At 73.0% G+C, this 461,373-nt stretch carries 348 protein-coding genes, 4 tRNA genes, 2 pseudogenes and 3 CRISPR repeat arrays (1 of these 357 only partly in view); of the genes and pseudogenes, 169 read left to right on the top strand and 185 right to left on the bottom strand.

All coding sequences use genetic code 11. The annotated features are described in order from the left end of the window. The 4 genes from Q5530_RS17870 to Q5530_RS17855 all read right to left on the bottom strand — a co-directional run. Positions 1-641, bottom strand: partial view of a glycoside hydrolase family 43 protein gene (locus Q5530_RS17870; RefSeq protein WP_415363639.1) — the start only. 778 nt of this gene lie to the left of the window's left edge; only the first 641 of its 1,419 coding nucleotides appear in the window; its start codon is at positions 639-641; the stop codon falls past the left edge of the window. Positions 642-669: 28 nt separating this feature from the next. Then, positions 670-2,538: a beta-L-arabinofuranosidase domain-containing protein gene (locus Q5530_RS17865; RefSeq protein WP_415363636.1), complete on the bottom strand. Its 1,869-nt coding sequence runs from the start codon at positions 2,536-2,538 to the stop codon at positions 670-672. An 83-nt stretch (positions 2,539-2,621) separates the two neighbouring features. Then, positions 2,622-3,470 carry a hypothetical protein gene (locus tag Q5530_RS17860; protein WP_415363634.1) on the bottom strand — a complete coding sequence of 283 codons (849 nt, stop codon included), beginning with the start codon at positions 3,468-3,470 and terminating at the stop codon, positions 2,622-2,624. A gap of 296 nt (positions 3,471-3,766) precedes the next feature. After that, positions 3,767-5,659, bottom strand: a complete 1,893-nt coding sequence (locus Q5530_RS17855; protein ID WP_415363631.1) for a glycoside hydrolase family 127 protein — start codon at positions 5,657-5,659, stop codon at positions 3,767-3,769. A 703-nt stretch (positions 5,660-6,362) separates the two neighbouring features. On the opposite strand from Q5530_RS17855, the gene lexA reads away from it, so the two are divergent. Next, on the top strand, positions 6,363-7,019 hold the full coding sequence (gene lexA, locus Q5530_RS17850; RefSeq protein ID WP_415363628.1) for a transcriptional repressor LexA: 657 nt from the start codon (positions 6,363-6,365) through the stop codon (positions 7,017-7,019). Between the two features lie 21 nt (positions 7,020-7,040). On the opposite strand, the gene Q5530_RS17845 is transcribed toward lexA, so the two are convergent. The 6 genes from Q5530_RS17845 to Q5530_RS17820 form a co-directional block, all read right to left on the bottom strand. Beyond that, on the bottom strand, positions 7,041-7,709 hold the full coding sequence (locus Q5530_RS17845) for a response regulator transcription factor (RefSeq protein ID WP_415363625.1): 669 nt from the start codon (positions 7,707-7,709) through the stop codon (positions 7,041-7,043). Positions 7,710-7,723: 14 nt separating this feature from the next. Further along, positions 7,724-9,136, bottom strand: a complete 1,413-nt coding sequence (locus tag Q5530_RS17840; protein ID WP_415363623.1) for a sensor histidine kinase — start codon at positions 9,134-9,136, stop codon at positions 7,724-7,726. Beyond that, entirely contained in the window at positions 9,129-9,512 is a 384-nt protein-coding gene (locus Q5530_RS17835) for a hypothetical protein (RefSeq protein WP_415363620.1), read from the bottom strand. Before Q5530_RS17835 ends, Q5530_RS17840 begins: the two co-directional genes overlap by 8 nt. 78 nt (positions 9,513-9,590) lie before the next feature. After that, on the bottom strand, positions 9,591-10,742 hold the full coding sequence (locus Q5530_RS17830) for a glycerate kinase (RefSeq protein WP_415363618.1): 1,152 nt from the start codon (positions 10,740-10,742) through the stop codon (positions 9,591-9,593). Between the two features lie 10 nt (positions 10,743-10,752). Beyond that, the gene (locus tag Q5530_RS17825; RefSeq protein WP_415363616.1) at positions 10,753-12,243 is read right to left on the bottom strand and encodes an SLC13 family permease; all 1,491 of its coding nucleotides are present in this window, start codon (positions 12,241-12,243) and stop codon (positions 10,753-10,755) included. Between the two features lie 71 nt (positions 12,244-12,314). After that, complete coding sequence (locus Q5530_RS17820) at positions 12,315-14,105, bottom strand: serine/threonine-protein kinase (RefSeq protein ID WP_415363613.1); 1,791 nt, start codon at positions 14,103-14,105, stop codon at positions 12,315-12,317. A 158-nt stretch (positions 14,106-14,263) separates the two neighbouring features. Between Q5530_RS17820 and Q5530_RS17815 the strand changes: the two genes are divergently transcribed. Then, on the top strand, positions 14,264-14,875 hold the full coding sequence (locus Q5530_RS17815) for a TetR/AcrR family transcriptional regulator (protein ID WP_415363611.1): 612 nt from the start codon (positions 14,264-14,266) through the stop codon (positions 14,873-14,875). A 6-nt stretch (positions 14,876-14,881) separates the two neighbouring features. Further along, a complete protein-coding gene (locus Q5530_RS17810) occupies positions 14,882-17,122 on the top strand; it encodes an MMPL family transporter (RefSeq protein ID WP_415363609.1) in 2,241 nt (746 codons plus the stop codon). 147 nt (positions 17,123-17,269) lie between these two features. Here Q5530_RS17810 and Q5530_RS17805 read toward each other — a convergent pair whose 3' ends face one another. From Q5530_RS17805 to Q5530_RS17795, 3 genes are all read right to left on the bottom strand, one after another. Beyond that, positions 17,270-18,127, bottom strand: a complete 858-nt coding sequence (locus Q5530_RS17805; protein ID WP_415363606.1) for an alpha/beta fold hydrolase — start codon at positions 18,125-18,127, stop codon at positions 17,270-17,272. A gap of 86 nt (positions 18,128-18,213) precedes the next feature. After that, the gene (locus Q5530_RS17800; RefSeq protein ID WP_415363604.1) at positions 18,214-19,386 is read right to left on the bottom strand and encodes a hypothetical protein; all 1,173 of its coding nucleotides are present in this window, start codon (positions 19,384-19,386) and stop codon (positions 18,214-18,216) included. Between the two features lie 109 nt (positions 19,387-19,495). Then, positions 19,496-19,726 (bottom strand): hypothetical protein, encoded by a 231-nt coding sequence (locus Q5530_RS17795; RefSeq protein WP_380637437.1) that lies wholly within the window; start codon positions 19,724-19,726, stop codon positions 19,496-19,498. Between the two features lie 223 nt (positions 19,727-19,949). Here Q5530_RS17795 and Q5530_RS17790 point away from each other — a divergent pair, with 223 nt between their 5' ends. Both Q5530_RS17790 and Q5530_RS17785 read left to right on the top strand, forming a co-directional pair. Further along, positions 19,950-21,410, top strand: a complete 1,461-nt coding sequence (locus tag Q5530_RS17790) for a DHA2 family efflux MFS transporter permease subunit (RefSeq protein WP_415363602.1) — start codon at positions 19,950-19,952, stop codon at positions 21,408-21,410. A gap of 103 nt (positions 21,411-21,513) precedes the next feature. Next, on the top strand, positions 21,514-22,869 hold the full coding sequence (locus Q5530_RS17785) for an acyltransferase family protein (protein ID WP_415363600.1): 1,356 nt from the start codon (positions 21,514-21,516) through the stop codon (positions 22,867-22,869). A gap of 41 nt (positions 22,870-22,910) precedes the next feature. Here Q5530_RS17785 and Q5530_RS17780 read toward each other — a convergent pair whose 3' ends face one another. Beyond that, positions 22,911-25,445, bottom strand: a complete 2,535-nt coding sequence (locus Q5530_RS17780) for a tetratricopeptide repeat protein (RefSeq protein ID WP_415363598.1) — start codon at positions 25,443-25,445, stop codon at positions 22,911-22,913. 138 nt (positions 25,446-25,583) lie between these two features. Then, positions 25,584-25,952, bottom strand: coding sequence for a substrate-binding domain-containing protein (locus Q5530_RS17775; protein WP_415363596.1), 369 nt, complete (start codon positions 25,950-25,952; stop codon positions 25,584-25,586). 399 nt (positions 25,953-26,351) lie between these two features. On the opposite strand from Q5530_RS17775, the gene Q5530_RS17770 reads away from it, so the two are divergent. Continuing rightward, a complete protein-coding gene (locus tag Q5530_RS17770; protein ID WP_415363594.1) occupies positions 26,352-27,278 on the top strand; it encodes a sulfite exporter TauE/SafE family protein in 927 nt (308 codons plus the stop codon). 66 nt (positions 27,279-27,344) lie between these two features. Here Q5530_RS17770 and Q5530_RS17765 read toward each other — a convergent pair whose 3' ends face one another. Continuing rightward, positions 27,345-28,184: an SDR family oxidoreductase gene (locus Q5530_RS17765; RefSeq protein WP_415363592.1), complete on the bottom strand. Its 840-nt coding sequence runs from the start codon at positions 28,182-28,184 to the stop codon at positions 27,345-27,347. A gap of 204 nt (positions 28,185-28,388) precedes the next feature. Between Q5530_RS17765 and Q5530_RS17760 the strand changes: the two genes are divergently transcribed. The 3 genes from Q5530_RS17760 (at position 28,389) to Q5530_RS17750 (ending at position 30,751) form a co-directional block, all read left to right on the top strand. Further along, positions 28,389-29,228 carry an MEDS domain-containing protein gene (locus Q5530_RS17760; protein WP_415363589.1) on the top strand — a complete coding sequence of 280 codons (840 nt, stop codon included), beginning with the start codon at positions 28,389-28,391 and terminating at the stop codon, positions 29,226-29,228. Then, positions 29,225-30,169: an anti-sigma factor RsbA family regulatory protein gene (locus Q5530_RS17755; RefSeq protein ID WP_415363587.1), complete on the top strand. Its 945-nt coding sequence runs from the start codon at positions 29,225-29,227 to the stop codon at positions 30,167-30,169. Before Q5530_RS17760 ends, Q5530_RS17755 begins: the two co-directional genes overlap by 4 nt. A 75-nt stretch (positions 30,170-30,244) precedes the next feature. Continuing rightward, positions 30,245-30,751 carry an STAS domain-containing protein gene (locus tag Q5530_RS17750; RefSeq protein WP_415363585.1) on the top strand — a complete coding sequence of 169 codons (507 nt, stop codon included), beginning with the start codon at positions 30,245-30,247 and terminating at the stop codon, positions 30,749-30,751. A gap of 201 nt (positions 30,752-30,952) precedes the next feature. On the opposite strand, the gene Q5530_RS17745 is transcribed toward Q5530_RS17750, so the two are convergent. Beyond that, positions 30,953-31,855: an SGNH/GDSL hydrolase family protein gene (locus Q5530_RS17745; RefSeq protein ID WP_415363582.1), complete on the bottom strand. Its 903-nt coding sequence runs from the start codon at positions 31,853-31,855 to the stop codon at positions 30,953-30,955. A 324-nt stretch (positions 31,856-32,179) separates the two neighbouring features. Between Q5530_RS17745 and Q5530_RS17740 the strand changes: the two genes are divergently transcribed. From Q5530_RS17740 to rhaS, 4 genes are read left to right on the top strand one after another with little or no spacing between them, the layout of a single operon-like run. Further along, positions 32,180-33,694 carry a sugar ABC transporter ATP-binding protein gene (locus Q5530_RS17740; RefSeq protein WP_415363580.1) on the top strand — a complete coding sequence of 505 codons (1,515 nt, stop codon included), beginning with the start codon at positions 32,180-32,182 and terminating at the stop codon, positions 33,692-33,694. Next, positions 33,691-34,722 carry an ABC transporter permease gene (locus Q5530_RS17735; RefSeq protein WP_415363578.1) on the top strand — a complete coding sequence of 344 codons (1,032 nt, stop codon included), beginning with the start codon at positions 33,691-33,693 and terminating at the stop codon, positions 34,720-34,722. The genes Q5530_RS17740 and Q5530_RS17735 overlap by 4 nt, the downstream gene beginning before the upstream one ends. Continuing rightward, entirely contained in the window at positions 34,712-35,767 is a 1,056-nt protein-coding gene (locus Q5530_RS17730; RefSeq protein WP_415363575.1) for an ABC transporter permease, read from the top strand. Before Q5530_RS17735 ends, Q5530_RS17730 begins: the two co-directional genes overlap by 11 nt. Positions 35,768-35,814: 47 nt before the next feature. Then, positions 35,815-36,894, top strand: a complete 1,080-nt coding sequence (gene rhaS / locus Q5530_RS17725) for a rhamnose ABC transporter substrate-binding protein (protein ID WP_415363573.1) — start codon at positions 35,815-35,817, stop codon at positions 36,892-36,894. A gap of 26 nt (positions 36,895-36,920) precedes the next feature. Here rhaS and Q5530_RS17720 read toward each other — a convergent pair whose 3' ends face one another. Beyond that, positions 36,921-37,931: a LacI family DNA-binding transcriptional regulator gene (locus tag Q5530_RS17720; RefSeq protein WP_415363570.1), complete on the bottom strand. Its 1,011-nt coding sequence runs from the start codon at positions 37,929-37,931 to the stop codon at positions 36,921-36,923. 211 nt (positions 37,932-38,142) lie between these two features. On the opposite strand from Q5530_RS17720, the gene rhaI reads away from it, so the two are divergent. From rhaI to Q5530_RS17705, 3 genes are read left to right on the top strand one after another with little or no spacing between them, the layout of a single operon-like run. Next, a complete protein-coding gene (gene rhaI / locus Q5530_RS17715; RefSeq protein ID WP_415363666.1) occupies positions 38,143-39,303 on the top strand; it encodes an L-rhamnose isomerase in 1,161 nt (386 codons plus the stop codon). Positions 39,304-39,333: 30 nt separating this feature from the next. Next, the gene (locus tag Q5530_RS17710) at positions 39,334-41,373 is read left to right on the top strand and encodes a bifunctional aldolase/short-chain dehydrogenase (protein ID WP_415363568.1); all 2,040 of its coding nucleotides are present in this window, start codon (positions 39,334-39,336) and stop codon (positions 41,371-41,373) included. Then, complete coding sequence (locus Q5530_RS17705) at positions 41,370-42,821, top strand: rhamnulokinase (RefSeq protein ID WP_415363566.1); 1,452 nt, start codon at positions 41,370-41,372, stop codon at positions 42,819-42,821. Before Q5530_RS17710 ends, Q5530_RS17705 begins: the two co-directional genes overlap by 4 nt. A 44-nt stretch (positions 42,822-42,865) precedes the next feature. Here the strand turns inward: Q5530_RS17705 and Q5530_RS17700 are convergent, their stop codons facing one another. Further along, entirely contained in the window at positions 42,866-43,393 is a 528-nt protein-coding gene (locus Q5530_RS17700; RefSeq protein ID WP_415363564.1) for a flavoprotein, read from the bottom strand. Further along, positions 43,390-44,604 carry a helix-turn-helix domain-containing protein gene (locus tag Q5530_RS17695; RefSeq protein WP_415363562.1) on the bottom strand — a complete coding sequence of 405 codons (1,215 nt, stop codon included), beginning with the start codon at positions 44,602-44,604 and terminating at the stop codon, positions 43,390-43,392. Before Q5530_RS17695 ends, Q5530_RS17700 begins: the two co-directional genes overlap by 4 nt. Positions 44,605-44,739: 135 nt before the next feature. Here Q5530_RS17695 and Q5530_RS17690 point away from each other — a divergent pair, with 135 nt between their 5' ends. Then, entirely contained in the window at positions 44,740-45,159 is a 420-nt protein-coding gene (locus tag Q5530_RS17690) for a hypothetical protein (protein WP_415363560.1), read from the top strand. A 94-nt stretch (positions 45,160-45,253) separates the two neighbouring features. Here the strand turns inward: Q5530_RS17690 and Q5530_RS17685 are convergent, their stop codons facing one another. Next, a complete protein-coding gene (locus Q5530_RS17685; RefSeq protein ID WP_415363558.1) occupies positions 45,254-45,613 on the bottom strand; it encodes a GatB/YqeY domain-containing protein in 360 nt (119 codons plus the stop codon). Between the two features lie 66 nt (positions 45,614-45,679). Between Q5530_RS17685 and Q5530_RS17680 the strand changes: the two genes are divergently transcribed. From Q5530_RS17680 to chrA, 4 genes are all read left to right on the top strand, one after another. Then, entirely contained in the window at positions 45,680-46,303 is a 624-nt protein-coding gene (locus Q5530_RS17680) for a TetR/AcrR family transcriptional regulator (RefSeq protein WP_415363556.1), read from the top strand. 103 nt (positions 46,304-46,406) lie between these two features. Then, entirely contained in the window at positions 46,407-47,927 is a 1,521-nt protein-coding gene (locus Q5530_RS17675; protein WP_415363555.1) for a carboxylesterase/lipase family protein, read from the top strand. A gap of 92 nt (positions 47,928-48,019) precedes the next feature. Next, a complete protein-coding gene (locus Q5530_RS17670; RefSeq protein WP_415363553.1) occupies positions 48,020-48,871 on the top strand; it encodes a class I SAM-dependent methyltransferase in 852 nt (283 codons plus the stop codon). Between the two features lie 115 nt (positions 48,872-48,986). Next, on the top strand, positions 48,987-50,354 hold the full coding sequence (chrA, locus tag Q5530_RS17665; RefSeq protein WP_415363551.1) for a chromate efflux transporter: 1,368 nt from the start codon (positions 48,987-48,989) through the stop codon (positions 50,352-50,354). 73 nt (positions 50,355-50,427) lie between these two features. Here chrA and Q5530_RS17660 read toward each other — a convergent pair whose 3' ends face one another. Continuing rightward, positions 50,428-52,077: a sensor histidine kinase gene (locus Q5530_RS17660; protein WP_415363549.1), complete on the bottom strand. Its 1,650-nt coding sequence runs from the start codon at positions 52,075-52,077 to the stop codon at positions 50,428-50,430. Positions 52,078-52,593: 516 nt separating this feature from the next. On the opposite strand from Q5530_RS17660, the gene Q5530_RS17655 reads away from it, so the two are divergent. Genes Q5530_RS17655 through Q5530_RS17645 form a run of 3 tightly spaced genes read left to right on the top strand, consistent with a single transcriptional unit; the run spans position 52,594 to position 56,209 of the window. Continuing rightward, the gene (locus Q5530_RS17655; RefSeq protein WP_380637463.1) at positions 52,594-53,196 is read left to right on the top strand and encodes a DUF4956 domain-containing protein; all 603 of its coding nucleotides are present in this window, start codon (positions 52,594-52,596) and stop codon (positions 53,194-53,196) included. Further along, positions 53,193-54,044 (top strand): polyphosphate polymerase domain-containing protein, encoded by an 852-nt coding sequence (locus Q5530_RS17650; protein ID WP_415363546.1) that lies wholly within the window; start codon positions 53,193-53,195, stop codon positions 54,042-54,044. Before Q5530_RS17655 ends, Q5530_RS17650 begins: the two co-directional genes overlap by 4 nt. Beyond that, the gene (locus Q5530_RS17645) at positions 54,035-56,209 is read left to right on the top strand and encodes a CotH kinase family protein (protein ID WP_415363544.1); all 2,175 of its coding nucleotides are present in this window, start codon (positions 54,035-54,037) and stop codon (positions 56,207-56,209) included. The genes Q5530_RS17650 and Q5530_RS17645 overlap by 10 nt, the downstream gene beginning before the upstream one ends. A 60-nt stretch (positions 56,210-56,269) precedes the next feature. Here the strand turns inward: Q5530_RS17645 and Q5530_RS17640 are convergent, their stop codons facing one another. Genes Q5530_RS17640 through Q5530_RS17620 form a run of 5 tightly spaced genes read right to left on the bottom strand, consistent with a single transcriptional unit; the run spans position 56,270 to position 63,839 of the window. Next, on the bottom strand, positions 56,270-58,855 hold the full coding sequence (locus Q5530_RS17640; RefSeq protein WP_415363542.1) for a carbohydrate-binding protein: 2,586 nt from the start codon (positions 58,853-58,855) through the stop codon (positions 56,270-56,272). A gap of 60 nt (positions 58,856-58,915) precedes the next feature. Continuing rightward, positions 58,916-59,776: a carbohydrate ABC transporter permease gene (locus tag Q5530_RS17635; RefSeq protein WP_415363540.1), complete on the bottom strand. Its 861-nt coding sequence runs from the start codon at positions 59,774-59,776 to the stop codon at positions 58,916-58,918. After that, positions 59,773-60,744 carry a carbohydrate ABC transporter permease gene (locus Q5530_RS17630; RefSeq protein ID WP_415363538.1) on the bottom strand — a complete coding sequence of 324 codons (972 nt, stop codon included), beginning with the start codon at positions 60,742-60,744 and terminating at the stop codon, positions 59,773-59,775. Before Q5530_RS17630 ends, Q5530_RS17635 begins: the two co-directional genes overlap by 4 nt. A 3-nt stretch (positions 60,745-60,747) precedes the next feature. Further along, on the bottom strand, positions 60,748-62,130 hold the full coding sequence (locus tag Q5530_RS17625; RefSeq protein ID WP_415363535.1) for an ABC transporter substrate-binding protein: 1,383 nt from the start codon (positions 62,128-62,130) through the stop codon (positions 60,748-60,750). Positions 62,131-62,150: 20 nt separating this feature from the next. Beyond that, a complete protein-coding gene (locus tag Q5530_RS17620; protein ID WP_415363533.1) occupies positions 62,151-63,839 on the bottom strand; it encodes an alpha-amylase family glycosyl hydrolase in 1,689 nt (562 codons plus the stop codon). A 225-nt stretch (positions 63,840-64,064) separates the two neighbouring features. Between Q5530_RS17620 and Q5530_RS17615 the strand changes: the two genes are divergently transcribed. Beyond that, the gene (locus tag Q5530_RS17615) at positions 64,065-65,093 is read left to right on the top strand and encodes a LacI family DNA-binding transcriptional regulator (protein ID WP_415363531.1); all 1,029 of its coding nucleotides are present in this window, start codon (positions 64,065-64,067) and stop codon (positions 65,091-65,093) included. Between the two features lie 81 nt (positions 65,094-65,174). Here the strand turns inward: Q5530_RS17615 and Q5530_RS17610 are convergent, their stop codons facing one another. The 4 genes and pseudogenes from Q5530_RS17610 to Q5530_RS17595 all read right to left on the bottom strand — a co-directional run bounded on the left by Q5530_RS17610 (position 65,175) and on the right by Q5530_RS17595 (position 70,058). Continuing rightward, entirely contained in the window at positions 65,175-66,782 is a 1,608-nt protein-coding gene (locus Q5530_RS17610; RefSeq protein ID WP_415363664.1) for a glycoside hydrolase family 13 protein, read from the bottom strand. A gap of 75 nt (positions 66,783-66,857) precedes the next feature. Further along, positions 66,858-66,953, bottom strand: a pseudogene (locus Q5530_RS17605) (hypothetical protein); the annotation flags it as partial. A 171-nt stretch (positions 66,954-67,124) separates the two neighbouring features. Beyond that, complete coding sequence (gene mptB, locus Q5530_RS17600) at positions 67,125-68,657, bottom strand: polyprenol phosphomannose-dependent alpha 1,6 mannosyltransferase MptB (protein WP_415363529.1); 1,533 nt, start codon at positions 68,655-68,657, stop codon at positions 67,125-67,127. 510 nt (positions 68,658-69,167) lie between these two features. Then, a complete protein-coding gene (locus Q5530_RS17595; RefSeq protein WP_415363527.1) occupies positions 69,168-70,058 on the bottom strand; it encodes a trypsin-like serine peptidase in 891 nt (296 codons plus the stop codon). Positions 70,059-70,374: 316 nt separating this feature from the next. On the opposite strand from Q5530_RS17595, the gene Q5530_RS17590 reads away from it, so the two are divergent. Then, on the top strand, positions 70,375-71,682 hold the full coding sequence (locus tag Q5530_RS17590) for a cation:proton antiporter (protein WP_415363525.1): 1,308 nt from the start codon (positions 70,375-70,377) through the stop codon (positions 71,680-71,682). A 108-nt stretch (positions 71,683-71,790) separates the two neighbouring features. Here Q5530_RS17590 and Q5530_RS17585 read toward each other — a convergent pair whose 3' ends face one another. The 4 genes from Q5530_RS17585 to Q5530_RS17570 all read right to left on the bottom strand — a co-directional run bounded on the left by Q5530_RS17585 (position 71,791) and on the right by Q5530_RS17570 (position 74,295). Further along, positions 71,791-72,537: a hypothetical protein gene (locus Q5530_RS17585; protein WP_415363522.1), complete on the bottom strand. Its 747-nt coding sequence runs from the start codon at positions 72,535-72,537 to the stop codon at positions 71,791-71,793. An 83-nt stretch (positions 72,538-72,620) separates the two neighbouring features. Then, positions 72,621-73,559 carry an ABC transporter ATP-binding protein gene (locus Q5530_RS17580; RefSeq protein ID WP_415363520.1) on the bottom strand — a complete coding sequence of 313 codons (939 nt, stop codon included), beginning with the start codon at positions 73,557-73,559 and terminating at the stop codon, positions 72,621-72,623. Further along, a complete protein-coding gene (locus tag Q5530_RS17575; RefSeq protein ID WP_415363518.1) occupies positions 73,556-73,816 on the bottom strand; it encodes a helix-turn-helix domain-containing protein in 261 nt (86 codons plus the stop codon). Before Q5530_RS17575 ends, Q5530_RS17580 begins: the two co-directional genes overlap by 4 nt. Further along, a complete protein-coding gene (locus Q5530_RS17570; RefSeq protein ID WP_415363516.1) occupies positions 73,816-74,295 on the bottom strand; it encodes a DUF2975 domain-containing protein in 480 nt (159 codons plus the stop codon). The genes Q5530_RS17575 and Q5530_RS17570 overlap by 1 nt, the downstream gene beginning before the upstream one ends. Before the next feature lie 129 nt (positions 74,296-74,424). Between Q5530_RS17570 and Q5530_RS17565 the strand changes: the two genes are divergently transcribed. After that, positions 74,425-75,012, top strand: coding sequence for a hypothetical protein (locus Q5530_RS17565; protein ID WP_415363514.1), 588 nt, complete (start codon positions 74,425-74,427; stop codon positions 75,010-75,012). 63 nt (positions 75,013-75,075) lie between these two features. Here the strand turns inward: Q5530_RS17565 and Q5530_RS17560 are convergent, their stop codons facing one another. Both Q5530_RS17560 and Q5530_RS17555 read right to left on the bottom strand, forming a co-directional pair. Further along, entirely contained in the window at positions 75,076-76,365 is a 1,290-nt protein-coding gene (locus Q5530_RS17560) for a M14 family zinc carboxypeptidase (RefSeq protein WP_415363511.1), read from the bottom strand. A 102-nt stretch (positions 76,366-76,467) separates the two neighbouring features. Then, positions 76,468-78,879: a N,N-dimethylformamidase beta subunit family domain-containing protein gene (locus tag Q5530_RS17555; protein ID WP_415363509.1), complete on the bottom strand. Its 2,412-nt coding sequence runs from the start codon at positions 78,877-78,879 to the stop codon at positions 76,468-76,470. A 580-nt stretch (positions 78,880-79,459) separates the two neighbouring features. On the opposite strand from Q5530_RS17555, the gene Q5530_RS17550 reads away from it, so the two are divergent. Both Q5530_RS17550 and ligA read left to right on the top strand, forming a co-directional pair. After that, positions 79,460-81,124, top strand: a complete 1,665-nt coding sequence (locus Q5530_RS17550; protein ID WP_415363507.1) for a peroxidase family protein — start codon at positions 79,460-79,462, stop codon at positions 81,122-81,124. 114 nt (positions 81,125-81,238) lie between these two features. Next, entirely contained in the window at positions 81,239-83,230 is a 1,992-nt protein-coding gene (gene ligA, locus Q5530_RS17545; protein ID WP_415363504.1) for an NAD-dependent DNA ligase LigA, read from the top strand. Between the two features lie 55 nt (positions 83,231-83,285). On the opposite strand, the gene Q5530_RS17540 is transcribed toward ligA, so the two are convergent. Both Q5530_RS17540 and Q5530_RS17535 read right to left on the bottom strand, forming a co-directional pair. Continuing rightward, on the bottom strand, positions 83,286-83,483 hold the full coding sequence (locus Q5530_RS17540) for a hypothetical protein (RefSeq protein ID WP_415363502.1): 198 nt from the start codon (positions 83,481-83,483) through the stop codon (positions 83,286-83,288). A 127-nt stretch (positions 83,484-83,610) separates the two neighbouring features. Then, positions 83,611-84,810 (bottom strand): winged helix DNA-binding domain-containing protein, encoded by a 1,200-nt coding sequence (locus Q5530_RS17535; RefSeq protein WP_415363499.1) that lies wholly within the window; start codon positions 84,808-84,810, stop codon positions 83,611-83,613. A gap of 120 nt (positions 84,811-84,930) precedes the next feature. On the opposite strand from Q5530_RS17535, the gene Q5530_RS17530 reads away from it, so the two are divergent. The 3 genes from Q5530_RS17530 to Q5530_RS17520 all read left to right on the top strand — a co-directional run bounded on the left by Q5530_RS17530 (position 84,931) and on the right by Q5530_RS17520 (position 89,710). Continuing rightward, positions 84,931-85,926: a helix-turn-helix transcriptional regulator gene (locus Q5530_RS17530; RefSeq protein ID WP_415363497.1), complete on the top strand. Its 996-nt coding sequence runs from the start codon at positions 84,931-84,933 to the stop codon at positions 85,924-85,926. Between the two features lie 197 nt (positions 85,927-86,123). Then, the gene (locus Q5530_RS17525; protein ID WP_415363494.1) at positions 86,124-88,514 is read left to right on the top strand and encodes an ATP-binding cassette domain-containing protein; all 2,391 of its coding nucleotides are present in this window, start codon (positions 86,124-86,126) and stop codon (positions 88,512-88,514) included. Between the two features lie 110 nt (positions 88,515-88,624). Next, positions 88,625-89,710: an NAD(P)/FAD-dependent oxidoreductase gene (locus Q5530_RS17520; RefSeq protein ID WP_415363492.1), complete on the top strand. Its 1,086-nt coding sequence runs from the start codon at positions 88,625-88,627 to the stop codon at positions 89,708-89,710. A 63-nt stretch (positions 89,711-89,773) separates the two neighbouring features. On the opposite strand, the gene Q5530_RS17515 is transcribed toward Q5530_RS17520, so the two are convergent. Beyond that, positions 89,774-90,190, bottom strand: coding sequence for a hypothetical protein (locus Q5530_RS17515; protein WP_415363490.1), 417 nt, complete (start codon positions 90,188-90,190; stop codon positions 89,774-89,776). Positions 90,191-90,485: 295 nt separating this feature from the next. Here Q5530_RS17515 and Q5530_RS17510 point away from each other — a divergent pair, with 295 nt between their 5' ends. After that, positions 90,486-91,133, top strand: coding sequence for a response regulator transcription factor (locus Q5530_RS17510; RefSeq protein ID WP_415363663.1), 648 nt, complete (start codon positions 90,486-90,488; stop codon positions 91,131-91,133). Beyond that, a complete protein-coding gene (locus Q5530_RS17505) occupies positions 91,130-92,590 on the top strand; it encodes a sensor histidine kinase (RefSeq protein WP_415363488.1) in 1,461 nt (486 codons plus the stop codon). The genes Q5530_RS17510 and Q5530_RS17505 overlap by 4 nt, the downstream gene beginning before the upstream one ends. On the opposite strand, the gene Q5530_RS17500 is transcribed toward Q5530_RS17505, so the two are convergent. After that, positions 92,571-94,079 (bottom strand): aromatic amino acid ammonia-lyase, encoded by a 1,509-nt coding sequence (locus Q5530_RS17500; RefSeq protein ID WP_415363485.1) that lies wholly within the window; start codon positions 94,077-94,079, stop codon positions 92,571-92,573. The genes Q5530_RS17505 and Q5530_RS17500 overlap by 20 nt on opposite strands. A 63-nt stretch (positions 94,080-94,142) precedes the next feature. On the opposite strand from Q5530_RS17500, the gene Q5530_RS17495 reads away from it, so the two are divergent. From Q5530_RS17495 to Q5530_RS17470, 6 genes are read left to right on the top strand one after another with little or no spacing between them, the layout of a single operon-like run. Beyond that, a complete protein-coding gene (locus Q5530_RS17495) occupies positions 94,143-95,693 on the top strand; it encodes an NAD(P)-binding domain-containing protein (RefSeq protein ID WP_415363483.1) in 1,551 nt (516 codons plus the stop codon). Beyond that, entirely contained in the window at positions 95,680-97,137 is a 1,458-nt protein-coding gene (locus Q5530_RS17490; protein ID WP_415363480.1) for a class I adenylate-forming enzyme family protein, read from the top strand. The genes Q5530_RS17495 and Q5530_RS17490 overlap by 14 nt, the downstream gene beginning before the upstream one ends. Before the next feature lie 10 nt (positions 97,138-97,147). Next, positions 97,148-98,731, top strand: coding sequence for an NAD(P)-binding domain-containing protein (locus Q5530_RS17485; protein WP_415363478.1), 1,584 nt, complete (start codon positions 97,148-97,150; stop codon positions 98,729-98,731). Positions 98,732-98,762: 31 nt separating this feature from the next. Then, a complete protein-coding gene (locus tag Q5530_RS17480; RefSeq protein ID WP_415363476.1) occupies positions 98,763-99,944 on the top strand; it encodes an alpha-hydroxy acid oxidase in 1,182 nt (393 codons plus the stop codon). Continuing rightward, positions 99,941-101,335, top strand: coding sequence for a cytochrome P450 (locus Q5530_RS17475; protein WP_415363475.1), 1,395 nt, complete (start codon positions 99,941-99,943; stop codon positions 101,333-101,335). The genes Q5530_RS17480 and Q5530_RS17475 overlap by 4 nt, the downstream gene beginning before the upstream one ends. Then, a complete protein-coding gene (locus tag Q5530_RS17470) occupies positions 101,332-102,615 on the top strand; it encodes a cation:proton antiporter (protein ID WP_415363473.1) in 1,284 nt (427 codons plus the stop codon). The genes Q5530_RS17475 and Q5530_RS17470 overlap by 4 nt, the downstream gene beginning before the upstream one ends. Before the next feature lie 277 nt (positions 102,616-102,892). Here Q5530_RS17470 and Q5530_RS17465 read toward each other — a convergent pair whose 3' ends face one another. Next, positions 102,893-103,261 carry an STAS domain-containing protein gene (locus tag Q5530_RS17465; protein ID WP_415363472.1) on the bottom strand — a complete coding sequence of 123 codons (369 nt, stop codon included), beginning with the start codon at positions 103,259-103,261 and terminating at the stop codon, positions 102,893-102,895. A 151-nt stretch (positions 103,262-103,412) separates the two neighbouring features. Here Q5530_RS17465 and Q5530_RS17460 point away from each other — a divergent pair, with 151 nt between their 5' ends. Next, positions 103,413-103,721, top strand: coding sequence for a zinc-ribbon domain-containing protein (locus Q5530_RS17460; protein ID WP_415363470.1), 309 nt, complete (start codon positions 103,413-103,415; stop codon positions 103,719-103,721). Positions 103,722-103,841: 120 nt separating this feature from the next. On the opposite strand, the gene Q5530_RS17455 is transcribed toward Q5530_RS17460, so the two are convergent. The 8 genes from Q5530_RS17455 to Q5530_RS17420 form a co-directional block, all read right to left on the bottom strand. Further along, positions 103,842-105,425: an MFS transporter gene (locus Q5530_RS17455; protein WP_415363468.1), complete on the bottom strand. Its 1,584-nt coding sequence runs from the start codon at positions 105,423-105,425 to the stop codon at positions 103,842-103,844. A gap of 69 nt (positions 105,426-105,494) precedes the next feature. Continuing rightward, positions 105,495-107,012, bottom strand: a complete 1,518-nt coding sequence (locus tag Q5530_RS17450) for an FAD-dependent oxidoreductase (protein WP_415363466.1) — start codon at positions 107,010-107,012, stop codon at positions 105,495-105,497. 4 nt (positions 107,013-107,016) lie between these two features. Beyond that, complete coding sequence (locus Q5530_RS17445; protein WP_415363464.1) at positions 107,017-107,928, bottom strand: AurF N-oxygenase family protein; 912 nt, start codon at positions 107,926-107,928, stop codon at positions 107,017-107,019. A gap of 303 nt (positions 107,929-108,231) precedes the next feature. Then, the gene (locus Q5530_RS17440) at positions 108,232-109,440 is read right to left on the bottom strand and encodes a cytochrome P450 family protein (RefSeq protein WP_415363462.1); all 1,209 of its coding nucleotides are present in this window, start codon (positions 109,438-109,440) and stop codon (positions 108,232-108,234) included. A 164-nt stretch (positions 109,441-109,604) separates the two neighbouring features. Beyond that, entirely contained in the window at positions 109,605-112,667 is a 3,063-nt protein-coding gene (locus Q5530_RS17435; protein ID WP_415363461.1) for a discoidin domain-containing protein, read from the bottom strand. A 358-nt stretch (positions 112,668-113,025) separates the two neighbouring features. Further along, the gene (locus tag Q5530_RS17430) at positions 113,026-114,282 is read right to left on the bottom strand and encodes an activator-dependent family glycosyltransferase (protein ID WP_415363459.1); all 1,257 of its coding nucleotides are present in this window, start codon (positions 114,280-114,282) and stop codon (positions 113,026-113,028) included. Further along, positions 114,194-126,790, bottom strand: a complete 12,597-nt coding sequence (locus Q5530_RS17425; RefSeq protein ID WP_415363458.1) for an SDR family NAD(P)-dependent oxidoreductase — start codon at positions 126,788-126,790, stop codon at positions 114,194-114,196. The genes Q5530_RS17430 and Q5530_RS17425 overlap by 89 nt, the downstream gene beginning before the upstream one ends. Positions 126,791-126,800: 10 nt before the next feature. After that, positions 126,801-143,411, bottom strand: coding sequence for an SDR family NAD(P)-dependent oxidoreductase (locus Q5530_RS17420; protein WP_415363456.1), 16,611 nt, complete (start codon positions 143,409-143,411; stop codon positions 126,801-126,803). Between the two features lie 279 nt (positions 143,412-143,690). Between Q5530_RS17420 and asnB the strand changes: the two genes are divergently transcribed. Both asnB and Q5530_RS17410 read left to right on the top strand, forming a co-directional pair. Next, positions 143,691-145,526, top strand: a complete 1,836-nt coding sequence (gene asnB, locus Q5530_RS17415; protein ID WP_415363455.1) for an asparagine synthase (glutamine-hydrolyzing) — start codon at positions 143,691-143,693, stop codon at positions 145,524-145,526. A 185-nt stretch (positions 145,527-145,711) separates the two neighbouring features. Continuing rightward, on the top strand, positions 145,712-148,402 hold the full coding sequence (locus tag Q5530_RS17410; RefSeq protein WP_415363453.1) for an ABC transporter substrate-binding protein: 2,691 nt from the start codon (positions 145,712-145,714) through the stop codon (positions 148,400-148,402). A gap of 160 nt (positions 148,403-148,562) precedes the next feature. Here Q5530_RS17410 and Q5530_RS17405 read toward each other — a convergent pair whose 3' ends face one another. Together Q5530_RS17405 and Q5530_RS17400 are read right to left on the bottom strand one after the other, a co-directional pair. After that, on the bottom strand, positions 148,563-148,919 hold the full coding sequence (locus Q5530_RS17405; protein WP_415363451.1) for a MerR family transcriptional regulator: 357 nt from the start codon (positions 148,917-148,919) through the stop codon (positions 148,563-148,565). Positions 148,920-149,683: 764 nt separating this feature from the next. Beyond that, positions 149,684-150,154, bottom strand: a complete 471-nt coding sequence (locus tag Q5530_RS17400) for a MarR family winged helix-turn-helix transcriptional regulator (RefSeq protein ID WP_415363449.1) — start codon at positions 150,152-150,154, stop codon at positions 149,684-149,686. Between the two features lie 70 nt (positions 150,155-150,224). On the opposite strand from Q5530_RS17400, the gene Q5530_RS17395 reads away from it, so the two are divergent. The 4 genes from Q5530_RS17395 to Q5530_RS17380 all read left to right on the top strand — a co-directional run bounded on the left by Q5530_RS17395 (position 150,225) and on the right by Q5530_RS17380 (position 155,472). Beyond that, the gene (locus tag Q5530_RS17395) at positions 150,225-151,211 is read left to right on the top strand and encodes a hypothetical protein (protein WP_415363447.1); all 987 of its coding nucleotides are present in this window, start codon (positions 150,225-150,227) and stop codon (positions 151,209-151,211) included. 194 nt (positions 151,212-151,405) lie between these two features. Then, the gene (locus Q5530_RS17390; RefSeq protein ID WP_415363445.1) at positions 151,406-152,557 is read left to right on the top strand and encodes an acyl-CoA dehydrogenase family protein; all 1,152 of its coding nucleotides are present in this window, start codon (positions 151,406-151,408) and stop codon (positions 152,555-152,557) included. Between the two features lie 103 nt (positions 152,558-152,660). Beyond that, on the top strand, positions 152,661-153,524 hold the full coding sequence (locus tag Q5530_RS17385) for an SGNH/GDSL hydrolase family protein (protein ID WP_415363444.1): 864 nt from the start codon (positions 152,661-152,663) through the stop codon (positions 153,522-153,524). Position 153,525: 1 nt separating this feature from the next. Then, positions 153,526-155,472 carry a hypothetical protein gene (locus Q5530_RS17380; RefSeq protein WP_415363443.1) on the top strand — a complete coding sequence of 649 codons (1,947 nt, stop codon included), beginning with the start codon at positions 153,526-153,528 and terminating at the stop codon, positions 155,470-155,472. A 188-nt stretch (positions 155,473-155,660) separates the two neighbouring features. Here the strand turns inward: Q5530_RS17380 and Q5530_RS17375 are convergent, their stop codons facing one another. Together Q5530_RS17375 and Q5530_RS17370 are read right to left on the bottom strand one after the other, a co-directional pair. Beyond that, the gene (locus Q5530_RS17375) at positions 155,661-160,115 is read right to left on the bottom strand and encodes a CHAT domain-containing protein (protein WP_415363441.1); all 4,455 of its coding nucleotides are present in this window, start codon (positions 160,113-160,115) and stop codon (positions 155,661-155,663) included. A gap of 452 nt (positions 160,116-160,567) precedes the next feature. After that, positions 160,568-161,620, bottom strand: a complete 1,053-nt coding sequence (locus Q5530_RS17370; RefSeq protein ID WP_415363439.1) for a LacI family DNA-binding transcriptional regulator — start codon at positions 161,618-161,620, stop codon at positions 160,568-160,570. 101 nt (positions 161,621-161,721) lie between these two features. Here Q5530_RS17370 and Q5530_RS17365 point away from each other — a divergent pair, with 101 nt between their 5' ends. Then, entirely contained in the window at positions 161,722-163,032 is a 1,311-nt protein-coding gene (locus tag Q5530_RS17365) for an MFS transporter (protein ID WP_415363438.1), read from the top strand. Then, positions 163,019-164,212 carry an enolase C-terminal domain-like protein gene (locus Q5530_RS17360; protein ID WP_415363436.1) on the top strand — a complete coding sequence of 398 codons (1,194 nt, stop codon included), beginning with the start codon at positions 163,019-163,021 and terminating at the stop codon, positions 164,210-164,212. The genes Q5530_RS17365 and Q5530_RS17360 overlap by 14 nt, the downstream gene beginning before the upstream one ends. Before the next feature lie 115 nt (positions 164,213-164,327). Here Q5530_RS17360 and Q5530_RS17355 read toward each other — a convergent pair whose 3' ends face one another. The 3 genes from Q5530_RS17355 to Q5530_RS17345 form a co-directional block, all read right to left on the bottom strand. Further along, a complete protein-coding gene (locus tag Q5530_RS17355; protein ID WP_415363434.1) occupies positions 164,328-165,101 on the bottom strand; it encodes a cytochrome c oxidase assembly protein in 774 nt (257 codons plus the stop codon). Positions 165,102-165,105: 4 nt separating this feature from the next. Continuing rightward, entirely contained in the window at positions 165,106-165,555 is a 450-nt protein-coding gene (locus tag Q5530_RS17350) for a DUF2243 domain-containing protein (protein ID WP_415363433.1), read from the bottom strand. Positions 165,556-165,688: 133 nt separating this feature from the next. Beyond that, positions 165,689-166,834: a carboxylate-amine ligase gene (locus Q5530_RS17345; protein WP_415363432.1), complete on the bottom strand. Its 1,146-nt coding sequence runs from the start codon at positions 166,832-166,834 to the stop codon at positions 165,689-165,691. A gap of 411 nt (positions 166,835-167,245) precedes the next feature. Here Q5530_RS17345 and Q5530_RS17340 point away from each other — a divergent pair, with 411 nt between their 5' ends. The 9 genes from Q5530_RS17340 to Q5530_RS17300 all read left to right on the top strand — a co-directional run bounded on the left by Q5530_RS17340 (position 167,246) and on the right by Q5530_RS17300 (position 175,347). Beyond that, on the top strand, positions 167,246-167,488 hold the full coding sequence (locus Q5530_RS17340) for a hypothetical protein (protein ID WP_415363430.1): 243 nt from the start codon (positions 167,246-167,248) through the stop codon (positions 167,486-167,488). A 66-nt stretch (positions 167,489-167,554) separates the two neighbouring features. Beyond that, complete coding sequence (locus tag Q5530_RS17335; RefSeq protein ID WP_415363428.1) at positions 167,555-168,592, top strand: MerR family transcriptional regulator; 1,038 nt, start codon at positions 167,555-167,557, stop codon at positions 168,590-168,592. 633 nt (positions 168,593-169,225) lie between these two features. After that, the gene (locus tag Q5530_RS17330) at positions 169,226-170,488 is read left to right on the top strand and encodes an ATP-binding protein (RefSeq protein WP_415363426.1); all 1,263 of its coding nucleotides are present in this window, start codon (positions 169,226-169,228) and stop codon (positions 170,486-170,488) included. Next, positions 170,485-170,883 carry a roadblock/LC7 domain-containing protein gene (locus tag Q5530_RS17325; RefSeq protein ID WP_380637527.1) on the top strand — a complete coding sequence of 133 codons (399 nt, stop codon included), beginning with the start codon at positions 170,485-170,487 and terminating at the stop codon, positions 170,881-170,883. The genes Q5530_RS17330 and Q5530_RS17325 overlap by 4 nt, the downstream gene beginning before the upstream one ends. After that, positions 170,880-171,233 (top strand): DUF742 domain-containing protein, encoded by a 354-nt coding sequence (locus tag Q5530_RS17320; protein WP_415363425.1) that lies wholly within the window; start codon positions 170,880-170,882, stop codon positions 171,231-171,233. The genes Q5530_RS17325 and Q5530_RS17320 overlap by 4 nt, the downstream gene beginning before the upstream one ends. Further along, on the top strand, positions 171,211-171,807 hold the full coding sequence (locus Q5530_RS17315) for a GTP-binding protein (RefSeq protein WP_415363424.1): 597 nt from the start codon (positions 171,211-171,213) through the stop codon (positions 171,805-171,807). Before Q5530_RS17320 ends, Q5530_RS17315 begins: the two co-directional genes overlap by 23 nt. Beyond that, positions 171,804-173,180, top strand: a complete 1,377-nt coding sequence (locus Q5530_RS17310) for a cytochrome P450 (protein WP_415363422.1) — start codon at positions 171,804-171,806, stop codon at positions 173,178-173,180. The genes Q5530_RS17315 and Q5530_RS17310 overlap by 4 nt, the downstream gene beginning before the upstream one ends. Further along, positions 173,117-174,268, top strand: a complete 1,152-nt coding sequence (locus tag Q5530_RS17305; protein WP_415363662.1) for a cytochrome P450 family protein — start codon at positions 173,117-173,119, stop codon at positions 174,266-174,268. The genes Q5530_RS17310 and Q5530_RS17305 overlap by 64 nt, the downstream gene beginning before the upstream one ends. Positions 174,269-174,387: 119 nt before the next feature. After that, positions 174,388-175,347, top strand: coding sequence for a Leg1-related protein (locus Q5530_RS17300; RefSeq protein ID WP_415363419.1), 960 nt, complete (start codon positions 174,388-174,390; stop codon positions 175,345-175,347). A 76-nt stretch (positions 175,348-175,423) separates the two neighbouring features. Here Q5530_RS17300 and Q5530_RS17295 read toward each other — a convergent pair whose 3' ends face one another. The 5 genes from Q5530_RS17295 to mrf form a co-directional block, all read right to left on the bottom strand. Beyond that, positions 175,424-175,864: a VOC family protein gene (locus Q5530_RS17295; RefSeq protein ID WP_415363417.1), complete on the bottom strand. Its 441-nt coding sequence runs from the start codon at positions 175,862-175,864 to the stop codon at positions 175,424-175,426. A 118-nt stretch (positions 175,865-175,982) separates the two neighbouring features. Continuing rightward, positions 175,983-178,682, bottom strand: a complete 2,700-nt coding sequence (locus Q5530_RS17290) for a carboxypeptidase regulatory-like domain-containing protein (RefSeq protein WP_415363415.1) — start codon at positions 178,680-178,682, stop codon at positions 175,983-175,985. A 191-nt stretch (positions 178,683-178,873) separates the two neighbouring features. Continuing rightward, positions 178,874-179,035 carry a 50S ribosomal protein L32 gene (rpmF, locus tag Q5530_RS17285; RefSeq protein WP_415363413.1) on the bottom strand — a complete coding sequence of 54 codons (162 nt, stop codon included), beginning with the start codon at positions 179,033-179,035 and terminating at the stop codon, positions 178,874-178,876. A gap of 1 nt (position 179,036) precedes the next feature. Next, entirely contained in the window at positions 179,037-179,288 is a 252-nt protein-coding gene (locus Q5530_RS17280; protein WP_415363410.1) for a type B 50S ribosomal protein L31, read from the bottom strand. Next, positions 179,285-180,379, bottom strand: coding sequence for a ribosome hibernation factor-recruiting GTPase MRF (gene mrf, locus Q5530_RS17275; protein ID WP_415363409.1), 1,095 nt, complete (start codon positions 180,377-180,379; stop codon positions 179,285-179,287). Before mrf ends, Q5530_RS17280 begins: the two co-directional genes overlap by 4 nt. Positions 180,380-180,426: 47 nt before the next feature. Here mrf and rpmB point away from each other — a divergent pair, with 47 nt between their 5' ends. From rpmB to Q5530_RS17250, 5 genes are read left to right on the top strand one after another with little or no spacing between them, the layout of a single operon-like run. Further along, positions 180,427-180,666 carry a 50S ribosomal protein L28 gene (gene rpmB / locus Q5530_RS17270; protein WP_415363406.1) on the top strand — a complete coding sequence of 80 codons (240 nt, stop codon included), beginning with the start codon at positions 180,427-180,429 and terminating at the stop codon, positions 180,664-180,666. After that, complete coding sequence (gene rpmG, locus Q5530_RS17265) at positions 180,666-180,833, top strand: 50S ribosomal protein L33 (protein ID WP_033439124.1); 168 nt, start codon at positions 180,666-180,668, stop codon at positions 180,831-180,833. The genes rpmB and rpmG overlap by 1 nt, the downstream gene beginning before the upstream one ends. After that, the gene (gene rpsN / locus Q5530_RS17260; protein ID WP_415363404.1) at positions 180,833-181,129 is read left to right on the top strand and encodes a 30S ribosomal protein S14; all 297 of its coding nucleotides are present in this window, start codon (positions 180,833-180,835) and stop codon (positions 181,127-181,129) included. Before rpmG ends, rpsN begins: the two co-directional genes overlap by 1 nt. A gap of 9 nt (positions 181,130-181,138) precedes the next feature. Continuing rightward, positions 181,139-181,372, top strand: a complete 234-nt coding sequence (rpsR, locus tag Q5530_RS17255; RefSeq protein ID WP_415363402.1) for a 30S ribosomal protein S18 — start codon at positions 181,139-181,141, stop codon at positions 181,370-181,372. A gap of 59 nt (positions 181,373-181,431) precedes the next feature. Further along, complete coding sequence (locus tag Q5530_RS17250) at positions 181,432-182,586, top strand: GTP-binding protein (protein WP_415363400.1); 1,155 nt, start codon at positions 181,432-181,434, stop codon at positions 182,584-182,586. 56 nt (positions 182,587-182,642) lie between these two features. Here Q5530_RS17250 and Q5530_RS17245 read toward each other — a convergent pair whose 3' ends face one another. From Q5530_RS17245 to Q5530_RS17230, 4 genes are read right to left on the bottom strand one after another with little or no spacing between them, the layout of a single operon-like run. Next, positions 182,643-183,512: an anchored repeat-type ABC transporter permease subunit gene (locus Q5530_RS17245; RefSeq protein ID WP_415363398.1), complete on the bottom strand. Its 870-nt coding sequence runs from the start codon at positions 183,510-183,512 to the stop codon at positions 182,643-182,645. Next, positions 183,509-184,261, bottom strand: coding sequence for an anchored repeat-type ABC transporter ATP-binding subunit (locus tag Q5530_RS17240; RefSeq protein ID WP_415363397.1), 753 nt, complete (start codon positions 184,259-184,261; stop codon positions 183,509-183,511). The genes Q5530_RS17245 and Q5530_RS17240 overlap by 4 nt, the downstream gene beginning before the upstream one ends. Further along, entirely contained in the window at positions 184,254-185,120 is an 867-nt protein-coding gene (locus Q5530_RS17235; protein ID WP_415363396.1) for a choice-of-anchor M domain-containing protein, read from the bottom strand. Before Q5530_RS17235 ends, Q5530_RS17240 begins: the two co-directional genes overlap by 8 nt. Next, complete coding sequence (locus Q5530_RS17230) at positions 185,108-186,631, bottom strand: anchored repeat ABC transporter, substrate-binding protein (protein WP_415363394.1); 1,524 nt, start codon at positions 186,629-186,631, stop codon at positions 185,108-185,110. The genes Q5530_RS17235 and Q5530_RS17230 overlap by 13 nt, the downstream gene beginning before the upstream one ends. Positions 186,632-186,874: 243 nt before the next feature. Here Q5530_RS17230 and Q5530_RS17225 point away from each other — a divergent pair, with 243 nt between their 5' ends. The 4 genes from Q5530_RS17225 to Q5530_RS17210 all read left to right on the top strand — a co-directional run bounded on the left by Q5530_RS17225 (position 186,875) and on the right by Q5530_RS17210 (position 194,441). Beyond that, positions 186,875-189,100 carry a choice-of-anchor M domain-containing protein gene (locus Q5530_RS17225; protein WP_415363393.1) on the top strand — a complete coding sequence of 742 codons (2,226 nt, stop codon included), beginning with the start codon at positions 186,875-186,877 and terminating at the stop codon, positions 189,098-189,100. Between the two features lie 87 nt (positions 189,101-189,187). Further along, positions 189,188-190,678 carry a choice-of-anchor M domain-containing protein gene (locus tag Q5530_RS17220; protein WP_415363391.1) on the top strand — a complete coding sequence of 497 codons (1,491 nt, stop codon included), beginning with the start codon at positions 189,188-189,190 and terminating at the stop codon, positions 190,676-190,678. A gap of 61 nt (positions 190,679-190,739) precedes the next feature. Further along, on the top strand, positions 190,740-191,759 hold the full coding sequence (locus Q5530_RS17215; RefSeq protein ID WP_415363390.1) for a DUF916 domain-containing protein: 1,020 nt from the start codon (positions 190,740-190,742) through the stop codon (positions 191,757-191,759). Positions 191,760-192,230: 471 nt separating this feature from the next. Further along, positions 192,231-194,441, top strand: a complete 2,211-nt coding sequence (locus Q5530_RS17210; RefSeq protein WP_415363388.1) for a cellulose binding domain-containing protein — start codon at positions 192,231-192,233, stop codon at positions 194,439-194,441. A 76-nt stretch (positions 194,442-194,517) separates the two neighbouring features. On the opposite strand, the gene Q5530_RS17205 is transcribed toward Q5530_RS17210, so the two are convergent. Then, the gene (locus Q5530_RS17205) at positions 194,518-195,003 is read right to left on the bottom strand and encodes a hypothetical protein (RefSeq protein WP_415363386.1); all 486 of its coding nucleotides are present in this window, start codon (positions 195,001-195,003) and stop codon (positions 194,518-194,520) included. Between the two features lie 82 nt (positions 195,004-195,085). Here Q5530_RS17205 and Q5530_RS17200 point away from each other — a divergent pair, with 82 nt between their 5' ends. Further along, the gene (locus Q5530_RS17200; protein WP_415363384.1) at positions 195,086-196,063 is read left to right on the top strand and encodes a squalene cyclase; all 978 of its coding nucleotides are present in this window, start codon (positions 195,086-195,088) and stop codon (positions 196,061-196,063) included. A 7-nt stretch (positions 196,064-196,070) separates the two neighbouring features. Here Q5530_RS17200 and Q5530_RS17195 read toward each other — a convergent pair whose 3' ends face one another. Further along, on the bottom strand, positions 196,071-197,027 hold the full coding sequence (locus Q5530_RS17195; protein WP_415363383.1) for an alpha/beta fold hydrolase: 957 nt from the start codon (positions 197,025-197,027) through the stop codon (positions 196,071-196,073). Positions 197,028-197,147: 120 nt separating this feature from the next. Between Q5530_RS17195 and Q5530_RS17190 the strand changes: the two genes are divergently transcribed. Beyond that, positions 197,148-198,098: a helix-turn-helix transcriptional regulator gene (locus Q5530_RS17190; RefSeq protein ID WP_415363380.1), complete on the top strand. Its 951-nt coding sequence runs from the start codon at positions 197,148-197,150 to the stop codon at positions 198,096-198,098. 168 nt (positions 198,099-198,266) lie between these two features. Here the strand turns inward: Q5530_RS17190 and Q5530_RS17185 are convergent, their stop codons facing one another. Both Q5530_RS17185 and Q5530_RS17180 read right to left on the bottom strand, forming a co-directional pair. Beyond that, positions 198,267-198,929: a lytic polysaccharide monooxygenase auxiliary activity family 9 protein gene (locus Q5530_RS17185; RefSeq protein WP_415363378.1), complete on the bottom strand. Its 663-nt coding sequence runs from the start codon at positions 198,927-198,929 to the stop codon at positions 198,267-198,269. A 583-nt stretch (positions 198,930-199,512) separates the two neighbouring features. Further along, on the bottom strand, positions 199,513-200,466 hold the full coding sequence (locus Q5530_RS17180; protein WP_415363376.1) for an ArsR/SmtB family transcription factor: 954 nt from the start codon (positions 200,464-200,466) through the stop codon (positions 199,513-199,515). A 149-nt stretch (positions 200,467-200,615) separates the two neighbouring features. Between Q5530_RS17180 and Q5530_RS17175 the strand changes: the two genes are divergently transcribed. Next, positions 200,616-201,008 carry an SH3 domain-containing protein gene (locus Q5530_RS17175; protein ID WP_415363375.1) on the top strand — a complete coding sequence of 131 codons (393 nt, stop codon included), beginning with the start codon at positions 200,616-200,618 and terminating at the stop codon, positions 201,006-201,008. 215 nt (positions 201,009-201,223) lie between these two features. Next, positions 201,224-202,027: an aminoglycoside N(3)-acetyltransferase gene (locus tag Q5530_RS17170; RefSeq protein ID WP_415363373.1), complete on the top strand. Its 804-nt coding sequence runs from the start codon at positions 201,224-201,226 to the stop codon at positions 202,025-202,027. 32 nt (positions 202,028-202,059) lie between these two features. Here Q5530_RS17170 and Q5530_RS17165 read toward each other — a convergent pair whose 3' ends face one another. From Q5530_RS17165 to Q5530_RS17155, 3 genes are all read right to left on the bottom strand, one after another. After that, a complete protein-coding gene (locus tag Q5530_RS17165; RefSeq protein ID WP_415363372.1) occupies positions 202,060-202,836 on the bottom strand; it encodes a DUF899 family protein in 777 nt (258 codons plus the stop codon). A 110-nt stretch (positions 202,837-202,946) separates the two neighbouring features. Next, entirely contained in the window at positions 202,947-203,090 is a 144-nt protein-coding gene (locus Q5530_RS17160; RefSeq protein ID WP_415363370.1) for a hypothetical protein, read from the bottom strand. Continuing rightward, entirely contained in the window at positions 203,075-204,547 is a 1,473-nt protein-coding gene (locus Q5530_RS17155; RefSeq protein WP_415363368.1) for a family 43 glycosylhydrolase, read from the bottom strand. The genes Q5530_RS17160 and Q5530_RS17155 overlap by 16 nt, the downstream gene beginning before the upstream one ends. Positions 204,548-204,973: 426 nt before the next feature. Between Q5530_RS17155 and Q5530_RS17150 the strand changes: the two genes are divergently transcribed. The 6 genes from Q5530_RS17150 to Q5530_RS17125 all read left to right on the top strand — a co-directional run bounded on the left by Q5530_RS17150 (position 204,974) and on the right by Q5530_RS17125 (position 212,226). Beyond that, the gene (locus Q5530_RS17150; protein ID WP_415363366.1) at positions 204,974-205,423 is read left to right on the top strand and encodes a YbaB/EbfC family nucleoid-associated protein; all 450 of its coding nucleotides are present in this window, start codon (positions 204,974-204,976) and stop codon (positions 205,421-205,423) included. Positions 205,424-205,427: 4 nt separating this feature from the next. Continuing rightward, a complete protein-coding gene (locus tag Q5530_RS17145; RefSeq protein WP_380642204.1) occupies positions 205,428-205,736 on the top strand; it encodes a type VII secretion target in 309 nt (102 codons plus the stop codon). After that, the gene (locus Q5530_RS17140) at positions 205,733-210,097 is read left to right on the top strand and encodes a DUF6531 domain-containing protein (RefSeq protein ID WP_415363364.1); all 4,365 of its coding nucleotides are present in this window, start codon (positions 205,733-205,735) and stop codon (positions 210,095-210,097) included. Before Q5530_RS17145 ends, Q5530_RS17140 begins: the two co-directional genes overlap by 4 nt. Then, positions 210,094-210,516, top strand: a complete 423-nt coding sequence (locus Q5530_RS17135) for a hypothetical protein (RefSeq protein WP_415363362.1) — start codon at positions 210,094-210,096, stop codon at positions 210,514-210,516. The genes Q5530_RS17140 and Q5530_RS17135 overlap by 4 nt, the downstream gene beginning before the upstream one ends. Positions 210,517-210,563: 47 nt before the next feature. Next, positions 210,564-211,052: a DinB family protein gene (locus Q5530_RS17130; protein ID WP_415363361.1), complete on the top strand. Its 489-nt coding sequence runs from the start codon at positions 210,564-210,566 to the stop codon at positions 211,050-211,052. Positions 211,053-211,188: 136 nt separating this feature from the next. After that, positions 211,189-212,226, top strand: a complete 1,038-nt coding sequence (locus Q5530_RS17125; RefSeq protein ID WP_415363359.1) for an iron reductase — start codon at positions 211,189-211,191, stop codon at positions 212,224-212,226. Positions 212,227-212,309: 83 nt separating this feature from the next. Here Q5530_RS17125 and Q5530_RS17120 read toward each other — a convergent pair whose 3' ends face one another. Continuing rightward, positions 212,310-213,860, bottom strand: coding sequence for a S8 family peptidase (locus Q5530_RS17120; RefSeq protein WP_415363358.1), 1,551 nt, complete (start codon positions 213,858-213,860; stop codon positions 212,310-212,312). A 214-nt stretch (positions 213,861-214,074) separates the two neighbouring features. Between Q5530_RS17120 and Q5530_RS17115 the strand changes: the two genes are divergently transcribed. Then, positions 214,075-216,918 (top strand): ATP-binding protein, encoded by a 2,844-nt coding sequence (locus tag Q5530_RS17115; RefSeq protein WP_415363356.1) that lies wholly within the window; start codon positions 214,075-214,077, stop codon positions 216,916-216,918. Between the two features lie 260 nt (positions 216,919-217,178). Here the strand turns inward: Q5530_RS17115 and Q5530_RS17110 are convergent, their stop codons facing one another. Beyond that, positions 217,179-217,778 (bottom strand): TetR family transcriptional regulator, encoded by a 600-nt coding sequence (locus Q5530_RS17110; protein WP_415363354.1) that lies wholly within the window; start codon positions 217,776-217,778, stop codon positions 217,179-217,181. A gap of 91 nt (positions 217,779-217,869) precedes the next feature. Between Q5530_RS17110 and Q5530_RS17105 the strand changes: the two genes are divergently transcribed. Further along, entirely contained in the window at positions 217,870-218,907 is a 1,038-nt protein-coding gene (locus tag Q5530_RS17105; protein WP_415363353.1) for an NAD(P)-dependent alcohol dehydrogenase, read from the top strand. A 21-nt stretch (positions 218,908-218,928) separates the two neighbouring features. Here Q5530_RS17105 and Q5530_RS17100 read toward each other — a convergent pair whose 3' ends face one another. After that, complete coding sequence (locus Q5530_RS17100) at positions 218,929-220,245, bottom strand: MFS transporter (RefSeq protein WP_415363351.1); 1,317 nt, start codon at positions 220,243-220,245, stop codon at positions 218,929-218,931. A gap of 204 nt (positions 220,246-220,449) precedes the next feature. Here Q5530_RS17100 and Q5530_RS17095 point away from each other — a divergent pair, with 204 nt between their 5' ends. Next, a complete protein-coding gene (locus Q5530_RS17095) occupies positions 220,450-221,604 on the top strand; it encodes an alkaline phosphatase PhoX (RefSeq protein ID WP_415363349.1) in 1,155 nt (384 codons plus the stop codon). A gap of 59 nt (positions 221,605-221,663) precedes the next feature. Here Q5530_RS17095 and rph read toward each other — a convergent pair whose 3' ends face one another. Beyond that, positions 221,664-224,258 carry a rifamycin-inactivating phosphotransferase gene (gene rph / locus Q5530_RS17090; RefSeq protein WP_415363348.1) on the bottom strand — a complete coding sequence of 865 codons (2,595 nt, stop codon included), beginning with the start codon at positions 224,256-224,258 and terminating at the stop codon, positions 221,664-221,666. A 363-nt stretch (positions 224,259-224,621) separates the two neighbouring features. On the opposite strand from rph, the gene Q5530_RS17085 reads away from it, so the two are divergent. Further along, a complete protein-coding gene (locus Q5530_RS17085) occupies positions 224,622-224,888 on the top strand; it encodes a GlsB/YeaQ/YmgE family stress response membrane protein (protein ID WP_415363347.1) in 267 nt (88 codons plus the stop codon). A 110-nt stretch (positions 224,889-224,998) separates the two neighbouring features. Here the strand turns inward: Q5530_RS17085 and Q5530_RS17080 are convergent, their stop codons facing one another. Then, complete coding sequence (locus Q5530_RS17080; RefSeq protein WP_415363345.1) at positions 224,999-226,135, bottom strand: PucR family transcriptional regulator; 1,137 nt, start codon at positions 226,133-226,135, stop codon at positions 224,999-225,001. A gap of 83 nt (positions 226,136-226,218) precedes the next feature. On the opposite strand from Q5530_RS17080, the gene Q5530_RS17075 reads away from it, so the two are divergent. From Q5530_RS17075 to Q5530_RS17065, 3 genes are all read left to right on the top strand, one after another. Then, a complete protein-coding gene (locus Q5530_RS17075; protein ID WP_415363343.1) occupies positions 226,219-227,274 on the top strand; it encodes a ferredoxin reductase in 1,056 nt (351 codons plus the stop codon). Between the two features lie 11 nt (positions 227,275-227,285). Further along, a complete protein-coding gene (locus Q5530_RS17070) occupies positions 227,286-228,398 on the top strand; it encodes a fatty acid desaturase family protein (protein WP_415363341.1) in 1,113 nt (370 codons plus the stop codon). Positions 228,399-228,663: 265 nt separating this feature from the next. After that, a complete protein-coding gene (locus Q5530_RS17065) occupies positions 228,664-229,470 on the top strand; it encodes an HD domain-containing protein (protein WP_415363340.1) in 807 nt (268 codons plus the stop codon). A gap of 34 nt (positions 229,471-229,504) precedes the next feature. Here Q5530_RS17065 and Q5530_RS17060 read toward each other — a convergent pair whose 3' ends face one another. The 4 genes from Q5530_RS17060 to Q5530_RS17045 form a co-directional block, all read right to left on the bottom strand. Further along, the gene (locus Q5530_RS17060; RefSeq protein ID WP_415363338.1) at positions 229,505-231,064 is read right to left on the bottom strand and encodes an alkaline phosphatase D family protein; all 1,560 of its coding nucleotides are present in this window, start codon (positions 231,062-231,064) and stop codon (positions 229,505-229,507) included. A 116-nt stretch (positions 231,065-231,180) separates the two neighbouring features. Next, entirely contained in the window at positions 231,181-232,131 is a 951-nt protein-coding gene (locus Q5530_RS17055; RefSeq protein ID WP_415363336.1) for a sigma-70 family RNA polymerase sigma factor, read from the bottom strand. Positions 232,132-232,141: 10 nt separating this feature from the next. Next, complete coding sequence (locus tag Q5530_RS17050) at positions 232,142-233,332, bottom strand: NAD(P)/FAD-dependent oxidoreductase (RefSeq protein WP_415363334.1); 1,191 nt, start codon at positions 233,330-233,332, stop codon at positions 232,142-232,144. Positions 233,333-233,412: 80 nt separating this feature from the next. Next, positions 233,413-234,303, bottom strand: a complete 891-nt coding sequence (locus Q5530_RS17045) for a helix-turn-helix transcriptional regulator (RefSeq protein WP_415363332.1) — start codon at positions 234,301-234,303, stop codon at positions 233,413-233,415. A gap of 245 nt (positions 234,304-234,548) precedes the next feature. Here Q5530_RS17045 and Q5530_RS17040 point away from each other — a divergent pair, with 245 nt between their 5' ends. Further along, a complete protein-coding gene (locus tag Q5530_RS17040; protein ID WP_415363330.1) occupies positions 234,549-235,418 on the top strand; it encodes an NAD(P)H-binding protein in 870 nt (289 codons plus the stop codon). 753 nt (positions 235,419-236,171) lie between these two features. On the opposite strand, the gene Q5530_RS17035 is transcribed toward Q5530_RS17040, so the two are convergent. From Q5530_RS17035 to pfkB, 7 genes are all read right to left on the bottom strand, one after another. Next, the gene (locus Q5530_RS17035; protein ID WP_415363328.1) at positions 236,172-237,095 is read right to left on the bottom strand and encodes an HPr family phosphocarrier protein; all 924 of its coding nucleotides are present in this window, start codon (positions 237,093-237,095) and stop codon (positions 236,172-236,174) included. Between the two features lie 242 nt (positions 237,096-237,337). Next, positions 237,338-239,008: a phosphoenolpyruvate--protein phosphotransferase gene (gene ptsP, locus Q5530_RS17030; RefSeq protein WP_415363326.1), complete on the bottom strand. Its 1,671-nt coding sequence runs from the start codon at positions 239,006-239,008 to the stop codon at positions 237,338-237,340. Between the two features lie 50 nt (positions 239,009-239,058). Continuing rightward, positions 239,059-240,108 (bottom strand): zinc-dependent dehydrogenase, encoded by a 1,050-nt coding sequence (locus Q5530_RS17025; RefSeq protein ID WP_415363324.1) that lies wholly within the window; start codon positions 240,106-240,108, stop codon positions 239,059-239,061. Continuing rightward, positions 240,105-240,563, bottom strand: coding sequence for a PTS sugar transporter subunit IIA (locus tag Q5530_RS17020; RefSeq protein WP_380642254.1), 459 nt, complete (start codon positions 240,561-240,563; stop codon positions 240,105-240,107). The genes Q5530_RS17025 and Q5530_RS17020 overlap by 4 nt, the downstream gene beginning before the upstream one ends. Further along, positions 240,556-240,858, bottom strand: a complete 303-nt coding sequence (locus tag Q5530_RS17015) for a PTS lactose transporter subunit IIB (RefSeq protein ID WP_380642256.1) — start codon at positions 240,856-240,858, stop codon at positions 240,556-240,558. Before Q5530_RS17015 ends, Q5530_RS17020 begins: the two co-directional genes overlap by 8 nt. Positions 240,859-240,898: 40 nt before the next feature. Beyond that, positions 240,899-242,014 (bottom strand): mannitol-specific PTS transporter subunit IIC, encoded by a 1,116-nt coding sequence (gene mtlA, locus Q5530_RS17010; RefSeq protein WP_415363323.1) that lies wholly within the window; start codon positions 242,012-242,014, stop codon positions 240,899-240,901. A 106-nt stretch (positions 242,015-242,120) separates the two neighbouring features. Further along, a complete protein-coding gene (gene pfkB / locus Q5530_RS17005; protein ID WP_415363321.1) occupies positions 242,121-243,056 on the bottom strand; it encodes a 1-phosphofructokinase in 936 nt (311 codons plus the stop codon). Between the two features lie 653 nt (positions 243,057-243,709). On the opposite strand from pfkB, the gene Q5530_RS17000 reads away from it, so the two are divergent. From Q5530_RS17000 to bla, 3 genes are all read left to right on the top strand, one after another. Continuing rightward, positions 243,710-244,339 (top strand): DUF742 domain-containing protein, encoded by a 630-nt coding sequence (locus Q5530_RS17000; protein ID WP_415363319.1) that lies wholly within the window; start codon positions 243,710-243,712, stop codon positions 244,337-244,339. Positions 244,340-244,610: 271 nt separating this feature from the next. Continuing rightward, complete coding sequence (locus Q5530_RS16995) at positions 244,611-245,372, top strand: DeoR/GlpR family DNA-binding transcription regulator (RefSeq protein WP_415363661.1); 762 nt, start codon at positions 244,611-244,613, stop codon at positions 245,370-245,372. 394 nt (positions 245,373-245,766) lie between these two features. Further along, positions 245,767-246,759, top strand: coding sequence for a class A beta-lactamase (gene bla / locus Q5530_RS16990; RefSeq protein ID WP_415363660.1), 993 nt, complete (start codon positions 245,767-245,769; stop codon positions 246,757-246,759). A 16-nt stretch (positions 246,760-246,775) separates the two neighbouring features. Here the strand turns inward: bla and Q5530_RS16985 are convergent, their stop codons facing one another. Genes Q5530_RS16985 through lat form a run of 7 tightly spaced genes read right to left on the bottom strand, consistent with a single transcriptional unit; the run spans position 246,776 to position 264,393 of the window. Then, the gene (locus Q5530_RS16985) at positions 246,776-248,335 is read right to left on the bottom strand and encodes a carbamoyltransferase C-terminal domain-containing protein (protein ID WP_415363317.1); all 1,560 of its coding nucleotides are present in this window, start codon (positions 248,333-248,335) and stop codon (positions 246,776-246,778) included. A gap of 2 nt (positions 248,336-248,337) precedes the next feature. Beyond that, positions 248,338-249,279 carry a 2OG-Fe(II) oxygenase family protein gene (locus Q5530_RS16980; RefSeq protein WP_415363315.1) on the bottom strand — a complete coding sequence of 314 codons (942 nt, stop codon included), beginning with the start codon at positions 249,277-249,279 and terminating at the stop codon, positions 248,338-248,340. A 52-nt stretch (positions 249,280-249,331) separates the two neighbouring features. Further along, positions 249,332-250,204, bottom strand: coding sequence for a CmcJ/NvfI family oxidoreductase (locus Q5530_RS16975; RefSeq protein WP_415363313.1), 873 nt, complete (start codon positions 250,202-250,204; stop codon positions 249,332-249,334). 7 nt (positions 250,205-250,211) lie between these two features. Next, positions 250,212-250,907 (bottom strand): CmcI family methyltransferase, encoded by a 696-nt coding sequence (locus Q5530_RS16970; RefSeq protein WP_380638087.1) that lies wholly within the window; start codon positions 250,905-250,907, stop codon positions 250,212-250,214. A 55-nt stretch (positions 250,908-250,962) separates the two neighbouring features. After that, positions 250,963-251,946, bottom strand: coding sequence for a 2OG-Fe(II) oxygenase family protein (locus Q5530_RS16965; protein ID WP_415363310.1), 984 nt, complete (start codon positions 251,944-251,946; stop codon positions 250,963-250,965). Next, complete coding sequence (locus Q5530_RS16960; protein WP_415363308.1) at positions 251,943-263,066, bottom strand: amino acid adenylation domain-containing protein; 11,124 nt, start codon at positions 263,064-263,066, stop codon at positions 251,943-251,945. The genes Q5530_RS16965 and Q5530_RS16960 overlap by 4 nt, the downstream gene beginning before the upstream one ends. A 40-nt stretch (positions 263,067-263,106) precedes the next feature. Continuing rightward, positions 263,107-264,393 (bottom strand): L-lysine 6-transaminase, encoded by a 1,287-nt coding sequence (lat, locus tag Q5530_RS16955; RefSeq protein WP_415363306.1) that lies wholly within the window; start codon positions 264,391-264,393, stop codon positions 263,107-263,109. Positions 264,394-265,358: 965 nt separating this feature from the next. On the opposite strand from lat, the gene Q5530_RS16950 reads away from it, so the two are divergent. From Q5530_RS16950 to Q5530_RS16925, 6 genes are all read left to right on the top strand, one after another. Then, on the top strand, positions 265,359-266,621 hold the full coding sequence (locus tag Q5530_RS16950; protein WP_415363304.1) for an aminotransferase class V-fold PLP-dependent enzyme: 1,263 nt from the start codon (positions 265,359-265,361) through the stop codon (positions 266,619-266,621). Further along, positions 266,618-267,559, top strand: coding sequence for a 2OG-Fe(II) oxygenase family protein (locus tag Q5530_RS16945; RefSeq protein ID WP_415363300.1), 942 nt, complete (start codon positions 266,618-266,620; stop codon positions 267,557-267,559). Before Q5530_RS16950 ends, Q5530_RS16945 begins: the two co-directional genes overlap by 4 nt. Next, positions 267,556-269,088 (top strand): aldehyde dehydrogenase family protein, encoded by a 1,533-nt coding sequence (locus Q5530_RS16940; protein ID WP_415363298.1) that lies wholly within the window; start codon positions 267,556-267,558, stop codon positions 269,086-269,088. The genes Q5530_RS16945 and Q5530_RS16940 overlap by 4 nt, the downstream gene beginning before the upstream one ends. Before the next feature lie 53 nt (positions 269,089-269,141). Further along, entirely contained in the window at positions 269,142-270,608 is a 1,467-nt protein-coding gene (locus Q5530_RS16935) for an MFS transporter (RefSeq protein WP_415363296.1), read from the top strand. Between the two features lie 58 nt (positions 270,609-270,666). Then, positions 270,667-270,984, top strand: coding sequence for a hypothetical protein (locus tag Q5530_RS16930; RefSeq protein WP_415363294.1), 318 nt, complete (start codon positions 270,667-270,669; stop codon positions 270,982-270,984). A 146-nt stretch (positions 270,985-271,130) separates the two neighbouring features. Continuing rightward, entirely contained in the window at positions 271,131-272,369 is a 1,239-nt protein-coding gene (locus tag Q5530_RS16925) for a PQQ-dependent sugar dehydrogenase (RefSeq protein WP_415363293.1), read from the top strand. 239 nt (positions 272,370-272,608) lie between these two features. Here the strand turns inward: Q5530_RS16925 and Q5530_RS16920 are convergent, their stop codons facing one another. Further along, a complete protein-coding gene (locus Q5530_RS16920) occupies positions 272,609-273,166 on the bottom strand; it encodes an EF-hand domain-containing protein (protein WP_415363292.1) in 558 nt (185 codons plus the stop codon). 83 nt (positions 273,167-273,249) lie between these two features. Here Q5530_RS16920 and Q5530_RS16915 point away from each other — a divergent pair, with 83 nt between their 5' ends. From Q5530_RS16915 to Q5530_RS16900, 4 genes are all read left to right on the top strand, one after another. Continuing rightward, entirely contained in the window at positions 273,250-274,308 is a 1,059-nt protein-coding gene (locus tag Q5530_RS16915) for an SDR family oxidoreductase (RefSeq protein ID WP_415363291.1), read from the top strand. Further along, entirely contained in the window at positions 274,305-275,984 is a 1,680-nt protein-coding gene (locus tag Q5530_RS16910) for a fatty acyl-AMP ligase (RefSeq protein WP_415363290.1), read from the top strand. The genes Q5530_RS16915 and Q5530_RS16910 overlap by 4 nt, the downstream gene beginning before the upstream one ends. After that, a complete protein-coding gene (locus Q5530_RS16905) occupies positions 275,977-276,225 on the top strand; it encodes an acyl carrier protein (RefSeq protein ID WP_415363289.1) in 249 nt (82 codons plus the stop codon). The genes Q5530_RS16910 and Q5530_RS16905 overlap by 8 nt, the downstream gene beginning before the upstream one ends. 61 nt (positions 276,226-276,286) lie before the next feature. Then, positions 276,287-276,772, top strand: a complete 486-nt coding sequence (locus Q5530_RS16900) for a DUF5980 family protein (RefSeq protein WP_415363288.1) — start codon at positions 276,287-276,289, stop codon at positions 276,770-276,772. Positions 276,773-276,867: 95 nt separating this feature from the next. Here Q5530_RS16900 and Q5530_RS16895 read toward each other — a convergent pair whose 3' ends face one another. Beyond that, positions 276,868-277,722 (bottom strand): multicopper oxidase family protein, encoded by an 855-nt coding sequence (locus tag Q5530_RS16895; protein WP_415363287.1) that lies wholly within the window; start codon positions 277,720-277,722, stop codon positions 276,868-276,870. Next, on the bottom strand, positions 277,719-278,198 hold the full coding sequence (locus tag Q5530_RS16890) for a multicopper oxidase domain-containing protein (protein ID WP_415363286.1): 480 nt from the start codon (positions 278,196-278,198) through the stop codon (positions 277,719-277,721). Before Q5530_RS16890 ends, Q5530_RS16895 begins: the two co-directional genes overlap by 4 nt. 902 nt (positions 278,199-279,100) lie before the next feature. Here Q5530_RS16890 and Q5530_RS16885 point away from each other — a divergent pair. Continuing rightward, entirely contained in the window at positions 279,101-279,619 is a 519-nt protein-coding gene (locus Q5530_RS16885) for a hypothetical protein (protein ID WP_415363285.1), read from the top strand. 287 nt (positions 279,620-279,906) lie between these two features. Here the strand turns inward: Q5530_RS16885 and Q5530_RS16880 are convergent, their stop codons facing one another. Beyond that, positions 279,907-280,392: a peptidase inhibitor family I36 protein gene (locus Q5530_RS16880; RefSeq protein ID WP_415363283.1), complete on the bottom strand. Its 486-nt coding sequence runs from the start codon at positions 280,390-280,392 to the stop codon at positions 279,907-279,909. On the opposite strand from Q5530_RS16880, the gene Q5530_RS16875 reads away from it, so the two are divergent. The 6 genes from Q5530_RS16875 (at position 280,373) to Q5530_RS16850 (ending at position 289,352) form a co-directional block, all read left to right on the top strand. Next, the gene (locus Q5530_RS16875; protein WP_415363281.1) at positions 280,373-284,341 is read left to right on the top strand and encodes a helix-turn-helix domain-containing protein; all 3,969 of its coding nucleotides are present in this window, start codon (positions 280,373-280,375) and stop codon (positions 284,339-284,341) included. The two genes, Q5530_RS16880 and Q5530_RS16875, sit on opposite strands and share 20 nt — an antisense overlap. 263 nt (positions 284,342-284,604) lie before the next feature. Then, positions 284,605-285,150 carry a cysteine hydrolase family protein gene (locus tag Q5530_RS16870; protein ID WP_415363279.1) on the top strand — a complete coding sequence of 182 codons (546 nt, stop codon included), beginning with the start codon at positions 284,605-284,607 and terminating at the stop codon, positions 285,148-285,150. A 317-nt stretch (positions 285,151-285,467) separates the two neighbouring features. After that, on the top strand, positions 285,468-285,998 hold the full coding sequence (locus Q5530_RS16865) for a hypothetical protein (RefSeq protein WP_415363278.1): 531 nt from the start codon (positions 285,468-285,470) through the stop codon (positions 285,996-285,998). A 412-nt stretch (positions 285,999-286,410) separates the two neighbouring features. Then, positions 286,411-287,931, top strand: coding sequence for a CU044_5270 family protein (locus tag Q5530_RS16860; protein WP_415363276.1), 1,521 nt, complete (start codon positions 286,411-286,413; stop codon positions 287,929-287,931). Between the two features lie 101 nt (positions 287,932-288,032). Beyond that, positions 288,033-288,569, top strand: a complete 537-nt coding sequence (locus Q5530_RS16855; RefSeq protein WP_415363274.1) for a hypothetical protein — start codon at positions 288,033-288,035, stop codon at positions 288,567-288,569. A 237-nt stretch (positions 288,570-288,806) separates the two neighbouring features. Continuing rightward, entirely contained in the window at positions 288,807-289,352 is a 546-nt protein-coding gene (locus Q5530_RS16850) for a VanZ family protein (RefSeq protein ID WP_415363273.1), read from the top strand. 282 nt (positions 289,353-289,634) lie between these two features. Here the strand turns inward: Q5530_RS16850 and Q5530_RS16845 are convergent, their stop codons facing one another. Next, positions 289,635-290,582, bottom strand: coding sequence for a helix-turn-helix transcriptional regulator (locus tag Q5530_RS16845; protein WP_415363271.1), 948 nt, complete (start codon positions 290,580-290,582; stop codon positions 289,635-289,637). Between the two features lie 60 nt (positions 290,583-290,642). Here Q5530_RS16845 and Q5530_RS16840 point away from each other — a divergent pair, with 60 nt between their 5' ends. The 3 genes from Q5530_RS16840 to Q5530_RS16830 all read left to right on the top strand — a co-directional run bounded on the left by Q5530_RS16840 (position 290,643) and on the right by Q5530_RS16830 (position 293,663). Next, entirely contained in the window at positions 290,643-291,776 is a 1,134-nt protein-coding gene (locus Q5530_RS16840) for an epoxide hydrolase family protein (RefSeq protein ID WP_415363270.1), read from the top strand. 185 nt (positions 291,777-291,961) lie between these two features. After that, positions 291,962-292,741 carry a MerR family transcriptional regulator gene (locus tag Q5530_RS16835; protein ID WP_415363268.1) on the top strand — a complete coding sequence of 260 codons (780 nt, stop codon included), beginning with the start codon at positions 291,962-291,964 and terminating at the stop codon, positions 292,739-292,741. Between the two features lie 451 nt (positions 292,742-293,192). Further along, positions 293,193-293,663 (top strand): hypothetical protein, encoded by a 471-nt coding sequence (locus tag Q5530_RS16830; RefSeq protein WP_415363266.1) that lies wholly within the window; start codon positions 293,193-293,195, stop codon positions 293,661-293,663. Between the two features lie 18 nt (positions 293,664-293,681). On the opposite strand, the pseudogene Q5530_RS16825 reads toward Q5530_RS16830, so the two are convergent. Together Q5530_RS16825 and Q5530_RS16820 are read right to left on the bottom strand one after the other, a co-directional pair. Beyond that, a pseudogene (locus Q5530_RS16825) lies at positions 293,682-294,372 on the bottom strand (IS5 family transposase). Between the two features lie 360 nt (positions 294,373-294,732). Next, entirely contained in the window at positions 294,733-295,176 is a 444-nt protein-coding gene (locus Q5530_RS16820) for a hypothetical protein (protein WP_415363265.1), read from the bottom strand. 349 nt (positions 295,177-295,525) lie between these two features. Here Q5530_RS16820 and Q5530_RS16815 point away from each other — a divergent pair, with 349 nt between their 5' ends. Together Q5530_RS16815 and Q5530_RS16810 are read left to right on the top strand one after the other, a co-directional pair. Next, the gene (locus tag Q5530_RS16815) at positions 295,526-296,485 is read left to right on the top strand and encodes a diacylglycerol/lipid kinase family protein (RefSeq protein WP_415363263.1); all 960 of its coding nucleotides are present in this window, start codon (positions 295,526-295,528) and stop codon (positions 296,483-296,485) included. Positions 296,486-296,883: 398 nt separating this feature from the next. Further along, complete coding sequence (locus tag Q5530_RS16810) at positions 296,884-297,297, top strand: helix-turn-helix domain-containing protein (protein ID WP_415363261.1); 414 nt, start codon at positions 296,884-296,886, stop codon at positions 297,295-297,297. 83 nt (positions 297,298-297,380) lie between these two features. Here Q5530_RS16810 and Q5530_RS16805 read toward each other — a convergent pair whose 3' ends face one another. Further along, positions 297,381-298,283, bottom strand: a complete 903-nt coding sequence (locus tag Q5530_RS16805; RefSeq protein ID WP_415363259.1) for a hypothetical protein — start codon at positions 298,281-298,283, stop codon at positions 297,381-297,383. Positions 298,284-299,098: 815 nt separating this feature from the next. Here Q5530_RS16805 and Q5530_RS16800 point away from each other — a divergent pair. Beyond that, positions 299,099-299,410 carry a hypothetical protein gene (locus Q5530_RS16800; protein WP_415363258.1) on the top strand — a complete coding sequence of 104 codons (312 nt, stop codon included), beginning with the start codon at positions 299,099-299,101 and terminating at the stop codon, positions 299,408-299,410. Positions 299,411-299,419: 9 nt separating this feature from the next. On the opposite strand, the gene Q5530_RS16795 is transcribed toward Q5530_RS16800, so the two are convergent. Continuing rightward, the gene (locus tag Q5530_RS16795) at positions 299,420-300,448 is read right to left on the bottom strand and encodes an IS3 family transposase (protein WP_415363256.1); all 1,029 of its coding nucleotides are present in this window, start codon (positions 300,446-300,448) and stop codon (positions 299,420-299,422) included. A 38-nt stretch (positions 300,449-300,486) separates the two neighbouring features. After that, the gene (locus Q5530_RS16790) at positions 300,487-300,705 is read right to left on the bottom strand and encodes a hypothetical protein (protein WP_415363255.1); all 219 of its coding nucleotides are present in this window, start codon (positions 300,703-300,705) and stop codon (positions 300,487-300,489) included. Between the two features lie 33 nt (positions 300,706-300,738). Here Q5530_RS16790 and Q5530_RS16785 point away from each other — a divergent pair, with 33 nt between their 5' ends. Then, positions 300,739-302,646, top strand: coding sequence for a S9 family peptidase (locus Q5530_RS16785; protein ID WP_415363254.1), 1,908 nt, complete (start codon positions 300,739-300,741; stop codon positions 302,644-302,646). 1,228 nt (positions 302,647-303,874) lie between these two features. Then, the gene (locus Q5530_RS16780) at positions 303,875-305,164 is read left to right on the top strand and encodes a tyrosine-type recombinase/integrase (RefSeq protein ID WP_415363252.1); all 1,290 of its coding nucleotides are present in this window, start codon (positions 303,875-303,877) and stop codon (positions 305,162-305,164) included. Between the two features lie 217 nt (positions 305,165-305,381). Here Q5530_RS16780 and Q5530_RS16775 read toward each other — a convergent pair whose 3' ends face one another. After that, positions 305,382-306,824: a DnaB-like helicase C-terminal domain-containing protein gene (locus tag Q5530_RS16775; protein WP_415363250.1), complete on the bottom strand. Its 1,443-nt coding sequence runs from the start codon at positions 306,822-306,824 to the stop codon at positions 305,382-305,384. 460 nt (positions 306,825-307,284) lie between these two features. On the opposite strand from Q5530_RS16775, the gene Q5530_RS16770 reads away from it, so the two are divergent. Beyond that, the gene (locus tag Q5530_RS16770; RefSeq protein WP_415363248.1) at positions 307,285-309,678 is read left to right on the top strand and encodes an ATP-dependent nuclease; all 2,394 of its coding nucleotides are present in this window, start codon (positions 307,285-307,287) and stop codon (positions 309,676-309,678) included. On the opposite strand, the gene Q5530_RS16765 is transcribed toward Q5530_RS16770, so the two are convergent. After that, complete coding sequence (locus Q5530_RS16765; protein WP_415363246.1) at positions 309,647-309,850, bottom strand: hypothetical protein; 204 nt, start codon at positions 309,848-309,850, stop codon at positions 309,647-309,649. The genes Q5530_RS16770 and Q5530_RS16765 overlap by 32 nt on opposite strands. On the opposite strand from Q5530_RS16765, the gene Q5530_RS16760 reads away from it, so the two are divergent. The 3 genes from Q5530_RS16760 to Q5530_RS16750 are packed head-to-tail and all read left to right on the top strand — an operon-like array spanning position 309,843 to position 312,170. After that, complete coding sequence (locus tag Q5530_RS16760; protein WP_415363245.1) at positions 309,843-310,796, top strand: DUF4238 domain-containing protein; 954 nt, start codon at positions 309,843-309,845, stop codon at positions 310,794-310,796. The two genes, Q5530_RS16765 and Q5530_RS16760, sit on opposite strands and share 8 nt — an antisense overlap. Positions 310,797-310,799: 3 nt before the next feature. Further along, entirely contained in the window at positions 310,800-311,762 is a 963-nt protein-coding gene (locus Q5530_RS16755) for a hypothetical protein (protein ID WP_415363244.1), read from the top strand. A gap of 24 nt (positions 311,763-311,786) precedes the next feature. Beyond that, positions 311,787-312,170 carry a hypothetical protein gene (locus Q5530_RS16750; protein ID WP_415363242.1) on the top strand — a complete coding sequence of 128 codons (384 nt, stop codon included), beginning with the start codon at positions 311,787-311,789 and terminating at the stop codon, positions 312,168-312,170. A 16-nt stretch (positions 312,171-312,186) separates the two neighbouring features. Here Q5530_RS16750 and Q5530_RS16745 read toward each other — a convergent pair whose 3' ends face one another. The 7 genes from Q5530_RS16745 to Q5530_RS16715 form a co-directional block, all read right to left on the bottom strand. Next, entirely contained in the window at positions 312,187-312,474 is a 288-nt protein-coding gene (locus Q5530_RS16745; RefSeq protein ID WP_415363240.1) for a hypothetical protein, read from the bottom strand. A gap of 166 nt (positions 312,475-312,640) precedes the next feature. Beyond that, positions 312,641-313,639, bottom strand: a complete 999-nt coding sequence (locus Q5530_RS16740) for a ComEC/Rec2 family competence protein (protein ID WP_415363239.1) — start codon at positions 313,637-313,639, stop codon at positions 312,641-312,643. Positions 313,640-313,706: 67 nt separating this feature from the next. Then, a complete protein-coding gene (locus tag Q5530_RS16735) occupies positions 313,707-314,981 on the bottom strand; it encodes a hypothetical protein (RefSeq protein ID WP_415363237.1) in 1,275 nt (424 codons plus the stop codon). A 10-nt stretch (positions 314,982-314,991) separates the two neighbouring features. Beyond that, positions 314,992-318,774: a hypothetical protein gene (locus Q5530_RS16730; RefSeq protein ID WP_415363235.1), complete on the bottom strand. Its 3,783-nt coding sequence runs from the start codon at positions 318,772-318,774 to the stop codon at positions 314,992-314,994. A 21-nt stretch (positions 318,775-318,795) separates the two neighbouring features. Continuing rightward, complete coding sequence (locus tag Q5530_RS16725) at positions 318,796-320,103, bottom strand: hypothetical protein (protein ID WP_415363233.1); 1,308 nt, start codon at positions 320,101-320,103, stop codon at positions 318,796-318,798. A 152-nt stretch (positions 320,104-320,255) separates the two neighbouring features. Further along, entirely contained in the window at positions 320,256-321,299 is a 1,044-nt protein-coding gene (locus tag Q5530_RS16720; RefSeq protein WP_415363232.1) for a polyprenyl synthetase family protein, read from the bottom strand. After that, positions 321,289-322,143: a hypothetical protein gene (locus Q5530_RS16715; RefSeq protein WP_415363230.1), complete on the bottom strand. Its 855-nt coding sequence runs from the start codon at positions 322,141-322,143 to the stop codon at positions 321,289-321,291. Before Q5530_RS16715 ends, Q5530_RS16720 begins: the two co-directional genes overlap by 11 nt. Before the next feature lie 749 nt (positions 322,144-322,892). Between Q5530_RS16715 and Q5530_RS16710 the strand changes: the two genes are divergently transcribed. The 3 genes from Q5530_RS16710 (at position 322,893) to Q5530_RS16700 (ending at position 325,515) form a co-directional block, all read left to right on the top strand. After that, positions 322,893-323,699: a transposase family protein gene (locus Q5530_RS16710; protein WP_415363229.1), complete on the top strand. Its 807-nt coding sequence runs from the start codon at positions 322,893-322,895 to the stop codon at positions 323,697-323,699. A gap of 393 nt (positions 323,700-324,092) precedes the next feature. Next, positions 324,093-325,190: an integrase core domain-containing protein gene (locus Q5530_RS16705; protein ID WP_415363228.1), complete on the top strand. Its 1,098-nt coding sequence runs from the start codon at positions 324,093-324,095 to the stop codon at positions 325,188-325,190. Positions 325,191-325,248: 58 nt separating this feature from the next. Continuing rightward, a complete protein-coding gene (locus Q5530_RS16700; protein WP_415363226.1) occupies positions 325,249-325,515 on the top strand; it encodes a hypothetical protein in 267 nt (88 codons plus the stop codon). Positions 325,516-325,548: 33 nt separating this feature from the next. Beyond that, positions 325,549-325,869: a CRISPR direct-repeat array (repeat unit 33 nt; unit sequence CTGGCGCTGCCAGTCCCGGAGGGCTGGCGCTGC). 148 nt (positions 325,870-326,017) lie between these two features. Here the strand turns inward: Q5530_RS16700 and cas2 are convergent. The 7 genes from cas2 to cas3 are packed head-to-tail and all read right to left on the bottom strand — an operon-like array spanning position 326,018 to position 333,513. After that, the gene (gene cas2 / locus Q5530_RS16695; protein WP_415363225.1) at positions 326,018-326,308 is read right to left on the bottom strand and encodes a CRISPR-associated endonuclease Cas2; all 291 of its coding nucleotides are present in this window, start codon (positions 326,306-326,308) and stop codon (positions 326,018-326,020) included. Continuing rightward, positions 326,308-327,324, bottom strand: coding sequence for a type I-C CRISPR-associated endonuclease Cas1c (gene cas1c, locus Q5530_RS16690; protein WP_415363223.1), 1,017 nt, complete (start codon positions 327,322-327,324; stop codon positions 326,308-326,310). Before cas1c ends, cas2 begins: the two co-directional genes overlap by 1 nt. After that, positions 327,317-327,955, bottom strand: a complete 639-nt coding sequence (cas4, locus tag Q5530_RS16685) for a CRISPR-associated protein Cas4 (RefSeq protein ID WP_415363222.1) — start codon at positions 327,953-327,955, stop codon at positions 327,317-327,319. Before cas4 ends, cas1c begins: the two co-directional genes overlap by 8 nt. A gap of 11 nt (positions 327,956-327,966) precedes the next feature. Further along, positions 327,967-328,884, bottom strand: a complete 918-nt coding sequence (cas7c, locus tag Q5530_RS16680) for a type I-C CRISPR-associated protein Cas7/Csd2 (RefSeq protein ID WP_415363220.1) — start codon at positions 328,882-328,884, stop codon at positions 327,967-327,969. Then, complete coding sequence (gene cas8c, locus Q5530_RS16675) at positions 328,881-330,704, bottom strand: type I-C CRISPR-associated protein Cas8c/Csd1 (RefSeq protein WP_415363218.1); 1,824 nt, start codon at positions 330,702-330,704, stop codon at positions 328,881-328,883. Before cas8c ends, cas7c begins: the two co-directional genes overlap by 4 nt. After that, on the bottom strand, positions 330,704-331,369 hold the full coding sequence (cas5c, locus tag Q5530_RS16670; protein ID WP_415363217.1) for a type I-C CRISPR-associated protein Cas5c: 666 nt from the start codon (positions 331,367-331,369) through the stop codon (positions 330,704-330,706). The genes cas8c and cas5c overlap by 1 nt, the downstream gene beginning before the upstream one ends. Then, positions 331,363-333,513, bottom strand: coding sequence for a CRISPR-associated helicase Cas3' (gene cas3, locus Q5530_RS16665; protein WP_415363216.1), 2,151 nt, complete (start codon positions 333,511-333,513; stop codon positions 331,363-331,365). The genes cas5c and cas3 overlap by 7 nt, the downstream gene beginning before the upstream one ends. Positions 333,514-334,494: 981 nt before the next feature. On the opposite strand from cas3, the gene Q5530_RS16660 reads away from it, so the two are divergent. Next, positions 334,495-334,665: a hypothetical protein gene (locus Q5530_RS16660; RefSeq protein WP_415363214.1), complete on the top strand. Its 171-nt coding sequence runs from the start codon at positions 334,495-334,497 to the stop codon at positions 334,663-334,665. Positions 334,666-335,326: 661 nt separating this feature from the next. Further along, a CRISPR array of direct repeats spans positions 335,327-336,230; the repeat unit is 37 nt; unit sequence GTTGCGATCCTCGCTGGCCCTGAGGGGCCAGCGCTGC. 414 nt (positions 336,231-336,644) lie between these two features. On the opposite strand, the gene Q5530_RS16655 is transcribed toward Q5530_RS16660, so the two are convergent. From Q5530_RS16655 to Q5530_RS16625, 7 genes are all read right to left on the bottom strand, one after another. Beyond that, on the bottom strand, positions 336,645-337,298 hold the full coding sequence (locus tag Q5530_RS16655) for a hypothetical protein (RefSeq protein ID WP_415363213.1): 654 nt from the start codon (positions 337,296-337,298) through the stop codon (positions 336,645-336,647). Positions 337,299-337,527: 229 nt separating this feature from the next. Continuing rightward, on the bottom strand, positions 337,528-338,283 hold the full coding sequence (locus Q5530_RS16650; RefSeq protein ID WP_415363211.1) for a hypothetical protein: 756 nt from the start codon (positions 338,281-338,283) through the stop codon (positions 337,528-337,530). A 114-nt stretch (positions 338,284-338,397) separates the two neighbouring features. Next, positions 338,398-340,893 (bottom strand): tyrosine-type recombinase/integrase, encoded by a 2,496-nt coding sequence (locus Q5530_RS16645; RefSeq protein ID WP_415363210.1) that lies wholly within the window; start codon positions 340,891-340,893, stop codon positions 338,398-338,400. Further along, on the bottom strand, positions 340,886-342,490 hold the full coding sequence (locus tag Q5530_RS16640; RefSeq protein ID WP_415363208.1) for a tyrosine-type recombinase/integrase: 1,605 nt from the start codon (positions 342,488-342,490) through the stop codon (positions 340,886-340,888). Before Q5530_RS16640 ends, Q5530_RS16645 begins: the two co-directional genes overlap by 8 nt. Beyond that, entirely contained in the window at positions 342,487-343,845 is a 1,359-nt protein-coding gene (locus Q5530_RS16635; RefSeq protein ID WP_415363207.1) for a DNA cytosine methyltransferase, read from the bottom strand. The genes Q5530_RS16640 and Q5530_RS16635 overlap by 4 nt, the downstream gene beginning before the upstream one ends. Next, complete coding sequence (locus Q5530_RS16630; protein WP_415363205.1) at positions 343,842-344,981, bottom strand: TRM11 family SAM-dependent methyltransferase; 1,140 nt, start codon at positions 344,979-344,981, stop codon at positions 343,842-343,844. The genes Q5530_RS16635 and Q5530_RS16630 overlap by 4 nt, the downstream gene beginning before the upstream one ends. After that, entirely contained in the window at positions 344,978-345,703 is a 726-nt protein-coding gene (locus Q5530_RS16625; protein ID WP_415363204.1) for a hypothetical protein, read from the bottom strand. Before Q5530_RS16625 ends, Q5530_RS16630 begins: the two co-directional genes overlap by 4 nt. Positions 345,704-346,498: 795 nt before the next feature. Here Q5530_RS16625 and Q5530_RS16620 point away from each other — a divergent pair. From Q5530_RS16620 to Q5530_RS16585, 8 genes are all read left to right on the top strand, one after another. Continuing rightward, positions 346,499-347,608, top strand: a complete 1,110-nt coding sequence (locus Q5530_RS16620; protein WP_415363203.1) for a hypothetical protein — start codon at positions 346,499-346,501, stop codon at positions 347,606-347,608. Positions 347,609-347,667: 59 nt separating this feature from the next. After that, positions 347,668-348,033, top strand: a complete 366-nt coding sequence (locus Q5530_RS16615) for a pilin (protein WP_415363201.1) — start codon at positions 347,668-347,670, stop codon at positions 348,031-348,033. Between the two features lie 324 nt (positions 348,034-348,357). Beyond that, positions 348,358-350,235 carry a hypothetical protein gene (locus tag Q5530_RS16610; protein WP_415363200.1) on the top strand — a complete coding sequence of 626 codons (1,878 nt, stop codon included), beginning with the start codon at positions 348,358-348,360 and terminating at the stop codon, positions 350,233-350,235. Next, positions 350,232-351,431 carry a PrgI family protein gene (locus tag Q5530_RS16605; protein WP_415363198.1) on the top strand — a complete coding sequence of 400 codons (1,200 nt, stop codon included), beginning with the start codon at positions 350,232-350,234 and terminating at the stop codon, positions 351,429-351,431. Before Q5530_RS16610 ends, Q5530_RS16605 begins: the two co-directional genes overlap by 4 nt. Continuing rightward, the gene (locus tag Q5530_RS16600) at positions 351,431-353,356 is read left to right on the top strand and encodes a VirB4 family type IV secretion system protein (protein ID WP_415363196.1); all 1,926 of its coding nucleotides are present in this window, start codon (positions 351,431-351,433) and stop codon (positions 353,354-353,356) included. Before Q5530_RS16605 ends, Q5530_RS16600 begins: the two co-directional genes overlap by 1 nt. 63 nt (positions 353,357-353,419) lie before the next feature. Continuing rightward, the gene (locus tag Q5530_RS16595) at positions 353,420-356,035 is read left to right on the top strand and encodes a helicase HerA domain-containing protein (protein WP_415363195.1); all 2,616 of its coding nucleotides are present in this window, start codon (positions 353,420-353,422) and stop codon (positions 356,033-356,035) included. Positions 356,036-356,126: 91 nt separating this feature from the next. Beyond that, a complete protein-coding gene (locus Q5530_RS16590; RefSeq protein ID WP_415363194.1) occupies positions 356,127-357,188 on the top strand; it encodes a replication-relaxation family protein in 1,062 nt (353 codons plus the stop codon). A 4-nt stretch (positions 357,189-357,192) separates the two neighbouring features. Beyond that, on the top strand, positions 357,193-358,191 hold the full coding sequence (locus tag Q5530_RS16585; protein WP_415363193.1) for an NlpC/P60 family protein: 999 nt from the start codon (positions 357,193-357,195) through the stop codon (positions 358,189-358,191). Positions 358,192-358,346: 155 nt separating this feature from the next. On the opposite strand, the gene Q5530_RS16580 is transcribed toward Q5530_RS16585, so the two are convergent. The 4 genes from Q5530_RS16580 to Q5530_RS16565 all read right to left on the bottom strand — a co-directional run bounded on the left by Q5530_RS16580 (position 358,347) and on the right by Q5530_RS16565 (position 363,350). Beyond that, positions 358,347-360,503, bottom strand: a complete 2,157-nt coding sequence (locus Q5530_RS16580; protein ID WP_415363192.1) for a tetratricopeptide repeat protein — start codon at positions 360,501-360,503, stop codon at positions 358,347-358,349. A 92-nt stretch (positions 360,504-360,595) separates the two neighbouring features. Continuing rightward, the gene (locus tag Q5530_RS16575) at positions 360,596-360,997 is read right to left on the bottom strand and encodes a hypothetical protein (protein WP_415363190.1); all 402 of its coding nucleotides are present in this window, start codon (positions 360,995-360,997) and stop codon (positions 360,596-360,598) included. Between the two features lie 570 nt (positions 360,998-361,567). Beyond that, positions 361,568-362,104 carry an AAA family ATPase gene (locus tag Q5530_RS16570; RefSeq protein WP_415363188.1) on the bottom strand — a complete coding sequence of 179 codons (537 nt, stop codon included), beginning with the start codon at positions 362,102-362,104 and terminating at the stop codon, positions 361,568-361,570. Between the two features lie 355 nt (positions 362,105-362,459). Beyond that, the gene (locus Q5530_RS16565) at positions 362,460-363,350 is read right to left on the bottom strand and encodes a hypothetical protein (RefSeq protein WP_415363186.1); all 891 of its coding nucleotides are present in this window, start codon (positions 363,348-363,350) and stop codon (positions 362,460-362,462) included. A 309-nt stretch (positions 363,351-363,659) separates the two neighbouring features. On the opposite strand from Q5530_RS16565, the gene Q5530_RS16560 reads away from it, so the two are divergent. Beyond that, a complete protein-coding gene (locus tag Q5530_RS16560) occupies positions 363,660-364,325 on the top strand; it encodes a MarR family transcriptional regulator (RefSeq protein WP_415363185.1) in 666 nt (221 codons plus the stop codon). Between the two features lie 341 nt (positions 364,326-364,666). Here the strand turns inward: Q5530_RS16560 and Q5530_RS16555 are convergent, their stop codons facing one another. The 22 genes from Q5530_RS16555 to Q5530_RS16450 all read right to left on the bottom strand — a co-directional run bounded on the left by Q5530_RS16555 (position 364,667) and on the right by Q5530_RS16450 (position 386,921). Then, positions 364,667-364,729, bottom strand: coding sequence for a MerR family DNA-binding transcriptional regulator (locus tag Q5530_RS16555; RefSeq protein WP_415363659.1), 63 nt, complete (start codon positions 364,727-364,729; stop codon positions 364,667-364,669). 227 nt (positions 364,730-364,956) lie between these two features. Beyond that, positions 364,957-367,653 (bottom strand): ATP-binding protein, encoded by a 2,697-nt coding sequence (locus tag Q5530_RS16550; RefSeq protein WP_415363183.1) that lies wholly within the window; start codon positions 367,651-367,653, stop codon positions 364,957-364,959. A 440-nt stretch (positions 367,654-368,093) separates the two neighbouring features. Beyond that, positions 368,094-368,426, bottom strand: coding sequence for a hypothetical protein (locus Q5530_RS16545; RefSeq protein ID WP_415363182.1), 333 nt, complete (start codon positions 368,424-368,426; stop codon positions 368,094-368,096). A gap of 150 nt (positions 368,427-368,576) precedes the next feature. After that, complete coding sequence (locus tag Q5530_RS16540; RefSeq protein ID WP_415363180.1) at positions 368,577-369,536, bottom strand: DUF4192 domain-containing protein; 960 nt, start codon at positions 369,534-369,536, stop codon at positions 368,577-368,579. Continuing rightward, on the bottom strand, positions 369,533-370,108 hold the full coding sequence (locus tag Q5530_RS16535; RefSeq protein WP_415363179.1) for a hypothetical protein: 576 nt from the start codon (positions 370,106-370,108) through the stop codon (positions 369,533-369,535). Before Q5530_RS16535 ends, Q5530_RS16540 begins: the two co-directional genes overlap by 4 nt. A gap of 80 nt (positions 370,109-370,188) precedes the next feature. Beyond that, a complete protein-coding gene (locus Q5530_RS16530) occupies positions 370,189-371,964 on the bottom strand; it encodes a hypothetical protein (RefSeq protein WP_415363178.1) in 1,776 nt (591 codons plus the stop codon). Positions 371,965-372,011: 47 nt separating this feature from the next. Next, on the bottom strand, positions 372,012-373,244 hold the full coding sequence (locus Q5530_RS16525; protein ID WP_415363176.1) for an AAA family ATPase: 1,233 nt from the start codon (positions 373,242-373,244) through the stop codon (positions 372,012-372,014). Between the two features lie 49 nt (positions 373,245-373,293). Then, the gene (locus Q5530_RS16520; protein ID WP_380637841.1) at positions 373,294-373,419 is read right to left on the bottom strand and encodes a hypothetical protein; all 126 of its coding nucleotides are present in this window, start codon (positions 373,417-373,419) and stop codon (positions 373,294-373,296) included. 1,085 nt (positions 373,420-374,504) lie between these two features. Then, positions 374,505-377,495: a BTAD domain-containing putative transcriptional regulator gene (locus tag Q5530_RS16515; RefSeq protein WP_415363175.1), complete on the bottom strand. Its 2,991-nt coding sequence runs from the start codon at positions 377,493-377,495 to the stop codon at positions 374,505-374,507. Positions 377,496-377,546: 51 nt separating this feature from the next. Further along, the gene (locus tag Q5530_RS16510; protein WP_415363174.1) at positions 377,547-377,984 is read right to left on the bottom strand and encodes a hypothetical protein; all 438 of its coding nucleotides are present in this window, start codon (positions 377,982-377,984) and stop codon (positions 377,547-377,549) included. A gap of 50 nt (positions 377,985-378,034) precedes the next feature. Further along, positions 378,035-378,424 carry a hypothetical protein gene (locus Q5530_RS16505; protein ID WP_415363173.1) on the bottom strand — a complete coding sequence of 130 codons (390 nt, stop codon included), beginning with the start codon at positions 378,422-378,424 and terminating at the stop codon, positions 378,035-378,037. Positions 378,425-378,492: 68 nt separating this feature from the next. Then, complete coding sequence (locus tag Q5530_RS16500) at positions 378,493-378,999, bottom strand: TadE/TadG family type IV pilus assembly protein (RefSeq protein ID WP_415363172.1); 507 nt, start codon at positions 378,997-378,999, stop codon at positions 378,493-378,495. Positions 379,000-379,004: 5 nt separating this feature from the next. Continuing rightward, entirely contained in the window at positions 379,005-379,457 is a 453-nt protein-coding gene (locus Q5530_RS16495) for a TadE/TadG family type IV pilus assembly protein (protein ID WP_415363171.1), read from the bottom strand. 5 nt (positions 379,458-379,462) lie between these two features. Then, positions 379,463-379,651: a hypothetical protein gene (locus tag Q5530_RS16490; RefSeq protein WP_415363170.1), complete on the bottom strand. Its 189-nt coding sequence runs from the start codon at positions 379,649-379,651 to the stop codon at positions 379,463-379,465. Positions 379,652-379,699: 48 nt separating this feature from the next. Further along, positions 379,700-380,605, bottom strand: a complete 906-nt coding sequence (locus tag Q5530_RS16485; RefSeq protein WP_415363169.1) for a type II secretion system F family protein — start codon at positions 380,603-380,605, stop codon at positions 379,700-379,702. 5 nt (positions 380,606-380,610) lie between these two features. Beyond that, the gene (locus tag Q5530_RS16480) at positions 380,611-381,531 is read right to left on the bottom strand and encodes a type II secretion system F family protein (RefSeq protein ID WP_415363168.1); all 921 of its coding nucleotides are present in this window, start codon (positions 381,529-381,531) and stop codon (positions 380,611-380,613) included. Continuing rightward, positions 381,528-383,072: a CpaF family protein gene (locus Q5530_RS16475; protein ID WP_415363166.1), complete on the bottom strand. Its 1,545-nt coding sequence runs from the start codon at positions 383,070-383,072 to the stop codon at positions 381,528-381,530. The genes Q5530_RS16480 and Q5530_RS16475 overlap by 4 nt, the downstream gene beginning before the upstream one ends. Further along, positions 383,069-383,971 (bottom strand): chromosome partitioning protein, encoded by a 903-nt coding sequence (locus Q5530_RS16470; protein ID WP_415363165.1) that lies wholly within the window; start codon positions 383,969-383,971, stop codon positions 383,069-383,071. The genes Q5530_RS16475 and Q5530_RS16470 overlap by 4 nt, the downstream gene beginning before the upstream one ends. Then, entirely contained in the window at positions 383,971-384,468 is a 498-nt protein-coding gene (locus Q5530_RS16465; RefSeq protein WP_415363164.1) for a hypothetical protein, read from the bottom strand. Before Q5530_RS16465 ends, Q5530_RS16470 begins: the two co-directional genes overlap by 1 nt. Before the next feature lie 330 nt (positions 384,469-384,798). Further along, entirely contained in the window at positions 384,799-385,638 is an 840-nt protein-coding gene (locus Q5530_RS16460; protein WP_415363162.1) for a hypothetical protein, read from the bottom strand. Continuing rightward, entirely contained in the window at positions 385,632-386,201 is a 570-nt protein-coding gene (locus tag Q5530_RS16455) for a hypothetical protein (protein WP_415363161.1), read from the bottom strand. The genes Q5530_RS16460 and Q5530_RS16455 overlap by 7 nt, the downstream gene beginning before the upstream one ends. A gap of 63 nt (positions 386,202-386,264) precedes the next feature. Then, positions 386,265-386,921: a prepilin peptidase gene (locus Q5530_RS16450; protein WP_415363159.1), complete on the bottom strand. Its 657-nt coding sequence runs from the start codon at positions 386,919-386,921 to the stop codon at positions 386,265-386,267. Between the two features lie 129 nt (positions 386,922-387,050). Here Q5530_RS16450 and Q5530_RS16445 point away from each other — a divergent pair, with 129 nt between their 5' ends. Both Q5530_RS16445 and Q5530_RS16440 read left to right on the top strand, forming a co-directional pair. Beyond that, a complete protein-coding gene (locus Q5530_RS16445) occupies positions 387,051-389,441 on the top strand; it encodes a tetratricopeptide repeat protein (protein WP_415363158.1) in 2,391 nt (796 codons plus the stop codon). Between the two features lie 11 nt (positions 389,442-389,452). Beyond that, positions 389,453-390,754 (top strand): FAD-binding protein, encoded by a 1,302-nt coding sequence (locus Q5530_RS16440; protein WP_415363157.1) that lies wholly within the window; start codon positions 389,453-389,455, stop codon positions 390,752-390,754. A gap of 67 nt (positions 390,755-390,821) precedes the next feature. On the opposite strand, the gene Q5530_RS16435 is transcribed toward Q5530_RS16440, so the two are convergent. From Q5530_RS16435 to Q5530_RS16400, 8 genes are all read right to left on the bottom strand, one after another. Next, a complete protein-coding gene (locus Q5530_RS16435) occupies positions 390,822-391,640 on the bottom strand; it encodes a helix-turn-helix domain-containing protein (protein WP_415363156.1) in 819 nt (272 codons plus the stop codon). Between the two features lie 362 nt (positions 391,641-392,002). Next, entirely contained in the window at positions 392,003-392,317 is a 315-nt protein-coding gene (locus tag Q5530_RS16430; RefSeq protein WP_415363155.1) for a transcriptional regulator, read from the bottom strand. Positions 392,318-392,341: 24 nt separating this feature from the next. Further along, positions 392,342-392,617: a zinc finger protein gene (locus Q5530_RS16425; RefSeq protein ID WP_415363154.1), complete on the bottom strand. Its 276-nt coding sequence runs from the start codon at positions 392,615-392,617 to the stop codon at positions 392,342-392,344. Further along, on the bottom strand, positions 392,614-393,546 hold the full coding sequence (locus tag Q5530_RS16420; protein WP_415363153.1) for a helix-turn-helix domain-containing protein: 933 nt from the start codon (positions 393,544-393,546) through the stop codon (positions 392,614-392,616). The genes Q5530_RS16425 and Q5530_RS16420 overlap by 4 nt, the downstream gene beginning before the upstream one ends. 51 nt (positions 393,547-393,597) lie before the next feature. Then, positions 393,598-394,455, bottom strand: a complete 858-nt coding sequence (locus tag Q5530_RS16415; RefSeq protein ID WP_415363152.1) for a tetratricopeptide repeat protein — start codon at positions 394,453-394,455, stop codon at positions 393,598-393,600. After that, on the bottom strand, positions 394,452-395,072 hold the full coding sequence (locus tag Q5530_RS16410) for an AAA family ATPase (RefSeq protein ID WP_380637806.1): 621 nt from the start codon (positions 395,070-395,072) through the stop codon (positions 394,452-394,454). The genes Q5530_RS16415 and Q5530_RS16410 overlap by 4 nt, the downstream gene beginning before the upstream one ends. After that, on the bottom strand, positions 395,066-395,710 hold the full coding sequence (locus tag Q5530_RS16405; RefSeq protein WP_415363151.1) for an exonuclease domain-containing protein: 645 nt from the start codon (positions 395,708-395,710) through the stop codon (positions 395,066-395,068). Before Q5530_RS16405 ends, Q5530_RS16410 begins: the two co-directional genes overlap by 7 nt. Next, positions 395,707-396,672, bottom strand: a complete 966-nt coding sequence (locus tag Q5530_RS16400) for a radical SAM protein (protein ID WP_415363150.1) — start codon at positions 396,670-396,672, stop codon at positions 395,707-395,709. The genes Q5530_RS16405 and Q5530_RS16400 overlap by 4 nt, the downstream gene beginning before the upstream one ends. Positions 396,673-397,020: 348 nt before the next feature. On the opposite strand from Q5530_RS16400, the gene Q5530_RS16395 reads away from it, so the two are divergent. The 12 genes from Q5530_RS16395 (at position 397,021) to Q5530_RS16340 (ending at position 411,064) form a co-directional block, all read left to right on the top strand. Beyond that, positions 397,021-398,268 (top strand): helix-turn-helix domain-containing protein, encoded by a 1,248-nt coding sequence (locus Q5530_RS16395; protein WP_415363148.1) that lies wholly within the window; start codon positions 397,021-397,023, stop codon positions 398,266-398,268. Then, positions 398,265-399,206 (top strand): bifunctional diaminohydroxyphosphoribosylaminopyrimidine deaminase/5-amino-6-(5-phosphoribosylamino)uracil reductase RibD, encoded by a 942-nt coding sequence (gene ribD, locus Q5530_RS16390; RefSeq protein ID WP_415363146.1) that lies wholly within the window; start codon positions 398,265-398,267, stop codon positions 399,204-399,206. Before Q5530_RS16395 ends, ribD begins: the two co-directional genes overlap by 4 nt. Further along, a complete protein-coding gene (locus tag Q5530_RS16385) occupies positions 399,203-400,468 on the top strand; it encodes a helix-turn-helix transcriptional regulator (protein ID WP_415363145.1) in 1,266 nt (421 codons plus the stop codon). Before ribD ends, Q5530_RS16385 begins: the two co-directional genes overlap by 4 nt. Then, positions 400,465-401,040, top strand: coding sequence for a flavoprotein (locus tag Q5530_RS16380; RefSeq protein WP_415363143.1), 576 nt, complete (start codon positions 400,465-400,467; stop codon positions 401,038-401,040). Before Q5530_RS16385 ends, Q5530_RS16380 begins: the two co-directional genes overlap by 4 nt. Then, a complete protein-coding gene (locus Q5530_RS16375) occupies positions 401,037-402,437 on the top strand; it encodes a helix-turn-helix domain-containing protein (protein ID WP_415363142.1) in 1,401 nt (466 codons plus the stop codon). Before Q5530_RS16380 ends, Q5530_RS16375 begins: the two co-directional genes overlap by 4 nt. An 80-nt stretch (positions 402,438-402,517) precedes the next feature. Next, on the top strand, positions 402,518-403,333 hold the full coding sequence (locus Q5530_RS16370; protein WP_415363140.1) for a phosphotransferase family protein: 816 nt from the start codon (positions 402,518-402,520) through the stop codon (positions 403,331-403,333). Positions 403,334-403,625: 292 nt separating this feature from the next. Beyond that, complete coding sequence (locus Q5530_RS16365) at positions 403,626-404,255, top strand: 2'-5' RNA ligase family protein (RefSeq protein WP_415363138.1); 630 nt, start codon at positions 403,626-403,628, stop codon at positions 404,253-404,255. Between the two features lie 239 nt (positions 404,256-404,494). Beyond that, positions 404,495-405,259: a DddA-like double-stranded DNA deaminase toxin gene (locus tag Q5530_RS16360; protein WP_415363136.1), complete on the top strand. Its 765-nt coding sequence runs from the start codon at positions 404,495-404,497 to the stop codon at positions 405,257-405,259. After that, positions 405,247-405,660: an Imm1 family immunity protein gene (locus Q5530_RS16355; protein WP_415363135.1), complete on the top strand. Its 414-nt coding sequence runs from the start codon at positions 405,247-405,249 to the stop codon at positions 405,658-405,660. Before Q5530_RS16360 ends, Q5530_RS16355 begins: the two co-directional genes overlap by 13 nt. Before the next feature lie 37 nt (positions 405,661-405,697). After that, positions 405,698-406,183 carry an asparaginase domain-containing protein gene (locus Q5530_RS16350; RefSeq protein WP_415363658.1) on the top strand — a complete coding sequence of 162 codons (486 nt, stop codon included), beginning with the start codon at positions 405,698-405,700 and terminating at the stop codon, positions 406,181-406,183. Then, on the top strand, positions 406,083-406,655 hold the full coding sequence (locus tag Q5530_RS16345) for a PCC domain-containing protein (protein WP_415363655.1): 573 nt from the start codon (positions 406,083-406,085) through the stop codon (positions 406,653-406,655). The genes Q5530_RS16350 and Q5530_RS16345 overlap by 101 nt, the downstream gene beginning before the upstream one ends. A gap of 521 nt (positions 406,656-407,176) precedes the next feature. Continuing rightward, positions 407,177-408,735: a CRISPR direct-repeat array (repeat unit 37 nt; unit sequence GTTGCGATCCTCGCTGGCCCCGGAGGGCCAGCGCTGC). Between the two features lie 1,105 nt (positions 408,736-409,840). Then, positions 409,841-411,064, top strand: coding sequence for a tyrosine-type recombinase/integrase (locus Q5530_RS16340; RefSeq protein ID WP_415363134.1), 1,224 nt, complete (start codon positions 409,841-409,843; stop codon positions 411,062-411,064). Between the two features lie 14 nt (positions 411,065-411,078). Here the strand turns inward: Q5530_RS16340 and Q5530_RS16335 are convergent. The 4 genes from Q5530_RS16335 to Q5530_RS16320 all read right to left on the bottom strand — a co-directional run bounded on the left by Q5530_RS16335 (position 411,079) and on the right by Q5530_RS16320 (position 411,926). Beyond that, positions 411,079-411,153: transfer RNA gene (locus tag Q5530_RS16335), tRNA-Val, on the bottom strand. A 1-nt stretch (position 411,154) separates the two neighbouring features. Continuing rightward, positions 411,155-411,226 (bottom strand) — tRNA-Cys (locus Q5530_RS16330). A gap of 58 nt (positions 411,227-411,284) precedes the next feature. Then, positions 411,285-411,357 (bottom strand) — tRNA-Gly (locus Q5530_RS16325). Positions 411,358-411,500: 143 nt separating this feature from the next. Next, complete coding sequence (locus tag Q5530_RS16320) at positions 411,501-411,926, bottom strand: SsgA family sporulation/cell division regulator (protein ID WP_073893954.1); 426 nt, start codon at positions 411,924-411,926, stop codon at positions 411,501-411,503. A 219-nt stretch (positions 411,927-412,145) separates the two neighbouring features. On the opposite strand from Q5530_RS16320, the gene Q5530_RS16315 reads away from it, so the two are divergent. The 5 genes from Q5530_RS16315 (at position 412,146) to Q5530_RS16295 (ending at position 415,102) form a co-directional block, all read left to right on the top strand. Then, positions 412,146-412,817: an RNA polymerase sigma factor gene (locus Q5530_RS16315; RefSeq protein WP_415363132.1), complete on the top strand. Its 672-nt coding sequence runs from the start codon at positions 412,146-412,148 to the stop codon at positions 412,815-412,817. Next, complete coding sequence (locus Q5530_RS16310; protein WP_415363130.1) at positions 412,814-413,602, top strand: anti-sigma factor domain-containing protein; 789 nt, start codon at positions 412,814-412,816, stop codon at positions 413,600-413,602. Before Q5530_RS16315 ends, Q5530_RS16310 begins: the two co-directional genes overlap by 4 nt. A gap of 25 nt (positions 413,603-413,627) precedes the next feature. Next, positions 413,628-414,056 (top strand): TIGR02611 family protein, encoded by a 429-nt coding sequence (locus Q5530_RS16305; RefSeq protein ID WP_380637734.1) that lies wholly within the window; start codon positions 413,628-413,630, stop codon positions 414,054-414,056. Positions 414,057-414,105: 49 nt separating this feature from the next. Further along, positions 414,106-414,177 (top strand) — tRNA-Val (locus tag Q5530_RS16300). A 382-nt stretch (positions 414,178-414,559) separates the two neighbouring features. Further along, complete coding sequence (locus Q5530_RS16295) at positions 414,560-415,102, top strand: GNAT family N-acetyltransferase (protein WP_415363129.1); 543 nt, start codon at positions 414,560-414,562, stop codon at positions 415,100-415,102. A 189-nt stretch (positions 415,103-415,291) separates the two neighbouring features. On the opposite strand, the gene Q5530_RS16290 is transcribed toward Q5530_RS16295, so the two are convergent. From Q5530_RS16290 to Q5530_RS16275, 4 genes are all read right to left on the bottom strand, one after another. Next, positions 415,292-416,557: a lysyl oxidase family protein gene (locus tag Q5530_RS16290; protein ID WP_415363127.1), complete on the bottom strand. Its 1,266-nt coding sequence runs from the start codon at positions 416,555-416,557 to the stop codon at positions 415,292-415,294. A 138-nt stretch (positions 416,558-416,695) separates the two neighbouring features. Next, positions 416,696-417,262 (bottom strand): dihydrofolate reductase family protein, encoded by a 567-nt coding sequence (locus tag Q5530_RS16285; protein WP_415363126.1) that lies wholly within the window; start codon positions 417,260-417,262, stop codon positions 416,696-416,698. Positions 417,263-418,108: 846 nt separating this feature from the next. Then, positions 418,109-419,191 carry a toll/interleukin-1 receptor domain-containing protein gene (locus Q5530_RS16280; RefSeq protein WP_415363124.1) on the bottom strand — a complete coding sequence of 361 codons (1,083 nt, stop codon included), beginning with the start codon at positions 419,189-419,191 and terminating at the stop codon, positions 418,109-418,111. Between the two features lie 424 nt (positions 419,192-419,615). Next, the gene (locus Q5530_RS16275; protein WP_415363123.1) at positions 419,616-421,226 is read right to left on the bottom strand and encodes a peptide chain release factor 3; all 1,611 of its coding nucleotides are present in this window, start codon (positions 421,224-421,226) and stop codon (positions 419,616-419,618) included. Between the two features lie 159 nt (positions 421,227-421,385). Between Q5530_RS16275 and Q5530_RS16270 the strand changes: the two genes are divergently transcribed. From Q5530_RS16270 to Q5530_RS16250, 5 genes are all read left to right on the top strand, one after another. Further along, on the top strand, positions 421,386-421,766 hold the full coding sequence (locus tag Q5530_RS16270) for a MerR family transcriptional regulator (RefSeq protein ID WP_415363122.1): 381 nt from the start codon (positions 421,386-421,388) through the stop codon (positions 421,764-421,766). Between the two features lie 82 nt (positions 421,767-421,848). After that, positions 421,849-423,525: a ribonuclease J gene (locus Q5530_RS16265; protein ID WP_415363120.1), complete on the top strand. Its 1,677-nt coding sequence runs from the start codon at positions 421,849-421,851 to the stop codon at positions 423,523-423,525. A gap of 153 nt (positions 423,526-423,678) precedes the next feature. Then, a complete protein-coding gene (locus tag Q5530_RS16260; RefSeq protein WP_415363118.1) occupies positions 423,679-424,539 on the top strand; it encodes an NYN domain-containing protein in 861 nt (286 codons plus the stop codon). A 417-nt stretch (positions 424,540-424,956) separates the two neighbouring features. Then, positions 424,957-425,343 (top strand): hypothetical protein, encoded by a 387-nt coding sequence (locus Q5530_RS16255; protein ID WP_415363116.1) that lies wholly within the window; start codon positions 424,957-424,959, stop codon positions 425,341-425,343. 105 nt (positions 425,344-425,448) lie between these two features. Beyond that, positions 425,449-425,910, top strand: a complete 462-nt coding sequence (locus Q5530_RS16250) for a DUF4383 domain-containing protein (RefSeq protein WP_415363115.1) — start codon at positions 425,449-425,451, stop codon at positions 425,908-425,910. A gap of 97 nt (positions 425,911-426,007) precedes the next feature. Here the strand turns inward: Q5530_RS16250 and Q5530_RS16245 are convergent, their stop codons facing one another. Further along, positions 426,008-427,522 (bottom strand): hypothetical protein, encoded by a 1,515-nt coding sequence (locus Q5530_RS16245; RefSeq protein WP_415363113.1) that lies wholly within the window; start codon positions 427,520-427,522, stop codon positions 426,008-426,010. Positions 427,523-427,578: 56 nt separating this feature from the next. Further along, a complete protein-coding gene (locus tag Q5530_RS16240) occupies positions 427,579-428,445 on the bottom strand; it encodes a hypothetical protein (RefSeq protein WP_415363112.1) in 867 nt (288 codons plus the stop codon). Between the two features lie 279 nt (positions 428,446-428,724). Between Q5530_RS16240 and Q5530_RS16235 the strand changes: the two genes are divergently transcribed. The 4 genes from Q5530_RS16235 to Q5530_RS16220 all read left to right on the top strand — a co-directional run bounded on the left by Q5530_RS16235 (position 428,725) and on the right by Q5530_RS16220 (position 432,276). Continuing rightward, positions 428,725-431,211 (top strand): M14 family zinc carboxypeptidase, encoded by a 2,487-nt coding sequence (locus tag Q5530_RS16235; RefSeq protein ID WP_415363111.1) that lies wholly within the window; start codon positions 428,725-428,727, stop codon positions 431,209-431,211. An 81-nt stretch (positions 431,212-431,292) separates the two neighbouring features. Then, on the top strand, positions 431,293-431,631 hold the full coding sequence (locus Q5530_RS16230) for a PadR family transcriptional regulator (protein ID WP_415363109.1): 339 nt from the start codon (positions 431,293-431,295) through the stop codon (positions 431,629-431,631). 73 nt (positions 431,632-431,704) lie between these two features. After that, positions 431,705-432,115: a hypothetical protein gene (locus Q5530_RS16225; RefSeq protein ID WP_415363108.1), complete on the top strand. Its 411-nt coding sequence runs from the start codon at positions 431,705-431,707 to the stop codon at positions 432,113-432,115. Beyond that, entirely contained in the window at positions 432,112-432,276 is a 165-nt protein-coding gene (locus Q5530_RS16220; protein ID WP_415363107.1) for a hypothetical protein, read from the top strand. The genes Q5530_RS16225 and Q5530_RS16220 overlap by 4 nt, the downstream gene beginning before the upstream one ends. Before the next feature lie 89 nt (positions 432,277-432,365). Here Q5530_RS16220 and Q5530_RS16215 read toward each other — a convergent pair whose 3' ends face one another. Next, the gene (locus Q5530_RS16215; protein WP_415363105.1) at positions 432,366-435,362 is read right to left on the bottom strand and encodes a family 16 glycoside hydrolase; all 2,997 of its coding nucleotides are present in this window, start codon (positions 435,360-435,362) and stop codon (positions 432,366-432,368) included. Positions 435,363-435,753: 391 nt separating this feature from the next. On the opposite strand from Q5530_RS16215, the gene Q5530_RS16210 reads away from it, so the two are divergent. From Q5530_RS16210 to Q5530_RS16200, 3 genes are read left to right on the top strand one after another with little or no spacing between them, the layout of a single operon-like run. Beyond that, positions 435,754-437,037 (top strand): ATP-grasp enzyme, encoded by a 1,284-nt coding sequence (locus tag Q5530_RS16210; RefSeq protein WP_415363104.1) that lies wholly within the window; start codon positions 435,754-435,756, stop codon positions 437,035-437,037. Positions 437,038-437,054: 17 nt separating this feature from the next. Beyond that, on the top strand, positions 437,055-438,329 hold the full coding sequence (locus Q5530_RS16205) for a hypothetical protein (RefSeq protein WP_415363103.1): 1,275 nt from the start codon (positions 437,055-437,057) through the stop codon (positions 438,327-438,329). After that, positions 438,329-439,093, top strand: coding sequence for an O-methyltransferase (locus tag Q5530_RS16200; RefSeq protein WP_415363101.1), 765 nt, complete (start codon positions 438,329-438,331; stop codon positions 439,091-439,093). The genes Q5530_RS16205 and Q5530_RS16200 overlap by 1 nt, the downstream gene beginning before the upstream one ends. 107 nt (positions 439,094-439,200) lie before the next feature. On the opposite strand, the gene Q5530_RS16195 is transcribed toward Q5530_RS16200, so the two are convergent. Beyond that, entirely contained in the window at positions 439,201-440,298 is a 1,098-nt protein-coding gene (locus Q5530_RS16195) for a DUF2332 domain-containing protein (RefSeq protein ID WP_415363100.1), read from the bottom strand. Between the two features lie 390 nt (positions 440,299-440,688). Here Q5530_RS16195 and Q5530_RS16190 point away from each other — a divergent pair, with 390 nt between their 5' ends. Further along, positions 440,689-443,604 carry a hypothetical protein gene (locus Q5530_RS16190; protein ID WP_415363098.1) on the top strand — a complete coding sequence of 972 codons (2,916 nt, stop codon included), beginning with the start codon at positions 440,689-440,691 and terminating at the stop codon, positions 443,602-443,604. 13 nt (positions 443,605-443,617) lie between these two features. On the opposite strand, the gene Q5530_RS16185 is transcribed toward Q5530_RS16190, so the two are convergent. The 4 genes from Q5530_RS16185 to Q5530_RS16170 all read right to left on the bottom strand — a co-directional run bounded on the left by Q5530_RS16185 (position 443,618) and on the right by Q5530_RS16170 (position 446,075). Next, positions 443,618-444,007, bottom strand: a complete 390-nt coding sequence (locus tag Q5530_RS16185) for a hypothetical protein (protein WP_415363096.1) — start codon at positions 444,005-444,007, stop codon at positions 443,618-443,620. A gap of 44 nt (positions 444,008-444,051) precedes the next feature. Then, positions 444,052-444,657: a DJ-1/PfpI family protein gene (locus tag Q5530_RS16180; protein WP_415363095.1), complete on the bottom strand. Its 606-nt coding sequence runs from the start codon at positions 444,655-444,657 to the stop codon at positions 444,052-444,054. Beyond that, positions 444,654-445,622 (bottom strand): GlxA family transcriptional regulator, encoded by a 969-nt coding sequence (locus Q5530_RS16175; protein WP_415363094.1) that lies wholly within the window; start codon positions 445,620-445,622, stop codon positions 444,654-444,656. The genes Q5530_RS16180 and Q5530_RS16175 overlap by 4 nt, the downstream gene beginning before the upstream one ends. Before the next feature lie 72 nt (positions 445,623-445,694). After that, a complete protein-coding gene (locus tag Q5530_RS16170) occupies positions 445,695-446,075 on the bottom strand; it encodes a winged helix-turn-helix transcriptional regulator (RefSeq protein WP_415363653.1) in 381 nt (126 codons plus the stop codon). 101 nt (positions 446,076-446,176) lie between these two features. Between Q5530_RS16170 and Q5530_RS16165 the strand changes: the two genes are divergently transcribed. Then, complete coding sequence (locus Q5530_RS16165; RefSeq protein WP_415363092.1) at positions 446,177-446,584, top strand: RidA family protein; 408 nt, start codon at positions 446,177-446,179, stop codon at positions 446,582-446,584. A 39-nt stretch (positions 446,585-446,623) separates the two neighbouring features. Here the strand turns inward: Q5530_RS16165 and Q5530_RS16160 are convergent, their stop codons facing one another. The 4 genes from Q5530_RS16160 to Q5530_RS16145 form a co-directional block, all read right to left on the bottom strand. Next, the gene (locus Q5530_RS16160) at positions 446,624-448,384 is read right to left on the bottom strand and encodes an RICIN domain-containing protein (protein WP_415363090.1); all 1,761 of its coding nucleotides are present in this window, start codon (positions 448,382-448,384) and stop codon (positions 446,624-446,626) included. Positions 448,385-448,619: 235 nt separating this feature from the next. Further along, positions 448,620-449,480 carry a metal ABC transporter permease gene (locus tag Q5530_RS16155; protein ID WP_415363089.1) on the bottom strand — a complete coding sequence of 287 codons (861 nt, stop codon included), beginning with the start codon at positions 449,478-449,480 and terminating at the stop codon, positions 448,620-448,622. Further along, positions 449,477-450,214 (bottom strand): metal ABC transporter ATP-binding protein, encoded by a 738-nt coding sequence (locus tag Q5530_RS16150; protein WP_415363088.1) that lies wholly within the window; start codon positions 450,212-450,214, stop codon positions 449,477-449,479. Before Q5530_RS16150 ends, Q5530_RS16155 begins: the two co-directional genes overlap by 4 nt. After that, positions 450,211-451,116: a metal ABC transporter substrate-binding protein gene (locus Q5530_RS16145; protein ID WP_415363086.1), complete on the bottom strand. Its 906-nt coding sequence runs from the start codon at positions 451,114-451,116 to the stop codon at positions 450,211-450,213. Before Q5530_RS16145 ends, Q5530_RS16150 begins: the two co-directional genes overlap by 4 nt. A 234-nt stretch (positions 451,117-451,350) precedes the next feature. Here Q5530_RS16145 and Q5530_RS16140 point away from each other — a divergent pair, with 234 nt between their 5' ends. From Q5530_RS16140 to Q5530_RS16130, 3 genes are all read left to right on the top strand, one after another. Continuing rightward, complete coding sequence (locus Q5530_RS16140) at positions 451,351-452,217, top strand: calcium-binding protein (RefSeq protein ID WP_415363085.1); 867 nt, start codon at positions 451,351-451,353, stop codon at positions 452,215-452,217. A gap of 106 nt (positions 452,218-452,323) precedes the next feature. Next, positions 452,324-453,643 (top strand): calcium-binding protein, encoded by a 1,320-nt coding sequence (locus Q5530_RS16135; protein ID WP_415363083.1) that lies wholly within the window; start codon positions 452,324-452,326, stop codon positions 453,641-453,643. Positions 453,644-453,739: 96 nt separating this feature from the next. Beyond that, a complete protein-coding gene (locus tag Q5530_RS16130; protein WP_415363081.1) occupies positions 453,740-456,643 on the top strand; it encodes a BTAD domain-containing putative transcriptional regulator in 2,904 nt (967 codons plus the stop codon). 59 nt (positions 456,644-456,702) lie between these two features. Here the strand turns inward: Q5530_RS16130 and Q5530_RS16125 are convergent, their stop codons facing one another. Both Q5530_RS16125 and Q5530_RS16120 read right to left on the bottom strand, forming a co-directional pair. Further along, positions 456,703-457,980: an RNA polymerase sigma factor gene (locus tag Q5530_RS16125; protein ID WP_415363080.1), complete on the bottom strand. Its 1,278-nt coding sequence runs from the start codon at positions 457,978-457,980 to the stop codon at positions 456,703-456,705. Positions 457,981-457,994: 14 nt separating this feature from the next. Next, entirely contained in the window at positions 457,995-458,414 is a 420-nt protein-coding gene (locus Q5530_RS16120) for a YciI family protein (RefSeq protein ID WP_415363078.1), read from the bottom strand. Positions 458,415-458,548: 134 nt separating this feature from the next. Here Q5530_RS16120 and Q5530_RS16115 point away from each other — a divergent pair, with 134 nt between their 5' ends. Genes Q5530_RS16115 through Q5530_RS16105 form a run of 3 tightly spaced genes read left to right on the top strand, consistent with a single transcriptional unit; the run spans position 458,549 to position 461,168 of the window. Then, positions 458,549-459,358 (top strand): class I SAM-dependent methyltransferase, encoded by an 810-nt coding sequence (locus Q5530_RS16115; protein ID WP_415363077.1) that lies wholly within the window; start codon positions 458,549-458,551, stop codon positions 459,356-459,358. 44 nt (positions 459,359-459,402) lie between these two features. After that, positions 459,403-459,606, top strand: coding sequence for a hypothetical protein (locus tag Q5530_RS16110; RefSeq protein WP_415363076.1), 204 nt, complete (start codon positions 459,403-459,405; stop codon positions 459,604-459,606). Between the two features lie 38 nt (positions 459,607-459,644). Next, entirely contained in the window at positions 459,645-461,168 is a 1,524-nt protein-coding gene (locus Q5530_RS16105) for a protein kinase domain-containing protein (protein WP_415363075.1), read from the top strand. The last annotated feature ends 205 nt before the right edge of the window (positions 461,169-461,373 follow it).

Here is a 461,373-nt window from a genome sequence, read left to right as displayed (position 1 = left end):
AACATCCAGGGCGCTTCCCAGAAGTTCGCCAGGCCGCTGGGCGTGACCACCGGGCCGTCCAGCTCGATCATGTTGGGCTTGAGCTTGGCGGCGCGTGCGCCCCAGTAGCCGCCCCAGTACAGGTAGGACTGGCCGTCGTCGTCGGTGAACACGGTCGGGTCGATGTTGAGCCCGGACGAGTTCGGGGTGCTGTCGCTGATCAGCGGCCCGCCCTTGGCGTCGCGGAACGGCCCCAGCGGGCTGTCGCCCACCGCGACGCCGATGTCCATCCACCCCGCGCCGTTGCCGTTGACCGAGGTGTACCAGTAGTACCTGCCGTCGCGCGGCTCGACCTCGCTCGCCCAGGCGTCCGCGCCCGCCCACGGGAACGTGGCGATGTTCGCGCGGGCGCCGTGGTCGGTCCAGGTCGCGGCGTCGGTCGAGGACAGCACGCGCCACTCGCGCATCTGGAAGTTGGTGCCGCCGGACGGCGCCTCGTCCCGTCCGGCGTAGACGTACATCGTGTTCCCGACGACCAGCGGGGCCGGGTCGGCGGTGTAGTAGGAGGTGATGATCGGGTTCGCGGCGAGCGCGGGCGGTGCCAGGGCGGCGACGAGCGCCAGGGCGGCGAACGGGCCGAACGCCCGCTTGCGGTTGGGCATGGTGGACTCCAAGGGGGTCGCGTGGGGGTCAGACGCGCCAGTAGACGGTGTAGCGCTGCCGGTGCGTGCGGTGGAACGGCGCCAGCCGGACCTGGCCGGTGGAGGCCGTCGCCGTGTACTCCAGCGGGGTGGAGGTCGGCCGCAGCGTGTCGGGGCGCAGCACCGGCAGCGAGGTCAGGTCGGTCGTGCCGTAACCGCCGGCCAGCACGATCGGGCCGTGCTTGACGACCTGCACCGCCGGGTCGTCCGGGGCGCTCTCCCTGGTCAGCGCCATGGGCAGGGACAGGTCCACCACGTCGCCGCTCGCCCAGGTCCGGTCCAGCCGCGCGTAGCCGCCCGGGGTGACCGGGACGTCCGCGCCGTTGAGCCGCAGCCGCGCGCCCGCCGCCCAGGACGGGACCCTCAGGCGCAGGTCGATCGCGCCGGAGCCGGTGACGGTGAGGTGGGTGCTCGGCGTGTCCGGGAAGCCGGTGTCCTGGCGCACGGTGATGCCCCGTCCCGGCCAGGTCAGCACGGACGGGATGAACAGGGTCACCCACAGCGTGGTGCCGGAGTGGAAGTAGGTGCTGTCGCCGTGCTTGGTGTTGGTCTCCATCCCGGTGCCGTGGCAGCAGGTGAAGTTCTGGTAGTCGTTGCTGTAGGTGCGCTGCCCGCCGGGCCGCAGCGGCACGTAGTAGCTGTGGTGGCCGTGCGCCGAGTCCGGGTCCTGCGCGCCGAGCAGGTGGTTGTAGAGGGCTTTCTCGTAGAAGTCGAACAGCTCGGGCCGGCCCGGGGTGGTCCGGAACAGCTGCCGGGTCAGCTTGAGCGTGTTGTAGGTGTTGCAGCACTCGCAGGTGTGGTCGGACAGCTCGGAGGCGATCCGGTTCGGGGCCCGGAAGTACTCGCCGTTGGAGTTGCCGCCGATGGCGTAGGTGTGCGTGCCCACCACGAGGTCCCAGAAGGTGCGGGCGATGTCGCGGTACCGGGTCTCGCCGGTGGCGTGGTACTCGCGCAGCGCGCCGAGCGCCTTGGGGATCTGGGTGTTGGCGTGGTAGCCGGCCAGGGCGTCCCGACCGGCGGCGAGCGGGTCGAACACCTCGGCGTGGTCGAAGTACCGGGCGGCGGTGAGGTGCGCCGGGTCGCCGGTGAGCTGGTGCAGGTTGGCCAGCACCTCGTTCATGCCGCCGAACTCGGTGTCGAGCATGTTCTGGCGCTGGGCCCGGGTGAGCCTGCCGTTGCGCCACCCGACCCAGCCGGCCAGGCGGGTCAGCACGGTCAGCGCCTGGGCGTTGCCGGTGAGCAGGTGCGCGTCCAGCAGGCCGGCCAGGACCTTGTGCAGGGTGTAGTAGGGCGCCCAGACCTGCCGGCGCGCCTCCACCCGGTCGATGAAGCTCTCCGGGAACGCCGACAGGTAGCCGGTGGTGAACCCGGCGGTCCGGGCCCGGTCCTGGCAGACGGCCAGCTGCGCGACCAGGTGGTCCGACTTCGCCTTGAAGTCGGCGCCGCCGGTGCTCGCGTACGCCTGGGCGAGCGCGGTGAGCACGTGCCCGGTGGAGTGGCCGCGCAGCTCCGTGGTGGGGGATTCCCAGCCGCCGCAGGGGGTGGCGGAGGACGGCAGGCCGACGTTGAGCCGGAAGGTGTGCAGCAGCCGGTCCGGGTCGAGGAACCTCAGGTAGGCGTGGGTGCGGGCGGTGTTGCGCTGGAACGGGCCGGCGAGCAGCGCCACCGCGGACAGCGGGAACGGGTCGGCGGACGTGCCGATGTCGGGCCGGGCCGCCGGGCGGACCGGGGCGGTGGTCGCGGCGGTGGCGGTGGTCGCGGTGGCCCGGCCGGGCGGGGTGGTGGCGGGCAGGGCGGTCGCGGCGAGCGCCGCTCCCGCGCGCAGCACGGCGCGCCGGGGTGGTTGGTGCGGGGACATGCGCGTCACCTCTCGTGACGGGTGCGAGGGGGGTGGCCGGCGCCCCGCCGACGCAGGGTGGGGGGCGGGGCGCCGGCCCGGGATCAGCGGCCGTACCGGCTCTTGAGGTGCCGCCACCAGTCGCGGAACATCCACGCGTCGAACTCGGTGATGTTCGGGGCGCTGCCGGCCTTCATGATGAAGCCGGACACGCCGCTGGGTGTCCAGTCGTAGAAGTCGTCCAGGCCGAACGTGTGGCCGATCTCGTGCAGCAGGATCGTCACGTCGTTGCTGTTGAGGCTGTTGACGAAGTACTCGCTGCCCATGCGCTGGCCCCAGTCGCCGCCCGCGCCGCCGCCCATGCCGGCGGTCAGCCACAGCGACTGGTCGTAGTGCCGGGCCACGCCGCCGGGGCAGTTGCGGTAGACGCCGTCGCGGACGAAGAACCGGCCGCACGGCTCGGCGCACTGCGGCGCGTTCTCGCGGATGTTGTTGACGTAGATGTCGACGGAGTTGTCCGACCACTGGAGCTGGGCGCGGTCGCGGACGGCCCACCCGACGACCTTGATCGGCACCGTGGCGTAGGGCCAGTTGTTGTGGCCCACCACCAGGTCCACCCACTTCTTGTACTGCTCGGCCAGCTTGGCGTGGATGCGGTCGCGCAGCGACGCCGACACCGGGGCCGGTGAGTCCCAGCGGACGCAGAAGTTCAGGTAGCCGCCGTTGGCGAACACCTGGTCCCAGCCGTAGTTGCGGAAGCCGTAGAGGTTGCCGTAGGTGCTCTCCTGGTGCGACCACACCTGGTTCAGGGGGGTGACCAGGCTCGACGGCGGGCTCCAGCCGGGCGGGTTGGCGGCGGGCGCGATGTCCGCCGAGGCCGGTTGCACGACCCCGCCGACGGCCACCGCGCCGAGCAGGACGGCCAGGACTGTTCTCTTCCAGGATCGCGGCACTGCGATCCTCCTTCCGGGTTGTCGGTGGCGGCGGATCAGTCCTGGGGCGCTCCCGGGGTGGAGTCGCGGCCGCGGCCGCGCCGGCGGGACGCGGGCGGCGGCGGGCACGGGAGCACCGGGTGGGACGTGGTGGGCGCCGTGTTCGGGCCGACCGCGGGCGGCTCCGGCGCGGCGTGGGCGGCCTCGACGGGGACGGCACCGGCGGGGACGGCACCGGCGGGGGCGCGGTGGGCCCGGGACCCTCTTGTCGTCACCGTTCTCCCCTCTGCTCTCCTCCGCACGCGGTCGGGGGCGGATCAGTCGGTGGGCAGCCAGACGCGCATGGTGGACGGGCCGCCGCGGGCCCAGCGGTGGTGGGGCACCAGCGCCAGCGGCGCGCGCGGACCGGCCGCGGCGGGCGGGGGCGGGCCGTAGGGCCACGGCGCGTCGGCGGGGGCGTGGAACCGGGCGTCGACCAGCACGCCACCGGGGCCGTCGGCGGGCGGGGTGGTCGGGTCGACCCGCAGCGCGTCCAGGTCGTGCTCGGCGCTCTCCGCGCAGTACACGACCGGACCGCGCTCCACCGCGACACAGCCGCGCACCGCGTCCACGCGGGGGTCGGGGTGGGTGAAGCGCGGCGTCACCGGCAGCTCCAGCCGGATCTCCTCGCCGGGCCGGAACCTCCGGTGCACCACCACGTCGCCCACGGGCGCCGGGTGGCGGCCGTAGCTGGTGTGCAGCACCGCCCCGGTCGCCCAGGGCGGCACGCGCAGCGTGACCGACCACGGCTCGTCGTCGGTCTTGACCACCCGCACGGTGACCACGCCGTCGTCGGGGTAGGCGGTGCGGACCCGCAGGCCGACCTCGCGGCCGTCGGCCAGGCGGGTGTCGATGTCGGCGTCGGCGTACTGGTGCAGCCGCACGCCCGTGCCGTCCACGGTGGCGGTGTAGCAGGCCAGGGAGGCGAGCAGGCGGGCCACGTTGGGCAGGCAGCACGACACCTCGAACCACGGCGCGCGCGGTCCGCCGCCGAACCCGAGCTGCTCCTCGTCGGCGGGCACGACCGCCGTGGGCGTGCGCTGGTGCAGGGTGTGGGCGTAGAAGAAGGACCGGCCGTCGTCCGCGACCGCGGTGGCCACGACGTTGTAGAGGATGCGCTCGACCACGTCGTCGTAGCGCCCGTCCCCGGTGGCCAGCAGCAGCCGCCAGGCGAGCATGATCGCGGCGACCCCGGCGCAGGTCTCGGAGTAGGCCCGGTCGGCGGGCAGCTGGAAGTCCTCGCCGAACGCCTCGTCGGTGTGCCGCGACCCCATGCCGCCGGTCAGGTAGGTGCGGCGGGCCAGTGTCCGGTCGAACTGGGCGGCGACCGCGCGCAGCAGGTCGTCGTCACCGGTCTCCACCGCCACGTCGACCGCGCCGCACGCCAGGTACAGCGCCCGGACCGCGTGGCCGCGCAGCACGGTGGCCTCGCGGATCGGGACGTCGTCGCCGAAGTAGGACCAGCCGAACCGGTGGCGGGGCAGGCTGCGCCGGCCGCGGCGCTCGACGAACAGGGCCGCCTGGTCCAGGTAGCGGCGCTCCCCCGTGGTGCGGGCCAGCTCTACCAGCGCCACCTCGATCTCCGGGTGGCCGCACACGTCCTGCCTGCCGTCCGGGCCGAACTCGGCGCACACGTGGTCGGCCACGCCGCGGGCGACCTCCAGCAGCCGGTCGGGACCGGCGGTGCGGGCACGCGCCACGGCGGCCTGGAGGAGGTGGCCCGCGCAGTAGAGCTCGTGGCCCCACGTCATGTCGCTGTAGCGCGCCGGCCGGCCGGGACCGCCGAACGCCGTGCCGAGGTAGCCGTCGGGGGCCTGCGCCGACGCGATCGCCCCGGTCACCTCCGCGATCGCGGCCTCCAGCGCCGGGTCGGGCGACCGGCCCGCCTCCCAGGCCATCGCCTCCAGCAGCTTGTAGACCTCGGAGTCGGAGAACTCGCGGCCGAGCCGGTCCGGCGAGCTGACGCCGGAGGTGAGGTTGCCGGTCCAGCCGAGCCGGTCCTGCCAGGCGCGGGCGTGCGGCAGGGTGGAGGAGGCGTTCACGCCCTGCCGCACGGCCCAGAAGCCGCCGGTGATGCGGACCTCGTGGAGACCCAGCGGCCGCAGGGCGCCCCGGGCGGGTACCACGGGACGACCCCCGACGGCGGTGGTGTCCGGTGACGTGAGGGTCATCCCAGCCTCCCGCGGTGGCGGCGGACCGGGTCGGTCGGCCGCACCTCCAGCACTCTGGCAGTCGAAAAGGTTTTCGGCAACGGTGGGGTACTGCTGGTGCCGGTTTTTCGGGAGTGCTCATGATCTGCGGATATTGTTGAAACGTCATTCGACAAACTGTCGAAACCGTTTCGACGGGTGGGGCGTGGCGGCCTGCGGCGAGGCTTGACGACGTGGACGAACCGGGCGGGGTGCCGATCTCCACTGCGGGGAAGGCGGGAGAACGGCGGGTGGGGAAAGGCGAGCGGGAGGCGGCCGGGCAGGAGGCGGCAGCAGGCAGGGCGGGGTGGCCGAGCGGGGCACAACGGGGTCGGGGCGGCGGGGTGCAGCGCGGCGGGTGGGGCCGCGCGGGGTGGGGCCGCGCGGGGTGGGGCGTGGCGCGGCAAGGCGGCAGGGCGCGGCGCGGGGCAGCCGAGCGGGCGCGGGGCGGAGCGCGGGCAGAGCGGAGCGCGGGCAGAGCGGAGCGCGGGCAGAGCGGAGCGGGGGCAGAGCGGAGCGGGGGCAGAGCGGAGCGGGGGCAGAGCGGAGCGGGGGCAGAGCGGAGCGGGGCGCGGGCGGGGCGGCAGCACAGCGGGGCGGCAGCCCGAAGTCGCGCCGCCGGTGGCGGCGGCGGGCCCGGCGCGTCCGGTCGGCCATCCCCCCGCCTGCGCCTATCATCCCGTGGATGACCACCTACGACCCCGACGCGTTCGAGCACCTGGACACCTCGGCCCTCCCGCCGCGCCAGCAGCGGATCCTGGCCGTGATCCGGGACTGGGTGGTCCGGCACGGTTACCCGCCCAGCACCCGGGAGCTGGGCGAGGCGGTCGGTCTCCGCTCCTCGTCCTCGGTGTCGAAGCACCTGGCGAGCCTGGAGGACAAGGGCTTCCTGCGGCGCAGTTCCTCGATGGCCCGGCCGATCGACGTGCGCCTGTTCCTCCAGCCCGCCGCCCACCGGTCCACCAGCGGCTCGGTCGCGGTGCCCGTGGTCGGCGACATCGCGGCGGGTGTGCCCATCACCGCCGAGGAGCACCTCGACGACGTCCTGGAGCTGCCCCGCGAGCTGACCGGGCGCGGCACCGTGTTCGGGCTGCGCGTGCGCGGCGACTCGATGGTGGACGCGGCGATCTGCGACGGCGACATCGTCGTGGTGCGCCAGCAGCAGGAGGCGCACCCGGGCCAGATCGTCGCCGCGATGATCGACGACGAGGCGACGGTGAAGGTCTACCAGCGCCGCAACGGCCACGTGCGCCTGGAGCCGCGCAACCCGGCCCACGCGGTGATCGACGGCGACCGGGCCGTGGTGCTGGGTGTCGTGGTCTCGGTGCTGCGCAGCGTCTGAGCCCCGGCCGGAGCGCCCCGCTCAGGAGGTCACGTCGAAGGCGTAGCCCATGCCGCGCGCGGTGCGGATGCGCGCCGCGCCGACCTTGCGGCGCAGCGCCCGCACGTAGACGTCCACGATGTTGGAGCCCGGGTCGAAGTCGTAGCCCCACACGTGCGACAGGATCTGCTCGCGGGAGAGCACCTGGCCGCGGTGGCGGAGGAACAGCTCCAGCAGCGCGAACTCCCGCGCGGTCAGGTCGACCGCCGTGCCGTCCACGTCGGCGCGCCGGGTGCGCAGGTCCAGCGACACGGTCCCGGCGTCCAGCACGGTGGGCTCGGTGATGGGCTCGGTGCGGCGCAGCCGCAACCTGACCCGGGCCAGCAGCTCCTCGAACCGGAACGGCTTGGTCATGTAGTCGTCCGCGCCGCCCTCCAGGCCGGCGACGGTGGCGCGGACCGAGTCCTGCGCGGTCAGGATGATCACCGGGGTGGTGTTGCGCCGCTCGCGCAGCGTGCCCAGCACCGAGAACCCGTCGCGGACGGGCAGGCCCAGGTCCAGCACGAGCAGGTCGAAGCGGTCGCTGAGGGCGTGCTGGAGGGCGCTCTCGCCGTCCCCGACGACGGTGGTGGTGAACCCGTTCGCGACAAGTCCTTTTTGGACGAACGAGGCGATGCGGGCCTCGTCCTCGGCGATCAGGATGCGGGTCACGGGGTGCCTCCGGTTCAGGTGGGGATCTCGATCGCGAAACGGGCGCCGGCGCCCGGCGTGGACGTCAGGCGGACCAGGCCGTGGTGGGCCTCGGCGATGGCGCGCACGATGGCGAGCCCGAGGCCCGCGCCGGCGCGGTGGCCGGCGGCCCCGCCGGTGGAGCCGCGGCCGAACCGCTCGAAGATCGCCCCGGCGTCCTCGGGCCGCACGCCCGGTCCCCGGTCCGCGACCCAGAACGACGCGACGCCGTCGCGCACCGCCGAGCCGATCAGGACCTCCGAGCCGGCCTCGGTGTGCTGCACGGCGTTCTGGGCGAGCTGGACCACGGCCTGGGTGACGCGCTGCTCGTCCAGGCGCACCTCACCCTCGCCGATGGCCTCCAGCCGCCAGTGCCGGTCCCCGATCGCGCGGACCTTGGCGTAGAGGTCGCTGGTCAGCTCGGCCACGTCCGCCGGGGCGGGTGTGATGAAGTCCGGCTGCTCGGCCTTGGCCAGCAGCAGGAGGTCGCCGACGATGCGGTTCATCCGGTCCAGCTCGTCGGCGCACAGCCGGACCGCCTCGGCGCGCTCGGCCGGGTCGTCGCCCATCAGCTCCAGGTGGCCGGAGACGATGGTGATGGGGGTGCGCAGCTCGTGGCCCGCGTCGTCGAGGAACCGGCGCTGGGTGGCGAAGGCGTGCTCCAGGCGGTCGAGCATGGCGTTGAACTGCTCCGCGAGGGCGGCGATGTCGTCGCGGCCCTCGACCGGGATGCGCCGGGTCAGGTCGTGCTCGGTGATCTCGGCGGCGGCGCGGCGCACCAGCCGCACGGGGTTGAGGATCTGCCCGGCGACGAACCAGGCGGCCGCGCCCGCGAGCACCACGCCCAGCAGCCCGACCAGCAGCAGGGTGCGCACCGTGGTGGCGACCTCGGCGCGGTCGCGGTCCACGAAGTAGCCGACGACCAGGGCGCCCCGGTCGTCGGCGGCGCCCACCGCGTCGACCCGGATCCAGCGCATCTCCCCCGCCGGGGTGGCGGCGGCGCCGCTGGTGGTGGGCGCGGCGAGGATGGGGTCGAGGACGTCGGGGTGCTCGCCCAGGCGGAACGGCTCCTCCCGGTCCTGGAGGATCGGCCCGGCGGTCGGGGTCCAGGCCAGGATCACCTCGTCGTCGTCCACGTACTGCCGCTGGAGGTGCGCCGACAGCGCCTCGCGCACGTCGGCGAACGGCTGGCCGGTGACCCGGTCCACGCCCTCGACCAGCACCTGGCTCAGCTCGGCGGCCTCCTGCTCCAGGGCGGCGTTGACGTCGCGGTCCACCTCGCGCAGGAGCAGGTTGTGGGTGACGAGGGTGGTGGCCAGCGACACGACCGCGACCAGGAGCAGCAGCCAGCCCATGATCCGCACGCGGGCCGGGACCGCCCGCGCGCGACGCGGTCCCGGCTCAGTCATCGCCGTCGTCGGAGTTCCCGCCCCCGTCGTCGTCATCGTCGTCGCCCGGCGGGACGGGCGGTGGCGGGGCGACCACGACCGGCGCGGGTGGTGGCGGCGGTGGCGGGGCGGTGGTCGGCTCCACCGGGGGCGCGGGGGTGCCGGTCCCGGGCGTCCCGGGCGTCCCGGGCGCGCCGGGGGTGTTCGACCCGGACTCGGCGCCGGTGCCGGGTTCCGCCCCGGTCGAGGACCGGTCGGGGCCGGTGTTGTCGCGCAGGCGGACCTCCACGGGCGCGGTCGGCGCGGGTTCGCCGGGCAGCGCCCAGGTGACCAGGGCCGCGCCGAGCGGCAGCGCGATCGCGGCGGTCACCAGCGCGAGCCGGGGGGCGGTTGGCATGGGTCCACCTTGGTCGCGCGGTCGAAGTTCCCGATGAGGGTCACGTGAGGAATTCTTCACGCTGCTGCTCCGAACGGTCTAGCCGACGGCGCTGAGCCTGGTGCCCACGAGCACCAGCCGCAGCACCCGCTCGGCGGCGTCGGCGAGGAACTCCGCGCCGCGCAGGATCGCCTCGTCCAGGGAGACGGGACGGGGCAGGATGGCCTGGAAGGCGTCGATGCCGACGGCGTAGGTGGTGTCGGCGTGGTGGCCGATGGTCCCGGCCAGGGCGATGACGGGCTTGCCGTGCGCCTTGGCGCGGCGGGCGACCTCGGCGGGCACCTTGCCGTAGGGGGTCTGGGCGTCGATGGTGCCCTCGGCGGTGATCACCAGGTCTGCGGTTGCCAGGCGGGCGTCGAGGTCGACGTGGTCGAGCAGCACGTCGAAGCGGGGCAGCAGGGGCGCGCCGAGCGCGGCGTGCAGCCCCGCGCCCAGCCCCCCGGAGGCGCCGGAGCCGGGTTGCCGGGCCACGTCCGCGCCCAGGTCCCGGTGCAGCACGTCGGCCCAGTTGTCGAGGGCGGCGGCCAGCTCGTCCACCTGCTCGGGCGCGGCGCCCTTCTGCGGGCCGAACACCCTGGCCACGCCGCGCGGCCCGCACAGCACGTTGTGCGGGTTCACCGCCAGCCGCAGGTCGGCGCGGGCCAGCCGGGGGTCCAGGCCGGTCACGTCGACCGCCCGCGCCCCGGCCAGCGCGGCCCCGCCCGGCGCGACCTCGCGCCCGCGCCGGTCGAGCACCCTGGCCCCGAGCGCCTGGAGGGCGCCCGCGCCGCCGTCGGAGGTGCCCGAGTCGCCGCAGCCGACCAGGACCGAGGGGCACCCGGCGTCCAGCGCGGCCAGGACCAGCTCGCCGACGCCGCGGCTGGTGGTGCGGCCGGGGTCGCGCAGGCCCCGGGGCACCAGCCGCAGGCCCGCGGCGGCGGCCATCTCCACCAGGGCCGTGCGCCTGTCGCCCAGGACCGCGAAGTGGGCCTGCACGGGCTGCCCGACCGGGCCGGTGACGACGGTGTCGACGAGCCGGCCGCCGGTCAGGCCGGCGAGCGCGGCCGCGGAACCCTCCCCGCCGTCGACCACCGGCACGCGGTCGACCTCGGCGGACGGGACGACGCGGTGGACGCCGGTGGCGATGGCGTCGGCGGCGGCCTCCGCGCCGAGGCTCTCCTTGAAGCCGCTGGGTGCGACGACGATGCGCATGGGTGTGCTCCTAGTGGGTGGTGGTGATCGGCAGCCCCAGGAGGGGCCACGCGTACAGGGCGAAGGCACTGACCAGCGCGATGTGCAGCGGAGCCAGCACGGCGGACAGGCGCAGCAGGTCGCGCGCCGAGTAGGTGGGCACGCCCTCGACCTCGGCGAACAGCGCGACGGGCTTGGCCGAGGAGGTCAGGGTGTGGCAGAAGCCGGCCGCGGCGGTGGAGGCGAACACGGCCAGTGCCGGGTTCACGCCGGCCGCGACCGCGAGCGGGATGACGACCGGCACCAGCACCGACGAGCGGGCCGAGCGGGACTGCACGGCCAGGTGCGCGGCGGTGGAGACCACGACCACGGCGATCAGCAGCGGTTCCGGCGACGCGTGCTCCAGCGGCGACAGGCCGGTGTCGGCCAGCCAGGCGGCCGCGCCGGTGGAGACCAGGGCGTCGCCGAGGGCGGCGGTCGCGGCCGTGAACAGCAGCAGCGACCAGGGCACGGTCTTGAGCGCCGCGCCCGGTGTGACGCGCCGCTCGCCGTGCGGCGGGGCGGTGACGACCAGCGCGCCCAGCAGCCCCACCAGCGCGGGCGGCACGCCGTGCAGCGGCTCCGTGCACCACAGGACGAGCACGGCGGCCGTGGTGGCGGCGGCGTGCTTCTCCGGGCCGGTCCAGGGCCCGCTGGGCGGCGGGGGCTCCACGACGAGGGCGTCGCGGGACCAGTCGAGCCGGTCCCGGCGGTCGGCGCGCGAGGTGAACAGCAGCAGCACCACCTCGGCGGCCAGGTGGCAGGAGACGACGGCGAGCGGCAGGCCCAGCAGCAGCCAGCGCAGGAACCCGATGCCCTCGCCGGCGGCGTCGCGCAGCAGCTGGTCGGCGATCAGGTGCGCGCCCGCGCCGATCAGCGTGGACACCGCCGAGAGCAGCACGACGGTCGGGAACAGCACGGCCATCCCGCGCACCACGCGCGGCCGGCCGCCCAGGGCGCGGGCCAGGGCCTCGAACACCGGCAGCGCGAGGGCGGCGCGCCCCGACGTGGCGGGCACCGCCAACGACGAGACGACCAGGGCCACCACGACCAGGTGGGCCAGCTGCCGGACGGTGCGGGCCCGGCCGAGCAGCGCCACCGCGAACCGCCCCACCAGCCCCGACCGGGTCAGCCCGGCGGCCAGCACGAACGCCGCGATGAGCAGCCACACCAGGTCCGCGCCGAGCGTGGCGAACAGGTCGGCGGGCGCCACCACCCCGGTCACGGCCAGCACGCACACCGCGGTCAGGGCGATCCAGGTGTCGTCGACCGGGGTCAGCACCCAGGCGCCGACGGCCGCGGTGAACACCGCGAGCACCACCGCGCCGGGCGTGCCCAACCCGTCGGCGAGCAGCCCGGCCCCCAGCACGGCCGCCGACGCGGCCGCGAGGCCCCACAGCCGGGGCGGCGGCCTGCGCGGTCGCGGTCGCGGCAGCGGGACGGTCGCCGGCTCCGGTCGCGTCGTGCAGGTGAAGGCGTCCACGGTGACCAGCGTGTGGCCTGCGGCTGAGCGGCCGGTGAACGTCCGATGAGGACGCCTTCACCCGGCGGGGTCTACATGCGACTGAGGATCATGCCGTTCCACCACAGGTCGAGCTTGTCCAGGGTGTCGTCGGTCGCGCCGGGTGCGGTGGCCAGGTCGCCGGTGACGGTGGTGCGCGAGTCGGTCCACCACAGGTGCCCGGTGCCGCCGTCGAGGTAGCAGGTGGTGAAGTCGCCGTCGAGGGCGCCGGACGGGTCGCGCCAGTACTCGGCGTAGTGCACGGGGTGGGTCTTGGGCCGGCAGCCGCCCTGGGAGTCGTCGCGCGGGATGCCGCGGCCGGTGACGAGGGACAGGAAGTGCGCGTCCTGGGCGGCGCGGGTGGCGAAGAGGCGGAAGTGCGCGCGGGCGGGTGGGGCGAATCGCGGGTTGGTCTCGTTCGCCGCGGTGCAGACGACCGCGGCGGTGACGCCCTCGGCGTCGGCGGGCGCGGTGGCGCAGGAGGGGTGGTCGCGGTAGACGCCGGGCAGGGCGGCCAGGAGGGTCCGCTCCGCGGGGGTCGGGGTGGGTGCCGCGGTGGTGGTCGGGAGGGTGAGCTTGACCTTGGTGGTCGTCCTGCTGGTGGTGGTCGCGGGGGTCGGGGTGGGGCCCGGGTCGCCGGCGAGCAGGTCGGAGGCGTGGTCGAGCACCAGGTAGGTGGCGAGGGCGAGCACGACCACCACCGCGGCCACCGCGCCGAGCACGGCCCGGCGGTTCCCGGGCGGTGGCGCGGGTGGTCCCACCGGGAACCGGGGCGTGGGCGGCGGGGTGCCGCCGGGCGGGGTGGCCGGGGTGGTGGGGACGCGGGCCGGCGGCGTGTTGGGCGTCGGGCCCAGGGCTGGCGGCGTACCGGGCTTCGAGCCCGGGACCGGCGGCATGCCGGGCGTCGAGCCCCGGTGTGGCGTGGCCTGGGACGCGGCCGGGTGCGGCGTGCCCTGGGACGTGACCGGGCGCGGCGGCGCGGCGGGGGTCCAGGGCGCGGCCTGACCCGCCTGACCCGCCGGGGGCGCCGTGGCGAGCGCGGCGCGGGCGGCGACGGCCAGGGCGCCCGCGCTCCCGTGCCGGTCGGCCGGGTCCTTGGCCATGCCGCGGGCGATCACGTGGTCCAGCGCGGCCGGCACCGCGGGGTTGGGGTCCCGGGCCTTCGGCGGCGCCTCCCGCAGGTGGGCCCAGATCTGGGCCGCGGTGCCGTCGACCTCGAAGGGCCGCCGCCCGGACAGGCAGGCGAACAGCACGCAGGCCAGCGCGTAGACGTCGGTGCGCGCGTCGACCGGCCCGTTCTCGAACCGCTCGGGCGCCATGTAGTCCAGGGTGCCGATCACGTCGCCCGAGGCCGTGATGTGCGTCGCGGAGGGCGAGGCGCTGCGCGCGATGCCGAAGTCCACCAGGTACACGAAGTCGCCCGGCGCGACGAGCACGTTGGACGGCTTCACGTCGCGGTGCACGAGCCCGTCGGCGTGCGCGGCGTCGAGCGCGCTCGCCACCTGCTCCACGATCCGCACCGCCCGCTCGGGCTCCAGCGGTCCGCGCGCGATCACGTCGGTCAGGTCGGAGCCCTCGACCAGGCGCATGTCCAGGTAGAGGCGCCCGTCGATCTCGCCGTAGGCGTGGATCGGGATGACGTGCGGCTCGCGCAGCCTGGCCACCACCTGCGCCTCGCGCCGGAAGCGGGCCCGGAAGGCGTCGTCGTCGTTGAGGGCGGGCGCGAGCCGCTTGAGCGCCACGACCCGGTCGTGCACCACGTCGTGCGCGCGGTGCACCTCCCCCATCCCCCCGCGCCCGAGCAGCCGCCCGATCCGGTAGGGGCCGAACACCTCGTCAGCCATGTCCCTCGCGTTTCCCGTGCGCCGTACGCTGCGATCGACGCGGGGTGGCGCACCGCGGTTCCCGGAGCGGCCCGGATCGCGCCGGCGTGATCAAGCACACCTACCGGATCGGTCGGTTGACCGACCGAAGCGGTAGGTCACTGGGTACCGTCGGGCACATGGCACGACTGGCCCGGCAGTACGTCGACGAGCGGATCCTCGACCGCGCCGCGGGGTTGTTCGCGCGGCACGGGTTCGCCCACACGTCGCTGAAGGACCTCGCCGACGCGGTCGGCCTGTCCAAGGCGGGGCTGCTGCACCACTACCCCAGCAAGGAAGCCCTGTTCGAGGCCGCGATGGAGATGGGCCGCACGCAGAGCCAGCTCGTGCTGGACCGGGTGGCGCCGCTGCCGGGCGGCCCGGCGCGCGACCGGCGGTCCGTCGAGCTGCTGGTGGACTTCGCCCTCGAACGGCCCGGTCTGGTGGCGCTGGCGTCCCGGGCGATCAACACGCTGGGCACCGACGAGGACGCCGGCGAGGACAACGGGCTGGCCGGCGTGGACCGGCTCGTCTTCGACGTGTTCGGGGTCGACCCGGACTCGGGCGACACCGAGCGGCTGGTCCGGGTCGTCGGGATGCTCGCCGCCCTGGCCGTGCTCAGCCTGTCCGCCAACCGCGCCGGCGACAAGACCGGCTGGCGGCCCCACATCGTCACGACCTGCCTCGACGCGCTCGGTCACGACCGTGCCACTCCCCCTTCCCCGTCCGACCTCGTCCAGGTGGAGGACTGATCCCCCATGGCACGCCTGCTCTACCGACTCGGCTCCGGCGCCCACCGGCGCCGGCTGGTCGTCGTCCTGCTGTGGCTGCTGGTGCTCGCCGGCACCGCCTTCGGCGCGGTGACCCTGTCCGGCCCGACGGCCAACTCCTTCTCCATCCCCGGGCAGGAGTCCACCACCGCCCTGGACAAGATCAAGGAGGAGTTCGGCTCCCAGGGCGGTGCGAACGCCCGCGTGGTGGTCAAGGCCCCCGAGGGGCAGCAGCTCACGACCCCGGAGAACGCCCAGCGCGTCACCGCGCTGGTGGCGGAGCTGGGCACGCTGCCCGGTGTGACCTCGGCGACCAACCCGCTCGACCCGCGGGCCCCGGCCGTGAACCCGGGCCAGGACACGGCCTACAGCACCGTCACCTACGAGGCCAAGGTCGGTGAGGTCACCGAGGAGCAGCGCACCGCGCTGACCGGGGCCGTCGAGGGCGCGCGCGCCGGCGGGCTGACCGTCGAGGTCGGCGGCGAGGCCATCCAGGCGCCCCCGCACATCGGCGGCGCGGCCGAGGTCATCGGCGTGGTGATCGCCCTGGTGATCCTGGCCCTGACCTACGGCTCGCTGGTGGTGGCCGGGATGAACCTGCTCACCGCCGCGGTCGGCGTGGGCATCGGCGCGCTGGGCATCACCATCGCCACCGGGTTCATGGACCTCCAGTCCACCACCCCGATCCTGGCCGCGATGCTGGGCCTGGCGGTGGGCATCGACTACGCGTTGTTCATCATCAACCGCTACCGGCAGGAGCTGCGCGGGGGCAAGGACGTCGGCGACGCCATCGGCACCGCGGTGGGCACGGCGGGCTCCGCGGTGGTGACCGCCGGGCTGACCGTGGTCATCGCCCTGGCCGGGTTGACCGTGGTGGGCATCCCGTTCCTGACCCAGATGGGCGTCGCCGCCGCGCTGACGATCGTCGTCGCCGTGCTGGTCGCCATCACCCTCGTGCCGGCGGTGCTGGGCTACATCGGCAAGCGCGCGCTGCCCCGCAAGCAGCGCACCGCGCCCGCGCCGGCCGCCGACGACCGGTCCCCCGCCGCACAGTCCCCCGCCGACCGGTCCGCTCCGGACGCGCGGGGCGTCGGGGAGGTCCGGGACCGCGGGTTCTTCCGCGGCTGGGTCGGCGGGGTGACCCGCAACCGGATCGCGGCGCTGCTGCTGGCCGTCATCGGCCTGGGGATCATCGCGGTGCCCGTCACCTCCATGCAGACCACCCTGGTCATGGCGCCGCCCGCCGGCTCCACCCAGGAGCGCGCGGACCGGCTGCTGTCCGACGGCTTCGGCGAGGGCTTCAACGGCCCGCTGGTGGTGCTGTTCGAGGGCGAGAACGCCGCGCAGACCGCCGCCGGGACCGTCCAGGCCATCCAGGGCATCGACGACGTGGCCCTGGTCACGCCGCCGACGCCCAGCGCCGACGGCTCGGCCGCGATGCTGACCGTGATCCCGGAGTCCGGGCCCGCCACCGAGGCCACCGAGCGGCTGGTCGACGACCTGCGCGCCCACCTGGCCGGGGTCGACGGCGCGACCACCTACGTCACCGGGACCACCGCGGTGAGCACGGACGTCGCGGTCGCCCTGGACGAGGCCATGCCGGTCTACCTGGCCCTGGTCGTCGGGCTGGCGCTGGTCCTGCTGGTCCTGGTGTTCCGGTCGATCCTGGTCCCGCTGGTGGGCGTGCTGGGCTTCCTGCTCACCATCGGCGCCTCGCTGGGCGCGACGGTGGCGGTGTTCCAGTGGGGCTGGCTGGCCGGGGCGGTCAACCTCGACGGCACCGGGCCGCTGCTGAGCCTGACGCCGATCCTGATGGTCGGCATCCTGTTCGGCCTCGCCATGGACTACCAGATCTTCCTGGTGTCCCGGATGCACGAGGCGCACCACCGCGGCGCGTCGCCGCGCGACTCGATCACCACCGGCTTCCACCGGGCCGCGCCCGTGGTGGTGGCCGCCGCGCTGATCATGTTCTCGGTGTTCGCCGGGTTCGTCCCGGCGGGCGAGGGCCCGATCAAGTCGATCGCCTTCGCGCTGGCGATCGGCATCCTGGTGGACGCCTTCGTGGTCCGCATGGTCCTCGTCCCGGCCGCCCTGGCGCTGCTGGGCGAGAAGGCGTGGTGGCTGCCGGGGTGGCTGCGCCGGCTGCCCGTGCTCGACGTGGAGGGCGCGGCCCTGGAGGACGACGGGTCGCGGTCGCGGGACAAGGCCCTGGTCGACGCCGACCGGTGACCACGCGCGGAACCCCGGTGCCCCTCCTCCGCGGGGGGTGCCGGGGTTCCGCCGTTCGCCGGTTCCGGTGATCGCGTTCCGGCGGGCTCCCGGCACCGTGGTCGTCCACTCGGGACGGTCCGCGTGGTGGTCGGGACCCGCGCGGGCTCAGGGGTGGCTGCGGACGTGCGCCAGGACCTCGTCGGCCACGAGCCGGTGCACGGCGGCGGGCAGGGAGTGCCCGAGCCCGGGGACCTCCAGCAGCCGCGCGTCCGGCAGCAGGCCGGCCAGGTGGCGGCCGAAGCCGGGTGGGTAGAAGGGGTCCTCGGTGCCCTGGACGACCAGGGTGGGCGTGGTGACCCGGCGCAGGTCGTCCCCGCCGCGCGGCACGGCCACCGCGCCCAGCCGCACGTGACCGGTGGACGGGGTGGAGGTGCCGGCGTGCGCGATGACGCCCTCCTCCAGCCGCCGGTACTCCGCGGCGTCGAACGGCAGCACGTCGCCGTGCAGCTCCCGCCACAGCGCGACGCGCCGCGTCAGCTCGGCCTCCTCGTCCGCGCCCGGCCCGGTCAGCGCGATCAGTCGCTCCAGGCGCTCGCCCTGGTCCGAGCGCGGCTCCTCGGTGCTGCCCATGTCCAGCGCGCCGGTCAGGGCGAGGGTGAGGGTGCGGAGGCGGTCGGGGTGGTCGACGGCCAGCAGCTGGCCGATCAGCCCGCCCATGGACAGCCCGACCACGTGCGCCCGCCCGATGTCGTGGGCGTCGAGCACCGCCACCGCGTCCCGGGTCAGGTCGCCCAGGTCGTAGTCGGCTTCCCCGGCGGGCACCGCGGTGGACCTGCCGGTGTCGCGGTGGTCGTAGCGGACGACCCGGCAGCCGCCCCGGACCAGGAGTTCGACGAAGGCGTCCGGCCACACGGCCGCCGAGGCGTTGGCGCCCATGACCAGCAGCAGCGGCGGGTCCGCCGGATCGCCCAGGTCCTCGCTCCAGAGCCGGACGTCCCCTGCCCGGACCACTCGCTCCGCCATCGCGGCCTCCCCCGGTGTGATCAACGGGGGCGACGCTACCGGACCGGACCCGGGGCGCACGCCGCTCGCGGTGCCGCGGGGCGCGGTCAGTACGCGGAGGCGCGCACCGCGAAGACCGAGCGGGTGCCCGCGTACTCGGTGAGCGACCAGAGCTGTCCCCTGGCGGGCCAGTAGGAGAGGTCCTCGGGCCCGACCGGCAGCACGTCGTGGTGCACGACGACCGGGCCGCCGGGCGTGAAGGTGGCCAGGTCGCCCCGGTTGCCGCTGCCGTCGCTGGTGGACAGGTAGAACCTGCCGTTGATCGCGGTCGCGCCCTGCATGCTCTGCACCGACACCTCGTACGCCTCGCTCGCGCGGGCGTAGCCGTCGGCGGACTCGGTGAGCATCCGGTCGGTGTGGTCGATCGGGAAGCGGAACAGGCGGCTGCCCGCGCCGGGGTTGGCGTACTCGCCGACCACGACGCTGTCCGGGGTGCTGGTGCGGTCGAGCGAGGCGAACGAGAAGCGGATGGCGGCTTGCCCGTTGGTGGTCGACTGGTTGTAGGCGAACACCTGCGGCAGCACGTACTTGTAGCCGAACGCCTGGTGGCTGCCGTCGGCCTGGCGGCCGATCGCGGCGCCGTCGGTGGTGCTGGTCTGCCAGAGGTGCCGCAGGTCGAAGACGCGGAAGCCGCTGCCCGTGGCGGCCACGTAGAGGTAGTGGCCGTACCAGAACATGCCGCCCGCGTGCTGCTGCACCGCCCGGAACGACGCCTGGCCCGAGCCGTTGGTGTAGGGCTCGACCAGCAGCACGTGGCGGTAGGTGGGCGCGGAGGGGGTGGAGTGGTCGACGAAGGAGATCCGCACGCCCCGCTCGATCCCGTCGGAGCCGTTGTCGTACCAGCTGACCAGGATCGCCGTCGTGCCCTCGTAGGTGGCCTCGCCGTAGGCGTCGGCGGTCGTGGTGATGCCCTGGGGCATCCAGTAGGCGACGTCGTCGTCCCCGCTGTTCCAGCAGAACGCGGCGACCCGGTTGGCCGCCGCCGGCGAGCAGGTGGTGGCGGCGCGGTTGCCGTCGCCGACGACGGTCGGCACGCCGACGTTGGGCAGCGCGGCGTCCAGGTCGTCGATCAGCCCGGAGTAGCCGGTGGCCTTGAGCCGGAAGTTCGCCGCGGGCAGCGTCGTGGCCGCCTGCGCGGGCGCCGGGACGACCACGGCCTGCACGACCGCCGCGAGGAGCCCCGCCACCAGCCCGACGACCGCCGTTCGGTACTTCTTCACCGGACAACCCCCTCGTTGGTCAGTCACCGACTGAGGGTCATCATGGCGGTGGCCACCACGGGGATCAACCGCCATCCCGACGCGGTTCCGGTGGGGTGTCGGCGCGGTGTCAGTCGGCGGGGCCGCGCAGGGTCAGCACCACCCGCAGCACGTGCTCGACGGCCGAGGGGAAGACCGCGCCGCGCAGTTCGTCGCGGGCGGCGAGGGAGCGGGAGGCGAACTCCAGCTCGTGGTCGGGGCCCACCCGGCGGACCACGAGGGCGGCGATCTCCTCCAGGTCGAGGTCGGGGTGGTCGAGGCGGGTCAGGGCGAACTCGACGAGCAGTTCCTCATCCGTCACGGGCGCTCCCTCCGGGCACTGTCGAGCCTAGTTCAGGTCGGGGTGGGAGGGGTGGGCGTGGCGGCGCGGGGTGGTCGCGCCACCGGGTGTTGTGACCGGCCGCACTCCGTTCACCTGCGGGGAAAATGGACGTTCGCCGGCCGGGCCGCCCGGTATTGTGAGTGGTGTTCGGGGCGCCGTCGCCCATTCTCGCGCCCTTTTTGTTCCCTGGGGGACCCTCCGCATGACTTCCACCGACGTGCCCGACGTCGCGACGTCGCCGCACGCGCTCAGCCGGGCCGACCGCACCGTGATCGGGGTGCTGCTCGTCGCCACGTTCGTCGTCATCCTCAACGAGACGATCATGGGCGTGGCGCTGCCGGTGCTGCTGACCGAGCTGGACGTGACCGCGTCGGTGGGGCAGTGGCTGACCGCGGGCTTCCTGCTGACGATGTCGGTGGTCATCCCGGTCACCGGTTACCTGATCCAGCGGGTCGGCACGCGGGTGCTGTTCGGCGTAGCCATGGGCCTGTTCAGCACGGGCACCCTGATCGCGGCGCTGGCCCCGGGCTTTCCGGTGCTGCTCGGCGCGCGCGTGGTGCAGGCGTTCGGCACCGCGATCATGCTCCCGCTGCTGATGACGACGGTGATGACGCTGGTGCCGCCGGCCCGTCGCGGCGCGCTGATGGGCAACATCTCGATCGTCATCTCGGTGGCGCCGGCGATCGGTCCGACGGTGTCGGGCGTGGTGCTGGACCTGTTCGGCTGGCGGGCGATGTTCTGGGCGGTGCTGCCGATCTCGTTGGCGGCGATGGTGCTGGGGCTGCGCATGGTGACCGACGTCGGCGAGTCGAGCCGGGCCCCGCTGGACGTGCCGTCGGTGGTGCTGTCGGTGTTCGGTTTCGGCGGGCTGGTCTACGGCCTGTCGAGCATCGGGCACTCCGGCGGGTCGGCGAACACCACGCTGTGGCTGTCGCTGGTGGTGGGGGTGGCGGGCATCACGGCGTTCGTGCTGCGGCAGGTGTCGCTCCAGCGCCGCGAACGCGCCCTGCTGGACCTCAGGACGTTCGCGTTCCGCATGTTCACCCTGGCCAGCGCGCTGATGATGGTGATGATGGGCCTGCTGCTGGGCGTGGCCACGATCCTGCCGATCTACATCCAGAACGTGCTGGGGCTCGACCCGCTGGCCACGGGTCTGCTGCTGCTGCCCGGCGGGCTGCTGATGGGCCTGCTGTCGCCGGTGGTGGGCCGGCTCTACGACCGGGTGGGGCCGCGGGTGCTGCTGATCGTCGGCACGACGGCGACCAGCGCGTCGCTGTGGTTCGCGACCGGGTTCGACGCCGCGACGCCCGGCGCGCTGGTGCTGGTGTTCCACCTGGTGCTGAGCCTGGGGCTGGCGTTCTCGTTCACGCCGCTGTTCTCCGCCGGCCTGGGCGCGCTGCCGTCCCGGCTCTACTCGCACGGCAGCGCGGTCTTCAGCACGACCCAGCAGCTGGCCGCGGCGGCGGGGGTGGCGCTGCTGGTGAGCGTGATGAGCGGGCGGGCCGCCGACCTGCTGGCGGCCGGCGAGTCCGCGGTGGGCGCCGACATGGGCGGGCTGCACTCGGCGCTGCTGCTGGCGGCGGTGTTCTCGCTGACGGCGGTGGCCGGTTCCTTCGCGGTCAAGGGTGGCAAGGCCGAGTCCCCGGGGGTGGTCGGGCACTGAATCGGGGTGGGCCTTGCCCCACCCCAGGGGTGGGGGAAGGTGGAGCCCAGGAGGGGGGCTCGCACCGCTGTGCGGGGCGGGATCCGCTGCCAGGCTTCGGATCATGTCTTCGAGCTCGTCGCACCCCGGTGTGCGCGATCCGTTCCTCGACGTGGTCCGCGCCCTGGCCATCGTCGGTGTCGTGGCCCAGCACTGGTTGATGCCGGTGCTGGGCTACTCGGCCGGTCGGCTGACCGCGGGCAACGCGCTGGCCACACCGGGCTGGTGGTTGTTCACCTGGCTGTCCCAGGTGATGCCGCTGGTGTTCTTCGCGGGCGGCGCGGCCAACCTGCTGTCCCTGCGCCGGGTGCACGCGGCGGGCGGCACCGGCCGCGACTGGTTGAACGCGCGCGTGCGGCGCCTGCTGCTCCCCGCGCTGCCGCTGCTGGGGGTGTGGCTGGTGGCGCCGGTGCTGCTGCGGGTCGCCGGGGTCGCCGAGCAGCCCGTCCGGCTCGCCGGCGCGGTGGCCGCGCAGCTGCTGTGGTTCCTCGCCGTCTACCTGCTCACGGTGCTGGTCACGCCGCTCGCGGTGGCCGCGCACCGCCGGTGGGGCCTGGCCGTGCCCGTGGTGCTGGGGGTGGCCGGGGTGCTGGTGGACCTGGCCCGGTTCCGGGACCTGCCGCTCATCGGCTACGCGAACGCGGTGTTCGTGTGGGTGGCGGTGCACCAGGTCGGTTTCCACTACGCCGAGGGCCGGTTGGGCGCGCTGGGCCGTCGTGGCGCGCTGGCGCTGTCGGCCGCGGGGTTCGGCGTCACGGCGCTGATGGTCGCGTTCGGGCCGTACCCGGTGAGCATGATCGGGATGCCGGGCGCGCCCGTGTCGAACATGAGCCCGCCGAGCGTGCTGCTGCTCGCGCTGGGGATCGGGCAGGTGGGTCTGCTGCTGGCGCTGCGCCCGGTACTGGACGCGTTCGGGCGGCGTCCGCCGGTGGCCGCGGCGCTGCGCCTGCTGGGTCCGCGTTTCATGAGCGTCTACCTGTGGCACATGCCCGCGCTGGTGGTGGTCGCCGGGATCGCCGTGCTGGGTTTCGGCTACCGCACGCCGGAGCCGGGGACGGTGCTGTGGATCGCGGTCGCGCCGGTGTGGGTGGGGGTCACGGCGCTGGTCCTGGTGGGGTTGCTGCGGGTGTTCGGCCGCTTCGAGGCGCGCCGCGCCGGTGACGAACCGGGTCCGGCGGCGCGGCCGGCGGTGGCGGCGGTGCTGGCCGCCACCGGGTTGCTGGGCCTGGCGGCGACGGGCTTCGCCTGGTCCGCGGACGGGGGGCCGTGGGAGGGGCCGCTGCCCTGGAGCGCGCTGGTGTGCGCCGGGTTCCTGTTCGCGGGCAGGCCGGTGCGGTCCGGTCGGCTTCCGGCGCGCGCCGCCGTCGCGGGTCCGGCGTCGGCCTCGCGGTCGGTGGGATCGGCGCCGCGCGTGGGTTAGGCGGGTGGCGCGGCGGCCGGGTACGGCCGCCGCGCCCCGCTTCACGGCTTGGCGGAGCCGCGGCCGAGGAGACGGCGCAGCCAGGTGCCCCCGGTGCCCGGGGAGGCGGCGGGGACGGGGGTGCCGCCCCGGCGTCGCAGCGCCAGGTCCAGGTTCTTCATCGTGTCGAGTTCGTTCCCGCGGTCACCGGTCTCGGCGAACGCGGCGACGGAGCGGGTGTAGGCGTCGATCGCCTCGTCGAACCGCCGCACCTCGGTCAGGGCGCTGCCCAGGTTGTTCAGGGCGATGCCCTCGGCGTGGCGCTCGCCCGTCGCCGCGAACACGGCGCACGCCCGGGCGTGCGCGTCGACGGACGCCTTGAGCCGTCCCAGTTCGCCGAGCACGATGCCGAGGTTGTCCAGCGTCTCCGCCTCCGCGTGCTCGTCGCCCAGTTCCCGGAACGCGGCCAGGCTCCGCTTGCAGGCACCGAGGGCTTTGCGGTACTTGCGGCCCCTGGCGAGGGTGTTGCCCAGGTTGCCCCGGGCCGTCGCCGTGCCGTGGCGGTTCCCCGCCTCCGTGAACGCGGCGACGGCGTGGGTGCACGCGTCGGCGGAGTCGTCGAGCCGCCCCAACTCCCTCAGGGAGAGCGCCAGGTTGTTCAGCGCCATGCCCTCCGAGTTGCGGTCGGCCAGTTCGGTGAACACGGCGACGGCGCGTTCCTGCGCTTCGGCGGCTTCGGTGAACCGCCTCATGTGGTGGAGCACGAGACCTTTGCCGCTCAGCACCAGGCCGCCGGCCCGGCGATCCCCGACCCTGGCGAAGATGCGCTCGGACCTGGCCAGCGCCTTGAGGGCCTTCCCCGGTCGGCGCGAGGCGGCCAGCGAGCCGGCCAGGTTGGCCGAGACGACCGCCTCGTTGTAGCCGTCGTCCAGTTCCCGGCACAGGGCCAGGCTCCGGGTGCAGGCGTCGATCGACGCCTCGAACCGCCGCACCTCCCGCAGCGTCACGCCCAGGTCGTTGAGCGCCAGCACCTCGGCGAGGCGGTCGCCCGCGGACCGGCTGGTGGCCAGGGCGGCGCGGGAGATGTCCATCAGGTCGGCGAAGTGGCGGAGGTGGTGCAGGCACCGGAACAGGGCATTGCCGGGCAGTTGGCCGAGGGTGGTCGGGCGGACGAAGGCGCCTTTCCCCGGCGAGGTGAACGCGATGGCCGCGGAGGTGGCGAAGGCACCGGTCGTGGTGGCGGCGGCGACCAGGTTCGGGCGTTCGGCGTCGATCCACGCCAGGGCCTCGTGCCGGTCGGCGAAGTGCGGGGACACGGGGAACGGCGAGTCGGACAGGTGCGTCTCGGCGGCGGCGGTCGCGGCCTGGTAGTGGCGCAGGAGTCGAGCGCGTGCCTCGTCCCGGTGGTCGTCCTCGGCCCGGGAGAGCCCCCGGTCGGCGGCGTAGAGGCGCACCAGGTCGTGCAGGCGCCAGCGGCCCGGGGTGGTGCCGGGTTCGACCAGGTGGGCGCGGGCGAGGTCGTGCAGGAGTTCCTCGACCGCGTACCGGTCGGCGGCGGCGTCGGCGAGGTGGGCGGCGGCCTCGGTGGACAGGTCGGGGCCGGGGTTGACCGGCAGGAGCCGGAACAGGCGGGCGTGGGCCTCGTCGAGGCGCCGGTAGGACAGGTCGAACGCCGCGCGCACGGCACGGTCCTCGCGGCGCAGGCGGTCGAGCCTGGTGTGCTCGTCGCGCAGGGTGGCGACCAGGGAGGACAGGGGCCGGGTGGGGGAATCGGCGAGCAGGGCCGCGACGATGCGCAGCGCGAGCGCCAGGCCCGCGCACAGCCGGGCGGTGGTCGCGGCGTGCCCGGGTTCGTCGCGGACCCGGGTGTCGGTGTCGCCGCGGCGGTGCCGCAGGACCTGGTCCAGCAGCTCCACCGACGCGTCCTGGTCCAGTTCGGGCAGTTCGTGCAGGCGGGCGTCGAGGTCCGGCGTGTGGCGGGAGGTCACCAGCGCCGCGGTGGCGCCGTCGGAGGGCAGCAGGGGGCGGGCCTGGTCGGCGGTGGCGACGTTGTCGATCACGACCAGGACCGGCCGGCCCTGGTCGGCCAGCGCGGCCAGCGCGCTGCGGTAGAGCCGGGACAGGTCCTGCACCCCGTCGGGGACGTGCTCGGCGGGGATGCCGAGCGCGAGCAGCAGGCCCGTCAGGGCGCGTTCGGGGGTCGGGCCGCGTTCGCCGTCGTAGCCGGCCAGGTCGACGAACAGGACCCCACCGGGGAACAGGCCCCGTTCCCGGGTCGCGCGGGTCGCGGTGTGCACGGCCAGTTCGGTCTTGCCAATGCCGGCGAGCCCGGTGACCACCGCCACCGGGCCGCGAGGGGACCGGTCCGACGGGGTCAGGGACCGGAGCAGCTCCTCCACGACCCGCTCGCGCCCGGTGAAGACGGGTGAGGCGGGCGGCAGGCCGGACAGGGCGGGGGTGACCTGCGGCGGCAGGTGCAGGGTGATGTCGCGGCCCTGGACGACGGCGTTGAAGAAGACGCCGCCGCCGATCGTGTTGTCGACGTCGCCGTGACGGCCGCGGGCCGGTTCCGCCCGCCCGCCGGGTCCTGGCTCCACCCGGGACGCCCCCTTCACCCGCCGAGTCCGCCGGAGGTGCCCGGCGCTGGGGTGATCGGGGCGGTCGGCCTTCCCGTTACCGGGGCCGGGCGGGCGGACGACCGTCCCGTGTGGACGCCGGTCCGGCTCTCCGGCCGCTCAGCCGGTGCCCGGCGCGGCCCGTCCGGCGGTGCTGTGCCGGACGATCAGCCGGTGTCCGGCACGCACCTCCACGCCGGGCAGCGGCCGGTCGCGGGCGATGCGCTCCAGGAGCCGGTCCACGGCGGTGGCGGCGATGGCGGCCTTGTCGGGTGAGGTGGTGCTGATCGGGGGGTTGGAGTAGCGGCCGTCCTCGATGTCGTCGTAGCCGATCAGCGCGATGTCCTCGGGCACGCGCAGGCCCCGTCCCAGCGCGACGTGCAGCGCGCCCAGCGCCACCAGGTCGCTGTAGCGGAAGACCGCGTCGGGCGGGTCGTCGCGGTCGAGCAGGGCGGCCACGGCGCCGGCGCGGTTGAACGGCCGCTCCAAGCCCGCCTGGGCATCGGCCTCGACAAGGCATTCCTCCCTCTGGTCGAAGAGGTCGCCGCCCCCTCCCCACCGACGGCACCACCCGGGGCACCCCCATCGCCACCGGCACCACCGGGGTCCCTCACCGCAATCGCTCGGTCACCGACATTTCCCGCCGGTTTCCTCGGTACCCGACATTTCCCGTCCTTTTCTTCGGTCTCCGATGTTTTCCGTCGCATTCCTCGGTCCCCGAGCTTTTTGACCAGCATTTTTTGGTACTCACTGAAGCCATAGTAGTGAGATAAAGTGCGCGTTCTTCCCTTTGCGCAATCCCGTGTTCCGACATGTGGACGCTGTTGGCCGGCCGGCGCGAAGTCCGGATGATGCTGACAATCCGCAGCGAGGGAATGGATGCCGAAAATGCGACAACTGGTGCTGCTCGCGTTGGTGGGCTTGGGCGCCCAACTCGTCGACGGGAGCCTGGGCATGGCCTACGGCGTCACCTCGACCACCCTGCTCCTGGCCATCGGCACCAGTCCGGCTGCGGCCTCCGCGACCGTGCACCTGGCCGAGATCGGCACCACGCTGGTCTCCGGGGTGGCCCACTGGCGTTTCGGCAACGTGGACTGGAAGGTCGTCGCGAAGATCGGCATACCCGGCGCGGTCGGCGCCTTCGCCGGGGCCACGTTCCTGTCCAGCCTGTCGACCGAGACCGCCGCGCCGGTGATGTCGCTGATCCTGCTGGCGCTGGGCCTGTACATCCTGGTCCGGTTCACCACGTTCGGCCTGCCCCGGCACAACCTCGGCAAGCCGCTGCGCAAGCGCTTCCTGGGACCGCTGGGCCTGGTCGCGGGCTTCGTCGACTCCACCGGTGGCGGCGGCTGGGGCCCGGTCGGCACCCCCGCCATCCTGGCCAGCGGCCGCCTGGAGCCCCGCAAGACGATCGGCTCGATCGACACCAGCGAGTTCCTGGTGGCCGTGGCCGCCAGCCTCGGCTTCCTGTTCGGGATCGGCTCGCAGGGCATCGACTTCACCTGGGTCTTCGCCCTGCTCATCGGCGGTGTGATCGCCGCGCCGATCGCGGCCTGGCTGGTCCGCCACATCCCGCCGCGCGTGCTCGGCTCGGCGGTCGGCGGCCTCATCATCCTCACCAACACCCGCACGCTGCTCAGGAGCGACTGGATCGACGCGAGCGACAGCGTGAAGTGGCCGGTCTACGCGGTCATCTACCTGGTGTGGGCCGCCGCGCTGGCCTACTCCATCCGGGAGTACCGGATCGAGCGGGCGCAGGAGAAGCTGCTCGTCGAGGAGACCGAGGCGGACGAGAGCAGGTCCGCCACCGCCTGAGCGGGAGCAACGGGCTCGCCGCGTGGTCGTCGACCACGCGGCGAGCCCGTTCCCGGTCGCGCGGGCTCAGACCCCGCCGAACGCCCCCGCGTTCTCCCGCGCCCACTGCGCGAAGGTGCGGGCGGGCCTGCCGGTGACCTCCTGGACCGTGGGCAGGGGCGTGCAGCCGGCCTCCGGCGGGTTCGTGCGCACCATGACGAAGAACTCGATGTCGTCCTCGGAGAAGCCCTGGTCCCGCCACCGCCGGACCACCTGGTCGCGGGTGAGCTCGACGAACCGGACGTCGCGGCCGAGCACGCCGGCGAGCACGGCCACCCGCTCCGGCGCGGTGAGCGCCTCGGGCCCGGTCAGCCAGTACTCCCGGCCCGCGTGGCCGTCGGTGGTCAGGGCGGTCGCGGCCACCGCGGCGATGTCCGCATCGTGCACCACCGCGCTCCTCATCCCCGCGAACCCGTCGCGGACCACGCCCCCGTCCCGGACCTGGTCGGCCCACTCCAGCGCGTTCGACATGAATTCGACCGGGGCCAGGAAGGTGTGGTCGAGACCGCCGGCCTCGACGGCCCGGTCCAGGTCCGTCTTCTCCAGGTCGCCCTTGAGCACGGTCACCCGGCGGACACCGGCCGCCCGCGCGAGGTCGAGGATCTCCTCGCCGTTGGTCAGCGGGGCGTAGTCGTCGCCGAAGCTGATCAGGTGCGCGGCGGTGACCCCGGTGAAGGCGTCGGCGAGCGACGCCGTGTCCGCCAGGTTGCCCCGGAACAGTTCGGTACCCCCGGGGAGGTGGGCTCGGGCCGGGTCGCGGGTGAGGGCGCGGACCCGGTGCCCGCTCGCCAGGAGCCGGTCGACCAGCGGGCGGCCGACGTTCCCGGTGGCCCCGGAGACGAGGATGGTCGTGGGTGCTTCGGTCATGGCCCGGAAGTTACTGTCCATTGAGGTCAGATCCTGACCTCAATGGATAGTGGCGCGCCCCCGCCGGGCACCGGGCCGGTCCTCCGGCGGGTCCGGGCGGCCCGCGCGGCAGTGGTCCGGGTCCGCGTGCGAGCGGACCACCGCGGTGCCGGGCGGCACGCGCGAGGGTGGTCGTGCTCCGGGACGACGTGGTTAGGTGTTGACATGCGGAGATCCGGGCTGGTGAGGCACGTGCGGGGCCTGGGGGCCCACGACCACGTGTGCTGGCGGTACGGCGACCGGGACGAGTTCCTGACCCGCCTCCGGGAGTTCCTGGCCGAGGGCCTGGCCCTGGGGCACCGGGTCCGCTACGTCGGCCCCGGCGACGTCGGATCCCTGGTCGCGGACCTGCGCGGGGTCGAGGGCGTCGACGAGGCGATGCGGACCGGCGCCGCCGAGGTCACGCCGCTGGGCGCGACCTACCCGGTCGGCGCGGTGGCCGAGCCCGCCGCCCAGGTCCGGGTCTACGCCGAGGCCACCGAGGCGGCCCTGGCCGCCGGGTACACCGGGTTCCGCGTCGCGGCCGACTGCACCCCGCTGGTGCGCACGCCCGAGCAGCTGGCGGCCTTCGCCCGCTACGAGCACCAGGCCGACCACCACATGGCCGACCACCCGTTCTCGGCGATGTGCGCCTACTCCGGCGCGGAGGTCGACGAGCACGCGTTCGCGCAGATCGCCTGCATGCACCCGAGCACCAACACGCCCCACCCCGGCTTCCGGTTGCACGCGGCGGGCGACCGGGTCACCGCCCTGGGCGGCGAGGTGGACCTGGGCAACGGCGACCTGTTCGCGCTGGCGCTGGAGCGGGCCGAACCGCGGGCCCGCGGCGGTCGGCTGGTGCTGGACGCCGCCGAGCTGTCCTTCCTCGACCACCGCGGCCTGCTGCGCCTGGTCGACCACGCCGACGAGCGCGGCGCGACCGTCGTGCTGCGCACGGCCTGGCCCGGCGTGGCCACGCTGGTGGACCTGCTCGGCCTCGACGTCCGGGTGGAGAACCTCGCATGACCGCCGCGACCGCCCCTCCCCCCGGCGACTTCGTCCACCCGGCGGTGTTCTACGCCTCCGAGGAGGAGTACCTGGGCCTGCTCGTGCCCTTCGTGCTCGACGGCTTGGAGCTGGGTCACCCGGTGGCCGCGTCCGTGCCCGGCGCACGGCTGCGGCTGCTGCGCGACGCGCTCGGCGCGGCCGCGGCCGAGGTGCTGCTGCTCGACATGGAGGTCGAGGGCCGCAACCCGGGCCGGATCATCCCCGGGGTGCTGCGCCGGTTCGCCGACGACCACCCCGAGCGGCACGTGCGCATCATCGGCGAACCGATCTGGGCCGGGCGCACCGACGTGGAGTACCCGGCGTGCGCCCAGCACGAGGCGCTGATCAACCTCGCCTTCGCCGGCCGGGACGTCACCATCGCCTGCCCCTACGACACCGCCGCGCTCGACGAGCACGTGCTGGTCGACGCGCTGGCCACCCACCCCGAGGTGTGGGAGACCACCCGCCGCTACGGCAGCGGGGACTACGCGCCGGACGCCGTCGTCGGCCGCCACAACCGGCCGGTCGACGCCGGTCCGGACGCCGCCGAACTCCCGGTCACCGCCACCGCCGGCATCGGCGCGGCCCGCCGGTTCGCCGTGGCGGAGGCGGAGCGCCTGGGGCTGCCCGCCGGGCGGACGGCCGACCTCGCGCTGGTCGCCACCGAACTGGTCACCAACAGCCTCCGCCACACCGGCGCGGGCTGCCGGCTGAGCCTCTGGCGGGACGGGGACCACCTGGTCTGCGCCGTCGGGGACGGCGGTCGGCTGACCGACCCGCTCGCCGGCCGCCGACCGGCCGACCGGGACCGGGAGGGCGGCCGCGGCCTGCTGATGGTCAACCACCTGGCCGACCTCGTCCGCACGCACACCACCCCGCACGGCACCACCGTGTACGCCTTCCTGCGCCTGAACCCCTGATCGGGGGACCGCCCACGGTGCCGGACCTCATCGCGCGCGGGTGTCGACCGGGCGTGGACGGGGTAAACACCCCGGGTGACTCCAGTTCCGCCGGGCACCCGACCGCAGCCGCCGACCGCCGATCCCGGGTACGGCGTGGACGGCGAGTTCGACCGGCCCGGGGTGGCGGTCCGGGTCGCCAGGCGCCGCGGCGTGGTGTTCGCCGGGGTGCAGGGCGACATCGACACCGACAGCTACCAGGACGTGCGCCAGCAGCTGTTCGCGTGCCTGGAGGACGACCCCTCGGCGCTGATCGTCGACCTCGGCGGCGTGGTGCTGTTCGGTTCGCTGGGCATCGCGGTGCTGATGGAGGTGCACGAGCGCGCCTACGAGACCGGGGTCGGGTTCGCCGTCGTCGCCCGGCAGCGCACCGTGGTGGACCCCATGCGGGTGACCGAGGTCGACGTCCTGCTGACGCTGCGCCCGACCGTGGACGAGGCGTTGACCGCCGTGCGGGCCCGGTCCGGCCAGACCGACGACGGGATGCCCGGACCGCGCGACTCGGAGGAGCAGGACCACGGGTTCTCCTGGTGGTCGTCCTAGACCGGTCCGGCAGGACCGCACCGGCGTCGACGACGAGCACCGGCCTGCGGCCTCCGGCCCCGGCCGGCCGATCCGGGGCGTGGAGGCGCCCATCGCGGGCGGCGCGCCCGCCTGACCGTCCGCGGTGGACCGCGGTGCCGGGGTCGGTGGTCCGGGGTCGGCGGTGCCGGGGTCGGCGGTGCCGGGGTCGGCGGTCCGGGGTCAGCGGCCCGTGGCCTCCAGGACGGCGGCGGCGATCTCCTCGTGGCCCTCGGGCGTCGGGTGCACGTCGCTGTGCCGGCAGAAGTGGGTCAGGGCGCACACCCGCGCCACGGAGGACGGGATCCGGCCGTAGGTCGGGTCGTCGGTCACCTCGGTCAGCGGCGCGTACCCGCCGGTCGCGGCGGTGATGTCGACGAACTCCGCCCCCACCGCCTCGTACTCGGTCTTGAGCGCGTTGTTGAAGAAGTCCCGGAAGAGCGACACCGACAGGCGCGCGAGGTCCTGGCCGTTCGGGAACGCGCGGTTCACCCACGCGCCGAGGAACACGTCCGGGTAGGTCAGGCCCACCACCGGGGCGTCACCGGCGGCCTCGCGCAGGACGGGCAGGGTGGCCGCCAGGTTGGCCCGGACGTCGGCCACGGCCCGGGTCGCGCACGCCAACGGGTCCGCCGCCCCCGCGCACGGCGCCAGGTCGTTGCCGCCGATCACCACGGTCACCAGGCCCACCCTCCCCCGGTGCTCGCGCAGCGCCTCGACGGCCGCGTCCAGCTGGGTGCGCCCGGCGGGGTCCGGCGCGTCCAGGGCGCGGTCGGCCGGGTCGCAGCCGGGCTCGGCGCGCAGCTGGGCGGAGGTGGCGCCGCTGCACGCGAGGTTGATCAGCCGCAGGTCCGACCGCTCGGCCACGAGGTCGGCGAACCCCTCCGCGGACCCCTGGGCCCCACCGGCGGCGGCCGGCCGGTAGCCGGTCGCGTAGGAGTCGCCCAGCGACACGTGCACGCGCTCGGCGGGTGGCTCGCCGCCGGACGTCGAGGCCGGCGCGGGGGCGCCCGAGGGCTCCGCCGTGCACGCCGCCAGCGCCACCAGCAGCGCTCCCGCCAACGCGGACCGCCGAATCCCCGGCACGTCTGCCCCTCTCGTCCGGAACGGGATCGTCCCCCGAGGGTACCCGGCGGCGGGGTGGGCACTCCCGGTCCACAGTGGACCGGGCCAGGGCACCGCGGCCGACTGCCGACGGCCCGATGACGGCACTCGGCAATCCGGCAACCCGCACCCAGCGGACAGCGTCTTGAAACGTACCAGCCAGGCGCGCTCGGTCCAGCACGGCAACACAACGATGAACTCCGCATCTCCACAACGTTGCGGCCGAACCGTTGACGCCCCCTTCCGAGGCCCCCTAACCTCGCGCTTCATCACCGCTTTGAAACATTTCAGTACCGGAGGTGCCGGATGGACCCGGAACGCGCGGCCCCGCTGCTGGAGGTCCGGGACGTCACCAAGTCGTTCGGCGCGGTCGCGGCGGTCCGCGGTGTGTCGTTCCCGCTGTTCGGCGGTGAGGCCCACGCGCTGGTGGGCGAGAACGGCGCGGGGAAGTCGACCGTGGTCAAGGTGCTCGCCGGGGTGCACGAGCCCGACCGCGGCTCGATCGCCGTCGACGGCGAGGTCCGGCGGCTGACGAGCCCGGCGGTCGCCCGCGACGCGGGCATCGCGGTCATCCACCAGGAGCCGACGCTGTTCCCGGACCTGTCGGTGGCGGAGAACATCTTCATGGGCAGGCAGCCGCTGGGGCGCTTCGGCCGGGTCGACCGGGCGGCCCAGCGGGCCGGGGCGGTGCGGTTGTTCGACCGGCTCGGCGTGCGCCTGGACCCGGACCGGCCCGCGCGCGGCCTGTCCATCGCCGACCAGCAGCTGGTGGAGATCGCCAAGGCGCTGTCCCTGGACGCGCGGGTGCTGGTGATGGACGAGCCGACCGCCGCGCTGTCCGGGGTCGAGGTGGAGCGGCTGTTCGCGGTGGTCCGCGCGCTGTGCGCGCAGGGCGCGGCGGTGCTGTTCATCTCCCACCGCTTCGACGAGGTGTTCGCGCTGTGCCAACGGCTCACCGTGATGAGGGACGGCGCGTGGGTGTCGACCGACCCGGTGGCCGAGGTCGGCGTGGCGCAGGTGGTGCGCCGCATGGTCGGCCGCGACGTCTCCACGCTGTTCCCGAAGGAGGACGTCGAGCCGGGCGACGTCGTGCTGGAGGTCGACGGGCTGACCCGGCGCGGGGTGTTCGCCGACGTGTCCTTCTCGGTGCGCGCGGGCGAGGTCGTGGCGCTGGCGGGCCTGGTGGGCGCCGGGCGCAGCGAGGTGGTGCGCGCGGTCTTCGGGGTGGACCGCTACGACGCGGGCCGGGTGCGGGTGGCGGGGGCCGAGCTGCGGCCGGGCTCGCCCGCCGCCGCCGTGGCGGCCGGGGTCGCGCTGGTCCCGGAGGACCGCCGGCAGCAGGGACTGGTCGTGGAGCTGTCGGTCGAGCGCAACGCGACGCTCACCCGGCTCGGGCCGCTGGCGCGGCTGGGCCTGCTCACCGGGCGGGCCGAGCGCCGCGCCGCGCGCGAGTGGACCGAGCGGCTGAGGGTCGGGTACGGGCGGCTGTCCGACGCGGTCGGCACGCTGTCGGGCGGCAACCAGCAGAAGGTGGTGCTGGCCAAGTGGCTGGCCACCGGGCCGCGGGTGCTGATCGTCGACGAGCCGACCCGGGGCATCGACGTCGGCACCAAGGCCGAGGTGCACCGGCTGCTGTCGCGCCTGGCCGCGCGGGGCGTGGCGGTGCTGATGGTCTCCTCCGAGCTGCCGGAGGTGCTCGGGATGGCCGACCGGGTGCTGGTCGTGCACGAGGGGCGGATCGCGGCCGAGCTGTCCCGCGCCGAGGCGACCGAGGAGTCGGTCCTGCTGGCGGCCACCGGGCAGGGGGTGTCGGCGGCGTGAGCGCGCGACAGGGGCAGGCGGCGGCCCCGCCCGACGCGGCCGGGTCCGCCCGCCGGCCGTGGGCGGCGCGGGAGTTCGGCATCGTCGTGGCCCTCGCGCTGCTGGTGCTGGTGACGGTGCTGGACAACCCCGGTTTCCTGGCCCCGCAGAGCCTGCGGGACCTCGCGCTGGGCGCGGCGGTCCTGGTCGTGCTCGCGGTCGGGCAGACCGTGGTGGTCGTCTCCCGCAACATCGACCTGTCGGTCGGGTCGGTGCTGGGGCTGGCCGCCTTCGCGACCGGCAAGCTGCTCGGCTCCGCGCCGGGCACGCCGCTCGCGCTGGTGGTCCTGCTCGGCGTGGGGATCGGCGCGCTGTGCGGCGTGGTGAACGGGGCGCTGGTCGCCGCCGCCCAGGTGCCCGCGCTGGTGATCACGCTGGGCACCCTCTACGTCTTCCGCGGCGTCGACCACTCGTGGGCGCGGGGGCAGCAGGTCAACGCCTCCGACCTGCCGCGCGACTTCCTGGCCCTGGGCACCTCGACCGTGCTGGGCGTGCCGGTGCTCGCGCTGGTCGCGGTGGCCGTGGTGCTGGTGGTCGGGTCCTGGCTGCGCTCCTACCGCAGCGGCCGGGAGCTGTACGCGATCGGCTCCGAACCGACCGCCGCGCGGCTGTCGGGCCTGCCGGTCAGCCGCCGCGTGTTCACCGCGTTCGTCGTCTGCGGCGCGCTGGCCGGCCTGGCGGGCGTGCTGTACGCGGCCCGCTTCGGCACCGTCGACGCCACCGCGGGCACCGGCATCGAACTCCAGGTCGTCGCCGCGGCCGTGGTCGGCGGCGTGGCCATCTTCGGCGGCAGCGGCAGCGCCCACGGGGCCGCGCTCGGCGCGCTGCTGCTGACCACCATCGGCAGCTCCCTGGCGGTGCTGCGGATCAACCCGTTCTGGCAGCAGGCGGTCGTCGGGGCCCTGATCCTGGCCGCCATCGGCATCGACCGCCTGCTGGCGGCCCGTACGGCGAACCGCTTGCGGGGGAGGTCGTCCCATGGCGCGTGACACCCTGCCGGAGAATGCCGGCCCGGAGAACGCCGGCCCGGAGCACGCGGGCGCGGGTGGTGCGGGCGCGGTGCTGCGGTCCGCGCTGACCCGCTGGGACACCGCGCTGCTGGTCGTGCTCGCCGCGGTCGTGGTGGTGGCCGGGCTGGCGGTGGACGGTTTCGCCACCGGCCGCAACGCCCAGTTCCTGCTGCTCGACGTGGTCGCGATCGCGCTGATCGCGCTGCCGCTCACGCTCATCGTCATCACCGGGGAGATCGACCTGTCGGTGGCGAGCACGCTCGGCCTGTGCAGCGCGGTGATGGGGCAGCTGTGGGTGGCCGGGCTGCCGCTGGAGCTGATCGTGGTGCTGGTCGTGCTGCTCGGCGCGGTGCTGGGCGCGGTGAACGCGGTGTTCGTGACCCGCTTCGCGCTGCCCTCGCTCGCGGTGACCATCGGCACCCTGGCCGCCTACCGGGGCCTGGCGTTCGTGGTGCTGGGCGACCAGGCGGTGGCGGACTTCCCGGCCGACTGGACCGCCGCCGCGAGCAGCACCGTCGCGGGCGGGGGCGTGCCGTGGGCGGTGGTCGTCGCGCTGGCGCTCGCGGTGGTGTTCGGCGTCGTGCTGCACGCCACCCCGTTCGGCCGCTCCCTCTACGCGATGGGCAACAACGCCGAGGCCGCCGCGTTCGCCGGCATCCGGGTCGCCCGCGCCAAGTCCTGGCTGTTCGTCGTCTCCGGCGCGGTGTCGGGCCTGGCCGGGGTGTACTGGACGCTGCGGTTCGCCAGCGCGCGGGCGGACAACGCGGTCGGGCTGGAGCTGGCCGTGGTCGCCGCGGTCCTGCTCGGCGGCGTCTCCATCTTCGGCGGTCGCGGCACCCTGCTCGGGGTGCTGGCCGGGGTGCTGCTGCTCGGCGCGGTCCGCAACGCGCTCCAGCTCGCCGACGTCGCCGCCGACACGCTCGACGTCGTCACCGGCGGCCTGCTCATCGCCTCGGTCGTGGTGCCCAACGCGGTCGCCCTGGGCCGGGCCCGCCTGCGGCGCGGACGACGCCGCCCGACCTGATCCGCGAACCCGCGGAACGACGAAGTCCCGCCGTGAGAGGAACAGCCATGTCCCAGCTCAAGCGCGACCTGCGCCTCGGCCTGATCGCCACCGCCATGGCCGCCGTGCTGGTCACCGCCGCGTGCGGCGGCACCACCCGGGGCTCCGGGCAGGACGCCCCCGCCGGGGACCGGTCGACCGGCCAGGCGAACCCGGACGCACCGCTGACCGAGGGCCTGGACGTGGCGTTCCTGCCCAAGCAGGTGAACAACCCGTACTTCACCGTCGCCGACGGGGGCGGCAAGAGCGCCGTGGAGGAGTTCAAGGGCTCCTACAAGGAGGTCGGCCCCTCCGAGGCCAGCGCCTCGTCCCAGGTCAGCTACATCAACACGCTGTCGCAGCAGGGCACCGACGTCATCGTGACCTCCGCCAACGACCCGAACGCCATCTGCGGCGCGCTCACCAGCGCGCGCCAGGCGGGCGCCAAGGTGGTCACGTTCGACTCCGACACCAAGCCCGGGTGCCGCGACGTGTTCGTCAACCAGGCGAGCCCCGAGGGCATCGCGCGCAACCAGGTCGAGCTGATCTCCGAGCAGATCGGTGGCCGGGGCAGGATCGCGATCCTGTCCGCGACGCCGAACGCCACCAACCAGAACGCGTGGATCGAGCTGATGCGCCAGGAGCTGGCCAAGCCGGAGTTCAGCGGGATCGAGCTGGTCACCGTGGCCTACGGCAACGACGAGGACCAGAAGTCCTTCCAGGAGACCCAGGGCCTGCTGCGCTCCTACCCCGACCTCAAGGGGATCGTCTCCCCCACCACCGTCGGCGTCGCCGCCGCGGCGCGCTACCTGTCCGGTTCGGAGTACAAGGGCCGGGTCGCGCTGACCGGCCTGGGGACGCCGAACCAGATGCGGGAGTTCGTCAAGGACGGCACGGTCCGGTCCTTCGCCCTGTGGAAGCCCGCCGACCTGGGCTACCTCGCCGCCTACGCGGGCGCGGCGCTCGCGTCCGGCCGGATCACCGGCCAGGAGGGCGAGACGTTCGAGGCGGGCAGGCTCGGCGAGTACACGATCGAGGCAGGCGGGGTGGTGGTGCTCGGGCCGCCCTCGGTGTTCGACCGGGACAACATCGACCAGTTCGACTTCTGACGCGCCCGGCGGTGCGGGGTGGTCCCTCAGGCCACCCCGCCCAGCGGGCGGATGCGGGTGGACTCCCGCACGACCAGCTCCGGCTCGAACACCCGGCGCTCGTGCTCGTGCCCGTCCGGGTCCCGGGCCTCGGCCAGCAGGAGTTCCGCCGCGGTGCGCCCGAGCAGCTGCCGGGGCTGGGACACCGAGGTGAGCGGGACCGCGGCGGCCGCGGCGAACTCGATGTCGTCGTAGCCGACGATCGCCAGGTCCTCCGGCACCCGCAGGCCCAGGCGCACGGCCTGCTGGAGCAGGCCGAGGGCGAGCATGTCGTTGGCGCAGAAGGCCGCGCTCGGGCGGCGGGCGGCGGGCAGGCCGGCCAGGCGTTCCCCGGCCCGCCTGCCCTCGGCGACGTCCAGCCGCGCGGTCTCCAGCAGGGTCAGCGGCTCGGCGTCGGCGCGGGCGAGGGCCCGCTCGGCGCCGGTGACGCGGTCCGCGACCTGGCCGATGGCGCGGGGACCGCCGATGAAGGCGATCCGGCGGTGCCCGGCGTCGAGCAGGTGGGAGACGGCGAGGTCGCCGCCCAGCACGTCGTCGACCGACACCGAGCAGCGGTCGGGTCCGGCGCCCCGGTCGACGACCACGACCGGCGTGCCCCGGGCCACCACGGCGGTGATGCGCGGGTCGTCGGCCTCCACGGGGGTGATGAGGATGCCCTCCACGCGCTGCTGTTCGAGCAGGTCGAGGTAGTTGGCCTGGCGCACGGCGTCCTCGCCGCCGTCGCACAGGAACAGCGCGCGGCCGGCCTCGTCCGCCACCTGCTGCGCGCCGGCGGCCACGTCGGTGAAGAACGGGTTGCGCGTGTCGAGCACGACGTAGGCGAGGGTGCGGCTGGTGCCCCCGCGCAGCTGCCTGGCCGACTCGTTGCGCACGAAGCCCAGTTCGGCGATGGCGTCCAGCACGCGCTTGCGGGTGCGCTCGGTCACCATCTCCGGGTGGTTGAGGACGTTCGACACCGTGCCCAGCGCCACCCCCGCGTGCGCGGCTACGTCTTTCATGCTCGGCGCGGCCACTGCGCACCTCTCCCTCCGCTGCCGACCGGCTGCGGACTGAAACGTCAAGGCACCCGGTGTTCGGAGGAGCCTAGCAGGGGCGATGCCGGCGGAGCCCGGCTGGGAGATCCACTTCGGACCCTGTTGTGAAACGTTCCAAGACCTACTAGCGTCCGTGTTCGCCGGTATTCGCGCTCCCGGGAGGAACGACGTGATGATGTCGCCGCAGGAGGCACTGTCCGACCTCGACGGGTTCACCATCGAGGTGCCGAGTTGGGCGTACGGGAACTCCGGCACCCGCTTCAAGGTCTTCACCACACCGGGCACCCCGCGTGACCCGTTCGAGAAGATCGCCGACGCCGCGCGGGTGCACGCGCTGACCGGGTTGGCCCCCCGGGTCTCGCTGCACGTCCCGTGGGACCGGGTCGAGGACTTCGGCCGGCTGCGCGCCCACGCCGAGGAGCTGGGCGTGCGGATCGGCGGCATCAACTCGAACCTGTTCCAGGACGACGACTACCGGCTCGGCTCGCTGACCCACGTCGACCCGCGCGTGCGGGCCAAGGCCGTCGCCCACCACCTCGACTGCATCGACGTCATGCGCGCCACCGGCTCCACGGACCTCAAGCTGTGGCTGCCCGACGGCACGAACTACGCGGGCCAGGACTCGCTGCGCGGCCGGCAGGACCGGCTGGCCGGGTCGCTGCGGGAGATCTACGCCGCGCTGGACCCCGAGCACCGCCTGCTGGTGGAGTACAAGTTCTTCGAGCCGTACTTCTACACCATGGACATCCCCGACTGGGGGACCGCGCTGCTGCACTGCCAGGCCCTCGGCGAGCGCGCGCAGGTCGTGCTCGACACCGGCCACCACGCGCCGGGCACCAACATCGAGTTCATCGTCGTGCAGCTGCTGCGGGCCGGGCGGCTGGGCGCGTTCGACTTCAACTCCCGCTTCTACGCCGACGACGACCTCATCGTGGGCTCGGCCGACCCGTTCCAGCTGTTCCGGATCATGGTCGAGATCGTCGCGCAGGGCGCGCACCGCCCCGGGTCCGGCGTCAACTTCATGCTCGACCAGTGCCACAACATCGAGGACAAGATCGCCGGCCAGGTCCGCTCGGTCCTCAACGTCGAGCAGGCCCTGGCCAAGGCGCTGCTGGTCGACACGGCCGCGCTGACCGCCGCGCAGGAGGAGGGCGACGTGATCGGCGCGCACGACGTGCTGATGGACGCCTTCCACACCGACGTGCGCGGCGCGCTCGCCGACCGCCGCGAGGCCAGGGGCCTGCCCCGCGACCCGATGGCCGCCTACCGCGCCTCCGGCTACGCCGCGAAGATCGCCGCCGAGCGCGTCGGCGGCACCCAGGCCGGCTGGTCCTGACCACCCCCGCCCCACGAGGAGCCTTCCCGCATGACCGACAACACCACCGCGGCCCGGCTGGTCGAGCGCTCGAACCGGCTGGGCGCCGACCCGCGCAACACCAACTACGCCGGGGGCAACACCTCCGCCAAGGGCGGCGGCACCGACCCGGTCACCGGCGAGCGGGTGGACCTGCTCTGGGTGAAGGGCTCGGGCGGCGATCTGGGCACCCTCACCGAGGCGGGGCTGGCCGTGCTGCGGCTGGACCGGCTGCGCGCCCTGGTCGACGTCTACCCCGGCGTGGAGCGGGAGGACGAGATGGTCGCCGCGTTCGACCACTGCCTGCACGGCCGGGGCGGCGCGGCCCCGTCGATCGACACCGCCATGCACGGCCTGGTCGACGCGCCGCACGTGGACCACCTGCACCCCGACTCGGGCATCGCGCTGGCCACCGCGGCCGACGGCGAGGAGCTGACCCGGCGGTGCTTCGGCGACCGGGTCGTCTGGGTGCCGTGGCGGCGACCGGGCTTCCAGCTCGGGCTGGACATCGCGGCGGTGGCGGACGCCAACCCGGACGCGATCGGCTGCGTCCTCGGCGGGCACGGCATCACCGCGTGGGGCGGGACGTCCGAGGAGTGCGAGGCGAACTCGCTGGAGATCATCCGCACGGCGGAGGAGTTCCTGGCCGAGCACGGGGCCGCCGAGCCGTTCGGCGCGGTCGTGCCGGGCTACGAGCCGCTGCCCGAGGCCGAGCGCCGCGCCAGGGCCGCCGCCCTCCTCCCCACCGTGCGCGGCCTGGTCTCGACCGACCACCCGCAGGTCGGCCACTACACCGACAGCGGGGCCGTGCTGGACTTCCTGGCCCGGGAGGAGCTCGCGCCGCTGGCCGAGCTGGGCACCTCGTGCCCGGACCACTTCCTGCGCACCAAGGTCAAGCCGCTGGTGGTCGACCTGCCCGGCACCGCGACCGTCGAGGAGGTCACCGCGCGGCTCCGGGAGCTCCACGCCGCCTACCGGGAGGACTACCGCGCCTACTACGAGCGGCACGCCACCGCGGACTCGCCGGCGATGCGCGGCGCGGACCCGGCCGTCGTGCTGGTGCCCGGCGTGGGCATGTTCTCCTTCGGCCGCGACAAGCAGACCGCGCGCGTCGCGGGCGAGTTCTACGTCAACGCCGTCAACGTGATGCGCGGCGCGGAGTCCGTGTCGACCTACCGGCCCATCCCGGAGTCGGAGAAGTTCCGCATCGAGTACTGGGCGTTGGAGGAGGCCAAGCTGGCGCGTCGGCCCAGGCCCAAGCCGCTGGCCGCGCGCGTGGCGCTGGTGACGGGCGCGGCCTCGGGCATCGGCAAGGCCGTCGCCGAGCGGCTGGCCGCCGAGGGCGCCTGCGTGGTCGTGGCCGACCTGGACGCGGAGAAGGCCGCGGCGGTCGCCGGCGCGATCGGGTCGACCGACGTGGCGATCGGCGTGGGCGCGGACGTGTCCGACGAGGACGCCGTGGCGCGGGCGTTCGCGGAGGCCGTGCTCGCCTTCGGCGGGGTGGACCTGGTGGTGAACAACGCCGGGCTGTCGATCTCCAAGCCGCTGCTGGAGACCACCGCGCACGACTGGGACCTCCAGCACGACGTGATGGCCAAGGGCTCGTTCCTGGTCTCGCGGGCCGCCGCGCGCGTGATGGTCGACCAGGGCATCGGTGGCGACATCGTCTACATCTCCAGCAAGAACGGCGTGTTCGCCGGGCCCAACAACGTCGCCTACGGCGCCGCCAAGGCCGACCAGGCGCACCAGGTGCGGCTGCTGGCCGCCGAGCTGGGCCCGCACGGCATCCGCGTCAACGGCGTCAACCCCGACGGCGTGGTGCGCGGCTCGGGCATCTTCGCCGGGGGCTGGGGCGCCCAGCGCGCCGCCGTCTACGGGGTGAAGGAGGAGGAGCTGGGCGCCTACTACGCCAAGCGCACCCTGCTCGGCCGCGAGGTGCTGCCCGAGCACGTCGCCGCCGCGGTCTTCGCGCTCACCGGCGGCGACCTGTCCCAGACCACCGGGCTGCACGTCCCGGTCGACTCCGGCGTCGCCGCCGCGTTCCTGCGGTGACGGCGCGCGCGCGGGTCGCGGCGGTGGACCTGGGCGCGTCCAGCGGACGTGTCATGGCCTTCGACATCGCCCCCGACCGGGTGAACTTCACCGAGGCGCACCGGTTCCCCAACCGGCCGGTGCGGCTCGGGGGCACGCTGCACTGGGACGTGCTCGCGCTGCACCGCGGCGTGCTCGACGGCCTGCGGGCGGCCGGGCCGCGGCTGGACGCGGTCGGCGTCGACTCGTGGGCGGTGGACTACGGCCTGCTCGACGCCACCGGGGCGCTGCTGGGCAACCCGGTCCACTACCGGGACGCGCGCACCGACGGCGCGGCCGACGCCGTGCACGCCCGCGTGCCCGCCGCCGAGCTGTACGGCGTGACCGGGTTGCAGGTGCTGCCGTTCAACACCGTCTACCAGCTGGCCGCCGCCGCGGGCACGCCGCAGCTGGCGGCCGCCCGGCAGCTGCTCCTCGTCCCGGACCTGCTGGGCCACTGGCTGACCGGGGCGCGCGTCGCGGAGGTCACCAACGCCTCCACCACGGGCCTGCTGGACGCGCGGACCCGGACCTGGTCGCGGGAGCTGATGGCGCGCCTGGACCTCGACCCCGACCTGTTCCCGCCCCTGGTGGAGGCGGGAACGGTGGTCGGCGGCCTGCTGCCGCACGTGCTGGCCGAGACCGGCCTGACCGGGCCGGTGCCGGTGGTGGCGGTCGGGTCGCACGACACGGCCTCGGCCGTGGTCGGGGTGCCCGCCGAGGGGAGCCGCTTCGCCTACGTCGCCACCGGGACGTGGTCGCTGGTCGGCGTGGAGCTGGCCGGGCCGGTGCTGACCGGGGCCGGCCGCCGGGCCAACTTCTCCAACGAGCTGGGCGTGGACGGCACGGTGCGCTACCTGCGCAACGTGATGGGCCTGTGGCTGCTCCAGGAGTGCCTGCGCGAGTGGGGCGACCCGGCCCTGGGCCCGCTGCTGGCGGCCGCGGCCGACGAGCCCGCCCTCGCCGCCGTGGTCGACGCGGGCGATCCGGCGTTCATCCCGCCGGGTGACATGCCGGCCCGCCTCGCCGCCGCCTGCGCCCGCACCGGGCAGCCCCCGCCCACGACACCCGCCGCGGTCGTGCGGTGCGTGCTGGACAGCCTGGCGCTGGCGCACCGCCGGGCCGTGCGCGAGGCGGCCGACCTGTCGGGCCGGCCGGTCGACGTCGTGCACGTCGTCGGCGGGGGCGCGCGCAACGCGCTGCTGTGCCGGCTCACCGCCGACGCCTGCGGGCTGCCCGTGGTGGCAGGGCCGGTCGAGGCGGCCGCCTGCGGGAACGCCCTGGTGCAGGCGCGGGCGCTCGGGGTGGTGAGCGGTGGGCTGGCGGAGCTGCGCGCCCTGGTGCGGGCCTCGACCGGGTTGGTGCGGTACGAGCCGGGCGGGGGTACCGGGGACTGGCGGGCGGCGGAGGAGCGGTTGTTCCCGGGCTGAGGGGTGCGGTCCCGTGGGTTTCGGCCGCCGACCTGGGCACGGGCTCACGAGATCGCGTTGACCGCCGCCAGCCAGGGGTAGCCCTCCATGGCGCTGTCCCCCTTCCTCGGCGGGTGAGGCTCGAATCCCCCCGGGCCGAACAACACGTGCACACCTGTGGAGCGCAACACCTCCATGTTGCGGTGCAGGACCGGGTTGGACGCCAGGGCCGTGTTGACGAACGGCAGGACGGCGATGGGTACGCCCAGACCGGTGAGTTCCGCCAGCTGGGTCAGGACGTAGGTGTCGGCGATGCCGGCCGCCCACTTGTTGATCGTGTTGTAGGTGGCCGGTGCGACGATCACCGCGTCGGCGGGCGGCAGCGGCGGTTGGCCTTGGCCTCGATAACCGGTGCGCACGGGGTGGCCGGTGAGCCGGTGCAGCTCGTCGAGGTCGAGGAAGTGCTCGACCGCGGCCGGGGTGGCGACGCAGTGCACCGACCAGCCCGCGTTCTGGGCCAGCTCGACGACGACGTGGACGTGGCCGGCGGGTCCGGCACCGCAGATCATGAGGTAGAGGACTCGTTCGGTCACGCGGGCACTCCGGCTCGTCGGGCCATCTGCTTCACCATGCGGGCGGGCTCGCCGGTGGTGTTGGACAGCAACATCCTCAGCAAGCCGTGCGCCATGGGGCGGCAGCGGACTTCCTGGGGTGCGGTGCGCCCGGCTCGGGCCAGGGTGCGGGCGGCTTCGGCGTGGTTGCCGCAGCGGGCGTTGGCCTCGGTCAGGTCGAGCAGGTAGGTGGATCGGCGTTCCGGTGGCAACCCGTCGAGGGCGTTGCGCGGGATGGTCGTGGCGAAGTCGAGGGCTGCTTCGGCCTCGTGGAGGCGGACTAGGGCGGCAACGCGGTGGATGGCGACGTTGGCACGACCGAAGTGGGTGTGGTGGGTGTCGTAGTGGCCTTCCATGCGTTCGGCGGCCCGGGAGGCTTCCCGGTGCATGGACAGGGCGAGGGAGGTGTCTTCCTGTTCGGCGGCGGTGATCGCGGCGGCGAGGTGGAGCATCCCGTAAAGGGAGAGCAGGCTCGCCGGCTGCTCGGACACCTCGGAACGCATGCGGTCGGACATGTTCAGCAGGACGTCGACCGCCCCGGTGCGCTGCCTGGCTGCGGTCATGGCTCTGGCGACACTGCGAGCAGCGCGCGCCTGGGACCAGGTGTCGTCCACTTCCAGGGCCGTGTACATCGCTCGGTCGGCTGCCGGCCAGGACAGGTCGTGGCTCTCGAACTTGAGCAGCATCGACGACGCCAGGCGGTAAGAAGTGACGAGGATGCGGTGGGCGTGGACCTGTTCCGCAGGCGGAGCAGTGAGCGCCGCGGTCTGCGCGGCTTCCATCAGCTTGGGCAGGTGCTGAGCGATCGCGGTGAAGTGGGAGGAGGCCCAGGCGTGGTCCACGTACTCCGCTTGACGGGCCAGGTGGGCCACCGCGGGTGGTTCCCGGGTTGAGGCTGGCAGGCACGGGTAGCGGCCGAGTGCCGCGCGAATGGCGCTGACCTCGGCGGCGTCCACGCAGTCGGCGGCTCGGGCTGCGGTGGGTGCGTCGGTGAGGACCCCGGGATCGATGCCCAAGGCGTCGGCGACCAGTTCGACGACCGGGATGCGGGTGAGGTTGCGCTCCCCCGACTCGACCTTGTCCAGCCACGAGGTCGAGCGGCCGATCATGTCGGCGAACTGCTTGCGGCCGAGGTTTCGGCGCAGGCGCCAGTAGCGGACGCGCTCGCCGATCTCGCCGGCGTTGTCGGACATCCGCCCTCCTCGGACCTGGTGAAGGCAAGGGTAGCGGGCGAGCGGTCACACATTTTGTACAACTCGTGACGCTCGGTTATGGCTATTTTGACCACGGGCATCGGGCCTCCCCTGCCTTCCCGGAACGACTGATGGGTGGTGAGCCGGCGTGGCAGCGCCTGGGAACGAACGACGGGCGAGGTCGGCGGGCTGGTCGGGTGGCCGAAGGTGACCCGGGAAGAATTGCTGTTCAACGCCTGGCTCAGCCGGGTCAACCCCCGACTGGGGCGCTACGTCATCTGCCTGGTGGACGAGAGCGTGCGCACCGCTCTCCTGCCGCCCGAGTCGGTTGAGCGGCAGCAGAACGCCGCCGAACTGGCCGAGGTCGAGCGGGAGTTGGCGTTCGACCTCGGTGAACTGGCCCGAGCCATCGCCTTGAAGTCCACGGGACAGCCGTTTCCCCGGGACGGGGGCGAACAGGTCGTCGACCTGTCGGTCCGCTCCCACGACGTGCTCGATCCGGTCGTCGTGGTGGAGGGTGCCTGGCACGGGCCTCCCGGTCGGACCAGCCCGTGAACGGGAAGGACCCGCCCGCACAGCGCACACGGCCGAAACCGATCACCGCGCCGGCCTGCCGCGACGAGAGGCGCGGTCGACCCGCGACACCGCGTCAGGCGTTCGACCCCAGGTGCCGTTCCAGCACCCCGGCCTCCGCGCGCAACCGCTCCGCCACGTCGTCGCGACCCAGCCGCTCGTACTCCGCCGCCGCCACCGAGCGCTCCCGCACCTCCCCCTCGACGATCGACCGCACGTCCGCCTCGGTGAGCTGCCGGCGCTCCGCCTCCGCCGCGCCGAGCCCGGCCACCGCGCCCGCGATGTGCTCGCCGCTCGCCGCGGGCCCCGCCGGGGCCTCGACGGGCACGGCCTCGGCGTTGTCGATCGCCGACAGGGCGGAGCGGAGCGCGGCGATCGCCACGCGGTCCCGTTCCTTGAGGGCCGATTTCAGGGCTTCGCCGAGCGTGGCGCGCATGTGCGGGGGTCCAATCCGGTGGGGCGGTGGGACTTCGGGGACTACCGGCGGTTGTACGCTACCGGGGTGCCGCGGGTTGCCGATCACGATCAGCGTCGGGCCCAGGTCGCGCGGGCGTTCCAGCGGCTGCTCGCCGCGGAGGGGTTCGCCGCCGTCTCGTTCTCGCGGGTGGCGGCCGAGGCCGGGGTCTCGGTCGGGCTCATCCAGCACTACTTCACCGGCAAGGACGCGCTGCTCCGCTTCGCCTACGAGGACGCCGCGGACAGGCTGGGCGAACGGGTCCGGGTCCGCGTCCGGGACGGCGCGGCGGCCGGTCTCCCGGTCGCGCGGGTGCTGCTGGACACCCTGGTCGAACTGCTGCCGCTCGACGCGGAGCGGGACGTCGAGTACCGCGTCCGGCAGGGGCTCCAGGCGCAGGCGCTGCACCACCCCGAGCTGGCGGAGGTCGCGCGCAAGGCGGGCCGCGACATCCTCGGCTACGTCACGGCGGTGGTCGAGGACGGCGTGGCGCGCGGTGAGGTGGAGGCCGGGGTGGACGCGGTGCCGGCGGCCCGCATGATCCTGGCGACCGTGCAGGGCCTGGCCGACCAGGTGGTCCTGTCGGGCGCGGGCTCGTTCCCGGTCCGGGACGTGCTGGGTCGGGCCGTCGCCGCGGTGTTCACCGGGCGGCGCGGTTCGGTCGATCGCTGACACCCCCTCTCGGCACGGCGCGGGCGGAAACCCCCGCGACAGGGGCGGTCCCGTGCGACTACCGTAGCAATATGACCATATTGCTACCTCCGCCGGGGCACCCGTGACGGCCCGGCACGCCACCGTGCGGCTCGGCGCGGGCGTCGTCCGCGGCCGTCGGCTCGACGGGCACCTCTCGTTCCGGGGCATCCCCTACGCCGCGGCCCCGGTCGGGGACCGGCGGTGGCGCCCGCCCGCACCGGTCGAGCCGTGGTCCGGCGTCCGGGACGCCACCGAACCCGGGAACCCCCCGCCGCAGGCGGCCCAGGCGTTCGACGGCACCGCCTCCCTCGACGAGGACTGCCTGACGCTGGACGTCACCGCGCCGGAGACGCCGGAAACGCCGACGACCCCCGGGACCGGGCGCCCGGTGGTGGTCTGGCTGCACGGCGGCGGCGGGACGAGCGGGAACGCCTCCACCCACGACCGCCACCGGCTCGCCGTCACCGGGGACGTGGTCGTCGTGGCGCCGAACGCCCGGCTCGGCGTGCTGGGCTGCTTCGGCTACCCGGGCCTGCCCGGCAGCGGCTCCTTCGGCCTGCTGGACCAGCAGGCGGCGCTGCGCTGGGTGCGGCGGGAGATCGGGCGGTTCGGCGGCGACCCGGCGAACGTGACCCTGGTCGGGTCGTCGTACGGGGCGCTCCTGGTCGCCGCGCACCTGGTGTCGCCCGGGTCGGCCGGGCTGTTCCACCGGGCGGTGCTCCAGAGCCCGTTCGGGGTGCTGGGCCCGACGCCGGCGCACACCCTGATCCCCGGTGTGCCGGCACTCCCGACCCGGTGGACCCCGTCGGCGGAGCTGGAGCGGCTCGGCGTCGCCACCGCCGTCGAGCACGGCTGGGTCGAGCCGGGCGGCGACCCGGCGACGGCGCTCGCGCGGCTGCGCCGGGTGCCGGTGGCGGACCTGCTCCCGGCCTCCGCCGCCTTCACCCGACCGGCCTTCGGCGGCCCGGCGCTGCCCGAGTCGCCCGCGACGGCCCTGCCCGGCGGCCGCTTCCACCGGGTGCCGGTGGTGGTGGGCACCACGAGCGACGAGGCGCGGTTCTACGTCAGCCTCTTCGCGGACCTGGCCGGCGACCCGGTCACGGCCGGGGACCTCCCGCGGCTGCTGGCCGAGGCGTTCGGCGACGCGGCGGACGAGGTCGCCGTGCGCTACCCGCTCGACCGCTTCCCGACCCCCGGCCTCGCCTGGGCGCGGATCTGCACCGACCGGGCCTGGGCGCGGCCGGCCTGGGACCTGGGCCGCGCCCTCGCCGAGCACACCGACATCTGGTTCTACGAGTTCGCCGACCCGGACGCGCCGCCGCCCGTGCCCGTGCCGGGGTTCCCGGCCGGGGCCCAGCACGCCGCCGAGCTGGCCTACCAGTTCGACCTGCCCGGCGGACCGCCCCTGTCGCCGGCGCAGCGGGAGCTGGGCGACCGGGTGAACCGGTACTGGGCGGCCTTCGCCGCCCGCGGCGAACCCACCGGCGACGGCCTGCCCGCCTGGCCCCGCTTCGAGCACGTCCAGTCCCTGGCGCCCGACCGGATCGGCGGCACCGACTACGTGGCGGGCCACCACCTGGACTTCTGGGCGCGGATGCCCTGACCCGGGTAATCGGGTCGCCCCGGTGCGGCGTCCCCCGTAGGTTCGCCCGGCGGCGGGCACGAGTCCGCCGCCGGACCCGGGGGGATTCAGCGGTGCACGAGGGGACAACGATGCGGGTCGACCCGTCGAACGCCGAGCAACTGCGCGCGTGGGACGGCGACCAGGGTGCGTACTGGGCGGCCCGCGCCGAGCGCTTCGACGAGGGCGTCGCCGGCTACCAGGACCGGCTCCTGGCCGCGGCGGCGATCGAGCCGGGCTCGACCGTCCTGGACGTCGGGTGCGGCGCGGGGCGGACCACCCGCGACGCCGCGCGGCTCGCGGACACCGGGACGGCGCTCGGCGTGGACCTGTCCTCGCGCGTGGTCGACCTGGCGCGGGACCTGGCGGACCGGGAGGGGCTGGGCAACGCGCGCTTCCTGCGGGCCGACGCCCAGGTCCACCCCTTCCCGGACGGGGGCTTCGACGTCGTCGTCAGCCGGCACGGCGCGATGTTCTTCGGCGACCCGCTCGCCGCGTTCGCCAACCTCGCGCGGGCGACCCGCCCCGGTGGCCGCCTCGCGCTGCTGTCCTGGCAGCCGCCGGAGCGCAACGAGTGGCTCGGCTCCTTCCGCGCGGCCATGACGCCCGGCCGAGAGCTGCCGCCCGCGCCGCCGCCGACGCCGGGGTCGCTCAGGGACCCCGACCAGGTGCGCGAGTTGCTGACCGCGGCCGGGTTCGCCGACGTGCGGTTGCACGGCCTCACCGAACCGATGTACTTCGGCCGCGACGTGGACGACGCCTCCCGGTTCGTCCTCGGCCAGTTCGGCTGGATGACGGACGGCCTGGACGAGGCCGACCGGGCGCGTGCCGTGGCCGACCTGCGGGCGGACATGGCCGACCACCTGACCGACCGGGGGGTGCGGTACGGCTCGGCGGCGTGGCTGATCCAGGCGCGCCGGCCCTGAGCCGGGAACCGGGCGGCCACCCCACCCGCCCAGCATGTGGGCGCCGCACGCCCCGGGACGCGGCCGCGGCTACCTTGCTCGTGCCCACGTGGGAGGCCACAGGAGGGAACCGCCGATGACCCCGACCCCGGACCGGGACGTGGTGCCGCTGCGCACGGCGACCCGGGCGTGGTTCCTGATCTCGCTCCAGACCTTCGGCGGGCCGGCGGGCCAGATCGCGGTCATGCAGCGGACCCTGGTGGAGGAGAGGCGCTGGATCGGCAGGCAGCGCTTCCTGCACGCGCTGAACTACTGCATGTTGCTGCCCGGCCCGGAGGCCCAGCAGCTGGCGATCTACGTGGGGTGGCTGCTGAACGGCCGCCGCGGCGGCCTGATCGCGGGGACCCTGTTCGTGCTGCCCGGCGTGCTGGCCCTGCTCGCGCTGTCGGCGGTCTACGTGGCCTTCGGCGACACCACGGCCGTGCTCGCGGTGCTGGCGGGGCTCGCCCCGGCGGTGGTCGCGATCGTCGCCCAGGCCGTCGTGCGCGTCGGCCGGACGGCGCTGGGGCACCCCGCGCTGGTCGCGGTCGCCGTCACCGGGTTCGCCGCGCTCGCGCTGTTCGCGGTCCCGTTCCCGGTCGTCGTCGCCGCGGCCGCCGGCGCGGGCTGGGCGCTGGGCCGGTTCGTCCCGGCCACCGCCCGGGTCCGGGAGCGCGACGACGCGGACGACGGCCCCGCGCCGCTGATCCCCGACGACGTCCCGCACCAGGGCACCTCCTCGGCCCGCCGCGGCCTGACCGTGCTCGGCGTCGGCCTGCTCGCCTGGGCCGCCCCGGTGGTCGCGGTCGCGGTGCTCACCGGGACGGGCAGCACGCTCACCCACCAGGGGCTGTTCTTCTCCGGCACCGCCGTGGTGACCTTCGGCGGCGCCTACGCCGTGCTCGCCTTCGTCGCCCAGCGCGCGGTCGAGGTCTACGGCTGGCTCTCCGCGCGGGACATGGTGCGCGGCCTGGCCCTGGCCGAGTCCACGCCCGGTCCGCTGATCATGGTGGTGCAGTTCGTGGCGTTCCTGGGGGCCTACCACCACCCCGGCGAGCTGGACCCGTGGGTCGCCGGGGTGGTGGGCGCGCTGCTGACGACCTGGGTCACCTTCGTGCCCTGCTTCCTGTTCGTGCTGCTCGGCGCGCCCCACGTGGAACGCCTGCGGCACAACCGCTCCCTCTCCGCCGCGCTGACCGGCATCACCGCCGCCGTGGTCGGGGTGATCGCCAACCTCGCCCTGTACTTCGCCGTGCACACCCTCTTCGCCGACAGCCGGGTCCACCGGTTCGGGCCGCTGCGCCCGGACCTGCCCGAGCTCGCGAGCTTCCGCCCCGTGGCCGCCGCGATCACCGGGATCGCCCTGGTGCTGGTCTTCGCCCTCCGCTGGCCGATGTCGAGGGTGCTGCTCACCTGCGCCGGTCTCGGGGTGGTCGCCGCGCTGCTCGGCCTGCCCGTCGCCTGACCCCGCCGGCAGCCCGCCAGGAGATGGCTGTTGCAGGTCACGTGCTGTTGCGGCCACGCAGGCCAGGCCGCGCTCAGGCCGGCACGACCTCCGCCGGGCTCGCCACGACCGCGTCGACCGGGACCGGGAGGGTGAACCGCAGTCGGGCGCCCGGCGAGTGGTCGGTGTCCAGGGCGATCGCGCCGCCGTGGTGCTCGACGATCTTCTTGCAGATGGCCAGTCCGATGCCGGTGCCGGTGTAGGCGTCGCGGGCGTGCAGGCGCTGGAAGATGACGAACACCTTCTCGGCGAACTCGACCGGGATGCCGATGCCGTTGTCGGTCACGGCCAGCTCCCAGACCGCCGTCCCGTCGGGGTGCGCACCCGCCTCGCAGCTGATCCGGATCACCGGCGGGCGGTCGGGGTCGCGGAACTTGATCGCGTTGCCGACGAGGTTCTGCCACAGCATGGTCAGCAGGGTGGGGTCGGCGACGACGTCCGGGAGGCGCTCGGGCCGCTCGACGCGGGTGCCGCTCTCCTCGATCGCGGTGGCCAGGTTGTCCAGCGCCCGGTCGAGGCCGCGGTCCAGGGAGACCCTGGTCTGGTTGCTGTTGAGCCTGCCGACGCGGGAGAAGGTCAGCAGGTCGTTGATCAGCACCTGCATCCGCTTGGCCCCGTCCACCGCGAAGTCGATGTACTGCACGCCGCGGTCGTCGAGCACGGCGCGGTAGCGCTTCTCCAGCAGCTGGCAGAACGAGGCGACCTTGCGCAGCGGTTCCTGGAGGTCGTGGGAGGCCACGTAGGCGAACTGCTCCAGCTCCGCGTTGGACCGGCGCAGCTCCTCCGCCCGCGCGTCCAGGGCGGCGGCCTGCTCGGCCAGGCGCTCCTGCCTGGCGCGCGCGGCCTCCAGCGCCTCGACGATGCGCCCGCGCATGTCCTCCACGTCCTCGGCGACCGAACGCAGGTCCGCCGGTCCGTGGGGCACGATGCGCAGGTCGAACTCGCCGCGGGCGACGCGGCGGGAGGTCGTGCGCAGCTCGTTCAGCGGTCCGACCACCATCGTGCGCACCACCAGGGCGAGCGCGGCGGCGGTCAGCAGCAGGCCGGCGACCACGGTGCCGAAGACCCAGTTGCGCACCGAACGGGCGCGCAGCAGTTCCTCCCGCGCCTCCCCCCGCGCCTCCAGCAGGTCTTCGTTCTGGGTCTCGAACAGCCCGCGCAGGCGGTCGAAGGCGACCTTGCCCCGCTCGGCGAACTCGACGTCGACCCGGCTCGGCGTCCCCGGCGACACGCCGGCCACCAGCGGGTCGGCGTAGTCGCGGCGCCAGGTGCGCGCCGCCTCCTCGATCGACGCCACGTCCGCCAGCAGCCGCTCGCGGCCGGGCAGCAGCTCCCGCAACCGGGCGACGGCCTGCCGCTCGACCTCCACGCCCTCGGTGTAGGGGGCGAGGAACTGCGGTTCGGCGGTGACGGCGTAGCCGCGCGCGCCGTTCTCCTGGTCCACCAGGGCGTTCTGCAACCGGTACGCCTCGGCGCGCGCCGGCAGGACGCCTTCGAGCTGCTGGTCCGACACCCGGGCGGTGTGCCGCAGCACCTCGGCGCCCACCACCGCCCCGACCAGCACCAGCAGGCACATCACCGCGAGCAGCAGGAAGAACCACGCCTGGACCGTCAGGCCGCGTCCCCGGGCCCGCCCGTCGACGACCGGGGAGGGCGCCCGGCGGGACACCTCTGGATGGGACACCTCTGGATGGGACACCTCTGGGGAGGACCCCTTGGGGGAGGACACCGCACCCACCTCTCCGGAAAGGTCCCGGCGCCGAGCCCGTGACCGTGGTCGACCGCAGCGAAGGATAGACAGCGCGCGCCCGGTCGACGCGGGGCACCCGCCCCGGCCGGGCGCCCCCGCGGCCGATCCCCACTCCCCCGGAACCACACCGCCAGTTCCCAGCAGCCCAAACCGAAACTTTCGACCTTGGGTGGCGTAGTACCGATACGCTCCGCACCGACCTTCGGTGCCCGTCAGACGGCGGCAACAACCCCTGCCAAACAAGCCGGAACAGGGAAAGTTTGCTCCTTTTGGCGCACCGCAAGGCACCGGCAAGTCATTGACGCGACACCTCGGATGCACCTATCGTTTGCGGGGAGTTCCCGAAAGTTTACCCACAGGTTCGAAAGTTTCGGCGACCGTCCTGCAGACCCCCGCCAAGAAGCGGGCGGTGCCCGGCCGACCCTGCACCGGCTCAGGAGGACGTACGAGATGCCACAACTCGTCCTGTTCGCGATCGACATCTGCGCGGTGGTGTTGCTCGTCTTCGGGCTTTACTTCCCGCGGCACCGCCGGCGCGACCTGGTCGTCGCCTACCTGGGCGTCAACATCGGCGTCCTGGCGGTGGCGAGCGCGCTGAGCACCAGCAACGTCGGGGCCGGGCTCGGCCTGGGGATGGCGCTGTTCGGCGTGCTGTCCATCATCCGCCTGCGCTCGACGGAGCTCGACCAGCACGAGGTCGCGTACTACTTCTCCGCCCTCGCCCTGGGCCTGCTCGGCGCGCTGAGCACCTCCTCGGCGTGGCTCAACGGCGGCCTGATGGCGCTGATCCTGCTGACCATGTTCCTGGGCGACCACCGGCGGCTGTTCCGGCACTACCGGCACCAGATCCTGGTGCTGGACTCGGCCATCACCGACCACGTCGTGCTGATCGCCCACCTGGAGCAGCTGCTCAACGGCCGGGTGCACACCGCCACCATCCAGCGGATCGACCTGGTGAACGAGACCACGATCGTCGACGTCCGCTACGCGCTGACCGCTCGCGGGCCGGCCACCGCGTCCGGCTCGCCCGCACGTTCCGGAGCACACCGATGACCACGATCGCCATCACGCCGGTCCTGGCGCGGATCGCCCCGGTCGGCCTCGCCGAGCTGATCGAGCGCGCCGCGCTCCAGACCAGGGTGGACCGCAAGTACCTCGTCCCGACCGAGGCGCTGCCGCGCCTGCTGGAGCAGCTCAGGCCGTCCGCCCGGGTGCTGGACATCGACGGCGAGCGCACCTTCCGCTACGAGTCGGTGTACTTCGACACCCCCGGGCTGGACAGCTACCACTGCGCGGCCTACCGCAGGCGCAGGCGGTTCAAGGTGCGCACCCGCACCTACCTCGACTCCGGCCAGTGCTGGCTGGAGGTCAAGATCAGCGGGGCGCGGGGCAACATCACCAAGCACCGGCTGCCCTACCACGTCCGGGACTGCGGCACCGTGCGGCCGGGGCGCGACTTCGTCGACGAGGCGCTCGGCCGCGAGTCGCTGGGTCCCGGCGCGGACAGCGCCCTGGACCCGGTACTGGTGACCGACTACCACCGCACCACCCTGCTGCTGCCCGCCACCAACAGCCGGGTCACCGTCGACACCGCGCTGATCTGGCGCGCCTCGGACTCGGTGCTGCGGCTGCCCGGCGTCGCCGTGGTCGAGACCAAGAGCACCTCGGCCGCCACCCCGGTCGACCGCCTGCTGTGGCAGGAGGGCCTGCGGCCCGCCCGCATCTCCAAGTACGCCACCGGTCTGGCCGCGCTGCGGCTGGACCTGCCCGACGCGCCGTGGCGGCGGACGCTGCGCCGCCACTTCCGCGCCGCCGCCCCGGCCCGCCGCGGCACCGCGTCGCCCCTGATCTCGGCGACGTCCCCCTCCCCCCGAACCGAGCAGGAGGCATCGTGCGCTTGACCCCACGCGGCAGCGGCGCCGCGTCGACACCCCGCACCAAGGGCATCGCAGTCGCCGCCGCGCTCATCGCCGGACTCCTCCTGCCGTTACCGCTGGCGGCCGGCGCCGAACCCGGACCCGGATCGGCCGACACCGCCGCGAGCGCCCCGGCGGCCGACACCCCGGCGGCCGACACCTCGGCGCTCGACACCTCGGCAGCCGATGCCGTCACCGCGGCCGCCTCGGCGGAGAGCCTCGTCGGCGACATCACCTTCTCCGTGCCCAGCGGCACCTTCCAGGGACAGGTGTCGGTCTCCCTGGGCACCACCGTCAGCGGGGCCCAGATCCGCTACACCACCAACGGGCAGCTGCCCACCGCGCAGTCACCGCTCTACCCCGGCACGCCGCTCCGGTTCACCGCCACCACCCAGCTGCGGGCGCAGGCGTTCGTCGGCCAGGCGGCCTCCGGCGCGCCCGGGACGGCCATGTACGTCGCCCGCGAGGCGACCGCGACCACGGCCCACGACCTGCCGGTGGTCCTGATCGACTCCTACGGCGCGGGCAAGCCCGCCCGGGAGGACTTCCACGCCGCCACCATGATCTTCCAGCCGACCGCCGGCGGGACGACGTCCCTGGCCGCGGCCCCGGCGGTGGCCACCCGCTCCGGGTTCCGGCTGCGCGGGCAGTCGTCGTCCTCGTTCGAGAAGGCGCCTTACCGCATCGAGTTCTGGGACAACGACAACGACGACGCCGACTACCCGGTGCTGGGGATGCCCGCCGACTCCGACTGGGTGCTGCGCGGGCCGTTCCCGGACAAGTCGCTGATCCGCGAGGCCCTCGTCTACGACCTCGGTCGGGAGATGGGCCTCCAGGTGCCGCGGTACTCGTTCGCGGAGTTCTACCTCAACACCGACAGCACCGGCGTGGGCGCCAACGACTACATGGGCGTCTACATGATCGTCGAGACGATCAAGAACAACAAGGCGCGGCTCAACCTCAAGCAGCTGGACGAGGACGACCTCACCCTGCCCAAGATCACCGGCGGGTACATCTGGAAGTTCGAGTGGATGGCCGCCGAGGAGCCGACGCTGCCGTGCACCGGTCCCGCGGCGACCTGCTGGAACTACCTGGAGGTGGTCGACCCCGACCCGTTGCAGCCCGCCCAGCGCGAGTGGCTGCGAGGTCACATCCAGGAGTTCCACGACGTGCTGCGGGCGCCGAACTTCGCCGACCCGAACACCGGCTACCGCAAGTACATCGACGTCGGTTCCTTCATCAACCACATGATCGTCAACGAGTTGAGCCGGAACATGGACGCCTACCTGCGCAGCACCCACTTCCACAAGGACCGCGACGGCAAGATCTTCGCCGGTCCGCTGTGGGACTTCGACCTCACCTTCGGCGTGGGCGGGTTCTTCCAGAACGACCAGGTCGCGGGGTGGCAGTACCAGCAGACCAGGCAGCCGCAGGCCAACGACTGGTTCACCCAGCTCCTGCGGGACCCGGCCTTCGTCAACGAGCTGAAGGCGCGCTGGCAGTCGCTGCGCCGCGGGCCGCTGTCCGACGCCTCCCTCCAGACCAGGGTCGACGGCCTCTCCAGGCCGCTGACCAACGCCGCGCAGCGCAACTTCCAGCGCTGGCCGAACCTCTCCACGCGGATGATCGGCTTCTTCAACACGCCGACCGCGCCCACCTGGCAGGGCCAGGTGCAGGCCATGCGGGACTGGATGCTGCGCCGGGCCGCGTGGCTGGACTCGACGGCCGGGTGGGGCGGGACCACGACGACGACACCCACCACCTCGACCACGACCGGCACGACCACCACCACAACCACGACCGGCACGACGACGACCACCACAACCACGACCACCACGCCGCCGTTGCCGTCCGGGTGCAGCGCGACGTACGCGGTCACCAACCAGTGGCCCGGCGGGTTCCAGGGCGAGGTCCGGGTCACCGCGGGCACCTCGGCGCTGACCAACTGGACCGTGTCCTGGACGTTCACCAACGGTGGCGCGATCAGCCAGGCGTGGAACGCCACCGTCACCAGCCAGGGGACGACGGTCACCGCCCGCAACGCCTCCCACAACGGGTCGGTCCCGGCGGGCGGCAGCACCGCCTTCGGGTTCCTCGGCACGGCCACCGGGGCGCCCGGCGCCTCGGCGCTCACCTGCACGGCCGGCTGACGACCGGCTGACGACCGACGCGGGCCCGGCACCTCGCGGTGCCGGGCCCGCACCCGGTCCTCACCAGCCGGAGTTGCCGGCCCCGCGCTGGACGGTGAAGGTGTTGCCCACGTTGACCAGCGCCTGGCTGCCGGCGCCCCGGACCCCGGACACCGCGACGTTGTCGAACCGCCCGGTGCCGGTGACCTGGTCGAAGTGCATCCCGTTGGCGTTGGTCACGGTCCCGGCGCCGTCGTCGAAGCTGTCGGTCGCCCCGCCGGTCCCGTTGATCCGCACGTTGCCCACGGTCAGGTCGCCGATCGCCCGCTGCCGGCTCAGCAGGAGCCCGTGGTAGGAGCTGTCGTCGACCTGGAGGTCCCGCAGCACGACCGCGCCGGTGATGTCGGCGCGCTCGGCGAACAACCAGACCGCGCCCGTGTGGGTGTGCCAGTCCCAGTGGCGCGAACCGGTGCGGGTGAGGGTGTTGCGCTGGATCGCGGTGGTGCCGCCGAAGGGCTTGGACGCGTGCCAGGTGGACACCATGACGCCGCTGCCGTTGAACACGGTGTCGGAGATCAGGTTGTCCTCGGCGCGGTTGTCGGTCCCGCCGTAGATCGCCACGCCGTTGGCGAGGACCGGCAGCGCCACCGTGTTGAACGCGAACACGCTCCGGCTGACCGTGCCCGCGGACTCCCACGACCACGTCGCCAGCGCGTCGTCGCCGGTGTTGCGGAAGCTGCTCTGCTCGACGCGCACGTTGGCGGTCTCGCCGTTGACGTTGACCCCGTCGGCCATCGTGTTGCGGATCCGCGCGCCGACCACGTGCAGGCCGTTGGCGGCCTTGACCCACAGGCCCACCTTGGCGTGGTTGGTGGCCACGTTGAACACCAGCGAGCCGGTGCCGAACTCGCCCTCGACGAACGCGTCGGAGTTCGGCGCGCCGTCCGGGTCGCGGGTGGTCACGTCGCCGTCGAAGGTGAGGTCCGCCAGCTGCGCGTCACCGCCGTTGACGTAGAACCCGCCACGCCGGTTCGAGCCCTGGAGCACGGTGTGCCAGGGACCCGCGCCACGCAGGTCGACGCCGCTGAAGGTGATCAGGCCGGGGACGGAGAACGTGCCCGCCGGGATCCACACGCCCCGGGTGGCCGTGCCCCGCGCGGCGGAGACGGCGGCGCGGAGGGCGGCGGTGTCGTCCACCCCGTCGTTCGGCCTGGCCCCGTGGGCGGTGACGTCGACGTAGCCGGCGGGCGCGGTGAACGCCGGGTCCACCAGCTCGGTGTCGATCAGGTCCACGGTGATGTACGGGGTCGCGTCGGTGTCCTTGGCGAACCTCAGCACGGTGCCGGCCGGGTAGGTGCGCGGCAGCAGGGCCCGCGCGTCGTCGAAGTAGCGGTGCGGGCGTTCGCCGCCGGGCGCGCCGGCGAACGGGTAGGGGCCGTACATCCAGCTGTACTTCGAGGTCAGCGCCAGGTCGCGGACCTTGGCGCCGTCGGCGTAGACGGCCAGCGGCGCGGTCGTGCCGGTGCCCGCGGCGCTGTCCGGGAGGCCCGCGCGGACGGTGACGGCGTTGGCGGGCGCGGTCAGCGTGATCTCGACGTGCCGACCGGTGCCGGTGAGCTTCACCGCGGCGCGGCCCGACGCCTCGGCGGCCTCGGTGGTGTAGGCGCGGCCGGAGATCCGGGTGCCGTTGCCGGCGCCGGCCTCGGCCTCGTGGGTGGTGTACGGGACCGTCGCACCGCGCTGCGCCAGGCCCCGGGTGTTGGTGACGGTGACGTGGTCGAGCTGCACGCCGCCGGTGTCGCCGGCGACGACCCGGTAGCCGATCAGGTTCAGGCCGGTGCGCAGGGCCGGCTGGTGGGTGGTGGTCTGCCAGCCGCCGCCCGCGGGCAGCGACAGCTGCCGCTGCCTGATCCCGTTGGCGTACAGGGTGATCGTGCGCGCGGAGGAGGCGGGATTGGTGTAGCGCAGGGTCACCGTCGCGGTGCCCGCCCCGGCCTGGTTGACCGTGCGGGTGACGAGCGCGCCGACGCCCGGGAGGACGACCGACCCGGCGCCCGTGGCCCCGGCCGGGGAGGTGGTGGTGGTCGCGCCGCCCGCGGTGAAGGCGGTCTCCAGCTCGTAGGAGCCGGCGGGACCCGGCTGGCCAGGGGTCGTGGTGGTGGTCGTGGTGGTCGGGGCGGTGGTGAGCCTGACGTGGTCGAGGTTGACGTTGCCGCTGTCGCCGGAGCCGTAGGCCACCGCGACGGTGTTGCTCCCGGCGGTGAGCGCGACGGAGGTCGTCACCTCGCCCCAGGTGCTCCAGGACGCCGTGGCGGGCAGCGACACCTGCCGCGCCGCGCCGTTGACCGACACCGACAGGGTGCGCGTGGAGCCGGTGCCGTTGGCGTAGCGCAGGGTGAGGCTGTTCGGGCCGGCCGTCGCGGTGGTGGTGAACGTGGCCCTGGCGGTGCCCCGGTTGGCGTCGGTGAACCCGCCGACGTAACCGGAGCCGGTGCCGCCGGCGTGCTCGGTCTCCACCCGCGCCCCACCGGACAGGGCGGCCGACTCGGCTTCGAGGGTGACCGGGGCGGCCGGGGCGGCGGAGCTCCACAGCGTGATCAGACCCGCTGTCATGAGGACCGTGGCGAGCACCGCCAGGCCGGTCTTGGGCGTGCTTCTGCTCAACATCGTCGTCGTCTCTCCTCGCAGGGGGAACTTCGCAGGGCGGGCCCGCCGTCGGGCCGGGGCTCATCCCTTGACCGCGCCCTCCAGCGCGCCGCCCCGCAGGAACAGGCGCTGGAACACCAGGAACAGGGCGACGGGGATGACCGTCGAGATGGCCAGCGCGGCGAGGAACACGTCCAGTTCCACGTAGCGCTGGAGCGCGGGCAGGCGCACGGACAGCGGCTGCACCGCCGGGTCGGGCAGCACCAGCAGCGGCCAGAGGAAGTCCTTCCAGCTGGCCACCACGGCGAAGACCGACACCACGCCGATGACCGGCCGCGACAGCGGCAGCACCACCGACCAGAACACCCGGAACGGGCCCGCGCCGTCCACGCGGGCCGCCTCGAACACCTCGCGCGGCAGGCTCGCGAAGAACCGCTGCACGAGCACGACGTTGAACGCGCTGGCCCCGGACGGCAGCCACACCGCCCAGAACGTGTTGATCATGCCGGTGTCGACCACGGTCAGGTACAGCGGCACGAGCAGCACGATCGAGGGCACGAACAGCGTCCCCAGCACCACGCCGGTGACCAGGCCCCCGTAGCGGGGGCGCAGCACCGCCAGCGCGTACCCGGCGGTGGTGGCCACGACCAGCTGCACCAGCCACGACCCGGTGGCCAGGGCCACGGTGTTGAAGAAGTGCTCGTCGATCTCGACCCGGGTCCACGCGGTGGCGAGGTTGGTGAGGTCGAGGCCGTTCGGGAACACCGACAGCGGGGTGCGCAGCGTGTCCCGGGTGGGCGTGACCGCGGCCTTGGCCAGCCACAGCACCGGGCCGAGGCCGGCCAGCAGCAACCCGCCCAGCAGCAGCCCCTGCGCCCCGCGCAGGACGCGGCGCGTGGTGGGGGTGGCCCACTCCGAGGGCGAGACCAGGCCGCGGCTCACGAGGTGCTCCAGGACCGGGTCAGCCGGAAGTAGGCGGCGGAGAACAGGGCGAGCGCGGCGGCCAGCATGATGCTCAACGCGGTGGCCGCGCCGTAGTCCCCGCCCAGGCTGTTGGCGAAGGCGTAGTCGTAGATGAGCAGCAGCAGCGTGGTGGTGGAGTCGGCCGGGCCGCCGCCGGTGAACAGGAACGGTTCCAGGAACACCTGCGCGGTGCCGATGACCTGGAGGATGAACGTGGTGATCAGCACGCCGCGCAGCCTGGGCAGCGTCACGTGCCACACCTTGCGCCAGATGCCCGAGCCGTCGATCTCGGCGGCCTCGTACAGGTCGGCGGGCACCCCGGCCAGGGCCGCCAGGTAGATGATGACCGTGCCGCCCGCCGCCGCCCAGGTCGCCTCCAGCACCAGCGCGGGCATGGCCGAGCCGGGGTCCTGCAACCACTGCCACGGCCCGAGGCCGACCCAGCCCAGGACGGTGTTGAACACGCCGGTCGGGCTCGCGTCGTAGAAGAACTTCCACAGCAGCACCGCCACCACCGGCGGCACCACCACCGGCAGGTACGCCAGCGCGCTGAACAGGCCCTTGCGCTCGCGGACCTCGCTGATCAGCACGGCCGCGACCAGCGGGACCGGGTAGCCGAACAGCAGCGCCAGCAGGGCGAACCACAGGGTGTTCCCCAGCGCCGTCCACAGCAGCGGGTCCGCCGGCACGCGGGCGAAGTTGTCCAGGCCGACGAACTCTGCGGGGCCGACGAGGTTGGTCCGCTGGAAGCTCATCACCACCGACTGCACGATGGGGGCCCAGGAGAACACCCCGAAGACCACCAGCAGCGGCAGCAGGAACACCAGGGTGCTCAGGCCGCCCCGCCGGACCCAGCCGGCGGGGTTGCGGCGGCGGCGCGGCGCGGGCCGGGGACCGCGCGGCGGCGTGCCGGCCGCCGCCGCGCGGTTCGGGGACTGCACGGTCACGGCTCAGCCCCGGTCGATCCGGGCCTGGACCTCGGCGTCCGCTTCGGCCAGCAGGGTGGGGACGTCGCCGGCGGAGTCGGTCAGCAGGGCCTGCACGGTCCGGTCGAGGATCTTGTAGACGTCCTGCGTCGACCGGGTGGGCTCGGTCAGCAGCGGCTGGTCGAACATCTCCGCGGTGTAGGGCGCCATCTGCTCCAGCGGCACGTTCACGTACTCCCGGGTCCACTCCCGGGCCCGGTCGTAGGTGGCCCGGTCGAGCACCGGCAGGGCGGGCGCGCCGACCGGCTGGCCGGTCTCGGCGAGGGTCTTGGCGTCGGCGACCGCGGCCTCCCGGTCGGTCAGCTTGCCCATGTAGTAGAAGTCGATCCACTCCACCGCGGCGTCCCTGCCCCGGTCGCCGATCTTCGGGCTGACCACGGCCAGGGTGCCGCCGCCGAGCACGCCCGCGTCGGGGTCGTCCGCCAGCGGCAGCGCGGCCACGCCGTAGTCCTCGGGCTTGAGGCCGTTCTGGGTGACCAGGTTGCCGTAGTTGCCGCCGCCGGAGACGTACATGCCGATGCGGCCCGCGGCGAAGTCCTGGTTGATGCCCGCCCAGTCGTACAGGAAGTTCGCGCCCATGCTGTTGTCCTCCCAGCGCATGGCGCGCAGGGTGGTCAGCACCTCGGCCATCTCCGGGGTGTCGATGGTGGCCTCGGCCCGGTCGCCGTCGATCCGCTCGACGCGGCCGCCGAAGGCGTAGCCCAGGGTGGCGAGGACCCAGCCGCCGGTGTTGCCGGAGGTCATCTGGGCGTAGCCGGCCTGGCCGGTGCGCTCGGAGATCAGCCTGGCCGCGGACCGCACCTCGGCCCACGTCGTCGGCGGCCGGTCGGGGTCGAGCCCGGCCTGGGTGAACAGGGTGCGGTTGTAGTGCAGCGCCTGCCCGTAGGCGGCGATCGGCACGGCCCACTGCTTCCCGTCTGCGGCCTGGCCCGCCTCGGCGACGTTCGGGTTGAGCGCACCCGCGTAGGGCAGCTCCCCGATCTGCTCGCTGACGTCGGCGACCTGCCCGCGCTCGATGAGGCCCCTGCCGTCGGTGAACGGCACGGTGAACACGTCCGGGATCGTGCCGCCGGCGAGCTGCGCGGTGAACGAGGCGGCGGTCCAGGTGTACTCCTGGCTCTCCACGTCGATGTCCGGGTGGGTGGCCTCGAACTGCTCGACGCGGGCGTTGAACGCGTCGACCGCGCCCTTCTCCAGCCCGGCGTCCAGGGCGACGCGGAGGCGGACCTTGCCGTCGGCCCCGACCTCGTCGTCGGGGGCGGAGCCGCAGGCGGACAGCGCGAGCGGCAGGACCAGGGCGACCGCGGCGGCCCTGGCGGACCGCGACGCGGCGGCGGTGAACTTCATCGTTCTGCTCCCGTGGTGGATCAGCGGCGCAGCCAGGCGGCGGCGTCGGCGGGCAGGTGGGAGGGCAGGTGGGTGGCGCTGGGGTCGGCGCTGGGATCGGTGTCGAGGTCGGCACTGGTGAGCAGCACCTCGTGGTGGTCGGGCAGCGGCACCGGTGCGGAGCCGAGGTTGACCACGCACACCACGTCGCCGCGGGTGAAGGCGATGACGTCCTCACCGTGGTCGAGCCAGGCGAAGTCCTCGTCGCGCAGCGCGGGTTCGGACCGGCGCAGGGCCAGGGCGGCGCGGTAGAGCGCGAGCACGGAACCGGGGTCCCGCTCCTGCGCCTCGACCGAGCGCTCACCCCACCCGGTGGCCGGTTGCGGCAGCCAGGTGGGTGCGCCCACCCCGGCCTGGCCCGGCTCGTCCGGGCCCAGCCCGGCCTGGCCGGGGTCGTCCGGGCCGAGGTCGTCCGGGCCGGGGTCGTCCGGGCCGAAGCCGAACGTGCGCCCCGAGCGGGTCCACGGCAGCGGCACGCGGCAGCCGTCGCGGCCCGGGTCCACCCCGCCGGAGCGGAAGTGCATCGGGTCCTGGAGCGCCTCCGGCGGCAGGTCCTCCACCTCGGGCAGGCCCAGCTCGTCGCCCTGGTAGACGTACAGCGCGCCGGGCAGCGCGGCGGTCAGCAGCGCCGCGGCGCGGGCCCGCCGCTCCCCCAGCGCGAGGTCGGTCGGCGTGCCGAACCGCTTGGCCGCGAAGCTGAACGCGCTGTCCTGCCTGCCGTACCGGGTGACCGGGCGGGTCACGTCGTGGTTGGACAGCACCCAGGTGGGCGGTGCGCCGACCGGGGCGTGGGCGTCCAGGGTGGACTGGATGGACTCGCGCAGCTCCTTGGCGTCCCACGGGCGGCCCATGAAGTCGAAGTTGAACGCCGAGTGCATCTCGTCCGGGCGCAGGTAGCGGGCGAAGCGCTGCCGGTCGTCCAGCCAGATCTCGCCGACCAGGACCTGCGGCTCGGCGTAGGAGTCGGCGACCGCGCGCCAGGCGCGGTAGATGTCGTGCAGCTCGTCGCGGTCGATGAACGGGTGCCCGCCGGCCTCGTAGGTCTCCGGGACCTCGGGCAGCCCGGGGTCCTTGACCGGCATGGACGCCGAGTCGACCCGGATGCCCGCCACGCCGCGGTCGAACCAGAACCGCAGCACGTCCTCGTGCTCGCGCCGCACGTCCGGGTGGTTCCAGTTCAGGTCGGGCTGCTCGGGCGCGAACAGGTGCAGGTACCACTGCCCGTCCGGCACGCGCGTCCAGGTGCCGCCCGCGAAGCTCGACACCCAGTCCGTCGGCGGCAGCTCGCCGTGCTCGCCGCGGCCCTCGCGGAACCAGAACCGCTCCCGCTCCGGCGAGCCGGGCCCGGCGGCGAGCGCCGCCCGGAACCAGGCGTGCTCGCCGGAGACGTGGTTGGGCACCACGTCGACGATGGTGCGGATGCCCAGCCCGGCGGCCTCGGCGATCAGCTCCTCCGCGTCGGCCAGCGTGCCGAACGCCGGGTCGATGGCCCGGTAGTCGGCGACGTCGTAGCCGCCGTCTGCCAGCGGCGAGGCGTACCAGGGGGTGAACCAGATGGCGTCCACGCCCAGGTCGCGCAGGTACGGCAACCGGGTGCGCACCCCGTTCAGGTCGCCGGTCCCGTCGCCGTCGGAGTCGGCGAAGCTGCGCGGGTAGACCTGGTAGATCACCGCGTTCCGCCACCACTGCCCATCCGTCGCCGGATGACCCGTACTCACGATCCCACCCCTCGCTTCCGCATCGACGCGCGGCGAAGAGGCCGATCGTCGCTGATCAGATGTGGTTTAGCGCTATATCTGTGGTGTGGGACACTAGCCCGGTCGCCGCAGGTGTGTCAACGAGGGGGACGGCTCCGCCTCCTACGCTGGCCCACGACGAGAGAGGGGAACGATCCGGTGCGGGTAACCCTGAAGGACATCGCCGAGGAAGCCGGCGTCAGCATCATGACCGTCTCCAACGTGATCAACGGCAGGCACGCCCGGGTCTCCGCCGACACCGTCGAGCGGGTGCGCCGCATCGTCACCGAGCGCGGCTACGTCCCCAGCGCGTCGGCCCGCAGCCTGGCCGCGCGCACCTCCCGGCTGATCGGCCTGCTGGTGCCCGCCGCGGACGAGGACAGCCTCGCCATCAGCCCGCACAACACCGCGATCTTCGGGCAGATCGAGCGCAGGCTGCGCCGGCGCGGCTACCACCTGCTGCTGCGCGGGATCTCCGACACCGCCGAGATCACCGAGGCCCTGCGGTCCTGGAGCCTCGACGGCGCGGTGCTGCTCGGCTTCCTGGACGAGGAGGTCGACCGCCTGGGCCCGGCCGTGGCGGGCCCGATCCCGCTGCTGACGATCGACAGCTACTCGACCAACCCGCTCACCACGGGCGTGCGCTCCGACGACTTCACCGGCGCCCGCCTGGCGGCGGCCCACCTGCTCGGCCTGGGGCACCGGCGGATCGTGTTCGCCGGGCCCCGGTTCACCGACGTGGGCGTGGTCCACGAGCGTTTCCTGGGCTTCCGCCGGGCTTTTGAGGACTTCGACCTGTCCGGTGAGGACAGTCCGGTGGAGACGGTCAACACCACGCACGAGGAGGGTGTCGCGCTCGGCCGGCGGCTGCTTGCCGACCACCCGACCGCGACCGCGGTGTTCGCCACGGCCGACATACTGGCGATCGGCCTCATCGAGGGGCTGGCCGACACGGGGGTGCCCGTGCCGGCCCGGGTGTCCGTGGTGGGCTTCGACGACATCGACATCAGCGCCTACGTCACGCCCAAGCTCACCACGGTCGCGCAGGACCTCGTCGGGAAGGCCACCAGCGCCGTCGACCGGCTGCTGGACGTCGCCGGTGGCGGGCAGCGGCCCACCGCGCCCCTCGTGCTCGACGTGCACCTGGTGGAGCGGGGTTCGACGGCGCCGCCGGGCGGGGTCGGCTGAGGCGGGCCGGGCGCGGGGCAGGCGGGCAAGGCACGAGGCGGCGCCGCGCGGGGCGGGCGCGGCACGGGCAGGTCAGGTCGGTCAGGCGGGGGTCCACCAGATCGCGGTGTCCGGCGGCAGGACCACGTGCGCCCCGTCGTGGTCCACGGGCGCGCTGGACAGCAGCAGCGCCCCCTCGACCTCGACCTTCGCCGGGTGCTCCCCCGCGTTGACCGCGCACCGGAACACCGCACCGCCGGCCCGGCGCTCGAAGGCCGGCACGGCGTCGTCCCCGGCCAGCCAGGTCAGGTCGTCCCCGCCGCCGAGGGCCGGGTGGGCGCGGCGCAGCGTCAGCGCCGCCCGGTACAGCTCCAGGGTCGAGCCGGGCACGCCGGACTGGGCGGCGACGGACAGGCCGGCCCACTCGTCCGGCTGCGGCAGCCAACTCGGGCCGCCCGGCGGGCCGAAGCCGTAGGGTGGGCGGTCGCCGTGCCACGGCAGCGGCACCCGGCAGCCGTCGCGGTGGCCGTCCCGACCGCCGGTGCGCCGGAAGGCCGGGTCCTGGCGGCGGTCGTCGGGCAGGTCCGGCACCTCGGGCAGCCCCAGCTCCTCCCCCTGGTAGAGGTAGGCCGAGCCGGGCAGCGCGAGCATCAGCAGGGTCGCGGCCCTGGCCCGGCGCAGCCCGGTCGCGCGGTCGGCGCCCGGCGCGAGCCTGGTGGCGTGCCGGACCACGTCGTGGTTGGACAGCACCCAGGTCGCCGGCGCGCCGACCGCGCGCATCGCGGCCAGCGAGTCGTCGACCGCGGCGCGCAGCGCGGCCGGGTCCCAGGCGCAGGTGAGGTAGTGGAAGTTGAACGCCTGGTGCAGTTCGTCGGGGCGGACGTAGCGGGCGGTGCGGGCCAGGGTCGGGCCCCACGCCTCCGCCACGCCGATCCGCTCGCCGGGGTAGGAGTCGAGCAGCCGCCGCCAGTCGCGGTAGACCTCGTGCACGCCGTCCTGGTCCCAGAACGGCGTGGCGGTCAGGTCGAGCAGCCGGGCCGACCGGCCGTGGTCGGGCAGGCCGGCCGCCTTGACCAGGCCGTGGGCCACGTCCACCCGGAACCCGTCCACCCCCCGGTCGAGCCAGAAGCGCAGGACCGAGCGGAACTCCCGGGCGACCTCGGGGTGCTCCCAGTTGAAGTCCGGTTGTCCCGGCGCGAACAGGTGCAGGTACCAGTCGCCCGGCGAGCCGTCCGGTTCCGCCGTCCGGGTCCAGGCGGGACCGCCGAACAGCGATCCCCAGTCGTTGGGCGGCCGGTCGCCGCGCGGGCCGAGGCCGGGCCGGAAGTGGTAGCGGTCGCGGAAGGGCGAGCCGGGGCCCTCGGCCAGGGCCCGCCGGAACCAGGCGTGCCGGTCGGAGGAGTGGTTGGGCACCAGGTCCACCACGACCCCCAGGCCCAGCGCGTGCGCCTCGGCGATCAGCGCCTCGGCGTCGGCCGACGTGCCGAAGACCGGGTCGACGGCGCGGTAGTCGGCCACGTCGTAGCCCCCGTCGGCCTGGGGCCCGGCGTAGAACGGGGACAGCCACACCGCGTCGACCCCGAGGTCCCGCAGGTGGGGCAGGCGGGACCGCACCCCGGGCAGGTCGCCGACGCCGTCGCCGTTCGAGTCGGCGAAGCTGCGCGGGTAGACCTGGTAGACCACCGCGTCCCGCCACCACTGCCCGTCCATCGCCATCCGCGCCCCTCAGCCAAGGTTTAGCGCTACACCTTCGGGGGTGACGGTAATCCGGTCGTCGGAGGGGTGTCAACGCCGGTGCTGCCACCGCTGCGCGCCGTCGTTGTTGCAACGCCACAGGATCACGCGGGTGCCGGGGCCGGTGGCGCCCCCGGCGACGTCGAGGCACTTGCCGTTGGGCCCTCGATCGCGCCGGTCGCCAGGACCTCGGTGGCGTCCTCGTCCACCGCGAGGGCTCCGGCTCGACCCGTTCCCGGTGCTGTGGTCCGCCGCCCGCCCAGGCTTCCACCAACAGCCGGGGTCGCCGACAAGCGGCCGGCGCGGCGACGCCCCGGGTCAGCCCCGCGCGACATCGACCCGCCAGGCGCGGACCGGTGGCGGCGCAGGCGCCCCGCGCAGCAGCAGGAACGCCACCCCGACCAGCAGGGCGCCGACCCCGTAGCCGAAGGCGAGCGGGCCGACGTGGCCGGTGTGGTCGCCCGCCGGTGGGGGCACCAGCACGGCGGAGAGCGCGACGAGCGCGCCCAGACCGGTCCACGCCCGGCGCGGGAGCCGGGTCGTGGCGAGGGGGATCACCGCCCACAGCAGGTACCAGGGCTGCACCACCGGGCCGAAGACGACGACCAGGCCCAGTGCCCCGCCCAGGGACGTGACCGCGTCGACCCGCCCGCGCAGCTGCCGGTGCAGCAGGACCCCGATCCCGCACACCACCAGCACCGAGCCGAGGACCTTGCCGACGCCGAGCGCCACCGGGGTGATCTGCGCGCCGAACACCGCGCCCGCTCCCCCGACCAGGAAACCGAACCAGTTCGTGGGCGCCAGCCAGCTGGCCACCCGGCCCGACGTGCCCAGCGCGCCCACCCAGCCGAACCCCAGCCCGGTCAGGGACGAGACCGCGGCGGACACCGCGGCGAACGCCACGACCATGCCGACGCCCGCGAGCAGGAAGTCCCCGAACCGGCCGCCGCGGCGGCGCGCGAGCGCGGTGCCGACCACGGCCAGGGCGACCAGCGCGGGCAGCTTCACCAGGGCGCCCAGGGCGATGAGCGCCACGCCGAGCGCCAGGGGCCGCCACTCGACGCGCGCCTCCAGCGCCCGCAGCGCGATCGCCGTGCCGGCGAGCATGAGCCCCAGCATCAGGGCGTCGTTGTGGACACCGGCCACGAGGTGCCAGAGCACCAGCGGGTTGAGCACGCCGAGCCAGAGCGCCGCGCGCCGCGACGCGCCGGCGGCCGAGGCGAGGCGGAGGACCGCCCACACCACCAGCGCCAGCCCCAGGAGTCCGATCAGGCGGTGCAGCAGGACGCCCGTCACCGGGTCGCCCGCCGACACCCGGGCGACCAGCCGCTCCACCGCGCCGAACAGCGGGCCGTAGGGCGACGGCGTGTCGCGCCAGTGCGCCCCGACGCGCCCGACGACCTCCGAGGCCGCGCCCAACCCCCGCGCGGGACCGACGACGTGGGGGTCCAGGCCGCGCGCGGCGATCTCCCCCTGCGCCAGGTAGCTGAACACGTCGGCGCTGAACAGGGGTGGGACGACCAGCAGCGGGGCGCACCAGAGCACCAGCGTCCACACCAGCCCGCGCGCGGTCGGCGGGGTGGGACCGGTGAGCACGGCGCGGCCGAGCAGCGCCCACGACAGCACCAGCAGGCCCGCGCCGGTGACCCCGGCGGCGAGCGACAGCGCGGCCGCGGTGGACGACGGTGACGCCGCCACCCCGGTCCAGGCGGCCGCGGTGAGCAGGAGGACGCCGCCGAAACCGGTCCAGCGGAGCCGGTCGTGCCTCGCGGCCCCGGTGGGCGCGGCCGGGCGGTCGGGTGGGCGGAGACCTGCGGCGGGCGCGGGGCGACCCACCGTCGAGAGCGACATCCGTCCTCCGGGCGGAGCGGTGCGCGGATCGGCCGGGGCGGGTGCGCACGGTGAACTGGTGACCGTGGGGATCCTGGTCGGCGGCGGGGTCATCACGGATCGCACTGCGGTCGCACGTCGTGTACGACCACAGGAGGACGCGGCGGCGTCGCGGCGCCCGGGGGATCCCGACCAGATCGGACGGATCAACCCCTTGGCGGTCGGGCACTCCACGCCGCCCACGCCCGTCGACCTGTTCGCGGGAATTCCGGTGAGGGACTACCCGGCGGTCCCGGCCTGGCACGAGAGGCTGCTCGGCAGCGCGCCGACGTGCGTCGCGAGCGACACCGGGGTGGTGTGGGAGCCGGCCGAGCACCGCTCCCCGGCCGTCGCACCGGGGCGGCCGCGCGGCCTCGGCCGCACTGTCCTGCGAGGACTATCCTCAGTGGACTTTCGGGAGCGCGGCAACGGGGGGTTGCGCGCTCGCGCGAGCCGGGCGCGCGGCGGCGCGCCCGGCTCGCGGTGCGGGGATCAGGCGGCCTGCGCCTGGTTGTAGAGGTTCTGGGCGTCCGTGCCGAAGTACGGGCCGAACATCCAGGTCGGGATAATGTTGATCTTGTAGCTGTTCACGGAGTTGAGCGTGCCGGTGCCGGTGGCCTCGGAGAACGACCGGAACCAGGGACCGCCGCTGGCGCCGCCGGTCATGTCGCACGTCATGCCGAGGCCGTTGCTGAGGAAGGCGTTGAACGTCCTGCCGCTGCAGTAGATCAGCCTGGTGCCGTCGTACGGGGCGGCGGCGGGGTAGCCGAAGGCGTAGGTGTCGGCCGCGCGCGGCTGGTTGAACGCGATGCCCTGCGACCCGACCACGTCGGTGAGCGACTGGCCGTTCAGCTGCCCGACGACGATGGCGCCGATGTCGTAGTTGATGTCCTCGGTCGCGTCCCACTGCGGGGTGGCCAGGGTGCGCCGGGCGTTCCACGTGCCGTAGGGGGCGTTGCCGTTGGCGTAGGCCGGGACGAACGCGACGTTGGTGTGGTACGCGCCGTCGAGCTTGACGCAGTGCCCGGCGGTGATGACGGTGCTCTTGTTGCCGCTGGTGACGGCGTTGCCGCTGCACGAGGCGTTGCGGCCCTGGTAGGTGAAGAACACGCGGCCCGCGGTGGTCACGACGGCGCCGCCGCCGGTCCACGGGCCGCCGCCGTGGGGGAAGGCCATCGGCGCGACGGAGGCCGGTTCGCCCGTGGGGATGGTGACGCGCAGGGCCGAGGCGTCCGCGGTGCGGATGTCGAGCGGGGCGGCGGCGCGCATGCGCTCCGGGGTCCAGTACGTCCCGGACGGGGCGGCTTGCACCGCGGGGACGCTGACCAGGCACAACGCTAGTGCACCGGCTAAGGTGATCAGTCGTTTTCCGGCACGGTTCATGATCTTCCACCTTTCGAGGGTCGATCAGAGGCAGGGACCGTGCTGTGGAAGTTACTCAGCGCGACGCGCGATCGTCTCCGGCGAACGGGTGAGAAATTTTCGCATTAGGCGGGAGGTCGGGGACCTCCGGACCGGGAGGCGACCGGCAGGCCGGCGGCAGGCCGCGTACTCGCGGCGAGCGGAAGACCTGCGTCACGCCGACCACGACAACGTGCGGTCCCGGTTGACCGCCATCCCCCGGCCCCGCAGCCTTTCCCGCAGGCAAGCGGGGCAGCAGACCACCCCGGCACGACCCTTCTCCCGGAACACGTGGCGGGTGGACGCTGTGGTGACAGCCCTGCACTTCGCAACGGCACTCGGGGCCGTCCTGCTGGTGGCGGCCGCCGGGCGTGCGGTCGCTCGGGCGCTGCGCCAGCCGCCGGTCGTCGGTGAGGTCGCGGCCGGGCTGCTCGTGGTGCCCGCGCTGGTCCTCCTCGCCGGGCCGGCCGCGCCCGGCACCGTGCTGCCGGCACCGGTGTTGGCCGGGCTCGGGGTGGTGGCCGAGGTCGGCCTGGCGTGGTTCCTGGTGGGTGTCGCGACCGAACTGCGGTTCGGGGCACGGGGCCGGGCGCTGCGCCGGGTCGTCGTGGGCGGGTTGGTTCCCGGTGCGGCGGCCGGGATCGGGGTGGGGTGGTGGGTGGTCGCAGCCGCGCCCGCCGCTGTCCGGGGGAACGCCCCGCCCGCCGCCCTGGTGGTGTTCACCGCGGTGGCGATGGCGGTCACGGCGGTGCCCGTGCTGGCCCGCGTGCTGGTCGAGTGCGGGCTGTCGGGCACCCGGTCCGCGGCGCTGTCGCTGGGCGCGGCGGTGGTCGGGGACGTGGTGTGCTGGCTGGGGTTGACCGTCGCGCTCGGCCTGGCGGCGGGTGCGGCGGACGCGGCGGGCACAGCGAACGGGGCGAACGCGGCGGGCGGCTGGCCCGCGCGGCTCGCCGGGCTGGGAGCCTGCGCGGCCGTGGCGCTGCTGGGGCGCCGGGTGCTCGCCTCGCCGACCCCGGAGCGCTGGGCCGCCCGGTGGCCGCGCCGGGCGGCGCTGCTGCCGGTGGTCGCCGCTCCCGCCGGGGCCGCGGTCGCCGAGGCGGTCGGGGTGTCGGCGCTGATCGGCGCGGCCGCCGTGGCGCTGGCGGTGCCGCGCGGGCAGGCGTGGACGGCCGTGGCGCGGTCCGTCGGCCGCCTGGGGGTCGCGGTGGTGCCGGTGTTCTTCGTCGTCGCGGGCGCGACCGCGTGGGCCGTGCCCGACGCGGGCGTGCCGTGGGGGCTGGCCGCGGTGGTGCTGGTGCTCGGCTCGGTGACGAAGATCGCGGGCGGTTGGGCGGGCGCGCGGCTGGCGGGCGAGGCACCCGGGACGGCGCTGCGGGTGGGCGTCCTGCTCAACACCCGCGGCCTGACCGAGCTGGTGGTGCTCCAGGTCGGCCTGACCTCCGGGGTGCTGTCCGCGCCGCTGTTCCTGGCCCTGGCGGTCATGGCGCTGGTCACCACCGCCACGACCGGGCCGCTGCTCGCCCTGCTCGACCGCCGCGCCACGCTCGTCTTCTCCCCCGGTGACGCCGGCAGTGGTGCCCCCGGCGACCGCGCCGCCACCCGGTGAGGCGACCGGCCCGCAGGACCGATCGGCGGGCGGGCACGTCGTGGACCGGGTCGCCCCTCCTCCCGGCCCACGACGTGCCCTCGGTGTTCCGCGCGGGTTCCCCGCCGTTCAGCGGTTCGCGTCGTCGCGCGACAGGTGCAGCCACCCCAGCAGCAGGGCGCCGCCGGCCCAGCCGAGCAGGGTGACCACCGCGGAGGTCCCCGTCATCCCCGGCAGCTCACCGATGAGCAGGAACGCCGCGCCCGACCCCGGCAGCACCCGCGCGACCGTGGTCGCCCACTCCTGGCCGAAGTTCAGCAGCACCAGCGGCAGCACGAGCATCAGCAGGAAGACCGCGACCAGCGCGCCGGCGGTGTTGCGCAGCAGGAAGCCGAGCCCGACCGCGAGGGCGGCACCGGCCGCGAAGACGAGCGCGACCGGGGGCAGCACCTCCGCGCCCCGCGCCGCGGTGAGGTCGAGCACCGGCCGGGCCGTGGCGAAGGCCGTGAGCGCGGCGGCGACGGCCAGCAGCACGCCGAGCACCGCGGCCACCGCCACCGCCACGGCGGTGCGGGCGAGGAACAGCACCCCGCGCCGCGGCGTCCACTGGAGGGTGGGGACGATCCCGCCGGTCGCGTAGTCGGACGTCACCGCGGCCAGGGCGAGCGCGAGCAGGCCGAACTGCCCCGGCAGGACGGGGGCGGCCGCCGCCGTCCAGGCCGAACCGCCCGGGGACGGCGAGGGGTCGGCGGCCGTCTCGGAGCCGGCGATGGCCGCGATGCCCAGCATCACCCCCGCCGACCCGGCCAGGAACCACCAGCTGGCCTTGACGGTCCACAGCCGCGTCCACTCGGCGGCGCAGGCGCGGGCGAACACGCGCCCGACGTGGACCCTTGCCGAGGTCGACGGGGCCGGGGTCGACGGGGTCGAAGTCGACCGGGCAGGGGTCGACGGCGCCGTCACCGCGCACCCCCCGCCGGCACGGGCTCGGCCCCGCCGCCGCCGTGGTACTCCACGCTGTCACCGGTCAGTTCCACGTAGGCGTCCTCAAGGGATTGGCGCACCTCGGAGAGGTGCTGCAACGGGACGTCGCAGGCGTGGGCGAGCCTGCCGACCTCCTCGGCGGTGGTGTCCTCGACCCGCAGCTCGTGCTCGTCGACGCGCTCGACCACGAGGCCGCGCTCCCGGAACCCGGCCAGGAGCAGGTCCGGTCGCGGGCTGCGGACCCGCACCTGGAGGCGGCCCAGTCCGCTCAGGATCTGCTCGGTCGTCGCGTCCGCGATCAGGCGGCCCCGGCCGATGACGACGAGCCGGTCCGCGATCTGCTCCATCTCGCTGAGCAGGTGGCTGGAGACCAGCACGGTGCGGCCCTCGTCGGCGAGCTGCCGCAGCAGCCCGCGGATCCACCGGACGCCGTCGAGGTCCAGCCCGTTGACCGGCTCGTCGAACAGCAGCACGCCGGGGTCCCCGATCAGCGCCGCCGCGATCCCGAGGCGCTGCCTCATGCCCAGCGAGTAGCCCTTGATCCGGCGGCGGGCCGCGCGGCCGAGGCCGACCCGCTCGATCACCTCCTCCACCCGGCGCGCCGGGATGCCGTTCGCCCTGGCGGCCACGCGCAGGTGGGCGCGCCCGGTGCGGCCGGGGTGCGCCGCGCCGGGGTCGAGCAGCGCGCCGACCTCCCGGAGCGGTTCGGCGAACGCGGTGTAGGGGCGCCCGTTGACCAGGGCCTGCCCCGAGGTGGGCCGGTCGAGGCCGAGCACCACCCGCATCGTGGTGGACTTCCCGGCCCCGTTCGGCCCGAGGAAGCCGGTGACCTTGCCCGGCTCGACGTCGAAGCTCAGGTCGTCGACGGCCAGGACGTCGCCGTAGCGCTTGGTCAGCCCGCGGACCCCGATCACCGGTGACCGTCCGCCCCGGGGTCGACGGGCACGGGCGCGCCGTGCTCGTCGACCTCGTCGACCCACTCCAGCAGGTCGCCGGGCTGGCAGTCGAGCACCCGGCACATGGCCTCCAGGGTGCTGAAGCGGACGGCCTTGGCGCGGCCGTTCTTCAGCACCGCCACGTTCGCCGGCGTGAGCCCCACGCGCTCGGCGAACTCCCCCACGCTCATCTTGCGCTTGGCCAGCTCGACGTCGATGCGCACGATGATCGGCATCAGATCACCGACTCCATGTCGGCGCGCAACCTGGTGGCCTGCCGCAGCAGCGCCCGCATCACCACCATCAACAGGCCCAGCGCGGCGACGCCCACCGACATCAGGAACAGCATCAGCGGCAGGCCGGGGTCGGTCGCGTTGAAGCCGACGTAGAGCAGCACGCCCGCGAGCGTCACCCACCCGGCGGCGATGGCCCACACGATGACGTCCACCCACTTCAGGGCGCCCTCGCTGAAGATGCGGTCGTTCTTGACCAGGGCGAGCAGCTTCCAGGTGGCCACGACCACCACCTGGACGCACAGCACCCAGAACACGGTCACGGCGGTCGCCGGCCACCTGAGGTAGGCGAACTCGGGCGACTCCCGCGCCATGTGCGCGAACTGGCCGGGCAGCGACATCACCTGGAACAGGAGCAGCAGCCCGAACAGCACGACAAGGAAGATTCTCAACGGGCCGACTGCCCGATGCTCTGCGAACATGCATCGAGTATCGGTGCCTACCTATCGAATGTCAATCGATAGCTATCGTGTCGCAACATCCGACCCCAAAGTCAAGCCTGTCACCCGTCCGGGTGAGAGACTGCGGGTTGACGAGGTCGAGGGGGAACGATGCTTTCGCAGGCGACGAACGTGCTGCACATGCACCAGAAGGTCACCCTGATGGTGAACCGCTACGAGGTCTTCGCCGACGAGGGCGGGGAGCCGGGACAGCTCGTCGCGTTCGTCGAGCAGAAGCGGATGGCCTTCAAGGAGCAGGTGACCATCTACACCGACGCCGGCCGGAGCCGGGTGCTCGCGGGCTTCCGCGCGCGCAAGGTGATCGACCTGGGCAGCGGCTACGACGTGACCGACGGCGACGGCCGGTCCATCGGGGCGTTCCGCAAGGACTTCGGCCGGTCCCTGACCAACTCCACCTGGCACCTCGACCAGGCGGGCGCGCCGACGGCCACCGGCAGCGAGCGCAACGCCGGCCTGGCGATCCTGCGCCGCGTGTGGGGCCTGCTCCCGTTCGTCAACAACGTGCCGTTCCCGTTCCGCTACCACTTCGACTTCACCCGCGACGGCCGGCCGGTGTTCAGCGTGGACAAGAAGACCTGGGTCCGCGACCACTACCTGATCCGGATCCTCGACCCGCAGGTGGACCGGCGCGTGGTGATCGCGCAGGCCGTCGCGGTGGACGCGCTCCAGTCCCGGTAGGCGCAACGGGGCCCCGGGGGAACTCCCCCGGGGCCCCGTTGCGGCCTCGCGACCCCTCGGCGGTCAGTGCTCCAGCACGTCGGCGCGCGGGTCGTCGGCGCGGCGCTCGGCGTCCGCGCCGCCGGTGCCGATGTTCGGGCCCCGGGGCGGGATCCGGTCGTAGTCGGCCGGGTCGAGCCGGTTCACCTGGCCGCTGGCGATGCTCGACAGCATCCCGTCCAGCCCGACGTAGACGCTGCGGACGAGCATGGCCCGGTGCTGCTGGCCCAGCGTCTGGGTCTGCCCGCGGACCTCGAACAGCACGGCGCCGCTGCCGTTGAGGGCGAAGGAGCCGAGCCCGGTGCCGGGCAGGTTCGTGTCCTGCGGGTAGAGCGTGATGTTGCCGAACGCCGGGCGGTTGGCGGCCGCAGCCTGGAGGGCGTTGTTCACCGCGACGTTGAGCCGCTTCGAGTAGTCCAGGTCGTACCGGTCCGCGTACTGCTCCAGGCCCGGCGTGGTGGCCGGGTCGTCGACGAACCTGCCGGAGATCGACAGCGTGACGAACTCGTCCGGCTCGGCGGGCATCACGTAGCAGGCGCCCTGGTGGTGCAGGTCCACGTAGGTGTCCACCTCGCCGAACTCGGCGGTGAGGCCCCGGTAGACGTCCCGGACGGCCCTGGTCTCCGGCGAGAGGTACCAGCCGGTCTGCGCGGACGTGCCCGGGAAGTCCTCCTTGCGCGGCACGTAGTCCAGGTTCGGGTGGTAGTCGCGGTTGATGTCGAAGCCCGGCCGCGCCGAGTAGTCGTCACCCTGGAGCGACCGGGTGTAGTAGTTCCACGCCGGCTGGCTGCCGCGCAGCTGCGGGAAGCGCGCGGTCACCTCCTGCCAGGTCATGTCGTTGCCGCGGCGGTCCAGCTCCGCGCCGTCGGGGTTCATCTTGGGGATCGCCACGATGGTCAGCTCGCTGCGCCACCGCTTGGCCTTGGCGCTCTCGCTGGTGCCGACCCAGTCGAGCAGGTCGAGCAGGGCGTCCGTCCCGGTCTTCTCGTTGCCGTGGATCTCGCTGGTCAGGAGCACGGCCTTGCGGCCGGTGCCCACCCGCGCCGACCAGATCGCCCGGCCGCGGTTGCTGTGGCCGAGCTGCTCCACCTCGACCCGGCCACCGCTGACGCGCTCGATGCGGTCGAGCTCGACCCCGAGTTCGCGGTGGTCGGTGAACTGGTTGACGGGCAGGTCGCGGGGCGTCTCGCTGCACGTGGTGGCCAGCATGACCTGGTCTTGCGCGGCGTGGGCGGGCAGGGCGGTGACGGTGGCGCCGAGCAGGGTGAGGGTGCTGAAGGCGATCAGGGCGGCGGATCGTCTGCGTACGGGCACGGGTGGACTCCTCCGGTGTGTGACAGGGAGCACGCACCCGCATAGTAGTTAGTTACGGTAACGAATGGAATGGGCAACTCGTCCGTTTCGCCCACCCGTGGCTCACGGCACGGGCGACCACGCCACGTCGACCCAGTAGTTGCTGCCCTGGTAGGTCCGGTCCGGGAAGCCGGCGCCCAGGCGGTACATGCCGTTGGGGCCGTCCACGCCGGACCGCAGGCCGGTGAGCGGTTCCAGGTACCGGGACTCGCGGCTGAAGTACTCCTTGTCCGCCGCGTAACGGCCGGCGGGCGAGAAGTAGGAGACCACGTAGGTGGTGTTCGCGGTGACCGCCACGGGCGTCGTGAAGGTCAGCACCTGCCAGCCGCTCGCGGTCTCCCCGGTGAACGTGCCGGTGGCCAGCCGCTGGCCGGCGGCCGACCACAGCGAGCCGGTGTGGGTGCCGGTGTTGCCGGCCCCCTTGTAGAACCGGACGCCGTGCACCTGGCCGTCGACGCCCGCGCGCCACTTCACGCCCAGCTCCAGCGGGGTGCCGTCCGCGTTGTCGGGCGCGGCCGGTGTGTCGGCCGTCGTCCACAGGCCGCACGGGCACGTCCGCGGGGACACGCCGACCGAGGCGGCCACCGGGGCGGACAGGTTCAGCGAGTCGTCCACCGCGCGCACCCGCAGCTGCGCCTGCCCGGAGGCCGTGGGCGTGTAGGTGTGGGACCACGTGCCCTGGCCGGCCTGCCAGTTCGCTGGGTGCCAGCGGGCGCCGCCGTCGGTGGACACCTCGACCCCGGCGACCCGGCCGGCCGCGTCGGTCACCGTGCCGGAGAACGTGTACGGCGTGCCGACCGCGGAGAGCGGGGACACGCTGGTGTAGGCGACCGCCGGCGGCTGCGCGTCGGTGACGCCGGTCGCCTGGACCAGGTTCGCCTGGAGGGTCGTGGCGGCCACGCCCATGTCGGCCAGGAAGTTGACCGTGGCCTGCTGCATCCGGACGTCGGAGGTGGGGGTGTTGGTGAGGAAGGCGTGCTCGTCGTCCACGCCCCACGCCCACTGCACGGTGCCCGCGCCGAACACCAGCGACCCGCTCGGGTGCCGGTAGTAGGTGATCGCGTGGGTCTCGGTGCCGGAGCCGTACTGGTCGCCGTGGTTCTTCAGCACGTAGGCGCCGTTGAGCTGGACCGTGGTCCGCGACATCCGCGCCACGCCGGCGGGCTGGAACCCGTTGTCCGGCACCGTGTTCCACTCGTAGCCGAGGGTGCCGGGCCGGAACGTGTGGGTGGAGCCGGCGACCATGTCCTGGAGGTCGGTGTGCCGCCACAGCCGCATCTTCCCGTACGCGGCGGGCACCTGGAGCGAGTCCTCGCGGCGACCGGAGACGGTGAAGATGTTGCCCAGCAACGCGTTCTCCGGTCGGCCGCCGTCCTGCGGCGGGCTGTGGCGCGGGTCGCGCCAGGTGCCGGTCCAGTCGTCCAGCCCGTCGTCCTGCGCGCCCTTGGTCTCCTTGTAGCAGGTCAGGGTGCGCCAGTCGGTGTGGGAGGCGTCCGCGGAGGGTTCCCAGCGGGTCTTCCAGAAGATCTCGTTGCCGGTCAGGAACGCCAGGTGCACCCCCGCCGCGCGGGCCGCCTCCACGTTGGCGCGCTGCTCGTTGGACCAGTACTCGTCGTGGCCCACCGCCATGAACACCCGGTGGTTCCTGATGAGGTGCCCGCGCCGCGCCGAGTCCACGTCGGTGGTGTAGCTCAGGTCGTAGCCGTTGCGCTCCAGGAACCGCAGCATCGGGTACTCGGCGTTGAAGATGAAGTTGTCGTCCCCGTCGCCGCCGGTGTAGGGGCGGTTGTAGCTCACCTTGTACGCCTGACCACCCTGCCCCGGACCGTCGCCGAAGTACAGGCTGTTGCCGCCGTACCGGTTGTACGCCGCCCACGTCGCGTCGGAGGTCTGGAACAGGACGTCCGAGGTGCTCGTGTCGTCGCGGACCACGAACACGATCTCGTTCTCCGCGCCCGTGTCGTCGCGGTGCGCCCGCGCGTAGTAAACGCCCGAGACCGCGTCCACCGGCACGTCCCAGCTCACCGAAACAGCCCAGTTCCCGCAGTCGATCAGCGCCGAGGGGCCGTCGCGGAGGCACGCCGGTTGTTGCTGCGCCGAATTCCGCGACACCGATCCGACGAACCGCGCGCCCTTGCCCGCGTAATAACCCAACCGGTAGACGTCCAGGCGATAGGCGGAGGCGTTGGTGAGCACCTTGAAATCGACCCGGCCGCCCGGCACCGCGCTGATGTCGGTCGAGTAGCCGACGATCGACGGGTCTCGGTAGGCGACCTGCCAGCCGTCGGCCCCCGGCTTCGTGTTCTCGCACGCCACCCGGTTCACCACCGGCGCGTCGCAGGGCGCGGCCACCGCGACGCGCGGCACGACGCCGTTGACCACCACGATCAGCCCCAGCGTGGCCAGCACCACCGCGAACAACCGCAGGAACGTCCCCGCCGGTCCCGAGCTCAACCGCACGTACCGCGTCGTCATGACGAGCCACCCCTCAGATGCCACCGGCAGTTCACCGTGCGAGCGCTGTCGCATCAGCGGCAATTCGCCATTCCGGAAGTCGACCGCGGCACATCGGGTGTTACAACACCCCGAACCGTGCACCCGTTCGCCGCACCGCGACCGGTGCTTTTGTTGTGCCGAACAGCGCGCTGACCCTATTTCGGCGGTCAGACCGGGTTCGGGTTGACACGCGCGAAAACCTCCTGGCGTCGATAGGGGAAGTACGGGTGGGGCGCCGTGCGCGGAGCAGGCCGCCGAGCGGGGCGGGGGCCGGCCGACCAGGCCACCGCGGCCACCTCGATCGTCTCGGTCGCCGCCCGCGCGGGTGCCTCCGCACGGGCGCGTGCGGTGCGCGGTGGGCACCGCCGGCACTATTCCCGGCACACCGACGAGACGGGATTTCCCGGCGGGGTGGACTGAAAAGGGACCGGGGAAATGCGGATCACCCTGCGGTCGATCACCATTTGCTGGTACATGTGGGACGAGGGCGTCCACAGGGGGTGCGACCGCCCCGCTCCCGCTCTGGTCGGGGGCACTTCTCACGGACTCGGGGGGGTCTATGAAACAGCACGGCAGGAACAGCTTCTTCGTCGTCGGCGAAGGGGTGATCGAATTCGACCGCGACGGCGTGGCGCGCACGCGCCACCCGGCCGCGGCCGAGGAGCTGCGCCGGTTCCGCTTCTCCCGGATGGGGCCGGAGGGTCCCCCGCTCGACGAGGGGACCCGGGTGGCGCTGGCGACCGCGATGACCGCGGCGGGCGGGCAGCCGGAGTCCGCCGACCCGCCGGTGCCGGCGGGGTTCACCTACCTCGGCCAGTTCGTCGACCACGACCTGACGATGGACCGGACCGAGACCCGGCTCGGCGAGGACGTGACCCTCGACGAGCTGGTGCAGGGCCGCTCGCCGGCGCTCGACCTCGACTCGGTCTACGGGCGCGGCCCGGACGACCCGATCGACCGGGTGTGCTACGCCGCTGACCGGGTCAAGCTGAAGGTCGGCACGACCTCGCCCGTGGGCCCACCGGCCGACGACGAGCTGGTCTCCCGGCCGGTGGAGGGCTTCGACCTGCCCCGGTTCGGGCAGGGCGGGCTGACCGAGGAGGACCGCAGGCGCCCGCTGATCCCGGACCCGCGCAACGACGAGAACCTGGCCGTGGCGCAGACGCACCTGGCGTTCATCAGGTTCCACAACCGGGTGGTCGACGAACTCGCACTGCGCGGCCTGACCGGGCGGCGGCTGTTCGAGGCGGCGCGCGGCCAGGTGGTGCGGCACTACCAGTGGGTGCTGCGCCACGACCTCCTGCCCCGGATCGTGGACCCGGCGATCGTGGACGACGTGTTCACCCGCGGCAGGCGGTTCTTCGAGGCGCCCCGCCGGGGGCGGCGGCCGGTGGGCCCGCACCCGACGATGCCGCTGGAGTTCGCGGTGGCCGCGTACCGGTTGGGCCACAGCATGATCCGGTCGCAGTACGAGTGGAACCGGGTGTTCAACACGGGCACCGGCATCCCGGCGACGCTGCGCCTGCTGTTCGTGTTCAGCGGGACCTCCGGCAACTTCGACCCCGGGTCGTCGCTGGCCGACCTGGACAACCCGCACCACGAGAGCGTCGACGCGCTGCCCACCAACTGGATCGCGGACTTCCGCAGGCTGTACGACTTCACCGAGGCCGACCGGCCGGACCTGGCGCCGCCCGCCGGCGGCGGCAACGTCACCATGCGGATCGACTCCCTGCTGGTGAACCCGCTGGACCAGCTGCCCGCCGGCACCTTCGGCGGGCGCGGGACGGTGTTCGAGGAGATCCAGCGCAACCTCGCCTTCCGCAACCTGACCCGGGCGAGCATGGTCCGGCTGGCGAGCGGGCAGCAGATGGCGGAGTGCCTGGGCGTCGAGCCGCTGACCGCGGAGCAGGTCCTGGTCGGCAACGGGGGCGCGTCCCTGGACGCGCTGACCGACGGGCAGAAGGACGCCGTCGCCACCGCCACCCCGCTGTGGTTCTACGTGCTGCGGGAGGCGGAGTTCACCGGCGGCCTGCTCGGACCGGTCGGCGGCCGGATCGTGGCCGAGGTGTTCCACCGGGCGATGGAGGGCAGCCGGACGTCCATCGTGCGCGAGCCGTCGTGGCGGCCCACGCTCGGCCCGGACCGCCGGACGTTCCGGATGACCGACCTCCTGCTGTTCGCCTTCGACGGCAAGGCGGACCTGCTCAACCCGCTGGGCGACTGACCGTCCCGGAGGGGTGGCGACACCCCTCCGGCGGTCCCGCCCCGCCCGACCGTGTCCGCGGAGATCCGGCCGGGGTGCGGGACGTCGTCGGTGCGGGCCGGTAGCGTCCCCGCCGTGGACGTTCAGGAGCGCATTCGGGAACTCGCCGACCGGGTCGTGGTGCTGCGCGACGCGTACTACCGGGGTTCGCCGCAGGTGGCGGACGCGGAGTACGACGCGATCGAGGACGAGCTGCGGGGGCTGGTCGAGGCCAACCCGGAGCTGGCGCCCGACCCGAACCCGCTGGAGCAGGTGGGCGCGCCGGCGGTGCTGCACGCGCCGGTCCGGCACTCGCGCCCCATGCTGTCGCTGGAGAAGGCGACCAGGCCCGAGCAGGTCGCCGCGTTCTTCGACCGCTTCCCCGGTCAGCCGGTGGTGGTGATGCCGAAGCTGGACGGGCTGTCGCTGGCGCTGGTCTACGAGGACGGGCGGCTGGCGCGGGCGGTCACCCGGGGGGACGGCACGACCGGCGAGGACGTGACCGTGCTGGTGCGGGCGCTGACCGACGGGGTGCCGGCGCGGGTCGACGTGCCGGGCCGGGTCGAGGTGCGCGGCGAGGCGGTCATGCTGCGGTCCACGTTCGCCGCCTACAACACCGTGCACGTGGACAAGCCGCTGATCAACCCGCGCAACGCCGCCGCGGGCACGCTGCGCGCGAAGGACCCGGCCACGGTCGCCGGGCGGGAGCTGCGGTTCTTCGCCTTCGACCTGGACACCTCCGGCGACACCGCCGCGGCCGACCTGGAGCAGGGGTTGCGGACGCTCGGGTTCGACGTCGCCGAGATGCGCCACTGCGGCAGCGCGGAGGAGGCGCAGGAGGTGATCACCGGCATCGAGCAGGGGCGCAACGACCTGGACTTCGACCTGGACGGCGCGGTGCTGCGGCTGGCCGACCGGTCCGCCTTCGCGGCGGCCGGGACGCGGTCGAACTCCCCGCGCGGCGCGCTGGCGTTCAAGTTCGCCGCCGAGGAGAAGACGACCGTGCTGTCCGATGTGGTCTGGGACGTCGGCAAGACCGGCAAGATCGCCCCGGTGGCGCACCTGGAGCCGGTGTTCGTGGGCGGCACCACGGTCACCCGCGCGACGCTGGCCAACCAGGAGGTCATCCGGGCGCGCGGCATCCGGATCGGCGACACGGTGCTGGTCCGCCGGGCCGGCGACGTGATCCCGTTCGTCGCCGGGGTGCTGGACGAGTCCAAGCGCACGGGCGAGGAGCGGGAGATCGTGCCGCCCGACGCGTGCCCGTCGTGCGGGCACGGTCTGACCGAGCAGGGCAACAGCCGCGAGCTGTTCTGCACCAACGTCGCCTGCCCGGCCCAGACCGTGCGGCGGCTGATCCACTGGGCGTCCCGAGCGGCGGCGGACATCGAGGCCGTCGGTCCGGTGTGGATCGAGCGGCTGGCCGAGGTCGGGTTGCTGGAGAACCCGTCGGACCTCTACACGCTGACCAAGGAGCAGCTGCTGGAGTTCGAGCGCATCGGCGAGGTCTCGGCCACGCGCATGATCGACTCGATCGCCGCGAGCCGGGCCGTGGGGCTGCGCCGCGCGCTGATCGGGCTGGCGATCCCGATGGCCTCGGAGGGCACGGCGGCCCGGCTGTGCCGCGCGGGCTTCGGCTCGCTGGAGGAGGTCGCCGACGCGGGCGAGGAACGGCTCGTGGAGGTCGAGGACATCGGGCCCAAGGTCGCCGCCTCGCTGGTCGAGCACCTGACCCGCCTGCGGCCGGAGCTGGAGCGGCTGCGGGAGCGCGGGGTGTCGCTGGACGTGCGCGAGGAGGACCTCCCGCCCGTCGTCGCCTCGGACGCGCCGCTGGCGGACAAGACCGTGGTGGTCACCGGTTCGATCAGCGACCCGCGCTCCGGCGAGAAGGTGCCCCGCCCCACCTTCCAGCGGCTGTGCCAGAAGGCGGGCGCGACCACCGCGACCTCGGTCTCCGCGAACACCGACTACCTGATCACCGGCGCGGACGTGGGCGCGAGCAAGCTCACCAAGGCCGAGAAGCTCGGGGTCGAGGTCGTCGACCAGGGGGTGATCTGGCAGCAGCTGATCGCGGCCGGCATCGCCTAGGGGTGCGGTGCGGTGGCCCGGCTCGGCAGGTCGTCGAGCCGGGCCCGCCGGTCGATCAGTTGCTCCAGGTGTACCCGTTCGTCCCGATGTGGCCGTTGCTCCAGGTGAACCCGTTGCTCCAGGTGAACCCGTTGCTCCAGGTGAACCCGTCGGTCGACACGGCCTCGTCGGCGGCGGCCGGGATCGCCGGGACGAGCAGGGCCGTGCCGATCGCGAGCGCGAGGACCGGCAGCATCCGCAGGATCCTTGCCATGGCGCTTCCTTCCCGGTGCGGTGAGGTGGCCTGGCCGCCTGGTGGGCGCAGGCCGGTCCAGTCTGGCAGAGCGGGAGCGGTGGTGGAGCGGTCGATCGGGACCTGATGCACCCCCTGGACCGCCCCGCTAGGCGGTGGCGATCCGGACGCGGTCGCTGTCGCCGTCGGTCAGGAACAGCGCCAGCTCCCGCCCCTGGTCGGCGACGGCGGTGCGGTCGGTTCGGGGCAGGGGGTGCAGCGGCGTGACGACCACGGTGCCCGCCTCGGTGGTCCAGGTCGCGGCGACCCGGCCGTCGACCAGGACGACGCGGTGGCCGGCGACGGAGAGGCCGCGGTGGGCGTGGTCGATGATCCGGTCGCGGTCGTGGTAGCCCAGGATCGCGTTGTCGAAGGCGGGCAGGAACCGGACCGGGGCCGGGGTGTCGGGGTCGGGGCGAGGGGCGTCGGGCAGGTCCAGCAGCTCCCGGCCGCGCTCGTCGCGGAAGCGGACCAGCTCCTCGCGGACGGCGGCCACCGCGGCGGGCAGCCCGGTCAGGCCGCACCAGGCGCGCAGGTCGGCGGTCGCGGCGGGGCCGAAGGCGGCGAGGTAGCGGCGCACCAGCTCGCGGCCGACCGGGTCGGTGCCGGTCGGATCTCCGGCAGCCGGACCCGTGCCGGCCGCCCCCGTGCCGGCCGCCCCCGTGCCGGCCGGCCCCGCACCGGCCGGCCCCGCGCCGCCCGGATCGCGGCCATCCGCAGCCAGCGGGTCGACCTCGCGCCCCAACCACGAGGAGAGCAGGGCGTTGCGCACACCCCCCTTGGCGCGCCACACCCCGCGCGGCGGCAGCTGCACCACCGGGATCAGGGCCGCCACCAGCATCTCCCCCAGCGCCCGCGTCCCCACCCCCGGCCGGCGCTCGGCCACCGCGCGGGCCAGCTCACCCATCGAGCGGGGCCGACCGTCGGCCATCACCTCCCGGCCCGCCGCCGCCAGCTCCTCCAGGTCCACCCCGTCCAGCTCACGGCGGTAGACCCCCAGCACCCGCTGCCGCAGCATGGCGTCGTGGCGTGCCCGCCACGCCAGGACGTCCTCGGCGGCGAGGAGGTGCACGGTCCGGCGCATGAGGTGCGTCCGCACCACCCGCCGCCCGGTCAGCAGGTCCGAGAGCACCCCCGGGTCGAACCCGCGCAACCGCGACCACAGCCCCACGAACGGCTCCTGCGGCTCCTGCGCCTGCAACCCGCACAGGTGCGCCACGGCGTCGAGGACCGGCAGGTCGGCGCGGTCGAGCAGCAGCTGCCGGGCGAGCGTCGCGCGGTTGAGCGCCCGGCGGTCCAGGACCGTCACCGGATACCCCCGTCCGGCGTCGGGATCGAGCGGGACGGGGTGGTCGTGGAGTTCGGCACGGCGTCACCCTCGCACCGATAGCGGTCAGTTCCCGTCCTCTTCTCCCGGCATCATGAGGTCGTGCCGAAGACCTCAGCGCGACTGCTCTCGTTGCTCTCGCTCCTCCAGGCGCGCCGGGACTGGCCGGGGGCGCTGCTGGCGCAGCGGCTGGACATCAGCCCGCGCACCGTGCGCCGCGACGTCGACCGCCTGCGCGAGCTCGGCTACCCCGTCGTGGCCACCAAGGGCCCCGACGGCGGGTACCGGCTCGACGCCGGCGCGGAACTGCCCCCGCTGCTGTTCGACGACGAGCAGGCCGTGGCGCTCGCCGTCGCGCTCCAGGTCGCCGCCACGACCGGCGCCGACCTCGGGGAGGCCGCGGCCCGCGCGCTGGCCACCGTCCGGCAGGTCATGCCCGCCCGGCTGCGCCACCGCGTCGACACCCTCCGGATCACCGCCGTCGAGCCGCCCGCGACCCGACCGGAACCGCAGGTCGACGGCGCCGTGCTCGTGGCGCTCAGCGCCGCCGTCCAGGCCCGCGAGGTGCTGCGCTTCGACTACGCGTCCCCGGGAGACCCGGACGACGACGGCACGCGGCCCCCGCGCCGGGCACAGCCGCACCACCTCATCACCCGGGGCGGGCGCTGGTACCTGGTCGCCTGGGACCTCGACCGGGAGGACTGGCGCACCTTCCGCGCCGACCGGATCACCCCGCGCGTGCCCACCGGTCCCCGCTTCACCCCGCGCGACCTGCCCGGCGGTGAGGTGGCCACCTTCGTCACCGGCAGGTTCCGGGGCTCGGACGGCTCGGGCGACTGGCCCTGCCGCGGCGAGGTGATCCTCGACCTGCCCGCCGCGGCCGTGTCCCGCCACACCCGGGACGGGGTCGTCGAGGAGCTCGGCCCGGACCGGTGCCGGCTCGTCCTGGGCTCGTGGTCGTGGCCCGGCCTGGCCGCCGCCGTCGGCAGGTTCGACGCGGACTTCGAGGTCGTCGGCCCGGCGGAGCTCGGGGACGCCTGCGCGCACCTGGCCCGCCGCTACGCCGACGCGGCGCTGCCCGGTCGGCGCCGGGGGTGACGTGCGGCACGTCACCGGCGCCGAGGTCGCGCACCTCGTCGGCGCCCAGCGCGCGGGCCGCGGCCAGGAGTTCGGGCGCGGTGTCGGACACCACGACCCGCGCCGCGCCCGCCGACCGGGCCGCCGTCGCGACCAGGCAGCCGATCGGTCAGGAACCGAGAAGCGCGGGCCGGCCACCGGCGCCTAGGGTGACCGCCATGACGGACACCCGGTCGTCCGCGCGCTCGTCCGCGCGGCACGTCGCCGACAGCCACGAGCTGATCCGCGTGCACGGCGCGCGCGTGAACAACCTCAAGGACATCAGCGTCGAGATCCCCAAGCGCAGGCTGACGGTGTTCACCGGCGTCTCGGGCTCGGGCAAGAGCTCGCTGGTGTTCGGCACCATCGCCGCCGAGTCGCAGCGGATGATCAACGAGACCTACAGCGCGTTCGTGCAGGGGTTCATGCCGACGCCGGCGCGGCCCGACGTGGACGTGCTCGAAGGGCTGACCACCGCGATCGTCATCGACCAGCAGCGGATGGGCGCCGACCCCCGCTCCACCGTCGGCACCGCCACCGACGCGAACGCGATGCTGCGCATCCTGTTCAGCCGGCTCGGGCAGCCGCACATCGGCTCGCCCAACGCGTTCTCCTTCAACGTGGCCACGGTCCGGGCCAGCGGCGCGATCACCGTCGAGCGGGGCGCGGCCACCAAGGCGGTGAAGGCGACGTTCACCCGCGTCGGCGGCATGTGCACGCGCTGCGAGGGCCGGGGCGCGGTCTCCGACATCGACCTGAGCCAGCTCTACGACGACTCCAGGTCGATCGCCGAGGGCGCGTTCACCATCCCCGGCTGGAAGTCCGACAGCTGGTGGACCGTGCGGACCTACGCCGAGTCGGGCCTGCTGGACCCGAACAAGCCGATCCGGGAGTTCACCGAGAAGGAGATGCGGGACTTCCTGCACCACGAGCCGATCAAGGTCAAGGTCGAGGGCGTCAACCTCACCTACGAGGGGCTGATCCCCCGGATCAGGAAGTCGTTCCTGGCCAAGGACCGGGAGGCGATGCAGCCGCACGTCCGGGCGTTCGTCGACCGGGCGGTCACCTTCAGCACCTGCCCGGAGTGCGACGGCACGCGGCTCAGCGAGGAGGCCCGCTCCTCCCGGATCGGCGGGATCGGCATCGCCGACGCCTGCCGGATGCAGATCAGCGACCTGGCCGACTGGGTCCGCGGCCTGGCCGAGCCGTCGGTGGCCCCGCTGCTCACCACCCTGGGGCGCACCCTCGACTCGTTCGTGGAGATCGGGCTGGGCTACCTCTCGCTGGAGCGGCCGGCGGGCACGCTGTCGGGCGGCGAGGCGCAGCGCGTGAAGATGATCCGCCACCTGGGCTCCTCGCTCACCGACACCACCTACGTCTTCGACGAGCCCACCGCGGGCCTGCACCCGCACGACATCCAGCGGATGAACGACCTGCTGCTGCGACTGCGGGACAAGGGCAACACGGTGCTCGTCGTGGAGCACAAGCCGGAGGTCATCGCGATCGCCGACCACGTCGTCGACCTCGGTCCCGGCGCGGGCTCGGCGGGCGGCGCCATCTGCTTCCGAGGCACGGTGGAGGAGCTGCGGGCGAGCGACACCACCACCGGCCGCCACTTCGACGACCGGTCCTCCCTCAAGGCGTCGGTGCGCCGGCCCACCGGCGCGCTGGAGATCCGCGGCGCGTCGACGCACAACCTCCGCGACGTGGACGTGGACGTCCCGCTCGGGGTGCTCTGCGTGGTCACCGGTGTCGCGGGCTCCGGCAAGAGCTCGCTGGTCCACGGCTCCATCCCCGCCGCCGCGGGCGTCGTGTCGGTCGACCAGGCGCCCATCAAGGGCTCGCGGCGCAGCAACCCGGCCACCTACACCGGTCTGCTCGAACCGATCCGCAAGGCGTTCGCCAAGGCCAACGGCGTGAAGCCGGCGCTGTTCAGCGCCAACTCCGAGGGCGCCTGCCCGAACTGCAACGGCGCGGGCGTCGTGCACACCGACCTGGCGATGATGGCCGGCGTCGCCACCACCTGCGACGAGTGCGAGGGCAGGCGGTTCGACTCCTCGGTGCTCGTCCACCACCTCGGCGGCCGCGACATCAGCGAGGTGCTCGCCCTGTCGGTGGGCGAGGCCGAGGAGTTCTTCGGCGCCGGCGAGGCCCGCGTCCCCGCCGCGCACGCCGTCCTCACCAGGCTGGTCGACGTCGGGCTGGGCTACCTCACCCTCGGCCAGCCGCTCACCACCCTCTCCGGCGGCGAGCGGCAGCGGCTCAAGCTGGCGACCCACATGGGCGAGAAGGGCGGCGTCTACGTCCTGGACGAGCCGACCTCCGGCCTGCACCTCGCCGACGTGGAGCAGCTGCTGGGCCTGCTGGACCGGCTCGTCGACGCCGGCAAGTCGGTCATCGTCGTCGAGCACCACCAGGCGGTGATGGCCCACGCCGACTGGATCATCGACCTGGGTCCCGGCGCCGGCCACGACGGCGGCCGGGTCGTCTTCGAGGGCACCCCGGCCGACCTGGTCGCCGCCCGCTCCACCCTCACCGGCGAGCACCTGGCGGCCTACGTCGGCGCCTGAACCGGTCGGCGCCCGACCCCGTCGGCTCCGGTGGAGGAGCCGTGGAGGTCCGGTGGAGGTGTGGTGGTGACGGGACCGTTCCCGCGCCGGCCGCACTACGTTGCGCCGTTGTGGAAACCGTGGACGTGGTGGTGGTCGGCGCGGGGCTCGCCGGGCTGGAGACGGCGCGCCTGCTGGCGTCCCGGGGCCTGGACGTCCTCGTGTGCGACCGCCGCCGCCACCTGGACGTCGGCATCCGGACCACCGGCATCTTCGTCCGGCGAACGCTGGAGGACTTCCCGCTGCCGGAGCGGCACCTGGGCCCCGCCGTGCGGCGCGTCCTGCTCTACCCGCCGTCGCTGCGCGCGCCGGTCGAGCTGACCAGCCCCCGCGACGAGTTCCGGGTGGCCGACATGGCCGGCGTCTACGCGGAGGCCCGGTCCCGGGCCGAACAGGCGGGGGCGCGGGTGCGACTCGGCACCCCCTACCCCGTGCGGGGCGTCGAGGCGCGCTTCACCATCGGTGCCGACGGGGCCCGCTCGACCGTCGCCCGCCGGCTGGGCCTGGACGTCAACCGGCACCTGATCACCGGCGTCGAGGAGGTCTTCCCGGTCGCCACCACCTCGACCCCGACGTTCCACTGCGTGCTGGACCCCCGCCTGGCCCCCGGCTACCTGGCCTGGCTCGTCGACGACGGCCGGCAGGCGCACCTCGGCCTGGCCGGGCTCCCCGACCGGCTGGCCGCGCCGCTCCCCCGGCTGCTGCGCGAGTTCCGCGCCGGGTTCCCGGACCCGCCGGTCCCGACCGGCCCGCTCCACCGCCGCGGCGGCCCCATCCCGGTGGGCGGCGTCCTGCGCCGGATCGCCTGCCCCGACGGCCTGCTGGTGGGCGACGCGGCGGGCGCGGTCTCACCCCTGACCGCCGGCGGCCTGGACCCGTGCCTGCGCATGGCGGACCTGGCCGCCGCCGTCACCGCCGACTACCTGCGCACCGGCGACCCCTCGGTGCTCCGCCACTACGACGGGCGGGCCCTGCGCGCCCGCTTCCGCCTCCGGCTCCTGCTGCGCCGCGGCCTCTCCCGGCTGCGCGGCCCCGCCACCACCGAGGCGGCTTTCACCGCGCTGCGCACGCCGCTCGGCCGGGCCGCCGCCGCCCGCCTGCTCTTCGGCGACGGGTCGTTCCCGAACACCCGGCTCGAACCGGCGACGGCCCGCTGACCCGTGCCCGTGCGGGCCGGAGGCCGGGGTCGGGGTGGCGATGCGGGCCGCCACCCGACCGGTTCAGCCCACGACCCAGCGCACCACGCGGCTCGGTCCGCGGGTGTCGCCCGACACGCCGCCGACCACGCCGTTGTCGTCCACGGCCAGGGCGAAGCTGTCGCTGTAGCCGGTGATCAGGCCGAGGTCGGTGGTGGTGCCTTCCACGTTGAACCGGACCGCGCGGGTGCCGCTGTCCTCGTAGGACGCGGAGCCGGACACGACGCCGGCGCGGTTGATCCCGGTGGCGTTCGCCGAGCGCGCGCCGACCGGTCGGCCGAGGTCGGTGACCGTGGTGGCGGCGTGGGCCGACCCGGCGGTGGCGGTGCCGGCTCCACGCCGGCCGGTGCGCGAACAGCCGCCGGTCGGCCGGGCCGCGCCACACCGCGGAGCCGGGAACCGTGCGAGGAACCGTACCGGTTCCGCCCGCGGACCCGTCACCGGAACCGTCACCGGAGCTGTCGCCGAGCTGTCGATGCGGCCGTCGGTCCACCGGGGACGGTCGCGAATCCGCTGGATCTTCGGATCTCCGGACGTCTCGTGAGCGGGAGAAACTGTCCGACGCCTGTCGGCCGCACGGCCGATAGGCGTAGTCGCGCAACGGCGATACCCGCGTTGCCGCTCCCTGATCAACCACCGGGGGCAGGTGGGTCCGTCACGTTGACGGACCACGGGGAAATGGGATTCTGATGGGGTGCAGGGCGCCATCGGGACCTCGCCGATCGACCGCTTCCGACTGCTCCTGGTCGAGGACGACCACGAGCTCGTGGAGTTGCTCTCCGGCGCCCTGACCGACGAGGGCTACGCCGTGGACGTGGCCACGGACGGGCAGCGCGGGCTGCACCTCGGGCTCACCCGCCCCTACGACGTCGTGGTCATCGACCGCGGGTTGCCCGCCATGGACGGGCTGGACCTGCTGGTGCGGCTGCGGGCGCGGTCCGTGCGGGCGCGGGCGCTGGTGCTGACCGCGCTGGGCACCGTGCACGACCGGATCGACGGGCTCGACGCGGGCGCCGACGACTACCTGGTCAAGCCGTTCGACCTGGACGAGCTGAGCGCGCGGCTGCGGGCGCTGTGCCGGCGCGCGCTGGAGCTGACCGACGTGCTGCGGATCGGGGCCGGGCACCTGGACGTCCGGCAGCGCGAGGTGGTGCTGCCCGACGGCGGGCGGGTGCCGCTCACGGCCCGGGAGTTCGCGCTGCTGCGGGTGCTCGCGACCCACCCGGGCACCGTGCACACGCGGGCCTCGCTGCGGCGGCGGGTGTTCCACGACGCGCCCGCCCAGTCCATTGTGGACACATACGTGTACTACCTGCGGAACAAGATCGACCGTTCGGTGGTGCACACCGTGCCGGGGCTCGGCTACCGCTTGGGGGCGTTGTGAGCCGTTCGTGGGCCGAGGCGGAACGCGTGGTGCTCCGGCGGACGCGCCTGCGGGTCGGCGTGCTGGTGGCCCTGGCGATCACCGTGCTGGTCGCGTTCGTCGGCGGCATCGCCTACGCCGTCATGACGCACACCCAGGACGCGCAGGTGGCGCGCGAGCTGCGGTACAGCGCCTCGTACGGGACACCGGCCACACCACCGGGCTGCACGTGGCTGTTCACCCTCGCGGGCGACGTGGTCGACGACGGGGTGCTGCGGGTGCCCCGGGGGTTCCCGCTGCGCGGCGACCTCGACGCGGTGCGGGCCTCGCGCCGGGAGATCGAGCGCACCGTCACCCGCAACGGCACCAGGTACCTGGTGCTCACGCGGCCGGGCGCCGAGGACGGTGCGGTGCAGGCGGTGTTCGACACCCGCTACCAGCTCGCCGACCGGCGGCACCTGCTGCTGGCGCTGGCGATCGCGGAGTTCTGCGGCCTGGTCGCGGCGGTCGTGACGGGGCTGATGGTGGGCCGGCGCGCGGTCGCGCCGCTGGCGGAGGCGCTGGCCAGGCAGCGGCGGTTCGTCACCGACGCGAGCCACGAGCTGCGGACGCCGATCGCGCGGGCGCACACGCGGGTGCAGCTGCTGGTGCGCCGCGCCGCGGCGGCCCACCTGCCCGACGACCACCGCGCCGGCCTGGACAAGCTCGCCGGTTCGATCCGCGGGCTCGGGGACGTGGTCGACGACCTGCTGCTGTCGGCGCGGTTGGGCGGCGAGTCGGCGGGCCTCGACGGCCGGGCGGTCGACCTGGCCGCGCTGGCGGAGGCCGCGGTGGCGGCGGAGGGCGAGCGGGCCGGCGAACGGCGGATCGCGCTGGCCGTCGAGCGACCCGCCGGGCCGCTGGTGGTGACGGGTGTGGAGACCGCGTTGCGGCGCGCGGTCGACGAGCTGCTGGCGAACGCGGTGCGCCACACCCCGGCGGGTGGGCGGATCGACGTGCGGTTGGGGCGGGGGCGGGACGGGCACGTCGAGCTGACCGTCTCGGACACCGGGGAGGGGTTCGACCAGGCCGAGGCGGATCGGCTGTTCGAGCGGTTCCACCGGGGAGCGGGTGGAGCGGTCAAGGCGGGCAAGGCGGGCTGGACGAGCAGGGCAGGCGGGGTGGGCAAGGCGGGCTGGGCGGGCAGGGCAGATGGGGTGGGCAAGACAGGCAGGGCAGGTGGGACAGGCGGGTCGGAGCTGCGCTTCGGGCTGGGGCTCGCGCTGCTGCGGGAGGTGGTGACCGGCCACGGGGGCACGGTCGAGGCGACCGGGCACCCGGGCCAGGGCGCCCGCTTCACGCTGCGGCTGCCGGCGGCCGATCCCGGAGACCTCGCACCAGGCCCCGCGCCCGTCACCGCCCCCGCCCCCACTTCCAGGCCCAGCCACACCCCGAGCCTGACCGACCCGGAACCGGAGATCAGCACCGGAACCCGGTGACCAGGTCGGCGGCGAGACGGACGTCCGCGTCCAGCGGGCGGTCCGGGTCGACCGGCGGGATCGCGTCGGCCAGCGCGTCGAGCAGCGCGGCGCACCGGGGCGCGGTAGGCCGCCTGCCACCCACGTGCACGGCCTGCCGCAGCCCCAGCGCGAGCGAACCGCACAGCAGCCGGAGCAGCCCGGCCACGTCGTAGGCGCGCAGCGCGGCCTGGGTGCCGAACGGCACGACGTCCTGGTTGTGCAGGTTCGTCGGCAGGCTCTGGGTGCCGGCGGGCAGGGCGGCGCGGCGGATCTCGGCGACGAACGCGGTCGTGGCGAGCTGCACGCCCTGGAGCCCGTGCTGCTGCCCGGGGCCCGCCGCCAGCATCGGCGGCAGCCCGGTGTTGCGGACCGGGTCGACGAGCAGGTCCAGCTGCCGCTCGGCCAGGTTGCCCAGCGACGCGGTCACCGCGGCCAGCACGTCGGCGGCGATCGCGGCCGGCTGGCCGAAGAAGTTGCCGCCGTGCGCGACGAGGTCGTCCTCGGGGAAGAACAGCGGGTTGTCGCTGACACCGGCCAGGTCGGCGGCCACGACGCCGTCCACGTAGCGCAGCGCGTCCTCGACCGCGCCGATCAGCTGCGGGGAGCACCGGATGCTGTAGGGCTCCTGGAGGGAACGGGCGCCGCTCGGGACGGTGCCGGCCAGCACGCCGCGCATGTGGTCGGCGACGGCGGTCGCGCCGGGGTGGCCGTACGCGGTGATCAGGCGTGGGTCGAGGAAACCGGGGTCGCACCCGAGGACGTCCGCGAGCAGGCAGGTGAGGTCCTGCACGGCGCGGTGCGAGGCGCGCACGTCGTCGAGCGCGAGGGCCAGGGCGGCGGTCGTGACCGACGTGCCGTTGACGAGCGCCAGCGCGTCGCGCCCGTCGAGGGTGAGCGGGGTGAGCCCGGTGCGGCGCAGGGCCTCGTCGGCGGGCAACCGCTCGCCGTCGACGTAGGCGTGGCCCCGGCCGCGCAGGGCCTGGGTCGCGTAGGCGAGCGGGATGAGGTCGCCGCTCGCGCCGACCGAGCCGTACCGGGGGATCGCCGGCACGAAGGTGGTGGCGAACATCGCGGCGAGGCCGTCCACGACGTGCGGCGAGACGCCGGAGAGCCCCTGGGCCAGCGACCACGTCCGCACCAGCAGCGCGGCGCGGGCGATGTCGGCGGGCAGGTCGGGCCCCTGGCCCGCGCCGAGGTGGGCCAGGGTGTTGTCGCACTGGTCGGCCTCGTCGGCGCGGCCGGCGAAGCCGATGAGGGCCCCGAACCCGGTCTTGGCGCCGTAGACGGGCCGCGCGTCGTCGGCGAGCACGGTGCGCAGGAACTCGCGGCCGCGGTCGAGCCGGTCCCGGACGGCGGGGCCGACGAGCACCGGGAGCGGGGATGCCGCACGCTGGAGGTCGGCACCGCGCAGCGGTGCGCCGAGGTCCACGGGGGTGCCGGTCACGGCGCCGGTGGTGGTCGTGGTCACGACACGGAACGTAGGCGGCCGATCTCAGAGGGTTCTGAGATCGCGTCCGTAGCTTCCTGGCCCATGGCGCACGACTACCTGATCATCGGGGCCGGGCCCGCGGGGCTCCAGCTCGCCGCCCTGCTGGAGCGCGACGGCCGCGACTACGCCGTCCTCGAACGCGGCGCCGGGCCGGGCACGTTCTTCACCCGCTACCCGAGGCACCGCACGCTGATCTCGATCAACAAGGTGCACTCCGGGTTCGCCGACCCGGAGCAGCGGATGCGCGTGGACTGGAACTCGCTGCTGTCCGACGACCCGGAGCTGCTGTTCACCCGCTACAGCCCCCGGTACTTCCCCCACGCCGACGACCTGGTCCGCTACCTGGGCGACTTCGCCTCGGCCACCGGGGTGCGGGCGCACTACGGCGTGGAGGTCACCCGGATCTCCCTCGACGCCGACGGGTTCGCCGTGGTCGACGGCGACGGGCGGACGTGGCGGTCGGCGCGGCTCGTCGTGGCGACCGGGGTCTCCCGGCTGCACGTGCCGCCGATCCCGGGCATCGAGCACGCCGAGCGCTACGACACCTTCGACACCGACCCGGCGTCGTTCGCCGATCAGCGGGTGCTCGTCCTCGGCAAGGGCAACTCGGGGTTCGAGACCGCCGACTCGCTGGTGGAGCACGCGGCGGTCATCCACGTGGCCGGCCCGAGCCCGGTGCGGCTGGCCTGGCAGACGCACTACGTCGGGCACCTGCGCGCGGTGAACAACAACTTCCTCGACACCTACCAGCTCAAGTCGGAGAACGCGGTCCTGGACGGCGCGGTCGAGCTGATCGAACCCCGCCCCGGCGGCGGGTTCCGGGTGCTGCTCCGCTACGCCCGCGCGGCGCAGGCGCCGCGGGAGCTGGAGTACGACCGGGTCATCGCGTGCACCGGGTTCGGGTTCGACGCCTCGGTGTTCGACGACGGCTGCCGCCCGGCGCTGGTGATCGACGACCGGTTCCCCGAGCAGACGTCCGCGTTCGAGTCGACCACGGTGCCCGGCCTGTACTTCGCGGGCACGCTCACCCAGCAGCGCGACTTCAAGAAGTCCACCAGCGGCTTCATCCACGGCTTCCGCTACGGGGCCCGCGCCCTGCACCGCGTCCTCGCCGACCGGTACCACGGCGTCCCGTGGCCCTCGACCGCGCTGGACCCGTCACCGGAGGCGATCGGCGACGCGCTGGTGGCCAGGGTGAACCTGTCCTCCGCGCTGTGGCAGCAGTTCGCGGTCATGGGCGACGTGGTGACGGTCTCCGGCGGCACCGCGCGGTACCAGGAGGAGGTCCCGGTGGCCTACCTCGCCGACGGCGGGCTGGGACCGGCCGAGCACCGGTTCGTGGTGACGCTGGAGTACGGGCCGAACCACGACCAGGTGAACCCCTTCGACATCTCGGTCCCGCGCGTCGCGGAGAACGACGCCGAGAACGCCCACGAGGCGGGCTACCTGCACCCGGTGGTGCGCCACCACCGCGACGGCGTGCTCACCGCGACCCACCACCTGGCGGAGAACCTGGAGAACCGCTGGGACCTGCCCGAGGTGCACCGGCAGCCGCTCGTGGCGTTCGTGGAGGAGTGCCTTGCCGGCGCGTGACCCCGGGCCGTTCCCGGGCGGGGTGCTCGACGCGCTCGCCGCCGCCGCGGACCGGCCGGTGGTCGAGCACGGCGCCCGCGCGGTGACCGGCGCGGAGCTGCTGGACCTGGTCGGGCGGATCGCGGCCGGGCTGCGGGAGGCGGGGCTCGGCCCGGGGAGCGGCGTCGCCCTCCTGCTGGGGGTCACGCCGGAGGCGTTCGCGGTCGTCCTCGCCGCCCACGCGGTGGGGGCCAGGGTGGTGGGCGTGCGGCCGGGGCTGCCGGACGCGCAGCTGCGCCACCTCCTCGGCCTCGACATCGCCGCGGTGGTCACCGACTCGGGCGAGCGCCACGCCCCGCGCACGCTCACCGTCGACGCGCTGTGCGCGACCCGCGCCGACGGCGGTCCGCCGCGCCCGGCCGGCCGGCCCGGGGACGTCGCCCGGCTGATCCACACCAGCGGCAGCACGGGGATGCCCAAGGCGTGCGCGCAGACCTACGCCGCGATGACGGCGGCGTGGGCCGCGCGACCGGCCGAGTGGCCGCCCGTGATCCGCGAGCTGGCGCCCCGGCTCGACCGCCACCTGGTGTTCGGGACGCTGTCGAGCCAGGTGGTGTTCGAGTACGCGGTGCTGGCCGTCGTCGCCGGCGGCACCGCGGTCGTCGCCGATCGGCCCGAGCTGCCCGACGCGATCCCCCGCCACCGCGCCTCGTCCAGCGTGATCACCGTGCCGCGCCTGGCGAAGCTCGTCGCCGCGCAGCGCCGCGACCCGGCCGACCTGTCCTCGCTGCGCGCGCTGGTGGTGTCCGGGTCGCCCCTGACCGCCGCCCGGCACCGCGAGGCGCTGGAGGTGCTCGGCCCGGTCGTGTTCCACGGCTACGGGCAGACCGAGACCGGGATGATCTCCATGGCCGGCCCCGCCGACCCGCCGGGTTCGGTGGGGGTCCCGCCCCCGGCGGTGGACGTGGAGGTCCGCGACGAGCGCGGCGCCCCGGTCCCGGTCGGGGTCGACGGGGAGCTGTTCGTCCGCACCCCGGCCCAGGCCGGTTCGTACTGGGCCGACCAGGAGCGGTCGGCCGAGGTGTTCACCGGCGGCTGGGTGCGCACCCGCGACCTGGGCCGGTTCGACCCGGACGGCCGGCTGCACCTGACCGGGCGGACCCGGGACGTGGTGATCGTCAACGCGAACCTGCACCACGTCGGCCCGATCGAGCGGGTGCTCGCCGAGCACCCGGACGTCGCCGAGGCGTACGTGGTCGCGGTGCCGGACGAGGACACCGGCGAGGCGGTGCACGCGTTCGTGGTGCCGACCGCCGGCCGGGAGCCCGACCCGGCGGCGCTGCGCGCGCTGGTGACCGACCGGCTGGGCGCGGCGTGCGCGCCGGCGCGCGTGACCGCGATCGCCGAACCACCGCTCGCCCCGAGCGGCAAGCCGGACAAGCGCCTGCTGTCCACCGAGACGTGAGGAGAAAGCAGTGTCCAGCGAGGTTTCGACGGAGTACCTGGTCATCGGCGCCGGCCCGGCGGGGTTGCAGGCGTCCTACCTGCTCTCCCGCGCCGGGCGGGACCACCTGGTGCTCGACGCCGGGGACGCGCCCGGCGCGTTCTTCACCCGCTTCCCCCGGCACCGCACCCTGATCTCCATCAACAAGGTGCACACCGGGTGGGACGACCCCGAGCTGAACCTGCGGACCGACTGGAACTCGCTGCTGTCCGACGAGCCGTCGCTGCTGTTCACCGGGTACACGCCGCGCTACTTCCCGAGCGCGGAGGACATGGTCCGCTACCTGGGCGACTTCGCCGCGAAGCACGACCTGCCGATCCGCTTCGGCACCAGGGTCGTGTCGGTGACCCGGCCGGACGACTTCGTGGCGCACGACCAGGACGGCAACACCTACCGGGCGCGGCGGCTCATCGTCGCCACCGGCGTGTCCAAGCCCCACGTGCCGCCGATCGAGGGGGTGGAGCACGCCGAGCGGTACGACGAGGTGTCGGTGGACCCCGCCGACTTCACCGGGCAGCGGGTGCTGATCATCGGTCGCGGCAACTCGGCGTTCGAGACCGCGGACAACCTCGTCGAGACCGCGGCGGTCATCCACGTGGCGGGCCCCGGCTCGCTGAAGCTGGCGTGGCAGACCCACTTCGTCGGCCACCTGCGCGCGGTCAACAACAACTTCCTCGACACCTACCAGCTCAAGTCGCAGAACGCCGTGCTGGACGGGCGGGTGCTGGCCGTCCGGCCCGACGGCGACGGGTTCCTGGTGCCGGTCAGCTTCGCGCGGGTCGACGAGCGGGTGAAGGAGATCCGCTACGACCGGGTGATCCTGGCGACCGGGTTCCGCTTCGACGCCTCGATCTTCGCGCCGGAGTGCCGGCCCCGGCTGACCATCAACGACCGCTTCCCGGACCAGACCCCGGCCTGGGAGTCGGTGAACGTGCCCGACCTGTTCTTCGCCGGCACCATCACGCAGGCCCGGGACTTCAAGAAGTCGACCAGCGGGTTCATCCACGGCTTCCGGTACGGGGTGCGGGCGCTGCACCGCGTCCTCGAACACCGCTACCACGGCGTGCCCTGGCCGACCCTCGACCTGGACCCCACCCCCGCGGCGGTGGTCGACGCCGTCGTGGCGCGGGTGAACCGCACCTCCGCGCTGTGGCAGATGTTCGCGTTCCTGGCCGACACCGTGCTGGTCGGGCCGGACGGGACCACCCGCTACGCCGAGGAGGTGCCGGTGGACCACCTGCACGAGGCGGTCGGGCGGGGCGACTTCGGCGAGGTCGACTCCTACCTGGCGGTGACGCTGGAGTACGGCGCGGACCACGACCGGGTCAACCCGTTCGACATCACCGCGGGCCGCACCTCGCAGCAGGACACCAGCGGGCTCGACGGCCGCTACCTGCACCCGGTGGTGCGGCACTTCCGCGCCGGCGAGCTGCTCGGCGAGCACCACCTCACCGAGAACCTGGAGAACGAGTGGGACAGCGAGGAGGTGCACCGCGCGCCGCTGCTGGAGTTCCTGCGCGCCCGGCTCGCGCCGACCGCCGCGGACGCGCCGTGAGCGGCGGCCCCGCGGTGAACGGGGCCCCGTCGTGAGCGGCGGCCCCTCGGTGAGCGGCGGCCCCACCGTGGGCGGCGGCCTCTCCACGAACGGCAACCCTGTCGTGGGCGGCGGCCCCACCGTGCACTGCGATCTCGCCGGGCTGCGCGAGCGGGCCCGCGCCGTGCTCGACCCGGCGCACTACGACTACTACGCGGGCGGGGTCGGGGACGAGGTCGTGCTCGGCGAGAACGAGGCGGCCTTCCGGCGGCTGGCCCTGCTGCCCCGGGTGCTGCGCGGCCGGGCGACCCGCGACCTGGCCGTCGACCTGCCCGGCGGGCGCCTCGCCCTGCCGGTGCTGGTCGCGCCGACCGCCTTCCACCGGCTGGCCCACCCCGACGGCGAGCTGGCCACGGCGCGGGCGGCCGCGGCGGCGGGGACGGTGCTGGTGTCCGGGGTGGCCTCGACGGTGGCGATCGCCGAGGTGGTGGCGGCGGCCCGGGAGGTGGACGCGGGCGCGGCGGTGTGGTTCCAGCTCTACCCGCACCCCGAGCACGACGTGACGGCGTGCCTGGTGCGGCGGGCGGAGCGGGCCGGCTGCACGGCCCTGGTGGTGACCGCCGACTCGCCGGTGTTCGGCCGGCACCGCCGCGACGCCGAGCACGGCTTCCACGACCTGCCGGAGGGGCTCGCGGCGGAGAACATGCGGGACCTGCCGGGCGGTCCGCCCGGGGGCACGCGGGACATCGCGATGTCGCCGGCGGTGTCGTGGGCGGACCTGGACCGGCTGCGGGCGCTGACGTCGCTCCCGGTGTGGCTCAAGGGGGTGCTCCACCCCCGGGACGCGGTGCTCGCGGTCGAGCACGGCGCGGCCGGGGTCGTCGTGTCCAACCACGGGGGCCGCCAGTGCGACCTGGTGCCCGCGGCGGTCGACGCCCTGCCCGCGGTGGTCGAGGCGGTCGCGGGCCGGGTGCCGGTGCTGCTCGACGGCGGGGTCCGGGGCGGCGGTGACGTCGCCGTGGCGCTCGCGCTCGGCGCGGCCGCCGTCGGCGTGGGCAGACCGGCGCTGTGGGGCCTGGCCGCGGCCGGCGAGGCCGGGGTGGCGCGGGTGCTCGACCTGCTGCGCGACGAGTTCGACCACGTCCTGGCGCTGTGCGGCGGCCGGGACCCGGCCGACCTCACCCGGGACCTGGTGGTGCCCCGGGGGACGGGGGTGTCCGCGCGGTGTGGGTGACCGGGTTGCTCGCCGCCGCGGCGGTGCTGACCGCGCCGCGCTGGCTGCCGGCGCGGGTGGTCGCCCTGCGCCGCAGGGTGTTCGAGGGGGTCAACGGGGACCACGCGATCACGTTCCCGAACGCGGAGTTCGGGCCCGACCGGTTCCTGGAGGTCTACGGCCACCCCGCCGCGAACGGCCGCAGCCGGGGCGCCGGGCTCTCGGACCTGTTCTGGTACTGGCTCTCCCCCGGCCCGGAGGTGCACCAGGAGCACCTGGAGGCGGGCCCGCGCTACGACGACGCGGCCCGCACGACGCGCGCCCTGCTGGCCGGGCCCGCCGACGCGCTGTCGGCCGCGGCGGCCCGCTGCGCCGGGCGGGTGCTCGACGAGCGGGCCGGCGGGCGGGCCACCCTGGTGCGGCTGCGCGACCTGATGGCGCCGGTGTGGGCGGAGTACTTCTACGAGCTGGTGTTCGGCGAGCCGTGCCCCCGCGCGGCGCGGGACCTGATCGTCGGGCACGCCGACGACGTGGCGAGCGCGCTGAAGTGCACCGGCCTGCGCCACCCCGCCCGGCGGGCCCGGCTGACCCGCTACCTCGCCCGGCGCGTCGCGGCCGGCGACGTGCGGCGACCGCTGCCCGCGAGCCTGTCCCCCGCCGAGCGGGTGCACTACCTCCAGGGCACCCTCTTCACCACCGGCGTGGTGCAGATGTCCGAGGCGATGGCCCACCTGCTGCTCGTGCTGGCCCACCACCCGGACGTGGCGGCCCGGCTCGCGGCCGACCCGGACGACGACCGCTACTTCGCGCACGTGCTCGACGAGACCTTCCGGCTCTACCCGCTGTTCGGCATCGCGCACCGCGTCACCACCGGGGACATCGCGCTCGACGAGCGCACCACCCTGCCCGCCGGGTCCGTGCTGTGCTTCAGCTACCCCGACTACCACGCCTCCGGCCACGACCGGCCGGAGGTGTTCGATCCCGACCGCTGGGACCGCGTCCCGGCCCGCGCCGCGCACCACATCCCGTTCGGGGTCGCCGCCAACCGGCCGTGCCCGGCGTGGCGGCTCTCGCCGCTGGCGCTGCGGGCCGCGACCGGGGAGGTGCTGCGGCGCTTCACGCTCCACTCCACCGCCGGCCACACCCGGTCGCTGCCGAACCGGGGCCCGTGCCTGCTCGTCCGGGTGGGCGAGCCGCTGCCGCCGCGCCACCTCGCCGTGCTCGGCGCGCTCCTGCGCGTGCGGGACCGGTGGGAGGACGTGTGGCGCAGCGTGGTCCAGCTCGTGCTCGGCACGGTCATGGTCCTGCACGCCCGCAGGCTGCGCCTGGCCGGGCGCTACTTCGACACCCGCGACGACCGGGGGTGCCCGGTGCCGCACCGACCGCCTCACACCCAGGAGATCCCCGAGTGAACCAGATCGAGTTCGCGTTGCGCGTGTTCGCCGCGCTGGCGGCGGTGCTGGCCGCGACGACCCTGTGCGGTCGCCTGGCCATGGCGGTCCGGCAGCCCAGGGTGGTCGGCGAGATGGTCGCCGGCGTCCTGCTCGGCCCCGCCCTGTTCGGCGCGGTCGCGCCCGGCGTGCAGGCCCAGCTCTTCCCCGCGGACGTGCGGGACGTCCTGTACGTGCTGAGCACCATCGGGCTGACGTTCTACATGTTCCTGGTCGGGTCCTCGCTCGACCACGGCCTGGCCGCCGGCCGGAACATGCGGCGGGCCGCGGTGCTCGCGGTGTCCGGCATCGTGCCGACCTTCGCGCTGGGCGCGGGCGCGGCGGCGCTGTTCTTCGGCTCGCTGAGCCCCTCCGGGACGAGCCTGTGGGTGTTCATGCTCTTCGTCGGCGGCGCGCTGTCGATCACCGCGTTCCCGATGCTGGCCCGGATCCTCCAGGAGCGCGGGATCGCCAACACCCCCATCGGCGGCCTGACCCTGGTCGCGGCCGCGATCGACGACGCGGCGGCGTGGGTCATCCTGGCCGTGATCATCGCCGTCGGTGCGGCGGGCAGCCCGCTCGACGCGCTGGACACCGTGGCGGGCGCGGCGGTGTTCGCGCTGCTGATGCTCACGGTGGGGCGCGCCCTGCTGGGCCGGCTGGGGCAGCGGGTGGAGCGCGAGGGCGGGATGAGCCGCGACGTGATGGCGCTGGTGCTGTTCGTCGTGCTGCTGGCGGGCTGGTTCACCGACTACATCGGCGTGTTCTCGGTGTTCGGCGGGTTCATCACCGGGTTGGCCATGCCGCAGTCGGCGGTGGTGCGGCGGGAGCTGGAGACCCGGCTCACCGACCTCAACTCGATCCTGCTGCTGCCGGTGTTCTTCGCGTTCAGCGGCCTGAACACGCAGGTGTCCGGCTTCGGCGCGGGCGGCGGGCTGTGGTTGCCGCTCGTGGTGGTCATGGCGGCCGCGTTCGCCGGCAAGTACCTGGGCTGCGCCGCGGTGGTGCGCGTCCAGGGCTTCTCCTGGCGCTACGCCTCGGCGGTCGGCGGGCTGATGAACGCGCGCGGGCTGATGATCCTGATCTTCATCAACATCGGCCTCGCGCACGGGATGGTGACGCCGGAGCTGTTCGCGATCCTCGTCGCGGTGGCGATCGTCACCACCGCCGCCGCGATGCCGATCTACCGGGCGTCCCTGCCCGACGGGATGGACCGGGAGGAGGTCGCGCCGTCGCCCGTGCCCCTGCCGAACCGGCGGTAGCCGGGGCGCGAGGAGTTCCGGGGGCGCGACCGATGGCCGCCGGCGACGCCACCGGGGTCGTCGAAGGCGCGGCGGCGGTGTTCCCGGGCACCGGGCGGACCCGCGCCTAGCCGGGGCGGCCGGTGGCGGTGCCGGACGGGTGACCCCGGCTTCCGGCGGGCAGGTGGCGGGGCGGGGCGGGGCCGGCGAGCAGGTCGCGGCGGCGTGCAGGTGGCGGCGTGCAGGTGGCGGCGGTCCGGTAGCGGCGGTCCGGTGGCGGCGGTCCGGTGGCGGCGGCTCAGGAAGGGGCGCCCAGGGCCGCCGTCAGGTCCGGGTAGAGGTCGAGCACCTGGTCCAGCCGGGCGGCGCGCAGCGCGCGCAGGGGGCTGCGCGCCGGGGCCACCACGCGCAGCGGGGTCCCCCGCACCTCCCCGAGCCGCTGGTGCTCCACCAGCAGCGCCATGCCGATCGAGGCGAAGAAGCCCACACCCGTCAGGTCGATCACCACGGGTCCGGACCCCGCCTCGCGGAAGGCGGCGGTCAGCTCGTCGCGGACCAGGGTGATGTTCGTGCCGTCCACCTCGCCGCGCACCTCCACCACGACCGCGCCGTCCCGGTGCTCGCGCCGGACCCGCAGCTGCTCGTCCCGGTGTTCTCCATCGGTCACCACATCGCCTCCCTCACGAACCGCGCCGGGGTGGCCGGACGGGTCCGGACGACCCGCCTCACGCATGGTCTTCCCCGCGCCGGCCGATCCCATGCGCGCGGCGCCGGACCGCGGCGCGCCCGGCCCTGTGCGACCCTGGAGGTCGGACGAGTTGACGAGGAGTGCGACGAACGTGGTGATCTTCGGTTTTCGGACCAAGGTCTTCGTCCTGGCGATGATGACCTTGTTGTGCCCCCGGTGCGGCAACCCGGCGGCACACCCCCTGCACAGGTCGGTCACGAAGTTCACGCTGTTCTTCATCCCGCTGTTCCCGGTCAAGAGCCGGTACACCACGCAGTGCACCTTCTGCGGCTTCACCAACCACCTGTCCAAGGACCAGGCCGGGCAGCTCCAGCAGGGGGGCGGCCAGTCCCTGCCGCCCCGGGGGTACGGCGCGAACCAGTACCCTCCCCGGATGTGACGTCCGACACCGCCCCGGTCCGCGTTTGGTCCACTGTGGACTGAAAGGGGTCGGGCGGGCCGGGTCAGGTCGAGCGCGGGAGGGACGTGCGGTGGGCCGGGGCCCGCGGACCAGCCGGCATCAGGGGCGGGGTGGCCGGGCCCACAGCAGGTGGCGGACCACCGGTTCCCCGTCGGCGAGGGCGCGGGCGGCGCGCTCCACCTCCACGTCCACCCCGGTGCCGCGCTCCAGGTGCTGGCGCAGGTGCTCCTGCCAGGTGGCGACGGTGAAGGTCTCCAGGAACAGCCCGGGGTCCTCGGAATCGCGGAACAGGCCCCACAGGGTCGCGCCGGTCCGCCGGCGGGACCGCTCGACCTTCCGCATCGCCTCCGCGAACTCGGCCGCCCGCTCCCCCGCCACGCGCCACCGCACGGTCACCAGCACCGGCCCGGCGTCGGCGTCCGCGTCGGCCACCTCGGGCGGCGCGTCCCACAGGCTCGCGGGCGAGGTGTCCAGCCCGCGGTCGGTCAGCGGCAGCCGGCGCGCCGCGACCAGCGCGACGAGCACCATCGCGACGGCCGGGGCGAGCAGCGCGGCCCGCACGTCCAGGGCCGAGGCGAGCGCGCCCCACACCACCGCGCCGAACGCCTGCCCGCCCATGAGCATCAGCTGGTAGTAGGCCAGGGCGCGGGCCCGCGTCCACGCCGGGAGCAGCACCTGGGCGGTGGCGTTGAGCGTGGACAGCACCGCGATCCACGCCGCGCCGACGACGAACATCGCCGGCACCGCCACCGCGACCACCCCGGTGAGCCCGGCCAGGGCGGTGGCCGCCGCGTACGCGCACGTCGCCAGGGTGACCAGCGGGTTCTTCCCGATCCGCCGCAGCAGGCGGGGCACCGCGAACGCCCCGCCGATCGCCCCGAGCCCGACGCAGCCCAGCAGCACCCCGTAGCCGCCCGCGTCGAGCCCCAGCGGGCCGCGGGCGAGCGCGGGCAGCAGCGCCCACAGGCCGCTGCCGAACACCACGAACAGCACGCACCGGGCCAGCACCCGGGCGAACAGCGGCGAGCTGCGGACGTACCGGGCGCCGGTCCGCACGGCGGTGGTCACGTGCTCGGCGCCCAGCGGGCGGTGGTCGGACGGCCGCCGCCACCGCCACAGCACCAGCAGCACGCCCAGGAACGACACGGCGTTGAACGCGAACGTCGCCTCGGGGCCGACCGCCGCGATCAGCACGCCGCCCAGGGCGGGCCCGATCGCGCGGCCGACGTTCATGTTCACGCCGTTGAGCAGCGCCGCCTGCGGGATCTCCTCGCGCGGCACCAGCTCGGGCTGGACGGCCTGGAAGGACGGCATGGTCAGCGCCTGACCCACGCCCATCAGGGCGATCATCGCCAGCAGCGTCACCGGGGTGGCCGCGCCGCTGCCGGCCAGCACCACCAGGGCCGCCGCGCCGACCAGCATCAGGCCCTGGCCGGCGATCAGCACCCGGCGCCGGTCCAGGATGTCCCCGATCGCGCCCGACGGCACCACCAGCAGGAACACCGGCAGGGTGGTGGCCGCCTGCACGAGCGCGACCTGGAGTTCGCTGCCGCCGAGGTCGCCCATGAACCACTGCGCGCCGACGGTCTGGGCCCAGGTGCCGATGTTGGACGCGAACTGGGCCAGCCACAGCGCGCGGTAGGTGGCGCGGCGCAGCGGCGACCACGCGGACGGGGCCGTCACCAGCCCGTTCCCGCTCGCCTCACCCGCGTCACCACCAGCAGGTACCTCCGCGCCGTGCCGTCAAACGCCTCAGGGCCGCCCGCGCAGGCGATCGACCAGCCCGGCCAGGAGCGGGCCCCGGCGGCGCGTGGGCAGCCGGCCGGCGACGGCGTCCGCGATGAGCGAGCCGACGGTCTCCCGCGAGCACGCCCTGTTCGCGCCGATGCCGCCGCTGGGCCCGCGCTTGGCCCAACCGACGACGTAGGTCCCGGCCAGGCCCTCGACCCGGCCCGCGCGGTGCGGGACGGTGCCGGTGACCTCGTCGAACGGCAGGCCGGGCAGCGGGGTGCCGCGGTAGCCGACGGCCCGGACGACCCGGCCCGCGGGGATCTCCACCTCGCCGTCGGGACCGGTGACGCGCAGGCCGCGCACCCCGGTGTCCCCGACGACCGCCACGGGCGCGGAGTGGAAGCGGAGCACGATGCGCCGCCGGTCCGCCGGGGGCGGCGCGGACCAGTCCACGACCTCCCGGGCGACGCCCTGGAGCAGGCCCGCCTTGTCCGCCGGCGCGGCGGCCGCGATCGTCCGGGCGGTGCGCTCGTCGTGCGCGTCGACCACCACCTCGACGCCGGCTCGCTCCAGCAGGGCGATCAGCTCGGGCCGGGTGCAGGCGGCGACGTCCGGGCCGCGGCGCCCGAGGAGCACGACCTCGCGGACCTCGCTCGACCGGAGCCGGGCCAGGGCGTGCGGGGCGGTGGAGGTGCCCTCCAGGTCGGCCGGGTCCGCGGTCAGCACGCGCGCGACGTCCAGCGCCACGTTGCCGGTGCCGACCACGACGACGCGCCCGGTGGACAGGTCGACCGCGTCCGCGGGCACGTCCGGGTGGCCGTTGTACCAGGCCACGACGGTCGTCGCGGCGAGGCTGCCGGGCAGGACCTCGCCGGGGACGCCCAGCGGGCGGGCCGCGGACGCGCCGACGGCGTAGACCACCGCGTCGTGCCGCGCGGCCAGCTCCTCGGCGGTGACGTCGCGGCCCACCTCGACGCCCAGCCGCAGGCGCAGCCGGGGGTGGGTGTGGAAGCGCGCGAACACCTCGCCGATCCTCTTGGTGGACGGGTGGTCGGGCGCCACGCCGTAGCGGACCAGGCCGCCCGCGACGGGCAGCCGGTCGATCAGGGTGACCCGGGCGTTGGTGTGCAGCAGCAGGTCCTCGACGGCGTACATGCCGGCGGGGCCGGTGCCCACGACCGCGACGTCCAGCGGCGCGAAGTCGGCCGGGACGGTGCGGCGGAACACCGGCGGGCCCCAGGCGTGGAAGTTCGGCGCGGGGTCGGCCGCCTCCTCGATCGGGTCCCGGTGCGCGTAGTGGTCCGCGTTGATCTTCGCGTAGGTCTTGAGCGGCCCGGTCAGGGCGTCCACCGGGAAGACCGCGTCGACCGGGCACGCGTCCGCGCACGCGCCGCAGTCGATGCACGTGCGCGGGTCCACGTAGAGCATCTCCGCGGTGCCGAAGTCGGGCTCGTCCGGCGTCGGGTGGATGCAGTTGACCGGGCAGACCGCGACGCAGGACGCGTCGCCGCAACAGGTCTGGGTGATCGCGAAGGCCATGGTGTCAGATGAGGTTCGCGCGCCGGTAGAACCAGGTCGAGGCCCTGGTCAGCAGGCCGGCCGAGGACAGGAACTCCATCAGGCCGGCGCAGCTGGAGCGCAGCATCGACCGGTGGTGCTCGTTGGCGCGGGCCTCGCGGACGGCGCGCTCCCGGTCCAACCCGGCGGTGGCGTATACCTGGTCGCTGACCATGCTGCGGACGATGGCGTAGGACGCGCCCGCCACGACGATCGCGTTGACCTGCCGGCGCAGCCACCCCGCGCCGCGGAGCCGCTCCCGGGTCTCCTCCCGGGCGAACTTCATGTGCCGGGACTCCTCGACCACGTGGATGTTGTTGATGGTGCGCACGAAGGGCACCACCCGCTCGTCGCGCATCCAGTCGCGCTGCATGACGTCGAGGACCTCCTCGGCGACCAGGATCGCCGCGTAGGCCGCCTCGCCGGAGGCGAGGGTCTTGAACGCGCGGCCCAGCTCGACCACCACGCGGCGCGGCCGGTACGCGGGGGCGCGCAGCTTCGCGGCGCCGCGGGCGAACATGATCGAGTGCCGGCACTCGTCGGCGATCTCGGTCAGCGCCCACTGGAACGCCGGGTCGGTCGGGTCCTTCGCGTAGAAGTCCCGCAGCACCATCTGCTGGAGGATCATCTCGAACCAGATCCCGGTGCTCGCCACTGACGCCGCCTCCTGGCGGGTCAGCTCGCGCTGCTGCTCCGGGGTCATCTCGTCCCAGTAGGACGTCCCGTAGAGGGTGCTCCACTCCGGGCTGGCGCCGTGGAAGTCGGTGTCGAGCGGGGTCTCCCAGTCGACCTCCCGGACGGGGTCGTAGGAGAGGGCCTCGGACGACTCCAGCAACCGGCGCGCGACGGCCTGGCGGTCGGACGCGCCCGCGTGGTCTTGGGTGTCGACGCTGGTCATGTGGGGGCTCCCTGATGACAAAGTAGCTGTTACCCGGAGTTACTGCTACCAACGGTAACAGACAGATACCCGCTTTCGCGAGCACCAAAACCGGGTGGCCGTGCGGGGCGCGCGTCGAGGAGGCGGGCCCTCCCCTCGCCGGGGTCGGCCGCGGTCGGCGCGGGCGGGAGCTGCTGGTGAACGCGTGCTCCGCGGCGTGCGTGGCGGCGCTGCCGGAACCGGTGCCCGGCTCCGTGTCGACGCCGCACACCGGCGGCCCGGACGTCGTCCGGCCGCCCGCCGGGTAGCGGGGCGCGTCGGCCGTCAGGCGCGGACGGGGTCGAGGACCACCGGGAGGGCGCGCCAGCCGGTGACCGTCAGCGAGCGCCGCGGCTGGAGGTCGTCGGCGGGGACGGTCCCGGTGTAGTGGGGGAAGCGGGCCAGCAGGTGCCGCAGGGCGATCTCACCCTCCAGCCGGGCCAGGGGCGCGCCGATGCAGAAGTGGAGGCCGTGGCCGAAGGCGAGGTGGCCGGTCGGGCGGTCGGCGTCGAAGGTGTCGGGGTCGGCGAAGCGGGCCGGGTCGCGGTTGGCCGCCGGGAGGCTGACCAGGACCACCTCCCCCTCGGGGATGGTGGTGCCGCCCACCCGCACCGGGGCCTTGGTGAACCTCGCCGTGGTCAGGGAGACCGGGCTGGTGAGGCGGAGCAGTTCGTCGACCGCGCGGGGGATCAGGTCCGGGTCCTCGACCAGGCGGGCCCGGGTGCGCTCGTCGCGCAGCAGCCACTCGGCGGCGGAGCCGATCAGGCCCGCGGTGGTCTCGTGGCCCGCCACCACCAGCAGCAGGCAGGTGCCGAGGAGCTCGGCCTCGGTGAGCCGGTCGCCGTCGTCGCTCGCGCGGGTCAGCGCGGACAGCAGGTCGTCGCCGGGGTCGGCGCGCTTCGCCGCGATCAGCTCGGTCAGGTAGGCGGTGATCTCCCCGGACGCGGTGAGCGCGGCGGCCGCCCCCGCCTCGCCCATCAGGTGCTGCGACCACGTCCGCATCGGCGCGCGACCGCTCTCCGGGACGCCCAGCAGCTCGCAGATCACCGTCATGGGCAGCGGGAACGCGAAGTGCTCGACCAGGTCGACCTCGACGTCCGAGGGCATCGCGTCGAGCAGGTCGGCGGTGAGCCGCTCGACCCTCGGGCGCAACTGCTCGACGCGGCGCCCGGTGAAGTCCTTGGCGAGCAGCTTGCGCAGCCGGGTGTGGTCGGGCGGGTCCATCACCAGCATGTTGCCCCGGTACAGCGCCGAGAGCCGCGGATCTCCCCCGGCGGCCTCCAGCTTCGCGGACATGATCTCCCCGAGGCGGCGGTGGTCCTTGGCCACGCGCTCGTCGGCCAGCACCGCCTTGGCGGCCTCGTGGTCGACGACCACCCACACCGGGAGCTTCGTCGGCAGCACGGCCCGGTGCACGGGCCCGTCCTCCCGCAACGCCCGCAGCGCCGGGTGCGGGTCGCGGAGGTAGGCGGGGCTGAAGAGGGCGTCGGTCATGCCGTGATCATGCCCGCCCGGGGGCGCGGTCCGGCAGGGCCCGGCCGTCACCGGTCCCCGGACGTCGGGGACCGGTGACGGGCCGCCGCACGTCGGCAACCGGTGGCGGCCCCGGGGCACCGGGAACCGGTGGCGGCCCCGCCGAACGGGACCGCCACCGATCGTCACCAGCCGGTCAGCCCGGCCCCGTACGGGTAGAGCGGGTTGCCGTAGTTGGTCGGCAGGGGTTGGCCCGCGTCGATCCTGGCCCTGATCTCGGCGCGCTGGGCCGCCGTGGCGCCGAGGTCGTAGGGCAGGTCCCACGCCTCGGTGGCGTCCGCCGGCACGTCCGTGCCGCCCGGCCGCAGCACGTCCGACAGCGCCCTGGGCAGCTGCCACGGCAGCTTCCCGCTCGGCGCGTAGTCGCCGAACAGCAGCGACGCCAGCGCCGGGCCCATCTCCTCGCCGCCCCGGTAGGTGACCACGATCGCGTCGGCCAGCTCGTGCCACTCGGTGATGACGTACGGCCGGGGCAGCACCAGCGCGACCACCACCGGGATGCCCCGGCTCTTGAAGTCCCGGATCAGCGCCAACTGGTCCGGCGGCAGGTACGGCTGCTCCTTCACCCAGTTCGTCGCGTGCGTGTACGAGGTCTCCCCGACCGCGACCACGGCCAGCTTCGGCGACGGCCCGGTGTCCTTGTGCACGTTCACCCCGGCCTGCGCGCCCCGGTCGCGGATCGCCTGGTACATCGTCCGCGAGCCGTACTCCTGGTGGAAGTAGCTGGTCCAGATGCAGCACGCGGCCGTGTCGTCCGCGCGCGGGCCCGCCACCACGACGTTGTCGCCCGGGTTGAGCCGCAGCGGCAGCACGCCGTTGTTGCGCAGCACCGTCATGGCCTCCCGCGACGCCTGGTTGGCCAGTGCCGCGTACTCCGGCTTGTGGAACCGGTACGGCCCGTTGACCGGGTCGCCGTAGGGGTTCTCGAAGACGCCGAGCTTGAACTTGATCCGCAGCACGCGCCGCACCGCGTCGTCGATGCGCGCCGCCGGCACGGCCGCGGTGAACTGCGCCATGCTGAAGCCCGGCGCGCCCGGATCGGCCCCGCCCATGACGTCCGACCCCGCGTTGGCCGCCCCGATCCAGCTGCCCGACGGCAGCCAGTCGGTGGTGATCAGGCCGGTGTACCCGAGGTTCTGCCGCAGGTAGGCCAGGATCTTGGCGCTGTCGCCCGCGCCGGGGCCGCCCGGGTCGAGCAGGGTGCTGCCCGCGTAGCCCGGCATGATGTTCACCGCGCCGGCCTCCATCGCGGCCCGGAACGGCGCGGTGTGGTACTTGACCGTCACCTCGTCGAACACGATGACCGCCTCACCGCCCGCGCCCTCGCCCGGCCAATGCTTCACGGTGGCCAGCACGGAAGCCGGGTTCAGCTCCGGTCCGCCCTGCAACCCCGTCACCAGCGCCCGGACCTGGGCCGAGGCGACGTCGGCGCTCTCGCCGTTGCCCTCCTGGATGCGCGGGTACAGCACCTTCGTGCCGACCTCGGCCAGCGGACCGAGGACGCCGCGCGTGCCGACCTCCAACTGCTCGCGCCGCTGCACGTCACCCAGCTTGTGCGCCAACGGGTAGTTCTTCGCCGCGGCCAGCGCGCTCTGCAACGGGTAGGTCGTCTTGTACCCGGCGATGGTGTCGCCCGCCGACACGAACGGGATGCCCAGGCGGGTGCCGGACGAGGCCAGCAGGGCGTTGTGCAGGTCCTGCGCCTCGGCGGGCCCGAAGTGCCAGCCCGACCGGGGGAACGCCTGCGCGTTGTAGAACAGCTGGTATGCCTTCTCCTCGACCGTCATGCGGCCCACCAGGTCGTTGACCCGCGTCTCCACGGGCTGCCGCCAGTCCTCGTACGGCTCGACCGCGCCGTTGCGGTTGAGGTCCCGGCTGCCGTTCACCACCCGGATCCCGTCGTCCGCAGTGGACAGGGTCGGTCGGTAGAGGCTGAACGTCCGGATGGTGGAGGCGCTGGTCGCGCCCGCGCCGTCCACCGCGACGACGAACCAGCGGTAGGTCCACCGGTCGGCGACGTCCCAGGTCGGCGTGTAGGTGGTGGCGGTGGTCTCGGCGACCTTCGTGTAGAGGTCGAGCAGGTTGCCGGACGCGGCGAAGTCGTAGTCGCTGCGGCTGAGGTTGAGCCAGACCTGGTAGCGGACCGCGCCGGGCGAGGAGGCCCACGAGAACGCCGGGCGGCGGGTGCCGGTGACCATCGCCTGGTCGGCCGGCGCGGTGAGGGCGAAGCGGCCGGTGTTCGCCGGGGCCCTGGTGGGCCGCGACAGCAGCGGCGGGGTGGTGGCCGAGGAGTCCACCGTGCCGAACACCTGGAGCTCCCACAGCGACACGCCGTAGCCGGTGGCCCGGGTGGTGGCGAACAGCCGCAGGTAGCGGCCGGAGCCGGAGACGGTGAGCCGCTCCACGCCGCCCGCGCCGGTGGTGGTCGCGTAGACCTGCGTCCACGTGGTCGCGTCGTTCGACAGCTCGACCCGGTAGCCGCGGGCGTAGGCGCCCTCCCAGGTCAGCACGACCTGGTTGACCACCGCGACGCCGCCGAAGTCGACCCGGATCCACTGGTCGTCGGCGAACTGGCTGGACCAGCGGGAGTTCGTGCGGCCGTCGAGGGCGGCGGCGGGCGCGTTGCCGCCCTCCCAACTGGAGGCGGCGACCTGCTTGTACTGGGAGATCGGCGTGCTCGCGGGCGGCGGTCCGCCGGGGGTGCCGTAGACCTGGAACTCCCAGAGCGAGTAGCCGTAGCCGGTGGCGCGGGCCGTGCCGAGCAGCCGCACGTACCGGCCGGTGCCGGTGACCGCGAGGTGCTGCGTGCCGCCCGTGCCGCCGGTGGTGGTGTGGACCGTGGTCCACGCGGCGCCGTCGGCGGAGGTCTGGACCTGGAAGGCGGTCGCGTAGGCGCCTTCCCACACCAGGGAGACGCGGTCGACGGTCGCGGTGGCGCCCAGGTCGACCTGGAGCCACTGGGGGTCGCCGAAGGCGCTGGACCAGCGGGTGCTGGTGCTGCCGTCGGTGGCGGCGGAGGCGGGCGTGCCCGCGTTCTCGGTGGAGGAGGCCGTGGTGGGCCTGCCCTGGGAGAGCAGGGCGCTCTGGGCGGTGGCGCGGGTGGCGGCGAACTGGCCAGCGACCAGCGCCGCGACCACGGCGAGCAGGGGCAGGACCCGGCGGCGGTGCCGGGTGAGCGCAGCGGGCATGGCGACTCCAGGCAGGGGAGTGCGCACCGCGGCGGGGGCCGCGGTGGGAGGTGGGCGAGATGTGGGAGAGCGCTCTCCCACGAGAGAACTTCACCCGGCGGGCGGCGTCAAGGGGTTCGGGGACCGGTTCTCGGCCCGGGGTGGCCGCTGTTCCGGCCGGGGCCGGCTGCGGGGTGGGGGTTCGGGCGGCACGGTCGGCGGGGGACGGGGACGCGGGCGGCGGTAGGACGGGGGCACGGTCGGCGGCGGGACGGGGGCCGATCGGAGGTGGCGGGATGGGGGCCGAGGACCGATCGGCGGTAGCGGGTTGGGGGCCGGGCCGCCGGGCGCGGGTCCCGCACCCCCGCCCGACCCCCGTTCACCGGGGCCCGAGCGCGACGCGCTCCAGCTCCGGCACGAGCTCGTGCGGCGTGGGGGCTCCCTGCGCCCACGAGCGCGCCTTCTCCGCGCACTCGGCGAACACCGGCTCGTCGAGCAGCCGCACCAGCTGCCCGCGCAGCGCCGCCGCGGTGAGCCGCTCGTGGTCCACCACCAGGCCCGCGCCCTGCTCCGCCACCAGGTCCGCCAACCCCGCCTTGTCCCACATGTTGCCCGGGACGACGAGCTGCGGCACACCGTGCGCCACGGCGTTCCCGGTCGTGCCCGCGCCACCGTGGTGGACCACCGCCGCGCAGGTGGGCAGCAGCGCGTCCAGGGGCACGAAGTCGACCAGCCGGACGTTGTCGGGCACCGCCGACGCCGACTCGACCTGCCGGGCGGTCAGCGTCGCGACGACCTCGACGTCCAGGTCCGCCACCGCCTCGAACAGGTGGTCCACCGAGAACCGGTCGCGGCCCCACAGGTCGCGCCGGGACAGGCCGAGGGTGACGCAGACCCGGCGCCGGGCCGGGGGTTCGACCAGCCACGACGGCACCACCGACCGGCCGTTGTAGGGCACGTGGCGCACCGGCAGGTAGGTCGCGGCGGTGGGGAACCTCGTCCAGGGCGGCAGCGGGTCGACCGTGCGCCGGCCGAGGACCAGGTCCTCGTCGAAGGCGCAGCCGAACCGCTCCAGCTTGGCGGACAACCACTCCGCCAGCGGGTCGGACCCCTCGCCGCCGCCCAGCTCGGTGAAGCGGGCGCGCATCCGCGCGACGTGGTCGAGCCCGAACAGCACCCGCACCTGCGCCGCGCCGCTCGCGCGGGCGGCGATGGGGCCCATGTAGGTCAGCGCGTCCCAGAGGACCAGGTCCGGCCGCCAGTTCCGGGCGAACCGGACCACGTCGTCGAGCACCGCGTCCTGGGCCAGCCGCTCCAGGCCCAGCGAGGACCAGGTGGTGAACACGCCCCGGACGTAGTCCAGGGTGAGCCGCTCCTCCCGCGTCTCGGTGATGTCGTACCGCGAGCCGAACACCGTCTGCTCCTTGGGCCGCTCCCGCGCCTGGCGGGCCAGCTCCGCCAGATCCAGCGCGGGACCGACCGGGACGGCCGTCAGCCCGGCCTGGGCCACCGCGTCGGTGAGGTCCGGTTGGGCGGCGACCCGGACGTCATGCCCCGCCGCGCGCAGCGCCCACGCCAGCGGCACCAGGTTGTACAGGTGCGCGTTGGCCGCCAGGGTCGTGAACAGCACTCTCATCCAACTCTCCCAACCATTCCTCGATCGCGAGCGCGGTGTCCCCCGCGTGCTCGCGCACCATCGTGAAGTGATCACCGGGCACGTCGCGGACGCGGGGCCAGCCCGGACGCAGCGCGGCCGAGCCCTCCGGTCGCACGAACAGCACCGGCGCGGCGACCTCCGGCGGGCGGTGCCCGTCGAGCAGCCGGAGGTACTGGCCCATCGCCGACAACCGGGTGCCGGTGAACGGGCCGAACAGCGGTTCCCGCTCCAGCAGCCCGTGCAGCAGCCGCTCGAAGAGGTCCCCGACGCCGGTGAGGTGCGTGTCGAGCAGCACGACCCCGGCGGGCGGGGTCGCGCGCCGCTCCAGCTCCCCCGCGGTGGCCAGCGCGAGCAGCCCGCCCCAGGAGTAGCCCACGAGCACCTGCCCGCCGGGCTCGCCCCGGCGCAGGACGACCTCGGCCAGCACGTCGACCAGGACGTCCGGCGACGCCGGGAGCGGTTCGTGCTCGGCGAAGCCCGGCACCGGCACGGCGTGCACCTCGCGCAGCCCGCGCCAGTGCCGGGCCAGGCGGGCGTACTGCTGGACCCCGCCCATCACCATCGGCGAGGGCAGGCAGAGCAGGCCGGGCGGCCTCGTCCCGGCCGGTCCCGGGGCGAGCCGCACCGCCTCGGGGAACCGGGGCAGCCGCGCGGACGAGGTGAACGCGGGCCGCAGGCCGCCGGCGGCCCTGAGCAGGTCGAGGCCCTCGGTCACCCGCCCGTCGGCCACGGCCCGGCGGAACAGGTCGCTCAGCAGGTCGGTCGTCGCGGGCCCGCCGAGGTCGAGCTCGTCGAGCAGGCGCGCGGCGAGCCCGGCGGGGGTGTGCTGGTCGAACACCGCGCTCGTCGGCAGCCTCAGGCCGGTGGCCGCGTTGAGGCCGTTGCGCAGCTCCACCGCGGTCAGCGAGTCGAAGCCGGCCTGGAGGAAGGCGCGCTCCGGGTCCACCGCCGCGGGATCGGCGTGGCCGAGCACCGCGGCCGCGTGCCCGCGCACCAGCTCCACCAGCGCCGCGCGCCGGTCGGCGGCCGGCAGGGCGGCCAGCCGGCGCCGCAGCCCGTCCGCGTCCGACCGCGCCGACCGGGCCGCCGGGCGGCGGACCCGCGCCCGCGCCGCCAGCTTCGCCGGGACCACCAGCGGGAGACCGGTGGCCAGGGCGGCGTCGAACAGCGCCAGCCCCTCCTCGGCGGACAGGCCGGTGAGCCCGGCCCGCGCCAGCCGCGCGGTGTCGGCGTCGGCGGTCATCCCGCTCCGGTCCGCCCACAGGCCCCAGGCCAGCGACACCCCGGGCAGCCCCCGCGCCTGCCGGTGCGCGGCGAGGGCGTCGAGGAACGCGTTCGCGGCCGCGTAGCCGCCCTGGCCCGCGGCGCCGAGGACGCCCGCGCCGGAGGAGAACAGCACGAACGCGGCCAGGTCCAGGTGGCGGGTGAGCTCGTGCAGGTGCCGGGCCGCCCCCGCCTTCGGCCGCCACACCGCGTCCAGCCGCTGCGGGGTCAGGGACTCCACCACGCCGTCGTCGAGCACCCCGGCCGCGTGCACGACCGCGGTCAGCGGGTGGTCGGCGGGGACGCGGGCGAGCAGCCGCGCCAGGTCGTCCCGGTCGCCGACGTCGCAGACGACCACCTCGACGTCCACCCCGGCGATCGGCTCCAGCGGCGGGTGGTCGGTCCGCCGGGTGGTCAGCAGCAGGCGCCGCACGCCGTGCCGGGTCGCCAGGTGCCGGGCGACCAGCCGGCCGAGGGTGCCGGTGCCGCCGGTGACCAGCACCGTGCCGTCCGGGTCGAGCGGCTTCGGCGCGGTCAGCACGACCTTGCCCACGTGCCGCGCGCCCGCCACGAACCGGAACGCCTCCCGGGCCCGGCGCAGGTCCCACGGCCGGGTGGGCAGCGGCCCCAGCAGCCCGCGGTCGAACAGCTCCGCCAGCTCGGCGGTCAGCCGCGCGATCCGGTCCGGCCCGGCCTCGTGCAGGTCGAACGCCCGGTAGTCGACCTGCGGGTGGTCGGCGGGGTCGCGCAGGTCGGTCTTGCCCATCTCCAGGAACCGGCCGCCGGGGCGCAGCAACCGCAGCGAGGCGTCCACGAACTCGCCGGCCAGCGAGTTCAGCACCACGTCCACCGGGCCGAACCGGGTCGCGAAGCGCAGGTCGCGGGAGGAGGCGATGCGGTCGTCCGGCAGGCCCAGCGCGCGCAGGGCGCCCCACTTGCCCTCGCTCGCCGTGGCGTACACCTCGGCGCCGAGCCGTTGGGCCAACCGGACCGCGGCCATGCCCACCCCGCCGGCCGCGGCGTGCACCAGCACCGCCTGGCCAGGTTCGACGCGCGCCAGGTCGGTGAGCGCGTAGTGGGCGGTGAGGTAGGCGACCGGCGCGGAGGCCGCCTCGACGTGGGTCCACCCCCTCGGCACCCGGGCCAGCAGCCGTTCGTCGGTGACCGCCTCCGGGCCGAACGCGCCGGAGCACAGGCCCGCCACGGCGTCGCCCGGCGCGAAGCGGGTCACCTCCGGGCCGACCTCGACGACCACGCCCGAGGCTTCGGCGCCGATCGCCCGGTCGCCCTCGGGCACCAGGCCCAGCGCGACCAGGACGTCCCGGAAGTTCAGCCCGGCCGCCCGGACCGCGATCCGGACCTCGCGCGCGGCCAGGGGCCGGTCGGCCTCGGGCGAGGCGGCGAACGACAGGTCCTCCAGGCCGCCCCCGCCGCTGTGCAGGCGCCAAGGGCCGGTCGGCGGCGGTGGGTCGTCGACCAGCCGGGTCAGCCGGGGCGCGAGCAGCTCGCCGCCGCGGACCGCGAGCTGGGCCTCCCCTGCCTCGACGGCCGCGGCGACGGCTGCGGGAAGGGCCGCGGGGACGGCTGCGGGGACGGCTGCGGCGACAGCCGTAGGAAGAGCCGCAGGAACAGCCGCAGGGAAGGCTGCGGCGACAGCCGCAGGGACAGCCGCCCCGGCGGTGGCGGGAACCTCGCGCGCGGGCAGGTCCCCGCCCAGGTCCACCAGCCCGAACCGGTCGGGGTGCTCCGCCTGCGCGGACCGGACCAGGCCCCAGACCGGCGCCCGCTCCAGGTCGGTCACGTCCTCGCCGGGCCCGGTCGACACCGCTCCCCTGGTGACGAACACCAGTCGCGCGCGGGTCTCCTGGGCCAACCAGTCCTGCACCAGCCCGAGCGCGTCGGCGGTGTCGGCGAAGTCCTCGGTGAACACCACCCCGGCCGCCGGACCGGTGGCCGGCGGAACCGGCACCGGCGTCCAGTCGAGCCGGTGCAGCGAGTCCGGCCGCGCGTCCCCGACGGGCCGGAACGACAGGGACTCCACCGAGGCGACCGGCGCGCCGGTGGCGTCGGCCACCTCCACCGCGAAGGCGTCGGCGCCCAGGGGCGTCAGCCGCACCCGCAGGCTCGACGCCCCGGTGGCGTGCAGCGAGACCCCGGACCACTCGAACGGCAGGGACGTGCCGCCGCCCGCGCGGCCCAGCACGTGCAGCGCGGCGTCCAGGGCGGCCGGGTGCAGGCCGTACCGGTCGGCGTCCCGGACCACCGCGGGCAGGCGCACCTCGGCGAACAGCTCGTCGCCGCTCTGCCAGGCCGCGGTCAGGCCCCGGAACGCGGGCCCGTACGCCAGGCCGGCCCCGGCCAGCTGTCCGGGCAGGCCGGCCAGGTCCAGCGCGACCGCGTCGGCCGGCGGCCAGTGGACCGGGGCGGGAGGGTCCGCCGGCGGGGCCGGCCGGACCAGGCCGGTGGCGTGCCTCGTCCACGGGTCGTCGTCGGAACGCCGGGAGTGCACGGTCACCGGCCGCGCCCCGGTCGGGTCCGGCGCGCCCACGGCGACCTGCACCCGCACGGCCTCACCGGCCGGCAGGACGAGCGGCGCGGTCAGGGTCAGCCCGGCCAGCGCGCCGCAGCCGACCTGGTCGCCCGCGTGGCGGGCCAGCTCGACGAACCCGGTGCCGGGGAAGAGCACCGCGCCGGACACCACGTGGTCGGCCAGCCAGGGCTGGGTGCCCGTCGACAGCAGGCCGGCGCACACCAGGCCATCGGGCTCCGCCACGGCCACGGCCGCGCCGAGCAGGGGGTGGTCCGCGCTGCTCAGGCCCGCCGACCGCACGTCGGCCGTCCGGGCGCCGTCCGGCCAGTAGCGCTCGCGCTGGAAGGCGTAGGTCGGCAGGTCGACCATCCGCGCCCCGGCCGGGAACGACCACTCGACCTCGACGCCGCGGGCGTGCGCCTCCGCCACCGAGGTCAGGAACCGCCGCAGGTGCCCCTCGTCGCGGCGGAGCGAGCCGACCGAGACCACGCCGGGGTCCGCGCCCACGTCCGTGCCGAGCTCCGCGCCGATCTGGGCGCCGATCTCCGCGACGCTCGTGGTGAGCACCGGGTGCGGGCTGCACTCGACGAAGGCGGAGTGGCCGGCGGCGAGCGCGGACCGGACCGCGCCCTCGAAGTCGACCGGCTCGCGGACGTTGCGGAACCAGTACTCCGCGCCCAGGGCCGTCTGGTCGAGCAGGGCGCCGGTGACCGCCGAGTAGAACGGCACGGACGCGGGGCGCGGGGACACGTCGGCCAGTTCGGCGAGGAGGCGGTCCCGGATCCGGTCCACCTGGGCCGAGTGGGAGGCGATCGTGTCCGGCACGGTCCGGACCCGCACGCCCCCGGCCGCGCACTCCTCCGCGAACTCGGCCAGCGCGGTCAGGTCACCCGCCACGGTGGAGGACGCGGGCCCGTTCCTCCCGGCCACCGACAGCCGGCCGGCCCACCGGCCCAGCAGCGGCTCGACCCGCCCGGCTGGCAGGGCCACCGCGAGCACGGCCCCCCGGCCCGCCAGGCTCTCCGCGAACAGCCTGCTGCGCGTCACCACGACCCTCGCCGCGTCCTCCAGGGACAGCGCGCCGGCCACGCAGGCGGCCGCCACCTCGCCCTGCGAGTGCCCGACCACCGCCGCGGGCCGCACGCCGGAGGACCGCCAGAGGTGGGCCAGGGACACCATGACCGCGAACAGCGCGGGCTGCACGACGTCGACCCGGTCCAGCGGCCGGCCCTCCCGCAGCACGGCGAGGACGTCGACGTCGGACACGGCCCGCACGGCCGCCGCGCACTCACTCATCCGCTCCGCGAACACCGGGGAGTCCGCCAGCAGCCCGGCCGCCATCCCGGTCCACTGCGAGCCCTGGCCGGGGAAGACGAACACCGCGCCCGACGACGGCGAGGCCACGCCGGTCACCGCGCCGAGGTCCGCCAGCAGCTCGTCCCGGCTCGCGCCGATCGCCACCGCCCGGTGCCCCATCAGCGTCCGGCCGGTGGCCAGGCTGAAGCCGACGTCGGCGGGCGCGAGGTCCGGTCGGGCCAGCACGTGCGCGCGCAGCCGCTCCACCTGGGCCTCCAGCGCGGGCGCGCTGCGGGCGGAGACCACCCACGCCACCGGGACGGGCGCGGGCGGCCCGGTCGGGTCCCCGGCCTCCTCGGGCGCCTGCTCCAGCACGAGGTGCGCGTTGGTGCCGCTGATCCCGAACGAGGACACCCCGGCCCGGCGCGGCCGGCCGTCGACCCGCCAGTCCTCGGCCTCCGCGAGCAGCCGCAGGTCCGCCGCCTCCGGCAGCGGGGTGTCGACGTGCAGGGTCCTGGGCAGCACGCCGTGGCGCAGCGCCTGGACCACCTTGATCACCCCGGCCACGCCCGCGGCCGCCTGGGCGTGGCCGATGTTGGACTTGACCGTGCCGACGCGGACCGGTCCGTAGACCTCCGCCAGGGCCCGCGCCTCGATCTGGTCGCCGAGCCGGGTGCCCGTGCCGTGCGCCTCCACCAGGTCCACCTCGGACGGGCGCAGGCCCGCGTTCGCCAGCGCCCGGCGGATCACCCGCTGCTGCGCCGGGCCGCTGGGCGCGGTCAGCCCGTTGGACGCCCCGTCCTGGTTGACCGCCGAACCACGCACCACCGCCAGCACGCGGTGGCCGCGGCGCCGGGCGTCGGAGAGGCGTTCGAGCAGCACCAGGCCGAGCCCGTCGGCCACGCCGAAGCCGTCGGCGGCCGCCGAGAACGCCTTGCAGCGCCCGTCGGCCGACAGCGCCCCCTGCCGGCCGAACTCGACGAAGACGTCCGGTGTCGCGGAGACGGTGACGCCGCCGGCCACTGCCAGCGAGCACTCGCCCTGGCGCAGCGCCTGGCTCGCCAGGTGGATCGCCACCAGCGACGACGAGCAGGCCGTGTCCACGGTGATCGCCGGGCCCTCCAGCCCGAACGCGTAGGCGGGCCGACCCGAGGCGACGCCGGCCAGCGTGCCGGTGACCACGTGGCCCTCCAGGGTGTCCCGGGCGTCGCCCAGGCTCTCGGCGTAGCCGTTGTGCAGGACGCCGACGTAGACCCCGACCGGTTCGCCGCGCAGCGCGGCGGGCACGATCCCGGCCCGCTCGAACACCTCCCAGGTCCCCTCCAGCAGCAGCCGCTGCTGCGGGTCCATCGCCAGCGCCTCCCGGGGCGAGATGCCGAAGAAGCCCGCGTCGAAGTCGGCGGCGTCGTGGAGGAACCCGCCGCCGCTCGGGCCCAGGTCCCCGAGGTCCCAGCCGCGGTCGACCGGGAAGCCCGCGACGGCGTCCCGGCCCCCCGCGACCAGGTCCCACAGGGCCTCGGGCGAGTCGACGCCGCCGGGCAGGCGGCAGCTCATCGCCACGACGGCGATCGGCTCGGCGACGGGCGGCGCGGCGGCGATCTGCTCGGCGACGGGCGCGACCCGGTCGACCGGAGCCGGTCCGCCCGGCTCCGCCGCCGCGCCGAGCAGCCGCCGGCGCAGCAGGCCGGCCAGCGCCTCCGGGGTCGGGTGGTCGAACACCAGCGTGGCGGGCAGCCTCAGGCCGGTGGCGGCGTCCAGCCGGTTGCGCAGCTCGACCGAGGTCAGCGAGTCGAACCCGAGGTCCCGGAAGGCCCGGCCGCGGTCGACCTCGGCCGCCGAGCCGAAGCCGAGCACGGTCGCCGCGTGGTCGCGCACCAGGTCGAGCAGCGCGGCCTCGGACAGGTCCGCCGGGGCCGGTGCGGCGCGCCCGGCGGCGCGCCGGTCGCGACCGCGCGCCAGGCGCCGCAGCAGCGGCGAGTCCGGGTGCGGCGCGGCCGGGTCGAACCGGACCGGGACCAGCAGCGCCTCGTCCGCGCCGAGCGCGGCGTCGAACAGGGCCAGCCCCTCCTCCTCGGACAGGGCGGCGATCCCCGCGCCGGCCATCCGCGCGCGGTCCCGCTCGTCGAGCCCGCCCGCCATGCCGTCGGAGCGGCCCCAGTGACCCCACGCCAGCGAGACGGCGGGCAGGCCGCGGGCCCGGCGGTGCTGGGCGAGGGCGTCCAGGAACGCGTTGCCCGCCGCGTAGTTGGCCTGGCCCGGTCCGCCCAGCACGCCCGCCGCCGAGGAGAACAGCACGAACGCGGCGAGGTCCCCGGTCAGCTCGTGCAGGTGCCAGGCGCCGTCCAGCTTGGGCCGCAGCACCTCGTCGAGCCGCTCGGGCGTCAACGCGGACACGGTGGCGTCGGCGAGCACCCCGGCCGCGTGCACGACCGCCGTCAGCGGGCGGGGGATCGAGGCCAGCAGCCCCGCGACGGCCTCGCGGTCGGCGAGGTCGCAGGCCACCGCGGTGACCTCCGCGCCGAGGGCCGCCAGTTCGGCGCACAGCGCGGGCGCCGAGCCACCGCGGCTCACCAGGACCAGGTGCCGCACGCCGTGCGCGGTGACCAGGTGCCGGGCCAGCAGGCCGCCCAGCGCCCCGGTGCCGCCGGTGATCAGCACCGCGCCGTCCGGGTCGAGCGGCTTCGGCAGGGTCAGCACGACCTTGCCGACGTGCCGGGCCTGCGCGACGAACCGGAACGCCTCCCCGGCCCGGCCGAGGGGCCAGGTGGTCACGGGCGGCAGGCGGAGCGCGCCCCGGTCGAAGAGCCCGACGACCTCCCGGAGCATCTCGCCGAGCCGGTCGGGACCCGCCTCCAGCAGGTCGAACGCGCGGTAGACCACGCCGGGGTGGTCGGCGGGGTCGCGGACGTCGGTCTTGCCCATCTCCAGGAACCGGCCGCCGGGCCGCACCAGCCGCAGCGACGCGTCCGCGAACTCGCGCGCCAGCGAGTTCAGCACCACGTCGACTGGGGGGAACCCGGTGCCGAAGTCCAGGTCCCGGGACGAGGCGAAGTGCTCGTCGTCCAGGCCGGTCGCGGCCTGCTTGCCCGCGCTCGCGGTGCCGAACACCTCGCCGCCGAGGTGCCGGACCAGCTGGACCGCCGCCGTGCCGACGCCGCCGGCCGCAGCGTGCACGAGCACCCGTTCCCCGGGCCGCACGTCGGCGAGGTCGCGCAGCCCGTAGTAGGCGGTCAGGAACACCACCGGCACCGCGGCGGCCTGCTCGGCGGTCCACCCGGCCGGGATCGGGGCCAGCATCCGGTGGTCGGTCACCGCGAGCGGGCCGAACGCGCCCCGGAACAGCCCGAACACCCGGTCGCCCGGCCGGAGGCGGGTCACGCCGGGACCGACCTCGCGCACCACCCCGGCGCCCTCGGCGCCCAGCGACACCTCCCCCGGGTACAGGTCGAGCGCCATCAGCACGTCGCGGAAGTTCAGCCCGGCGGCCAGCACCGCCACCCGCACCTCGCCGGGTCCCAGCGGTCGCCCGGCCTCGGGCGCGGGGACCCGGACGAGGGTGTCCAGGGTGCCGCCGGGGGTCGCGTGCAGCCGCCGGCCGCCCGCCGGGAACCGGGTGAGCCTGGGCGCGTACCCGACCCCGGCGCGGATCGCCAGCTGCGGCTCGCCGGAGCCGAGCAGCTCGGGCAGCACCCGCGTCGACTCCGGGTCGTCGTCCACGTCCACCAGCAGGAACCGGTCCGGGTGCTCGCTCTGCGCGGACCTGAGCAGGCCCCACACCGGGGCGTTCGCCAGGTCCGGCAGGTCCTCGTCCCCGACCGCCACCGCACCGCCGGTGACGAACGCCAACCGCTCCGGCCGCTCCTCGGCCAGCCACGCCCGCACCCGCTCCAGGGCGTGCCGGGCCGCCCGCCGGCCGCCCGCCGGCAGCGCCGCCCCGCCGGCGCAGGTCTCCAGCACGACGTCGGTGGCGGGCGGTCCCGGCGGAACGGGGACCCACTCGACCAGGAACATGCCGTCGTGCCGGGGGTCCACCGCGGCGGGCCGCAGCGCCAGCGACCCGATCGTGGCCACCGGCGCCCCGGTGCCGTCGGCCACCTCCACGGCCACCTCGGCGGGTCCCGTCGGCGTGACCCGGACCCGCAGCGCCGACGCGCCGGTGGCGTGCAGGGTGACGTCGCGCCAGGCGAACGGCAGGTGGGCCAGGCCCGCGTCGCCCACCGGTCCCAGCCCGATCGCGTGCAGCGCCGCGTCGAGCAGCGCCGGGAGGTGGGCGTCCCCCGGCGGCGGCACGACCTCGGCGAACACCTCGTCGTCGCGGCGCCAGGCCGCCCGCAGGCCGCGGAACGCGGGCCCGTAGCGCAGCCCGGCGTCCGCGAGCCGGTCGTAGTGCCCGGCCACGTCGAGGACGACCGCCCCGGTCGGCGGCCAGTCGACGAGCGGGGAGGGCGCGGCCGGCTCGTCGGCCGGCACGCCGTCGGCGTGGTGGACCCACTCGGAGCCGGCCCGCGAGTGGATGCTCAGGGCGCGCCGCCCGTCCACCCGCACCTGCACCTCGACCTCGCCGGTGGCGGGCAGCACCACGGGCGCGTGCAGGGTCAGCTCGGCCACCCGGCCGAGCCCGGCCCGGTCGCAGGCCAGGGCCGCCAGCTCCAGCAGCGCCGTGCCCGGCACGAGCACCGACCCGAGCACGACGTGGTCGGCCAGCCACGGGTGCGCCGCCGCGGACAGCTTGCGGCTCACCAGCAGCCCGTCCGACCCGGCGAGGTCGACCACCACGACGTCGTCGGCCGCGCGCGGCGCGTCGAGCCAGTACCGCGTGCGCCGGAAGGCGTAGGTGGGCAGCTCCACCGGGCGCGCCCCGGTGCCCGCGAAGAAGCTCCCCCAGTCGACCGGGACGCCCCGGCCGTGCAGCCGGGCCAGCGCGGTGACGACCGAGCGCGGCTCAGGGCGGTCCCGGCGCAGGGCCGGCACGAAGGCGGCGGGCACGCCGGCCGCGCAGTCCTCGCCCATGGCCGACAGCACCCCGTCGGGCCCGATCTCCAGGAGGGAGCGGACGCCGAGGTCGAGCAGGTCCCGCACGCCGTCGGCGAACCGCACCGGCTCCCGGACCTGGCGCACCCAGAACTCCGGGTCCGCGACGTCCCCGGCCACCACCCGGATGCCCGGTTCGCGGAAGGTCAGGCGCTCGACGACCCGGCGGAACTCCCCGAGCACCGGCTCCACCCGCGCCGAGTGGAAGGCGTGGCTCACCCGCAAGCGCTTGGCCCCCTCGAAGCGGGCGGCCAGCGCCAGCACCGCGTCCTCGTCGCCGGAGAGCACGACCGAGGACGGGCCGTTGACCGCCGCGAGGTCGACGCCGGGACCCAGCAGGGGCCGCACCTCCTCCTCGGTGGCCCGGACCGCCACCATCGCCCCGCCCGGCGGCAGCTCCTGCATGAGGCGGCCCCGCGCCGACACCAGCGCGCAGGCGTCGGGGAGTGACAGCACGCCCGCGACGTGCGCCGCCGCGACCTCGCCGACCGAGTGCCCGAGCACCGCGTCCGGGCGCAGCCCCCAGGACTCGACCAGCCGGCACAGGGCGACCTGGAGCGCGAACAGGGCGGGCTGGGCGAACCCGGTCCGGGCCAGCGCCGCCGCGTCGGTCCGGACCGACAGGTGTGCGTCGACCTCGTCCCACGCGCGGGCGAACGCGGGGTGGGCGGCGTGCAGCTGCCGCCCCATCCCCTCCCGCTGGGACCCCTGCCCGGAGAACAGGAACGCGACGGGTCCGGGCTCGGCCACCGGGTCGCCCTCGACGTGGGCGAGTGCCTCGACCAGCCCGTCCCGGTCGTCCGCGACCACGAAGGCCCGCTGCCCGAGCGCCGCCCGGCCCGCCAGGGTGCGCGCCACGTCCCGCACGTCCTGGTCGGCGCCCGCCAGGTGGGCGGCGAGGCGGTCGGCCTGGGCGCGCAACGCCTCCGCGCCGTGCGCGGACAGCAGGCACGGCACCGGCCCGGCGGCCGGGGGGCGGTCGGGGACCTCCTCGGGCGGGGCCTGCTCCAGGACCGCGTGGGAGTTGGTGCCGCTCGCGCCGAAGGACGAGACGGCGGCCCGCCGGACCGGCGCGGACCACGGGCGCGGTGCGGTCAGCAGTTCGACCGCGCCCCGAGACCAGTCGACCCGCGGCGACGGCCGGTCCACGTGCAGGCTCCGGGGCATCTCGCCGTGGCGCAGGGCCAGCACCGCCTTGATCACCCCGGCCACCCCCGCGGCCGCCTGGGTGTGCCCGATGTTGGACTTGACCGTGCCCAGCCACGCCGGTTCGGCGCGGTCCTGGCCGTAGGTCGCCAGCAGCGCGTGCGCCTCGACGGGGTCGCCCAGCGTGGTGCCGGTCCCGTGGGCCTCGACCAGGTCGACGTCGGCGGCGGTGAGCCCCGCGTCGGCCAGGGCCTGCCGGATCACGCGCTGCTGCGCGGGTCCGCTCGGCGCGGTCAGGCGGCTGCTCGCGCCGTCCTGGTTCACCGCGGTGCCCCGCACCACGGCGAGCACCGGGTGGCCGTGGCGGCGGGCGTCCGCCAGCCGTTCGAGCACCAGCACGCCGACGCCCTCGGAGAACCCGGTGCCGTCCGCGGCGGCGGCGAACGCCTTGCACCGGCCGTCCGGGGCGAGCCCGCCCTGCCGGCTGAAGTCGATGTAGGTGACCGGGGTGGACATCACCGTCACGCCGCCGGCCAGCGCGAGCGAGGACTCCCGCCGCCTCAGCGACTGGCACGCCAGGTGCAGCGCCACCAGGGAGGACGAGCACGCGGTGTCCACCGTGACCGCCGGGCCTTCGAGGCCGAAGGTGTAGGACACCCGGCCGGACACCACGCTGGGCGCGCTGCCGAGGCTGAGCTGCCCCTCGAACCCGGCCGGCGCGCGGTGCAGCCTGGTGGCGTAGTCCTGGTACATCACGCCGGTGAACACGCCGGTCCGGCTGCCCCGCAGCGACAGCGGGTCGATCGCGGCGTGCTCCAACGCCTCCCAGGTGGTCTCCAGCACCTGCCGCTGCTGCGGGTCCATCGCCAGCGCCTCGCGCGGCGAGACCCCGAACAGGCCCGGGTCGAACAGTGCGGCGTCGTGCAGGAACCCGCCGTGGCGGGTGTGGCTCGTGCCGGGGCGGTCGGACCCCGGCGCGTAGAGGGCGTCCACGTCCCAGCCCCGGTCGGCGGGGAACGCCGAGACGGCGTCCACGCCCCCGGTGACCAGCCGCCACAGGTCCGCCGGACCCGTCACCCCGCCGGGCAGCCGGCAGCCCATGCCCACGACCGCGATGGGCTCGGTGGCCTCCGCCTGGACCTCGCGCAGCCGGTGACGGGTCTGCTGAAGGTCGACGACCACCCGTTTGAGGTAGTCGCGCAGCTTCTGCTCGTTGTCCATGACCGGCTCCTCAGGAAATGCCGAGATCGTTGTCCACCAGCTGGAACAGCTCGTCGTCCGTGGCGGAGTCGAGCCGCGCGGGGTCGAGCGGCGCGGCGTCCGGGACGCCGCCGAGGTGCGCCAGGAGCGACCGCAGGCGGCCCACCACCGCCGGGCGCGCGGCGTCGTCGTCGGCCAGCTCCCGCAGCCGGGCCTCCCACCGGTCCAGCTCGTCGGCCGGGGTCCGCGGCCCGGGGTCCCCCAGCAGCTCGCCGTGCAGGCGGTCGGCCAGCGCGACCGGGGTCGGGTGGTCGAACAGCAGCGTTGAGGGCAGCCGGACCCCGGTCGCGGTGGCCAGCCTGTTGCGCAGCTCGACCGCGGTGAGCGAGTCGAAGCCCGAGTCCATGAACCCGCGGGTGGCCTCGACGGTGTCCGGCCCGGGGTGGCCGAGCACCGCGGCGGCGTGCTCGCGCACCAGGCCGAGCACCACGCGACGGCGGTCGGCCTCGGGCAGCGCGGCCAGCCGGTGGACCAGGTCCGCCTCGACCTCGACCGGGACCCGGTCGACCACCAACCCGCGCAGCAGCGCGGGCACCTCCCCGACGCCGCCGGTGTCCAGCCGGACCGGCACCACCACCGGTTCGCCGGCGGCGCAGGCGGCGTCGAACAGCGCGAGCCCCCGGGCCGTGGACAGCGGCCGCACGCCCCACCCGGCCATCCGCGCCACGTCGGTGTCGCCGAGCCCGCCGGTCAGCCCGCCGCGCTGCTCCCACAGGCCCCACGCGAGCGACACCGCGGGCAGGCCGGCCGCCCTGCGGCGCCGGGCCAGGGCGTCCAGGGCGCAGTTCGCCGCCGCGTAGTTGCCCTGCCCCGGGGTGCCGAACACCCCCGCCGCGGAGGAGAACAGCACGAATCGCGACAGGTCCCCGGTCAGCTCGTGCAGGTGCCGGGCGGCGTCCGCCTTCGGCGCCAGGACGGCGTCGACCAGCTCGGGGGTCAGGGACTCAACGATCCCGTCGGCCACCACGCCCGCCGCGTGCACCACCCCGCGCAGCGGGAACTCCGCCGGCACCCGGTCCAGGACCCGGGCCAGCGCCTCCCGGTCGGACACGTCGCAGGCGGCCACCGCGACCAGCGCGCCGGCCGCTTCGAGCTCCGCGACCAGGTCGGGTGCGGAGCCCCGGCGGCTGACCAGGAGCAGGCTGCGAACGCCGTGGGCGGTGACGAGGTGCCGGGCCACGGCCGCGCCGAGCACGCCGGTGCCGCCGGTGATCAGGACCGTGCCGGCGGGGTCCCAGCCGGTGGGGGCCAAACCGGCGAGGTCCGGGTCAGCGGGGGCCGAGCCGGCGACGTTCGAGCCGGTGGGGACCGAGCCGGCGGCCCCTGGTTCCCCGGTGAACCGCGCCAAGCGGGGCACCCGGACAACTCCTCCGCGCACCTCGCACTCCGCCTCCCCGGCCGCCAGCACCCCCAGGACCGAGGTCACCGGCAGGTCCGCCCCGTTCAGGTCGACCAGGGCGAACCGGTCCGGGTTCTCCGAGCACGCCGACCGCACCAGGCCCCCGACCGCCGCGCGGACCACGTCATCACCCCGGGTCGCGACCACCAGCCGCGACCGGGCGAACCGGCCGTCCGCCAGCCAGGTCCGCACCACCCCCAGCACGTCGACCACCGCGTCCCGCACGGTCCGGGTGGCGCACTCGAACACCAGGAAGACGGTCGCCGGCACCTCGCCGTGGAGTTCGGCCAGGTCGGTGACGACCGCGTGCGCCCCCTCGGGTTCCCCCGGCGCGACCTCGACCCAGTCGACGCGGAACAGCGGGTCCCGGGCGGCGGTCGCGCGCAGCGCGAGCCGGTCGACCCGGGCGACCTCCGCACCGTCCTCATCGGACAGCCGCAGCGAGGCGGTGCCGTCTCCGCGCGGTGCGATCCGGACGCGCAGGCTGGTCGCCCCCGGTGCCGGCAGCGACACCCCGCTCCAGGAGAACGGCAGGGCGGGCTCGGCCCGGTCGACGCCCGCGACGTGCAGGGCCGCGTCGAGCAGGGCCGGGTGCAGGCGGAACCGGCGCGCGAGCGGGCGGAGCGGTTCGGGGAGCGAGACCTCGGCGCAGAGGTCCGCGCCGGCCCGGAACGCCGCCCGCACGCCCCGGAACGCGGGCCCGTAGCGGTAGCCGAGCGCCTCCAGCCGCCGGTACAGCTCGGGCACGTCCACGGGCTCGGCGCCCTCGGGCGGCCACGGCGCGGGTTCCCCCGCGGTGGTCGTGGTCCGGGTGGTCGTGGTCCGGGCGGTGAGGACGCCGGACGCGTGCCTGGTCCACGGCTCGTCGTCCGCCGCCCGGGAGTGGACGCGGACCTGCCGCCGCCCGGACCGGTCGGGCACGTCGACCGACAGCTGCACGGCGACGGCGTCCCGCAGGGTCAGCGGGGCCTCCAGCGTCAGTTCCGCCACCTCGGGGCAACCGAGGTGGTCCCCGGCCCACAGCACGAGGTCGAGGAAGGCCGTGCCGGGCAGCAGCACCGCGTCCCCGACCACGTGGTCGGCCAGCCAGGGCGCCCGGTCCGGCGAGATCCGGCCGGTGAACACCGCCGTGCCCGAGTCCGCCAGCGTGGTCGCGGCGCCGATGAACGGGTGGTCGCGCAGCGCCGCTCCGGTGTCGTCGGCGTCGAGCCAGTAGCGCTGCCGGTGGAAGGCGTAGGTGGGCAGGTCGACGAGTCGGCCGCCGGCGACCAGCGGCGTCCAGTCGACCGCGACGCCGTTCACGTGCGCCTTCGCCAGCGAGGTCAGGAAGCGGTCCAGCCCGCCCTCGTCGCGGCGCAACGAGCCCACTGCTACCGCGCCTTCGACGGTGTCCTGGACGTGCCCGACCAACGCGGGGTGCGGGCTCATCTCCAGGTAGGCCGCAGCACCCAACGACCGGACCACCGGCTCGAACCGCACCGTGTGGCGCAGGTTCCGGTACCAGTATTCGGCATCCAGGGTCGTCTCACCCTCCACTGTGGAGTGAAACGGGATGGTGGCCGCACCCGGCACGATCTCGCCCAGCTCCGCGAGCAGTTCCTCGCGCACCGACTCAACCTGTGCCGAGTGCGACGCGTAGTCCACCGCGATCCGCCTGCCCTGGACCGACGACAGCAACTCGTCGACCGCGTCCGCATCCCCGGACACCACCACCGACGCGGGACCGTTCACCGCCGCCACCGACAACCGGCCGTCCACCAGGTCCACCACCCGGTCCTCCGACAGCGACACCACCGCCATCGCTCCCAAGCCGGACAACCGGTCCGCGATCACCCGGCTGCGCGACACCACCACCCGCGCGCCGTCCTCCAGGGAGAGCGCACCCGCTACGACGGCAGCCGCGATCTCCCCTTGAGAGTGGCCGATCACCGCATCCGGCTCCACGCCGAACGACCGCCACAACCCCGCCAACGACACCATCACCGCCCACAGGGCGGGCTGGACCACGTCCACCTCGTCACCGTGCAACGCGTCACGCAGGTCCCACTCCACCCACGGACGCAGCGCCGTCGCGCACCGGTCCATCCACCCGGCGAACACCGGCGACGACTCCCACAACTCCACCGCCATCCCGGCCCACTGCGAACCCTGCCCCGGGAACACGAACACCGTCTTGCCCACCGGCCGGGCGACCCCCTGCACCAGCCGGTCACCCAGCAACACCGCCCGGTGCGCCAACCTCGCCCGGCCGCTGACCAACGAATAGCCGACGTCCAACGCCGAACCCGACCACCCCGACAACCGCCGAACCTGCTCCCGCAACGCCTCCCCCGACGCAGCGGACACCACCCACGGCACCACACCACCCCCGGCCCGCGCAGGAGACTCCTCCACCACCGGAGCCTGCTCCAGAATCACGTGCGCGTTCGTCCCACCGATCCCGAACGACGACACCCCCGCCCGCCGAGGCCGATCCGCCACCGGCCACGGCACCGACTCCCGCGCCACCTCCACGAGCCCGGCGGACCAGTCCACCAGGGAGGACGGCTCATCCACGTGCAGGCTCGCGGGCACCACCCCGTGCCGCATCGCCAGCACCACCTTGATCACACCGGCCACACCCGCAGCAGCCTGGGCATGGCCGATGTTCGACTTCACCGAACCCAGCAGCAGCGGCTCGACCCGGTCCTGGCCATAGGTCGCCAACACCGCCTGGGCCTCGATCGGATCACCCAACCGCGTCCCCGTGCCGTGCCCCTCCACCACGTCCACGTCAGCCGCCACCAGACCGGCGTCGGCCAGCGCCTCCCGGATCACCCGCCGCTGCGCCCGGCCGCTCGGCGCCGTCAGCCCGTTGGACGCGCCGTCCTGGTTCACCGCCGAACCACGGACCACCGCCAGCACCCGACGCCCGTGCCGACGCGCCTCGGACAACCGCTCCACCAGCAGCACGCCGACGCCCTCGCCCCACCCGGTGCCGTCCGCGCCGTCCGCGAACGCCTTGCACCGGCCGTCGCCCGCGATCCCGCCCAGGCGGCCGAACTCGGTGAACGCGCCGGGGCTCGACATCACCGTCACCCCGGCGGCCAGCGCCATCGAGCACTCCCCGCTGCGCACCGCCCGGCACGCGTCGTGCAGCGCCACCAGCGCCGAGGAGCACCCGGTGTCGAGGGTGACCGCCCGGCCCTCCAGCCCGAAGGTGTAGGCGATCCGGCCGGAGAGCACGCTCCCGGTGCTGCCGGTGGCCAGGTAGCCCTCGAAGTCGGCGGGCGCCTGGTGCAGGCGGGGACCGTAGTCCTGGGCCAGCGCGCCGACGAACACGCCGGTCCGGCTGCCGCGCAGGGACGCGGGGTCGAGGCCCGCCCGCTCGAAGACCTCCCACGCGCACTCCAGCACCAGCCGCTGCTGCGGGTCCATGGCGGTCGCCTCGCGCGGCGAGATCCCGAACAGGCCCGCGTCGAACTCGGCGGCGTCGTGCAGGAACCCGCCGGTGCCGGACACCGCCCAGCCCCGGTCGGTCGGGAAGTCGGAGATGGCGTCGACCCCGTCGGCCACCAGCCGCCACAGGTCCTCGGGCGAGCCGACCCCGCCGGGGAACCGGCAGCTCATCGCCACGATGGCGATCGGCTCGTCCACGGCGGCGCGGGTCGTGACCGCCTCCTCGGCGGGGTCCGCGCCCAGGTGCTCGGCGAGGGCCCCGCAGTTCGGGTGGTCGAACACGACCGTCGTCGGCAGGCTCAGGCCGGTCGCGCCGACCAACCGGTTCCGCAGCTCGACGGCCGTGACCGAGTCGAAGCCCAGGTCCCGGAACGCGCGCCGGTCGTCGACCTCGTCACCCGAGGCCATCCCCAGCACCGCCGCCACGTGCGCGCGGACCAGCGGCAGTGCGGCGGTGACGGGCGGGCGCCGGGCCCCGGGCCGCTCGGCGTCCCGTGCGAAGACCTCGGCCAGCAGCGGCCGCTCGCGCGCGACGGCGTAGGCGGGCCCGAACGTGGGCCAGTCGACGTCGGCCACGACGAGGTTGGGCTCGTCCAGCTCCCGCAGGGCGCGCACCGCCACGCCGGGGTCCATCGCGGGCAGCCCGAGCCCGCGCAACCGCTCCCCCGCCTCGCCGCTCGCCATGCCGTCGCCCGCCCAGGCGCCCCAGGCGATCGACGTGGCGTTGCCGCCGAGGGCCCGGCGGCGCTGCGCGAGCGCGTCCAGGTGGGCGTTGGCCGCCGCGTAGGCGCCCTGCCCGCCTCCGCCCCACACGCCCGCACCGGACGAGAAGAGGACGAAGGCGTCGAGCGCCCCGTGGTCGAGCAGGGCGTCCAGGTTCTCCGCGCCGGTGACCTTCGCCCGCAGCACCTCGGCGAGGTCGTCGATCGCGGTCACCGGGGTGCCGTGCCGACCGACCCCGGCGGCGTGCACCACGGCCGTCAGGCCGGGCAGCGACGCCAGCAGCTCCCGCACCGCGTCGCGGTCGGCCACGTCGCAGGCCGCGACGGTGACCCGGTCGCCCAGTTCGGCCACCAGCTCGGGCGCGCCGGGCGCGTCGGGCCCCCGGCGGCCGACCAGGACCACGCGCCCGGCGCCGTGCCGGAGGAGCCAGCGGGCCACGTGCGCGCCCAGCCCGCCGGTGCCCCCGGTGACCAGCACGGTCCCCCTCGGCCGCCAGGTGCGCCGGGGCCGGTCGCGCGGCGCGCGCGCGAGACGCCGCGCGTAGACGCCGTCCGGCCGGACCGCCACCTGGTCCTCGTCCCCGGAGAGCACGGCGGTCAGCCGGTCTAGCACCGGGCCGTCGACGACCTCGGGCAGGTCGACGAGGCCGCCCCAGCGGTCGGGCTGCTCAAGCCCGAGGGTGAGCCCGAGGCCCCACAGCTGGGCCTGTCCCGGGTCGCGCACGACATCGCCGGGGGCCGCCGCGACGGCACCCGAGGTCACCAGCCACAGCGGGGCCGCGACCTCCGCCGCGTCCAGCGCCCGGACCGCCGTCAGGGTGTCCTGCGGCGCGAGGAACGACAGCACGCCGTCGATCCCGCCGCTGTCCAGGCGCGCGGCGAGGTCGCCCACCGCCACCGCCTCCACGGTCGGGCCGAGGTCGGGGAGGGCCGCACCGCCGGCGGGCACCACCGCGAGCCAGCGCCCGGTCAGGGCTCGCCGCGCCTCGGGCAGCCGCCGCCAGGCGATCCGGTAGCGCCAGTCGGCCGCGGTGGGCGCTTCGACCTCGGGCCAGTAGCGCCGGTGCTGGAAGGGGTAGGTGGGCAGGTCGACGAGTCGGCCGCCGGCGAGCAGTGGCGTCCAGTCGACGTCCACGCCGTTCACGTGCGCCTTGGCCAGCGAGGTCAGGAAGCGGTCCAGCCCGCCCTCGTCGCGGCGCAGCGAACCGACGGCAACCGCGCCTTCCACGGTGTCCTCGACGTGCCCGGTCAACACCGGGTGCGGACTCATCTCCACGTACACCGCAGCACCCAACGACCGGACCACCGGCTCGAACCGCACCGTGTGACGCAGGTTCCGGTACCAATATTCGGCGTCGAACGTCGCGGCGCCGGGCACCGTGGAGCAGAGCGGGATCTCGGCGGCGCGCGGCGTGATCCCCGCCAGGGCCGTCAAGACCTCGTCCCGCACCGACTCCACCTGCGCCGAGTGCGACGCGTAGTCCACCGCGATCCGCTTACCGAACACCGACAACAGCAACTCGTCGACCGCATCCGGGTCCCCGGACACCACCACCGAGGTCGGGCCGTTGACCGCCGCCACCGACAACCGACCACCGAGCAGGTCCAGCACCCGGTCCTCCGACAGCGACACGGACGCCATCGCGCCCAGACCGGACAACCGGTCCGCGATCACCCGGCTCCGGGCCGCGACGATCCGCGCGCCGTCGTCGAGCGAGAGCACACCGGCCACGACGGCAGCCGCGATCTCGCCCTGGGAGTGGCCCACCACCGCATCGGGCTCGACGCCGAACGACCGCCACAACCCGGCCAACGACACCATCACCGCCCACAACGCGGGCTGGACCACATCCACCTGATCGGCGTGCAACGCGTCACGCAAGTCCCAGTCCACCCACGGACGCAACGCCGTCGCACACCGGTCCATCCACCCGGCGAACACCGGCGACGACTCCCACAACTCCACCGCCATCCCGGCCCACTGCGAACCCTGCCCCGGGAACACGAACACCGTCTTGTCCACGGGCTGGGCAACACCCTCGATCGAGCGATCACCCAGCAGCACCGCCCGGTGCGCCAACACGGCCCGGCTGTTGACCAGCGACCAGCCGACGTCCAACGCCGAACCCGGCCACCCCGACAACCGCCGAACCTGCTCCCGCAACGCCTCCCCCGACGCAGCGGACACCACCCACGGCACCACACCACCACCAACCGACGCGGCAGACTCCTCCACCACCGGAGCCTGCTCCAGAATCACGTGCGCGTTCGTCCCACCGATCCCGAACGACGACACCCCCGCCCGTCTCGGGTGATCCGCCGCCGGCCAGGCCACCGACTCCCGCGCCACCTCCACGAGCCCGGCGGACCAGTCCACCTCCGGCGACGGTTCGTCCACGTGCAGTGACGGCGGCACCACCCCGTGCCGCATCGCCAGCACCACCTTGATCACACCGGCCACACCCGCAGCAGCCTGCGTGTGCCCGATGTTCGACTTCACCGAACCCAACAACAACGGCTCGACCCGACCCTGACCATAGGTCGCCAACACCGCCTGAGCCTCAATGGGATCACCCAACCGGGTCCCCGTGCCATGTCCCTCGACCACGTCCACCTCAGCGGGCGTGAGACCGGCGTTGGCCAGCGCCCGCCGGATCACCTCCTCCTGGCTCGGCCCGTGCGGGGCCGTCAGCCCGTTGGACGCGCCGTCCTGGTTCACCGCCGAACCACGGACCACCGCCAGCACCCGACGCCCGGCCCGACGCGCCTCGGACAACCGCTCCACCACGACCACGCCGGCGCCCTCGCCCCACCCGGTGCCGTCCGCCGCACCGGCGAACGACTTGCACCGACCGTCCGCCGCCAACCCGCCCTGCCGCGCGAACTCCTCGAACAGGGCGGGGGTCGACATCACCGTCACCCCGCCGACCAGTGCCATCTCGCTCTCACCACGACGCACCGACTCCGCCGCCAGGTGCAACGCCACCAACGACGAAGAACACGCCGTGTCCACCGAAATCGCAGGCCCCTGAGCGCCCAGCACGTACGACACCCGACCCGACACCACGCTCCCGGCGAGGCCGATCAGGCTGGAGGCGTCCGGTCCCGCGTAGTCGCCGCGCATCACCCCGAGGAACACGCCGAGCCCGCTGCCCCGCACCGACGAGGGGTCGACGCCCGCCCGCTCCAGCGCCTCCCACGAGCACTCCAGCACCAGCCGCTGCTGCGGGTCCATCCCCACGGCCTCGCGCGGCGAGATGCCGAAGAATTCCGCGTCGAACCCCGCCGCGTCCACGAACCCACCAAGACCCGACCCCCACCCCCGCTCCTCGGGGAAGTCCGAGATCACGTCGCGGCCCCCGGCCACCACCTCCCACAGCTCCTCCGGGGACGACACCCCACCCGGGAAACGACACGCCATCCCCACCACCACGACCGGATCACCGTCGTCGGCCGGAGCGGAGCCGGAGCGCGCCGGTGCCGCCCGGCCGTTCCCCGACAGGCCCTCCAGCAGCCGGTCCGCGACCGCCTCCGGCGTCGGGTGGTCGAAGACCAGGGTGCTCGGGAGGGCCGTGCCGCAGGCCGCGGCCAGCCGGTTCCGCAGCTCCACGCCCGTCAGCGAGTCGAAGCCGAGGTCGCGGAACGCGCGACCGGCGGCCACCGCCGCCGGTGACGGGTACCCGAGGACCGCCGCCGCGTGGGTGCGGACCAGGTCGATCGCGACCCGGCGCCGCTCGGGCTCGGGCACGTCCGCGAGCGCCCGGTCACGCCCGGCCGTCGTGCCCTCGGCCAGGCCGCGCAGCACCGCGGGCCCGGCGCCCAGCAGGCGGGGATCGACCCGGGTGGCGGCCACGGCGGGGCGACCGGCGCCCAGCGCGGCGTCGAACAGGTCCAGGGCCTGGTCGGTGGACAGCGGGACCACCCCGGTGCGCGCCAGCCTGCGGCGCTCCACCTCGCCCACACCGCCGGTCATCCCGCTGCGCTCGTCCCACAGGCCCCAGGCCACCGACACGGCGGGGAGGCCACGGGCGTGCCGGTGGGCCGCGAGGGCGTCCAGGAACGCGTTGGCGGCGGCGTAGTTGCCCTGGCCCGGGGTGCCGACCACGCCCGCCATCGACGAGAACAGCACGAAGTGGGTCAGGTCCCCCGCCAGCTCGTGCAGGTGCCAGGCGGCGTCCGCCTTGGCGGCCAGCGCGGTGTCCAGCCGCTCCGGCGTCAGCGACTCCACCAGGCCGTCGTCCAGGGCGCCGGCGGTGTGGACGACGGCGTCGACGGGGTGGTCCGCGAGCAGCCGCGCCACCTGGGCGCGGTCGGACAGGTCGCACGCGACCACGTCGACCGCCGCGCCCAGCTCGACCAGGTCGGTGAACCGCTCGGCCGTCGCGGTGCGGCTCGCCAGCACCAGCCGCCGGACGCCGTGGGCGGTCACCAGGTGCCGGGCCACCAGGCCGGCCAGGGTGCCGGTCGCGCCGGTCACCAGCACCGTGCCCGTCGGCGCGGGACCGGGTTCGGCGGAGGTCCGGCGCAGCCTCGGCACCAGGACCGCGCCCCCGCGCACGGCGAGCTGCGGCTCGTCCGCGCCCACCCCGTCCGGGAGCGCGCCGCCCTCGTCCAGGTCGACGAGGACGAACCGGTCGGGGTGCTCGGCCTGCGCCGACCGGACCAGCCCCCACACCGGGGCGTGCGCCAGGTCGGGGTCCGCGCCCGTGGCGTTCCGGGTCACCAGGACCAGCCGCGCCTCGGGCGGGTGCCCGGCCGCGAGCCAGTCCCGGATCACCCCGACGACCTGCCGGAGCAGGTCGCGGACCGCCCGCTCCGGCCCCGCACCCGATCGCGGGCACTCGAACACGGTCGCCGCCACCGGTCGCCCGAGCGGCGGAGCGGGCTGCCAGTCCAGCTCGTAGAGGGTGCGGCGGGCCGTGTCCACGGGTCGCAGCGCCAACGACTCGACCGAGGCCACCGGGGTGCCGTCGGTGTCCGCGACGGTCACCGCGAAGGCGTCGGGGCCCACCGGGGTCAGCCGCACGCGCAGGGTGGTCGCCCCCGTGGCGGCGCAGCGGACCCCGGTCCACGCGAAGGGCAGCCGCAGGCCGCCCCCGTCGAGCAGCAGCGGGTGCAGGGCGGCGTCGAGCAGCGCGGGGTGCGGTGCGAAGCCCGTCAGGTCGGGCCGCCGGTCCACCTCCGCGAACAGCTCGTCGCCGCGCCGCCAGGCCGAGCGCAGCCCCCGGAACGCGGGCCCGTACTCGAAGCCGGCCTCGGCCAGTACGTCGTACCGGACCTCCAGCGGGATCGCGCCCTCCGGCGGCCAGGTGACGGGCACGGAGGTCGTCGGCGCCTCGGTCTCGGCCAGCGAGCCGGCCGCGTGCCTGCGCCACCGCGGGTGGGTCGTCGAGCGGGCGTGCACGCTCACCGGCCGGTGGCCCGAACCGTCGACCGCGCCCACCATCACCTGCACGTCCACCAGGTCGTGCGCGGACAGCGCGAGGGGCGCTTCCACGACGAGGTCCCGGACGGCGGCCCAGCCCAGCCGGCCGCCCGCGTGCGCCGCCAGCTCCAGGAAGGCGGTGCCGGGGAACAGGACCGCGCCCGTCACCACGTGGTCCGCGAGCCAGGGCTGCGCGCGCAGCGAGAACCGGCCGGTCGACAGCGAACCCGCGCCGTCCGCGAACTCGACCTCGGTGTCCACCAGGGGGTGCGTCGCGTGCGCGGACCGCTTGGCGTCGAGCCAGTAGTCCCGGTGCTGGAAGGGGTAGGTGGGCAGGTCGACGAGTCGGCCGCCGGCGAGCAGTGGCGTCCAGTCGACGTCCACGCCGTTCACGTGCGCCTTGGCCAGCGAGGTCAGGAAGCGGTCCAGCCCGCCCTCGTCGCGGCGCAGCGAACCGACGGCAACCGCGCCTTCCACGGTGTCCTCGACGTGCCCGGTCAACACCGGGTGCGGACTCATCTCCACGTACACCGCAGCACCCAACGACCGGACCACCGGCTCGAACCGCACCGTGTGACGCAGGTTCCGGTACCAATATTCGGCGTCCAGGGTCGTCTCACCCTCCACTGTGGAGTGAAAGGGCAGTGCGGGTGCCTCGGGCGTGATGCCGGCCAGCTCGGTCAGCAGTTCCTCGCGGACCGACTCCACCTGCGCCGAGTGCGACGCGTAGTCCACCGCGATCCGCTTGCCCGGCACCGTCGACAACAGCTCGTCGACCGCATCCGGGTCCCCGGACACCACCACCGAGGTCGGACCGTTGACCGCCGCCACCGACAACCGACCACCGAGCAGGTCCAGCACCTGGTCTTCAGGCAGCGACACGGACGCCATCGCCCCTCGGCCTGACAGGTGTCGCGCGATGACCCGGCTGCGTGTGGCCACGATGCGCGCGCCGTCGTCGAGCGACAGGGCGCCCGCCACGACGGCGGCGGCGATCTCGCCTTGAGAATGACCCACCACCGCATCGGGCTCGACGCCGAAGGACCGCCACAACCCGGCCAACGACACCATCACCGCCCACAACGCGGGCTGGACCACATCCACCTGATCGGCGTGCAGAGCATCACGCAGGTCCCACTCCACCCACCGACTCAACGCCGCCGCACACCGATCCATCCACCCGGCGAACACCGGCGACGACTCCCACAGCTCCACCGCCATCCCGCGCCACTGCGAACCCTGGCCGGGGAAGACGAACACCGTCTTCCCCGCCGGGCCGGCGACACCTTCGACCAGCCGGTCTCCCAGCAGCACCGCCCGGTGCGCCAACCTCGCCCGGCTCGTGACCAGCGACCAGCCGATGTCCAACGCCGACCCCGGCCACCCCGACAACCGCCGAACCTGCTCCCGCAACGCCTCACCCGACGCAGCGGACACCACCCACGGCACCACACCACCACCAGCCGGCGCGGCAGGCTCCTCCACCACCGAGGGCTGCTCGACGATCACGTGGGCGTTGGTGCCGCTGATCCCGAAGGAGGACACCCCCGCCCGCCGAGGCCGATCCGCCACCGGCCACGGCACCGACTCGCGCACCAGCTCGACCGCGCCCGAACCCCAGTCCACCACCGGCGAGGGCTCGTCCACGTGCAGCGACGACGGCACCACCCCGTGCCGCATCGCCAAAACCACCTTGATCACACCGGCCACACCCGCAGCAGCCTGGGCGTGGCCGATGTTCGACTTCACCGAACCCAACAACAACGGCTCGACCCGACCCTGACCATAGGTCGCCAACACCGCCTGAGCCTCGATCGGATCACCCAACCGGGTCCCCGTGCCGTGCCCGTCGACCACGTCCACGTCAGCCGCCACCAGGCCCGCGTTGGCCAGCGCCTGCCGGATCACGTCCTCCTGGCTCGGCCCGTGCGGCGCGGCCAGCCCGTTGGACGCGCCGTCCTGGTTCACCGCCGAACCACGGACCACCGCCAGCACCCGACGCCCGGCCCGACGCGCCTCGGACAACCGCTCGACGACCAGCACGCCGACGCCCTCGGACCAGCTGGTCCCGTCCGCCGCGCCCGCGAACGACTTGCACCGCCCGTCCGCCGCCAACCCGCCCTGCCGCGCGAACTCCTCGAACAGCACCGGCGACGACATCACCGTCACGCCACCGGCCAGTGCCATCGAACTCTCACCACGACGCACCGACTCCGCCGCCAGGTGCAACGCCACCAACGACGAAGAACACGCCGTGTCCACCGAAATCGCCGGCCCACGCGCACCCAGCACGTACGACACCCGACCCGACACCACGCTGCCCGCGCCGCCGGTCACGCCGAAGTCGCCGGCGTCCGGGTAGTTCCCCCGCATGACCCCGACGAACACGCCGAGCCGGCTCCCCCGCACCGACGAGGGGTCGACACCGGCCCGCTCCAGCGCCTCCCACGAGCACTCCAGGACGAACCGCTGCTGGGGGTCCATGGCGATCGCCTCGCGCGGTGAGATGCCGAAGAACTCCGCGTCGAACCCCGCCGCGTCCACGAACCCGCCGAGACCCGAGCCCCAGCCCCGCTCAGGCGGGAAGTCCGAGATCACGTCGCGGCCCCCGGCCACCACCTCCCACAGCTCCTCCGGGGACGACACCCCACCCGGGAAACGACACGCCATCCCCACCACCACGACCGGATCACCGTCGTCCACCGGGGTGGCCGGGAGCACGGGCGTATTCCCGGCGCGCCGGCCGGTCAGGTGGTCGGCCAGGTCGGCGCAGGTGGGGTGGTCGAACAGCGCGGTGACGGGCAGCGCCACGCCGGTCTCGTCGACGAGCCGGTTGCGCAGCTCCACCGCCAGGTGCGAGTCGACGCCGAGCTCCCGGAAGCCCAGGTCCACCGGGACGGCCTCCGGGGTCGGGTGCCCCAGCACGGCGGCGGTGTGCGCCCGCACGAACCCCAGGACGTCGCGGGGCACCTGGCGCGGGGTGCTCGGGGCTTCGACAGGCGTCGGGGCTTCAGCGGACCTCGGGGCTCCGGGAATCCGCGGGGCTCCAGGAATCCCCGGGGCTTCGGCGGGCTTCTCGTCGAGCCAGTACCGCTGCCGCTGGAACGGGTAGGTGGGCAGGCGGACCCGCCTGCCGTCGAACACCCGCTCCCACGCGGGCCGCAGGCCGTGCACGTGGAGCCGGGCGGCCGAGGCCAGCACCCGGTCGAGGCCGCCCTCGTCCCGGCGCAGCGAGTCGACCACCAGCGCGTTCCCGGCGATCTGCTGCACCGGCGCGGTGAGCACGGGGTGCGGGCTCGACTCGACGAAGATCCCGCAGCCCAGGGCGACCAGCGACCGGATCGCCCGCTCGAACTCGACCCGCTGCCGCAGGTTCCGGTACCAGTACGCCGCGTCCAGCTCCGGGCCCGTCACCGGGGCGCCGGTGACCGTGGAGACGAAGGTGGTGCCGCAGTCCCTCGGGGTGATGTCGCGCAGGGCCGCGAGGAGCGGTTCGCGCAGGGGCTCCACCAGCGGTGAGTGCGAGGCGGTGCTGACCCGGACCCGCCGGACCCGGACGCCCTCGCCCTCGAGCGCCGCCGCGAACTCCCGCACCGCCGCCGCGTGGCCGGACACCACGGTCGAGCCGGGTCCGTTCACCGCGGCGATCCACAGGCCGTCGGTCAGCCGGGGCGCCAGCTCCCGTTCCGGCAGGGGCACCGCGACCATGGCGCCCTCGCCGGGCAGGTCGCGGAAGGCCCTGCTGCGCACGGCGGTGACCTTCGCCGCGTCGTCGAGCGACAGCGCGCCCGCCACGCACGCCGCCGCGACCTCGCCCTGGGAGTGGCCCACCACGGCGTCGGGTTCGACGCCGAGGGACCGCCACAGCGCGGCCAGCGACACCATCACCGCGAACAGGACGGGCTGGACCACCTCGACGCCCCGCGCCTCCCCGCGGACCACGTCGAGCAGCGGGAAGTCCAGGTGCGGGGCCAGCGCCTCGGCGCACTCGCCCATCCGGTGCGCGAAGACCGGTGACGAGTCGAGCAGTTCGGCGGCCATCGCGGGCCACTGGGTGCCCTGGCCGGGGAAGACGAAGGCGACGCCGCCCGGCCGGCGGGCGGTGCCCCGCACCAGGCCGGGGAACGGGAGGTCCGCGGCGAGCGCGGCCAGGCCCGAGCGCAGCCGGTCGCGGTCCGGCGCGATCAGCACCGCGCGGTGCTCGAAGGCCGGGCGGGTGGTGGCGGCGGTCCAGGCCGCGTCAGCCAGGTCGAGCGCCGGGTTCGCCTCGACGTGCTCCCGCAGGCGCGACGCCTGGTCCCGCAGGGCCTGGGCGGTCTTGGCGGAGAGCACCCACGGCGCCACGGCCGTGCCGCTCGCCCCTTCGGGGCCGGTCCACCCGGCCAGCACGACGTGGCAGTTGGTGCCGCCCATGCCGAAGGAGCTCACGCCCGCCAGCCGGGGCCCCTCGCCCGGCCACGGGCCGGTGCGGTCCTGGACGCGGATTCCCAACTCCGCCAACGGGATCCGCGGGTTCGGCGTGCCGAAGTGCAGGCTCGCGGGCAGCTCGCCGTGCTTGAGGCTGAGCACGGTCTTGAGCAGGCCGGCCACCCCCGCCGCGCCCTCCAGGTGGCCGATGTTGGTCTTCACCGAGCCCACCAGCAGCGGCCGGTCGGCGGGGCGGCCCGCGCCGAGCACCTCGCCGAGGGCGGCGGCCTCGACCGGGTCGCCGACCGCGGTGCCGCTGCCGTGCAGTTCGACGTACCGCACGTCGGCCGGGTCGACCCCGGCCCGCCGGTAGGCCAGCCGCAGGACCTCGGCCTGCGCGGCCCGTTCCGGCACGGTCAGGCCCTCGCCGCCGCCGTCGTTGGTGACCGCGCTGCCCCGGATCACGCAGTGGACCAGGTCGCCGTCGGCCACCGCGTCCGCCAGCCGCTTGAGCACGACCAGCGCCCCGCCCTCGCCGCGGACGTAGCCGTTGGCCCGCGCGTCGAACACGTGGCAGCGGCCGTCCGGGGACAGCCCGCCGAACTCCACCGCGGTCCGCGCGCTGGTCGCGCTGAGGTTGAGGGTGACGCCGCCGGCCAGGGCGATCGAGCACTCCCCGCGCAGCAGGCTGGTGCGGGCCGTGTGCACGGCGACCAGCGAGGAGGACTGCGCCGCGTCGACCACGAAGCTGGGGCCGCGCAGCCCCAGCGCGTAGGAGAGCCGGTTGGCGATCATCCCGCGTTGCAGCGCCGTCATGGAGTGCGCGCCGATGTCGTCGGGGTCCCGCAGGTCCGCGTAGTCCTCGCGGATCGCGCCGATGAACACGCCCGCGTCCCCGCCGGGCGGGATGCCCGCGTCCTCGAACGCCTCCCAGCCCAGCTCCAGCACCAGCCGCTGCTGCGGGTCCACCGCCGCCGCCTCCCGCGGCGAGATGCCGAAGAACGCCGGGTCGAAGTCCCCGACGCGGTCCAGGAAACCGCCCCGGCCCGTGCCCGCGTCCACCCGGTCGACGGGCACCGCCGTCACCGCGTCCACGCCGTCGCGCAGCAGCCGCCAGAACGAGTCCGGGTCGGGTGCCCCCGGCAGGCGGCAGGACATCCCGACGACGGCGACATCCTCGGAAGAACCCATGCCACGGCCTCCTGGTCCGGTCAGGGTGACGGGACGGGCGCGCACGCCGCCGCTCCGGCCCGGCGCCGCCGATCGGCCGCACATCGCGGCCCCGACAACGGGTGGCCGTCATTTTTCGGTCCACTGTGGACTTACAGCCACCGGGCGGACGCCCCTGGGACACCGCACCACGCCCGGCCGGTGGCCACATACCCCTACTTTGTGCGGTGACCACCCCTACACCCTTCGTCACCGGCCTCGCGGTGCCGATACGGTCGCCTGGAGCGGAGGGGGCGCACCGTGTGCGGAGTTGCCGGCTGGATATCGTTCGACCGCGACCTGACCGGGGAACGGTCCACCATCGAGACCATGACGCACACCATGCGTCAGCGCGGCCCGGACGACTGGGGCGTCTGGACCGGGACCCACGCCGCGCTCGGGCACCGCAGGCTGTCGATCATCGACCTGCCCGGCGGGACCCAGCCGATGTCGGTCGACACGCCGGACGGGCCGGTCGTCCTCACCTACAGCGGCGAGACCTACAACTTCGTCGAGCTGCGGGACGAGCTGCGCCGGCGCGGGCACCGGTTCCGCACGGCCAGCGACACCGAGGTGGTGCTGCGTGGTTACCTGGAGTGGGGCGAGGCCGTCGCCGAGCACCTGGTCGGCATGTGCGCGATCGGGCTGTGGGACGGCCGCGACGAGCGCCTGGTCCTCATCCGCGACCGCATGGGAACCAAGCCGCTGCACTACTTCCCGACCCGGGACGGCGTCGTGTTCGGCTCCGAGCCGAAGGCGCTCCTGGCGCACCCGCTGGTGGAGCCGGTCGTGGACACCGACGGCATCCGCAGGCTGCTGCTGGGCTTCCCGACCACCGACGAGGGCGTCTGGTCCGGCATCAAGATCGCCCGGCCGGGCACCGTGATCACCGTCGACCGCACGGGCCTGCGCGAACGCACCTACTGGCGGCTCACGGCCGCGCCGCACCACGACGACCGCGAGACCACGGTCCGCGCGGTCCGCGCGATGGTGGAGGACAACGTCGCGCACGAGCTGGTCGCCGACGTGCCGCGGGGCGTCCTGCTGTCCGGCGGCCTGGACTCCAGCGTGCTCACCGGCCTGGCCGACCGGCACCTGCGCGCCCGGGGCGAGGCCGTCCGCACCTTCTCGGTGGACTTCCCCGACCAGGCCGAGAACTTCACCGCCGACACGATCCGGCCGAGCGCCGACGGTCCCTACATCGCCGACGTGGTGGCGCGCCTGGGCACCGACCACCGGCACCTCGTGCTGGACCACCGCGCCCTGTCCGACCCGGAGGTGCGCCGGGAGGTCGTCGCCGCCTGGGACGCGCCCTACGGCATGGGTGACATGAACAGTTCGCTCTTCCTGCTGTTCAAGGCCCTCAAGGAGCACGTCACGGTGGCGTTGAGCGGTGAGGCGGGCGACGAGATCTTCATGGGCCACTTCTGGCACCACGCCGAGGCGGTCTACTCGGGCGAGGACTTCCCGTGGTTCGTGGCCTGGCCCCAGCTGAACACCTCCTCGTACATGAGCAGGGAGTTCGTCGAGCTGGTCGACCTGCCCGCGTTCCGCCGGGACAGCTACCGCAGCGCGCTCACCGAGGTGCCGCACCTGGAGGGCGAGGACACCCGGCGGCGCAAGCAGCGCGAGATCGCCTACCTCGGCCTGACCCGCTTCATGCGCACCCTGGAGGACCGCCTCGACCGGCTCGCGATGCGCGCGGGCGTCGAGACCAGGGTCCCGTTCTGCGACCACCGCCTGGTGGAGTACCTGTACAACGTCCCGTGGTCGCTGCACACCTTCGACGGCCACGAGAAGAGCCTGCTCCGCGCGGCGGCCCGGGACCTGCTGCCCGACTCGGTGGCCGGTCGGCGCAAGAGCGGCTACCCCTCGACCCAGGACCTCCGGTACGTGGCCGAGCTCCAGCGGCAGGTGCGGGACGTCCTGGCCGACCCGGGCACCGACGCGCTGTTCGTGTGCGACCCGGTGAAGGTCGCCGCGGCGACCGCCCTCGACCCCGCCGCCGTGGACCCCGCGGCCCGGCTCACCTTCGAGCGAATCCTCGACGTCGACGCCTGGCTGGACCTCGCGAAGCCCACCCTCAAGCTCTCCTGAGGCCGGTCGGGCGCCCGGTCGGCGGGCGAGCACCGGGCGGCACCGCAGTTCTGCGGTGCCGGCCTGCCTGCGAACGGGTGAATTCCACCGGTTCCCGGGGCTCACCGACGTGATCACTGGAACCTGGGGGTGATACCGGCGACGGGCCGGGGTCACCTTCCGCCCCACGGAGTGCCGGACGCCGCATGGCCGAGAAAACCGAGGAAGAAGCCCCCTTCCAGGGCCTGCACGCCCTGCTGGACGTCATCCGCGACCTCGTCGACCGACCGCGCTGGAGCTGGCGCAAGCCCCAGGAGGGCGAGTACCGCGGCGACCGGCCGCTGCCGATCCTGTCGCTGATCGGCACCGCGCCCGGCGACGTGCCCGGCGCGCTCGCGCTCCGGCTGAACCAGCCGGAGCGCGACAAGATCGCGCACGTCGTGGTGAACGCGAGCAAGCCGCCGGCCGGCGCGACCGGCTCACTGCTGCCGCTGCTGGACGAGGTGCACCAACTGCTGGAGTGGGACAACAAGGGCACCGGCGGGCGGCTGCGGTTCCAGCACTACCGGCTCGCGTCCTGGCTCACCCGGCAGACCATCGAACCGGCGGACGGCCGGGACGCGCGCGCGGCGAGCCTCGCGGTGCTGCGCACCTGGTACGAGAAGGACCGCCCCCGCACCATGGCGGGCGAGGAGGGCGGCCTGCCGTGGTGGGCGCGCCTGCTCGTCGTCGTCGGGGGGCCGCTGCCGTTCTGGCTGTGGAGGCACCGCTGGCCGATCGTCGGCCGGGTGCCGCGGTGGTTCATGCGGCAGCCGTTCATGGTGCCGCTGCACTCGACCACGTTCGTGGGCTTCGCCGAACGCCTCACCACCGACCGGCGGGGCACCGAGGACCCGGAGCAGATCAAGAAGGTGCTGGTCCACGCGTTCCTGCGGGACCTGCGCCTGGCCTACCGGCCGCGCGGCCTGCGCCCCCGGCGGTGGCGGCGCACCGCGTACGTCGTGCTGGTGCTCGACAACGTCACCGACCAGGGCTGGGAGCTGTTGCGCCTGGTCAACGACGTGCGCAACGAGAAGGGCGACCTGGACCCGCTGCTGGTGGTGGCGCGCAGCGACGCGCCGCCGTCGTGGAAGAGCCCGCGCGGCATCCCCCTGGTGCGCGACGTCCAGTCCGTGGTGGACCGCTGGTACCGGATGCTGCCGACGCTGCGGCAGCGGCAGGAGGGCGAGGCGCGGTTCGTGTTCGCCCGCCTGCCCGACCCGACCGACGAGCCGTCCGACGCCGACCGCGAGGCGTGGCCGAAGATCCGCTCGCTGCCGCCGCGCGCCCCCGCGTGGCTGGCGCGCCGGGGCGTGGCCCTGGCGGTCACGGCGCTGCTGGTCGCCGTGCCGGTGTTGGCCGCGAGCGCCTGGGCGGTGCACCGCTGGGCCGCCGACTGCCTGCCCAGCCCGTCCTCCGGCGCCGTCGCGGTGTGGGACGGCGGCCTCGGCCAGTGCGTGGGCTACAGCGACAACAGCGACCTGGTCTTCGGCTCGGACCGGCGGCTGCGGCTGGCGCAGCTGGCCGTGTTCGAGCAGAACGCCATCGCGCGCGACCTGCACGAGGCCAACCGCGAACGACCGCTGGTCAGCATCGTGTACTTCTCCGGCCTGACCCACCCCGAGGCGGACCCCGGCACGGACCACTCCGTCGCGGAGGAGCTGGAGGGCCTGCTCATCCGGCAGCAGCAGCACAACCGCAAGGAGCAGACCGAGCCGCTGCTGCGGGTGGTCGTGGCCAACGGCGGCAACACCATGGCGGCCGCGGCCCGGATCGTGCGGGACCTGCTGGAGCCGCTGCTGCGCGACGACCCGACCGTGCTCGGCGTCATCGGCATGGACCGGACCGTGCCCGAGACCGAGACGGCGATCGCGCTGCTGGGGCACCTGGGCACGGCCGTGGTGTCGATGGTGCTCACCGGCGAGCGCCTCGACGAGGTGTCGCCGCTGTACTTCCAGCTCCCGCCCGGCAACCGGGTGCAGGCGCGGGCGGTGGTGGAGTACGCGCACGGCACGTCGCGGCAGCTGACCGTCTACCACCCGCCCGCCGACGACGCGTACATCGGCACCCTGGTGGAGGAGACGACCGCCGCGGTCCGGGAGCGCGCCCCCGCCCTGGCCGAGCGACCGCCCGTGGGCTGGGAACGCTCACCGGACGAGGTGGACGTGCGGTGCGGTCGCGGGGAGATCGCGTTCTACGCGGGCCGCGAGGACCAGTTCGCCGCGTTCCTCAACCGGGTGGTGAGCCTGTGCGGGCGGGAGGAGTCGCCGACCGTGGTCGGCGACGACTCCGTGATCAGGTTCGTGGCGCAGCAGCAGAGCCGCGACCAGTACGAGTTGAACGGCCTGCCGGTGTCCTGGGTCGACATGGGCGGGCGGGTGGTGGCGGCGGGCCGGTCGTGCCGGGAGGCGGGCCGCCCGGAGACCAACCGGAACGAGCAGTCGCTGGTCGCGTTCTGCGACGGGTACAACCGGCTGTACCGGGTGTCGGACACCAACCCGCCGGCCGCCAACGACTACGCGCGCGAGCTGGCGAACACCCCCGGCCCGCCGTGGCCGGGGCAGGGCATCGGTCTCTCCTACGACGCGGCGGGCCTGTTCATCGCCGCCGTGCGCCGCAACCAGCAGCGCCCGGGGCACGGCCGGGAGTACCTGCCCCACCGCGCGGCGATCGCCCAGGAACTGGTCGAGCGCAGCCCGTTCGACGGCGCCACCGGCGAGATCAGCTTCCGCGACTCCCGGACCGGGGCGCAGCGCAAGCTCATGATCGCGCGCATCGAGGACATCGGTGACGCGACCGCGGTGCCCCGCTGCGAGTTCGTCTACGGCGACGGCCGGGCGGAGCCGTGCCCCGGCTGAGGCGGGCTTGGTCAGGGCCGGTTGGGTTGAAGCCGGTTGGGTTGAAGCCGGTTGGGTCGAAGCCGGTTCGGCTGGGTCCGGTCGACCCGGGCCCGGCAGCCACCGTCGTCCAGGGGGACGTCGCCCGACCTGCGGGCCGACGTCCCCGGGCCTGAGCGCGTCACACGCCCCGCAGCGGTGGGTAGTCCTGCTCGGGCGGCGGCGAGAGCTTCTCGTTGAGTTGGTGTGCTTCCCGGAGCTGGTCCTCCAGGGTGACGATCCGGCACGCGGCTTCCAAGCCGGTGCCCTGGTCGACGAGCTTCCGGACGCGGGAGGCGATCCGCAGCTGGCGGCGCGAGTAGCGGCGGTGGCCGCCCTGCGAGCGCTGCGGCTCGATCAGCTTCGCCTCGTCCAGGCTGCGCAGGAACCCCGGCGTGGTGCCGAGCATCTCCGCGGCCCTGCCCATGGTGTAGGCGGGGTAGTCGTCGTCGTCCAAGTTGTCGGCCGCGATCTGCGGCTGGTCTCTCTCAGCGGGCACTGCACCTCCGCGTCACGAGGGGCCCCGGTGCCGATCGGCACCGGGGCCCCAAGGGTTGTGGGTTCACTTCCACCAACCGGTCGTGAGACCGGCTTGTCGTGTCCACGGCGACCGCACGAACTCCGGACCCCGCGGGGATCGCATGTACGTAACCGGAGACCACCATCCAATCCGATTGGAGTGCGGTACCCACCCGGGCCGACTTCACCCCGAGGCAGGCGATCCGATGGCGTGCAACCCTTCCCTTCTCCTCTAGATCCTTACCCTGATCCTTGATCTTGCCTTGTCTTGCTGGCCTTGCCTTGCTTGCCGAACCTTCTTGCTTACCTGTCTTGCGTGTCTTGCCCGTACTGCCTGTCTTGCGTGTACCGCGTGTACTGCCACTACTCTGCGCGACCATCAGCTGGGAACAAGCGAACTGCTGTCGTGCTTATTGCGGTTGCGCTCCCGGTACTGCCTGTGCCAACGGTCTTCGACCTCTCCCCGGAACACCTCTTACCACGGTCCCGGCCGGGAGGGCCGTACTGCTCCCAACTCGCGGGTAGTTCATCATCTCCCGCGTCGATAGGACGTTCTCTTCTCTCGACAAGGAAGACAGTACACCTGCCGGGCGGGGAATGTCTACCCCAGCGATCATAGATTTCCTCGATCGAGTGACGCACACCTGCTCACCTGCGACAACGTGGCGGAAACACCTCGAAATCCGGACGGGCGAACCCCCGGGAGCCGCGGGACCCGGGCGCGGAGGCCCGGTCGGCGGAACCTCAGCGGGTCCGGGTGGCCGCGGCGATCAGGGTGATCAGCTGGCGGCGGAAGTGGTCGTAGTCCTCCACCGCGCCGAGCAGCGCCTCGGACTCCTGCTCCTCGCGGCGGGCGGCGGCCAGCACGTCCCGGCCGGTCGGGGTGACCTCGACCAGCGTGCGGCGGCGGTCGCGGGCGTCGGCGGCGCGGGTGACGTGCCCGGAGCGGTCCAGCCGCTCGATGGTGCGGCTCATCGTCTGGTCGGTCACCCGGCACAGCACGGCCAGCTCGCGCTGGGCCAGGGGCCCGTCGGCGAGGTGGTGCAGCGCGATCAGGCCCGCGTGCGTCAGGCCCAGCCCGTTCAGCACCTCGTCGAACCGGCTCTCCACGACGCGCGCGGCGACCGACAGCAACCGCCCGGTCGGCCAGGAGTCGACGTCGGCGCGCACCTGGTCCGGCCGGCCCGACACCTCCCGCTCGTCCCCTCGGCCCACCCGGGCATCTTCGCAGAGCACGCCGGAGGGCGATTGTTCAGCCTGCTGAGCGTTTGCCATCATGTTCAGCGTGCTGAACGTTGTGCGGGGCCGCAGTCGGCTGCTGGTGTGGGGGGTGGTCGGCAGCTTCGCGCTCACCGGCCTGGTGTGGCTGCTCGGGCAGCGGTTGCACGGGATCGCCCTGCTGCCCGACCAGGGGGCCTCCTGGTACTACTGGCAGCTGCCCGAACCGACGTCCTGGACCCGCGCGTCGGCGTGGGTCGGGTACGTGGCGCACCAGGTCGTGTCCTGGGGGTTGATCCACTACGCGCAGACGCGGGTCCGCCGCTACACCACCGGCCTGCACCGGGTGAACGTCGTCGCGCTCGCCGCCAACGGCGGGTTCATCGCCCTGCACGCCCTCCAGACCCAGCTGTTCTACGACGGCACCGCCCAGGACGTGTCGATCTTCAGCTCCCAGGGCTCGGTCGTGCTGCTGCTGGTGGCCGTGCTGCTGATGGAGAACAAGCGGCGCGGCCTGTTCTTCGGCCGCCCCGCGCCGATCGGGGCCGACGTCGTGGCGTTCGTGCGGCGCTACCACGGCTACCTGTTCAGCTGGGCCGCGGTCTACACGTTCTGGTACCACCCGATGGAGAGCACCAGCGGCCACCTCATCGGGTTCTTCTACATGTTCCTGCTCCTGTTCCAGAGCAGCCTGGTGTTCACCACCGCGCACACGAACCGGTGGTGGACGCTCGGGCTGGAGCTGGTGGTGGCGCTGCACGGCACGCTGGTGGCGGTGATGAACTCGGGCCCGGACGGGGTCTGGCCCATGTTCCTGTTCGGGTTCGTCGGCATCTTCGTGATCACCCAGCTGCACGGGGTGGGGTTGAGCGCCGCGACGCGGTGGTGGGTCGCCGGGGCGATCGGCGTGGCGGCCCTGGGGGTCTACGCGTGGCGCGGGTACGACCGGATCGACGAGGTCGTGCGCATCCCGGCCATCGAGTACCTGCTGGTGGCCGTGCTCGCGCTGCTGGTGTGGGCGCCGCTGCGGCTGGTGCGCGCCGCGCGCCGGTGAGCCGCGCCCGAGCGGGGGTTCCCCCGGGTCGAGCACCGACCGGCACGATCGGCCCAGCGCCGCGGCCCGGGGAGGCACCGGCGGTGAGCGCGTCGGCACCGTTCGGGTGCCGTGTCCCGCGCACGCCGATCGCCGATGATCCCCTGTGGCACAGTGGCCCTGCCGGACGCCGGGTCGGGAGTACGGGGGACACCATGCCGGATCTCGTCGACCGGGTGCGCGCCCTGGTCCCCCTGCTGCGGTCCAACGCCGCGCGCTGCACCGCCGAGCGCCGCGTCCCGCGCGAGAACCTGGACGCGCTGCGCGGGACCGGTCTGTTCCGCGCGGCCCTCCCCCGCCGCCTGGGCGGGCTCGAACTCGACGTGCGCACGAAGCTCGCGGCCCTCACCGAGGTCGCCCGGGGCTGCGGTTCCACGGCCTGGGTCGCGACGATCTACCTGGACTCCGTCTTCCTGCTCGCCAAGTTCCCCGACGAGGTGCAGGAGGAGGTCTTCGCCGACCCGGAAGCCTTCCACTGCGCCACGTTGGCCGTGCCCGGCCGGGCGGTGGTGGTCGACGGCGGGTACTCCGTGTCCGGCCGCTGGCCGTTCAACAGCGGCTGCCTGGACGCCTCGTACCTGCTCCAGCCGGCGGTGGTCGAGGGCTGCGGGCCGGCCCACTTCGCCATCCCCGCGCGGGACCTGACCGTCGAGGACGACTGGCACGTCAGCGGCATGGAGGGCACCGGCAGCAACACCGTGTCCGGCCGGGACGTCTTCGTCCCGCACCGGCACGCGATCCCGTCGGCGCGGCTGCTCGACCAGGAGCACCGCAGCGAGCGCAACGCGGACTCGCCCTTCTTCCGCCACCCCCCGCTGCCCTACCTGGTCACCAGCGCCGCCGCGTCGTTCCTGGGCCTGGCCGAGGCCGCGTACGAGTTCTACCTCGACCGCCTCCCCCGCCGCGGCCCGGTCGCCTACACCGGCCACGCCCACCACCGCGACGCCGCGATCACCCACCACCAGGTCGCCGAGAGCAGGCTGAAGGTGGACGCCGCCCGCCTGCTGGCCGAGCAGGCGGCCGACCTGCTCGACGAGCGCGTGGCCACCGGCGCGGGGTGCGACCGGCAGGACCGGGCCAGGGTCTGGGGCCAGGTGGCCTACGCGACGCGGCTGTGCGCCGAGGCGGTCGAGGCGCTGCGCCTGGGCTCGGGGGCGTCGGGCATCTCCACGGCGTTCCCCCTCCACCGCATCGCCCGGGACGTCCAGGCGCTGGCCACGCACGCGGTGCTGATCCCCACCACCGGCATCGAGCACTACGGCCGCGCGCTGTGCGGGGTCGAGCCGGGCACGCCGCTGCTGCTCTGACCGGACGACGCGGCGGCGGAAGCGGTGGTCAGGACCACCGGTCTTTCGGCAGGCTGCCGGGTGAGCAGTGACGCCGGTCACACGCCACCCCGGAGGTCCCCTGATGAACGCACGCCTTCGCCGTGCCCTGTCCGCCGCCGCGGGCGTGGTCGCCCTGGCCACGCCGGTGGTGTTACCCGCGTCGCCGGTCGCGGCGGCGGAACCCCCGTCGTACGTCGCGCTCGGCGACTCCGCGGCGTCCGGACCGCTGATCCCGACCCCGACCGGTCCCCTGGCCTGCGGCCGGTCCACGCACAACTACCCGCACGAGCTGGCGGCCCGGCTCGGCGCGGCGCTGACCGACGTGACGTGCGGCGGCGCGTCGAGCAGGCACCTGACCCAGCCGCAGGAGCTGTCGCTGCTCGACCTGCCCGCCGGCACCGCGCCGCCGCAGTTCGACGCGCTGCGCCCGGACACCGACCTGGTCACGCTGACCATGGGCGGCAACGACGTCGGCCTGGTCGGCATCGCGCAGGACTGCGTGCGGCTCGACCCCGCGGCCACGCCGTGCCGGGGCGAGCACGAGGAGCGCCTCGCCCAGCGGCTGGCCGAGTTCGCGCCCCGGCTGGCCGCCGCCCTGGACGAGATCCGCGCGCGGTCGCCGCGGGCGCGCGTGGTCACCACCGGCTACGGCCTCTACCTCAAGCCCGGCGGCTGCTGGCCGGTCCAGCCCGTCCTGCCGGCGGACGCCGACTTCCTCCAGGGCGGCGTCGACCGCCTCAACCTGGTCATCGCCGAGCAGAGCGCGGCGCACGGCGCGGAGTACGTCGACCTGCGCACGCCCAGCGCCGGGCACGACGCGTGCCAACTCCCGGGGGACAAGTGGGTCGAGGGGTACGTGCCGACCGACCTCGCCGCGCCCCTGCACCCCAACCGGCGCGGTGAGGCGAACCACGCCCGGATCATCGCCGACCACCAAGGGGCGTGACATGGGGCTGCTGCCGGTCGTCGCCCTGATCGCCTCACTCGTCGTCGCGCCCGCGCAGGCCACCGCCCAGCCCCGGGGCTGCGACCCGCTCGGCGGGGGCACCGAGTGCCTGCTGCCCTTCCCCAGCGACTGGCACACCCGGGCCGACCCGACCACGCCCACCGGACGACGGGTCGCGTTCACCCCGGACGTGCTGCCGCGCAACGCCCCGGGCAGCGCGGTGAACCCGACGGCGTGGAACCGGGCCGACGGCTTCTCCCCCGGCGCCACGCTGATCGCCCACGTGCCGGGCCTGGACCCGGTGGCGAGCGGGATGGCCCCGGTCACCGACATCGGCCGCTCGCTCGACGCGGACTCGCCCGTCGTGCTGCTGGAGGAGGCGACCGGCGAGCGGTGGCCGCACTGGGCCGAGATCGACTCCAACGACCCGCGGCGGCGCGCGCTGCTGATCCACCCCGCCCGCAACCTCCGCGACGGGCACCGGTACGTCGTGGCGCTGCGCGGCCTGCGGGACGCCACCGGCCGCGAGATCCCGCCGAACCCGGCGTTCGCCCGGGTCGCCGGGGCGCGCCTGTCCGGGCACGACCCGCTGCGCGCCCGGCAGCGGCAGTTGCGGCCGGCCCTGGCGGTGCTCGCCGCGCACGGCCTCGACCCGGGCTCCCTGCACCTGGCGTGGGGCTTCACCGTGGCGAGCACGCGCAGCCTCACCGGCGACCTGGTCACCCTCCGCGACGACGCCCTGCGCGCCCTGGGGTCGCGCGCGCCGATCTCGACCGTCACCGGGGTCACCGACTTCACGCCCGAGCAGGACGCGCGCATCGCCCGCGAGGTCACCGGCCGGGTCACCGTGCCCAGCTACCTGACGCTGCCCGGCGGCCTGCCCGGTTCGCTGCTGCGGCGCGACCGGGACGGCGCGCCGCGCCGCTCGCCGTTCGGCCCGGTCGAGGCGCAGTTCCGCTGCGAGGTGCCGCGCTCGGCGTTCGACCGCCCGTCGTGGCCCGCCCTGTACGGCCACGGGCTGCTGGGCTCGCGCTCGGAGGTGGGCGCGGGCAACGTGAAGGCGATGGCCGCCGAGCACGGGTTCACCTTCTGCGCCACCGACTGGATCGGCATGGCGCAGGACGACATCCCGGTGGTGCTGGCCGCGCTCGCGGACGTCACCGCGTTCCCGGCGATCCCGGAGCGCTCGCAGCAGGGCCTGCTCAACGCGATCTTCCTGGGCCGGGCGCTGACCCACCCGGAGGGGTTCGCGGCGCACCCGGCGTTCCGCACCGACGACGGCCGCCCGCTGGTCGACACCACCCGCCCGCTGGTCTTCGACGGCAACAGCCAGGGCGGCATCCTGGGCGGCGCGCTGGTGGCGGCCTCGCCGGACATCCGCACCGCGGTCCTGGGCGTCACCGGCATGAACTACGGCGTGCTGCTCAACCGCAGCAGCGCCTTCGCCCCGTTCCAGCAGGTGCTCGACCTGTCCTACCCGGACCGGCTGCGCCAGCAGGTGGTGCTCCAGCTGCTGCAACTGCTGTGGGACCGGGGCGAGACCAACGGCTACGCCAACCACCTCGGCGACCGCCGCGTCCTGATGCACATCGCGTTCGGTGACCACCAGGTGGCGAACGTCGCGGCGGACGTGCAGGCCCGCACGATCGGCGCGCGCCTCGCCGCACCCGCCCTGGCGCCCGGCCGCAGCCCGGACCGCGTCCCGCACTGGGGCGTCGAGCCGGTGCGGTTGCCCCACGCCGATTCCGCGGTGGTGGTGTGGGACAGCGGCACCCCCGCCCCGCCGACCACGAACACCCCGCCGACCGGGGCGGAGCACGGCCGCGACCCGCACGCCGACCCGCGCTCGTCGGTCGACGCGCGGCGGCAGAAGGCCGTTTTCCTGACCACCGGCGTGGTCGTCGACGTGTGCGGCGGAGCGCCCTGCACGGCCCCGCCCACGGGGTGAGCCCGGCGGGTCCACCGCCGCCGGAGGGTGCGGCGGCGGTGGACCCGCGTTCACCTGCCCTTGCACCAGGGACCCGCCCTCACCTCCCACCCCGACCACGACCGAGGGCGAACAGCGGCCACGCCCGGCCGGCGGCCGCGACGGCCCCGGCGAACGCGGCGTGGGCGGCTCGGTGCGGGCCGCGGGCGTCACGGACCGCTGTGGACCAGCGCGGCCCACAGGTGGGCGGCACCCGGGTCGGCGGCGCGCAGCGCGAGGGCGACCCGGCGCAGCGCGGCGGCGGCGCCGTCCGCGGTGGGGATATCGGCCTGGGTCTGCGTCCCGGGCTGCGCTTGGGCCTGCGTCCCGGCGAGGTCGCGGTAGAAGGCGGCGGCCGCGTCGGCGGCCACCCGGTCGTCCAGCGGCCACAGGCCGGCGATCACGTGCCTGAACCCGGCCAGCTGGAACGCCGAGGCCAGGTGCAGCACCTCGTCCGCGTGCCGACCGCCGTGGTGGGCTGTCGAGCACGCGGACAGGTAGGCCAGCTCCGCCCCGGGCAGGTCGAGCCCGCCGATCGCGGGCAGCCGGAGGGGGCCGTCGTCCAGCCGGAGGTTGCTGTCGGCCGGGGAGAGCAGGTCGGCCTCGGCGTGGCAGGCGAAGTGCGCCCACGTCGCCCCGGGCAGCGCCGCCAGGACCCGGTCGACCGTGGCCTCCCGGTCGCGCAGCAGCGTGCCGGGACCGCCCAGCCCGAGGGCCTCCCGCGCGGTGCCGGGCAGGTCGGGCAGGCCGGGGGTGCGCTCCAGGGCGACCACGAGCTGCCGCCGCACCGGTGCGGGCGCGCGGCGGCGCGCGTCCCGCAGGGCCCGCAGCGTCGGGACGTACGAGGAGATCGCCAGGTCCAGCAGGCCGGGGCGGTCCGGGCGGCAGGCGGCGTGCAGCGGGAACACCCCGAGGTGGCCGGTGGGCAGCCACCAGATCCGCCGCGGCTCCGGCCCGGCCGGCAGCGCGGCCAGCACCGGTTCGGCGACGACGTCCCACAGCCAGGCCAGGACCTCGGGCAGCACCCGCTGCCGGCGCAGCCGGTCGGCCGGGGACGTCCCGGTCGTCACCTCGGTCAGGGCGGTGGCGCGCTCCTCCACCTCCGCCGCCCGCAGACCGGGCAGCCCGACGCGCAGCGGGTCGCCGGAGGACCGCACGACCACCGCGTCACCGCGGTCGCCGGCCACGTTGACCACCACCGCCGCACCGCCCACCACGGCCTCCACCAGGTCGGCCAGGCGCGGACGGCGCAGGAAGTCCTCACCGCCGGGGCGGTCCCTGATCTCGGCGATCACCGCGCCGTGCTCGCACCACGCCCGCTTCCGGTCGGTCCCGGGCGGCACCGGCCCGTTCAGCGACCGCCGCACCCGGCGCAGCCGGTCGGCCAGGTCGGGTCGCACCCGGTCCAGGCAGGTCAGGTCGGTGCGGGTGCCGGCGTGGTCGGCCAGCAGGACGCCGCGCCCCTGCTCGGCCACCTCCACCGCGCCCGCCGGGTCGCCCGCGGCGCAGTGGGCGGCGACCGCCGTGCCGACCAGGCCCGCGACCGTGCCGAGCCGGTGCTGCCGGTCGACCCACCCCGCGCCCCGGGGCAGCACGTCGGGCAGCAGGGCCACGGCGGTGTCGAGCACCTCCACGGCCGTCCGGTGCTCGCCGGCGGTGAGCGCCAGCGCCCCCACCTGGTGGTGGCCCCACACCCGTTCGGCCGGCGCGGTGTCCGCGGCCAGTTCGCGGACCAGGTCGCGCAGCCGCCGCGCGTCCACCGCGGCCCCGGTCCGCTCGGCGCGGTCGCGGTGGGCCGCCGCGAGGGCGCCCACCACGGCGATCCGGCCCATCCCGGTCCCGACCGGCTCGGCCAGCGCCCGCTCGGCCAGGTCCACCGCCCGGTCCAGGTCCTCGGGCGTGCGGTCGGGGCGGGCCCGGTAGGTGGTCGCGAGGTTGGCCAGCCACCCGGCCCGGCCGGGGTGACCCGGCGGGGTGGCCGCCACCGCCAGCTCCCCGAGGTCGACCGCGCGCCGCAGGTGCTCCCCGCCCAGGCCGACCTCGTGAGCGCGCTGGTGGCTGGTGGCGAGCTTGCCGCAGCGGTCGCCCAGGTCCGGGTCGAGCCGGTTGACCGGGCCCACGGTCCGCTCGCCCAGCTCGATCGCGCGCTCCAGGTCCGCCAGGTCGTGGGAGGCGGTGAACCGCTGCTGGTACGCGCTGCCCAGCAGGGACGCCACGCCCGTGGTCCGGTCGCCCGCCGCGGTCCGCGCCGCCAGCTCCGCCTCCCAGGTGGTGATGGCCCGGTCCAGGTCCGCCACCGCGCCGGCGTGCCGGTAGCGGCTGAGGTAGGCGCCGGCGAGCATCGACGCGAGGTCGCGGTGGTCGCCCCCGGCGGCGAGCGAGCCCTCGCCCAGTTCGACGGCGCGGTCCAGGTCCTCGGCGGTGCCCAGGAAGCGGTGGCGCTCCTGGAGGACGGCGAGCAGCCCGGCCACCGCGGTCGGGTCGCCGGGCCGCGCGGCCACCGCCTCCTCGCCGCGCTCGCGGGCGTGGCGCAGGCCGTCCGGGTCGACGCCGGCGGAGAAGGCCCCGAGGTGGAACCGGGCCACGGAGGTCAGGTGGGCGGGACGGCCCGGGTGCGCGGCCGGCAGGGCGTCGAGGCACCGCTCACCCGTCCGCACGGCGGCCCGCAGGTCGTCGACGGACGCGGTGCGCTCGTAGCGGCGGAACAGCGCGCCGGCGAGGGTGAACAGGAGCGGACCCGCCTCGGCGGGGTCCTCGGGCAGCCGGGACGCGGCCTCCCCGGCGCGGGCGATCGCCTTCTCCAGCACCGCCGGGTCCCCGGTGCGCTCGTAGCGCAGCAGGTGCGCCTTGGCGGCCTCGTCCAGCCACGAGGAGCGGTTCGGGCCGGGACCGAACGCCGCCGCCACCGACTCCAGCAGGTCGGCGGCCCGCGAGGCGTCGGCGGGGTCGTGCCGGACCCGGAACCTGGCCAGCAGGGCGTAGGCGAGGTGGAAACCGGGGTTCACGGGGTCGACCCGGGCCGAGCCGGGGGTGGACACCGCGACCCCGCCCGCCCCGACGGCCCGGTCCAGGTCGACGGCGTCGCCGTCGCGCTCGAACCGGCGGCGCAGCGCCAGGCACAGGTCGGCCGACCTGGTCACCCGCTCCGGGTCGTCGGCGGGGGTGTCCGCGAGGGCGAGGGACAGCAGGGCGATGCCCGCGTCCAGCAGCGCCGGGTCGTCCGACCACTGCGAGGCGAGCAGGAAGTCCGTGGCCGCGCCCGCTTGCTCGTCGTGGTGCGCCTCGGGCCCGACGAGCCGGTCCACCGGCGGGGGCAGCGGGTCCGGGTCGTCGGTGTGGAAGCGCAGGCACAGCACGGCGCGCGCGAGCTCGCCGGGCGCCCGGTCCCGGTCGACGGCCTTGAACCGGACCAGGTGCAGCAGGCCCAGGCGCAGGCGGGCCTCGTGCAGCACCGCCCGGACGGCCCCGGCCCGCTCGCGCGCGCGGGAATCGAGGTAGGCGTGCAGGTCGGCGCAGTCCCGGTCGGCGTCCGGTGCCAGGACCACCCGGGGGTCGCGCGACCGGAGGTAGGTGACGAAGCGCTGTCCGACGCGGTCGATCAGGTTGTCGGCCGCTTCGTCGGACAGCGTCGAGCCCGAGTCCGCGGCGCTCGACACCGCCGAGTTCGACACCGCCGAGTTCGACACCGCCGAGTTCGACACCGCCGAGTTCGACACCCCGGCGCTCCGCACCTCAGCGCAGACCGCCGCCTCAGCCGGCCGCACCACCGCCACCGGCGCGCGGAGGGGAACCCGCCACACCCGCGCGGGCCCGTCCCCCTTCCACGCCGCCGCCACGAGCAGGTCGCCCTCCGGCGTCACCACCGCGTCCAGCCCCCGGAACGGCCCGTCGCCGACCACCGGGATCGCGGCCACCTCCCGGCCCGTGGCGCCGGACACCACGGCGAGGCGGTCCCCGGTGGCCGTGACGAGGACCGGTTCGCCGGCGTCGGCCCAGGCCACGGCGAGGCACCCGGCGCCCGGCGACGCCCACAGCCCCTCGCCGCTCCCGGCGTCCCACACCCGGACCGAGCCACCGGGGTTCGCCGCGACCAGCGCGCGCCCGTCGGGGGCGATCGTCAACGCGGCGGAGCCCCGCCCCCCGTCCCGCCCCCCGGACCCCGGGACGCCGAGCGTGCGCACCGCGGCTCCGGTCTCCGCGTCCCACAGGTGGACGACCCGCGCGGCGCGGTCGTCGTCCGCCAGCGCCGCCACCCACACGCGCCCGTCCGGCAGCTCCGCCACCGACACCGCGTGCACGACGTGCCCGTGGTCCGCGCCCGCCGACAACCGGGTCAGCTCGCGGCCCGCGGCGCCGTCCCAGACGCGGGCCGTCGCGTCGTCGCCGCCGGTGACGAGCAACGCGCGGCCGTCCCGGAGCACGGCCCAGTCGACCGAGTTGACCGAGCCCGCGTGCCCGTCGAGCAGGCGCAGCCCCTCCCCCGTGCGACCGTCCCAGGTCCGGACTGTCAGGTCCTCGCTCCCGGTGGCGAGGACGAGCCGGCCACTGGGCAGCACCGCCCCCGCGATGGACAGGACCCGGTCGTCGTGCCGCGAGAGCAGGGTGACCGGTTCTCCTCCGCGCACGTCCCACAGGTGGCCGCAACCGTTGTCCGAGCAGTTCGCGAGGAACTCGCGGCCGTCGCCCGAAGAAACCCACCTGACCGCGTTGGACCGGAATGTCGTGCCGGTCGTCCCCGTCCACGGCGGAGGCGTGACTTCTCGCGGGTTTTCGGGCGAGGCATTCGGCACCGCGACAGTGTCCGCCCCGGTAGGAGCGGTGGACACCGGATCAGGGGTCGCCCTTCGGAAAACCGAAAAACACGACAAAGTGATTGTTCGTCGTTTTCGACCGCAGACCTCGCGCCGTTCCCCAGGGGTTACCGCCGAGGATCGACGACGTGGAATTCACGAGCGGGAGCCCGGTAAAGCCGCGGAATTCGCGCCGCGTCCGGGCCGGGCCTTTTCATCCCGACTGCCGACCCCTCGACCGCGCACCCCGACCATGATCGGAAACGTTTCCGGGCAGCACCAACAGGTCAGTAGGACCGGTCGCTGTCCTTGGGCACCAGCGTCATCGGCCACAGCTCACCCACCGGCGGCGGGGGCGCGGGCTCCAGCCGGTCCAGCACCAGCTCGCCCAGCCGGCGCCCGTAGTGCTCCAGCGAGACGTGGAAGCAGGTCAGCGACGGGACCAGGTGCTCGCACACCGGGTTCTCGCGGAACCCGATGACGGCCAGGTCGCGCCCCGGCTCCACGCCGTTGGCGCGCAGGTGCCGGTAGAGCCCCGGGGCCAGCGTCTCCTGCGCCAGCACCACCGCGGTCGGCCGGTCGGCCGACGCGAGCAGCCGCTCCCCCAGCACGCCGCCCGCGTCCCGGTTGTCCGGCAGCCGCAGGACCAGACCCGGGTCGTCATCCAGGCCGCGCTCGGCGACCGCCTCCCGGTAGCCGCGCAGGAACTCGACGTCGCTGTTGACGTCGCGGTCGGCGGTGGCCACCGCGATCCGGCGGTGCCCGCCGGCGGCCAGCCTGCGCACCGACTGCGCGGCCACCCCGGCGAAGTCCAGGTCCAGCCAGGAGTGCTCGTGGGCCTGGGTGCGGCCCAGGCTGACGAACGGCACGCGCTGCTCGACCAGGTGGTCCACCCGCGGGTCGGTGCGCCGGGTGTCGGCCAGCACGAAGGCGTCGGCCAGGTGCCGGTCCACCGCGTTGCGCAGGAACTCGTCGGGCTTGGCGGCCGGGCCGAACGGCAGTATCACCAGGTCCAGCCCCCGCGGCCAGAGCACCTCCTGGAGCCCGTTGCAGACGTTGAGGAAGAAGGTCTCACCGGACTGCGTGCGCGCGGTCTGCGTGGGCATGACCAGGGCGACCGTGTTGGTCCGGCCCTGGCGCAGGCTGCGGCCGGACTGGTTGGGGCGGTAGCCCAGCGCCGCGGCCGTCTCGGCCACCAGCCGGCGGGTCTCCGCGCTGACCTCGCCGCGGCCGTTCATCGCCCGGGACACGGTGCTGATCGACATGCCGAGTTGGCGGGCCACGTCGCGGATGCCCGCGCCGCGCGACGGCGCCGCCCCGCGCCCCTCCTCGGCTCCCATGCGCCGAAGATACCGCGCCGGTGCGGCGGCATTGCTCGCCGGAAACGTTTCCGGTAGCGTCCGCGCATCATCGAGTGCCGCGGCCGTCCAACGGAGGACCCATGATCGAAACCGCCGTCATGCGCAAGCTGACCCTGAGGCTGCTGCCCGTCCTGGTGGTCGGCTACTTCGTGGCGATCCTGGACCGGGCCAACCTCGGTGTCGCGGCCCTGACCATGAACGCCGACCTCGGGTTGAGCGCGGCGGCCTTCGGCGTGGCCGCGAGCGTGTTCTTCGTGCCCTACGTGCTGCTGGAGGTGCCGTCGAACCTGGCCCTCCAGCGCTTCGGCGCCCGGCTGTGGATCGCCCGCATCATGATCACCTGGGGCGTGATCAGCGGCCTGCACGCGATCGTCTGGAACGCGGAGAGCCTCTACGTCATGCGCGCCCTGCTCGGCGCGGCCGAGGCGGGCTTCTTCCCCGGCGTCATCTTCTACCTCACCCAGTGGATCCCGGCGGCCCACCGCGGCCGCGTCCTGGCCGGGTTCACCGCGGGCATCCCGATCGCACTGGTCATCGGCACCCCGCTGTCCGGGATGCTGCTGAACCTCGACGGCTGGATGGGCCTGCACGGCTGGCAGTGGATGTACATCATCGAGGCCCTGCCCGCGGTCGCGCTGGGCGTGGCGATCCCGTTCCTGCTGCCGAACAAGGTCGGCGACGCCAAGTTCCTCACCGACCAGGAGAAGGAGTGGCTGAGCACCACCCTGGAACGGGAGCGGCTGGTCCGCGAGGCCGCCGGCGGTCCCAAGCACAGCCTGCTCAAGTCGCTGTTCAGCCCGCAGGTGCTGCTGTTCGCACTGTGCTACTACGGCCTGACCAACCTCAACGGCGCGGTCAGCACGTTCCTGCCGCAGATCCTCCTGCCGTTCGGCCTGGGCAACACAGCCACCACGTTCGTCGCCGCCGTGCCCTACCTCTTCGGCCTGGTGGGGATGCTCGTCATCGGCCGGTTCGCGGACCGGCCCGGCCGCCGCGCCACCGCGCTCTACACCGCGCTGGCCATCTCGGCGGTGGGCCTGGTCGCCTCGGCCCTGGTCGACCAGCCGACGCTGAAGCTCATCGCGCTGTGCTTCGCCGCGTTCGGCGTCTTCGGGGTGCTGCCGGGGTTCTGGGGCCTGCCCACCGCGCTGCTGGCGGGCACGGCGGCGGCGGGCGGCATCGCGCTGATCAACGCGCTGGGCAACCTGTCCAGCGTGGTCAACCCCGCGGTGATCGGGGTGATCCGGGAGCGCACCGGCGACTTCAACGGCGGGCTGCTCTGGCTGGCCGCGATGGCAGTGCTGGCCGCGCTCGTGCTCACGCTGATCCTGCGGTTGTGGGGTTCGCGGGCGACCGCGGGAACGGGAGGTGTGGTCGATGCGCATCGCTGACGTCCGGCTGCGCAGGCTGGAAGGCGTCCTGCCGACCGACGGCGACCTCTGGGAGCAGCGGCTGGTCCGGCCGCTGGACGTGTACCCGGAGTACCGGGACCGGGAGGACCACGAGGGCGGGGTGCAGACGGCGGAGGGGTTCCACCTGGTCAGCCACTTCGTGGAGATCGAGACCGACGAGGGGCTGATCGGTCGCGGCGGGCCGGTGCCCGAGCAGGTCGCCTACGTCGTCGCGCGCGACCTGCGGCGCCTGCTGCTCGGCGCGGACCCGATCGCGGGCGAGAAGCTGTGGGACCAGATGCACCGCAGCCAGGTCCACGGGCGGGCCGGGAACGCGATGCTGGCCATCAGCGCCGTGGACTGCGCCCTGTGGGACCTGCGCGGGCGCTGGCTGGGCCAGCCGGTGTACCGGCTGCTCGGCGGACCGACGCGGGAGACCGTGCCGGCGTACGCGTCGATGCTCGGCTTCAGCGTGACGGACCCGGACCTGGTGCGGCAGCGGGCCGTCGAGTACCGGGACCTCGGCTACGCCGCGCAGAAGTGGTTCTTCCGGTTCGGGCCGACGAGCGGGCACGAGGGCCTGCGCCGCAACGTCGAACTGGTCCGCACCGTGCGCGAAGCGGTCGGGGACGACTACGACATCATGTTCGACTGCTGGCAGGCCATGGACGTGACCTACGTCCGGGAGCTCGCCTCCCGCATCGAGCGGTACCGGCCGCGGTGGCTGGAGGAGTGCGTGATGCCGGACCGGGTCGACAGCTACCGGGAGCTGCGCGAGCGGCTGGGCATCCCGCTGGCCGGCGCGGAGCACGAGTACACCCGCTGGGGCTTCCGGCGGTTCGTCGACGCGCGGGCGCTGGACGTGCTCCAGCCCGACATCTACTGGTGCGGGGGCCTCTCGGAGACCCTGAAGATCGCGGCCTACGCGACCGCGCACGACCTGATCACCATCCCCCACGGGCACTCGGCCGCGGCGACCCTGCACTTCTCGCTGACGCAGTCGCCGATCCACACGCCCTACCAGGAGGACCTGGTGAAGTGGAACGCCGTGCACCAGCACTTCCTGCGCCACCCGGTCAACCCGGTGGACGGGCTCCTGCACGCCCCCGCCGAACCCGGCCTGGGCATGGACCTGGACACCGCCCGCGCCACCTCGGACACCTGGATCTTCCAGCCCTAGGTCGGCGTCACTGCGCCTGTCGGACCACGTGGTCCGGCAGGCGCGGCGGCGGGTGGGCGGTACCGGGGGCGCGGGCTCGGCGCCGATACCAGCCGGCGCGGGCTCGGCGCCGGTACTAGCCGGCGAACAGGGCGGTGGCCAGCGCCAGCTCGGCGAGGTCGCCGCCGTAGTACATCAGCCGGGCCGCCGCCCGCAGGGCCTCGGCTTCCCCCGCCCCGGCCGGCGGCAGGGCGAGGGCGTCGGCGTAGAGGAGCTTGGCCAGGACGGCGTGGGCGGCGGCGGCCAGGACGAACACCACCGCCCGGGTCGTCGTGCCGGGGCGGCGGGGAGCGGGGTCGGGTCCGGCGATGGACCAGGTGAACAGGTAGCCGGCCGCCAGGTGGTGCAGGTTCAGGACGTGGTGCAGCACCAGGTCGTGCTCGGCGGCCCGGTGCAGCGGGGTCAGCATGACCGCGTACAGCCCGCCGACGCTCAGCAGGGCCGCCACCGCCGGGTGCCCGAGCACGTGCACGGGCCGCGACCGCAGCACCCGCCCGACCCACCGCCTGGTCCGCGGGTCGGCGACGCGGAGCAGGAGCGTGACCGGCGCGCCCAGCACCAGCCCGAGCGGGGCGACCATGCCCAGCAGCAGGTGGCGCGCCACGTGCGCCCGGGGGTCGTGACCGGCCAGCACCGGGGACAGGGCCAGCGCCACCGCGGCGCAGCCGAGCAGCCAGGCGGCGGTGCGCCACCGGCTCCAGCCGCGCGGACCGGTCGCGGCGCGGCGGGCCGCGACCAGGTAGCCCACGGCCGGCGCGGCCGCCACCACCAGCGCGGGCGCCGCCCGCAGCCAGGGGTCCGGCTCGACGGCGTGGCCGCTGTGGTGCGGGTGTCCGGGTTCGGCGGGCACCGGGTCAGCCGCGCGGGTGGGCCGGGCCGCGGTGCCGCCGGGCGGCGCGCCGGGTGATCACGGCCCCGACGACCAGGAGCAGCGCGCCGGCGGAGTTCCACACCAGGTCGTAGGGCAGCACGTCCACCCCGTAGCGCACCTGGTGCAGCCGGAAGACCTTGTGGTTGACCAGGCCGTCGAACAACTGGAAGGCGCCCGCCCCGAGCAGGGCACCGCCCCACGCCGCCGCCGGCACCAGGTCGCCGCGCCGCCGCAGGTCGGCGAACCAGAAGAACCCGCCCACCAGCGCCAGCAGTTCGGCCGCGTGCAGCAGGCCGTCCGAGAGCAGCCCCGCGGTGGGGGTGGAGCGGTCGTAGAAGTGGTGCCAGCCCAGGAGCTGGTGGAACACGATCTCGTCGACCGCGGCCATCACGGCCGCCCCGATCACGCCCGCGGCCAGCGCCGACGTCCTCACCCGCGTCGGCCCAACCGATGAGGTCGCCACCCGTGCCCGCCCTTCGCGCCGCCACCCGGCCGGTTCCGCCACGGGCCGGAGTTCCCGGCGCGGGCGGTGGCAAACCCCGCCCGCGCCGATCCACCGGGTGCGATCAGGCCGCGGTCTCCGGCAGGCAGTCCTGGCCGGTGTGGCGGCTCAGCACCGCCACCACGTCCGCCAGCCGCCCGTCCCGCTGGAGGGCCCGCCGCTGCCGCACGGCCCCGTTGCCGACCTGGAGGACCTTGGTGAGCAGGGAGTTGACCGCGCGCAGCTCCCCGGTCCGGCGCAGCACCGGCCGCACGTGCCGGACGAGGTGGCCCAGCAGGTGGGAGGCCGGGGCGCGGCGGTTGGCGAACAGGTCGAGGCCCTGGCCGGTGATGCCGTCGCGGGCGGCGCGCCAGTAGGCCGCGCGCAGGGCCTGCTCGGAGACCGGCAGCGCCCACTCCCCCCGTTCGACCGCCTGGACGGCGGTGGTGACCAGGGCGCGCACGAGGACCGCCAGCAGGACGGTCTCGTCCACCGTGGCGGGGACGTCGGAGACGCGGACCTCGACGGTCGGCAGGTGGTCGGAGGGCCGCGCGTCCCAGTAGACCATCCCCCGGTCCAGCACCGCCCCGCTGTCGACCATCATGTCCACCACGGCGTCGTAGTGCTCCGCCGAGGTGAAGAAGGGCGGCGCCCCCGAGCACGCCCACCGGCCGACGAGCACCGAGCGCCAGCTGGCGTAGCCGGTGTCGACGCCCTGGTGGATCGGGGAGTTGGCGGTCAACGCCAGCAGCACCGGCAGCCACGGGCGCAGGTGGTTGCACACCTGCACCGCGGTCTCCCGGTCCGGCACCGCGACGTGCACGTGGCAGCCGCAGACCCCGTGCTCGGCGGCCAGCGCCCCGTAGTCCCGGCCGATGCGCGCGTAGCGCTCGGTGTCGGTCAACGGCTGCGCGGTGGGCCCGGCCAGGGGCACCCCCACGGCCAGCAGCCGGCCGCCGACCCGCAGGGCCGCCGCGGCGGCCACGGACCGCGCGGTCAGCAGGTGCCCGCGCACCTCGCGCATCCCCCGGCACACCGGCGTGTTGCTCTCCACCTGCGCCAGGGTCAGCTCCGGCCGCAGGTCCGCGCCGAACCCGCGCGCCACGTCGATGACCTCGCCGGCCACCGGCAGGGGCAGGCCGCTGTCGGGGTCGACGACGAGGAACTCCTCCTCGACGCCCAGGGTCGGCAGCTCGAGGTCGGAAGGGAGGGGGCGATCAACGTTGATCATGCTGTCCTCACCGCTCTGTGGTGATCCGCACGCGCCCTCACCAGCCCGCCGTCGTCGTGCGCCGCGATGGCAGCACGGAGCCGGCGGGATGACCGCATGAGGGGCGTCGGCACGCTGTTTGACCGACCAGGAGTTCTCCCGGCGGTCTCGTCCGCGACCGCCGAAAGGAATGCTGGAATACCACTACCGTGCGAGAACAAACTCACTCGTGGGGCAAGAGGGCACTACCCGTCGCCCGGAGTTCCGGCTCTCGGTTCCCGCCTTGCCCTGGGCGGGTCCACTCGGCCACCAACGGGTGGTTTCGACGGCCGGGCCCGGGTATCCGACCGGGACGTCGAACAGCCGGCGATCCGCATCCCGCCTCGATGCCCGGGACCCCGGCGAGGCGCCTCCGAGCCCTTGGACCTCGCCATGGCCACCACGCCCTGCCCCGATCCCGGCGCCATCGTCACCTACCTCAACCCCGACGTGCTCCACCCGAGCGTCTACGTGCGCGGCGTGGTCGTGGGGCCGCACGTGGTGGACCCGCGGACCTCCCACACGTGGGTGCCGGTGATGCTGCCCGACGGCGCCACGTCGGTGCTGGACACGGCGCACATCATCGAGGTGCTGCCGGCCGACCTCCCCGGCCCGGAGGGCGAACCCACGAGCTGAGGGCTCACGAGGGCTCACGAGTCGGGACTTGCGCCTCAAGCCGCATGAGACCCCACAGTGGGGACCATGCACGACGACCAGCTGTACCCGATCGGGGACGTGGCGCGCCGCACCGGGCTGAGCGTGAGCGCCGTCCGGTTCTACGCCGACGCCGGCGTCGTCCCGCCCACCGGTCACACCGACGCCGGTCACCGGCTGTACGACGTCGGCGCCATCGCCCGGCTGGAGCTCGTCCGCACCCTGCGCGAACTGGGCGCGGGCCTGGACGACGTCCGCCGGCTGCTGACCGACGAGACGACCCTGCACGACCTGGCCACCGCCCACCTCGCGCTCGTCGAGGGGCAGCTGCGCCACCTGCGCGCCCGGCGGGCCGTCCTGCGCACCATCGTCAACCAGCACACCGCGACCGAACGGGTGGCCCTCATGCACGACCTCGTCTCCCTGTCCGACGACGACCGCGACCGGCTCCTGGACGGGTTCTGGGACGAGGTCACCGACGGCCTCACCGTCCACCCGTCCTTCGCCGAGCAGCTGCACCGGATGCGGCCCACCCTGCCGGAGGAACCCACCACCGAGCAGCTCCAGGCGTGGATCGAGCTGGCCGACCTGGTGCGGGACGACGCCTTCCGCCGGTCGGTCCGCCGGTTCTTCCACGACGCCTTCTCCTCACCCAGGGCGATGGAGGTGACCACCCCGGCGATGATGGGGCTCATCGAGGCGCACCGGCTGGTCGAGGTGGAGGCGTGGGAGGCGCAGCGGGCCGGGCTGCCCCCGGACTCGCCGCGGGCGCGGGAGATCGCCGAACGCCTCCTGGCCTCGCTCGCCGCGCTCACCGCCGAGACCGCGGGGCAGCCCCTCGACGAGGACGGCCTCGCCGAACTCAGGCGGTCCGTGGTGGCCCCCGACCACACCAGCGCGCCCCACCGGCACGCCGAGCAGGCCGTCGCCGGGTTCACCGACCTGCTCGGCACCTACGTGTCGCTGATGGCCACCATCGGCGGGACGCCGCAGCCGGACCCGGAGGAGGCGCGGGAGAGCGAGCGGTGGGTGGCCGCGGCGCTCGGGGCGGCCGGCTCCCCGGGCGAGGACGCACCGGGCCGCTGACGGCCGGGGGCGGCGGGCGGCCGGGGGGCAGGGGGCGGCCGGGAGCCGCGCCGAGCCGAGCCGGGCCGGGTGGTCGAGGGCCGGGAGGTTCGGTGGCCTCGGGCCAAGGGGGCGCGCTGGGGGCGGGCCGGCGGCCGAGGGCCGGAAACCCGAACCCGCGCGCGGCGGAGTGGCGCACACCACGCGACCATCGGTTTCCACCAGCACACCCCCAATTCCATTCCCACCCATTTCCCACCCCCTCGCCGTCACGGGTTTGCGCAGGCAGGTGGTAGTGCGGGCGACACCGGGACAGCCGATCGGGCATCGGCCGGGACTTCCGCCCGACCATGAATTTCGCGCGAACTCCCCCCGGATTCCCCCTACTGCCGCCACCCCGGCACGAAAAGCCTCCACCAGCCCCTGACCAGGGAAAACAACCGAATCAGGACCACCACGGGCCGATCCGCCGCCAGCCGGGAGTTCGACACCGAGCCGACTGTCCACAGTGGACATATGGTAATGGTATTCCCGGCAGTTGCTCCATCGGGGGGACACTGCCTCAACCACTTGGCGTCCGATGAAGTCCCGTGATAAAGATCAGAGCCTGCTGACGCACTGGTATCCGGCAGCTCGCCCGCACCAGAGGAATTGATGGATCACCAAAGACTCACGATGGCGTTCTGGTCCCTGCTCGCCCTCGTGCTGATCGCCGTGTTTCTGCTGGTCCGCCGGCACCTGGCCGGCCGTGCGCTCCGGCTCCGGGCCGAGGCGGCCGAGGCCCGGCTGCGGGCCCTGGCCGAGGAGGAGCGGCACCTGGTCGACGCCCGGCTCCCCGCCCTGGCCGAGTCGCTGCACCACCGGCCCGTCGAGGTGCCCGGCGCGCGGCGCCCGGAGGCGGCCGAGGGCCACGAGCAGGTGCTCGCGCTGTTCGCCGACTCCGTCCGGCAGGCGACCGCGCGGGGCGAGCAGTCGGCCCGCGCCACGCTCAAGTCGATGATGCGCGCGGTGCAGAGCCTGGCCAACGAGCAGCAGGTCGCGATCTCGGCCATGCAGGACCGGCACGACGACCCGGACGTGCTCGCCGGCCTGATGCGCATCGACCACATGAACTCCCAGCTCAACCGCCGGGCCCAGGCCACCGCGGTGCTCTGCGGGTCCTGGCCGGGGCAGCAGCGGTCGGCCTCGGCGCTGACCGACGTGGTGCGCGGCGCCACCTCGCGCATCCGCGACTACCTGCGGGTCAACGTCCCGGCCGAGTCCGACGTGGCGGTGGTCAGCCGCGCGGTGGAGCCGGTCGTGCTGGCCGTGGCCGAGCTGCTCGACAACGGGGCCCGGCACTCGCCGCCCAACACCAGCGTCGAGGTCAACTTCCAGCAGGCGCACAACGGCATGGTCGTCATGGTCGACGACGGCGGCGTGGGCATGACCGTCGAGGAGCTGCGACGCGCGGCCCGGCTGCTGGCCGGCGACGGCGCCAGCGACATCAACCGGCTCGGCGACCCGCCGCAGGTCGGGTTCGCGGTCATCGGCGTGCTGGCCCAGCGCTACGGCTTCCGCGTCTCGGTGGACACCCGCTCGCCCTACGGCGGCGTGCGCGCGGTGGTGTTCCTGCCGAACGAGCTGCTCACCCGCGTCAGCAAGCCCACCATGCCGGACAACGCCGTCGCGCTGCCGCCGGAGCAGCAGCTCCCGGTCGCGCCCGCGGCCGACACCGAGCCCGCCCGCACCCCCGGCGGCCTGCCCCGACGACGGCGGGTGCGCACCGCCGAGCAGGGCACGCCGCCGTCGGCACCCGCCGGTTCGGCGCCGCCCGACCGGCCGGTCGCGACCGGCCTCGCCGCCTGGAAGCGCGGGACCGATTCGGGCCGGGCCACCACCCCGCCGCCAGTCGCTGAAGGGAACACCCAGGCATGAACGACTTGGGCTGGATGCTCGACGACGCACTGAAGATGCCGGAGACGCGGCACGCCGTCCTGCTGTCCGCCGACGGGCTGCTGATGGCGCACTCCGCCGGCATCGGCCGGGACGACGCGGAACGGCACGCCGCCGCGATGTCCGCGCTCCAGTCGCTGGCCCGCGCCACGGCCGAGTTCTGCGGGCAGACCAGCGCGGAGTGGCAGCAGACGGTCAGCGAGTTCACCGGCGGCTACGTCTTCCTGGCCGCCGCCGGACCGGGCGCCTACCTGGCCGTGTCGGCGACCTCGCGGGTGGACATGGAGGCGGTCTCCTTCCGCATCCAGGAGCTGGTCCAGCGGCTGGGCAAGGAACTCACCAGCCCGCCGCGGCAGGACGCAGGCAGCCCGGAGTGAGCGGCGAGAGGCGCTCGCGGGGGCTGGTGCGGCCGTACGTGGTGACCGGCGGCCGGGCCCACGCCAGCCGCAACACGCTCGACGCGGTCACCGTCGTGATCGCCACCCGCGAGGAGGTCTCCGGCCTGACGCCGGAGAAGAAGCGGCTGATGGAGCTCTGCCGCGGCGGCGCCCTGTCGGTGGCCGAGATCGCCGCGCACCTCTCACTGCCGATCAGCGTGACCAAGGTGCTGCTGTCCGACCTGGTCGACAGCGGTCACATCGCCACGCACGCCGCGGTCTCGCACACCGCCCGCCCCGACATGAAGCTGCTGAAGGACGTGCTCGATGGCCTCCGCGCTCGCCTCTGACGGCGTCTACCTGCGCGACACCGTGCGGACGGCGGTGAAACTGCTGGTCGTGGGTCCCTTCGCGGTCGGCAAGACCACCTACGTCGGCACCCTCTCGGAGATCCGCCCGCTGCGCACCGAGGAGACGATGACCCAGGCCGGGGCCCTCGTCGACGACCTCGCCGGGGTGAGCGGCAAGAGCACCACCACGGTGGCGCTGGACTTCGGCCGGCTGACGCTCAGCGACGAACTCGTGCTCTACCTGTTCGGCGCGCCCGGCCAGCAGCGGTTCACCCAGGTCTGGAAGGACATCGCCCACGGCGCGCTCGGCGCGCTCGTGCTCACCGACTCCCGCCGGCTGGAGCAGTCCTTCGAGGTCATGAGCCTGCTGGAGGAGCTGGACATCCCCTACGCGGTGGCGGTCAACTCCTTCGACGGCGCGCCCGCCTTCCCCGGTGCGGAACTGCGGGACGCGCTGGACCTGCTGCCCGAGACCCCGCTGGTGTTCTGCGACGCCCGCGACGTGACCTCGTCCACGCAGGCGCTCGTCACCCTCGTCGAGTACCTGCTGAACCGCAACCAGGAGAACGCGTGACCTCGCAAGCCGCCCCCGGGCAGGCATGTCCCGCACACCAGGGCCGCACGCCCCTGCACGGGCCCGGGTTCGCCGCCGACCCGGCCGCCACGTACCGGGCCCTGCGCGAGCACGGACCGGTCGCCCCGGTCGAGCTGGCGCCCGGTGTGCCCGCCAACCTCGTGGTCGGCTACGCCGCCGCGCTGGACGTCCTGCGCAACCCCAGCGCGTTCCCGCGCGACCCGCGGCGGTGGCAGGCGAAGATGCCGCCGGACTGCCCGGTGCTGCCGATGATGATGTACCGGCCGAACTGCCTGTTCTCCGACGGCGCCGCCCACGCGCGGCTGCGCGCCGTGGTCACCGACAGCCTCGCGCGGGTGGACCCGAACGCGCTGCGCGCCCAGGTCGAGCAGACCGCGGACCTGCTGATCTCCCGGTTCGCCCGCAAGGGCGAGGCCGACCTGCTCGGCGAGTACGCGCAGCTGCTGCCCCTGATGATGTACAACCACCTCTACGGCTGCCCGCCGCAGCTGGGCGACCGCCTGGTCTCCGCCATGCGCAGCGTCTTCGACATGGTGGACCCGGAGAGGGCCAACGGCGAGCTGACGCAGTGCATGCTGGAGCTGGTCGCGCTCAAGCGGCAGCGGCCCGGCCAGGACATGCCCTCGTGGATGATGGCCCACCCGGCCCGGCTGACCGACGAGGAGCTGATCCACCAGCTCGTGCTGCTGATGGGCGCGGGCACCGAGCCCGAGCAGAACCTGATCGCCAACGGCATCCGGCTGCTGCTGGCCGACGACCGGTTCGCCGGCGACCTCTCCGGCGGCAGCCTGCCGGTCGAGGAGGCGCTCGACGAGGTGCTGTGGACCGACCCGCCGATGGCGAACTACTCCGCGAGCTACCCGGTCGAGGACACCGACTTCGCCGGGGTCCGGCTGCCCGCCGCCGAACCGGTGGTGATCAGCTTCGCAGCCGCCAACAACGACCCGGTGCTGGCCGGTCAGCAGCGCTCCGGCAACCGGGCCCACCTGGCCTGGAGCGCGGGCGCGCACTCCTGCCCGGCGCAGCAGCCGGCGCGGCTGATGGCGTCGGTGGCGATGGAGAAGATCCTCGACGCCCTGCCCGACATGCGGCTGGCCGTCCCCGCCGACCAGCTGGTCTGGCGACCCGGCCCGTTCCACCGCGCGCTCACCGCGCTCCCCGTGCGTTTCACCCCGGTAGCCGTGCCCGTCCAACCCGACGAGTCACCTGGAGAAACCCGTTGGAACGTCCAGCCGACCCCATCGTCCTCGACCTCACCGGTCGCGACCTCCACGCCGAGTCCGCAGCCATCGCCGCACGGGGGCCGGCAACGCTGGTGGAGCTCCCTGGCAAGGTTGTTGCGTGGTCGGTGACCGGGCAGGAGACCTTACGCAGGCTGCTCGGTGACCCGCGGGTCTCGAAGGACCCGCGGCAGCACTGGCCGGCCTACACCAGCGGGGGGATCTCCGAGGACTGGCCGCTGCACCTGTGGGTGTCGGTGCAGAACATGTTCACCGCGTACGGGAACGACCACCGCCGCCTGCGCTCGCTGGTGGCCAAGGCGTTCACGGCGCGGCGCGTGGCGGCGATGCGGCCGTGGATCGAGCAGATCACCCACCGGCTGCTGGACGGGCTCGACGCGGCCGAGCAGCCGGTGGACCTGCGGGAGCGGTTCGCCTACCCGATCCCGATCGAGGTGATCTGCCAGCTGTTCGGCGTGCGGGACGAGGCGCGGGCGAGGTTGCGCAAGGTGGTCGACGGCGTCTTCGACACCACGATCACCGCCGAGGCCGCCCAGGCGAACGCCGCGCAGCTGTACGGCATCATGCACGAGCTGGTCGCGGCGAAGCGGGAGGACCCGGGCGACGACCTGACCAGCGGCCTGATCGCGGTGCGCGAGGACGACGGCTCGAAGCTGGAGGAGGCCGAGCTCGTCGACACCCTGATCCTGGTCATCTCGGCGGGCTACGAGACCACGGTGAACCTGCTGGACCAGGCGATCACGGCCCTGCTGACCCACCCGGAGCAGCTGGCCGCGGTGCGCGCGGGGACCAGCGGCTGGGCGGACGTCATCGAGGAGGCCCTGCGCTGGCAGGCGCCGATCGCGAACCTGCCGCTGCGGTACGCCGTGGAGGACGTCGAGCTCGGTGACGGGGTCGTCATCCGCCGGGGTGAGGCGATCCTCGCGGCCTACGCGGCGGCGGGCCGGGACAGGTCGGTCCACGGCGACACGGCCGACGAGTTCGACATCACCCGGGCCGACAAGACCCACCTGGCCTTCGGGTACGGCGTCCACTACTGCCTGGGTTCCCCGTTGGCGCGCATGGAGGCGGAGATCGCCCTCCCGGCGCTGTTCGCCCGGTTCCCGGGGATGGAGCTGGCGGTGGCCCCGCACGAGCTGAAGCCGACCCACTCCTTCATCTCCAACGGCCACGAGTCCCTGCCGGTGAGGCTGAAGTAGCACGGTGGACGTGGCCGGGGAGCGGACGCGGCCGCGTTCACGTCCACGTCGGTCCGGGTGCGTCAACGGCGGTGACACACCCGGACCGGGTCCACCACCCCTCGCGGAGGATTTCGACCATGGCCCACCCCGACGAACTGGCGGACCTGGACCTCTACCGGGTCTGGACGACGGCGGCGGACCTGGAGGGGGTGTTCGACCCGTTCCGCTTCGAGCAGCGGATGGCCGCCTACCGGCTGATGATCGGCAACACCAACCCGGCGGACCGGTTCGGCGCGGACAACCGGCACAACCCGCTGTGGGGCCTGATGTTCCAGCACCAGTGGCAGTTCCGCACCGGTCGGCTGGGCGCGGGCGCGCAACGGGACGGGCTGATCGACCCGGACTCGCCGTGGGGCTACGGCAACTACACGCTCAGCGTCATCCCGTGGCTGGGGGCTGTGGCCGCCGGGGTGGTGCCGGCCCTGCCGGTCGCCGACCCGCCCGCCGGCTCCCGGTTCCGGTACGTGACCGGAGGAGTGGTGCCGGCGGAGCTCGTCGCCGCGGTGGCCGACTGGCGGGCCTACTTCACCCTGGTAGCCGGGAGCGGACCGGCGGACGCGGTAGGTGCGGCGGACGCGGAGCCGGCGCGCCTGGCCCTGTGGAAAGCGCACAAGACGTCCCTGGACGTGGTGGTGGACGCGATCGCGGACCTCGACGCCGCACCCTGGCCGGCCCTGGAGATCACCTTCCTGCGCGGCTGGTGCCGGATGGTCGACTACCTGTGGGCGGCGGCCTGGCCGACCGACTTCGCCTTCATGACCGCGCACGGCCTCGACGTGCTGCCCGAGTCGCTGCTCACCACGCCCGAGGACGTGGACGCGCTGCCGGCCAAGACCCGCGGCAACGTCGTCAACGTCCTCCGGCTGGCCACCACCCCGAGGTGGCGCTACCACCTGAACCTGGTGCTGTGGAAGCGGGTCATGCGCACGCGCGAGGCGCGAGACCAGGTGCTGCCGCTGCTGGACGCGGTCTTCAACCCGCGGCCGGACAACGCCGCCGAGCGCCGCAGGCTGCTCGGTCACCTGCTGCGCCCCTGACCTGGCCCGGGTGCTCGCGGGACCGGGGCGCGGCCGGCTGAAACCGCGCCCCGACAGGGGGATCACCCCACGGGGATCACCCGTTGTGCCCGCCGCCGCCATCACCGCCAACGCTGACGTCGACGACCCAGACGACGCCGAAGCGGTCCCGCAGCATCCCGTAGGCGGGGGCCCAGCCCGCCGGCCCGATCGGGACCACGACGGTCGCCCCGTCGCAGAGCCCGCGCCAGTAGCCGGTGACCTCCTCGACGCCCTCGCCGCGCAGGGAGACGAAGAACGAGTTCTCGCCCCGGTCGAAGCCCGTCCGCGACGGCACGTCGTAGGCCATGACGCGGAAGCCGTTCCCGGCCCGCACCTGGCCCCACATGACCTGGTCGGCCTCGGACTCCTCCTGGACGTTCCCGGCGTCCCGGTAGGTGACGACGGCGAGGTCGCCGCCGAACACGGACCGGTAGAACTCCAGCGCCGCGCGGGCGTCACCGCGGAAGTTGAGGTGGGTGGTGGTCGTGACGGACAAGGTCGTTCCTCCAACTGGACTTGGTGCCTGACGTGGGGCAACAGTCGCAGGGGAAGCGGCCAGGGAGTGTCCTCCTCTCCGGGGACCCGCGCAGGCCGCCGGAACCACCCCTCCTCGATCACCGGGACGTGGCGGCCTCCACCCTCACCTGCTGCTCGTAGGTGCTGCCGCGGACCGCGGCGAACAGCGGCCCGGACTTGAACCGCACGGGCCGGTGACCGGCCACCGCGTGGGTGTAGTGGCCCACGGGCAGGTTGGTGAAGGTGAACCGGCCGTCCGGTCCGCTGGTCGTGGTGGCGACCGGCGCGCCGGTGTAGGCGTCGTGCAGCACCAGTTCGGTGTGCGGCATCGGCTCCACGGAGGTGGCGTCCTGGAGCTGGAGCGTGCCGCCGGTGGTCCACGTCGCGCCCGGGACCTTGGCGAAGGCCCCGGCCAGGGGGGCGCCCGCCCACACGGAGCCGTCCCGTTCGCGCGGTCCGACCAGGCACGACGCGACGACGACCCCGTGGTCGGGCGAGCCCGGCGGCATCGGCGCGGTCACCGTGCCCGTCCAGGTCGCGCCCGGGGCCACCGGCACGCCGGCACCCGTGGCGGGGTCGAGCGATCCCCACCCGGGACCGCTGTCGACCTCGTAGACGGCTCCCGTGGCGCGGCAGGAGACGTGGGCCGGCAGCGGCGCGCCGGTGTTGTTGGTGATCCGCACGGTCAGCCGCGGCTGGTCGGTCGGCGCGTAGGAGGGCTGGGCGAAGGCCAGCGAGACGTCCAGCCCGGACAGCGGCCTGACCAGGCCGACCTCGTGCGTCGCCGCACCCGCGCCGACCTCGACCAGGTCGCCGTGGTCGAACGGGGCGACCCAGCCGTCGGCGACGACGCGGACCCGGTAGACCCCGAGGGGCAGGGCGTCGAAGCGGAACCGGCCGGTGGCGTCGGTGCGGCCATCGTACCAGCCGCCGGCCGAACCGCCGTCCGCCACCACTTGGGCGCCGGCCAGCTCCTCACCCGGGTCGGGCACGCCGTCCGCGTCGGCGTCGGTGAAGGCCCGCACGGTCAACGGGCCGGTGGCCCTGGTGATGTCGGCGGCCAGGTCGAACGGCACGGTGAGCCCGCCCGCCTGCACGGTCCCGGTCAGGCGCGTGACGCCGCCGACCGACCAGTAGTGAGGCAGGCCGACGATCGTCACCTCGTGCGATTCGCCCGGCAGCAGGTCCAGCGGCGGCAGCCCGGACTCCCACGGCATCAGCGCGCCCCAGCGCGACCGGTCGTGCTCCAGGTCGGTGTCGGTGGGGGTGAGCGAGGCGCTGACGCGGACGGCCGTCCCGACCCCGGCGTTGGTGACCTTGACGCGCGCCGTGGCCGGCTCGTCGCGGTGGTAGGTCGGCTCGTCGAACGACGCCTCGACCCGGATGTCCCGGACCTCCGCGGGTTCGGTGACCCGGGGGCCGGCCACGACCACCAGGTCCTCGGCCGCGGTGGCGTCGGCGACGACGTCGGCGGTGAACCAGCCGTTGCCGGTGGTGGCGGGCGCGTACGCGCCGAGGACGAGCAGCTTCGTCGTCCCCCGGGGCAGGCGGGCGAAGGTGAACCGGCCCTTGCTGTCACTGGTGGCCGACGCGGCGGTGAGCCCGGTGCGCTGGTCCAGGGCGACGACCCGGGCGCCGGTCAGCGGCGTCTCCCGGCCGGTCGAGCCGCGCAGCAGGACCGTGCCGGTCAGCGCGCCGAACGCGCCGTCCACGCGGGCCTGCCCGAACGCGAGGCGGTAGCCGGCGGTGTTGCGCCCGGCGTCGCCGAACCGGCAGGAGATCGTCACCTGCCCCGCCGCCACGGCGTCCGCGGGCAGGGGTTCGGTCAGGACCAGCGTCCTCGACCGGCCGCGGTCGATCACGACCCCGGGCCCGTCGGGGGCGAACGCCGCCATGTCCGGGTCGGTGGGCGCGAGGAAGCCGCGCCCCGTGTCGCACACCGCGACGACGCCCCGCAACGCGGTGGTGCCGCGGTTGGTCAGCGTGATCCTGGCGGTGACCGCCTGGCCGGCCCGGTAGGCGGTGCCGTCCAGCGAGACCGAGGCGGACAGCGCCGTGCTGACCGGCGGGACCAGCGGCAACCGCAGGTCGTGGGTGGCGCCGTCGGTGACGGTGAAGCGCGCGGCGGGCGCGGCGACCACGTCGGAGCCTGAGCCGGGCGACGAGATCAGGTAGGCGCCCGCGGGCACGTCGGTGCCGAACGAGAACCTCCCCGTCGCGTCGGTGGTGGCGCTCGGCGCCCAGGCGGGCGCGCCGCCCTCGGCGACGACGGACCGGCCCGCCACGCCCTCGCCCTCGTCGAACCGGCCGTCGCCGTCGGTGTCGCGGAACACCACCCCCGACACCGATCCGCGCCCCTGCGGGACCGCCGCGCCGTCGGCGGCGTGGTTGTCCCGGGGCGTCGGGTCCAGGTCGGGCGCGTACCGGGGGCCGGTGCTCACGCCGACCCCGAACCGGATCGACGCCGCGCGCGGGTCCCGCGGCCGGCCGACGACCCGCGCGGTCCACGTGCCGCCGGGCTCGATCGTCGGACCGGGGAGGTCGGTCAACCGCTGCCCGCTGACGAACAACCTCAGGTCGCCCTCGACCTGGAACCGCACGTCCCGGGCGGCCACGGGGCCGTTGTTGCGCACCACGACCTCCGCACCGACCTCCGAGCCCGGCGCGTACTCGTCGCGGTCCAGGGTCGCGGTGACGGCGAGGTCGGGCCGCGCCGCCACCGCCCCCTCCACCGCGTGCACCACCGGACTCCCGGCGACGACGAGCGCGACCGCCGCCACAGCAGCACGAACCAGCATCCGACCCCCACGGTCCGTGGCGAGGGCTCCCCGGCCCTCGCGACCACGCGCACGCTAGGGCCCGGCGCCGGTGGCCCGCGTCGGTCGTTCGACCGCCGACGATCGGGTGAACAGCCACCACGGGATCCCGGAGCGGGTGAAGGCGTCGTGCCGTTCGGCGCCGGACACCTACCGGCGCGCCGGTCCCGCGCTCACAGCAGGCCGCGCCGGTAGGCGGCGACGAGCCGCCGGGGCACGACGAGCCTGCGGCCGTCCAGGGTGGTGACGGGCACCAGGTCGGGCACCTCGGCCTTCCACCGGGAGCGGCGGTGGCGGGTGTTGCTGCGCGAGGTCCTGCGCTTGGGGACGGCCATGTCAGCGGTTCCTCCTGCCGTAGCGGCGGTTGAACTTCTCGATCCGGCCCGCGGTGTCCACGACGCGCTGGTTGCCGGTCCAGAACGGGTGCGAGTCGGACGTGACGTCGACCGTGATGAGCGGGTAGGTGTTGCCGTCCTCCCACTCGACCGTGCGGTCGGAGGTGGCGGTGGACCGGGTCAGGAACGCCTTGCCCGTCGCCTGGTCCTGGAAGACCACCGGGTGGTAGTCGGGGTGGATGCCCTGCTTCACAACTCCTCCATCTCGTCGTGCCACTCGGCGAACGGGTCGACGAACTCCAGCTCGTCGGCCAGCGCCAGTTCCTCGTCGGTCACCAGCGCGTCGCGCAGGGCCGCGGTGATCTCCTCGGCCGGCGCGGACCCGGTGATGACCACCAGCTCCTGCGACCGGTCGCCGTAGCAGGGGTCCCACACCGCCGACGCGACCGCCCGGCGCTCGGCGGGGAACTCCGACCAGTCGTCCACGGCGGCCAGCCAGGGGCCGAGGTTGCCGACGTTCAGACCGCCGCCGGCGGATTCCAGCCACAGCGCGGCCTCGGGCCGGCTGGCGAGCCACACGCGGCCGCGGGTGCGCACGACGCCGTCGAGCAGGACGTCCAGCGCCTCGTGCAGGCGCATCGGGTGAAAGGGTCGGCGTTCCACGAAGTGCACGACGGACACGCCGTGGGCGGGCTCCAGCGGGGGCCGGCCGTGCAGCAGGGCGCCGAAGCCGTCGTCGAAGCGGCCACGGCGGGCGTCGTCGGGGATGGCGGCCAGCAGTTCCGCCACGTCGAGCGCGTCCCGGTGCCGGCGCGGCGCGAGGGGCGAGAGCCGGTCGAGCACCGCGCCCAGGACCGGGTCGTCGCCGGCCCCGGTCAGCACCAGCGCGTCGGCGAACTCGGCCTGGCCCACGACGACCTGCGCCACGGTCCGGTCGTCGCCCTCGGCCGCGCCCAGGCCCCGGTCCGCCATGGCCTCCTCGCCGGTGGCGTCGGCCAGCCAGGTGCCGGCGTCGATGACGGTGACCACGGCCCCGACCCGCACGTCCACCTCCCGCAGGGCGAAGCAGACGGCTTCCGGCTCCAGCGCCGGGTCCAGGTGCACGACCACCCGGCCGCCCAGGCGCTCCAGCAGCGGCAGCAGGTCCAGGCGCAGGGTGCACGACACGCAGCCGTGGGCGAGTTCGAGCACGGTCAGCTCGCCGTCGACCCAGCGGCGCACCACGCCCCGGGCGAGGTCGCGCAGGTCGTGCCGCACCAGCACAGCTCCCGGCGAGGCCAGCCAGATCGCCTCGGCCACGTCGTGCGGCGCCAGACCGGCCACCAGTAGGACCTCGGTTTCCATGTGGGCTAGCCTAACGGAAACGATTGTCGTTTCAAACTGGAGGTAGCGTGTCGTCTCGGCACTGCCAGGTCACCGGGCGCAAACCCGGCTTCGGCAAGCAGGTCTCGCACTCCCACCGGCGCACCTCGCGCCGCTGGCTGCCCAACACCCAGCGCCGCCGCTACTGGCTGCCCTCGGAGAACCGGCACGTGGTGCTCACCCTGTCCACCAAGGGCATCAAGACCGTCGACAAGCGCGGCATCGAGTCCGTGATGGCCGAGTTGCGCAAGCAGGGGGTGAAGGTCTGATGGCCAAGAGCACCGACGTGCGGCCGATCATCAAGCTCCGCTCCACCGCGGGCACCGGCTACACCTACGTCACCCGCAAGAACCGCCGCAACGACCCCGACCGCCTGGTGCTGCGCAAGTTCGATCCCGTCGTGCGCCGCCACGTCGACTTCAAGGAGGAGCGCTGATGGCCAAGAAGTCCAAGATCGCCAAGGACCGGCAGCGGCGCGAGGTCGTCGCCCGGTACGCCGAGCGGCGCGCGGAGCTGAAAGAGATCATCCGCATCGATCCCGAGCGCCGCGACGAGGCGCTGGCCGCGCTGCGGAAGCTGCCCCGCGACGCCAGCCCCACGAGGCTGCGCAACCGCGACGCCGTCGACGGTCGACCCCGGGCTTTCAACCGCGCGTTCGGCCTGTCCCGCATCCGCCTGCGCGAGATGGCCCACCGGGGCGAGCTGCCCGGCGTCAGCAAGTCGAGCTGGTAGGAGGAACCCGTGCCCCGCCCCGAACGCACGCCCAAGCGCCGCGTCAACCTCCTGCGCAAGGAGGGCATCACCGAGGTGGACTGGAAGGACACCACCCTGCTGCGCAAGTTCATCTCCGACCGCGGCAAGATCCGCTCCCGCCGCGTCACCGGCCTGACCCCGCAGCAGCAGCGCCAGGTCGCCACCGCTATCAAGAACGCCCGCGAGATGGCGCTGCTCCCCTACCCCTCCCAGGGCCGCTGACCGGCCGGTGTGCCCCGCGACCACCGCGGGGCACACCGGCCCTACCCGGAAAGAACCCCATGACCGCCGATCCGCGCGTCCCCGTCACCGTCCTGTCCGGCTTCCTCGGCGCGGGCAAGACCACGCTGCTCAACCACGTCCTGGCCAACCGCGAGGGCCGCCGGGTCGCGGTGGTGGTCAACGACATGAGCGAGGTCAACATCGACGCCTCGCTGGTGTCCGGCCGGGGCGGCGAGCGCCTGGTCGAGCTGACCAACGGCTGCATCTGCTGCACCCTGCGCGAAGACCTGCTGGAGAGCGTCGGCGCGCTGGCCCGCGAGGGCGGTTTCGACACGATCCTGATCGAGTCCACCGGCATCTCCGAACCCATGCCCGTCGCCGCCACGTTCGAGTGGACCTTCGAGGACGGCACCAGCCTGTCCGACCACGCCCGCCTGGACACCATGGTCACCGTGGTCGACGCCGCGAACTTCCTGTCCGAGCTCGAACGCGGCGACCGGCTCGACGAACGCGACCTCGCCGCCGCCGAGGACGACGAGCGCGGCATCTCCGACCTGCTGGTGGACCAGGTGGAGTTCGCCGACGTGCTGGTGCTCAACAAGACCGACCTCGCCACGCCCGAACAGCTCGCCACCGCGGAGGGGCTGCTGCGCAAGCTCAACCCGAACGCCCGCCACGTCCGCGCCCACCGCGGCGTGGTCGACCTGGCGGAGGTGCTCGACACCGGCCGCTACGACCCGGTCACCGCGGCCACGTCACCGGGCTGGGCCGAGGAGCTGGCCGGCACCCACACCCCGGAGACCGAGGAGTACGGCATCCGCTCGGTCGCCTACCGGGCCGACCGCCCCTTCCACCCCGCGCGCCTGGTCGAGGCGCTGGCCGGCTGGGAGGGGGTGGTGCGCAGCAAGGGCTTCTGCCACATCGCCAGCCGCCCCCGCACCCTGGCCGTGTGGTCCCAGGCCGGCCCGACCATGACCATCGAGCCCGGCGAGCTGCTCGACGGCCCCACCGCCCGCCAGGAGCTGGTCTTCATCGGTGTCGGCCTGGACCCCGACGAGCCCCGCCGCCGCCTCGACCCGGCCCTGCTCACCGACGCCGAGCTGGCCGCCGGACCCGCCGCGTGGCGGCGGATGGACGACCCGCTCCCGCCGTGGGACGACCCCGAGGCGCACGAGCACCACCTCCCGCTCCCCCGCCACCGGGCGGAGCGCTGAACGAGGGGGTGGGGCCCGGCACCCCGGGCCCCACCCCCTCGTCCGCCCTCACGGGATCACGGCCGCTCCCCCACCGGGACGGCGGTGCGGCGGGCTCGCGTGAGCAGGCCGTGGCGGGGCGCGAAGAACCAGCACAGCAGGAACACCGCGGTGAGGGTGAGCACGATCAGACCGCCGGCGGCCAGGTCGAAGGCGTAGGACAGGTAGAGGCCCACCACGCTGCCGCCCGCGCCGATCAGCGGGGCGAGCAGCACCATCGCGCCGAGGCGGTCGGTGAGCAGCCGGGCCGCCGCGGCGGGGGTGACCAGCAGGGCCAGCACCAGGATGTTGCCCACGGCCTGCAACGAGATGACGATCGCCAGGGTCACCATCACGTGCAGGGCCAGGTCGAGCCAGAACACCGGCAGGCCGACCGCGCGGGCCTGCTCGCGGTCCAGCGTCGTGGCGGTGAACCGGCTGTTGAGCAGGCCCGTGCCCACCAGCAGCAGCGCGCCGACCACCGCCACCGAGAGCACGTCCGCGTCGCTGATGCCCAGGATCGAGCCGAACAGGAACGACTCCAGCGACCCGCCGTAGCCGGGAGCGGTGCTGAGGACGACGATGCCCAGCCCGAACGCGGCGGCGAAGAAGATCCCGATGACCGAGTCCTCCTTGAGCCTGCGGTTCTGGGCGAACACGGCGATCAGCAGCGCGGTGACCACCCCGGCCACCGCGCCGCCCAGCACGAGGTCGAGGCCGAGCACGAAGGCGACCGCGATGCCGGGGAACACCGAGTGCGCCACGGCGTCGCCGATGAACGCCATGCCGCGCAGCACCACGTGGCTGCCGATCACCCCGCACACCACGCCCGACAGCAGCGCCACCAGCAGCGCCCGGCGCCAGAAGTCGTACTCCCACGGCGCGGTCAGGAACTCCAGGGCCGTCACCCGGTCACCCCCCGGGCCTTGAGCAGCTGATCGGCCCGGTCCAGGCCGAAGGTCCGCAACCAGATGTCGGTGTCGGCCAGCGCGGCCGGCGCGCCGTCGGCCACGACGGTGCGGTTGAGCAGGCACAGCCGGTCGCACAGCGCGGTGGCGGCGGCGAGGTCGTGGGTGGTCATCAGCACCGCCACGCCCTCGTCGCGCAGTCCGGCCAGCAACGCGCCCAGCAGCTCCTGGGTGGGCGCGTCGATGCCGGTGAAGGGCTCGTCGAGCAGCAGCACCTCCGGCCGCAGGGCCAGCGCCCTGGCGACCAGGACCCGTTGCCGCTGGCCGCCCGACAGCTCGCCGACCGGCCTGGTGCGCAGTTCCGCCAGGCCGACGCGGTCCAGGGCGCCGGCCACGGCCTCGCGGTCGCGGGCGGTGCGGCGGCGCAGCGGACCGGTCAGGTGGGTGCGGCCGGTGGCCACGGCGCCCTCGACCGTGATCGGGAAGTCCCACGCGAACTCGTGGCGCTGCGGCACGTAGCCCAGCGAGCCCTGCGCCTGGCGGGGCGTGCGGTCGCCGAGGGCGACCGAGCCCCGGTGGAGCGGCACCAGGCCCAGGGCGGTGCGCAGCAGGGTCGTCTTGCCCGCGCCGTTGGGCCCGATCAGGCCGACCAGCTCGCCCCGCCGCAGCCGGAAGTCCACGTCGGACAGCACCTCGCGGCCGCCGAGGTGCACGGTCGCGCCCCTGATGTCGAGCACCGGGTCAGTCATCGCCGTTCCTCCTCGCGCGTCGGCGGGACCGGACGGCGAGCAGCGAGGCGAGCACGCCCGCCACCAGCGCGGCGGCCGTCGCGAGCAGGCCCCACGGCGGTCCCGGGGGGTCCTCGGCGGTCCCGTCGGCCGGTCGCGCCGCCGTGGTCGGCGGCGTGGTCGCCCGACGCTCGACCTCGGCGAACGCCGCCACCGGGTCACCCGGTCCGACGTGCACCCTCAGCGTCGCGCGGTCGGCGCGCCCGTCCGCCGCGGCCATCTCCACGTCCAGCAGGTAGGCGCCGGGCGCGGTGAACACCCAGTTGCCGTGCGCGTGGGTGCCCGGCTCGACCGCGGTCTCCTGCGGGTAGGGCCGCTCGCTGCTGAAGAGGGTCACCGGGGCGCCGAAGTCGCCGTTGAGGAACAGCTCGAAGCGGCCCGGCCCGCGCACGCCGTGCAGGCGCCAGTCCACGCCGCGCCCGGCGGTGTCGACGACGCCGGGGTCCTGGGTGTTCCACCCGGGCCACACCACGCCCGGGGCCTGCACCTGCGGCAGCACCCAGATGGCGCTGCCCGGCGCGCCGAGGAAGGCGTAGGCGGGGTCGTCGGGGACGGTGTTCCCCGCCGCGTCCACGACCTGGAGCACCACGTCGGCGGGGTCCCGCCAGACCGGTTCCCCCTCGGTGTCGTCGCGCAGCCGGAGCACCCAGTTCCCGTCGACCAGGCGCGGACCGAGGTCCACGTGGCCGTCGGCGATGACGACGGGCTCGGCGGCGGGCTCGGCGGCGTGCGCGACCGGCGGGGCGGGCAGGACGGCGGCGAGGGCCGCGAGCAGGGCCATGAGCAGGGCCGGGACCAGGGTCGGGATCAGGCGAGGCACCGGGCGACCTCCTCCGCGTTGTGCCGCATCATGTCCACGTAGCCGCGGGCGCGCTCGTCGAGGGAGTCCCCGTAGAGCAGGCACACCCGGACCCCCTGGTCCCGGGCGACCTGGGTGAGCACCGAGGCGCGCCGGGCGAGGTTGGGCTCCGTGAACACGGCGGGCACCCCCAGGTCGCGGATGGTCCCGGTCAGCCTGCGCACGTCCTCGACGCTGGGTTCCTGCGCGGGGTTGGGCACCACGAACCCGGCCACGTCCATCTCGTAGGCGTCGGCGAAGTAGCCGAACGCGTCGTGGGTGGTGATCAGGTTGCGGCGCTGCCGGGGCAGCGCCGCGACGGTGGCGCGGACGTGGGCGTCGAGCTCGTCGAGCCGGGCGGTGTAGTCGCGGGTGTTGCGGTCGTAGTCCGCCGCGCCGCCGGGGTCGGCGGTGCGCAGCGTGTCGCGGATCAGCTCCACGTAGGCGCGGGCGTTGCGCACGTCCTGCCACAGGTGCGGGTCGATCTCGCCGTGCACGTGCTTGCCCAGCACCGCCTGCGGCAGCTGGTGCACCGGAGCGCCGGCCGCGCCGAGGAACGCGAACCTCGGGTCGTCGGGCACGGTGGTGACGGCCTTGTCGGGCACCTCGATGACCGCCTCGGCGGCGGGCACGACGTCCTGGGTGGTGCCGCCGTCGCGGTCGTTGACCGTGTACAGCTGCCCGGTGTCCAGGTCGACGGTCAGGTCCGTGTGCCCCTCGGCCAGCACGGTGCCCCCGACGCCGCCCGGGTCGACGCCCACCGCGAAGGTGAACGTGCCCTCCCCCAGCGGGACCGGATCGCCCCCGGTGTTGAGCAGCGAGGCGCGCAACGCCAGCCGGTAGGTGCCCGGCGCGGTGAACGCCCAGTTGAGGTGCGTGTGCGCGGCGGGCGGCAGGGTGGCGGTGTCCGCGTCGGTCAGGCCGTCGCCGGAGTCGAAGTACGTCACGGGCCTGCCCAGCGACTCGGTCAGGTAGGCCACCAGTTCCCCGGGCCCCTCGACGGCCGTGGCGGTGAGCCGGACCTCCGAGGTGCGCGTGGCGCCGAGCCGCTCCCCGTCACCGCGGACCCGCAGGCCCAGCCACAGCACGTCCAGCCCGACGTCCTCCACCAGCGGGATCACGTTCGCGCCGTACGTCTCCGACGCCTCGGCCAGCGAGACGTTCGGGGTGCCCTCCCGGGCGTTGGCGTCGACGGCCCTGATGAGCCGCTGCTCCTCCAGCAGCAGGTGGTTGGTGAACGTCACGTCCGCCGCGGCGACCTTCTTCGCGTCGGCGGGCGTGGGTTCGTAGGAGTGCGGGTCGCCACCCGGCGGGACGAGCGAGTCCACCCGGACCCGCTCCCCGCCGACGTTGCGCACCAGGTCGGCGAGGATCCCGGTGGTCGTGACCACGGACAGCCCGTCGTCCGCGCCTCCCGTCGCGGAGGTGCACGAAGCGGTGGACAGGACGGCGCACAGGGCCGCGGCGACGCGCGAGGGCGCACGCACTCGCATGGTTTCTCCGACCTCCAGACGCCCGACGCCGATCGGCGGGGCACGGCGAACCTAATACGAACGAAAATCATTTTCAACCAGCCGCCGGTATTCGAGTCGCTCCTCACGGCGGGCCTCTCGCGGCGGGCGTGACGAGCCGATCACGCACCGCACTTTATTGAAAACGGTTATCGTTCCAGCTACGGTGGGCGCGTCCAGTCCGGCGGAAGGGGAGACGTGCGACCGCGACCAGCGCAGTCCACTGTGGATCGACCAGGCGCGCCCCGGTCGGCGCGCCTCTGCCGGGCCGCGGCCACCCTCCTGGCCGCGGCCTGCGTCGCCGCCGGGACGCCGGTCCCGGCCCTGGCGGACGCCGGGCCCGCGCCGGTCCCGCCGCCGCGGCAGCTGCTCGCCACCGGGCACGCCGACCTCGTGTCGGTGTCCCTCGGCGCGGGCGGCCTGGTCGTCACCGGTCGGTCCGATGTGGACGGTGAGGCAACCCGGTTCGACCCGGCGCGCACGACGGTGAACGTCACGGACGCCGCGCTGCGGCCGGCGCCGGGCTCCCCCGCCTACGACTTCCTCGGCGTCCCGGCGGGCACGCCGGTCCACGTCGTCCCGCAGGCGTTCCGGCCCGGGGTGCTGTGGGCGGGCTGGAACACCGAGGCGATCCCCCGGGGCGCGGTGGCCGGGGACGCGGTGGACATCACCCTGCGCGACGCGCGCGGACCGGGCCGGGTCGAGGTCTACCTCGCCGGCGTCGACGGCCCCGAGAGGGTGTGGAGCTCGCGCGACCCCGGCCTGCGGACGGCGCGCGTGGCGGTGCCCGCGCACGCGCACGCCAACTGGGCGTTCACCGCGCCCGGCGTGTACGAGCTGGAGTTCGCCGCGACCGCCACCACCGCGTCGGGCACGCCGCTGGCCTCCGCCCCCGTCCGGTACGTCGTCGCGGTCGGCCCGCTCGCCGCCGCCCCGACCGGGACCGCGCTCGACGTGGCGGAGGACGCCGGGGGGCTCCGGCTCACCGCCCGCGTCTCCGGCGGACCGGCGCACCTCGACGGCGGCGTCCCGACCGGCCGGGTCGAGTTCCACCGCCACCACGCCGACCGGGACGAGGTCGTCGGCCACGCGGCGCTGGACGGCGGGGTGGCCGTGCTCCCGGTCCCCGACGACCCCGACGCCCTCGCCCACACCGCCCGCTTCGTGCCCGAGGTCCACGACCTGGTCGCGGCCTCCGAGTCACCCGCGGTCGCGAACCCGCGCGCGCCGCCCGGCACCACCGTGGTCGGCGTCCGCGACCGCTACGCGGCCGGCGACACCATCACCGCCACGGCGCTGGTCGCCCCCGAGCGCCCCGACCACACCACCTCCTGGTGGACCAGGCAGGGCGGGGTCACCACGCCGCGCGGGACCGGGCACGTCCTGACCACCGCGGCCACCCCCGACCTCGACGGCGCCGAACTCGGGTTCGACCTGGTGGACGCGACGGGCGTCGCCGTGGCCGCCGCGCGGGCCGTGCCCCTCCGGGTCGATCCCGCCACACCGTCGACCACCACTCCGCCGAGCACACCACCGTCCACCACCGGGCCGTCCACCACCGGGCCGACGACCGCGCCGACGACCGCCCCCGCCCCGGGCACTCCCGCCCCGGCGACCGCCACCACCGAACCCTGCGTCGCCACCGAGGTCACCCGGACCGCGCCGGCCGGTGAGGTGGAGGTCGTCACCGACGGCCACTTCGACTACGGGCCGGTCGTCGAGGGCGGCGCGCTCACCGCCCGCGTCAAGGACGACCGCGACGGCTCCCCCGAGTGGCGCGACCCCGCCGGGTACGTGTTCCACCTGACCGACACCGCGCGCACCACCCCGCCGGCGGGCTCGGACCACGACTTCCTGGGCGGCGGTCCGGTGTGGGCGATGCCGCTGACCCAGCGCTCCGGCATCCCGTGGATCGGCTGGAACACCCAGCACCCGTCCGTGCCGGGGACCATCACCGGGGACGTCACCATGACACTGGAGGGCGTCGAGGGCCCGGGGCGGCTCGCCGTCTACGGGCAGGACCCGTTCGGCGGGGTCGGCGACCGCTACTTCGGCACCGTCGAGGGCTTCCCCCGGTCCACCGCGGTCCCGGTCGGCCGCTCCGGCGTCCACGTGCACGGCGTGTGGGCCTTCACCGCGCCCGGCAGCTACTCGGTGACCTTCACCTTCTCCGGCAGCGCGGACGGACGACCCCTGACCGCCAGGAGCACCCTCGCCTTCCACGTCGGTCCCGGCGACCCCGCCGCGGCCAGGCCCGAGGCCCGGGTGGTCGACCGGGTCGGTCGCACCGCGAGCGGGCGGGAATGCGCGCTCGACCCGCGGAACCTGGCCGACACCGGCCTGGGGGGCGAGGTCCTCGTCGGCCTCGGTGTCGCCGCCGCCCTCCTGATCCCCCTGGGCTTCCTGCTCACCAGCCTGTCCACCCTGGCGGCGGCCCGTCGACGTCCCTGATCCCCCGGGGAGGGGGTCCCTCCCTCCCGCCGTCCCCACCGTGCCGCGCCCTCAGCGCGGCCAGAACCGAGGAACAACGTGAACGCAGTGCAAGACCGCAGAACCGGACGCCGGGCCCGGCGGCACACCGCCGCCCTGGCCTCGGTCACCGCCCTGGGGCTCACCCTGGGCTCCCTCACCGGCACCGCCCACGCCGAAGCCGCGTACGCCGACAAGCAGGTCGTGTCCGAGGGTCACGTGGACGTGTTCTACGTCGACGTCGTGGACTCCGCGCCCGTGCTGGTGGCGCACACCGCCGCCGGCAACGTCTCCCCCGCCGACCTGGTGATCCAGGCGAAGCCGTCGGTGGCCTCGCGCACGGTCAGCGCGACCGTCGCCGGCCTGCCCGGGTGGAAGGCGCAGGGCGAGACCTACTACCTGCTGCCCCAGACCTCCCAGGCGGGCCAGGTGTTCGGCGGCTTCGGCCACAGCTCCGCCGTGGCCGAGGGCACGTCGGTGACCTACGACCTCGACTCGGTGCAGGGCCCCGGCGCGTTCGCGCTGTGGCAGAACGGCGAGGACGGCCCGAACGTCTTCCTCGCCTCCGCCGACGGCGGGCCGAGGTCGTTCACCAGCGCGGCCGACCACGAGCACGTCAACTGGGGCTTCACCGAGCAGGGCGAGTACCGGGTGACCGTGCGCGCCGCGGTCACGCCGCCCGGCGGCACGCCCGCGCAGCTCCAGCCCGTCACCTACACGTTCTTCGTCGGCGAGGAGCTGCCGCAGGACCCCGGGCCCGACCCCGGCACGCCCGCCACGCAGCTCACCATCACCGGGCTGGCCGCGCACTACCACGCCGGCGGCGTCGCGACCCTGACCGCGGTGCAGACCCCGCAGACCGACGAGGAGCACTACCACTGGTTCACCCGCGCCGCGGGTGAGACCGACTGGTCGTTCGTGCCCGACGCCTACACCGGCAGGTACGGGTTCGTCGTCCGCACCGCCGACGACAACCGCGAGATCAAGGCCGCGCTCTACAACCACGACCACCAGGTGATCGCGGAGTCCGCGCCGGTCGTCGTCGACGTGGACGACCACGGCAACGACCCGGTCAACGGCCCGACCATCACCACGACGCTGAGCGCGCAGGAGGGCGTGCTGGCGATCAGCGTCGCGCCGGAGAACCGCGAGGTGGACCTGGGCGCGCTCACGCTCAACCCGGCCGCCGACCGCTACACCGCCGCCGGCGCGCTCAAGCCGATCACCGTCACCGACACCAGGGCCGACAACCCGGGCTGGAACGCCTCGGGCCGGGTGCGGGCCTTCACCACGGTCGACGGGCAGCAGCTCGGCGGCAGGTACCTCGGCTGGACCCCCACCGTGCTGTCCGCCACGGCGAACCAGACCGTGACCGCCGGCCCGCGGGTCGACCCCGGCTTCACCGCGGGCAACGGCCTGGCCACCTGGTCGCAGCTGGGCACCGCCCCGGCCGGCGCCGGGCGCGGCACCGCCCAGCTGGGCGCCGAGCTGGGTCTGGAGGCCCCCGCCGACCTGGCGCCGGGCACCTACCGGGCCATGCTCATCCTCACCGCCATCTGACCCACCCCCGGTGCGGGTCCGCTCCGAGGAGCGGACCCGCACCACCCCTCCTGGAGCACCCGTGAGAACCCCGTTGGCCGTGGCGGTCCTGTCCCGCGCCGCCTCCTTCGCCGCCGTCGCCGCGCTGCTGCCGGTGCTCCCCGCAGCGGCACAGCCCGCCGACCGGCAGACCTGGTCGGTCGCCCCGGCCTCCGCGTCCGGACCCGACGGCCGGGCCCGGTTCGACCACGTCGTGGAACCGGGGATGCGCTACGACGACCACCTGGCCGTGCGCAACCTCGGGGAGCGCGACCTCACCCTGGACCTGTACGCCGGCGACGCGGTCAACACCGGTACCGGCGGGTTCGACCTGCTGGCGCGCGACGAGGCGTCCGCCGTCGTCGGGGACTGGGTCACCCTCTCCTCGCCGCAGGTCGTCGTCCCCGCCCGCGACACCGTGGTGGTGCCCTTCAGCGTCACCGTCCCCGCCGACGCCGAGCCCGGCGACCACGTCGGCGGCCTCGTCGCCGCGCTGACCTCCGGCGGGAACACCCCGGTCGAGGTGGAGCGCCGGGTGGGCAGCAGGCTCTACGTCCGGGTGGCCGGGCCCATCACCGCCTCCGTGCGCGTCGACTCGGTGACCCCCACCTACCGGGGCACCCCCAACCCCGCCGGGACCGGGGAGGTGGACGTCACCTGCACGATCGTCAACGAGGGCAACCTGCGCCTGGCCCTGCGCCCCTCGGCGGCGGTGAGCGGGCCGTTCGGCCTCGGTGAGCGCTCGACCACCGGCGAGGTGCTGCCGGAACTGCTGCCGGGCAACGCCGTGACGCTCACCCTGACCGTCGCCGGCGTCTGGCCGCTCGGTCCGCTCGACGTGCGGGTCCGGGCCGAGCCCGTGGCCTCGGCGGCGCAGTCCCTGGGCGGCGCGGTGGAACCCGCGACCGCCGACGCGTCCGTGTGGGCCGTGCCCTGGACCGCGCTGGGGGCCCTGGCGCTGTTCCTCGGCACCGTCATCGCGCTGTGGCGGGTCCGGCGGAAGATCCGGGTGTTGCGCGAGCAGCCGTCCCGGACAGGTGGGAAAGCGCTTGCCGAGTCGTGAGCGCCGGGTTCACGTCGATGAACGGTCTGGTAACGCTCCCAGAGTGAGGTAGCAGTGCACTGGAGCCATTCAGCCCTGCTGCTTCTCGACCAGACGGATGAGCGGGCCCGTCCTGCGGGACCACGTCGCTCGATCAGCCGAGACGGGTGGCGAAACTTTATCGAACAGGCGGTTGACACCGGGTCGACCGCGTTCGTACGGTCTACCTCGACATCCCGGGTGCCTGAACAGGTTGGGTGCCAAGCGAATCCCGATGACGACCAAGGCCGCGCAAGCAGCCCGACCCAGGGTGACCGCCTTCTGGATAGCGCTTTCCAGATCGCTGCCGGGAGGAAGTGAATCGTTTCACCGTCGAGGACGACGGGCGTGAACGACCACGCTGTCGAACGGACACGTCCAGCTCTTTCTGGGAGCGCTCCCAGAAAGAGCAGAGCGAATGGAGCAACGGTGCTCATAACCTCGCGCACACGGATGGCGGTCGCCGCTGCGGCGATCAGCGCACTGACCGGCGGACTCGCGGTGGCGGGAGTGGCGTCGGCCGCTCCTGGCTGTGGGGTCGATTACGTGGTGCAGAACAGGTGGCAGGGTGGGTTTTCCGCCGGTGTCACGATCACCAACCTGGGTGATCCGGTGGACGGGTGGAGCCTGGCGTGGGCGTTTCCGGGTTCGGAGCGGTACGGCCAGGGTTGGAACGCGGTGTTCGCCGCTTCGGGTGCGGGTGTGACCGCGTCCAATGTGGACTACAACCGGGTGATCGGTACCGGTGGTACGGCGTCGTTCGGGTTCAACGGCACGATGAGCGGCAGCGAGGTGGGTACGCCGGCGTCGTTCGCGCTCAACGGGACGGTGTGCACGGGTGGTGTGGCCCCGACGACCACGACCACCACCACTACGACGACGACCACGACGACGACCACGTCGGACCCGGGTCCGGGTCCCGCTCCTGGTGATCCGACGGGTCGCAGGCAGGTGGAGCGGTTGGATCGTGGTGTGGTGAGTGTGCGGTCGGGTGGTGGGAACCTGGTGAGTTGGCGGTTGTTGGCGGGTGATCCGCAGAGCGTGGGGTTCAACGTCTACCGGGGTGGCACGAAGCTCAACGGCAGTCCGGTCACCGCCTCGACCAATTTCCTGGACGGTGGTGCGGCGGCGGATGCGTCGTACACGGTGCGCGCGGTGGTGGGCGGGGTCGAGCAGCCGGCGTCGCCCGCCTCCCTGTCGTTCGGTTCGGGTTATCGGGATGTGCCGATCTCGTCGCCGGGCAGCGGGTACGGCGCGAACGACGCGAGCGTGGGGGATCTGGACGGTGACGGCGACTACGAGTTCGTGCTCAAGTGGGACCCGGACAACGCCAAGGACAACTCGCAGTCGGGTGTGACCGGCAACGTGTTCGTCGACGCCTACCGGCTGGACGGCACCCGGTTGTGGCGGATCGATTTGGGTCGCAACATCCGGGCGGGTGCGCACTACACGCAGTTCCAGGTCTACGACTACGACGGCGACGGCCGGGCCGAGGTGGCGATGAAGACCGCCGACGGCACCCGCGACGGCCGGGGCACGGTGATCGGCAACGCGGGCGCCGACCACCGCAACTCCGGCGGCTACATCCTCACCGGTCCCGAGTTCCTGACCATGTTCGACGGCCGGACCGGCGCGGCGGTGTCCACGGTGAACTACGACCCGCCCCGCGGCACCGTCTCCTCCTGGGGCGACAGCTACGGCAACCGGGTGGACCGCTTCCTCGCCGGCACCGCCTACCTCGACGGCGCCCGCCCCAGCCTGGTCATGGCGCGGGGCTACTACACCCGCGCGGTGGTCGCGGCGTGGGACTTCCGCAACGGCGCGCTGACCAAGAGGTGGACGTTCGACTCCAATGCCTCGGGCAACTCCGGCTACGCCGGCCAGGGCAACCACTCCCTCAGCGTCGCCGACGTCGACCAGGACGGCCGGGACGAGATCGTCTACGGCGCGGCCACCATCGACGACAACGGCCGCGGCCTGTGGACCACCGGCCTCGGCCACGGCGACGCCGGCCACGTCGGCGACCTCGACCCCACCCGCCCCGGCCTCGAATACTTCAAAGTCTCCGAGAGCAGCAACCAGCCCGGCTCCTGGTTCGCCGACGCCCGCACCGGCCAACGCCTCTGGACCACCGCCTCGGGCAGCGACAACGGCCGCGGCGTCTCCGGCGACATCCACCCCGGCAGCCCCGGCGCGGAATCCTGGTCCAACGCCGACAGCCAACTGCGCAACACCCGCGGCACCGGCATCGGCCGCAAGCCCTCGTCGGCGAACTTCCTGATCTGGTGGGACGGCGACCCCACCCGCGAACTGCTCGACCAGACCCGCATCGACAAATACGGCACCGGCGGCGACACCCGCCTGCTCACCGGCTCCGGCGTCGCCTCCAACAACGGCACCAAAGCCACCCCCGCCCTCTCCGCCGACCTCCTCGGCGACTGGCGCGAAGAAGTCGTCTGGCGCAAGTCCGACAACACCGGCCTGCGCATCTACTCCACCCCCACCCCCACCGACCGACGCATCCCCACCCTCATGCACGACACCCAGTACCGCGTCGCCATCGCCTGGCAGAACACCGCCTACAACCAACCCCCACACCCCTCCTTCCACATCGGCAACGGCATGACCACCCCACCGTGGCCGGACGTGCACTACGCGGGATGACCTCCACTTCCGAACCGCTCGCGTGTGCCCGAGCCGACGGCTCGGGCACACGCGTGTGCCGCCTCAGCCGTCTGCGTCAGGACCGGTGGAGGTTCCTCAGGACGAACAGGTTGTCGGCCGGGTCGACGGTCGCGTGGAGCAGCGCGCCGGGTCGGAATTCCGGGTCGGCGGAGCCGCGGTAGGTCGCCTCGAACGGGGGCACGTCGTCGCCGCTGATGCGCAGGCGCAGCACGGCGGTGTCCGCGCTGCCGTCGCCGGGGTCGACCAGCTCCAGCTCGACCACCTCCGCCACCGCCGGGCGGCCGGCGCGCAGCAACCGCCCGGTGTCCTCCCGGTGCTGGTCCGCGTCGAACCACAGCGCGATCCCGATCGGCAGGATGAGCAGCAGCACCAACGCCTGGATGGGCACGCCCGCCCACCACGGCACGTCGGTGGTGAACAGCACGACCGCGGGGATCGGGACCACGAGCCAGCACGACACGGCGCACCAGCGGAGCAGCAGCCGCGCTCCCCTGCCCCCGAACGACGCCTGCCTGGCGGTGACGCCTTCGCCCTCGACCACCCGGTCATGGTAGCCGGACCGCACCACCGGCCGAGGGCCTTCCGACCACCGCCCGGGAACCGGTCGACTACCGTCGCCCCCCATGGTGACCACGGCCTCGACCACCTGGCTGCTCGACTCCGACCCGGCTCTGCGCTGGCAGGTGGAGCGCGACCTCCTCGGCGAGCCACCGGAGGTGTGGGGGGCGACGCGGGCGAGGGTCGCCACCGAGGGCTTCGGCGCCCGCCTGCTCGCACTCCAGGACCCGGACGGCCAGTGGGCGGGCGGCGCGTTCTTCCCCGCCGGCTTCGACTTCAACGGCCCCGAAGCGGTGGAAGGCGCGGGCCAGCCGTGGACGGCGACGACCTGGGCGCTGAACGCGTTGCGCGAGTGGGGTGTGGACGCCGAGGTCCTGCGCAGGCGCCGCACGGTCGAACTGCTCGCCGAGAACAGCCGCTGGGAGTACGACGACCTGCCGTACTGGGGCGGCGAGGTCGACTGCTGCATCAACGCGTGGACCGTCGCGAACGGGGTGTGGCTCGGGGCCGACGTCGCCGGCGTCGTCGACTGGTTCGTGGAGCACCGGCTGCCCGACGGGGGCTGGAACTGCGAGTGGGTCGAGGGCTCGACGCGCTCCTCGTTCCACTCGACCCTCAACTCGCTCAAGGGGTTGCTCGCCCACGAGGTCGCGACCGGCGGCACGGACGCCACCCGCGCCGCCCGCCGCGCCGGTGAGGAGTACCTGCTGCGGCGCGGCCTCTTCCGCCGCCTGTCCACGGGCGAGCCGGTCGCGCCGTGGGTGGACCGCTTCTCCTACCCGTTCCGCTGGTTCTACAGCGTGCTCAACGCGGCCGACTACTTCCGCGAGGCCGCGCTGCTCGACGGCACTCCCCCCGACCCGCGCATGGCCGACGCGATCGGGCTCGTGCGCGCCGCGAGGCAGCCGGACGGCACCTGGCTCCAGGCCCGCCGCCACCCCGGCCGGGTGTGGTTCGAGGTCGACGTGCCGGCGGGTGAGCCGTCGAAGTGGCTCACCCTGTCCGGGACGCGGGTGCTCGACTGGTGGGACTCGCGGGCCTGAGGCGCGTTCAGCGGGCCGCCGGGCGGGCGGCGGCCCGCTGGTCCAGCCACGTCAGGATCGCCCGGTTCGTCTCGTCCGGCTTCTCCTGCTGGATCCAGTGACCGCAGTCCAGACCGGTCACCTCCACGTCGGGCACGAACTCCGCCAGGCGTTCGGACCTCGGGATCGTGTCGCGGTCGCCGTAGATCATGAGTGCGGGCTGCCGGACGACCGGGTCCACGTCGGCCAGCAGGCGCCAGTTGCGGTCGAGGTTCCGGTACCAGTTGATGCTGCTGGTGAAGCCCGTCGAGGCGAAGGCGGAGACGAAGACGGCCAGTTCGTCCTCGCTCATGACGGGCTCGCCGAGGGGTGCCTCCGCCGTGGCGAGGTCGATCATCGCCATACCCGGCCGAGGAGGTTTCGGGGGCTCGTCCTTCCGGAACGTGTTGCGCAGGAACTGGGCCGTGTGCTCGTCGAGCACGGCGTCCGCGACGCCCGGCTGCCGGTTGAAGTGGACGAAGTAGGAGTCGGGGCCGAGCACGGCCTCCATGGAGTCGATCCAGGGCACCTCTCCGCGCTCCTGGTAGGGCAGGCTCAGCGCCACCACGCCGTTCACCCGGTCCGGGTGCAGCAGGGCCAGGCCCCAGACGACGAACGCGCCCCAGTCGTGGCCGACGAAGGTGGCGTCCTCGTAGCCGTGGTGGTCGAGGAGTGCGACGAGGTCACCCGACAGGTGCTCGATGTCGTAGGCCGTCACCTCGGCCGGGCGGGACGAGTTGCCGTAGCCCCGCTGGTTCGGGACGATGACGTGGTAGCCCGCCGCGGCCAGGGCCGGCACCTGGTGGCGCCAGGAGAAGGCGTGCTCCGGCCAGCCGTGGCAGAGCACGATGGGCTTCGCGTTCTCCCGGCCCGCTTCGAAGACCTCCAGCTCCACACCGTTGACGGAAACCGTGGTGGGTTCGGGGAAGTCGGTCGGATCGGACATCGCGTTTCTCCCTGTGGTTCGTCGGCGTCGGCGCAGCCGGCGGCCGGTGCGGTCGGGTCGCCATCGTGCCGACCGAAACAGGTCACCCCGTGACCGGTTTCCCGTGGGAGTGTTGCCGGTGTGCGAGCCGACCGGCTGATGGCCGTCCTCCTGCTGCTGCAACAGCGCGAGCAGCTGACCGCGGCGGAGGTCGCCCGGGAGCTGGAGGTGTCCGAGCGCACCGCCCGCCGCGACTTCGACGCCCTGGCCGTGGCCGGGGTGCCCGTGTACTCCATCCAGGGCCGGGGCGGCGGCTGGCGCCTCGTGGGCGGCGCCCGCACCGACCTGTCCGGGTTGACCGCGGGTGAGGCCCGCGCCCTGTTCCTGGTCGCCGGCCCGGCCTCGGCCGCGGCGCCGGCCGTGAAAGCGGCGCTGCGCAAGCTCGTCCGCGCCCTGCCGGAGCCCTTCCGGGCGCAGGCCGAGGCGGCGGCGTCGTCGTTGGTCGTGGACCCGCAACGGTGGGGGTCGGACCGGGTCCGGCACCGGCCGCCGCCCCGCTTCCTCGACGAGCTCCAGGACGCGGTGATCCGCGGCGTCCAGGTGCGGCTCGGCTACGTCGACGGCAACGGCGCCGAGACCGGGAGGACCGTCCACCCGCTGGGCATCGTCGCCAAGGGCCCGTCGTGGTACCTCGTCTGCGACACCGACGCCGGCCGGCGGACCTTCCGGGTCGACCGCGTGTCGTCCGCCGACCCGACCGGCGACCCCGTGCGCCGACCCGACGACTTCGACCTCGCCGAGAGCTGGCGCGAGATCGCCGACGAGGTCGACCGCAGGCGGACGCCCCTGGAGATCCAGGCGACCTGCGCACCCGACGGGACGGCCCGGCTCCGGATGGTGCTCGGCGACCGGCTCGAGATCGGGGGTCCCACGACCGACGGCCGCGTCGAGGTCGTGATCCGCGGCTACAACGAGTACGCCCTCGCCGGCGAGCTCGCCGGGCTGGTCGAGTGGCTGGAGGTGACCGGCCCCGCGGGTGTGCGGGACCACCTGGCCTCGATCGGCAACGCACTCGTCGAACGGTACGGCTGAGACCGACCCGTCGCCGGTCGTCCACGGCGTGTTCGGTGTCGGGGACCGGCGCCCTCGGCGGGCGTCAAGAGCACCCCGGGGATGTCACCGGTGGAGAAAGCCCGGCCCGACGCCGATACCGCCGGCGCCGGGCTGGGCACTGCACAGTTCTTCGGTTCAGCCGGCTGGTCAGCCGAAGTTCACGTCACTGCACCACATGTAAGCCTGGTCCAGGTGCGAAGCCTGCCAGATGGTGAACACGACGTGGTGACCCCGGTAGGAGCCGTTGGTCTGGACGTTGAACTTGATGTCCTTCGCCGGGGCGTAGCGGCCGGTCGTGGTGACCAGGTCGAGGTCGCCCCACCCGAGCCGCTGGGTGCTGGGGTCGTAGCTGTTCTTGCTGACGTAGACCCGGAAGTAGTCGGCACCGTGGCTGGCCTGGTCGTACAGGTGCATCTGGAAGCTGCTGCCGACGCTGGTGGTCCGCCACTTGCCGGGGTTGTTCAGGGCACTGTTGCGCGAGAGGTTGTTGCTGCAGAGCTGCCCGTTGGGGGTCGCGCCCTGGAAGTTGCCGCCGAGCCCGTCCCGCAGCGCGCTCATCCAGTTCCACATGGTGTCGGCGTTGGACTGGAACGCCTGGTAGCACATGGGGTCCTGCTGCTGCATGGCCGGGTTCGTGTGCTGGCTGCCCCAACTCTGCCAACACTGGTAGGCACGGGTGGCGGGGCCGACGATCGTGCCGTGCGCCGAGGCCGTCGGGGTCCAGACGAACATGGTGGCCAGCATGCCGATGACCAACGCGATGATGCCCCGCCGACGGTTGGCGGACCCGGAGGTACTGCGCATACGCATGGTTGAGCCTCCACTCTTGGAGTGATTGAGCGGCGGTGATCGATATGGGAGCGCTCCCAGAAACAAGCAGTAGCGTATACGTCACTCAGCGAAACTTCAACGAAACTTTGGGCAAGCTCGCGACCACTACACCGACCTGGGCAACGACCTCCCCCGTTCGGGAGCTGACCTGCACTGATGCGACCACGACAACGGAAGGCGGCGGCCGCCTCCGGCAGAACCGGCCAGGCCTGGAGCACGACCGACACCGGGCCCGCCCCACGGGGATGAGCCGTTCGGCGGAGAGCGGGCCGGCCATCCGGTCCCGCGACCGCTCCCCACGACCAGCGGCGGCGGAGCCCGCCTACCGGACCACCTCGTCGGCGGCCCGCGCCATGTCGCCGGGCAGGTGGCGGGCGGGCGGCCGGGTACGCGCAGGCGGCGGGGCTGCGGCGGAACAGCCTGTCGCCGCGGGCGCCCCCGGACCGGTCTTCGCCGCAGGTGGCGGCGGGGCACGCGCGGTGGTCGACCCGGGGTGCGCGTGGCCCTGACCGCGCGGCGTTGCGCGGCGGTGGCGCCCGACCGCGGTCCACCGCCACCGCGCTCACCGCCCGGACGCCGGCACGCGTCCGGTCACCAGGGCCTCCCCCAGCGTGGTCAGCGAGTGCACGGTCCGCGTGCCGTGCCTGGTCGTCCGGAGCAGGCCGGCGCCGCGCAGCACCCCGGTGTGCCGGCTCACCGACGCGGGCGACGTGCCGACGCGGCGGGCCAGCTCGGTGGTGCCCGCGCCGGTGCGGGCGCACTCCAGCACGGCGCTGCGGGTCGGGCCGAGCAGCTCGTCCAGCCCGCCCGGCGCGGCTCCGGTCCACCGGTCGGCGTCCGAGATGGGGTACACGAGCACCGGCGGCAGGTCGGGGTCGGCGAGCGTGCCCGGCCGGCGAGCGAAGTACGAGGGCACCAGGCGCAGCCCCCGGCCGCGCGGGTGCAGGTCCCGGTCGTGCGGGGAGTCGACCTCCAGCACGGAGCCGTCCCACCGGGCGTGCGGGCGCAGACCCGCGAGCAGGCCCGGCACGCCGGCGTCCACGAGGTCGCGGGCGCGGCGGGCGCGGTCGGCGTTGACGCTCTCCCGGACCACCTCGGCGTGCGGTTCGACGAGCACCGAGTGCAGGTGCCGCACCACGTCCGCGAGCACGGCCGGGCCCCTCGGCCCGCCCAGCAGCGGGTCGACCCACGCCGGCAGCGGTCCCAGGCGCCCCAGCTCCGCCGCCAGCCGGTGCGGCGGCGTCGCGCGCAGCGCCGCCAGCCCCGCCTCCAGCCCGTCGGCCGACTCCGCCGGCGTGAGCAGGTCCGACACCGGCGCCAGCACGTGCAGCAGGCGCGGCGCCGGGTCGCGGCGGTCGAGCCGCTTCCGCACCGCGTTCACCCAGTCGTGGAATACCCGTGGCTGAACGTGGTCGCGCAAGCGGTCGCCGGCGAGCACCACCTCCCACAGCGGGTCGGCGGTCGGCGCGACGGTCGTGCGCACGAGGTCGTCGATCGTGAAATGGATGCGCAGCAAGGTGTTTCCCCCCTGGTTGAAGTCCCCTGGGGACATGATGACCGGACTTTTTCGCTCTGGCGCAACACTCTTGTGAAGTTCACCCGTCGGGAGGACAGTCGCTTCTGCCTGGGGAAACACCGACAGGAAGACCGAAAGAGGGGGAGAACATGAGGGGAACGTTGAGGCTGGCGGCGGCGGTCGCGGGAATGGCGCTGCCGGCGGTGCTGCTCGCGGCTCCGGCGCAAGCGGGGACGACCGGGGGCGACGACGTGGCGACCCGGCACTACGCCTGCAACAGCTCGGTGGTGCCGCCGAACTCGGACCCGATCTCGGCGATCACGGGCGGCACCTCCGGTGCGCGCATCCGCACCGGCTCGTCGACGTCCTGCACTGTGGTCGGCACCATCGAGCCCTCCCACCAGCTGGACTACCACTGCTGGACGCTCGGGAACGACGGCGCCACGTGGACCTACCTGCGGAACGCCACCACCAACAGGCGGGGCTGGGTCCGCGACGACCTGCTGCCGGGCAACGGCAGCAACTACGCCTGCCCGAACTGACGCACCGGGAGCACGACCGGACGCCGCGGCTCTACGGCCGCGGCGTTCGGCTCGCGCCTGGGTCACCGATGGCCGGTGTCCGAACCGGACTCGGGGTGGCCTGGCGGGGCCGGCCGACGCAGGTGGCTCGGTGGCTCGGTGGCTCGGTGTCCAACGCGGGTGGCTCGGGTAGCTCGGGTGGCTGGCTCGGATGTGGCGGTCCCTATCCTGCGGCGGTGCCGAAACCGCCCACCGGCCCCCTGTGCACGCGGGACTCCCTCGCCGCCCAACTCGGCGAGGCGGGCCTGCGCGCCGGTGACACCGTCCTCGTGCACTCCTCGTTGAGTTCGCTCGGCTGGGTCTGTGGCGGGGCCGGGGCCGTCGTGTCGGCGTTGCTCGGCGTCCTGGGCCCGGACGGGACGCTGGTGGTGCCCACGCAGTGCGGCGACAACTCCGACCCGGCGCGGTGGCGGAACCCGCCCGTGCCCGAGTCGTGGTGGGCCGACATCCGCGCCTCGATGCCGCCCTACGACCCGCGCACGACCCCGTCGAGCGGCATGGGCGTGGTCCCCGAGGTGGTGCGGACCTGGCCGGGGGCGCTGCGCAGCGCCCACCCGCAGACCTCGTTCGCCGCGATCGGGCCGCGCGCCGCCGAGGTGGTGGCGGACCACGCCCTGGACAGCCAACTCGGTGAGCGCAGTCCGCTCGCGCGGCTGGAAGCGCTGGGCGCGCGGGTCCTGCTGCTGGGCGTCGGCTTCGACTCCTGCACCGCGTTCCACCTGGCCGAGTACCGCCTCCCTGCCCCGCCGAGGGCCGACAACTCCTTCGCGATCACGACACCGCGCGGTCGGGTCTGGACGACCGTCCGCGACGTCGCCGTCGACGGCGACGACTTCGCGGAGCTGGGCGCGGCGTTCGTCGGGGAGCGGCCGGTCCACCACGGCCGGGTGGGTGCGGCGGGCACGCGGTTGTTCCCGCTGGCCGAGGCCGTCGCGTACGCCGAGGTCTGGTTGGCGGAGCACCGCGCCGGGCAGGGATGAGCGGGCACAGGTGAGCGGGCAGGGGTGACCGGTCAGTGGTGGCCGTGCCGTCCCAGCGTCTCCACGGGGGTCGCGCCGGGGCGGGTCCACTGCGGCACGGGGCGGCTGGTCGGGCCCCAGGTGGGGTTCCCGTCCACGTCCGAGCGCCAGTACCAGCACGAGTGGCGCCCCTCCGGCCACCCCTCGGGGTTGTCCTCCCACGCCTCGCCGCGACCGCGGGGCGTCATGTCGAGCAGGCCGAAGGTGCCGGCGGCCGCCTCGTTGCCGCGACCCGTCGTGGAGTAGGTGAGGAACGCGCGGTCGCCGTCGCGCAGGAAGCAGGTGATGAACCCCATGTCGCCGCCGACCGGCTCCGCCACGTCGCGCACCGAGTACCAGGGCTGCGCGTAGCCCATGAACTCGACGTAGGGCGCCACCTCCTCCCACCGACCCGTGGTCAGGACGGCGAAGGAGACACCGCGGGCCTGGGCGTAGGCGGTGTCCCTCAGGTGCCAGGCGTTGACGGTGCAGCCCTCGCACTGCCCCTGGTGCGGCGCGCCGTCGTGCCACATGTGCTTGTAGACCACGAGTTCGTCCCGGCCCCGGAACAGGTCCAGGAACGGGACGGGACCGTCGGGTCCGACGACCTCGGTGGTCGCGTCGAACTCCACCACCGGCAGCCGGCGGCGGGCGGCGGCGATGGCGTCGCCCTCGCGGGTGTGGGCCTTCTCGCGGACCAGGAGCTCGTCCCGGGCGGCCTGCCAGGTCGCCCGGTCGACGACGGGCGGGCGGCCGGGCGCGGTGGTGGGGTCACTCGGCGGGGTTGTCATGGCGTCTCCGTGGTGTCTCGTGCCGGGAGGGGTCCTACGACGTCCTACCAGAACGGACGCACGACCCGGGGCACCGCGCCGCCCCGGGGGAGCCCGGTCCCAGCGCGGGTTCACCGCCGGAACCGGCCGGCCACCGCGGTCAGCGCGTCCCCGCTGATGTCGGCCCGGTACAGCCGGGCCCCGCGCAGGCGGGCGAGGGAGAGCGCGTCGCGGACGTGGGCCACCGCGTCCCCGGCGGTCAGCCGACCAGCCACCGCTGGTTGGCCTGCCCGGTGCAGGTCCACTGCCGGACCTCGGCGCCGGGTTCGGTGGCGAAGTCGTAGTCGTCCAGGCAGAGACCGCTGTACCGGTTGACCAGGGTGGTGGTGCCGCTGGTGGTGGTCAGCCGCCACTGCTGCACGGCCAGTCCGTTGCAGGTCCACTGCTGCACGACCGAACCGGCCGCGGTGCCCCAGTCCTTGTTGTCCAGGCACAGACCGCTGTGGCCGTTGGTCAGGGTGTGGTAGCCGTCGCCGGTCGGGGCCAGGTACCAGTCCTGCACGGTGGCCCCGTTGCACGTCCACTGCCGGACCTCCGCGCCGGGCGCGGTGCCGAACTCGTAGTCGTCCAGGCAGAGGCCGCTGTGCTGGTTGCGGACGCGCACCCGCGTGGTCGACCCGCCGCTCTCGCCCGAGGGGCCCGGCAGGACGGTCGAGGTGGGGACCGGGACACCGAGGTTGGGCGTGCCGTCGGCGTTCCACGAGATCTTCTGCACGCGGGTGGTGCGGGTGGTGCCGCAGCCCTGCGAGGCCGAGGAGTTGGCGTGGTAGGCGATCCAGGTCTCCGTGCCGTCCGGCGAGGTGAAGAACGAGTGGTGGCCGGGACCGAACACGCCGTTGGCGTCGTTGCGCTGGAAGATCGGGTTCGGGAACTTGTACCAGGACGAGACCGCCAGCGGGTCGCCGCCGCGGTACTCCAGCGTGCCCAGCTTGTAGTCCGCGGTGCCGCAGTAGCTGGCCGAGTAGGTCAGGAACGTGCGGCCGTTGCGCTGGAGGGCGAACGAGCCCTCGTTGACCGGCTGGCCCTGCCGCTCCCAGGCCAGGGTCGGCGCCGAGATCCGGGTGCCGTGGGCGGACACCGCGGTCGGGGAGCTCATCGGCGCGATGTAGATCGACTGGAGCCCGTCGGCGTGGAAGGCCGAGTAGTGGAAGTACAGGGCGCCGTTGAGCTTGAGCACCGCGCCGTCGATGGCCCAGCCGTTGCCGGGCACCAGGTCGAGCACACCGCGGTAGGTGTAGGGGCCCGCCGGGTCGTTGGCGGCGCTCTCCAGCACGTGGGTGCGGCGCTGACCGTAACCGGAGCGGGGTTCCACCGAGTAGTAGACGTACCAGCGGTTGTTGACCTGCTCCAGGTGCGGGGCCCACATGGTGCAGCAGCCCTCGTTCTGGGTCGCGGTGAAGATCCGCGTCTCGGGCGCGCCGCGCAGGCCGGCGATCGTGGAGGACCGGCGCATCAGGATGTCGGAGCTCCACGTCGTGGCGACGTAGTAGTAGTTGCCGTTGTGCTGCACCAGCGTCGGGTCCGCGCTGTTGGGCGCGGGCACGACCGGGTTGGTGAACGACGGACCGGGCGCGGCCTCGGCCCGGGGCTGGACCGCCGTGGTCAGGGACAGGGCGGTGAGGAGGGCGGCGACGAGCGGCAGGAGCCGCCTCCCGCGGTGTGCTGACAGCATTGCGCGCTCCCGGTGGCAGGGGTGGGAGGGTCGGACCGGACCGGTGTCGATCTCCTCGGTGGAGGGGCGCGCCGCTCGGGAACCGACGATGTTTGCGTTAACATAGGATGCGAAGCCAGTGTGTGACACAGGACACGATCATGTCAAGAGCCAAGGCAAGCCTCCGCAGCTTCTCCCCCTCACCTGGGAGTCGATCCTGTTAGCGTTAACAGATCGAGGGCTCGAACACGTCGCCGGTCGCCTCTCCGACCGGTGGCCGCCACGGGACGGGCGGGCGTTGGCGATCCCGGCGCCGTGCGCGGCGGGTGCGGCGGTTCGGGTCAAGCGGTTCGCCCGAACCGGTCATCTTGGGAACGTACTCACCTCCGCGGTCGTCCCAGTCGCAGTAGCGTGGCGCGGTCTTGACCGTCACCGGAGGGGGAACCGATGACCGATCCGTTGACGAACGTGCAGCGCCTGGTGGACGACTGGGAGCGCAACGCGCAGGAGAAGGCGGCGCGGTACGAGGCGATGCGGCAGGAGGTCGAGCGGATCTCGATCACCCGCTCGGCGGCGGGCGGGGCGGTGAGCGTGACCGTCGGTTCGAACGGGATCCCGAGCGCGGTGGTCATGACCGAGGGCGTGTCGCGGTTGCGACCGGAGCAGGTCGCGGCGGCGGTGATGGAGGCGATGCGCGCGGCGCAGGCCGCCTACCCGGCGGAGTTGGCGCGGATCGTGGACCAGACCGTGGGCGGGACCGAGTCGGGGCGGCACATCGTGGCCACCGCGGAGCGCAACTTCCCGCCGGTCGAGCCGGAGTCTCCGCCGCCAGGACCGCCGCGTCGCCCGCGTGGGAACGACGACGGTGATTTCAGCGGCGAGAGCTACCTGGGGTGATGTGATGACCGGCGGTTACCAGGCCCTGACGGGTGAGATCGGCGCGTTGGCGGGACGGGTGGAGGGGTTGTCGGAGCGGTTGCGCGCGGCGGCGGACGCGGCGCGAACGGTGGCGATGAACGACTCCGCCTACGGCGTGGTGTGCCAACCGTTCGCGATGCTGTTGCAGCCCTTCGAGGACATGGGCGTGGAGGCCCTGGTCAAGGCGGCGGAGACGGTGGCCGACAACGCGGCGGGCCTGCGTGACACCTCCCGCGCCTACGACCAGCGCGAGACCGACGAGTCGGCGCGCATGGACGGGTTGCACCGGTGAGCAACCCGCTGGTCGCCGCGCCGCAGAGCGACACCACCGCGCTGACCGGTATCGGCATCGCCGAGTCGGCGCAGGGCCTGGCCCAGGGCATCTCCGACGGCAGCTGGGTCGAGGCCGGACTCGGCGGCGTCGGCGTCGGGCTGGAAGTGCTGTCGATGGTGATCGACCCCGTCGGCACCGTCGCCTCCTACGGCGTCGGGTGGCTGATCGAGCACGTCCAGCCGCTCAAGGAGGCCCTGGACTGGTTCGCCGGGGACCCGCCGGTGATCCGCTCCTTCAGCGAGACCTGGGGCAACGTCGCCGGCGAGGTCGGCCGCATCGCCGCCGAACTGGGGCAGCAGGACGCACCCGGCTGGCAGGGCGCCGCCGCCGACAACTACCGCGGGCACGCCGCCCAGACCGCCGACGCCATCGCCGGCGCCGCGACCCTCGCCGAGGGCATCGGCGTCGGCGTCATGGTCATGGGCGAGGTCGTCGCCGCCGTCCGCGAGATCATCCGCGACCTCGTCGCCGAGGTCGTCGGCAAACTCATCACCTGGGCCCTCGAAGCCGTCGCCACCCTCGGCCTGGCCACCCCGCTCATCGTCGCCCAGGCCACCTCCACCATCGCCCGCGTCTGCAACCGCATCTCCGACCTGGTCCGCAAGCTGGTCAAGACCATCGGCAACGTCACCCCCCGCATCCGCCAGGTCCTCGACAAACTCGGCGAGATCATGCGGAAGCTCGGCACACTCGGCCGCAAGACCGACACACCCGGCGCACCCGGCACCACCACCCCCTCCGGCGCCCCGGGCACCCCCAGGACCGACGTCCCGACGATCCGCGACGCCGACGCACCCACCACGCCCTCCGGCACCACCCCCGACGGCACGTCCCCCTCGGGCACCACCTCGCCCTCCGGGACGACGTCCCCGAGCGGGACCTCCCCCGACACGAGCCCCCACCGGCCCGCGGACCCGAACGACACCAGGACGCCCGAGCCGGACCGGGTCTGCGAGAACGACCCGATCGACGTCGTCAGCGGCGAGATGGTCCTCGCCCACACCGACCTCGACCTGCCGGGCGTGCTGCCGCTGGTGCTGGGCCGGACCCACGTCTCGTCCTACCGCGCGGGCCGCTCGTTCGGGCCGTCCTGGGCGTCCACGCTGGACCAGCGGCTGGAGTTCGACGCGCGCGGTGTGCTGTTCCTGGCCGAGGACGGCGTGGTGCTGGTCTACCCGGAGCCCGCCGGGCAGCCCGTGCTGCCCGAGGTGGGAGCCCGGTGGCCGCTGTCGCGCGTCGGCGACGGCTACGCGATCACCCGGCGCGGCACCGGCCGCACGCTGTGGTTCGGCGCGGACGGCGCGCTGGCGGCGGTGACGGACCGCAACGACAACCGGATCGAGTTCGACCGCGACGCCGCGGGCACGGTCACCGCGGTGCGGCACAGCGGCGGTTACCACGTCGACGTGCGCAGCGACCGGGGCCTGGTGACCGAGCTGCGGCTGCGCGGCGCCGACGTCGTGGTCGCCGGGTTCCGCTACGACGGCGACGAGCTCACCGAGGTGGTCAACTCCTCCGGCAGGCCGATGCGGTTCGACTACGACCACGCGGGCCGCATCACGCAGTGGACCGACCGCAACGGCGAGTGGTACCGCTACCACTACGACGCGCGCGGCCGGTGCGTCGGCAACGAGGGCTCGGGCGGGTTCCTCGACGGCGCGTTCGAGTACGAGGAGGGCACGACCAGGTTCACCGACGCGCTCGGGGCGACCACGACGTACCGGTTCGACGACCGGCGACGCCTGACCGCCAGGACCGACCCCCTGGGCCACACCGTCACCCAGGAGTGGGACGAGTTCAACCGGTTGGTCGCCCGCACGGACGAGCTCGGGCACACCACCCGCTTCGCCTACGACGAGGCGGGCAACCTGACCACCACCACCCGGCCCGACGGCACCCAGGCCATCGCCGGGTACGACGAGCACGGCCTGGTCACCACGTTCGTCGCCCCCGACGGCGGGGTGTGGCGGCAGGTCTTCGACGAGCGCGGCAACCTGCTGGCCGAGACCGACCCGGCGGGGGCGGTCACCAGCTACGCCTACGACGACCGCGGTCACCGGCGCGCGGTCACCGACGCCCTCGGCGCGGTGCGGCGCATCGAGACCGACGACGCGGGCATCCCGGTCGCGGTCACCGACGCCACGGGCGCGACGACCCGGTACGTCCGCGACGCGTTCGGCCGCGCCGCCGCGGTGGTCGACCCGCTCGGCGGGCGCACCGAGTACGCCTGGACCGTCGAGGGCAGACCGCTGGCCCGCACCCGTCCCGACGGGGCCACCGAGTGGTGGCGCTACGACGCCGAGGGCAACGAGGTCGAGCACGTCGACCCCCTCGGCCGGGTGCGCAGGGTCGCCACCACGCACTTCAACCTGCCCTCGGTCGAGATCCGCCCCGACGGGAGCCGGTTCGAGTTCGGCTACGACCGCACCCTGCGGCTGACCTCGGTCACCACCGCCCAGGGCCTGGTCTGGCGCTACGAGTACGACGCGGTGGGCAACCTGGTCCGGGAGACCGACTTCAACGGCCGCGTGCTGACCTACCGGCACGACGCGGCGGGCAGGCTCGTCGAACGGGTCAACGGTGCGGGGCAGACGGCCACGTTCACCCGCGACGCCCTGGGCAACATCGTCGAGCGGCGGTGCGGCGACGCGGTGACCACCGTCGAGTACGACGAGCTCGGCCGGATCACCCGCGCCCGCAACGACGACGCGGAGCTGTCCTACACCCGGGACCCGCTGGGCCAGGTGCTGGCCGAGACGGTCAACGGGCGCACCGTCGCCTCGGCGTACGACGCGGTCGGCCGGCGCGTGCGCAGGCGGACCCCGACCGGCGCCACCACCTCCTGGGAGTACGACGGGAACTCCCGGCCGACCCGGCTCACCGCGGGCAGCCGGGTCGTGGCGTTCGACCACGACGCGGCGGGCCACGAGGTCAGCCGGTCGACGGGCGACCTGGTCCTCGCCCAGGCGTGGGACACCAACCACCGGTTGACCGGGCAGGTGCTGCTCGCCGGCGGCCACGAGGTGGCGCACCGCCGGTACGAGTACCAGGCGGACGACAACCTCACCGCGGTCCACGACTCGGCCGGCCCGTCGCGCGGCTACCGCGTCGACCCCCTCGGGCGGGTCACCGGCGTCGAGGGACCGGGGTGGCGGGAGCGGTACGCCTACGACGCGGCGGGCAACGTCACCACGCCCGACTCCACGCACGAGGGCACCCTGGTGCGCACCTCGGGCGACGCGCGCTACGAGCACGACGCGCAGGGCCGCGTCGTGCTGCGGCAGCGCAAGCGGTTGTCCCGCAAGCCCGACACGTGGCACTACCGGTGGGACGCCGATGACCGCCTCGTCGCGGTGACCACGCCGGACGGCACGCGGTGGTCCTACCGGTACGACCCGCTGGGCCGCCGCATCGCCAAGCTGCGCCTCGCGCCCGACGGATCGGTGGCCGAGCGGGTCGACTTCGCCTGGGACGGCTCGGTCCTCGCCGAGCAGACCCACTCCGCCGGGCACGGCACGACCTGGGAGTTCGCCCCGGACAGCTTCCGGCCGCTCACCCAGACCGAGCGGTCGCGCGTCGGCCAGGAGTGGGTCGACCGGCAGTTCTACGCCATCGTCACCGACATCGTCGGCACGCCCACGGAACTGGTCGACGAACGCGGGGTGCCCGCCTGGCGGCGGGAGTCGACGCTGTGGGGCCTGCCCGCGGGTGCCCGCACCGGCACCGCGGACACGCCGCTGCGGTTCCCCGGCCAGTACCACGACGCCGAAACCGGGCTGCACTACAACTACCTGCGCTACTACGACCCGCTCGCCGCCCGCTACACCAGCCCCGACCCGCTGGGGCTGTTCGGCGGGCCGTCGCCGCACGGGTACGTGCACAACCCCACCGGGTGGAGTGACGCGCTCGGCCTCACCGAGACCAGGGACATCGAGTTCCTCGATCCCCACGACATCAACTTCTCCCAGCGCAGCATCACCCAGAACGAGTACGCGGACGCGATGCGCAACGGCCAGTGGGACTGGGACCGGTCGCCGGTGCACGTCATGGAGATCGACGGGCAGCTGGTCAGCTACGACAACCGCCGCCTCGACGCCGCGCGGGAGGCGGGCGTGCCGGTCGGTGTCCAGCGGGTCGACCCCAACGCCCCGCACCCCGACTCGACGACCGGCAAGACGTGGGCCGAGAAGTTCCAGGAACGCTTCCGCGACCCGCGCAACAGGCTCAACGGCGAGCCGGTCCCCAACACCGGATTGAGCGAACGACCGGCCTCCCTGCCCCCGGGCTGCGGCGGAGGACGGCGGAGGAGACGCGGATGAGCGAGATCACCACCCTCTGGTCGGCGGCGCGCCTGCCCATCGAGGACGGCCTCTACTTCGCCGACGGCCGCTCGTACGCGGTCGAGGTCGCGGGTGCGGGGCTGCGCCTCGTCGAGGAGTTCGACCTGGGCGAGCTGCTGGCCGAGGACCCCGAGTGGCTGACCTCGATCGACATCACCAGGGAGATCAGCGTTCCCGGCGGCTACGCGTGCGCCGGCGAGGGCTCGCACGGCTCGGAGGGCTTCTTCGCCCGGCTGGCCGAGGACCGCTCGCTGGTCTGGGTCTGCTACCTGTCCGAGTCCAACCCGTTCGGGGAGCTGGCGGTCGAGTCGTCGACCCTGACCGCGACCTCGACGTCCGGGTTGTCGCTCAGCCTCCCCCTCGACCGCCCGGACGAGGCGCTGCCGACCGGCGGCTGACTCCGATTGCGTGTGGGATCGCCGCGCGGCCGGGCACAATCCACCGCATGTCCGACCACGACCTGCTCCGCTGGCAGTTCGACCTGACCTGGGCCCTGTTCGAGTACCACCTGGAACGGCTGGTGCCCGAGGACCACCTGTGGGAACCGGCCGGCTCGGTGTGGACGGTCCGGGACGGGGTGCCGGACTGGGCCGAGACCGAGCCCGACCCGGTGCCCGTGCCCACCATCGCCTGGGTCTCCTGGCACCTGGGCTGGTGGTGGTCGGTCGCGATCGACCACGCGCGGGAGCGCACCCCGCGCGACCGGGTGGAGATCACCTGGCCCGGTCCGGACCGGGTGGTGGAGTGGCTGCGCGGCCTGCGCGACGAGTGGGTGGAGCTGCTGCCGACCCTGGACCTGTCCGCGCCGTCCACCTTCCCGTGGCCGGACCGCACGGTCGGGCACACCGCGGCGTGGGTGAACGCCGAGCTGATGAAGAACGTGACCGAGATCGGGCAGTTGCGCCTGCTCAGGGCCGCGACGCCGGGCCGCTGACGGCCGCTGACGGCCGTTCGGGCGGGTTCCCGGCGCGGTCGAGGCAGTCGGTGACGGGAACTTCCCGGGCCCCACCACCGACTGCTCGACCGAGGGGGGCGCACCGGCGCGCCGTCCCGGTCGTGGAGGTGGTGGCGTGGTGGTCCCCGCGAGGGTGGCGGTCGACGGCGCTCGACGTCGGCCGGGGTTGCGGGCGGACCTGAGGACCGCCGCGGTCGACGCGGCGGCCGCGCTGGTGATCACCGCCTTGATCTTCGCGTGGCTGTACGCGCGGGTGCGGTCCGGGACGTCGGCGACCGTCGCGGTGATGCCGTTCCTCGCCGACGCCGACACCTACCTGATGTACTGGCTGTGCCAGGCGTTCGGCTGGACGGCGCTGCTGTGGGCGTGGCTGACCACGGTGCTCGGGCTCGTCCGCTCCGGCGCCCGGCCGAGGTGGACGAGCGTGTCACCGGCCGGTGTCGAGCGGTGGCACCGCGCCACGAGCCTGACCACGATCGGGCTGATGTTCGCCCACGCGGCCTGGTTCTTCGCCGAACTCGTGCGGGTCGACGAGTACGGCCTGGGCTGGCCCGGTCGGGTCGGCAGCGCGTTCGTGGAGGTGTTCGTGCCCGGCGGGTACCCCTCCGGCACCGGTCGGGTCGCGGTCCTGCTCGGGCTGCTGGCGTTCTACCTGGCCATCCCGCTGGGGTTGGCCTACTACCTGCGCGCCCGCACCGGCGCCCGGACGTGGCGGGCGCTGCACCGGTTCGTTCTCGTCGTCTACGTCCTCAGCGCCTGGCACACCCTGCTGTACGGCACGAACGTCTGGTTCGACGGCTGGCCCCGCACCACCCTGTGGCTGTTGCAGCTCCCGGTCGCGGTGCTGCTGCTGGCGCGGTTGCTCGCGCCGGGACGACCGGGCGAACGGCTCGGGCGGGCCGGGAGCGCCCTGGTGGCGGGCCGGCGGGTGGCGGCGCCGGTCGTGGTCGTCGCCGCGATCGGGGTGCTGGTCGCCGTGGTGGTCAGCGGTCGCGACGGTGGCCGCACACCCGGCGCGCACCACGGCGCGCCCATGTCGGTGCAGCCGTGGATGGTCTGGACCGGGACTGCGGTGTTCGTCCTGGCGGTGGTCCTGGCGGTCGTGGCGGCCCGGCGGGCCGAGCGCGCCACCCGGGTCCGGCGGGCCGCGTGAACGCCCCCCGTCCGGCGGCGCGGCGCCGGCGGTGACCGGGCCGCGCCGTCGGGCGGGAGGGGATCAGGTCGGGCGGGAGGGGATCAGAAGGTCAGGCTCCACGAGTTGATGGTGCCGGTGTCGTTGCGGACCACGTCCCGCGCCCGCAGCTGCCACGTGCCGTTGGCGGGTTCGGCGGAGGCGTCGACGGTGTAGGTGGCGATGACGTTGTCGGCGCTGTCGTTGTCGTTGCGGGGCTTGAGCGGGTAGACCGTGCCGTCGGGCGCCACCAGGTCGACGACGAGGTCACCGCGCCAGGTGTGGCGGATGTCGACGTCGACCTTCGTCGTGGCGGGCGCGTTGCCCCGGCAGTTCGTGACCGACAGGGGGCTGGTCACGGCCGCGCCGGCGTCGGGGATCGCGACGTCGGCGGGGTTGGTGAAGGGACCGCAGACCGGGGGCGGGGTGGTGCCGCCGCCGAGGGTGTTGAGCAGCCTGTTCGGCGAGCCGGGCCCGGCGTCGCCGATGGTGACCGCGCTGGCCTGCCCCACCAGGGCGTCGCGGACCTGCTGGGCGCTCGCGGAGGGGTTGCCCGCGAGGTGCAGGGCGGCGGCCCCGGCGACGTGCGGCGCGGCCATGGACGTGCCGGTCATGGTGCGGGTGCCGGTGTCGTTCTGGTGGCTCGCCGAGACGATGTTCGTGCCGGGCGCCCAGATGTCCAGGCACGAGCCGTAGTTGGAGGTGGAGCTGCGGGCGTCGGTCGTGGTGGTGTTGCCGACGGTGATGGCCTCAGGCAGCTTCGCGGGCGAGGTCCGGCAGGCGTCGGTGCCCTGGTTGTTGCCCGACAGCGTCCACACCACGCCGGAGGCGATGGAGTTCTTGAGGGCGTTCTCCACGCTGGGCGCGGAACTGCCGAAGTAGAGGCTGAAGTTGGCCACGGCGGGCTTGACCGCGTTGCGGGTGACCCAGTCGATCCCGGCCAGGGTGTCCTCGGTGGTGGCGCTGTCGTTGCAGTCCAGCACCCGCACCGACACCAGCTTGACGCCCTTGGCCACGCCGTGCGCCGAGCCGCCGATGGTGCCGGCCACGTGCGTGCCGTGGCCGAGGCAGTCGCTCGCGTCGGTGTCGTCGTCGACGAAGTCGTAGCCGCTCCCGGCCCGGCCGCCGAACGACTGGTGGGTCATCCGGATGCCGCTGTCCACGACGTAGGCGGTGACGTTCGAGGCGGTGGTGTTGTAGGTGTAGGAGTTGCTCAGCGGCAGGGACCGCTGGTCCACCCGGTCCAGGCCCCAGGACGGCGGGTTCTGCTGGGTGTCCGAGGCGCGGCCCACGACGACCGGTTCGACGTGGCGCACGGCCGGGTCCCGGGCCAGCCGGGCGGCCTGCCCGGCGTCCAGCTCGACCGAGAACCCGCGCAGCGCCGAGTCGTAGATCCGGTTGACCTTCCCGGCGTAGCGCGCCGCCAGGTCGGGGACCGCGGTCCGGGCGGTGGTGTCGTCCAGGACGACGATGTAACGGTCCGTGACCACGGTCGCGCCGGGCGGGTGAGCGAGCAGCTCCGGCGAGACCTGGGCGGTGGCCGGTGGGGCGGTGACGAGGGCGGCGGTGACGCCCGCCGCCGCGACCACGCCCAGGAAGCGTGATGTGACGTGCATGGTTCCTCCGGAACCGGCCTGGTGGCCGGTCGTGCAGGGATGGGGTCCGCCAACTCGGCCCGGTCGGGGTCCGCGGTCGGCGACCACCTGAACATGCACCCCCGCCCCTCCCCGGACAATGCGTGCGACAAAGAGGGGGTATACCTAATAAACGCCCACCCGTGACTACTGCGAGTGGTGGTGACGACACGTCCGAGCGAGGTACGGTGCTCGCATGTCCCACCACACGACGTCGCCCGTCGCGGACGTCTTCGTGGGCCGGGCCGCCGAGCTGGACGTGCTGGTCCGGGCGGTGCGCGGGTCGCCCGCCGTGGTGCTGGTCGAGGGCGAGGCGGGCGTGGGCAAGACGCGCCTGGTGCGCGAGCTGCTCCGGCACCCGGCCGCGGCGGGCCGGACCGTGCTGCTGGGGCGCTGCCACCCGCTGCGCTCCCCCCTGCCCTACGGGCCGGTCGTGGACGCGCTGCGCCACCTGCGCGAGGTGCCGCTCGCCGCCGCGCTGCCGCCGATCACCGGTGCGCTGCACCCGCTGCTGCCGGAGCTCGCGCCGCTGCTGCCCGACCCGCTGCCCAGGGCCGACGCCGGCACCGAGCGGCACCGGCTGTTCCGGGCGGTGCGCGACCTGCTCGTGGTGGCCGGACCGGCGGTACTGGTGCTGGAGGACGTGCACTGGGCGGACGAGGGCACCCACGACCTGCTGCGCTACCTGGCCCACCCGCCGCGCGAGGTGCCGCTCGTGCTGACCTGCCGCCGGGAGGACCGCCTGCCGCCGACGCGGTTGGCCGACCACGTCCTGGGGCTGGCCCCGCTGGCGCCCGCGCACGTGCGCGAGCTGGCCGCGGGGCTGCTGCGCGTGCCGGAGGTGCCCGAGGACTTCGCCGTCGAGCTGCACCGCCGCACGGCCGGCATCCCGTTCGCGGTGGAGGAGGTGCTGCGCGAGATCCGCGAGGGCACCGCCGACCTCGACTCGCTGCGGCCGGGCTCGGGCGACCGGGTGCCCGTGCCGCTGCTGCTGCGCGACACCCTCGCCGACCGCCTGGACCGGGCCGGCCCCGGGGTCGCCCGCGTGGTGCGGGCGGCGGCCGTGCTCGACGCGCCGGAGACCGAGGACGTGATCACCGCGGTGGCCGGGCTGCCCTCGACCGACGCGGCGGAGGCGCTGGTCAGCGGGCTGAGCGCCGGGCTGCTGCACGAGGTGTCACCGGGCCGCTACGCGCTGCGCCACCCGCTGGCCCGGCAGGCGGTCTACGCGCCGCTGCCCGGTCCCCTGCGCCGGGCCTCGCACGCCAGGGCCGCCGCCGCGCTGGCCGCGCTGCCCGACCCGCCGCTGGTCCGCCTCGCCCACCACCACCGCCGCGCCGGCGAGCTGGACGCGTGGGTGCACTCGACGGCCGCCGCGGTGGAGCACGCCGCCCTGGTCGGCGACACCGCCCTGGCGCTGCGGCTGCTGGAGGACGCCCTGGGCGACCCCGAGCTGCCGCGCGACGCGAAGGACGCGTTCGCCGTGCGGTTGAGCAAGCTGGCCCTCCAGAGCATCGTGCACGACGGCACGGTCCGGTGCCTGCGCGCGGTGGTGGCCGACCGGGCGATGAGCCGCACGGCCCGCAGCGAGGCGCGGCTCAACCTGGGCATCCTGCTGATCAACCAGGTCGGCTCGGTCGCGGCGGGGCGCGCCGAGATCGAGCTGGCCGTGCCCGACCTGAGCCGCCGGCCCGCGCTGGCCGCCCGGGGCATGGCCGCGCTGTCGCTGCCCGGTTTCGGCGACGGCCCCGTGACCGAGCACCTGCGGTGGCTGGGCGAGGCCGAGCGCGTCATCGGCGACAGCGGTGACGAGGAGCTGGTGGCCGCCGTGCGGGCGAACCGCGTCTCCACCCTCCTCCAGACCGCCGACCCCGCCGCGTGGGACGCGGTGGCCGCGCTGCCCGCGCACGCCGCCTCGGTGCGGGTCCGCCGCCAGCTCACCCGGACCTACCACAACCTCGCCGACGCGGCGACGTGGCTCGGCCACTACGACCGGGCCCGGGAGTTCCTCGACCGCGGCACGCGCATGGCCGCCGACTCCGACGTGCCCTACCTGGCCGCGCTCAGCGACGGCACCGCGCTGCGGCTGCGCGCCGCCACGGGCGGGTGGGACGGCCTCGAAGCCGACGTCCACCGGTTCACCGAGCAGGCCGGTGACATGGCGTTCCTCGCGGTCGACGGGTGGCTGGCCCTGGGCAGGCTCGCGCTGGACCGCGGCGACGCGCCGCTGGCGGCCCGCCACTTCGGCACGGCGCTGGCCGCGGCGCCCGACAACGCGCCGGCGGTGGCCTCGGCGATGGCCGGGCGGGCGGCGGCGCACCTGGTGCTGGGCGCGGTGACCGCGGCGTGCCACGAGGCCGACCGCGCACTGGCCAAGTCCCGGCGCAAGGGCAACTGGGTGTGGGCGGCCGAGCTGGCGCCCGTCCTGGTCCGCGCCCACCTGCGGGCCCGCCGCGCCGCGGACGCCGCCGCCGTCACCGCCGAGTACGCCGAGGGCATCGCCGGCCGGGACGCGCCGCTCGCCGCGGCCGGGCTGGACCTGTGCCGCGGCGAACTGGCCGCCGCGCGGGGCGAGCACGAGGAGGCCGCGCGCCGGTTCCACGAGGCCGCGCACCGCTTCGCCGCCCTGCCCCGCCCGCACACCGCCGCCGCGGCCGCCGAGGCGTCGGCCCGCCACTGCGCGCAGGCGGGCGACCGCGAGGCGGCGGCGGAACGCGTCACCTCGGCGATCACCGGCTTCACCGGGCTCGGCCTGCCGCGCGACGTGCGGCGGTGCGAACGGGCGTTGCGCGGTTACCGGGGCAGCGCGCGGCGCGGCCGGCGCGGTTACGGACAGGTCCTGTCGCCGCGCGAGCACGAGGTGGCCGCCCTCGTCGGTTCGGGGCTGACCAACCGCCAGATCGCCGAGGCGCTGTTCCTGTCGCAGCGCACGGTGGACAACCACGTGTCCCGGGCGATGCGCAAGCTGGGGATCACCTCGCGCACCGCCCTGCGCGACGGCCACGGCACCGCGGACGGGACGGGGTCTCAGCGCCTGTAGCGCGGGACGCGGCAGGACCACCGACCGGCGTCGTCGCCGGTGCCGTTGACGCCCCCGCACCGGGTACGGGCTGGTCCACGCGGTGCGGCCGGCCCGGTCGGCGGTGGGGTCCGGGCTGCCGACCCGCCCGTGCGGGTCGCCGCGCCGGCCGCCGAGGTCGGACCGGACGCGGCCGGCTCCGCGATCCCCCCTCGCGCGTCGTCAGGCCGGGTGCGCAGCGCGCCGGCGGCGCGGGTGCCGGCCCGGCGTGCGCCGAGCCGTCAGGGGGTCGGGTCGGGCGCCACGGCGCGGCGGACGCTGTCGCGCAGCAGGGCCCGGCGGCGGTCGTGGGTGGCGGCGGGTTCCTCGGCGGTGGCCGCGTAGACGTTGCTGACCGGTGACCAGGCCATCGACATGGCGATGACCACGGCCATCAGGTCGAACGGGTCGCCGGCGCGGACCAGGCCCGCCGCCTGCGCCTCGGCGATGGCCCGCAGCTTGCCGTCGTCGAGGCGGTCGGCGTCCTCGACGAGGTGGCCGGTGGGCCGCCGCTCCAGGCGGGCCCAGGTGGCGAGCCGGATGAGGTCGGGGCGCCGCAGGTACTCGTCGTAGAGGCGCACGGCCCAGTCCGCCAGGTCGGTGGCGTCGATCGGGACGACGTTGACGATCCGCTCCAGGGAACCGGAGAAGATGGCGTCGAACAGCCCCTCCTTGCTGCCGAAGTAGGCGTAGAGCTGGGCTTTGTTGGTGCGCGCCGAGGCCACGACGCGTTCGATGCGGGCGCCGGCGAGGCCGTGCTCGGCGAACTCGCGGGTGGCCACGTCGATGATGCGCCGGCGCGTGGCCGCGCCGCGGGCCGTCAACTGCTGGTCGTCGGGCACGGCCGAAGCCTACCTACAGAACAGTCGGTTTGCTTTGCGGCGGCTGCTCGCCTACGGTCAAACAGACCGAACAGTCTGTTTGAGGAGTGCCATGAGGACCACCACCGCCTGGCAGGCGCACGGCCCCACGACCCGGCTGCACCGGGTGACGATCCCCCGGCGCGACCTCCGCCGCGACGACATCGCGGTGCGCGTGGACCACTGCGGCGTCTGCCACAGCGACCTGCACGCCATCCGCGCCCACCGCGGCGAGGAGCCGCTCGTGCCGGGCCACGAGTTCACCGGCGTGGTGACCGACACCGGCCCGGACGTGACCCGCTTCCGCGTCGGCGACCCCGTCGCCGTCGGCAACATCGTCGACTCCTGCGGCACGTGCGCCCCGTGCGCGGCGGGTCAGGAGAACTTCTGCCGCGGGTTCCCGACCCTCACCTACGGCGGCGCCGACCGCCACGACGGGTCCACGACGCTGGGCGGGTACTCCCGCGAGTACGTTCTGCGCGACCGGTTCGCCCACCTCCTGCCGGCCGGGCTGGACCCGGCCGCGGCGGCGCCCCTGATGTGCGCCGGCATCACCGTGTGGGAACCGCTGCGCGCCCTCGGCGTGGGACCGGGCACCCGCGTCGCGGTGAGCGGCCTGGGCGGGCTGGGCCACCTCGCGGTCAAGTTCGCCGCGGCCCTCGGCGCCGAGGTCTCGGTCATCAGCCGGTCGGCGGACCGCGCGACCGAGGCGGCCCGGCTGGGCGCCCACGACCTCGTCGTCTCCACCGACCCCGACCGGATGGCCGCGGCACGCGACCGGTTCGACGTGCTGATCGACACCATCCCCGTCCCCCACGACCTCGGCCCCTACCTGCGCCTGGTCGCCGTGGACGGCACGCTCAGCCACCTCGGTCACCTCGGCACCGTCACCGTCGAGACGATGGACCTGCTCATCGGCCGCAAGAAGCTCAGCTCCGCGGGCAGCGGTGGCCTCCCCGCCACCGCCGCCATGCTCGACTTCTGCGCCGCCCGCGGCATCACGGCCGACGTCGAGGTCCTCCCGTCGGCCCGGGTGGCGGACGCCCTCGACCGCCTCGACCGCAACGACGTCCGCCACCGCTTCGTCCTCGACCTGTCCGACCTGGGCTGACCGGCCCCTGCCGGCCGGGGTCTACAGGTCCACCCCCCGCGTCTCGCGGACCAGCGACACCGCCACCAGCGAGACCACCGACAGCGCCATGACGTACACGCCGACCGAGAGGACCGTGCCGGTCGACCGCACCAGCGCCTGCGCGATCGTCGGGGCGAACGCGCCGCCCAGGATGGCGCCCAGGGCGTAGCCGATGGAGACGCCGGAGTAGCGGACCCTGGTCGGGAACATCTCGGCGTAGAGCGCCGACATCGGCCCGTAGGACAGGCCCAGGCCGAACGACAGCACGACGACCGCCAGCGCGAACAGCACGGGGTCGGCGGTCCGCATGAGCAGGAACATGGGGATCATCCACGCGAACAGCGCCGCGTAGCCGATCTGGAAGGTGCGCACGCGGCCGATCCGGTCGGACAGCCCGCCGCTCCACAGGGTGAAGACCAGCCACCCGGCGGCGCCCGCGACCGTGGCGGCCAGCACGCTGGGGCGGGACATGCCCAGGGACGTGCCGTAGCCGATGAAGTAGGCGATGAGCAGGTAGCCGGCGGCGTTCTGCGCCACGAAGATCAGCGCGGTCAGGACCACGTTGCGGGTGTGCGAGCGGAACAGGTCGCGCAGCGGGGTCGACGAGTGCTCCCGGCGCGTCAGCATCTCCCGGAAGACCGGGCTCTCCTCGACGATCCGCCGGATGACGTAACCGCAGACGATCAGCAGGAGGGAGAACAGGAACGGGATGCGCCAGCCCCAGGACAGGAACTGGGCGTCGGTGGTGAGCGTGCTGATCAGCCACAGCACGCCGGTGGCCAGGATCAGCCCGAGCGGGACGCCGACCTGCGGGTAGGCGCCGAACAGGCCGCGCTTGTGCCTCGGCGCGTGCTCGACGGCCATCAGCGCCGCGCCGCCCCACTCGCCGCCCGCCGAGAAGCCCTGCACGATGCGCAGCACCACCAGCAGGACCGGCGCCGCGACCCCGATGTGGTCGTAGGTCGGCAGCAGGCCGATCAGCACGGTCGCCCCGCCCATCAGCAGCAGCGTGAGGACCAGCATCCTCTTGCGGCCGAGCCGGTCGCCGAACCGGCCGGCGACGACCGCGCCGAGCGGGCGGAACAGGAAGCTGATGCCGATGGTGGCCAGCGAGATGATCCCGGCGAGCCCGCCGGCCTCCTCGCCCAGCGGGGTGAAGAACAGCGGGGCGAAGACCAGGCTCGCGGCCTGGGCGTAGATGAAGAAGTCGTACCACTCGACGGTGGTGCCGGCGAGGGTGCTCGCGAGGACCCGGCGCTCCTCCCGGGTCCTCGCGGAACCGCGCGCGGTGGTGTCCTCGTGGACTGGTTCGGACATCGGGACCTCTCCGTTCCGGGTGGCGCCGCTCCCGCCGATGATGCCCGGCACGACCGGCGCGTGACGACCTTGGCCAACCGTTGCGTTCGGGTTCACGCCCCGGTGCCCGCCGCGTTCACCCGCGCCGGCTTCACTCGATCCCCGGACCACCGGGAACCGTGCCGCCGACGGGGACCGACACCGTTGCGGGTGAAGGAGAACAGCGTGGAACGTCGCACATTCCTGCGCACGGCCGTCGTGGGTGCGGGCACGTCGGTCGCGTTCGGGTTCACCCTGTGGCCGGAGGCGGTGGGGTACCCGGCGCGGACCGGGCCCAGCCCGTACGGGGCGTTGCAGGCCGCGGACGCCAACGGGATCCTGCTGCCCAGGGGTTTCACCAGCCGGGTGATCGCCCGGTCGGGACGGGTGGTGCCCGGCACGGGCTTCACCTGGCACGGCGCCCCGGACGGCGGCGCCTGCTTCGCCGACGGGACCGGCTGGATCTACGTCTCCAACGCCGAGCTGGGCACCGGTGCGGGTGGCGCGAGCGCCATCAGGTTCTCCGCCACCGGGGCCGTGACCGGCGCCTACGGCATCCTGTCCGGCACCACCCGCAACTGCGCCGGCGGCGCGACGCCGTGGCACACCTGGCTGTCGTGCGAGGAGACCGACCGCGGCTACGTCTTCGAGACCGACCCGTTCGGGGTCGAGCCCGCCGTGCGCCACGACGCGATGGGCCGGTTCACGCACGAAGCCGCCGCGTGCGACCCCGACCGCAAGGTGGTCTACCTGACCGAGGACGAGACGAACGGCGGCTTCTACCGCTTCGTCCCCACCACCTGGGGGAACCTGTCCTCCGGCACCCTCCAGGTGCTCAGGGAGACCGGCGGCGCGCTGTCCTGGGCCACCGTCCCCGACCCCGACGGCAGCCCCACCCGCACCCGCGGCCAGGTCGCCGGCATGAAGGTCTTCAACGGCGGTGAGGGCTGCTACTACCGCAACGGCACCTGCTTCTTCACCACCAAGGGCGACAACAGGGTCTGGGCCTACAACGCGGTCGACAACACCATCGCCGTCGCCTACGACGACAACCTCACCGGCACCCCGCCGCTGACCGGCGTGGACAACATCACCGGCACCCCGGTCGGTGACCTGTACGTCGCCGAGGACGGCGGCAACATGGAGATCTGCGTCATCACGCCGGACGACGTCGTGGCGCCGTTCGCCCGCGTCGCCGGCCAGGGCTCCTCCGAGCTGTGCGGGGTCGCCTTCAACCCCGCGGGCAACCGGCTGTACTTCTCCTCCCAGCGCGGCACCAGCGGCTCCAGCGGCGGTGGCATCACCTACGAGGTCACCGGCCCCTTCCGCGGCTCCCGGTGAGACGACGTCCCGGCCGGTGCCCCACGGCGCCGGCCGGGACGTCACCGTCACCGTCACCGTCACGGGAGGATCTCGACGTACCCGTCCGTCCCGTTCACGCGGATCCGCTGCCCGTCCCGGATCGAGCGCGTGGCGCCCTCCACCCCGACGACGGCGGGCAGGCCGTACTCCCGCGCGACCACCGCGCCGTGGGTCATCAGCCCCCCTACCTCCGTCACCAGGCCCGCGGCCGCGACGAACAGCGGCGACCAGCTGGGGTCCGTGTGCGCCGTGACCAGGATGTCGCCCGGTTCGAGGTCGGCCCGCTCGACGTCCAGGACGACCCGGGCCCGGCCCTCGACGGTGCCGACGGAGACGGGCAGGCCGACCAGCGCGCCGGCCGGCAGGTCGTCGCGCCGGTACGCCCCGGTGACGGCCTCGCCCTCCGACGTGAGCACCCGGGGTGGCGTGAGCGCCGCGTAGGACCTGAACTCCTCCTTGCGCCGGCGGAGAAGTTCGTCGTCGACCCGGTTCGCGCGCACGACCTCGTGGAACTCCCCGAAGGTCAGGTGGAAGACGTCCTCCGGCTCACCGAGCACGCCGGCCCGCACCAGGCGCCCGGCCTCCTCCAGCAGGGCCCGCTTGTACACCGAGTAGCGGCTGACCATGAAGTACTTCGGGTACTCCCGGTACCCGATGAACGTCCGGACGCGGTCGATCTTCTCCTTCGTCTCCTCGGCCTTCCGCGCCCCGTCCGGCAGGGTCCGCAGACGCTCCAGCAGTTCCCGCTCCTCCTGCCGCGCCTCCTGCCGCCCCTGCTCGAAGCGGCGCGCGCCGGCGCCGTGCTCGAAGTTCCCGACGTTGGCGAGGATCACCGGCAGGAGCGCGGTCGGGCGCTCGCCCCACCGCGGCCTGGTGATGTCGATCTCGCCGACGCAGCGCATCCCGTACCGGTCGAGGTAGGCCCGGATGGCGTCCCGGGCCTCCCGCCCGCCCGCGAGCCGGGGCAGCTCGTCCAGGAAGCCCTCGTCCTCGACGTCGCGCAGGAAGGCGACGACCTCCGGGTGCGGGCGGATCACGTCCGCGACGTCGAGGAGCGCCAGCCCCATCTCCGACGTGACGTTGTGGGGGGCGGACCGGGTGAGCGTGTCGGCCGCGTTCTTCTCGCCCAGCCAGTCCCGCAGCCGCTCGTTGAGCCACCACGTCGTCTGCATCGCCGCCATGATCACCTGGTGGCTGCGCGGGTCGAACAGGACCCGCCTCAGCTCCTGGAAGTCCGCGAGGATGAAATCGAGCAGCTCCACCCCGGACCTCCCCCGGATGTCGCGCGCCAGCGCGGCCACGGAAGCCTCGCCGATCCCGATCAGCTCGGTGACGAGGGCCGGGTCGGTCTCGATCGTGGCCGGCGCGACGCCGGGGACCGGCTTGCCGGGTGCGTCGTCCGGGAGCGCCGGGAGGAAGCCCTCGCGGTCGACGACGGTCCGCAGCGCGTCCCACATCAGCGGATCGGACCTGCCCACCAGCTCCAGGAAACCGGCGCGGCTCGTGGCCGACGCCAGCACCCGGGTGACGTCGACGAACAGCCTCCCCCCGGCCTCGGCCATGGGTTGGGGGGTGGTCAGCTGCCACACGGAGAGGCCCAGGGGCTTCATGGGGTCGGTCATCATCTGCTGGTGCCCGACGGAGACGTAGACGTGGTTCTCCCGGTCGCCGGCCTCGGGGACGGGGAACAGCGTGGTGATCGGCCGGCTCTGGACGAACAGGAAGTCGTCGTCGACCAGGCACCACTCGATGTCCTGGGGACGGCCGAGGTGCGCCTCGACCCGTCGGCCGAGCCGCACGAGCCGCAGGACCTGCTCGTCGGTCAACGCCGGCTGCTCCCGCCGCGCGGGCTCGACCTCCCGTTCCCGCGTCCCGCCGCCCGGTGAGGCGTGCACGGCGCGCTCCTTGGCCACGACCGCCCTGGCCACGACCCCGCCGTCCCGCACCCGGTAGGAGTCCGCGTTGACCAGGCCGGAGACCAGGGCCTCGCCGAGGCCGAAGGTCGCCTCCACGGAGGCCACCTCCCGGTTGGAGGTGACCGGGTCGGCGGTGAACAGGACGCCGGCCGCGTCCGGGAAGACCATCCGCTGCACGACCACGGCCATGTGGACCGCGCGGTGGTCGACACCGTTGCGCAGCCGGTAGGTCACGGCCCGCTCGGTGAACAGCGAGGCCCAGCACCGGCTGACGTGCCGGAGGACCTCCGCCGGCCCCACGACGTTCAGGTACGTGTCCTGCTGGCCCGCGAAGGAGGCCGCGGGCAGGTCCTCCGCCGTCGCGCTCGACCGGACCGCCCAGGCGGTTCGCTCCCCGAACCGGGCCGGCGCGCCGGTGATCGCCGCCGCCACGTCGTCGGGGACGGCGGCGGCTTCGATGATCCGCCGGACCTCCGCGCTGCCCGTGCGGATCGCCTCCCGGTCGTCCGGGTCCAGGCGCGACAGCCGGTCCAGCCGGTCGTCGATCGACGGCGCGCCCCGCACGACCTCCCGGAAGGCGTCCGTCGTCACGCAGAACCCCGCCGGCACGCGGATGCCCTCGATCCGCGAGAGCTCCCCCAGGTGCGCGCCCTTGCCGCCGACGGCGGCGACCTGCGCCCGGTCGACCTCCTGGAGATCGAGCACGTAGCTGCCCATCCGTTCGCCTTTCCCGTTCGCACCGCCGGCCCGGGGTCGAACTCGTTCCCCGGTGCCGACAGGTTTGTCACCGACCTGCCGTTTCCGCAGGTCCTGGCTTCGGCGGCGCATTTTGCACCACGACCCGGGTCTTGCCGCAAGACCCGGGTCGTGCTATATGTTCAAGGTGGCGGGGAGTGGGTTACCTCCTCGCCCTCGCCTTTTGTCGCATTCCTCCCCGTTTTCTTCCGCGTTCTTCCGCGCGAGCCACACCGGCGCCCTCGCCCGGCGCCGAACGGGAGTGATCTCCGCGACGCGAGCGCGTGAAAGTTGACCTGATCGGGTAGCCGGTCGCTACAGGACATCGACCACCAGGAGGGTGACGTGATCGGGTTCATCGTCGCGGGGTTGATCATCGGCGCGCTCGCCCGCCTGATCAAGCCCGGCAAGCAGCACCTCGGCATCGTGGCGACGCTGCTGCTGGGTCTCGTCGGTTCCGTCATCGGCGGCACCATCGCGAACCTGCTCGGCACCGGCGACATCTTCGAGCTGAACGTGCTGGGCTTCATCCTGGCCGTGATCGCCTCGGTGCTGCTCATCGGCGTCGCGGAGGCCGTCGCCGGCCGCCGGCACCACACCGGCGTCCGGTAACCACCGACACCACGTGGGAAGACCCCGTCACCGGCCGGTGGCGGGGTCTTCCGCTGTCCGGGGCACCTCGGGCGCCGCAGGGTCGGGGGTGCCGGGTCGGGGGTGCCGGCTCAAGGGTGCCGGGCCAGCGCCAGGGTGAGTTCGAGGACCCGCTCCGGCGAGGTGAGGTCGCCGAACAGGTCCCGCAGCTGACCCATCCGGTACCGCACGGTCTGCGGGTGCACGAACAGCGACGCCGCCACCTCGTCCCGCCGCCCGTGGTGCAGCAGCCAGGCCCGCAGCGTCTCCTCCAGCCGCCGTGCGGTCGCCGGCCGCTGGTCGCGCAACGGCGCCAGCACCCGTGCCCGGAGGTCGGCGTACGCCTCCGCGTCGGCGTTGAGCACCAGGTCGACCAGGAACTGCTCGGTGTCGAGGATGTCCGCGGACAGCGCGCGGGCCCGGGTGGCCCGCTCGAACGACGACACCACCCGCGTCCACGGCCGGGCCGGGCCGACCACGGCGGAGCGGTCCGCCAGCAACCGCAGCACGTGCCCGCGGTCCGCGTCCGGCACCAGGAGCGCGGTGGTCGAGTCCGGCAGGTCCTCCAGCAGCAGCGTGCGGGGGTCGAGCAGCCGGCGCGCCGAGCGGGCCTGCGAGGACGGCAGCAGCACGGCCGTCAGCGAGCCGGGGGGCGTCCAGCCCGCCCGCTCGGCGCCCGCGAGCAGCACGTCCTCGCCCTCGCCCGCGATCAGGTCGCGGCAGAGCTGCTCCAGGTAGCGCTCCCGCACCCGGCCCCGGACGGCCAGCTCCTCGGCGTGCCCGGCGGCGCTGGCCGCGGACAGCTCATCGATGTAGGCGAACAGCAGCTCGGCGAACTCGGCCAGCCCCTCGGCGGGCAGACCGGACGACACGGCCTCGGCGGCGAGCCCCCGCCACGCCACCCGCGCACCGACCCGGTAGGCGCTGAGCAGGGCGTCCATCGAGCGGCCGTCGCGCGCCTCGCCGCGGCCCAGCTCGTAGGCCGCCTCGGTGGCGACACCCCGCGTGTCCGCGCCGTCCGCGACGTCCAGGAAGTGGCCCAGCGCGGTGCGCACGGCGCGGCGGATCGTGCCGCCCATCCGGCCCGACAGCGCGCCCTCGTAGCTGGGCACCTCGTCGATCACCGCCTGGACCACCTCGCCGGCCGTGACCGGCAGCAACGCCCGCAGCGCCGTGATCGTGGCGTGGTCGAGGCCCACCTCGGCGGCACTTCCGGCAGCGCGGCCCATTTGTTCTCCCGGTACAAATTGTGGAGCGTTATTCACGTCCTGCGGTCAGGACTTTACGCCCGGGGCCACATCATGCTGGACACATGACACGCGTCGCCCTCCGCAGCAGGGCGTTGAGGCTGCTGGAGATGGTCACGACGCCGCTGCTGCCGTCGGACTACCTCGACCTGGTCGACCCGCTGCGCGCGGGCGCCGAGCTGCGGGGACGCATCGAGGCGGTCCACCCCGAGACCGGCGACGCGGCCACCCTCGTGATCAGGCCCGGCCGCGGCTGGCGGGGCCACGTCGCCGGGCAGTACGTCCGGGTCGGCGTGGACGTCGACGGCGTGCGCCTGTGGCGGGCCTACTCCGTCACCTCGCCCACGAACCGGGCCGACGGCCGCATCACCATCACGGTGAAGGCGATGCCGGACGGCAAGGTCAGCAACCACCTGGTCCGCCGTGCCCGGCCGGGCACGGTCATCCACCTCGACCAGGCCGCCGGCGACTTCGTGCTGCCCGCGACCAGGCCCGCGAAGGTGCTCTACCTGACGGCGGGCAGCGGCATCACGCCCGCGATGGGCATGTTGCGCGACGCCGAGCTGGCCGACGTGGTCGTGCTGCACTCCGCGCCGACCGGGGCGGACGTCATCTTCCGCGCCGACCTGCACGACCTGGCCGCCGACCGGGCGATCCGGTTGATCGAGCGGCACACCGACACCGAGGGCGTGCTCGACCTCGCCCGCCTCGACGAGCACGTGCCCGACTGGGCCGAGCGCGAGACCTGGGCCTGCGGCCCGACGGGCCTGCTCGACGCCGCCGAGGAGCACTGGGCGCGGCACGGCGTCGCCGACCGCCTGCACACCGAGCGGTTCCGCCCCACCGTGCTGGTGACGGGCGAGGGCGGCGCGGTCACGTTCACCACCACCGGCCGGACCGCCGAGGCCGACGGGTCCACGCCGCTGCTCGACGTCGGCGAGCAGGCGGGCGTGCTGATGCCGTCCGGCTGCCGCATGGGCATCTGCTTCGGCTGCGTCACGCCACTGCGCGCGGGCGCCGTCCGCGACCTGCGCACGGGCCAGGTCACCACGGCCGAGCCCGGCGTCCTCATCCAGACCTGCGTGTCCGCCGCGGCGGGCGCCTGCGAGATCGAACGCTAGGAGCGAGCAGCATGACCGCCACCGACCCCACCGCCCACCTGTCCGACGAGCAGATCGAGCAGCTCGGCCGCGAGCTCGACGCGTTGCGCGACGAGGTGATCGCCGCCCGCGGCGAACGCGACGCGGCCTACATCCGCAAGGTCATCTCGGTGCAGCGCAAGCTGGAGATGACCAGCCGGGGCGTGCTGCTGTTCTCCCTCTTCCCGCCGGCCTGGCTGGTCGGCACCGCGGGCCTGTCCGTGGCCAAGATCCTGGAGAACATGGAGATCGGCCACAACATCCTGCACGGGCAGTGGGACTGGATGCGCGACCCGAAGATCCACTCCACGTCCTGGGAGTGGGACCACGTCTCCCCCGCCGCGCAGTGGAAGCACTCCCACAACGAGCTGCACCACACCTACACCAACGTGATCGGCAAGGACAACGACCTCGGCTACGGCATCATGCGCGTCGACGAGGACCAGCGGTGGCAGCCGTTCCACCTGGGACAGCCGCTGTGGAACTTCATCAACGCCTGCTTCTTCGAGTACGGCATCGCCGCGTACGACCTGGAGCTGGGCCGGAACCTCCAGAAGCGCCACCGCAACAACCCGGAGTTCCGGGCGCGGGCGCGCGAGGTCGGCAAGAAGATCCGCAAGCAGGTGCTGAAGGACTACGTCGTCCACCCGCTGCTGTCGGGCCCGTCCTTCCTCACCACGCTGGCCGCCACCTTCACCGCGAACCTGGTCCGCAACCTGTGGAGCCACTCGGTGATCATGTGCGGTCACTTCCCCGAGGGCGTGCAGACCTTCGAGCGCCGCTCGATCGTCGGCGAGACCCGGGGCCAGTGGTACCTGCGGCAGATGCTCGGCTCGGCCAACATCAGCGGCGGCAAGCTGCTGCACATCATGACCGGCAACCTCTCGCACCAGGTCGAGCACCACCTGTTCCCCGACCTGCCGAGCAACCGCTACGGCGAGATCGCGCCGAAGGTCCGGGAGCTGTTCGACCGCTACGGCCTGGAGTACGTCACCGGATCGCTGCCCAGGCAGCTGTTCTCGGCGTGGCGCAAGGTCTTCCGGCTGTCGCTGCCGAACAAGCCGGCCAAGACGACTCCCCGCCTGGAGGAACGCGTCGCGGCGTGATGCCCCGGGACAGGTCCTGGGCGATCGCACACGTCACCCCCGCGGCGAGGCACGGAGCTCGGCGGGGTCCACGCCGAGGCCGTGACGACGAAACCCCCGTGCGCGCCGGTTCCGGCCTGGCCCTGGCCACCACCCCGACATCGGGGTGGTGGCCGAAGCGGTCACCGCCGGGCAGTCGGTGACGCCGGAACGCCTGGCGCGAATCCGTTGGCACGTGGCAATCCAGCCACTCCCGCGGCCACCGCGGCCTCCCTAACCTCAAGCCATGGACAACACTCCCACCGAGGACGACACGGCCGGCCGACCCGACACCGGTGGAGACCTCAGTCGGCGCTCGCTGCTCGGTTCGAGCGCACGTCTCGCGGTCGGGGTGGGCGTGCTCGGCGCGGTCGCGTCGACGCGGAGCGGCGCGACCGCGGCCGCCACCCCCTCGCTCCCCCACCCCGTCGCCGGACTTCGACCCCCGGACACGGCCCTGGCCCGCCAGGCGATGCGGTTCGCGCGCGACGAGTCCTCGGAGATCCTGTTCAACCACGTCATGCGGTCCTACCACTTCGGCGCCCTGCTGCTGGACCGCGCCGGCGCCCGCTACGACCGGGAGCTGCTGTTCATCGGCAGCGTCCTGCACGACCTCGGCCTGGTCGAGCGCTTCACGACCCCGACCGAGCGCTTCGAACTGGACGGCGCCGACGCCGCCCGCCGCTTCCTGCGGCAACGGGGGATGGCGAACGACCGCGTCGAGGTGGTCTGGGACGCGATCGCGTTGCACACCAACGCCACCATCGCGGCCCGCAAGCGCCCGGAGATCGCCGCGGTGGCCGCCGGCGCCGGGGTCGACGTGGGCGGGCGCGGCCTGGAGGACCTGGACCCCGACGACGTCGCCGAGGTGCTCGCCGCCTACCCGCGGACGGGCTTCAAGCGCGACACGGTCGACACCATGCTCGACCACTGCCGCCGCAAGCCCATGGCCTACTTCACCCACCCGTTCGCCGAGGTCGGCCGCCGCCACATCCCGGACTTCGCGGTGCCGACCGTCGAGGACGTGGTGCTGGCGGCGCCGTTCCCCGACTGAACCCGGGCCCGGTCGAGCCGGTCCACCGCCGCGATCACACCCGGTGCGCGCCCGGCCGACCGGATTCGACCACGAACGACGCGAAGACGGACTCGGGCACGTCACGGCGGCTCACCGTCGGGACGGTCCTGAGCTCCGCCCTCATCCGCGAACCGTCCACGTGGCAGCGGACGTACCCGCGGCGGTCGCCGTCGAAGAACTTGATGTGCGGGTTGTGCCTGATCATCGGCCCGTAGTAGGGCCCGTACACCTCACCGTCCCCGTTGGACGAGATCGACGTGCCGACGAACTCCGTGCCGACGACCGGCGAGGACGGGCGGTCGAAGTCCCGGTGGATGTCGTTGACGAAGGTCGAGTGCCAGTCACCCGTGATCACCACCGGGTTGTCGACCCGGTGCCGGACCCAGGTGTCGGTCAGCCGCTTGCGCGCGGCCGGGTAGCCGTCCCAGGCGTCGTGCCACAACCGGTCGCCCGCCGGGCCGTCGTGCTCCAGCCTGCCCAGCATCACGTTGCTGCCCAGGAGGTTCCACCGGGCCTCGGAGGCGGCCAGCCCGTCGAAGAGCCACTTCTCCTGCGGGAAGCCCAGCATCGTCACGGCCGGGTCGTAGCCGCCGGTGCACGCGTCGGCCTCGCCCCAGCCGCAGGGAGGGACGCTCCGGTACTGCCTGCCGTCGAGGATGTCGAGCTGCGCGAGCCTGCCCCAGCGCAGGCGCCGGTAGATCCGGGCGCGGTCGAGCGCGGCCCGGCGGACGGGCTGGTGCTCGTACCACGCCTGGTAGGCCGCGGCCCGCAGCGCGGTGATGTCGCCGGCGTGCTCCTGGCGGGTGCCCGCGTAGTCGTTCTTCACCTCGTGGTCGTCCCACGTGACGGCCCAGGGGAACCTGGCGTGGGCCGCCTGGAGGTCCGGGTCCGCCTTGTAGAGGGCGTACTGCATCCGCCAGCGCTCCAGGTCCCGCGGCGCCGACCTGAGCACGTCCGGCGTCCCGGTCCGCCGGAGGCCCCCGTCCGCCGGGATGCCGCCCTCGTACACGTAGTCGCCCAGGTGCACCACCAGGTCGAGGTCGTCGTCCGCCATGTGCCGGTACGACGGGTAGTAGCCGCTCACCCAGTCCTGGCACGACGCGAACGCGAAGGCCAGCGACCCTCCGGGGGCGCCGGCGGCCGGCGTGGTGCGCGTGCGCCCGACCGGCGAGGTCTCGCCCCGGTAGCGGAAGCGGTAGAACCACTCCCGGTCCGGCGCCAGGCCGTCGACCTCGACGTGGACCGAGTGCCCCAGCTCCGGCAGCGCCCAGGTGGTGCCGCCGGCGACGATCCGGCGGAACCCCTCGTCCCGGGCGACCTGCCACTGGACCGGCACCCTGGTGCGCGGCATGCCGCCGCCGGGCTCGAACGGCTCCGGGACGAGCCTCGTCCACAGCACCGCCCCGGTCGCCGTCGGGTCGCCGCTGGCCACGCCGAGCTGGAACGGGTGGTTCCCGCCGCCGGGTCGCGGTGCCGCCGCCGCGTGGTCGGCGGGTACCTGGGACAGCGCGGCCGCGCCGGCGGCGGTCGAGAGCGCGGCGAGGAACCGCCGCCTACCCATGGAGGTCGTCACGGCGCCATGTCTAACCCGCGCCGATGGCCGGCGGGCGAGCGCCAGGTGAACAGGTCCTGGAGTTCGGCTCTCCTCCGTCCTCGTCCGGTGGGCGCACGGCCGGCCGAACCCCCGGCTCACCACGACTCCACCAGGAGGTCGCCGTGGTCACCACGCCGCCACTCCCGGGTGAGGCGGCCGAGCCGAGCAGGCGCGGCCATGCTGCGCAGGGTGGCGATCCGGTCGTCGCGGACCTCCAGGACCACCAGGCCCACCACCCGGTCGTCCAGCACGGCGATCACGGCGGGGCAGCCGTTGACCACGGCGGCGTGGAACGCCGGGGAGCCGCCGACCAGCTTCCGCTTCGCCGGGGTCGGCCGGTAGGCGGCCCGGAGGGTGGCGGCGATCCGCTCGGGACCCGAGACCCGCATCAGCTTCGCGCTCAACCCGGCGCCGTCGGAGATCGCGGTCGCGTCGTCGGTCAGCAGCGCGACCAGCTGTTCGGTGCGGCCCGAGGCGGCGGCGGCGAGGAACGCCCCGGCGATGCGGCGCGCGGTGGCGCGGTCGACCTCGGTGACGCGGTGGTCGAGACCCGGGCGCGACGTGGCGACGTGGCGCCGGGCCCGGTGCGCGTGCTGCTGGCTCGCGGACTCGCTGATGTCGAGGATCCCGGCGATCTCGGCGTGGCTGTGGGAGAACGCCTCGCGCAGGACGTAGACGGCCCGCTCGACCGGGGTCAGGCGTTCCAGGAGGGTCAGCACCGCCAGGCTCACCGAGTCGCGCTGCTCGGCGGTGTCCGCCGGGCCCAGCACCGGATCGCCGGCCAGCAGCGGTTCGGGCAGCCAGGTGCCCACCGCGCGCTCGCGCCGCGCCCTCGCCGAGCGCAGCCGGTCCAGGGCCAGGTTGGTGACCACCCTGGTCAGCCACGCCTCGGGCACCTCGATGTGGTCCCGGTCGGCGGCCTGCCAGCGCAGGAACGCGTCCTGCACCACGTCCTCGGCGTCGGCGGCCGAGCCGAGCAGGCGGTACGCGAGCGAGGCCAGCCGATCCCGGCCGGCCTCGAAACGCGCGAGGGTCTCGGTGTCCACGATCACCGGGCTAGGCCGCGACCACCTCGGTGGCGCGGCCGGGTTCGGCGGCCAGGCGGTACCTGCGGGTCGGCATCCCGAAGGTCGGGTGGGCCATGCCGAACGCGGCCACCCGGAGGACGGCCGCCTTGGCGCGCGCGGCCGGCCGACCGCACAGGGCCCAACTCCGCGACCGCGCCTCGCCGTCGACCAGCTGGTAGATCGCGTCCCGGCGGCCGAGGCTCAGGTGGTTGCCGACGTGGGCCGGCGTGGTCTTCGGGATCCTGCGGCCGGTCAGGTCACCAACGATCGCGGACACCGCCTGCATCGCGGTGGCACCCGCCGAGGCGCAGGACATCGGCAGCGGCCGGCCGTTCCGGTCGACGGCGTGGGCGCTGTCGCCCGCCGCGTAGACGCCGGGGTGCGAGACCGACCGCATCAGGCGGTCCACCAGGACCCGACCGTCGTCGGCGACGGCGAGGCCGCTCGCGGCGGCGATGGGGTGGACGGCGAAACCCGCCGCCCAGACGGTGGCGTCGGACGCGAAGGCTGTGCCGTCGGCGGCGACAACCCCCGTCGCCCCCACCCGCTCGACGGTGGTGTGCTCGTGGACCGCGATGCCGAACCGGTCGAAGGCCCGCAGCAGGTGGCGGCGGGCCCGCGGGCCGAGCCAACCTCCCAGCTCACCGCTGGTGACCAGGGTGACGTCGAGCCCCGGCCGGGACTCGGCGATCTCGGTGGCGACCTCGATCCCGGTCAGGTTGCCGCCGACGACCAGCACCGACCCGTTCCCGGCCAGCTCGTCCAGCCGCCGGCGCAGGCGCAGCGCCGACGGCCGGCCGGCGACGTGGAAGGCGTGCTCGGCCACGCCCGGCACGCCGTGGTCGGCGACGGTGCTGCCGAGCGCGTAGAGCAGGGTGTCGTGGTCGAGCCGGTCGGGACCCCCGTCGCCGGTCACGGTGACCGTCCGGCGCCCGGCGTCGACCGCGGTGACCCGCGCCGGTCGCAGGCGGATCCCGGTGCCCGCGAACAGCTCCGCCAGCTCGTACCGGCGCAGGTCCGGTCCGGCGGCGAGCTGGTGCAGGCGCAGCCGTTCCACGAAGTCGGGTTCGGCGTTGACGACGGTGATCTCGACGTCGTCGGGGTGCAGGTGGCGGGCGAGTCGTCCGGCGGCGTACGTCCCGGCGTACCCGGCCCCGAGGACGGTGATGCGGTGCGGCATGTCCTTGCTCCTGTCTGGTTCGACCGCACCCTGAACGGGGCAGCGCCCCGATTCCTGACGGGGTTCGGCCATGACGTGGGTCACCCTCGACCGGACCGCTCCGGCAGGCGGGCGCGGTCTGCCCCGCCCGGTCGTGCCCGGCGGGTGTCGAGCCGGGTGAGCGCGGCGGCGCTCGGGCTGCCCGGTTCCGCCGTGCAGAACACCACCTGGAGGTCGGTGCCGGGCAGCAGCAGGGTGTGGCGGTCCAGCTCCAGCTCGCCCAGGTCGGGGTGGCGCAGGCGCTTGCGCAGCGTCGGCACGGGGCGTACGTCGTGGTCGCGCCAGCCGGCGGCGAAGTCCGGGCTGTGCGCGGCGAACTCGTCGACCAGCTCGCCCAGGACGCGGTCGGTCGGGTGGCGAACCCGGGCCACGCGCAGCGGGGCGGCCAACCGGCGGGCGAACTCGCCCTCCGCGCCCGCCGGCGCCGAGCAGAGGGTGCCGCCGAGGCGGATCGACAGCCGCACCACGTTGCGCTCCTCGACGGGCAGCAGTCCGAAGTCGGTGATCAACGCGGCCGCGGCGCGGTTCCAGGCCAGGACGTCCTGCCGCTCGTCGACCAGGTAGGCGGGCGCCGGTCCGAGGCGGTCCAGCAGCCGCCGGGCGTCGGCGGGCACCTGCCCCCGATCGGCGTCCGCCACGGGTGGCGCCTGCCCGGCCAGCCGGGCCAGGTGCTCGCGCTCCGCGGCGGTGAGCCGCAGCGCCGTGCCCAGCGCGGCCAGCACCTCCGGGGACGGGCGCGGCGCACGGGCCTGCTCCAGCCGTTCGTAGTAGCCGACCGACACCCCCGCCAGCGCGGCCACCTCCTCGCGGCGCAGCCCGGGGGTGCGCCGGGCGCGCCGGCCGGGCGGGTGGGTGGCGGTGGCCGGCACCTGGTCCGGGCGCAGCGCTTCCCGCCGTCGGCGCGGGAAGTCCGCCAGTTCGCCTCTGCTCACCCGGCTCATGGTGGCAGGGGTCCCCCGCCCCGACCACGGACCGGTGGTCCGGGGCTTGGTGGTCGGCAGCTTGGCCGGCCGTTCCCGGCCGAGGGCCCGGCCGCCCAACCTGGACCGGTCACACCCCGTCGAACACCGGAGGACACCGTGCCGGGCACCCCCCAGGACGGACCGATCACCCACCACCGGGATCGCCGGCACCGACCGGCCGAACTCCCCGACCCGGTGCGCGCGGACGCCGCCCGATGACCGGCGTGCTCGTGACCGGCGGCACCGGGAAGACCGGGAGCGCGCTGGTGGCACTGCTGCGGGACGAGGACGTGCCGGTCCGGGTGGCCGCCCGCAACCCGCCCGCCGGCGACCCCGACCCGGTCCGGTTCGACTGGACCGACCCGGCCACGTTCCCGGCCGCGCTGCGCGGGGTGGACCGGGTCTTCCTGGTGCCCCCGGTGCGGACCACCGACCCGATGCCGCTCGTCGGACCGTTCCTGGCCGAGGCGCGACGCCGGGGCGTGCGCCGGGTGGTGCTCCTGGGCTCCGCCGTCGTCCTGCCGAACGCCCCCGGCGCGCTGGAGATGGCCGCGCGGGTGTCGTCCCGGCCGGGGTGGGTCGTGCTGCGCGCGTCCGGGTTCATGCAGAACTTCCTGAGCCCGCACCCGGTGGGCGAGCGCATCCGGCGGCACGGTGAGATCCGCACCGCCGCCGGCGACGGCCGGGTGGGCTGGATCGACGCGCGGGACATCGCGGCCGCGGCCGCCGCCCTGCTGACCGACCCCGGGGCCGGGCCGGACGACCGGCGCGACCACCTGCTCACCGGGCCGCAGGCGCTGAGCTGCCACGACGCGGCGACGATCATCACCGCCCGCACCGGACGACCGGTCCGGGTGGTGCCCGTCGGGACCGACGACCAGGTGGCCGCCAACCTGGCCGCCGGCATGCCCGCCCAGTTCGCCGCCGCCCTCGCCGCCGTGGAGGACGGCATCAGGGCCGGTCGGGAGGACCGGATCAGCGCCGCGGTGCCGGACCTGACCGGCCGGCCGGCCCGCACCTTCGCCGAGTTCGTCGAGGAGCACGCGGCCGAGTGGGCGGAAGACGGGCCTGCCGGGACGACTTGACGCGGCGCCCCCGGCACGGGGTCGGCCGCGTGGTCACCGATCGGCAGGGCCTCGGCGCGCGACGGGGAGCAACCGGCAGGCGGGCCGGCAGAGGAGCCGCAGCGAGAAGACGGGACCGGCGGCGGCGAGCCGGTGGTGCCAGCGTCGTGGCACGGCCGCGCACCGGAGCCTCCCCCGCGCCGGGCACCGGGCCGAACTCTGGGCGTTGTTCCACGGTGGACGCGCGGCCGGCGTCCGCAGGATGGCGAACCGAGTTGCGGTGACGAGGGACCTGGACGACTACATCCGCGCCGTCTCCCCGCACGAGGACGACGTCTGCGGGAGCTGCGGGAGGAAACCGCCCTGCTCCCCGCCGGATCGGCGATGCAGGTGACGCCCGAGCAGGGACAGCTGCCGCGCCTGCTGACGGGACCACGCTGCTCCGCAGTCGTCCCCGCTGACACCGCCGGGCGCGCGGTTGGTCCCCGACGAGGAAGCGGTGGACGGGTACCGGGGACGACCCGTCCACCGCTCCTCTCACGCCGCCCTACCGGGAACCGGGTGGGCGGTCGACGCCGTCGGTCAGTTCCACGACCTCGCCGTCGAACGTCCCGGGACCCCCGACCAGCAACGCCTTCCTGTTCTGCGGCACGATGTTCGCCCTTTCACCGGGGTCGCCGCCGCGTGGCGCGGCGGCGGACCGTCCGAAGTGCACACACCGAGTACGGCCGGGCAGGACTGGGGAATACTCTGGAATCCGCTCCGGTCCCGCGCTCAGCCCCCGGCCGTGGGAGCCGCGTCGTGGTCTGTCGACAGCAGCTCGGACAGCTCGGCCAGCGCGGTGTCGGCCTGGTCCCCCTCGACGGTGAGCAGGACCTCCTCACCGCCCTTCACCCCCAGCGACATGACCGCGAGGATGCTGGCCGCGTCGACCAGCGCGTCCTCGCTGCGGCCGATGCGGACCTTGCCGCCCTGCTTGCGGGCCGCCTCGACCAGGAGCTTGGCGGGCCGGGCGTGCAGGCCGACCGACGAACCGATGGTGACTCGTGTACTGGGCAACTCTGCCTCCTCCTGACGGTGCGGGAACGCGCGTTCGGCCCGTTCCCGCCGGACCGGCCGGGGGAACCGACCGGTCGACAACTCGATGTCGCGCGCGAACCACGGTGTGACGGGTCGGCGCACGGGGTCCAGCGCGGAGCGGACGACGGACAGCACGCCCTCCGCGACGGGCAGCCAGCGCTCGCCGGCCTCGATCGGGCGTGCCCAGCGCACCCGGCCGCCGGACACGGGTGTCGGCGGCAGCGGCACCTCCGCCGGCGTGCGCAGGAACACCACGTCCGCGGGCATGTCGTTCTGGCTCAACCAGCGGTCGTTGGCGTCGGTCAGGAAGACCACGCGGCCGTCCGGTCGCACGACGGCGGGCGCGGGCACGCCGACCGCGTCGAAGCGGGAGAGCACGACCTCCGCGAGGTCGGCGGGCACGAGGAACCCCACCGTGCCGCCGCCGAGCACGAGCCTGATCCCCGCCGACCCGGGCACCACGCGCCAGCCGAAGCGGCGCGCGTACCAGCGGCACGCGGCCTCCTGGTCGGGCGGAACACGGGCCGGCGCAACGGGGTTCGTCCCGGGACGCGACCCGACGGCCTTCGGGCCGACCGGTCGTGGCGCGGCCGGGTGCAGGCCGGCGGGGTGCGCCACGACCGGGTGCGGGCCAGCGGGGTGCGGGCCAGCGGGGTGCGGGCCAGCGGGGTGCGGGCTGGCGGGGTGCGGGCTGGCGGAGTGCGGGACAGCGGAGTGCGGGACAGCGGAGTGCGGCACAACCGCACGCGGCGCGGCGGCGTTCGCGGGCCGCCGGCCGCGGGTCGGGCGTTGGGGTTGGAGCCGGGGCTGGGGCGGAACGGTCACGGGTGGTTCCTCCACATCGTCGCCCCGCCCCTCCCTCAGCCCAGCGCGTACGAGCGCGCGGTGGCCGGGTCGGGGGCGCGGCGGACGCGCTCGGCCAGCTCGGCGCAGTCGTCCAGCGTGCGCTCGCGCAGCGCGGCCCGGACGGCGGGCACGGCGGGCGCGGACATGGACAGGCTGGTCACGCCCAGGCCCACGAGCACCGGGGCCAGGCCGGGGTCGCCCGCGGCCTCACCGCAGACGCCCACCGGCTTGCCCGCGGCGCGACCGGCCTCGGCCACGACGGCCACGAGGTCGAGCAGCGCGGGCTGCCACGGGTCGAGCAGCGAGCCCAGCTCGCCGAGCACCCGGTCGGCGCCGAACGCGTACTGGGACAGGTCGTTGGTGCCGAGGCTGACGAAGTCGACCTCGGCCAGGACGTCGGCGGCGCGCAGGGCCGCGGCCGGGATCTCGATCATCACGCCGACGTTGGTCAGGCCCGCGCCGCGGGCCAGTGCGGCGAAGTCCCGCGCCTCGGCCGGGGTGGCGATCATGGGTGCCATCACGCGCACGTCGGCGCCGTGGTCGGCGGCGGCGTCGGCGATGGCGGCGAGCTGGTCGGCCAGCAGGTCCGGCTTGCGCCACGCCACGCGGTAGCCGCGCACGCCCAGCGCCGGGTTGGGCTCGGCGTCGGCGTTGGCGAACGGCAGCGGTTTGTCCGCGCCCGCGTCGAGCGTGCGCACGACCACCGGTCGCGCGCCGAACGCCTTGAACACCTCGCCGTAGGCGCGGCGCTGCTCCTCGCGGGAGGGTGCGTCGGCGCGGTCGAGGAACAGGAACTCGGTGCGGAACAGGCCCACGCCCTCGGCGTCCACGTCGCCGTCGGTCGCGCCGCCCACGTTGAGCAGCAGCTTCACCGGGTGGCCGTCGGCGGTGGCGCCGGGCCCGCGGTAGCGGGCCAGCGCGGCCTCGCGCTCGGCCGCCGCCTCGGCCACCCGGGAGGAGGCGTCGTCGTCGGGGGACGTGACCACGACGCCGCGGGTGCCGTCCACCACGACCGGCTCGCCGTCTGCCAGCGAGTCGGCCTCGGCGCACCCGACCACGGCCGGGATGCCGAGGGAGCGGGCGAGGATGGCGGTGTGGCTGGTCGGCCCGCCCTTGGAGGTGACGATCGCCACCACCTTGGCCGGGTCGAGGGTGACCGTGTCGGCGGGCGCGAGGTCCACGCCCACCAGCACGAACGGCTCGTCGCGCACGGGGATGCCGGGTGTCGGCACGCCCAGCAGCACCGCGACGGCCCGGTCCCGCAGGTCGGCGAGGTCGCCGGTCCGCTCGGCGAGGTACCCGCCGAGCGCGGCCAGCGCCTCCAGGTGGACGCCGAACGCGTCGTGCACGGCCCAGGCCGCCGGACGACCCCGGTCGACGGCGGCGCGGATGCCGTCGACCAGGGCGGGGTCGTCCGCCATGGCGATCTGGGTGTCGAGGATGTCGCGGGCCTCGCCGGTCAGGCCATCGGCCCGCCGGCCCAGGTCCTCGACCACCGCGCGGAGGGCGGAGACGGCCGCCTCCACCTCGTCCCGCGCCGGTCCCGGCGCGGGCACGTCGGCGGGCAGCTCGGGCGCGGCGGCCGTCCTGGCCACCACCCCCACCGCCTGTCCGGGGCTCGCCGGGTTGCCGGTCAGCTCCCTCGACCCGACCGGCTGCTGCGAGACCTCAGCCACCTGCGACAACTCCGCGCCTCCTCGTCCTCGTCGACCGTTCGTGCGGGTGGTGCGCGATGTCAGCCCGCGGTGGGCTCGATCGTCACCTTGATGGCGGTGCCACCGGCCACCACGTCGATGGCCTCCAGCACCTTCTCCAGCGGCAGGTGGTGCGTGATCAGGTCGGCCACCGGCACGGCGCCCGTCGCGATCAGCTCCAGCGCCTTCTTGTTGTGGTCGGGGCTGGACCCGTTCGCGCCGACGATGGTCAGCTCGCGGTAGTGCACGAGGTTCGAGTCGCACGCGATGATCGGGTTGTCCTTCGGCAGGCCGCCGAAGAAGCTGATCCGGCCGCGGCGGGCGACCATCTTCAGCGCGTCCTCCTGCGTCTTGCCCGCGGCCGACGCGGTGATGACCACGTCCGCGCCGCGCCCACCGGTCAGGTCCAGCACCGCCTGGATCGGGTCGACCTCGGCCGCGCAGATCGCCGCGTCCGGCTTGACCAGGTTCGCGGCCATGTCGAGCCGGCCGCGGTTGAGCTCCACCAGGTAGACGTTCTCGGCGCCGCGGGCACGGGCCAGCCGCACGTGCAGGCAGCCGATCGGACCGGCGCCGACGACCACGACCGTGTCGCCGTCGCCGACGCGGGCCAGCTCCTGGCCGTTGAGCACGCACGCCAGCGGCTCGGCCACCGACGCCTCCGCGTAGGTCACGCCGTCCGGGATGCGGTTGACGCCGTCGACCTTGAGGACGTTCGCCGGCACGATCATGTACTCGGCGAAGCCACCCTCGAAGTGGTAGCCCATTGACAGCTGGTTGGGGCAGATGGTCATCCACCCGCGCAGGCAGTCGGGGCACTCCCCGCACGGGATGGCTGCGATGACCTGGACCCGGTCCCCCGCGGCCCAGCCGTCCACCTCCGAGCCCACCTCCACGACCTCGCCCGCGATCTCGTGACCGATCACGCGCGGCGGGTCGATGTGGTGGTGGCCGTGCCGGAAGATCTTCAGGTCGGTCCCGCACGTCGAGGTGTTGCGCACCCGCAACTTCAGCTCGGCCGGGCCCGCGGTGGGCTCGGGCATGTCCTCGATGCGGATGTCGCCGGGCGCGTAGAACCGGGCCACCTTCACTGCGTCGTCTCCTCGTCCTTCTCGGTGTCCACCGTCCGCAGGATGCGCAGGACGGTGTCGGTGTCGGGGGCTTGGCGCAGCTCGGCCGCGCGTTCGGGGTCCATGAGCACGTGGGCCAGGGCGGACAGGATGCCGACCTGCTCGCTGCCCTGCGCGGCGATGCCGACGCACAGCCGCACGTCCTCACCTCCCCAGTCCACCCCTTCGGGGAACTGGAGCACGGTCAGCGCCGACCGGCGGACGTGGGCGCGCGAGGCGTCCGTGCCGTGCGGGATGGCCACGCCCTCGCCGATGTAGGTCGAGACCGAGGCTTCGCGCTCGTGCATCGCGGTCAGGTACTCGGGGTCGACCGCGCCCAGCTCCAGCAGCACGGCCCCGACCTGGTCGATGGCCGCGGCGCGGTCGGCGGCGGTCCGGCCGAGCCGCACGGACTCGGCGGTCAGCAGCTCAGCCAAGCTCCCCACCGTCCCGGATGGCGGCTTCGACGCGGTCGAACACCGGGTCGCCCATGAAGTTCTGGAAACCGATGACGACCGCGCCCGACGAGTTCTTCTGCGCCCGGGGCACCAGGCCCTGCTGGCACAGCACGACCTGGGCGTCGGCGGGGATCTCGTTGACCGGGCTGTGCTGCACGGCCACCTTGTACGGCTTGAGCCGCTTCGCCATCTGCGACGCCACCATGACGCTGCTGCCCATGCCCGCGTCGCAGGCGATGACGACCTTGGTGATGTCCTTGCCCTGGATGCTCATGCGTCCCTGTTCCTCTCGTCCGGCGTCGTGCCCTGGTCGGTCAGACCTTGACCTCGCCGCCGTTGGCGATCTGCTGCTCCCGCTCCTCGCGGCGGGCGTCCCGGCCGAACTTCATCAGCGCCGCGGCCACCACGAACGCCACGACCGCCGCGACCAGCACACCCGCGATGACCGAGAAGTGCCCGCCCTTCGGCGTCACGGCCATCAGGGCGATGATGCTGCCAGGAGACGGCGTGGCGACCAGGCCCGCGTCGAAGATGCTGAAGGTGAGCACACCGGCCGCGCCGCCACCGATGACCGAGAGCAGCAGCTTCGGGTTCGCCAGGATGTACGGGAAGTAGATCTCGTGGATGCCGCCGAGGAACTGGATGACGATCGCGCCGGGGGCGGTGGCGCGGGCGGCGCGGGGGCCGAACACGGCCAGCGCGGCCAGCACGCCCAGACCCGGGCCGGGGTTGGACTCGATCAGGAAGTGGATCGCCTTGCCGTTCTCCAGCGCCTCGGCCACGCCCAGCGGGCTCAGCACGCCGTGGTTGATGGCGTTGTTGAGGAACAGGATCTTGGCGGGTTCGACGATCAGCGACACGAGGGGCAGCAGGCCGGCGTCGAGCATCCACTGCACGCCGTTGCCGAGCGCCTTGGTGATGCCCTCGACGACCGGGCCGATGGAGAACAGGCTGCCGACCGCGAGCGCGCCGCCGATGATGCCGGCGCTGAAGTTGTCGACGAGCATCTTGAAGCCCGGCGCGACCTTGACGCCGACCTTCTCGTCCCACAGCTTGATCAGGTAGCCGCCGAGGGGGCCGACGATCATCGCGCCGAGGAACATGGGGATGTCCGCGCCGACGATCACGCCGAAGGTGGCGATCGAACCGACCACCGCGCCGCGCTGGCCGTGGACCAGCCGGCCGCCGGTGTAGCCGATGAGGGTCGGCAGCAGGTACGTGATCATCGGACCGACGAGTTCGCCGATCGTGGCGTTGGGGATCCACCCCGTGGGGATGAACATCGCGGTGATCAGGCCCCACGCGATGAACGCGCCGATGTTGGGCATGACCATGGCTGCGAGGTGGCCACCGAAGCGCTGGATGCCCACCCGCGCGCGCTGGCCGCGGGATTGGGTGTCTTCGGGGGCCTGGGTGTCGTTGCTCGTCATCGTTGACACTTCCACTACTGCTGGAGGGACTGGGAGAACGCCGTCGCTGCGGCGGCGGGAGCCGGGCGTCCTCGCCCGGCATCGGCGACCGGCGGGTGCCGGCGGATCAGACGTCGATCCGGCGGTCCCACTCGATGTCCGGGTGCACCACCACCCGGTGTGCGCGCACGTCTTCCGGGCCCGGCATGGTGCTGCCGGGCAACGAAACGGCCGCCGCTCCCCAAGCGACGCCCGTGGCCAGTGCGGAAGGGCCAATTCCCCCTGTGGAGAGGAACCCGGCGAGCAGCGCGTCCCCGGCGCCGACCGAGCTGCGGGCCTCGGCCCGCGCCTCGGCGTGCCAGGAGCCCTCGCCGTCGACCAGCACGGCGCCTTGCCCGCCGAGACTGGCCAACACCGCCTCCGCGCCCCGGGAACGCAGTTCCCCGGCCGCGTCGACGACCTCCCGCAAAGTCCGCAGTGGACGGTCGACCGCCTCGGCCAACTCCTCCAGGTTGGGCTTGACCAGGGTCGGTCCGGCCTCCACCGCGGCCAGCAGCGCGGGGCCGCTGGTGTCCACCGCCACCTTCGCGCCGGTCGGCGCGAGGCGGCTGATCAGGTCGGCGTAGAAGGTGTCGGGCACGCCGGGCGGGAGACTCCCGGCCGCGACCACCCAGTCCACGCCGGGCATGTGGGCCAGCACCGCGTCGCAGAACGCCTCCAGTTCGGGACCGCTCAACCGGGCTCCGGCCTCGTTGAGCTTGGTCACCGTGGCGTCCGGTTCGACGATGGTGATGTTGCTGCGCACCGGGCCGAGTGCGGCGACCCGCACGACCTCGATGCTGTAGCCGGTGAGCAGGCCGATGAGCTGGTCGCCCTCCGCACCACCGGCCGGTACCACCGCGCGGGCCTTGCAGCCGTTGCGCACCAGGGCGCGGGCGACGTTGATCCCCTTGCCGCCGGGCTGCACGTGCACCCCGGACGCGCGGTGCAGATCGCCCCTGGTCAGCCGGTCGACCTCGACTGTGCGGTCCACGCTCGGGTTGGCCGTCACGGTCAGGAACACTTCACACCACCTCGAAGCCTCTCCGGCACCGCCACCAGTTCGGCGGTTTGGTTTGAGTGACTTTAGATCCGTTTGTGTTGTTTACACAAGGACCACTGCGGAGAAGCTAGGGGTTTCCCCCGGAGCACCACCGCTACGCAGCCAGAACGCCGCCGCGCCGAAGCCACAGGAACCCACACGACACGCGTCGGAAGTGCTACTTGACGTAGTCGGACGGCGCCGCTGTCCTGCCGGACACCAGGGGCCGCCCCCGCCGGGGTTGCCGGTGGCGGCCGGCACGAACGGCACCTCGTGCGGCGTCTACGAGCCGACCGGGTGCACGGGGCGCCCATCCCGGCACGACGCCGGGGCCGGGCCCGAACGCGGACCAGGCGTCTCACGCCGTCCCGATCTCCACCGCACTCCCCTGGTGCCGGGACGTGACCCCCGCCACAGCCGGAAGCCGTACCGGCGGGCAGTGGTTCGCCAAGCTCGCCGCTTGACGTGGCCGCGTTGACCTGGTTTTACCTTTGACCAGGCGCGGAGTGTGCCTACTGTGTCCCCAACCGCAGAGGAGAACACCCCCGACCACAGGAAACTGGGCAAACCCCGGGTCTTCGGCCGGCACCACCGGTCGGTTGCCGGGAGGCGTGCCCGCCGACGGATCGAGTGCCATGACCAAGCGCCGCTGGAGCAAGCCGGCCGCGACCTCGTTCCACCCGCTGGCCTTCGGCGGTTGGCACGATTACGAGACGTGGGCCGCCAACGACTTCCGCCCCAAGCCCCGGGACCCGGCACCGGCCCCGGCAGTCGCGGAAGCGCTCCCGGAGCCGCGGACCGAACCGCGGGCCGACCTCCCGACCGAACGGGCGGTCGACCCGGTGGTCGACCCCGGACCCGCGCCGGAACCCGGACCCGCGCCCGCCGACGGGCCTACCGAGTTCTTCACCGCCGAGGAGCTCATCGAGCAGCCGGCACCCACGGCCCGCCCCTACGTGCGGACCAGGGGGCGCACCCGCGCGGACCACGAACTGCGCCTGGAGACCATCGTGTCGGCCGTGCCGGGCACGCCGCCTCCCGCCGACGCGATCACCCTCCGGTTGCACCGCGTGTGCCGCGCGCCACTGTCGGTGGCCGAGATCGCCGTGCACCTGGGCGTGCCGCTGGGCGTGGCCCGGGTCCTGATCAGCGACGCGATCACCGACGGCCTCGTGATCGCGCACGACGACCGCACGCCCTCCGCCGACGGCCCGTCGCTGGAGCTGCTCAACCGCGTCCACGCCGGACTGCTGCGCCTGGCCTGAACCCGGGTCCCCGGCCCTCCGGGGCGCAGGACCGGGGCTCTCCGGGAGTCGCGCGCGGCTTGACCGGTGGCTCCCCGCCCCGACCGGAGGAGCGCGCGATGCCGCGGACCCCCGGACGTGCCCTCCGACCGCGCCGTGCCCGATCCGCGCGACCCGGTGCGGCGACCGGATCGGCCGCTGGACGCGGGCACCGTCGAACTCGACCGCGTTGCCGCGCTCGGATGACGGCCACTAGGATTCCCGGAGTTGTGCGCAGGGGGTGGGGCAGGACGTGTACGCGGAGGAGCGCCAACAGGTCATCCTCGACCGGGCCCGTGCCAGGGGCCGGGTCGACGTCGCCGCGTTGGCCGAGGAGTTCGCCGTCACCACCGAGACGATCCGCCGCGACCTGACCGCCCTGGAGCGCCACGGCGTGCTGCGCCGGGTGCACGGTGGCGCGATCCCGGTGGAGCGGCTGGGGTTCGAACCGGCCATCGCCACGCGCGAGGGGGTGATGACCACCGAGAAGGAGCGGATCGCCAAGGCGGCGCTGGCGCTGCTGCCCGAGGAGGGCACGATCCTGCTGGACGCGGGCACCACCACCGCGAAGATGGCCGACCTGCTGCCGCTGGACCGGGAACTGACCGTCGTCACGCACTCGGTGAACATCGCGCTGATGCTGACCAGCAGGCCCAACCTGACCGTGATGCTGGTCGGCGGCCGGCTGCGCAGCCGCACCCTGGCCACGGTCGACGCCTGGGCGTTGCAGGCGCTCAAGGACAGCTTCGTCGAGGTCGCGTTCATCGCCACCAACGGCCTGTCGTCGGAGCGCGGCCTGACCACGCCGGACCCGGCCGAGGCGATGGTGAAGCGGGCGGCGATCGGCGCGGCGCGGCGGTGCGTGCTGCTGGCCGACCACACCAAGATCGGCAACGACCACTTCGCGCGGTTCGCGGACCTGGCCGACATCGAAACGCTCATCACGGACTCGGGCATCGACTCGGCGGTGGCCGAAGAACTCGGGGCGGCCGGTCCGCGCGTGCTCATCGTCTGAACACCGCGACGGGGTGTCGGCGGCCGGACCGGCGGGGCCGGGGTGGTCGAACACCGGACCGGCGGGCAGCGCGGCCACCGGCGAGCCCCGCGCGGCGACCAGGGCGCAGGCGTCGGGCAGCGACAGCGCGCCCGCGACGTGCGTGGCGGCGCGGAGGCGCGGCGTGCCCGGAAACAGCCGCGGGGCGCCGACGGACCTCGCGAGGCGATATCCGGTGGTGCGGTACCGATGATTCTCCAGCGGGTTGTCGTGTTCGAAATGCGTCAGGGCCGAACCGGTGGACCACTTCACCGAAAACGCAGCGGTCAGAACATATTCATCACCACCTGAAAGCGTGAAGATGTCCACCGGCACGGCCACCGATTCCCGGTGCGGCCTACACTGGCTCGGGTAAATTCGGGTTTTGTGGCCGGAAAGGACGTCCTGCGGCGTGATCCAGCGGCTGTGTGCTGTGACCGTTCTCCTCTGCGCGGCGGTCGGGGGGTGTTCGTCGCCGGCGGGGCAGTCCTCGCCCGAGAGCGCGGTGTCGCCCGGCCCGACCTCGTCGAGCGCGTCGAGCGCGTCCACCGCGCCCGCTCCGGCCGTCGAGGTGGTCGATCCCGCCGTCGCGCCGGAGTTCGCCCGCCTGGAGTCGGTCCACGACGCCCGGCTCGGGGTGTACGCCGTGGACACCGGGTCGGGGCGCGCGGTCGCGTACGGGGCCGACGAGCGGTTCGCGTACGCGTCCACGTTCAAGGCGTTCGCGGCGGCGCTGGTGCTGGCGGACACCACGCCGGCGCAGTTCGAGGAGCCGGTCCGGGTCGAGGCCGCCGACCTGCTCGCCAACTCCCCCGTCACCGAGACCCGGGCGGGCACCACGATGACGTGGCGCGAGCTGTGCGAGGCCGCCGTGCGCTACAGCGACAACACGGCGGGCAACCTGCTGCTGCGGCGCCTCGGGGGTCCCGGGGGGTACGACTCCGCCCTGACCGAGCTCGGCGACGACGTCACCTCGGCCGACCGGTACGAACCGGACCTGTCCTCGGCGGTGCCGGGCGACCCGCGCGACACGAGCACGCCGAGGGCGATGGCGGACAACCTCCGGGAGTTCGCCCTCGGCGAGGCGCTGGACGACGCCGACCGCGAAGTCTTCCTCGGCTGGCTGCGCGGCAACACCACCGGCGCCGCCGTGGTCCGGGCCGGCGTGCCGGAGGGCTGGGTCGTCGGGGACAAGACCGGCACCGCGTCCTACGGCGGGCGCAACGACATCGCGGTGGTGTGGCCACCGGACCGGGACCCGATCATCATCGCCGTGATGACGAGCCGGGACCGCCAGGGCGCCGACCAGGTGGACGCGCTGATCGCCGACGCCACCCGCGTCGTGGTGCGGGTCCTGACCGAAAGCTGAGGGGCGGGACCACGCCTCAGCGGACCCGCTCGAACCACGTGTCGCCGATGACCATGTCGTCGACGCCCCGGGACTCGCAGTACCGCACCAGGTCCGAGGTGCGGTTGATGAAGCCCTCCCCGTTGAAGTTGAGGGACGTGTTGCACAGCACGCCCGCCCCCCGCTCGACCGCGAACGCGCTCAGCAGCCGGTGCAGGCGCGGGTTGCCGGACTCCCGGACGGTCTGGACCCTGGCCGAGCCGTCCACGTGGGTCACCGCCCGCACGCCGCTCGACTCCCGCACCCGGCGGAAGTACAGCATGTGCGGGTCCTCGAAGGTCTCGTGGAAGACCTGCCCCAGGTCCTCGACGCGGCAGACCGGGGCGATCGGCCGGTAGTCCTCGCGCTGCTTGATGTCGTTGAGCCGGTCGCGGGTGCCCGAGCCGAACGGCTCGGCCAGGAGCGACCGGTTGCCCAGCGCGCGCGGGCCGATCTCCCAGCGCCCCTGCACCCACGCCACCACGCGGCCCGTCGACAGCGCCCGCGCCAGCTCGGCGTCGTCGAGCCGGCGGGACCGCCACGTGGCCGGGTCGGGGCGGGCGTCCTCGACGAAGTCGAGCCCGCTGTAGACGCTCCAGTCGATGTGCGGGTCGCCCGTGCACGCCGTCAGCGCGTCGATCGCCGTGCCCACCGCGGAACCGGAGTCGTTCGTGCAGGGCGCGACGAACACCGACGAGAAGTAGCCGAGGTCGGCCCAGGCCCGGTTCCAGTCGCAGTTGAGCCCGCAGCCGCCGGAGATGTAGAGCGGGCTGCCCTCGGGCAGCTCCGCGCGGGCCACGGCCGCGAACGCCTCGAAGATGCGCGCGGTGAGCAGGGCGGCGGCCGTCTTGCACTCGGCGGACTCCACGCCCGCGTTGTGCAGCACCGTGCCCTGGTACTCGACCTTGGGCGCCGGGTACATCGAGTCCTGCTTCAGGATCCGGTCGACCACGTGGACGATCTCGGGACCGGCTTCCGCGGCGTCGCCGAAGGCGGCCAGGGCCATCAGCTTGCCCGCGTCGTTGAGGCGCGGCTTGCCGCCGGTGTCCGGGAACGTCGGGTCGGCGAGGCCGAACAGAAACGAGTACCGGGCGCCCGGTCCGCTCATCACCGGCACCCTGCGGGTGATGCGGTGCTCGGCGTCGACGACGTAGAAGGCGCCCACGTCGCCCTCCCAGACCAGCACGGTCCGCTCCGGCGCGCTGCTCCGCTCCCCCATGCCCAGCGCCATGTAGACGTGGGAGCGCTCGTGGGTGGAGCTGAAGTAGGTGACCTCCTTGCCGAAGAAGCGGGACGTGCCGATCTGGGGTTCCTGGATGCCGGTGTACCCGGCGCCGGTGCGGACGACGCCGCGCGGGCGCAGGTCGGCCCACCCGCCCAGGGCGACCACGTCGGGGATCTCGCCGAGGTGCTCGGCGATGTCGAGGACCGTCGTCGGCAGCAGGGGCGAGTACCGGGGGCGGGAGTCCTTCTCCGACTCCAGCGAGAAGAGCAGCTCGCGGTCACCGATGGCGGCGATCGCGCCATCGTGCCCCGGCTTGACGGCGACGACGAGCATCCTCAGCCTTCCTTCGCGTGCATGGTGACGTAGTTGGTGCCGATCCAGTCGCCGAACGTGGCGGTGTCGCCGGGCACGTCGATGTCGACGGCCAGGCCGTACTCGCGGGCCTTGGCGACCGAGAACGAGAAGTCGATCGACGGGCGCAGGAAGAACACGCTCGACGTGCGGTCGCTGCCCTCCCGCAGGTGCGCCCCCGGCGAGCGCACGTGGTGCCGGGGGGCGGGCACGGTGCCCTGCGTGACGAGCGGGGCGATGGCGCCGCACAGCACGACCACGGCGTCGGGCACCGCGGGCAGGTCCACCAGCTCGCCGTGGACCTCGGCCTGGAGGCTGACGAACCCGTTGGCGCAAGGCGTCTGGTGGACGAACGTGATGAGGGACAGGTCGTAGTGCGGTGCCATCCGCCGGGGCTCGTGCTCGGCCGCCCGGTGCTCGGGGACCTCGGGGAAGTACCGCAGCCGGAGCACCGGGTCGCAGTCGAGCAGGGTGTCCATGTCCCCGCCGTCGTAGGAGCCGCTCGCCTCCAGCACCGCCGCGCAGGTGCGCCGCGCCGCGGCGTGGAGGCGGTCGAAGTAGCCGGTCCAGACCTGCTCGAACCGCTCGGACGGGAACAGGTTGCGGTCGATCCCCATGGAGTAGGACTCGGAGTAGTCGGTGTAGGAGCCGGTGCGGGTGACCTGCGCCGTGCTCTCGGCCTCCAGCGCGGAGTAGCCGCGGCGCAGGGTCGGCACGCCGGTGGTCATCGCCCGCTTCTCCTCGGGCGTGCCCGTGAAGAAGAAGCCGGTGGCCGTGTCGGTGGCCAGCCGGTGGTCCTCCTCGGTGACCCCGTAGTCGGTGAGGTAGAAGACCCCCAGCTCGGTGACGCAGCGGTGGAACTCGTCCCGGTGCGCGCCCCGCTCCAGCTCGGCGAGGCTGAAGAGCGGGACAGTCGTGTCGGCCATGGTCCTGGTGCTCCTTGTCGTGACGTGCGGCGGTCGCCGGCGGGGGGGTGGCTCAGTCGTGGAACAGCAGTGCCCGCACCTCCAGGGACACCCGCAGCCTGCCGGTGGCGGGGCCGTCCGGCACGAAGAACGCCGAGTGCGGGGAGAGCCCGGCCACGTCGGCCAGCTCCCGGTCCGGGGTCGCGCCGTCCGCGTGCGGCAGTGCGCGGCTGGCGCTGTCGTAGCACTTGAACAGCACGACCTCGGCCGGGGTGAGCGCGTCCCAGAAGTACCAGCGGTGGGCGGGGTTGTGCCGGACCGAGTAGTTCTCCCGGTCCCGCAGCCAGTCGGGGAAGTCGAGCCTGGTCGCCACCAGGTCGGCGGCCGGGTCGAGGGACCGGAAGTCGCACAGCGCCAACGGGTAGTTGCGCACCGGCGCGAGCAGCGGGCGCCACGCGTTGACGATCTGGAACCGGCGGGACGACCGGCCGGGACCGCCGTGGTCCGCGGCGCGGGCCCAGGCGCTGCCGGGGCTCTGGTCGACGTGGACCCGCTGGTGCGGCGCCTGGTTGTCCGGGTCGCGCGGCGCGCCGGTGTCCTCCACCCGGACGGTGGCGTCGAAGAACGACACGCGCGCGGCCCCGGTGCGGGCCAGCAGCAGGTCCCCGACCTCCTCCTGGTAGGCGGCGATCGCCCCGGGCTCGCGGGCGAAGAGGGCCTGCTGGTCGACGCGCGTCGGCGCCTCGACCTTCTCGAAGCCCGCGCCGTCGAGGTCCGGCTGGGTCCCGCCGGCGCGCAGGTCGGTGATGGCGGTGTCGACGGGGACCTTGCGGAAGTTGAACAGCACGTCGGGCGGCCGGGACACGGCGTCGATGCACCAGTCGTCGACCCGGCCGTCCGGGGTCAGCGGCGCCGCGTAGAACAGCGGGCTGGTCACTGTCGGCACGGGCGCCTCACCGCCTGCGGAACACGCCGCGGTCCAGCTGCGCGCTGGCGTTGGCGTACACCATGTCCATCGACAGCGTCTTGCCGAACGCGCCCAGGTACTCCTCCAGCAGGTTCGGGCAGTACCGGTGCCAGTAGGGGATCATGTCCTCGATCACGAAGTAGTCGCCCGCCACCAGCAGGTTGTCCACCGTCCACCGCATGACGTTGAACGTGTTGGCATGCGCGTCGTCGATGAACAGCAGCGGGTGCGGCAGGTCCCGCAGCTGCTCGAACGTCGTGAGGTCCGCGCAGTCGGCCTCGCTCAGGGTGATCCCGGCCATCTCCGACTCCGGGATCCGGCAGCGGCCCAGGTCGCGGTCGATGCCGACGACCCGGCAGTCCAGGTCCATGAGCCGGGCCATGTCGCGGAACCACATCAGCGAACCGCCGCTGAACACGCCCAGCTCCACGACCGTGCGCGGTCGCAGCTCGCAGAGCAGGTCGTGGTAGGCGGCCTGCGTGTCCGGGTCCTTGAGCAACCTCAGGCCCCGCCACTGGTAGCGGGCGAAGTCGGGGTACCCGAGGTCGCGTGGCGCTTCGGCCCACTGGTCCAGCGGCCAGTCCCTCGGCCGGTCCGCCAGGACCGGCGGGTGCCACACCGGGTCCTCGCCGACGCCCCGGAAGTCGTTCAGGTCCAGGAATTCCTGAGGGGTCTCGCCCATGCGCTTCGTCGTTTCCTCACGTGTCGCGTCGGGTTCGGGGTCGTGGCCGGACCGCTCAGGTCTGGCCGTTCTTCTTGATGAGCGCGGTCAGGCCGTGCCGCAGGTAGTCGCCGTAGCGGACCGCCTCGTTCGGCTCGCCCTCGTGCGCGCCGTCCGGGGAGAACGGCTGGATGAGCGTGTCGTTGCCCGCGTGGAAGAAGAACGGCAGCGAGAGGCGCTCGGCGTTGACGAACTTCACCCGGTGCAGCGGGGCCGGGAAGTAGTCGTGGGTCAGGTGTGCGAGGTAGGTGCCCGCGTTGACCAGGAAGTTGTCGCTGTCGGTCGGCAGGTCCCGCCACCCGTCGACGGTCTCGACCTGGAGGTTCTGCACCGCGGTCTGGAACAGCACGGTGATCGTCGAGACGTCGAAGTGGTCCTCGAAGCTCAGCAGCTCACCGTCCGGACCGGTCTTCACCGGCGGGTAGGTCTCCAGGCGCGGGTAGCGGATCAGCGAGACCGCGGACAGCGTCTCGGACTCGCGCAGCTCCGGCTCGAAGAACAGCTCGTCCTTGCCCAGGGCCAGGGCGAAACCCCGCATCAGCCCCTTGGACAGGGTGAACATCGTCCGGAAGTACTCCTCGCAGAACTCCCGGAAGCCGGGGTGGCGCTCCGCGTCCGGCCAGGTGTTGACCTCGTGGCCGGGCACCCCCGCGCGGATCATCGGGTGGTCCTCGTCGAAGTCGGGGTTGAGGTAGCAGAAGGACTCCACCGCCTTCTTCCCCTCGATGGCCTTGTAGTAGCCGTTGCGCACGCGGGGGTTCGCCGGGTTGTAGGCGTTGATGGCGAGCTCGTGCTTCTCCGCCGCGGTCATGGTGCGGTGGAACTCGTTGACGACGTCCTGGAGGCGCTGGACGTCGACACCGTGACCGGACGCGTAGAAGAAGCCCGAGCCCCGGCACGCCTTGTTGATCTGCTCGGCCACCTGCTTCTTGGCGTCGGCGTCGGCGCCGAACAGCGGCGACACGTCGATCGTGGGCACTTCGGCGGACGGCATCTTCATGTGGGTCCTCCGTTCCCTTCTGCTCTCGCGGCCTCCCGCGACCGCGACCCGGCGAGCAAGGCCAGGACCCGGTCGCAGATGGTGTTCACCAGGTCCACGTGGTGCACCCACGAGTGGTGCGTCGCCCCGTCGAGCACGTGGGTCTCGATCGACCCGGCGGGCACGAGCAGGTCGAGGTGGTTGTGCGCGGTCCGCTGGTAGTGGGCGAAGATCCGGCTCTGCCGCTCGTCGGTGACGACGTCGTTGACCTCGCCCGCCTTGAACAGCACCACGTCGCCGAGTGCGTCGGCCAGGCGCGCCAGGTCCGCGGCGGCCGGCCGGTAGTGGAAGTTGATCGGGTCGAGGACGTCCTCGACGTCGGGCAGGCCGATCGCCGCGGACGCCTGGGGCACCCCGAGGTAGGGGTCGATGAGCACCAGGTGCTCGACCCGTTCGCCGGCCAGGGCCAGCTGCCGGGACATCTCCAGCGCGAGCACCCCGCCGAAGCTCCAGCCCAGGAACGCGTAGGGGCCCTCGGGTTGCAGGCGGCGCACGTGGTCGAGGTAGTAGCGGCCCAGGTCCTCGAAGGAGGCCATGGGCGTGTGCAGGTGGACGTTGTTGAACAGCACCAGCCGGTGGCCGGGCAGCCGCCGGGCGAGGTTGCCCAGGTAGCTCTCCGCGCCGCCCTCGCCCGGCGGCAGCAGGAAGATCGTGCGCTCGGCGTCCTCCTCGACGAGGAGGTACGGCTCGAACCCCTCGGTCGGCGCGGCCGCCCGCCGCCGGGCCCGGCCGTCCCCGTCGCGGGCGGCGGCGGAGGTGTGGGCGATCAGCCGGGAGAGCCACGTCGCCAGCTCGTCGGTGAACGCGCGGGTGGCCCGCTCCCCCATCCGGCTGTCGACGCGGGTGACGAGGCGGCCGGCGACGCAGCTCATCGTCACGTCCACGACGGCGTCGTTGGCGTCCGCGTCGGCCTCGGTGTGGTAGCTGCCCGAGAGCGCGGGGTCAAGGTGCCAGCCCGCGGTGGGGACGGCGTCGCCGTCGGCGGGGTCGACGCCGTCGAGGCGGCCGAGGTAGTTGAAGGTCACCGGCGGCAGCGGGGCGCGGTCGCCGCCGTAGCGGCCGAACAGGGCGCCGTAGCCGATGCCGTGGTGCGGCAGCCGCCGGGCGTCCCGGGTGGCCAGGAGGCCGCGGGCGGGGTCGTCGGGGTCGGCCACCACGGCGACGGGGTGCATGGTGGTGAACCACCCGACGGTGTCGCGCACGTCGGGCGCGCCGTCGAACAGCTCGCGGCCGTGCCCCTCCACCGTCACGTGGTTGACCGCCAGCCCGGTGACCGCGCGCACGGCGTGCGCGGTCGCGGTCAGCAGCACGTCGGTGATCTCGGTGTCGTAGGCCCAGGAGGACTCCGTGAGCAGCGCCTGCGTCTCGGCCGGGCTCAGCGCGAACTCCTCGCGCCGCGCCGGTCCCTCCCGGCGCGGGACGTCCAGCGCCATGCCGTGGACGGTCTCGACCCAGCGCCGCCGCTCGTCCTCGGCGGGCCGGTAGTCGCGCAGCGCCCGCGACCACCGCTGGTAGCTCGCGGTGCGGCGGCCGAGCACGCCGCCGTGGTAGAGGACCTCCAGGTCCTGCGCGAGGATGCGCCAGCTGACGGTGTCGATGACGAGGTGGTGCGCCGCGAACCACACCCGCGTGCTGCCGTCGGGGAACCCGTGCAGGTGGGCGGCGACGGCGATCGGGCCGTGTTCGAGGTCGAACCCGTGCTGCAACGCCTCCAGCCACGCCGCCACGTCCGCGTCGGACCGGCCGCACACGTCCAGCTCGTGCAGCACGACGCCCGGGTCCCCGTCGGCGTAGACCTGACGGACCGCCCCGCCGCGGACGCCCGGGTAGCGCAGCCGGAACGCGTCGTGGTGGTCGACGAGCCCGGCCAGCGCGGCGCGCAGCCGGTCCGGGTCCAGCGGCGGGGTGCGCACCGCGAAGTGCTGGTTCCAGCAGTCGCGGTCGACGAGCGGTTTGGCGAAGAACCACTCCTGCACCGGGAGCAGGGGCACCTCGCCGCCGGGCCTGCCCTCCTCGGGCTCCTCCGGTCCGGCCGCGGTGGCCGCGTGCGCCGCGAACCGCCGCACGGTCGGGAAGTCGAACACCTCCTTGACGCCGACCCGCCTGCCCAGCTCGCGCTGGATGCCGCTCGCCAGGTGCAGCGCGCTGATCGAGTCGCCGCCGCAGCGGAAGAAGTCGTCGTCGATGCCGACCGACTCGACGGGCAGCCGGGCTCCCCACAGCCGGCACAGCCGCGCCTCGACCCGGTCGCGGGGAGCCGCGTAGGGCGCCCGCGCGGGCGCGGCGTCGGGCTGCGGCAGGGCGGCGGTGTCGAGCTTGCCGGTGATGGTGGTCGGGAGCGGCCCGTCCAGGCGGATCAGCACGCCGGGCACCATGCTCGGCGCCAGGCGGGCGCGCAGTGCGGCCAGGACGTCGTCCCGCGTCACCTCGGCGCCGTCGTCCGGCAGGTAGTAGCCGATCAGACGCCTGCCGTCCGGGGTGCGGCCGTCGGGACCGGCGACGACCGCGCACTGCCGCACGCCGGGGCACGCGGCGAGCGCCGCCTCCACCTCGCCCGGCTCGACCCGGACACCGTTGATCTTGACCTGGTCGTCGTTGCGCCCGAGGAAGCGCAGCCCGCCGTCCGGGCCGACGCGGACGACGTCACCCGTGCGGTACAGCACGGGGAAGCGCCCGGCCGCGCGGTCGGCGTCGGTGCGGAAGGGGTTGGGGACGAACCGCTCCCCGGTCAGCTCGGGCCGGTTCAGGTAGCCCGCCGCGACGCACTCGCCCGCCACGTGCAGCTCGCCGACCGCCCCGGCGGGCAGCGGCGCGCCGCCGTGGCCGAGCACGTGCAGCCGGGTGTTGCCCAGCGGGTGGCCGAGCGCGTTGCGGTGCTCCGCGCCGGGCGCGAAGCACTGGACGGTGTTGTAGACGGTGGTCTCGGTCGTGCCGTAGGCGTTGTAGAGGGTGCCCGCGAACTCGGCCCGGATCTTCGAGAAGTGGTGGGCGCCGAACACCTCGCCCGCCACCAGGACGGCCCGCAGGTGCGGCAGCCGGGTCAGGTCGAAGCGCTGGACCTGGGTCGGCGTGCCGCTGACGTAGCTGAGCCCCTCGCGGTCGGCCAGCACGTAGAACGCCGGGTCCTCGGCCGCCGACGGCGACGGGACGATGAGCTTGTGCCCGCCGAGCACCGACAGGGCCAGCTGCTCCACCGAGAAGTCGAACACGTAGTTCGCGAGCATCAGGACGCCCTGCCGCCCCTCCCGCGGCGGGCCGAAGTAGCGCCCGGCGAGCTGCTCGCGGAAGCTGTCGACGGACGCGTGCGTCACCAGCACGGCCTTGGGCCGGCCGGTGGTGCCCGAGGTGTAGATCGCGTACGCCGGGTCGGCGGCGGTGGCCGCGGTGCGGGGTTCGCCCTCGGGGCCCCCGGCCGGCCGGTCGACCGCCAGCACGGGGATCCCGGCCGCGATCGCGCGGAGCCGGTCGGCGTGCGGCTCACCGGCCACCACCGCGCGCGCCCCGGTGTCGGTCAGCATGAAGGCCACGCGGTCGTCGGGGGAGCCGGGGTCGACGGGCAGGTAGGCCGCACCCGCCTTCCACACGGCCAGGATCGCGACGACCGTCGCGGCGCTCTGGTCCAGCACGAGCGCGACGAGGTCACCGGGCGACAGCGCGACGGCGGCGCGCAGGTCGTGGGCGAGCCGGTTGGCCCGCGCGTCGAGCTCCCGGTAGGTCAGGCGCGTGGTGGCGTCCACCACCGCGACCTCGTCCGGCCAGGTGGCGGCCACCTCGGCGAACACCTCGCGCATCGTCCGGCGCCCGGAGGGTTCGAGTTCGGAGGGTTCGAGTTCGGAGGGCTCGGGCTCGGCGGCGGGTTCGACGAGGCCGATCGCGGACACCGCGGTCCGGTCGGGCTCCAGGCCCGGCCGGGTCAACTCGGCGAGCACGTGCCGGAAGGTGTCGGCGATCCCGCGCGCCGTGGCGTCCTCGAACAGGGACGCGGCGAAGGTCAGGTTGCCGCGCAGCCCGTCCCGGGTCTCCCACAGGGTCGTGGACAGGTCGAACTTCGTGGCGGTCCAGCCGTCCGCGTCGGGCAGGTACTCGTCCGGTCCGGTCGGGTCGCCCGCGGCGTTCTGGAGGGTGAAGTTGACCTGCACCACCGGGTGGCGGCTCGGGTCCTTGCGCACCGCGAGCTCCTTGACCAGCTGCTCGAACGGCAGCTCGCCGTGCACCTGGGCGGCCAGGACGGCCTCGCCGACCGCGCGGACGTGGTCGCGCACCGAGGCGTCCGGCTCGACCCGCACGCGCAGCGCCAGCAGGTTGGCGAAGAAGCCGACGGTGTGGTCGAACTCGGGGCGCCCGCGGTTCGCCCACGGCGTGCCCACGACCAGGTCCCGCCGGCCGGTGTACCCCGCCAGCACCAGGTACCAGGCGCTGAGCAGCACCGCGTAGAGGCTCACCCGCGTCGAGCGGGCCAGCTCGCGCAGCGCCTCGGTGGTGGCCGCGTCGACGGCGAACTCCAGCTCCCGGCCGCGGTGGTCGAACCGGGCGGGCCGGGGGTGGTCCAGCGGCAGCCGGATCGTCTCGAACCCGTCCAGGGCGGCGCGCCAGAAACCGGTCAGCTCGGCGAGCCGCCGACCGGACAGGTACCGCCGCTGCCACACGGCGAAGTCCCCGTACGACGCGCGGACCCGCGGCAGGTCGGACTCCGGCGCGCCGGCCAGCAGCGCGGCCAGCTCGCGCCGGAACACGCCCCACGACCAGCCGTCGAAGCACGTGTGGTGCAGGACCAGGCCGAGGTACCGCGCGCCGGCCAGTTCGACCACGTCCGCGAGGATCGGCAGCTCCTCGTGGGTGCGGAACACGTGCCCGGACCGGGCGACGAGCAGCGCGTCCAGCTCGGCGGTGGTGCCGACCACGTGCACCGGGACGGTGAACGCGGCCATGGCCTCGTCCCCGGTCAGGACGCGCTGGCGCAGCACCCCGTCGGCGTCCGCGGCCAGCAGCGTCCGGAGCGCGGGGTGGCGGCGCACCAGCGCGCGCACGGCGGCCGTGACCGACGCCGCCGTCAGGCCCTCGTCCGCGAGCCGCAGCGTGAACGGGATGTTGTAGGCCGCCGTGCCGCCCTCGAAGTCGTCGATGAACAGCAGCCGTTCCTGGGCCAGCGACACCGGCGGCTGCTCCAGGCGCCCGGCCGCGCCCTCGACGCCCTCGGCGTCGAGCGTGGCGGCGGCCGCCGCGATGTGCTTGGCCTGCGCGGACAGCGTGGTGTGCCGCAGGACGGTCGCCACGCCGAGGCCGCTGCCGAACCCGGTGGTGATGCCCTGGGCGAGCGACATCGCGCGGATGCTGTCGCCGCCGAGCGAGAAGAAGTCGTCGTGCGCGCCGATGCGGTCCGGCGCGACCCCGAGGACCCGCGACCAGATGCCGCACAGCTTGACCTCGACGTCGCCCGAGGGCGGCACGTAGTCGCCCGCGCCGTCCCCGCCGAACTCGGTCTCGGGGAGCCTGCGGACGTCCAGCTTGCCGCTCGGCGTGACCGGGATGTCGTCGATGCGGATCACCCGGGCGGGCACGACGGCCTCGGGCAGCTTCCCGCGCATCCACTCCTTCAGGTCCGGCTCCGCGAACTCCCGGTCCGCGATGTAGAAGCCCACCAGGTACTTCTGCGGCGCGGCGGTGCTCGACCCGGTGTGGGTGCGGGCCACCACCAGCGCCCGGGTGACGCCCGGGTAGGACGACAGCGCGGCCTCGACCTCGCCCAGCTCGACGCGCTGGCCGCGGATCTTGACCTGGAGGTCGGTGCGGCCGAGGTACTCCACCTCGCCGTTCGGCAGCCAGCGCACCAGGTCGCCGGTCTTGTACATGCGCGCGTTCTCGCCCCTGGCCGCCTGCTCGGCGGTCCGGAAGGGGTTGTCGAGGAACCGCTCCGCGGTCAGGTCCGGCCGGTTGAGGTAGCCGCGGGCCACCCCGGCGCCACCGATGTACAGCTCGCCGACCCCGCCGATCGGCACCCGCTTCATGGCGCCGTCGAGCACGTAGCAGTGGTAGTTGGCGAGCGGGAGCCCGATGCTCTTGTTCACGCGCCGCTCGCCGGGCGGGTAGGGCCGCTTGTGGCTGGTGATCGAGATCTCCGTCGGCCCGTAGCCGTTGATGACGGTGCCGGGGTAGGTGCGGCGGATCTTGTCGAACACGGGCTCGGTGAAGTCCTCGCCGATGGCGTCGACGCGGGTCAGCGACGTGGCCGCGGTGAAGTCGTAGAGCGAGAGCACGGACGGCGTGCCGGACAGGTAGGTGACCCGCTCGTCGGTGAGGTACCGGCACAGCCGCGCCTCGTCGGTGCGCATGGTGTCGTCGAGCACGACGAGCTTCTGCCCGTTGAGCAGCGCGTCGGTGAACTGCTCCACGAAGTGGTCGAAGATGTAGTTGGAGAAGGAGAGGAACGCCTCGTCGCCGTCCTCCTTGGACAGCGAGAAGGTCCGCGAGAGCGACCACTGGAGGTTCACCACGCCGCGGTGCTCGACCAGCACCGCCTTCGGGCGGCCGGTGGTGCCCGAGGTGTAGATCGCGTAGGCCAGGTCGGTGCTCGTGACGTCGGTGACCGGGTTGGCCGCGGGCAGGTGGTCCAGCCGCAGGCCCTCGATCGCCAGCACGGGCGCGTCGCCCGCCAGCAAGCGTAGGCGATCGGCGTGCTCCTCGTTGGTGAGCACCACCTTCGCGGCGGTGTCGGAGAGCATGAACGCCACGCGGTCGTCGGGGTAGGCGGGGTCGACGGGCACGTACGCGCCGCCCGTCTTCCAGGCCGCGATGATCGCGACCATCATCGCCTCGTCCTTGTCCAGCACCAGCGCGACGATGTCGTCCGGCCGCGGCCGCGCGACCGCGCGCAGGTGGTGGGCGAGCCGGTTGGCGCGCTCGTTCACCTCGCGGTAGGTCAGGCGGGTGTCGCGGTAGACCACGGCGATCTCGTCGGGCCACCGCGCGGCCACCTCCTCGAACACCCCGTGCAGCGTCTTGTCGCCGGGGAAGTCCGCGTCCGTGCGGTTCCACTCCTCGTACCGGGCCAGCATCGCGGGCGGCACCGGGTCGAGGTCGGCGACCCGCTGCCCCGGGTCCCGCGCGACCTGGGCGAACAGCGTGTCCGTGATGCCGACGAGGGTGTCGATGGCGCTGTCGTCGAACAGCTCCCCCGCGTACCAGAGGGTGACGGTCAGCTCGTCGCCCTCCTCGCGGGCCACCACCGCGATGGGGTAGTCGACCTTGTCGGAGTCGTACGCCTTCTCGAACCGCAGCAGCTCCTCGTCGGCACCGTGCTCGGTCTCGGCGAGCAGGTCCGGGTAGTTCTCCAGCACCAGGAGCGTGTCGAACAGGCTGCGCTTGCGCTCGCCGCTCTCCAGCCTGCCCAGCTCCACGATGCTGCGGTCGTTCATGGTGTTGACCAGGTCCTGGATGTCGCGCACCACGTCGGCGACGCGGTCCGGTCCCCGGCCCCGGTGGTCGACCACGAGCGGCAGCGTGTTGATGAACAGGCCGACCGAGTCCTCCACGCCGTCGATCGGGAGGTTGCGACCGGACACGATGGTGCCCACGACGGTGGTGGTACCGCCGCCGATGGCGTGCAGCACCCGGTGCCACACGAACTGGAGCACGGAGTGCAGGGTGACGCGCTCGGCCGCGCACACCTCCTTCAGCGCCGCGGTGCGCTCGGCGCCGAGGCCCAACCTGCGGGTGCGGTGCTCGCGCACGTGGTCGTACTCGCTGAGCGAGACCTGGTAGCGGCTGGCCTCGTTGAGCAGGCCCGCGAAGTCGCCGCGCTCGTCGATGCGGGCGATCTGGCCCACCCAGTAGTCGGCGTGGTCGCCGCGGCGCTCGGCCCAGTACCGCTGCGCGGCCACGTAGGCGGTGTCGGAGGCGCGCTCGACGGGCAGCCCCCGGACCAGGCGCAGGTAGGCGCGGTGCACCTCGTCGTGCAGCACCGGCAGGCTCCACCCGTCGAGGATGACGTGGTGGCAGCTGAAGACCAGCGTGAACAGGTCGTCGCGCTGCTTGACGAGGTAGACGCGGAACAGGCCGCCGCGGTCGAGGTCGAAGTGCTCGGCGCGGTCCCGCTCCTGCACCCGCCGGATCCGCTCCTCGCGGGCGGCGTCGTCGGCGAGGTCGGTCAGGTCGAGGTAGCGCCAGTCCACCGGCGCGTCGTCGTCGACGACGACCTGCACCGGCTCGTCGGCCCACTCGAAGCGCAGCCGCAGCGACGGGTACCGGCGCCGCGCGTGCTGCCACGCCTCGCGCATCAGGTCCGGGTCGATGCGGCAGCGGTAGTGGTGCACCGACTGCATGACGTAGGCGTCGTCCTCGTCGGTGCGCCGCAGGGCGTGGTAGTAGAGGCCCTGCTGGAGACCGTTGGCGGGCAGGCGGACCTCGCCGCCGGTGTCGGCCCCGTGGTCGGCGGCGGTGGCGGTGATCGCGGGGCTGCGCTGCTCCACCAGGTGCCGCGTCATCCCGGCCAGGGTGCGGAGGCGGAACACGTCCGCCACCTCGACCGCGCGCCCGAACCGCTGCCGCACCCTGGCGATGAGCAGGATGCAGGAGATGCTCTGGCCGCCGAGGCGGAAGAAGTCGTCCTGCTCGCCGACGCGCTCGGCCGGCACGCCGAGCACCTCGGCCCAGACGTCGCGGAGCGCCCCGGCGATGTCGTCGACCGGGGTGTCGGCGGCGACCGGGGAGGCGGCCGGGGAGGCGGCCGGGGAGGCGGCCGGGGCGCCGTTCCCGGCGACCGGGTCCACCTCGGGCAGCGCGCGCCAGTCGACCTTGCCGTTGACGTTGACGGGCAGCGCGGGCATCCGCACCATCCGGGCGGGCACCATGATGCGGATCAGGCGGGTCTCCAGGAACGCCACCAGGTCCGCCTCGGTCACGCCCGCCTCGTCGTCGGCCACGTAGTACCCGACGAGGTACCTGCCCGCCGCGCCGCGGCCCTCGCGGGCCACGACGACGCACGCGCGCACACCGGGGTACTCCAGGGCCCGCGCCTCGATCTCGCCCGGCTCGACCCGCACCCCGTTCAGCTTGAGCTGGAAGTCGCTGCGGCCCATGAACTCGACCTCGCCGTTGGGCAGCATCCGCGCCAGGTCGCCCGTGCGGTACAGCCTGCCGTTCTCGCCGCGCTCCCGTTCCCGCTCGCTCTGGAACGGGTTGGCGGTGAAGCGCTCCGCGGTCAGGTCGTCCCGGTTGAGGTACCCGGGCGCCACCCCGCGCCCGCCGATGTAGAGCTCGCCGAGCGCGCCGATGGGCAGCTGCTTGAGGTCCTGGCTCAGCACGTACCACTTCACGTTGCGCACCGGCCTGCCGATGCTGCGGTCGCGCCGGGCCGCGACACCGGGCGGGAACTCCTTGACCGCGGTGACGAACGCGGCCTCGGTGAAGGCGTACTCGTTGACGACGAGGCCCCCGAACCGCTCGCGCAGCCTGCGCAGCCCGGCGGCCGTCAGCTCCTCGCCGACCAGCATCAGCTTGCGCAGGCTCGGGCAGCGGCTCAGGTCGAAGTGCTGGAGCACCGACCCGGTGGCGTTGAGGTAGGTCACGCCGTGCCGCTCGACGTAGTCCGGGAACCGGTCGGGGTCCAGCCGGACGTCGTCGGGCACCACGACCAGGGTGTGCCCGTTGAGCAGCGCGATCAGCGTCTGGCGCAGGTGCGGCTCGAACACGTAGGAGGCGAACAGCGCGACGCGCTCCTCCCCCGGCCGCAGCATGTCGTAGCGCTCGGACAGGTCGGTGATGCTGTTGACGACGCTGTCGTGGAACTTGGGCACGCCCTTGGGCACGCCGGTGGTGCCGGAGGTGTAGGTGGCGTAGGCGATGTCGCCCGCGCTCAACGCCAGCCCGGGGTGCTCGCGCGTGGACCGCCCGGCGGCCTCCTGCTCCGCGAGGACGTCCTCGACGGCGACGACCCGGACGCCCGGGTGCGCGTCCCCGAGGACGTCCCGCAGCCGCTCGACGTGGCGCCGGTTGGTCAGGACGACCCGCAGGCCGGTGTCGCCGACGATGAACCGGACCCGCTCGGCGGGGTAGGCCGGGTCGATCGGCACGTAGGCGGCCCCGGCCCGCCAGATGCCGACGGTGAGGGACACGCCGAGGTCGCTCTTGTCGAGCAGGAGGCCGACGAGGTCGCGCACCCGCACCCGCACCGGCGCGCGGAGCAGCCAGTTGGCGACCTGGTTCGCGCGCTCGGACACCTCGCGGTAGGTCAGCCGGACCTCGCCGCACACGACCGCCTCGGCGTCGGGGAACCGCCGCACGGCCGCCTCGAACAACTCGTCCAGGCGGGTGTCGGTCGGGAAGTCGCCGTCGGTGTCGTTCCACCGCAGCAGTTGCAGCTCCTGCTCGGCGGAGAGCAGGTCGATGTCGGCGACCAGCTGCTCGGGTCGGCCGCTGAACTGCCCGTGCACCTCGCGGGCGACGTCGAGCAGGCCGACGACGATCTTGTCCTCGAACAGGTCGCCCGCGTACCACAGCGTCCACCGGGTGCGACCGTTCTCCGGGTCGTCGCGCACGACCACGACGAGCGGGGAGGCGGGCAGCTCCTCGGGGACGAGGTCGCGGTCCGCGAGCACCACGAGCGCGTCGAACAGGCCGTGCTGCAACAGTTCGGCCTGCGGCAGGTAGGCGTTCCGGTCGCGCACGGCCTCGTCGATCGCCTCGACGGCCGCCGCGCAGGTGAGCCGGGCCTGCGCCACGTGGTCGACCACGACCGGGAGCACCCGCGCCGCGTCGGGGTCGGGCGCGTCGACGAGGTCCAGGAACGCGACGACGGTCTGGTGCCCGTGCCCGTAGGCGTGGAGGACGCTGTGCAGCACCGCGAGCGCGACCGCCCCGGGCGACGCGGCGTCGCGCCCGACCGGGCGCGGGATGCCGTGCTCGTCGTGGACCAGGACGAGGTCCTGGCGGTGGGTGGCGCGCAGCCCGGAGCCGTCGTCGCGCACCGCGATCCGGTGCCGCCACTCGTCCCGCAGCAGCATCTCGAGGTCGCACCGCCTGCCCGCGATCCCGGCGATGCGCTCGCGCCACTCCGCGGCCGAGTCCAGGTGTCGTGACGACGTCATCTGCGGTGGTTCCTTCTCCACTGAGGTCGGGTGTGGCCGGTCAGAGCGCGCCGACGACGTTCGCCAGCGCGTCGAGACCGAGGTCGAGTTCGTCCTCGGTGATCGTCAGCGGGGGCCGGAACCGCAGCCCCCGCTCCCCGCAGGGCAGGGCGATCACCCGGTGGTCGCGGTACATCCGGGCCAGCACGTCGTCCCGGGTCGCGGCGTCGGGCAGGTCGATCGCGCACATCAGCCCCCGGCCCCGGGGGTTGCGCACCACACCGGGGTGCGCGGCCGCCAGGGCCACCAGGCCGTCGAGCAGGTGCTGCCCGCTCCGGGTCACGGCGTCGAGGAGCCGGAGCCGCTCGACGGTCTCCAGGACGCGCGTGGCGCGCACCATGTCGACGAGGTTGCCGCCCCAGGTGGAGCTGATCCGGGAGGGGACGGCGAAGACGTGGTTCGGCACCTCGTCGATCCGCCCGCCGCCCATCACCCCGCACACCTGGGTCTTCTTCCCGAACGCGACGAGGTCCGGGCGCAGCCCGAGCTGCTGGTAGGCCCACGGGGTGCCGGTGATGCCGCAGCCGGTCTGCACCTCGTCCAGCACGAACAACGCGTCGTTGTCGTGGCAGAGCCGTTGCACGGCCTGGAGGAACCCGGCGCTGAGGTGGTTGTCACCGCCCTCGCCCTGGACGGGTTCGGCGATGAAGCACGCGATCATGCCGTCCGCCGCGGCGAACGCCGCCTCGGCCGCCGCGAGCGACCGCCGCTCGGCGTCCCGGTTGGCGCTCTCGTGCTCGGCGAGGGGGTGCCGCAGGGCCGGCGACGGGATGCGCGGCCAGGCGAACTTGGGGAAGCGGAGGGTTTTCGCCGGCTCGGTGTTGGTCAGCGAGAGCGTGTAGCCGCTGCGGCCGTGGAAGGAGCGTTCCAGGTGCAGGACCTGGAGGCCGTCCACCGCGTCGTCGGGCAGGCCGAGCTTCTGCGCCTTCCAGTCGAACGCGGCCTTGAGCGCGTTCTCCACCGCGAGCGCGCCGCCCTCGACGAAGTGCAGGTAGGGCAGCAGCGGATCGCCGAGCACCTCGGCGAACGTGTGGACGAAGCGCGCGTAGGGCACCGTGTAGACGTCCGGGTTGGACGGCTTGTGCAGCGCGGCGACGGCCAGCTCGTCGAGGAACTCCCGGTCTCCCACCATGTGGACGGAGTTGAAACCGAGGGGCGACGAGGCGAAGAATGAGAACAGATCGAGGTAGCGCTCCCCGGTCAGGGCGTCGACCAGCCAGACCCCGAAGCTGGCGTTCAGGTCCAGCACGAGGTCGTAGCCGTCGACCAGCATGTGGCGTTCGAGCACGGCACGGACGTCCCCGGGCTCAATGCCGGGACGATCCGGTGCCGCGCGGCGCCCTGGCCCGTCATGGCCGTAGGCCGTCGGCGTTCCCAGCACCATGGCGCTCCCCAGCGTCGTCGTGTCCGCGATGCGTACTGTTGACAGGTGATGACCGCGTGCGTCGGCGCGGCCACGGCACGCGGGCAGGGGGCACTCGGCCCCTCATCCACGTCCGGACCGGCAGTTCCGCACCGGTGGGTGAAATGCGCGCTCCGCGCGCAGCGCTTCGTACCGGTTCAGTGGAACCGATACGGGTACCGGATTGCGGAATCACCTCCTGATGAGCCGCCACCGGCGGCCGAATACCCACCGAGAACAGTCTTGTGATTCGTCGACCGGAATTCAGACTAACAGGTGAATTCATGCCTAGTACCGCCGTTCGAGTGGCAACACCGAAGGCGGGAACGGTGATAACGGCGCGGTGGGGGCGGAATCCGCGATGTTGGGCGGATCGGACGCGTGACGTTTCATGATCGTCGCGGTATGCCGGGCGGAAGGGGACTGGGCGAGGTGGGGGCTTGACACCCGCCGACAAGGCGCGACCAGGCGCGATCGGATGCCTCCACCCGCGTCGAAGACGAGGCCGACCGGGTCTTTCAAGCCGCCGATAGGACGTGCCGGGTCACCCCGACGGCGGGATGCCGGTGGTCGCGGTGCGTGGTCGGGATTCGGGGCGAGTGCCGATCGCGAGCGTTCCGCACTTCGCTCCCGACGCTCGCGCGACATCGCGTTGACCGCATCGCGGAATTCAAACTCCGCCTCTCCGTATCTTCGTGTTCACCGGTCGGCTGGTAGCATCCCGGAAGTCGACTTCAGTTCACCGGCGGCACCCCACCGGGCTCGGTGAACGCACACCTCGGTTCGAGGTATATCAATTCCCACGGGCGTATCGAATTCCATGCTGACTGGAATCACGTGAGGGATGGGCGATGCCGGAGATCGACTGGGCGCTGGTGCGCGGCCGGGTGCTGCTCGACCCGACCGCCGCGCACCTGAACGCGGGTTCCGGGGGACCGCTGCCCCGGCCCGTCTTCGACCGCGTCAGCGGTTTCCGCGCGCACCTCGCCGCCGCGCCGATGGACTTCCTGCTGCGGGAGGTCCCCCCGCTGCTGTGGACCGCCCGCGAGCGGCTCGCCCGCTTCCTCGGCGGCGACCCGCACCGGCTGGTGCTCACCACCAACGCGACGGCCGCCGTCAACCTGGTGGCCTCGTCGCTGCGCCTGGCCGCGCCCGGCGAGATCCTGCTCACCGACCAGGAGTACGCGCCGATGCGCTGGTGTTGGGAGCGGGCCGCGGCGCGGCAGGGCCTGACCGTGCGGACCGTCGCCCTGCCGGAGCGGCCGACCGGTCCCGGGGACCTCGTCGACGTGGTGACCGCCGCGATGGGTCCCCGCACCCGCCTGCTCTTCTTCAGCCACGTGCTGTCCCCGACCGGGACGGTGCTGCCCCTCGCCGACCTGTGCGCGGCGGCCCGCGAGCGCGGGGTGGTGACGGTCGTCGACGGCGCCCAGGGGCCGGCGTTCACCCCGCTGTCCCTGGCGGACGTGCCGTGCGACTACTACGCGGGCAGCGGGCACAAGTGGCTGCTCGCGCCCACCGGCACCGGCTTCCTGCACTTCGCCGGGGGTTGCGGTGAGGCGCTGTCACCCCCGCAGGTGAGCTGGGGCTACCGGCCCCCGGCCGACCACCCGCCCGACGAGCGCGACGGTTTCGGCAGCACGCCGCGACTGCGCGTGCTGGAGTGCGAGGGCACGCGCGACCTGACCCCGTGGCTCGCGCTGCCCGAGGCGATCGACTTCCAGGCCGCGCTCGGGCACGACCGGGTCGCGGCCCGCGCCCGCGCGCTGGCCACCGCCGTCCGCGAACGCCTCTCGGGCCGGCACGGGCTGCGCCCCGCGACCCCGGAGCACCCGGCCCTGCACGGCGGCATGACCGCGTTCCACCTGCCCGAGGGCGTCGACGCCACCGCGCTCCGGCACGCCCTGTGGCACCGCCGGCGCATCGAGGTGGCCACGACCGAGTGGGCCGGCAGGCCGCTGCTGCGGGTCTCCACGCACCTCTACAACACCGAGGCCGAGGTCGAGCGCCTGGCCGAGGCACTGGAAGAACTGGTCGGAACGCGCCGTGACCCGGCTCGCCCCGGCCTGAAGTCCCTGTCACGAGACGAGATCGCGGAGAAGACGAGCACATGACGGACACGACGGTCCCCACGTTCGACCTGACCGAGCTGCGCGACGGCCACCGCCGGGACGAGTTCCGGGAGTGCCTGCGCGAGAAGGGCCTGTTCTACCTCACCAACAGCGGCCTGACCGAGCAGGACCACGAGGCGGCGCGGGAGATCGCCGTGGACTTCTTCGAGCACGGCCCCGAGGAGCAGAAGCAGGCCGCCACCCACCCGGTCCAGACCATCCGGCGCGGGTTCACGCGGCTGGAGTCGGAGAGCACCGCGCGCATCACGAACACCGGCAAGTACACGGACTACTCGATGTCCTACTCGATGGGCGTCGACGAGAACCTGTTCCCCACCCCGGAGTTCGAAGCGGTCTGGCAGCGGTACTTCGACTCGCTGAACGTCGCCGCCAAGGACGTCGCCCGGCAGGTGCTGGCCGCCGTGGACGCCCGGCCCGCGGGCGGCGTCGAGGAACTCCTCGACTGCGACCCGGTGCTGCGGCTGCGGTACTTCCCGGAGGTGCCGGAGGACCGCATCGCCGAGAAGCAGCCGCTGCGGATGGCCCCGCACTACGACCTGTCGATCGTGACGCTCATCCACCAGACCCCGTGCCGCAACGGGTTCGTCAGCCTCCAGGGCGAGGTGGGCGGCCGGTACGTCGACCTGCCCGCCACGCCGGACGCGGTGCTGGTGTTCTGCGGGGCCGTGGCCACGCTCGTCTCCGACGGCGCGGTCAAGGCGCCCCTGCACCACGTCGCCGCGCCCGGCGAGGACAAGCGGGTGGGCAGCGGGCGCACCTCCAGCGTGTTCTTCCTGCGGCCGAGCCTCGACTTCGAGTTCTCCGTGGCCCGCGCGAAGGAGCTCGGGTTCAACGTGGACCTCCCGGTGGAGACCGCCACGTTCAACGACTGGATCGGCGGCAACTACATCAACATCCGCAAGACCGCGGACGCGCGATGACGGCGATCAGCGCCACGGAGGAGGTCCGCGCCCGGGTCGAGACCGCGCTGAAGCGGTGCGGGGTCGACCCGGCGGCCTTCGCGGGCGACGGTGTCACGGCCCGCACCCCCGTCACCGGCGCGCCCCTGTTCGACCTGCGCGCGCACGGCCCGGCGGAGGTCGACCGGGCCGTGGACGCGGCGCACGAGGCGTTCCTGACCTGGCGGACGACGCCCGCGCCCGTGCGCGGCGCGCTGGTCAAGCGGTTCGGCGCGCTGCTCACCGAGCACAGGCAGGACCTGGCCGCCCTGGTCACCGCCGAGGCGGGCAAGATCGGCTCCGAGGCCCTCGGCGAGGTGCAGGAGATGATCGACGTCTGCGACTTCGCCGTGGGTCTGTCCCGCCAGCTCTACGGGCGCACCATGCCCTCGGAGCGGCCCGGCCACCGGCTGATGGAGACCTGGCACCCGCTCGGCGTGGTCGGGGTGATCAGCGCGTTCAACTTCCCGGTCGCGGTGTGGGCGTGGAACGCGGCGGTGGCGCTGGTCTGCGGCGACACGGTGGTCTGGAAGCCCTCCGAGCTGACCCCGCTGACCGCGCTCGCCTGCGCGGCGCTGCTCGACCGGGCCGCCGCCGAGTCCGACGCGCCGCCGCACCTCAACCAGGTGCTGCTCGGCGGCGCGGAGACCGGCGCCCGGCTCGTGGACTCCCCCCTGGTGCCGCTCGTCAGCGCCACCGGGTCGACCCGGATGGGCCGGGAGGTGGGGCCGAGGGTCGCCGCCCGGTTCGGGCGGAGCCTGCTGGAGCTGGGCGGGAACAACGCCGCCGTCATCGCCCCGTCCGCGGACCTGGACCTGGCGGTCAACGCCGCCGTGTTCGCGGCGGCGGGCACGGCCGGGCAGCGGTGCACGACCCTGCGCAGGCTCGTCGTCCACGAGGACGTGGTCGACGACGTCACCGACCGGCTCTCCGCCGCGTTCCGCGTCCTGCCGGTCGGTGACCCGTTCCGGGACGGCACGCTGGTCGGACCGCTGGTGCACGGCGCGGCGCACGCCGCGATGCGGGCGGCGGTCGAGCGCGCGGTGGCGCAGGGCGGCTCGGTCCTGGCCGGCGGTGAGCGGGAGCTCGCGGACCTGGCCCCCGACGCGCACTACGTCCGGCCCGCCCTCGTGCGGATGCCCGCGCAGACCGAGGTGGTGCGCGAGGAGACGTTCGCGCCGGTCCTGTACGTGCTGTCCTACCGGGACTTCGCGGAAGCGGTCGAGCTGCACAACGGTGTGCCGCACGGGCTGTCGTCGGGCATCTTCACCCGCGACCACGGGGAGGCGGAGCGGTTCCTCGCCGCCGACGGCGCGGACTGCGGCATCGTCAACGTCAACATCGGCACCTCCGGCGCGGAGATCGGGGGCGCGTTCGGCGGCGAGAAGGACACCGGCGGGGGCCGCGAGTCCGGCTCCGACGCGTGGCGGGCCTACATGCGCCGCGCGACCAACACCGTCAACTTCTCCGGCCGGGTGGCGCTCGCCCAGGGAGTCGACTTCTCGGGCTAGCCGGAGCACGCCGGCGGAAGAACGGCGGACGACACAACGGGGGGCGCGGAGCCATGCCCGCGAAACTGAACCACGCCACGGTGCTGGTGTTGTCGTGCACCACGCAGTTCCTGGTGCTGTTCGACACGTCGGTGATCACCGTCGCGCTGCCGTCGATCCAGGCCGACCTCGGGTTCTCGCCGGGGACGCTCCAGTGGGCGGTGCACAGCTACACCCTGGCGTTCGCCGGGTTGTTGCTGCCGGGCGGCCGGTTGGCCGACCTGTACGGGTGGCGACGGGTGTTCCTCGGCGGCATGGCGGTGTTCACCGCCGCCGGGCTCGTCGGCGGGCTCGCCGACTCCGCGGCGACGCTGATCGCGGCCCGCGCCGCCCAGGGCGCGGGCGCCGCCGTCCTCGCCCCGCTCGCGCTGACCATGCTGACCACCACGTTCGCCGAGGGCCACCGGCGGACCCGGGCGCTCACCACGATGACGGCGGTCGCCCTGGTCGGCGGGGCGGCGGGCAACCTGCTCGGCGGGGTGGCCACGGAGTTCCTGACGTGGCGGTCGGTCCTGCTGGTGAACGTGCCGTTCGGCCTCCCGCTGCTGGTGCTCGCCGCCGTGGTGCTGGCGCCGCGCGGGGTCGTCGCGACCCGCGCCCGGCTCGACCTGCCGGGCGCGGTGCTCGCCACCGCCGGGTTCTCCCTGCTCACCCTCGCCGCGACGCGGACCGCCGAGCACGGTTGGGCGGACCCGGCGGTGACCGCGCCGCTGGTGGCCGGCTCGGCGGCGCTGGTGGGGTTCGTGGTGGTGGAGACCCGGTACGCCCCGGTGCCCCTGGTGCCTCCCCGGTTGTTCGCCCTGCCCGGCATCGCCTGGGGCAACGCGGCGATGCTGCTGGCGGGCGCGAGCCAGGTGCCGGTCTGGTACTTCCTGACGCTGACCATGCAGGACGTCCTGGGGTTCAGCGCGGCGCAGGCGGGTCTCGGCTTCCTGCCGCACGCGCTGGTGATGATGGCGGTGGTGCTGGTCCTGGTGCCGTGGCTGATGCGGCGCGTGCACACCAGGACGCTCATCGCGGTGGGCGGGGTCATCGGCGCGCTCGGCTTCTGGTGGCAGAGCCGCGTGACCCCGGACAGCGACTACGTCGAGGGCGTCCTGGTCCCGGCGGTCGCCATCTCCATCGGCGGCGGGCTCGTCGGCGCGCCCCTGACCAGGACCGTCACCGCCGGTATCCCGCACGCCGACGCGGGCGCGGCCTCCGGCGTCATGAGCACGGCCCGCCAGTTCGGCGGCGCGTTCGGCCTCGCCGCGCTGATCATGCTGACCGTGCCCCCGGCCGGGGCGGGGCCGGTGGAGCTCGCGGCGAGCTACGGGGCCGCGTTCCGGGGCATCGCGCTGATCATGCTCGCCCTGGCCGTCCTGGCCGCGTTCCTGCCCGCGTTGCGGGACGACCACCCCGAGGTGGCGGTCCCCGCCCTCCGCTCCGGTGCCCACGACGCCGCGGGCCGGCACGATGACCGCCACCGGCCACCGCGGTAGGGGCGCCGGTCCGCCCGCCGACACGGCCGCGGACGCCGCGGTCGTGGACACTGTGGCCGTGAACAGCCCGGTCGCGAGCAGCCCGGTCGCGGACAGCTCGGTCGCGGACAGCCCGGTCGCGAGCAGCCCGGTCGCGAGCAGCCCGGTCGTGGACGGCTCGGCGACGCTCCGGCGCGTCGTCGCGATCACCTGCGGCCTCCCCCCGGCGGCCGTGCCCGACGCGGTCGTCACCGCGCTGGCCGAGGCCGACCGGGTGCCGGTGTGCTGGTACCGCGTCGAGGAGCTGCTGGCCGCCGCCCAGGCGGTCGTCCGGGCGGGCCCAGCGTCGCCGGTCACCACAGCGGCCCCCGCCCGGGTTCCCCGCTCGAACCCCTAGAAGCCGACCACCACCACCTGCCGATCCCCCGCGTCTTCTCCCACCAAAAGGCGGCAGGGCGGTGACTGGATGTCATCGGGCGGTCGCGGTAAGTTTGGGAGCGCTCCCAGAACGTGTCCTCCACACCCTGCGCGAGGAGCCGAACCATGTTGCGACGGCGTTGTCGCCCGCTCACCCTGCCCGCCGGCCTGCTGATCCTGGCCCTGTCCGCGTTCCTGTTGCCCCCCGTGTCGGCGAGCGGCAGTGCCGCGGCCGGCCCGTCCCCCACCCGCGCGGTGCCGCTCACCGAGCTGACCGTGACCTCCGAACGGGTGGCGACCGGCCTGCGGCGCCCGATCGCGATCACCGGGCTGCCGGACGGCCGGATGCTGGTCGTGGAGAAGGAGGGCACCGTCCGCTCCTACCACCCCGACACCGGCCTGGCGGCCGCTCCGGTGCTCGACCTGACCTCCCGGATCGACGCGTCGGACAACGAGCGCGGCCTCCTCGGCATCACGCCCGCGCCGAACTTCGCCCGGACCGGGATGCTCTACGTGGCCTACACGAGCCTGCCGGCCGGCGCGCTGACCCTGGCGCGGGTGCCCCTCGACGCCCCCGACCGGCTTCAGGTGCTGCTCACCCAGGAGCACGCCGAGTACGGCAACCACAACGGCGGCCAGGTGGCGTTCGGCCGCGACGGCTACCTCTACTGGTCCCTCGGCGACGGCGGCGGCTCGCACGACCCGTTCAAGGCCGGTCAGGACCTCGGCACCCTGCTCGGCAAGATCGTGCGGATCGACGTCAACCGCACCTGCGGGGCGCAGCCCTACTGCGTGCCCTCCAACAACCCGTTCGTCCGCGTGCCGGGCGCGCGGCCGGAGATCTGGCTCTACGGGCTGCGCAACCCCTGGCGGTTCTCCGTCGACCCGGTCGACGGCTCGCTGTGGATCGGCGACGTGGGCCAGGGCCTCGTCGAGGAGATCAACCACATCCGCCCGTGGCAGGGCGGGGCGAACCTCGGCTGGTCCTGCCGGGAGGGCACCCCGGTCTTCGACCCGCAGCAGTGCCGGGCGGGCGGCCGGTACACCGACCCGGTCTTCGAGTACGACCACTACAACGACAACTGCTCGGTGACCGGCGGCGTGGTGTACCGGGGGTCCCGGACCCCGGAGGCGTGGGGCACCTACGTCGCGAGCGACTACTGCTCGACCCGCGTGTTCGCCGTGCGCCCCAAGCTCGACGGCGGCTACGAGTCCGCCACGATCGGCAACCTCCCCACCCAGCCGACCGCGATCGGCACCGACGTGCACGGCGAGCTGTACGTGCTCAGCGACCTCCCGGGGTACCTGAACCGGGTGCGGTTCGAGCGGGTCCAGCCGCCGGCCGGCGGGGCGGCGAACCGCTGAGGTCCCGGGGCGATCCCCCGCACCCGCGAGACCTCCGGGATCCCCCGCACCGGTGACACCTCCGGGGACGGCCGCGTCCGGGCGGCCGTCCCCGCCTCCGGCCCGGGTGCCGGAGCACGCGCACACCGAGGTCGCCGCACGCCGCGGGGACACCGCCCTCGACGAACCGGGCGCCGCCGAACGAGACCGTCCCACCGTGCCGGGTGTGGCCGATCGCGGTCACACCCGACAGGTCGGGGTCAGGCCGCGATCGGACCGAAGATCCAGTTCCCCCTGGCGTCCTCCTCCGGGCTGCGGAAGAACTGCTCGTTGGCGGCGTGCAACTCGGCGCGGTCGAGCGAGCCGTTGCCGTCCAGGTCGAGCCGGTCGAACGCGGCGTTGCCCGCGGCCTCGGACAGGCGGAAGGCGCTGGCCGCCATGCGCACGTACTCGGTCCTGGTGATCCGGCCGTCGCCGTCGACGTCCATCAGGTCGTAGAAGGCGTCGGCGACCGGCGCGATGTGGGTGCGGTAGCCGTCCTCGGACGTGGTCACGAACCGGTCCATGCCCGAGGAGTACTCCTCGACGTCGACGCGCTCGTCCCCGTCGGTGTCCATCGGGAGGGTGACGGCCTCCCACAGCCGCTGGTAGCGGTCCCGGACGAGTTCGCTCTCCGGCGAGCCGGGCGCGTACCCGAACGCGGTGACGAGCCGGTCCGCGGACGCCGTGTAGTCCATCCTGTCGATGGTGCCGTCGTCGTCCACGTCCAGCAGGGCGAAGAGGTGTGCGAGTTTCCGTTCCAGCAGTTCGTTGAGCATGGTGTGCGACTCTTTCTCCCGGCGGCATTACCCTGGCGATGCTAACGCCACCGTTCACGACGCGTCCACAGGGAGGTTGCCCCATGGCCAACCACGTGGTAGATGGTGCCAATGGTTTTGTGGCCTCTCACCTCATCAGCGCGCTCGTGGCGCGCGGTGACTCGGTGACCGCTTTGGCGCGCGCCAGCGGGGAAGTCGTCAGGAGGAAAGTCTCCGACGCCCTGGCCACGCTGCACCTGAACCCGGCCATGGTGGAGAAGGTGCAGGTCAGACCATTCTCACTGGCCGAACCCGACCTGGGAACACCGGTTTCCGACGTGTTCGCCGAACCCTGCACGTATTGGCACAGCGCCGCCCTCATCACGTTCTTCCCGCGTCGCGAGGCCGAGTTGCGCGACGTCAACGTGGTCGGCTCGGCCAACGTCGCGGCCGCGTTCGCCAGGCACGCGAAACCCGGCTCCCGGTACGTCCACGTCAGCACGGCCTACCAACACGGAACCACTCAAAGTAGAGCGTTGGAGCAATGGCCTGAACCTGGTCACCCGTCCGAGTTCAGAAACGACTACGAACACTCAAAAAGAGTGGCCGAAATCGAGCTTTCGCACACTTCGCCGGCACGAGAAGGCGAAGTTCTGGTCACCCGATTGGGCGTCATGGTCGGTCACTCCGGAACCGGTCGGGCGTTGACCGACCTCGGCATGTACGACTTCCTCAGGGTCATCGCGCTGTTCGCGAGGCGCACCCCCGGCGAACGCGTCCGCTTCGTCTGCCACCCGGCGGCGGCCCTGCACCTGACGCCGGTCGACGGCACCGTGGACCGGATGCTGGCGCTGGCCGGCGGTCCCCTCGACCGGCCGGTGCGGCACCTCGTGCCCCCGGTCGCGGTCCCGGTGACCGACCTGTTCGCCGCGATCTCCGCGCACCTGCCCGTCGAGCTGGTCGCCGTCACCGCCGCGGACGTCGAGGCCGAGCCCTTCAGCAGGTTCGAGGCGATCGTCAACATGCGGTGCAAGTTCACCTCCCCCTACCTGCGCCACGAGTACGAGTTCGAGTCCCACCCGGACGCCGAGCCGCCACCCGTCACACCTCGGATCCTCGACCTCCTGATCTCCTGGTACGTCCGCGAAGGGCTGCCCGGATGACGGACTTCGCCACCCGCTTCCGCGCCCGCCCGCGCGCCGACCGGAAGATCACCCACCTCCCGGACAGGGGGCCGGCGGCCGAGCTGACCCACCGCGACCTCGACCGGAGGGCCAGGGCCGTGGCGTCCTGGCTGACCCGGTCCGGAGTGGCGGGCGAACCGGTGCTGCTGCTCTACCCCACCGGGCTGGACTTCCTCGTCGCGTTCCTCGGCTGCCTCTACGCGCGCGCCGTCGCGGTGCCCGCGCCCCTGCCCCTGTCGGGGGCCTCCCGGGTGGACCGGGTGGACCGCCTGCTGGCGGACTCGGGCGCGCGGGTGGTGCTCACCGACGAGGCGCACGTGGCCGCGCTGAGCGGCCTGTCGGCGCGGGCCTTCGACGCGACCACCTCCCCCGACCCCTGGGAGCCGCCGGAGGTGGACGCCCACGCCGTCGCCTACCTCCAGTACACCTCCGGGTCGACCAGCCGGCCGCGTGGCGTCGAGATCACCCACGGCAGCCTGACCCACAACCTGGAGATGTTCCGCGGGATCAGCGGCGACGTCCCCGTCCGGCGGATCGGCGGCTGGCTGCCGCACCACCACGACATGGGACTCGTCGGGTTGCAGTTGCAGGCCCTGGACGCGGGGGCGGACCTGGTCCTGCTCTCGCCGGAGGCGGTGGTCGCCCGGCCGATCCGCTGGTTGCGCGCGATCAGCGACCACCGGGTGGACTGGACCGTGGCCCCCGACTTCGGCTACGCGTGGGCGACCCGCCGGATCGGCGACGCGGAGCTGGACGGGCTCGACCTGTCCTGCCTGACGATGGCGGTCAGCGGAGCCGAGCCGGTCCGGATCGCCACGCTGGAGGCGTTCGCCGACAGGTTCGCGCCGGTCGGGTTCCGCCGCACCGCGCTGAACCCCGGCTACGGGCTCGCCGAGTCCACCCTGGTGGTCACCTGCACGTCACGCGGCCTCGGACCGACCGTCCGCTCGTTCACCCCGGCGTCGCTGGCCGCCGGCGAGGTCGTGCCCACCCCGGACGCCACCGGGGTGCGGCTGGTCGGGTGCGGCGAGCCGGGCGACATGGGGGTGCGCGTCGTCGACCCGGCCACGGGCGTCGAGGTGGGCGACGGCACGATCGGCGAGGTCGCGGTGTCCGGCCCCAGCCTGGCCGCGGGCTACCACGGCGATCCCGCCGCGACCCGCGCCACGTTCGTCACCGGCCCGGACGGTCGCGAACTGCGGACCGGTGACCTGGGATTCCTCCTCGACGGGCAGCTGTACGTCACCGGGCGGCTGAAGGAGGTCATCATCGTCCGCGGCCGGAACCTGTACCCGCACGACATCGAGTTCTCGGCGCGGGAGGCGCACCCGGACGCGGGCGCGGGCGCGGCCTTCGGCGTGCGGGACGCCGAGTCGGGGGAGCACGTCGTGCTGGTGCAGGAGGTGCGCCGTGCCTCGCAGGGAGACCCCGGCGGTTTCGCCGACGCCGTGCTCGACGCCGTGACCGGCCAGTTCGGCGTGTCCGTGAGCATCGTGGTCGTCCGGTCGAGCACGATCCGCCGCACCACCAGCGGCAAGGTTCGCCGAGGGCACATGCGTGACCTGTTCCTCGGCGGTGGGCTGTCGGCACTGCACCGGGTGCTGTCCCCCGCGGTCGCCGCCCTCGTCGCCACCCCGGAGGAGAACCGTGCCTGACGACACGTTGAGGACCTGGCTCGTCGAGGCCGTGGCGGGCTACCTGGAACTGTCGCCGTCGCAGGTCGGCGCCGACGTGGCACTGCGTTCGCTCGGCTTCGACTCCGTGCACGCCATGGGGTTGTGCGTCGACATCGAGGAACGCTGGGGAATCCTCGTGGAACCCACCCTGGTGTGGGACTTCCCGACCGTCGACACCATCGTGGACCACCTCGGCGGGCGGATCGAGCAGTCTCAGTGAACTCTGAGATCCGGTCGCTAGCTTCGACCGAAGCGTTCCACCCCAGTTCAGGAGGGATTCGATGAGAGTGGTGTCCCGGATCGCCGGATCGGCGCTCGCCCTGGTCGCGGTGCTCCTGCTGTCCCTGGTCGGCTCACCGGTCGTCGCGTCGGCGCAGGCGGCCTCGCAAACCCACACGTGGCACCTGCGGAACTACGACGCCCCACACCGGATGTGCGTCCAGCACGGCCCCGAGGGGAGGACCCACCAGTCCTACTTCATCTTCGCGGTGACCGGGAGCTGGTCCACCGACCTCGACTTCGGGATGCGCGACCTGCCTCCCGGCTGGACCGCCACGGAGAGCCACATCCCGCCGGGCTCCAACCACCCCGACCCCGACGACGGCTCGGTCAGGGTCAACGGGTTCACCCTCGTGCAGGGGTCCGCGACGGTGCCGTTGGCGACGTACCGCGCGCGGATATGGGTGTCGGACGGGACGGTGACTGAAACCCACCCGGCCGACATCGTCGTCACCACCGCGTCCTGGGTCGACTGCATGCAGGCGTAGCGGGTGAACCCGGGGCACCGGCGGCGACTGCCGGCACCTCGGGGAATCCGTCACCGCCGCCTGCTGTTCCCACCGCGTGAACCGTGACTACGGCATCAGGGGTGGTGGTGCGCCTTCGGCACGACGCCGACCTGCTCGCCTTCGCCCAGGACGACGAACTGTCCCATCATCCCCTCGTCCTCGTCCTCGTCCTCGTCCTCGTCCTCGTGCTGGGGCAGGTGGCAGTGGTACACGTACGGCACGTTCGGGTCGGTGTGGTCGCCGAACCGCATCGCCAGCCGGTAGCGCTTCTCCTGGAGGAGCAGGACGGTGTCCTTGCGGCCACGCAGTGGTGGTTCCGGCGTTTCGTCGTCGACCGCCAGGACCTGGAACCGCACGTCGTGGACGTGGAAGTTGTGTAGGTAGCCGTTGTCGTTCGTCACCTCCCACACCTCGACGGTGCCCCCGCGGACGCCGAAGTCGATGCGGTCCATGGCCATCGACCGGCCGTTGATCCGGTCCGACGCGAGCACGAAGGAGCGTTCCTCCGCGACCGCCTCGCCGGCGAGGTCCGGCACGACGGCGAGCACCGCGGGGAGTTCGGTGTCGTCGGCCAGGGTGCCCGCGGCTCGGAACCGGCAGATGTCGAGGCGGTCGTCGAAGCCGTCGAGCCGCCCCAGTGAGCCGCCGTGGTCGGACGGGTGGGAGCGCAGCTCGACCCGCTCCCCGGGCCGGAAGGCCACCACGACCTCGGCGCGCTCGCCCGGCGACAGGTGCAGGCGGGTGGTTTCCCACGGCTCGGCGAGCAGGCCGCCGTCCGTGGCGACGAGCGAGAAGCTCCGGTCGTCGGAGAACCCGAAGTCGTACAGGCGTGCGTTGGAACCGTTCAGCAGCCGCAGCCTCACGAGCCTGGTCGTGACGTCGAAGTACGGTCCGATCGTGCCGGTGACGAGGATCTCGTCACCGATCACGCCCAGCGAGCCGCCCAGCGGGACCCGCGCCTCGAACTGGTTGTCGCCGTCGAAACCCCTCCGGCCGGGACGGACTGGTGCGGACCGCCGTCCACGGCCGCCGGCAGGTGCATCCCGTGCCAGTGGAGCGAGGTCTCCTGACCCAGGCCGTTGCGCACGGTGAACTCGACCCGCTCACCGCGCCGGGCGCGGATCGTCGGGCCGAGGTACGTGCCGTTCACCCCCCAGGTGCGGGTGGGCGGCCCGTCCTTGAACCGGGTCTCGCCGGACCGGATGCCGAGCGTGAACACCCGGGCTCCCGACGCGTCGCTCCCCGCCTCCGCCAGGGCCGGGATCGACAGAGCCCGGTCGAAGGCGATCTTCCCGGCGGTGTCCCGCTTCGCGGCGGCGTAGTACGCACCGAGGCCACCACCACCGAGGGCGACCGCGCCACCGATACCGAAACCGATGGCCTTCAGCGCTGTGCGACGTCTCACGGGGAAACGTGCCGCGGCCGGGGTGGTCATCGCGTCGGCGAAGACCACCTGGATCCGACGCCGGCCGGCCCCCGAGCGGCGCGGCGGAGCACCGGATCGGGCGGCTGTCACCGCATTGCCGACGTGCGTGCTGTGCGACATCGCTGACGTACGGGCCGTTTCGTCACCAGCGCGACCGCCCGCTGGACCGGCCTGATCGGCGCGGCCGCGATGAGCGTCTTCACGCTCTACCGGACGGGCGTGACCTTCCTGCCGACCGCGGACCCCTTCGGCTTCTCCGCCACGAGGATCGGCCTCACCAGTCTCATCGGGATCGTCTGCGACCGGCCGGGCCGGGCGACCACTCCCCACCCGACAGCGCCACCACCTGCTCGCCCAACCGGGACGACGGGTGAGCAGGCACGACTCGAGGCGCCTGACCCGCCCGATTCCCGCTCCTGCACCGTTGTCGCCCGACAACGGGCGCGTCCGCCGTTTCGGCGGCTTGCCGATTCCACGCGAGATGGCGCTGATCGACTGCCCGGACTTCCACTCGCCCCGCTTCCGGTCATGAGAAGACCGGACGAACACGAGGCCGCTGCCCCACATCTCGGCGAATGCGGGTCAAGATGAGCACCGGTCGGCTTCCGTGCGGTTGTCCGAAGCCTCATCCAGGACGCACTGCGACAAGTTCGGTCCGGGTCCATCGCCCATACCAACGCACTGCACTGAACGGTCGAATTCACTCATCGACAACACCGCCCCCGACCGAAGGAACCCGATCGGAGTCTGGCGATTTTCCTACGCCGCACCCAACCTTGACAATCGGAAACCATTTCCTGCAGTCACCCGCTTCAAGCCATCTCCCCCGTGCGGATTCGGAGATATTCATGTTACCGCATCGTTTGGCCACCCGCCGTTCCGTGCTCGCCAGAGCCGCGGTGGCAGTCCTGGTCGCGGTGGCCTCGGCCGTCACGGTCACGCCGGTCGCCACCGCCGACGTCGCCGACCGAGCATCGGTCTACGAGCCGTTCTACCGACTCTACAACCCGGTGACCGGCGACAACTACAACACGACCAGTCAGGCCGAGGTCATGAACGCGCCGAACAACGGGTACTCCTACGCCGGCATCGACGCCTTCGTGTCGACCACGGCACAGGCCGGTCTCATCCCGTTCTACCGCATCTACAGCCCGATACGTCGCGACCGCTTCCACACCGCGGACTGGAACGAAGTCGTCGCCGCGACCACCGGCCAGGGATACGTCTACGAAGGGATCGGCGCATACGTCTACCCGCCTAATTCCGGAACCGGCAGGCCGTTCCACCGACTGCGCTACCCCGGCAACGGCGACCACGTGCTGATGACCAGTTCGGCCGAAGTCGCCTCGGCGACCGCCAGCGGCTACCAGTACGAAGGTGTGAGCGCCAACGTCGGGTAACCACGGATCCTCCACAGCCGCACAGCCCGGCGTTCTCTCCCGCGATGGACGGGGAACGCCTTGACCCCGGAGGAGCACTCCTCCCACCACGCCCGCGTGGTGGCAGTACCCGCCTGTGGTTCAGCCGCCTCACCGGCACCCGGCGCCGATCTCCACTCGCGACGCACCGCTTCCACCGATCCGGTGACGCGGTCCGGCTGTGTTCGACCACGAGCGCGCGGTGAGGTCCGGCAGCCGAAGCCGCCGGACCGCACCGCCGGCGGTTCACACCGACCGGACCCGCGTCATCACGAACCGATGTTCACGAACCTGTGGCTGGCGTTCTCGTTCTGCATGGCCGGGATCAGGTTGCCTTCCTCACCGGGGAGGTAGGTGTCGGAGATGCCGCCGTAGTTGGAGTTGAAGTAGACGGTGACCCGGTTCGCCGTGGTCTTGTTCCGCGCCGACATCGCGTTGTTCTTGACGCATTGCCCCTGGCCCGCGCCGGGTCCCTTGAACGTGTAGCACGTCGCCGGGGAACTCCCGTAGTCCGGGACCGAGCCGTTGAAGTCCGACACCGAGCCACTCATGTTGAGCCCGTAGTACAGGCAGAACTCACCCACCTCACAAACCCCGTTGCGGGGCGTCGACGCACTGATCTCGACCGACGCGGCCCCGGCACTGCCCGGCGGGTGGTCGGAGGCCGTGGCCTGGGCGGTGGCCGGCAGCGTGAACAGCAGCGCGAGCAGCGCGCCGAGTACCCCCGGACGGGCGATGGATTTTTGCGCGTTCATTCTGGTTCCCCTCTTCTTGTCACCGGTGGTGCCGCGAACCGGTGTGAGCGCCGGTACTCCATCAGTGTTCCCCCCTGCGTCTGACGGGTTGCCTCCGACAAGAGGCGAGTACCTTTGCGGTGGTCTGTCGCGGCGCCACTTCAAGTGTCGGGGTTCGGGGCGTGCGGGTCGAGGGGGTGACCGTCTCATGATTTCCGGGAAACCCGAGGAAACACCTGGTCAAGGCAGCAGAAGAGGCTCGGACGGGGCGTTCGGCGCGGAACTGCGTCGGTGGCGGGGGAAAAGGGAGCTGTCGCTCGCGGGCTTGGCGGAGCTGGTGAACTACAGCAAGGGCTACCTGAGCAAGATCGAGAACGGGGACAAGCCCGTGACCGCCGACCTGGCCCGTCGTTGCGACACGGCCCTGCAGGCGGAAGGGCAACTGATCGCGTTCGCGTCGGGACCCGTCGGCGCCGAGCCGGAAGCGGTCGAGGCGGCCGCGCGGACCCGGTTCCGGATCCCGGACGACGACCGGTGTCCGTACCGCGGGATGGCGGCCTTCGACGTGGCCGACGCCCAGTGGTTCTTCGGCCGGGAACGGGCGACGGCCGAGTTGGTCGCCCGGCTGACCGACTCCCTCGACCAGGGCGGACCGGTGACCGTGGTCGCACCGTCCGGCGCGGGCAAGTCGTCCCTCCTCCGGGCCGGGCTGATGCCCGCGCTGCTCCGCGGCGCGTTGCCCCGGCGAGGTTCACGGCGCTGGCCCGTCGCGGTGTTCACGCCCACCTCGGACCCGGTGGAGCGGCTGGCCGCCGAGGTGGCGAAGGCCGGCGGGATGGACGCCGCGGCCCTGACCCGGGCGCTGCTGACCGACGCCGAGACCTTCCGGTCGGCGGTGGTGGGCGCCGGAGGGCGGCCCGAGCGCCTGGTCCTCCTCGTCGACCAGTTCGAGGAGGTCTTCACGCTGTGCCCGGACCCGCGCGAGCGGGAGCTGTTCCTCGACGCGGTGTGCGCGTTGGCGAGGTCGGACGCCGACCACGAGCCGCCCGCGGTGGTGGTGCTGGGGGTTCGGGCGGACTTCTACGGTCGCCTGCTGCACCACCCCGGGTTGGCCGAGTCCCTGCGCGATCGGCAGGTGGCGCTGGGGCCCATGCGGCAGGCGGAGGTGCGCGCGGCGATCGTCCGCCCGGCTCGGCTGCTGGGGCTGCACCTGGAGCCGGGACTCGTCGAACTCCTCCTCCGCGACCTGGGCGCGATCCCGGCCACGGGCCGGTCGTACGAGCCGGGGGCACTGCCGCTGCTGGCCCACGCGTTGCTGACGACCTGGCAGAACCGCGAGGGCGGGCTGCTGACCGTCGCGGGGTACGAGCTGACCGGTGGCATCCACGCCGCGGTCGCCACCACCGCCGAGCGGACGTACTCCCGGCTGAGCCCGACCGAGCGGAACACCGCGCGACGGGTGCTGCTGCGCCTGGTGCAGGTCGGCGCCGAAGGCGGACAGGCGCGCCGGAGGTCGACCCCGGAGGCGCTGCGGGAGCAGGTGCCGGACGAGCACGTGGACAGCGTCCTGGAGGCGTTCGTGCGAGCTCGTCTGGTGACCATCGACGCGGACGCGGTCGAGATCACCCACGAGGTCCTGCTGTCCGCGTGGCCCCGGTTGCGGGAGTGGATCGAGTCCGACCGCGCGGGCCTGCACAACCACCAGCGGGTCACGGCCGCGGCGGAGGAGTGGGACCTGGCGGGGCGCGACGACTCGCTGCTCTACCGGGGGGCGCGGCTGGCGGTCGCGCTGGACTGGGCGCGCGGCCGCGGTGAACCCGCCCCGCTGGTGGAGGAGTACCTGGCCGCGGGTGCCGCCCGGCAGGACGCCGAGCGGCACGGCGCCCGTCGACAGGTCCGCAGGCTGCGCGGGCTGGCCCTGGCGCTGGCGCTGTGCCTCGTGCTGGCCTCGACCGGCGGGCTCATCGCGTGGCGGCAGACCCGGATCGCGTGGTCGAACGAACTGGCGACCCACTCCGGGGTGATGGCCCCCGTGCAGCCGGAGACCTCGCTGATCGCGGCGCTGGCCGCGCACGACCTGGCCGAGACGGTGTCCAGCCGCAGCGCGGTGCTCAGCACGCAGGCCCAGGCGTACCTGGGCCCGCTGGCCGACCACGGCGAGGAGATGATCACCGCGCTCGCCGCGGCGCCCACCGGCTCCTCGGTGGCCACGGCGGGCCGTGACGGCACGGTACGGCTCTGGGACCTCGCGACCCGGCGCCCGACGACCACGTTGCCCGTCGAACCCGGCGGAGCCCCGGCGGTCGCCTTCAACCACGCGGGCACGCTCCTGGCGGTGGCGGGTCGGCAGGGCACCGTCACGCTCTACGCCACCGGTTCCGGCGCTGTCGTCCGCGCCCTCCCCGGACGCGGGGCCGCGGTGCTCGCGGTGGGGTTCGACGAGGACGGCTCCCGGCTGGTCACGGCGTCGGAGGACGGGACGGCGACGCTGTGGGACGTCGCCACCGGTCGGGCGGCGGCCACCCTGGACGGCCACCGCGGAGCCCTGACCGGCGCTGCCTTCGTCCCCGGCGGTGCCGCGGTGGTCCTGCTGGCCGCGGACGGGGTGGCCACGATGTGGGACAGCACCGCGGGCACCACCGCCGACCTGCGCGATCCCGATCAGCGCGGCGGCAACGGGCTGGCGGTCAGCCCCGACGGCTCGTCGCTCGCCGTCGCGGGCGACGACGGGACGAGGCTGTGGGACCTGCGCGGTCGCACCCCCGGCGCCGTGTTGCGGGGGCACACCGACTTCGTCCTCGCCGTGGCCTTCAGCCCCGACGGCTCCAGGATCGCCACGGTCGGCAGGGACAACACCGCCCGCGTGTGGGACGCGGCCGGCCACCGGGTGGTCTTCACCCTGGTCGGCCACAAGGGGCCGGTGAACGCCGTCGCGTTCAGCCGCGACGGGCAGACCCTGATCACGGGCAGCGAGGACGCCCAGGCGCTGCTGTGGGCGGTCGGGGGCGCCGGGGTCGCGACCGCCCGCCCGGTGTCGCCCATCCGCAGCGCGTCCCTGCACGGGGACCGGTTGGCGACCTCGGCGGAGGACGGCAGGGTGACCCTGTGGGACGCCACCGACCTGGCCAGGCCCCCCACCACGTTCGACGCGCACCCCGGCGGGGTGTGGGCCGTGGCGTTCAGCCCGGACGGGTCGGTGCTGGCGACCGGGGGGAGCGACGACCTGGTGCAGCTCCGGGACGCGGCCGACCACCACCTGCTCGCCACGCTGCGCGGGCACACGGCGTCGGTCAAGGCACTGGCGTTCTCCCCGGACGGCGCGGTACTGGCCAGCGCGGGCGACGACCACGTGGTCAAGCTGTGGGACGTCGGCCGACACCGGTCGACCTGCACGCTCTCCGGGCACGACAACGCCGTGTTCGGCCTGGCGTTCAGCCCGGACGGCACGGTGCTGGCGACCGGGAGCCAGGACGACACGGTACGTCTCTGGGACCCGCGCACGTGCCGGATGACGAAGCTGTTCGCCCGGTACTCCGACACCGTCTTCACCGTGGCCTTCAGCCCCGACGGCACCACCCTGGCCACCGGCGGCCGCGACAACCTGATCCGCCTGCACCCCCTCGACGCCCCGGAGACCCCTCTCGTCCTCTCCGGCCACACCGGCCCGGTGGTCACCCTGCGCTTCACCGACGCCACCACCCTGGCCTCCGGCGGCAGGGACGGCACCGCCCGCCTGTGGGACGTCGACGACGGGCAGCTCCGGACGGTCCTGCGCGGGCACACCGCGGCCGTCCAGGACGCGGTGCCGGTCGGGCGCACCCTCCTCACCTCCGGCCTCGACGGCACGGTGCGCGCGTGGGGCCTGGACACCACCGCGGCGGCGGACAGCGCCTGTGCCGCGTTGCGGGCCGTCAGCCCCACCCGGTGGGGGCTGCTCACCGACCAGCCCCGGGACGTCTGCGAGGACTGACCGAACCGCACCGGTCGGGGTCGTCGGCGGCACCCCCGGTGGATCTCGACACCGCGGCGGCCACGTCGGCGGAGCAAAGCGACCACGGGGTTCAGCGCCCCCGCTCGTCGAGTCGGGACACCGCCGCTTCCGGGGTCCGGCCTTCGACCCGCGACCGGTAGCTTCGCCTGCGCACTGTCGACCACCGCGATCACCGAGGCCGTCGGACCGGCTGTCCCGTTCACCGCGGGATGCCGGGAAGAGCGGCCGGACGGGAGCCTGTCTTGACCACCGCACTGATCATCGGTGACCTCCAGCGGGGCATCACGGGCAACTACCCGTTCGCCGCGCAGGTCGTGCCGCCGGTCGCCGAACTGCTCCCGCGTGCCCGTGCGGCGGGCGCGCTCGTGGTGTTCGTGCGCTTCGCCTTCCGGGGCAACGGGGCCGACCTGCTGCCGGGCAACGAGTTGTACAGGTCGTTCTACGACGCCGGGGACGCCTTCCACGAAGGGTCGGCCGGAACCGAACCGGCGCTGCCGGTCGCCGCCGAGGACGTCGTCGTGCTGAAACGCCGCACCAGTGCGTTCGCCGGCACGGACCTCGACCTCGTGCTCCGCGCCCGCCACGTCGGCGCGCTGGCCGTCGCCGGGGTCGCGACCAGCGCGATGGTGGCCGCGACGTGCTATGACGCGGCGGACCGCGGCTACCGGGTGACCGTGCTGCGCGACGGTTGCGCCGACGGCGACGCCGCGGTGCACGACTTCTTCGTGGACACCGTCTTCCCCGGTCGGGGGTTCGAGGTCGTGCCCTGTGCCGACTGGTCCTGCTGACCTCCCACCACGCGCCGCCCGCCGGACCAACCCGCCCACCACCGACGACCCGAGCGCCCGTTGCCGGCCACGGCGACGTCCACCTCCTGCTCACCCGCCCCGGTGAGCCACGGCCGCCTGGGCACACCACCGGGCCGGAGCTTCCCCGGTGCCGCCTCCCGGTCCGGGGCGCGCGCCGGGGTCGCGGGTCGTGGAGGTCCGGGAGATCGGCCTCGGTCCGGGGCCGGTCCTCGGGGTCGGGTCGTGCCGCCCGGTGCCCCTCCCCCGAATATCCCGGGCAGCGGCTGCCCGCCCGCGCCGGGGCCCGGGTCGAGCTGGTGGAGGAAGCGTTCGTGCTGCGCATCGGTGTGTTCTACGACGGGACGTGGTTCGCGTACCTGAGCGACTTCTACGCGACCGTGCACCCGAGGTCGGCCCGGATCTCGCTGGAGGGCTTCCACGACGCCCTGCGCTGGCACGTCCACACCGAGACCGGCCGCCCCTTCGAGGAGTGCCTCGTGCCGGAGGCGCACTACGTGCGCGGCCGCATCGACACCCCGGCGACCTCCTTCGACACCGCCCTGGCCACGGCCGGCGTCACCCGACACGACCTCCCCCTGCCGGGCGGCGCGGCCTCCCCCGCGGGCACCCCCCGCGGCCGCCGGCGCGGCACCGTGACGGGCTGGCAGGCGGGACAACCACACGGCTTCATCACCGACACCCGCGGCGGCTCGTGGTTCGCCTCCCGCGACGACCTGCCGGGCAACCGGACCACGCTGCCCACCGGGACACCGGTGTCGTTCACCGGCTCCCCCACCCCACCCCCCGGGCACCGGTACCCACGGGCCTACTCCATCCGACCCGAATGACCCGAACCCGGTGCGGCGATGTCGCGCCGGACACCACCGCGGGTGGACGGGCAGGTCCCGCCGTGGTGCCCCAGCCGGGCTTTCCGGCGTGCCCGGCCAGTCCGCCCTCAGCTCACCTGCGGGTACGGGCCGCGATCAGGCCGAGTGCCGGCGGTGATCTGAGCACTGCCGAGTGCCGCGTGCGGCGGGGTGGGTGCGTGCCCCGGCGTCGGTGAGCACGTCGGCGGCCCGCTTGGGCGTGTCAGGGCCGAAGCCCCGCGCCACGATCTCGGATCCTCCCGAAGCAGCACCCCCTCCCGGGGCAGGGCTCGGCCCACCGTTCACGGTGCTCCGCTGACCGTGTGCCGGCCTCGCGGCGGCCCGGTGGACCAAAGGTCGAGAACGTGGCGGGCCGCCGCGGGCAACAGCAGGTGTGAGGACGACGAGCGAGCACACCGCCGGGGGCCGGGTGGCCGACGACGGTCCGGATGACGCCGGTGGTCGGCCGGACCTGTCCGAGCCGGGGCCGGCACGGGTCTTCGGCGAGCTGTTCGACCGGCACGCCCGGCCGCCGCACCGGTACCCGGCGCGCCACGACGTGCTGCCGCCGACCAGCTGGGCGGGGCTGGACTCCGACGAGGTGGCCCAGGCGCTGGGCATCCCGGTCGGCACCGTCCGTTCCCGCCCGCACCGGGCCCGCACCGGGCTCGCACCCGGTTGCGCACCCGCGAGTCGAACACCGAGGACACGGAGACCGGCGATGAGTGACGATGATCTCCACCGCACCTGGACGGAGCACGAGTTGGACTTCGCGCTGGCGGAGTTCAACGCCGGCGTCAGGACCGACGAGTCGGTACCGGCGCGAGCGCGGGTGGCACCGGTGGCCCGTGCCGAGCAGCGAACCGATCGGCACGGGAGGGTGGACCGAACCGCGACGCGGGGGGCCCTCCCACCGGGGGTGGTCCTGGTGGACGAGGTCCGGTCGAGCCGGGCCGGGTCACGAGGACCGCGACCGCGCCGCCCGGGGCGGCGTGCCCTGGTCGGGGCGGCGGCGGTGGGTGTGCTGGTGGCGGGCGCGCTGGTCGCGCAGACCGTGTCGTTCGGCGGTTCGGCCCCACCGGCGTCGGCGGAGGCGGTGGCCACCCTGGACCGGGCGGCGGTCGGGGCGATCGGCGCGGTCGACGAGCCCGTCGGGCCCGGCCGGTACCGCTACGTCGCCACCCGCGCCTGGTGGATGGCCTCGTCGACCGGCCAGGACGGCCGGCCGTTCGCCCACCTGGCGGAGAACCTGCTGGAGACCTGGGCCCCGGCCGACCCGACCGGGGAGTGGTTGCTGCGCCGGGACGTGACCGGCAACCAGCAGTGGGTGCTCGGCACGGAGGAGGAGGCGCGGGCAGCGGGCGTGCCCACCACCAACACCTGGCCCCGGGGCGGCTGGCCCGAAGGTGACGAGCGGGCCCGCTGCGGCGACTTCACCGCCGAGCCCGACCAGCAGTGCCGCAGGCCCGGCGGTTGGCAGCACCCGACGGCCCAGTGGCAGGCGGACCTGCCCACCGACCCGGACGAGCTGCTCGAACGCCTGGAGCACGACCTGCCCCCCGACGACGCCGTCAGCGCCGAGGTGCGGATGCTCGACCGGGCCGCCACCGCGCTGCGCGGCGGCCTGGTGGACGAGGCCGTGCGGGCCAACCTCTACCAGGCGCTGGCGAAGCTGCCGGGTCTGCGGGTCACCGACCGGCAGGCCGACCTCGACGGCCGCACCGGCACCGCGCTGGGCGTGGACGACGGCCACGTGCGGCAGGAGATCATCATCGACCCGGGCACCGGCCGGTTCATCGGCGAACGCCGGATCGCCACCCGCGACGTCGACGGTTTCCCGGCGGGCACCGTCATGACCTCCACCTCGGTCGAGACCGGCGTCGCCGACACCATCGGGACCAAACCCGCCCCCTGACAGGACCAGGCGGGCAGCCGGGGTCCGTGCGCCGTCGGGAGGCGCACGGACCCCGTTCCACCGCAGCCGACCAGATCACCCTCACCGATCGGAGACAGATCATGCGCCTCATCGCGCTCACCGCCCTGCTCGCCGCCCTGGGCGGTTCCGCGGCGACCTCGTCAGGCGCCACGCCGGCGGAGCGAGCCGTCGCCGGCCCGGCGGTCGCCACCCCCGTCGCGCGGACCACGGCCGTCGAGCCGCCGACCGCGCTGGACCACGCCGGCCTCGGGCCGATCAGGATCGGCGCGACGTTCGCCGAGGTCCAGGCCACCGGCCTGATCAGCGACCGGAAGGACCCCGGCACCGGCGCGTGCGCCTTCCACGGCCTGGAGCTGCCGCTGCGGGGCTCGGTGGTGTTCGACGAGAGCCGGAAGGCCGTTTCCGTCATCATCACCCGCGGCCCGGCCACCACCGAGGGGCTGGGCAACGGCCACGAACCGTCCCGGGTGCCGGAGCTCTACCCGTCGGCCGTGCCCAACGCCCACGGCTACAAGATCGCGCTCGACACGGGCAACGAGTACTCCGCCTACTCGATCGACGGCACGGTCATCACCTCGCTGAGCCTGAGCCGTATCGGCCAGACCTGCCACGGGTGACGCCCCCGGCACACCGCGCAGTGGCGTGACCGCGACCGGCGACGACGTGCCTCGCCGCGACCACCACCCACGCCGCCGTCGTGGTGGTGCCGGCAACGACGTCCACCCGCCGCCCGCCGCGGGGACGCAGCACGAACAGCGGCTGATCAACCGGTCGGCGTCGACCGGTTGATCAGCCACATCCGCGCCAACCGCGGATCGTTCGCACCAGACCGGCGCAGGAAGGGTACGAACCGGATGCTCGAACAGATCCGATGGGCGATCGGAGCAGTGCTCAGGTTTCTTTCCGACCCGCTCATCGCGAGCGGTGTGTGCGTCGGCTCCGCAGCACTGGGCTTCACCGCGTGGCTCACGGCGCGGCGGTTCGGCCGGCGGCCGGTACCCGCTGTGCTCGCGGGGCTGTTCCTCGGTCTGGTGCTGGGCGTGACGTTCTCCCGCACCACCTCGAACCACTCCGGTCAGCCCGGCGTGGTCGAGCTGGACCGGACGTTCTGCCACATCAACGGGTTCTCGCTCCACGGCACCAACGAACTCCTCAACGCGGTGCTGTTCATGCCGTTGGTGCTCTGCGCGGTCCTGGCCACCCGCCGCCCCCTCGCGGTGTTCGGCGCGGCGGCGGCACTGAGCGCGTTGATCGAGCTGGGGCAGCCGCTGGTGGACCGAGGTCTGTGCGAGACGCAGGACTTCCTCAACAACACGGCGGGCTCCCTGGCAGCCGCCGGCGTCGCAGCCGGGCTGCTGGCGCTGCGGAAGCGGCGCGCGCAGTCGACGACACCACGCTGATCGGTGTCGCGGCACCGCGACACCGCACGCTGGTCCGCGGACACCACCGAGGCTCTTCGTCGTGGTTGGCGGTGGCTGGAGTGCGCACCGTCGCGCCCGCGCCTTGGTGCGCCTTGTCGGCGGAGGCGGTGATGTCGTTGGCGCGCTTGGTGGAACCTGTACCGCAGGTGGTGGGACTCGGGCTCGCCATGGAGCTGCCGGCAGAACCCGGGAACCATCCCCTGATCCCTTGGGCGGGGTCCTCGGGGCCCCGCCCACAACCTCCCGGCGTGGTTCCGGTGGTCAGGCGCGGGCGTAGCGCTCCGCGAGGGTGCGCAGCAGTGGCCTGAGCTCGCTGGGCGACTCGACGGTGAAGTCCATGCCCAGCATGCCGATGTAGGCGGCGATCGTGTCCAGCGAGTCGGCGCCGGTGACGAGGACCGAGGTGGTGTCGGTGACCGTCTCGACCACACCGACGGCCGGGTGGATCCGGTCGAGGACGGCCTGGGCCGGCGCGTCGATCCGCAGGCGTGCGTGCACCTGCCAGCCGCTGAACGCGACACGGCGCATGGTGAAGCTCGTGTAGTCCTCGTCGGGGAGTGCGGTGGGGGCGAACCGGCGGTGGGTGCGCACGCGTGGCGTGATCCAGTCCGCCCGGTAGACGTCCCACTCGCCACCGGACGGGTCGCGGGCCACGAGGTACCAGCGTCGCTTCCAGGCGAGCAGGCGGTAGGGCTCGACGAGTAGCGAGGTGCCGCGGTAGTCGAAGCGGAACCACTCGACGTCGTGGATCGCGGTCGCGATGGTGCGCAGCACGGCGGGGTCGACCCCGGGGTCCGGGGCGTCGGTGTCGGTGTTCTCCGGCGCGTGGTCGACGACCGAGGCCAGCGCCTCCACCGTCGGCCGCAGGCGTGGCGGCAGGACCTGTTCGAGCTTGGCCAGCGCGCGGGCGCTGGAGGTCTCGAGTCCGGCGACGCCACGGCCGGCGCGCAACCCGATCGCCACGGCCACCGCCTCCTCGTCGTCCAGGAGCAGCGGGGGGAGCTTGCCGCCCGCTCCGAGCCGGTAGCCGCCCGTCGCGCCGCGGGTGGCCTCGACGGGGTAGTCGAGCAGGCGAAGGCGCTCCACGTCGTTGCGGATGGTGCGGGTCGTGACGCCCAGCCGGTCGGCGAGTTCGGTGCCGCTCCACGACGGGCGCGATTGGAACAGCGCCAGGAGCGCGAGGAGCCGCGCCGATGTGTCCGCGGTCACTGCGGCAACCTCCACCTAATAGGAACGATTCTTTCCTATATGCACTCTAACGTTCGTGCCATGACGAACACGGAGATCCGCCCCTTCCGCATCGAGGTCACGCAGGCCGAGCTGGACGACCTGACCGGTCGCCTCGACCGCACCCGCCTGCCGCAGCCGGCGCCGGGCGACACCTGGGAGCACGGCACCCCCAACCACTACCTGCGTGAGGCCGTGACGGCGTGGCGCGCGTTCGACTGGCGCGCCGCCGAGGAGCGCATCAACGCCCACGCGCACTTCACCACCGAGATCGAGGACCAGCCGATCCACTTCGTCCACGTCGAGTCGCCGCACGAGGGCGCGACGCCGCTGCTGCTCGCGCACACCTACCCCGGCTCGTCGGTCGACTACCTCCACATGATCGGCAGGCTCACCGACCCCGTCGCCCACGGCGGGCGCGCCGAGGACGCGTTCCACGTCGTCGTGCCGGACGCACCCGGCTTCGGCTTCTCCAACCCGGTCACCGGATCGGGCTGGACCGCCGCCCGCGTGGCTCGCGCCTACGACACCCTCATGCGCAGGCTCGGTTACCAGCGCTACGGCGTCCACGGCTCCGACCACGGCGCGGTGGTCGCCCGCGAACTCGGCATCCTCGCCCCGGAGGGTTTCCTGGGGTTGCACGTGCTGCAACTGTTCTCCTTCCCGTCGGGCGACCCCGCGGAGTTCGAACGACTCGAACCGCAGGACTACGCCGGCCTGGAGCACATGCGGTGGTTCCAGAAGGTCGGCGGCTACAACACCATGAACGCCAGCAGGCCGCAGACGGTCGCGGCCGGGCTCAGCGACTCACCGATCGGGATGCTCGCCTACAGCGAGCTGTTCAACTCCTTCGGCAACGGCACGTCCCTGGTGCCGCTGGAGACCATCCTCACCGAGGTGTCCGTCAACTGGTTCGCGAACGCCGCCGCGGGCATGGCCCGGTCCTACTTCGACAACGCGGCCGCCCCCGCCGACGAGCCCGCCCCGGTGAACGCCGCCCCGACCGGCGTGGCCGTGTTCGCCGACGACTTCCAGACCATCAAGGTGTTCGCGGAACGGGACAACTCCAACATCGTGCACTGGAGCCGTTTCGAGAAGGGCGGCCACTTCGCCGCGCTCGAGGTCCCGGAGATCGTGGTGGACGACATCCGGACGTTCTTCACCGCACTGCGATGACATCCCGGGGGCGGCCTCCCGACCCCGGTCCGCGACAGGCGGAGCGGGGGTCGGGACCACTGCCCCGGTCAGCTCACCGGCCGGCACCCGAGGCGCGCGTGAAAGGTGCGGTGTCGTGATGTTGCACGTGCCGTAGCGGCATCTGATGTCGTGGGGGTACCACAGCACGAAAGGCCCCCTCCGCGATGCACCCCTCCTTCACGCCTCCCCACCAGGTCGAGATCGGTGATGCGGCCGCGTTCGCCGGGACGACCCCGCGCGCGGTTCGCCACTACCACGAGATCGGTCTGCTGCCGGAGCCCGAGCGGGGCGCGGACGGCCGCCGCCGTTACGGCTACGACGACGTGATCCGCCTGCTGTGGATCCGCAGGATGGCGGAGGCCGGCATCAGCCCGGACGACGTGCGGGCCGCCTTCGACGACAACCGGGACGTCGAGGAGGGCCTGGGCCGGCTGGAGGAAACCCTGGCCGCCAAGGAGGCCGGCATCAAGCGCCGGCGCGCCGTCGTCCAGCGCCTGCGGGCCGTGGGCAGCCCGCTCGGACTGCTCTCCGAACTGGTGACGGACCGGCTCGGCCACCTGCCCCGGGGCGCACCGCGCCGCTCCGACCTGGACACCCTGCTGGTCACGGAACGGGTCTTCGGCCCCCTGGGCGCCGCCGTCCAGGCGAGCGTGTTCATCGTGCTGGCCACCCACCCCGACCTGCGAGCCGAGGACGACCGCCTCGACGCCGCCGAGGCCGCCCTCGACGACGGCGTCGATCCCCACGACGCCGATCCGACGGGTGAGGAGCCCGCGTGGACGAGCGCCGCCGAAGCGGTCACGAAGATGCCCTACGGCTTCTCCCCCGCCCGGATCCGCTGCGTGGAACTCGCGGGGCGACTCCTGGCCCAGGACCACGCTGCGGACAACCGACCTCCCCCTCCGCATCGACCTGGCCCAACAGCCGGTCGGGTTCACACGTGACCGGCCACACCGGGCACCTGCCTCGGGCCGGACCGGACATCGCACCGTCGTTCGAACACCGCTTTGCGGGCGCGGTCGGTGAGCCGGTCTCGGAGGAAGCACCGGGTCTCGTGGGCGAGCCGGCGGCGACGGCGGACCCGAAGCCCTCCGCGTGCTCGAACGACACCCCTCCGACGTCGTCCACCCCGCCCTGCGCACCGGCGCCACCAGCCCACAACCAACCTCTGCTTGACAGAGGAGCGATTCACCGTCCCACACCCGGACGGACAGACCTCGGGTTCCGGAACGGGCCGTGCCCGCCTCGAACGGCCCGCGGCCATGTGGGTGATCCTCAGCGCTCGTGACGCGACCGGACTGTCGATCGGGGAGTATTAACGAATTAGAACGGATACGTGTTATTACTTCACATCTCCTGGACGGACTGCGAATGAACCGAATGTGGAAGCGCGCGATGGTGGGCTTGGCGGCCGTGACCGGAGCGCTGGTGGCCAGCGCCCCGACGAGTGGGGCCGCACCCGCCGATACGGGAACCGCCGACCTGTTCTGCCTCGTGCAGCCGGGAGAGACGACCCGGTGCGCGCCGACCCAGGCGGAGATGCTGGACATGGCGCCCGCGGCCAGCCACGTCCTCAACCTCTGGGAGCACCCCAACTACGAGGGGTTCCACCTGGAGGTCTGGAACCCCAACGGCGACTGCACCCCGGAGTCGGACTTCTCCCCGCCCGACGCCGCGGCCAACATCCCCCTGCTCAACGGACAGCGGTGGGTGTCCTCGGTCCGCAAGATCGACACCGGTCACTGCAACTGGGTGCTGGTCGGCCCGCAGGGCAACCGCTCGGTGGAGGTCGAGAACGACTGGCCGCGGCTGGGCACCCTCGGCGACGGCTGGGACAACCGCGCGGCGCGGGTCCTGGTCGACTAGGCAGCGTCCTGCAAGTGGTCATCGCAGCCGGAGGACGATGGCGGCGATGGTGAGTTCGGCCTGGTAGCAGGCGGCTCGTGTGGCGTAGCGGGTGGCCGGGCCGCGGAACTGCTCGAGTCGGTTGAAGCAGCGTTCGACCACGTTGCGTTGTTCGTGGCGTTGCTCGTCGAAGGCCGGTGGTCGCCCGCCGCGTGAGCCCAGGCCGCGCGGCGGGCTACCCGGTCCTCGCGTTCGGGGCAGGTGAACGTGATCCTGCGGGGCCGGCGGGCGAGTCGGGTCGACTGGTGCGAGTACGCCTTGTCCGCGATCACCGCCTCGGACCGCACCCGCAGGTGTCCCGGCCCGACACGGGCGACGCGGATGCCGTCGAGCAGCGGCAGCAGTCGCGGGTTGTCACCCGCTTGGCCGGGTGTGATCAGGACGCGCACCGGCAGGCCGCGTCCGTCGACCGCCGAGGGGATCTCGGCGCTCAGCCCGCCCCGCGAGCGTCCGGGTCCTTCGCCGTCGACGGCGAGGGCGTCGACCTCGTCGGCGCATCCCCCTCTTCCGGTCGGGCAGCTCCCGCCACGGGGCGCCGGTGCGCAGCTTCCACTCCGACCGCGTTGATCACCTGACGGTGATCACGCCAGCTGCGACCACGCCCCGACACCGAAGGCAACAGCGGCTCGACCACAGCCCACGCCCGATCGGTCAGCTGACCACGGCCCACCGTGCACCGGAGCTACCAGACACCCCGATCAGCGTCTCGCAGGACACCGCCTGGACCACGTTGCCCAGGTGGGACGACCGGCGGACACCCGACACGCCGAAGTCGGGCGTCCGCCGGCCCGAACAACGGCTCCGCAGCGCGTCACCACGTGCCCGGCCTGTCGCACCGCCGCAGTCTCCCCTGCCACCGGAACCACGAGAACGCACGGAAGCGGCCCGCATCCCGTTCCTGCCGTGATGAAACCGGCAACCGCAACCGAACGGGTGCCCGACCACCGTTCCGAGCGCAGGCGTCGCCCCGGTGCCGGCAGCCTCCCCCGACACCTCGGTGCACTGAGGGCGCACTGGTCCTGGCAAGTCGTCAGAACTGCGGGTCCAACTCGCTGGTCCACGTCCGGTTGCCCGCCGGGATCTGCCAGTAGGTGCGCCCGTCCGCCGGGAGGAACGCGGTCGCGCGGCCTGCGGCCTGGGGGTCGAGCCGGCACACGGTGGAGTAGTTCACCGGCGACAACCCGGTGCCGACGAGGTCGCAGCTCCACCGGTACTCACCCGCCGCCAGGGTGATCATCCTGTTGCCCGGGTCTTCCAGTCCCGCGATGCGGTGCTTCCACTCGTAGCGACCGGCAGCCAGCCTGATCAGCTTGCCGTCTCCCGCCGGCAGCGCGGCACTGCCGGTCGAGGTGGAGGCGAGGAGGATCGTGCGGGAAATCCTGGCCGTCTCGGCGGCCAGCGCCGGAGCGGCGCCGACCAGCGCGGACACCAGCGCCACCACCACTGCGACAGCCCCTGTGCGGATCTTGCCCATGTCAGTCTCACTCCAGTGGTCGAATGGGTACCCGGCACACCTTGGCGCGAGCGGACGTGGATACACCGGTACACGGGCGATCATCACCCGGACGAACCAACGAGAGGGCGTGTCCGACCTTGTGCCTGCCGATCCCATCCACGCAGGTAGACGGCGCACGAAGCCCATGTACTCGAAGCGCTCACGGGCACGGCTGCCTGTGCCGCTCGAAAAGTCGTCGTCGTGGGCAGAGCGAGGCGCAGGAGCCGGTCGGCCACCCCTGGGACACCTGCCGCACCCGCGCCGGCGACACGGGTGCGACTGTGGATCGGCCCGGCCGGGTCCGCAGCGCTTTGCGTGTCGCGTCCACGTGTACGTTCGCCTGGCGAAGGGCATCCGGTCCGGTGTCGACTTCGTGAAGGTGGTTCGGGTGGATCCGTGGCGTGACGGGTTTCGTGTGGCGGTGGTTGTTCATCCGGGCACTGTGGTGGATCACTCCGGGTTGCGGGACCTGGTGTCCCGTACCGCCCGGGACCGCGGCTGGTGCGAGCCGCAGTGGTTCGAGACCACCCGTGACGATGCCGGGACGGGGGTGACGGCACTCGCCCTGCGCGACCACCCGCGGCTGGTCCTGGCGTGCGGTGGGGACGGCACGGTGAACGCGGTGGCCGCCGGCTTGGCGCACACCGGGGTGGCGATGGGCATCGTGCCGATCGGCACGGGCAACCTCGTGGCCCGGAACCTGGGGGTCGGCAGTGGGGCGGAGGGTGCCGTCACGTCGGCGTTCGACGGGGTGGACCGCCGCATCGACATCGGACTGCTGGACGAACGCCCTTTCGTCGGCATGGGCGGGATCGGTCTGGACGCGGAGATGGTCCGCGACACCTCACCCAGGATGAAGCGCCTCCTGGGATGGCCCGCATACGTACCGGCCGTCCTCAAGGGTCTGAGATCGGGCGCCAGTCGGGTGACCGTCCGGTTGGACGACGGCCCCTGGCTGACCCGCCGCGTCCTGGGCGCGGTCGTCGGCAACATAGGCGCCTTGCAGGGCGGGGTCTCCCTCTTGCCTGAGGCGGACCCCGCCGACGGGCTCCTCGACCTGGCGTTGCTGCGTGACGTGCGCACCAGGGGCTGGCTTGTCACAGCGGGACGCCTGATCGGCTCCCGCCGGGTGGACGGGCCGGCGGTGGAGCGGTTCCGGTTCCGACGCCTGGAGTTGCGCAGCAGCCGCACCAAGCCGTTCGAGGTCGACGGAGAAGTCTGCGGCACGACCAGGTCGCTGAAGGTCGAGGTGGACCCCGGAGCGCTCATCGTCAAGGTGCCGGCATGAACCCGACGACCCCGTTCCGGTCGAAAGCCGGCGTCGGTCGTCGGCTGTGATCAGCGTCCCGGGCGACCGCGGGAGTGCCGGTGCGGTTGCTGCGCGAGCGCGACGGCCCGCGCGTGGTGAGCATGCCGGAGCCGAGGGTGCTGCAGTCCCGGCGTGGACTGGCAGATCACCAGCGACGGCCAACGAGAGACCCGCCACGGTTGTCCGATCACGCGAGGGCACGCCGATCCCGCCGAGGGCTGCGCCGCGGCACCGACGACCTGTTCGACGCCACCCGAGCCGAGCCGAGCGGCGCGCGTGCGCGGGCACGCACTGGGCGACCACGCTCGAGCTTGTGCCGCTCGAAAGTCGTCGTAGCCGGTAGAGCGAGGGTGCCACCGTCTTGAGGGCATGGCTGGGTGATCGCGTCCCTGCTGTACGGGGTGCCCCGGACGTTGCTGTCAGTTCCGTCGGTGTTGTCGCGCAGCGAGGCGGCGAAGGACGCCGAACTGCTGGTGCTGCGGCAAGGGAACGCGGTCCTGCGCCGGCAACTGACGGGTCCGGTCCGCTACGAGTCCGCAAATCGGTTCTGGCCCGCAGCCCTGTCCGGCTTTGTGGATCGTCGCCGTTGGCGGGAGGTCTTCCCGGTCACGCCGGGCACCCTGCTCGCCTGGCACCGCAGATTCGTGGCCCGCAAGTGGGACCGCTCCGCGCGTCGACGGACCGGACGCCCACCGGCACGAGCGGCAGTCAAGTCGCTCGTGCTGCGGCTGGCCGGGGAGAACAGGCGATGGGGTCATCGGCGAGTACAGACATGCCGCTTGAGTCGCTGATCCGGCTGTGCAGATTTCCTGACAGCGTTCGGGTTCAGCACCCTTTGCGATGCGCGCTCACTCTGCAGGCATGGCGGTTCATGTCAGCACGGGAATTGCGACATCTCCTCGGGTATCCACCGCTCCATCTCCGGGTATTCGATGCAGAACTGTCGCGCAGCGGTGACCGCGGTGGTGCGGAACGGCTTGCCTCCGTCATCGACGACCAACTCGCCACTGCGGTCACCGGACGTCCACTTGAGCCTCAACTGCCACTCGACGTACTCATCCGGGGAGGCCACCGTGATGATGAACTGCTCCGGATCGGTCCTGTGGACTTGGTAGGGGAACCCTGGGTTTTTCACCGTCTCACCGCCGCGGCTCCCGTCCTGCGGCACGGCGGACGGCACGGGCGAGCCGAGGTCGAGTTCGAAGGAACGAGGCGTCACATCACTGCCGCAGTGTCCTGGTAGCAGCACACCTCGAACTGCGGCTTCCCGCTTGAGGACCTCGGGACGCATGTCCTGCAACACCACCGAGTCGCCCGTGAGCCCTTGCAGCGTGATCGTCACCCGGCCTCCCGTGCCCAAGACGGAACCCTCCGGTTGCTGCTGCCGGCCGTACGGGATGGGTTCATCGCCGTGGTCGGGCAGCACCCACCCCGACTTGCAGTCGGGCTTGAGCCCCACCACGGCCTTGGCCGCCAGCGGCACATCAGGAGGCGCCGGTTTCTCCTCGCTGCCACCGGGACCGATCCATGCGATCAAGGCAACGGTCAGCGCGAGTACAGCGACTGCGGCCAGAGTGACAGGTAGCAGTCGCCGGTCCCCGTGCAGGTGTACCTGGTCCACCGTGCCGGCCTGCACGACACCGTGGGCGCGTCCGCTCATCACATTGCCGGTGATGGGCGCGTCCTGAGCGTCGGCAGGTCCCGGCTGGGACGACTTTTCCACGTCCGTACAGTCGGCAGCTCCGTCGCGGGTGTTGCCCAGATCGGGGATGATCACCCCATTGGGCTAATCAGGGTGTACGAAATCGAGGATTCGTCGGGCCGCCTTGAGATCGTCCCTGTGACCGGTCGATCCAGCTCGCCTGCCGCGCACCCGGGGTGTCCGAGTCCGGCTTCTACGACTGGCGCGGTCGCGCGCCCTCGCCGCGGGCGATCCGCCGAGCCTGGCTCGTCGACCTGATCCGCGAGATCCACGTCGAGTCGTTCCAGGTCTGTCGAGTCGTTCCAGGTCTACGGCTCCCCGCGGATGCGCGCCGAGCCCACCCTCGGCCACGGGATCACCGTCGGGCACAACACCATCGCGCTTCTCATGCGCCGCAACGCCGATCAAGGGCCTACCCAACCGACGCAGACCACGACCAGAGCACGACACGGCCACCGCGGCGGACCCGGCCGACCGCGACTTCGCCCGCGCCGCACCGAACCAACTGTGGGTCACCGACATCACCGCTCCCCCGCGAAGGAAAGGTGTACTGCGCGGTCGTGCTCGACGTCCATTCCCGACGTTCCACAACCGCCGCCGACGCCACACCGCACCCGGGATGCCCACACCGATCGAGTACGAACTCCGACACGCCAGGAACGCTCCAGCAGCCTGAACTCCAGCAACCCGGCTCCACCGAACAGGGTGAGGATGAAGCGGGTCCGAGGCGTTGGGCGTGTCCGTCCTCTCCTCGTCATGTTCGCAAGTCCGCGGAGGAGATCTCCACTCGTGGAAACCGGTCTGGCCGCGCGGCAGCAGAGGACGGGCTCAGGAGGGTCCGAGTGCGGCGTCGGCGCCCCGCACGCGGGACCGCAGCCACTGGTGGGCGGGTGAACGACCGGTGCGGGGTGGCAGTACATCCCCATGGTCAGTTCAGGCAGGGTTGTCGCCATCTCGACCTCCCGCAGGCCGAGAGCCTCGCGCTTCAGTTCGAACAACCGGCGCTGGGCCGTTGTGACGAGATGTCGCGCACGAGCAGGGGGGTCGTCGAAGACCCGGCGCAGTTCGGCGAGCGCGGCGCTCATCGCGGGCTGGGTGACGAAGATCCGTTCGACGGCTTTCGTGACGTTCCGTTCGATCAGCAAGGCGTTCAGCGGGATGAAGAGGTTGAGGTCGATCGGGTCTGCTGCACGAGTAGGTGACAGTTGTGGTCACGCAGTCTGACTGGCTGACGTGGTCATGATTGCTTCGTATTCGATGGGGGTCAACCGGCCGAGGCCGGTTTGGCGTCTGCGGCGGTGGTAGGTGCGTTCGATCCAGGTCGCGATCGCGGTCCGGAGTTCGCCTCGGGTGGACCAGGTACGCCGGTCGGGAACGTTGTTCCGCGGCAACGCGAAGAAGCTTTCCGTGGCGGTGTCGTCTCCTGCGGCGCCGATCCGGCCCATCGAGCCGGTCAGGCCGTGGCGAGCGAGCGCACGGACGAATTTCCTTGATCGAGATTGCGATCCGCGGTCGGTGCGCACCACGCGGCCGGCGACGTCACCGCGGCGGGCGACGGCGTTGGTGGGCGCGGCGACGGCGAGGCGGGACTTCATCCGGGAGTCGATGGAGTAGCCCACGATCCGGTTGGAGCGGACGTCCTTGACCGCGCACAGGTACGGTTTCCCTTCCGCGGTGCGGTGCCCGGTGATGCCGGCCGGCCACAGCCGGTTCGGCGCGGTGGCGGTGAAACCGCGCCGGACCAGGTCGTCGTGGACCGGCGGACCGGCCTTCTTCCCGTCGCGGCCGCGTTTCCTGCCGAACGCGCTCCACCAGCCCATCGACGGGCAGATCCGCCACGCGGTCCGATCCGCCATCGACAGGCCGACGTCGCGCGCCTCGTCGGCCGGGAACCGGTATCCGAACTCCGGGTCGTCGCGGTGGGCGTCGAACAACGCGTTCGCCCGATACGCCTGATCGAGTTCCGTCCCGGTGACCGGCCGGGCACGCCACCGGTGGTACGGCCGTCGAGCGATGTCGAGTACCCGGCACGTCACCGAGACGAGGACCCCGTCGGCGGCGAGCCCGCCCACACCCGGTTCGACGCCCTCGTCGGCGTCGGCCTGGCGCAGCCACTTGAACAAGGTCATCGGACGGACCCCGAAGTCCTTGGCGATCCGCTCGACGGTCACGCCGGGCTCACGGTCACGGGCGACCCGCACCACATCGCCGCGGAACCCCCGGGGGCAGGGCTTGGACACAGCGACACCCTCCCAGCCCACCATCACGGCAAGCCAACTCAGGTGTCACCAATCCGTGCAGCAGACCCCTCCACCCCGCGCGGCACCCGACGCGGGTGTGGGTAGCCCAGCAGTTCGCGGGCGGCCTTCTTCAGCGGAATGATCTTGTATTCGCCGGTGCTTATCTGCACCTCGACTGGCCGGGCGCGTTGGGGTGGTGCACCGTTGGTGCAACTGCACGCTTCGGCCGAGTGTGCCGAGCGCAGTGACTCGTCCACGTGGTGCGCTGTTGACGTTGGCACACTGATCACATGACAGGTTTGACCGCTGAACTCGTAGTCGAGGGTCTCGTCCCGCAAACACCGGCTCTCGCTCCGGACGGGCACCTGCTCTGCTACGTTCTCGCCCCCATCAGCCGAATCGGTGACCACCTCGACACCGCGCTCTGGCTGGTCGACCTCAACGGCGACGGTGTGTGGAGTCGGGTGACCGCCGACGCCGCCACGGAGTCCCGGCCCCGCTGGTCCGCGGACTCGGGCACGTTGTACTTCCTGTCCGACCGCGCCGAGCGTGGCACTCCGCAGCTGCACCGGCTCAGCCCCGCCGACGACGTGGTGATCGCGGTGACCAGCTGGCGCGCCGGCATCACCGACCACCTGCCGCTCGCCGATCCCCACCTGATCGCTCTGCTCGCCGAGGACGAGCCCACCGAGCAGGACGTGCGCCGCGCCCAGGACCGTGACGACGCCATTGTCGTCGGCGAACGCGAACCCCGTGCCCGGCTGCGCCTGCTTGACCTGCGCACCGGCCACGTCACCACCCCGGATGTGTTCGGCGACCGGCACGTCGTGGAACTGCGGCAACGACCCGACGGTGGCCCGCTCGCCGTGCTCACCCAGGCCGGCGCCGACAAGGACTACGGCCCCCGCACCGGCCAGCTGCACCTGTTCGACACCACCACAGGGACCGCGGAAGACCTCGGACCGGTCGAGGTCGACGCACGATCCCTGGCTTGGTGGCCGGCTGAAGACGGTTGGCACCTCGGTTACATCGCCCTCACCCCACCGGTCCTCCACGCCGGCACCGCCGTGTTTGACCTGGCTATGAGCAGCCACGTCCGACGCAACCGCACCGCCGACCTGCCGATGTGCCCCCTCGAACTGTGCCAGACCGCCGCCGCCCCCTTGGTGGTCTTCGCCAACGGCCTGAACACGACCCTGGCCCGGCTCGCCCCCAACGGTCCCGCACCGCTGTCGCAGCACCCCGGCCACCTCGACGCCCTCACCACCACCCCAGCAGGCACGACGATCGCGGCACTGACCGGCACCCGTTACCAACCCACGAACGTTCATGTTGGGCGACCGACCGGGCCGCTGCGGAAGGTCACGGACACCCGCCCCGAACTGGACGGCATCACCTTCGGCACCCAGCGACCGCTGGCCTATCGAGCCGCCGACGGCCTCGAGCTGGACGGTCTCCTCGTGTTGCCCGTCGGGAAATCCGCTTCGGACGGCCCGTTCCCGCTCATCACGATCGTGCACGGTGGCCCCGACGACCGGTACGCCGATCGCCTCCAGTTGTTCTCGTTCCACAGTGCACAGCCACAATGGCTGGCCACCGCCGGATACGCGATGTTCCTGCCCAACCCGCGCGGCGGCCAGGGCCACGGCCACGAGTTCGCGGCCAGCGTCGCGGGCAGGGTCGGCCGGGAGGAGTGGTCCGACATCCTGACCGGCATCGACCTGCTCATCGCCGAGGGCATCGCCGACCCCGACCGACTGGGCATCGCCGGCGGCAGCCACGGCGGCTTCATGGCCGCCTGGGCGATCGGGCAGACAAACCGGTTTCGCGCCGCGCTGGTCAACGCGGGTATCACCGACTGGGGGATGCAAGCCGCGACCGGAGAGCTCGGCCAACTCGACGGCGCGCTCAGCGGCAGCATCGGGTGGGAGGGGATCGGCCCACACCCGCACGACGCGGTCAGCCCGATCTCCTTTGCCAGCCGCGTCCGCACCCCGGTGCTCATCCTGCACGGCGCCGAGGACACCAACGTCCCCCTCGGCCAAGCCGTGTACTTCCACCGGGCCCTGCGCCATTTCGGCGCCGAGCACGAGTTCGTCATCTACCCCAGGGAGGGCCACTCGATCCGGGAACGCAACCACCAACTCGACGTCCTGCGTCGCACCCGGGCCTGGTTCGACCGCTGGCTCCAGCCCTGACCGAGGAAACCTGGTCCTGGCATCGTTGTTCCCACACTGACGACTGCAAGAAGCAAAGGCGATCTCGGCCAGACCGGCAGCGAATTACGACCTTCACTGGCCCCGGTGGGCCAGCGCTGCACTGGCCTACTCGGCATCGTGTGGATGCAGGGCCTGTTGCGATCCTCGCTGGCCCTGGAGGGCCAGCGCTGCACTGCAGGACCAGCTTAGACGCCTGTTCAGGCAGAACATCAGACAGAGGGATTCCCAATCTCCGGGATGACACGCCGCCCGCCGGTTGGAACCTCCCGGCGTGTCACAACACGCTCCAGGTTCCGAACCTCGCAGCATCCTCCCCACCAAGAGCGCCGTCCACATCCATATGACTTTGCGTTGTGCACACCCTACGACACCGCGAATATCCACGATGCGATAAGTTTTTATCGACACTGAAGCTACAGAGGTTCATAACTCTTTGGTTTCGATCACGTGCGAACCGCAACCAGCCGAAGCCAAGCGGTGCCACGCACCAACTCTCGGTCCTTCCCCACGGGCGAACATGCGACTGCGGATGCCACGGGCGACATACGGTGCGCTCGTTCACCCCAACGGGTGGAACGGACGACGGATCCGATGATCGACTGTCCCCCAAAGGGCCCGAAAACGGAGTTCAGGAGTGTCCTCGACATCCCCGTCGACGGACATACCCCGGTCACCGCGGAGGTCTTTCATGAACCGGCTCGATCAACCCTCCTCCCAGCCGATGACATCGGCCACGCCGAAGGCCGCCCACTCCCCCACCACCGACGGCGATACCGCCACCGACCCCGCCGGGACGCGCGACACACCGTCCCCATCGACACAGGCCGGTCCCCACCCCGACCTCAACCCCCGATGCGGCACCAGCGCCGTCGGTGAACGGCACCGAGGACGCGGCGTCGGTGTTGCGGCTGTACACCCCGGCGCGGGCGGCAGAGCTGCCGGCGGTGCGGGAGTCCCGGCTTCGCCGCCGGGCCGGCAGACGCCAGGTGCCGTGCACATTCCCGGGCAAGCACCTGCGGTTCTCCGCAACCGACCTGTGCGCCATCGCCGCCCAGGACACCCGTGGCGTTCGTCCGCCACACCACCGCACAACCCGGTAAACGGCCCCGCCCCGCGACCATCTCGCCCGAAAGAGCCAAGAAATCCGGTGGTCAACCGGGACTCATCTCGGCCCTGGTGACCACATACGGCTTGACAACCGTCCTGTATGGAGCGTCCATATCCGCTGCCCGACCACGGGCGCACCACCAACTCAACCGACAAGGGAGTCCGACATGGCATGGGTGGAGAAACACGGCCCCGCCTGGCGCGTCCGCTACCGCACACCCGACGGGGCACTCGCCTCCGAAACCGGCTTCACCCACCACACCACCGCCAAGGACCGCGCCCGCGACATCGAATCCGACCTGCGACGAGGCACCTTCGTCGACCCCACCCTCGGCGACCTCCCCCTACGGGATGGGTCCCGACCTGGCGCGAAGCCCACGACGTCAGCCCCACCACCCAGGCCAAATACGACTCCCACCTGCGCAACCACATCCTCCCCAAGTTCGGCGACACACCACTCAAAGAGATCAGCCGCATGACCGTCAAAGGCTGGATCAAAACCCTGCGACGCCCACTGGCCGAACGCACCGTGGTCGACGTGGTGACGCTGTTGTCGATGCTGCTCGGCGACGCGGTCGACGAAGGACTGATCGGAGCCAACCCCTGCCGACGACTCCGGGTCGACACCGGCGACCACGAGGAACGACCTCACGCATCGCCGTGGCAGGTGCACACCCTGTCGCAGCGGTGCCACCCCGCCACGGCCACCCTGGTCGTCACAGCCGCCTACACGGGCCTGCGCTGGGGCGAACTGGCCGGACTGCGCTGGCCCCGCGTCGACCTCACCCGCGGCACCATCACCGTCGACCCGAAGGACGGCGCACTGCACGAAATCGGTGGACGACTGGAACTCGGACCACCCAAGACCAAGGCCGGCGCCCGCACCGTCCACCTACCGCCATTCCTCGTCGAACTGCTCACAGCCCACCGCACCGAGCAGACCGACCAACCCCACGAACACGTCTTCACCGGAAGCGACAACGGGCTGCTGCGCCGCACCAACTTCCGACGCCGCACCTGGCTACCTGTCATCGGCGGCGACACCCGACACGGCTGGGCACCCGTCCTACCCGGCCTGCACTTCCATGACCTACGCCACACCCACAAAACCTGGCTCATCGAAGACGGCATCCCGGAGGTGCTCCAGCACAAACGACTCGGTCACCGCATGCCGGGCATCCGGGGCACCTACTCCCACGTGACACAGATCATGATCGACGCCATGCTCGACGGGCTGCAGCGGCGATGGGAGCGATCGGCGGTGACCTCTACCCCGAACGGAGGGGTGACCACATACGGTGCAGTTGATCACACCAAGATCATCTGCTCCCAATTTGCTCCCACAACAGCCAAAAAGCCGATCGGTGAAGATCACCGACCGGCTGTCTGACCTGCATATATAACTGGTGAACGATACTGGGATTGAACCAGTGACCCCTACCGTGTCAACGTAGATCAACAACTATCCTGACCTGCGGAAACAGGACTCTTGCATATGCCGTGGGCGCGGTTGGATGCACTTGGGAGCCGTTGAACGCAGTTGAATGCGTCCGGTGGCTCCCAAACTGCTCCCACAGCGGTGCTCCCACAGGGTACTGGAGAGCCACCTACCCCATGGCCAGGTCAGCGAAGCGGCCGTAGTGCAGTTGGTGCGCGATTGTCACCGTCGCGGTAGGACCGTTGCGGTGTTTGGCGATGATCAGGTCGGCTTCTCCCGCACGAGGGTTGTCGCGCTCGTAGAGATCCGGTCGGTGGAGCAGGAGGATGAGATCGGCGACCTGGGTGATGGCGTCGGTCTCGCGGAGGTCGCTCAGTTGGGGACGCTGGTCGAAGCGTATGTCGACGGTACGGCCCAGCTCTGCGGTCATCACGATTGGGATGTCGAGTTCCAGCGCCAGGGTCTTGAGGCGTCGCACGGCGAGTGATACCTCGCGTTCGCGGTTGGCGCCGGGTTCGGTTCGGACGCGCACCATGTTGAGCGGGTCAATGGCGACCAGGTGCAGCGGCTCCTGTTCGGCGAGATCGGTGATCTCGTCGCACAGGGCGTCCAGGTCCGCGGACGGGGTGGTGTTGAGCAGCAAGGGCGCTTCGTGGGTATCGGTCATGCGGCGCGCGAGCCTGACCCACTCCTGATCGGACATCCGGCCACCGCGCATGTCGGCGACCCGGATCCCGGCCTCGGCGCAGAGGATGCGCTGGGCGACATCAGTTCCGGTCTGGTCGAGGCAGAAGATCGCCGATCGCATCGAGTGTTTGATCGCGGCGTTCCGGACGAAGTCCAGCATCAGTGTGCTGCGGCCGACCGCGGGCCTGCTCCCGATGACCACCAGCGAGCCGGGCGCCAGGCCGTTGGTCAGTTCATCGAGGTTTGCAAAGCCGGTGGGCACGCCGGGCACTTGGCCACCCCGCCGTGCCATGGCGTCGACGTGGTCCATGACGGGCTGCAGCCAGTCTTCCCAGGCGAGGGTGGGATTGACCGTCACCTTGTGTCGTTGCGACTGTCGTCGCGTTCGACGTGCGGACAGGATCAAGCGGGTTTCCTCCGACACGCCCGTTGTGCCCGGCCGGTCTCGAAATGCCTCGATTCCGGCCAGGAGATGCTCGACGACCTGCGTATCATCACCGGGGACTCGGGAGTCGAAGGACACCGCAGCCTCGTGGTTGGCGCTCAGGCCACCCTTGGTGAGGTTGGCCGACCCCACCCATGCTTCGGCGTGCCCGTCCGGAAAGCGCAGGTAGTAGGTCTTGGCGTTCTGGAACTCGTCCGGGTCGACGACGACGCGCAGGGCTGCGCGATCACCGTACGGTTCCAGCATTGCGCCCAGGCGGACCAGGGCATCCGGATCGGCTTGATCGGCCGCTCCGCCGGCCACGATGAGCAATCGTCCACCCCTGTGCAGGAGGCTTGCGAAGTACGCTTCCAGGTTCCGGACGGCGGCGAGGGTCAGGAACCCTGTCCGCATGGCCACCGCCTCGGCCTCGGCTAGGCGCTCGTGCAGCCAGTCCTCCAAGGACGGGCCCACGCTGATGACGGTGTCGGTGTACCGCACAGATTCCTCACCCCGTGTAAGCGATCATCTGGTTCATCGCTCCTTGCCCTCACCTTGGCACAGATTGATCTCTGAATCGAATAAGCGCCATCTCTACTCTGAGTAGCTCAAGACCGATCTGACCACCCGTTCGAGTGGCAATAGCATTTGACATAATCTTCCTGCCGCCGAGTTCTTCCAGTTCATACGACTGCGGCGTACCTTGCGACGATGACCGACAGTGACGACGACCACCACGAACAGCGCATACCGCTGGTCCCTATGACCATCGCCAGGTGTCGGGTACCGGGAAGCGGTTGAGGAGGAACAAAGCGCCGCGACTCTCGGGGCCGGCTCTGCTTGGTCCAGCACGACAGACCGCTGTCGTGGCTTCTTCCTTGATCACAAGACCACCTCAGGCTACCCAGTCTGTAGGCGAGCAGGTGCGCCCAGGTGGGCGTCGGGTTATACGGGGTCATGCATGTTCATCTCGACCGTCTACGTCCGTTTCTTCCGCTCGTTCAACTTCGACTACCTGCGCAAGGCCCACGAGGACTTCAAGCCGGACCCGTGGGACGTCCTGGAGCCCGATGGCTTGCAGTACCCGTTCGTCCGGGTGCCGCTGGAGCAGGATGTGACCACCGTCGTCGGGGCCAACGAGTCGGGCAAGAGCCAGCTGCTGTCCGCGGTGAAGCACGCCCTCACCGGCCGCGGGATCGAGCGAGGTGACTTCTGCCGGTACTCGCAGTTCTTCGCGGTCGACAAGTCGATGGCCTTCCCCGACTTCGGCTTGGAGTTCAAGCACCTGAGCACCGGTGACCGCGAAGCGCTGGGCAAGGCGTGCAAGCGGAAGTTCGAGGGCGAGTTCGAGTGCTTCACCCTGTTCCGCATCGGCAACGCACCACCGGTCATCTATGTGCGCGACGTCGACGGCTGGGAGAAGCACCAGGTCAAGGACACCAAACACCTTGACGGCATCCTGCCCCGCTGGTTCGAGATCGACGCGAAGGTGGCCCTGCCGGAGAGCGTGCCGATCAGGTACCTGGCCGACGGCGCCAAGTCGTGGCGCACCGCTCCGCGACAAGAGCGGCAGTCGTTCCTCAACATGCTCCTGGACAACGCTCCGCACTGGTTCGCCTCGCCCGAGTCGGTCAACGCCTCGGCCTCCGAGGTGTTCAGGGCGTACACCGCGGCGCAGACGGAGACGACGGAACACGACAAGCAGCTCGCCTTGGCCGACGACCTACTGCTCAAGGTGGCCAAGATCGACCGCACGGCGTTCGAGGAGCTGCTCAAGGCCGTGGACGCCGCGCGGGACGGCTTCGCCAACGGCATCGTCGAGCGGATGAACGGCGCGCTGGCGGCGGCGCTGAATTTCCCGAAGTGGTGGTCGCAGGACCACCAGTTCCAGCTGCGGTTGACCCTGCGCGACCAGGACCTGGTCTTCACCATCCGGGACCGCACCGGCACCGAGTACTCCGCGGACGAGCGCAGCGGGGGGTTGAAGTACTTCCTGAGCTACTTCGTGCAGTACCTCGCCCACGAGCCGCCGACCTCTGGAGCGCCCGAGGTTTTGTTGATGGACGAGCCGGACGCCTACCTGTCCAGCACGGGACAGCAGGACCTGCTGCGCATCTTCGAGGACCTCGCGCACCCGCAGGATCCGGGCCGGGTCCCCTGCCAGGTCGTGTACGTGACGCACTCGCCGTTCCTGATCGACAAGAACCACGGCGAACGCATCCGCGTGCTCGAGAAGGGCGAGGGCGACGAGGGAACCAGGGTGGTGAAGAACGCCGCCCGCAACCACTACGAACCGCTGAGGTCGGCCTTCGGCAGCTTCGTCGCCGAGACGACCTTCATCAGCAACTGCAACCTCATGATCGAGGGCAACTCCGACCAGGTACTGATCGCCGGCATGTCCGCCCGCCTGCGGCACCAGAGGGTCAGTGCGCTGGAGAACCTCGACCTCAACACCCTCACCCTCGTACCCGCCGGCTCGGCTGCGCACATCCCGTACATGGTGTACCTCGCACGAGGCAGAGACGTCGACCGACCGGCCGTCGTGGTCCTGCTCGACAGCGACAAAGCCGGCAACGACGCCTACGCGGCACTCCGCCGCGGCCTGCGGGGCAAACCGGTGATGGACCTGTCCTTCGTCCTGCAGTTGGGCCAACTCCCCGCCGACCAGCTGTCCAACCCACCCTCGCACGGGGTGGAAGCGATCGAAGACCTCGTTCCCCTGGACATCGGTATCGCGGCGGTCCGGCACTACGCGGACCAACTGCTGTCTCCTGACGAGGCGGCCGAACTGCGGACACTCGGTTCCGACGACGTCTCGCGCACCGGCGACACCGGCACTCACGAGGCCCTGGAGAAGGCCGCCGCCGCCAAACTGGAAGGCTTCCACCTCGATAAGGTCGGCTTCGCCCGAAGCGTCCTGGCGGTCGTACGCGACGACGAACACCTCGCCCGCCCGGCCAGGGAGCTGGACTCGAACTTCCGGGCACTCTTCCGCGAACTCGGCCGCCGCCAACGCGAAGCCATGCGCGAGATCGCGCTCGAGAGAACCAGTTCCAAGATCAAAAGGCTCAAGCGGTCCTTCCTGCTCGACCACCCGAAGACCGCAACCCGCGAGGAAGCGGCGATCCTGCTGGAAGAGGTCGAGGCAAGCCTGGACAGCTCGCTCGACTCAGAGGAGCTCCGAGCCGAAATCCGCAAGGTTCGCCGCAGGTTCAACCTGGACGAGGACCCCGTCGAGCCGATCGACGACTTCGCCACCTTCCGCGATGCCCTGGAAGCCCTGGCCTACCACGACGTCAACAGCGCTCAAGAAGCCACCGCGGTCACACCAGCCCGTAGTTCGAAGAGCACGTGATCCGCACCGGTGCTTCACCGACCGACCAGCGCGCAGAACCTGCGGCGATCCGCGAACCGTGGCGCACGCCTTCATCGTGGCGCAGTGGGCACAACCCCATACGTCCATGCCCGGCACGAACCTCGTGCGCTTTCGCGCGTGCCATGACGATCGGGAGCAGGAAGATGAGCACGAACGACCACACCGTGCCACGCATGTACTTGAAGAGGTTCGGACGGCAACATCGCCCACGGAGCAAGAACTGGTTCGTCCGCGCTCGCGAGGTGGATCGACTCGACGATCACTTCGACGCGAACATCAAGAACTTGGCCGCGGTCACCGACTTCTACGTGGGCACGAACGAAGACGGCGTGCCGCACCACAAGGTCGAGCGGCTGCTCGGTGTGATCGAGTCCGGTGCCACACCGGTCTTCGCGTCGGTACTCGACGACCCGGACTACGCGCTACCGGCTCGCTGGCCGCTGCACCCGCTCGAACGCGAGCACCTGGCGTGGTGGATCGCCGCACAGCTGCTGCGGACAGTCAGACAGCGGCAACGCATCGAGCACATCACCGGCAACACCTCCGACCGGGTCAGGGCTCCCGGTGATCTCCGCTCGCAAGCCGGACGCAACGAGCACCTGCGTTTCATGCTCTCGTCGCTGGAGGAGCTCACCTGGATCGTCCTGCAACGCCCATGGGGGCTCGGATTCAGCGACATGTGCCTGGTGACCAGCGATGTACCCGTGGTGATCGTCAACGGGGTAGACGACAACAAACAACTACTCGCTGCCTCCTACTGGGATCTCATCCTGCCACTCGACCCGCACCGCTTCCTCTGGCTACCCGGCCTGAACGACGTCCGGGAGGACCCGCGCAAAGGCACCGACCACCTGATCCACATGGCCGGCGGCATGGGAGCCTTCCTGAGTCAACTGCTCGTCGACGCGGCGCACAGGCACGTCTTCTGCCACCCCGACCACGATCCGGTACCGACCATGCCGCTGAACGGCCCGCGGTTGCCGCAGCCCTGGGAAATCGAACAAGGCTTCTCGGCTCCTTCGTACATCATGGAGTACGCGCCACTCCCCCTTCGCTATCGAATCGAGCGACGTTGGCTCGACCACCCCGAGAGGTGAACCTTGGAAAGAATCGAGGCCATGTTCGATCACGAAGGTCCGCGCGGCGATGCCGCTGTGCTGGTCCCCGTCTATCCCTTCAACCAGCCCGGCCAGGACATCGTCGTGTACGAAGGCCCACTGCTGGAGGTTGGTGACGCCGAGTTCAGCGGCTCCGTTCGAGTCCGGTGCGGCTCGGAACTGGACGTCGTATGGCGCCTGGATGAAATCCCGCCCATGCCCTGGGCTCTGGACAACCTCGACGAGCAGCAACTTCACCTGCAGGTCCACCAACCAACCGGCGTGTACCCGATCAACGGTCTACGGCACACCCTCGACACCGGCCAGCTCAACGCACGGGCCCTCGGCGCCGACGACGCCCGACTGCGTCGCGTCATGGTTCACTGGATGAACTTCCCGGCAATCCACAGCCCAGGCGTCATCAGGCAGGAAGAGAAGAACAACGGCTGGCGACGCTGGACCGGCCGCTGGCACGTCGCCGTGGGCCCGTGGCAACTGACGATGGACCGCCGCCCCGACCACTCGGACGTGTGGGCTGTGCTGCGGGAGGAGAAGAACTTCATCATGACCCACGTCATGACGATCGCACGCGTCGACGAAGCCGACTTCACCCCGGACGACGTCGAGCCACTCCTGCAGGCTCTGCACTTCGGCGCCTCGTTCGGTTTCGGTCGTTGGGTGGCGCCCGCGATCCCGGTCGGTTTCGACTCCCGGGACACCATCGCCTGGCAGCGCTGGACACCGGCCTTCTTCGACCCCGGTCGAAAGGGTGGTTTGGCCTGGCTGTTCCACGCCCACTCACACGACCTGCACGAGCTGCTGTCACACACCTACGCCGCGTTCGCCGATCCGGATCGCGAGCACACCACTCGGTTGCTGCTGTCGATGGCGGTCGAGGCCAACCACACCGGCCGCGTCGAACAACGGATCATGACCGCGTTTTCGGCGATCGAGCTGCTCACTTAGGGCACCCTCGTGCTCGGCGAGGGCATGAGCAAGAAGCAGTACGACGCCCTCCGGGCCGACGGCAGGTTGCGGCAGGCGTTGACGGCCGCCCACGTACCACTGGACGTCGACAGCACCCGTCAGCCGGTTCTCGCACGATTCGCCCAAGCCCAGGCACCGAACGGCGCCGACGGACCCACCGCGGTGAGCAGAGTCCGCAACCGCTTGGTGCACCCAAAGATGCCCAGGGACGAAGTGCACGGCCTCACGGGCCTGCTGACCGACACCTGGCTGCTGACCCGCCACTACCTCAACCTGCTGATCCTCAAGTGGCTGGGCTACAGCGGTTCCTATCAGACTGTGCTGGGCCCAGGTGGGTGGGCAGGTGACACCCACCCTGTTCCGTGGGCGGTCAAAGCCACATCGTGAGGAGACGGTTGCGTAGTCACTTTCTCTGGGTGTCCGCGCCACCCATTGGATTGAGCGTCGCTCTTCCCGCGTAGCAGTCCGGCCGCCCGTGCCGGACGTCGGGGACGTCGTCGACCAGTTGCCAACCGAATCCGCCAACGACAACGATCGGGCGGCATCCACAACGAATACCACCACGTCGCCTGACCTGCACGGATGATATTTTCGGCAGGCACAGCGGCTGCCCGACCTCCTCGACGCCGCCGCCGAACAGCACGACCTGGAGACCGTCATCCGCCCGGTCGTCGACCCGCTGCTCCTCCACAGCCCTCGGCGCCCTCGGGCGGTGTATGGTCCCGGCAGTCGACCGCGCCCCGCTTCGAGAACGCGGCGATCGGGGTCATCCACGCGCATACGCCGAGGACGCCGGCCGATCCCTGTTCCGTGGAGCCCTCTCCCGAATCGCTGCAGGTGGTGCACGCGGCCGTGCGCTACCGCGACGCCCCCGACCGCCGACGGTCCGCCCAAGGCGGATTGGCGATGATCCCGGCGAACGGGTTGGGCTCGACGGCCAACACGACCGTGCCCTCCGTGCTGGCCATGAGCCGGTACTCCTTCCCGTCCGTCTCGAAACGGATATCACCGTTTTTGCCGGTCAGAAAGATCCCTTTCTTGACAATGCGACCGGCGTAGATCGGAGGATTTCCCACCGCGCAGACGATGACGTGCTCCTCCGCATCATCTTTCATATGTCTGGCGAGCATGTCCACGACATCGCAGTGAGGGTGCCCGTAGGTCTTGTGTTTTCCGCTCGCGGAAAACACCCCGATCATCGGCTTGAGGGCGTCGACCCACTCCTCGCTCGTCGATCCGGCGGAGCCGTGGTGCCCGGCCATCAACACCCTGTTCTTGTTCAACTTGTCCAAGCCGGGCTTGCAGGTACGCAGGATCTCTGTCTCGGTGACCGTGTCCGCATCGCCGGGCAGGATCACCTGGCAGTCGCCGTACGTCAGGGCCAACACAATACTGTCGCTGTTGCCGTTCATGCCGCAGGCCGCGCTGAGAACGCTGACCTGCACGGACTCGTCTGTACAGAATCCTATGCTCGGATTGGTCGTCCCTTCGAAGCCCTTGATGTAACAGAATGCCGACCCACACTTTTTCACAGCAGCATTGCCTTTACTCTTGATCCAGTCCCACACCTCTTTGCTGTAATCCCTTCTTTCTCCCACGTAGTGCAGGTAGTCCGGATTCTGCGCCTGTTTGATGCAGGGGATGAATGCGACGTGGTCGGTGTCGCCGTGGCTGAGCACGACGATGTCGATTGACTTGTCGCCGACGACGGTGTTGATGTACTTCTGGGCGTTTTTGTACGGCTTCCCTTCGAGGCTGGTTTTCTGCGATCCGCAATCGGCCAGCATGAACTGCCCGTTCGGAAAAGACACCAGCACGGCGTTGCCCTGGCCCACATTGATGAAGTCGACGGTCAAGCGTCTACGGGCGAGCTTTCCCCCGCTTTTGAGCATGACTTTGTTCGGCGGCATGATGTTCCCTCGCTCACTCGACGATGACGTCGCCCTGGACGGATAGGAACCTGCCGTAGGAGGCGAGTTCGAGGTCCACCGGGTTGACGGTCAGGCGCAGGTCGTCGATGACGACCGACATGGAAGGCAGGTCGCACACCGGGTAGACGATGTCGGCGAGCGCCTTGACGATCGCGGGTTTGAAGACATTGGCGATGGCCGTGGCTACAGGTGAGGTGATCGCGGAGAGGATCCACTCCGCGATGTTGCCGGTCGGGGTGAGGTACAGGGAGAAGTCCCCGCTCACCTGCCGGATCGTCGCGTTGACCCGTGTGCGGTCGATGGCGAGCCGGACCCAGGCCGTGGGCGGCGCGGTGAGGCGGATGTCGTAGTTGACCCCGATCCGGGTACAGCCGATGGTGATCCCGGCGTAGGCGTTGCCCGCCACGTCCGCGGTGATGCCCATGGTCGTCCTGTCAATCCAGCAGGTGGCGTTGCCCAGCCACGCGGAGGCTCCGTAGTCGACGGTGCCGATGCCGACGTCGATGCTGTCACCGGTCCGGAAGACCTTGCTGTTGAGGTAGCCGACCGCGGCCGTGCCCACGGTGCTCAACGCTTCGGGTCCCAGCAGTGCGAAGAAGGCGGTGCCGGGCCACGGGGGCACACCGGGATCGGGTACCGGTTTGCCCGCCAGGTTGGCCGCCAGTGCCAGGTGGGCGTAGTTCAGCACGACGGCGGATGCGGTCAGGTTCACTCCCGCGACGGTCGGGGCGGGCAGTTCGATGCCCTTCAGCAGCGGGGTGGCCAGCTTGATCGCCTCGGGCAGGAACACGTTGTCGAAGAACCACGTGTCGATGTCGTTGCCGGTTTCCGCCTCGGCCTTGACCGGTTGCAGCGTGATGCTCCCGCCGCTGGAGTCGACGTGCACGTACACCGTGATGCGCACGTCGTCGACGACGGGTGTCCCGCCGTCCGAGACCGAGATCGTGACCTTGGGCAGCACCAGTTGGAGCGTGTGGCCACGCAGGGTAACCAGGTATGCCTGGACCAACTGTTCGAGGGTCACCCCCTTCGGGCGGCGCACCTTCGCCAGGTGGGTCCGGATCCTGGCCTCCGCGTCCTCGGGCGGGGTGAGGTCGACGATGGGCGGCCGGGTGACATCCCATCCCACGGTGAACGTGATCCCCTGATAGGGCACCTGGCGGGAGCCCGTGAAGTAGCGGTGCGGGTGGAACCACTTGTGTATTTTCTTCATGATTTCGTTCAGAGTGCGGTTGTCGATGCCGAGCGCGACGTCGAAAGGCGTCATCGGTCTCTCCTCACCGGCCTGGGTCCTGTTGGTTCATGATCACCTGGGTGCTGGCCACGGCACAGGAGCTGCCCGCCTCGCGCAGGATCGCGATCACCTTGTCGTAGCTCGCGTCGAAGACCTCCATCAGCGCCGCGACCATCTCGTCGTACCCGTGCTCGGCGAGCCCGACGAGCTTGCGGGCGGTGGAGAGCAGGTCCTGGCCGAAGACCCGCGAGAGGATCTCGGCGACGGCCAGTGCGGACTGCCCGGTCCACAGCAGGCCGGCGGCCAGCGCGGCGAGCCAGAGGTCCACCTCGGCGAGCAGGTCGGCGAAGAACAGCTCCGCGTTGGCCAGCAGCCACTGCCGGACCCGTTCCCACAGCACCGCCAAGGGGCCATCGCGGGTGTCGAGGTCGAATCCCGGCTCGAGGAGGACCACGCCGCCCCAGTTGACGCGCAACATGACGGACAGCGACGCCGCGCTCGTGCTGACCTTGCAGGAGGCGGTCAATTCGGCGTTCGGGCCGTGGACGGTCACCGGTGGGATGACCTGCAGGCCGGCGACGGTCACCCCGTCCGGGAAGTACAGTTCGAAGTCGAAGTTGCCGCTGAAGCCGCCGTCGAACCCCGCGCTGCCGCTGTAGGACGCGGTCACCTGCGCGCGGAAGAGGTCGGTCAGTTCGGTGTGGAAGTTCACCTCAAAGCCGGCGTCGGTGACCGAACCGGAGAAGGACTCCTCCAAGCCGAGCAGCCATACCCGGCCGGAGGCGGCGAAATAGGTCTTGTCCTGGGCGCCCGGGGTGAGGATCGTGTACGGGTTGATGCCCGTTGCCGCCCACCGGCTCCCCTCCGGCAGGGGGTACCACGCCAGTGCCCGCTGATGCGCGAGCCGGCTGGCCGCGGGCCGGGCGAACGGACCGATGCCGCTGGTGTCCACCTTGATGCACGGGCCGGTCTTCCCGTCGGCACCGGAGATTTCCAACAGGCGGGGTACGCTGATCGGCAGGTTGATCGAGCCGTCCGCGACGATCCCCGTCCGGTAGCCGACCACGAGGCGCAGCTTCAGCTCCCACTGCTGGAAGATGATGTCGGCGTCGACGCCGATGCCCTGCGGGTAGTGGTAGGTGCCCAGTGGTGCCCATCCCGCCGGGTCCGCCACCAGGTAGAAGGACAGGGTGCGGAAGGAGAGCCGGTCGAGCAGGGGGACCGAGCCGAGGTCGAGGGAGGTGAACTGCTCGACCAGGTCGGTGACCTTGAGCGGCCTCGGCCCGCCGGCCTTGAGGGCGAAGACGAAACCAACCGGTTCGGCGAAGTCGACCAGTGCGCCGCCGAGGGTGAACGTGAATTGCTCCGGCGCTGCGCCGATCCGGAACGAGCCGAGCAGACCGACGGTCACGCCGATCTCGGACAGACCGACGTGGAGGGCGAACGCCTCGACCGTGAGGTTGTTGATCCCGAAGGGTTCCGCCCAGTCGGTGACCGCGATCGTGAAATCCGCCTTGGGGGGTTGCAGGGTGATGGCCCCGGTTCCGGAAAGGGTGATCTTCTCGCCGTGCACCGCCAGCACCGCGCCCGCGGAGAGGCTGAACTCGCCGGAGCCAGGTTTGATCCTGACCTCCAGGCCGGTGAACGTGACCGCCCCGGTGCCCGCGTCGATCGGCAGCCTGGCCGTGATGTCGGACTTCGCCGGTGACGTGGGATCGATGTGGGCGTAGAGGTTCAGTTCGACCGTCCGGTCGAACAGTGCGGTCAGCAGGCTGAACGTCGGGCCGGCCAGGCCGAGCGAGGCGAAGAACGTCACACCGGGTTCGATCCTGCTCGGCACGTAGGGCATGGACAGCCCGTCAAGGGCGAACTCGGTGTCGCGCAACGAGGACAGGATCAGTCCCGCGTCATTCACCTCCACCTGCTCGAATACGCCCTTGAGGCCGCTCCACACCGAGTCGGGGGTCCAGGTGGGCTTGAGCACAAGCCCGACGACGAAACCGGTTTTCACGGCGGCGACGGATGCCGCAGTGCGCCCGGTGTCCCCGCGGCGCACCTCGAAGAACAGCTGCGCGGTGCCGATGGCGGTAACGTCGATCGCGGTGGCGAGTCGGAGTTCGAAGGTCGTCGTGCCGGTCAGCCGTTGCGCCCGTTGCCCTCCCTTGGCCAGGCGCAGCGCCACGGTCGAGTCGTTCAGGGTGATCTCCGGCAGGCCGGTCGCGCCCGGGACTCCGCCGCCGGTCAGCGCGGTGGCCAGCCGGGTGAGGTCGATGCTGGGGAACGTACCCGTCATCGCGAAGGAGGAGGTGGGCAGAGTCCAGTCGACTGCGAACCGGGCGATCTCGGTGCCCGCGTTGTCCAGCAGCGTCGCGTCGGCGATGAGTTCCCCGCGGAAACCGCTCCTGGCTGCCGCGCCGTCGTAGCCGAGCGACAGGGTGGCGTCGTCGAGCCGGAACCGGGCCACGCCGATCGGTATCCGCCAGTCGCTGGTCACCGCCAGGCGGAAGGCGTACCGACTGGTGCGCAGCTCGGCGATGACGTACAGCTCGTTGAGCGTGATGTCGGGGAACCAGGGCACACCGGGCAGGAAAGTCTCAACCAGGCGTTTCAGGGGTACGGGGGTGTCGGTGCGGAGACTGCCGCGGAAGACCAGCTCCGGGAACACCGCGGCCACGTCCACGACGATGCCCTGCAGGAACGTGAACGACCCCGCCAGGTAGGCAGTGATCTCGCGTGCGCCAACGGGGTCGTCGACCGTGAACGTCGCGGTGATGTCCGGGATGTCGATGTATCCCGGCACGACGGTCAGCGGTTTCGCGGTGCCCAGGGTCAGCGAGACCGCCCGCAGCGCGGCCGGTACGGTCGCCACCGCGACCGCCAGTTCGCGGAGCGTGACCACGTCGGGCAGGTCGAAGTACGGCGTGAGGTGGTCGCCGATCGGTGTGTCGTTCAGCAGGTCCCTGAAATTATCCACCTTGTACCGGCCGAACGAGGTCAGGTCGGCCCGCAACAGCAACACCGTGCCGAGCGCGTCGAAGCGCAGGACGATCGGGATCGTCGCGCTCTGCCCGACCGGCACCGAGGCGGCTAGTTGGAGATAGGTGTCGACCTCGGCGGGCGGTTCCAGTCGCGGGTGCGTGGTGCCGGGATCGGTGGAGACCGCCGAGAAGGTCGCCGCGAGTCGCAGGTGGCCGAAGGGCAGTGGTTCGGCGGGGGCGCAGACGAGCGTGAGGTGGGGTGCCCCGGCGGGGCCGGTGATGACGCCGTTGGGGGTGAGCAGGCGCAGGTTCGTCAGTGGCGCCAGCGGTCGCAGCACACCCTCTCGCCGTACCTCGGTGGCGCTGAGATTGAGCACCGGCCTCAGTTCGGGGCGCTCCGCCGTGGCCGCGCGGGTGATCGAGGTCCAGCGGAAGACCGGGGTGTCGAACACCAGCTTCGGCAACGCGGAGGGCCGCGATCGCCATACCGGGAAGGACACGCCGAGATTCCATCCGCCGGGTGGCGTGGTCTGTCTCGGGTCGAGCGGTGCCAGCGCGACGAGCAGACCGGGGCCGCCGTCGTCGGCCAGGTCGACGCTGATGTCGACCACTGCGGCGGTGAACCCCAGTAGCGGGCCGAGCGAGCCGGAGAACACCACCGCGTCGCCGACGATGGCCGGCGCGGTTGCGTCGGCCAGTGCCCACTTCCCGTTCCGCAATGGGAAATGGGCGCGAATCACGTTTTCCACGGTGCTTCCTAGCGCGTCCGGCGGCATCGTGAAGGTGGCCCCGTCGAGGTAGCTGCGAAGCTGCTTGGCGAGGCTTACGAGGTCGGATTCGTCGGCCATGAGCACTCCTCGGGTGTCCGCTCAGGACTGGATCTTCCTCAGCGCGGCGTTCAAGGCATCCTGGAAGAAGTCCCTGGTGTCCTTCGAGTTCGCCCCGGCCGCGATTTTGCTCTTGAGCACGTCCTGCAACGCCCCGGTTCCGACCAGGACGTCCGAGACGGTGTCGTAGAGGGAAGGGGCCGGCCAGCCGTTCCTGTCGGACAGTTCGATGTCCGACTTCCCGATCGACACGCGTACCTCCTTGACGCGGACCCCGAGGACGCCGGAGTTCCGCTCCAGCCCGATCGTGAGGCCGAACATCGCCTCCCTGCCGGTATCGGTGAACGACCCGGCGACGCCGACCCCCTCGGCGGAGGTCGCGTCCTGCCGCCGGGCCCTGGCCAGGTAGGCCGCGTTGATCCGCGTGAGGTCCAGGGGCCACGGCCGCACGTAGCGGACGACCTCGCCGGTCTCGAGGTCGAAGACCGGGATGCCGGCGCCCCGGTAGAGACGTTTCGCGCCCGCTGCCGTCGACACGTACCGCATCACCTCGGCCGCGGTCCTCTCGCCCGGATTGTTCTTCCGGTACTGCTCGACCCGCTCGCTGAAGTGCGTCGCCGCGTTCATCAGCTCGGCGAACTCGTTGTCGCGGGGGGCGAGCTTCAGCCCGAGGCGCTCCATCATGTACTGGACGGCTTGCAGGAACCTGATGCTCGTGTTGAAACCACCGTTGTACTCCTCGTCCTTGCCCATGGTGGGTGCGGGTGATTTCGGGTTCTTCTTGGTCTGGTCCTCTCGCCACCACCGGGTGGCGGCGGTCACCCGGTCCGCGGTCTGCCTCTGCTGCTTGAGTCTCGTCCGGTACTGCGAGGATTTGGGGTTATCATCGCGGGTGACCTTCTGGATGGTGTCCTCGTGCAAGTGGTAGGCGCCCACCGCGGTTCGGCCGTTGTGGCTATCGTCCAGCGGCACGCTTCGGTACCACTGGGCCAGCGCGAGCTTTTCCTGCTCGGTGGTCGCCTCCCGTGGGGACGACGGTCCGCCGGCGGCGATGACGTCGCCCGTGACCGCGAGGGCGGACCCGGGAGCACCGCCGACGTCGACCGTGTAGCCGCCCGCGAAGACGAGCTTCGCGAATTTGAGGTCGATGTCGACCACGGTTTCGTCCGGTCGCGTGTCGTCGCAGATCGCGCGGGACGCTCCGAGGTCGAGCGTGTCGAACCCCCGCAGCGTGCAGTCGGTCATAGTGATGCCCACGTACGAGCCCTCCCATTCCAGCAGCGCCTGCCGCGGGAGGTCGGGGACGGGGATCACGGACAGGCTGGGGACGTGGATGTCCCACCCGGGCACGTCCAGGCCGTGCCCGATGACATCGGGCAGGTGGTACCGCCCGGATGCCGGGTCCGTGACGTAGGCCCACAACTGGCCGATCAGGTGGCGGTCCGGCCTCATGGGCGTCCCTCCTCGGGTGTGCTCGGGAAACGTGCGATGGTCTTCGGCGATCAGCAGCCGTGCACTCCGTGGGAGTCGAGGAAGCCCTGGTCCACCACGTGACGTGCCAGGCGGTGCAGCGCCTCGCGGTGGACACCGGGCTCGATCAGGCTCAGCTCGGTGCACGCCTTGGCGACGACCGCCCTGGCGTCGGCGTACGCCCTGCCCCATCCCTCGCCGTAGCGGAGCAGGAGCACGCCTTCGTCCAGCTCCGCGTCGGTGAGTGCCCCTCCCCCGGCGAGTCGCCACAGGAAGTGGTCACGGGGCAGGTGCTCCAGCTCGTAGAGCAGCGGGAGCGACAGCCTGCCCTGGCGCAGGTCGGCGAAGGCCACCTTGCCCGCCGCCGGCGTCGGTCGGACCACGTCGAGGACGTCGTCCATGACCTGGAACGCGCGTCCCAGCCAGAACCCAAACCGGCGCAGGCAGCCCACCGCGGCGGGCAGTCCGCCCCCGAGCCGGGCGCCGCTCTCGCAGGCAAAGGTGATGAGCTGCCCGGTCTTGCGGTCGACGGTGCGGTAGTAGCGCCGGACGAAGTCCGTGCCCTCGCCGCGCGGCTTGAGCATCTCGTCGAGCTGGCCGCGGCAGGTCTGCTCGGCCGCGGCGAGGAAGCGGTGCAGCAACTCGATGTCCTCAGGGGTGCGCATCCCCGCCGCGGCGACCCGGGCGGATTGCGCCCAGTGCAGGTCGCCGAGAACCAGGGCGAGGTCGTAGCCCCGGGACGTGCCCAGCGTGGGCAGGCCTCGCCGTAGGGGAGCCCGGTCCACGATGTCGTCGTGGATGAGCGAGCCGACGTGCACCAACTCCAGCGACACTGCCGCGATGACAGCCTTGTCCGGTAGCCGCACCACGGGGTCGCGCCGGACGGCGTGCGCGCTGAGCAACAGCAACAGCGGACGCAGGCGCTTGCCCTGCCGGTAGAACGCCAGGTCGGTGTCGTCCAGGTAGTCCGACTGCTGCTCGATGAGTTCGGCCAGCCGCTCCTCCACTGCGGCTAAGTCCGCCGCGACCAGCTCCGCCGCGGCGGGATAGGGCGAGGCCGCCTGGTCAGCCCACACGGGCCACATCCGAATTGGTCAGCTCCTCGAGCTTGTTGTTGATCAACCTCTGGAGGTCGCCGCGCACGTCGGGCTGATTGAGGAAACCGTTGATGCCCTTCTTGAAGGCCCCGTTGGCGACCCCCTCGTTCACCGCGATCCGCGCCATGTTCTGGAACACCGGAAGCAATCCCTCGACGTGCAGATCGATCGTCGTGTCCTCCGGCAGGAATTCGGCGTCGAGGTCCTTGACGGTCACCGTGAGCGGTCCCGTATCGGGCACGTTCACCCGGATTCCCGCGGTGATGACGAGGTCGTGCACGGCACCGGTCCAGGTGCCGCGTGCGTCCGATGTCCACTGTCCCTTGTCCGGATCACAGTCCCGAGTCATGAAGCTTTTCGGCGTACAGCACCCGACCCGGAAGCGGAAGTTCGGCGTGTCCGGGTCGATCGGGTCGACCCGGAACTTCTCGTTCCCGGTCCCGACCGAGACCACGACGGTGAACTCCGGGGCGGTGTCGTTGAAGGACAACGACACCGGCGCCATCACGCCGAGGTTGGTGATCCTGAGGTTCTGGACGCTCAGCCCCGGCTCCGTGGTGGACACCGGGGGAAGGACGGGATCGTCGGAGGAACAGGCGCTGTCCACGTCGTCCAGGGACATGCCATGGATGGGTATGAAGGGTGTCGACTCCCGGTAGGTCGTCGGATCGTACGAGGGCAGCCGCCACGCCGGGTACCCGTTGCGGATGATCTTGGGCAGATAGGTGCTCTCGCCCGGGTCGAAGAGCTTCTGCCACAGGATCTCCAGTATCTTCCTGGTGAACGGACCGAGTGGCTGCTCGTCGTTCTCCCGTTCGTCCATGTCGCACCTCCCTAGTGGCGGCACAGGGACCGGTGAGTCGTGGATACCATTGGAACAGGGCGGTTCGGAGCGGAACAACCACGGACACCTGATAGGGGCCACCCCTCCTACCGAGGGCTGGAACGCGCGGATGCGGCCGGACGGCTTAAGATCCGCGCCTCGTCGGATACGTCACGTGACGGTTTCACTTCGGGTGGGCGCGTCCGGGCGACGGTGCGCTGACCCGATGGGGCCAATCCGAGGTACCGCCCTCAAGTCCTTCCTGGACGGTCACACCGACCGTCCGGGGGATCCGGCGGGCCTCGTGTCGACGGAGCGGGTGGTGTGCTCGAAGCCGGCTCAACTCTGCCGGAACCTCGGTCGCTGCCGTGCCCGGCTGGTGGCCCGCCGGGAAGACCGGCGCGGGACGTCCGGCTTGTCGAGGTGGTCCCGGCAGGCCGGTGGTGGTCGCGTGGGTGCGCTTCGGCGGAATCGTGGCAGGGCAAGACAGCACGACGAGGCTCCCGGTTGGGGCATCGGATCTTGGTCGACGCTGTCTTACCGGGAGCCTCACCCACCGCGCTCCGACTGCTCAGCCCGCGCCGGAACCTGCGACGTCACGATGAAAACGGCTCACTGAGGTTTTCTCAGCGAAATGAGCGGAGGTCTGGCCGTAGTCCTGCGGTGGAGGGCTCTGACCTGCGGAAGGACGTGAGCCCCTGGTAGGAACAGATCTGCCGAGATCACGTTCCGTCAACCAGAGGCTCACGATGGTCACCCATTCTGCCACGCTCGACGTTCCCCGCCACCTGGTGGAGTTCCTGGCCCGCCTGCTCGCCGCCCACCGTCGGACGATCAGTACTCCGTCCGGCAGTCGCGCGCTGGGGCCGTTCCGCCAGGCAGTGCTGGTGCTGCGCTGGTTCCGCGACCGCGGCCGGGTCCACCGCCTGGTCCACGACGCCGGAATCTCGCAGGCCACCGGCTACCGCTACCTGCACGAAGGCATCGACGTCCTCGCCGACCGGGCACCCGAGCTGCACGACGTGCTCGAACGACGACACGACGAGGGCATGCCCCACGTCGTGCTGGACGGCACCCTCGTGGCCTGCGACCGCGTGGCCGGCGTGACCGAGAACGGCAACGACCTGTGGTACTCGGGCAAAGGCCGCCGCTTCGGCGGAAACATCCAGTTCGTCTCGGCCCCGGACGGCACCCCGTTGTGGGTGTCCGATGTGGAGCCCGGATCATTCCACGACCCGCGCGTGGCCCGCGCCCATGCGTTGCCCGCGTTGTACAAGGCCGCCCGCGACGGGCTGCCGGCCCTGGCCGACGAGGGCTACACCGGCGCCGGAGCGGGCGTACACACCCCGATCCGGCCCCACCCCGACATCGCCAGCCCGCTGCACGTCGACAACCGCGCCCACAACAGGCTGCTACGCAGTATCCGCGTCCGCGGTGAACGAGCCGCCGCCGAACTCATACAACGCTGGCACGCACTCCAGTACGTCACCCTCAGCCCCAGCCGCATCGGCGCCATCGCCCAAGCCGCCCTCGTCCTCAACAACGCCTGGCGCTGACTTTCGCTGAGAAAACCTCACTGAGCATCTCACTGGCGGGCGCTGGCGATCAGCGCGGGTGTGCTGGTCGCTGTGATACCGCTGGTGGTGCTGGGTGTGAGGGCGGCGCGGACTCGATGGAGTCCCGAGGGCAAGGACGATTTGGTCCGAGAAGCCCAGCCCAGGTTCGACGGGCTCCGCTACGTGGAGACCACGACTCTCACCCGCGCACTCACCGCGAAGCCGCCCGCCGTGGCCGAGTTCGGCGGTTCACACGCACGGTCGCGGGCGGTGTGCCTGCCGATAACTACATCCATGCAGGTTGAAGCCGTGTACAGCTTGCAGGGCCGAAGTACTTTTGGGCGCGGCCGCAGGTCCACCGCGCCGTCCGCCAACACGGCATAATGACCGGCTGTGCTGCTCCGACTGGCCTACCTCGGCGTGACCAACGCCTTCGCGCTACTGCACCTACTGCGCATGAGCAACCGGGACAAGGACACGGAAATCCTGGCGCTACGGCACCAGATCATGGTTCTGGAACGCCAACTGGGTAACACCCGTCCGCAGTTCTCCCCCGGCGACCGCGCGTTCCTCGCGGCACTGCTGCACCGACTCCCGGCCGCCACGCTCCATCGACTCCGGCTACCGGTGCGCCCGGAGACGGTACCGCGCTGGCACCGACACCTCCTCGCCCACCGCCACGCAGTCGAGTCCCGCCCCAAACGGCCCGGCCGACCACGAACCGTCCGCTCCATCCGGCTCCTGGTGCTGCGCCTGGCACGGGAGAACCCCACGTGGGGCTACCGTCGCATCCACGGCGAACTCCTCGTGCTCGGCATCAAGGTCGCAGCCTCCACCGTCTGGCAGATCCTCAAAGACGCCGGAATCGACCCGGCACCCGAACGCACCTCGACGACCTGGTCGGCCTTCCTCCGCTCGCAGGCCGACGCGCTCCTGGCCTGCGACTTCTTCGAGACCACCACCCTGAGCGGCACCCGTCTGTACGTGCTCGCGGTGATCGAACACGCCAGCCGCCGAGTCAAGGTCCTGGGCGCCACCGCACACCCCACCGCATCCTGGGTCACCCAAGCCGCCAGAAACCTTGTCATGGACCTCGACGACGCTGGCAGCCCCGTCCGGTTCCTGATCCGCGACCGGGACGGGAAGTTCTCCACCCTGTTCGACGCCGTCCTCGCCGACGCGGAGATCCAGGTCGTTCTCAGCGGAGTCCGCATCCCCCGCATGAACGCGATCATGGAACGCTGGATCCACAGCTGCCGTCGCGAACTCCTCGACCGCACCCTCATCTGGAACCAACGGCACCTACTCCACACGCTGCGCGAGTACGAGCAGTTCTACAACACCCACCGCCCCCACCAAGGCATCGACAACGCCCGACCACTACGCGCCCTACCACCAGCCGTCACCGATCAAGCAGCGGTCGTCCGCCTCGACGTCCGCCGACGGCAACGACTGGGCGGAATCCTCAACGAGTACCATCACGCCGCCTGACCTGCACGGACGACATTTTCGGCAAGCACAGCGTCGAGGAGGCACGCGCGCTCGGGCTGTGGCACCCGTTGCGATCCTCGCCAGTCCCGGAGGGCTGGCGCTGCCCCTGACCGCCGTCGCCCCCGTCGTTGTTGCGGAGGTTGCGATCCTCGCCAGTCCCGGAGGGCTGGCGCTGCTCTACGACCTGTGGTCGATCTTCTTCGACCCGAAGTCGCGATCCTCGCCAGTCCCGGAGGGCTGGCGCTGCATCTGCGGCCCGAAGGCCATCCTCGCCAACGTCGAGTTGCGATTCTCGCCAGTCCCGGAGGGCTGGCGCTGCTGGTGACGTCGGTGACGCTCGTGTTCTCCATGCCAAGGGGCTGGCGCTGCCAGTCCCGGAGGGCTGGCGCTGCATCGGACCTCCCCGACCACGGGCCCGGACCCGTCGGGGCTGGCGCTGCCAGTCCCGGAGGGCTGGCGCTGCCTCGTCGGGCTCCTCCTCCTACATGTGGTGAGAGGGACTGGCGCTGCCAGTCCCGGAGGGCTGGCGCTGCGCCGGTCCCTGCTGCGGAGGGCAGGCCGTGACGTGCCGGGGCTGGCGCTGCCAGTCCCGGAGGGCTGGCGCTGCCCGCACCGGGCGGTCATGACGCCGTCACCGCCGCCGGGGCTGGCGCTGCCAGTCCCGGAGGGCTGGCGCTGCACTGCATGAACAGCGACTGCGTTCTTCGCAGGTAGGCGCAGCTGCGCGCGGTTCCAACTAGTGGGACGACACGCCGTAATGAAGTTCGGAACCTCACGGCGTGTCGGCACACGCTTGGGGTTCCGAAGTGAGGAGTGGCGGCTTCCATCTAGATGATCAGAGGATCATGGTGTGCCGCGTCGACGGCTGCTCCGAGGTGTTTGGCTGTGCCGAAGGTACCCCGGTCGAGGTGGTAGACGCGTACCGAATCGCGGCTGGCGTCGATGGTGGCCTGGAGGCGTGCTTCCAGGTGCAGCCTCTGGGATGGGGTGCAGACGACTTCGAAGACCGATTTCTGAACTCTGTGGCCGATGCCTTCGCAGATTTTGGCGACTTGGCGCAGGCGGCGTTCGCCTTCGGGGGTGGTGGTGTTGACGTCGTAGGTGACGAGCAGTTCCATCAGGTGATCGTCCAGGGTTGGTAGGTGTCGGTTGTTCCGCGCAGGTGGCGGGAGAGCAGGCGTGCCTGGACGAGGGGGATGAGCGCTGCGGGGATATCGCGTCCGAGGTGGGCGTGTGGCCAGGTCCGCTCGCGGGCTTTGCTCCAGTGTTCGAGGAAGGTTTTGCGGCCGTCCTCGGTGAGTTGGACGGCGCCGCCGGGCAGGGTTTCGGTGTGTCGGGCGGTGATCTGTCCGCGGTTGAACAGGGTGAGGACGAGGCGGTCGACCAGTAGTGGTCGCAGTTCTTCCATGAGGTCGAGTGCGAGTGCCGGTTTGCCTGGTCGGATGCCGTGAAGGTAGCCGATGAACGGGTCGAGTCCGACTTGTTCGAGGGCGCCGTGGACGGAGACGCGGAGCATGCCGTAGCCGAAGGAGAGCAGGCAGTTGACGGGGTCGGTGGGTGGTCTGCGGGTTCGGCCCGTGGCCACGCCGGGTGCGAGTTGGTCGAGTGCTTGGAAGTAGGTGCGGGCGGCTTGGCCTTCGATGCCGAGGGTTTGGGACAGGGTGGTGGCTTCGGCGAGTTGGGTGAGGGCTTGGGCGTGGTCCTGGGCTGTGTCGCGCAGGCGTTGCTGTCTGGCCTCGGTGGTGTCCCTGGCGGCGCGGAGCAGGAGTTGCCGGTAGTTGTGCAGCTTGCCCGCGACGAAGCTCTTGGCGAGGCGGAGGCGTGGTTCGGGGTTGTCGTGGATGCGGACTTGGGCGAGTCGGAGGTGGGGGTTGCCGGTGTGGGGTCCACTGGTGCGGGCGAGGAATCGGCCGTTGCGGGTGACCCAGGTGATGGAGCGGCCGTCGGCGGCGCAGCGGTGGAGCAGGTCGTCGGTCAGGGAGACGCCGTTCCAGGCGACGATGTGGTCCAGGCGCACCAGGGGCAGCAGGTGGCGTCCCGGCTTGTCGGGGTGTGCGATGCGCAGGGCGTCGCCGTCGAGGTGCAGGCTGGTGCCCGGCGTGGTGGCGAACAGGGTACGCAGCAGTTCAGTCAAGCCAATCTCCGTCGGAGCGTGGGGTGAACAGGTCGGCGCTCCCGGGTGTGGTGGCGGCTTCGGGTAGGCAGCCGGGCCGCAGTGAGCAGCGGTGGCATCGCCTGTCGTTGACCGGCGGCGGGAGAACACCGTCCTGGAGCAGTGCGCGGACCTCGCGGGCGGTGCGGGCGACCTTGTCGACCAGGGCGTCGTCGACGAGGACCTCGTGGCGGCGCCGGTCCCGCCCGGAGAAGACGACTCCGTGCGGGACCGGCGCCGCGAACATCTCGCGCAGGCAGATGACCTGGGCGGCGACTTGCAGGTCGGCCGGGCCGCCGGGGTGGTAGCGGCCTGATTTGTGTTCGACGGGTGTGGGTCCGTCGTCGGTGAACTGGACGGTGTCGCAGACGCCGTGCACGCCGATCGTGTCGCTCCACACCGGTAACGAGTGCCAGATCTTGTGTCCTCGGCGGTCGTTCCGCGTCCCGGCCTTGTCGACGGCGGCGTGGGCGAGGTCGCCGCGGACGGTGTCGATGTTGGATTCGAAGTAGCCGTCGAGGTGGATCAGCGCCGCCTGCCTGGGGCAGTAGGCGTGGTGCTCCAGTGCGGAGATCGGGATGCTGATCGTGATGTCGGCTGGTCGGTCGTGCACGGCGTCGGGCCTCAGGCGATGAGCTTGGTGAGGGTGACGCCGGTGGGCAGGCCGTTGTCGTCGACGGAGACGACGTAGTCGCCGAACGCGCGGGGCGGGGCGGCGGGCGTGGTGGGCTCGTCGGGTGAGAGCGGCCGGGCGGGCAGGGCGGTGACGCGTTCGGTGAGGCGGTGGGCGGGGGCGGCGCCGAAGGCGTCGGGGTGGGTGAAGACGTAGAGGCCGCGGGGGGTGAGGGTGCCGCGGGTGGCGGAGCGGTCGTGGTCGAACATCATCTCCAGGGTGCGGTAGAGCAGTTCGAGGTCCTTGACGTCCACGCCGGTGCGGGTGCCGCGGGTGGCGGAGTAGTAAAGCTCGACGCGGTAGAGGCCGTAGGGGACGGTCCACTTGCCGCCCATTTCGGTGGTCTCGCCCTTGTCGATGTCCTCCTGCTTGGTCTGGGTGACGCGGGTGATGGCGTGGTCGGCGGGGACGATCGGGTCGATGCTGCGGGCCATGCCGACCTGGAGGGGGCCGCGGACCTGGCCGAGGGCGCCGGTCTTGCCGACCGAGAGCACGGCGCCGAACAGGCGGATGTCGACGTAGCGGTCGCACAGCCAGGCCCGGGCCTGGTCGGCCTGTTCCTGGTTGATCTTGGTCTTGCTGTCGAGCTTGAAGCCGTTGGCCTCGTAGGAGGCTTCCAGGCGCGGGTTGAGGGCGTGTCCGGCCTGCACGAAGACGCCGTAGCGGGGGTCCTCGCCCGCGGCTAGGGCGAGGGTGTCGCGGATCTTGCGCTTGAGGGCGACGTCGGTGACCAGGCCCTGTCCGGTCTCGTCGTCGGTGCGGGGGCGGTTGCCGGCGTCGGGGTCGCCGTTGGGGTTGCCGTCGGTGACGTCGAACAGGAAGACCATGTCGTGACGGACGGTGGGGTCGAGGTGGGGCTGGGTGGTCATGCGGGGATCTCCTGGGCGGCGTCGACAGCGGTGTGGTCGGGGGTGGCCTGGTCCGGGGCGGTCTGGTCGGGGGTGGTGCCGGCGGCGCGTTGTTCGGCGCGGCGGCGCAGGGTGCTGAACCGGTGGGCGCGTTGGTGGTGGTAGCCGAGCAGGAACAGGGCCTGCTGGGCGGGGTTGGCGTGGCTGGGGATTCCGGTGCCGGCGTCGAGCAGGCCGAACAGTTCGTCGAGTTCACGGCGGTGGTTGACGCCGGTGCCGCGGCGGGGGCCGCGGAACTTGCGCAGCCAGGCGTCGGCGAGTTTGCGGCCGGCGATGAGGGCGGAGCGCGGGTTGGTGACCGCTCCGGCGAAGAAGCGGTTGGCGTAGGTGGTGTTGAGCTTGCCTTCGAAGGCGTCGTGCTGGACGGCGTCCAGGGCGGCGAACAGGCGGCCGGCCACGTAGGCGGGTTGGGTGTTGGTCGGGTCGAGTCCGGGCATGGGGTTCTCCGGGGTGTGGGGCGAGCGCATCAGCGCCAGGTGGATCAGTGCGGCGCGCGGGGTGTCCAGGCGCCCGTCGGTGCGGACCCGGTTGATCACGTGGGTCAGCAGGGAGGGCGGCAGGGGGATGTCGCGCATCGCGGCCCGGAGCAGGTCGCGCTGCACGCCGTCGGGGCGGTCGGCGCCCTTGGCGCCGAGGAAGGCGTAGCGCTTCTCGGTGCGCAGCCATCTGCCGGTGACGCGGACGAGGCGTTCCAGGCTCTGGCGTTGGGGTTCGTCGGGGTGCAGGGTGGCCATGTCCAGGTCGGTGAACCACGAGGCGACGTTGTCCTCCATCGTCGTCAGTGGCATCTCCAGCCAGTCGCGGACCATGACGCGGGCGATGTTGCCCCCGACGGTCAGGGCGCAGAACTTGGTCTTCTTGTCGACCTCGCGGGGTCCGCTGCCCGTGCGGATGGAGCGGATGAGGTCGGCCACCTGGTGCGGGTCGGCGTCGAGGATGAGCCTCATGGGGTTGCGTTTGACCGGGTTGGTAACCCACCAGGCCAGTCGGCTGTCCTGGCCGCCGAAGGAGGCGGTGTCGGGTGAGTTCAGGACGCGGACCAGGCCGGCGGAGAGTCCTTCGCCGCAGGTGATGCAGATCGGGGAGCAGGTCAGCTGTGTGGTCAGGTCGTAGCCGAAGACGCGTTCGTTGATGCTGACCAGTGCCGCGTCGTTGGAGGCCCCGGGAACCAGGCGGGCGGGGACTTTCCCGGGCAGGGTGTCCAGCAGCGGGCCGGTCCTGCCGCACACCAGGCACAGCCCTTCGCGTCCGCCGCCTTTGCGGCGGGCGACCTCGGCGGCCCAGAACGACGCGACCGAGGGCGCGCGGTAGGCGGGCGTGCCGTCGACGGTGATCAGGACCCGTTGTTTGGACGCCACGGCCGGGTCCGGTGCCAGGTCCGCCGGCGCACCGGAGGCGTAGAAGGAGGCGACGGCGTGGGCGATCGGGTCATCGCGTCCCTCGGGGCTGTCGGCCCAGCGCCGGGTCAGGTCGACGAACGCCTCGTGGCACTGCCGGACCCGGTGCGGTTTGCTGTCGGCGTCGGCCCAGCCCAGCACGTACTGGACGTCGTCGGCGGCGAGGTGGGGGGCCACGCCGACGGTGCGGACCACCGCGGGCACGGTGTGCTCAGCGCCGCGTGGCCGTCCGGCCGCATCAAGCGCCACCAGCGATTCCAGTCCTTGGCCGGCCAGGGCTCCGTCGGCGGTGAGGCGCAGCTCCAGGTCGAAGCGCAGCGCGCGGTGGAACGGCTTGGCCGACGGGTCCTGGGCGGCGTGGTCGACCAGTCGTTTGACCAGCATCAGGCGGCCCCGGTGGCGGGGATGCCCTGCTCGGGGACCGTGAGCACACCGTCGACCAGTTCCGCGTCGAACCAGGTGAACGAGGGCGGTGTGGTCGAGTGGTCCACCGAGTGCAGCATCAGTCCGAGCTTGTCGGTGATCGGCTGGGCGGGCCGGTGGTCGGGGTCGCCGAAGAAGGCGATGAACTCGCGGACGCCGAGGTAGGGCTGGGAGAAGCAGCTGCCGCGGGTGACGCGGCGGCGGAACTGGTCCCGGTAGGCGGCCTCCGGCTTGTCCGAGGTCTTCTTGGGCACGGCGTGGGCGTGGATGCGGTAGGCGACGTCGCGCAGGCACACGGCGTTGCGCTGCACCCGGTTGGCCACCGTGTTGACGCGGCGACGCCCGGAGGCCGCGTCGGCCAGGGAGGCCAGGTCGGTGGTCTCGTTGCGGCGCTGGGTGAACTGCTTGATCTCCGCCAGCACCTCGATGGCCACCACGTCCCACCGGAACTGCGGCTTCCAGTAGATCGACTCCAGCACCCCGACCGCCGCGGACGGCGTCATCACCGGGTAGGAAACCCGCTCGACCTTCAGCTCCGGGCGCGTGAACAGCGCCGCCTCCCCCCACACCTGCACGACCACCGGCGGCGCGCCCGACGCCGACCTGCGCAGTTCAAGGTTCACCACACCGTGTCCTCTCCGATTACTTCCTCGTCCACCCCGACACGGGCGTCGTAGTCGCCCTGCCACTCCCACAGGTCGCCCTGGCCGGCGATCACCGGCCGGCACAGCGCCCGCACGTGCGGCGCCTCGGCCACCACGCGGGGCAGCGACACCATGTGGCCGCGCAGCTCGCGCAGCACCTGTCCCAAAGCCCCTGTACCGGTGCGCAGCTCGTCGATCATGTCGGCCACCCGCGCCTGCGGGTCGTGGCCGGTGACGATCACCGTCACCGGGTCCTCGTCGATCATCCGGAAGGCCAGCCGGCGGTCGCGCGGCGAACCGACGCCGTCGCGTTCCGGGCCGTGGGCCACGGCCGGGAAATCCAGTTCGGCCCGGTGCCACTGGATCACCCGGCCTCGTTCGGCCTCGTCGAGGTTCAACCCGGTGTAGAGCGAGCGGTAGTACCGGTCCAGCAGCACCGGGTCGTCCGGGTCCCGTCCCGGCCCGAAGATCGACAGGGTCTTGTCCACCCCCGCCCGGTAGAACCGGGGCACCGGAGCGTCGGAGGCGTCGAACACCACCACCCGTCCGAGACCGGGCAGCCGGCCCTCCCGGTTGGCCCGCCCCGCCGCCTGCTGCAAGGACTCCGCCGGGGCCAGGGCACGGAACACCACGGGGAAGTCCACGTCCACCCCGGCCTCGACGAGCTGGGTCGACACGACCAGCACCGGCTTGTCCTCGTCCAGCAGCACGCGGATCCGCTCCAGGGTCGTCTCGCGGTGCCGCGGGCACATCCGCGTCGACAGGTGCACCACCTCGACGTCCGCCCGTTCGGCGACCAGCCGGAACAACCGGCGGGCCTGGCCGACGGTGTTGACGATCGCCAGCGCCTGCCTCTCCCCCGCGATCCGGTCGGCGACCTGTTCCAGGGTCGGCTGCGGATCGATCCGCCACTCGTAGCGCACCCGCTTGAGCCGGGTGAACAGCTCCACCGGGGCCTGCACCAACGGCTTGATGTCCAGCGACTCCCACACCCGCAGGTGTTCGAAGCTGGGCTGGGTGGCCGAGGCCAGCAGCACCGTGGTGTTGAAGTGCGTGGACAGCACCCGCAACGCGTCCAGGATCGGCACCAGCAACGGCATCGGCAGCGCCTGCACCTCGTCCAGCACCAGCACCGCGTTGGACAGGCGGTGCAGCTTGCGTGACCGGGCAGGCTTGTGTCCGAACAGCGAGTCGAACAACTGCACCGTCGTGGTCACCACGAACGGCCTGTCCCAGTTCTCCGCCGCCAGCCGCAGCCGCCGGTCGTCCAGCTCGGCGTTCGAGTGGTGCTCCAGCACCACCTCGTCACCGAGCAGGTCCCGGTAGACGCCCGCGTTCTGCTCGGTGATCGTCGTGAACGGCACCGCCACGATCACCCGTGCCTTGCCGTGCCGGGCGGCGTGGTGCAGCGCGAACCCCGCCGCGGTCATCGTCTTACCGGAGCCTGTGGGTGCCGGAAGCCGGTAGATCCCCGGCTCCCCCAGCGCCAGCCGCACCGCGTCCTCGTACAACGCGGCACGCACGCCATCCACCTCGGACGGAGCGTTGGTCTTGCCGCGCTTGTCCAGGAGAGCCAGACGGCTGGTCTCGAACCGGCGGACCAGCTCGTCCATGTCCGCAGGCGCAGCGACACGCGGACGGGTCAGTCCCTCGGCATGAGCGGCGGTGTCGAGGTGGTCGGCGTCGACCAACGCCGAGAACACCATGCGGATCCCTATCTCGGCCACCAACTCCGACTCCGACCACGCCGACGGCACCAGCTCGGGCCCGGTCGCCAACGCCCTGGCCTCGGGCACCTGGGCGAAGAAGCGCTCCAGCGTGTCGGCGTCCCCGGCCTCCGGAGCCAAGGTATAGAGCGACTGCACCCGACCGAGCCCGCCGTGGTGGCCCAACACCGCCATCGCCGCCGCGAGCGCCCGCTCACGCACCAACAACGCACCGACGCGTTTGTGGTCGATTCCCACCCGCTCGCCCGTCGGCGCGACCCGCACCAACTTGTCCTGCCAATCCACCGCGCACTTGCCGGCGTCATGGACCAGACCCAAACTCCACGCCAACTCACCCGCACCGAACGGAGCCGCAAAAATACGGGCCGACCGCGCCGTCGAACGGACATGCTCGGCCAACCCGTGCCACTGACCTGACACAGGGCTAGGACTATGCGCCCACACTGTGAAAACCTTTCACATCGTCGTCCCCGACGAACGACGCGAGGCTAGAGATGACCACCGACAAAAACCGGAGCCCCGACTCGTTCCACTGCCGAGATCACCCGAATGGAGCAGCACCCGTCGGAGGCGGCCCTCAGGCCGCCTCCGACGGATAGTCATCACTCAAGACCTACGAGCAGACGGACAGAACAAGTTGCGATCCCCACCACCCGACAGGACGGCGCTACGGCAAACCATACAACCAAAGTTCATGTTCTGTCCGAGCTGCCCGTAGTAAGTGAGCACGCCTCAAGGTTGCAGGGGGCTCAACCCCTCCAGTAGCCTCGCCGTCCCGTACCACCACCTGCAACAACGAGTCGACCACCCCACACCGCTAGGAGGCACCCATGCCAAGAACGACCACCTCCCGGCGACGACCGACAGTCGACTCCGACCACCCCACCGGAGAGCCCACGACGAAACCGGGCGCCCGACCCGATGCCTCAGGACCGACACCACCCCATCCACACGGGTGGTTCGGGTACACGATCTCCGACAAGAAGCACACTCGAAACGCCCAGAAGCTGATCCGAACCGTGGTGGCAAGCTCTTTGGCGCTGCTGACCTCAGGCGCCATCGCTGTATATGCAATACTAAAAGACCTCCCATGAAGTGAATCGGCAACGTTCGGGACACCCACGGCAGAAAGCAAGACTCTCACCAGCCGCCAAGGACCGATACGGGTCCCGGATGTGCGTATGGGATCGTCCACACGATCAGCCCTGACGCCTGTAAGCATGTCCCCTACGGCGGACAGCACCACCCACATCCATCACAGCAAGGTCCCTCGAAGGGCGATGATCACGACTTCGCCCGAGCAGAGGCCAGCCCTGCATGATGCTCTACTGGCGTGCACCAGTAGAAGTTACTGCAGTGCTCGCTGGCCCCGGAGGCCCAGTGCTGCGCAAGGTCTGGGTGCGGGTGATCGCGGCCAACAGCAAGTTGCGATCCTCGCTGGCCCCGGAGGGCCAGCGCTGCACCTCGATCGACAATGTGCCGTCGTCGATCACCTTGTTGCGATCCTCGCTGGCCCTGGGGGCCAGCGCTGCGCGAACGCGCGGCGCATGAACGCGTAGTAGTCCGGGTTGCGATCCTCGCTGGCCCTGGGGGGCCAGCGCTGCGCGACAGCGCCCGCGCGAACGGCGGCTGGGTCTCCGAGTTGCGATCCTCGCTGGCCCTGGGGGGCCAGCGCTGCTGTTCCTCGACTCCACCCGCGCCTTCGGCTCCAGGTTGCGATCCTCGCTGGCCCTGGGGGGCCAGCGCTGCGGCCGGTGAGCGGGACCTGCACGACCGGGTGATGTTGCGATCCTCGCTGGCCCTGGGGGGCCAGCGCTGCTCCCCTTCGATCAGTTCCTTGCGCACGGTCCCGTCGTTGCGATCCTCGCTGGCCCTGGGGGCCAGCGCTGCTGCTCGCGGTGCGCGAGTCCGTCGAGTCCCGCGAGTTGCGATCCTCGCTGGCCCTGGGGGGGCCAGCGCTGCGGCTCGCCGCGGCGGTCCAGACCTCGGTCGAGGACGTTGCGATCCTCGCTGGCCCTGGGGGGCCAGCGCTGCTTGTCGCCGTCGGCCAGGCGGCTGCCGCCGGTCACGTTGCGATCCTCGCTGGCCCTGGGGAGCCAGCGCTGCGATTGGGTACTGGTGCTCCAGCTCGGGCGGGGTGGTGTTGCGATCCTCGCTGGCCCTGGGGGCCAGCGCTGCTCGGCCGCCTCCGGGGTGACGGTCATGTGGGCGGAGTTGCGATCCTCGCTGGCCCTGGGGGGCCAGCGCTGCGTAGGTAGTGGTTGCCGTTGGCGAGGAACACCGGGAGGTTGCGATCCTCGCTGGCCCTGAGGGGCCAGCGCTGCTCGGCCCCACGTGCGCCGCGCGTCGCACGCTCCACCAGTTGCGATCCTCGCTGGCCCTGAGGGGCCAGCGCTGCCTGGAGTGGGCGCCGGGCAGTGCGGAGCGCGTGATGTTGCGATCCTCGCTGGCCCTGAGGGGCCAGCGCTGCCGTCCGGGAGGCCCGGTGAGTGCAGCGCGCAAGCGGTTGCGATCCTCGCTGGCCCTGAGGGGCCAGCGCTGCCAAGCGCCGACGAGCCGAGTTGCGCGACCAGCGCGTTGCGATCCTCGCTGGCCCTGAGGGGCCAGCGCTGCTGCGCGTCTTGGTCAGCTGCCGCATCGCGTCCTCGTTGCGATCCTCGCTGGCCCTGAGGGGCCAGCGCTGCGCGACGAGCTCGCCGACTGGCAACCGTCCGGCGTGGTTGCGATCCTCGCTGGCCCTGAGGGGCCAGCGCTGCACGGCCACCGACCACGCGCCGAACGTCTCCACGGGGTTGCGATCCTCGCTGGCCCTGAGGGGCCAGCGCTGCACCTGGAGCACCACGAGCCCGGCCAGATCAGGCACGTTGCGATCCTCGCTGGCCCTGAGGGGCCAGCGCTGCTTTCGACGCAGTCCGGCAGTATCTCTCCGCCGCGTCGTTGCGATCCTCGCTGGCCCTGAGGGGCCAGCGCTGCGTGGTGATCCCGCCCAGCAGCGCCGTACGCACCCGTTGCGATCCTCGCTGGCCCTGAGGGGCCAGCGCTGCTCGCGCACCGCCTGGTCCAAGCCGCCGTAGCCGCTGTTGCGATCCTCGCTGGCCCTGAGGGGCCAGCGCTGCGCTGCTTAACCAGCGCTTTTACAGTTCGACCTCGACTGTATTCAACATTAATCCCATCATATGAGATGACACGCGGCTGCCAAGTTCGGAACCTCCCGGCGTGTCATGACACGCTCCAGGTTCCGAAGCGGCAGTCCATGACCTGACGCTCGGTGAGCTTACGTTCAGTCGTCGGACAGTTCAGCTTCCAGACCATCAAGCTGGCTCTCCACGAACAGCATGCCCACCCGCGTGATCATCGTATCGACGAGAAGCGGCAACCAGGAGACCTAGGCAGCGCCGTGGTGGTGACCGGCTCTCAGTATCCCTGGTCACCGCCGCCGGAGCATCGCGGGCCGTCGCAGTACCCAGCGCTATGTCGGCTTGACTGCGCTCGACACGTCGGCGTCCTCTAACGAGTCGTTGTCGCGGTACTCATGCGGCGCGATCTTCGGAACCGGTGAGTCGCGCCGCTGCGGTAACCGGCTTGCCTGAACGGCACGACCATGGCGAGCAGCCGTCCGGGTCACCCTCCTCGTCGCTCGCGGACTCGGCCGCCATCAGCCGCAGATGCCGCTTTCCCTTCGCAGGCCCGTCGAGGTCGGCCTGGTCGAGCGGAACGCAGGAGCGGTGCAGGAAATATCGCCCGCGCAGCGCTTGACCTTGCCCGGTGGCGTGGGGGTAGCCATGGCGGATGGCACGGTCGAACTCGACCGCCTCAGCCCACCCGTCGGGGTCGTGGTCGCGGATCCAACGCCACCCGGTGTTGCCGTGGAACGGGCAGCCGACACAAGCGCTCTTCACCGTCTGCCCGAAGCCTCGCCCGGCGAGGAACTCCACGCACCGGGTCCGGTCGAAGTCGAGGTCGAGCAGGGGGAAGACGTTGCGCAGGAAGCGCAGTCCGGAGTCCTTGGCGCGGCCGATCTCGTCGGTGCTGATGCCGATGGCCTGCTCGGCGTACACCCCGCAGGGCACGCGGCGCGGGTGTGGGTAGCCGAGGAGTTCACGAGCGGCCCTCTTCAGTGGAATGATCTTGTATTCGCTGGTGCTTATCTGCACTACGACTGGCAAGGCGCTCGGGGGTGTCATTCCGACTTCTCCTGGTGGTCAACGGCTTGCGGCTGAACCGGATCACGAGGTCGACCCGCTCGTGCCGTAGCTAGCGCTGAGGCGTCATCACTCTTGCCTCACAGGCTCGACTCTAGGAACGTGATGCGCTTTGACTCCGCCAATCCAAGCCTCTTGACCTGAACATAGACGCAAAGATGATGTCCGGAATCAAACGACAGAAGACGGCTGCCCGCATAGTTCTATTGCGCTAGTTGCGCATGGACGGGTTCCAAACTTTAGTGAGAAGCAAATAATCAATCATGAAGTATGGGATTGAATACTCATTATCGACGTCTTGACTGATACTATCCAGTTGCCCCTGTTTGCCGGCCTGCCGACGAAGCAGTGCGGATTGAGCACCAAGCCGATTCTCAAGAAAACTATCCGACACGAAAACATGATCACCCCTGCCTCCCTGCGCCTCGATCAGTGAAGATTCTGCAGTCCTTAATTCCACACGGTGACCGTCTCCGTCCTTGGATAGCAGCTCGAAGACAAGAATCGCAGTGGCGCGCAGCAATGACAGAAGATCTTCGTCATGACTGGCGCGATTAGGCGGAACACGAAGCCTTCCCAGGCACCACGCCAGCCTCCGCTCAACCCGCCGATACTGCTGGTGCGTACCCGAATCCAGCGCGGTGGCCGACCCCTCGATGTGACTACGCAGGTCGCCTAGGTGCTGCTCAGCAAGATGCACGAAACTCGAGTATCGCGACAAGTTTGCATTCAGGGCCGCTTTGCTGCTGCGCGAGAAGATCAACCGCATAATGTCAACAAAAGCTTCGCTTGACCGTTCGGCGAGTGCCCGGTAGGCAAAATCCCACTCCCGTCGCTGCCGCCTGCTCATCACTCGTTCAACAATAAGCGCGACGACAGCAACTTCGAAAGACACGCCAGCGAGTTCGGCAAGCAAGTTAGGTGTCATGTCGCCGCCATAGAGGGCCAGGCCGACGGTTGACCACACAGCAGAGGACAGTAGAGCTACTCCACCTGTGAGCGCCAAGATGTTTATCGTGACTCTTCGGTTCATTGCGCATCTCCCTAGAAGTGAACTGCCGTCAAGAACTGTTATCGCCAGTCAGTCAGCCTTCGTAACGCTCCGGCATGTTGGGGGCCCAACCAGCCGGGGAATACCGAGGTCCACGCTTGGTCGCCGTAGGCGGCGCTGGGTGTCGTCGCGCTTAGCTCGTAGGAAAGTCAGGGTCATGTCGATGCCCTCGATCTCGCCGGCCCAGCCTTCGGTCTGTGCGCGGGTGCGGCGGTCGAGCAAGTCGGTTTCAAGTTCGTCGAGCCGAGCGAGCATCTTGGGGTTGACGTGCAGCATCGGGCAGCGGATGCAGGCGTGTTCGTGCTGGCAGGGCGTGCCGTAGGGGCGTCCGCAGGAGCCGAGTTCGACCTTGCGCTTGTCGAAGTGCTCGTCGAACTCGGCCAGTTCCTCGCTGGTGGCTTCGCGATACTCCTCAATCGGTCGCAGTTCGCGGCGGTGGTCGAGGAAGGTGACGTAGTGGCGGACGATGTCCTCGTCGAAGACGGCGACGTAGCCGCGGGTGGTTTGGATGTTGAGGTGGCCGAGCAGGGCTGCGCCGATGTGGATGGGCAGGCCGCTGTTGCCCAGCTCGGTGGCGAAGATGCGGCGGAAGTCGTGGGGTGTGAACCGGGTCGTGCGGAAGCCCGGGTGCTGTTCGGCCAGCTCGTCGCAGCGCCGTTTGATCATGTTCAGGACGGTGCTGCCGGAGATGACCCGGTCGGTGGACCCGATCCGGCGCTGGAACAGGAACGGCAGCTGGGCGCTCCAGACCTTGTCGTGCGGGTCGAATCGGCTCAGCAGCGGGATGCTGCGTCCTGCCTGGGCGTGGCGGCGGATGACCGAGGCGATGACGTGGAACAGCTCGGCGCTCATCGGGATGACCCGCTCGCGGTCCGTTTTGGACGGTGCGATCACGAGAAGGGCGATAACTTCTCCGTTGGACCTTTGGTATTGGCGGATGCTGAGGTGGGTCAGTTCGCAGAGTTCCTCGATGCGGACGCCGGAGTGGCGTAGCGTCTCGACGCAGGCCCAGTCCCAGAACGCGGCTTCCTCGTCGGTTTCGATGTGGATAAGTTCGCCAGTGGCCTGGTCGGCGACGCGGACAGGGCTCTTGCCTCCGGAGCGACGTCGGGTGTGGTGGTCGCTGTTGGTGATCACCCGCTGGTAGGAGCGTCCGTCCCCGTCCAGCAGGAACCTCTCGTCCGGCTGGGCCTGGCGGGCGTGTTCGAGCAGGGTTCGAGCCTTGTCGTAGCGGCTCTCGACGTGCTGGACCAGCAGCGGCAGCAGGGGTTGCCGCTGGCGGGTGCGGTCAGCGGAGCGTTCGTTGATCCGGCGTCGTCGCTTGCCCAGGCCACGGATCTCGCTGGATGGCACCGGACAGGGCGCGACCCAGTGTGCCCAGCGTTCGGGCTCGTCGGTGGCCCAGGTGTGCAGGTCGTAGTAGAAGCTGCGGACGCAGATCACGATGCCGTCGACACCGGCTCGTGGCTTGCCGGCGTTCTTGCCATCCTCACGGGTGCTGATCATGTGCCGCCAGGTCGCGTAGACCTCCGGGTCGATGCGCAGGTCCGCCTGGTCGGGATTGATCCGTTCGGTCTTCTCCCAGAAGTGGTGGGCGACCTCCAAGACCATGTGCGAGACGGAGGCGTAGTCGGTGTCGGCGGAGCGGCGGGTGAAGTAGTCGATGAGCAGTTGCCGCACCGACCGGTTGCGAATCGGGTAGCGATCGACCAACTGCTCGATGGTGAGCTGACCCCGGGACAGTGCCGCGCGCATGGTGGACGGTGCCTCCGGTGGGAAGTGGCCCATCTGGTGCAGGATGTTCCAGGCCGACGGGCCGGCGAACCGGTTGGATGTCCTCTTCCCGGGATGGAGGATCGCGCGGACGCGGCGGGTCTCGTGCCCGTAGTGCAGCAACGCGGCCGGGGTGAGGTCGGCGAGGTTGACGCCTTGAACGGTGAGCAGGCAGCACACGTCGAACAGGGCTTCCCGCCGGTGCGCCCACGACAGGTCGGACGCGGCGACCTGCTCTGCGAACTTCTCCAGCAGCGGATCACCTTGGGCTGCGACGAAGAACTGCCCGTACTCGTGGAATGTGTTCAGTCGGAATGCCAGCAGTGACGGCTGGAGAACCCGCAGGCAGAACAACGACCGCAGGCCCTGTCCGATCGCCATACCGGTCTCGCGTCGTGAACCGAGGACGCCGGCGTTGACCTCGCCCCGGCCCATCGGGCTGGCGTCCCACCGCTCCTGCCAGGTCTGGCCTGGGTAGTCGGTCAGGTAGGTCAGGACGATCCCGGCGGCCTGTCCACGCTGTTGGCAGGTGGCCGGCGCGCCCTCCCAGGCCGTGGTCACCAGGCGGACGATGCGCTCGATGGGTGCGCGGCCGAGTTCGCCGGCCGGGCGCGGAGGCGTAGCCGCGATAGCCGGTTGGGGTTCGATCCTGCCGGAGACGAACCGGCTGGCGAAGCCCAGCTCGTCCAGTACCGGGCCGTGCCGGTGCCGGCGGCTGTGGCCAGTCGTGGTGCTGGTGGGCGATTTAGGCACCGAACACCGCCTCGATGTCGGCGGCGGCGTAGCCGGTCGGGAAGTGGGTTTGCGGCTTCGGCCGGGTGTAGTGCTCGGTGAGCTTGTCGAACAGCTCCTCCACCCCGACGGACAGGTAGCGGCTGGTGGTCTGGATGTTGGCGTGCCTCAGGATGGCCTGAACCTCCGGCAGGGTCAGCGTCCCGCTGTTGGCCATCCGGGTCGCGGCGGTGTGCCGGGCGTCGTGCCAGGTCCAGTTCGTTCCCAGGACCGCGTTGGCGCGTTGCAAGATCCGTCGCAGCGCCCAGTAGGTCAACGGCCGGTCCTGGCCGCGCCGGGTGCGCCAGATCGACTCGCCCGGTGCGGGTGTGCCGATCTCGTCGAAGTAGAGCGCCAGCCGGACGAAAGCCTGCGGCGAGGCCGGGACCGCCTCTCGCTCGCGGCTACCTTTGGACACCACGTAGATCCGGCGCCCGGCCCAGTCCAGGTCGTCCGGTGTCACGCCCAGCAACTCGGCGGCGCGAGCTCCACTGGAGACGGAGAACTCCAACAACGCGCGATCGCGCTCGCAGCCCATCGCGTCGAACAACTCGTCCCACAGCCGATCCGGGATCGCCCGTGGTGCCCGTTGCACCACCCGCTGCCGCAGCCGTGCCCTGCCCACCACCGGCTTGGGCACCAATGGGCTCAAGTGGGCCAGCGCACGACGGCGTTGCGGCGAGGACGGCACCGGATTGACCACCGGGCCTCGGCCGTGATGGCCGTGGTACTCGTAGAACCCGCTCACCGAGGACAGGGCATGGTTGACCGTCGTGCGGGCGTAGCCAGCCGCCAACGTCGGCTTGCCGGTCCGCGGATTGATCGCTCCAGGCCCGCTGGTGTTGGCGCCGCCCCGCCGACGCTGTGGGTTCGGCGCGGTGCGTAGCCAGCCGACCAGAACGGCGACGTCGGCCTCGGTCGCCTTCTCCCAGACCACGCCCAGCAGCCACAGCAGCCGGAACCACCGCAACAGCCCGAACGCGTAGCTACGGCAGGTCAGCGGGCTGCCGTAGCCCAACGCCAAGTCCCGCAGATACTCGGTGACGTCCCCGACCTCAATGCCCGCTTGGTCGAGCACGACGAACGGTGGATGAACGCGCTCCACCTTGATGACTGATCCGATTCGGGGCACGGACGCACGGCCTTCCATGAGCTGACGGCGAAGGTCCACTGGCTTCTCCTTGATCACGACGTGGAGCGCCATGATCAACCAGCGGGAGATGGTGCAGATAACTGAGCACTGTCGGCGTGCCAGTCCTCGCGTTCCGTCGGGGTTGAGGGTGTGCAGGGGCATGGAGACGAAGCGGTGTTTCGGGTCGAGCGCGTCGGCGCGGATGTTGCCCACCGAGACGCGACGCACCGGGATGCCGTGTTGCTCGGCGTGCGCGGTGAGCCGGTCGAGGGTGGCGTAGACGGCGCGGGGTTCCCAGCCGGTGTCGGCGAACAGGGCCACGTCGAAGCGCGGGATCTCGCCCTCGCAGGCCAGCAGCAGCACGGTCGTGCTCTGTACCCCGGCGCCCAGCGACAGCAGCCGCAACGCGGGTCCGAGAGCGGGTACTGCCTGGTTCGGGTTGGTCATGCCGCGGTCCTCTCCTGTTCGGTCCCGCGCCGCGTGTCGACATCGAGGAGTTCGGCGAGGTCGTCGATCAGCAGCGTCACCGCATGGGCGGCTTGCTGTGGGAGCACGCCGTTGCCCAGGGCGCGCAGTTGTGCGGTGCGGGGCAGCGGGAGGTCGGTGACCCAGCCGGGCGGTAGTCCCATGAGGTGTTCGACGAAGGCGGGTGCGAGCACCGGGCGGCCGTGGTTGCCGGGTTGGATCGGGTACGGCGCCGGGCGGCCGAGCAGGGTCTCCCAGCGGCGGATCGCCGCCTCGTAGGCACCCCAGTTCACCGGCTGCGGCGACGGCGCGGCGATCGACCGGTCCGTGGTCGTGTCACCCGGCTCGGGTGCGGCTGCGGGGAGGCTTCGTCCGGTTGGCCCGTGGTCGGGGTGAGCAGTTGGATGACCGCCGAGGGCAGCATCAGGTCGCCCTTGGAGCCCCGTTGCGCGGGGCAGCCCTTCGTGCCGTCCGTGGCCCGCGGTGTCGGCAGCAGCGCCTCGCGTTCCACCAGTGGGAGCACCTGCTGTGACAGTGGCGGCCGGAATCCCGTCCCCGCCTTGCGACCCGCTGTCCCGGTGTCCGACGCCCTGGGTGTGGGCAGCAGCCGGACCTTCTCCGGCAGCGGCGGTCCGCCCTGCCCGTCGGCGGCGGGCCAGTTCGACGAGCCGTCGTGCGCGGCCGGCGCCGGTGGCATACGCGTCTGCCCAGCCGGTTCGGGGTAGGCGTGGCCAGGCGAGCAGGAAGATCCGCTCACGGCGGTGGGCGGCTCCGACGTCGGCGGCGCGGACGCTACGCCATGCCGCGTCATACCCCGCTTCGGCCAGGTCGCCGAGTACACGGTGCAGTCCTCCCCCGCGCCAGCGAAGCGCGGCGACGTTCTCCAGCACGAGCAGCGCGGGTCGTAGTAGGCGAAGACCCGCCACAATGTCGGCCCACAACCCACTGCGGATTCCCTTCTCGATTCCCACGCGCTTGCCCGCGGCGGAGATGTCCTGGCAGGGGAACCCCGCGGTGAGCACGTCGACGGGCTCGACCGCCGCCCAGTCGATGTGCCGCAGGTCGCCGAGGTTGGCAACGCCCGGCATCCGGGCGGCGAGGATCTGTTCGATGTGCGGGTCGGGGTCGGCGACCCAGGCGATCCGGCCGCCGCCGAAGGCGGTCAGCACGCCGAGGTCCAGGCCGCCGTAGCCGGTGCACAACGAGCCCACGACCGGGACGGATCCGGCGGCCGGACTGGTCTTCGGTTCCTGCTGCGCCGTTACCGCCGGAGTCGGGACGAGGGCGAGTCGACGTGCCGGGCGTGTGCGTGCCGGGCGGGCGGGTTGGCGGGTCATGCCGCCCGGTCTTCCTGGTCTGGCCGGTCGTCGGTGTTGTAGACGGGTCGTGTCGGGTGGAGCCGCCTGGGAGCGGTCATGTCCGTGGCGGGTTCGTTGGCGGGCCTGTGCAGCTTGGTGCGAAATACCAGCACGTCCTCGTGGGCGATCAGGTGCAGCGGCAGCCCGGCCTCGCGCTGTTTGCGGATGAAGTCGCGTTGGAAGAAGCTGCCTCGCGTCACCAGGTCGGTGGTGGCGGCGCGGGCCAGCAGCGCGACGTTGCGCTCCACCGGGATCAGGTCGGCGGCACGGCCGCAGGCGAGGATCTGGGAGGGCAGGTCGATCAGTTCGGCGTGTTCGCGCCAGGGGCGGATGGTGATGGCGATGTGCCCGCCCGGCTTGAGGAAGGTGCGCAGGGCGGCGAGGATGCGGGTGAACCCGGCCAGCAGCCGGTGGTGGCCGATGTTGGCGAGGTTGCCGCGGTCGAGGGTGTTGCCGTAGAGGTGGTGGTACTTCTGCACCCCCGCCCCGGGCGCCACCGCGACCTGTCCGTGGGTGGAGGGCCCGTAGGGCGGGGAGGTCACCACGAGCGCCGCCTGGCCGACGTACTGCTGCGGCAGCAGGGTGAGGAGTTGGCGGGCGTCGCCCTGGAAGACCCGCGCATCGTGGTCGATGCCCTGCTCCCGCGCGAGCTCCAGATTTGCTTGTGCGACCTCGACCCAGTGGGGTTCGTACTCCACCCCGATGGCGCGGCGGCCGAGGCGGACGGCTTCGACGAGAGTGGTGCCGATGCCGCACATCGGGTCCAGCACCAACTCGCCCGGCTCGGTGTAGTGGGCGACGGCGTGCCGGACGACCTCGGGCAGCATCTTGGCCGGATGCGCGGTCGACTCCGGGACGTAGGTGTTCTTGCGCTGGGTCGCCGGGGAGGACTGGGCGGTGGTCCACACCGAGGCCGCGGAGGACTTCGATTGGTCGACGCGCGCGCTGTCTGTCGAGGTCGTGTCCGCGAGGGCGGCCGGCTCGTCGGCCGGTGTTCCGGTGTTGTCGATCGGGGTGTCGGCGGGTGGTTGGGCGGCGTGATCGTGTGTCACGGGCCTGCCTTCCCGGCGGTGTCGTCGCAGGCGTGCCGGGTCGGGGACAGGTGCGGCGCTCATCGGGTGCCTCCGTCGTCGACGGACGGGTCGGTGGACAGCGTCGAGGGCGGTTGGCGGTCGTGCGGTTGGGCGAAGACCAGGACGTCGGAGTGGATGCGCCGATGCGGCTCGGGCAGCCCGCGCACCAGCGCGCGGTGCCGGGCACGAGCCTGCGCGTCACCGGTGCCGGAGCCGTCGCAGTGCTCGCCGGGAGGGGTGTCGGCGAGGTGGAAGCGGCCGTCGCGCAGAGGCGTGTGGACGGCGACGATGTGCTGGAGGTAGAGCAGGTCGGCGTTCTGTCCGGCGGTCACGACCGCGCCGCTCGGGTCGACCAGTTCACCCCTCGTCCAGTCACAGTGTGTGAGCACCACGAGGATGCCGCCGACGCGCAGCACACGGGCCGCGTAGAGCGCGGCGAGGTCGGCCGCGTGGTCGCCGGAGCGCTCCGGGCGGAAGCCGGCAATGATCAGGTCGACGGCGTCGCCAGGTCGCCTCTCCGTCCTCGCCGTGGTCATCCCGTCGGTGGCCGCAGGCATGGTCGGGGCGGTCGCGGGAGTTGGTCCGGTGCCGCTGCCCGAGTCGGCCCACGGCGGTCGGGAGGTCGGGCCGGCGGTGGTCGGGCCGACCGGGACGTGCTCGACGCACACGGTGCGGCCGAGGCGTTCGACGGCGTGCACGGCGTCGGCCAGCTCGGGATCCGGTTCGGTGTTCGGCGCGTGGTGGACGACGCCGTCGCTTCCCACCGGGGTGGGCCGTGGCCGCTGCCGGTTGGGGGTCGGCCGGGTCAGCAGCACGACCCGCGAGTGGGGCTCGCTGAACGAGGTGACAATCCGCCGCACGAGCGCCGCGGGCCAGGTGGCCTCGAGGTCGATCGGTGCCGGGCCGGCGGTCCAGACGGTCGCCGGGGTCGGTGTCGTGGCCGAGCCGCGCGACCTCGTGGCGGTGGGCTTGCCGGGGCTGACGCGGGTGGTGGTCGGGGCGGTCGGCCAGGGACGGCGGTCTACGCCTCGACACCCACCGGGACGACTCGGGGCGGCGGGGACGGGGTCGGTACGTCGCCGGGGTGAGCGGCGGCCGGAGTGGTCGGGTCGGGTCACGGGGTATCCCTTCGGCGGGCGGGGTGCGCCCGGTCGGTACGAGGGGCTGATGACATCCCTGAACTCCGAAATACAGGTCCTCCGGGGACATACGGACCTGACCTTTTCCGGTGACTTTCACCATCGGTCGAATGCCGGACGTGGCTCCCGCCTGTCTGCTTGGGCAAGGGAACCTCGCCCTCGACAGGACGCCCTGAAGTGATTTCTTCCCGTGTGCGAGCGCCGCCGGCGAGGACGTCGCGGGCCAGTGGCCGACGGTTGCCCACAGGTATGACCGAACTGGTACCGAACTGGCACCGCCGCTGCATCAGCGCAGCTGAAACGGCGTGACCGTGACAGCGCTGCGGATCAGCGCCTTGGGTTCCTGTTGATCGACACCGGTGTCGGTGTTCGATCTTGAGGCGGTCTTCGGCAGATCATCGGTACCTCTGCGGTACCAGTGTGGTCAGTGTTCGGTACCACCCATCGTGGCGTCCTGGGCGGGTCGTTGATTCCCATCCGCTTCGGAGTCGTGCCATGAGTTCTCGTGACGCTGTTCCACGCTCGGGTTTCGAGCGCGATCACATGCCGTTGGACGCCGCCCGTGCCGCGTTCGAGTGGCTGGTTACCGGCCCGCATCCGGTGGGCGTCGACGGCCGGTTGTTTCCCGGTCTGCCGGCGCGGCGGGTGCCGCTCAACGAGGTGCGTGACCGGTTGCTGCGCCGGGGTTGCCCGCAGACCGTGCGCGACGCGGTGTGGGCGCACCTGGTGCTGCTCGCCCGCACCGAGGGCGGTACCTGGACCGTGGGCGCGGTCGGTGTCGCGCTGCCCGCGCTGACCTCCATCGCCGCGACTCTGTCGGCGCGCTTCGCCGGCGACCCGGGCGACATCCACGCCGCGGTGCTCGCGGGGTTCGTCGCCGGGTTGGGCGAGGTCGATCTGCGTCGGCCGCGCATCATGCTGCGGCTGCGGTGGACCGCCTACCGCGCCGGTCACGCGTGCGTGCGCGAGGCGCTCGACGCGCCGGTGCCCTCCGGCCACGGGCTGCGCTCGACGGCGCCGCCACCCCCATGGGGGCATCCGGACTTCGTCCTCGCCCGTGCCGTCGCCGAGCGGGCGATCACCGCCGCCGAGGCCGAACTGATCGGTGCCACCCGCCTGGAAGGTGTGTCGCTGGCCGAGGCCGCGGTGGCGCGCGACCTCTCCCACCAGGCGGCGAAGAAGGCCCGCCGGCGCGCCGAGCACCGCCTCGCGGCCTACCTGCGCGAGAACGCCCGCGACACCGCGCACCCCGGTGCGGGCGAGGACGACCTGGCGATCCGGGTGGCCGACGCGGTGCTCGTCACCGACGCCGCCGACCACTCGACCACACCCGACACCCTGTCACGCAGCGTTACGGAGCTGAAGGCGGGTTCGGCGAAGGAAAACCGTGGCGGCGTGTCCCCGCGGGGCCGGTTTTCCGGAGTTCAGGGGTGCGGGAGGCGGCCGGTCGCTCCCGCGCCCACCACCTCCTCGCCCCGGCCGCCGCAGCGGCTGTCGGACCCGACTCAGGGAGCGTCACGATGCGCCTGACCCCAGCCCCGCTCTTGTCCCGCCACCGCTGTCGACCCGGTGTCCAGCGGCGGGGTCCCGTGCCCACCAGGTTCCGCGACGGTCGCCGGCGCGGTGTGCCTTCCCGGGCGCTGGTGCTCGTCGGGCTGGTCGCGCTGGCCCTGCCGTGCTGCGCCGCGGCCGCGCAGGCGGACACCGTGGTGCTCGCGGTCGCGGCAAGTGTGGAGGAGGTCCTGACCAACATCCGCAATTGGCTGATGGGCATCCTCGCCGGGTTGGCGACGGTGTTCCTCACCGTCGGCGGCGTGCGTCGGGTGTTCGGCGGCGGCGACCCGGGCGAGCAGGAGAAGTCGAAGGAGGCGTTCAAGGCCGCCGGCATCGGCTACGCCCTGGCCGCGCTCGCGCCACTGGTCGTCACCGTGCTCAAGGGCATCGTGGGGGCCTGAGCGATGCGCCCATCGATCAGGTCCACGGCGCATCGCACACCGGTCGGCCCCACTGTCGACTCGCTGCTCCTCGTAGCGGACACACACCGCGGGTCGCCGGCGGCGGCCGGCCGGGAGATGTCCACGTCCGCGGTCACAAGCCCTCGCCGCGCAGTGCGTGAGCCTCGCACGAGGCTCGGCCGGGCACTGGTCGTGCCGGTGGTGAGCCTGGTCCTCGGACTGGGCGGTGTCCTTGCCGTCGCGGCCGTCGGCCTTGGCCCACCGGTTCCACCGGCCGCCGCACAACCCCAGCCGCCGCCCACCACCTCGGATTCCGGATTGCCGTTGCCGACCGGGACACCGACCTCCACCGCCTGCTTCCCGGGATCGCTGCGACCCGAGTGCCTCACCCCGTCCGGCAGCGCGACGCCGCCGACCGATCCCGGCACCGGGCAACCCGGCCAGGGCGAGGAGCCGGAGGACGAGTGCGGTATCACCGATCTGGGCGCCTGCTTCACCGAAGCGGTCAACGGGTTCTTCCGGGGCATCGTCACCGAGGCGCTCGACCCGCTGCTGGAGCTGTTGTCCCGCACGTTGCTGACCACGCCGACACCGGAGTCGCTGCCGCGGGTGGGTGAGCTGTGGGAGAACTCCTGGCAGATCCTGCTGGCCTCCTACGGGCTGCTGGTCGTGCTCGCCGGGATCATCGCGATGGGTTATCAGACCGTCCAGACCCGGCAGTCGGTCAAGGAGATCGCGCCGCGGCTGGTGGTCGGGTTCCTGGCCGGGGCGCTGTCGCTGTGGGTGGCGGGCACGGGCATCCGGCTTGCCAACGCCGGCGTCGAGGCCGTCATGGGCGGCGGTGTCGGCGCCGACGCCGGGCAGGCGCTGCGCGACCTGGTGCTCAACAGCCTCGTCGGCGGCATCTGGATCCACCTGCTCGGCATCTTCCTCGCCGGGATGCTGGTGGCGCTGCTGGTCACCTACGTGGTGCGCGTGGCGCTGACCGTCATCCTGATCGCCGGCGCCCCGCTGGTGTTGATGTTCCACGCCCTGGAGCAGACCGAGGGCATCGCCCACTGGTGGTGGAGGGCCTACGGCGGCTGCCTGGCCATCCAGCTCGCCCAGAGCCTGACGCTGATCACCGCGTTGACGGTGTTCCTGGCCCCCGGCGGGTTCACCCTGTTCGGCCCGACCCCCTCCGGTGTGGTCAACCTGCTGGTCGCGCTGGCGCTGATGTACATCCTGTTCAAGATCCCGTTCTGGGTGCTGTCCTCGGTGCGCGGCGGAGGCGGCAGGCGCGGTCTGGTCGGGTCGCTGGTGAAGTCCTTCGTCGCCTACAAACTTTTCGGTCTGGTCGGCGGGCACGGTGGCGGCGGGAGCGCCAGGTCCCGTCCGTTCGGTGGCCGAGGCGGCAACCGGGGTGGACGCGACCGAGGCGGTGGCGGCTCGCCCGACCCGTACGCCCAGCCGCGCACCACCGGAACCGGCCAGTACGTGCTGCCGCTGCCCGGCGTGCGCCGCACCCGCCCGACGACCGGGCCCACGGTCAAGCCGAAGCCCGGTCCGGCACCGAAGACGTCGGCTCCACGGGGCCGCCAACTGGCACTGCCGCTGGGTGACGACTGGCCGGAGAACAAGCCGGTGCTGGACCGTGACGGGCAGTACCGACTGCCTTTGGACGTCCAGCGCACCACCTCGCCACCGGCCTCGTCCTCCGGGCCCGACACCGGTGCGCGGCGCCCGGCCCGCGGAAGCAAGGACGGGCAACCGGAGTTGCCGTTCGACGCGTACAAGGGCAACCGCCCGGCACGGTCCGGGCAGTACCCGCTGCCCCTGGACGGCGTGCGCCGGGTGCCGCGCCCGACCGCTCCCCCACCGCCTCGAACACCACAGCCTCGGACACCACCTCCTCCGGCACCACCGCGCACGCGCAGCCGAGTGGTCCAGCCGGAGCTTCCCTTCGATCCCCACCAGCGCAACCGGCCGACCCGCAGCGGCCAGTACCCGCTGCCGCTGGACGGGGTGCGGCGGGTTCCCGCGCCCCAACCCGCACCCACCCCACCGCCGGCGCCCCCGCCCCGCATCGCCCCGCGCACCGGGCGGCAGCTGCGGCTGCCGCTGGACCTGCCCAAGCCGCCCAGGTCGTCGACGACGCCACCGCCGAATCCACCGCCGCCGGCGTCCCGGCCGAGGCCCAAGCCCGGAGGTAAGGCGTCATGACCGCACCCGTGCGCATCCCGGCCGACGTGGACATGCACGACCGCGTACTGGGTCCGTTGACCGCACGTCAGCTGGCGATCCTCGCCGCCGCCGGGGCGGTGCTCTACCTGCTCTGGGCGACCACCCGCACGCTGGTCCCGGTCCCGGTGTTCATCGCCGTCGCCGTGCCGGTCGGCGCCGCGTCGGCGCTGCTCGCGCTGGGCTGCCGCGACGGCGTGCCGATGGACAAGCTCCTCGTCGCCGCGATCCGCCAGCGCCTGGCTCCGCGGCACCGGGTGGCCGCGCCGGAGGGCGTGTGCCCGGCACCCGCGTGGCTCACACCGAACGCCGAACAAGCCGGAAGCCGGGACGAGAGCGGCAGGGACCGGTCGGGGCGGGTGTCGCCCTCGGCGCTGCGGCTGCCGGCCGAGGCGGTCACCGAGACCGGTGTGGTCGACCTGGGCGGCGACGGGCTGGCGGTGGTCGCGGTCGCCTCGACGGTGAACTTCGCGCTGCGTACCCCGACCGAGCAGGAGGCGCTGGTCGCCTCGTTCGGCCGCTACCTGCACTCGCTGACCGCGCCGGTGCAGGTGCTCGTGCGCACCGAACGCCTGGACCTGTCCGCCCGGATCGCCGAGCTGCGCGAGCGCGCGGGCGGGCTGCCGCACCCCGCGCTGGAGGCCGCCGCCCTCGAGCACGCCGACTACCTGGACCAGCTCGGCCGACAGGCGGAGCTGCTGCGCCGCCAGGTGCTGCTCGTGCTGCGCGAACCGCTCGGCGTCGCCGCCCCGACCGACGGCTTGGGCGGCCCCGGCCCGCTGGCGGTGCTCGCGACGATGACGGGTGGACGCCGCAAGCAGACGAGGCAGGTCGACGCCGGGGCCCGGCGGGCGGGCGAGTCGCGTCTGGTGCGCCGCCTCGGCGAGGCGATCGAGCTGCTGTCCCCGGCCGGGATCGTGATCACCCCGCTCGACGCCGGGCAGGCCACGGCGGTGCTGGCCACGGCGTGCAACCCCGACAGCCTGCTGCCCCCGTCCGCCGGGTTGGCCGGCGCGGACGAGGTCATCACCACCACCTCCGGCCCGGACGGCGACTACGACGCCACGTCCTTCACGGCCACCCCGTCCGTCGCAGCGACGTCCGGACAGGACGAAGACCTCGACGACTGGGACGACGACTGGGATCACACCCACGATGACGACAGGGGGCGGTCCTGATGGCCCGCACACGACACACCGGCCCAGCCACTGCGGCGGTCTCGTCCGCGGCCGCCGCGTTCACCCCCGACGCCCTGTCGGTCGCGGCCCGACATTTGGAGGTCGGCGGTGACTGGGTCTCCAGTTTCGCGGTGGTCGGCTTCCCCCGCGAGGTGCACCCAGGTTGGCTGGCGCCGCTGCTGACCTATCCCGGCCGGCTGGACGTCTCGCTGCACGTGGAACCGATCGACCCGGTCACCGCCGCCTCCCGGCTCAAGAAGCAGCTGGCGAAGCTGGAGGCCGGACGGCGCCACACCGCCGAGCACGGGCGCCTGTTCGACCCGCGGGTCGAGGCCGCCACCGAGGACGCCTACGACCTGTCCTCCCGCGTCGCCCGCGGCGAGGGAAAACTCTTCCGCGTCGGGCTCTACCTGACCGTCCACGCCACCTCCGACAAGGACCTCGTCGACGAGGTGGCCGCGCTGCGGTCGCTGTGCGCCTCGCTGCTGCTCGACGCCAAGCACACCACCTACCGGTCCCTGCAAGGGTGGGTGTCCACCCTGCCGATGGGCCTGGACCTGATCGGGATGCGCCGCACGTTCGACACCTCGGCGTTGGCGGCGGCGTTCCCGTTCACCAGCCCCGACCTCCCCGCACCCGACCCCACCTCCGTGACCGCCCCCTCGGGGGTGCTCTACGGCTACAACATCGGCTCCCAGGGGCTGGTGCACTGGGACCGGTTCGGCGACGGGATGCACAACCACAACAGCGTCATCCTCGGCCGCTCCGGGGCGGGCAAGTCCTACCTGGTCAAGCTGGAGCTGCTGCGCAGCCTGTACCGGGGTGTCGAGATCGCCGTGGTCGACCCCGAGGACGAGTACGCCCGGCTGGCCGCCGCGGTCGGCGGCACCTACGTCCACCTCGGCGCACGCGGCGTGCGCCTCAACCCGTTCGACCTGCCCGTCCACACCCGCGCCGACGGCCGGCGCACCGCGCCCAAGGACGCGCTGGTGCGCCGGTCGTTGTTCCTGCACACCGTCCTCGCCGTGCTCCTCGGAGGTGAGCCGGCGGCGGCCGAACGGGCGACGTTGGACCGGGCGATCGCCGCGACCTACCAGTCGGTGGGGATCACCGCCGACCCGCGAACCTGGACCCGCCCCTCCCCCACTCTGCGCACCCTGCGCGACCGGCTGGCGGATTCGGGTGATGCCGGTGACCGCCCCGCCGGCGAATTGGCGGCGAGGTTGCACCCGTTCGTCGAGGGCGCCTTCGCGCAGCTGTTCGACGGGCCCAGCAGCGTCACCCCCGAGGGCCACCTGGTGGTGTTCAGCCTGCGTGACCTACCCGACGAGCTCAAGGGCATCGGCACGCTGCTGACCCTGGACGCGGTGTGGAGGAGGGTGTCCAACCCGGCCATCCGCCGCCCGCGCCTGGTCGTGGTCGACGAGGCATGGCTGCTGATGCGGGAGCCCTCCGGCGCGGAGTTCCTGTTCCGCATGGCCAAGTCCTCCCGCAAGCACTGGGCCGGGCTGACGGTGGCCACCCAGGACACCGCCGACGTGCTCGGCAGCGATCTGGGCAAGGCCGTCGTGGCCAACGCGGCCACCCAGATCCTGCTGCGGCAGGCGTCCCAGGCGATCGACGAGATCACCCGGACCTTCGACCTCTCCGCCGGGGAACGGCAGTTTCTGCTCTCCGCCGACCGCGGACAGGGCCTGCTGTCGGCGGGCACGCAGCGAGTGGCGTTCCACGCCATCGCCTCCCCGACCGAGCACCACCTGGTCACCAGCAACCCGGCCGAACTCGCCGCCTACGCCGACACCGGCGAGACGGGCGAGCAGGCCGACGCCCCGTTCGTCGACCTCGGCTTCGACGGGGACGACTACCGGGCCGATGAAGGCGAGTTCGACTCCGACGCCGGCGAGATCCGCCTCGACGCCGCCTGACCCGGAGCGCTCCATTTTGCCGCCTGCGCCTTGAGCGCACCTTTCCCGTGAAGGGACTCGTTCATGTCGCCTCGAACACCTGCCCGGGTACCGGCTGCTTCCGATCAGCCACCGGACTCGCTTTCCCACGCCGACACCCCGGTTCCCAGGTCGTCGACTGCGGTGGCGGCGGGGTGGCTGGAGGACTACCTGCGCGACCCCGGCGGCGCCCTGTCGACGCTGCTGGAGCGGCTGCGTGACCTCGCGCTGGAGTGGGGTCCGATCGCGGCCCCGGTCCTCACCGTGCTCGTCTCCGCGACCGTGCTGGCCCGGTGGTGGTGGGGTCGGCGTTGCCACGGGCTGCTGCTGGCCGACGCCCGTCAGGTCACCGTGCTCGCCCCGCCGACGGTCGATCCCGCGGGCGGGGCGGCGCTGTGGTCCAACCTCGTCGGGCTGCTGCGGCCCGGGTGGCGACGGGCGTCCACCGGACAGCCGCACATCGCCTGCGAGTACCTCTTCTCCGAGGCCGGGGTCGCGATCCGGCTGTGGGTGCCCGGCGTCATCCCGCCCGGCCTGGTCGAACGCGCCGTGGAGGCCGCCTGGCCCGGCGCCCACACCCGCGTCGGACCCGCCGAGCCGCCCCTGCCGCCACCGGCCGAGGGCCGGCGGCGGCTGGTGGTCGGCGGCGAGCTGCGGCTGGCCCGCCCCGAGGCGCTGCCCATCCGCAGCAGCTTCGACGCCGACCCGATCCGCGCCCTGCTCGGCGCGCCGGTCGGGCTGGCCCGCGACGAGCACGCCTGCGTGCAGATCCTCGCCCGCCCGGTCACCGGCCGCCGCGTCCAGAAAGCCCGCCGCGCCGCCCGCCGGGTGCACACCGGCGGCTCGACCCGCCTGGTCGGTCGCCTGCTCGACGCGATCACCCCCGGCATCGGCGGCCGGTCACGGCGTTCCGCGGCGGCGCGGCCGAAGACCGGGGTGTTGCACAGCGACCCGCAGACCAGCCTGGAGTACGCGGCGCACAACCGCGCCATCGTGGCCAAGCAGCGCGGGTCGCAGTTCGAGACCGTCGTGCGCTACGCCGTGGCCACCCTGCTGCCCAGAGGCAGCGGCGAGGCCGAGTTCCGGCAGGCCCGGGACACCGCCCGCGGCCGGGCCCACGCGCTGGCCTCCTCGTTCGCCTCCTACACCGAGCACAACCACTACCGGCGACGCCGCCTGCGCCACCCCGACCGGGTCATCGACTCCCGCCGCCTCGGACACGGTGACCTGCTCTCGGTTCCGGAGCTGGCCGCGATCGCCCACCTGCCCGTCGACGCCGCCATCCCCGGCGTCCAGCGCGCCGGAGCCCGCGCCGTCGCACCCCCGCCCGGTATCGCCACACCCGGACCGCAGGCCAAGCCGATCGGGATCACCGACACCGGCCACCAGCGCCCCGTCGCCCTGCGCGTCCCCGACGCCCGCCACCACCTGCACGTCATCGGCGCGACCGGCTCCGGCAAGTCCACCCTGCTGGGCACCATGATCCTCGCCGACGCCGAAGCCGGACGCGGCATCGTGCTGATCGACCCCAAGGGCGACCTGGTCACCGACGTGCTCTCGCGGCTTCCGCGTTCGGCCGCCGAGCGGGTGGTGATCTTCGACGCCGACAGCCGCTCCCGGCCACCCTGCCTCAACCCCCTCGACGGCGGGGACACCGACCTGACCGTGGACAACCTCGTGTCGGTGTTCCGGCGGGTCTACTCGGCGTTCTGGGGACCGCGCACCGACGACGTCATGCGCGCCGCCTGCCTCACCCTGCGCACCCAGGACGGCATCGCCACCCTCGCCGACCTGCCCAAACTCCTCGCCGACACCGCATTCCGCACCCGCGTCACCGCCGGCGTCGCCGACCCGGTCCTGCGCGGCTTCTGGACCTGGTACGAGGAACTCACCGACTCGGCCCGCTCCCAGGCCATCAGCCCACTGATGAACAAACTCCGCGCGTTCCTGCTGCGCCCCTTCGTCCGCGACGCCATCGCCGGCGGCCACTCCACCGTCGACATGACCGAAGTCCTCGACGGCGGCATCTGCCTGGTCCGCATCCCCAAAGGCTCGCTCGGCGAGGAGACCACCCGGCTGATCGGATCGCTGGTCGTCGCCCGCACCTGGCAGGCCACCACCGCACGCGCCCGCACCCCGCAACGCGAGCGCCGCGACGCGAGCCTGGTGATCGACGAGTGCCACAACTTCCTCAACCTGCCCTACCCGATCGAGGACATGCTCGCCGAGGCCCGCGGGTTCCGGGTCGCGATGACGCTGGCCCACCAGCACCTCGGTCAACTCCCCCGCGAACTGCGCGAGGGCATGTCCACCAACGCCCGCTCCAAGATCTTCTTCAACGCCTCCCCCGAGGACTCGCGCGAGCTGTCCCGCCACACCGCACCACGCCTGACCGACCACGACCTCGCCCACCTCGGCGTCTACCACGCCGCCGTGCGCCTGGTCCTGGGCGGCGAAGAAACGCAGCCGTTCACCATGCGCACCCAACCCTTGCCACCAGCCGTACCCGGGCGGGCCCGGGAGATCCGCGCCGTCGCACGCCGCACCGCACGCACGCACCCGACCGGCACCACCCCGGACTCCGGCACCCGGCCGGCGCCATCGAGCCGGACCGAACCCGCCGTGCGCCCGCGCAGCACCGATCCGCGCCGCAACACCTGACGCGCCCGCTCGACCGCGCCGCGGCCCTCTTCCTTCACCCACCCGGCATACGCCGGAGCGACTTCACCGCACCCACTCGGAGGCGCCCGTCATGATCACCAATCCCACCCGGCAGCGCGCCCTGCGCGGCCACAAGCCCACCCGGCCCACCCCGCGCGCGGCCAACACCGCCGAGCACCAGGCCGTGCTGGCCTGGCGACTGACCCCGCGCGACCGCTGGATCGCCCGGATGCTCTGGGAGCACCGGGTCCTCACCGCCCACCAGATCACCGCCCTCGCGTTCCCGTCGTTCCGGTCCGGGCGCCAACGACTGCGCGAGCTCTACACCTGGGGTGTGGTCGACCGCTTCCAGCCCTTCGTCACCATCGGCACCGCCCCGATGCACTACGTGCTCGCCCCCGCCGGTGCGGCGGTGCTCGCCGCCGAGGACGGCCTGGACGTCAAGACCCTCGGCTACCGGCACGACCGGGTCTTCGGCGTCGCCCACAGCCTGCGCCTCGCGCACACCATCGGGGTCAACGAATGGTTCACCGCCCTGGTCGACCACGCCCGCCACCCCCACCCCGGACGGCAGCCGGAGCTGACGGTGTGGTGGTCGGAGACCCGCTGCGCCCGCCACTTCGGCGACCTGGTCAAACCCGACGGCTACGGCCGTTGGCGCGACGGCGACCGACAGGTCGAGTGGTTCCTGGAGTACGACTTCGGCACCGAGCCCGTGGCCAAGCTCGCCGGGAAGCTGACCGGCTACGCCGCGCTGGCCCAGGCCACCGGGATCGCGACACCGCTGCTGGTGTGGCTGCCCACCTCACGCCGAGAGGCCACCGCACGCCGACTGCTGACCCGGACCTGGCACGAACTGGAGGACCCCGGTCGGGTGCCAGTCGCCACCGCCGCGGCCGAACTGCTCGACCCCGACGCCACCCACCCCGGCCCCGCCGACGAGGTGTGGCTCCCCCTCGACATCCCGGCCGGAAGAGCCCGGCGGCGGACGCTGTCCGCCCTGTCCGACGCCTGGCCACACCTCCCACCACCTGCCACCACCGGCGACGACACCGCACTCCGGCCGAACTCGCCGCACCCGGTGATCCCACCGCCCCCACCCATGCCGCCTGCGGCGGAGTCGCGCGGAGCACACCAACCGGGAAGGGGGTGAGCCCGTGCTCGCCAAGCTCGCCATCGCCGCCGCCGCGATGCTGCTGCTCATCCCCGTCCTGCTCGGCATGGGAGTGAAGAGCGTGGTCGAGACGCTGTTCGGCAGCCCGTCGAACACCGCCGTCGACTGCACCACACCGATCGCCGACATCCCACCCGACTACTGCCGGCTCTACCTCACCGCCGCACCCCACTGCCCCCGCCTGGACTGGACCGTGCTCGCCGCGATCGGCAAGATCGAGTCCGACCACGGCCGGCTCCGGGCGCCCGGTGTCCACGAGGGCGAGAACTCCGCCGGGGCAGGCGGGCCGATGCAGTTCCTCACCCCCACCTTCGACAGCGTCATCGCCACCCACCGCATCCCACCGGGCGGCGCCTCACCGCCCTCGCGGTACAACCCCCACGACGCCATCCACGCCGCCGCCTTCCTGCTCTGCGACGAAGGAGTCGAACGAGGCGACCTGCAGGCTGCGATCTTCGCCTACAACCACGCCGACTGGTACGTCGACCTCGTCCTCGACCACGCCGCCCAGTACGCCCGGGCAGCCGCCGGCAGCATCGGCAACGGTGACTGCAACGCCATCCAGGCACCCAACACCGCCACCCTCACCGCGATCAACTACGCCTGCGGTATGCGCGGCCTGCCCTACGTGTGGGGCGGCAACGGCCCCGACGCCGGACACGCCGGCTTCGACTGCTCAGGCCTGACCAAGGCCGCCTACGCCGCCGCCGGCATGGAGCTGCCCCGAACCGCCCAGACCCAGTTCGACGCAGGTCCCCGCGTCCCGACCGGACAGCCACTGCTGCCCGGCGACCTCGTCTTCTACGGCACACCCGACAACATCCACCACGTCGGCCTCTACATCGGCGCAGGACTCATGCTCAACGCCCCGACCTTCGGCCAACCGGTGCAGATCGACAACCACCGGTACCACGGCGACGACTACGCCGGGGCGACCCGTCCGACGGCTTCTAATGCGACCATGGTTTCCGCACAAAATTGACCCCTTCCGCGTGCAGACGACCGTCACATGATCGCTAAACCAAATACATCGAAAGGCGCACGCGGTCGGACACCTCTCGAGCAACATTCGCTCATGCCGATGCCGGGACGTTCAACCCTGTTGGCACGACAGCACCATTGACCCTGCTGGAAATTTTAAGTTGATTTTACGTAGTCGAGATTTGACCGGATTATCTTGGTTATCGGGTGGTCGGGGCTCAACACCCGTTCGCAGTCGGTCAGGGCTGCCTCGTATAGCGGAATCGCGCGTTCCAGATCACCCGCCGCCCGGTAGGCGCCAGCGAGGTTGTTGCGGGAGATCAACGTGTCCGGTTGGTCAGAACCCAACACCCGTTCGCAGTCGGTCAGGGCTGCCTCGTATAGCGGAATCGCGCGTCCCAGATCACCCGCCGCCCGGTAGGCGCCAGCGAGGTTGTTGCGGGAGATCAACGTGTCCGGATGGTCAGAACCCAACACCCGCCCCCGATCGGTCAGGGCTGCCTCGAACAGCGGAATCGCGCGTCCCAGATCACCCGCCGCTTGATAGGCGCAGGCGAGGTTGTTGCGGGAGTTCAGCGTGTCCGGTTGGTCGGGGCCCAACACCCGTTCGCAGTCGGCCAGGGCTGCCTCGAACAGCGGAATCGCGCGTCCCAGATCACCCGCCGCCCGGTAGGCGCAGGCGAGGTTGTTGCGGGAGGTCAACGTATTCCGGTGGTCAGAACCCAACACCCGCTCCCGATCGGCCAGGGTTGCCTCGTATAGCGGGATCGCGCGTCCCAGATCACCCGCAGTCTCATAGACGCTGGCGAGGTTATTGCGCGAGGTCAACGTATTCCGGTGGTCAGAACCCAACACCCGCTCGCAGTCGGCCAGGGTTGCCTCGAACAGCGGAATCGCGCGTCCCAGATCACCCGCCGCTTGATAGGCGCCAGCGAGGTTGTTGCGGGAGATCAACGTGTCCGGATGGTCGGGACCGTGGAGGCGTTCGTGGCCTTGGGCGGCGCGGGTGTGCAGGGCGATGGCGGTGGCGGGATCGCCCTGGTTGTTGAGGTAGCGGCCGAGGCGGTCGGCGAGGGTGCAGAGCAGGGCGGTGTCGGTGTCGGGGTGGGTGTGTTCCAGTAGTGCGCGGGCGTGGGGCAGCACCGTCCGGAAGACGGGCCAGTCTGCCGGGAGCCCTGGGGCGGCGTCGGCGAGAGCGGTGGCCAGGACGGTGGTGGTGGTGTCGCGGGCGTGGGCGATGTCGTCGGGGCGGCGGTGGGGGTCTGCGGGGTCGGGGGTGCGGGTGACGGCCTGGACGAGTCGGTGCACGGTGATGGTGTCGGCGGTGAGGGTGATCATGCTGTAGGCGGCCAGCCTGCCCAGCGCCTCCACGACGTCGGGCTCCGGCGCGTCGGTACCGGTGGTGACCAGGTCGCGGGGGATGTCGTCGGAGGCGTACCAGGCCAGTTGGCGTAGCAGGTCTCCGGCCGGCGGGGTGTCGGCGAGGTGGTCGAGGGTGACGTGCCAGAGGCGGGCCATGGTCCGCTGGGCGTCGCCGCCTTCGGCGGTGGCGGTGAACATCCGCGCCGGGTACCGCGCCAACAGGTCGAGGTAGGCGGTGGGGGTGATGCGGGCCTGGGTGAGGTAGGCGCCCGCTTGTTCCACCGCCAGCGGCAGCCACCCCAGCTCCGCGCACAGCCGGTCGGCGTCGGTCAGGTCCGCCTCGGGCCATTCCGCCCGTACCAGGCGGGTCAGCAGTTCCACGGCTTCGGCGGGGGGCAGCACGTCGAGTGGGACCGTCTCCACGCCCCGCCAGCCGCCGCCCTGGCGCGAGGTGATCACCACCGTGCCGGTGCGCACCCGCTCCAACAACCCCGCCGCGTCACCGGGCGCGGTCAGGTTGTCCAACACCAGCAGCCACCCGTCGTGGGTGGCCAGCCACCGCACACCCAGTTCGGTGCGCTGCTCCGAGGGCAGGTCCGCCGCCTGTGGGGCCAGGGTGCTCGCCAGGTCGGCCAGACCGGCGTCCAGCGCGGAGGCGGTGTCCGCGGTGATCCACCACACCAGCGTGTACCGCCCGGCGTGCAGGTGGGCGAAGCGGGCGGCCAGGGTGCTCTTGCCGACCCCGCCTAACCCGTGCACCGCGACCACCACCGCCCGACCCGAGCCCGCCACCACCCGGTCCAGCCGTTCCAGCTCTCCCGATCGCCCGACGAACAACTCCGAGCCGGTGGGAAGCCTTCCCAACCCCGCCGCGGCCGCAACCGTCTCCATGACCGGCACGGCCGCCCCGTCGACGATCAGGTTCCCCTGCACCAGGGTGCCGCCCTGCATGGCGCCGATCGTGGGCCCCGCGCCGCCGGTCACGTTCCCGGCAAGCGACGCCGCGCCCGTGGCCTGTGGAGTTGTCGCCGACGTGGCCTGGCCTACGGTCGCGTCGGCGCCGGAGGGTCCGGCGGCCCTCCCACCCCACCGATGTGCACCCCGGTGGTCGACCCCGAACCCGAACCCCCGGTCACGTCCCCGGTGAACGCCACACCGCCACCGGTGGCCGTCTGCGTCCGCGCCGCTGTGGGAGCGGACGAGGGCTCATCGCCGACCGCGGTGTTGTCCCGCGGCCTTTGACGCACCGCCGCCACCAACGCCGCGACAGCCACCAGGAGGCCGGCGATACCGGCGAACCAGCTCAACGCCTCCACCACCGGCCGGGCAGGGTGCTCCTCCTCGGTCAGGACCACCGGCACACCGAACCGCAACAGCGCCCACACCACCCCACCGAGCACCGCCACACCCGCCAACCACCAGGCACGACCCCGACCGAATGCCATGACCACCCCTGCCCGGAAGCCGCAACGCCCGTGAACCGACAGCCGATGATCGCACCCCACCCGCTTACCGCTACGAGGCCACGCCCACTCAACAGCACACGCCCCACAACCCGACTCGACAAATTTGAGCGGTGCTCATTTGTGACGCCGTCTGCATCTACTCGGCATGACATGAAACCGCAACATTGCGGAACCCCGAGAACCCGACCATTAGCCGAAGGCATCACCGCCCCAGCCAAGAACCGGCAACGCACTCTCATGCCGCCGAACGCACTTTGGGACGACACGCTCATCCCGGTGAGCGGAATGGTGGTGGCGGCATCGCCGAATACCTGCCCCACCCCGCCCACCTACTCCTGGCCCTCCCGACCTCACAGCCCAGATCCTCGAACCAAAGCCATGCAGTGGCAGAGCCCGGCAACCCGCGGTGCACGGGGGGCTCGGCGAACCGGGCGAAGAACGTCGAACCGGTGCGGACGCCAGCCCCCTCACCCGCAGACAGCGCGCCATCCGCTCATACCGTGGGTGAGGTGCCGGTGGTCGTGTGCCCATGTCGATGAGCGGTGGCGGTCAGGAGACCGTCGGCGGCCAGCGGTGCCCGCGCCACTCGTCCCAGGATGCGAATCCGGCCGGTGGGTCGTCAACGGGTTCGCTGCCGTCGAGTTCACCTCGCGTCGGGACCTGGATGATGCAGGCCCACTCGGCGAGTTCCTCGTCGGACATGGGCCATGTGGTGTCCGGCTCGTCGGCTTGGCGTTGGTCGAGTCGTCTGCGCTGCTCGGCCGGGGACACCTCGAAGTAGTACATCTCCACCCTTGCGCCGAGGTCCGCGGCTGCCTGCCGCAGCGCGGAGCGCTCGTCCCGATCCCACAGTCCGTAGTCGATCACCACGTTGATGCCGAGTTCGAGGGCGCGCAGCCCGATCTCGATGAGCCGTCCTTCGATCACGTCGGAGGCCGATGGCGGGTTCTCGTGCCCGTAGAGGGCCTTCACCCATTCGTCCTTGGTAAGGCGAAGCGCCTTGTGCTCGATTTCCACACGTCGCGCGGCACTGGTTTTTCCGGTGGCCGGGAGCCCGACCGTCAGAAAGAGTGTTGGTTGCCCCATCCCATCCCCTGTCCGGGTGAAAGGGTCATCATGACCGATCGGGTGCTCCGAGGCACTCTCATGCCGGTCACCGGCACCCATGAGCGAGCAAGTGGTCAAGCAGTACGAGCACAGGCTGCTTCCAGCACGATCAAATCCTGTGGAAATCAGACCGAGCTTTCAGCTGTCACGGACTTCCTCGGGAAGCCGCCCGGCAACGAAGATCCAGGACGACACCGCGCCCGTGGCCGCCGACAACGCTTCTCCGGTGGCACAGCCCGGAGTGGCCGTCGCCGGGCGGCCGGTCCGGGAATCGAGAACACCGGACGCCCGCAGCGGGTGCGGGTGTCCGGTGTCCGGTGTCCGGTGTCCGGTGTCATCGTCGTCGTGGTTCGAGGGTCAGCCCTCGGCGGATCCGCAGTTCGGCGCGCAGGTCACCGAGCGCGCGTCCGTCCGAGGTTCGTTTCCACGCTTTCCAGCCGTTCTGGTTCTTGCCGCCGAGGGCGATCAGCGCGCCGGAGGGGTTGGCGTAGGCGCGGCCGTCGGCGAGGACCAGGGTGCCGTCGGAGTGGATGCGGGCGGTGTGCCGGGCACCGTGTCCCGGGCGGTTCCACATGAACTCCTCGCCCGCTCGGAGCAGGCGGGCGGTGAGCAGGTCGGTCAGGCCCCCGTTGCCTCCCCAACCCTGCAAGGGGTGGTCGACCGTCGGGCCTGTCGAGGTCGGGACGACCTCGGTTGCCTCGGTGTGCAGTCCCATGATGGCCGCGTCGGTCATCGCGACCGTCCACGGCCAGCGCGGGTCCAGCGCTTCCCATTCGCCGACCCGGAGCCAGCGGTCGTGGTAGGAGAGCAGCATCTCCACGTCGACCAGGTCGTCCGGAGGCGACTCGCCGTCGGGTGCGGTCAGCACGATGACGAGATCACCGTCGCAGCCGGCGGCGGGTGGCTGCTCGGGCAGCCAGCAGCCGGCGAACAGGGCGACCTCACCGTTTCGGTCGGGGTCGGTGTCGTCCAGGACGTCCGCCGCCAGCACCAGCATCGCCCAGGTGTCCTCCGGGTGCCGCATCGGCGTGGCGGCGACCGACGGGGCGAGGATCACGACATCGGGTGGAAGTCCCTCCCACCACAGCATCCTCGCCTCGTCGTCGCCGTGTGCGGCGACGGGAACGGAGTGGAGTGGAGTGGGTCCGGTGTCGCTGTTCAACGCGGTCATGGTGGCGTCGGGTGCGGGTTCGGGCGGTGTCGGCGCGGCGGTGTCGGCGGTCATGGTCTCGGTGTCCCTTCGCGTTCGGTTCGTCCCCGGTCGAACGGCCGACATGCATGGACGCTTCATCACCATCACGGTGTCAATACACGGCGGAAATCAGCGGCGAAGTTAACCCTTGCGTGTAAGGATCTCCTGATTTCACTGTCCACAGGAGACAGATGGATTGTTTGGTCGTTCCACTTGACTTCACAGCGCAAGGAAGCGTTCATAGTCGTGTGGCCCGACAACCACCGGATGCGCACCGGGGGCCGCGCCCGCTCCGGCCGGGGCATGACCACCCACAGAAGACACCACCACTGCGAGGTAGCCATGTCCTCCAACACCACTCCCGCCCTGCGAGCCGTTCCCGACCCGGTCAAACTACGCACGGACACCGAGGAGAAGTTGTGGCAGGCGCTGCTCGACGATCCGGGCAGCACCGCTGCCGTGTTGTCGACCGCCGCCGGGATCGGCAGGTCCACCGCCACGAAGATCCTCGCCCGCTGGGACAAGGACAACCTTGTCACCCGCACCCCGGGGATCGCCGACGGCGGCTCACGCCCGGCCGACCGCTGGTCGATCACCGCCATCGACGAGCGGACCGTCGACCAGCCGACGGGTGACGAGTCCATCGACGACGAGTTGAACGAGAAGGAGGGCGTCGATGACCGGTCGACGGACGACCGGTCCGCCGACGGCGAGGCCGCCGTGACCGCTGGGGCGGAGGTGGCTGAGGCGGGGGCGGACCGGGAGGTGCAGCCGGCGGGAGGGCGGTTGGCACCGGGGGCGCTGCGCGGGATGGTCGAGGACCATCTGCGGGAGAACGCGGGTCAGGAGTTCAGTCCGAACGCGGTCGGCAAGGCGTTGAACCGGTCGGCGGGTGCGGTGCACAACGCCCTGGAGAAGTTGGTCGAGGACGGCTACGCCGTGCGCACCAGCGACAAGCCGAAGAAGTACTCCTGCGCCGTCGATCCGGAGGCCGACCCGGGAAGGTAACGCCGCCGACGGTGGCCGCAGGACCGCGACCCCCATTGTTCTCAGTGGGGGTCACGGCCGCTTTCGGGCATCCGAGCCGTCGGGATGGGGAGTGACGGTGCGGACAGGCGTTGCGGTGCCGGCGAGGTGCCGTTCGAGCATCCCGCGTCGCACGTCGGCTGCTGCTCCTGGTGAGCCAACTGGTCGCGCACCTGCTGGATACGGGCGGTAAGGCCGGTGCAATCGCCTTGGGGTCGACTCGCCACGGCGCGGAGGACGGTCTCCCGGACGATGTCGGAGGGCAGGCCAGCGCGGTGCGGGTCCTGGATGAAGGCGACCTGGCGAACCACCTGCTCGTCGTACTACCGGTAGCCGTTGGCAAGTCGTGCGGCGGGCAACAGGCCCTGCTGCTCGTAGTGCCGCAGCGAGCGAGTGCTGACTCCGGTGGCTTTGGCGAACTGCTCTCGCGTTCCTGAATGCGGTAGGCCGAGCAGGTCGCGGACACCGTCGTGGCCGCCTTTCGCGGCCGCGCCCCCGCGGTTGTCGATGGCCGGATCTCCGGGCTGCCGACGGAATCTGCTGAGCAGCGGATTCGGCGGTAAGACTGGCGCCTTTCGGCGTTACCGATGATCGTTTCCCGCCTGGTACCCGCCTATGAACGGTCAGCGGCTGCGTCCAGACGGTGGTTGGTGTTGTCGAGGTCGTCGAGTTGTTGTTGGACGCGGTCGGCGTCGGTGTCACGGCCTTGGTCCCGGTACAGCGCCAGCGCCTTCCCCCACACCGCGCGGGCCTGCTCGTGGTCTCCGAGCTCGGAGTGCGGGCGACCGACGCGATCGAGGGTATTCGCGATCAGGTAGGTGTGGCCGAGGGCGCGGTACAGGGCGAGGGCCTGGTGGTAGTGGTCGAGGGCCAGGCGGTGATCTCCGGTGCGATGGGCGATGAACCCGAGGCTATCGAGGATGGCCGCCTCGCCCGCAGGGTCGTGGTGGTGTCGGTGCAGGGTGAGGGCGGCGTGGCAGTGGTCGCGGGCGGTGTCGAACTCGCCCAGGCGCGCGGCGTACCAGCCCACCACATTGAGCGCTATGGCTTCTAAAAGCGGCTGGCCGAGGGTGCGGTGGAGGTCGAGGGCGTGCCGAGCGTGGTCCAGGGCCCGCCGGTCGTCCCCCCGTCGTTCCCAGGCGAGCGCGAGCGCGTGGTGGGCGTGTGCCTGTTCGGTGGGGTCGTGGTGGCGCACGGCCAGGGCGAGGGTCCGGTCCAGGTGTCCGGTGGCCTGCTCGTGCAGGCCCAGCAGGGCACAGGCGTAGCCGAGGTGTCGGTGGGCGCGGCTGAGTGTGGCGGGGTTAGGCAGGTGGGCGGCGGCGTCCAGCGCGGCGTGCCACACGGCGAGCGCGTCGCGCCGGTGTCCTCGCCGGTGCTGGAAGGTGTTCAGGTTCCAGGCAAGGTGCCAGACGGCGTGGTGGCGTTCGAGGGTGGCGGCGGTGCGCTGGGTGGCCAGCAGGGTGGCGTGCTCGGCTTGCAGCCAGGCGAGCGCGGCCGCAGCGTCGGGCAGCGGGTGCGGGCGGACGTCTGGTGTGGGCGGATCGGGTGACACAATCGGGCGGTGGGGGTCCAGGAGGCGGTCGGCGGCGTGGGCGGTGTGCAGGTGGAAGTCCACCACCCGGATCAGGGCCGTCTCGCGCACGTCGTCGGGCAGACTGTGGGCCGTGGTGGCGGCGTAGGCGCGGACCAGGTCGTGCATCGCGTACCGGCCGCCCGGCCGGCGTTCGACCAGTGACGCGTCCTCCAGTGCCGCCAGCGCGCGGCGGGCGGGGCCGTCGGGCAGTCCGGTGAGGGCGGCGGTGGCGGGCGGGGTGGTGTCGGGGCCGGGCGCGATCCCGAGCAGGGCGAACACGGTGCGCTGCTGTTCGGTGAGCCGGCGCAGGGACCAGGACAGCACGGTGGGCAGGCTGGCGGCGGGATCGTCGTCGTCGAGCGCCTCCAGCCCGAGTGCGCGCAGTTCGGCGGCGATCTCGGTAAGCGGGATGGCGGGGCGGGTGGCGGCGGCGCGCGCGGTGATCGCCAGGGCCAGCGGGTAGGACCCGCACAGCGCCACCAGCTCGTCGATGGGGTCGGGTTCGGCGGCGACGCGGTCGACCCCCAGGCGCGCGGTCAGCAGGGCGCGGGCCTCGTCGCGGTCGAGGGTGCCCAGTTGCAGGTGGTGGGCGCCGTGCCGGTCGATCAGCGAGGCGAGTTTGCGGCGGCTGGTGACCAGGACGGTGCAGGTGGGTGTGCCGGGCAGCAGGGGGACGACCTGGTCGCTGGTGGCGGCGTTGTCCAGCATGATCAGCATCCGCTTGCCCGCTGCCAGGCTGCGGTACAGCGCGGCCTGGGCGTCGAGGGCGGCGGGGATGCGGCCCGGGTCGACGCCGAGGGCGTCGAGGAACCCTCGCACCGCCACCGCCGGGTCGACCGGGTCGCCGGCGGGGCTGAACCCGCGCAGGTCGACGAACAGCTGCCCGTCGGGGAACCGATCGGCGTGGCGGTGCGCCCAGTGCAGCGCCAGCCAGGTCTTGCCGATGCCACCCGCACCGCCCAACGCCGAGATCACCACCGCCCCCGCGGCGGGGTCGTCGTTGACGGGCGTCAGGATGTGGTCAAGGTCGGCCAGGTACTTCTCGCGGCCGGCGAACAGCGCCGGTGCCCCGGGCAGCTGCCGAGGCGCCGCTCCACCGCCGTCGGGTGCGGCCGGGATTGGCGGCCGATCGAGCACGTCGGGATCGGTGGGGTAGGGGTGGTCGGGTAGGGCGAGCCAGGCGGTGTCGCGGACCTCCTTCACCGCCACCGGTACCGGCCGGAACGTGGCCGGGTCCAGCACCGCGGAGTGGCGGACCACCTCGTCGAACAGCCAGCGCGACACCACCAGCGCGACCAGGCCGGGCGAGTCCGCCAGTGCCCGCTTCACCGGCGGCGCGTCCAGCAGCCGGAAGGTCGTGGTCACCGCGGTCGAGGTGACACCGTGCCGGTCGAAGACCACCTCACCGGCGTGCACCGCCACCCGCAACCGGACATGCTGCGCGGCAGGGCTGCCGACGTTGTGCCCCCGCAATGCCTCCGCCAACGCCCCCGGCAGCACCTCCACCAGCGGCGCCTTCGCGTACTCGGGCGGGACCAGCACGAACACACTGTCGCCGCGGTCCTCGTGGTGGCAGTCCTCCCACGCCACCCCGGCCGCGCGCAGGGCGTCGGCGACCACCCGGTACAGCCCGGCCCGAGTCGCCACCTGGTGGGGCAGCGTCCGGCGCGGATCACCGAACCCCTCCACGTCCACCACCACGATCGTGCGGTGCACGGCCTGACCCGGACCCGCCATCCCAGCCCTTCCGCAGCAGCCTGCCAGGTCTGTTGACTAAACCCGGTCTACCGCACGACCGACCACCGGCCCACGCCTCGACACGCCTATCGCCCGGACGGACGCACGAAATCCATCCGCCCGCCAGAGCCGCCTCGCCCGCACCAGGCCCCGGCTGAGCGTCCAGGCACGCCGGACCTCATACACCGGCCTCATCGGCACCGCCGGGTAGACCGTCGGTCGAAGCGGGCCGATTCCGTCGTCAGTCCATCTCCGCCGTCCAAGCTTCCTGTTCAGCCGCGTCCTGCCGACTCGGACGGCTCTTTCCGCAGGTGGGTGTCTTTACGCGAGCGGGTCGTCTTCGAGTCCAGCCCGCAGGACTGGTCGAGCAGGGGCCGCCGGTGACCCGTGGTGGGGTCGCCGGCGGCTTCCGATCGTTCTGCTGGACAGGGCGGGTGTGGTCAGGCAGGTGCGGTCCAGTGGCGGTGCGCCGGGTCCCAGATGGCCTGGGTGTAGAGGCGGTGGAGGTCGGGGAAGCCGGGGCCGATCATCCAGCCGAGTCGTTCGCAGTCGAGGTGGCCTGGCCGCCAGCCGGTCCAGATGTCTTGGCCGCAGTCGTGGTCGAGGTCGCACATCAGCCGCTGCCGTCCGGTCACCAGGCAGCAGGCGATGTCGCATCCGCCGTGGACGTGCGCTTCGTCGACCGCCACGGCGCAGTCCGGGCATTGTTCCTCGAAGTCGATCAGCGGAGGTGATGCGGGTCGCGGGCTTGGGTTTTGCTCGTTGTCGCTCATCGGTGTGTTCCTGGGGTCCTGGTCGTCACGACTGTTCGCCACCTGGATCCGTGTGGTCTCGGCCGGTTCGGTGGGGCGTCGGGTAAGGGATGGCGAGTTGCCGGAGTCGTGTCGGTGGATTGCCGGGCCTTCTCGGTGAAGGGGCGTGGGTCAGAGTTGTTCGATCAGGTGTTGGCTGTCGTGTGCCATGCGGAGCAGGTGCTCGGGCTCCAGTTCGGTGGCGATCGCCTGGCCGATCAGCTCGCTGAGGCGGTGTCCCGGGTGGGCGTTGTGGGCGTATGCGGTTGCGGCGGTGGCCAGGGGGATGTCGTGGCGCAGGTAGGCGAACACCGCGAGCAGTGCGGCCGGTTCGGCTCGCTCGGGGGTCGGGGCGGCTTTGACCAGCTGGGTCCACAGGGCTTCGGCGGCGTGGGCGTGCTCGCCGGTGGCGAAGGACAGGCAGGCGTCGCGGACCATCGGATCGGTCAGAGCGAAGGCCAGGGCGGCGACCTCGGCGTCGGTCAGCGGGGCGGTGCGGTCCTCGACGCGGAGCACGTGTTCGTGGACCAGGTCGAAGCGGCTGCGGCGTCGGCTGGGTGTGCCGGGGGCGATGGTGTTGCCGGCGGGGGCGGTGTCGGCTCGTTCGATCAGCTCGTCGAGCAGGGTGATCCGCTGGGCGAGGACACTATCCGGTTCGGGCAGCAGGATGGTCGGGGTTGCCGCATACCGCGTGGTCCGGGCGGCCGCCCACACACGGGTGCCGTCGAAGGCGTAGATCCAGTCGGCGTGGCGGGAGTTGCGCCACGGCCAGGGCCAGCCGTCGTCGGGCAGGTGGCACAGCCCGGTGTCCTGCTCGGCCGATGCGTGGAGCAGGTCGGTCACGGCGGTGGTGAAGGTTTCCGAGGTGGTCGCCTCCAGCAGCTGCCGGCCGATGGCGGTCTCGTGCAGCGAGTGCGGATCTGTTGGGCCTTGCAGGGTTCCCAGCCACGTGCGGCAGGTGTCGTGCGCGAGGTGGAAGTCGGCAATGGTGGTGGTGTCGTCGTGCGTGTCGGTGGTCGCGGTGTCGAAGAGGGGTGCTGCGTCGAAGAAGGGCGTGGCGTGCATGGTGTCCTCCGGGGTGTGGGCGGTCATCGTTGTTCTCCTGACGTGTGGTGCAGGGGTGTCGTGCGGGTCCGGTGGTGGGGTCGCGTGGGAGCAGCAGCAGGGGATGGTTCGGTACGTGCGGTGCGCGTGCAGTTGGGCTGGTGGTCGGCTGCGTCGCCTATGTCTCGGGCGGGTTGTGTGTCGTGGTCGGGGTCGAGGTGGTCGCCGAGGTCGGCGAGGGTGGCGACGGGGGTGACGGGGACTTCGGCGGTGCAGTCGGGGCAGGTGTCGAGCAGGAGCCATGCCTGGCCGGGGGTGGTGTGGTCGGGGATGAACCGCCACGCGCTGCCGGTTGTCGGGTCGGTGACGGTGATCAGGTCGCCGGGGACGTCTCCGGTGCGGGTGGGGTAGGTGCGGTGGGGGTCGTCGGTGACGAGCACGGCGTCGGTGGGCACCTGGAGGGCGGTGGCGACGGTGTGGGCGACGCGGGCGCGACGTGCCCACCGGTTCCACTCCTCGGGGTTGTCGTGGCGGTGGTGGAACCCGTCGGGGTCGGCGGCGCGGTGGGCGTGGGCGGCGTGTACGGCGCGCTGGGCGAGTCCGGGCGTGGTGGTGGTCATCGTGGTCACCTCTCGGGCGGTCGGTTGGTGATCGACGGGGTGTCCAGGGCGGGGGGGGTGCCCGCCCCGGACCGGGCGGGTTAGCGGGTGGCGCGCAGGGCGGTGGTGGCGGCGCGGCCGATGGCCTGGGCGGCGGTGGCGGGGTCGGTGAGGTGGTGCACGGTTGCCCCGTCGAGGGGGGTGTCGTGGTCGCTGGTGGTCAGCCACAGCACCGCGCACCCGGTGGCGCGCAACCGGTCGAGTGTGCGTTGCCCGTCGAGGCGGGGTTGGTCGCGGAACCGGCCGTCGGAGATGATCACCAGCAGGCGTGCCGCGCCGGGGTGGGACAGCCCGAGGGCACCGTCGAGGGCGTCGATCGCGGTGGGGATGTCCTCCCAGTTGTCGCGGGAGGCGAATTCGGTGACCTCGGCGGGGTGTTTGCCGGGGCGGGTGAGCGGGCGGACGTGGTTGCCGAAGATCACGCTCGCGGTGTCGGCGGGCACCCTGGTGTGGCGGGCGGCGGTGGCGAGGATCCATGCCGCCGAGGCCACGTGGGCGCGTACCCGGCCCATCGTGCCGGACACGTCGCACGCCACCCCGAGGCGCAGCGGCGGGGTCGGTACCGGGGTGCGGGTGGTGCGGGTGAACGGCTGCGCGGTCACGGTCGCCCCGGCGGCGCGTTGGGCTTCGGCGGCACGCACCCCGCGCATCCGCAACCGTCCCGGCGGCACCTCCGAGGTCGACTTGACCGCGACCCGTTCCCGGACCCCGGCGGTGTCCAACGCCCGCGCCAGCACCCGCGCCGCCGAGCGCTCGTCCGGGGTGGGTGGGCGGGTGCCCGCCGTGGCGGTGCGCCCGTCGCGGGTACCGCCGGCGGTGAACACCTTCCGTGCCGCCTGCCGGGCGGCCTGGTCGGCGGCGGCCTCGCGCGCCCTGCGTGCGGCGGCGACGGCGGCGGGGTCCTGCGGTGCCTTCTCCCCCGCCACCGCCGCCGCCACGGTGTCCACCACGGCGGCGATCGCGTCCGCCAACGGCGACGGGGTGCCCGACCCGTTCCCGCCGGTGCCGCCGGAGGGGTCGGGCGTGCCGGACGGGTCGGGTGCCGTACCGGGGTCGGGGTCGCCGGTGTCCGGGTCGGTGCCGACGATCTCGCACCACCGCCGGCCGAGGTCGAGCATGGTCTCGCCGTCGTCGTCGGCGGTGCACACCGCCCGGGTCCACAGCTTCCGCAACTCCAGCAGCGTGTCGACACCGAGCACGTCCCGCACCACCCGGGCGACGGGGGCGACCTCGATCCTGGTCAGCACGCCGGCTTCCGCGCGTCCCAGCAACAGCGCGGCGGTGTGGGCGGCGTCCGCGCGGGTCATCTGCGGGGCGGTGGCGGGGTCGGCGTACAGGTGCAGGTCGGCGGCGACGATGCCCTTTACGCACGTCCGCAGCCAGTGCCGGTCGTCCGGGCGGCGCAGGAGGTGCGCGCCTTCCATGCGGGGCTCCTCCAGCAGCATGGCGGCGGCGACCACGCCGGGTGGGGCGTCGCGCGGGGGCTCCCACCGGGTGTGGCGGGCGTGTCCGCACTCGTGGGTCAGCGCACCCCACGCCGGGGCGTAGCGGGACCGGTCGGACAGGTTCGCGGGGTCCACCGTGGCGGGGTCCACCCCGAGGTGGTCGCCGTCGACCTCGATCAGCGCGCGGGCGGGGTAGAAACATGCCGGGGCACCGCCGCCCGCGCCCGGGGCGACACGGACCACGAGGTCGTCCCGGTCCGCGATCACGGGCACCTCGTCGGCGAAGGCGGCGGACAGGGCAAGCCATTCGGGGCGGGTGGGGAACACGGCGGCACCGAGGGCGTCCGGGTCGGCGGTGAAGTGGGTGCTCACGGCTACGGGTCCTTTCACGACGGTTCGCGGGTCGGCGGGGTTCGGGGTCACCGTTTGGCGGGGATGATGCGGGCACCGAGGGCGAGCGGGGTGACGGTGCGGCCGAAGGCGTCGCGCACCACGGCGGCGACGGTGTCGCGGTCCTCCTCCGGCGCAATGCCCACCAGGTTCGCTGCGGCGGCGTCGGTGCCCAACACGGCGGCGATCTTCTTGAACGCCAACAACTCGCGCAGTTGCGGCGACCACCCGACCTCGCCCTTCTCCTGCCGGGTGGCCAGGTTGCGCGCCACCCGCACCGCCTTGCGGTCCACGCCCAACTGATCGGCCAGGTCGTAGTCCGACGACACCCGCACCTGCACCGAGAACCGGCTCGACAGGGCATCGGTGAGCACCGCGCCGTGCACACCGGGGTTGTGCCCGGCGACCACGTAGAACCCCGGCGCGGCGTCCACGACCTCACCGCCGTTGGCCTTGACCACGATCTGCCGGCGGCCGTCCATCGCGGGGTAGACCACCGCGAGCACGGTCGGCGGGATCAGGGTCGCGTCGTCGACGAACAGCGGCACGCCCTCGCGCATCGCCCGCACCAGCGGACCGTGCACGAACACGAACTCCCCGCCCGGGGTCTTGGTGTAGTCCCCCACCAGGTCCGCCACCACGGTGTCCCCGTCGCCCTGCACCGTGACGCAGTCCGGGAACGCCGCCTCCACCACCGACGTCTTCCCCGTCCCCGGAGGTCCGTACAACAACGCGGCCACCCCCGCGTCGCGCAACCGCCGCAACGCGGTCACGTCCGGCAACGCCGTGCCCGCCAACAGGCGCGGGTGGTACTCGGTGCCGTTCGGGCGCAACACCGGACCCGTCACCACGCCCGAACCCGCCGCCTTCCCCCTCCCGCCCGCGCCGGACGGCGCGGGCGGCGTCGCGGTCGTGGTGGGCGGTGCGGCGGAGGGCTTCGAGCGGGGTGTGCGCGGTGGGCCGGGGACGGCGGACACGGCGGCGGACCCCGTGGTCGCGGTCGCCCGGTAGCTCAGCGGCGCGGACGAGGCCACCTCCGCCTCGCCCCGCTCCACCAACACCCGGCAGGCGTTGCCCACCGCGCCCGACGACCGGTTCAACGTGTGCGCGATGGTGCCCGGGGTGAGGCCGGTGCCCGCGCTGTCGACCAGGACCCTGGCGACCATCGCGCGCAGTTCACCACTGCGCAACCGGGACGTCGACCCGCCCGCCGTCACGGGTGCGGGGGTCGCGGGCACTGAGGCGGGGGTGGGCGTGGTCATCGTGGGTGTCCTTTCGGTCGTGCCGGGGTCGTGGTCGCGGGCGTGTCGGTCAGGTGGTGGCGTAGCCGTCCCGGTTGCGGTGCGTGCGGGTGCGGGGTCCGTCGTGCCCGGTGCTGTGCCGGCTGTCCGAGGTGATCGGGGAACACGTCACCGGCGTACCGGTTTCGGTGTCCATGAAATGCGTAACCATTTCGACTCCCAGTTCCCGTGATGTGACATGGCTCGCGCCGGGCGTGACATTCGCCGTGGTTGCATTCCCTTCGACTGCAATTCAATTATGACTCTGCCCCGCACGCCAATCAATGGTTCGGCGGCCCACTTTCAAGACTCTTTCGGAATGTCACCCGATCGGAGTTGCCGAAAATATCCGACATATTCGTGCGCACACAATCCCGGATGTCATGCGTCCGCATTTACGCAGGTCGACAACAGGCCAAAGAGTCCGGCACGAGGACGGACCACCGAAGCGTCGATGCGCACAGAAGGGTTGGGAATTGTTGGACGAGAGTGCGGGGAGACAGGGGCAGGGGAGGGTCCTGGGAGGCCGAAGGGGAGACGACCGGGGCGACGCCGGACGAGCACCGTCGACCGCAGGGCCGTCCCGATGTGTTCCCCAGCCTGCGGGCAAGCGAGTCTGGGATACCAGCGGATCCCTCCGCAACCTTCCTACCTGGAGCTTTACAGGTGTCAGGGGGTGGCGTTCTAACAGGATCCCCAACCTGATCCCCAATGTGATCCCCTATATGAACCCCCAACGGAAGTCACTGTACGTACAAACGATCTCCACTTCCGTCACGTACAGCGATCGTCTTGTGCGGTGAGCCCAACGACAGCGACGACGTGGTTGTGCGGGCGGCGGCCGAGGCGGCGCGCCTCACGCTTCCCGGAAACCACCTCGGCCACAGGCGGATCCCTTGCCGTCCCGGCGACACTCCGGGGAGGCTTGCGAAGTCGGCTCGAGACTTTCCGCACGGTCAACTCTTATCCATCGTCGAAGATCTGTCGGACATGCACGTCATCCAGCACGATAGCATTCATTCACATACCCCCCTAAAACACTCGAAAGAACCCTGCGGCGCACTCGAGTGTTGTCGAGACTTTTCGGCGGGGTCAACGAGGATGCTCTGGCGGACTTTCCGGCGGAGTCGTGCACGGGCCGGCGACCGGCCGGTGTCGCCCCGTTTTCCTGCACCGTCCGGTCCGGCTTTCGCGGGGCGGGTACCGCCGGCGGGCGGGAGGTGTCCCGACTCGGTGCGTTCGTCATCCGGTCCCGCGGTGTGCGCGGTCGGTCTTCGACGGGTGGGGGTTGTCGGTGTCGTGGCGGCGGCGCAGCCGTTCGGCCAGGTCGACGGTCTGCGGGGTGGGCTGGTCCTTGATCTCGGCCAGCCGGGTGGTCAGCAGGGTCAGGGTGCGGGGGATGGCGTCGGGTTGGCCGAGGCGTTCCTGCAGCCGCATGATGTCGCGGTAGATCAGCTCGTTGTGCGGGTCGAACGCCCGTGCCATCTCCAACAGGTCCAGCGTCCGCCGCGGGTCGTCCTCGACCAGGGCGCGGGCGAGGGCGGCCACGGCGTCGATGGCGTCGCGGCGGATGGCCTCGCGGGCGGTTTCGAGCCACTCGGTGCTCAGTCCGTCGGCCAGCGGGCCGGTGTAGTCCTCGACGATGCGTCGGTAGGCGTCGATGCGGTCCTTCTCGGTGGTGGCGGTGCGGCGGGCGGTCACGGCGTCGGCGAAGCGGTGGTAGTCGACCTCCACGAGGGCGGGGTCCAGGCGGCAGCGGCCCTCGCCGGTGAGCACCACGTCGGACATCGCGCCCCCGGTCGCCGCGGTCAGGGCGCGGCGCAGCCGGGTCAGGCCGGTGTTCATGGTGTTGGTGGTCTTGTCCGGTGGGCTGGTGGCCCACAGGGCGGCGATGAGCGTCTCGCGGCTGGCGCCGTCGGGGTGTAGCGCCAGGAACACCAGCAGCTCGCGCGTGCGGGGTTGGAACGCCGAGGTGATCTCGCGCTCCTCCTCCTCCGTGTCCCCTGTCCCAGGGCGCCACCACACCCGTGGAGGTCCCAGCACGCTGATCCGCAGGGGCGGGAGGTCCGCGTCGGGTATGTCGCCTGTTCGGTCGCGCTCGGCGGCGGCCCGGGAGGTCGCGGGGTTGACCGGCTCGACGACACCGGGCGCGTCGGCGGGTATGTCTGTTCGTTCTTCCCGCGTGGCTGTGGGCCGGTCTGGTTGTGGATGAAGGATTTCCAGGCCGGTGTCAATTCGTGGGGACACGTCGACGGGGACGGCGGGCTCCGAGGCGGTGCCGCCGGGGAGGTACTGCTCGCACGGCCCGGCACCCGGCTCGGTGTCGAGGTCGGGGGCGGGGTCGGCGTGGTGCAGCAGGGTCATCAGGTCGGCGGTGTGGTCCTCGCCGAGGCGGAACATCGCCGTGCCGCGCAGGGGTTCGCCGAGGCCGGGGTTGGTGGTGGAGACGGTGCCGTCGGCGCGGACGTAGGCGGTGATGCCGGCGGGCCATGGGCCCAGCAGCAGGCCGGTCACGCCGACACCGCATCCGTTGTCCAGGATCGCTTGCAGACGCCGATGCCGGCCCTCGGGCGTGCGTGCCACCAGCACGAAGGGCGGACAGCCAGTGTCGTGCGATCGTCCGGACCGGCCGGTGCGCATCAGGGTTTCGGCTTCCAGGGCGTCCAGGGCCGTGTCCAGGTCGGCCGTCACGTGCACGCTTGCCGGCAGCGGTGCCCGGGTTGCCCGGCGGCCGAGCAACGGGGCGAGGTCCTGGGCCGGAACGACGATCCGGGCCGCTTCGGTCGTCGTGGTCAAGACGGTGATCAGCAGGGCGCGGGCCGCGGCGGCGGCACCCGCGCCGATCAGTCCCAGGCCCCGCGCCGCGGCCAGGCTCAGGGCGATTTCCCGGCCATCGCGCACGCCCACGGGGAACACCGGCCGCTGATCGTCCCGGGCCGTGTCGTCGGGGTCGGGCACCACTCGCGGTGCTGGTGCGCGCTGCGGTCGTACGTTCGTCGGATCCGGATCCGGATCCGGATCCGGGTCGTCGGGGTCGGGCTCGTCGTCGGGGTTGGTGCGCAGGTGCGCCAGTCGCAGTTGGTAGACCACGGGTGCGACGGGCAGGTCGGTGCGGTCGCCGCTGCCGGGCCGGTAGCGGCGGCGGTGGCGTCTGCGGGCGAGGGTCAGCGCGGCGCTGACCGCCGAGGCCAGGCCGAGCCCCACGAACAGCTCCTCGCCCCAGCCGAATCCCGGCTCGCCGGGTGCCCGGGGTGCCTCCGTGTCCGGCTGCACCTGCGGGGGTGGCGCTTGTGGGAGGTGGGGTGTCCGCGTGGTCGGGTAGGCCGGTGTCGTCGGGCTGCCGGGTGACGGAGTGCCCGGCGAGGGCTGCGTCGTGGGGGGTGGAGCGGGCCGGTGGGAAGGCATCGGGGGTGTGGTGGCGTTCTGGGGCAGGGCCATTTCCTCGCCGGGGAAGATGAGGCCGGGTTGGGTGAAGGTGCCGCCGTCGGGTTGGGGTTTGCCCTTGTTGAGCTCGTAGATCTCGGGCCAGCGGTGGCCGTCGCCCAGGGTGCGTTGCGCCATCCGCCACAGCGAGTCGTGCAGGCCGGTGCTGGGGTCGTAGGGCAGCACTACAGCCGACGTCGCGGGAGTGCGCCGCGCCGGCGCGCCGGAATCGGGGTGACCGGAAGCGGTGTGGGTGGCCGATCGGATGTCCGGGGTGCCCTGCTGCGACGGGTGTTGCCGGGCCGGTGCGGTCGCCACCACCTCGCGGCCGGTGTCGGGCCCGGTTGGCGGGCCGGCGGGGGTGGCGGCGGCGCGGTGGCCCAGGATCGAGATCAGGGTCGCGCCGACGAGCACGGCGGCGATCCGGCGCACGGGTCCGGCGGCGGGCACCTGCGGGATGCGTGCGTGGCGGGCCACGTCGGCGGCGCAGCGGACGGTGTCGAGGGTGAAGCGGGCCCACAGCAGCCACCCGGCGCAGGCCAGGACGTCGAGCAGGCACACCGTGCTCATCCGGGCCGACAGCACGCCCCGCACGTCGGCCCGGGAGGGCAGGTGGTCGGGCAGGGGCCAGCCAATGAAGTGCACCAGCGCCCACGGCAGCCCGGCCAGCAGGCCGACCAGGAGCGCGGTGGCCGCCAGGGCTCGGGCCGGGCCGGCGGCGGCTGCGAGGAGGCGGCCGGTGGCGCGCCACCCGGGTGCGCGCGGTGGTCGTCGCGGTTCTCGGCGGGTGGTGCGGGATGCTGTGGTCACGGCGTGCTCGATTCCGCGGCGTTGCCGGGGCTGGTGCGTGGCGGGCCCGTCTCACCGGACCTGGTCCGCGACCCGCGCCGGCGGGTCGGAGACCTCGGCGGCGGCGGGCGCGGGCTCGCGGGGTGTCGGTGTCCGGCCGGTCGCGGGGGTCCTCGACGTGGCAGGTCCCGGGGTGGGCTCGTGCGGGGTGCCGGCCGCGGCGGTGGAGAACTTCCGGCGCCGGCCGCGGGTGGGTTTGCGGCCGGCGAGCCATCCGGTGAGGTCGGCGACCTTGAGGTCGGTGAACTCGGCCAGTTCGTCGAGGTCGATGACGTCCTGGGCGTCGGCGAGGACGTCGCCGAGTTCGCGTTCGACCTGCTCGAGTTGGTCGACGACGGCGGCCCGGCGGCGGGCCAGCTCACCGACCCGTTGGGCGGCGGCGGCTCGGCGGGTGCTGCGGGCGGTGTCAGCGGTCTCGACGCGCCGCCGGATTTCCTCGGGTGTGGCCATTCCGCTTTCTCCTTGATCGTGGTCGCGTCGGCTGTGGCGGGGGGATGAGGTCATGGTTCGATCGCGGTCACGCCGCGTTGCGGATGGGCGCTGCCCTGTCCGTGCACCCGCAGCGACCCGATCCCGACCAGGCCGAGCAGCTGGGTGGGCTGGGAGGCGGTCACGGTGACCGTCACGGTGTCGCCGGAGACGGTGACCGTGCCGGTGACGCCCTCGGCCGCCAGGTGCGCCCGGGCTGCCGTCACCGCCTGGTCGGGCATCACCCGGAGGGTTCCGCTGCCGCGGTAGGCGGTCAGGTCGACGGCCTGGGCGCCGGCGCGGGCGGCGGCCTCGGCCTGACCGGTGGCGCGCACCGCCGCGGCCAGGGCCAGACCGCCGTCCAGGGTGAGCCCGGCCAGGGCGAGGACGCCGGTGGTGAGCACGACGACGAACGAGGTCACGTGTCCCTCGTCGGCGTGCCGCCGGCGGCGTGGGGCCGTCGGCTGCCGGTGCGGCCGGTCGCGGTGGCTCACGGCGTGCTCCCGGTGTTCGTCGAGCGCCACGTGTCGACCGGTTCGACGGCGTCGGCGGTGAGCCGGGTGCCGCCGGGTATGCCGAGGATCAGGGCGTCGCCGAAGTCGACCTGGCAGGACACGGTCACCCCGACCGTGCCGCCGGGGCGCAGGCCGCCGGTGGTGGCGGTCACCGACAGGGACGTGCAGGACACGCCGGCCTGTGCCAGCGCGTTCGCGGCCGTGGAGCGGGCGGCGGCGGTGGCGGCGGACGGGGTGCGTTCGATGCTGGCGGCGCGGGCGGCCTGGTGGGCGGCGTCGTCGAGGCGGATGCGGGCGTCCACGCCCCGGTGGACGAGCACGCCGACGAACACCAGCAGCATGATCAGCAGCGGGGTGGCGAGGGTGATGTCGGCGGCCGCGGAGCCGTCGTCGGCGCGCCACCATGCCGCCCGCCCCGGGCGGGCGGGGCGGCACCGGTCGGGGTGTCCTGGTGTCCCGGTGTGTGCGTGTGGTCGGGTCATCGCGGTCATCCGCTTGTCGGGTCGGGGACGAAGCGCTCGACCGGTCCGTCGGCTTCGGCGTGCACGGGCAGGCGCAGGAACGGCACGACCGGGGTGGCGGTTCCGGTGACGCGCACCGACGCCGAGGTGGCGCCCCGGTCGGCGGTGACGGCCGCGCCGCGCAGCGGACCGCCCGCGAGCCGGTCGAGGATCCGCCGCGCGCTCGCCGTGCCCGCCGCGGTGGTGCCGTGCTGGGCTCGTGTGGCGGCCAGGCCCTGTGCGGCGGCGGCCTGGGCGATGTGGGTGGCGTGCGACCAGAGCGCGAACTGCACGATGGCCAGCAGCATCAGCACCAGCAGCGGGGTGGCGATCACCAGTTCCGCGCCGACCGAGCCGCGCTCGCCTCGCAGCGCCCGCCGGGTCCGGTCTGCCCACCTGGCACGCCCCGGTGCGGTGGGGACGGTGTTCTCGTGGCTCATGGTGGTCACAAGGTGATGCCGTTGGCCTTGTCGGTGACCTTGGCGACGACGATCGCGATCACGGCCAGGGCGGCGACGACGAGCAGCGCGGTCACCAGGACGGTCTCGGTCGAGTACCCGGCCTCCGGGTGCCGACGCAGCTGCTCCCACCGGGCTCGCAGCACCGTCCACATCGCTTGCACCTGCGGGTTCATCGGGTTCTCCTTCGTTGCGGTTCACGGGTTCGTGGTGTGCTCGCAGGGTCACAGGCCGTTGAGGACCTGGGTCAGCGCCGGGTAGGCGATGAAGGCCAGGAAGCCGAGGAACAGGGCCATGACGGGCAGGCTCATGCGTTCGGTGGCGGCGTGGGCCCGGGCTTCGGCGTCGGTGGTCTGGTGGGTGCGCAGCGCGTGGGCTTTGGCTGCCAGTGAGGCGCGGACCTTGGCGCCCTCGGTGCCGGCCAGGCTGACCGAGGCGGCGAGTTCGGTCAGCTCGGTGATGTCGAGTTCCTCGCCGAGGCGGCGCAGCGCGGTCCACGGGGTCGTGCGGGTCAGGCGGGCGGTGTCCAGGGCGCGGCGCAGCCGGTCGAACGCCCAGCCGCGGCCGACGGTCACCGAGTCGCCCAGGGCGCTGTCGACCCCGGCGCCGCCGGACAGGGCGATCCACACCAGGTCCAGGTAGGCCGACAGGGCGTGGCGGAACCCGACGCGCAGCCGGGTCGCGGCGGCGCGGGCGCGCAGGTCGGGCAGCACGAACCCGAGCCCGGCCGACACCAGAGCGGCGATGACCGGAAACCCGAGACCGGGGTCGAGCCCGGCGGCGAGGACCGCGGTGGGCAGGGCGGGCAGCAGCAGCCCGGTGACCGCGAGGACGGCCTTCTCCGCCAGGTGGGTGGAGGGCGGGCGGCCGAGGACGGCCAGGTCCCTGCCCAGGCGGGGGCCGGGCAGGCCCAGGGCGCGCAGCGGGGCGACGGCGGGGCGGCCGAGCCGGGCGACCCGACCGGTGTCGTCGGCGGCCGGGATCGGCGCGGGCTCGGGCGGTGCGGGGGTGGGGGGTGCGGTGGCGCGGGTCAGCACGGTACCCAGGGCCGGGCGGGGCGGGAACAGGAAGACCGCCAGGGCCCACAACCCGATGCCGCAACCGGCACCCAGGGCGACGGGGGTGATCATGGTGTTCACCGTCGGCCTCCGATGGTCGTCGCCACCGGCCGTGGGGCGGTGGTGTCGTGGTCCGTGCCGGTGGACAGGAAGCGGTCGGGCTGGGTCACGCGGGCGATGCGGGACAGCCAGACGAACCCGAGCACGAACAGCAAGCCGATACCCAGCAGCACGATCTGCCCGCTCGCGTTGTCGTAGGCGCTCATGTAGTCGCGGTTGAGCAGCACCACGGCGGCGGCGAACGCGCACGTGGTGCCGACGATGACCCGCACCGAGGTCCGCGTGCGGGCACGTCCGGCCTCCACCCGCATCCGCATCGAGGCTTGGCCGCGGGCGGCGTCGGCCAACGAGCCGAGCAGGTCGGCCAGCCGGCGGGTCTGCTGCTCGGCGGCCAGTACCAGCGCGGCGATGACCAGGTCTCCGACCGGGTCGTCCAGCCGCTCCCCCAGCGCGCGCAGCGCGTGGGCCAGGCGTTGCCCGTTCCCGATATCGGTGGCGAGTTCGCCGACCTCGCCGCGGATCGCGGCGGGCACCAGCGGGGCGGTGGCGAGGACGGCCTGCTCCAGCCCGGCGGCGGCTGACAGCGTGTCCCGCAGCATCTCCGTCCAGGTCGCGATGGCCTCGATGCGAGCCACCCGACGGGCGTGCTCGGGGTCTGCGCCCAGCACCCGGGGCAGCGCCCAGGCCGCCAGGGCGGCCAGCACGGCGCCCACGACCCACCCGGTCAGCAGACCGGTCGCCACCCCGGTGGCCGCCGCCAGGCACAGGCGCGGGCCGCGGTGTCGATCGGCGGCGCGGGCTCGGGCGCGGCGGGGGTGGTGGAGCACGACGCCGCGGCAGCCGAGGACCACCAGCAGCACGCCCAGGGCGGTGCCCAGGCCGAGCAGCGCGGCCGTGGCGGTCGTGGGACCGACGGTGGCGGAAGCCGTGGGGGTCATGGCGCCCACCAGCCCTCGGGGTTCTCCAGCACGTCGGGGTCGAAGCCGGCGTCGACCAGGTCGTCGAGGGTGTCGCCGCGCACCGCGCCGGCCACGGGTCGGGCGCGGTGGTCGGGGCCGGGGCGGTAGATCTCGTTGGAGATCACCTGTGGGCCGTCGGCGCCGACGACCTCGCGGATGGAGGACACCACGCGGGTGCGGCGGTCCTGGGCGCGGGCCAGGTGCACCACGAAGTGCACCGCCGAGGCGACCAGCAGGTTCGTGGCCTCCAGCGGCAGGCGTTCGGCGCCCTGGGCGGCGTAGGAGGCCAGCCTGGTGAACGCGATCCGGGAGCTGGAGGCGTGCAGGGTGGCCATCGAGCCGTCGTTGCCCTGGGACATGGCGTTGCACATCGGGATGACCTCCGGGCCGCGGATCTCCCCGACGATCACTCGGTCCGGTGACATGCGCAGGCCCCAGCGCACGAGGTCGGCCTGGGAGACCGCGCCCTCGCCCTCGACGTTGGGTTCGCGGGCCTGGAAGGCGGTCACGTCGGCGTGGACGTCCGGGTCGTGGTCCAACCCGAGTTCGAAGGCGTCCTCGATGGTGACGATCCGCTCCAGCGGGTCCATCTCCGAGGCCAGTGCCCGCAGCAGCGTGGTCTTGCCCGCCCCGGTGCCACCGGTGATCAGGATGTTCTTGCGGGCCCGCACCAGTGCCCGCAGCAGCGCTTCCAAGCCGGGGTCGAGGGTGCCGCGGCGACGCAGCTCCGGGAGGGTGACGGTGAGGTAGCCGTGGCGGCGGATCGACACCGCCGTCACCCCGCCCGCGGTCAGGCCCATCACCGCGAACAGCCGCTCACCGCCGGGCAGCTGGAGGTTGACCGCCGGAGAGCCCTGGTCGAAGCGGCGCTCCTGGCTCGACGCCCTGGCCGCGAGCAGCCTCACCAGGTCGGTGAGCTCCTCGTTGGAGCCGGCGATCGGAGCGGCTTGGGCGCGGCGGCCGTCGTTGTACTGCACGAACACCCGGTCGAAGCGGTTGGCGTTGACCGTCTCCACGGTCGGGTCCTCCAGCAGCGGCTGCAACCCCGCCATGCCGAACAACTCGTTGACCACCTCCCCCACCACCCGCTGCTCGACCTCGCGGGGCAGCAGCCGGCGACCCGCGGCCAGCTCGCGCTCGGTGTGCACGCGCAACGCCTCCTCCAGCAGGCCCCTGGCCAGCTCGCGGCGGGCCTCGGGGGTGGCGGTGGTGCCGGTGCGGTCCTGCTGGTCGGCCACCCACCGCGGCAGCTCGGCGTTCACCCGCTCCCGCAGGTAGCGGCGCAACCCGGTCGTGGCGGCCGCGAGGTCCACGGTGTCGTTCTCGGCGTCGTGATACCGCGGCGCCCCGCCCGAGCCAGCTTCGGGAACGACGTCGCCGAAGCCGGCGAACGGCTGCCGGTCGAGGGGCTGCCGGTCGTGGGGCTGCCGGTCGAGGGGCTGGGGGTCGTGGGGCTGTGGGTCGTGGGGCTGTGGGTGGGGCCATGTGGTGGCCGGGTGGTGGCCGGTCGGGTGGGTCATGACGTCCGACCTCCTCCGGGCTCGTGCCGATCGGGTAGCGGACCGGGTACGGGACGCAGGCCGTAGGGCGAGACCGCGGCAGGCGGAAGTCCCGGGATCGGGTGCCAGGCCGCGACCGGTACCGGAGAGGCAGGACCGGTCTGGTGCGGGATGGGCGCGGGCGGCCGTGCGTGGGCGGCCAGATCCACGGCGACCTCGTGCGCGCAGCGGCCCAACGCCGAACGCGAGGGGCTGTGTCGCCACCGGCGCGGGGTGTGCGGTCGCCCGCACAACGCGGCCGCGCCGTGCGGGTCGTGCGGCACCCGCCCCAGTGGCGTCACGCCGAGTTCGCGGACGACCTCGGCGCCGCTGTAGCCCTCACCCACCAGCAGCAGCACCGGGCGCGGGCTCCACCGGCCCACCGCGGGCAGCCGCCGCGGCAGGTGGGCGAGGTCCTCGGCGTGGGCGTGGGAGAGCAACACCAGCGCGTCGGCCGACCGCACGATCGGCAGCGCCGGTGAGCCGGGGTCGGCACGCCCGCAGTCGACCACGACCACGCTGCCGGGCTGGTCGGCCGCCACGCGCAGGACACCGGGACCACCGGCCGGATCCGGGGCCAGCGCGGACAGCGCCGCGCGGGTCTGTTCGGCATCCGGTGGCGCGGCGAGCACCGGCAGACCACCGGGAAGTCGTTGGGTGTGCCGCCACACCAGCTCGGCGTCGACGCCCTGCCTCGCGGCGGCGGCCAGGCTCACCAGACCGGGAGCCGAAGGCAGCGAGAACCTCACCCCCAGGTCCCCACCGGACGGGTCGGTCTCCACCACCAGCGCGCGAGCCGGGGCGGGCCAGCGGGCCGCCAGGGCCACGGCGAACGTGGTCGCACCCGGCGAGCCCTTCAACGACAGGACCGCGACCAACATCAGCGACCACCCCCGGCGGAGAGCACCACGATCGACAACTGCCCGACCGGCACCGCGGCCACCCGGCGGGCGGCGGCCTCAGACAGCTGCACCGACACCACCGTTGCCTGCTCATTGGGCGCGGTGGTCACGCCGACCACCACGGCCGGCCACACCGGGCCGCCCTCACCGGGCGGGCCGGTGGCGGCACCCGCCTGACCCGGTACGAACACCACCGCCACCCGCGCACCGGCGGCGACCTCGGGCGGGAACTGACCGGGCCTGAGCGCCAACGCGGCAACGGCCTGGCCGGCAACAGGAACAACGGCAGCGCCGACCGAGGCGGGCGTCAGCAGCGCCCCGGCCGACACACCGGTGGCCATCGGCCGGCCCACCACCGTGGCCACCAGATCGGCGCCCACCACGGCCACACCCGCGTCGACCGCAACGCCGACCTCCCGCAGATCCCCCGCGGTCAGCACCTGTCCCACCGAGACGTCACGGGCCAGCGCGAGCACGGCCCGACGGTCACCGGAGTGCAGCGAGACCAGCACGAACCCGCCCACACAGACCACCACCAGCAGCACCCCAAGCACCAGGTACGGGACACCGCGGCGGCTTGTGGGCCGCAGCCGCGCGACAGGTGGTGTTCTGCCGCCGGTCCAGCGGCCGGTGGCCGTGCCGGCGGAACGGTCGGTGCCCGGCCGCGACGTGGTGTCGGTACTCATGCCGAAACCTCCAAAGGCAAGGGGGTGGCGCGCCGCGTCGCCAAAGACCGATCGGCGAGCGGAACGGGGATTCGCTGTGGGGTGAAGCGGATGTGGGTCGTCGGTGGCCGGGGGTGCCGGTCAGCCGACGCCGTTGTTGAGCGCCTGGGACTCCGCCACTCGGAAGCTCGCGGTGCCCGTGGTTGTCATACCCGGGAACGTCCCGCCCTGGCCCGCGCCGGACCAGGTGACCGTCCAGTGCACGGTCGCCGACACCGGGAACGCCTCACCCGGCCGGTCGGCCGACGAGCGGCGGTAGACGTGGCCGCAGTCCGGCGAGGACGCCGTCGGATCCGTGCCCGCCATGTAGGCAGTACCCGGACCGGTACAGCTCACCGTTGAACCGTCCCCCATCGACCAGCTCACCGACACCGGCCTGGCCGTCGCCATCACCGACACACCGGGAACCGACGCGCTCTCCGACACCTCCCGCCACCCACCGGCCAACCACAACCACGTCGGCAAGTGCACCAACTGCGTACCGACGGGATTCCGGGCGATCTGGACCGAGGGCAGGCGCAAGCGTTCACGAGCCGTCTGCGCCAACTGCTCCGGCGAGACCGTGGAGGTGCTGTCCTCAGCGACCCACACCGGACCGTGGGACAGCGGGTCCTTGCCATCGCTGGAGCACAACACGATGAACCAACCGCCGGGCCCCTCCGGCTGCCCGGCTGGATCCTGGTAGTCGACCGGGACGCGGCGGCAGCCCCAGTACGGGTCGTCGCTGTCGTGTCCGAAGAGCGGCTCCGCGTTGCCGGGACGTCCGGTGACCGGGCCCGGCCGGTCACCGATTCCGACGCCGAGTTCGCAAGTGGGAGAGGGGCGTTGAGAGCAGTTCACTCCGCCCCATGGTCCTGCCCATGCGGGGGAAGAGGTCGTCAGCAGCAGGACGAGCGCTCCGGCGGACGCACGCTTCAACATGTCTCCACCTCGTGCACGCCGAAGTCGCTGACCTTCCACGATCCGTCGGCCTGCTTGTCCACTACCGCGTTGATGCGTCGCCTGGTGTCCGGCTTGTCGTCCACCGGCTGCCCGGTATCGGCGTAGTGCTCGGTCCAGTTCGTCGAATCACCGCAGTCGGTGACGACGACCTTGGCCGGGGATTCCTCGGGCTCCACCGAGGCCACGGTGGGGGTCAAGACGGGTTGTCCTCGGGTGATGATTCCTCGTTGGCTGTACCCGAACAACGCCTGGGTCAGGGTGGACAGTGCCGTACCGGTGGCGTAGAGAGCCAATTCGGGTGATTGCCAATCGGCTGTCATGCCGGCCGTGGCGAAGGAAGCCCACATCCGGCGGTAGGTGTGCACGCCTTGTTCTCGGGCCGCTTCGGCCGGGCCAGGTGTTTGGGTGGGCTCCTGGGGCAGGAGGGCGGTGTCCGCTCGGGTGGGTGTGCCGGATTCGGTGGAGGCGTCGGGAGTTGACGGGTTGCACGCCACCAGGAGGAGGACGACGAGAGCGGTCGCGGTGCTGTGGAAGATCATCATGTCGTTCCTCAGGTCGAGGTCGTGGTGGCGTAAGGGAAGGCACATTGGCGGGTTCCTGAGTGGTCAAGGCGTCACGAGGGTGAGGAGCGCGCCGCCGACGACGGCCGGGCCGAAGGCGAAGCGGTCGTCCCGGCTGATCCGTCGGGTGGCGAGGAGGACCGCGCCCACCACCGAGCCCAGGAACAGTGCGAGCACGACCCCGCGAAGCACGTGGGACCAACCGACCCAGCCGAGGTAGAGGGCGACCGTTCCCAACAGCTTGATGTCGCCGGCTCCGAGGGCCCCTGGGGCGGTGACAGCCACGGTCAGTCCGCCGATGAAGACGACGGCGGCAGCGGTGATCGCTCGCAGCAGTGCGATGACCCGGCCTTCTTCGGCCGCGGCGTAGGAGAAGATCACCAATCCCCCGACCAGCATCGCGGTCACCAGGGGATTGGGCAGGCGGTGGTGGATCCAGTCGGTCATCATCAGTTGTGTTCCGGTCACCGCCAACCACGACGATGCGGCCAGCAGCGGAGCACTGGCGAGCTGGTGGTCGAGGACGAAGATCCCCGCCACGAGAACAAGGCTCACCGTAAATGTTTCTCGCGAGATTATGATCTTGTTCGGGTGGGCGAGGCCGCATTCGGGCTCGCCTCGATGCGCCGCCTTCGTGATGGGCGTGGTTATCACCGGGCCGTAAATGATCCCGGCAACCGACCACGCCAGCTCGACCAACATGTTCCACACCTCCCAGTCGCAACGCAGAGCGACCAACTTCGCACCGAGCAGACCACCGTTCACCCGATAGGGGTGTCATGGGCTCGTTTTGGCCGCCGGTACCTGTCCCTCGCGCATATCCTCGAAGTCTTGCCGATCACCGGGGACGTCATCCCCACTGCCGTCAACGGTGACGAAGTCGCCCGGAGCGGACAAGGAGGGAGATGTATTCGGATGAACGGAATAACGAATACAGCGAAGACGCCCGCTCCGACGCGTTCCTTCGGGGAGGAACTGCGGAGGCTGCGTGGGGCGATGACCTTGCGGCGGTTCGCCGAGTTGAGCCACTTCAGCTCGGGGCACATCAGCAACGTGGAGAACGGCACGAAGCCGCCGACGGAGGAGTTCGCCAAGGCGTGCGACTCGGCGTTGGGGACCGAGGGCGCACTGCTGGCGCTGTACCTGCGCACCTGCGACCGCGTCGACCACGGCAAGAGGCCGCGTCCGGCACAACTGCCGCCGTCACCGCGGTTGGTCGGGCGCGCCGGCGTGCTGAGGGCCCTCGACGAGCACTTGCGAAGGTACGGGGATGCCACGTCGGCCACCGTGATGGCGTTGGACGGTCAAGCAGGTGTCGGCAAGACCTCGTTGGCGGTCGCCTGGGCGCACGAGGTGAAGGACCGGTTCCCGGATGGGGTGTTCTTCGTCGACCTGCACGGCTACTCGGCCGATGGCGAACCGGTCGAAGCCGCCGAGGTGCTGGAGGACGTCCTCAAGGCCCTGGGTGTCCCGTCCGAGTCCATGCCCGCCACGACGGAGCGACGATCCGCGTTGCTGCGGACACGCCTGGACGGCTCGCGCACCCTGCTGGTGCTGGACAACGCGGCCCGCGCCGAGCAGGTCAGACCGCTGATCCCCGCCGCACCCGGTTGCCTGGTGCTGGTGACGAGCAGGCAGCGCATGGCGACCTTGGCCGTGCGACACGGTGCCTTCTGCATGACGGTCGACCCGTTCGACCGGGCCGACGCTGTGATGCTGCTGCGCGATGTCGTCGGCTCGACACGCGTGGACGCCGAACCTGCGGCAGCCGACCGCATCGTCACCCTGTGCGGAGGTCTCCCGCTGGCGGTGCGCGTCGCCGCTGAACGCATCGCGGCGAGCCGGCACCTGACCCTGGCCGGACTCGCCGAGGACCTCTCCGATGTCAATCAGCGCTTGGACGTGCTGTCACCCGACGACGTCGAGGCGGCCGTGCGCGCGGTGTTCTCCTGGTCCTTCCGCGCGCTCGAACCCGACGCGGGGCGCCTGTTCCGCCTGCTGAGCCTGCACCCAGGCCGCGAGTTCGGCATCGACTCGGCCTCGGTGCTGGCTCAGTGCGAGACCGCCAAGACCGTTCGCATGCTCGACACGCTGGTGCGTGGACACCTGCTGCAGGAGGCAGGCCGGCACCGCTTCCGCTTCCACGACCTGTTGAGGGACTACGCGGGTGAGCAGGCGCTCGCGATGGAGTCGGGTGAGGTAGCCGCCGTCAGGCGTCGCCTGTTGGAGTGGTACCTGCAAGCGGCTGCGGCGGCGAATCGCGTCATGTCCCCTCACCGCTGTTTCCCCCAGCTGACCGTCGTCGATACGGGGTGTGCGGTGCCGGACTTCGCCACTGCCGGTGATGCGGTGCGGTGGTGCGAGGTCGAGTTGGCCAACCTGGCCGCTGCGACCGTGCAGGCGATCTCGCTGGACCTGGACACCGTCGCCTTCGGGCTTCCACTGGTGCTGACCGGCTACCTCTACCGACGCAACCCGTGGAGTACGTGGCTGGCACCTCTGACCGCGAGCCTGGACCGGGCGCGGCACCAGAACGACCTGCCCGCGCAAGCGTGGATCCTCAACAACCTGGGCAGTGGTTACCTCGATCAGCACCGGCTCGACGAGGCGATGCGGTGCTTCCGGGAAGAACTCGGTATCCGGCAACGCCTGGACGACCGCAGCGGCCAGGCTTGGTCGCGCATCGGGCTCGGCCGGGTCCACCAGGCAGGCGGTGAGCACCGGGTGGCGATCGAGCACCACCGACTCGCCCAGGCCATTTTCGAACGGCTCGACGAGCGGTGGGCGTGGGCCATCGCGAAGTCCTACATCGCCGATGCCCACCGTGCGATGGGCGAGTGCGACCTCGCGCTCGACGGGTTGACCCAAGCGGTCGTGGTCCTGCACGACCTCGGCGATCGTCAGTCCGAGAGCTGTGCCTTGGACAAGCTCGGCGACGTCCACCGGGATCTGGGTGACCTGCGCGGCACCGTCGGCTACCTCGAGCAGGCGCTGACGGCCAGCATCTCGGTGGTCGACCTGTGGGGCAGGGCCGTGTTCCTGCGCAAGCTCGGCGACGTCCACCACGAACTCGGAGAAGACGACAAAACACGCCAGGCATGGACCGAGGCGATAGAACTGTTCGAGGCGCTGGGCGATGCCCGGGCCCGCAGCATCCGTGCCCAGTTGACCGCACTGGACCACGAGCCCGTCCCGAGCCAGCGACGGGAATATCGAACCTGAGGAGGGTGCCCGTGCCCGATCAGACCACCTGGTACTTCGACCCCGCCGGCCACCGCCTCATCCAAGAGAAAGCGCCCGGTGCAGTGGCGCTCCCCGCGCTGGACGGAATCCTCGACACCGGGGACACCGCGCTCGCGTGGGCCGTGGACGACTTCGGGCGCACCACCGCCCTCCCCCCTCCGCTCGGCGTGCTCCGTCCCGGCTCGGTCGACGACATCAGCACGGTGCTGCGCTTCGCCGGCGAGCACGGCATCGCGGTGGTCGCCCGGGCCGAAGGCCACTCCACCTCAGGTCAAGCCCAGGCGCCCGCCGGGATCGTGCTCGACATGCGCGGCCTGAACGCCGTGCACCTCGTCACCGCCGACCGCATCGTGGTCGAGGCCGGCGCGCGGTGGAGCCAGGTCCTGGAGACGACCCTGCCGCTGGGCGCCGCTCCCCCGGTGCTGACCGACTACCTGGAGCTGTCCGTGGGCGGCACGCTCTCGGTCGGCGGCATCAGCGGCGCCACCCACCAGCACGGCCTGCAGACCGACAACGTCCTCGAACTCGACGCCATCACCCACGACGGCGTCCACGTCACCTGCTCACCCGACACCAACCCCGACCTGTTCGAGGCGCTGCGCGCCGGCCGGGGCCACCACGGGATCATCGTGCGGGCCACCCTGCGCCTGGTCCCCGCCCACACCCACGCCCGCTGGTACCGCCTGCGCTACCACGACCTCGACACCTTCCTGGCCGACCAGCGCACCCTCATGACCGAAGGTCGCTTCCACCACCTGGAAGGCCAGGCCACACCGGAACACGACGGGACGTGGACCTACCGCATCGACGCCGCCATCTACTTCACCCCACCCGCCACACCCGTGCGGGAACAGCTGCTCGCCGGACTCGCCGACCAGCGCGACGCCCTGGAGATCAACGACCTCACCTACCATGGCTTCCAGAACCGCCTGGCCCCAGGCGTGGAACTGCTGCGCACCCTCGGCCCCTGGCAGGGTCCCCACCCGTGGCTCAACCTGCTCCTGCCCGACCACACCGCCCGGCAGGTCCTCGCCGAGACCTTCTCCACACTCACACCCGCGGACCTCGGCGACGACGGCGTCATCCTGGTCTACCCGGTACCGCGCTCACGCATCCGGACACCGCGAGTCCGGCTCCCCGAAGCACCGATCGTCTTCCTGTTCGCCATCCTGCGCTCCACACCACCCGACGACGCAACGGCCCTGAACGCCAGGGTGCAGGCCAACCACCGCGTCCAGCACCGGGCCACTGCAGCCGGCGGAACCGTCTACCTCGGCGCCATCGAAACCTGACTCCCACATTCCTTCCCATCTGAGTCCGAGGTAGACGGTTCGACAAGACTCACAGGTCCGTGGTGGTTCATGCGGAGTTCGCCAGGTCCAGCAGCAGGGTGCGGGATTCGGCGCCGGGCAGGGCGTTTTCCAGGAGTCGGGTGGCCATGTCGCGGTAGTGCTCGACCAGGTCGGGGCGGTCGAGGAACAGGGTGCAGGACACGGTCCTGACGTGGACCACGGGCCGGTGGGTCCTGGCCTTCATCAGGGTGAAGGCCACCTGTTCCCAGTGGCCGGCCGGTGCCGAGACAGGCATGATCCGCACGGTCGTGTCGCGGTCGGGCAGGTGTGCCAGGTGGTGCAGCTGTTCGGCGATCGTCTGGCGGTCGCCGTGCAGGTGCCACAGGGTGGACTCCCGGACGACGAAGGTGCGCCGTGTCGAAGGCGAAGGCCGGAACGACCGATGCCGCCGCAGGCCGGCGGCGAGCCGTTGTTGCGCCTCGGCGGGGGTCGTGGTGCCGTCGCGGGCAAGCAGTTCGCGAGCGTAGTGTTCGGTCCGCAGGTGTACGGGCAGGGAGATGATGTCGTAGACGAAGAGGTCGTCGGCGGTCGCCTCGTGCAGCAGTGCGGCGTCGACGCCGTCTGCTTCGCCGATGTCGTGGGGTTGGATCAGCCATCCCGTTTCGGGCTGGCCGTAGAGTGCCATCACCCGTGTGTAGGTCTGGGTGTTCACCCGGTAGGTGCCCAGCAGGCGGGCCAGGGCGTGCTGGTCGATATCCTGTCGGCCGTCTTCCACGGCGTGGATCCAGTCGACCGGCCTGTGCAGCAGGGCGGCGGCTGTGGTCTGGTCGGCTCCGAGCCGCTCGCGTGCGTTGAGCAGTTCGCGGCCCAGGACCCTGGTGCGCACCGTCGAAAACGGTGACGGAGAACTCGTCGTGCTCACAATGCATCTCTTCCACTCATGACACCGTCACCAGGATCCGGCCATGTCCGGACATCCGGGTCGGACCAGGGCTACTGACGGCGATCGGTTCCGGACGCCACCTCGGCCGACACTCCGAAATGCGTAACCCACTCGCGCTTTGCGATGCCCAGCCAGCGGTCTTCTTCACCGGGTCTTCCGTGCCGGGGGCAGTGCTTGCCTGCCGCAGTCACCGCTTACCCCGAACTCCGTGCGATGCCGACCCGGCACGTACTCACGCGACCGACTTTCGGGTAACCGGACCGCGGTAGGCGGGGTCCAGGCCGCCGCCATGTCGGGTCGGATGGTCACGACCCGACCGCCGGATTCCTGCGGCGCGGTGTGGGGCGGCGGGTGGTCGTGCGGCGTCGGCCCGTGCCCGGTGTGTCGGTGGCGGGCGGTACTTTTTCGATGGTGAACAGATCGTCGAAGGTCAGTGGCGCCAGGGCGGTGAGGGCGCCTGCGATGAACGCCGGGCCGGGTTGCAGGTGGCCGGCCAGGACGCGGGTGACGGTGCTGCGGTTGACCTGCATCTCCCTGGCCAGGGAGTAGTCGGAGAAGAACCTGGCTTTTCTCAGCGCGGCGAGGAATGCCTCGCCGCGCAGGCGGATCGTGTAGGGCATCGTGGTGTCGTTTCCGCGGTGGTGTCAGGTGTGGGTCGCCTGCCGGGGTTCTTCCTTGGGCTGCCGGTGGTGTGGGGTGCGTTGGCGGGGGAACAGCGGGATGCCTTCGTAGTTGCGCCAGGCGGTGTCGCAGTCGGTGCAGGTGGGCCAGCACCACTCCTGATTGCCCAACCGTGTGGCGGGAATGGTCAGTTCCTCGCCGCACAGGGTGGTGGTGGCCTGTAGCGGGACCGCGCCGTGGGTGACGGCGTGGCGGTGTCCGTCGTACGGCTGCCAGCGGAACGGGCGCAGGACCGTCATCGGAGCCGCCCTTGATAGACATCCGCCCAGTGGGCCAGGGCCTTGCCCGATTCCTGCTCGCTCAGGGCCAGGCGGGTGAGGTGGCGCATCTTGTCCCGCAGGCGGGTGACCATGCGCGAGTCGTCGTGGAAGACCGTGGCCAGGTCGGTCTCGGTGTAGGCCAGCGGGCGTTGCGGGTGGGGGAAGGTCAGCAGTACGGCCGGGTGCGACAGCGCCGGGTGTGCCACGGCCGTGGCGGGGACGACGCGCACGGTGGTGTGGGACGCGCTGTGCAGCGAGGTCAGGCGCAGCAGCTGGTCACGCATCATGTCGGCGTCGCCGACGAGGTGACGCAGGGCGTTCTCGTGCAGGTAGACGGTGAGGTGCGGGCCGCGGCGCAGAGCCAACGCCTCCTGCCGTGCCCTGCGCCTGCGCACCAGGGCCTGGTCACCGGTCAGGGCCAGGGCGTACGCCTCGGTCTGCACCAGGGCCGGGATGGTGAGGGGTTCGTAGACGGTGATCGAGGTGGCGGTGGCCTCGTGCAGGGTCAGGGCGGTCAGGTCGTCGGGGCCGGTGTGGTGCGGGCGCAGGAAGCTGCCGGTGTCGGGTTCGACGACCAGGGCCAGGATCCGGTCCCGGGTGGCCTTGTCCGCGCCGCAGCGACCGACCAGGGTGCCGATCTCCCAGACACTGGTGCCCCGGCTGCCGGTCTCCAGCTTCGACAACTTGCCCAACGACCAGCCCAGGGCCTCGCTCACCCAGCCGGACGACAGATTCGCCTCGCGCCGGATCCGGCGCAGCTCCTCCCCCAACTCCCGACTACGGGCGGTACTCATCCTTACGAAGGGCTTGTCCGGGCGCTCCTCGGCGCTGCTCTCGGCGGTGGCGGTGTTCTCGGCGGTGGCGGTGGCGGTGTTCTCACTGTTGGTGTTGTTGGCGGTGTGCTGCATTCGGGGTCCTCGTTGTGCTCCGGTGCCACGCGTGGGCGGCCGACGGGGTGGTCAGGAGGTCAGGGGTGCCCGTGGGTCGGGTCGGGGCCAGGCGGGTAACCCGAACCCGGCCAACGGCAACACCGTCATCACCGGCACCGTGCCCGCTGTGCGGGGCCCGTCGATCAGGGTGCGGACCTCGGCGGCGGCCGCGGGATCGACCGACAGCAACATGGCCAGTGCCCGGTTGACGCACCGGTCGGCCTTGGCCGGCTGGTCGAGGTCGCGGTGGGCCAGCGCGGAGAGCACCAGGCACACCGCGTGCTGCCGCGCCACCGCACCCGACCCGCCCAACCGCGTGTAGAAGTCGTCCGCGCGGGACAGGTACCGCCGGATCGCCGTGTCGGGGCGACCGGCCTGGAGCATGACCGCGCCCAACTCCCGCAACGTCCACGCCGCGTCGACGGTCACCGCAAGGCCGTGCAGTGCTTGTAGTTCCAGCAACTCGTCCAGGCCGTTGATCACACGGTGCAGACGCCCTACCGCGCAGTCGATGCGGGCCAGGGAATCCAGTGCGTCCCGGTACCCGGTGAACGTCTGCCGGCTCGGTGTCGGCTCGCCGGCAGCTCGTGCCCGCCACACCGCCAACTCGTGGGTGCCCATCCGACGGGCGAGTTGGTAGCGACCGCCCTTGGCGTGGTAGTGGCCGGCACGCCGGAACACCGCCGCGGCCTCGGGCGAGGTCGACTTGCATTCGCCCAGTTCCTCGGTGACCGCACGCAACTCGGCGAGCGACTCCGGCGAGGTACCCTCGGGCACCGCCTCCCACACTGTGTCCAGCAGGTCGGCGGCCTCGTCCGGGCGGTCGTGCCGCAGGTGTTCCCGTGCCGACCGCAGCCGCGCGGTGAACCTTCCGCTTTCCGGCGTCATGGTCGACCGTCCCGTGTGCCGGCCAGCCGGTCGAGGACCAGGCCCAGCGAGTCCTCCAGCGCCTGGTCGTGTCCGTCGGCGGGCAGCAGCCGGTGCGGCAGGTCCAGATCGTGCAGGACCTCGGCGACGTGGTGGTCTGCCAGGCTGCGGAACTCGGCGTCGGCGTCGCGGGGTTTGTCGCAGCCCAGCGGGATGTCGGGGTCCAGGGTGGTGCGCAGCAGCAGGTCGTAGAAGACGCTGTGGTCGCGCACGATCCGCTCCAGCCTCGCCATCACCCTCGGCTCGGCCCGGTCACCCCGGTGGGCCAGCGCCGCCCGGTAGTAGCCCAGGGCGTCGGACACGGGCCGGTCGACCAGCACCACGTCGGCGTGCACCCAGGCGCCGAGTTCGTCGCTGATGCCCTTGGTGATGATCCACTCGGTGGACAGCCAGGTGTGGTTGCGCAGGATCGGCAACCCGATCCGCTGCGCCTGCTCTCCCAGGTCCGCCACCGTCGACACCTGCACCTGAACACGGCGCAGCTCGTGCGCCAGGCGGGCCAGGAACGTGCTCTTGCCGGTGGAATGCGTCCCCGTCACCGCCACCACGACCGGCTTCTCCACCTCACCGATCACCACAACCCCTCCCCCGTCCCTTCCGGCTCGCCCGGCTTCTCCGGCGGCAGGAAATCCTTCAAGGCCGCGGCACGCACCAGCCCGTCCCAGTCCAGACCGCTGTGTTCGACCAGCACGAGGAACAGCCGCCAGGCGCACCAGGTGTCATAGCCCGCGCGGTGCGGACGCCGCCCGGCCACCGTGTCCGCCTCCAGACCGGCGTGGGCGACCAGCTCGTTCAGGCTGTAGCCGGAAAGGTCAGGCCACACCTGCCGGGCGAGGCGGAGGGTGTCCAACACCATCGGCGGCCGCCAGCCCGGCAGATGCGCCCCCAGCACCCGGTACTCGGTGGCGGCGTTGTGCGCGACCAACGTCCGACCCGTCAGCGCCGCCTCCACCTCCGGTGCCACGACATGCCACCGCGGCCTGTCCACGACATCGGCATCGCCGATACCGTGCACGCGGCGGGCGTGCGGACTGATCGGCTGTGCCGGACGCACCAACCACGACCGCACCCCCACGTCGGTGACCGGACCGTCGACCGGCAGCACCGCGATCTCCACGATCAACGGCGGCCCACCACCGTTGCCCTCGACATCGACCACCACCAACCGGCGACCCACCAGAACAGCGGGCAACGGGGTTGTCGGTGCCGGGGTCATGACGCCTCCGGAACAGTGGGCCAGCCCAGATCGGCACGACCGTGACGGTGCGGAAGGTGCGGCCTGGCCGCGTCGTGCACCTGGAACCCCAACCCATGCTGAAGGAAGTACCGGCGCTGCTCGTCCAAGCCCTCCACGACCACCGCCCGCCCGGTGATCCCCACCAGCCTGCCGCCCACCCCCGCCACCATCGCCGCCACCACACCGGGCTCCGGCCGACTCCACCCCGCCTCGCACCGCGCCAGCTGCGCGGCCGGGCAGATGTCGCACAACTCCCGAATCCCGACATGCCCGTTGTAGTCGGCGGCGCCGTGCGCGTAGGCCACCGCGCAGGAGGTCTTGCGGAACAACACCGCACCACCCGGCGGGCGCTTCGCCGCGGCCGCCAGGATCCGCGCCTCCAACACCTCCGGGAAGATCTTGCGCCACGCCTGCCCCTCGTACGGCTCGGGCAGGCCGTGGGAGCGGTAGTAGTCCCGGATCTCGTCCCGGTAGAACAGGCCGGTGAACACCGCCGCGTGCGCGAAGCGACTCAACTCCAACCCCCGCGCGATGTGGGCGTCGGAGTCGTTGAGGCCCGGCACGATCGGCCGCCAGTACAACACCACCCGAAACCGCTCCGCATGGGTGAAGGCGGTGCGCAACGACTCCGCCGCGATGCCGGAGTCCACCGGCTCGATCCGGTCGTCCTCGATACCCGAATGGGTGACCAGCAGCGTCACCTTCAGGTTCTCCAGCGCGTTGAGCGCCGCACAGTCCTCCGGCCCCACCCGCCACCGGGTGATCACCAGGACGTGGTTGGTCAACCCCCGCCCGTCCAACATGCGCAGCACCCGCATCAGGTGCGGCTTGACCGCGGGCAGCATCGGATCCGTCGCCCGGTTGAGCAACTGCACCGGCGTCACGTCAGGCCGGAAGAACCGGTGGGACACCAGCGCCTCCACCGCCTCCTCATCAGTCACCAGCGCCCGCGGCACCTTCATCCCGAAATTGCCGAACAGGTGCCGCACGCAGTACCCACAGTCCAACGGACACCCGACAACCCAGTTCAGGCTCAACCCCGACTTCCGGTACTCCACCACCTCCCGCAACTCCGGCCGCAACCCCGCCGCTTCCGCATCACCGAGCAACCGCACACCCGACCGGGTCCGCGACCCGTCGGCATGGTCAGTGTTCATCAGCCACCCCTTTCGAACCACCGGAATCGGTGCATACGCATTTCAACCAGGACCGGTACGATCAGGGAACAACGCAAGCCACGACACGCGGCATTTGCCCCCTATTTGCCCCCTAGCGCAGGCGGAGGCGACATGAGCGACGACGAACACCCCGACACAGCCGAACCGGCCGGTGTCCGACTCGCCCGCGAGATCCGTCGACGCCGCACCGCGGCCGGGCTCAGCCAGCCACAACTGGCCCGGCGCGTCGGCTACACCAGGCAATACGTCTCCCTGGCCGAACGCGCCGACCACAACCTTCCCTCTACGGAGATCGTCAAAGCCCTCGACCACGCCCTGCACGCCGACGGGGCTTTGACAACACTGCGCGAACAAGGCAAACGAGAGAAAGAACGACAGCGCCGACAGTCGGCAGACACAAAAGCGCCGGACAACCCCGGAACGCACGCGCCGACCCGGCCCGCATTGAGCCGTTTCACGGAAACACACCTCGACGACGCCCTCCGACACCTCGGCGAACAATGGCACCTGCTCGTCAAAACGGACAACCTGTTCGGGCCGCGATTCGCCATCAGGTCGGTGTGCGAGCACATCGACCTGATCAACGGGATCGCGGGCACGGTCCGGGGAGCCGCCCGACGCGAAGTGGTGGGTCTGGCCGCCCGGTACGCCGAGTCGGCGGCCTGGCTCCACGAGGACGCCGGGGAAGCCTCGCACGCGCTGCACTGGACGGACCGGGCGATGGAGTGGTCCTACGAATCCGGGGATCGGGCGATGCTGGCGTGGACGCTGTTCCGGCGCAGCCAACAGGCCACCACCGGCGGGGACCCGGCGCGGACGATCGGCATGGCCGAGGCCGCAGGCCGTGACACCACGGCGCTGTCGAACCCCATGCGCGCGGCCATCACCCAGCAGGAGGCCCAGGGATACGCGCTCGACGGAGACGAGCACACCGCCCACCTCAAGCTGGACCAAGCCCACGGGTGGGCCGCCCACGACAACCAAGGCGACGCACGTGACGGGCACGGTTCCTTCTGCACCGGTAACTACCTGGAACTGCAACGCGCCCACTGCTGGTCGATCCTCGGCAGGCACGACAAGGCGATCACGCTCTACGAAGACGTGCTCCCCTCGCTGCCGACGGCCTACCGGCGTGACCGCGGAACCGCGCTGAGCCGCTTCGCCGCAGCCTCTGCCGCCGTCGGCCAGCCGGAACGAGCCGCACAGCTCGCGGACGAGGCCCTGGACATCGCACGCAGCTCCGGCTCACTGCGCACCGAACGCGCGGTACAGGATGTGGCCGCCGCCTTGTCCCCGCACGGACATCTGCCGGCGGTGGCCGCGTTCCGCGCGAAGGCGATGTCCGGAGGTGGGTGGTGACGGCATCGGGGGCCGAGGTCGCGGCGATGCACCGGGCTGTCGTGCTCTCGGCATTCGGCCTGGGCACCACCAGCCCCAACCCACCCGTCGGGTGCGTCATCCTCGACCGGCACCACCGCCCGATCGGCGAGGGCCACCACATCCGCAAGGGCGAGGCACACGCCGAAGTCCACGCCCTGCGGGAAGCCGGAGAACACGCCAGGGGCGGCACCGCGGTGGTCACCCTCGAACCGTGCAACCACCATGGCCGCACACCACCCTGCCGCCAAGCCCTCCTCGACGCCGGAATAGCCCGCGTACTCATCGCACTGATCGACCCCACCTCGCGCGAGGAAGGCGGCGCCGCCCGTCTCGCGGCAGCCGGAGTCGACGTGGAAGTCGGATTGCTCGCCGACTCCGCACGCACGGTCTTGCGTCCGTGGCTGCACAGCCTGGCCACCGGACGGCCCTACATCACCTGGCTGTACGAACTCGATCCTCAGGGACAAGCACGCACCGCGAGCGAAGCCCTGCGCACGCTGCACCGCACGAACGCCGACGTCGTCCTGGACGACGTCGGCCACCTCACCGAAGGCGTGCCGGACGGCCACGGTAAAGACGCCTTCACCCTCCCCGCGACGACCAGTAACGAGCCCGCGCGACTGCTGGCCGCGCTACACGAAGGAGGCACCCGGTCACTGCTACTCGCGACCGGTCCACGAGTGGCACACCGTTTCCTGCAAGCCGGTCTGATCGACGCGACGACCTTCTACGCACCACGCCAAGCCCACCACACCACGAACACGGGCGAACCAGCACCGGCACACGATGGGTTCAGGATCGACAGAGTCGAACAGCACGGCGACCACCTCCGTTTCGACACCACACCGGCCCTGCCACCAACCGACGGCATCCACAGCAGACCTGCTGATTTTTCAGCACAAGCGGAGGCGACGTGACCGAGGACGAGCACCCTTCAGCACCCGAACCAGCCAGTGTCCGACTCGCCCACGAAATCCGCCGACGACGCACCGCCGCCGGCCTGAGCCAGCCACAACTGGCCCAACGCATCGGCTACACCAGGCAATACGCCTCGCTGGCCGAACGCCCTGGCCACAACCTGCCCTCTGCCGAGATCGTCAGGGCCATTGACCGCGCCTTGGATGCCGGTGGCGCGCTGATCGCACTTCGTGAGCAAGGCAGAAAAGAACAGAATCAGCGGCGGCGACACTCGACCACCGACTCGACGGTAAATGACAGGTCGCCGGTCGGCTACGTTGCGGAGAAACAACGCCCACTTCCACGTGGGATGTCCGCCGCGGGATCCGGTCCCGGTGTGTCGCGCTACGCGGAAGCTCTCGTGGACAGGTTGCACCGCACCTACCAAGCCGCCCGCTACGACGAGGTCGTCGATGCGCTACCGGGCACGCTGCAGACCGTCGACTCGATCGTCGCCGACAGCAGCGGCAGTCGGCGGCGCCAAGCCCTGAGCCTGCGGTGCCAGGCCGCAGTCGTGGCGGCCAAGGTCGCCACGAAAGTCGGCGACGGCATCGCCGCCTACGAAGCCGCCGAACGAGCACGCACTGCAGCGGAAGCCGCCGACGACCTCTTCGGGCAGGCGTCCGCCGCCTACCAACTGACCTGCGCCCTGCTGCGCTTGGACGCCGCGGACGAAGCGGAACACCACGCGGTGGAAATCGCAGAAAGCATCCGCGGCGAAGACCCGCACAGCTGCACGTGGCGCGGTGCGCTGTTGCTCATCAGCGCCGTCATCGCCGCCCGCAGAGGCGACACCGACGAAGCCCGTCAACGACTGGGCCACGCCGGACGGCTCGCGGCCACGCTGGGACGCGACGGCAACATCGGCTTCAGCGCGTTCGGACCGACCAACGTCCGCATCCACCGGGTGTCCGCAGCGGTGGCCACAGGCGACCCGCACCGGGTGCTCACCGAGGCCGAACACGTCGACGTCACCTCCCTCCCGCCCGGCCTGCACGGTCGACAAGGACGTTTCCACCTGGACAACGCGTGGGCTCAGGCCCAACTCGGCGAGGACCCGCTGGCGGTGATCCACCTGTTGGAAACCGAACGCGTCGCCCCGCAACTGCTCCGCACGCACCGCAGCGGACGAGCACTCGTGCGGGAACTCATGGCACGCGAACAGCACAGGAAAACCCCCGGCCTGCGCAGCCTCGCCCAACGAATCGGCGTCCTCGCATGAACGACACCACGCGCACCGTCTACCTGGTCGCCGCAGCCGCACCACCGGTGCTCGACATCGACCGACTGATCGACTCCCTCCGCACCGCCGGTTGGCAGGTGTACGTGATCGCCACACCCACAGCCGCCTCATGGCTGAACCCCGACGCCCTAGCCGACCGGACGGGAACACCGATCAGAACCCACCCCGGCCTACCCGGACAGCACGACCCACTTCCCCACGCCGACGCGCTCCTCGTCGCCCCGGCGACCTTCAACACCATCAACAAGTGGGCACACGGCATCAGCGACAACCTCGCCCTCGGCCTGCTCAACGAGTTGCTGGCCGCCGACGTGCCGATCCTGGTCGCCCCCTGCGTCAAACCACTGCTGCGCAACCACCCGGCCTACGCCACCAGCATGACCAAACTCACCGCCATGCAGGTGGTCTTCCTGGACCCCGACCAGGTGACAACCCGATCACCCGACGGCCTCGCCACCTTCCACTGGGAACAGATCACCGCCGCGTTCGACCAGCTCACCAGCACAGACGACAAAACCATTCACCCTTCAGCACAGGTGGAGGCGACGTGACCGAGGATCAGCACCCCCCAGCACAAGAACCCGCCGGTGTCCGACTCGCCCACGAGATCCGCCGCCGACGCACCGCAGCCGGTCTCAGCCAGCCACAACTGGCCCAACGCATCGGCTACACCAGGCAGTACGTCTCGCTGGCCGAACGTGTGGACCACAACCTGCCCTCCACCGAGATCGTCAAAGCTCTTGACCACGCCCTGCACGCCCAGGGCGCACTGATCGCACTACGAGAACAAGGTAAGGACGAACAGAATCGACTACGCCGACGACCGAGTCAGATAGAAGTCGAAGAACAAGGTAAATCGCCGAGTAAAACCTTCCGCCTCAGCGCAAAGAATTCTGCACAGCTCGACTTCCGCGCAGACAGCGGCCGCCTCATGACGGAATCAGCAGACTATGTCGGGCCTACTTACGTGGGGGCGGCAACCGGTTGGGCCGGGTTGGTTGAACTCATCGTGCCGATCCAACCTGAGCCTGTTCCGTCCGTGGTGGGCTCAATGGAAGTCGAGGAGGTACGTGCTGCCGCACGGTCTTTCGAGAACTGGGACGCTCTCTACGGCGGAGGACTCGTCCGCACAGCCGTGACCGCGCAACTGCGGTACTGCGCTGACCTGTTGGGCGCACGGTGTTCGGATAGGGTTCGTCCTTCCTTGTTCTCGGCTGTGGGGTACCTCGGTCACGTCACCGGGTTCATGGCCTTCGATGCCTATGCTCACGATGACGCACGTCGCATGTTCCGTTTCGCCTTGGCGTGCGCCGAGGAGGCTAAGGACTGGCATCTGCGGGCCAAAGTGCTCTCCTCGATGGCGCGCCAGGCGATCTGGTGCGGCGATCCCGACAGTGGGTTGACGTTCACCGAGTTGGCGCTGGTGCGTGCCGATCGGTTGACCGCCACCGAGCGGGCCATGCTGCACACCGGTCGTGCCCGTGCGCTGGCCAAGCTCGGCAAGGTACAGGAAACAGCGAGCGCGGTCGGTGCCGCCGACGAGGAGTTCAGCCACAGCCGTTCGGCCGACGACCCGCCGTGGATGCGGTACTACGACACCGCGCAGCACTCCGGGGACACCGGCCACGCCTTGTGGGACACCGCTGTCCGAGGCCACTTCTATGAAGAGGGCCGCGAGAGACTCGCCTTGGCAGTGGCTGAACACGGTGACGAGTTCGCCCGCGCCCGCGCGATCAGCCAAACCAAGCTCGCCTCTCTGGTCATGGCCGTCGGAGATCCGACGGAAGCCGTCGCGCTCGGCAGCCTGGCGTTGGACTGGGCGGGCACGGTGAGGTCACGCCGTGCCGCGGACGATCTGCGTGACCTCCATCGTTTTGCGCTTCCCCACGACAACGTTACGGAGGTGGCCGAGTTGCGGCACCGCATCGGTACGGCGGTGGTCGGATGACCGACGGTCGACAAGACACCAGCCGCGTGGCAGTCGAGGCTGCCGCCGCTGCGGCGGGTTTGGACGCTACAGGCGCTCGGGTGATCCGGCTCGGGGAGAACGACCTCTATCTGTTGCCCAATTCTCTGGTGGCCAGAGTTGCACGCATCGGACAGGACGCCGCAGCAGCTAAAGAGGTACGTGTAGCCCAATGGCTTGAGGACGGTGACGTGCCGGCCGTACGCGTGCTACGTGAGGTGGAACAACCGGTCATGGCCAATGGCAGGGCCGTGACGTTCTGGCATGAACTACCCCCACATGAGTTCGGGTCAAGTATCGACGTAGCCGCTGTCCTGCGCCGCTTTCACGCTCTTGCACCGCCGAAGGGCTTCGTGCTGCCCGAGCTGGACCCATTCGTACGGCTCGATGAACGCATCCAGACCGCATCCACCCTGAACAGTGACAACCGGGCATGGATGCTGCAGCGGCTGGATGAGCTCCGGGATGCCTACGATGCTCTGCCACCCGGTCTGCCGCGCGCGGTCGTGCACGGCGACGCCTGGGAAGGCAATGTGGTTCGCACTCGTGATGGTGACGTGGTGCTGCTGGACTTCGAGCGCTGCGCCCTGGGTCCACCAGAGTGGGACCTGGTATCCACTGCCGTCTCGCACGTCACCACCGACTGGATGGACACCGCCGAATGGGCCGCCTACAGCGGGGCCTACAGCTTCGACGTCACCACCTGGGAGGGGTTCGACATCCTGCGTGACATTCGCGAGTTGCGCATGACCAGCATGGCCCTCCAAGTCGCGACCACCGATCCGGCACACTACGCCGACCAGGCCGCACACCGGCTCGCCTGCCTACGCGGTCGACACGGTGCCAGGCCATGGAGCGGCTGGCGTGCGGTGCCGTGAACGCCTGGCTCAACCACCAGCACCGGAACCAACGCCGCTCACTCTTGCAACTGCCAAACTGGCGCCTGGCGACGGTTCGTTAGCCGAGCGCACGAATGCGGGTGGCAACCCCCGCACCGGACTGCTGAGCCACGGCGATCTGCACGATGAATCACAGAGCCATGATCTTCAGAAGTGGCGCTACGGCTGCTGTACCCGACCTTCGTCCGGCTCATCGGCTGACGGCGGCCCAGCGCATCCAGGGCGCCGTCATCGACTTCCGCCGGGACACCGTGATCAGGGAGCTGACCTCGTGACCGAATTCGAGCCCATGCGCGACCACTGGTGGTGGCGGCCAGGCTGGCGCGCCGGCCGCTCCTTCTACACCTGGCACATCACCTTCGCCGACCAACCCGAGGCCCGGCGGCTGGTCGCCGAGTACGCCCCGATCCTGGATCGCCTGCCCCGGCTCGACCGGGTCCCGGCGCGGTGGCTGCACCTGACCCTGCAGGGCATCGGCTTCACCGACGAGATCGACCGCCGCGACGTGGACGACATCGTCGAGGCCGCCCGCACGCGCTGCGCCGAGCTGGAGCCCTTCACCGTCACCCTGGGTCCCGCCCGCGTCGACCCCGAGACCATCCAGATGCCCGCACATCCCCTGGAACCCCTGGCGGAGCTGCGATCCGCCATCCGCGCCGCCATCGGCGACGTGTGGGGACCGGACAACGTGCCCGAGCCCGAAGCCGGGTTCCGCGCCCACGTCAGCCTCGGCTATTCCAACACCGCAGGCCCCTCCGAACCCCTCGCCGAGGCCCTCGACACCCACGGCCCCCGCACCGCACAGGTCATCGTCACCTCGGTCTCGCTGATCGACCTCAACCGCGACCGCAGGGCCTACGAATGGACCGACGTGGCCACGGTGACGATCGGCCGAAGCTAGTGGTGTCGCGGAAGGTCGGCCTGGTAACCGGTTCCCAAGGTGGGGGCATGTCGGTCTCGTGTCGAGGGCGGGAGGTGGTTGTGACTCACCGACCGAGCGGGTTCATGCAGTCACATTGTCGATGGACGAGGGCCGGAAGTTGCAGCGCCACCCGAGTCCCAACGGGTCCGGTGGGTTGCGGCACACCTGATGCGGCGTGGTGATCGTCGGTGGGATTCGGAGGTGGAGGGGTCACCGGAGTGGCGTCGCTGGACGAGGTCATCGAAGCCGTCGACAACGCCTTGGCCAAGGCCGAGGAGTCCGGCGAGGCACTGGACGCCGCGCTGGACCTGGTCGAGGACGCCCACATCCTCCTCGGTACCGCCGTGGAGGGCGGGACAACAAGCGACGGGGACACCGTGCAGGCCGCGTTCACCACGGTGATCAAGGGCATCAAGGACCTGACCGAGGTCCTGGCCCAGGCCGTGCACAGCGCCGAAACACTACAGACCGGTCTGCGCGGCGATCCATCGCCGACTCCCGCGGACAGATCTTCACCACCTCCGCCAACGGCACTCCCGACCCCGACGGCCGACGACCCGTCGGCGTTGTCGCCGGAGGAGATCGAACGGCTGCGTCGCGATCTGCCACCACCCGTGGTGTCCGGTACCGGACAGAAGACCCACGGCCGCTGGGTGGCACCGGACGGCACCGTGCGGCCGATCGTCAGCGGTGACGGCCCCGAGGCCGACAGCGCCGCCGGCTACCTGCGGGCGCTGCCGCTACCCAGACGGGGCCTGCCCTTCGCCACCTGGCACGCCGAGACCAAACTGGCCGCCCACATGCGCGACACCGGCATCCGGCACGTCTCGGTCGTGGTCAACAACCCACCCTGCCCCGGTACATTCGGCTGCGAAACACTGGTCGGCCTGATCCTGCCCGAAGGCTCCTCGCTGACCATCCACGGTCCCGACGGCTACAACAAGACCATCCCAGGAGGGCGGCGACCACCATGGCAACGCTGAACGTCACCTACGACCGGGCCACAGGTGAGCGCCCCCTGACCATCCACACCCACCAGGACGTGGACGCGTTCCTCGACCGGATGCGGGCACTGGCCCACGCCGGACCGGTACCACCACTGGCCGAGATCGTGGTCGCCGAAGACCCCTACGGCACACCATTCCTCTACGTCGGGATCGACCAGGACTCCGGCTGGATCCGCGAACCCGGCGAACCAGACCGGTGGACCATCGGCACATCCGACGCCACCGGCACCACGCCCTACGACTACGCAGGCCACGGCGAGAACATCCCCACCCGCCACATCGTGCCCCTCACCACCGTACGCACCGTACTCACCACCTACCTCGACCACCAAGGAATCGTCCCCGACGACGACCCGAACCTCCGCCCAACCACATGACACCCGTCCCCGGGCACACTCTTCGGCTCGTCGTGTCATCGTCATCAGCCTTGGCGGCACGATCACCATGACCGCCACGCGGGGAGGCGAGGTGGTGCCCGCGCTGTCGACCAGGCAGCTGATGGCCGCCGCGATCGACGTCGAAGTGATCGACTTCCGACAGGTACCGGGCGCCTCGTTGACCTTCGCCGACCTGACCGCGCCCGCCGAGGAGGTCCGCCGATGTTGTGGCGCCAGGGCCGATGGCGTGGTCGTCATCCAGGGCACCGACACGATCGAGGAGACCTCCTACTTCCTCGACCTGCGCCACGACGCCGCGCAGCCGGTCGTGGTGACCGGCGCGATGCGCAACCCGACCCTGGCCGGGGCCGACCCGCTCAAAGCCCGCATCCTGCTCCACCGACTACTCACCGCAGGCGTCGATACCACCACCATCACCACCGCCTTCCACACCGCCAGCCGATACGGCGCGCCCGCCGACGCAGCCGACGGCCGACCCGCCCCGACGACCGCGACCCGATGAGGAGCCCGTCATCCGCAGCCACGAACTGACCCTCGGCCGCAGCTTCGGCGTCGCCTTCGACCACGGCGACGACTTCTTCACCGCACTGACCCAGTTCTGCGCACAACACCATGTCCGCCACGCCTACATCCCCGGCTTCATCGCCGGCTTCAGCGACGTCGACATCGTCGGCACCTGCGAAAAGCTGGCCAACCCCGAAGCACCGGTCTGGTCGAAAGTCCACCTGACCAACGTCGAAGCCCTCGGTGGCGGCACCCTCGCCTTCGACGAGACCAACGACCAGGTCCACCCCCACATCCACGTCGCGGTCGGCCTCAAGGAACGCAGCGCCACCGGCCGCACCAGCCACCTGCTGCGAGCACAGGTCCAGTTCCTCACCGAGATGCTCGTCATCGAGGTCACCAGCCCCGCACTGCTGCGCCGCCGCAACCCCGACCTCTACGACGTCCCACAACTGCACTTCGGCCCATAGCAAGACTTCGACACCCACACGGCCCGATGCGACAGGCCGGGAGATCCGTCTTCCGGCGCACCGGATGACGACGGCCGAGGGATCACCGGCAATGGTGGTCGGTTCGTGTACCGCCATGCGTAGATCGTCGAGGACGAAAACGAAATCCCGCCCGGCCTGCATGACAGGCCCATCATCATCACCAACCGCTGCAGTTGGACAGCCTGACCAACTACGAGTACGAAGCTATTGCGATCCTCGCTGGCCCCGGAGAGCCAGCGCTGCATCGCCCGCGCCCGGTCGAGCACGTAGTCCCACGGGTTGCGATCCTCGCCAGCCCCGAAGGGCTGGCGCTGCCTGCCCGGTGTCGCGTTCCAGTACGTGCAGGAACAGTTGCGATCCTCGCTGGCCCCGGAGGGCCAGCGCTGCGCATCCCCAGCGTCAGCAGGACCGCCAACGCCACGTTGCGATCCTCGCTGGCCCGGAGGGCCAGCGCTGCCGGAGCTGCCGGAGCTGCCGGTACAGGATCGCGGCGACGACCATGTTGCGATCCTCGCTGGCCCCGGAGGGCCAGCGCTGCCGCCGCCCGCAACGCCATCGCCGCCAACCCCACCATGTTGCGATCCTCGCTGGCCCCGGAGGGCCAGCGCTGCACGGACTTCGGCAAGCGGATGACCGACCGGCACGAGTTGCGATCCTCGCTGGCCCCGGAGGGCCAGCGCTGCACCCCGCACGGCCACCCCTTCTCCCGGCAGTAGGGACGTTGCGATCCTCGCTGGCCCCGGAGGGCCAGCGCTGCTGGCTCGGCGACGGCAAGACCGGCTCGGTGTTCGAGTTGCGATCCTCGCTGGCCCCGGAGGGCCAGCGCTGCCGGTGTCGATTGCGGCGAAAGGCGCGTCGGCCTTGTTGCGATCCTCGCTGGCCCCGGAGGGCCAGCGCTGCGTTATATCGCGTCGCGGTATATCTCGTCGAGAGGAGTTGCGATCCTCGCTGGCCCCGGAGGGCCAGCGCTGCCCCGCGCGTTGGCCACCCATCCGGACTCGGCCGGGTTGCGATCCTCGCTGGCCCCGGAGGGCCAGCGCTGCCTTGGACACGGCCTGGAGGTGCGGCGGCAGGTGGTCGTTGCGATCCTCGCTGGCCCCGGAGGGCCAGCGCTGCTCCGCGTCCCGATCCCGCCACGACCCGAGGTCGAAGTTGCGATCCTCGCTGGCCCCGGAGGGCCAGCGCTGCGCGGTGCCGGACGCCCCGGCGGAGTTGTTGCGGATGTTGCGATCCTCGCTGGCCCCGGAGGGCCAGCGCTGCGATGCACCGGATCCGGGCTTCGATGGTGTTGACCGAGTTGCGATCCTCGCTGGCCCCGGAGGGCCAGCGCTGCGGTGAACCGGCGCCGGTGGAAAGACTGCTGAAAGTCTGGTTGCGATCCTCGCTGGCCCCGGAGGACCAGCGCTGCTACGACATCACGTGCAAATCGGTCCTTGAGTGACTGTTGCGATCCTCGCTGGCCCCGGAGGGCCAGCGCTGCACCACGAACGTCACCGACCGCAGCCGGCCGAACCGGTTGCGATCCTCGCTGGCCCCGGAGGGCCAGCGCTGCTCACCAAGCAACCACCCCGAGAGGACGTAGCAGCATGTTGCGATCCTCGCTGGCCCCGGAGGGCCAGCGCTGCGGTTCATCGCCGCCGGCCTGCCGTACGTGATCGAGTTGCGATCCTCGCTGGCCCCGGAGGGCCAGCGCTGCTGGCAACGGAGAGGGGGCACTTCGCCGTGCCCGAGGGTTGCGATCCTCGCTGGCCCCGGAGGGCCAGCGCTGCACCAGCACACGAGGTCACCGGCCGCGCACTGGTCGCGGGTTGCGATCCTCGCTGGCCCCGGAGGGCCAGCGCTGCGGGACGCGGTGCACGGTGGCGGTGAACGCCACCGCGTTGCGATCCTCGCTGGCCCCGGAGGGCCAGCGCTGCGAGATCCTGGTCCACACCAAGGGCACGTGGGCGCGGTTGCGATCCTCGCTGGCCCCGGAGGGCCAGCGCTGCGGCCCCCAACTTTCCCTCCCCGGACATGCTGCGGGTTGCGATCCTCGCTGGCCCCGGAGGGCCAGCGCTGCCCTGCACGACCAGCGTAGACACCCGTCCGGACAGGATGTCAGGCAGCGGGATTCCCACAGGACGGGATGACGCGCCGCCGATGGGTTGGGAACCTCCCGGCGTGTCGTGACACGCTCCAGGTTCCCAACCTCGCGACACCATCCCCACCACGAGCGCCATCCACGCACATCCATGCGCTTGCGCGTCGCCGCACATTTTATGACACGGCAACTCCCGTAAGTGATCAATTTTGTCAACACTGAAGCAATAGTTGTTCATGCAACGTTCTCGGTCCGAGCATGTGCGCGCTTCGACCACGCCGCGGCCGGGCGGTACCGGCCGCTCCTTCGCCCTACGGAGGGGACACAGCCGCGGAAGATCGGAGTCGGCAGCAGGTGCTCGTTCACCCTGTCGGGTGGAACGGACGACCGGTTCGGTGATCGACTGTCCCCCGAAGGGCCCGCGGACGGAGTTCAGGGGTGTCCTCGACACCCCCGTCGACGACGAACACACCCCGGTCGCCGCGGAGGACACCTCATGAACCGGTCCGATCACCCCTCGTCCGAGCCGACGACACCGGCCGCGCCGAAGGCCGCCCACTTTCCCGCCACCGACGGTGATACCTCCCCCGGCCCTGTCGGGACCCGTGACACACCGCCTCGACACCGACACAGATCAGCGCCCACCCCGACCACCATCGTCGATGCGGCACCAGCGCCATCGGCGAGCGGCACCGAGGACGCGGCGTCGGTGTTGCGGCTGTACACCCCGGCGCGGGCGGCAGAGCTGCCGGCGGTGCGGGAGTCCCGGCTTCGCCGCCGGGCCGGCAGACGCCAGGTGCCGTGCACATTCCCGGGCAAGCACCTGCGGTTCTCCGCAACCGACCTGTGCGCCATCGCCGCCCAGGACACCCGTGGCGTTCGTCCGCCACACCACCGCACAACCCGGTAAACGGCCCCGCCCCGCGACCATCTCGCCCGAAAGAGCCAAGAAATCCGGCGGTCACCCGGAACTCCTCTCGGCCCGGGTGAACACATACGGCTTGACAACCGTCCTGTATGGAGCGTCCATATCCGCTGCCCGACCACGGGCACACCACCAACTCAACCGACAAGGGAGTCCGACATGGCATGGGTGGAGAAACACGGCCCCGCCTGGCGCGTCCGCTACCGCACACCCGACGGGGCACTCGCCTCCGAAACCGGCTTCACCCACCACACCACCGCCAAGGACCGCGCCCGCGACATCGAATCCGACCTGCGACGAGGCACCTTCGTCGACCCCACCCTCGGCGACCTCCCCCTACGGGAATGGGTGCCCACCTGGCGCGAAGCCCACGACGTCAGCCCCACCACACAAGCCAAATACGACTCCCACCTGCGCAACCACATCCTCCCCAAGTTCGGCGACACACCACTCAAAGAGATCAGCCGCATGACCGTCAAAGGCTGGATCAAAACCCTGCGGCGGTCGCTGGCCGAGCGCACGGTGGTCGACGTGGTGACGCTGTTGTCGATGCTGCTCGGCGACGCCGTCGACGAGGGCCTGATCGGCGCCAACCCCTGCCGGCGACTCCGGGTCGACACCGGCGACCACGAGGAACGACCTCACGCATCGCCGTGGCAGGTCCGCACCATCGCCCAGCGATGCCACCCCGCCACGGCCACCCTGGTCGTCACAGCCGCGTACACGGGCCTGCGCTGGGGCGAACTGGCCGGACTGCGCTGGCCCCGCGTCGACCTCACCCGCGGCACCATCACCGTCGACCCGAAGGACGGCGCACTGCACGAAGTCAACGGCCGACTGGAACTCGGACCACCCAAGACCAAGGCCGGCGCCCGCACCGTCCACCTACCGCCGTTCCTCGTCGAACTGCTCAAGGCCCACCGCGCCGAGCAGAACGAGCGGCTCCGCGAGCACGTCTTCACCGGAGGCGACAACGGGCTACTGCGCCGCACCAACTTCCGACGCCGCACCTGGCTACCTGTCATCGGCGGCGACACCCGACACGGCTGGGCACCCGTCCTACCCGGCCTGCACTTCCATGACCTACGCCACACCCACAAAACCTGGCTCATCGAAGACGGCATCCCGGAGGTGCTCCAGCACAAACGACTCGGTCACCGCATGCCGGGCATCCGGGGCACCTACTCCCACGTGACACAGATCATGATCGACGCCATGCTCGACGGGCTGCAGCGGCGATGGGAGCGATCGGCGGTGACCTCTACCCCGAACGGAGGGGTGACCACATACGGTGCAGTTGATCACACCAAGATCATCTGCTCCCAATTTGCTCCCACGACAGCCAAAAAGCCGATCAGTGAAGATCACCGACCGGCCTTCTGACCTGCATATATAACTGGTGGACGATACTGGGATTGAACCAGTGACCCCTACCGTGTCAAGGTAGTGCTCTCCCGCTGAGCTAATCGTCCGAGGCGGAGACGGGAATCGAACCCGTGTACAGGGCTTTGCAGGCCCTTGCCTAAGCCACTCGGCCACTCCGCCAAGACCACCTGAAGGCTAGCACTCAGGGGTTTGGCCTGAGCCCAAGGGCCCTCTGCCGAGCGGATGACGAGACTCGAACTCGCGACCCTCACCTTGGCAAGGTGATGCGCTACCAACTGCGCTACATCCGCATGCGCCGCAGGATTTCGCGGAACTTTCCCTTGTGGGGCTTCGTTCCGGTCTTCCCCGGTGCGAGAGGAACTTTATTACATGCCCCGCGGCAGGATCAAATCGGGGGTCCCCTACGCCCCCGGCAGGCCCGCCACCTGCACTTTTAGGTCAGGTCGTTGGAGATCAGGTGGGTCAGGGCCTCGTCCACGTCGACCCACAGGTGCTCGTTGCCCGGCACGACGACGTCGTAGGTGCGGTCGAGGAAGTCGGCCAGCTCCTGCGCGGACGCCTCGAACATGGCGTGGCCGGAGGGCGAGCTGAGTTCGATCACCACGACCTCGGGGTCGTCGGCGGCGGGGCGGATGCGGACGTCGCCGTCTCCCGCGTCGGCGATCAGGCCGTCGGCGAGGAGGTCCCTGGCGAACACCCATTCGACCCAACCGGCGCGGCCGGTGCGGAAGGCCGCAACCACCGCGTACGGGTCTTTCGTGTCGTAGCGGAGCTCCACCTGCACCGGGACGGCCGGGGTCCGCGGCGCCAACAGGTCGAAGACCGCTGTTGAGCGGAGTGTCACGTGATCATTGCGCATCGTCGTTACCCTCTTCTCCCTTCCCGGTCCTATGGAACGACCGAGCTCTTCTGTTGTGACGGCTATGTGGCGAGGAACGCTCGACTCTAGCCGGTATCTCACCCGATTGGGGCTATGTCGCTCCGATGGGCCACCGTGTAGATACTCTGCGTGTCCGGTCCATGAGGCTCCTCCCATCTTGCTGGGTTTAACCTGAACCCGGTACCGGCTGTTGCGCGAATGTTGGACGTGAGGACCTCTCTGGTGGCTGGCTCACCCCCATCGGCACCGCCCGGCGATCCCGGCCGACCATCCGATGCCGAGCTCGTCGGCCGGATCTCGACGGGTGACCGGGCCGCGTTCGGTGAACTCTACGACCGGTACGCGAGACCGGCGTACTCACTGGCCCGGCGTGTTTGCGTCGATCCGGACCTGGCCGAGGACGTGGTCCAGGAGGCTTTCCTCGCGCTCTGGCGCAACCCCTCGGGCTACGACCGGGCACGGGGCGGTTTCAGCACGTGGCTGATGACCGTCGTGCACCACCGGGCCGTCGACGCGGTGCGCCGGGAGAACACCCAGCGCAAGCGGAACGTGCCGCTCACCGACGAGGTCTCCGAGCGCAACGCGCCCTCCGTGGAGGGCGCGGACAGCGCGGCGCTGACCGGCGTGGTGGGGGCGCAGGTGCGGGAGGCGCTGCGCGGGCTGCCCGAGGACCAGCGGCAGGTGATCGCCCTGGCCTACCTGGGCGGCTACACGCAGGCCGAGGTGGCGGCGTTGACCGGGATCCCCCTGGGCACGGTCAAGTCGCGCACGTTCGCCGCGATCCGCAGGTTGCGCACGACGCTGCGGTCGGCTTGGGCTGGGGAGACCGGCGGGGACGCGCCGGGCTGGACGACGGGAGCACACCGGTGACCGGGGAGCGGCGGGGCGACTGGTGCCCCCAGGAGGAGCTCGCGGTCGGGTTCGCGATGCACGCGCTCGAACCGGACGAGGAGGCGCGGCTGCGCGACCACCTGCCCGGCTGCGCGCGGTGCCGGGAGGCGATCCGGGCGACCGAGGAGGTGACCGCGGCGCTCGGCGCGTCGGTCCCCCAGCTCGACCCGCCGCCGCGGCTGCGGGCGCGGCTGATGGCCGCCGTCGAGCAGGAGCCGCAGGAGAGCGGGCCGCGGGCGGTGGCCGAGCCGGTCGTGCTGGAGACCCGGCGACGTCGCGGCGGCACGTGGCGGCGGGTGCTCGCGGCGGCGGCCGGGGTCGCGGTGCTCGCGGCGGGCGGGGTGGCCGGGGTGCGGCTGGACCGGCTCGGTGACGAGGTCGCGGCGCAGGGTGAGCGGGCGGACCGGCTGGAGGGCGCGTTGCGGCTGGCGGCCGATCCCTCGGCGAGCCGGGCCGTGCTGCGGACGGGTTCCGGCGAGGAGGTGGCGGTGCTGCTGTCCGCCGACGACGGCGCCGCGGTGGTGCCGACCCGCCTCTCAACCAACGACCGGGAGCACACCTACGTGGTGTGGGGCACGAGCACGGACCCGGCGGCGCCGTTGGCTGTGTTCGACGTCACCTCGGATGGTTCGGTGGTGGGGTTGGCCGGGTGGTCGTCCGACGCGCACCGGCACACCGGCTTCGCCATCTCGCTGGAACCGGGGCGCGCGATGCCCGCGGAGCCGACGGATGTGGTCGCGGCCGGTCAAGTCGCCTCCACCTGAGGCGGTCATGCGCCATGATGTGCGCATGACCACGACGGAGCGCGAAAAGACCGCCGAGGAGACGGGGTACCGCCCCTGGTTCCGCCGCAACCCCGCGCTGAACCTCGCTTACCGCATCGGTGTCGGCGTGGTCGGCGGCCTGGTGCTGGCCGGCGGCGTGCTGATGATCCCCTACCCCGGTCCCGGGTGGCTGGTCGTCTTCGCGGGCCTGGCGATCCTGGCGACCGAGTTCGCGTGGGCCGGACGAGTGCTGCGGTTCGCCAAGCGCTACTACGACGCGTGGGTCGCGTGGCTCAAGCGGCAGAACGTCGTGGTGAAGGCGCTCGTGCTCGCCGCCACCGGGCTCGTGGTCGCGGTCACCTGCTGGCTGCTCGGGGCGTTCTCCCTGGTCGGCGGTTGGTTCGGACTGGACTGGGCGTGGTTGGAGAGCCCGATTTTTGGTTCTCGCGGATGATGTTGTAAGGTATGACCACACCGCGAGAGCGGGAGCGGGAACCGAATACGGGCGATTAGCTCAGCGGGAGAGCGCTTCGTTCACACCGAAGAGGTCACAGGTTCGATCCCTGTATCGCCCACAGTGTGTTTTACCAGTTCAAGGGCCTGCGGACAGATCATCGTCCGCAGGCCCTTGATCGTTCGCGGGAGCAGAACGCCTGGGGGAACCGTCGCATTCTCGGTTGGTTCGGTTGTCTTCGGTGATGGAACTGCCGGTCGTGCCCTTGCTGCTGTGATCGGGTTCCCGGGTGTCGCGGTGACCACTTCGCACCGCACCGAAGAGGTCACGAGAATGCGGTTGACCACGGTTCGGACCGGTTGAGGGCTCGTGTGGCGTCTTGTCGAGGCGGACCCGCCGGTAAACGGGTGGTGACGTGGGGCGGTGACCGGCACCATGAGCGGGGTGCAGTCCTGGATCGCACCGGCCCCACGACCGAGTTCCGTGCCTCGGTGGTGAACGACGTGCCCGATCGTCGGCATCGCGTGGTGCCGTCCGTCACGATCCGCGAGGCTCGTGAAGACGACTGGCCCCGGATGTGGTCGATCATCCACGACGTCATCACCGGGCAGCGGACTTTTTCCTACGACCCCGACATGAGCGAGGTCGACGCGAGGCGGATCTGGCTGCTGGGCGCGCCGGCGAGAGTGGTCGTCGCCGTCCGCGACGGCCGGGTGGTCGGGACCGCGAACATGTACGCGAACCGACCCGGGCCCGGGAGTCACGTCGCCTCCGGCAGCCTGATGGTCGCCGAGGCGGCGCGGGGCGCGGGTGTGGGTCGGGCCCTCACCGTCGACATGATCGCCTGGGCGCGGCGGAGGGGGTTCGCGGCGATCCAGTTCAACGCCGTCGTCGAGGTGAACACGGCCGCGGTCCGCCTGTACGAGAGTCTCGGGTTCGTCACCCTCGGCACCGCCCCCGGTGCGTTTCGCCACCCCACCCTGGGACACGTCGGCCTGCGCATCATGTGGCTGGACCTGCGACGCCCGGGAGGCGCGACCGGCTGATCCGACTCCGCCGCGGCACGGCCACCGCCACCCACGGGCCCTCCGGTCACCGCCGCATCCGAACGATCGCCGCCACGACCCACCCGCAGGAGTTGTCCTCGATCGTCGGAACAACCCCGCCGAGTTCCGGACCGCGCTTCACCGGTTCGACGCCGGGACCACCGAGCACCTCGCCGGCCACGTCGGTGTTCAGCAGGGTACGGCTGGGCTCCCCAGGGCCGCTGTCGGTGTGCCGGCGGTGAGGCCCGTCAGCGTGATGGGCACGCGCACGCAGTTGTCGCCCTCGTCGAGTTCGCGCAGCCTGTTCGCGGGGTCGATGCGGGTGACGAGGGCGTAGGTGCCGTCCGTCAGGTCGCTGACCTCGATCATCTGGTCGGGCAGCGCCCACCAGTACTCGTCCGCCCAACCCCGGGAGATGCCGTTCTTGAACGCGTCGACGCCGGGTGGCGAATTGGGTTCGGGGTCCAGGCAGCGGGGTGCCGGGTAGGTCTGCGGCGCGTTGCCCTTCCGGTCCCACCACACCAGTTCGGTGTCGGCCATGCAGAAGCCGTTCTTCCTCCCGGTGGCGGCGGGGGCGGTTCCGGTCGGTCGACCGGCGGCGTCCACGGCCCACAGCTCGGAGACGGAGAAGTCCGCGAAGTGGTAGTGCGAGTGGATCGGGTGGTAGTGCATGGCGCCCACGGACGGGACGTCGGTGAAGGTCCCGTCGGAGCGGTGGACGCGCTGGGCGCCGGGCACCTCGTGCGGTCGCTGCCCGGCGGGCGTGCCGTAGCGGACGTCCACCGGACCGTCACCGGTGTTGGCCATGGCCTGGCCGAACCGCAGGCACCGGCGCGCGCCCTGCTCCTCGACCTCGCTGCGGAAGCACGACGAGCCCGGTTCGGCCTCGTCGCCGAAGAACGGGGGCGGCGTGTCGAAGGTCGCGAAGCGCTGCGGCAACGCCTCCAGGTCGGGCAGCAGGTCACGCGGCACGGGGTCGACGCGGGAGTCCTCGTTCTCCACCCGGCCCTCGTAGCGCACGAGGCGGGACGCCGGCTCGGGAACGAACGGGTTCTGGAAGACGTAGACGGTGTAGTGGGCGGTGGTCTTGGGCAGCCACACGGAGCGCGACGTGCCGATCTGCGCGTCGGCCAGGGCGACCCGGCTGCCGCCCCGGTAGACGGCGAAGCCCACGCTGTCGTCGGGGGTGGCGCCGACCGTGCGGATCGCCAGCTCGACCCCGCCCGACCGACCCCGCAGCCGCTCGGGCAGCCGCACCGCCACCTCCACCCGGTCGCACCCCACCGATCGGCACTCCGGCACGTCCCGCACCCGCGGGTCGTCCAGGGCCACCCGGCCGCGCCAGGACTCCGACCGGTTCGAGTCGACCACCACCCCCGGACCGAGCGCCACCGCGGGGGCCGCGGCGGTCACGAGCAACACCGGCACCACTGCGAGCAGACGCGCACCTCTCATGCCGACCAGCGTCCCGCGATGACGCGCCGCCCGTCAGCCCTGACGCCCGATCGGCTGATCCGCCGATCGGGGACATCATCGGCATGAGCGGGTGTTCCTGATCAGGGGAGTCTGCCGGGGGTCGGTCGTCGGCGTCCCCTAGTTCCGGACGGTCTTGTAGCGCAGGAGGACCGCGCCCGAGCCGAAGGTGCGGTTCTCCACGAGTTCCAGCTTCACCCAGCTGTTCAGCGACGGGAAGAACGGTGTGCCGCCGCCGATCACGACCGGGGTGATGAGCACGTGGAACTCGTCCACGAGGCCGGCTTGGACCAGCGGTGCGGCGAGCGTGGCGCCGCCCACCTCCATCAGGCCGTCGGTCTCGGCCTTGAGCCTCCTGGCGGTCTCGACCACGTCACCGCGTTCCAGCCTGGAGTTCCACTCGACCGATTCCAGGGTCCGGGAGAAGACCGCTTTCGGCATCGCGAGCCACAGCCGGGCGTACTCGGCCTCCACCGGGGGCACGTCGGGCGCCTGGTCGGCGGTCGGCCAGTGGGCCGACATCAGCTCGTACAGCTTGCGCCCGTACAGCGACAGCGCGACCTCGCCGGTCCGGTCGTTCCAGTACCGGTGCAGCTCGTCGTCCGGCGTGCTCCAGTCGAGGCCGCCGTTCGCGTCGGCGGTGTAGCCGTCCAGCGAGACGTTCATGCCGTAGGTCAACAATCCCATGGTGGTACAGACTGCCGGAACGCGAGGGGCTCATCGCACCGCCACGCCGGCCCGGCACTTCACAGCCCGGACAACGCAACGGCGGCGAAGTCGTCAACGTCGTGTTGTCGGCATGAGCGGACGCGGACACCGGGGTGAGCGGTTGATGTCGTGCTCAAGGTGGTGAACGACCATTCCTGGCCCGAGGACGTCCAACCACCGGTCACACGCCGACCACGACCACCAGGTGCGGGTGCGCCTTGACGACCGGGGACCCCGACCTGTCCGCACGTCGGTCTGTGCGGATCGGCGGGTTGAGGTTGGAGACCGGCGCCGGCGAGGCGGACTTCGGTGCTGTAGCACCAGCACACTGTTCGACGACGGCCGTGTTCGGTTCCTCGTCGATCCTCGTCCCGACCGCGACATCCGCGTGGTGAACACCAACACCAGCAACCGGCCAGGCGCGAAGCTGATCGAGACCAGGTCCAAGCGCGGCTGACAACCCTCGATCTCGGAGGTCGACCGGGCTCGCCGCCTCGGTCCCGTCCCGCAACAGCCGCGCCACCACGACCCGTCGGACGCGTCACCGTTGCCGCCGTGGCGCTGCGGCATCCACGAACAACGATCACCATGCCGCAAGCCCCAACCGCACAACCGCAGCGTGGCAGTCACGCCTTTCCAACCTCGTCCGGCGGTGAGGTGGAGGTGGAGGGCGACAAGAAGCCGGACCGCCTCGTGGATGTGGCGGCAGACGGTGGCCAGGCCGACACCGAACCCGGCCGTCAGGCGGACGCAGGTCTCGCCGCAGCGCAACACATGTGGTCAAGGGAGTATTCGGGGTGCGGGCCGGTACGTGACTCGGGATCGCTAGCCGAGGACGATGTCGTCGTCGGGTACGCCGAGGTCCTGGACCCGGTACGTCATGCTGGACAGGGGAAGGTTCTTCACGAAGTACACCCGTGACGGGATGCCTGTCGACTGCCCGGGTCGCTCCGTCAGTCCCGCCCCCGTGAAACAGGTCCAGTCAATGCCCAGCACCTCTCCCACCAGTTCACCGTAGGCTCCCCACCTGCGTTCGTCGATCGTGCACCTTGAGTACCACCAGTCCTGGTCGTCGGAGTAGTAGTCCCGTGGTGGGCGTCCGAGGCGGGCCATTTCCTCATCGGTCGGTGCGAAACGCGCCGCGCGTTTCGGGTCCGACAGGATGCGGAAGGCGGCCTTCCAGGTCGCGGGTAACAAGTCCAGCTTGCGCCGGTTCAATTCGCCCACCTCGAAGACGAGCGCCGCCCAGGCGACATTGGAGTTGGCGACCTGTTCGAATGCGTCTCCGATCCACAGGTTGGACAGGACTTCGCGCAGTGTGCGATGCCGTTGCTCGTCGTAGTCCCCGACGAACACGTACTTGCGACGTGGCGCGCCGAGGAGGCCGTCAGAGGCGAAGCTCCCTCGCGGGACGAGGCGAACAGCTGTCGTGAGCGCGGTTCGTCGGTCGTACCGCCTCCTCATCTCCTCTGCCGGCATGGTCATCCGGTGCCGCAGCGCACTCTTCAGCCGATCGGCGACACCCTCGAGACCGCCCGCCTCGATCACCGATATGGCGTGCCTGAGGCGCAGCCCGTACGGTAACTGGCCGGCAGGCGCCAACTCGTCGAGGATGATGGGTACGACCTGGTGCGTGCCGCCTTCATCGCGTGAGAGTTCGATGGCCCTGGCTATTTCCTCTCGCTGGTAGTACGCGTTGTCCGTACGCGAGGAGATCAGCACGAGCGTGACAGCGGACTTGCTCTGCGCCAAGGTCAACCGGCTGCTCCAATCATCACCGGGCAAGAGGTTCCGGCGATCGAGGAACACCCGGAACGACGGGTCGAGCAAGTCGAACAGGGCTTCCGCGGCCCCCCGGTCCGGACTGGCGTAGGCGATGAAGAAGTCCCATCGCTCTTCGTGAGTCATGGTGGACAGCCTCCTGGCAACCTCGACGTGTTGTCATCCGAGTGCTGGAGTTCGTTGTCCAGCCCTGGACAACGGTGCCAGGTCCGGTTGGCAGGTCCGGTCGCGCTGCCCGACGACCAGCGCCGCCGCCGACCCTGCCGGCGCGCACAGCGCGGACGACACCACGAACCGAGATCGAGGCCACTCACACCCGACCGTGACCGTGACGGGCACCCGGCCTCACCCCGAAGAGGCCGCCCAGGTGCTCGGCCACCACCTCGACCTGACCCCGGAGCCCCACCGGGGCAGTCGGTGAGCACGGCCGGACCGGGTGACGACAGTGGCCGCTCACCGCGCCCGTCGACACCGCTATCTCGACTGCCGTGCTCGCCGCCCCCGACCTGTTCCCCCGCGCCGCCGCACGACGGGGCCGACCCGTCACAGGTCAGTCGGTGCCGGCGACGAGGGGTTCGAGGACGACCTCGGGGTGCAGGCGGCGCAGCACGGCCAGGGCGGTGGAGTCGGTGAACAGGGCCAGGTGGGTGCCGTCGGCGCGGGTGACCACCTCGTGACCGCGGCTGTCGAGCACGCCGCGGTGGTCGAGGTCGGGCAGGCGGCGCACGACGGTGTAGGGCAGCCGCTCCAGGCGCACCGGGGACTTGAACTCGGCGTCGAGGCGGTGGGTGGCGACCTCGAACTGCATCGGGCCGACGGCGGCGAAGACCGGTGTGCCGTCACCGCGCCGGTCCGAGCGCAGGACCTGGACCACGCCCTCGGACGCCAGCTGCTCGATGCCCCGGCGGAACTGCTTGGCGCGGCTCAGGTCCGCCGGGCGCGCCACGGCGAAGTGCGCGGGCGCGAAGCTGGGCAGGCCGGGGAAGCGCACGGGCGGCCGGCCGGCGAACAGGGTGTCGCCCACGTGCAGCGCGGTGGCGTTGACCAGGCCGATCACGTCGCCGGGGTAGGCCGTGTCCAGGGTGGACCGCTGCTGGCCGAAGACCTGCTGGGCGTACTTGGTGGCGAACGGCTTGCCGGTGGTGGCGTTGGTGACGACCATGCCGCGCTCGAACACCCCGGAGCAGACGCGGGCGAAGGCGACCTGGTCGCGGTGGGCGGGGTCCATGCCGGTCTGGACCTTGAACACGAACGCCGAGAACGGCGCGTCGAGCGGTCGGGGCAGGGTCCGCACGTCGATGCGCGGGGTGGGGCGCGGGGCGAGTTCGACCAGCAGGTCGAGCAGGTGCCGCACGCCGAAGTTGAGCACGGCCGAGCCGAACAGCACGGGGGTGGCGGAGGCGTCCAGGAAGCGCTCCAGGTCGAAGTCGCCGCCGGAGGCCGCCAGCAGGTCGGACTCCTCCACCGCGCGGGTCCACCCGTCGCCCTCCTCGGCGTGGGCGCCGTCGGGGTCGAGGCGTTGCTCGCCGGCGGCGGTGGCGCCGCCGACGGTGCGCGAGTAGCGGATGAAGTGCCCGTCGCGGCGGTCCAGCACGCCGCGGAAGTCGCCGGCGGCCCCGACCGGCCAGGTGAGCGGCATGGGTTGCAGCCCGATGCGCTCCACCAGCTCGTCGCACAGCTCCAGCGCGTCGCGGCCGGGCCGGTCCCACTTGTTGACGAACGTGATCACCGGGATGCCGCGGTGGCGGCACACGTCGAACAGCTTGAGCGTCTGCGGCTCCAGGCCCTTGGCGGCGTCGAGCAGCATGACCGCCGAGTCCACGGCCGACAGCACCCGGTAGGTGTCCTCGGAGAAGTCGGCGTGACCTGGGGTGTCGAGCAGGTTGACCACCGCGTCGCCGTAGGCGAACTGGAGGGCCGCGGAGGTGATGGAGATGCCGCGGGCCTTCTCCATCTCCATCCAGTCCGACACCACGCCGCGCCGCCCGGCCTTGCCGTGCACCGCGCCCGCCTCGGAGATCACCCTGGCGTGCAGCGCCAACGCCTCGGTCAACGTGGACTTGCCCGCGTCGGGGTGGCTGATCACCGCGAAGGTGCGGCGGCGATCCGCCTCCCGCAGCACGTCGGCGGACGGGGCGGTCACCGGACCGGCGGTGGTCATGCGCGTGCTCCAGGGGTTCGACGGGTACCGGCGATTCTACTCTTACGTCACGTTAGTATTCGACCGTGCCCCCCATCGCGCGGGTCCGGCGCCCGGACCTCTTCCCCCGACCGGGTGCCGCGGTGGGACGGTCACGTACTCGGTTTCGGAAGGGATCTCGTGGGCGGGCACATGCAGATCGGCGAGGTGGCCGAGCGGACCGGCCTGTCGCTGCGCACGATCCGCTACTACGAGGAGGTCGGGCTGGTCGTGCCCAACGCCCGCAGCCAGGGCGGGTTCCGCCTGTACACCGAACCCGACGTCGACCGCCTCCAGGTCATCAAGCGCATGAAACCGCTGGGCTTCCAGCTGGAGGAGGTGCGCGAACTGCTCGGCATCCTCGACGCCCTCCCCTCTCCCGGGGACGACCCCGGCGAGCACCTCGACCGCCTCGCCCGGTTCCACGCCAGGGCCGAGGAGCGTTGCGGGGAACTCCGCGCCCAGCTGCGCGGCGCCGAGGACTTCGCCGCCGCCCTGCGCGCCCACCTGCCCGACGGCTGACGGCTGACGGCTAGCGGCCGACGGCTCGGACCGGGGTCGCTTTCCGCGCCGTCACACCCTCACGTAACGTGAGGTTGTGACCATGGCTCGAACCTCCACCCCGCCACCAGCCCTCGCCCCCGGCACCCTCCGCGTGATCGCCCTCGGCGGCCTCGGTGAGATCGGCCGGAACATGACCGTGTTCGAGCACGAGGGCAAGCTGCTCGTCGTCGACTGCGGAGTCCTGTTCCCCGAGGAGCACCAGCCCGGCGTGGACGTCATCCTCCCCGACTGGAGCTGCCTGCGTGACCGGCTGGCCGACGTGGTCGCGGTCGTGCTGACCCACGGGCACGAGGACCACATCGGCGGCGTGCCCTACCTGCTGCGCGAGCGCGCCGACATCCCGGTCATCGGCTCGCGGCTGACCCTGGCCCTGCTGGCGGCCAAGCTCGTCGAGCACCGCATCACCCCCGTGACGATCGAGGTCGAGGAGGGGCGACGGCTGTCGCGCGGACCGTTCGACCTGGAGTTCCTGGCGGTCAACCACTCCATCCCGGACAGCCTGGCCGTCGCGATCCGCACCTCCGCCGGCCTCGTGCTGCACACCGGCGACTTCAAGATGGACCAGTTCCCCCTCGACGGCCGCATCACCGACCTGCGCGGCTTCGCCCGCCTCGGCGAGGAGGGCGTGGACCTGTTCCTGGTCGACTCCACCAACGCCGACGTGCCCGGCTTCACCACCTCCGAGCGCGACCTCGCCCCGGCCATCGACGAGGTGTTCCGCACCACCCCGCGCCGGGTGATCGTCTCCAGCTTCGCCAGCCACGTGCACCGCATCCAGCAGGTGCTCGACGCCGCCCACGCCCACGGCCGCAAGGTCGCCTTCGTCGGCCGCTCCATGGTCCGCAACATGGGCGTGGCCACCGAACTGGGCTACCTCAAGGTGCCCGACGGCCTGGTGGTCGACCTCAAGCGCATGGACCGCCTGCCACCCCACCAGGTGACGCTGGTCTGCACCGGCTCGCAGGGCGAGCCCATGGCGGCGCTGTCCCGCATGGCGGGCGGCGACCACTCGATCCAGGTCGAGGAGGGCGACACCGTCCTGCTGGCCAGCTCGCTCATCCCCGGCAACGAGAACGCCATCTACCGGGTCATCAACGGCCTGATCGACCGCGGCGCGAACGTGGTGCACAAGGGCAACGCCAAGGTCCACGTGTCCGGCCACGCCAGCGCGGGCGAACTCGTCTACTGCTACAACATCGTGCAACCCGCCAACGTGCTGCCCGTGCACGGCGAAGCGCGCCACCTGCGCGCCAACGCCGAACTCGCCGTCAGGACCGGCGTGCGCCGCGACCAGGTGCCCATCGCCGCCAACGGCCACGTCGTCGACCTGCACGAGGGGCGCGTCCGGGTCACCGGCAAGGTGGAGATCCACAACGTCTACGTCGACGGCCAGACCGTCGGCGGCGTCACCGAAGCCTCGCTGGCCCAACGGCGCACCCTCGGCGAGGAGGGCGTCATCACCGTCGTCGCGATCGTCGACCTCGACACCCGGCGCCTGGCCGAGCCCCCGGACTTCATCGCCCACGGCTTCGAGCACGACCCCTCCACCTTCGCCCCCGCCGTCCCCGCCATCGAGAAGGCCCTGGCCGGCGCGAACGAACGCGGGGTCACCGACTTCGAGGAGCTCGAACGGCTGATCGCCCGCGAGGTGCAGAACTGGGCGTTCCGGATCAACCGCCGACGTCCCGTCGTCATCCCCGTCGTCATCGAGGGCTGAGGCCCGCCGGGGCGGGCACCGGGGTCGTGGAGGTCCGGGAGGTCGACCACCGCGGGGCGCGGCCGGTCCTCGGGGTCGGGTCGTGCCGCCCGGTGCCCCTCCCCCGAATATCCCGGGCAGCGGCTGCCCGCGCCGGGGCCCGAGGTCGGACTGGTGGAGGAAGCGTTCGTGCTGCGCATCGGTGTGTTCTACGACGGGACGTGGTTCGCGTACCTGAGCGACTTCTACGCGACCGTGCACCCGAGGTCGGCCCGGATCTCGCTGGAGGGCTTCCACGACGCCCTGCGCTGGCACGTCCACACCGAGACCGGCCGCCCCTTCGAGGAGTGCCTCGTGCCGGAGGCGCACTACGTGCGCGGCCGCATCGACACCCCGGCGACCTCCTTCGACACCGCCCTGGCCACGGCCGGCGTCACCCGACACGACCTCCCCCTGCCGGGCGGCAAGGAGAAGGGCGTGGACGTCCACTTCGCACTGGAGGTGTGGGACCGGGCCACCACCTCGCCGTTGCAGTGGGTCGTCCTGGTCACCGGGGACGCCGACTTCACGCCGCTGGCCGACAGGTTGACCGCGCGCGGGGTCACCGTGGTCGTGCCGGTGGTCGAGGCCCGGATGCCGTGGTTCCCGTCCTCCTCGCCACCGGAGTGGACGCCGCGCACCGCCGCACCCCTGCGCGCGGCGGCGACCTCGGCGCCCGCGTTCGACGACCTGTTCGCACCCGCCGACCACCCCGACTCCCCGCTGCGGTCCCCGTTCGTGCGCTCGCGAGAAGCCGCGGCCTCCCCCGCGGGCACCCCCCGCGGCCGCCGCCGCGGCACCGTGACGGGCTGGCAGGCGGGACAACCACACGGCTTCATCACCGACACCCGCGGCGGCTCGTGGTTCGCCTCCCGCGACGACCTGCCGGGCAACCGGACCACGCTGCCCACCGGGACACCGGTGTCGTTCACCGGCTCCCCCACCCCACCCCCCGGGCACCGGTACCCACGGGCCTACTCCATCCGACCCGAATGACCCGAACCCGGGAAAGCCGGCACGTGCTCCACCCGCTCGCGTGCGCGCCGACCGAGGTCGGCGAGGGGACCCGGGACGATCGCGAGGAGTCGGGCGCACCTCTCACCTGATCGAGACCTCGACTACCCGCGACCCCCTGATCTACCGTGGAGTTGTCGCAGGCGGACGGTCATCGGGCTCCGCTACCCCCGTGTCTTGGGTCCGCGGGTCGTGAAGGGCTTGATCGTCGCCGCCTCACGATGGCGTGGTGAGGCCCGCCTTGATCACGGGAGCTCCGGCGAGTGCTCTGAGCCGGGTTCGACGTGTCGGCCGGGCGGCAGCCGGTCCGGAATCGAAATCCGCGCGGGGGCCGGCGCGTGCGTTGGGGATCGTTGTCGCCGTGCGGGGAATCCGACGTTCGAGGGGGAGTTGAGGGTGATGGCACGACCGAGGAGGTTCGTGGCGGGCGGGATCGCCGCGCTCGTGGTCGCCGGCGCGGTCCTGGGGGCCGCGCCCACCGGTGCGGCGCCGGGTGGTGGTGTCGGGAGCCGGTACCACGCGTGCGACTCCACCAGGCCGCCGAACCTGGACGACGGGCTGCCGTTCCCGGTGGCGACCACGGACCTGAGGGCGTACAGCGGTTGGGGGACGTCCTGCCGCAGCACGGTCATCCTCCGGGGGCAGCGGTTGGACTACTACTGCTGGGTCATCGGCGACGACGGGGTGACGTGGTCCTACGTGTCCGCCGTCGACCAGGGGGTCGCGGGGTGGGTGCGGGACGACCTGCTGCCCGGTGGCGGAAGTGTCGTGTCGTGCCCGTCGTGAGGTGGTGCCCCGCTCGGTGTGGTCGCGGGAAGTCCGATCCGGGGACGGGGGTGCGACGAACACCTGGCACCGGTCCCCCACCGGAAGCGGAAGAAGGCGAGCACCATGACCTCGGCACGTTCCACCACTCCCCCGACCGCGGCGCACCACCCCGCACGGCGACCGGCCGCGGCGGTCGGCGCGGTGTTCCTCCTCGTCGGGATCCTCGGGTTCATCCCCGGGATCACCACGAACTACGACCAGCTCGGCTTCGCCGGGCACCACTCGGGCGCCCTGCTGCTCGGGATCTTCGCCGTCTCGGTGCTGCACAACGTGGTCCACCTCCTGTTCGGCGTCGCGGGGCTGGTCCTGGCCCGGAGCGCCGGCGGCGCGCTGGCCTTCCTCGTCGGTGGCGGCGTGGTGTACCTGGTGCTGTGGCTCTACGGGCTGGTCGTCGACCACGAGAGCCCCGCGAACTTCGTCCCCCTCAACGCCGCCGACAACTGGCTGCACCTGGCCCTGGGCGTCGGCATGATCGCCCTCGGTCTCGTCGTGGGCCGGGCCGCGCGGGCCGGGGCTTCGCGCTGAGGGTGTCGGTCACGGGCTGACCGGGATTCTTCGCCCCGGTCATGCGGGAGGGGCGGGACCGGCTGGTGCCGATCCCGCCCCTCGATTTCCGGTCCCGCTACACCAGGTGGCCGGTCAGGGCTTCGGCGTGGCCGCCGTCGCCCGCCAGGCCGGAGTTGCCCCCGGTGGTCCAGCCGGTGTTGTGGGCGTCGCCGGTGGCACCGGTCCAGCCGGTGTCGCCGGAGTCGCCCGAGCCGACGGTGGTCGTCGACCGGTGGTGCTGCCGACCCGAACCCGAGTGGGTCCACCACGAGCGGTTGTCGTGCTCGCCCCTGGTGTGGGTGACGGCGGTGTTGCCGCCGGTGGCGCCGGAGTTCCCGGAGTCGCCCGAGTTGCCGGTCACCGCCCTGTTGGTGCTGGTGGCCTCACCACCGTTGCCCGAGTCGCCACCATCACCGGCGACCGCCTCCGCGGAGGTGTCGTTCTCACCGCGGTGGTGCCACGAGTTGTTGTTCTCGGTCCAGGCCATCGCGTCGCCGCCGTCACCGGCCGGGCCGGAGTTGCCCCCGGTGGTCCAGCTGGTGTTGGTGGCGTCGCCGGTGCCGCCGGTCGAACCGGTGTTGCCCGAGTCGCCGGAGGTCACCGTGGTGGTGGTCCCGTGGCCGTTGTTCCAGTCGCCGTGCCGACCGTGGTGGTTCCACTGCTGACCACCGAGGTCGATCACGAACGCGGTGTTGCCACCGGTCGAACCCGAGTTCCCGGAGTCGCCCGAGTCGCCGGTCACCGCCCTGTTGGTGCTGGTGGCCTCACCACCGTTGCCCGAGTCGCCACCATCACCGGCGACCGCCTCCGCGGAGGTGTCGTTCCCACCGCGGTGGTGCGAACCGTTGTCGGTCCAGGCCATCGCGTTGCCGCCGTCGCCCGCCGGGCCGGAGTTGCCCCCGGTGGTCCAGCTGGTGTTGGTGGCGTCGCCGGTGCCGCCGGTCGAACCGGTGTTGCCCGAGTCGCCGGAGGTCACCGTGGTGGTGCACTCCGCCAGGACGCACAGGCCGTAGGCGGAGTTGCCACCGGTCGAACCCGAGTTGCCCGAGTCGCCGGAGTTCCCGCTCACCGCGCTGTTGCCGCTGGTGGCACCGCCGCCGTTGCCGGAGTCGCCACCGGAGCCCGCCTGGGCGGTCGCGGAGCCGTGGTGGCCACCGCCGGTGGCACCGGCCCACCCGCCGTCACCGGCCGGGCCTGAGTTGCCCCCGGTGGTGTGGCTGGTGTTGGTGGCGTTGCCCGTGCTGCCGGTCGCGCCGGTGTTCCCGGAGTCGCCCGAGCCGACGTGCGTCGTGCACTCGGCCAGGACGCACAGGCCGTAGGCGGAGTTGCCACCGGTCGAACCCGAGTTGCCCGAGTTCCCGGAGTTCCCGCTCACCGCGCTGTTGCGGCTGGTGGCGTCACCCCCGTTGCCGGAGTCGCCGCCGTTGCCGGCCACTGCCGAGGAGACGGTGTCCGTGACCGAGCCGACCAGCCCACCCAGGCCCAGTGGGCCCCGGTCGACCGTGTCGGCGCTCGCGACCGACTGTCCCAGCAGGACGAACCCGCCGGAGATCACCGCGGCCAGCAGACCGCGTTGGACGTACTTGTTCATCGGTGTCTTCTTCCCTCGAAGCTCGTGGAGCAGTGGTCGGCTGGAAGGGAAGAAGCTCAGCTCGGGTGATGTCGCCCGAACACGTAGCACCACGGTGGCACTCGCCACCGCTCGGCCTGGGCGACTGGACCGCCGTCACCCGGTTCCGCGCCCGGCCCACCGGGCAGGTCCGCCTGGCCCGGCGAGCCACCGGCACCACCGCCGGAGGACGCCGTGCCCGTCGTCGCACCGGCCACGGCCGGCAGGTCGTCGCCCGGGGACCTCGGGCCACCCGCGGGCGCCCGGTGCCACGTCGCACCGGCGGCAACCTCGGGGGTCGTGGGTTCCTCCACCGCCCACCGCCGAGCGGTGGTGGTGGCGGCGGTCCGAGCGTCGATCGACGGCTGCGCGGAGGTCTCCGCGCGAGTCGGCTCGGACGCGGCCGGAGCACGCGTCACCGGCTCGTCCCGGACGGGGTCGGCACCGGGGAACCCGGCACCGGGGAGTTCCGCACCGGGGAGTCCGGCACCGAGCGCACCCGGGTCCAGGCCGATGCCGGCGACCACCGGCGTGACCACCGGTTCGGCGGGGGCCAGCAGCGGCCGGGTCACCGGCTCCAGCACCTCCAGCACCGGCTGGAGGGGCCGGGTGACCGGCGACAGCAGCGGGGCCGTCACCGGCTCCACCACGTCGACCACCGGGGCCACCAGCGGGGCCGCGAGTGCGGACACGTCCGACACCACGGGTCCGGTCAGGTCGGAAACACCCGATACAACACCGCCGAGCACGCCGCCCAGCAGTCCCGGGGAACGGTCGTCCTCGTCCGCGTGCGCGGTCCCCGCGAAGGTCAACAGGCCGAAACCGAGCAGGAAACCCAGCAGCGACAAGGAACGACGCAGCAGGACGGGTACCGGCGCGGTAAGGGCCGCTTCAACTTCTTTCATGCAATCACCTCCCCTCATGCCCTGCATTCGGTCCCCCATTGGAGTCGGTTCACTCGAAAGTGGAGAATTTTGTTTCCACTGGTCAGAGCTGCACGAAAAATAAACATGAATTTTTGGTTTGTTCACCAGTGGTGATTCGCCACGGGCGGTGACGGCCGAGGTTCCGCAGGTCCCCGGAGCAACGCGGTGCGCGGGCAACGCCTACTTCCGGCCGTGGTCGGCTCCTCCCCCGTGCCTTAGCGTCGATCGCCTGGTGGGACGACCGAACGGAGTACGGCGATGAGATCCAGGCGCAGATCCACCTCGGTGGCGGTGCGGGCGGGTGTCGCGGTCGGCGTGGCGGGGCTGGCGCTGGTCGGCGTCTCGGTCCCGGCGGCGACCGCGCAGGACCGGGTGGTGAGGGCCGACCGGGCCGAGGCCAGGGCGTGCTACGACGCCCTGCTGCCGGCCGGCACGGCCGGGGTGGACCGGCGCGAGGTGACCTCGACCGTCGACGGCCTGGTCCAGGCGCGGTTGGCGCCGGGCGGCGGCGGTCGCGAGGGCGACTGGGACGTCGCCGTGTTCGACGAGGCCGGCGGGATCGTGGCCGCCTCCTCCGCGCTGCGCAGCCGCGAGCTGGCGGAGAGCTTCGTGACCAAGGGCCAGCGGCTCGTCGTGCAGGCGTGCCGCTACGCCGGCCCGGCCGGGACCGCGACGCTGGGCGTGGACTTCCTCGCGCTGACCCCGCAGGGCACGCCGACCGCGGCGGAGCGCGCCGAGGTCGTGCGCGTGGAGACGCCGCGGCGGGAGGACAAGGACACCCTGCTGGGCCTCGACCTGGACCTCACCGAGAAGGGCGACGCCACCGGCGTCGAGGTCGTGCTGGCGGGCGACGCGGACCGCGAGACGCTGCGCGCGAGCGGCCTGGGGTACACGACGGTGGACGCCGACCTGTCCCGGACCTCCCGCGAGGCCGCCGCGCGGGACCGGGCCTACGCCGCCCGGGGCCGGGCGTCGGGGCTGCCGTCCCGCCGCACCTCCTACCGGCACCTCTACGAGTACGAGCACGAGCTGAAGGAGCTGGCCCGCGGCAACCCCCGACTGGTCAGGGCGTTCACGCTGGCCGAGCCGACGCCCGAGGGCCGCGACGTGGTGGCGGTCGAGATCGCCAGGGACGTCGACACCGCCGCCGACGGCAAGCCGGTCAACCTGCTGATGGGCGTGCACCACGCCCGCGAGTGGCCGGCCGGCGAGCACGCGATCGAGTGGGCCCACGAGCTGGTCAACGGCCACCACCGGGACAACTCGATCCGGTCGCTGGTGGCGAAGACCCGCAACGTCGTCGTGCCGATCGTGAACCCGGACGGCTTCTCGGTCTCCCGCGAGGCCGAGCCGAAGGGCGACTTCACCCGGTTCGACTACGAGATGAAGCGCAAGAACTGCCGCGCGGACGACTCGCCGCCGCAGCTGCGCACCGGGGTCTGCCGGGCCAACCCGGGCGGCACCGCGCGCGGCACCGACCCGAACCGCAACTACGCCGGGTTCTGGGGCGGCGCGGGCGCGGGCGTGACGTGGAACAGCGAGACGTTCCGGGGCTCGGCGCCGTTCTCCGAGCCGGAGACCCGCAACGTCCGCGCGCTGGTCTCCTCCCGCGCGGTCACCAACCTGATCACCCTGCACACCTACGGCAACCTGGTGCTGCGCCCGCCGGGCGTGGCCGCGGTGCGCGCGCCGCTGGAGGAGCCGGTGGTCAAGGCGCTGGGCGACCGGATGGCCTCGCGCAACGGCTACGACAGCATCCCGTCGTGGGGCCTGTACGACACGACCGGCACCACCGAGGACTGGTCGTACTGGGCGACCGGCGGTTTCGGGTTCACCTTCGAGATCAACCCCGGGGGCTTCCACCCGCCGTACGAGGACGCCGTGGTCGCCGAGTACACCGGCGCGGCCCCGGCGGCGGGCGCGGGCCGGGGCGGCAACCGGGCCGCGTTCCTGGACATGCTGGCCAACGCCGCCGACCCGGCCGCGCACTCCACGCTGGTCGGCACCGCTCCCGCCGGCCACCAGCTCAAGGTGCACAAGACCTTCCGGACGCCGACCTCGCCGGTGCGGCAGCCGGACGGCTCCACCACGCCGCCGATCCAGGTGACCGACACCGTCGAGTCGACCTACTCGTCGACCGGCGGCCGGTTCACCTGGTCGGTCAACCCCTCGACGCGCCCGTACGTGGCCGGTCGGTACGGCCGCGACCCGCAGGGGCCGCCGCAGGCCGCCGTGGCGCTGGCGAACCCGCCCGGGGTGCCCGCGGAGAACACCTCGTTCCCCGGCAACCCGGTGGCCGAGCGCATCCCGTTCACCGTGCAGGCCCCGCCCGCGGCGGACAACGGCCGGTTCGACGTGTCGGTCTCGTGGGGGTCCACCCGCACCGACTGGGACCTGTACGTCCTCAACGCCGTCGGGCAGGTGGTCACGCAGTCGGCTCGCGGCGGCACCAACTCCGAGCGGGCCACCCTGCTCGACCCGCCCGCCGGGGAGTACACCGCGGTCCTGGTGAACTACGAGCAGGCCGACCCGGCGAACCCGGACGACTGGACCGCCGGGAGGGTCGAGTTCGCCTCCCCGGTGCCCCCGACCTACGGGGTCGAGGAGGCGTACACGCTGACCTGCACCGACCGGCAGGGTCGGGTGGTCGGTCTGACGGACGTCTTCGTCGACCGGGGCGAGACCGTGGACGTGGGCGAGGTCTGCGCCGACCCCACCCGCGCCGCCAAGCAGCGCCGGCGCTGAACCCCCGCGGGTCCGGCGGCTCCTCCCGGGGGGCCGCCGGACCCGCTTGCGATGTTCCGGTCATCGGTATATACCGGTGACATGAGCAAGACCGCGATGAGGGAGCCGACCTTCCTCATCCTCACCGCGTTGGCCTCCCGCCCGCAGCACGGCTACGGAATCCTGCGGGACGTCGAGTCGATCTCCGAGGGCCAGGTGACGCTGCGCGCCGGCACCCTCTACACCGCGCTGGACCGGCTGTCCTCGGACGGCTGGGTGGCGGTGGACCGCGAGGAGGTCGTGGACGGCAGGCTCCGCCGGTACTACAGGCTGACCGACCAGGGGGCGGCCAGGCTGGAGGCCGAGGTGTCCCGGCTGCGGGCCCGCACGCGGGCGGCGGCGCAGCGGCTGCGGACGCGACCGGCGGGGGGCCTGGCGTGAACGGCAGGGGGCCGGCGTGAACGGCGAGGGGTCTGACACCACCGGTGGAGGGCCTGACGCGGCCGGCCGAGGCGTGACAGGCGGAGCGCCCGGCACCACCGGCCTGGAGCGCCGCTACCGGCGACTGCTGGCGTGGTACCCGCGCGACCACCGCGAGCGCAACGGCGAGGAGATGCTCGCCGTGCTGCTGGCCGGGGCGGGCGGCCGGACCAGGCCGGGCCCGCGCGAGTCCGCGGACCTGCTGCGGGGCGCGGCGCGGCTGCACCTGCGCCGCGTGGTGGCGGCCGACGGCGGGGTCGAGCCGGGCGGGGTGCTCGCCGTCGTGAGCCTGCTCGGCCCGGTGGCGCTGCCGGCCGGGGCCACGGGGTCCCGGCCGTCCTGGCGCTCGGCTCCACCGCGCTGGTCACCGGCACGGTCGCGGCCTGCGGTGCCCGCTCCCGCGTCGGCCGCCGCGCCGCGCTGGTCCTGCTGCTGCCCCTGGTGACCGGTCTGCCGGGCTTCGGGTTGGTGTTCTCGGGGTTCCTCCCGCTGCCGCCGGCGGCGGAGGTGGCCGTGTTCTACGGCCCGCCGCTGCTGCTCGCGCTCGTGGCGCTGGGGGTGCCGGCGCACCTCGCACGGCGCCGGCCCGGTCACCCGCTCACGTGAGCGGGTGACCGGGCCGGACGTGGATCAGCCGGGGCCGGATCGGCGGGCCGGCTCAACCCGCCCGGCCCAACGGCGCTGACCCGGCAGGGCTAGTTCAGCGGCTCGACCCAGATGTTGCGGAACCGGACGTTCTCACCCGGGTCCCCGTGGTCCTGGAGCCGGAACGGCCCCGCGGTCGGGCCCTCGGGCGCGCCGGCGCCGGTCGGGCCGTCGATCGCGAAGTCCTGGTGCACGGTGACGCCGTTCCACACCACGGTGACGCGGGCGTTCTCGGTCTTCACGCCGGAGCTGTTGAAGCGCGCCGCCCGGAACGTGACGTCGTAGGTCTGCCACGTCTGCGGCGCGGTGGCCGCGTTGGACGACGCGGCCCGCTTCAGGTAGATGCTCGCGGCGTCGTCGGCGGCCGGTGGTTGCTTGCCGTAGCTGTCCAGGATCTGGAGCTCGTAGCGGTCCTGGAGGTACACGCCGCTGTTGGCGCGCTGCTGGCCGGTCACGTTGGACGGCAGGTTCGGCAGCCAGAACTCCAGGTGCAGCTTGAAGTCCCCGAACGCCTGCCGGCTGCGGATGTCGCCGCCGAGGGCCTCCATCGAGCCGTTGGCCACCGGCCAGGAGGGCGCGCTGCCGTCGGCGTTGCGCCAGTTCTCCGTGCCTCCCCCGTTGTAGAGGTACACGCGCTGGGCGGAGGTGACGGTCAGGTAGTCGAGGTTGACGTGCCCGGTGTCGCCGCTGTCCACCCGGTAGGCGATGGTGTTCGCGCCCGCCCGCAGCGTCAACGCCTCGGTGTGCGTGGCCCAGGTGTCCCAGTTGCCGGTGTCGGCCAGGGCGACCTGCCGGACCTTCGCGCCGTTGACGTAGACGCTGATCGTCTTGGTCCCGGCGGACGGGTTGGGGCCGTTGCTGTAGCGCAGGCCCACGTTGTGCGCGCCCGCCGCGGTGGCGTTCACGGCGAACCGGGTGCTCGCGCCCTGGGTGCCGTAGCCGTCGACGAAGCCCGCGCCGGAGTAGCCGGTGTGGTCGGTGTTGACCCCCGCGCCGCCGGACAGGGCCGCGCTCTCGGCCTCCAGCAGCTGGGTGGCCGGCGGGGCGGTGCCGACGAGGTTGTTGAGCGTGTACCACGCCTCGGTGTTCCACAGCGGCACGCCGGTGTTCGAGGCGAACGGGCGCGGCGAGCGCAGGTGCACCACCCGGCCGGGCTTGAGGCCGTTGAGCTTCAGCGTGACCTTGCGGCCGTCCGCGGACAGCGTGGCCGAGGCGACCGAGAGGTTCTCCTGGTCGACCTTGGGGCCGCCGTACGAGGGCGCCGGCGCGTACCGCCACTGCTGGGCCCGGTAGCGGCTCGCCAGGTTCGCCGCGGTGTCGGCCGACAGCGGCTGGGTGTACTCGACCTCGAACCCGCCCGCGATGGCGCGCATCGCGAGGACGTCGAACGTCCGACCGCCGTTGGGGGCGAGCTTCTGGAGGCCGTAGAGCAGCTTGCCGTCCTGGCCCCAGTTGCCGCCGTCCCCGATGCCGCCGATGTAGAGCGCGCCGTCCGGGCCGAGGGTGGTCCGGTTGACGCCCGCTTCGAGGCCCTGGGTCATCCGGAACACCGCGCCCTGGTACTCGCCGTTGACCTTCTCCAGGAACGCGCGCTGGAGGCCGCCGTAGGTGACGTCGCCGAAGACCATCTGCCCGGCGTAGGTGCCCTGGGTGAGCTGGACCGGGGTGCTCGGGGAGTTCGCGATCTCGTTCTGCGGCAGCCACAGCACGGGCGCGGCGACCGGGTTCGAGTCGAACGGGCCGGCCGGGTTGGTGTAGTGGTTGAAGAACCGGCCCTGCTTGATGTGCACCATCTTCGACGCGGGCAGGTAGCCGCCCTGGTTGTCGTTGACGAACATGCCGCCCTCGGGGCCCCAGCCGATGCCGTTGGGCGTGCGCAGGCCGCCGGCGATGTAGCTGACCTGCCCGGTGGCGCGGTCGACCTTCACCGTCGTGCCGCGGTTGGCGGCGGGCTGCGGGTTGGTGGTCGCGCCGCCCTCGTTGATCGCCACGGAGAGGCTGAGGTAGAACGCCCCGTCCTGGTGGAGCAGGCCGAAGGCGAACTCGTGGAAGTTGCCGCCGTACGGCCACGTCGCCACCGCGCGGGACTGGTCGACCACGTCGTCGCCGTTGGTGTCGGTCAGCTCGGTGAGCTGGTGCTTCTGCGACACGTAGATCTTGCCGTCGAGCACCTTCACGCCCATGGGCTCGCGCAGGTTCGTCGCGATCCGCTTGGTGGTGACCCGGTCGGGCGCGGTGGCGCCGGTGACGTTGCCGAGCACCCAGAGCTCACCGGTGTTGGTGCTCTTGCCGTCCCAGGTGGCGATGACCAGGCGGCCGTCGGGCAACCAGTCCATCGCGCTGACCCGCGGCTGGAAGCCGTTGGGGCGCAGGTTGGTCAGGGTGTAGTCCGGGTGGACGGAGTTCAGCGGCAGGCCGTCGCCGGGCGAGTCGGAGCCCGTGGCGCAGTCCTTGCGGCCGGGCGCGGTGACCCGGACGACGCCGCTGTCCGTGCTGAGCGCCGAGTTCGGCACGACCGAGAAGCCCGTCGCGCCCGGCGGCCGCCACTGGAGGGTGAGCTGCTGCCCGCCGTCGCGCTCGAAGTGGTCGATCCGCAGGGAGTGGTAGCCGGTCGACAGGGTGACCGTGCCGTCCTTGGGGTCGGGGCCGTGCAGCCCGTCGTGGTCGACGACCACGCGGCCGTCGATCGACAGCCGCGACCCGTCGTCGCTGAGCAGGCGGAACGCGTAGGCGCCCGCCTGGGTGATGGTGATGTTGCCGGTCACCTCGGCCACGAAGCGGTCGGCGAACCCGAAGTGGTCGGTCGTCGTCCAGTCGATGGTGGGCATCAGCTTGTCGACGTTGGGCGTCTGGGCCGGCTTGAGGGTGCACAGCCGGTCCAGCGCCACCTGCACGTCGAAGACGCGCAGCGTGACGCCGGGTTCCTGGGGCGGCGGGGCTTCCTCGCGCGGTGCCCCGGTCGCCGGCAGTCCCGAGCCGCTGACCAGCAGGGCGGCCGTCAACAAGCCGAGGGCGGGCAGGCGCGTCCGTCGCGTTGTCCATCTCATATCCATGCTCCTGGGAGGGCAGGGACGACCACGCGTGTCCGACGTCGTCGTCGCACGGTTGCAGGGTCCGCACGAGGTGGCGGGTGGAGACGGCTTGTCACTAGGAGTAGTGGTTCACTCGACCGAACGTGATGAACGGTAGGGGGCGAACCCCCGACAAGTCCAGAACTTTCGTTGAACCTGACCAGACTTTTGTCTAGTTCGTGCGGAAGTGGGGTGAGCCCCCTGGTCCACCCGGCCGAACCGGGGTGGCGGCTCGGCTCGGAGCGCCCCTGCCGCTGCGTGACCGCCAAGCCCCTCACCAGGACACGTCCTGGTGAATCGGCCGGCACGGCGGGTTGCCGGGAACCGTGTCGGGCAGCCCTGAGCGACGTGGAGGGAGGTGGTTCCGGTGTCGTCGTTCCCGATCGGTGCGCGCGGTGTCGCGCTGCTGGCCGCCCTGGTCGTCACCGCCCCGGTGACGGGGCTGGTGTGCGGGGTGGCGCACCTGGTGACCCCGCGCCCGCCCTGCCGGCGCCGGACGACGGTGCTGGTCACCACCACCCACATGACCAAGAGCCTGCTGCTGGCCAGGAAGTTCCACGAGGCGGGGCACCGCGTGGTCGTCGTGTCGACCCCCCGGCACCGGTGGGGACCGCTGCGCTTCTCGCGGGCCGCCTGCGCGTTCCACCTGGTCGCCGACCCGGCCGCGGACCCCGCCGGCTACGTCCGGGACCTCGTCTCGGTGATCCGGGCCGAGGGCGTGGACACGGTCGTGCCGGTGATCGACGAACCGGGCCTCGCCCAGCCCACCGCCGACGCCGTGCCCGTGCTGGCCCGGCACTGCGCGGTGCTGGCCAACGACCCGGCGACGCACCGCCTGCTCAACGACAAGGCGGAGTTCGCGGAACTGGTGCGGGCCGCGGGGCTGCCCCACCTGGAGACGCGGCGGATCACCGACGTGCGGCAGGTGCGCGACGCCGACCTCGCCGGCCACGAGTACGTGCTCAAGCCGCCCGAGTGGACGTCGATGGCGGCCGACCACCGGGTGCTCGTGGTGTCCGACCCGGCCGCGGCGCCGGCCGACCTGCCGATCGGACCGGACCGGCCGTGGGTGCTGCAACGGCGCGCCGCCGGCCGCGAGTTCTGCGCGCACACGACGTGCCGCGCGGGCCGGATCACCGCCTACACGTGCTCGGGGTCCTCGGCGCTCCAGCTGAACTACCACCACGTCGAAGTGCCCGCGATCTGGCACTGGGTGCGCGACTTCGCGGCCGCGCACCGGCTCCACGGCCAGGTGTCGTTCGACTTCATCGTGGACCGGGACGGCGTGCCCTACGCCATCGAGTGCAACCCCCGGCCCCACTCGGCGCTGGTCGCCTTCCACGACAGCCCGGACCTCGCCGCCGCGTACCTGGACCCCGGGGTGGAGGGCGTGGCCCGCCCGCTGCCCGGCTCGCCGCCGGTGCACTGGCTGGGCGCGGAACTGGGCCGGCTGCGGCGTGCGCTGCGGCGACGGCGGTCGCGGACGTGGCTGCTGGACCTCCGGCACGGCAAGGACGCCGTGTTCGACCGGCGGGACCCCCTGCCCTTCCTGGTGATGCACCACGTGCAGTTGCCCGTGCTCCTGCTCCGCGCCCTGGCGGCGCGCAAGCGGTGGGAGCGCGTCAACTGGGCCACCGGGAAGCTCGTGTGACACCGAAAGGGCATCCGATGACGGCCTTGCGGCACCTCGACGAGTACGCAACCTCCGCCCACTACAGCGGGTCCGGGCACGTCCGGCGCGACGCCGAGCGGCGGTCGGTGACCGTGGACGCGACCTTCAGCCTGCGCAGCGAGGTGCGGCTGGTGGACGACGTGTTCGACCCCGCGACACCCGACCTGGCCGGGGTCTACCTGCCGGCGGGGCGGTGCGTGGCCATCGTGGACGCCACCGTCGACCGCCTGCACGGCCGCGCGCTGCGGGCGTACTTCGCCGCGCACGGCATCCCGCTGACGACGATGGTGTGCCGGGCGCTGGAGGAGGACAAGGTCCTCGGCACGGTGTGCCGGATGGCGGCGTTCCTGGGCGGCGACGGGTGCGACCTCGCGCGCGGCGAACCCGTGCTGGTGGTCGGCGGCGGCGTGCTGACCGACACCGCCGGCCTGGCGTGCTCCCTGCTCAACCGCCGCACCCCGTACGTCATGATCGGCACGAGCGTCGTCTCGGCGGTCGACGCGGGACCGTCGCCGCGCACGTGCGTCAACGGCACCCTGATGAAGAACGCCCTGGGCGCCTACCACCCGCCGGTGCTGACCCTGGTGGACCGGGCGCTGTTCCGCACCCTGGCGCCCGAGCACCTGCGCCACGGCGTGGCGGAGATCGTGAAGATGGCCGCCGTCGACGACGAGGCGCTGTTCACCCTGCTCCAGCGGCACGGCCGGGCGCTGCTGGACACCCGGTTCGCCACCACCGGCGACGACCCGGAGCTGGCCGGGATCGCCGACGAGGTGCTGTTCCGCTCCCTGCACGCGTACCTGCGGCACGAGGGCGCCAACATGTTCGAGACGCGGCAGGACCGCCCGCACGCCTACGGCCACACCTGGAGCCCGAAGTTCGAGCCGGTCGCGGGGCTGCTGCACGGGCACGCGGTGGCGGTGGAGATGGCGTTCACCGCCACGCTGGCCACCCTGGTGGGCTGGTTGGACGTCGACGGCCGCGACGCGCTGCTGGCGGTGTGCCGGGACCTGGGCCTGGCCGTGCACCACCCGGTGATCGAGGACCTGGAGCTGATGAGGGCCGCGCAGGAGACGGTGCGGCGCAAGCGCGGCGGCTCCGCGCTGTGGGCGGTGGCCCCGCGCGGCGGCCTGGGCCGGTGCGACTACCTGGCCGAGGTCGAGCACCCGCTGCTGGCCGAGGCCGTGGGCCGGCACCGGGCGCTGTGCGGCGGGTTCCCCGGCGGCGGGAGCGGCGTGGGCATGTACCTGCGCGACGCGAGGTGGACGTGATGCGGCCGGTGACGCCGCTGTCGATCCTCGCCCACGAGCTGGAGCTGCTGGCCCGGGACCGGCCCTGCGCGCGCCTGGACCGGGCCCGCGCGCTGGCCTCGGGGCTGGACGACTACCTGTCGGCCACGACCACACCCGAGTCCGACCGGCTCGCGGCGCTGAACCGGCGGACCACCGGGCACGTGTGGGGAGGCGCCGGGGACGCCGTGGCGACGCTGGAGCCGGAGATGCTGTCCGGCCACGTGGAGGGGCAGCTGCTGAGGTTCCTGGTCGCCGTGACCGGGGCCCGCCGGGTGCTGGAGATCGGCACGTTCACCGGCTACTCGGCGCTGGCCATGGCCGAGGCGCTGCCCGCCGACGGCCGCGTGGTCACCTGCGAGTCCGACCCGCGCGCGGCGGGGGTCGCCCGCGAGGCGTTCGCCGGGTGCGACCGGATCACCCTGGTGGAGGGGCCCGCGCTCGCCACGCTGGAGCGGCTGGCCGACGCGGGCGAGGTGTTCGACTTCGCCTTCGTCGACGCGGACAAGACCCAGTACTGGGACTACCTCGACCTGGCCCACCGGCGCGGGCTGCTCGCGCCCGGGGCCGTGGTGGTGGTCGACAACACCCTGTACCAGGGCGAGGTCTACCTCGACGGGGCGCACCGGTCGACGCGGGGCGCGGCCGTCGCGGGGTTCAACGCGCGGGTGGCCGCGCACCCGGCGTTCGAGCAGGTGCTGCTGCCGCTGCGGGACGGGGTGACGCTGATCCGGGTCGTGGGCTGACCCGGGGTCGTGGGTCGGTCGGTCGGGGTGGTCGGCCGGTGGGGCCCTTCGCGGGTCAGCAGGGCGGGTGGTCACCGGGTCCCTGACACGATCGGGCGACTGCCGGGCTAGGAGCCCGCCAACCAGGCCAGCAGGCGGCCCCGCGACCAGCAGCGGCCCACGGCCTCGGCGCGCAGGGTCGACCCGTCGAGCACCGACAGGCCCAGGGTGCTGTGGCCGGAGGCGCGGCGATCGCCCAGGGTCGGCACCGCCGGCGCGACCCCGACCCCCTCCGCCGACACCCACGCCACCGGCCGACCGGCCGCCGCCTCGTCCAGGCGGTGCAGGAAGCGCAGGCGGCCCTCCAGCGGGAAGCCCGACAGCGCCCAGGTCGTGGTGACGACCGGCAGGGCGTCCACGGGCACCAGGGCGAAGGCGTCGGGCAGCAGGTCGACGGCGTCGCCCGTCAGCAGCAGCGGGGGGTTCGCCGCCGCCAGCGCCAGTTCCGCTTCGAGGCCCGCCATCCGCTCCGGCCGGTCCGGCCACGCGCAGGCGCGCAGCCACCGGACCTCGTCCGCGTCGGTCACGTTGACCGGGTCGAGGTCGACGCCGATCCGGGCGACCACCTCGGGCAGCGCCCGGCTCGGGACGGGCCGGTTCCCCACGACCGAGCAGGACAGCCGCACCGGTGACGACGGGTCGCCCAGCGACTGCCCGTTGTCGTAGGAGATGCCGACGCGGTCGACGATGAGGTTGAGCCCGGCCGAGCAGCCCACGTCGACCAGGCCGACCGCGTCCGCGCCCACCCGGCGCGCCGCCTCCGCGATGGCCGGGTAGAGCACGGCGCAGCGCCCGGTCTCGCCGGTCCGCACCCGCCGGCGCGCGACGAGGGCCACCACCTGGTCGGTCTGGCGCAGCAGGACGTCCACCGCCGCGCGGGCGGCCGCCTCGCCGTCGGCGGCGGCGTAGGCCGCGGCGAGCGCCGGGGCGTGTCCGGAAAGGGCTAGGTCGTGCAGTGCGGCGAGGACCAGCGCGGGGCTCCGCTTGCGCGCGGGCGCCGCTTCGACGGCGCGCAGCGCCTCGTCGGACTCGCTCAGGGCGATGGCGACCCGCTCGTGGAGCGGTGAGATCCCGGCGGCCTCGACCTCACCGAAGCGCCGGTACGACCGGGCGAGCGTGCGGGCGCCACCCGCGGGCGCGGCGCTCGCCGCAGTCGGTCCTGGCACGCCGGCGATCCTAGTCGTCCCGGCCGATTCGGCAGGATCAGTTCGGCGGGCGCGGTCCGGCGGGGCCGATTCGGCAACCAGTTCGGCGGACGCGGGCCAGCAGGCAGGCGCCCGAGCCGGCGGGCCGGCACGGACCGGCGGACACGATCCGGTGCCCGAGCCGGCGGGCGGGAACTGGCGGGTCGGTGCGAACTGGCGGGCCGGCACGGGCCGGCGGGCACGATCCGACAGGCAGGCGGCCGGCGGGCGCGGGCCGGCAGGCAGGCGCGGGCAGGCAGGCCGGCAGGCGAGCAGGCACGGGAAATCAGGTCCGGCAAGCGCGCTCCGGCAGCACCCGCCGGGCCGAACCGGCGTGGCCCGGAACCGGGAAAACCGTGTGAGGATGGCTCGATGCGCGTGGTGGTCGCGGTGCTGGTGCTGCTCGGGCTCGGCGCGGCCGTCGCCTGGCAGGTGGGTGACGCGCTGGGGCTGGAGGTGCGGCCGGCCGACGTGCCGGTGGAGCGCCCGGTCGCCGCTCCCCCGCGCCCGCTCGCCCCGCCACCGGAGTTCACCTCGATCGGCGTGCCCGACGAGCCCCGGCTGCGGCTCGCCGCGGCCGCCGTCGCCGACGCCCTGGTGGCGCGTGGTCGCCCCCGGCCGGTCGTCGGCGACACCGGCCGACTCGGGGTGCGGACCGAGCCCGGTCTGCCCGACGAGGGGTACCGGGTCGACCCCGGGCCCGTCGTGGTCGGCAGCACTCCCGGTGGGATCGCGGCCGGGCTGTACGACATCGCCGACCGCGTCCGCACCGGGACCGAGGTGGTCGCCGACGGGCGGGTGGTGGCGCCCCGGCTCGGGTTGCGGCTGACCGACCTGGGCGCGGTCGGGCTGCCCGACGACCCGGGGGCGTTCGCCCGGGGCGACGACTACTCGCTGAACTCCGACGTGGTGGGGTCGGCGGTGCTGCCGGGAGCGCCCTACGTCGACCTCGCGGCGGTGGACGGGATCGCCCGGCAGTTCCGCGCACTGGTGCACCACGCGCTGGCCGACGGCTACAACGCGGTGGTCGTGCCCGGTTTCCTGGAGTACGTCACGTTCGACGGGCTCGGCGTCCACCCGGCGGGCGACCCGCACCCGGCGCGGGCGCGGGCCATGGTGGACGCGTTCGGCCCCGTCTGGCGCTACGCCCACGAGATGGGCATGAGGGTCTACCTGTCCACCGACATGCTCGCCCTCTCCCCGCCGCTGCGGGCGTTCCTGGAGCGCGAGGCGGGCGGGCTGCGCACCGAGGACGACCGGCTGTGGCGGGTCTACCGGGCGGGGTTGTCGGAGCTGTTCGGGCGGCTGCCCCACGTGGACGGGATGATGATCCGGATCGGCGAGGGCGGCGCGGCCTACCGGTTCCCGGGCTGGGACTACTCCTCCGAGATCGCGGTGACCACGCCCGGGGCGGTGCGGGCGATGCTGCGGGCCTTCCTCGCCACGGCGGCCGAGCACGACCGGGAGATCGTCTTCCGCACGTGGAGCGTCGGTATCGGCGCGGTCGGGGACCTGCACACCAGCCGGGACGCCTACGAGCAGGTGCTGGGCGGGGTGGGCGACGACCGGCTGGTCGTGTCCACCAAGTACACCCTCGGCGACTTCTACAGCCACCTCCCGCTCAACGACACGCTGCTGGTGGGGCGGCACCGGCGGATCGTGGAGTTCCAGTCCCGCCGGGAGTTCGAGGGCTTCGGCGCGCTGCCCAACGACCTGGGCGGGCTGCACCGGCACGCGCTGCGCGCCTTCCTGGCCAACCCCCGCGTGGAGGGGGTGTGGACGTGGCGGCAGGGCGGCGGACCGCTGACCGCCGGGCCCCGGGCGCTGGACCTCAGGACCGGGTTCTGGCAGCTCTACGACCTCAACTCCTACGTCACCGGGAGGCTGGCGCGCGACCCCGACCTGGACCCCGCCCGGCTCACCGCCGACTGGGTGCGCCGCACGTTCTCCTCCGACCCGGACGTGGTGCACGCCGTCTGCCGGGCCCTGGCCCTGTCGCGCGAGGCGATCACCACGGGCCTGTACGTCGGCCCGTACGCGCGGCACCGGGTGCGGGCGCTGGGGCTCGATCCACCGCCCATGATGTGGATCTTCGAGTGGGACATCCCGACCGGCGACAGCGCCACGCTCGGCACGGTCTACGCGGTCGGCCGCGACCGGGTGGACGAGGCGGTGGCCGAGGGCGCGGCGGCGATCGGCACGGCCCGCCGGATGCGCGACCTGGTCGGCGCGACCGACCCGGCCGGCTGGCGCGACCCGGTGCTGCGCGGGTGGTTCGTCGCCGCCCTGGATCACCAGGTCGACCTGTTCGGGGTGCTGGCCGCCTACCGGGCCGCGGCGCTGCGCCACGTCCAGTGGCTCGACACCGGCGATCCGGGCGCGCGGGACGCGGCGCGGGCCGCGGCGGCGGAGTACGGGGTGCGGCGCGCGGAGCACCTGCGCGCGTACGGCGGCGACCTGGCGCTGCCGGCCTACAACCTCGCCGCGGCCGACCTCGGGCTGGCCAGGGCCGCCCGGGACGAGCCGATGGCGTGGGCGGCGCGCGGCGTGCTGCTGGGGCTGCTCCTCGCGTTCGCCCTGGGCCGGCGCAGGCCGTGGGCGCGGGCGCTGGCCCGGCCGTGGCGGCGGGTCGAGCCGACGGGGGCGGACCGGGTGCTGGTGTGGGTGGTGCCCGCGGTCGCGGTCGTGCTCGGCCGCGCGGTGCTGACGTGGTTCGCCGCGCCGGCGCACCTGGCGCCGGTGCTGGGCGCGTGGCTGCTGTTCGCGCTGGTGCTGCGGCTGACCACCGGTCGGGAGCAGCGGGCGCGGCTCGCCGCGGCGGTGGGCGCGGTGGCGCTGCTGCGCTCGGTGCTGCTGCTGGGTGTGCTGGCGGTGCGCGGGCCGGGGTACTACTGGTTCGCGTTCTGGACCGAGCCGGTCGCGCGGGCGGTGTACGTGACCGCGGCGTTCGCGGCGTTCCTGGGGGTTCTCGCGGTGGCGTACGCGGTGCTGCGCGAGGGCGTGGGCCGCCGGGGCGCGCTGGGGCGGGTGCTCCTCGCCGCCGGGACGCCGCTGGCGGCGGTGAGCGGGCTGGTGGCGGTGGTGGGCCTGGAGCGCGCCCTGACGACGTGGAACGACCAGCTGGTCCTGCTGCCGTGGGGCCTGTCGCGGATCCTCGGCATCACCGTGCACCTGGGGATCCCGACCGCGCTGCCGACGGTCGCGCTGCTCGTCGGCGGCGGCGCGGTGGTGCTGGGCGCGGCGCTGACCCTCCCGACCCGGCCGGCCGGCGCGCCCCGCCCCGGGTGAGGGGACGGCCGCCTCAGCCGGCGAGCGCGGCGCGCACCTTCCCGATCACCGCGGTCTCCACCTCGGCCACCAGGCCGTCGGCGGCGGCCACCTCGTGGCAGATCGCCTCCACGGCGTCCGGGAAGGAGGCGGCCTCGGCGGGCGCCTTCGCGGCGAGGATCTTCACGGACAGCCGCAGCGCGTCCAGGACCCGGCCCTCCAGCTCCTCCTCCGGCACCGCCGGGAGCTGCACCCGGGACGCGTGGAGGACGCCGCGCAGCTCGGGCGAGAGGTTGCCCAGGGCCCGGAGGCCCGCGTAGCGCTCCTCGATCACGGGACCGGGGTCGGCGTGGGACACCAGCACCATCACGCCGAAGACGGCCGTGCGCAGCGTCCGGCTCTCCGCCTCCGTGTAGAAGATCATGTGGTCAGCCTACAACCGGCGTTCCGGCGCGGGACGTCCCCGGTTCAGGCGGGCGGCTCGTCGGCGAGGTAGGGCGGGGCGGGCTCGTACTGCACGTAGCGGCGGACCTGCCGGGCGTGGTCGCGCCCGTGCAGGCGACCCACCAGCCACAGGGCCATGTCGATGCCCGCCGACACGCCCTGGCTGGTGACCAGGTTCCCGTCCACCACGTAGCGGGCGTCGCGCACCACCGTGACCCCGCCCAGGGCTTCGAGCCGGTCCTCGTAGGAGAAGTGCGTGGCGACGCGGCGGCCCCGGGCGACGCCCGCCGCGTGGAGCAGGGCGGCGCCGGTGCAGACGCCGGTCACCCAGGACGCCCGCGCGGCCACCCCCGCGATCCAGCCGGTCACGACCGGGTTGTGGACCTGGGTCTCGCGGGCGCCGTTGCCGCCGGGGACGAGCAGGACGTCCAGCGGCGGGTGGTCGTCGAGGGTGTGGTCCGGCAGGACGCGCATCCCCTTGTTGCAGCGCACGGGATCGGCGCTCTCGGCGATCAGCACGGCGGTGTCGGCGTCGTCGCGCAGCATCGAGGACGCGGTGAAGATCTCCCAGGGGCCGACGAAGTCGAGCTCCTCCACCCGGTCGAAGATCAGCAGTCCGTAGGTCGTCACGTGTGCTCCCCCAGTGCTCGGAACCGTTCGCGGTAGTCGGACGGGGCGACGCCGACGTGCCGGTGGAACGCGCGGCGCAGCGTCTCGGCGGAGCCGAACCCCAGGCGCCGGGCGATCGCCTCGACCGGGTCGTCGGCCTCCGCGAGCGCGCGGCGGGCGGCCTCGACGCGCACGCGCTCCACGTAGGCGCCGGGCGGCAGGCCCAGCTCGGCGGTGAACCGGCGCTGGAGGTGCCGGGTGCTGAGGCCGGCGCGGGCGGCCAGGTCGGGGATGCCGTGCCGGGCGCCGGGGGCGGCGTTGACCGCGGCCACCGCCTCCCGGATCGGGTCGGTGGCGGGCCGCGCCTGCCACAGCGGCACGCTGAACTGCGACTGGCTGCCCGGCCGGCGCAGGAACAGCACCAGCTCCCGGGCGACCGAGTGCGCGACCTCGCGCCCGTGGTCGTCCTCCACCAGGGCCAGGGCCAGGTCCATGCCCGCGGTGACGCCGGCGGAGGTCCAGACCGGGCCGTCCCGGATGAAGATCGGGTCGCAGTCCACGGTCACCCCGGGGTGCTCGCGGCGCAGCTGCTCCTCGCGCGCCCAGTGCGTCGTGACCCGCCGCCCCTCCAGCAGACCCGCGGCGGCCAGCAGGAACACCCCGCTGCACACCGAGGTGACCCGGCGAGCCCCGGCGGCCGCGGTGGCGATCCAGTCGACCAGGGCGCGGTCGTGGCGGGCCCGGTCGACGCCCTGCCCGCCCGCGACGACCAGCGTGTCGACGCCGTCGGGCGGCAGGTCGGCCACCGCGTGCCCGGCGTGCAGGCACAGCCCGCCCGCCGCCCGCACGGGACCGGCCGCAGGCGCGACGACCTCGCGGCGGTGGCCGCCTCCGGTGAGGACGTCGGCGTGGCCGAACACCTCGTGCGGACCCACCAGGTCGAGCGGCTGGATGCCGTCGTAGACGACGAAGACGACGCGGCTCATGGGGACCAGGCTCGTCGTCCGCGGGCGACGGCGTCAACGACGCGCACCCCACGGATCGCGCCACCGGCCCCTTCAGGCGCCGAAGCCCCGGCGGGCGGCCTCGATGTGGGCGATGTGCCGGTGGGTCCAGTCGCACATCAGGTCGACCGTCTGCCGCAGGCCCCGGCCGGGTCCGGTGAGGGTGTACTCGACCCGCGGCGGCACGGTGGCGTGCACGGTGCGCTCGACCAGGCCGTTGCGCTCCAGCATCCGCAGGTTCTGGGTGAGCATCTTGTGGCTGATGCCCTCCACCTCGTCGCGCAGCGCGCTGAAGCGCACGGTGCGGTCGCCCAGGGCCTCGATGATCAGCAGCGCCCACTTGTTGGCCACGTCCGAGAAGATCTCCCGCGCGAGCGAGTCCGCGCGCCTCAGGTCCGCCTCGTCGGGCGAGCCGGTGTACTCCTTGGTCACCATCAGGTTCCCCAGTTCCGAAAAAGTGCGTTCTTCCACGTCAGCGTTCACTCTCCTATGGTTCCCCGGTAACCACAAGAGAGCACGTGCGAGGAGGAACCCCCATGAGCATCACCCTGGTGAACCCGGACGGCCTGCCGGTGGTCGACGCCTACCGGCAGGTGTCGGTCGCGACCGGGTCGAGGCTGGTGCACGTCGCCGGCCAGGTCGCCTGGGACGCCGACGGGGCCGTGGTCGGCGCGGGCGACCTGGCCGCGCAGGTCGAGCGGTGCTACCTCAACGTCGGCACCGCCCTGGCCGGCGTCGGGGCCTCCTTCGCCGACGTGGCGAAGCTGACCATCCACGTCGTGGACTGGACGCCCGACAAGATGCCGCTGGTGCTGGCGGGGATCGACCGGGCGGCGGCGGCGCTGGGCGTCACCCCGGTCCCGCCGGGCACGCTGCTGGGCGTGGCCGCGCTGGACGTGCCCGAGCACCTGGTGGAGGTCGAGGCCGTCGCGGTCCTCGACTGACCCGGTCCCGCCGGGCGCGCCCGGCGGGACCGGCTTCGGCTAGCGGGTCACCGGCCTGCCGCCGAAGGTGACCACCAGGCGGCCGTCGGTGGCGTAGGACCAGCCCAGCGCCCCGGTGTAGGCGGCGCAGCGGGAGCCGTTGGTCCCGGCCCAGAACTGGTTGGAGGTGTCGACGTCGCCCAGGGTGCGGTCGCTGGTGCCGCTGCCGCTGCGGCAGGAGGTGTTGCCGCGGAACACCGAGCTGCCGCCGTCGAAGTTGTAGTTGCGCTCGGTGTTGTCGATGCTCAGGTTGTCCGACACGGCCATGGTGCCGAGGTTGCGGTTGTAGGTGAACCCGTGCTTGCCGTTGTCGTAGGCGATGTTGCGGCGGATGACGTGGTTGACGCCGATGTCCTCGCCGCCGAGCTTGTAGCCGTTGCGGTCGCCGTTGCCGGCCTGGCCGCCGTCGCTGAGGGTGCCGTTCTCGTAGGCCAGGGAGTCCTCGATGGTCACCGCGCCGATGGGACCGGTGTCGGTCTTGGTGAACAGGTCCCACCCGTCGTCGATGTTGTTGTGGGCGACGGCGTAGCGGAAGACGTTGCCGGGGCCGGAGGTGAGCTTGGCGGCGAAGCCGTCGGCGTCCTCGCCGTCGGAGTCGGCGTTGTCGTGGGACTCGGCGCTGAGGATCAGGTTGTCGGCCGGCCACTGGTCCTTGGGCGTGGTGGACAGCATCCGCGACAGCTGGAGGCCGGTGTCCCGGTTGAAGCGGGTCACGGTGCGCTCGAAGATGTTGCCGCTGCCGCCGACGAAGATGCCGTTGTCGCCGGCGCGCTCGACGACGAGGCCGCGCACGTGCCAGTGGTTGCCGTTCACGGCCAGGCCGCGGTTGGCCGGGTCCTCCGCCTGGGCCGAGAAGTTCAGCACCGGGGTCTCGCCGGGGTGGGCGAACAGCTCCGTGCGGTCGGCCGAGGTGCCGTTGTTGCCCTGCGGGACGGTCACGGTCTGCGCGAAGCGGTAGGTGCCGCCGCGCAGGTAGATCGTCCCGCCCGGGGCGACGCGGGCGATGGCGGAGGTGAGCGTCGTCGGGTCGGCCTGCGTGCCGGACGCGCTGTCGCCGCCGTTGGGCGCCACGTAGAGCGCGGAGCCCGGCGGCTGGCTGGTGGTCGTCGTGGTGGTGGTCGTGGTGGTGGTCGTCGTGGTTGTGGTGGTGGTCGTCGTCGAGGTCGGTCCGCCGTCGACGGGGGTGAACGCCCAGTGCTTGGTGACCGCGTTGTCGCAGGAGTTGGTCTGCACGAGCGCGCCGGCGGCCTTGGAGTTGTCCTTGGTGTTCGCGCACTTGCCGCCGTTGGTGTTGATCAGCCGGTAGTTGCCGCCGCTGGCGGTGACGGTCCAGACCTGGTTCGCCGCGCCCGTGCACGCCTGCTGCTGGATCGCCTTGCCCGCGCTGGTCGACGCGCCCTGGACCCCGACGCACAGGCCGGTGGCGACCGAGGTGATCCGGTAGCCGCCGCCGACCGCGGTCAGCGTCCACCGCCGGGCGGCGGCACCGTCGCACGCCGCCTGCCGGAGCTGCGCGTCCGCGCTCGTCCCGGGCGAGTCCAGGCACAGCCCGCTGCCCGCGTTCTTCACCGCGTAGGTCCCCGCGCCGACGGCGGCGCTCGCGGTCGGCGCGGCCGGCCAGGCGACGAGCGCGGCGGCCAGCGCGACCGCGGCGGCCGCGGCGACGGCCCCGGCCCGGACGGCGCGCGGTCGGGGGGTGCGCGACCCGGGGGCACGCGGGCCAGGGGCCCGGGTACCGGGGGGCTGCTCCGGTGTGCTCATGCCAACTCCACTTCCCAGCGATTTCCGGCAGGACGGACCGAGCATTTCTTCGGCGGTTTCCTGCCGGATGCTAGGAGGGCGCACGACACGCGGTCAACGACGGATTTCAGGGGTGCCGGCCGGTATTCGATTCGAATTCATCGAACGACCAGTTCAACGGCGCTTTTCCGATCGCCTGGGAACAGCCCCTGGTCACGGTTGTGAACAAATCACGGATGTGAACGAATTCGGACCGTCAGGCCGCCGTCCGCCGGTTCGCCGCGATTCGCCGGCCGAGCAGACCGTGCCGCGGCGCGAAAAGGTGTGCCAGCAGGAACAGCCCGCCCTGCACCAGCACCACCATGCCCCCCGAGGCGGTGTTCAGGTGGTAGCTCAGGTACAGCCCGAGCACCGCCGCGCCGACCGACACGGCCGGGGCGATCACGAGCATCCGCCCGAACCGGTCGGTGAGCAGGTGGGCGGTCGCGCCCGGGATGACCAGCATCGCCACCACCAGCACCACGCCGACCACCTGGAGCGCCACCACGCAGGTCAGCGCCAGCAGGCCGAGCAGGGCCGCGCCGAGCAGGCGCGGGTTGAGGCCGATGGCGTGGGCGTGCACCGGGTCGAAGGCGTAGAGGGTGAAGTCGCGGCGCTTGAGCAGCAGCGCGACCAGCACGAGCGCGCCGAGCGCGGCGATCTGGGCGAGGTCGGCGCGGGCGACGCCGAGCAGGTTGCCGAACACGACGTGGTTGAGGTCGGTCTGGCTGGGCGTCACCGAGATCAGCACCAGCCCGAGGGCGAACAGCGTGGTGAACACGATGCCGATCGCCGCGTCCTCCTTGACCCGGCCGCCGTCGCGGACCACGCCGATGAGCGCGACCCCGAGGAACCCGAACACCACCGCGCCCAGCGCGAACGGCGCGCCGAGGACGTGGGCCAGCACCACGCCCGGCAGCACGGCGTGCGACACCGCGTCACCCATCAGGGACCAGCCGATGAGCACCAGCCAGCACGACAGCACCGCGCACACGGCGGCGGCGACCACCGCGGCCGCGAGCGCCCGGACCATGAACCCGTAGCCCAGGGGCTCCACCAGCAGCTCGTACGGGGTCACGCCGGCTCCTCGCGGGCGGTCACGTCGAGCCCGAACGCGCGGACCAGGTTCTCCGGCCTGAGCACCTCGTGCGACCGGCCGTGCACCAGGACCCGGCGCATCAGCAGCACCGCCTCGTCGGCCAGGGCGGGCAGCCCGTGCAGGTCGTGGGTGGACACCAGGACCGCCGCGCCGTCCGCGGCCAGTTCCCGCAGCAGCCGCGTGATCGTGCCCTCCGACCGCTTGTCCACGCCCGCGAACGGCTCGTCCAGCAGCAGCACGCGGGCCTCCTGCGCGATGCCCCGGGCCACGAACGCCCGCTTGCGCTGCCCGCCCGACAGCCGGCCGATCTGCCGGGCCGCCAGGTCGGTGAGGCCGACCCGGTCCAGCGCCCGGTCGACGGCCTCGTGGTCGGCGCGGCCCGGACGGCGGGTGAAGCCCAGCCGGCCGTGCCGCCCGGTCATGACCACGTCCCGCACCGACACCGGGAACGCCCAGTCCACCGCCTCGCTCTGCGGCACGTAGGCCAGCACGCCGGAGCGCCGCGCCCGCAGCGGCGGGCCGCCCCGGACGCGGACCGCGCCGCGGTCCGGCCGCACCAGGCCGGTGATCGCCTTGAACAGCGTGGACTTGCCCGACCCGTTCACGCCCACCAGCCCGCACACCCGGCCGGTGGCCAGCGACAGGGTGACGCGGTCCAGGGCGAGCACGTCGCCGTAGCGGACGGTCACGTCGTCCACCTCGACCGCGTTCACCCGGGGTCCCGGGTCAGCGCGGCGGCGATGGTCCGGGCGTCGTGGCGCACCAGGTCCAGGTAGGTCGGCACGGGACCGTCCGGTGTGGACAGCGAGTCGACGTAGAGCACACCGCCGAAGGCGGCCCCGGTGGCGGCGACGACCTGCCGCATCGGGGCGTCGGACACGGTGGACTCGCAGAACACCGCGGGCACCGCGTGGGCGCGCACGAACTCGATCACCCCGGCGACCTGCCGCGGCGTCGCCTGCTGCTCGGCGTTGACCGCCCACAGGTAGCGCTCGGTCAGCCCGGCGTCGCGCGCCAGGTAGGAGAACGCGCCCTCGCAGGTCACCAGCGCCCGCTTGCCCTCGGGCAGCACCGCCAGCGCCGCCACCAGGTCGTCGTGCACCCGTTGCAGCTCGCCCCGGTAGCGCTCGCCGTTGGCCCGGAAGTCCGCCGCGTGCCGCGGCGCCAGCGCGGCGAACGCCTCGACCAGGTTGTCCACGTAGGTCCGGACGTTGAGCGGCGACATCCACGCGTGCGGGTTCGGCTCGCCGGCGTAGGCGTCCTCGGCGATCGGCACGGGCGCCACGCCCTCGCCGGCCACCACGTGCGGCACGTCGACCTCGGCGACGAAGCGGGCGAACCACGCCTCCAGGCCGAACCCGTTGTCCACGACCAGGTCGGCCGCGGCGGCTTTCTTGACGTCGTCGGGGGTCGGTTCGTAGCCGTGGACCTCCGCGCCGGGCTTGGTGATCGACTCGACCCGCAGGTGCCCGCCCGCAACGGCGCCGGCGATGTCGGCCAGCACCGTGAACGTGGTCAGCACCACCGGCCGGTCGTCCCGCGCGGTGGCGGCCGGCGCGCCGCAGCCGCCGGTGAGCAGCGCGACCGCGCCGATGACGCCGATCAGCTTCGTCATGGTCGGGACCGTAAGCCCGGGTCCGTTCGGCCGGCGGGGCGTGCACCGAAAAGCGCAGCGCCGCTACCTCTTCCGGCCCACCCCGGCCGGGGCGGCGCGAACGCTGCGCAGCCGTCCGGCCCCCGGCTGGGCCGCCCGGGGACGACCGCAGGCCGACCCCAACCCGACCGCAACCGCGACGCGGTGTGCTCCTCCCAGCCGGGGGCACCGTCCCCGGGAACGGGAGGGGAAACCATGACCAGGACCAAGCTCGCCGCGGTGGTCGCGCTCGCCGCGGGACCGGTGCTGCTCGGCACGGGCACGGCGACCGCCGACGCCGGCGGCACGGTGGCGCTGTCCGGGACCTCGCTGGTCTACCAGGCCGGCGGGGAGCGCAACACCGTCATCCTGCGCCACCTCGGCACGCGGTTCGTGTTCGACGACTCCGTGGAGGTGCAGACCGGCCCGGGGTGCTGGCACCCGTCCGCGGCCGACCTGACCCTGGTGGAGTGCGACGACTCCGGCGTCACGACCGTCGTGGTCTACGCGGGCGGCGGAGACGACGTCGTCTCCAGCACGCTGGCGTCGCCCACGATCCTGTGGGGCCAGGCGGGCGACGACCACCTGTACGGCGGTCCCGGCGACGACATCCTGCGCGGGGACGGCGGGGAGGACCACTTCTCCGGCGGCGGCGGCCGGGACGGGGTCACCTACTACGGCTACGCCACCGCCGTGGAGGCCGACATCGACAGCGTCTCCGAGGACGACGGCGTGCCCGGCGAGGGCGACACGATCTGGGGTGACGTCGAGGACCTGTACGGGGGCGAGGGCGGCGACACGCTGACCGGCAACGGCAACGGCAACGCCATCGTCGGCAACGGCGGGAACGACACCATCGACGGGCTCGGGGGCCCGGACTACCTCTCGGGGTCCAACGAGAACGACTGGATCCACGGCGGGTCCGGCGACGACACCGTCCACGGCGGTCCGGGTGACGACCGCCTGTGGGGGGACGGGGACGTCGACCACCTGAACGGCGGCGTCGCGGGCGACGACTGGCTCTTCGGCTCGCTCCAGGACACCTGCGTGGAGGGTGAGCTCTACGTCGGGTGCCAGCCGTAGCGGAACGGGGCGGTGGGGCCGCGCCGGCCCCACCGCAACCGAACCGCAAGGCTCCCCCGCTACAACTCCACCAGACCCCGGAACGGGGCCGGAGAAGGGGGAGGACATGCGAACGGTGCACAGGAGCGCCCCGCAGGCCGCGGCGGCGCTGGCGCTCGCGGTGGTGGCGGGCCTGCTCACGGGCACGGCCGCGCACGCCGACGCGTACGGGGGCAAGGTGTGGCTCGCCGACGGGGTCATCCACTTCGTCGCCGCCGAGGGGTACGCCAACGACGTGACCGCCGTGTGCTGCGCGGCGCAGTCGAGGATCGCGATCCGGGACGCCCACCCGATCGAACTGGTCGGCGCCGGCTGCCAGTACCCCGACCCGTCCGACAAGCGCGAGATCGCCTGCGGGACCCCCTCGACCCCGGTCGAGATCCACCTCGGCGACCTGGCCGACACCCTGGCGGTGCGGGAGCCGATGTCGACGATCCACGGCGGGGCGGGCGACGACGTCATCGGGCTCGGGCTGTCGGAGGACGTCGTCGACGGCGGGGAGGGCGACGACACCGTCAACACCGCCGCCTCGGGCCAGGACCTCCTCCAGGGCGGCTCCGGCTACGACGTGGTCCACTACGAGCCCGGCTTGGCGCAGCTCCACGACGACGTGGTCAAGACCGACGTGGAGAAGATCGAGAACGGCGCGGGCCACTACACCCTGTCGGACGGCCTCGTCGGCACGGTCGGGGTCGGTGGCGCGCAGTTGGCGTTCACCGCGGCCTCCGGGCACGCCAACTCCACCACGATCACCCTCTCCCCCGACGCCGACCGCTACCTGGTCGACGACAGCGCGCCGGTCCTCGCGGCCGACGGCTGCGAGCACCCCGACCACGCGGACACCACCCTGGTCGGCTGCGACGCCACCGGCGTCCAGGGTCTGCTCGCGCTCGGCGGCGACCAGGCCGACCTGCTGGACAACCGCACCGCGACCCCGTCGACCCTGGTGGGCGGTCCGGGGGACGACGCGCTCGACGGCGGCGCGGGCCCGGACCTGCTGCGCGGCGAGGGCGGCGCGGACGTGTTCCGGGGCCGGGAGGGACGCGACACCGCCGACTACGCCGGCCACCGGCGGGACGTGACCGCCGGCATCGGCGGCCCGGCGGGCGACGACGGGGAACCCGGCGAGGGCGACACCGTCACCGGCGACGTGGAGGACCTGCGGGGCGGCCTCGGCACGGATCACCTGACCGGCGACGACGGACCCAACCTGCTCGACGGCGGCGCCGGCGCCGACGTGCTCTCCGGCCTGGACGGCGACGACGAGCTGCACGGCGGGCCCGGCGTCGACCACCTCGACGGCGGTCCCGGGGTGGACCGCCTCGACGGCGGCGCGGACGGCGCCACGTGCACAGCCGGTGAGCTGACGTCCGCCTGCGGTCCCTGATCCGGCGGTTCCGCGACGCGACCCCCGGCCGACAGGCTGGGGGTCGCGCGCCCGACCGGGGTCACCGGCGCCCACGCGCGCCGGACGGGGGTCGGGGTGGCCGAGGTCGACATCCGGGTCCTGGGTCCGCTGGAGCTGGTCGGACCGGCGGGCCCGGTGCCCCTGGGCGGGCCGCGCCAGCGCGCGCTGCTCGGGCTGCTGGCCCTGCGGGCGCCGCGCGTGGTGTCGCAGGAGGCGCTGCTCGACGGCGTCTGGGGCGAGGACCCGCCCGGGTCGGGGGTCCGGACCCTGCACGCGCACATCGCCCACCTGCGCCGCGCGCTGACCCGCGCCGAGGTCGGCGACCTGATCGCCACCCGCCCGCCGGGCTACGCGCTGGCGGTGGACCCGGACCTGGTCGACAGCACCCGGTTCGAGGGGCTGCTGCGCCGCGCCCGCCACGCCGGGTCGCCCCACGACGTCGCCGCCTGCCTCCGCGAGGGGCTCGGGCTGTGGCGCGGGGACGTGCTGTCGGACTGCCCGGTGCGGGAGTGGGGCAGCGCCGAGGCGGCCCGGCTGCGCGAGTCCCGGCTGACCGCGACCGAGGAGCTGCTGGACGCGGAGATCCGCCTCGGGCGGGGCGGCCACGTCATCGCCGACCTGGAGGCGCTGGTCGCGGACCACCCGCTGCGCGAGCGGTTCTGGGAGCTGCTGGTGCTCGCGCTGGCCGAGGACGGGCGGCAGGGCGACGCGCTGGGCGCCTACCAGCGGGCCCGCGCCACCCTCGTCGAGCAGCTCGGCCTGGAACCGGGCGCGCGGCTTCGGCGGTTGGAGGCCGCCGTGCTCGCGGGCGAGAGCACGCCGCGTCGGCCCGCGGACCCGGTGGCCGTCCCGGACCGGGACTTCCCCGCCCCGGTGACGCCGCTGGTCGGCCGGGCGGCGGACCTGGGCGAGCTGACCGGCCTGCTCGACACCCGGCGCCTGGTCACCCTCACCGGGGTGGGCGGCGCCGGGAAGACCCGGCTGGCCATCGCCGTGGGCGACGGCCGCGCCGAGGCGCTGTTCGTGGACCTCACCCCGCTGCACGACCCGCACCGGCTGCCCCGGGTGCTGGGCGACCGCCTCGGGCTGCGCGAGGAACCCGGCCTCGACCCGGTCGACGCGCTCGTCCGCCACCTGCGGACCCGGCGCACGACGCTCGTGCTGGACAACTGCGAGCACGTGCTGGACGTCTGCGCGCCGGTCGTCCACCGGCTCCTGCGCTCCTGCCCGCGACTGCGGGTGCTGGCCACCAGCCGCGAGGCGCTCGGGGTGCCCGGCGAGGTCGCCTGGCCGGTGTCCGGCCTGCCCGTCCCGCCGGCCGGCGCGGACACGCTCGCGGCGGTCCGCGAGCACGACGCGGTGCGCCTGTTCCTCGACCGCGCCGCGCTGCCCGCGGTCCGCGCGCTCACCGACGGGGACGCCGCCGCGCTGGCCACGATCTGCGCTCGCCTGGACGGGCTGCCCCTCGCGCTGGAGCTGGCCGCGGCGCGCACCGGCGTGCTGACCGTGGCGGAGATCGCCGCGCGGGTGCACGACCCGTCGCTGCTGCGCACCGGGCGGCCCGGCGGTCGGCCGCACCACCAGGCGCTCCACGACACCCTGGCCTGGAGCTACGACCTGCTCGACGACCGGGGCCGGGCGCTGCTGCGGCACGTCGCCGTGTTCGTCGGCGGTTTCGCGCTGGGCGCGGCGGAGGCGGTGTGGCCGGGCGGGGACGCCCTGAACGCGCTGGCGGACCTGGTGGCGAAGTCGCTCGTGGTGGTCGACCACGGCCCGGCGGGCGCGCGCTACCGGCTGCTGGAGATCATCCGGCACTTCGCGCACGGGGAGCTGGCCGGGCGCCCCGAGGAGGCCGAGGCGGCGCGGGCCCGGCACGCCGCGTTCCACCTCGCCGCGGCGGAACGCGCCGACGCGGGGCTGCGTGGCCCGGACCAGGTCGGGTCGATGCGCGCGCTGGCGGCCGGGAGCGAGGACCTGTGGGCGGCGAAGGAGTGGTTCGCCGCGACCGGCGACGGCGTCGCCGGGCTGCGCCTGGCCGTGGCGATGGCGAGGTACCACCGGCTGGCGGGCCACTACCGGCGGGGACGCCGGTGGCTGGACGACGCGCTCGCGGCCTGCCCGCGCGGCCCGGTGGAGCTGGTGGCGGCCGCCCGGCTCGCCGCCGCGTTCCTCGCCTACTTCGACCTCGCGCACGACGACTCGACGGCCGCCGCGCTGCGGGCGTTGGAGGGGTTCCGGGCGGTGGCGGACCGGGGCGGAGAGGCCAGGGCGCTGCGGCTGCTCGGGTCGATCGCCCGCGAGCAGGGCCGCTACCGCGAGTCGCGGTCCTGGTACGACCAGGCGCTGACCGCGCACGGCGACGACGCGGGCGCGGTGGCGGACGTCCGGCAGATGGCGGGCTTCACCGCGTGGGTGGCGGGCGACCTGGAGGACGCGGAGGCCCTGCTCGACGAGGCGCTGCGGCACTACCGGTTCGCGCGCGACGAGGAGAGCATCGCCTCCACCCGCATCCACCTCGCGCTCACGGCCGTCTACCGGGGGCACCCGGGGCGGGCCCGCCGGCTGGCGGAGGAGGCCCTCGCCGCGTTCCGGCGGCTGGGTTTCCGGGAGGGGCTGGGGTACGCCTACGACGTGCTGGGCCTGGTCGCGCTGCGCACCGGCGGGCACGAGGACGCGGTGACGTGGCTGCGGACCGGCCTGGGGATCCACGGCGAGGTGGGCGACTGGTGGCGCCAGGCGAGCGTGGCCGACGCCCTCGCCGCGGCCCACCTGGTCGGCGGGCGCCCCGGTCGGGCGGCCCGGCTGATCGGCTTCGCCGACGCGCTGCGCGAGCCGCACGGCATCCCGGTGCCCGCGCGGGAACGCCCGGAGCGGGAGCGCACGATCGCCCGGACCCGGGCGGTGCTCGGGGAGGACGCGTACTACCTGGAGCACTGCGAGGGGCGGGAGATGTCGGTGCGCGACGCCGTGGAGGGGTGAGGCCCGGGGGGTGAGGCCCGGCGCAGTGAGACCCCGTGGGCCGCCGAGCCTCACCGCGCTCAGCCCAAAGCCGCGATCTTGCCCCTCAGCACCGCCCGCTCGCGCTCGTTGCCGCACAGTTCCACGGCACGGGCCAGTTCGGCACGCGCCTCCTCCACCCGCCCCAACCGGGTGAGCAGCTCCCCGCGCACGCTCGGCAGCAGGTGCGACCCGGCCAGCGCCCCGCCGGCCGCCAGCTCGTCCACCACCGGCAGCGCCGCGGCCGGCCCCCGCGCCATGGACACCGCCACCGCCCGGTTGAGGTCGACCACCGGGGACGGCGCGAGCCGGCCGAGCGCCTCGTAGAGCAGCACGACCCGCTCCCAGTCCGTCGCCCCGACCGAGGGCGCCACGGCGTGGCACTCGGCGATGGCCGCCTGGAGGCCGTAGGCGCCCAAACCCCGCCCGACCCGCTCCGCGCGGACCAGGGCGGCCCGGCCCCGGACGATCGCGGCGCGGTCCCAGCGGCGGCGGTCCTGGTGCTCCAGCAGCACCGGTTCGCCGTCCGGGCCGGTGCGGGCGGGGAACCGGGCGGCGGTCAGCTCCAGCAGCGCCAGCAGGCCGTGGACCTCCGGCTCGTCCGGCACCAGGCGGGCCAGCACGCGGGCCAGGCGCTGGGCCTCGCCGGCCAGGTCGAACCGGATCAGGTCGTCACCGGAGCTGGCCGAGGAGCCCTCGGTGAAGATCAGGTAGACCACGCTGAGCACCGACCCGAGCCGGGCGGCGCGCTCGTCGGCGGGCGGCACCGCGAACGGGACCCGGGCCGCGCCGAGGGTCTTCTTGGCCCGGGTGATCCTGGCCTGCACGGTCGCGGTCGGGACCAGGAACGCCTTGGCGATCTCGTCGCTGGTCAGTCCGCCGACCACGCGCAGGGTCAGGGCGACCCTCGCCTCCCGCGACAGCACCGGGTGGCAGGCGGTGAAGACCAGCGCGAGCACGTCGTCGTCGATCCGGTCCGGGTCCCACACCACGTCCTCCTCCCGGTCGGGGGGCGGGCCGCCCGAGGCGACGCCGCCCTCGCCCAGGTCACGGGCGAGGACGGCGTACTTCCGGTCCCGGGTGGCGCGCCTGCGGAACGCGTCGACCGCGCGCCGCCGGCCCACGGTGAGCAGCCACCCCGCCGGGTTGCGGGGCACGCCCTCGCGCGGCCAGGTCACCAGCGCCTCGGCCAGCGCCTCCTGGGCGAGGTCCTCGGCCAGCGCGAAGTCACCGGTGTAGCGCGCGAGCGCGCCGACGATCCGCGCCGACTCGATCCGCCAGACGGCGGCGACGGCCCTGCGACCCGTGGGGTCCGACATGCCCTCGGCCCCACTCAGAGCTGGCCGGTGGCTTCCCGCCACGCCCGCTCCTTCGCGATCCACTCGTTGTCCTGCGGGAACTCGTCGATCGTGCTCACCCGGCGGACCTCGGTCTTGAAGCCCGGACCGCCCATGGGCATCCGCTTGGCCCACTCGACGGCCTCCTCCTTCGAGGCCACGTTGAGGAGGTAGAAGCCGCCGAACAGCTCCTTGGTCTCGCCGTACGGGCCGTCGGTGACCACGGGCGCCTCGGCGGAGTAGTCGACCACCACGCCCTCGGCGCTGTCGGCCAACCCCTCGGCCGCGACCAGCACGCCGGCCCGGATCAGCTCGTCGTTGAACCTGCCGACGGTCTCCAACATGGTGTCGAAGTCCACGTCGCCCATCTTCTCGTAAGCCTCGTCGGTCGCGCGCATGATCAGCATGTACTTCACGGTCTTCGTCTCCCTGGGTGTTCGGGCCGCTCCGGTGGACCCTCTCATCCCCAGGTCGAACGGGTGGGGCACTCGATCGACACACCCGCCAAAATCTTTTCCGGGAAATCCGCGGAGCCGGCTAGGGTCGCCCCGTGACCGCCGACTGGCTCGACGTCAACCGCGCGAACTGGGACGACCGGACGCGCGTCCACGCCGGCAGCGAGTTCTACGACCTGGCGGGTTTCCGGGACGGCGCCTGCACGCTGCGCGCGTTCGAGACCGAGGAGGTCGGCGACGTCACCGGCCGCCGCCTGGCGCACCTCCAGTGCCACATGGGCCAGGACACGCTGTCGTGGGCCCGGCGCGGGGCGCGCGTCACCGGCCTGGACTTCTCCGCCGAGGCGATCGGGACCGCGCGGGCGCTGGCCGCGGACACCGGCCTGTCCGACCGGGCCCGGTTCGTCGTCTCCGACGTCCACGCCGCGCCCGAGGCCCTGGGCGGGGAGCGCTTCGACGTCGTCTACACCGGCATCGGCGCCCTGGTGTGGCTGCCCGACCTGGCGCGGTGGGCGCGGGTCGTGGCCGACCTCCTCGTGGACGGCGGGTTCCTCTACCTGGCCGAGTTCCACCCGCTGGCCGAACTGCTCGGCGACGACGGCCGCACGCTGCGCGACGACTACTTCCGCGCCGGCGGCGAGACCTACGACCAGCCGCACACCTACACCGACGGTCCCGGGTTGACCCGCACGCGCTCGGTCCAGTGGCAGCACCCGCTGGGCGAGGTGGTCACCGCGCTGGCCGGGGCCGGGCTGCGCCTCGACTTCCTGCGCGAGCGCGAGCACACGCTGTTCCGGCGCTACCCCGTGCTGGAGCCGACCGGCACGGGCGGGTACCGCTTCCCGCCCGGCCACCCGCGCCTGCCGCTGATGTACTCGCTGCGCGCCACGAAGCCCGTGCGCTGATCCCTGGGCCTCTTCGTCGCGGCACGCGGTGAAGGTCTCGGCCAGTGGTCGGCTCAACCGGCGGCAGGCTCCCCGCTCAACGCGGCGCGACGACGATCCCGGCCGGCGTCACCACCGGGGACATCGCCGCGTTCGCCCTCGTGGCGGTGACCGCGTGCCCGCCGGAGAAGCCGGTGGACGTGCTGCTCGCCGGGCTCGTCGTGCCGGCGGGGACCGAGCCGCGACCCCGACCGACCGGGGCCCGTTAGGGTGCTCACCGCACGGGACGTGGGGGACGGAGGAGCCGGTGACGGACGTAGGGCGCCTGGTCGCCGGTCGCTACCGGATCCGCGCGCGGCTCGGCGCGGGCGCGATGGGCGTGGTGTGGCAGGCGTTCGACGAGCGCCTGGGCCGGGTGGTGGCGCTCAAGCAGCTGGTGGTGCCCGAGGGCGTCGACGCGGGCGAGGCGGTGGCGCGGGCGGCCCGCGAGGGGCGCATCGCGGCGCGGCTGCACCACCCGAACGCGATCACCCTCCACGACGTCGTCGAGGAGGACGGCAGGCCCGTGCTGGTCATGGAGCACCTGCCGTCGCGGTCGCTGGCCGAGCTGGGTGTGCTGGGGCCGGACCGGGCCGCCCGGGTGGGCGCCCAGGTCGCCTCCGCGCTGGCCGCCGCGCACGCGGCCGGGATCGTGCACCGCGACGTCAAGCCCGGCAACGTGCTCATCACCGCCGACGGCACCGCCAAGATCAGCGATTTCGGCATCGCGCGGGCGGTGGGCGACGTCGCGGTCACCCGGACCGGGCTGCTCGCGGGCACGCCCGCGTTCCTGTCCCCCGAGGTCGCCCGCGGCGCGGAGCCGGGGCCCGCGTCCGACGTGTTCTCGCTCGGCGCGACGCTGTACGCGGCGGTCGAGGGCAGGCCGCCGTTCGGGGACGGGGCCAACGCCATCGCGTTGCTGCACACCGTGGCCTCGGGGCGGTTCGCGCCGCCCGCGCACGCCGGGCCGCTGACCGGGCTGCTGATGGACCTGCTGCGCACCGAGCCCGGCGACCGGCCGACCATGGCGCAGGTGGCCGAGCTGCTTCGGGTCGGACCGCTGCCCCGGACCCGGCTGGACCTCGCGGTCCCGCCGGTCTCGCTCGACGGGAGAGCCGGGTCGGACCGCTGGGACGCGCAGGACGAGCCGGGAGGGAGGGCCGGGCCTGGCGGGCGGGGCGCACAGGACGCACCGAGCGGAAGTGCCGGGGCGATCTCGCCGGACGGGCGGAACGGACAGGGCGCGCGGGGCGGGCGGGTGCTGCCGATCGCGCTGGCCGTGCTGGTGGTGGTCGGGGCGGTGGTCGCCGTGGTGGTGGCGACCCGCGGCGACGACGGCGACCGGGCGGCCGCCCCCACCGGCAGCGCGCCGGCGGGCAGCAGCGCGCCCCGGACCACCACCACGACAACCACCACAACCACCACGACCACCGTCCCGGAGGTCGCCCTGGAGCAGGTCGTCGCGGACTACTACGCGCTGCTGCCGGACCGGGTCGACCAGGCGTGGGAGATGCTGGGGCCGGGGGCGCGGGGGCAGGGGAAGCCCCGCTTCGAGAAGGCGTGGCGCGACGTGGAGGACCTCACCGTCGTCGCCACGCCCGTGGTGAGCGGACCGGGCGCGGTCACCCTCGCCATCGCCTACACCGACGGCTCCCACCGGATCACCGAGACGCGCCGCCACCGGGTCGTCGTGCGCGACGGCACGCCGTTGATCGAGTCGGACGAGGTTGTGCAGTCCGAGCGGGCCGACCGGAAGAAGCGCCGCGGGGACGAGGACGACGAGGGCGGCTGAGGCCGACCCGGCGCACCCCGCGACGCGCCCCCTCGGCGCACCCCGCAGCACCCTCTCAGCGGCTCCCTCAGCGGCTCCCGCCGAGCTCACCGCTGAGGGTGCGGTGGATGCTCGCGCTCTGCTCGTTCTGATCCTCACCCCGTTTGGCGGAGTCGGGTTGCTGGAGTTCAGGCTACTGGAGCGATCCTGGCGTGTCGGAGTTCGT

The organism is Saccharothrix sp. BKS2 (genome assembly GCF_047689505.1).
Lineage (GTDB): Bacteria > Actinomycetota > Actinomycetes > Mycobacteriales > Pseudonocardiaceae > Actinosynnema > Actinosynnema lopnurensis.
The sequence above is the reverse complement of the archived record's forward strand: the minus strand, read 5'-3'. Positions and strand labels throughout refer to the sequence as shown.

Excerpts from the sequence above, each read along its gene's own strand:
- Q5530_RS16165 (WP_415363092.1), top strand. The coding sequence starts at position 446,177 with ATGAGCATCACCCTGGTGAACCCGGACGGCCTGCCGGTGGTCGACGCC.
- Q5530_RS16875 (WP_415363281.1), top strand. The coding sequence starts at position 280,373 with ATGGATTTTTGCGCGTTCATTCTGGTTCCCCTCTTCTTGTCACCGGTG.
- Q5530_RS16125 (WP_415363080.1), bottom strand. The coding sequence starts at position 457,980 with ATGTCGGACCCCACGGGTCGCAGGGCCGTCGCCGCCGTCTGGCGGATC.
- Q5530_RS17325 (WP_380637527.1), top strand. The coding sequence starts at position 170,485 with ATGAACGACTTGGGCTGGATGCTCGACGACGCACTGAAGATGCCGGAG.
- Q5530_RS17345 (WP_415363432.1), bottom strand. The coding sequence starts at position 166,834 with ATGATCAACGTTGATCGCCCCCTCCCTTCCGACCTCGAGCTGCCGACC.
- Q5530_RS16250 (WP_415363115.1), top strand. The coding sequence starts at position 425,449 with ATGACCTCGGCACGTTCCACCACTCCCCCGACCGCGGCGCACCACCCC.
- Q5530_RS16785 (WP_415363254.1), top strand. The coding sequence starts at position 300,739 with ATGACAGGTTTGACCGCTGAACTCGTAGTCGAGGGTCTCGTCCCGCAA.
- Q5530_RS16455 (WP_415363161.1), bottom strand. The coding sequence starts at position 386,201 with ATGATGATCTTCCACAGCACCGCGACCGCTCTCGTCGTCCTCCTCCTG.
- Q5530_RS16525 (WP_415363176.1), bottom strand. The coding sequence starts at position 373,244 with ATGACCACGCCCACCCCCGCCTCAGTGCCCGCGACCCCCGCACCCGTG.
- Q5530_RS17195 (WP_415363383.1), bottom strand. The coding sequence starts at position 197,027 with ATGTCCGATCCGACCGACTTCCCCGAACCCACCACGGTTTCCGTCAAC.
- Q5530_RS16470 (WP_415363165.1), bottom strand. The coding sequence starts at position 383,971 with ATGTTGGTCGCGGTCCTGTCGTTGAAGGGCTCGCCGGGTGCGACCACG.
- Q5530_RS17040 (WP_415363330.1), top strand. The coding sequence starts at position 234,549 with ATGACCGGCGTGCTCGTGACCGGCGGCACCGGGAAGACCGGGAGCGCG.
- Q5530_RS17335 (WP_415363428.1), top strand. The coding sequence starts at position 167,555 with ATGCACGACGACCAGCTGTACCCGATCGGGGACGTGGCGCGCCGCACC.
- Q5530_RS16245 (WP_415363113.1), bottom strand. The coding sequence starts at position 427,522 with ATGAACAAGTACGTCCAACGCGGTCTGCTGGCCGCGGTGATCTCCGGC.
- Q5530_RS17625 (WP_415363535.1), bottom strand. The coding sequence starts at position 62,130 with ATGAAGTTCACCGCCGCCGCGTCGCGGTCCGCCAGGGCCGCCGCGGTC.
- Q5530_RS16420 (WP_415363153.1), bottom strand. The coding sequence starts at position 393,546 with ATGCAGCACACCGCCAACAACACCAACAGTGAGAACACCGCCACCGCC.
- Q5530_RS17330 (WP_415363426.1), top strand. The coding sequence starts at position 169,226 with ATGGATCACCAAAGACTCACGATGGCGTTCTGGTCCCTGCTCGCCCTC.
- Q5530_RS17540 (WP_415363502.1), bottom strand. The coding sequence starts at position 83,483 with ATGGCAAGGATCCTGCGGATGCTGCCGGTCCTCGCGCTCGCGATCGGC.
- Q5530_RS17065 (WP_415363340.1), top strand. The coding sequence starts at position 228,664 with ATGGACAACACTCCCACCGAGGACGACACGGCCGGCCGACCCGACACC.
- Q5530_RS17440 (WP_415363462.1), bottom strand. The coding sequence starts at position 109,440 with ATGACCGACGCCCTCTTCAGCCCCGCCTACCTCCGCGACCCGCACCCG.
- rpsN (WP_415363404.1), top strand. The coding sequence starts at position 180,833 with ATGGCCAAGAAGTCCAAGATCGCCAAGGACCGGCAGCGGCGCGAGGTC.
- Q5530_RS16535 (WP_415363179.1), bottom strand. The coding sequence starts at position 370,108 with ATGACCACCACCACGCCCGGACTCGCCCAGCGCGCCGTACACGCCGCC.
- Q5530_RS17790 (WP_415363602.1), top strand. The coding sequence starts at position 19,950 with ATGACTTCCACCGACGTGCCCGACGTCGCGACGTCGCCGCACGCGCTC.
- Q5530_RS17250 (WP_415363400.1), top strand. The coding sequence starts at position 181,432 with ATGACCGCCGATCCGCGCGTCCCCGTCACCGTCCTGTCCGGCTTCCTC.
- Q5530_RS16265 (WP_415363120.1), top strand. The coding sequence starts at position 421,849 with ATGGCTCGAACCTCCACCCCGCCACCAGCCCTCGCCCCCGGCACCCTC.
- rhaS (WP_415363573.1), top strand. The coding sequence starts at position 35,815 with ATGTCCCAGCTCAAGCGCGACCTGCGCCTCGGCCTGATCGCCACCGCC.
- Q5530_RS16730 (WP_415363235.1), bottom strand. The coding sequence starts at position 318,774 with ATGGCCGACGAATCCGACCTCGTAAGCCTCGCCAAGCAGCTTCGCAGC.
- Q5530_RS17155 (WP_415363368.1), bottom strand. The coding sequence starts at position 204,547 with ATGCTGTCAGCACACCGCGGGAGGCGGCTCCTGCCGCTCGTCGCCGCC.
- lexA (WP_415363628.1), top strand. The coding sequence starts at position 6,363 with ATGACCACCTACGACCCCGACGCGTTCGAGCACCTGGACACCTCGGCC.
- Q5530_RS16735 (WP_415363237.1), bottom strand. The coding sequence starts at position 314,981 with ATGACGCCTTTCGACGTCGCGCTCGGCATCGACAACCGCACTCTGAAC.
- Q5530_RS16980 (WP_415363315.1), bottom strand. The coding sequence starts at position 249,279 with ATGGCCGACACGACTGTCCCGCTCTTCAGCCTCGCCGAGCTGGAGCGG.
- Q5530_RS16135 (WP_415363083.1), top strand. The coding sequence starts at position 452,324 with ATGCGAACGGTGCACAGGAGCGCCCCGCAGGCCGCGGCGGCGCTGGCG.
- Q5530_RS16925 (WP_415363293.1), top strand. The coding sequence starts at position 271,131 with ATGTTGCGACGGCGTTGTCGCCCGCTCACCCTGCCCGCCGGCCTGCTG.
- Q5530_RS16950 (WP_415363304.1), top strand. The coding sequence starts at position 265,359 with ATGCCGGAGATCGACTGGGCGCTGGTGCGCGGCCGGGTGCTGCTCGAC.
- Q5530_RS17805 (WP_415363606.1), bottom strand. The coding sequence starts at position 18,127 with ATGGCGGAGCGAGTGGTCCGGGCAGGGGACGTCCGGCTCTGGAGCGAG.
- Q5530_RS16560 (WP_415363185.1), top strand. The coding sequence starts at position 363,660 with ATGTCCTCCAACACCACTCCCGCCCTGCGAGCCGTTCCCGACCCGGTC.
- mtlA (WP_415363323.1), bottom strand. The coding sequence starts at position 242,014 with ATGACGAGCAACGACACCCAGGCCCCCGAAGACACCCAATCCCGCGGC.
- Q5530_RS17080 (WP_415363345.1), bottom strand. The coding sequence starts at position 226,135 with ATGGGCCGCGCTGCCGGAAGTGCCGCCGAGGTGGGCCTCGACCACGCC.
- Q5530_RS16850 (WP_415363273.1), top strand. The coding sequence starts at position 288,807 with ATGCTCGAACAGATCCGATGGGCGATCGGAGCAGTGCTCAGGTTTCTT.
- Q5530_RS17175 (WP_415363375.1), top strand. The coding sequence starts at position 200,616 with ATGAGGGGAACGTTGAGGCTGGCGGCGGCGGTCGCGGGAATGGCGCTG.
- Q5530_RS16910 (WP_415363290.1), top strand. The coding sequence starts at position 274,305 with ATGACGGACTTCGCCACCCGCTTCCGCGCCCGCCCGCGCGCCGACCGG.
- Q5530_RS17865 (WP_415363636.1), bottom strand. The coding sequence starts at position 2,538 with ATGTCCCCGCACCAACCACCCCGGCGCGCCGTGCTGCGCGCGGGAGCG.
- Q5530_RS17640 (WP_415363542.1), bottom strand. The coding sequence starts at position 58,855 with ATGTTGAGCAGAAGCACGCCCAAGACCGGCCTGGCGGTGCTCGCCACG.
- Q5530_RS16425 (WP_415363154.1), bottom strand. The coding sequence starts at position 392,617 with ATGACGGTCCTGCGCCCGTTCCGCTGGCAGCCGTACGACGGACACCGC.
- Q5530_RS17000 (WP_415363319.1), top strand. The coding sequence starts at position 243,710 with ATGACCAAGCGCCGCTGGAGCAAGCCGGCCGCGACCTCGTTCCACCCG.
- Q5530_RS16940 (WP_415363298.1), top strand. The coding sequence starts at position 267,556 with ATGACGGCGATCAGCGCCACGGAGGAGGTCCGCGCCCGGGTCGAGACC.
- Q5530_RS16255 (WP_415363116.1), top strand. The coding sequence starts at position 424,957 with ATGGCACGACCGAGGAGGTTCGTGGCGGGCGGGATCGCCGCGCTCGTG.
- Q5530_RS17755 (WP_415363587.1), top strand. The coding sequence starts at position 29,225 with ATGACCGCCGCGACCGCCCCTCCCCCCGGCGACTTCGTCCACCCGGCG.
- Q5530_RS16985 (WP_415363317.1), bottom strand. The coding sequence starts at position 248,335 with ATGCTCGTCGTCGCCGTCAAGCCGGGGCACGATGGCGCGATCGCCGCC.
- Q5530_RS17360 (WP_415363436.1), top strand. The coding sequence starts at position 163,019 with ATGCGCATCGCTGACGTCCGGCTGCGCAGGCTGGAAGGCGTCCTGCCG.
- Q5530_RS16450 (WP_415363159.1), bottom strand. The coding sequence starts at position 386,921 with ATGTTGGTCGAGCTGGCGTGGTCGGTTGCCGGGATCATTTACGGCCCG.
- Q5530_RS16760 (WP_415363245.1), top strand. The coding sequence starts at position 309,843 with ATGAGCACGAACGACCACACCGTGCCACGCATGTACTTGAAGAGGTTC.
- Q5530_RS17370 (WP_415363439.1), bottom strand. The coding sequence starts at position 161,620 with ATGGGAGCCGAGGAGGGGCGCGGGGCGGCGCCGTCGCGCGGCGCGGGC.
- Q5530_RS17425 (WP_415363458.1), bottom strand. The coding sequence starts at position 126,790 with ATGGACAACGAGCAGAAGCTGCGCGACTACCTCAAACGGGTGGTCGTC.
- Q5530_RS16185 (WP_415363096.1), bottom strand. The coding sequence starts at position 444,007 with ATGATCTTCTACACGGAGGCGGAGAGCCGGACGCTGCGCACGGCCGTC.
- Q5530_RS17100 (WP_415363351.1), bottom strand. The coding sequence starts at position 220,245 with ATGTCCGAACCAGTCCACGAGGACACCACCGCGCGCGGTTCCGCGAGG.
- Q5530_RS16320 (WP_073893954.1), bottom strand. The coding sequence starts at position 411,926 with ATGCGCAATGATCACGTGACACTCCGCTCAACAGCGGTCTTCGACCTG.
- Q5530_RS16605 (WP_415363198.1), top strand. The coding sequence starts at position 350,232 with ATGACCGCACCCGTGCGCATCCCGGCCGACGTGGACATGCACGACCGC.
- Q5530_RS16355 (WP_415363135.1), top strand. The coding sequence starts at position 405,247 with ATGGCAACGCTGAACGTCACCTACGACCGGGCCACAGGTGAGCGCCCC.
- Q5530_RS17430 (WP_415363459.1), bottom strand. The coding sequence starts at position 114,282 with ATGAGAGTGCTGTTCACGACCCTGGCGGCCAACGCGCACCTGTACAAC.
- Q5530_RS16340 (WP_415363134.1), top strand. The coding sequence starts at position 409,841 with ATGGCATGGGTGGAGAAACACGGCCCCGCCTGGCGCGTCCGCTACCGC.
- Q5530_RS17550 (WP_415363507.1), top strand. The coding sequence starts at position 79,460 with ATGAAACAGCACGGCAGGAACAGCTTCTTCGTCGTCGGCGAAGGGGTG.
- Q5530_RS17165 (WP_415363372.1), bottom strand. The coding sequence starts at position 202,836 with ATGACAACCCCGCCGAGTGACCCCACCACCGCGCCCGGCCGCCCGCCC.
- Q5530_RS16780 (WP_415363252.1), top strand. The coding sequence starts at position 303,875 with ATGGAGCGTCCATATCCGCTGCCCGACCACGGGCGCACCACCAACTCA.
- Q5530_RS16965 (WP_415363310.1), bottom strand. The coding sequence starts at position 251,946 with ATGAAGATGCCGTCCGCCGAAGTGCCCACGATCGACGTGTCGCCGCTG.
- Q5530_RS17525 (WP_415363494.1), top strand. The coding sequence starts at position 86,124 with ATGACGGACACCCGGTCGTCCGCGCGCTCGTCCGCGCGGCACGTCGCC.
- Q5530_RS17075 (WP_415363343.1), top strand. The coding sequence starts at position 226,219 with ATGACACGCGTCGCCCTCCGCAGCAGGGCGTTGAGGCTGCTGGAGATG.
- Q5530_RS17695 (WP_415363562.1), bottom strand. The coding sequence starts at position 44,604 with ATGTCCGACAACGCCGGCGAGATCGGCGAGCGCGTCCGCTACTGGCGC.
- Q5530_RS16540 (WP_415363180.1), bottom strand. The coding sequence starts at position 369,536 with ATGACCGCCCACACCCCGGAGGACACCATGCACGCCACGCCCTTCTTC.
- Q5530_RS17740 (WP_415363580.1), top strand. The coding sequence starts at position 32,180 with ATGGACCCGGAACGCGCGGCCCCGCTGCTGGAGGTCCGGGACGTCACC.
- Q5530_RS17495 (WP_415363483.1), top strand. The coding sequence starts at position 94,143 with ATGGCGCACGACTACCTGATCATCGGGGCCGGGCCCGCGGGGCTCCAG.
- Q5530_RS17420 (WP_415363456.1), bottom strand. The coding sequence starts at position 143,411 with ATGGGTTCTTCCGAGGATGTCGCCGTCGTCGGGATGTCCTGCCGCCTG.
- Q5530_RS16600 (WP_415363196.1), top strand. The coding sequence starts at position 351,431 with ATGGCCCGCACACGACACACCGGCCCAGCCACTGCGGCGGTCTCGTCC.
- Q5530_RS16935 (WP_415363296.1), top strand. The coding sequence starts at position 269,142 with ATGCCCGCGAAACTGAACCACGCCACGGTGCTGGTGTTGTCGTGCACC.
- Q5530_RS16580 (WP_415363192.1), bottom strand. The coding sequence starts at position 360,503 with ATGCAGGGCGGCACCCTGGTGCAGGGGAACCTGATCGTCGACGGGGCG.
- Q5530_RS16240 (WP_415363112.1), bottom strand. The coding sequence starts at position 428,445 with ATGAAAGAAGTTGAAGCGGCCCTTACCGCGCCGGTACCCGTCCTGCTG.
- Q5530_RS16550 (WP_415363183.1), bottom strand. The coding sequence starts at position 367,653 with ATGGCGGGTCCGGGTCAGGCCGTGCACCGCACGATCGTGGTGGTGGAC.
- Q5530_RS17300 (WP_415363419.1), top strand. The coding sequence starts at position 174,388 with ATGGCCCACCCCGACGAACTGGCGGACCTGGACCTCTACCGGGTCTGG.
- Q5530_RS16145 (WP_415363086.1), bottom strand. The coding sequence starts at position 451,116 with ATGACGAAGCTGATCGGCGTCATCGGCGCGGTCGCGCTGCTCACCGGC.
- Q5530_RS17290 (WP_415363415.1), bottom strand. The coding sequence starts at position 178,682 with ATGCTGGTTCGTGCTGCTGTGGCGGCGGTCGCGCTCGTCGTCGCCGGG.
- Q5530_RS16395 (WP_415363148.1), top strand. The coding sequence starts at position 397,021 with ATGAGCGACGACGAACACCCCGACACAGCCGAACCGGCCGGTGTCCGA.
- Q5530_RS16405 (WP_415363151.1), bottom strand. The coding sequence starts at position 395,710 with ATGACCCCGGCACCGACAACCCCGTTGCCCGCTGTTCTGGTGGGTCGC.
- Q5530_RS17145 (WP_380642204.1), top strand. The coding sequence starts at position 205,428 with ATGACCGGCGGTTACCAGGCCCTGACGGGTGAGATCGGCGCGTTGGCG.
- Q5530_RS16915 (WP_415363291.1), top strand. The coding sequence starts at position 273,250 with ATGGCCAACCACGTGGTAGATGGTGCCAATGGTTTTGTGGCCTCTCAC.
- Q5530_RS17575 (WP_415363518.1), bottom strand. The coding sequence starts at position 73,816 with ATGCCGATCATCGTGCGCATCGACGTCGAGCTGGCCAAGCGCAAGATG.
- Q5530_RS16215 (WP_415363105.1), bottom strand. The coding sequence starts at position 435,362 with ATGAGATGGACAACGCGACGGACGCGCCTGCCCGCCCTCGGCTTGTTG.
- Q5530_RS16635 (WP_415363207.1), bottom strand. The coding sequence starts at position 343,845 with ATGACCCGCCAACCCGCCCGCCCGGCACGCACACGCCCGGCACGTCGA.
- Q5530_RS17115 (WP_415363356.1), top strand. The coding sequence starts at position 214,075 with ATGTCCCACCACACGACGTCGCCCGTCGCGGACGTCTTCGTGGGCCGG.
- Q5530_RS17810 (WP_415363609.1), top strand. The coding sequence starts at position 14,882 with ATGGCACGCCTGCTCTACCGACTCGGCTCCGGCGCCCACCGGCGCCGG.
- rph (WP_415363348.1), bottom strand. The coding sequence starts at position 224,258 with ATGGGCAGCTACGTGCTCGATCTCCAGGAGGTCGACCGGGCGCAGGTC.
- Q5530_RS17240 (WP_415363397.1), bottom strand. The coding sequence starts at position 184,261 with ATGACTGACCCGGTGCTCGACATCAGGGGCGCGACCGTGCACCTCGGC.
- Q5530_RS17450 (WP_415363466.1), bottom strand. The coding sequence starts at position 107,012 with ATGGCCTTCGCGATCACCCAGACCTGTTGCGGCGACGCGTCCTGCGTC.
- Q5530_RS17855 (WP_415363631.1), bottom strand. The coding sequence starts at position 5,659 with ATGACCCTCACGTCACCGGACACCACCGCCGTCGGGGGTCGTCCCGTG.
- Q5530_RS16290 (WP_415363127.1), bottom strand. The coding sequence starts at position 416,557 with ATGAGAGGTGCGCGTCTGCTCGCAGTGGTGCCGGTGTTGCTCGTGACC.
- Q5530_RS16280 (WP_415363124.1), bottom strand. The coding sequence starts at position 419,191 with ATGACTCACGAAGAGCGATGGGACTTCTTCATCGCCTACGCCAGTCCG.
- Q5530_RS17150 (WP_415363366.1), top strand. The coding sequence starts at position 204,974 with ATGACCGATCCGTTGACGAACGTGCAGCGCCTGGTGGACGACTGGGAG.
- Q5530_RS17385 (WP_415363444.1), top strand. The coding sequence starts at position 152,661 with ATGAACGCACGCCTTCGCCGTGCCCTGTCCGCCGCCGCGGGCGTGGTC.
- Q5530_RS16575 (WP_415363190.1), bottom strand. The coding sequence starts at position 360,997 with ATGGCATTCGGTCGGGGTCGTGCCTGGTGGTTGGCGGGTGTGGCGGTG.
- Q5530_RS16430 (WP_415363155.1), bottom strand. The coding sequence starts at position 392,317 with ATGCCCTACACGATCCGCCTGCGCGGCGAGGCATTCCTCGCCGCGCTG.
- cas2 (WP_415363225.1), bottom strand. The coding sequence starts at position 326,308 with ATGGAACTGCTCGTCACCTACGACGTCAACACCACCACCCCCGAAGGC.
- Q5530_RS16460 (WP_415363162.1), bottom strand. The coding sequence starts at position 385,638 with ATGTTGAAGCGTGCGTCCGCCGGAGCGCTCGTCCTGCTGCTGACGACC.
- mrf (WP_415363409.1), bottom strand. The coding sequence starts at position 180,379 with ATGGAAACCGAGGTCCTACTGGTGGCCGGTCTGGCGCCGCACGACGTG.
- Q5530_RS16820 (WP_415363265.1), bottom strand. The coding sequence starts at position 295,176 with ATGGGCAAGATCCGCACAGGGGCTGTCGCAGTGGTGGTGGCGCTGGTG.
- Q5530_RS16830 (WP_415363266.1), top strand. The coding sequence starts at position 293,193 with ATGGTGGGCTTGGCGGCCGTGACCGGAGCGCTGGTGGCCAGCGCCCCG.
- Q5530_RS17840 (WP_415363623.1), bottom strand. The coding sequence starts at position 9,136 with ATGACTGAGCCGGGACCGCGTCGCGCGCGGGCGGTCCCGGCCCGCGTG.
- Q5530_RS17050 (WP_415363334.1), bottom strand. The coding sequence starts at position 233,332 with ATGCCGCACCGCATCACCGTCCTCGGGGCCGGGTACGCCGGGACGTAC.
- Q5530_RS16750 (WP_415363242.1), top strand. The coding sequence starts at position 311,787 with ATGAGCAAGAAGCAGTACGACGCCCTCCGGGCCGACGGCAGGTTGCGG.
- Q5530_RS16590 (WP_415363194.1), top strand. The coding sequence starts at position 356,127 with ATGATCACCAATCCCACCCGGCAGCGCGCCCTGCGCGGCCACAAGCCC.
- Q5530_RS16630 (WP_415363205.1), bottom strand. The coding sequence starts at position 344,981 with ATGAGCGCCGCACCTGTCCCCGACCCGGCACGCCTGCGACGACACCGC.
- Q5530_RS17770 (WP_415363594.1), top strand. The coding sequence starts at position 26,352 with ATGCGACAACTGGTGCTGCTCGCGTTGGTGGGCTTGGGCGCCCAACTC.
- Q5530_RS17070 (WP_415363341.1), top strand. The coding sequence starts at position 227,286 with ATGACCGCCACCGACCCCACCGCCCACCTGTCCGACGAGCAGATCGAG.
- Q5530_RS16880 (WP_415363283.1), bottom strand. The coding sequence starts at position 280,392 with ATGAACGCGCAAAAATCCATCGCCCGTCCGGGGGTACTCGGCGCGCTG.
- Q5530_RS17015 (WP_380642256.1), bottom strand. The coding sequence starts at position 240,858 with ATGAGCATCCAGGGCAAGGACATCACCAAGGTCGTCATCGCCTGCGAC.
- cas7c (WP_415363220.1), bottom strand. The coding sequence starts at position 328,884 with ATGACCACCCAGCCCCACCTCGACCCCACCGTCCGTCACGACATGGTC.
- Q5530_RS16415 (WP_415363152.1), bottom strand. The coding sequence starts at position 394,455 with ATGACGCCGGAAAGCGGAAGGTTCACCGCGCGGCTGCGGTCGGCACGG.
- Q5530_RS16170 (WP_415363653.1), bottom strand. The coding sequence starts at position 446,075 with ATGGTGACCAAGGAGTACACCGGCTCGCCCGACGAGGCGGACCTGAGG.
- Q5530_RS17135 (WP_415363362.1), top strand. The coding sequence starts at position 210,094 with ATGAGCGAGATCACCACCCTCTGGTCGGCGGCGCGCCTGCCCATCGAG.
- Q5530_RS16285 (WP_415363126.1), bottom strand. The coding sequence starts at position 417,262 with ATGGGATTGTTGACCTACGGCATGAACGTCTCGCTGGACGGCTACACC.
- Q5530_RS17210 (WP_415363388.1), top strand. The coding sequence starts at position 192,231 with ATGGCGGTCGCCGCTGCGGCGATCAGCGCACTGACCGGCGGACTCGCG.
- mptB (WP_415363529.1), bottom strand. The coding sequence starts at position 68,657 with ATGTCGCTCTCGACGGTGGGTCGCCCCGCGCCCGCCGCAGGTCTCCGC.
- Q5530_RS16855 (WP_415363274.1), top strand. The coding sequence starts at position 288,033 with ATGCGCCTCATCGCGCTCACCGCCCTGCTCGCCGCCCTGGGCGGTTCC.
- Q5530_RS17410 (WP_415363453.1), top strand. The coding sequence starts at position 145,712 with ATGGCCGAGAAAACCGAGGAAGAAGCCCCCTTCCAGGGCCTGCACGCC.
- Q5530_RS16485 (WP_415363169.1), bottom strand. The coding sequence starts at position 380,605 with ATGATCACCCCCGTCGCCCTGGGTGCCGGTTGCGGCATCGGGTTGTGG.
- rhaI (WP_415363666.1), top strand. The coding sequence starts at position 38,143 with ATGTCGCCGCAGGAGGCACTGTCCGACCTCGACGGGTTCACCATCGAG.
- Q5530_RS17730 (WP_415363575.1), top strand. The coding sequence starts at position 34,712 with ATGGCGCGTGACACCCTGCCGGAGAATGCCGGCCCGGAGAACGCCGGC.
- Q5530_RS16205 (WP_415363103.1), top strand. The coding sequence starts at position 437,055 with ATGACGGCCTTGCGGCACCTCGACGAGTACGCAACCTCCGCCCACTAC.
- Q5530_RS17380 (WP_415363443.1), top strand. The coding sequence starts at position 153,526 with ATGGGGCTGCTGCCGGTCGTCGCCCTGATCGCCTCACTCGTCGTCGCG.
- Q5530_RS16770 (WP_415363248.1), top strand. The coding sequence starts at position 307,285 with ATGTTCATCTCGACCGTCTACGTCCGTTTCTTCCGCTCGTTCAACTTC.
- Q5530_RS17200 (WP_415363384.1), top strand. The coding sequence starts at position 195,086 with ATGGTGACCACGGCCTCGACCACCTGGCTGCTCGACTCCGACCCGGCT.
- Q5530_RS17685 (WP_415363558.1), bottom strand. The coding sequence starts at position 45,613 with ATGCGCGCCACGCTCGGCGAAGCCCTGAAATCGGCCCTCAAGGAACGG.
- Q5530_RS17105 (WP_415363353.1), top strand. The coding sequence starts at position 217,870 with ATGAGGACCACCACCGCCTGGCAGGCGCACGGCCCCACGACCCGGCTG.
- Q5530_RS17830 (WP_415363618.1), bottom strand. The coding sequence starts at position 10,742 with ATGCGCATCGTCGTCGCACCCAGCGGCTTCAAGGAGAGCCTCGGCGCG.
- Q5530_RS17815 (WP_415363611.1), top strand. The coding sequence starts at position 14,264 with ATGGCACGACTGGCCCGGCAGTACGTCGACGAGCGGATCCTCGACCGC.
- Q5530_RS17835 (WP_415363620.1), bottom strand. The coding sequence starts at position 9,512 with ATGCCAACCGCCCCCCGGCTCGCGCTGGTGACCGCCGCGATCGCGCTG.
- Q5530_RS17760 (WP_415363589.1), top strand. The coding sequence starts at position 28,389 with ATGCGGAGATCCGGGCTGGTGAGGCACGTGCGGGGCCTGGGGGCCCAC.
- rpmG (WP_033439124.1), top strand. The coding sequence starts at position 180,666 with ATGGCCAAGAGCACCGACGTGCGGCCGATCATCAAGCTCCGCTCCACC.
- Q5530_RS16305 (WP_380637734.1), top strand. The coding sequence starts at position 413,628 with ATGACCACGACGGAGCGCGAAAAGACCGCCGAGGAGACGGGGTACCGC.
- Q5530_RS17445 (WP_415363464.1), bottom strand. The coding sequence starts at position 107,928 with ATGACCAGCGTCGACACCCAAGACCACGCGGGCGCGTCCGACCGCCAG.
- Q5530_RS17435 (WP_415363461.1), bottom strand. The coding sequence starts at position 112,667 with ATGCCCGCTGCGCTCACCCGGCACCGCCGCCGGGTCCTGCCCCTGCTC.
- Q5530_RS16315 (WP_415363132.1), top strand. The coding sequence starts at position 412,146 with ATGTTGGACGTGAGGACCTCTCTGGTGGCTGGCTCACCCCCATCGGCA.
- chrA (WP_415363551.1), top strand. The coding sequence starts at position 48,987 with ATGACCCCGACCCCGGACCGGGACGTGGTGCCGCTGCGCACGGCGACC.
- Q5530_RS16970 (WP_380638087.1), bottom strand. The coding sequence starts at position 250,907 with ATGGGCGAGACCCCTCAGGAATTCCTGGACCTGAACGACTTCCGGGGC.
- Q5530_RS16475 (WP_415363166.1), bottom strand. The coding sequence starts at position 383,072 with ATGACCCACCCGACCGGCCACCACCCGGCCACCACATGGCCCCACCCA.
- Q5530_RS17650 (WP_415363546.1), top strand. The coding sequence starts at position 53,193 with ATGACCACGATCGCCATCACGCCGGTCCTGGCGCGGATCGCCCCGGTC.
- Q5530_RS17610 (WP_415363664.1), bottom strand. The coding sequence starts at position 66,782 with ATGGACGGGCAGTGGTGGCGGGACGCGGTGGTCTACCAGGTCTACCCG.
- Q5530_RS17820 (WP_415363613.1), bottom strand. The coding sequence starts at position 14,105 with ATGGCTGACGAGGTGTTCGGCCCCTACCGGATCGGGCGGCTGCTCGGG.
- Q5530_RS16595 (WP_415363195.1), top strand. The coding sequence starts at position 353,420 with ATGTCGCCTCGAACACCTGCCCGGGTACCGGCTGCTTCCGATCAGCCA.
- Q5530_RS16230 (WP_415363109.1), top strand. The coding sequence starts at position 431,293 with ATGAGCAAGACCGCGATGAGGGAGCCGACCTTCCTCATCCTCACCGCG.
- Q5530_RS17130 (WP_415363361.1), top strand. The coding sequence starts at position 210,564 with ATGTCCGACCACGACCTGCTCCGCTGGCAGTTCGACCTGACCTGGGCC.
- Q5530_RS16715 (WP_415363230.1), bottom strand. The coding sequence starts at position 322,143 with ATGGACGAACGGGAGAACGACGAGCAGCCACTCGGTCCGTTCACCAGG.
- Q5530_RS16380 (WP_415363143.1), top strand. The coding sequence starts at position 400,465 with ATGAACGACACCACGCGCACCGTCTACCTGGTCGCCGCAGCCGCACCA.
- Q5530_RS17555 (WP_415363509.1), bottom strand. The coding sequence starts at position 78,879 with ATGACGACGCGGTACGTGCGGTTGAGCTCGGGACCGGCGGGGACGTTC.
- Q5530_RS17315 (WP_415363424.1), top strand. The coding sequence starts at position 171,211 with ATGGCCTCCGCGCTCGCCTCTGACGGCGTCTACCTGCGCGACACCGTG.
- Q5530_RS16495 (WP_415363171.1), bottom strand. The coding sequence starts at position 379,457 with ATGAGCCACGAGAACACCGTCCCCACCGCACCGGGGCGTGCCAGGTGG.
- Q5530_RS16900 (WP_415363288.1), top strand. The coding sequence starts at position 276,287 with ATGAGAGTGGTGTCCCGGATCGCCGGATCGGCGCTCGCCCTGGTCGCG.
- Q5530_RS16140 (WP_415363085.1), top strand. The coding sequence starts at position 451,351 with ATGACCAGGACCAAGCTCGCCGCGGTGGTCGCGCTCGCCGCGGGACCG.
- Q5530_RS17390 (WP_415363445.1), top strand. The coding sequence starts at position 151,406 with ATGCCGGATCTCGTCGACCGGGTGCGCGCCCTGGTCCCCCTGCTGCGG.
- Q5530_RS16835 (WP_415363268.1), top strand. The coding sequence starts at position 291,962 with ATGCACCCCTCCTTCACGCCTCCCCACCAGGTCGAGATCGGTGATGCG.
- cas8c (WP_415363218.1), bottom strand. The coding sequence starts at position 330,704 with ATGCTGGTCAAACGACTGGTCGACCACGCCGCCCAGGACCCGTCGGCC.
- Q5530_RS16160 (WP_415363090.1), bottom strand. The coding sequence starts at position 448,384 with ATGAGCACACCGGAGCAGCCCCCCGGTACCCGGGCCCCTGGCCCGCGT.
- Q5530_RS17765 (WP_415363592.1), bottom strand. The coding sequence starts at position 28,184 with ATGACCGAAGCACCCACGACCATCCTCGTCTCCGGGGCCACCGGGAAC.
- Q5530_RS16655 (WP_415363213.1), bottom strand. The coding sequence starts at position 337,298 with ATGACACCCCCGAGCGCCTTGCCAGTCGTAGTGCAGATAAGCACCAGC.
- Q5530_RS17720 (WP_415363570.1), bottom strand. The coding sequence starts at position 37,931 with ATGAAAGACGTAGCCGCGCACGCGGGGGTGGCGCTGGGCACGGTGTCG.
- Q5530_RS16510 (WP_415363174.1), bottom strand. The coding sequence starts at position 377,984 with ATGGCCACACCCGAGGAAATCCGGCGGCGCGTCGAGACCGCTGACACC.
- Q5530_RS16960 (WP_415363308.1), bottom strand. The coding sequence starts at position 263,066 with ATGACGTCGTCACGACACCTGGACTCGGCCGCGGAGTGGCGCGAGCGC.
- Q5530_RS16920 (WP_415363292.1), bottom strand. The coding sequence starts at position 273,166 with ATGCTCAACGAACTGCTGGAACGGAAACTCGCACACCTCTTCGCCCTG.
- Q5530_RS17365 (WP_415363438.1), top strand. The coding sequence starts at position 161,722 with ATGATCGAAACCGCCGTCATGCGCAAGCTGACCCTGAGGCTGCTGCCC.
- Q5530_RS16490 (WP_415363170.1), bottom strand. The coding sequence starts at position 379,651 with ATGAACCCGCAGGTGCAAGCGATGTGGACGGTGCTGCGAGCCCGGTGG.
- Q5530_RS17785 (WP_415363600.1), top strand. The coding sequence starts at position 21,514 with ATGTCTTCGAGCTCGTCGCACCCCGGTGTGCGCGATCCGTTCCTCGAC.
- Q5530_RS16200 (WP_415363101.1), top strand. The coding sequence starts at position 438,329 with ATGCGGCCGGTGACGCCGCTGTCGATCCTCGCCCACGAGCTGGAGCTG.
- rpmF (WP_415363413.1), bottom strand. The coding sequence starts at position 179,035 with ATGGCCGTCCCCAAGCGCAGGACCTCGCGCAGCAACACCCGCCACCGC.
- Q5530_RS16840 (WP_415363270.1), top strand. The coding sequence starts at position 290,643 with ATGACGAACACGGAGATCCGCCCCTTCCGCATCGAGGTCACGCAGGCC.
- Q5530_RS17340 (WP_415363430.1), top strand. The coding sequence starts at position 167,246 with ATGGCCACCACGCCCTGCCCCGATCCCGGCGCCATCGTCACCTACCTC.
- Q5530_RS16520 (WP_380637841.1), bottom strand. The coding sequence starts at position 373,419 with ATGGACACCGAAACCGGTACGCCGGTGACGTGTTCCCCGATCACCTCG.
- Q5530_RS17185 (WP_415363378.1), bottom strand. The coding sequence starts at position 198,929 with ATGCGTATGCGCAGTACCTCCGGGTCCGCCAACCGTCGGCGGGGCATC.
- Q5530_RS17570 (WP_415363516.1), bottom strand. The coding sequence starts at position 74,295 with ATGTTCGCAGAGCATCGGGCAGTCGGCCCGTTGAGAATCTTCCTTGTC.
- Q5530_RS16175 (WP_415363094.1), bottom strand. The coding sequence starts at position 445,622 with ATGAGCCGCGTCGTCTTCGTCGTCTACGACGGCATCCAGCCGCTCGAC.
- Q5530_RS17565 (WP_415363514.1), top strand. The coding sequence starts at position 74,425 with ATGCTTTCGCAGGCGACGAACGTGCTGCACATGCACCAGAAGGTCACC.
- Q5530_RS16565 (WP_415363186.1), bottom strand. The coding sequence starts at position 363,350 with ATGACCGCCGACACCGCCGCGCCGACACCGCCCGAACCCGCACCCGAC.
- Q5530_RS16275 (WP_415363123.1), bottom strand. The coding sequence starts at position 421,226 with ATGACCACCGCCGGTCCGGTGACCGCCCCGTCCGCCGACGTGCTGCGG.
- Q5530_RS16945 (WP_415363300.1), top strand. The coding sequence starts at position 266,618 with ATGACGGACACGACGGTCCCCACGTTCGACCTGACCGAGCTGCGCGAC.
- Q5530_RS17595 (WP_415363527.1), bottom strand. The coding sequence starts at position 70,058 with ATGAACCGTGCCGGAAAACGACTGATCACCTTAGCCGGTGCACTAGCG.
- Q5530_RS16570 (WP_415363188.1), bottom strand. The coding sequence starts at position 362,104 with ATGGGGCAACCAACACTCTTTCTGACGGTCGGGCTCCCGGCCACCGGA.
- Q5530_RS16190 (WP_415363098.1), top strand. The coding sequence starts at position 440,689 with ATGCGCGTGGTGGTCGCGGTGCTGGTGCTGCTCGGGCTCGGCGCGGCC.
- Q5530_RS16480 (WP_415363168.1), bottom strand. The coding sequence starts at position 381,531 with ATGACCCCCACGGCTTCCGCCACCGTCGGTCCCACGACCGCCACGGCC.
- Q5530_RS16545 (WP_415363182.1), bottom strand. The coding sequence starts at position 368,426 with ATGAGCGACAACGAGCAAAACCCAAGCCCGCGACCCGCATCACCTCCG.
- Q5530_RS17710 (WP_415363568.1), top strand. The coding sequence starts at position 39,334 with ATGACCGACAACACCACCGCGGCCCGGCTGGTCGAGCGCTCGAACCGG.
- Q5530_RS16235 (WP_415363111.1), top strand. The coding sequence starts at position 428,725 with ATGAGATCCAGGCGCAGATCCACCTCGGTGGCGGTGCGGGCGGGTGTC.
- Q5530_RS17230 (WP_415363394.1), bottom strand. The coding sequence starts at position 186,631 with ATGCGAGTGCGTGCGCCCTCGCGCGTCGCCGCGGCCCTGTGCGCCGTC.
- Q5530_RS16710 (WP_415363229.1), top strand. The coding sequence starts at position 322,893 with ATGGTCACCCATTCTGCCACGCTCGACGTTCCCCGCCACCTGGTGGAG.
- Q5530_RS16640 (WP_415363208.1), bottom strand. The coding sequence starts at position 342,490 with ATGACCAACCCGAACCAGGCAGTACCCGCTCTCGGACCCGCGTTGCGG.
- Q5530_RS17120 (WP_415363358.1), bottom strand. The coding sequence starts at position 213,860 with ATGCACGTCACATCACGCTTCCTGGGCGTGGTCGCGGCGGCGGGCGTC.
- Q5530_RS17655 (WP_380637463.1), top strand. The coding sequence starts at position 52,594 with ATGCCACAACTCGTCCTGTTCGCGATCGACATCTGCGCGGTGGTGTTG.
- Q5530_RS16500 (WP_415363172.1), bottom strand. The coding sequence starts at position 378,999 with ATGACCCGACCACACGCACACACCGGGACACCAGGACACCCCGACCGG.